The organism is Microvirga sp. 17 mud 1-3 (assembly GCF_003151255.1).
Taxonomy (GTDB): Bacteria; Pseudomonadota; Alphaproteobacteria; order Rhizobiales; family Beijerinckiaceae; genus Microvirga.
Window position 1 is genome coordinate 3,845,001 of the sequence record NZ_CP029481.1, and the last position, 453,785, is coordinate 4,298,785.

A 453,785-nucleotide genomic window follows, 5' to 3' on the forward strand; every position below is an offset into this window, starting at 1 on the left:
CCGCCAGTTCGTCCGGGTGGCCACGAACCTGTCCCTGAACTCCGGCGTCTTCGCGACCGACATTCCCCGCTTCGACCCGATGCGCCTCTTCAACGACAACAGCCAGGAGCGCGCGGTCGAGCCGCCGGCGGAGATCGCCGACGCGGACGTCTCGGTGGTCCGGCTGGACCTTGCCGCATTGTCCGTCGCGGCAAGCGCCCCTTCCCTCTCGGATGACGACGTGCTCGCTCTCCTCGAGGAGGAGCGCCGGGTGTCCTCCGAGGCCGGCCGCCGCACCTCCTTTCCGATCCCGGCGCAGCAGATGCTCTCGCGCACCCTGCGCCAGCCCGACGCCCTGGGCGAGGCTCTCGGATATGCCCGGATCATCGATACGCCCTTCAGCACCATCGACGTCCGGGTGATTCCGGAAAACGTGACGAACCTGCCCAAGCTCGACCAGCGCGGGACCAACCCGTTGGTGGAGGAGCGCGATGTCGTCCTCAAGAAGGGCGAGACCCTGGAAACGGTCCTGCGCGCCTATGGGGCCGAACCCGGCCAGATCGACGGCATCGCGACGGCGCTCTCGGCCCGGATCAAGACGGCCAGCCTTGCGGAAGGCCAGCATCTGCGCATCCTGATCGCTCCCGGTCCACGTCTCGGCGACCCCCGGCAGATCGTCCGCGTCATCGTGCTGGGAGAGCGCGGAATCGACGCGATCGCGGCCACCAACGACCGGGGCGTCTTCGTCTCCGTGACGCCCGTCAACGACACGGACGGAACCCAGACCGCCTCTGCCGAGGAGGAAGAGGAGGATGATGCGGAGGGCAGCGGCCGCGGCGTCAGGCTCTACGAGAGCCTCTACGAGACGGCCCTCAAGAACGACCTGCCCCGGAAGACCGTGGACGAACTCGTGCGGATCTTCGGCTACGACGTGGATTTCCAGCGCCGGGTCTCATCGGGCGACACCTTCGAGGTCTTCTACGGAGCGGACGAAGACGGCGGTTTGCCGGAAGTCCTCTATGCATCCCTCTCGGTCGGAGGTGAGACCCGGCGTGTCTATCGCTACCAGGGCGACGATGGGGGCATCGACTTCTTCGACGAGAGCGGACGCTCCCTGAAGAAGTTCCTGCTCCGCAAGCCCATCGCGGAGGGCATCCTCAGGTCCGGCTTCGGCTCCCGCTATCACCCGATCCTGGGCTATACCCGGCCCCATACGGGAATCGACTGGGCGAACCGGATCGGGACGCCGATCCTCGCGGCCGGTAACGGCACCATCATCAAGGCCGGATGGGAATCGGGCTATGGCCGGCGCGTCGAGATCCAGCACGCCAACGGCTACGTGACCACGTACAACCATATGTCGGGCTTCGGCAAAGGCGTCGCGCCCGGCGCAAGGGTGCAGCAGGGCCAGGTCGTCGGTTATCTCGGCAGCACCGGCCTGTCGACCGGCCCGCACCTTCATTATGAAGTCCTCATCAACGGCAGCTTCGTCGATCCCCTGAAGATCCGCCTGCCCAAGAGCCGGGAGCTGGAGGGGCGCAGCCTCGTCGAGTTCAAGCGGCAGCGGGAGCAGGTGGACGAGCTGATGTCCCACGCCAGCGCTTCGGCCAGCATCGCCCAGCGGGCCGACCTGCGCTGAGGCCTCATGCTCGACCTCCTCGCGATCGTCCTGCCGGTCTTTGGCCTGATCGGCATCGGATACGTGGCCAGGCGGGGAAATCTCGTGTCCGAGCGGATGGGCGAAGGCCTGTCGGAATTCGTCTTTTCCCTCTCCCTCCCGTGCCTGATCTTCCGGACCCTGGTCCGGGCCGAGATTCCGGCCGTCCAGCCCTGGGGTTATTGGATCTCGTATTTCGCCGGCGTCGCGGTTGTCTGGGCGCTGGCCATGGTGATCGGAAAGCGCTTCTTTTCGCTTAAAGGGGTCTCGGCCGTCGTGGCCGGCTTCTCGGCCGGCCAGGCGAACACCGTGTTCGTCGGGGTCCCGATGATTCTCAAGGCCTATGGGGATGCCGGGGCGGTGCCGCTCTTCCTGTTGATCGCCGTGCACCTCCCGGTGACCATGACCCTGGCGACGCTCATGGCAGAGGGACGGCAGGCCTCTCCGCTCGTGATCCTCCGCCGCCTCGTAACCCATCCGATCGTCGTCGGGATCCTCGCCGGCTCCGCCTGCCGCCCGCTGGCCCCCTATCTGCCGGGGCCGCTCTGGCAGGTGATCGAGCTCCTCGGGAGCGCTGCCGTCCCGTGCGCCCTGATCTCCATGGGGATCGCCCTTCGCCGCTATGGGCTCGAGACGGGCTGGAAGCTCCCGACCCTGATTTCGGGCCTCAAGCTCATCCTTCATCCGCTCCTGGTGCTGCTCCTGGCGACCTATGTCTTCGACATGCCGCCGGTCTGGGCCGGGGTGGCGGTCCTCTTCGCGTCCTGCCCGTCCGGCATCAATGCGTATCTCTTCGCGGAACGCTATGGGGAAGGCGTCGCCCTGGCGTCGAGCGCCGTCACGCTCTCGACGGTGTTCGCCCTCGGGACCACCCTGCTGTGGCTCTATGTGCTGGGGGTCGGCTGAGGGCCGAAGCCTCGAGTATCGGACGCAAAAGTGGGAACCGGTTTTGCGGGAAAAGATGCTCACAAAACCAGAAGCCTGACGGCCTCGGCCGATACGCCCCGGGCGCGCAGATCTGCCAGGGCCCCCGAGCCCCGGCTCTTCGCCAGCTTGTCGCCCATCGGGTCGAGGATCAGGTCGTGGTGGTGGTAGAGGGGCGTCGGTAGGCCGAGGAGCCTCTGAAGGAGAACGTGGAGGTCCGTCGCGGCCTCGAGATCCTTCCCGCGGACCACATGACTGACTTCCTGCAGGGCGTCGTCCACGACCACGGACAGGTGATAGCTCGTCGGAATGTCCTTGCGCACGATGACGGCGTCACCCCAGCGGGCGGGCTGCGCCTCCACCCTCTCGGCATTCCCGTCCCGGTCGAACCGCTCATAGAAAAGCGCCCCGCCTGCCCGCTTCAGCGCGGCCTCCATGTCGATTCTCAGCGCATGCGGCTCGCCCGCCGCGATCCGGCGCTCGGCCTCGGCGGCATCGAGCCCCTTGCAGGTTCCCGGATAGGCGGGAGCACCATCCGGATCGCGCGGCCAGGGCGCACATGTCTCCTCCTCGCGGCGGGCCACCGCCTCGGCCAGGGCCTTGCGGGAGCAGAAGCAAGGGTAGAGGAGGCCTTCCGCCTTCAGGGTCGCGGCGGCTGCGCGGTAGAGATCGAAATGCTCGGATTGCCGGCGGACGGGCTCCTCCCAGCGCAGGCCGAGCCAGGTCAGGTCCTCGAGGATGCCCGCCACATAGGCCGGACGGCAGCGGGCAAGATCGATATCCTCGATGCGCAGGAGCAGGCGGCCCGAGAACCGGGCGGCGAAATCGGCGTTCAGGAGCGCCGACCGGGCGTGCCCCAGATGGAGCCGCCCGTTCGGGCTGGGGGCGAAGCGGAAGACGGGCACGGACATTCGCGTAACCTTCGGGTCCGGACGCCGGGATCAGCCTCCTCAGCCGCGGGCAGCCCTCAGAGCCATCTGCGCGCCGTTGCGCAGGAGGGCCGTGTCGCTGGCGATGGAGACCAGCTGGAAGCCCTGGCGCGTGTGCTCCGCGGCGCGCTCGCCGGAGGCAGCGTAAATTCCGGCGATCTTGCCGGCCGCGCGGGTGCGGGCAACCGTATGGCTGAGCGCCTCCTCGACGGCCGCGCTCACCGGATCGAGCTCCCGCCCCTGCGACAGGCCGATGGAGAGATCGGAGGGGCCGATGAAGACCCCGTCGATCCCCGGAAGAGCCAGGATGTCGTCAATGATCGCGAGGGCTTCCCGGGTCTCGATCATGGCAAGCGCCAGGGTCAGGCCGTTCCCGCCCTTAAAATACTCGCCGGGCCCGAGACCCGTAATGCTCAAGGCGCCGTGCGGTCCCCAGCTGCGCTCGCCCACGGGCGGAAACTTCATCGCAGCCGCGAAACGGCGGGCATCCTCGAGCGTGTTGATCATGGGGGCGATCACCCCGGAGGCTCCCGCGTCGAGAAGGCGCGACGCCATCCCGAAATCCCCGACCGGGATCCGGGCCATGGCGGGCTTCCCGGCCGCCGCGATGAGCGGAATTGCCCGGACCGTCGCGGCGAAGTCGATGGCCCCATGCTGCATGTCGATGACCACCGCATCGAACGCCTCCCTGGCCAGGATGCCGGGCACCGACGGCTCCGGCAGCCCACACCATGCGGCAAGGGCGGGGGAACCGGCTTTCAGCCGGTCCGGCAGCGACGAATGGGGCGTCATGGGGCAGCCTTCAGGAAGGGGAACGATGGGCCCGTGCCGTTCGGCACGGGCGACATGGCATCGACAACCGGCTCAGAGGCCGGCTTTGATTTCGTCGACCGCGCGGGCCATCTGCTCGCTCAGCTTGCGGGTCAGTTCAGCCTCGTCCGCCGGCTTGCCGGCCGCTTCGAGATCGGCCCGGACCTTGCGGATCACGTCGGCATCGCCCGCTTCCTCGAAATCGGCCAGCACGACGCTCTTGGCGTATTCCTCGGCGTCCGCTCCGGTCTTGCCGAGCTGGGCCGCAACCCAGAGGCCGAAGAGCTTGTTGCGGCGAGCGGTCGCCTTGAAACGAAGTTCCTCATCGTGTGCAAACTTCTTTTCGAATGCGTCCTTGCGCTCGTCGAAGGCGGTCATAGAGTTTTCTCCCGTTTGTGCTTCCCGCGATATAAAGGCGCGCAAGCATAACCGCCAGAGGCAATCCCGTTCGAAGAGCCCCCTGGAACCGGCCGACACGCCGGCGAACTCCTTCCGTTGTGCTCGGGAGAGGGATCGGATAGGTTGCGCCCAAGCCGGGGACGGTCCCGATCGGACTCGCGCCAGCCGCGGATCTGCACATATTATCTAGGAGCCACGGCCATGGATTTCCTCAAACCACGGTATACGCCTATGAATCGCCGCCGTCGCATCTATGAGGGCAAGGCGAAGGTCCTCTATGAAGGGCCGGAGCCCGGAACGCTCATCCAGCACTTCAAGGATGATGCCACCGCCTTCAATGCCAAGAAGCATGAAGTGATCGACGGGAAGGGCGTCCTGAACAACCGGATTTCGGAATACATCTTCCAGAATCTGAACGATATCGGCGTCCCGACCCACTTCATCCGCCGCCTCAACATGCGCGAGCAGCTGATTCGCGAAGTGGAGATCATTCCGCTCGAGGTGGTGGTACGGAACGTCGCAGCCGGCTCCCTGTCCCAGCGCCTGGGCCTGGAAGAGGGTACCCAGCTGCCCCGCTCGATCATCGAATTCTATTACAAGAACGACAAGCTCAACGACCCGATGGTGTCGGAGGAGCACATCACGGCCTTCGGCTGGGCGACGCCCCAGGAGATCGACGACATCATGGCGCTGGCCATCCGGGTCAACGACTTCCTGTCCGGCCTCTTCCTCGGCGTCGGCATCCGTCTCGTCGACTTCAAGATGGAGACGGGCCGCCTCTGGGAAGGCGAGATGATGCGCATCGTCGTCGCCGACGAGATCTCCCCGGATTCCTGCCGCCTCTGGGACATCAAGTCCAAGGACAAGCTCGACAAGGACCGCTTCCGCCGCGACATGGGCGGCCTGGTTGAGGCCTATTCCGAGGTTGCCCGCCGCCTCGGCATCATGTCCGAGAACGAGAACCCCACCATGGGTGGCCCGCGCCTCGTCCAGTGAGGCTAGGCCATATGGACCTGAGAGACCCGGCCTCGTGCCGGGTTTTTCTTTGCCGGCGGCCGGAACGTACTTCTCCCTCCCGGGGGAAAACGGAAACACCACCGTCATTCCGGGGCGAGCGTAGCGAGAACCCGGAACCCATAGCCGCTGACGAGGCAAGATAAAGCGCAGCGGCTGCTGTAGCTCTTTCTCCTGAAACGCTTGTGTTTATGGGTTCCGGGCTCCGTTCCGCGGCCCCGGAATGACGAGGGGTAGCGCTACCCTGCCCTCTCCCCCCCTTGTGGGGGAGAGTTGGAGAGGGGGGTGTAAGCGCCGACCTGGATTCAGCTCAGCGCCGACACCCCCACCCTAACCCTCCCCACAAGGGGGAGGGAATTCTGTCGAGCCACGCCCCAGCAGCACAAGCTTCGCATGGCGATACGGGAACCCTCGACCGCAAGACCGTTTCGTGCATAGAAGCAAGCCATGCGGCTCCGCTTCACCCTTCCGATCATCTTCAGCCTATGCCTCGCCTCCTGCGGCTACATTCCCCGCCCGGTCGAAGGCGTGCCGCCGGGGGCGCCGTGGGAGGCGCTTCCGCTGAGGAAATGGCTGGCGGAAGACCGGGCCGAGCCCATTGCCCTTGCGTTCTGCGCGCCGCCGGAATGCACGCCGGGCCTCGTGGTCGGCATCGTCAGGCTCTCCGGGCGGGATGCGGACGAGGCCGAGGCGGTTCTGAAGGACCCATCGGTCCTGGCCCGGGCTCTGCAATCCCCTCGCCCGAAACCGGCACCCGGCCGGAAAAGGCCGGTCCGCACCCTAGCCGAGGCCACGCCTCTCGAAGATGGGCCCTTGCATGGCTTCGCGGTCAGCCTGGCACCGGCGGACGGGAAAAAGCGCCCCGCCTATGGGGCCGCCCTCGGGCTGAGGACCGGCGAGACGCTGCAGGCGGTCCTCGTCATCGGTGAGGACGAGACTGCGGTCCGCAACACCGTGCGGGAGGTCGCAAGGCGTGAATTGCGGCCTTGACGCCGTTGTTTCCGAAGCGCTTTCCCTTTATGGCGTTGGCCATCTTCCAAAGGACAGGCCGAGGACCCCATGAAAGCCCGCGTCACCGTGACCCTCAAGAACGGCGTTCTCGATCCCCAGGGCAAGGCCATCGAAGGGGCCCTCAAGTCCCTCGGGGTCGACGGCATCGCCAATGTCCGCCAGGGCAAGGTCTTCGATATCGAGCTCGACACGACCGACAAGGCCAAGGCGGAGGCCGCCCTCAAGGCCGCCTGCGAGAAGCTCCTGGCGAACACCGTCATCGAAAACTACCGCGTCGACCTGGCCTGACCGTCGGGCCCGGACTGACTCCGGACCATGCCGCTAGAAGGATGAGTTGGATGAAATCCGCCGTCATCGTTTTTCCCGGATCCAATCGCGAAGGCGATGTGATGCGGGCGCTTAAAGCCGCCGGCTCCCAGGTCGAGAAGGTCTGGCATGCCGAGACCGATTTGCCCAAGGGCACGGACCTCGTGGTCCTGCCGGGCGGTTTTTCCTATGGCGATTATCTTCGCTGCGGCGCCATTGCGGGGCGGGCCACGGTCATGGATGCGGTGCGGGCGCATGCGGCGCGCGGCGGCCTCGTACTTGGCATCTGCAACGGCTTCCAGATCCTGTGCGAATCGGGGCTCCTGCCAGGCATCCTGATGCGCAACGCGAACCTCAGATTCATCTGCCATCGCCAGTTCCTGCGGGTGGAGCGCAACGACACCGCCTTCACCCGGGCCTATGAGAAGGGCCAGGCGATCGATGTGTGCGTTGCCCACGGAGAAGGCAATTACACAGCCGACGGCGAGACCCTGAAGCGCCTCGAAGGCGAGGGCCTCGTGGCCTTCCGCTACTGCGATGCGAACGGCCATGTGACGCCGGATGCCAACCGCAACGGCTCCATGAACTCCATTGCGGGCATCTATTCCGACAAGCTCAACGTCCTCGGCATGATGCCGCATCCGGAGAACCTGATCGAGGATCTCGTCGGCGGGACGGATGGGCGCGGGCTCTTCGAGAGCCTTGTGTCGAGTTTTCCGAAAGCGGCTTGACCCCTCTCCCGGGTGGGAGAGGCACAGGGGTGAGGGACAGACGCTGCCTGATATGGCGCGAAGATCCTGATCCCTCCTCCAGGCGGTTCGATGGCTTTTATCGATTCCGCTCCCAACCCTCACCCCGCTCGCTCACGCGAGCGACCCTCTCCCAACCAGGAGAGGGTAACAAAGCGAGACACCGATGATCCGCAACGACGTCGCCATTACTCCGGAGCTGGTGAAGGAGCATGGGCTGAAGCCCGACGAATACGAGCGCTTCGTGCAGCTCATCGGGCGCACGCCGACCATCACGGAGCTCGGCATCGTCTCGGCCATGTGGAACGAGCACTGCTCCTACAAATCCTCCCGCCTCCACCTGCGCGGCCTGCCCACCAGCGCGCCCTGGGTCATCCAGGGACCGGGCGAGAATGCGGGCGTGATCGATATCGGCGACGGGCTCGCCTGCATCTTCAAGATGGAAAGCCACAACCACCCCTCCTTCATCGAGCCCTACCAGGGCGCGACGACGGGCGTGGGCGGAATCCTGCGTGACGTGTTCACCATGGGGGCGCGGCCCATCGCGGCCCTCAACTTCCTGCGCTTCGGATCGCCCGACCATCCCAAGACCCGTCATCTTGTCTCCGGTGTGGTGGCGGGCATCGGCGGCTACGGCAATTCCTTCGGCGTGCCGACAGTGGGCGGCAGCGTGGGCTTCCACCCCCGCTACAACGGCAACATCCTGGTCAACGCCATGGCGGTGGGCCTCGCCCGGACGGACGAGATCTTCTATGCGGCCGCCACGGGCGTCGGGAACCCCATCGTATATCTCGGCTCCAAGACCGGCCGCGACGGCATCCACGGCGCCACAATGGCGTCGGCGGAATTCGACGACGCCTCGGAGGAGAAGCGCCCGACCGTGCAGGTGGGCGATCCCTTCGCCGAAAAGCTGCTGCTGGAGGCCTGCCTGGAGCTCATGAAGTCCGGCGCCGTCATCGCGATCCAGGACATGGGCGCGGCCGGCCTCACCTGCTCGGCCGTCGAGATGGGCGCGAAGGGCAATCTCGGCGTGGAGCTCGACCTCGACAAGGTGCCGACCCGCGAAGAGGGCATGACCGCCTACGAGATGATGCTCTCGGAGAGCCAGGAGCGCATGCTCATGGTGCTCAAGCCCGGCATGGAGAAGGACGCGGAGGCGATCTTCCGCAAATGGGGCCTCGATTTCGCGATCATCGGCCGGACCACGGACACTCTCCGCTTCGTGGTGAAGCACCATGGCGAGGTGATGGCCGACCTGCCGATCAAGGAGCTGGGCGACGAGGCGCCGGTCTATGACCGTCCGCACCTGCCCAACACCCATCTGCCGGTCGTCGCGCCCGAGAGCGTCGCGGCGCCCGTCTCGCACGGCGAGGCGCTCCTCAGGCTCGCGGGCTCGCCCGACCAGTGCTCCAAGCGCTGGGTCTGGGAGCAGTACGACCACCTGATCCTCGGCAACACCGTCCAGATGCCGGGCGGCGATGCGGCGGTGGTGCGCGTGGAGGACGGCCCGAAGGGGCTCGCCATGACGACCGACGTGACGCCGCGCTATTGCGAGGCGGACCCGGTCGAGGGCGGCCGGCAGGCCGTCGCCGAGGCCTGGCGTAACATCACGGCCGTCGGCGGGCTGCCGCTCGCGATCACCGACAACCTCAATTTCGGCAATCCGGAGCGGCCCGAGGTGATGGGCCAGTTCGTCGGCTGCCTGAAGGGCATTTCCGAGGCCTGCCGGGCCCTCGACTTCCCGGTCGTGTCCGGCAACGTCTCCCTCTACAACGAGACCAACGGCCAGGGCATCCTGCCGACCCCGGCCATCGGCGGCGTCGGCGTGCTCGACGACGTGACGGTGAACGCCTCGGTCGCCTTCAAGCGCGAGGAAGATGCCCTCATCCTCATCGGCGAGACGGCGGGCTGGCTCGGCCAGTCGATTTACCTGCGCGACGTCTGCGGCCGCGAGGAAGGCGCTCCGCCGCCGGTCGATCTCGCGGCCGAACGGCGCAACGGCGATTTCGTGCGCCAGCTCATCCGCTCGCGCCAGGTCGATACGGTCCACGATCTTTCCGACGGGGGCCTTGCCCTCGCGCTCGCCGAAATGGCCATGGCGGGCGGGATCGGCGCCATCGTGGCGAGTGCGCCGGAGGACCTTCCGCTTCATGCCTTCCTGTTCGGCGAAGATCAGGCCCGCTACATCCTGGCGGTCCGCCCGGACGATGCGGCCGACATCCTCTACGAGGCCAACGCCGTCGGCGTGCCCGCCCTGGTGCTCGGCGTGACCGGGGGCGATTCGTTGATTCTCCCCGGCGGAGAGGCCATATCGGTGGAAAAACTGAAGGCGGCGCACGAATCGTGGCTGCCGGACTACATGGCCGGCAAGGCCTGAGGAGTTGACAGGATGCCCATGGATGCCCGCGACATCGAGACCATGATCAAGGCGGCCCTGCCCGACGCCCAGGTCGAGATCAAGGACCTGGCCGGCGACGGCGACCATTATGCCGCCACGGTCATTTCGACTGCCTTCAAGGGGAAAAGCCGGGTCCAGCAGCACCAGATGGTCTATGCGGCGCTGCAAGGCCGCATGGGTGGGGCGCTGCATGCCCTTGCGCTGACCACCCAGGCGCCCGACAATTGATGCGAAACCCGGCGCCTTGACCGCCGCGGAACAGGAGAGACTGATGACCGACGCCCGCCAGGTGATCGACAACGAAGTGAAGTCCAACGACGTGGTGCTCTTCATGAAGGGCACGCCGCAATTCCCCATGTGCGGGTTCTCGGGCCAGGTGGTCCAGATCCTGAACTACCTGGGCGTGCCCTATAAGGGCGTGAACGTCCTCGAGGACGAGGGCATCCGCCAGGGCATCAAGGATTATTCCAACTGGCCGACCATCCCGCAGCTCTACGTGAAGGGCGAGTTCGTGGGCGGCTGCGACATCACCCGCGAGATGTTCCAGGCCGGGGAGCTGCAGCAGCTCTTCGCCGACAAGGGCATCGCGGTCCAGCAGGGCGCCTGAGGCCTCTCAACATCGATCGATATAGGAGCGGGGTGCATGGCTGCATCCCGCTTTTTGCTTCAGCGACAATCTGCACCTTTGTCGCATACGCCCCTGCCCCCATTTTCGGCACAGTGAAGTGCTCCTGACCGGAGCGGCCGCAACAACAACATCAAGCGGCCTATCAATGGGGGTTTCGATGAACGAACCAGCGACGAATGTGGTCGCCTTCAAGCCGCGCGCGGCCTCTGCCGTGCAGGCCCATCCCAAAAGCCTGCTCGAACGGATCTATACGGCCGGCTCCCTGGCGCTCCAGGCAGACGACGTCGCCACCAAGACGGCTGCCGTGATGCTCCAGGCTCTCGGTTTTCTGGTGATCGAAGAGGTGCTGGCGGACGGCACCCTGCGCCGCCTCGCCCGCGGCGAAGCCCGGAAAGCCATGGACCGACCCTGGCGCCTGTCGAAACCCGCCTATTCGGGCGAGATCGGCGTGCCAGATGGCCAGGGCGGCCTTCAACGGCCGGTCTGAGGCTCCAGCGCCGCCTTCACGAAGGCCATGGCATCGGGGGAGGCCCATTCGGCCGGCCCCTTGAGAAGCGCGACCTCACAGCCGGAGGGTCCGACGATCAGGGTCGTCGGCAGGCCGACCACATGGCCGGATTTCTGCAGGACCTGCAGGACCTTTCCGGACGGATCGGCATAATAGGCCAGGTTGTGGATGCCGTTGTCCTGGAGCCAGGCTTTCGGCTTCTCGGCGTTGCGCGTGTCCACGTTGATGGCCACCACCTCGAACTCCTTGCCGCCGAGCGCGGCCTGGAGCTTGTCGAGGGCGGGCATCTCCTCCCGGCACGGCACGCACCAGGTCGCCCACAGGTTGACGAGAACCGTCCTGCCCTTGAAGTCGCCGAGGCTCTTCGCCTGGCCGTCGGGCCCGTTGAAGGCGATGACCGGCGGCGGCTTCGGCGTGGTCCCGACCGTGACGGCCGCAAGTTCGCCCGTGGCCAGGGGCTTCAGGCGCTCGGTCATGGCCTGGGTGGCGCGACATTCGCCCGGAATGCTGCCGGAGCCGTTGTGGTCGGCGAGGCCGTACCAGGCCGCGCCTGCGCCCAGGAGCACCAGGAGACCGAGGCCAAGGCCGGCAAGCCGGGGGGCGGATCGTTTGGCGGGGGAAGGAGGTGTCGTCGTCATCGATGCCGGATGTGCCGCGTTTTCTGTGCTTTCTCAAGTCCCGCGGACCGCGAAAGGACCCTCGTCCCATCACGATCCTGTGGCGGCCCGCCACCGCTGTGCGCCCAAAACCTCACCTGTTGGCCGATCTGCATCCGGGTTTCACGTCCCCCTCGCGTCCCGTCCCGGTTGCCGTTATGGTGCGGCCACGTTTCGGAGCAACTGATGTCGTCCAGCCTTACTTTTTCGCGGATCGCGCTGATCACCGGGATTCTCGCCCTCAGCCTCGCGGCCTGCGGCCGCCGGGGCGCGCTCGAGCCGCCGCCGGATCCGTCCGCCCCCCAGCAGAAGCAGACCAGCAGCCAGCCCAGCCCGGACGGCGCCCTGCCCTCCCCGGTCGGAACGCCCAGCTCGAAAAATACCAATCGCGGGTACACGATCCCGAAGGATCCCTTCATCCTCGATCCGATCCTCTAAGGGTCGAGCCTCTGCCCCGCCGGTCCGAGCCACCGCCTGCCGGCGGGCGGGCCGGATCGCACCCTTCCTGAAACGCGCCAGGCCGCCATGCACCATTTCAGCTATCGCCAGGGAAGCCTCCACGCCGAGGACGTCGATCTGCGCCACCTCGCCGAGGAGGTCGGAACGCCCTTCTACTGCTATTCCTCGGCGACCCTGGAACGGCATTACCGTGTTTTCGCGGAAGCCTTCGCCGACACGGACGCTCTCGTCTGCTACGCCATGAAGGCCAATTCCAACCAGGCGGTCCTGAAGACCCTCGGCCGGCTCGGCGCGGGCATGGACATCGTTTCGGAGGGGGAGCTGCGCCGCGCCCTCGCGGCAGGCGTGCCGGGCGAGCGGATCGTCTTCTCGGGCGTCGGCAAGACCCGTCAGGAGATGGCCTTCGCGCTGGAGAGCGGTATCCTGTGCTTCAACGTGGAGTCGGAGCCCGAGCTCGAGGCCCTGTCCGAGGTTGCGCTGTCGAAGGGCCTGCGCGCGCCGGTCTCCATCCGGGTCAATCCGGACGTGGACGCGAAGACGCACAAGAAGATCTCCACCGGCAAGTCGGAGAACAAGTTCGGCATCCCGATCGCCCGCGCCCGGGACGTCTATGCCCGTGCGGCGTCCCTGAAAGGGATCGAGGTGACCGGCGTCGACATGCATATCGGCAGCCAGATCACGGACCTGGAGCCGTTCGACAATGCGAGCGCCCTCCTGGCGGAGCTGGCGCGGGACCTGATGGCCGACGGCCACAGGCTCCACCACATCGACCTCGGGGGCGGCCTGGGCGTGCCCTATCGGGGCGACAACGAGCCGCCGCCCGATCCGCAGGCTTATGCGCAGATCATCAAGCGCCATACCAAGGATCTCGGCCTGAAGCTCGTCTTCGAGATGGGCCGCCTCATCGCCGGGAATGCGGGCGTGCTCGTGACCCGCGTGATTTACGTTAAGGAAGGTGCGGGCAAGACCTTCGTGATCGTCGACGCGGCGATGAACGACCTGATCCGCCCGACCCTCTACGACGCCTATCACGAGATCAAACCGGTGGCGGAGCCGGGGCGCAACGTGCACCACATCGTCGCCGACGTGGTCGGCCCCGTCTGCGAGACCGGCGACTACCTCGCCCTGTCCCGCGACATGCCGGAGGTCAGGCCGGGCGATCTCCTGGCCCTGATGACGGCCGGTGCCTACGGCGCCGTCACGGCCAACACCTACAACACCCGCCTCCTCATCCCGGAGGTCCTGGTGCGCGGCGCGGACCACGCCGTGGTGCGCCCCCGCCCCTCCTACGAGGACCTCATCGGGATGGACAAGGTCCCCGACTGGCTGGCCTGAGAACGCCGCTGTCGTTCCGGATTCAGGTCGCACCCTCTCCGCATCTCTCCCTCTCCCGGATGGGAGAGGGTTGGGGTGAGGGAGTGCCCTCTCCAGAGAAGGCGTAGCCCCGACCCGCCGCACTGCCTCTTCACCCCTAGAACTCGAAGTGGCGCCGGATGCGCCACCCTGCCCTCTCCCCCCTGTGGGGGAGAGCTGGAGAGGGGGTGTTGGCGCAGGACTTTCAGAACGAAGCGCTCACACCCCCACCCTGACCCTCCCCACAAGGGGGAGGGAATCCCGTCGCGCTTGCCCCGAATGTTCTTCTTTCGTTCTTGACAGGTCGATCAAGCTAAGCTATATCCTTGCGCATCTGCTCCCGCCGAGGGGCGCGCTCGCGAGGCGTCGCCGAATGCGGGGAGCGGAACGGTCCTGCGGCAGTCTCTTACGCACGAGACTGGGCAGGTGGCCCCGGCACAGCCGGAGGTCCGGGCTGGCCCGGCGCCGCTTGCGGTTCTCACCGCATGACCGCGTCCAGGCAGTACGTGGACCTCTCGCGGCCGGTCCGCCGAAACAAACCGTGCGCGCTGACGCTTCGGCTCACCGCATTTTCCCATCATTCCCTCAGAGCCGGAGCGATCCTCTCGTCCCCCTCGATCCTGCTGTCTCCTCCGGGCCTCACCGCCCGGAGGACGCAGCGGCGTGCCGTCATGGATCCAACGTCATTCCCAAACCGCTTTCCCGTCATTCCGGGGCGCCGCAGGCGAGCCCGGAACCCATAACCGCTGACGGTGCAGAATAAGGAGCTGTCAGAACCGCTGCGCTTTGTCCTGCATCGCCAGCGTTTATGGGTTCCGGGCCCAGCGCTTCGCGCTGTCCCGGAATGACGGAGGTGCGCCCTTTCGTCGACCCGGAGAAGAAAAGCGCCTCACGCCGCCCTGGACCTCACGAATCCGTGTGCCCATATGACGGCTGGTCAGGACGCCCTTCCGTGCTAGCTTGATCAAGGGGGTGCCGGCGCGGGAATCGCGTGACGGGAGATGCAACGCATGAGCGAAGGCCCGAATCCGCTGCCCGCCTCCGATTCCCTGAACAGACGCTTCGGCCGCCTCGTCTCTCGCGCGCGGTGGGTTCTCTGGGGAGAGCAGGCCTGGCCGCGCCTCTGGGTGCCTGCTGCGATCGTTTTCGTCTTCCTGACCCTGTCCTGGCTCGGGCTGTGGCTTGAGGCTCCGCTCTTCTGGCGCCGGGCGGGGCTGCTGTTCTTTGCGGCCGCCTTCCTGATCTCGCTCTGGCCGCTCCTGCGGCTGCGCCTGCCGGAGCGCGGGCGTGCTCTCGACCGTCTCGACCGGGACACCGGCCTTCGGCACGGACCCGCCCGGGCCCTGGACGACACCCTTGCGCTCGGCTCGGAGGATCCAGGCTCGCGGGCCCTGTGGTCCCTCCATCGCCGGCGCGCCGAGGAGGCGGTCGGCCGCATGCGTGTGGCGCCGCCCGATCCGGACATGCCCCGCCACGACCGCTTCGCCCTGCGGGCCGCAGCCACTCTGGCCATGATCGCCAGCGCCTTCGTGGCCGGGCCGGAGATCGGCTCGCGGCTGGCCGCTGCCTTCGACCGGGGAGCCCCCGGCGCCGCCATGCCGGGCTTCCGCATCGACGGCTGGATTGACCCGCCCCTCTATACCCGGGTCCCGCCCCTCATGATCGACCTCGCGAAGGCGCAGCACCTGAAGGCGCCCGCCCGCTCGACCGTGGTCATCCGCATCGCCGGTGAAGGAACCGCCGAGATCGTGCCTGGCCAGGGGCTCACGCCCCTGCCGGCGAAGGGCACGCCGCGGGCTGACCTGCGGGAGGAGCGCTTCACCCTTGAGAGCAATGCCGACCTCACCGTGCGGACGGGCATCGCCAGCAGCGTTACCCTGTCCCTCGAGGCGATCCCGGACAGGCCGCCGGAGGTGTCCTTCGTCGGCCAGCCGGAGGTCAATGCGCGGGGCGTCTTCACGCTGGCCTACAAGGCCCGGGACGATTACGGGATCACGGCCGCGGAGGGCCTCGTGGAGAAGCGCAAAGGGCCCGGGGAGCGGTCCCTGGTGCCGGCTCCCACGATCACGCTCGCCATCCCGCCCCATGACGACAACGCCCCCGAGACCCGCTCCCCCGTGGACCTGACCAACCATCCCTGGGCCGGCGCGGCCGTGAAGCTGAGGCTGCGGGTCAAGGACGAGGCCGGGCAGGAGGGGCTGAGCGAGGCCATCGACTTCACCCTGCCGCAGCGTCCCTTCGGCAATCCGCTCGCAAAGGCCCTCGTGGAGCAGCGGCGCAACCTCGTGCTCGCTCCGGACGACCGCAAGCGGGTCCAGACGGCTCTCGATGCCCTGCTGATCGCCCCCGAGATCTTCATGCCCCAGTGGGGCGCGTTCATGGGGCTTCACCTCGCCTCCGAGCGCCTGCGCCAGGCCCGCAGCGACCAGGACCTCCTCGACGTGGCGGACTGGCTCTGGACCATGGCCCTCCAGATCGAGGACGGGAACCTGTCGGATGCGGAACGGGACCTGCGCGCCGCCCAGGAGCGCCTGAAGGACGCCATGGACCGCGGCGCGACCGATGACGAGATCCGGCGCCTGACCGAGGAGCTTCGTCAGGCGATGGACAAGTTCTTGCGGGAATTCGCCGACCGGATGCAGCAGAACCCGCAGACCCAGGACCAGAATCAACGTCAGGCCGACCGGGTGATCACCCAGGACGACCTCAACCGGATGCTCCGCCAGATGGAGGAGGCCATGCGCCGCGGCGATATGGCCGAGGCCCAGCGGCTCCTGGAGGAATTGCGCAACATCCTCAACAACCTCCAGATGGCCCGCCCCGACAGCCGCATGACGGATCCCCTCGGCCGGGAAATGAACCAGGCCATGCGCGACCTGGAAGACATGGCGCGCGAGCAGCAGAGGCTGCGCGACGAGACCTTCCGGGACGGACAGAACAGGCGCATGCAGCAGGGCGAGCGCAACCGCCAGGGCCAGCAGAGGCCCGGCCAGCGCCAGCGCGGCCAGCAAGGGCAGCAGGGCCAACAGCAGGATGAGAATGCCGAGAACGGACAGGGCGGCGACCAGCAGGATCCTCTCGGCCAGCGGCAGCAGGCGCTGCGCGAGCGCCTGCAGGAATTGCAGCGGCGCATGCAGGGCATGGGCATGGAGAACGAGCAGGGACTCGGCGAGGCCGAGCAGGCCATGCGTGAGGCCGAGAACTCCCTGAACGGCGGCCAGAACGGGGACGCGGTGGATGCCCAGGGCCGCGCTCTCGAGGGGCTGCGGCGCGGCATGCAGGGCATGGCCCAGCAGATGCAGCAGGGGCCCGGCAACGAGCAGGCCGGCGACCAGCCGGGGCCCGGGGATCCGCAAGGGCGGGGCACGGCCAACCAGCGCAACAACGATCCGCTCGGCCGGCCGACCCGCAACCGCGACTATTCCGACGGCAATGTCCGCGTCCCGGGCGTGGACGAGTCGGCCGCAGCGCGGGCGGCGCGAATCTTGGAGGAATTGCGTCGAAAACTCGGCGACCCGAGCCGCTCGCAGGAGGAGCTCGACTACTTCGACCGCCTGCTGCGGCGCAACTGAGGCATTTCCTCCCGGCCCTTCGCGCGGCTCTTGCTTTGCCGCGAGGATCGGGCCAGGGTCCGCCGCCTTGCCTATGGAACCGACATGTCCGATTTGTCCAATATGATTGTCTTTGCGGCCGTTCTGGCGGTCGCCTTCGTGCTTCTGCTTGGCCTCGTGAACATGCTGCGCGGCGGCAGCGCCAACCGCTCCCAGCATCTTATGCGGATGCGGGTTCTGCTTCAGTTCCTCGCCATTGTCATCATCATGGGCATTATCTGGTGGAGAGCCGCCTAGCTTGCTCCATATTGACACTTTCTCGCCATCGTTCTTTATAAGACACCGTTAGCCATAGCTGCTTCGCGCAGCCCTCTTTATGTTTGAACGATGGATTTCCTGATGCGCTCCGGCATTGCTCTGGGCCTTGGCCTTCTGGTCGTATCGTTCCTGGGAACACCAGGCGCCCACGCTGCCGACTCGAAGCGCACTTCCCCAACGGCATATCCGGCGAGCACCCAGCCGAGCCTCCTGTCCGAGTTCCGAATCGGCTTCTCGGCCCAGGATCCCTGGGGGCCCGAAGGGCGCGACGGCTCCGCCAACCTGACCGGCGAAATCCTCTTCGCGAAGCCGTTTACGGCCTCCGACCTGTTCACCAGCTATTTCATTCCCCGTCCCCATATCGGCGGCAGCCTGAACTTCGACGGACGCACCAGCTTCGCCTATGCGGGCCTGACCTGGACTATCGACGTGACGCCGTCCCTCTTCGTGGAAGGCTCGCTCGGCGGCGCCATCCATAACGGCGACAAGGACCCCTTCGGCATCTCGTCCCATCACCAGGCCCTCGGCTGCTCCCCGCTCTTCCGCGAATCGGGATCGGTGGGCGTGCGCCTTTCGACGAATTGGAGCGTGATGGCCACCATCGAGCACCTGTCCAATGCGGGCGCCTGCTCGGACAATCGCGGCCTGACCAATATCGGCGCCCGCGTCGGCTATACGTTCTGATCCCGAACTCCCAGACCGGGGACGCGCCATGGTCGTCCTGAACCGCATCTATACCCGCACGGGTGACAAGGGTACGACCGCGCTCGCGGCCGGCGGTCGCCGGTCGAAATACGATCTCCGCGTCGAGGCCTACGGCACCGTGGACGAGACCAATGCCTGCATCGGCATGGCGCGGCTCCACACGGCCGAGCACGAGATCGACCCGATGTTGGCCCGCATCCAGAACGACCTGTTCGACTTGGGGTCCGACCTCGCCACCGTCGAGACCGGGAAACCCCTGCCCTATACGCCCTTGCGCATCACCCAGGGGCAGGTGGATCGTCTCGAGCAGGAGATCGATCAGCTCAACGAGCACCTCTCGCCCTTGCGTTCCTTCGTCCTGCCCGGCGGCACGCCTGCCGCCGCGGCCCTGCACCTCGCCCGCACGGTCTGCCGGCGCGCGGAGCGGCGGGTCGTGGAACTCATGGACAAGCCCGACGAATCCGTCTCGGCCGAGACCGTGAAATATCTCAACCGCCTGTCCGACTTCCTGTTCGTCGCGTCGCGCTACGTGAACGACAAGGGCCAGATCGACGTTCTCTGGGTTCCGGGCCAGAACCGCTGAGGGCGGGCCATGTTCCTCCCGCTCCATGACGGTGTTCCGCTGAAGAACATGAAGACGCCGTCCGGAACCCGGCTTCTGATCGTCACTTGCGTGGTCGTCTATCTCCTGACGTTCTACGGTCCTCTGGGCCCCGACGCGATGATCGCCGGCCTGGGCCTGATCCCCTCCGTGCTCTTCGGCACGGAGATCCTGCCCGAGGGCTATCCCTTCGTGCCGGTGTCGCTGACCCTGCTGACCAACATCTTCCTCCATGTCTCCCTGTTTCATCTCCTCGGGAACATGCTCTTCCTCTGGGTCTTCGGAGACAATGTGGAAGACGCAATGGGGCATGGGCGCTTCATCGTGTTCTTCCTCCTGTGCGGCGGCTTCGCGAGCCTCGTCCATGCCCTCATCGAGGGAGAGTCGCACCACCCTCTCGTGGGCGCCTCCGGCGGGGTATCGGGTGTGGTCGCGGCCTATCTCATCCTCTATCCGCGAGTGCGAATCTGGGGCCTTTTCCTGAAAGGCATCCCCTTACGCCTTCCGGCCTATTGGGCCATCGGGTTCTGGTTCGTCCTGCAATTCATCGCGGCGTTTTTCGGCGAGGACCGGGGCGTGGGCTGGTTTGCCCATCTTGGAGGCTTCGTAGCCGGGGCCCTGCTCATTCCGCTGATGCGCCACCGCTACGACCCGCTGCTGGCCCGGATCGAGACCCAGGAAATGAAAGCGCCGCGTTGACAATCGAATACCGCCCGCTACGGTCCCGAGCATCTTTCCTACCCGTCCGGAGAGCAGGCCCATGAGCGCCTCCGGATTCGACCATTCGATGAGGACAGACGAATGAAGCTTCTTGTGCCTGTGAAGCGAGTTGTTGACTACAACGTGAAGATCCGCGTGAAGAGCGACGGATCGGGCGTGGAGCTGTCCAACGTCAAGATGTCCATGAACCCCTTCGACGAGATCGCCGTCGAGGAAGCCATCCGCCTCAAGGAAGCCGGCAAGGCCACCGAGGTGGTGGCGGTCTCGGTCGGCCCGGCCCAGGCCGCCGAGACCCTGCGCACCGCGCTCGCCATGGGCGCCGACCGCGCCATCCTGGTCAAGACCGAGGCCACCGTCGAGCCGCTTGCCGTCGCCAAGATCCTGAAAGCGATCGTCGCGCAGGAAAGCCCGCAGCTCGTCATCCTCGGCAAGCAGGCCATCGACGACGATGCCAACCAGACCGGCCAGATGCTCGCCGCCCTGCTCGGCTGGCCGCAGGGCACCTTCGCGTTCAAGCTGAACCTTGACGGCGATGCCCTCGAGGTCACCCGCGAGGTCGATGGCGGCCTGCAGACGGTCGCGCTCACCCTGCCGGCCATCGTCACCACGGATTTGCGCCTCAACGAGCCGCGCTATGCCTCTTTGCCCAACATCATGAAGGCCAAGAAGAAGCCACTCGACGAGACGAACCCGGAGGCGCTCGGCGTCGATGTCAGCCCGCGCCTCAAGGTGCTCAAGACCGCCGAGCCCGGCGGGCGCAAGGCGGGCGTCAAGGTCGGCTCGGTGGCCGAACTGGTGACGAAGCTGAAGACCGAAGCCGGCGTGCTCTAAGGGAGTTCTTTCGATGACGACGCTTCTCATTGCCGAGCACGACAACGCTCACCTGAAGGATGCCACCCACAAGGCGCTCACCGCCGCCCAGGCCCTGGGCGCACCGGTCCATGTGCTGGTCGCCGGCGCCAATGCCCGCGCCGTGGCGGAGGCTGCGGCCAAGCTCGCCGGGGTCGAGACGGTGCTGCTGGCCGATAGCGCGGCCTACGAGCACCGGCTCGCCGAGCCGCTGGCGGCGCTGATCGTATCGCTGTCCGGCCCCTACGACGCGCTGGTGGCGCCGGCCACCACGGCGGGCAAGAACGTGATGCCGCGGGTGGCGGCGCTGCTCGACGTGATGCAGGTCTCGGACATCACCAAGGTGGTGGCGCCCGATACCTTCGAGCGGCCGATCTATGCCGGCAACGCGATCCAGACCGTGCAGACGAGCGATCCGAAGAAGGTGATCACGGTGCGCACGGCGGCGTTTGCGGCCGCGCCTGAGGGCGGCACGGCCACGATCGCGCCGGTGGCGGCGGTGGAAGCCCCGCCGCTGTCGCGCTTCAAGGGCGAGGAGCTGGCGCAGTCGGACCGGCCGGAGCTGACCTCGGCACGGATCATCATCTCGGGCGGGCGCTCGCTGGGCTCGGCCGAGAACTTTGCCAAGTACATCGAGCCGATTGCCGATCAGCTTGGGGCTGCGATGGGCGCAAGCCGCGCGGCGGTGGATGCGGGCTATGCGCCGAACGACTGGCAGGTGGGCCAGACCGGCAAGGTGGTGGCGCCGGACCTTTACATTGCGGTGGGGATATCCGGGGCGATCCAGCATCTGGCCGGGATGAAGGATTCGAAAGTGATCGTGGCGATCAACAAGGACGAGGAGGCGCCGATCTTCCAGGTCGCCGATTACGGCCTCGTCGGTGACCTCTTCAATATCCTCCCTCAGCTCCAGGAGGAGTTGACCAAAGCCGGTCACTGAGTCCAGGAATGAAACGACGTCGGGCGGATGCCCGCCCGGCGATTTAAGGCACGATGCGTGTCCGGGGCAGCAGGCACATGGGTATCGAGATCAAAACCGTTGGCGTGATTGGCGCCGGTCAGATGGGCAATGGCATTGCCCATGTCTGTTCGCTGGCAGGGTTCTCGGTCCGTCTCCACGACCTTTCCGAGGAGCGGATCAAGGCAGGCCTCGCGACCATCAACGGGAATATGGCCCGTCAGGTCTCCAAGGAGGCGATTACGGATGCCGAGCGCCGGGCGGCCCTTGAACGGATCGCGCCCGCCCTGACCTATGACGATCTCTCCGAATGCGATCTCGTCATCGAGGCCGCGACCGAGAACGAGGAGATCAAGCGCAAGATCTTCTCCAACCTCTGCCCCTCCCTGCGCGCCGACGCGATGGTCGCGACCAACACGTCGTCGATCTCGATCACACGCCTGGCCGCCGCAACGGACCGGCCCGAGCGCTTTATCGGCATCCATTTCATGAATCCGGTCCCGGTGATGCAGCTCGTCGAGCTGATCCGCGGCATCGCGACCGAGGATCCGACCTACGAATCGGCCAAGGAATTCATCGGCAAGCTCGGCAAGACCGTGACGGTCTCGGAGGATTTCCCGGCCTTCATCGTCAACCGCATCCTCCTGCCGATGATCAACGAGGCGATCTACACCCTCTATGAGGGCGTTGGTTCGGTCGATGCCATCGATACGGCCATGCGGCTGGGTGCAAACCACCCGATGGGCCCCCTCCAGCTCGCCGACTTCATCGGCCTCGATACCTGCCTGTCGGTCATGCAGGTGCTGCACGAGGGCTTGGCCGACTCGAAGTACCGCCCCTGCCCGCTGCTGGTGAAATATGTCGAGGCGGGCTGGCTCGGCCGGAAGGCCAAGCGCGGCTTCTACGATTACCGCGGCGAGAAGCCGGTTCCGACGCGCTGAGGCGCGCGTTTCTACCAGGAAACGCAAACAGGGCAAAGGATCCTTGAGCATCGCCGGCAGACGGGCTGGCGAGGAGGAATTCCCATAGGGATCCCTGCCTCGGGCTGCAGGGCGCCCGGTGTTTTCCTGTGGGTGCGTCACAGACACCCAGGCTGTGCGCTTCACAACACCGTCACAGTCTCTTTATAGTTATATGAGAACGGGATGCGGCTCTTCTCCCTGAGGAGGTCATGTGACGATACACGTCCAGCCTGTTGTGCGTCCGGAGGCCTGCCCGGCCCTCGTGCTCAATGCCGATTACCGGCCCTTGAGTTACTACCCCTTGTCCATCTGGTGCTGGCAGGATGCGATCAAGGCGGTGTTCCTCGACCGGGTCAACATCGTATCCGAATACGACAAGGTCGTGCGAAGTCCGAGCTTCGAGATCCGCCTGCCCTCGGTGATTTCCCTCAAGACCTACGTCAAGCCCTCTCGGAACCCGGCCTTTACCCGTTTCAACGTCTTCCTCCGTGACCGCTTCACCTGCCAATATTGCGGCACCCACGAGGACTTGACCTTCGATCACGTCGTCCCCCGCTCGAAAGGCGGTCAGACGACCTGGGAGAACGTGGTCGCCGCCTGCGCCCCCTGCAACCTGCGCAAAGGCGACCGGATGCCCAACGAGGTCGAGATGTGGCCTCGCCAGAGCCCCTTCGCTCCGACCCTGCACGACCTGCACTCCAACGGTCGCCTTTTCCCGCCGAACTATCTGCACGACAGCTGGCTCGATTATCTCTATTGGGACAGCGAGCTCGAGCCGTGAGCTCGGAGGCTTTCAGGCCTTCCGTCCCTTCCAGGCCGCGTATCCGGCAAAGACCGCCAGCGCCACCGAGATCAGCGCGTTCCACCCGGCCAGAGACAGCCCCAGGAAGCGCCAGGCTGCCGCGGTGCAGCTGACGACCCGGATGTTGGAGAGTTGACCGAGGAGGTCTCCCACATTGCCCGAGCTGGCGGGCGGGCCGCCTCCGCAATCGGCCGGGCCGAGCCAGAAACCCCACTCGACCCCCGCATGGTAGGTGCCCATGCCGGCGCTCACAAGGAATACGAGGGCGAGCGCCCAAAGGCCGATGCGTCCCCAGCGCGGCGGCAGGAGGGCCGTGACGAGGGCCAGCGGAATGCCGAGATAATAGGGATAGCGCTGCTCCAGGCAGAGCTTGCAGGGCTGGTAGCCCCAGACATACTGAAACACGAGCGCGCCGCCGACGGTCGCGGCCGCCACCAGGGCGACCGCTAGAGCCGCCTGCCGAACGTTAAGACGGAAACCCATCGGGAACTCCTTCAGAACAGATAGCGGAACGCCACGAAGCCGCCGACGATGGCCGCGATGGCGAGGGCGGCCACGAGGTTGAAATGCCGGTCGATCAGGGACTTGATCGACGGCCCGAAGCGGCTCATCAGCAGGGCGACCGCGAAGAAGCGGGCTCCGCGGGTCAGGGCCGACAGCAGGATGAACCAGCCGAGGCTGTAGCCCGCGAAGCCGGACGTGATGGTCACGAGCTTATAGGGAATGGGCGTGAGGCCCTTGAGCAGGATGACCCAGTGGCCGTACTGGGCATAGCCGTGCCGGAACGCCTCGGCGCCATCCGTAAGCCCATAGACCTGGAAGAGCCAGGCGCCGACCGAATCGTAGAGCAGCAGCCCGATGAAGTAGCCGAGGATGCCGCCGAGCACGGACGCGATCGTGCAGATCAGCGCATAGGACCAGGCCTTGTCGGGCCGCGCCAGCATCATCGGCACCAGCATGACGTCCGGCGGCACGGGAAAGAACGAGCTTTCGGCAAAGGAGACCGCCGCCAGGGCATAGGGCGCCGAAGGCTTGCCCGCGAGCGAGAGGGTCCAGTCGTAGAGGCGTCTGAGCATGGCGGTCCGCAAGCAGAGGACGTCGGAGGCCTTTTCGGCCACGCCCCTTTGAGCACAAGCCGCGCCCGCTGGCGAGAGGCCATCAGCGTCGCGGCCCGCCCGGCCGCATTGACCGCCCTTCCTGGCCCGTGTTACTCGGCTTTCCGCGTTGCCCCTGTGGCGGAATTGGTAGACGCGCTCGACTCAAAATCGAGTTCCGCAAGGAGTGCTGGTTCGATCCCGGCCAGGGGCACCATTTTGATTTTGTTCAAGAAACTGGCTCACCATGTTGGAGCCTTTTCTACTTCTAAAGATCTGTCGGCACGAGAGCCGAAATTGTGACGCTTCGCCCTATGCCTACTCTGGCTTGCTAACTAAGCTCAATCGCTCATCCGGCCCCACGGTGAGGCCTGACGACTCGCGAGAGCGGCGGATCCACAACTGGACGTACTGTCGGCGAGGCTCTTCCTGTAACCGGCGGAATCTCGTTCTCGTTCTTGTCCTAGGTGCGGCGGCGATGGCCAGTGGCGTTCATCCGCGCGTCTTAGGCGACTTGGGCGGGCGTCTAAAGGTCAGCCCTTCAGACGCACTGCGGACGGCCTCTCGGCTGACGCCAAACTCACGGACAAACTTCGTATACACGCGCTCGCCCAATACATAGCGAAGGCGAGCATCCAGCATATGCACCACCGTTAACTTAGCTTTTCCCATCTGCGTGCTGCATCTGAAGGACATAAAGCGAGCATCTACTTGGTTAAGCCACGCTGTCGAGTCAGGCTCCCCTCCGGCAAGCGAGCCTGAGGAACGATATAATTTCTGAATCGAAATCGCGTGGCTAATCCCGCTCCATTAGTCCTTAGTCGCGCTGCAGGCTCAAGATTCGGCAAAAAGCTTAAGATTGCATTGCCGAGAGAGATCTCTACCTATAGCTGCGCCCAGACTAGCAAAAGGCACTACTTTCTCGCCAGCCGTCAGCTTATGGAGTATATGAACAATGTTACGCGACGACAACGCTTTCGAGAAAGAACCCCACGATGGCTACCATCATTGGCTCACCGACCCTACGCACCCTGCTGGGCACCGATTTTTCCGACCTGATGTTCGGCGATACCATCGGCACCCTGACCGTCCGCTATGCTAGCAACAATTGGATCTACGGCTATGGTGGCAACGACCGGATCTACGGCGATGCCAAGACCATTACCGGTTTAGGCCGCGGGGGCAATGACAGGATCTATGGCGGCATCGGCAACGATGCCATCTACGGCGACGCACACAATCTCTTGGGCTCCGCCCGCGGCGGCAACGACTTCATCCGCGGCAACAACGACCAGCGCGACACGATCTATGGCGACGCCTACGTCATAAAGAACTCCGCCCGAGGCGGGACTGACACTATCTACGGCGATAATGGCAACGACACCATCAACGGCGACGCCTGGCTCATGCGCGACACCGCCCGCGGTGGCAACGACAAGCTCTATGGCGGCAATGGGCGGGACACCATCAACGGCGATGCCGTGCGCATGGAAGGCCAGTCCATTGGCGGCAATGACTATCTGAGTGGAGGGGCTCTAGCCGATGAGCTGCGCGGGGATGCGTATCTCATGGACGGTTATGCCCGCGGCGGCAACGACAGGCTCTACTCCGGTTCCACGATTTTCCCTGGAGACAGACTCTACGGCGATGCCGTCATTATGCGTGACCACTCTGCGGGTGGCAATGATCTGGTGGACACCCGTCTGAGCGCCTCCGCTTCAGCCTATGGCGACGCTCGGACGATGAGCGGCTTTGCCCGTGGCGGCCATGATATCGTTTATGTATCCACTTTGAGCGGCGCGGCGATTGGCGACGCCGACACCATGTCCGACGTCACAGTGGGCGGGAATGACCGGATCTATTCAATTAGCGAAGGCAACAGTAACCTCTTCGGTGATGCCCGGCTGATGACAGGGACTGCGGCGGGTGGCAATGATGCCCTCTACGGCGGCGCGAGGGGCGACACGATGTACGGCGATGCCTTTACAGGCTTCGGTAGCGGCGTCCATGGAGGTAATGATGTCCTATACGGTGGCGCGGGTGGTGACACCTTGTTTGGCGATTTCGCGAATGGGGGACTGGACTACGGCGACCTAGCCAGGAACCTCCAGAGCATCACGGCTGTGGGCGGCAATGACACCCTGGTGGGTGGAGCGGGCTATGACAGGCTCATTGGCGGTGGCGGAGCCGATCTCTTCGTCTTTGCCCAGGGTGATGGCATCGATACGATTGTCGACTTCTCGTCGGCTGAGGGCGACAAGATTGACTTAAGGGCCTACGGCTTTGCGGGCTTCGCCAACCTCACCATTCAGAACAATTCTGCTGGTGCCGCCGAGATCATGCTGGCGCCCGACGCCAGAATCACACTGACCAACATCACCGCCTCGCAGCTTTCGGCATCCATCTTCTATCTCTAACCTGAACGGACACATCACAGGTCCTGGGTCATGCGCTGCCTGGCCGGAGCCCTAGATCTCCAGAGCCGGAGCAGGAAGGCACTCGTGATTTCCTCGCGGCGAAAGCCTGCGAGGCGGGCAAGCAGTTCTGGTGTTGCGGCAGACAGGTCATATTTGAGCTAGAGCCTAAGCCCAACTACTTTACGCCCCAGGAAGTGACGAGTTTCGCTGTCGCCATCATGTTCCGTAGGTATGTGTGATTTGAATGCGCAGCGTCGCGCTGCTACAATGGTCAGGCTGTTAACCCTCTTTACTAAATTATGGTGGGTGCGGCTTCTGCCCCGGCGCAGTGCAGCAGCAGATCGTAGCTTGCTTTGTCAGCGCTGAATGATCTGGGTGTATTCAGAGGTTGAACACTTCAATCTGGATGCAGGCCAAGCATCCAAATCCTCGCGTCGGCACAGAAGCCGACGACCAAGTTTCAGGAAAGATTGGGTCGATCCATTGAGCCGCGTTTTGGCTAACGTGCTGCAACTTTAGCATCGATATAGGCTGCATTTAGCACTAACGACTCTGTAGGTGCCTTTCTGGTATTCTCCGTGAAATACCGGACAGCCCCGGCCAGTGGTAGCTCCTTTCTTAGGATGTCCAAATCCAGATTTTGCTTGTCTAGGGTGATATACTTCGTTTGAACTCAGCCAGGGGCACCATTTCCCAGGCAAGATCCCTGTTCAAGCCATTCCATGGGCTGTTCCCGGCGGAGCCAAACCGCCCTCCCCGGCCAGACGATTCGGGATAGTCCGCCTTGCAGCGCCTGAACGGCCGCTCCATGCTCGTGACCGCCGCCGGGAGCGATAATCATGAGCGAGGGGCATGGGACTGACACGAGCCTTCTGAAGCGTCTGTTCGAGGAAGTGGCGTCTGAGGCCTTTCACTTCCGCAATGGCATCAGAGAGCGTCCGCAGCGGCCAACTCATCTCTATCCGGACGCCCTAGCGGCTTTTGACGCGCCAGTGCCCGAGACCGGCACACCAGCCGACGATGTGATCCGCGACCTTGTGGAGCGGGCATCGCCTGGGCTCCATGCCACGACGGGCCCGCGCTTCTTCGGGTGGGTGATCGGGGGCTCTCACCCGGTCGGCGTTGCGGCCGATTGGCTGACCTCGGCGTGGGGGCAGAATGCCGGCAACCACACCGCGTCCCCTTCAGCCGCTGCGGCCGAGACCATCTCCGCCCGTTGGCTGCTCGATCTGCTCGATCTCCCCCGGGACGCCTCCGTCGGCTTCGTCACAGGAGCCACGGTCGCAAACTTCGTCTGCCTTGCGGCAGCCCGTGGAGAGGTGCTGCGCCGGATCGGCTGGGATGTGGAGCGCGACGGGCTCTTCGGCGCGCCTCCCATTCACGTGCTCATCGGCGACGAGGCGCACACGACCGTCTTTTCGGCTCTCCAGTTTCTCGGGCTCGGCCACGACCGTGTGGTGCGGATTGCGACGGACGATCAGGGTCGTATGAAGCCTGAGGCGTTCGGCCGGGCTCTGGCCCAGTGCCAGGGACCGACGATCGTGATCACCCAGGCGGGACAGATCAACACCGGGGCCTTCGACGACCATGCCGGCATCGTGCCGCAAGCCCGTGCTCATGGAGCCTGGATCCATGTGGATGGAGCCTTCGGCCTATGGGCGCGCGCCTGCCCGGCCCGTGCGCCCCTCGCCAGCCAGATCGACGGGGCAGATTCCTGGGCAACGGACGGGCACAAGTGGCTTCAGACCCCTTATGACTGCGGATATGCCATCGTTCGCCATGCGGATGCCCACAGGCGGGCCATGACCAGCGCTGCCAGCTATCTGCCTGGAGCAGACGCGGGCGAGCGCGATCCGTCTCACTATGTCCCCGAGCTATCCCGTCGCGCACGAGGGTTTGCGACCTGGGCCATGCTCCGTCATCTCGGGCGTGACGGGATTGCCGCCATGGTCGAGAGCCACTGCGCGCTGGCACAGCACATGGCCGAGCGCCTGTCGAAGGAGCCTGGGATCCGGGTCATCAATGATGTGGTGCTCAATCAGGTGATCGTCCGGTTCGGTGCGGATGAGCCAGACGCTACAGGGGACGATCTGACACTTCAGACCATCCGCCGCATCCAGGATGATGCGATTCTCTTTGCCGGGGGAGCGAAGTGGAAGGGCATGTGGGTGATGCGACTGTCGGTCATCTCAGGCGCGACGACGATCGCCGATATCGACCGCTCGGCTGACGCGATTGTGGGCGCGTGGCGCGCCATTCGCTAAAGCATCGAACCCAAAATTCGCGCACACCTCAGGGCTATGCACCCGCCGCCTTGAGGTGGCCGAAGACGCCTACGACGTTCTCGTAGACCGGCCGTTTGAACGGGATGATCAGCTCCGGCAGCCGGCGCATATCCTCCCAGCGCCATTCATCGAATTCCGGCTTGTGACGGCCGCCGCCGGGGCGATGGATATTGATCTCGCTCTCGTCGCCTTCGAAGCGGAAAGCGAACCACTTCTGGTTCTGGCCCCGGTAGCGGCCGCGCCAGGCACGGCCGGCGACCATGGAGGGCAGGTCATAGGAATACCATTGTGGCGCTTCGGCCAGGAGCGTCACGGAGCTCACGCTCGTCTCTTCGTAAAGTTCGCGCAGAGCAGCCTGAAGGGGCTCCTCGCCAGGGTCGATACCGCCCTGGGGCATTTGCCAGGCATAGCCGTCGGAGACCTGGTCTCCGCCCCCGTCCGACCGGCGGCGACCGATGAAGACGCGGCCCTGGCGGTTGAGAAGCATGACTCCGACACAGGCACGATAGGGAAGCTCGGTTCTGGCCTGTAATCCTCTGGCGCCTCTCATCCGACCGTCACCTCCGCTTGTCCACACCCGGCCCGCATGGCAGCCGACCGATCCTTATGATCGCGCGATGCCTGCCTTCGGTTCCGAAGCACCTGACCAGAGTGCCGTGACCTATCGTCTTGCACAAGCCTTCCACGCAGCTTCATTGACCCAAAAAGCAAAGAGCCCGGCGGATGACACCGCCGGGCTCCTGCTCGTTATTCGACAAATCACGGATCAGTTCGGAGTCGTGGCCGCATTCGCGGCGCCCTTCTGCACGCCATGAAGGAAATCGTAGGCCGCAATGAGCTGCTTGTCCTTCGCCGGATCCGGCGGGATATAGGCCGAGGAGCCGCCGCGCTCTTCCTTGTCGCCACCGTTCTGCAGGTGACCGCGCAGGCCCGCCTCACCCTTGGTCTCGTCCTTGCCCTTGAGCTCGTCCGGGATGTCCTGCAGGACCTCCTTGTCCGGATCGATGCCCTTGGCCTGGATCGAGCGGCCGGACGGCGTGTAGTAGCGCGCCGTCGTCAGGCGCACGGCACCGTTGCCGCCGAGCGGGATGATGGTCTGCACGGAGCCCTTGCCGAAGGAGCGGGTCCCGATCACGGTCGCGCGCTTGTGATCCTGGAGCGCACCGGCGACGATCTCGGACGCGGAGGCGGAGCCGCCGTTCACGAGCACCACCAGCGGCTTACCCTTGGTCAGGTCCCCGCCCTTGGCCGTGAAGCGCTGGGTATCCTCGGGGTTCCGGCTGCGGGTCGAGACGATCTCGCCCCGGTCGAGGAACGCGTCGGAGACCATGATCGCCTGGTCCAGGAGACCGCCCGGGTTGTTGCGCAGGTCGATGACGAAGCCCGCGACCTTGTCGGCGCCGATCTCGCTCGTCAGCTTCTCGATGCCGGCGCGCAGGCCCTCATAGGTCTGCTCGTTGAACTGCGTGATGCGCAGGACACCGATGTCACCCTCGGCGCGGGCGCGCACCGGACGGACCTTGATGGTCTCGCGGGTGAGCTTCACCTCGATGGGGTCCTTCGCCTCCTTGCGCATGATCTTGAGCGTGACCGAGGAGTTGATCGGGCCGCGCATCTTGTCCACGGCCTGGTTCAGGTTGAGGCCCTGGACCTGCTCGCCGTTGATCTGCGTGATGACGTCATTGGCCAGGATGCCGGCTCGGGAGGCCGGGGTATCGTCGATGGGAGCCACGACCTTCACGAGGCCGTCCTCCATGGTGACCTCGATGCCGAGGCCGCCGAACTCGCCGCGGGTCTGGACCTGCATGTCGCGGAAGCTCTTGGCATCCATGTAGCTCGAATGAGGATCGAGGGAGGTCAGCATGCCGTTGATGGCCGACTCGACCAGCTTCGACTCGTCCGGCTTCTCGACGTAGTCCGTCCGAACCTTCTCGAAAACGTCACCGAAGAGGCTCAGCTGCCGGTAGGTGTCCGCTGAGGCGGCAATCGCACTCGTCGAAGACAGCAGGCTGGTCTGCGACACCACTGACATGCCGCCGGCGCCAATGACCGCGCCAAGAATTAAAAGGGACACTTTGCGCATTATCCGCGAACCTTCTCGCCTTGCGATTTCGCCCACCATGGACCGGGGTCGATCGAGTTGCCGTCTTTCCTGAACTCTACATAGAGAATCGGATTGTTCTTTTCTATGGCACCGCCGGCCAGAGAAAGGAGAGACGTATCTCCCATCGTGGCAACCGGTTCTCCAGCGAGCACGAACTGCCCGACATCGACGTTAATCTGGTCCATTCCGGCCAGGAGTAGATAATACCCCCCGCCCGCATTGATGATCAAGAGTCGCCCATAAGACCGAAACGGACCCGCAAAGGCAACCCACCCGTCTGCCGGCGACACGATGGCCGCCTTGGGGCGGGTGGTGATCGAAATGCCGCGCGTCGTTCCGCCGTAGCCGTCCGAGGCTCCGAACCCCTGGACGACATCTCCGCCGACCGGGCGCGGCAGCAGGCCTTTCGCCTCTGAAAACGGTATTTTCGGGGCCAATCGCGCGGGATCCTGGAAGGCCGCCTGGGCGAAACGGGCGCGGGCCTCCTTCTCCTGGGCCTCGGCCGCCTTGCGCGCCTCCTCGGCGGCCTTCTGGGCCCCGGTGATCTCCTTCTCCATCCGGTCGATCAACTCTTTGAGAGTACCGGCCTGACGGGCAAGGTTGGCGGCCTTTTCCTTCTCGGCCCCCATGCTGCGCTCCGCGTCGGCAATGCGCTTCTGGCGGGCATCGATCAGGGCCGTGAGGCGCTCCTGCTCCCCGTTCAGGGCCTTGAGCTCCGTGCCGAGGGTCGCGCGGTCCGCCGTGATCGCGCCCTTGAGACGTACCAGCTCGGCAAGATCCGTCGCCAGCGCTTCGGCCTCGTTCCGCAATTCCGGCAGCACCGCCCCGAGCAGGATGGAGGCGCGGACCGCCTCCAGCATGTCCTCTGGGCGCACGAGCACCGCCGGAGGCGGGCGCCGGCCCATGCGTTGGAGTGCGGCGAAGACCTCGACGATCACGCCCCTGCGCCCCTCCAGGGAGCGCCGGATGGCCGCTTCGCTCGCCGTGAGCGTCTGCAGCCGCTGCTCCAGCTCGCGAATTCGCTCTTCGGTCGTACGGACCCGGCCTGCCGTGTCGATCAGGGCCGCGTTGAGCTTCGCCCGGTCGGCCCCAATTTCGGCAACCTCGGCCTCCAGCTTCCGGCGAGCCTCGGCGCTGGCCGCCATCGCGTCTTCCAGGACCTTCAGGTCCTTTTCCCGCTGGGCCTTCTGCTCCACGGTCTCGGGCGACACTGCCGGAGGGGCAGGCGTCGTCGCCTGCTGGGCCTGCGCGGCCCCCAGGTTGAGGAATGTCGAACATGCGGCAAGGCCAAGGGCCTTGCGGGAAATGGAAAACCGAATAGGGGCCATCCCTCAGGAATCGTCGTGACCGGCCCGATGATAAGGGTGTCCGGCCATGATTGTCAGGGCCCTATAAAGTTGTTCGGCCACAAGTGCCCGCACGATCTGGTGCGGCATGGTCAGCGCCCCGAAGGACACCACCGCCTTGGCTTTCTTGAGAATCGAGGGATCGAGCCCGTCCGGCCCGCCGATGATGCAGGCGATTCCGGCACAGCCCTCGTCCCGCCACTGCCGAATGCGGTCCGCGAAGCTCTCGCTCGACGGGCTTTTCCCGCGCTCGTCGAAGGCGATGATGAAAGCCGCCCCGGCCTTGTCCAGGAGCGCGGCAGCCTCCTCGGCCCGGCGGTCCTCTTCGCGGCGCGCCCGGCTTTCCGGCAGCTCGACCATGTCAAGACCGGCCATGCCGAGGCTGCGGCCCATGGCATCGACCCGCTGCCTGTAGCGTTCGACCAGCTCCCGCTCAGGGCCGTTCTTGAGACGGCCCACGGCCAGAACGCTCAGTCGCAACGCTCAAGGATCCCGTCAGCTCGCCCGGTCCTGCGGCCGGTCGGCGCCCCACATCTTCTCGAGGTTGTAGAATCCACGAACCTCGGGACGGAAAATGTGAACCAGGATATCGCCGGCATCGATCAGCACCCAGTCGCAGGCTGGCAGGCCCTCGACGCGTGCATTCCCGAAGCCCTTGTCCTTGAGATCCTTGACCAGACGATCCGCGATCGCGCCCACGTGACGGTGGGAACGGCCCGACGTGATGATCATGGTGTCTGCAAGCGAGGTTTTGCCTGCGAGGTCGATTTCGACCGTGTTCTCGGCCTTCATATCCTCGAGGCTGGCCAGGGCAACGGCCCGGATGTCCTCATCCTGCGGAGCCTCCGCTCCGGAGAGAGGGGGAAGCGGATTCAGGTCCGCTTCAACAGAAGATAGTCGGTTCAGGTTCAGACCCTTTCAACCAGCGCCACACAATGCGCCGTGACCCTAAGATAATGTCGAACGGCACCCTTTTTCAACGTCCACCTACAGGAGAAGTTCGTCTCAAACGGCGAAGGTCCGTGGAGGAAAGGAAGGATCGGGGGCCGTGCAGGAAGACCCAGGCCGGGGGCGGAAGGTCCATCAGGGACGCCGCCTCCCCCTCGGGAATGCGGGCTTCCGACAGGGAGATGGCCGCCCGGGACGTCATGGCCTTCAGAGTCCAGCCGGGACGGTCGATGACGGCTATCGGCATCATCGCGGCGATCCGTCGCCACCCCCGCCAACGGTGGAACCCCGCCAGATTGTCGGCTCCCATGATCCAGACGAAACGGACAGCCGGGTGTCGCCGCTTGAGGTACGCCAAAGTATCGACCGTATAACGTGCTCCGATGGCCTCCTCGAAGACCGTGACGTCGATCCGCGGGTGGGCCGCGACCCGCCTTGCCTCCCGCGCGCGCTCGGCCGTGGAGGCGAGCTCTCCCGGATCCTTCAGCGGATTGCCCGGCGTGACGATCCACCAGATCCGGTCAAGTCCCAGCCGTTTGAGGGCGAGCAGGCTCACCAGGCGATGGCCCGCATGGGCCGGGTTGAACGACCCGCCATAGAGGCCGATCCGCATTCCGGGCGCCGCGAGGGGCAGACGGGCGAGGCCGGAAGGCCTCAGGCGGAACCTCGAGGGCGGTGCGGTCACGGGCGCGTCTGACCTGCGCCGCGGATGCGGTACTTGAAGGAGGTCAGCTGCTCGACCCCGACCGGGCCGCGGGCATGCATGCGCCCTGTGGCGATGCCGATCTCGGCCCCGAAGCCGAATTCACCGCCATCGGCGAACTGGGTGGAGGCGTTGTGCAGAACGATGGCGGAATCGACCTCCGCCAGAAACCGCTCCGCTGCCGCGGTGTCCTCGGTCACGATGGAATCCGTGTGATGGGATCCATAGGTCTCGATGTGGTCGATGGCTGCCTCCAGCCCGTCGACCACCCGAACCGAGATGACCGCGTCGAGATACTCCGTACGCCAATCCTCCTCGGTCGCCAGGGCGACCCGTCCGTCAACGGCCTGGGTGGCCGCATCGCCGCGGACAGCGCAGCCCGCATCGAGCAGCACGGTCACGAGGGGCTTCAGGTGCGTCCCGGCGCAGGCCCGGTCGACAAGGAGCGTCTCGGCAGCGCCGCAGATCCCGGTGCGCCGCATCTTGGCATTCAGGACGATCCGTTCGGCCATCGCCAGATCGGCCGCAGCATGGACGAAGACGTGGCAGATGCCCTCGAGATGGGCGAAGACCGGCACGCGCGCCTCTTCCTGGACCCGGGCCACGAGGCTTTTGCCGCCGCGGGGCACGATCACGTCCACATTGCCGTCGAGCCCAGCCAGCATGGCCCCTACGGCAGCCCGGTCCTTGGTCGGAACCAGGCGGACGGCATCGGCCGGAAGGCCTGCCTCGGCCAAGCCCTCGCCCATGGCCTGCGCGATGGCGAGCGATGTCTGGAAGCTATCGGAGCCTGTCCGCAAAATGGCGGCATTCCCGGCCTTGAGGCACAGAGCCCCGGCATCGGCCGTCACGTTCGGCCGGCTCTCGAAGATTACGCCAACGACCCCGAGAGGTGTCGCGACGCGCTCGATCAGCAGCCCGTTCGGGCGCTCGAAGGTGGTCAGGACCCGTCCTACCGGGTCCGGGAGGCTGGCAATGCTGTCGACGGCGGACGCAATGTCCTCGATCCGTTTCGGATCAAGAGTCAGGCGGTCCAGGAAGGCAGCCGTCTGCCCCTTGGCATGGGCCTGCGCGACATCCTCCCGGTTGGCGGCCAGGATGTCCCCCGCCCGGGCGCGGATCCGCGCCGCCATGGCGTGCAGGGCAGCTTCCTTCTCGGCGGTGGTGGCGGTGGCGAGCCGCCGCGCCGCCTTTCGCGCCCGGCGACTCAGATCCGCCATGAGCTCCACGATATCCCCGCCTTCGACCGGCTTGAGCGTATCCATATCGTCGTTTCCGTTCCTATCCCCTCGCACGGGCTCTCGCCGGCCGGAGCTCGCCTTGCTCGGCCTCCATGCTGAGCGCCATGTCGTCCCGGTGGACCATCTCGGTCCGGCCGGGATGGCCGAGGATCGCCTCGATCTCGCGGCTCGGGCGGCCGATGATACGGGAGGCCTCCTCGGCATCGTAGGCCACGAGGCCACGCCCGAGGACCCTGCCCTCGTCGCGAATCGTCACCGCATCGCCTCGCGCGAACACGCCCTCGATCCGGCGCACGCCTACCGGCAGGAGGCTCGCGCCGCCTTGGAGCGCGCGTGCAGCGCCCTCGTCCACGTATAGGGTGCCCCGCGGCTCGATGGCCCCGGCAATCCAGGTCTTGCGCGCCGTGGCGGGGTTGGAGGGGGTCAGGAACCAGGTGCAGCGGCCGCCCTCGGCGACCCGCCTGAGGGGGTTCTTCACCCGCCCGTCGGCGATGATCATATGGGTCCCGCCGGCTGCCGCGATCTTGCCGGCTTCGATCTTGGTGCGCATGCCACCCCGGGAAAGCTCGGAGGCCGCACCGCCCGCCATGGCCTCGATGGCCGGCGTGATGCGCTCGACGACCGGAATGTGCTCCGCGCCGGGATCCACGGCCGGCGGGGCCGTGTAGAGCCCGTCGATGTCCGAGAACAGCACCAGCAGGTCGGCGCCGATCATGGTGGCGACGCGGGCGGCCAGGCGGTCGTTGTCTCCGTAGCGGATCTCGCTTGTCGCCACCGTGTCGTTCTCGTTGACCACCGGGACGGCTCGCATCTCCAGGAGCTTCAGGGTGGTGGCCCTGGCATTGAGATAGCGGCGGCGCTGCTCCGTATCGGACAGGGTGACGAGGATCTGGCCGGCCGTGATCCCGTGATGGGCCAGCACCTCGGCCCAGGTCCGCGCCAGAGCGATCTGCCCCACGGCGGCTGCGGCCTGGCTCTCCTCGAGCTTCAGGGGGCCAGGCGGCAGGTCGAGCACCGTGCGGCCCATGGCGATAGCGCCCGAGGACACGACCAGCACGTCCGCGCCCTGCGCATGGAGATCGGCGATATCCTCCGCAAGGGCCGCGAGCCAGGCATGGTTGAGACGCCCCCGCGCCCGGTCGACCAGGAGCGCGGAACCGACCTTCAGGACGACCCGGCGAAACTGGCGCAGGTCGGGGCTCATGGATGCCATTCCTCACGGGCCTCGGCGACCTGCTCCTCGGCCCGTGCCGTGTCGATGACCTGCAGCAGCGCCTGAAGGACCTCCTGAACGCCGCGCCCGGAAGCGGCCGAGACCACGTAGGGGGTCCGCTTCGCGGCCCGCTTGAGGCGCGCCAGCTGTTCCTTCAGGGTCTCTTCGTCGAGAGCATCGACCTTGGAGAGCGCCACGATCTCGGTCTTGTCGCCGAGACCGTGGCCATAGGCCTCGATCTCGTGCCGGACCGTCTTGTAGGCCTTGCCCGCGTGCTCGCTCGTGCCGTCGACGAGGTGCAGGAGCACCCGGCAACGCTCCACATGGCTCAGGAACCGGTCGCCTAGCCCGATCCCCTCGGAGGCGCCCTCGATCAGGCCCGGGATGTCGGCCAGGACGAATTCGCGGTTATAGGCACGCACCACGCCGAGCCCCGGATGGAGCGTCGTGAAGGGGTAATCGGCGATCTTGGGCTTCGCAGCCGTGACGGTGGCCAGGAAAGTCGACTTGCCCGCATTGGGCAGGCCCACGAGGCCCGCATCGGCGATCAGCTTGAGGCGCAGGATGATCCAGCGCTCCTGTCCCTCCTGGCCGGGATTGGCGCGCCGTGGCGCCCGGTTGGTCGAGGTAGTGAAATAGGCGTTGCCGAAGCCGCCATTGCCACCCTTCGCCAGAAGAACCTTCTGGCCGACCTCCGTCATGTCGGCGATCACGGTCTCGCCATCCTCGTCGAGGATCTCGGTTCCAGCCGGCACCTTGAGGACCACGTCCGTGCCCTTGCCGCCGGCACGGTTCTTGCCCATGCCGTGCTCGCCCTTCCGGGCCTTGAAATGCTGCTGGTAGCGGTAGTCGATGAGGGTGTTGAGCCCCTCGACGCACTCGGCCCACACATCGCCGCCGCGTCCGCCGTCGCCGCCATCCGGCCCGCCGAACTCGATGAATTTTTCACGGCGGAACGACACGCACCCGGCGCCGCCGTCGCCGGAACGGATATAGATCTTGGCTTGGTCGAGAAATTTCATAACCCGCTTCCTTTACGGGACAAGGCACGCGGGAGCAACGCAGACGATGCGTCAGGCGCTCCCGATATCCTCGAGAGCGCCTGACGGGTCTCAGCAGGCGAAGGACAGCTCCGCCTCCGCCTCGGCGGGCTCCCGGACGAGACCGGTATGGCCCCAGCTCTTCAGGCTTTCCCAAGCCCGCCGGTCCAGCCGGAAATGATCCGCCGGGTAAAAGCCGCCGCGCGCCTGAAGCTCCGCAAGCCCGGAGCCCTGATAGGCGAAGCCGCACTTCTCCAGCACCCGGCGGGAACCCGGATTGATGACCCTGGCCGAAGCCGTGAGCTCGTCCTCATGGCCATAGGCGAAGAAGGCGTCGATGAGGGCCCGCGCCGCCTCGGTGGCATAGCCCTGCCCCCAGAACGGGATGCCGAGCCAATAGCCGAGGCTGGGCTTGCCATCCTCCGGCGAGGGGCCGATGCCGACGAGGCCGATCAGGCTGTTCGGCTTGCCCTTCGGCGTGATGGCGAGCTGGAGGCTTCGGCCGTCCGCGTTGGACTGCCGGGCCTGGAAGACGAACCGTTCCGCCATTTCCGGGATGTAGGGATGCGGAATTCGAGCCGTCATCTCCGCGACAGCTTTCTCACCGGCAAAGCGTACGATGGCTTGGGCATCCGCAAGGCGGGGCCAGCGCAGCCACAGGCGCCGGGTTTCCAGGCGGAAGACATCGTCACGGGTGAGGTCGGGAAACATGGTCCTGCTCCGATCCGGGCGGGCCCTTTCTTGAGCCCTGAAATGACGAAGGGGAGGTGGACATCCCACCTCCCCTGTCGATTTCGGATCTGGAGCTTGGCCTTTTTGGGGCCTTTTCAGGAGCTGCCTGGATCCGCCGGGTCGGTGTGATGCCGGCGGGAGCTCCTTCGTTTTGCTCTCGCCGTTTACTCTGCGGCCTCTTGGGCCGGGACGACCGATACGAAAGCTCGGCCTTGTTTCGTAAGGAATCGGACGCGGCCATTGGCCGTGGCAAAGAGGGTATGATCCTTGCCCATGCCAACATTGACGCCCGCATGCCACTTGGTGCCGCGCTGACGAATAATGATGTTGCCGGCCACGACCTGCTGATCGCCGAACTTCTTGACGCCAAGACGACGGCCGTCGGAATCGCGACCGTTGCGAGACGAACCGCCTGCTTTTTTATGAGCCATGGGTGTACTCCCGTGTTCCTGTCAGTTGGGCCGCGCTTATTCAGCGGTGGCCGGCGCAGCCTCGTCAGCCGCAGCCTTGGTGGTCTTCTTCTTCGCCGCAGCCTTCTTGGGCTTCTCGCCTTGGCCGAGGATCTCGGTAATCCGGATCACGGTGTAGTCCTGGCGATGCCCGCGCTTGCGGCGCGAATTCTGGCGACGGCGCTTCTTGAAGGCGATGACCTTCTCGCCGCGGGTATGCTCGACGACCTCGCCCGCCACGGTGGCGCCCTCGATCAGAGGCGCACCGACCTGGGTGCCGTTGTCGTTCGTGACCATCAGAACCTGGTCGAACGTGACGGCGGCGCCCGGCTCACCCGCGAGCTTGGCGACGGTGATGACGTCATTGGCGGCAACGCGATATTGCTTGCCGCCGGTCTTGATCACTGCGAACATCTTTCGATCCTCGTGTTCAAACCCAGCTCTCCGCGGTGACCGCGGGGCCGGCTTTTTGGCAGTTCCGGCTTCAATCCACGGCAGGCCAAGCCCACCGCAACGAAAAAGCGCGGGCGGACGTCCCCACGCTTAAGAGTGACCCTCCTACGGGACGCTCCGCCGATTGTCAATCAAATCTCTCGATTTTGGCGCTTGTGAAGTCAAAAAACGCATGATATCCACCCGGCCTCAACCAGCGGGGCCTCAACGCCTCCGCCCTCCGGAGAGGTGGCAGAGTGGTTGAATGCACCGCACTCGAAATGCGGCATACGGGCAACCGTATCGGGAGTTCGAATCTCCCCCTCTCCGCCATTTAACTCGCTGATCCCTAAGGGATTTCAGAGTTGAGGCCGAGGACCGCCAGAGCGTCCGAACCAGCCCAATAGATCAGCCCGTCACACGGGTGTCACAGCGACGGACAGATGACGATGGCGACGCTTCGCAAGCGCGACTCTTCCTGGCAGGCTCAAGTGCGCCGCCAAGGCTTACCCCTCCTCACGAAAACCTTCGCCTCTCACGCTGATGCGACGGCATGGGCAAGGGATAAGGAACGGGCAATCGACTGGGCCGAACTACCCGCAAACTTCGGAGGCTTGAGAACCACTACGCGCTCTTGAAACCCATCTTAACCTTGTCGAAGCCATCGTCGTCCCGACAAGCGACCAGACGGAAGCCAGCATCTCGACAGTGGTGGGCCATGCAACGGGCCAGTACCTCTCCAAGGAGCTGGCTAACGGCATATCGGTTGGCGTGGGCTGGGGGGCAACCCTCAAAGTGTGTATGCAATCTCTGGTCCAACAGGACATTGAGAAGCTCACTGTCGTCTCTTTGCTGGGCGGATTGACCCACGCAACAGCAGACAATCCATCCGCAGTCGCTTGGCGCTTGGCGGATCTATACGGCACCAATCTCTATCAGATCACCGCGCCAATTTTTGTACCTGAGTCAGGGATGGCAAAGGCGCTATGGCAACTGAAGGATTTCCGTCAACTCGGTGAGCGGGCGCGCGATGTGGACATTGCGTTGTTGAGCGTTGGCAATATCAGCGAAGAGGCCTCCATCTTCCGAAGAGGCATTCTCGACTTCTCTGAAATGACGAGCCTTCGCAAGGCTGGCGCCGTCGGCGACGTCCTATGCCACTTTGTTGACGCAGAAGGACGAATTGTCGATCATCCTGTGAATCACCGAGTGATGGCGATTAGTCCAACAGCAATTCGTGACGTTCCAAAAGTCATCATTTCCTCAGGCGGTCAGAGCAAGGCTCGCATCATCCGTGCGGGGGTAGCAGCGACCAACGCCTCTGTCCTGATTACCGACATATCCGCAGCCGAGGCAATCCTAGAACTCGATCCGATCGCGAAGAAACCTCCGACGAAAAAGAGTTCAGGAACCGGCAAGTCCGCATCGAACGAAGTTTCCTAGAGATGCTGACTTCGGCCGCATGCTGGAACCAAATTAGCAACCTGTACCAATTAGATTATTGCCTGTCCTATGCATCTGATGGACTTCCGAACCGGGCAAACTCTATGTCATCGACACCACGTCCGCTGATTTGACTGCTATTATAAGAATAGACCTTGCATTCATCAGCTTCGTCCCTTGCATGCGGCTGTGCCAGCGGACCTATCTTTAGACCTGCGATCCAACTCGTTTCGAAGCTCCAGAGATTCCCTTTCGCGCGAATTTATTACCCACATGTCATCGCGCAACCTGGCTCCTCGCACAGGGATGAGGCCTGTACGGCCTCATCCATATAATGCCATGCTCACGCCGCCCGTGTCGATTGCGCTCCAGCGGCTTTGAAGTGCTTGGCGATCGCTCCAGCCTTTGCAAAGGCATGCCGCATGTCTTCCGACGTCATGGCCAGTGTCGTCTTTAGATCAACAACACCTCCTGCAGCAGAAGCGACAATCGCAGATGTGGCAACTCCCTCGTATGGCCCTTCAGAAACAATCATGAAGTCGTAATCGCCAAAGGTCATATAATAGGCCAGAAGCTTGCCACCTGACTGGGAAAACAGTTCGCGCACAGCTTCTTCCCGGTTCTCTGGCTTAGATAACATCCCTTTGACGGCATCAGGCGAAAACCGACCCTGTGTGATGAATATCGGCATAGCTCCCTCCATTATCAATTTTCTGCTTCTAATCCGTGAGCTGGAAACTCATATTGCGAAAGATCAAGATTTCTAATGCGCCATCGACATTATCTGGCGGCAGCATCCAAGTAGCGCTCCATACGCCGAGGCAACGTGCCAGTGTGCCTTTTCAGGGCTGCGCAAGTAATGCCTGACGGTGGGTCAGCTAGACTTTAACGATCAAAAAATCTGCAAAAACCGCTTCGTAATTTTGACAATTGGCAAGTCCTCATGACACCCCGTGACCAAAATGGAGAACAAATAGCGTTGGGGAAGCCGAGTCTATGCCAAAGTACTTCTTCAATGTCGTTCTAAATGGTCACTCGACGGTAGACGGGTTGGGCCAGCAATTCCCGGATGACGGCGCCGCGCGCGCGCATGCTCACCACCTTACCATATTATTGGCTGACCGCTGTCGCGACCCGGCGAATAGTTTTGTCGCCGTGAGTGGGCTGGATGGTCGCCTTGCCTTCAAAGTGCCGTTCCGATTACCTCAATCGGAAGTGCCAAACTAGAAGGTGACCACCCTCGAACTAGCGTTCCAGAAAATCGACACTGGCTGGTCTCGAAATGGGAGCCGAAACACTTTTGTGCAAACTCTCCCTTGGTCAACAAAAGCATATAAGACCATCAGCTATTCGCATGAACGGCCTGACCGCTGATCTAGGCTCCATCATTCCTTGGGAGGGGTCTTACTGAGAACGTCGCGGAGCGTCTGTGCTAGCTGCCGCATGCTGTAGGGTTTTTTCATCCACCCTGCTTCGGCGGCTTTCCCCCGTTGGACTATGTCCGGCTCAGCGTAGCCTGAGCAGAAAAGTACTCTTACGCTATGTCGCCTCGCGCGTGCAGCATCGGCCAAATCTGTGCCCGTCATGCCGCCAGGCATCACCATATCGGTGAACAATAGATCAATTTCTGGATGTTCATCAAACAATGCCAATGCCGCTGGACCATTGGCAGCATCAAGCACACGATATCCGAGACTGCGCAGGCGCACGGCCGTCATCCGCCGCACCCGCGGTTCATCCTCCACGAGCAGTATGGTTTCCCCATGCCCGCGCAATGCCTCTATTGGCGGTTCGGACATGGTGGCCCGTCGACCCGCCTCACCAGCCATGGCGTGCGGGAGGTACATTCGGATTGTCGTACCGTGGCCGGGCTCGCTGTAGATCGTCACGTGCCCGCCTGATTGCTTGACAAAGCCATACACCATGGAGAGACCCAGCCCGCTGCCAGCGCCTACCTCTTTGGTAGTAAAGAACGGCTCGAAGGCCCGCTCCTGCACCTCCCTCGGCATACCCGCACCGGTATCGGTAATGGCAACCAGCACATAGCGGCCAGGCAGAACCTCCGGATACAGTCCGGCGTAGTCAGCCTCGAGCTCAACATTGTCAGCTTCAATTGATAGCCGTCCACCGGTAGGCATAGCGTCGCGCGCGTTGATCGCCAGGTTCAGAATCGCGCTCTGCAACTGGCTTGGGTCGACCAAGACTTGCCACAGATCGCTATCGAACTGACTCCGCACCTGGATGTTCTCGCCCAACGTGCGCCGTAAAAGAGGGGTCATGTCGCCTAGCAAGGCCCCGATATTGATCAGTCTGGGCTGCAGAGGTTGCCTACGCCCGAAGGCAAGCAAACGCTCAGTCAATTGAGCGCCGTGCTCAGCTGTCTCGCGCGCTTCTCTTAGCAATTCCAGCTGACGCTCACTAGTAAGCTGCATCTCGAGCATTTCAAGATTGCCAAGAATGACAGTGAGCAAATTGTTAAAGTCGTGTGCGATGCCGCCGGTAAGCTGACCTACCGCTTCCATCTTTTGGGCCTGGCGTAGCTCTTGTTCGATCTTCTGAGTGGCAGTGAGGTCACGGATGAACCCGGTGAACAGATGCTGGCCGCCGATCTTCACTTCACCGACTGCAAGCTCGATCGGGAATATGCTTCCGTCCTTACGTTGGCCGCTGACCACTCGGCCGATGCCGATGATGCGCTTCTCGCCGGTGTGCAAATAGCGCTTAAGATAGGAATCATGCTCATCACGGTAAGGTGGCGGCATCAGCATACTGATGTTCTGTCCGACGACTTCGCCTGCGTTATAGCCAAACAGGTCCGCAGCCGAGCGACTGAAGGATTCGATAGTTCCTTGCTCGCTGATAGTAATGAGGGCCTCTGGCACGGTATCAAGAAGGGAGTGAAGGCGCGCCTCACGATCGTGCAGAATAGCCTCTGACCGCTTACGCACTGTGATGTCGACTGCAGCCGCGATGGCTCCAACCACGGCGCCGGTTTGATCTCTTAGAGGCGAAGCATTGTACAGAAGGTCCACGCTCCGCCCATCTTCGAAGCAGATCCCCCATTCTTCGTTGCGAATCTCTATACCTTGGATCGCACGTCGAAGCGGTGCCTGATCTAGCGAAACCTCTACCCCGTCGCGAAAGATGCGACGCTGCGGCCACTTCTTGGCCTCCCAGTCCAATACATTGAAGATGAGGGGCAGGTCGAACAGTTTGGAAGCGAGCCGATTGGCCCTGACTTCTTGAAGACTGAGATCATATGTAAACCATACCGCGACTGGCACAGTCTCGATGAGAGCCTCCCATTGTGCTGTCCTCGCCTGCAAAGCCTCCTCGGCTGCCTTGCGTTCCGTCAGATCAAGCACGAACACCGCAAAGGCGCGCCCCTCATCGACTGCAGCGAGCCGCAAGAGCACTGGGATGCGCCGACCATTGCAGAGATATTCTTTCTCGTACATGGTCGAGATCCCATGGGTTCGAGCCTCGTCGATGGCCCGCTTATCAATGTCCAGCCATTCGGGTGGAGTGATCTCATCCCAACGCACGCTGCCGGAACGCAGATCATCCTGTGTGCGCCCGATGAGATCGAGATAGGCCTTATTAGCTTCGATCACCTGACCGTCTGCGTCTGACAGAATGGCTCCAATAGGTATGGCTTCCAGAACTGTGTGCAGCCGCGCCTCGCTGACCCGCTGCACTTCCTCCCCATGCTTTCGATCACTGATATCTTCGACAATTGAAAGTCGATAGCTTTGATCGGCGGTGGCGGCGACCAATGATGAAGTTACCCGAACCCAGACAGGCCTCCCATCTTTGTGCAGATAACGCTTCTCAACTCGATAGCTTGGGATTTCTCTCGCGATCAATTGTGCGGCGAGCGTCCGCACTCGCGGCAGATCTTCGGGATGAATAATCTCCTCGAAGTTGAGCCCGATCAGTTCATCTTTTCTAAAGCCCAGCAATTCACACACAACGGCATTCACATCGAGCAGGCGGCCGGTACTGTCTACCAGCTCAATACCGACGGCGGCTTGATCGAACACGAGTCGGAAGTGCTCAGCATTAGGCGGCCCGTAATCGAGGCTTTTGGCTGGATCGCTCCCGCTTCCGGCTAATTTCGATGAACACCTTCTTTTGTCGCTCTGGTGCATCGATCCGATCCTTAACGCGGCCTGTTATGAATCAGCGATCTGAAATAGGTAAAACCCGTTCAAGTGTATGCCCATCTCTGCTGCTGCTGGGTCAAAACCGAGCGGGAGCCGATGGTTACAATGCAGAGTACCAGCATATTTCCAGATTGATCGATCCAGAAAACCTGGCACTGGGCGATCTTCCGCCACCGCGCAGCACAGATCCGGTGTTAACCTGTAGCGGAACAAGTTATAGGCTAAACCTGGGGCCAAGTAAGAGGTCTGATGGGGCGAATTCGCAAAAACCTCTATAAGCCGCCCCTCTTCCGTGGAACTCGATGCCGGTTCACTCCTGCGGAAAAGCGCCACTGTAAGCTCCATCAATGTCAGTGAGGCCATTTAGTAGTATTCCAAATCGAACCTTTCGCGCCCCACGGCTCAGCGTCGTCGAATTCCCCTGCGAGCTGCTGCAGGTCTACAATTCGAAGCAGGATCACTTTGTGACGCCCCTCCAGCGCGACCAGCCCGTCCCGTTTGAGCTTTGACATAACCCGACATACGGTCTCGATGGTCAGGCCGAGATGGTCAGCAATGTCCTGACGCGTCATCGGCATTTCGATGATTATAGGCCGCCTCTGATCCGCCCCCGTCCGGCGCGCTGAGGACATGAGAAAGTGGGCTGTTCGCTCCTCGGCGCCAAGTTGCCCTAAGACGATGATATGCTGCTGGGCAGCACGGATTTCCTCGAATAACTTCCTAAAAAGCAGCGGCTGCAGTTGAGTAGCCGTCTCACTCATTGCCTGAAGGCGGGCTCGACTTAGCCGATGCAACCGTACAGGAGTAACGGCCTCGGCGGTGCAGCAATAGGTGCTCTCGCAGGAGAGCCCGAGCATTTCACCGGCAAACTTGAAGCCTAGGATCGCACGTCGCCCATCGGGCAAGATGCGGTAGAGACGTAGGCATCCCTCTGTAAGTTGAAAGATGTCGGAAGCCGCATCGCCTTCCCAGAATATGCCCTCCCCCGCAGCATATTTGGCTGTTGGTTGGACAGCGAACAGCTTCTCCAGACTATGGGCTTCGGATGATAGGCCGATCGGCAGGAGGGTTTCGCTGCCCGTGGCGGAAAGAGGATAGGAGATGTGCATAATGTGCTCCAATCATTATCCTAGGGTTTCGACTAGAGCAGGCGAATGTCACGTCCGTACCAACGTCCTATGCAAAATTATGCCATTTTGTAGCAGATCGTAACAGAAAGCTGAGCAATGAACTGGCACTCCGACTGACCTGATCCAAAGGAACTACTATGGACTATAACTCCACTGCGGCAATTTAGGAGAATTTCCAGTTCTTTGAGTTTTCGAGTAACTTGATAGCACCAAAGTCAAGAGTGGCGGGTTTCGTGGGTCTTGGCCTTTGACAATAGATATACCGCATATCCTTGTCGTTGATGACGACGCCAGAATCCGTCAGATGCTCACTCGTTATCTGACCGATGAGGGATTCCAAGTCAGTTCGGCTGCCGATGGCGCAACTTTGCGGGAGTTTCTGAAGTGCCATAAAGTCGACTTGGTGCTCTTGGATCTCATTCTGCCCGGCGAGGATGGCTTCCAGCTTGTTCGTGAAATACGAGCTCAACCGAGCAACGGCAAAGCCGGCATCATCATGCTGACTGGGCGATCTGACATGATCGATACAGTCGTCGGACTAGAGATCGGGGCTGATGATTATATCGCCAAGCCGTTTCATCTGCGCGAGGTTCTGGCACGAATCAGGAGTGTGTTGCGCCGAATACAGCCCGCTTCCCCAGCAGAAGGGGAGACAAAGTCGCTGCCGAATATAGCCGAGATAATCCGGTTCGATGGGTGGCAACTGGACCTGGGGCGGCGGGAGTTGAAAGCCCCGGACGGGTCCGAAATCGCGCTGACCACTGGCGAGTTCGAACTTTTGGCAACGCTAGCTCGGCATCCAGGCCGGGTATTCAATCGCGACCAGCTTATGGACCTGACGCGTGGCCGCCACTGGGAAGCCGTTGACCGCTCGATTGATGCTCAGGTCGCACGCCTGAGGCGAAAAATCGAACTTGACCCAAAGCACCCCAACTTCGTCAAATCAGTAAGAGGAGTAGGGTATGTATTTACCGGCCATACTCAGTAGAAGTATTATTTATACCCTGGTCCTCGTCAACTGACTGCTATTTCTTCCTGACAGACAGCGACCAACATTCCATAGGCTACGCGTGGGGTCAGGTCTTTCTCCCTGCGAGGGCCAGCCCGGACAACTTGGATTCAGTCCGGTGATTTAGCCGTGCCCTGGCACCACAAATGCGAGTAAGCAAATCGACAGGGCATGACTGTTGCCTCACCTTTTGACCTAGCACGGCTTTGCATAAACCTCTCGCCTTGCTTGCTCGGCCTTGTCTCTCAAGCCTCTTGGCTCCGTGCTGCCATCTCCACGTGGGAATGTGGAGAACATCCGCTCCTTCTGTCAGTTTTCGATACCCGTGACAGCGTTTTCCAGGCAGGAAGATCCGAACCTTCTTTCATGTTCGCTTACATAGCTATTATCATAACCAAGATTGGTCGATCTCAGGCCTTAGAAACAGACTCTATTCTAAGCGGCCTCATCCTGTTTATAAAGCCACCTGTGTCTTAAGCTTAAAGGCACTTGTCATGACGAGGCGATGATCGTCTGGTTTCGGCCGGCTCGCTTTGCTTCGTAAAGCGCCTTATCCGCTGCTTCAACAAGGTAGGCGTAATCTGGATGCCCCTCATAGGCCGCCAAGCCAATTGAGGTCGTTACAGAGAACTTCGTTTCGTCCGAAAGGCGGAGCTCGTGTGCCATTAGAACTTGTCGAATTCGCTCCGCCACTTGGAAACCTTGCTCGACATCTGCCTCGACCAACCCAACCAAGAATTCCTCGCCACCATAGCGAAACACAAAGTCGCTCGGACGCACCGTGTCTAAAATTATCTCAGCGATTTGACGCAGAACTAGGTCGCCCGCGGAATGCCCCCATTGATCATTGATATTCTTGAAATTATCGATGTCGATCATCAGGATTGTAAATGGCGTACCGTTTCTGCTTGCGATAGCGACTTCACGGCTCAGGATCGATGGCAGAAAACGCCGATTAAGCGTCCGGGTCAGAGGATCCCGTCCATTCTCAAGTCCAACAACGTTCTGAAACAGCTCTGTCATCAATAACTTGATTTCTTCGATTAAGGCTTGCAATCGCTCCAGCGGCTCAGCCAGGGTGGAACTGCCTGCAGTCCGAGCATCATGAAGTTTCGGAAGCAGAACCTTATCGATCTGCTGTATAGCGCCGTCGATGCTCTCCAGGATCGTTGCTTCCTGGAACAAAATCCCAGCCCGATGATAGAACCACAGACCGAAAGGTGAACTTGATATTGGCTTCAGGCTCGCCGCTGGACCGGCTCCAAATAGAGTGAACAGAATATTCTGGCTCCACTCCATGAGGGCGGCACGCTGCGTCTCCCGCTCGAGTGTAATGTCTTGGCCAAGAGAGAAGAGTCGAAATGACTCGTCAAGCTGTGCGCGCCGCATTGTGCCGGACACATAGGCCTGGCTCATAAATTGCATTGCACAATCGACTCGATGATTGAGCAAAATGAGAGCCTCGCCAAGAGTTTCCCGATCGAGACTAGAACGCATAAGGTAATGCGCGACAGTCCTTTTGATGAGGGAGGCCCCTTCCAGAACGAGATGTATAGGGATCTTGATACGAGCATGGACTTCGCCGATAGCGCGCTGCCTGTCCGCGAAATCTGTATGGTCGTTGCGAGTGCCCGCCTGTAAGAGTTCCAGTAGCCAATCGCGAAGAGAATGACTAAGCCGATCGTGAACGACCGAGTGGCTTAAAAAGGCTGAAGCTTCTTCATCCTTGAGAAACGCGTCATAAAAGAGCTCCACAAGTTCGTCGGCCTTCGCGAGCACGATGGACTTCAGCACGGATGCCGCAAGGTCCGAAGCACTGACACTCAGCTCACCTGGATTTCGTGCACTAGGTCTGTCTGCCGTCTTCATGTTTCTCATCCCGGAGAGACAGTGGGAGTGCGCTCGCTAACCGGAGAATGGGCGGAAGGCAAGTTGACTGAACCCGCATTAGATTTCGACCTAAGCGAGGGCGTATTAAATTCTTTAAGGAATTTGATGCCCCGTGCACAGCATCTGCAAATTTGCCTTGGCTATTCCTAGGCACGTCTGTCAGTGGTACATGGTTCCAGCTAAGGATAACCTTGTGTTTCCTATATCTGGGACGTTCACGCTTGTTGGAGTTTGCCGTGGACAGGATTATCTCATCTGCAAGCAATTTTCACCTTTCAAGCATGATTCAATTACAGGGGACGAAATTTGCCGAGGGGCAGCTTAAACTCGTCCTGCTTCAGGACTTTTGCTAATGACCGATTCCATTACGATTTCTCGGGCGCCAGCACGCGTCTGGCCATCGGAATTTCGCAATTCGCTGGCTCTTGGCTGGCCACTTATCTTCACAAATGTCTCTCAGGCGGCTTTGAGTGCGACCGATTTGATTTTTATAGGTCGCCTCGGGCCTGAGGCCCTCGCCTCAGCCTCCCTTGCGACGAGCCTTTATCATACATGTATGATCTTCTGCATGGGTATTGCCTCCGCGACGATGCCTATGATCGCGACGACACTGGGCCACCATCGCCACTCGGTTAGGGATGTCCGTCGAACGGTCCGCCAGGGCCTGTGGAGCATAAGCATCATCTGTATCCCTATCTGGGTCATGCTCTGGCACGCGGAGGCGATCTTCATATGGCTCGGTCAGCGCCCTGATGTTGCCTCACGCTCGGCCGAGTTCATGCATACCCTTCAGTGGGCCCTCCTGCCGTATTTGGGATATTTGGTTCTGCGATCCTACCTGGCGGCCATGCAGCGCCCTATCTGGAGCCTTATCATCGCTGTATCGGCCATCCTCATTAATGCTGTCGCGGGCTATGGCTTGATCTTGGGCAATTTTGGCCTGCCAGCCTTAGGCCTCACAGGCGCTGGCATTGCGACCACCTGCTCAAGCCTATGGATGATGATCGGATTAGGAATCATCGTTTCAATTCATCCCCGATTCAAACGCTACCGCCTCTTTGGGCGCTTCTGGCGCCCCGACTGGCCACGCTTCCTGCAGATATGGAGGATCGGGCTTCCCATGGCGCTGACCTTCGCATTCGAGACAACCATTTTCTATGCTGCGGTCGTGATGATGGGCATCATCGGCCCTACGGCTCTTGCGGCCCATGCAGTGGCAGCTCAGATATCGATGCTGAGTTTCATGGTCCCTGTCGGTTTCAGCCAAGTTGCTACGGTGCGGGTCGGCCGTGCAAACGGTGAAGGCGACCCAGACGGTGTCACACGAGCCGGATGGAGCGCATTCGCCCTCGGCGTTGGCTTTATGGGTTTGATGGCTATCGTAATGCTGCTGAAACCCAAGCTCTTGATTGGTGCCTTTCTCGATTTGGGCGATCCGGCGAACGAAGCGGTGATCCAGCTCGCTGTCGTCTATCTAGCAATTGCCGGACTGTTCCAGATCGTCGATGGAGCCCAGTCGATTGCCTCCGGCATGCTCCGTGGCTTACAGGATACTCGCATTCCTATGCTCCTCGCAGCCCTGGGCTACTGGGGCATTGGTTTTCCCCTCGGGGCGCTGTTGGCATTCAAGGTTGGTCTGAACGGCGCAGGCGTATGGATCGGGCTTGCAGCAGGCCTGGCCGTCGTAGCAATCCTCATGACAGGTCGCTGGGCGAGGCGGAGCCAACTTGGTCTCCTGCGAACGGGTAACCCCACAGTCAGACACAACAGGGCAAACATCGTGCCCTGAAGGATTCGAGCGCAAAACCTATGAGCTTTTCCCTCTAACAATCCCAGGCAGATCTGCCGCGAGCAAGCTCAGTACAAGCGAGATGCCCGAAGCTGGGCAAAGCTTGCCATCGCTCCAACACTTACATCGGAACTATCTGCAGCCTGAAAGAGCATGGTCACAGGTGAGGACGCCGTATCATTCTCGATATCAAAGCGAATGCTGAAGCGCGCCAGGAATTTTTCCAGCTTCTGTGGATCCTTAAAATCCTCAATCTTAAGTCTGCTCTTGAGAAGCTCTGCTTGGTGGTCAATGGGTGCCTGCGCCATTTCGTCAGGCAGTCCGAGAGCTTTGAAAACAACCTGCTGAAGCGCCCTGTCCGCCAGGATACCATACACGGAGGAGATTTCAGGAGCCTTCCTTTGGAAGTACAGGGCCAGGCGAGTTCCTTCGCTCTCTGTTCCAGTCTGCTTCTCGAGGGTTTGGCGGGTATGTAATTCAATGGTGTTCAGGATGCCGCGGCGAGATTGTGCCGGATCGGCAGGCTGCACGACGAGGGACCCATCCGGCGCAAAGTTAAAAGAGGCCGCTATTTGAGCAAAACGCCTGTCCTCAAGCTTGTTGGCAAAACTGTCAGGATCTTCCAGGTCGCTTTTCATGACCTGCTCCATGAAGTCTGCAGGGGCACTTGGCAAGGTTACGCCGAATGCATCAAGAACATAGGTGAGAAGGCGCTTATCCTTTAACAAATCGCTCAAGGATGAAACACGCTCAATTTGCTCTCTATAGTAAAGAGTCTCTGCTTTAGCCGCGTCCAATGTTTGGCCGCGTTTTGTCGCTCCTGCCAGATAGGCACTCGCTGTTGCGGAGATCTCACCCTCTGACTGCGCCAAACGTGCGGCTCGTATCTTACCGTCGACTCCAAAATTGAACGCATTCGCAAGGTCGATATAGCGGCTGTCTCTTGTCTGATTGGCAAAACTGTTGCGATCAGAGAGGTCACTCGTGAGCACTTGCCGGATGGTCGACTTGGACTCTGTCTCCGGATCAAGACCAAAAGCCTCCAGGACATAGTCGTAAAGAATGAAGTTACTCAGGAGTCCGTCGACATCTTCTACCGTATCAATCATGTTCTGATAGAATGTGGTCTTGCTACTGTCTTTCTTCTGATCAGCGTCGTCATAAGCCGCCATGTAGGTGACTGTAATCTCTGCAAGCTCGTCGCGGCCCAGTATGGCCTGCCCTGCAGGAACATGACCGTCTGTTTGGAAGTTGAAAAGACGCGCAATCTTACGGTACGTATCGTTATTGGATTGATTAGCGAAGCTCGTTGGGTCTGAAAGATCGCTAGCCATCGCTTTGGCCATGGCCTCACGGGTGCTTACGTTATCCTCAATCCCGAACGCAGTCTGCAGATAACCGACAAGTCTGCTGTCGCTCATGAAAGCTGACACCGACGTGATTTGAGATGCCTTGCTTTCAAAATAATCCGTGTTCCATTGAGCAGCCAATGGAGTGATACGGTCAGGCACCGAGAATACGTAAGCCTCAGTCACCGACTTGATTTGTACTTCGGTCTGAGCAGGCGCTCCGCTCGCAAGTGTACCGTCGGTTTCGAAGTTGAATGCTTGAGCTAAGGACTGCAATGACCGGGCAATATCCGCATATGCAGGATCTTTAATCGAATTTACATAACTATTAGGGTCAGAGAGATCGCTCGTCAGAATGGACTTCATCGTACGAGAAGAATAATAGGTCGGGTCAATGCCAAATGCTTTAAGAGAATACTCAATCAGACGGCGATCATTGACGAAGTCATCAGCGCTTGTCACCTTATTAATAGCAAATTTATAGTACTCTGTGTCGTCCGCAACCTGATCGGCTTTCTTGACGATCTGCTGATTGTAGAGGCCGATCATATCCTCCTCTTGCCTTCCGGTCTGGACATCTAGTTTAGAGCCCGACGACTGGTCTGCGGAGAATTGAAAGGCCTTGGCGAAATCGCGGTAGCGTTCGTCAGACAGCCTGCTGACGAAGCTATTCTCATCATTCAGGTCGCTTTCAAGGACCTTGCGCATGAAGGCCTTGGCATAGATCATATCGTCTAAGCCATAGGCCTCCATTGCGTATTTATAGAGGCGGTGATCCGCAAGAAATTCCTTAATCGATGTAACTTTGCCGATATTTTCTTTGTAGTATTTTGTCTCACGCGCAACCGTAGCCTGGTCAGCGACTCGATCAAGACTCTGCCGGAGGTCCTTATTAATCAGCTTATAATTCAGGTATGTAGAAAGCATTTCTGCTCCTGCCGGTAGAGTGGTGCTGCCCGAGGGAGCATACACTTCTATTCTTGTGCGAAGCTGAATCCCGGGGGTAGCGCAGATGCGTATAGTCCTAAGGAATTCAATCCTTGGAAGCAACTCCACAAGCGCACCTAGCGCCCCGGGTCAAGACTTAGGCGGACAGCTTCTGGGCAGCACTATCTCGGAGCGGCGTACCAATCGCGGCATCGTAGAGGATTTTACGCAATAACGTTAGCCCAGACCGAGCTGTCGATATAGCCTTTTCGGATATTCCTGAGCGGCCACTTCATTCATGCCCTCGCTGTCGCCGCCGACGTTCAACCTCCTGCTTGATCAGGGCATCCAAAATTTCGCTCGGCACAGCTTTTGAAGGGCGTGTGTTAATCGCTCGTATTCGATCCCGATCGAACTTTGGTTGACGGTCGACTGTGAGCAAACCATTGGTCTCTTGAGCAGTGTCAGTTAATTGCGTGTAACAGAACCCCGCAAGAGCCGTAGATGCGAGCAGAGCCTCAACGAGCTCTTCATAACGGGTTAAAAGTTCATCAGCATTGGCGAACTGGCCATATCCAAACCAATCCTCGCTCTCCGTTGGCACAAAAGCGAGGCCTCCGAACTCGCTGACAACGATCGGCTCGTCTTCGAGCTCTATACCCTCCCCTAACAGTGGATGATGATGAGGCCTGACCTCTCGGAATGTACGGGCAATTGTCTCTCTATCGGAATATCGCTCACGCAGCATGTCGCCCGTCGGCGCGTAATCATGTACGCCGAAAACATCACCGACTGCATGTTGCCATCCATCGTTTCCAATTACCGGCCGGGTAGGATCAAGCGCCTTGGTTAGGTGATAGAGCGCCCGCACATAATCCCGTTGCTGTCCCGATCGATCGAGGTCCGGCACACCCCAACTCTCGTTCAACGGTACCCAAGTAATTATGGACGGATGATTATAGTCTCGACGGACCGCTTCAAGCCATTCTCGTGTGAGCATCTCTACAGCCCGATCAGAGTATACATAGGCATTGGCAGCCTCACTCCACACGAGCATTCCCAGTCGGTCGCACCAATAAAGGAAGCGAGGATCCTCTATTTTCTGATGAATACGAATGCCGTTAAACCCCAGGTCTCGGGCCAACTCCACCTCATGCCTTAGTGCGTCAGCACTAGGCGCAGCCAACAGACTGTCAGGCCAATAGTTTTGCGCCAGGACAAGCCGCAGAAAGATCGGAACGCCGTTGATTATGAAGCGCCCATCACGGGCCTCGATCCGCCGGAGCCCGAAATAGCTTTCAACATGATCGATAACAGTACTGCTTTCGTCGAGCAACTCGATGGTCGCCTCAATGAGGTTGGGATGTTCTGGAGCCCACAGAAGCGTGCGGCGACGGCGTATTGCGGCATTGTTAATATCGAGAAGCAGGTCGCGTCGAAGCTCGCGCCCGAAAAGTGAACACGTATCATCGACAAGAGTGCGAAGCGGTCGGTCTCCTGTGAGCCGGACACGGACTTGCCAGCCCTCAGGAACAGTACGGTTCATCCTCAGAACCAGTGAAACTCCAAAGCGATCCACATCAGGTGTCCACCGCAATTCGGTGATGGCCACGAAAGGAACAGGCTCGAGCCAGATAGGCTGCCAGATGCCTGTGGTTCGATGATACCAGATATAACCGGGCTTCTCTTCCCAATACTGTTTTCCACGCGGCTGCTGAAGATCACGGGGATCATCTTCGGCGCGTAAGACGATCACTTGAGCCTGACCTGGAACGAGGAGCGGCGTAATATCTACAGAGAATGGCGTCTGACCGCCGACATGTTCGACGGCAAGACGCCCGTTGACCCAGATGGAGGCCATATAATCCACTGCACCGCAGTGAAGGAGGAGACGGTTTCGGCGATCTTCCTCATTAAGGCTGATTTCACGTCGATACCACACAACCGGATGAAAGCCCGCATCATGCACACCAGATAGCCTGCTCTCAGGTGGAAACGGTACGACAATGTCGCGATTGAAAGGCTCGGCAGTCTCAAACCAGCGTTCGTTCAATCCACAATCACTATCGTCATAAGCAAAGCCCCACTTACCGCACAAATCAATCCAACGCTCTCGGCGCAACAAGGGTCGTGGATGGAGATTTGTCTCAACCATATCACCTCTGCTCGACTGATTTCTTGCTCGCTAATGCCGGTCTCAGACGCATTGCAGGTTTGCCCAAGAGCATTCGCTGGTCGGTTACTCCACTGATCGGGTCGAGTCGATTTGGAGAGTAGACTGGACGAACGAACTCGGCATATCTCTAAACATAGCCCTAAGGAATATTTCCATATTCGACACACTCAGCCCATTCACATACTCGCGCTAGGGGTCGAGTTCGGCATCGTCTCATCTTGTTGCTAAGCGCCTGGCTACGCCACCCTCACTGCTACCAACGCCTTAGAGTGAGAGGGGTTCTCAAAGAATGTTAGATGCAACTTTTCGAGACATAAGCCGTTTCCTAGCTTGGATCACGTGACGGCCGAGATTACCCGCGGCCCAACCGCTGTGCTGCAGTGGAACCACTGACGCCCAAGGGACGGCCCCGGCATGACCCAAACGCTTCCAATTCGCTCCGAGCTCTGGCGCCTGACTACATCCGATAGCTTCTGGTGGTCGACCGGCATAGAAGACACATTCATTACAGCGCCACATCCAGTAACCGGACGCACGCTGGACGAATACGAATTGACAGGCCACTACGACCGGTGGCGAGATGACTTGGACCTTATTGCCGAGTTAGATGTGCCCTGCGCCCGCTATGGTGTGCCATGGCACCGAATCCAGCCTGCACGCAATAAGTGGGACTGGACTTTCCCTGATAGGGCCCTAGGGCATCTGCTTGATCTCGGCATTACACCTCAAGTCGACTTAGTTCATTATGGGCTGCCTGCGTGGATCGAAGATGCATTTCTTCATCCAGACTATCCTATGCTTGTTTCTGAATATGCAGCCCGTTTTGCTGACCGCTTTCACGGGCGGATCAGGTGGTACACACCGCTTAACGAGCCACGCATTACGGCATGGTATTGTGGGCGCCTTGGCTGGTGGCCACCTTACCGGCGCAGCTGGTCTGGCTTTGTCACACTGATGCTCGCCATCGCAAAAGGGATGGTTGAGACTGTAAAGGCTCTGGAAAGCGTCGACCCAGAAATTGTTCCGTACTTTGTCGATGCCACCGACTTGTATGATACCGACGAGCCCGCCCTTGAGCCTGAAGCCAAGCATCGCCAACGAATCGTTTTCCTTGCACTTGACCTCGTTTCGGGACGGGTCAGCGAGCAACATGAACTTTGGCCATGGCTCCTAAAGCATGGCGCCAAAGAAGCTGACCTCATCTATTTCCTCGATAATGCCATTCCGCTTCCGGTTATTGGTATGAACCTCTATCCAATGTTCACGCAAAAGATGCTGATGCGTGACGCGGGAGGGCGGTTCCGAATCCGGATGCCTTATGCGAAGGCGGATCTCATCAGCCGCCTCGGGCATATTTACTACAACCGCTACGGCGTTCCGCTCATGATTTCGGAGACCGCGTCAATGGGTTCCTTGCGCCGTCGCTTTGAATGGCTCAGTCAATCGGTTGCCGCCACAAAGCAATTGCGCAACGAGGGGGTTCCACTTGTTGGCTACACATGGTGGCCCATGTTCTCCCTTGTAACTTGGGCATACCGGCAGGGCCGTCGTTCCGTAGCAGAGCATCTCGCTCCGATGGGGTTGTGGGACATTGTGCCGACACCAACAGACCCTTTAGGTCGGGTGCGGACATCCCTTGTGGACGCCTATCAACATCTCGTACAGGGCGGCATAGAAGCGGTAGGGACGCTGTCGAGAACCTCTGTTGAGAGCGCTGGGGCTCGGTGAGACCACGGAGAAGAGTATGTTCCGCAGCTTCTTTCTAGCAGGCTTTGAAGGTTCAACGGGATACAACCGCCACGGTCACTGGTTTGATCAGGTGGTCGCAACGGGCCACGACAAGACTGTCAATCAAGACTACCGCCACTTAGCTGAACTCGATATTCATGCTGCCCGTGAGACAGTTCGATGGCCTCTTGTTGACCTTGGGAAGGGTCGTTATGACTTCTCTACGATTGCCCCATTTATCGAAGCTGCCCAGCGCTACAATATAGAGATAATTTGGGATCTTTTTCATTATGGCTACCCCCATGGCCTTGATCTCTGGAGCGAAGAGTTCCCGAAGCGCTTTGCCGATTATTGTTACGTCGTGGGCCGCTACATCGCTCAACATGGCCATGGCATCCGCGCCTTCACTCCCGTCAACGAACCCTCCTTCATGGCCTATGCGGCAGGCGAGGCCGGATTATTCGCGCCTCATGCGACAGGGCGCGGCTGGGACCTCAAAGTTGCCCTTGTGCGCGCAGCCATCCAAGGTATCAACGCCTTGTGGGCTGCCTGCCCGGATGCACGAATCGTCAATGTTGATCCCTTATGTCGTGTGGCATGCCCTCCCAACCGACCGGATCTTCAGGACGAAGCAAGAGACTTTAACGAGCGCCTTGTTTTTCAAAGCTGGGACATGTTGTGCGGGCGCCTTTTACCTGAGCTCGGAGGCAGTCGTGCCCATCTCGATGTCGTTGGAATAAACTATTACTGGACCAACCAATGGGAATGGGGAGGATCCTCAGGTTCCAATGGCGTCATTCCTCCGCTTGAAGAGAACGATGTCCGCCGCTGGCCTTTGGGCGATCTTGTTCGCTCGGTATGGAAGCGATATGGCGGCGAAGTCCTGATCACCGAAACTAGCCATGTCGGCGATCACCGAAGCCGATGGTTGCGCGAGGTTGCCCAAGAATCCGAGGCCCTGCTCCGTACGGGGATCCCTCTGCGTGGCGTATGCCTTTATCCTATTCTTGGCATGCCGGAATGGCATGATCCGGACATTTGGACGCCGATGGGTCTTTGGGACCCTATCTGTCACCGCGACCCATGTGGCGAGCGCCTGATTTGCGAACCTATGCTCGAAGCACTCTTATCTGTTCGTCACATCGATGAACTTCATAACGGCATGCTTTCAAGAACCGCCGTTCATGAGAGGCGAGAGTGGAGCTATGATCTAACTTAGATTTTGAGCACATTGAACGCAGCAATACCGAAGTAGATACCTTTCACCAGTTGCTTATATCGGAAATCCCCATGTGCATTGACTAATCTATTCGCTGCACGGAGCGATCTCGTTTCAGCGTTTCTCCGACCGCGCGCTCCAATAAGATTATGAAGCACTTTCTGGGCCGAGTATTTCCCCCTGTTTGGATACCTTACCAGCCAAAAGACAGAGCGGCGGTGCCCTTTCGGCCCACTCCATGCGTTGGTTCCAGATCAGGACGAAGCAAAGGCGGAACTCATCGATGAGGTGTAGCATTCCTCTTTAGCCCTGAGTGCAAACGCGCACTCGGATAGCTGGAGGGATGGCCTATGTTGCATCTCTGCAGGTTCACTTTCTTCCTACGCACAAGCTTGGTCGCCAGCATACTGCTCTTTACGGCCTCGATGGCTCCCACGTGTGCTTTAGCCCAGCAGGCTCCTTCGGACTTTACAGCCATCGTACGCGCCAAAGCGCCCGCGGTGGTCGCCATTACGACAAAGCAACGGGTCGAGGAGCAGCGCCAAGCTCAGTCCATACCGGAGGATCTCCCCTTCCGAGAGTTCTTCCGACGCTATTTCGACGAAGGCGCCAATCCAGAACAGCCGGAGCCTCGGCAAGCACTTGGCTCTGGCTTTGTAATCAGCCAAGATGGATACATCGTCACCAACAATCACGTCGTCGAAAACGCCGCAGAGATTCACGTTGTCTTCGGTGAACAGAACATCGTGCCAGCCAAGCTGGTCGGACGCGACACATCCAGCGATATCGCAGTCCTCAAGGTGGACCCTCAACCCAATATGGCTGTCGCCGCGTGGGGCAACTCGGAAACAGCAGAGCCAGGATCTTGGGTCATTGCCATCGGTAGCCCCTATGGGCTTGGAGGAACCGTAACGGTCGGTGTCGTATCTGCCCGCTCGCGTGACATCCATTCTGGTCCATACGACGATTATATCCAGACCGATGCTGCCATTAACCGCGGCAATTCAGGCGGCCCGCTCTTCGATGCAAGTGGTGAGGTGATTGGCGTCAATACGGCGATCTTTTCGCCTGTGGGCGCCAATATCGGTATCGGTTTCGCTATTCCCTCTCGCACGGCGCAAAGTGTTGTCGATCAGCTCATCCGAACCGGGCATGTTGAGCGTGGTTATATCGGTCTGCGGCTCCAGGAGATCACGCCCGCTATCGCTCAGGCTCTTAATCGTCCGGACGAGAAGGGTGCCCTCGTCGCCTCCGTAGAGCCTGGAGGCCCAGCCGAGAAGGCTGGCATGAGGACAGGCGACATCATTACCCAGCTTGGAGAGCAACCTATTGAAAGCGTACGTGATCTCTCTCGAGCCGTCGCGGGAATAAAGCCCGGGACCCAGACACGTCTTACGGTCGTGCGAAACAAAGCAACCCAAGAGGTTATGATAACTGTCGGCCTACGCCCGGACGAGCAGGCATCCAAAACGAGTGGGCAACAAGGCCCAGAGACTGAAGGGAAGCGGCTTGGAGTGACGCTAGCGCCTGTCGATGACGCAGTCCGTCAAAGACTGGGCGCGAATGCACAAGGCGTATTCGTGCAACGAGTAGAGCCCAATAGCCCAGCAGATGAGAGTGGCATCCGTCAAGGGGACCTCATCGTTTCGGCCAATGATCATGAGGTGGCTCAGGCGTCCGACGTGGCTAAAGAGTGGAATCGTGCTCAGAAAGAGAAAAGGCCGATCCTCCTTCGTATCAAACGTGGGGATCAGTATCTTTTCGTCGCTGTGCCAGCATAGCTTAGCCTGAACGCGTTACACTCGAATGCAACCTGCTGGCTCCTTGGCAGCATGGACGAGGGAATACCTGTAAGCGAGGCTATCCAACTTATCGATCCCCATGGAGTGCGTCGAACTCAGCATCTTTATAGGCGCAGGCCCCTCGACAATGGAAAAGCCCCGCAACAGAGCGGGGCTTTCGAAAAGACTTTATGCGGCAAGACGGATCAATCGTGCAGATCTGAACTCTCAAAAAGGATTTCGCGTTTTCCGGCGTGGTTGGCCGGGCCGACGATGCCCTCCTTCTCCATCCGCTCCATCAGCGAGGCCGCCCGGTTGTAGCCGATCTGCAGCCGACGCTGGATATAGGATGTCGAGGCCTTCTTGTGCCGGAGCACGATGGAGACGGCCTTATCATAGAGATCCGCTGAACCGAGATTCAAATCCTCCTCTTCTGGAGTAAATGTCTCTTCGGTCTCTCCCTCTATCTCATCCTCCGCCGTCACAGCGTCGAGATAGACAGGCTGCCCCTGGCGCTTGAGGTGGGCAACGACCTTCTCGACCTCCTCGTCGGAGCAGAACGGCCCGTGCACGCGCATGATCCGCCCGCCGCCCGCCATGTACAGCATGTCGCCCTGGCCCAGAAGCTGCTCGGCCCCCATCTCGCCGAGAATCGTCCGGCTGTCGATCTTCGACGTCACCTGGAACGAGATCCGGGTCGGGAAATTCGCCTTGATCGTGCCGGTGATCACGTCCACCGACGGACGCTGGGTCGCCAGGATCACATGGATGCCGGCCGCACGCGCCATTTGGGCGAGGCGCTGGATCGCGCCTTCGATCTCCTTGCCGGCCACCATCATCAGGTCGGCCATCTCGTCGACGATCACCACGATGTAGGGCAGAGGCTCGAGGTCCATCACCTCGTCCTCGTAGACCGCTTGGCCGGTCTCGCGGTCGAAGCCGGTCTGGACCGTGCGGGTGATCACCTCGCCGCGCGCCTTGGCCTCCGAGACGCGGGCGTTGAAGCCGTCGATGTTGCGCACGCCCAGCTTCGACATCTTCTTGTAGCGGTCCTCCATCTCCCGAACCGCCCAGCGCAAGGCAATGATTGCCTTTTTCGGGTCGGTGACGACCGGGGTGAGCAGGTGCGGGATGCCGTCATAGACCGATAGTTCCAGCATCTTCGGATCGACCATGATCAGCCGGCACTGATCAGGCCTGAAACGATAGAGTAGCGATAGGATCATGGTGTTGATGGCAACCGATTTGCCCGAGCCGGTGGTGCCGGCGACCAGCAGGTGCGGCATGCGTGCGAGGTCCGCAATCACCGGCTCGCCGCCGATCGTCTTGCCGAGGCATAAGGGGAGCTTATGCTGTGAAGTCTCGAAATCCTGGGAAGCCAGGAGCTCGCGCAGGAACACCGTCTCGCGTTTGTGGTTCGGCAGCTCGATTCCGATGGCATTGCGACCGGGAATGACGGCAACACGGGCCGACGTTGCACTCATCGAACGGGCAATGTCGTCTGACAGAGCGATTACGCGAGAGGATTTCGTGCCAGGTGCGGGCTCGAGCTCATAGAGCGTCACCACCGGGCCAGGATGAACGTGAATGACGTCTCCCTTCACACCGAAATCTCGGATGATCTTCTCCAAATGCCCGGCCGTCTCTTCGAGAATGTCCTCTGTCAGGATAGGTTCCTGGCGTTCAGGCGGAAGGGCCAGATAGGATAGATCCGGAAGCTCATAACTGCCTGATGTTGGAACGAGGCGATGCTCCACTTCCTGCTCATCCGGAGCTTCAGGTGTCATATCCGGAGTTGTTGGTGCTGAGACCTCCAATTCCAGAGCAGAGACAGCCGACACAGGAGCAGGCGCAGGTCCCAGGTTCACCTGTAGTGCAGCATCCTTGACGACAGCATCCTCTCCCGCAATTTCCTTGGCCTGAGCGACGGCCGAACGCTTGCCAGCCTCTCCCTCGTGGGACAGGCCAGGATTCAGTTCATCCTTATAAAGCAGCAGGTATCCGGAATCGGCTTCCAGATCGTCGTCGCACTGGGTGGCATTGCTGGCCTCTTCGGTCACCGCGATAGTCGGCACCGCCTCGGGAGCCTTCAAGGATGCCGGAGAAGGAGTGGCTGCCAGCAACACCTCGCCAGCCTGATAATAGCTATAGGCCCATTCTGTGAAAATGACCTTAGGGGAGGAGTATAAGATCGGTGCGCTTATTTCCTCTTGTCCTTTCGGCTCTGTGGTATCTGCAACAAGTTCCGGATCAGCTTCGGTCTCTTGTACTAACGTGCCAACCTTGACTTCCGAGCGGGCGTCAAAGGATCCGCCATCCTGCGCATCCTCATCTGCCACCATCATATCGCTTGCTTCATCAGCGATGCCTTCCGACTGCGCGACTTCATCAGAGCGAGATGAGTAAGTTGCCAGCAAGTTTGCTATCTGGCGGCGCACCGCGGGCTCCTCGGATCCTCCGTCATCAGCTTTTTGGTCGACCGGTGGCTCAACCGCTTGAGGACGCGGCACAGCGGTTTGGCTCGAAGGGTCCCCTGCCCGACCATTTCTCTCACGCAGAAACTTGTCGGGTGTCCGTGTGCAAGTGGCACCAGCAACGACAAAAGCCTGCCACCAAGCCGGATGTGTTGCAGGTGCCGCGTCGGCGCTACGGCCGGCTATCGCCCCCCCTGAAACAGGTTGCCCCTGCGGCACTACTCGCGCCGATTCCCGGGCATCCGAAGGAAAGGCCCGCCTCGGCTGATGACGCCCTGAAGCCGCCGGATCGATGGATTGGGCGTTTTCGGCCTCTTGGGAGTGTTGAGGTTCAGGTCTTGCAGAGGAGAAAGGTCGGTTGGGACGCATCTGTTCTAGAGGTTTGGGAGGCTTAGAGCCTCATGGCGGGTGTGTTGGCCCCAATGTGGATCCGACAGGTAAAAAGAGGGTTAGGCCCCTTGCTTCGCCTCCTGACTTCTCAACGATGAAATCAATTTTCCCTATACGATCAAACAGTTACCCCCCCTCTCATGCCTCGTCTCGTGGTCCAGCTCCCAGGATAAGGGGCACGAATCGAGAAATGGCCGCTTTCTTATCGGCCGGGAGGAAATTACCGAGGGAGAGACTTTGACGGCGGCCCCGATTTGAGACAGAAGCAGGGCAGGTCCTGCTCCAAGGATCCAAGTTTGGAGGCTCCGCGTGGCGACAAAACACGCCATATTGGTCTTCGGCTCAATCAACTTAGATCTGGTCGCTCGAGTGGATGCTATTGCGCGCCCTGGAGAGACCGTTCTGTCTCCCCGGGCAGACAGCTTCTTTGGTGGCAAAGGCGCCAATCAGGCTGTTGCGGCAGCCCGTTCTGCACAAGGCACAGGCATCACGGTCACCATGGCCGGGGCGGTTGGGCCAGATCCATTCGGGGAAGCCTGTCTGAGTAATCTCAAGGACAACGGAGTTGATACACGCCTCGTCAAGATCGCTTCTGAACCGACCGGATGCGCTTTCATCACGGTTGATCAACGGGGCGAGAACGCCATTACGGTTGCTAGCGGCGCCAATATGGCGCTTCAGGCGGATGAACTCCGCGAATATGAGGCAGCACCCTTTGCTTTGATCGTGCTCCAGATGGAAGTCCCTTTGGAGCAGAGCCTAGCGGCAGCCCGTTGGGTGAAGGAAAGCGGCGCGAAGGTTCTGTGGAATTTAGCCCCTGCGCCGCCCGCGCAGCAGCGTGGACGGCTCGACGAGATCCTGGCTATCGTAGATTTTCTAGTCGTCAACGAACATGAAGCGCTTGCTGTTGCGGCAGCCCTAGGGCGCTCGGAGGCTGAGCAGCCTGAAGAGGCGGCGGCATTCCTCGCACGGCTCCACGATCTGACCTGCATCGTTACCATGGGAGCGAAGGGAGCCATTGCATTTGAGGGAAGCGGCTCCCGCACGTCCGTATCAGCTCCAAGAATCGCCCCTATCGACACGACAGGCGCGGGTGACACGTTCGTGGGGGTCTTGGCTACCGGCATCGCCGAAGGCTTCCCTCTTGAGTCCTCCATGGAACGGGCTACTTTTGCGGCATCCCAAGCATGCCTCATGCTGGGAGCCCAAGCAGGCATGCCTTGGCGCGGGGACCTCGAAGGATCTAGCAATAAAATCTGACGCAACGCAGGAACATTGCCTTTTCTTTCTCAGACCGAAGGCGAGACTTTTCGTTACCGCTTCTACCTTTTGCGCATTTAGGATTCGACACAGGCGTGAATTCGCGTAGTAGTGATTAAACGCTTAATCATGTCCACGGTCGAATGTGTCTTCCTTTCGCCCACGCCCCAATCTAGGCGATATCGCTGCCGCGCTTGGCGTCTCCGTCGCAACGGTTTCGAACGCATTGTCGGGGAAAGGGCGTGTGTCTGCTGACCTGATCGCGCGCATCAGGAAGAAAGCCTCTGACCTCGGATATATTCCCAGCATGACAGGGAAGGCTCTTCGTACGGGGCGAAGCGGAGTTCTCGGGCTGGTACTTCCCGACATCGCGCATCCGCTCTTTCCTCAGCTGGCCCAAGCTATTGCCCAAGCGGCCGAAGATGTGAGCTATGGGATCCTAATCGGCGATTCTCGAGGAGATATCGCGGCGCAGACCGACGCTATCAACTGGCTCATTGAGCGTGGGGCGGATGGGCTGATCGTCGTGCCGCGCCGAGGCTCTCGGATCGGCGATATAGGACGTCCGGTTGCTGTCATTGATAGCCCCTCGACGCCCGGCAACACTGTTGCGGCAGACCATTGGGGTGGAGGACGGCAGATTGCCGAGTATCTGCTGTCTCAAGGACACCGCCGCTTTGTCATCATTGCGGGCAGTTCTAACTCGAACGTACAGAACGACCGTATCGGCGGCATCCGTTCCTCCCTTCCCGACACTGTGACATCTGAGATCATTTGGGTCGAAGACATCGAGCAAAAGTCCGGAACGGGATGCGACCTTGGTCTTTCGGCCAAGGTCAGCGAGGGGTTTACAGCCTTCTGCGCCGTCTCCGACCTCCATGCCCTGCGCGCGCTAATGGAACTGCAGCGCGCAGGAATTCGGATCCCATCAGATGCCAGCGTCACCGGATTTGACGATCTGCTCTGGTCCTCTGTCCTTACACCGGCTCTCACCACCATGCGTATGGACATGAGGACTATCGCGGATATCGCCGTCGCGAGCCTTCTGAACGAAATTGAAACGATGGCACGGCCTCCACGCGACGGAGGTACGTCAAGCAATCCCACATCGTCCTGGCCTCCCGCTGAGGCTCAAAGGCCGAGTGTCCCTATGCAGCTTATCATTCGCCAGTCGAGTGGACCGGCACCGGCTGTCGAATTTCACCCCCGGAGGAACACCCTGTCATGAAAAAGATTCTTCTTGTATCAGGCGCGGCGCTCATGCTTGTCGCGTCCTCGGCTCAAGCTCAAGAGCGCAAACTCGTCATATCGGTTTACGGCTTCGCGCAGGACGCATTTAAGACGATCCTCTACGATACCTTTGAAGCCAAATGCGGCTGCAAGGTCGTCGTGGAAACCGGAAACAGTGTGGAGCGCTTAGCCAAGCTAGAGGCCAATAAGGAGAATCCGGTCATCGATATGGCTGTCGTAGCGACCCCTGACGCGCTGGCAGCGACACGCGCCAAGCTGATCGAGCCGATCGACGTCACAAAGCTTTCCAACTACGAGAAGCTTTATGACATCGCCAAAGACCCGATTGGCGGCCACATGAGCGTTGGCTACACCTTCTACGCGACATCCATTGTCTATCGCTCTGACAAGATAACGATCAATTCCTGGAACGATCTCTTCTCCAAGGAACTGGCCGGACATGTCGCCTTTCCGAACGTGACGACTAACCAAGGTCCGCCGACCCTCTACATGATCGGAAAGGCCATGGGGAAGGATACCCCCGATCTTAAGGCTCCAATCGAAAAGGTTGCTGAGCATAAGGACGACTTTGTAACTTTCTATGTGCGGTCCTCGCAGCTGACTCAACTCATGCAGCAGGAGGAGATCTGGGCCGCACCGATCGGGCGCTTTGCCTGGGAAGGTTTCGCCAAGATGGACCTTCCCATAAAATGGGCAACTCCCAAGGAAGGTCAGACTGGCGGCATGAACGTGATGGTTCTTGTCAAGGGCGCCAAGAACAAGGACCTGGCTTATCAGTTCATGGATTTCTGGCTTTCCACCGAGATCCAGACCAAGCTTGCGGAGCGGTTGATCGACAGTCCTGCAAACAAGGAGGTCAAGCTTCCTGCTGCCGTAGCAGAGAATCTGACCTACGGCGAAGATCTCGTGAAATCGCTGGACCTTCAGCCTGCAGAGGCCATCCTAGACAATCGCGAAAGCTGGCTTTCGCAATGGAACGCAAAGGTCGGTCAGTAACCTCTGGCCATAGGCGCAAGTGCACAAGGTGCATTGATGCACTCTGTGCGCTTGCGCCGCCCCTGATTATGGATTGAAAGCCCGATGTTCCAGAACCGAGCCGAGTCTCTGGCTCTCGCCCTACCTGCCGCCTTGTTCGCGGCAGTGGTTTTTATTGTACCCGTCCTAATTCTCTTATCCGAAGGACTTCGCCTAGGCGGGGACTGGTCTCTTGCGCACTATGTTTCCTTCCTCAGTACGCCGCTGAACCTCACCGTCTTCATTCGCACTCTGAAACTCGGGGCCCTCGTAACGGTTGCCGCCGCCGTGATCGGGTATGCGGCGGCCCTATGTATCGTGAATCTTTCATCCAGGAACCGAGGACGTATGGTCGGACTGATCGTCCTGCCACTCATGATCTCCCCGGTGGCACGGACTTATGCCTGGATCGTCATCCTTGGACGAACAGGCATTGTAAACCAAGCCCTTACCTCAATTGGCCTGACGGATGCGCCTCTACGTATCCTTTTTTCTGAAACCGCCATTTTCATCGGCTTGCTGCAGCTCTTCCTGCCTTTGATGATCATCTCACTTGTCAGTGCGCTGGAAAATATGCCGAGAGATGCGATTTCGGCAGCGCGTGTGCTCGGCGCAAACTGGCTCCAGGTCTTCTGGAAGGTGATCCTCCCACTCACTAAGGAGGGCCTCGTCATCGGCGGAACGCTCGTGTTCACTGGCTCTCTGACCGCCTATATCACTCCCGCTATCCTCGGTGGATCGAAGGTCCTGATGTTGGAGACGCTGCTTTACCAGCGTGTCACGATCGCAAACGACTTCGCATCTGCCAGCGTCATTGCCATGATCCTGATCGTCATGAGTTTCTCCGCGAACCTGCTCCTGAAACGTCTTGCAACCGCGAGGGCCAAGCGATGACGTCCCGCTTCGTCTCGTCGGCGATCCTGACCGCCGTCATCACCTTCCTGATTGGTCCCTTTTTCATTATTGTCGCAGCATCCCTTTCGGCCGGCGACACACTTGCCTTTCCACCCAGGGGGATCTCTCTCAAGTGGGTGCTAAAGGTCTTCCAGATTGAGAGCTTCCAATCGAGCTTTCTCATGTCGATGGGGCTCGCCATCTTCGGGACCCTGACGGCGCTCGCGATCGGAACGCCAGTCTCATATGCTCTTGCCCGCTATAAGCTCCCCTTTGGAGAAACCATACGGACTGCCGTTTCCGCGCCGATCATCGTCCCTGGGATCATCGTCGGGCTTGCCCTCCTGCGCTATCTCGTAATCCCGTTTGGCTTCAATCTTACCCTGGCCCTGTTCCTGGCCCATACGGCTCTCGTTCTGCCTTATGCCGTACGTGTCGTTTCAGCCAGCATGAACAATCTGCGAAGCGACATTGAGGAAGCTGCTGTTCTGCTAGGCTGCACACGGTTTGGGGCTTTCGTCAGGACGGTCCTTCCGAATATTCGCGGCGGTATCCTCGCTGCCTTCATCCTCGGCTTCGTCACAAGTTTTAATCAGGTTCCCGTGTCGCTATTCCTTTCGGGGCCGGGTGTCCGCACGCTCCCAGTCGACATGCTGGCATACCTGGAGACGACTTACGATCCATCCGTTGCTGCTCTTTCGGCTCTTCTGGCCTTCATGTCGATTGGAATCGTCTTCCTGGCCGAACGCTTCCTAGGATTTTCTCGCTATGTCTGATGCGTCCTTTTTGTCTCTTGAGCGGCTGACCCTCGCCTATGGCGATACGACAGCCGTTAAGGATCTCAACCTTCAGATCGGTCGCGGCGAGCTCATCGCACTTCTTGGTCCTTCGGGTTGCGGAAAGACAACCACGATGCGCTCCATTGCAGGCCTCTTGAAACCAAAAGCCGGAGCCATTCGGCTGGATGGCAACGACATCACACGCGTCGCCGCCAACAAGCGCGCCGTTGGACTTGTGTTTCAGTCCTATGCTCTTTTCCCTCACCTGACGGTCTTTGAGAATGTCGCGTTCGGTTTGCGCCTGAAGAGAATTCCTAAGTCGGATCTGGAAAACCGCGTGCAAAATGGGCTGCAATCTGTCGGCCTGGGTCGGTTCGCCGAGCGCAGACCTGCGGAACTCTCAGGCGGCCAGCAGCAACGTGTCGCTCTGGCGCGCTCGATGGTCATGGAACCGAAGGTTCTGCTCTTAGACGAACCTCTCTCGAATCTCGACGCTCGGCTGCGCCTTGAAATGCGAGCCGAGTTGCAACGGGTGCAGAAAGAGAGCGGCATCACGATGATCTTCGTCACGCATGACCAGGGCGAAGCCCTGGCGCTGGCCGATCGGATCGTCGTTATGCTGGATGGGCGCATCGAGCAAATTGGCACACCGGAGCAGATATACAACACACCTGTCTCGGCCTTCGTCGCCGACTTCGTCGGCTTCGAGAACGTCTTCGCTGTCGAAGACGGAAAGCTGAAGACATCTCAGGGCCCCATCGCACCGTCAAAGAACGTCCCTTCGGATGTAGCAGGGCTTGCTTGGCGCCCGACAGCAGTCACGCTTGGTAAGGGTACCTATAATGGTACAGTGCGCGGAACATCTTTCGCCGGGAGAACCCGAGAATATCTTCTCGATACACCTCTCGGCGCCATCAAGGCAGAAGTCGATGCCGGCATGCCTCCCTACGAAATTGGAGAATCCATTCCTTTCGATCTTCCGCTTGAGAACGCCGCTCACCTGACGCGTTATTGAGGAGACACTTGATGGGCGTTTGGATCGATACGGATATGGGCTTCGACGATATTCTGGCGATCTCTATTGTCAGACAGTCGAGCCTCCCGATCGACGGCATCTCCCTTGTCTTCGGAAATGCACCACTCGTGATCGTGAAGGATAATGCTGCCCGAGCCGCACAAGCTCTTGGATGGGAGTATCCCATCCATAGCGGGCGCGCACAGTCCGTCCTTGGCTTATGCGAAACCGCTCAGAGTATTCTGGGAGATAGTGGGATTCCCACAGTCGGACGAGAGTTCGCTTCCGCGAGAGCCCTGCCGGAGAGTAACGCGTTTTTGGCTCTGGTCCGATGGCTTGAAGGCAAGGGGGACGATGAGCGACGGATTTTGGCGCTCGGTCCCCTTACCAACATTGCAGCCCTTGCGTTGGCGCGCCCTGATCTCGCAGCGAGGATCGACGATCTTGTCTGGATGGGGGGTGGCATTACGGCCGGCAACCACACGCCATCTGCCGAGTTCAATGCCTATGCTGACCCTGAAGCTCTCGCCATCGTTCTGGCGAGCAGGATTCCATTTCGAATGGTCGATCTTGACGTTTGCCGTAAAGTTTTGGTTGACCCATCTGCTGTTCCTCCGATCAGAGGCGAAGGCGGAGCAAATGCATTAGCCCTAGCCGACATGCTTGAGGGCTTCATCAATATCGCGATCCAGCGTCACCGGCCTGCGATGGCGCTCTATGATCCTATTGCGGCAATCGCCTTTACCAGGCCCGATATCGTTCGCTTCAAGGCTGCGCGAATCGAGGTTGAGCTTGGCGGAATTCATACCCGCGGGCGCACGGTAGTCGATAGTCGCCATGGGGCAGCCTACAATGCTCAGATTGCGAATGAGATCAATGCCGACATGGCGCGCAATCTCGCTCTTACGGCGTTGCAACGGGAGGCAGGACGATGACAGTTGGATCGAATGAACCAAACGATCTCCATGACCGCATCCTGCGAGATCGAGCTGTCGCGGCTGCACGAGGCGATCTTCCGTTTGACCTGCTGATTCATGGCGGCACTCTCGTCGATATGGTCACCGGCGAGCACCGCCGGACTGACGTCGGCATCGTTGGACCGCTGATCGCGAGCGTGCACGAACCCGATACATTGTCGGAGGCTGTCGAGAGGATCGATGCGACGGGCACCTTCATCGTGCCAGGTCTCATCGACACTCATATGCACATTGAAAGCTCGATGGTCACCCCGAGCGCCTATGCTCGGACGGTCCTTCCCAGGGGCGTCACGACCATCGTCTGGGACCCGCACGAATTCGGGAATGTGAGTGGGCTCGATGGGGTGCGCTGGGCTATCGAAGCGTCTCAAGGCTTGCCACTGCGTGTGATTCCCCTAGCACCATCCTGCGTTCCGTCGGCTCCCGGATTGGAACTTGCCGGTGCCGACTTTGGACCGCGTGAACTGGAGGAAATGCTCGCCTGGCCCGAGATTGGCGGCGTTGCTGAAGTTATGAATATGCGCGGTGTCATCGACCGCGACCCTCGCATGACTGGCATCGTTCAGGCAGGTCTCAACTCAGGAAAGCTCATCTGTGGCCATGCCCGTGGGCTTGCGGGGACAGATCTGAATGCTTTTCAGGCTGCAGGCATCATTTCCGACCATGAGCTGATATCTGCAGAGGATCTGATGGCGAAGATCCGGGCTGGACTCACGATTGAGCTCCGCGGGTCACATGACCATCTGCTTCCGGAATTCGTCGCGGCTCTCAATAAGCTCGGGCACCTTCCCCAAACCGTGACGCTGTGCACGGACGATGTCTTCCCGGATGACCTGCACGAGAACGGCGGCCTCGACGATGTTGTCCGCCGGCTCGTCGCTTATGGCCTACAGCCCGAATGGGCCCTCCGGGCTGCAACTTTAAACGCTGCCCAGCATCTCGGGCGGAGGGACCTAGGTCTTGTCGCTGCAGGACGCCGGGCCGATCTGGTTCTTTTTGAGGACCTGAACGGTTTCAAGGCACGCCACGTTCTGACAAATGGACGTCACGTCGCATCCAAGGGCGTGATGAAGGTGGAGGTTCCGGCATATCCTGCGAAAAGCCTTCACGGGACGGTGAAGCTACAGCCGCTGACGGAACGGGACTTCAGAATTCCGGCTCAAGGCCATAAAGCCCGTGTTGCAACCATCGACCGCCCACGCTTTACGCGCTGGGGCGAGATCGTCGCTGAGATCCAGGATGGATTCGTTAGTCCGCCTGAAGGTACGGCTTATATCGCCGTGGCTCACCGCCACGGGCGCAAGCCTGGTCTGCCGCGCGTGGGTCTCCTCACAGGTTGGGGGAAATGGACCGGTGCATTCTGCACGACCGTATCCCACGACAGCCACAACCTGACCGTCTTCGGAGGAAATCCACGGGACATGAGCATTGCGGCCAACGCGGTGATTGCGGCAGGCGGCGGGATGGCTGTCGCATCCGAGGGCAAGCTTGATGCGCTCCTTCCGCTACCTCTCGCAGGCTTGGTCTCGGACGCCGAAATGGCCCACGTCGCAGAAAGCTTCAAGGACATCCGCTCGGCAGTTGGGCGCATCGCGACCTGGCAGCCGCCCTACTTGGTCTTTAAGGCCTGTTTCGGCGCTACGCTGGCATGCAATGCAGGCCCCCACCAGACCGATTGTGGCATCGCGGATGTGCTGGAGGGCGGAGTTCGCGAAACGCCGATCCTGGAGATTCTCGCCTGAGCCTCAATCGGCTAGTTCCTGTTCGACGAGGGTGATCCAAAAGGCCACTCCGGTGGGAATGGCTTCGTCGTTGAAGTCATAGGCTGTGTTGTGATGGAGCGCCCCATCAATGGCCGGGCCGTTACCAAGCCACACATAGGCACCTGGAACGGAGCCAGCGAAAAAGGCAAAGTCGTCACCCGCGGTCGATGGCGGAAAGCTTGTCACGACCTTCTCGCCGCAGACGGCTCGCGCTGCGCGGAGCGCTCTTGCCGCGGCATCCGCATCATTCACGACGGGCGGAATGCGGCGACGAAACTCATAAGAGGCCGAAATGTCGAACATCGCCGCGACACCATGCGCCAGACGCTCGATCTCCTTTTCGAGCTGGGTGCGAACCTCAGCCGAATAGGCCCTTGCCGTCCCACCGATTTCAACCAGATCCGGAATGACATTGAGCGCTTGAGGATCGCCAGCGCGTATTGAACAGGCACTGACGACGGCAGGCTGCAGAGGATCGACCACGCGGCCGACGATCGTCTGCAGGGAAGCGATAAAGTAGCCGCCCGCGGTGATCGGGTCCTTTCCCAGATGAGGCTTTGCTCCGTGCGTGCCTACGCCTTTAAAAGTCACGAGCCAGCTGTCCGAGGAGGCAAGTTGTGGCCCGGCAACGACGGCCATTTCGTCCGTCGAAAGACCAGGCATGTTGTGAAGCCCGTAGACGGCATCGCAAGGGAAAAGATCGAAGAAACCGTCCCCGATCATCTTCCGGGCACCTCCCCTACCCTCCTCCGCAGGCTGAAAGATGAAGTGAACGGTCCCTGAGAAACGGCGGGTTCGGGCGAGATAACGTGCGGCACCGAGCAGCAGCGTCGTATGGCCGTCGTGTCCACAGGCATGCATCTTCCCCGGATGCCTGGACTTGTAGGGACGGTCGGCGGTTTCAGGCATCGCGAGCGCATCCATGTCCGCACGCAGGCCGATCGTCCGTGAACCATTGCCGACGCGAAGGGTCCCCACGACTCCGGTTCCACCTAGGCCCCTGTGAACCTCCACTCCCGCCTCAGAAAGGATCGACGCCACGATCTCGCTCGTGCGAACTTCTTCGAAGCCTAGTTCCGGATAAGCATGCAGATCACGGCGCAGCTCGCGCAGAAACGCCACGTCGTCGAGAAAAGCGTCTTCCAGCACCATTACCATATCACCTCTTGGAACCGGTTATTTAGGCGATCCCAAAGCCAAGCCGCAAGCATAAGCAGCCTCGCCCTGTCGGAGGCAAACAATTCTGGCGAAAGTCCTGCAGGTTCGCTATAGGCGCTCGGAAGATAGCAATGCTTGTAGAGATAAGGCTGATGCGTCCTCACGAATTCTGGCAGGAAATTCATCCTCCGGCGACCTTCCAGAAGCATCCCGCAGAAGGTCATCGAGAATTCTTCCCTGCAGAATTTGAAGATGGAAGACAGCTGCGCCTGCCGATCCGAGAGCTCTCCGATGGGAGGCACGCTCTTGCATCACTAATCATCAATCAGGCGAGCTTTGATGTCGAGGATACGCTTTCCGCGGCCCTCGCGCTGAGAACCCAGCCTTTTGAGCCTGAAATAGTCGTCGGGCTGCCTACACTCGGCCTCACAGTCGCGCGGGGCGTCGCCCGACATCTGGGCCATTCCCGGTACGTGCCGCTCGGAACATCTCGAAAATTCTGGTATCGGGACGACCTTTCCGTACCGCTAAGTTCGATTACCAGCCCCAGCCAGAGCAAAAGCCTTTATCTTGATCCGCGAATGATGCCGCTCATCGAGAACAAGCGCGTTCTCCTTGTGGATGACGTGATCAGCAGTGGCACTTCGATCTCCGCAGCGCTCCACCTTCTATCGAACTGCGGCGTTGCACCCGTCGTCATAGGAGCCGCCATGCTGCAGACAGATCGCTGGCAGGCGAAACTGGCAGAGCTCGATCCAAGCTGGCCCGAGCGGGTTGTTGGGGTCCTGAAAACTCCTCTACTTCAACGGATGCCCGGCAATGGCTGGTTGGAGGCAACACCGGAAAGAGAAGCCAGGGAAAGCTGAAGGCTTTAAGTCCACCTTGTTCGAGCACGAAAGCACGGATCGCAACAACAGAACGTCATTCTGATTTTTTTTTGGCCGTCAAGCTTCGGTAATGGGAACTCGGGGTGGCCTCTCTGCATATCAAGGGCGGCATTAAAGCTGCGGGGATGGGGTTGGAGGACTCTGTTCGCGCATATCGGAGACGAGCGATGATGAAGTCGGCTCTCCTTGTCGGTTCCGCCTGCCTCGCGGTCACCCTCAGTGTTGCTCAGGAAGCCCAGGCCCAACCTCGCTTCCACGGTGGATATCACCCTGGCGGCTTCGCCCGCGGAGGCTGGGGTGGCTGGAGAGGTGGATACTATCGTGGATATGGCTATCGCTATGGTGGCTGGGGCGGCGGTGGCGCTCTGGCCGCTGGCCTGATCGGCGGCGCCATTTTAGGAAGCATAGCCTCTGCGGCGGCCGCCCCGGCCTACTACAATTACCCATATACTTACGGCGGCTACCCGTATGGCAATACCTACTACGGCGTCGGTTATTCCTATCCGGCCTACGGTTATGGTTACGCACCTTATGCGTATAGCTATCCAGCCTATGCCTATCCGGGTTATTCGTACCGCTACGCTTATCCGGTAGCACGTTATTACGGCCGTCCTTATTATCGGACCTATCCCGCTTACCGAGTTCGAACAGTTTATCGGGCGCGCCCAGTCTACCGGGTTGCTCGGCCGCTTCCGGTCGTTCGGACAGTCGGCTCAGTCCGTGTAGCGCACCCAGTCGCCGTGCGGCATTCCGTTCGGGTTCGTGCCCGATAGAATTGCCATCGGTGGCCCTCAGAGCTTGCCCTTGCCCGAGAGCGCACTTCTAATGCGGAAGAGCGCTCTCGACGCTTAAGGCGATTTCGAAAAGCCGCCTGTCCTGGTCATGGCGTGCAACGAGCATCAGACCGACAGGAAGCGGCACATCAGGAATTGGAAGGGAGATTGCTGTCAGGTCGAACTGATTGATGGGCGTCGTATTCCGCAGGACAAGCGTATCTGTCTTATTGTAGAGCTTCTCGTCGGCGATAAGCGGAGCCATAAGTGGGGCCACAATAGGAATTGTCGGCAAGGCCACTACGTCGAACGGCGCCAACCTTCGGTCCATGGCTCTCGTGAGCTCATCGCGCTTGCGCATCATGCGAATGTAATCTGCAGCCGTCGTAGCGAGCCTCAGAGCGATCCACTTCTGCACACGTGGATCGATTTCAGCGGCTCGCGTTTCGATCCAGTCTGAATGAATAGCTGCCGCCTCTACCGAGGCAATGGATGCGCGCGACGTCGCCTCTCGCATCTGCTCCAGGAGATCCTCTAAGTCACAATCACTGACCCGAGCCCCTAAGGCTGACAACCGCCGCAGACTCGCCTCGAAGGCGTCAGCAACCAGTGCCTCTGTCTGAGAGAAAAGGCGCCCCCGCGGTACACCAACACGGAGTCCCGAAAGAGGATAAGGGGTCGACACCAGCGCCCCATATCCTGCCATGACGGCGTCCGCAGCGATGCAATCGGCGACGCTCCGCCCCAAGGGCCCGAGGGAATCGAGACTGTATGAAAGCGGAAAGGCCCCTTTCAGCGAAATTCTGTGCGCTGTCGGCTTGAACCCAACGACGCCATTGAAAGCTGCGGGAATCCGGACGGAGCCGCCCGTGTCGCTGCCGATGGAGATGTCGCTTGTCCCCTCCGCAACCGCAACGCCGGCTCCCGATGACGAACCGCCCGGAATACGCTTCGGATCGATCGCATTGCCGGGGGTCCCGAAATGCGGATTAAGCCCGATGCCCGAGAACGCGAATTCGACCATGTTGGTCTTGCCGATGATGACGGCACCAGCTTGACGCAGGCGCCGCACGACGTCGGCATCCTCTCCAGCGGGAACGCGATCCCGAAAAATCCGGGACCCTGCCAGGGTCGGTTCACCTTTGACGTCGAGCAGGTCCTTAACCGAAACCAGAGCACCATCCAGGGGCCCCAATGTTACGCCTGCACGCCTTCGCTCATCGGCCGCATCGGCGGCCGCACGGGCGGCCGCCCAATAGACTTTCGGATAGACACGCTCATCGGAGGCGCGCTTTTCCAGCCGCTCGAATACCTCTTCAAGCCGATCACGCACGCTCATCATGACAATCAACCGATCCTGGGCACGGGCTTTTCCTTCGTCGGAGAAAGCGCTCGTTCATTCAAGCCCTGGGCTTTGCTTATTCCACTGATTTTGGCCCTTCCCTTCTCTCGCGTTGCCCTGGGCACCTAACTGCTTGGTCTCAACCCGGCCAGCGCATTAGCGCTTCAGTGCGGCGGTTGCGCCTCCGCTCTAAGGGTGTCGCAATAATTTCGTTCGACTGACGCGCTCTCTCCAACTCCTCTACGAGCCGGTGCGCAACAATGCTTTCCTGCCCTGGGTGAAGGTTGCAAGGATCCATGTAAAAGAAACCGTGCTCGATCTCATGGTCGCGGACAATGATTGGTGTTGGGCCCGAGGCCAGGGCATCGGCAAGGTCCCACGCCGTGATGTGCGCCTCGTGAGGCTCTACGGAAACCTTGAGACGGTCGAGGGGATTGTGGGTCGGGTCAGGCTCGACCACGGCCTTCACGCCTGGGCGTCCGTTCAACGCATCCATCCACAATTTCAGATAGCCGCTTTCCCGCTCGCGGATTGCCTGATGATCCCGCGTCTCCCACGCCTCAAGGGCCGCGATGGTCCCGGCCATACCTTCCTTTCCGATCTTCATGCCGCGGCCGATCCCGTAATTCTGGAGATAAGCCGCACGGACAAGATCAGTCTTGCCGGCCACAATACCGCCTGTCGGACCGCCCAGGAATTTATGAGACGAGTAGAGCGCAATATCCGCTCCCGTCGCCAGGAATCCCTTGAGATCATATTCGGAAGCCGCATCGACGATGACCGGAACACCGCGAGCGTGGCATACGGCAACGAACTCATCGAGCGGGATGAGGCCGTACTGCACCGTGTGATGCGACACTACGTAAACCGCCGCTGCCGTTCTGTCGGTGATCGCCCCGTCAAGCTGATAGGCCCGAGCGGACGTTGCCTGTCCGACAGGGACCACCTTGGCGCCGGCAAGTCGAATGCCTTGCTCCACCGGCGCACCGTAGCTCACCATGTGCCCCGTCTGAATCAGAACCTCGTCCTTGAGCCCTGCCGCGTCCGGGAGCCGTTCGATTGCGGCAAGGTCCGAGCCCGTCATAGCTCCCGCCACAGCCAGTGTGATTCCGGCCGAACAAGAGGCGGTCACGAAACCGGCTTCGGTACCGCAGAGCCTGGCAATCACCTGACTCGCCTTCTTCTGTAGATCGTCGATCTCCACGAATTGCGGGAGAATGGCCGAGATGGCGGCAACCGCTTCGGGAACCACGATGGATGCCCCCAGGGACGTCATGGTCCCAGAAACGTTGACGATAGGGCGAAGGCCGAGCGCGTGGCGGATATCCTGTCGGTCCATGGTGGTTTCCTTTGTTAAGAAAAACGCTGACGTGTGTATTCCACTATTCGGGAAGATACTTTATTGTACCGCAATCACATGTGACGAACGATGCCTGGAGACATGACTTTGGACGCTCAAACACCAGCTGGCTTGCCCGCCTCGGGCCGTACGAAGCCGGCAAGAGGAGCGCGCGTCAGCGGCATCGACCGGGCGATCCAGATCCTCGACTATCTTCGGCATACCGAATGTCCGACCAGTGCCTATGCCATCGCCAAGGCCGTCAAGGCTCCACTCTCGACGGTCTATGCGATCATCGATGATCTCGTCGACAAGCACCTTCTTCAGCGTAAGGGTGACGGCAGCCTCTGGCTCGGGCCGCGCCTTTACCATTACGGTCTTGCCTATGCGCGATCCCTCGACTTCCTCGACGTCGCGACCCATGAGATGCAGGAGCTCTGCCGGGCTGTGGAGGAAACCGTTCAGGTATGCGGCCGCGACGACGACCATATGGTCGTCATGGCCATGGCCGACGGGCCTGGCCATTTTCGCGTGATCTCCCGCGTCGGGACCCGGGTTCCCTTGAACTGGACGGCCTCGGGCCGTCTGCTTGCAGGGCATTTGTCGGACGATGAACGCCTTGCTCTCTTCCGGCAGGCAGCCCGCAACTCTCCTACGGGACATGCAGAGACCAACCCTGCGGCGCTGTCCGACGCCTCCGCAGCTGCCTTGAAAGAGCGCCTGTCGATCCAGATCAGCGAGTCTGATTTTTCCGTCGCTTGCGTCGCATCGCCGATTTGCGATCCTTCCGGCGCTTGCGTTGCAACCATGTCGATCGTCCTGCCGGAGCATAAGGTCGTCCAGGCGCGCGCGCGCTACGCAGACGCCGTCCAGGCAGCCGCCGCGCGAGTCGAGACGATCCTGGGTTGGCGCTGACATCGGGATCAGTCTCGAACCGCTATGACGGCCTCGATCTCGACCGTAATGTTATTTGGAAGGGAGCCGAACCCGACTGCCGAGCGGGCATGTCTGCCTCTCTCGCCGAAAATCTCCACCATAAGGTCAGAGCAGCCATTGATGACTTTCGGATGCTCGGCGAAATCTGCGGTCGCGTTGACCATACCCAGCAGCTTCACGATCCGCTTGACACGATTCAGGTCGCCCAGGGCCTGCTGCATGACGGCAATCAGGTTAATCCCTGTCAATCGGGCATGCTGGTAAGCGACCTCGACACCCACGTCTGCACCGACCTTGCCGCTATGGAGGAAGCCGTCGACTTCCTGGGGGCCCTGCCCCGAGAGAAAGAGCAGGTTTCCCTCTCGAACATGCGTAATGAAATTTGCAATCGGCGGCGGAGCATCCGGCAGAACGATGCCGAGATGCTTCAGGCGCGCATAGGGAGTGTCGCGGCCGGTTTCCTGAGCGTAGCTCACAATTTTTTTCCTTGAGAGATGATATCAGGATCGTCCTTGCGGATGCACGCCACATGATGCTCCGCCGCGACGGGATCGAGTGGAGGAACAATCTCAGCGCAAGCCTGAATTGCATAAGGACAACGGGTACGGAACACGCAGCCGGATGGTGGATTCATCGGGCTGGGGATGTCACCCTGCAGGATGACTCTTTGTCGGTGCGCCTTGGGATCCGGCACCGGTGCGGCGGACAGGAGAGCCTGCGTATAAGGGTGCCGCGGCATAGCATAGAGGCTTCGGCTTGGCCCACGCTCCATGACCCGCCCGAGATACATGACGACGACCTCGTCACAGAGGTATTCCACCACTGAAAGATCGTGGGCGATGAACAGCATCGTAAGCCCAAAGCTCTGCTGCAGATCCTGAATAAGGTTCAGGACCTGCGCCTGGACAGATACGTCGAGCGCCGAGACAGGCTCATCCGCAACGATAAACTCGGGCTCGACGGCCAAGGCTCGCGCAATGCCGATCCTCTGACGCTGCCCGCCGGAGAACTCGTGTGGATAGCGCCTGCCATGTTCTGGATCGAGACCGACCCGACTCAGAAGCTCTGCAATGCGCTCCCGTCTCGCGGCCCCTTTGGCAAGCCGATGAGTGTCGATCGCCTCTCCGATGATCTCCTCTACTCGCATTCGCGGATTGAGGCTTGAATATGGGTCCTGAAAGACGATCTGCATTCGCCGTCGATAGGATCGCATCTCGCGATCCGATAAGGTGACGAGATCTTTCCCGTCAAAAATGAGGCGCCCCGCGCTCGGCTCGATCAGCCGAAGAGTGCAGCGGCCGGCCGTCGTCTTGCCAGAGCCAGACTCCCCAACGAGACCGACAATGGTGCCGCGCTTGACGTCGAACGTGACACCATCAACCGCCTTCACGGATCCGGCTTTGGTTGGAAAGTGCTTGCTAAGGTTCTCCACGCGCAGGAGGATATCGGAGGCTGTCATAGCTCGTTGTGCCTCCAACAGCGGCTGAGATGGTGAGGCTCAGCGAGGAGCAACGGTGGGTCCTCCTCGCACCGCTCGATTCTTAAAGGGCACCGTGGCGCAAAGCTGCATCCCTCGGGCAGGGACATGACACTGGGTACATTGCCCGGAATGGGCTTGAGGCGAAGCCGTTCCCCAGTCGGGCTTCTGTCTCGAGACGCGTCAGGGATACAGGCGAGAAGACCGCGTGAATAAGGGTGCTTTTGGCGCTCGAAAAGCCGCCCCGATGGAGCATGCTCCACCACTCGGCCCGCATACATGACCACCACGTCGTGCGCAATTTCAGCAACGACACCAAGATTATGCGTGATGAAGAGAATGCTCATTCCGATCTCGGCCTGCAGCCGTCGCAACAGATCGAGAATCTGCGCCTGAATCGTCACATCGAGAGCCGTGGTCGGCTCATCTGCAATCAACAGGTTCGGATTGCACGAAAGGGCGAGCGCAATCATGGCCCTCTGCCGCATTCCGCCCGACATTTGATGCGGATACTCGTCCAGACGTCGCTCGGCCGCAGGAATCTCGACGAGCTCCAGCATCCGCCTCGCACGCTTTCGTGCTTCCGCCTTCGATAAGGGTTCGTGAAGCCGGATCATTTCCATGATCTGATCGCCAACCGTGTAGAGCGGGTTGAGGCTCGTCATCGGCTCTTGGAAGATCATGGCGACCTCTCGCCCCCGGATCTTCTGCATTTCCTTTTGCGACAGCTTGGAAAGATCAACTATGCGGTCATCGCTGGTCCGATAGAGGATCTCCCCGCCGACGATCCGACCTGGCGGCGCAAGGAGCCGCATGATCGAGAGGCTTGTGACCGATTTTCCCGAACCCGACTCGCCCACGACCGCAACAGTCTCGCCTCGCCTGACATCGAAGCTGACGTCATCGACGGATTTTGCTACCCGGCTTCCCAGCTCGAAATGGGTCCGCAGATGGTCAACCCGTAGGACGATATCGTCGGGTAGCGAGGTCATTGCGCTCCGACCCAACCGCAGTGAGGGCAACCTGCACTCTTGAGCGAATATTTGCTCTTCGGCTCGTAACGGCTGGCTTTGGTTGCCTGCGCGCCTACGATAGCCCAGCGCGGTACGATCAGGCGATCGAGATGTGCCTCGTCGCCCATCGAGTCGCGGATCCTGAGATCACTATCCTCAATATCGAACACGGTGAGTTCGGCCCGCGCCCCGGGTGCGAGGAGGTCGGTCGTCGGAAGGCCGATGACTGACATAGGCGCACGGGTCGAAGCCTCTATGACGGCCTCGAATGGCATGCCGACAGCCAGCAGCTTCGACATGGTCGTTCCCATGTCCCATACGGGATTGTCCAGCGAACGGTTGTGCAGGTCGGTCGAAATCGAAAACGGCAAGAGGCCTCGCGCAATCGCGGCCTTGGCGACTCTGAACGAGAAGGATGCGCCTCCGTGTCCCACGTCGAGGCGGATGCCATCGCTCGCGCAACGCTCGGCCAGTTGGATGAGATCTTCGTCCTCCATGAGGCTGCCGCCGGCTTTACCGTTGAAGCAATGGGTGATCACGTCACCAGGGCCGAGCACCTCCAGCACCTCATCATAGAGCGGAGGCGGCTCACCCACATGCACCATCAGGGGCAGCTTCAGGATCTTGGCAAGCTTCTTGGCGATCTTGACCGGCGTGATGCCCCAGGAACCAAGGATCACATGGCTCGCTCTCACTTTGATGCCGACGATGACGTCCCGATTCGCCTCGACGCAAGCAATCGTGCGGTCGAGGTCGATGGAACGGATGTCGATCAGCTCACTGACACGGTTGCATGCCACGAGACCGATGGAGCCTATGTTCAGGAAGGCCTTGATGCGCTCCCGCGCCGGCTCGATGACGAATTCCCTAAAGCCGTGGAAATTGGCCTCTCCGGCTGATCCCGCATCGACGATCGTGGTCACACCCCGTTCAAGCCCGCAAAGCTCCGGCCGGATCGAGATATCTGTGCCACCATGCCAGACATGGACATGAAGGTCGGTCCACCCAGGAGACACGAAAGCGCCAGCGGCATCGATCCGGCGATAGCTCTCCGGCGCGGCGAGCCCGGATCCGACGGACTGGATCCGCCCGTTACCATCGATCAGGATGTCGACGGGCTCCCGAGGCGTTCCTGGCCCAAAGCCTACGGGCCTGACCCGCGTCAGAAAAAGCCCGCTGGATTGATCTGCGGATATCGTCATCGGCTCAAAGGTCCCTTCTGAAACGCGGATCGAGAAGATCTCTCATGCCGTCCCCCACCATTTGCAGAGAAAGAACCGAGAGAATGATGGCAATGCCTGGGAAAAGCGTCATCCAGTCAGCACTGCCGACATATTGACGTCCTGCTGCGATCATCGTGCCCCATGTCGGGATCTCGGGGCTCACGCCAAGTCCAAGGAACGACAGACCGGCCTCGGCGAGCATTGCATAGGCGAAGATGAAGGTTGCCTGCACGAGAATTGGAGAAACCAGATTGCGCAGGACATGCCGAGTCATGATGCGCCATGTGGGCACTCCAAGCGCCCGCGCCGCCTCTACATAGGGTAGTTCGCGAATAACCAGCGTCGATGCGCGGACGATGCGGGCGAGACGCGGCGTGTAGACAATTCCCAAAGCCACGATGACGGTCGCAAGTGATGGACCCAAGGCTGCCACCAAGGCGATGGCGAGAAGAATGTCCGGGAACGCCATCATCGCGTCGATGAAGCGCGCGGTCGGTGCATCGAGCCGACGAAAGAAACCCGCAACGAGTCCTAGGGCAATGCCGAAAACGGACGCGAAGCAGACCACCGAAGCGCCCACAAGGAGGGAGAGTCGGCCAGCATAGATGGTGCGGCTGAAGATATCGCGACCGAACTCATCCGTTCCGAACCAGAAGCTCGTTCCCGGAGGCTTCAGGCGGTTGACGATGGAGAGCTTGTTCGGCGCATAAGGGGCAATGACGGGCGCGAGAATCGCCAGGCAGGCAATCGCCAGGAGGATCGCGAGGCCGACGAGAACTGCTTTGCGGCGGATCAGGAGCGAGAGAAGACTTGCCTGTTCCGGTGTGGAAGCGACAGCGGCCATCAGTAACGGACTCTCGGATCGACCGCGAGATAGAGCATGTCGATCAGGAAATTGATGAGAACGTAGAGTGCCGCGATGATCAGCAGCGCTCCCTGGATGATGGGGTAATCCCGACGCAGAACGGCAGAGACGACGAGGCTGCCGACGCCCGGGAGGCTGAATACGGTTTCGGTCACTACGGCACCTGAGACCAGAAGGGCCGCTGTGAGGCCGATAACGGTCAATACAGGAATCAAGGCATTCTTGAAGGCATGCTTCATGACGACCCTGAATTCGCCCATTCCCTTTGAGCGTGCTGTGCGAACATAATCGTCGCTCAGGACATCGAGCATGCTCGCCCGCGTGAATCGCAGGATCAGTGCCGACGATACGACCCCAAGAGCAAATGCTGGCAAGACGAGATGCGACAGCCGCGTTGCAAAGCTCGCTCCGGGACCGCCATAGCCTGATACGGGGAAAAGACTGAACCGCACGGCGAAGAACTGGATAAGCAGAAGACCGAGCCAGAAGCTCGGGATTGAAGCAGCCAGCATGGCAAGAGTGGTCGCCGTCTGATCGAAAAGCGAACCACGCTTGTAGGCAGAAAGCACGCCGATCGGGATTGCAATGACGGCGGCAATCAGGATCGAGAACAGCGTGAGAAAGAAGGTCGGCTCAGCGCGCTCGGCAAGGGCCGAGAGCACAGGTTGATTGAGAAAGATGGATTCGCCCAGGTCCCCTCGGATAAGTTGGGCAAGGAAGAAGACGTATTGCACAAAAAGTGGCCGGTCGAGCCCGAGACGCGCCCGGAGCGCCGCAATGTCTTGCGGCGTCGCATCAGGACCCAACATGACGGCGGCTGGATCACCCGGCGCGATCCGCACGATGATGAAGACGATCGTCACCACGACGAACATCACCACAAGCATGCCGAGCAGACGTTGAAGGACGTAGCGACCCATATCGTTTCTTTTTAGCTCCCGTCGTCAGGAGGCGCCGTAGGCGCCTCCTGCGGTGATCCGTGCGTTATTTCTTGATGGACACGTTCCAGAAATATGGCCACGGCGCGGGAACGACCCCTTCGAGTTTCGGGGATTGCGCCGCGAGAGCATTGAAGTCACCGATCTTGATGCTCGGCGTTTCGTCGTACATCACCTTCTGCACATCGGCCCAAAGCGCAACGCGCTTTTGCGGATCGCTTTCCGTATTGAAGGCATCGACGGCCTGCTTGCGGGCAGGCGTCGACCACCAGCCCGGGGAGCTCTCGGACAGCTGGCCGATCAGGGCAGGCTCAGGCAGGAAGGGGCTGTGGGTGATGTAGATATCCCAGAGGGCCGGATCCGCGCGGCGCTGGGTGAGCGTCGCCCAGTCAACCACCTGCATGTCGACCTTGAAGCCGGCCTGCTTCAGATATTCGGCGGCCACCTGTGCCATCTTGTAGTGGAACTCGTATTGCCGGCTCGTGAGGATTCGCACCGGCGATCCGTCGTAGTTGGCTTTCTTCAGGAGAGCCTTGGCCTTGTCGGCATCGGCGACATTGTACCGGCCTTCCGTTCCGGCCATGGTGTGCCACACGTAACCCTCCGGATACATGGCGGCATCAAGGCTGTAGAACTCCGTGCTGCCGAAGGCGGCGGCAAGCATATCCTCCATGTTCAGCGCCATGCGTACCGCCATGCGCGCATCGACATTGGCCATGTTGCCCTGCTTCGTGTTCATCACGAAAACGGGCCAGCCGAACGGCTTCAGGACGACAGGCTTCGTAGTCTGCTGTCCCTTGAGCCTGTCATAGGACTCTACTGGCAGCGCATCGACATAGTCGAACTGACCGGAAATAGCGCCCTCGATGCGTGTGTTGGGGTCCGGCACGGGAACGAAGCGGATTTCGTCCAGCACAGGCTTTCTTGCGCCACCATAGCCGTCCGGCTCGCCCTGGCGCGGCTTGTATCCATCATACCGGACGAGCTGGATATACTGATCGGCCTTACGGTCTTTCAGCATGTAGGGACCTGTTCCGACCGGCTCCTTAAGAGGGTTCTCCATCTTCTTCGCCGGCATGATCACGGCGGCGGAGTTGTTGAAGGCAAGCAGGGCCAGAAGCGGCGCATAGGGCGCCTTCAATGTGATGCGGACCGTTCCCGGATCGACAGCCTCGACCTTGTCGATGTTACCGGCGGTCTGCTTGCCGCGCGAGGCGAGCTCCATCCAACGCTTGAGCGACGCCACCACATCGTCGGCGGTCATGGGGGAGCCGTCATGGAAGGTCACGTCCCGGCGGAGCTTGATGGTGTAGACTTTGCCGCCTTCTGTGATCTCCGGCATGCTTTCGGCCAGGAGCGGCGTGACTTTCCAGTTCTTGTCGAACGTGAAGAGGGTTTCGAAGAAGTGCTGGGTCACGATGCCGACGAGATCGGCCGTGGAGACCATGGGATCCATCGTCGGCGGCTCGCCGATGGTTGCTACGTTGACGATGCCGCCTGGCGTTTGGGCGGAAACAGGACTCAACCCGAGAGCGATTAGTCCAGGCAACAGAACACGACTGATGAGCTTCACGGCCTTCCCTCCTTATTCCATATTTGCGGTATATGGATCTTAATTGTGTCATAGTGCGGCAGAATGAGCGGGTCGTCAACGCCCCCTTCCGCTAGGGAGCAAGGCACCTCTTTCGAGCGTCGTTTAGGGAAAGATGGAGAAGGCAGGCCTTCCGGCAGTCTCAGCCGAGAGACGACCCGGTTGCAGGAGGCCGCGGCCCCGCGACGCTGTCACGAACGACGAGCTCGGTTTCGAGCCGGATGCGCTGGGGTGCTTCACGCTTCTCGAGGAGAGCTACGAGCACCGATGCCGCAGCACGTCCCAGTTCCTGGCGAGGCTGGCGGATCGTCGTCAGTGCCGGCTCGGCCACAGCCGCGAATTCGATATCGTCAAAGCCCGCGACAGAGATGTCTTGCGGGACACGGATGCCTGCGGACAGGAGTGTCCGCATCAGGCCGATTGCCATCTCGTCACTGGTGCAGAACACGGCGGTGGGGCGGCGGGGGCTCGCTACGACCATCTGGCCGGCATGGACGCCAGACTCGATGGTGTAGTCCCCCGCCACAACAAGAGAGGAATCGAACGGGAGTTCAGCCTTGTCTAACCCGTCGCAGTAGCCCTTGAAGCGCTCCTGCTCAAGAACGTTGCCCTTGGGGCCGCTCACATAGAGAATCTGCCGGTGTCCCAGTCCCGCAAGATATTCGGTCATCCGCCGCGCCGCCGCACGATTGTCGATCTCGATTTGCGGGATGTCCGCCTTAGGGATTGCTTCGCAGAGAGCCACTACGGGAATGTCGATCTCCGCAGCAGCGCCCTGACCGTCCTGGCTTTGGCCGAAGAGATGACCGTTCAGGAGGATCGCTCCGTCGACACGCCCGGCAGCCGTGAAGGCCGCAAAATGTGCTTCCTTTTCGGGAGAGCCATCAAGGCCTCCGATGATCATTCCGTAGCCGGCCTCAAAAAGGATCTCTTCGATTCCCCTAAGGATGCGGGAGAAGAAGGTATTGGCGAGATCCGGCAGTACTACCAAAACCATGCCGGTCTTTTGGGAGCGGAGGGAGCGCGCCGTCAGGTTCGGCGTGTAGCCCGTCTTGGCAATCGCCTCGAGGACACGGGCCCTTTTCTCAGCTGAGACTCGCTGAGGCATAGCCAGAACTCTGCTCACCGTTGCGGTCGAAACCTCGGCAAGTTTTGCTACATCCTGGATACGGACCGCACGGGGCGGATGGGTCCGGCGTTCCACGCTGCGTTTCTTTGCGGTCTCATCCATCCCGAGGGCCTCTTCAGCCTCTGTTTGACAGAAGCCGGCTTTGCGGTAAAGTTTATGTAATCGATTACATCGCGCTCTTGCATACCGTCGCAGGAGCACGCCCTGCCGAGCATCCCGGAAGAGGATGCGGGTATCGATCCGGAGGAAAGCCATGCACTCACCGACCACAATGCCCCGATTGCGCTGAAGCGCCCCGTTTCGCCGCTAAACGTTCGACGGCGGAAAGACGTCATCGCCCATGGTGCGGAGCGACCGATGGCTTCTGTTTTACGTGCGGAGCATATTTCGAAAACCTTCGGATCCATCGAGGTTCTGAGCGACATCTCGCTCGACCTCCAACCCGGCGAGGTTCATGCGGTTATCGGAGAGAACGGGGCCGGCAAGTCTACCCTCATGCGGATTTTGTCGGGGCATCTGCGCCCATCCGGCGGAACGCTTTATCTTGACGGAGACCTAGTTCACTTCACCGGCCCCGTGGAAGCGGAAGCCAGGGGCATCGTCCTTGTGCACCAGGAGATTCTGCTCGCAGAAGATCTTACTGTCCTGGAGAACGTGTTTCTGGGACGGGAGATGACCCGCCTCGGGTTCGTCGATGATAAGGCCATGCGGGACAGGACCCGCGCGGTCCTCAGGGATCTCGGTTCCGCTATCGATCCAGACCGTCTGGTTCGCACTCTTTCGATCGCCGACCGACAACTCGTCCAGATCGCCCGTGCGCTCCTCGTGCCCCATCGTATCGTCGCTTTCGACGAGCCCACGGCGGTGCTTACTCCGGTTGAAGCAGAAAGCCTTTTCGCCATCATCCGACAGTTGCGGACCCATGGCGTTGCTGTTCTTTACATTTCCCATCGGCTCAACGAAGTGAAGGCCATCGCTGATCGCGTCACGGTCCTTCGCGACGGGCGCCTGGTGGCTAACCGCACCATCGAGGGCCTCGAGCCTTTGGAAATGGCCCGCCTGATGGTTGGCCGCGATATGTCGCGGCTATACCCCGACAAGCCCGCCACACATGCTGGCGAAGTCATTCTTTCGGTCGAGGATTTCAGCGTTCCGGGCCATGTGCAGGATGCCTCCTTTGTCCTGCGCCGCGGCGAGATCCTCGGGTTCGGCGGGCTGATCGGCGCAGGGCGAACCGAACTCTTCGAGGGGCTCGTCGGCCTGAGGCCGAGTTCGGGATCCTTGCGCATCCGTGGAACCCCTGCCCGCTTCAGGGACGCCCTGCAGGCCATGCGAGCGGGCGTCGTTTATCTCTCCGAAGACCGGAAAGGCAAAGGACTTCTGCTGCAGCAAAATCTGCGGATGAACGTAACCCTTGCGGCCCTGGACAGGTTTACCCGCGCCACGATGGTGAAGAGGCACGAGGAGGAGGCAGCTCTCGACGAGGCCATTCGGGACTTCGATATCAGAGCCCGCCGTCGCGACATGTTGGCCGGCCAGCTTTCGGGCGGAAACCAGCAGAAGCTGCTTCTCGCCAAGATGATGCTGATCGACCCTGAGATCGTCATCATCGATGAGCCCACACGCGGTGTGGACATCGGAACCAAGCAGCAAATCTACCGCTTCATCGCCGAGCTTGCCGAGCAAGGCCGGTCGGTGATCGTCATTTCGTCGGAAATGCAGGAATTGATCGGCCTGTGCCATCGCGTCGTCGTGATGCGCGGCGGGCAGATTGTAGGAGAGATCGAAGAGGCAGACCTGTCCGAGGATGCCATCGTCTTTCTTGCGACCGGAGTTCACGAAGAAAGGGCGGCCGAAATCGCCGCAGGACATCCATGACAGAAACGGCTCTTCGCAGCGCCCCGTCGGCGCGCCGCTTTTCCTTGGACATGCGGGCTCTTTCGCCCTTCATCGCCCTGATCGTTCTGATCGCGGCCGGCGCGCTGATCAATCCGGACTTTCTCACAGCGTCCAATCTCCTGAACGTCGTCACTCGCTCGGCCTTTATCGCCATCATCGCGGTGGGCGCGACCTTCGTGATTTCAGGTGGCGGCCTCGACCTGTCGGTCGGGTCCATGGCCGCGCTGGTTGCCGGCGCCATGATTCTCGTTCTCAATCAGATGGGCAATGCAGATCCAAGCACCCTTGCCCTGGGCATGGCAGTGGCTCTTGTTCTGGGTGCACTCTGCGGATTGGCCAACGGCCTCATCGTCACATTCGGACGGATTGAGCCCTTCATCGTCACGCTGGGAACGATGGGAATCTTCCGTTCTCTTGTCATTTGGCTTGCAGCAGGCGGTACCATCACCCTGCGCAATTCCGATCTGCGGGAGCTTTATCGACCTGCCTATTTCGGAACGGTGGCCGGCATCCCGGTGCCGATCCTCGTCTTTCTGGCTGTCGCAGCCATCGGCGCGGTTCTTCTCTATAAGACCTCTTTCGGACGTCATGTGATCGCCATTGGGTCCAATGAGGACGTCGCCCGCTATTCCGGTGTACCGATCTGGCGCGTGCGGACGTTGACCTACGTCATCCAGGGCCTTTGCGTCGCCATTGCGGTTCTTGTCTATGTGCCGCGCCTTGGGTCGGCAACGCCGACGACAGGCCTTCTCTGGGAGCTTCAGGCAATCACCGCTGTAGTGGTGGGCGGAACGGCCCTCAAAGGCGGGATCGGACGCATCTGGGGCACGGTGGCCGGCGCCATCATTCTCGAACTCGTAGCCAATATCATGGTGCTGTCGAACTTCGTTTCCGAATTTCTCGTCGGAGCCGTTCAGGGCGCCATCATCATTATCGCCATGCTCGTGCAGCGCTCATTCCAGCGCGGGCGATGAAGCCGGTGAGAGCCCACCGGTTCTACATGCAAGGGCTCGAACGCATCCTTTCAGGGAGGAAACGATGAGAGGAACGGCACTGAAACTGGCAGCTGCGGCAAGCCTTATCGCCGGGCTTGCGACGGGCGCGGCAGCGCAGGAGAAGAAAAGCGTCACCATCGGCGTATCGATTCCGGCCGCAACACATGGCTGGACTGGAGGCGTCGTCTATCATGCGCAGGAGGCGGCAAAGCAGCTTGAGAAAGCCTATCCTGGGCTGAAAGTCGTAGTGAAGACCTCTCCGGATGGCGCTTCGCAGGCGAATGCACTCGACGATCTCACCGCACAGAAGATCGACGCGCTCGTCGTCCTCCCGTTCAATTCGGACGAATTGACGGACCCGGTCCGGGCCGTGAAGAAGCGCGGCACCTTCATCACGGTGGTGGATCGCGGACTCAAGGATTCCTCGATCCAGGACATCTATGTCGCGGGCAACAACCCTGAGTTCGGGCGGGTTGCCGGAAAATACATGGTCGAGAACCTGAAATCCGGCAACGTGGTGGTCCTGCGGGGCATTCCGACCGTGATCGACGAGGAGCGCGTCTCCAATTTCGAGAAGGCCCTTGAAGGGTCGGGCGTCAAGGTAATCGACAAGCAATACGCCAACTGGAACCGCGACGACGCCTTCCGTGTGATGCAGGATTATCTGGCCAAGCATCCGAAAATCGATGCCGTCTGGGCCTCCGATGACGACATGGCCCTCGGCGTTCTGGAAGCAATCCGGCAGGCTAAGAGGGAAGACATCAAGTTTGTTCTCGGCGGCGCGGGCATGAAGGATATGGTGAAGCGCGTCATGGAGGGCGACAAGATGATCCCTGCCGACGTTTCCTATCCGCCGGGCATGATCGCTACGGCCATGAACGTGACGGCGGCACAGTTCTACACGGATGCTCCTATGCGCGGAACCTATGTGCTGAATGCGCAGCTCATCACCAAGGATAATGCGAAGGAGCACCACTTCCCCAACTCCCCGTTCTAAAACTCCTTCGTCCCTCCCTTCCTGGGAGGGACGTTCCTTACTGAAAGATCGGCCTTAAACCTCGCATCGCGGACGAGATCGGAGATTTCCATGAAAACCATGAAAGGACCGGGCCTTTTCCTGGCTCAGTTCGCGGGCGACGAAGCCCCTTTCAACTCGCTGGATTCCATCTGCCGCTGGGCCGCATCCCTCGGCTACAAGGGCGTGCAGATCCCCACATGGGACGCCCGCCTCTTCGATCTTGCCAAAGCCGCCGAGTCGCAAGCTTACTGCGATGAAGTGCAGGGAACCGTGCGGTCGCATGGACTGACCATCACGGAATTGTCGACGCATCTTCAAGGCCAGCTCGTGGCCGTTCATCCTGCTTATGATGAGGCTTTCGAGGGATTCGCGGCTCCTGCCGTGCGGGGGAACCCGCGGGCACGGCAACAATGGGCTGTCGACCAGATGCTGATGGCGGCAAAAGCCTCACGACGCCTCGGCCTCAAGGCGAGCGTGACCTTTTCAGGCGCCCTGGCCTGGCCCTTTGTCTATCCCTGGCCGCAACGCCCGGCTGGCCTCATCGAAACCGCGTTCGAGGAGCTGGGGAGGCGCTGGCGGCCGATTCTCGACGCCTATGAGGATGCGGATTGCGACCTCGCCTACGAGATCCACCCCGGCGAGGACATTCATGACGGGGCGACCTTCGAACGCTTTGTAGACGCAGTCGGTGGCCATCGGCGGGCTTCGATCAATTACGACCCGAGCCACTTCCTGCTGCAGCAACTCGACTACGTCGCCTTCATCGATCTGTACCATGAGCGGATCAAGGCTTTTCACGTCAAGGATGCTGAGTTCAATCCGACGGGACGCGTCGGCGTCTATGGCGGCTATGAGAGCTGGATCAATCGTGCCGGTCGCTTCCGCTCGCTCGGGGACGGTCAGGTCGACTTTGGTGCTATCTTCTCCAAGCTGGCGCAATACGACTACGCATCCTGGGCGGTGCTGGAATGGGAGTGCTGTCTCAAGCACCCGGAAGATGGTGCCCGCGAGGGAGCGGAGTTCATCGCCGCTCACATCATTCGCGTCACGGAAAAGGCCTTCGACGATTTTGCGGCAGGCGGCACAGACGAGGCAGCCAACCGCCGACTTTTAGGCCTCGATGCCTGCCCTAAAGCTGCGGAGTAGGCAGCCATGACCATTCAAGGAGCCGATACTCAAAAGCTCAACCGGCGTCTCCGTCTCGGCATGGTCGGGGGAGGACGAGGCGCCTTCATCGGCGCCGTCCACCGCATCGCGGCGCGGCTCGACGACCGCTGGGAACTGGTTGCAGGAGCTTTGTCGTCCGACCCGGACCGTGCGCGCCTGTCCGGACAGGACCTCCTGCTTCGGGAGGACAGGATCTATGGCGATTTCAACGAAATGGCCCGCCGGGAGCGCCGTCTGAAAGACGGCATCGATGCCGTCGCCATCGTGACGCCCAACCATGCGCATGCAGCGGCCGCACGCGCCTTTCTCAGGGCCGGCATCCACGTGATCTGCGACAAGCCGCTCACCACGACACGCCGCGAGGCTGATCAGCTCGCGAAGCTTGCCCAGGAATCGGGCCTGTTCTTTGCCGTTACGCACAACTACACCGGTTATCCGCTTGTGCGGCAGGCCCGCGCCATGGTGAAGGCCGGTGAGCTGGGAAGCTTGCGCGTCGTCCAGGTGGAATATGCGCAGGATTGGCTTGCGACCCGGCTCGAAGAGACGGGCAGCAAGCAGGCGGAATGGCGCACCGACCCTGCCCGGTCCGGTCCGGCCGGAGCGGTCGGCGATATCGGGACACATGCGTTCAATCTCGCCGAGTTCATCACGGGCGACGAGGTGACGGCTCTCGCGGCGGATCTCCATACCTTCGTGGCGGGCCGCCGGCTCGACGACAATGCCCACATGATGCTGCGCTTCACGTCCGGCGCGCAGGGCATGCTGTGGTGCAGTCAGGTTGCGGCAGGCCAGGAGAACGGCCTTCGCATCAGGGTCTATGGTGAGAAAGGCGGCCTCGAGTGGCACCAGGAGAACCCTAACGTCCTGATCCACTCCCCTCTCGGCGAAGCGCCGCGCCTCATCCGCCGCAACGGAGCCGGCACGATGAAAGTCGCACAGGCGGCCTCGAGAATCCCCGCAGGGCACCCGGAAGGTTATCTTGAGGGCTTCGCGCAGCTCTACCGGGACGTAGCCGAGCAGATCGCAGCACGCCTTGAGGAGCGGGAGCCAGACCCGTTCGCCATGCAAGTCCCGACGGTCGAGCATGGCGTCCGCGGCGTGCGCTTCATCGAAGCGGCGGTCCGCTCGTCCCAGCGGAAAGCCGCCTGGGTCAGCCTTTAATTGTACGCGGAAGCGCCTGATCTGGTGCCCCCTGGCGGCTCGATGGCCCCATCGTCACACCTTGGGGTGAGAGGCTGGTCATGCCTCCTCTCACTGCCTATAACATCTCCAGATGCGTGCAACCGGCGCTCAGGCTTTAGGGAGCAAGGCCGGGTCACGAGAGGGAGTCCTAGTCCGCCCATGTCCTCGACACACTGCCACAACCATGCCGTCGAGGGGCTGAACGAGACCCAGAAACGGGTCCATCGAATTCTCACAGCGGCGCAGAACCCTCTTTCTGCCTACGAGGTTCTGGACAAGATGCGGTCCAAGGGCGCTGTTACGCCCCCGACGGTTTACCGGTCCCTTGAGAAGCTGATCCAGAAAGGGCTGGCCCACCGGCTCGAGAGCCTGAACGCCTATGTCGCATGCAAGCATCCCCATCACCACGACATGGCCGCCTTCGCCATCTGCGAAGCCTGCGGGCTGGTGACGGAGTTCACGGATTCTCAAATCGACGAGCGCCTGACCGGCTGGAGCGATGCTCATTCATTTCACCCGAAGAAGGTGACGGTCGAGGTTCGTGGCCTGTGCGGCGGTTGCGCTCAGGACTGAAGACCTAGCCCTAGGGTCTCTTTTCAGAGGTTGGCATCCCTCTGCACCCCACCCTCCATTTCGCGTAGCAGCATAGGCCCCTATGCAACTTTGCAAGTAAAAATTGCAACGATACCACATTGTACAAGCGGAGCTTTACCTATATGAACATGTAGGATTCGAAATTACAGGAGCCAGGTATGAACGCCCGAGCCCATCGGAAAGAAGAAGAGGAGATGCTCCTCCAGCGTGCGGACGATCTATGCCGTGCCAACAATCTCCGCCTGACGCCCATTCGCGAGCGGGTTTATCGCGAGCTCGTCCAGAGCGGCGGTCCCGTCGGCGCGTATGATCTCGTCGACCGCCTGAGCAGCGACAAAAAGCGCCTCGCCCCGGTGACGATCTACCGGGCGCTCGACTTCCTGCGGGATGCGGGGCTGGTCCACCGTCTGGCGACACAGAATTCCTACATCGTGTCCCACGGTCAGCCTGAAGTGAATGCGATGAAGGTGATGTTCGTCTGCACCAAGACGGGCCAGACCGTGGAGATTCACTCGAAGGAAGTGGCCGAGGCCGTCCGGAAGGCAGCTGAGGAGGCTGGCTTCAAGTCCCTGTCCCCCTTCATCGAAGTTGAAGGCGAGATGGCCTAAGGCAAAAGAAAAGGGCGGATCCCGCCCTTCCTTCTCAAGGCAACGAAACGAAAAGGCCGGGCAATGCCCGGCCTTTCTCTTTATTCGGCTGCCAGAGCCCGATGGGGGGCGGGGATCTTCTTGTCCTCGGCCACCACATTCTTCCTCCGCTCATGGGCAATGAAGGTATAGAACATCGGCACCACGAACAGCGTAAAGATCGTACCAATCGACATGCCCGACGCGATCACGAGTCCCATGGAGAAGCGGGCGGCCGCACCCGCACCGCTCGCATAGAGCAGCGGCGCAACGCCGAGCACCATGGCGGCAGTGGTCATCAGGATCGGACGCAGACGCACCTTGGCCGCCTCCTCGATCGCCTCACGCCGGTTCACCCCGTGCTTCTCCTGGAGCTCGTTGGCGAACTCCACCATCAGGATACCGTGCTTCGTGATCAGTCCCACCAGGGTGATCAGCCCCACCTCCGTGTAGATGTTCAGGGTCGCGAGGCCGAGATTCAGGAAGATCATCGCGCCGAACATCGATAGTGGCACCGACATCATGATGATGAACGGGTCACGGAAGCTCTCGAACTGAGCCGCAAGCACGAGATAGATTACGATGATCGCCAGACCGAAGGCGAGCGCAATGGAACTTCCCTCCTGAACTTCTAGGCGGGACTGACCCGCGTAATCCTCATAGAAGCCTTGGGGCAAAATATCCTTCGCGATCGACCGGAGGGTCTGCAACCCCTCTGAGGTCGTCACACCCGGCAGCGGAAGCGCCGACAAGGTCGCCGAGTTCAGCTGGTTGAACTGCTCGATCGACGCAGGTGCGGCATTCGTCTCGATATGGACGAGCGCCGAGAGCGGTACCATCGATCCATCCGACGCGCGCACGTAGTATGTGCCGAGACGCTCAGGATTGAGACGATCCTCCTGCTTAACCTGACTGATCACGTCATAGCTGCGATTGTCCCGGTCGAACTTGGAGATCGGCGCACCACCGACGAGAGCGCCAAGCGTGTTTCCGATTTCGTTCACCGGCACGCCCATCGCGGCAGCCCGGTCACGGTCGACGATGATCCGGGCCCGCGGCGTCTGATAGGTGACCGAGTTCTGGACGACGATGAACTTGCCGGTCGCCATCGCTTTCTGCTTCACCTGCTCGGCCACCTCGTAGGCCTGGGCGGGGTCACCGATCGTACGCAGAACATATTGGATCGGCAGACCGCCGGCCGCGCCGGGCAGTGAAGGCGGTGCGAAGACGAAAGCCTGCACGCCGGCGTTCTCATTGAGAAGCTTCTGAATTTCGTCCTTGGTGACGGCGCCCTTCTTCTTGCGCTCGTTCCACTCCTTGAGCTTGAAGCCCACGAAGCCGCCACCGCCGCCGTCGATGCCGATGATGAGGAAGGAATCATCGATCTCCGGAATCTTCTCGGCCGCGTTCGTGAACTGGCTTGCAAAGGCCTGCGTATAGTCGGCCGTCGCATATTGCGGCACGTTGACGAGGCCGAGATAGGCGCCCTGATCCTCCTCGGGAGCCAGCTCGGACGAAGTCTTCGTGAACAGAAAGACCGTTGTGCCCAGAAGCGCCGCGACGATGGTCAGCGTGACAAAGCGATAGTCAAGAGACCCCTTGAGCCGCCTGGAGTACCAGTTCTCCACCCGTGTGAAGGTCCGGTCGACGAAGCCGGCAAAGCCGGTCTGTCCGCCATGCCCATGGGGCTTGAGGAGCTTCGAGGACATCATCGGCGACAACGTGACGGCAATGATGCCCGAGATGATGACCGCTCCGGCGAGCGTGAACGCGAATTCCCGGAACAATGTGCCCGTGAGGCCCTGCGTGAACCCGATAGGCGCATAAACCGCCGCAAGCGTAATCGTCATGGAGACGATGGGCAGGAAGATCTCCTTCATGCCGACGATGGCTGCCTCAACCGGCTTCAGGCCTTCCTCGATGTGCCGGTGAATGTTCTCGAGCACAACAATGGCGTCGTCGACCACGAGGCCGATGGCGAGCACCATGGCCAGAAGGGTCAGGAGGTTGATCGAGTAGCCCAGCGCATAGAGGACGAAGCATACGCCTACGAGCGAGAGCGGAATCGTCACGATGGGAATCAACACCGACCGGAAGGATCCGAGGAAGAGCAGGATCACGATGATGACGATCAGAGCCGCTTCGCCGATGGTCTTGAACACTTCCTCGATGGAGGCCGAAATGAAGTTCGAGGCGTCGTAGACGATCTGGACCGTCATCCCCTTCGGCAAGGTCGGACGGATGTCGTCGATGGCCTTCGTGACGGCATCGGCCACAGTCAGCGGATTGGCCGAAGGCGTCGGCGTGATGCCGATGAACGTGCCTTCCTTGCCGTTGAAGCTCACTTTCGTGTCGGTGCTCTTCGGGCCGAGCGCCACATCCGCCACGTCACGCAGGCGCACGACCTGGTCACCGTTGGAACGAATCGGCAAGGTGCCAAAGGATTCCGGCGTTTGGAACGTTGCCTGCATCTCGAGCGCGTAGGCCACGAACTCATTCTGGGTCTTGCCGGGGGCGGCCAGGAAGTTGTTCGACCGGACCGCCGCCACGACGTCGCCGGCGGTCACGCCGCGCGCCGCGAGACGAACCGGATCGATCCAGACACGCATGGAGAAATCGCGCCCGCCGAGAATTTCGGCGGAGCCGACGCCGTCGAGAGTGGCGAAGCGCGGCTGCACGACACGCGTCAGGAACTCCGAAACCTGCTCCGGATTCATCTCGGAGCTCGCGAAGGTTAGATACATGAGCGCGAAGGTCTGGCCCGTGCCCTTCACGATCACCGGATCCTCGGCATCCTGCGGCAGCTGGGCACGCACAGTCTGCACCTTGGCGGTGACTTCGGTAAGGGCCGCGTTCGGATCCGTGTTCAGGCGCATGCGCACGGAGACCGTGCTCAGGCCGAGACGGCTCTGAGAGGTCACGTAATCCACGCCTTCGGCGCTCGATACGGCCTTCGCGATGGGCGTGCTGATGAAGCCCTGCATCAGATCCGCACTGGCACCCGTGTAGGTGGTCGTGATCGTGATGGTGGTTTCCTCGACCTCAGGATACTGGCGAACCTGAAGGCTCATCAGACCCTGCGCGCCGAGCAGCAGGATCAGGAGGCTCACCACCATGGAAAGGACCGGGCGGCGGATGAAGAGTTCTGTGAAACTCATGGGAGTATTGCCTATTCTCCGGTCGCGAGCTTCGTCGCGTCGATTTTCGACAGATCGATCGTGTTGTTGATCTTTACGGTCGACCCTGCCTGGAGCTTGTTCTGTCCCGAAGCGACGACCTGCTGGCCCACCTCCAGACCGGACAGGACCTCCACTGTGGCACCACGGCGGCGGCCGGCCTTGACGAAGACCTGCTTGACCACGTCAACCTTCTGCCCGCCCTTTTCTTCCGGCTCGACCGTGTAGACATAGTCGCCGTAAAGGCTGGTGATCACAGCCGTCTGGGGGATCGTGAGCACGTTGGGCTCCGGCGGAAGGATGGCCTCGACGTGGAGGAACTGGCCCGGAAGGATCGCGCCGTCCTTGTCGGTCGTGACTGTCGCCTGGACGGAAACGAGGCGGGTCTTGGGATCCACGCGCGGATCCTTGCCGGTGACGCTGCCGGTAAACCGCAATTCGCCCTCTGTGACGCCGACGCGGACCTCCTGGCCGAGCTTGATCTTGCTGGCCTCCTGCTCCGGAACCGTGAAGTCGACCTTCATGGAGGAGAGATCCTGGAAGCTCGCAATCACTGTTCCGGGCTGCAGGTACTGACCGATATCGATGCGCGGAATACCGATGACGCCGGAGAATGGCGCCTTGAGAGCCTTCTGCTCGATGGTCGCCTGAAGACGCGCGAGTCGCGACCGGGCAGCCGCCATGGCTGCGCTCGCCTGGTCGAAATTGGCCTCCGTCCCATAGCCGCGGGACGACAAGGTTTTGGCGCGTTCGAATGCGCTCTCCGTGACTTTAACGGCAGCCTGCACGTCCGTGAGATCGGCACGCTCGACCGTATCGTCGAGCTGGACCAGGATCTCGCCCTTGCGGATATCCTGGTTCGCCTTGAACTTGATTTCCTTGACGATACCGGGAGTCTCGAAGGACAGCTCGACCCCGTTGGCCGCGCGCGCCGTACCGATGGCGCTCACGGCTGGGGTCCAAGTCTTGGACTCGACCTTCGCGGAGGACACCACCTGGGCAGGCGCCTTCATGTTGGCGAAGAAGTCCTTAATCATCTTCTCTTTAAAGAAGTTGAACCAGACCAGACCTGCGCAGAGTCCAATCGCAAGAATGAACACAATAGAGACTACGATGCGCCGTTTCATGGGCTGGTTCCGAATTTGGGGGACCGAAGAATCTGGTCCTATTTGGATGAGGAGGGGGCGGCTTTAGCGCATCTTCCCCTTGACGCCAATGCCACCGGGCCATTTATATACCGTCTGGACGGTTCAGTGCAAGAGGTGCGAATGTTTGCGTGTGTCCGGGGCCGGAAGAGTTCCCGCGAAAAAATTCTCGACGCAGCAGCCGAGCTAGTCGGCGAAATCGGCTCGGGGCGCCTGACCCTCGATGCCGTTGCGGAACGGGCCGGACTCAGCAAAGGCGGGCTTCTTTACAACTTTCCGAGCAAGGAAGCACTCCTCCAGGCAATGATTCAGCGCCTCGTCGATGAAGTATCCCTTGAGAAAGAGGCGCTGAGGAGGCAATCGCCGCCCAAGCGCAACCTCGAGGCCAGACTATGTACGGCCGCGCTTCTCAAGATGTGCGGCAGCGGAAAGATGAAGGAGATCGCCACCGGCATGCTGGCCGCCTCCTCGGAGAATCCGCGCCTCCTGGAGCCCGTACGCGATGTGGTCAAGGAAACCCTTGGCAAGCTGAGGGCCACTTCGGACGATTTCGACGCCAGCATCGTGGCCTGGCTCGCCGTCGAGGGTCTGCGCAGTATGGAAATGCATGACATCAGCCCCTTCTCGGACGAGGACCGGGAGCGGATCGTCAAAGTTATCAATCGCCTGCTCGACAACGGCATCGCCGAGCAGGCCCCCTGAAGGCGGGCTTTACGCCATCCAGGACGGGTCGTTCAGAACCTCGTCCGTATGCTCCCCGAGGCGTGGGGACGGGCGTTTGGCTGCCAGCGGCTCCCCATCCATCACGATGGGCGAGCGTACGGACGGAATAGCGCCGGCCTTGGCGTCTGGCGAGGGCAAGTCGATCCTCATGCCGCGGGCGATCACCTGAGGGTCGGCAAACACATCGGCCACGGTGTTGATCGGGCCGGCCGGAACCCCCTGACGCTCCAGGGCAGACAGGAGCGCCTCCCGCGTCATCTGCAGGGTCAGCGCTGTGAGCAGGGGAACCAGTTCGGCGCGGTGGCGCACCCGGCCAGCATTGGTCTTGAAGCGCTCGTCCTGGGCGAGGTCCGGCTGTCCGAGAACCTCGACGAAGCGGGCATATTGCCCGTCATTGCCGACAGCCACGATCACGTGCCCGTCCGAAACGGGGAAAACCTGATAGGGCACGATGTTGGGATGGGCGTTGCCCATGCGCCGAGGGGCCTTGCCGGAAGCCAGGTAGTTCATGGCCTGGTTCGCCAGGACGCTCGTCTGAACGTCGAGGAGCGCCATGTCGAGATGGGCGCCCTGCCCGGTCTGGTCGCGCCGGCGAAGGGCCGCAAGAACGCCGACGACGGAATAGACCCCAGTGAAGATGTCCGCAAATGCAACACCGATCTTCTGCGGCTCTCCCTCCGGATCACCCGTCAGGTCCATGATCCCGCCCATGCCCTGGATCATGAAGTCGTAGCCGGCCCGGGACGCGTAGGGGCCGTCCTGCCCGAAGCCCGTGATGGAGCAATAGACAAGGCGAGGATTGACGCTTTTCAGGCTCTCGTAGTCTAGGCCGTATTTCTTCAGGCCGCCGACCTTGAAGTTTTCGATCACGATATCCGCATGGGCCGCGAGTTTGCGGACGAGTTCCTGGCCTTCCTTCGTCTCGAAATCGGCCGCGATGGAGCGCTTTCCGCGATTGCAGGCGTGGAAATAAGCCGCCGACAGGTCGCCCCCATCGGCCGCCTCGATGAAGGGAGGGCCCCAGCCACGGGTGTCGTCACCGGCGCCCGGCCGTTCGACTTTGACCACATCGGCGCCGAGATCGGCCAGGAGCTGGCCGACCCAGGGGCCGGCCAGGATGCGGGCGAGTTCGAGGACCTTGAGTCCTTCAAGCGGCTTCATCGCGATGCTTCCGGGCCAGAGCTTAGAAGAATGCCTGCAATCCGGTCTGCGCCCGGCCCAGGATGAGGGCGTGCACGTCGTGCGTGCCCTCGTAAGTGTTCACGGTCTCCAGGTTCTGCGCATGGCGCATGACGTGGTATTCCTCCTGGATGCCGTTGCCGCCATGCATGTCGCGGGCGATGCGGGCGATCTCCAGCGCCTTGCCGCAATTGTTGCGCTTGACCAGCGAGATCATCTCGGGCGCCATGCGGCCCTCATCGAAGAGGCGGCCCACCCGGAGCGAGGCATGAAGGCCGAGGGTGATCTCGGTCATCATGTCGGCGAGTTTCTTCTGCACCAGCTGAGTGGCCGCGAGCGGCTTGTCGAACTGCTTGCGGTCGAGCGTGTATTGCCGCGCCCGGTGCCAGCAATCCTCCGCCGCACCCATGGCGCCCCAGGAAATGCCGTAGCGGGCCCGGTTCAGGCAGCCGAAGGGGCCCTTGAGGCCCGACACGTTCGGCAGAAGCGCATCCTCCGGCACCTCGACCCCGTCCATGACGATCTCGCCGGTGATCGAGGCGCGCAGCGAGAGCTTGCCGCCGATCTTCGGGGCGGTCAGGCCCTTCATGCCCTTGTCGAGCACAAAACCGCGGATCTGGTTGTCATGGGCCGCCGACTTCGCCCAGACGACGAACACGTCCGCGATGGGCGAATTCGAGATCCACATCTTGCTGCCGGTGAGGCGATAGCCGCCGTCGATCTTCTCGGCGCGGGTCTTCATGCCCGCAGGGTCCGAGCCGGCATCAGGCTCCGTCAGGCCGAAGCAGCCGACATACTCGCCCGAGGCGAGCTTCGGCAGGTACTTCCGGCGCTGCTCCTCGCTGCCATAGGCGTAGATCGGGTACATGACCAGGGAGGACTGGACGCTCATCATGGAGCGATAGCCGGAATCGACCCGCTCGACCTCCCGGGCCACGAGACCATAGGCCACGTACGAGGCACCCGCGCAGCCATAATCCTCCGGCAGAGTCACGCCGAGAAGGCCGAGCTCGCCCATTTCGTTGAAGATGGCGCGGTCCGTGCGCTCCTCGCGATAGGCCTCGATGACCCGCGGCAGGAGCTTGTCCTGCGCATAGGCGCGGGCCGTATCGCGAATCATCCGCTCATCGTCCGTGAGCAGATCATCGAGCAGGAGCGGATCGTCCCACTTCAGCTTTGCGAGTTCGTGAGCACCGGCCATGGTTCCGATCCTTCTGCTTCGACAGGCCCGGATTTTGGGCTCTGGCGGGAGTTGATGATTTCGGGCGGGAAAATTGCCCTGGACGACAAGGAAGTAAAGCGACATCTTCGAAGCAGGTTATTCTAAATTGGAATGAACTGGTGTTCAGACGCGGCTTTCTCCCCAGTGTCGGCAATCTCCTGGCCTTTGAGGCGACGGCGCGGCACGGGAGCGTTTCCAGGGCGGCCGAGGAGCTAAACCTGACCCAGAGCGCCGTATCCCGGCAGATCCAGCAGCTGGAGGAGGCTCTCGGGCTGTCCCTGTTCAGCCGCACGCGGCAACGGGTGGTGCTGACGGATGTGGGCCGCATGTACGCGACCCATGTGCGCAATACCCTCGCCGAGCTCTCGGACGCCACGCGCCAGGCCATCGCCCTGTCGGGCACGAGCGGGGTCCTCAATCTCGCGGTCCTGCCCACCTTCGGCACCCGATGGCTCATCCCACGAATGCGCACGTTCTTCGCCCATCACCCGGACGTGACGGTGAATTTCGGCGTGCGCCTCGTGCCGTTCGATTTCGCGTCAGAGCCTTTCGATGCCGCCATCCATTTCGGCCAGCCGCATTGGCCCGGCGCTTTGTGCGACCACCTCCTGGACGAGGAATGTGTCCCGGTCTGCAGTCCGGACTATCGCGAACGCGAGAAGATCCGGACGCCCGCGGACCTTACCCGCGCCACCCTGCTCCAGCAAAGCACCCGGTCCACGGCCTGGGCGGAATGGTTCGCCGAAGTCGGCGTGGATATCGGCAATGCCCTGCGCGGCCCCCGCTTCGAGCAGTTCGCCATGGTCGCGCAGGCTGCCGTTGCGGGAATCGGCGTTGGCCTCATTCCGCATTTCCTGATTGCGGACGAGATCGCCTCCGGACGCCTAGCGATCCTGTTTCCGCAAAGTCTGATCAGCAGCGGCGCCTATTACCTTGTCTACCCGGAGCCCAAGGCGGAGGCACCGCTGGTGCGCTCCTTCCGGGATTGGATCAAGGCCGAGACGCGGCAAGCCTCTACCGTGAGAGACCGAACTTCGAACGTCCCAGGACCGTCCGGCTTAAGATAAACGCTCCCCAGCCGCAGAGGGCGATCGCCGCCACCATGGAGAGCGGCGTCCCGTCGAAGAAGGCGCTGACCAGGGCGATCATGACTGCGCCCGTGCAGAGCTGGAGAGTTCCCATGAGGGCGGAGGCCGTGCCCGCGATGGGTCCATGCGCCTCCAGGGCCAGCACGGCAGTCGAGGGAATCACGAGGCCGAGGGCTCCGAACGCCACAAACAGCATCCCCCAGAGAACATAAGGACTGTCGACGCCCGAAAGGGTCACGACGAGGAGCAGGGTCGTCATTGCGGCAAAGACGCTGATGGCCCTGCGAACCACGCGCTCCGCCCCGAAACGGCGCATGAGCGTGCTGTTGAACTGCGCGCCACCGATGAACGCAATGGCGTTGGATGCGAAAACAAGGCTGTAGCGGGACGGCGTGAGGCCGAAATGCTCGATGAACACGATGGAGGAGCCGGCCAGATAGGCGAAGAAGCTCGCCTGGCCGAGACCGCCGATGAAGACGAGCCCCAGGAAATGCCAGTCCTTCAAAAGGCTGCCATAGGTCCTGACGACTTCTCCGATGCTCCGGCGGCTCGCGGTCCTTGCCCGTGTCTCTGGGAGAAGGGTGGCGACGACGAGCAACCCCAGGAGGCCGATTCCCGCAATGGCCCAGAAGATCACGCGCCAGCTGTAGAATTCCGTCAGGGTGCTGCCCGCCAGGGGCGCCAGGATCGGCGACACGCTGAAGACCAGCATGATGGTTGCCATCAGGCGCGCCGCGTCCGCCCCCGTATGCAGGTCCCGCACGATGGCGCGGGTAATGACCATGCTGGCGCAGGCGCCCACGCCCTGCAGGAAGCGGAAGGCAATCAGCGCCTCCGCGCTCCTGGCGAAGCTGCAGCCGATGGCGCCTGCGATGAACAGGACCAGACCGAAATAGATGGGCGGCTTGCGTCCGACCTGATCGGAGACGGGGCCGTAGACGACCTGACAGATCGCGATCGCCAGAAAGAAGCTCATCAGGCTCATCTGGACGGCGCTGACGTCCACCTGCAGGTCCCGTGCAATCGCCGGGAAGGCAGGAAGATACATGTCGATGGCAAACGGGCCGATGGCGGACAGCATGCCGAGGACGAGGGCATTGCGAAGAAATGCGGATCGCATGGAAATGACTTCCGTAGGACCGGTCTCGCCGGTCGGAAAGGAACGAAGGCCCGCGCTCAAGCGAACGCAGGAGACAATAACAATGGGAGAAACGGGGCCGGGCCGGGTCAGCCGCAGGGAAAAGCCTGCCAGCTGCAGCGGAGGTTTTTATGCTGCTCCGACACCTGACGCAAGACAGGAATTTAAAGAAAAGGCCGCGCTGCCCTTCTGAAGCAGCGCGGCCCTCATAGGCAACCAAGTGCTGTCCTTAGAGCAGGGCGCTCTCCTTCCGCCCGGAGAGGTGGAACGCCGCATAGACGGCCACCACGGTCATGGTCAGCAGGATGGTCGAGAGCGCTGAGGCCGTGCCGTATTCGCCGTCCATGACCGACAGGTAGATCCGGACCGGCATGGTGATGGTGCGCCCCACATAGAGCACCAGGGAGGACGAGAGCTCGTTCATGGCCGTCACGAAGCTCATCAGCCCGCCCGCGAGGATCCCCGGAAGGATGAGCGGCACCGTTACCTTAAGGAAGGCCTTGCCGGGCGAGTAGCCGAGGCTGATGGCAGCATCCTCCAGGTTCGGGCCGACCTGCTTGAGGGCGGCCGCGACCGAGCGGGCCGAATAGGGCAGCCGCCGCACGTAGATGGCGAGGACGATGATGAGCCCCGTCCCGGTGAGGGCGAGGGGCGGATCGTTGAACCGGGTGATGAACGCAATGCCCATGACGATCCCCGGCACGATGTAGGGGATCATCAGCAAGGCATCGAGCGATCCCGTAGCGATGCTGGGCCGCCGCGAGATCAGGTAGCCGATCAGGGTGCCGCTGATGACGATGGCCGTCACTGCCATCGTCGAGAAGAGCAGCGTATTCCAGATCGGGTCGGAGACGGTGGAAATCACCTTCTCGTAGCTCTGGAGGCTCAGGCCCGGCTGGAAGACCGGGCCGTTGGTGCGCCGGAAGGAGAACAGCACGACGATGAAGGTCGGGAGAGCGCCCAGGAAGACGATCGTATAGGCGAGGAGGTGCAGGCCGAAAGACTTCAGGCCCTTCACCCGCTGCTGCTCCGGCTTCTTGATGAGGTTGCTGTAATAGACGTTCTTCCGCAGCAGCCAGCGCTGCCCGAACACGACGATCATCGAGAGTACGATGAGAACGACGCTCAGCGCGGAGGCCATGCCGGGATTGCCCCCAACCTCGCCCGCGAAGAGGTTGAAGGCCTCCGTCGCCAGGACGTTGAAATCGCGCCCGATGATGCGGGGCGTGCCGAAATCCGCGATGGACAGGACGAAGGTGAGCAGGGCGCTGGCCGAGATGGCCGGCAGGATGAGCGGGAAGGTGACCGTGAACAGGCGCTTCCAGGGCGGCACGCCCAGGCTCTCGGCCGCCTCCTCGACGGAACGGTTGATTGCCGCCAGGGCTCCCGACGTGATCAGGAAGACGTGCGGGAAGAACTTGAGGCTGAACACGAGGATGACGCCGGCCACCCCGTAGATCGGAGGGATCGAGATCCCGATGGATGCGAGGCCCTTGCGGACCACGCCGCTGGCGCCGAACAGGACGATCCACGCATAGGCCCCGATGAAGGGCGGCGAGACCAGGGCCACGACGGCAAGCGTCTGGATCAGGGGGCGGCCCATGATGCGGAAACGCGTGGTGACGAACGCGAGGGTGACGCCGAGCACGAGAGCCCCGGCCATGCCGCCGAAGCCCGCGATGAAGGTGTTGCCGATAGCCCGCTGATAGGCCTTGACGGTGAAGATATCCGCGTAATGGACGAGGGAGAACGCCCCCGTCTCGTTGTCGATCAGGCTGGCGCGCAGGATCGAGGACAGGGGCCAGACCAAAAGGAGCAGGAGAATGGCCCAGGCCGCGATGAGGACCAGGGTCCAGAGGTCGAAGCGAAAGCGCCGGGTCATGGGGCGGATCATTGGGCCTGCCCCGTCTTCACGAGGTTCCCGTCACGGTCAAACAGGGCGATCTTGGCGAGAGGCAGGAGGATGTCGACGGAGCGTCCTTCCATGGCGATGAAATCGGCGCTCGGGTCCATCACCTGGGCGATGATTTCTCCGGCCTCCGTCGCAAGGGTGTAGTGAGCCTCGCGACCGAGGAACGTCACTTTCCGGACCTCGCCGCGCAGTGCGACCCCTTCTCCCTGGCCCTCCCGGGCGCCCAGATGGACGTTCTCGGGCCTGATCGCCAGTTCCAGCTCTCCGCCCGCCGCACCTGCGGGGAATGCGAGAGACTGATTTCCTACGAAAAGGCGCCCTCCCTCCAGCCGGGCGGGGATGAAATTCATGGTCCCGACGAAGCTTGCCGCAAAGCGACGGACGGGCTGCCGGTAGATCTCGAAGGGCGTGCCGATCTGCTCCGCCCGGCCCTTGTGCATCACGCAGATGCGGTCGGAGACGGCCAGCGCCTCCTCCTGATCGTGTGTCACGTAGATCGTCGTGATTCCAAGCCGCCTCTGAATATCGCGGATATCCTCGCGCAGCTCGATGCGCAGTTTGGCATCGAGGTTGGACAGAGGCTCGTCCATGAGGAGCAGGGTCGGACGGATCGCCATGGCCCGGGCGAGCCCGATCCGCTGCTGCTGGCCGCCGGACATCTCGGCCGGGAGCCGGGACTGATAGCCGTCGAGCCGAACCATCTTCAGGCTCTCGGCGACCCGGTCCTCGATCTCGGATTTGGGCAGGGAGCGGGCCTTGAGGCCGAAGGCCACGTTCTCGGCCACCGAGAGATGCGGGAAAACCGCATAATCCTGGAAGACCATGCCGATATCGCGCTTATGGGCGGGCTTTCCGTCGATCCGCACACCGTCGACGACGATCTCGCCCCTGTCCTGGTGCTGGAAGCCCGCAATGGTCCGCAGGAGCGTGGTCTTTCCACATCCACTCGGGCCCAGAAGGGTAAAAAACTCGCCCGAGGCGATGACGAGATCGATACTCTCGAGAACCCGAACGTCCCGATAGCTCTTGGCCAGTCCCTGGATCCTCAACTCCGCCACGCCCCTGCTCCTGTTTTTTGTATAACTACGTTCTGAGGTTCTACGACTTTACAAAACTTCCAGCTTTCAGCAACATGGCGTAGCTTTGCTACTTAATCCGGGGAGGAAACAATGTTGAAAGCAGGCTTGACGGCCGGCGTCCTGCTGGCGTCGCTGAGTGTCGCCGCCATGGCGCAGGACAAGACGGTTGTCGTCTATACGGCCCACAAGGCGTCAATTGTCGACGCGCTGGTTCCTAAATTCGAAAAAGAGACGGGAATCAAGGTCGATGTGGTGAAGGCCGGCTCCGGCGACATCATCAAGCGCGTGAAGGCCGAGTCCTCCGCGCCGAAGGCCGACGTGATCTGGAGCATCGGCGGCGAGCAGCTCGAGGACAACAAGGACCTGCTGCAGACCTATACGCCCAAGGACGATGCAGCCCTCCTCCAGACCTACAAGGTCAGCCCCGAGTGGATTCCCTATACGGGCATCCTCCTCGTCATGGCCGTCAACAACAAGGAATTGAAGCCTGCCGACTATCCCAAGACCTGGGCAGAGCTCGGTGACGCCAAGTGGAAGGGCAAGGTCTCGTCCGCCCGGGCAGACTCGTCCGGCTCGTCCTTCCAGCAGCTCGCAACCGTGCTGATCGCTTACGGCGACAAGGGCTGGGACGTCTACAACAAGACCCTCGCCAACATGAACCTGTCCGATTCGTCGGGCGCCGTTCCGCGCTATGTCAACGACGGCGAGGCCCTGGTCGGCCTGACCCTCGAGGACAATGCCCTTGATTACGTGAAGGGCGGCGGCAACGTGGCCATCGTCTATCCCGAGGACGGCTCCTCCACGGTGGCGGACGGTGTTGCGCTGGTGAAGGGCGCGCCCCATGCGGAAACCGGCAAGGTGTTCATCGACTGGCTGCTGTCCAAGCCCGTCCAGGAGCAGCTCGTGTCCGATATCGGCCGCCGCTCCGTACGCAAGGACGTAACCGGCGCCGGGCTGAAGCCGATCAGCGAAATCAAGCTGGTCGACTACGACATCAAGAAGGTGGCCCAGCATCGCAACGAGTGGATCGCCAAGTGGAAGGCGGCCCTTCAGAACCGTTGAGTCCAGGCCAAACGTAGCGACACCGACACCATGCTGATCGAGGCGTTTTCCGAGGCGAAGGATCCTTCCAAGCCTCACACCAACGAGGATCGCCTCGTGATCCTGCCGGGCCGCGCCTATGCGGTCATCGACGGGGTCACGGACCGCCTCGGGACACGTTACGACGGCATGCTGTCGGGCCAATACGCGGCCATGATCGTTCAGGGCGCGCTCACGCAGATGCTGAGCGCGCCCGACGCCTCTCTCGACGGCCCGGCGATCGTACGGGCCCTGACCCAGGCCATCCGGAAGGCTTACGAAGCCCACGGCATGGCCGAGAAGGTGCAGACCGACTGGAACCTGCGCCTTTCGGCAGCGCTCGCCCTCGCCCTGGTGCGGGGCGACACCCTCGACATCATTCTCGCCGGCGACAGCGGCGTGCGCCTCAACGGCACGCAGACCCTGCGCATGGAGAAGGACCTCGACCTCATCACCTCGACCCTGCGCCGGCAGGCCTGGCCGATGATCGGCGAAAAGACCCGTGACCCTGCCCTGCAGGAGCAGCTTTCGCGCCGCATCACCTGGCATGGAACGCGCCAGGCGCCGGATTCCCTCGGCGGCCTCCTGACGGCCGACGATCTCGCCCGCCTCGAGTCCCTCGCCATCGCGGCGAACGTTCAAGCCCTGCCGCATGTCCCGCGCCCGCTCATCGAGCACCTCGTCACGGGCGGCATCGTTCACGCCCAGGGCGGCTACCAGAACGATACGTCCACGATCCTCGGCTATCCGTGCCTCGACGGCTTCCCCGTGCCCGAAAGCCTGATCCGCATCGAGAGCTTCCCTCTTTCGGAGATCGAGACGGTCGAGATCTACTCGGACGGCTATTTCCGCCCCGGCGACGGCTTCGGTGTCGCCTCCTGGGAGAGAGCCTTCGCGGAAGCGGAACGCGAGGATCCGGCGAAGGTCGTGCTCTATCCTTCGCCCAAGGGATCGACGGCAACGAACTGGGCGGACGACAGGACTTATCTCGGCGTTCGGCTTTAGGGGCCCGTCCCTTTCGGAATGACAGGATGAATCGCCCCGCGAACCTGATCGAGACCATCGAGCACATCGCGCCGAGCCTGAAGAAGGCCGAGCGGCGCGTCGCCGATCTGGTGCTTCAGGATATCGAAGGCACCACCCGCAGCAGCATCAAGTCCTTTGCGGCGCAGGCGGAAGTCAGCGAGCCCACGGTGATGCGCTTCGCGCGCCGGATGGGCTGCGACGGCTTCAGCGACTTCAAGATGCGCCTGGCGCAGGATTATGCCGTCGGACGCATGTATATCGAGGCCGAGCGCAGGGTGCAGGAGGGAGATGCGGGCACCACCGCGCAGCGGGTCTATCAGTCGGGCATGAATGCCCTGAGCACCGCGTTCGGCAGTCTTCAGGAACAGACCCTGAGCGACGCCGCGACCATACTGGCGAATGCACGACAGATCGTGTGCCTGGGCGTCGGGGGAAGTTCGGCCATCATGGCGCAGGAGATGGAGAACCGTCTCTTCCGCTTCGGGCTCTCCGTGACGGCCTCGGCGGACCCCTACAAGCAGCAGATGCTCGCGGCTATCGCCGACAAGGGGGACGCCTTCCTCATCTTTTCCGTCACGGGCAAGCCGCAATCGCTCGTGGATGCGGCCCGCACCGCAGCCGGGCGCGGCGCCGCCGTCATCGCCGTGACCCTGCCGGCGAGCCCTCTGGCGCAGAGGGCCAGCCTCCTGGTCCCTCTCGCCATTCCGGGCGACGAGGTTCACTTCAATTTTCCGAACCGCACCCGCTACGGGCAGCTGCTCGTGATCGACTGCCTGTCCGCCCTGGTCGGCGCCATGAAGCAGCCGGTCTCGGCCCGCAAGCTGCATCGAATCAGGACTACCCTGCTCGCCCTGCACGGCCACACCGAGGCGCAGCCGATCGGGGACTAAAAGTCCTCGCCGCAGAATTCCCGTGCCATGGTCGTCGAGCCGACGGACAATCCCCCATCGACCGGCAGAACGACGCCGGTAATCATGCGCGCATCGGGACCGATCAGGAAGGCCGCAACTCCGGCGATATCCTCCGGGACGCAAACATCGCCCAGGGGATACCAGCGCTTCAGCCGCTCGAATATTTCCGGATTCTGTTCCACGCGGGCTTTCCAGGCCTGGGTCTTCACGCTGCCCGGCGCGATGGCATTGGCCCGGATACCGTGCCGTCCGAATTCGACGGCCAGGAAGCGCGTCAGCTGCGCAAGGCCTGCCTTCGCGGCGCTGTAGGCCGGATAGCCATAGATCCCCGACCCGTTGACGGACGAGATGTTGATGATCGTGCCCCGCCTGCGGCCGATCATGCCGTCCTGCACGGCGCGGACGCAGCGCCAGGCGCCATTGAGGTTGAGCTCGATATCGGCCAGCCACGCGGCCTCGGACGTCTTGGCGAGCGTCGGGCTGACGACGCCTCCCGCATTATTGACGAGGACATCCACAGGCCCGAGGCCCGCCTCCACGGCGGCAACGGCCTGCGTGACCGATGCCAGATCCGTAACGTCCGCCACGACAGGCATCAGGAGCTGCGGATCGCCGACCGCCGCAACGGCATTCTGTAAGGCGGAGGCATCCCGGTCGAACATCGCGACCCGATGTCCATCATTCAGGAAGCGCGCGGATAGCGCCCGCCCGATATCCCCTGCTCCCCCTGTCACGATGATGGTTTGGCTCATGGCCGCCTCTCCCGATTCCGTCCGGCAACAGGGGAAATGTAGCTCAATAAAAATGCAACGTCGAAAATTACGCAGACGACGACAAATTTCGTTGTTTCACTACTTTTTCCCTTCTAATCTCCTGGCCGTTCCTTTCTGCCGGTGCCCCATGGATCCCAACGCCAAGACCATCGTTCGCTTCGATTACGAAGAGGTGATCGTTCCCGCCCATCCGGGCGTCATCAATTCCGACAGCCTCAACAAGCCGCTCCATATGCTCCCGGTCGGCGGCAAGCGGGCCTGGTCGGTCCAGTTCGACGAGTTGCCCAAGCTCATCCTGCGGATGACCCTGAAGGACGGAACGGTCGGAATCTCGGAATTCTACCGGGACCACAACTGGTCCATCATCGAGGGCGTCTCGAACATGCTCCTCGGCCAGAGCATCGCCGAGATGCCTCTGCAGGACCTGCCCATTGCCCTCTCGCGGGAATATGACGGCTTCGAATGCGCGATCTGGGATGCCTATGCGAAGTCCCTCGGCATTCCGCTGCACCGGCTCCTCGGAGGCGCGGTCCGCAACCATGTGAAGATCAGCGCCTGGTCGAGCCACCGGACCGTGGAGGAAATCGGCCCCTGGGTTCGGCAATACCATGAGCAGGGCTTCGACTGCATCAAGTTCAAATGCGACCTCGAGGACGACGTCGTGGCCTGGTGCACGGAGATCAAGAAGCATGCGCCCGGCATGAAGGTGATCTTCGATCCCAACCAGCGCTGGGAAAATTCCGGCAATGCCCGCCCGATCATCCGGGAATTGGAGAAGATCGGAAACGTCCTCCTGCTCGAGGACCCGATCCAGCGCTGGATGATCCAGGACTATGCCAATCTCCGCCAGTTCAGCGCCATTCCGATCGCGCTTCACGTCTCCCTGCCTTACGTCTTCCAGGGCCAGCGTCCCTATGAGGCCGTGAACGCCATTGCGCATGGGGCGGTCGACGGCTTCAACTTCAACGGGGGGCTGGCGAAGTTCAAGGCTCTTGCGGATCTCGCGACCATGGCCGGCCTCCCGTGCTGGCACGGCTCGGAGGTGGATCTCGGCATCCTGGAAGCAATGTACGTGCACCAGAGCGCAGCGGCGGCGAGCTGCGTCTGGCCGAGCGATATTTTCGGCCGCATGATCCGCTCCCACGATCTGCTCAAGACACCACTCGCCATCACGCCGCCCCACATCGCAGTTCCCGACGGCCCCGGCCTCGGGATCGAGCTCGATGAGGACGCCATCCGCCGCTTCAAGGTGTCCGAGCGGACTATTCGATAGGGAGAGCCATGAGCGACACGAATCCTTTCCCGCCTGCCGACGAGGCACGCCACGCCATCTGGGACATGCTGGTCCGCCGCGACATCGAGGCCTTCGTGGCCGGCGATTGGGAGGCGCATTACCGCGATTTCGCGCCCGATATGTTCTTCGGCATCGATGCCCGCTTCTCGGACAACCCGGACAGTTGGCGCGTCACCTATGCGGATATCGCCCGCTATCGGGAGGCCTGGCTCAACGGCTCGAAGGAGCTCAAGGGCCGGATCGCCGATGCGGATCTGCGCCAGTCCATCTTCGCCCTGACGAGCCTGCGCGACATCGAGATCATGGGCGACTTCGCCCTCGCCCGGAAGAAGTTCGACGGCGCCGTTCGCCTGGACGACGGCGAGACCGTCACCCTGCGCTGGCAGACACAGTATTTCTGCCGGCGGGTCGAAGGCCGCTGGCGCATCGCGGGGTTCCTAGGGTACCTCCCGAACCCCATGGGCAGCCATAAGGCGCCGGAATCCGTGAAGCGCGCCCCGGCTGCCACGCAGGCGCCGGGCCATGGGCCCTATTCGCCGGTCATCGAAGTGGCGCCGGGCCGGATCGTCGTGATTTCGGGACAGGCCGGCGTGGGGCCTGACGGAAAGACCGTCGGTCCCGACATCCGCAGCCAGACGCGGGCGACCATCGAGAACTGCGCCATGCAGTTGCGCAATGCCGGCTGCACCCTCGCGGACGTGTTCAAGGTCAATGTCTATATGACGGACCTGAACGACTGGCCGGTCTTCAACGAGATCTATGCCGAGATGATGCCCCAGCCGCTGCCGGTCAGAACGGCTGTCGAGACCAAGCTGCTGCGCGACTTCGTCGTGGAAATCGAACTTTGGGCGGTGAAGCCATGAGGTGGGAAAAGCTCACGACCGAGGAAGTCCGCCGGCTCGACCGCACGATTCCGGTTTTGATGAACATCGCGGCCATCGAGCAGCATGGCCCGCACCTCCCCCTCGATACGGATGCCCGGATCGGGGGACACTTCCTGGAGGAACTCGACAAAAGGCTCGGAGATCAGGTCCTCATCCTGCCGCCGGTGGTGGTCTGCACGTCAGAGCATCACATGGACTTTCCCGGCACCCTCACGGTGCAGCACACGACCCTGCTCGCCTATGTGACGGACATCCTCTCGGCTGTGGTCGCGCACGGCTTCACCAATATCCTCCTCCTCAACAGCCATGGCGGCAACCAGGCGATCGGCCAGGTGATCGTGGAGAGCTTCGGCGCCCGGCACCGCGACTGCCGCGTCGGACTTGTGACCTGGTGGCGGACCGCGACAGATGCCCTTCTGAAGGTCCAGGAGAGCGGTTTCGGAGGCGTCGGCCATGCCTGCGAGTTCGAGACCTCGCTCATGCTCCATATTGACGAGGCCTCGGTCCACAAGGAGCTGATCCCCGGATACAGTCACGTCATGACGCTCGACTGGGCGAATTCCGACCTCCTCAGAGGGGGGCGCGGCTCCCTGTTCCGGACCATGGCGGAGATTTCAGGCGGGTCGGGCGTCGTCGGCGACCCGAGCCTCGCGTCGGCCGAGAAGGGCGCGGCCATCAGCCGGATCGTGGTCGATGCCCTGAGCGACATCGTCGGCTCCCTGCGGTGAGCCCGTGGGTCGGCCCTGCGCCGGCCCGCAAATCGCCTGACACCCCGCCGACAGTTTCCCCTTACAAAGTCGCGTTCCTGAGCCGCCCCCCTCGGGAGGCATTCGCCTGCCCGGTTAAGCCGGTGAGAAAGACAGGGAAAATGCTTTCCCAAGAGGAAAGCTTCACGTTTCATTAACCATGTTTAGCCATGGCTAGTTAGGCTTTTCATCCGCCCTCAACGATGGGAGCCCTCTGTGCAGATCTTCCTATTCGGTTGACCCGGTTCAGTTCCACGGCATGTTATTTTATTCTCACCCCCTGACAGACTCGGCCTTTCTGCGCCTGCGCAAGGGGTGGCGGAAGCGTGCGCAAGGTCTCCTTGGCGCCCTCAAGACCCTGTCACTCACCGCAACGGCCATCCTGGCAGGCTGCTCGACCCAGTCCGAGCTCCGGTTCGCGTCGCTCATGACGGAGGTTCCGCCCTCCAAGGCGCTGGTCATGCCGCCGCCCGGCGGCCCGGCCGTGGTGGCCGTCCTGCAGCGCACCTATAAGAACGGCGTTTCTCAGGAGATCGCCCTGTCGACCGCCTCGGCGACGGTGGGCCAGAACGCATTCTATGTGAGCTTCGCGACCGACGTGGAGATGCCCTCCGAGAACGACGACGTGCTCAAGATCCGGCGGATCACGCCCGACCGGATCGAACGCGAAATGGAAGACCGCTTCCCCGGCGTCGACATGCGGACGTCTCTCTACTACGTCCAGAATAAATACGGTCCCTTCGGCTTCGCCACGGGCCGCTCGGCAGCGGGCGACGTCTGCCTTTATGCTTGGCAGCAGATCGAACCCAATACGCCCGCGATCATCGTCCCCGGCGGCATCGTCTCGGTGAGGCTGCGCCTGTGCGATGCCGACGCCACGGAGGAGCAGCTCCTCCGGACCATGTATGCCTTCTCGATTTCCGCCTATTATTCCCATTCGGGATGGAATCCCTTTGGGGATCCGCCGCCCGTTCCGCATCAGCTCGGTGGCCTGGATGCCCCCTCGTTTCCTCTCGGCATGGGAAGTACGGTCGAGCGGCCGCCCGTCCGCCCGTCTGTGACGCGGGCAGCCCCACCCCGGGTGCCGGCCCGCTCCACGGTGCGCGTCCCTGCGGCTGCGCCCCGCCCTGTGGAGCCGAGCAGGCCTCTCGAAGGCTACCCCATCGTCCCGCCCCCGCCCTGACCGTCCCGGCGAGCTCCTCGGTCGCATGGGAAGCGCCAATATCACGATAGACCCTTGAACATGCCTGAATTATGCGTAGTGCAACGTAAAGCACCGAAAAGAGATCGATAGCCGATGAAGAAGGGTCTAATCGTAGCCTTTTGGGCCCTAGCGGCTACTTTGATCCTCTTGCTGGTTGCCTTACCGATCAGTCTTCAGGCCCATCTCATCGCAGGACTTGTGGTCGTCTCCTGCATGATCGTGCTGAAATTCTTCCGGGCGCAAGGGGTCTGGCGGCTTATCGCCCTTGCGCTCGGGACAGCCATCGTCCTGCGCTATGTGTTCTGGCGGACCACGAGCACCCTGCCGCCCATCACCGAGCTCGAAAATTACATTCCGGCCATCCTGCTCTACATGGCCGAGATGTACTGCGTGCTGATGCTGTTTCTCAGCCTGTTCGTGGTTTCGAGCCCCCTTCCGTCCCGCCGCCCGCCGCAGATCGAAGACGAGAACCTGCCCTCCGTCGACGTGTTCGTGCCGTCCTACAACGAGGACGCCAACCTGCTCGCATCCACGCTTTCGGCCGCGAAGGCCATGAACTACCCGGCCGACAAGCTGACCATATGGCTTCTCGACGATGGGGGCACCGACCAGAAGTGCCAATCCTCCAACAAGGCTCAGGCAGAGGAAGCCAAGGCGCGCCGGGCCGAGCTTCAGGCCCTGTGCGCGGCCCTGGACGTGAAGTACCTGACCCGCGCGAAGAACGTGCACGCGAAAGCCGGAAACCTGAATAACGGCCTCGAGCACTCGACCGGCGATCTCGTCGCGGTTTTCGATGCCGACCATGCGCCGGCGCGAAGCTTCCTCCAGGAGACGGTCGGTTATTTCAATACGGAAAAGAATCTTTTCCTTGTTCAGACCCCACATTTCTTCATCAACCCGGACCCGCTGGAGCGAAATCTCGGAACGTTCGACACGATGCCGTCCGAGAATGAAATGTTCTACGGCATCATCCAGCGGGGCCTCGACCGCTGGAACGGGGCGTTCTTCTGCGGCTCGGCCGCTTTGCTTCGCCGGGAGGCCCTGCAGGAGACGAACGGGTTCAGCGGCATCAGCATCACGGAGGATTGCGAGACCGCCCTCGAGCTGCATTCCCGCGGCTGGAAGAGCATCTATGTGGACAAGCCGCTGATCGCCGGCCTGCAGCCGGACACCTTCGCCAGCTTCATCGGCCAGCGGTCTCGCTGGGCACAGGGCATGATGCAGATCATGCGCTACCGTTTCCCGCTCTTCAAACGCGGTCTCAGCCTGCCCCAGCGCCTGTGCTACCTGTCGAGCATGCTGTTCTGGCTGTTTCCGTTCACGCGCCTGTGCTTCCTGATCTGCCCCCTCTGTTACCTGTTCTTTTCCCTCGAGATCTTCACTGCATCGGGAGGCGAGTTTCTCGCCTACACCTCGACCTACATGATGGTGAACTTCATGATGCAGAACTATCTCTACGGGCGCTATCGCTGGCCCTGGATTTCTGACCTCTACGAGTTCATCCAGACGATCTACCTGTTTCCCGCCATCCTGTCGGTCATCGCCAATCCCAGCAAGCCCACCTTCAAGGTCACGGCCAAGAACGAATCCCTGGCCCAGAGCCGGGTCTCGGAGCTGGGCGCGCCCTTCTTCATCATCTTCGGCCTTCTGGTGCTCGGCCTCGTGGCGACGGCGGTGCGGCTTTGGGCCGAGCCCTACAAGGCCGACGTCACCTTGGTGACGGGAGCGTGGAACCTTCTCAACCTGATCATTGCGGGATGCGCTCTCGGCGTCGTGTCGGAGCGGGGAACGCGGCGGCAGAGCCATCGCGTCCGCGTTCAGCGCCAATGCCGTTTCATCATGGGCGACAAGGTCGTCGATGGGTTGATCCAGGACGTCTCGGTGGGCGGCGCCAGCCTTCGCCTGTCCCAGTCAGCCCTGCCGGGCCTCAAGAAGGGCGCCCTCGGAACCCTCGAATTCACGCCCTATTCCGCATTGCCCGTCGACCAGTTGCCGATGGAAGTCCGGAAGATGAGCATGGACGAAAAGGGCATCCTGATCGGCTGCCGCTTCCTGACCGAAACGCCCGAGCACCACCGGCTGATCGCCGATCTGGTCTTCGCGAATGCTGACCAGTGGAGTCAGTTCCAGAAGCGCCGGCACCAGGATATCGGCATTCTGCGCGGGACCATCTGGTTCTTCTCGGTCGCGCTCTATCAGACCGGGCGCGGCCTGGCCTATCTCTTCGGCCTGCAGAAACTCGGCACACCCGAGCCGCCGGCGGCCCCCATGACCCCGGCCGGCGAGTCGGCGACCCTTACGAAATAGAGGCCGAGTTGCGCGCGTTTCCATTTTCCCTCCTTCTCGCGCTCGGCGTCTTGGCCGCAGGGCCGGCGCTCGCCCAGCCGGCTCCCTTCAGCATGTCGCCGGACAAACCGATTGCGCCGGCACCCGGAGCGGCGCCGGCACAGCCGCCGGCCCCTGCCGCCTCCCCTTCCGCCGCGCCCTTCGACATGAAGGCGACCCCGGCGGCCCCGGCCCCAGCCGCCCGTACACCAGGCCAAGGCTCAGCGCCCGCAGCGCCGGCTCCCTTCCAGATCGCACCGCCGGCGCCCCGGCCGCCGGTACAGGCGGGGCCCTCGTCCGAACCGGGAAAGCTCCAGAACCAAGCCCCCTCGGCACGCCCGACACCGCAACTCACACAGGGATCAGGCGCGGCTGCACCGGTGCGCGGCACGACTCGCCCCCTCCTGCCGTTCGAAACGATGCGCTTCGAAGGCGAGACGGATTCGCACAGCTGGGCGGTCTTCCTGACCCAGGATGAGGCCGCCAGCGGATCGAGCCTGTCGGTCGGCTACCGGAACGCCGTCGTCGTCATGCCGGAAGCGTCGAACCTCAGAATCTCGATCAACGGCGAGAGCGTGACCGCGATTCCCATCATGTCGGCGCAGGGAATCAAGCGCGTGGTGGTTCCGGTCCGCCAGGGCATTCTCAGGACCGGGCAGAACATCATTCGCATGGAGGCCAGCCAGCGCCACCGGACCGACTGCACCATCAAGGCCACCTACGAGCTCTGGACCGAGCTGGACGCCGCCTCGACGAGCCTGATGTTCACGGAGGGCGCGCCGCGAACCATCCGCAGCCTCGAGGATCTGCCCGCCATCGGTCTCGACAATTCCGGCGTGACGACCATCCGCATCATTGCGCCACGCATCTACCGTCCCGAGATCCGCGACCGTCTCCTCCGCCTGGCCCAGCTCGCAGCCCTGCGCGGCCGCTATGCCCATCCGGTCATCCAGGTTCTGGAAACGGATCCGGGCCCCTCGCCCGTAGGGACCCTTAAGGTCGTCATGGGCATCGCCAGCGAGTTGCGCGGCATCACGGCGACCGTTCCGGAAGCGGCGACGATCCAGCCCCTGGCCATCATGATGCAGGACCCGGGCTCGACCGCCCCCTACCTGATGGTTTCCGGCCCCACTTGGAACGACCTGGACAACGCCATCACCATCGTCGGCGGGCAGGGCTTCGGGGAAGGATCACGCGAGCGGGGAATGGTCGACACCGCCTCATGGCTCTGGCCCGAGGCGCCAACAGTGCTGGGCCGCCGCCAGCTTCGCTTTGCGGACCTCGGGGTCCAGACCCAGGAATTCTCCGGCCGGCGTTTCAGGGCGCGGTTCACCGTCAATCTCCCGTCCGACTTCTATGCCACCGATTACGGCGAGGCGACCCTGTTCCTCGATGCCGCGCACACGTCGGCCGTCCAACCCGGCAGTCGCATTGACATCTATGTGAACGACCGGATCAGCGCGACGATGACCATCACGTCGAGGGGCGATCTGTTCCGACGCCATCCGATCCGCATTCCGATGCGGAATTTCAAGCCGGGCCTCAATCACTTCACTTTCGAGACGATCCTTCTGACCGCTGCCGACGACCGCTGCGTCCCGGGCGAAACCCTGTCGGAGACGAGCCGCTTCGTCCTGTTCGACACGAGCTCGCTCTACATCCCGAACTTTGGGCGCATCGGCAGGATGCCGGATCTGGCGACTCTGAGTGCAGGCGGCTTTCCCTACGGTGATTTTCCGGCAGCCGTCGTGCTCGCGCGCCAGGACGCCCTGAACTACTCCGCAGCCGGAACCCTGCTCGCCCGGATGGCCCGAGATGCAAACGCTCCCGTGCGGGCCTATTTCGTCAACGCCGCCAGCGCGAACGACGTATCGGTGATCCATGTGGGCGCCCTGGACCAGCTGCCTCCGGGCCTGCTCGGCCGCGTCGACGTCTCGGAAAACCTGCGGAACATCTGGCAGCCGGGCCCGGCCTCCAGCTGGTCTTTTCCGACGGCTCAACCCGAGGGACAGGCCCGTCCCCTTCAGAAGACGGCATCCGCCGCGCCAGCAGGTAGGGTGGTAACGAGCGAGCCGGCAGAACCGCTCACCACGGACGAGATGCGCCGCCGCTGGGCCGAGAGCCTGCAAAGGCGGGGCTTCCTGCAGAGGACCCTGGAATCCATTACGAACTGGGTGGAAAGCACCTTCAACCTGTCCCTCGCGAAGCTCGCGCTGGAGGACAAGAAGGATCAGCCCTATGAGCCGCCACAGCGCACCACTCTCCTGCTGGCACAGAGCCGCGCCGACGGACCGGGCACCCGGACCCTTGTGACGGCGAGGACCGAAGAAGCGCTCGCGGAGGAGATGGTCCGCCTGACCCATCCGCTGGTCTGGTCGCAGGTATCAGGGCGGGCGCTCGCCCTCGACCCGACCGATGAGAAACTCGAGATCGAGCCGATCAACAGCTTCACCTTCGTTCAGACCCAGCCGTTCTCGCTCACGAATCTCCGGCTCGTCGCGGCGAATTGGATGTCCGTCAACATCCTGCAATATGCGCTTCTCGTCGTGGTCTGCTGCACACTTCTTGGAGCCGCGACCTATCTCCTGCTGAACCGAATGGGACGCAATCGATGAAGGAGATGGCATGAACGCGGTTGTCCGTTGCCTGTCCGGTTCCGTGCTGCTCCTCCTGCTGATGGCGGGCCTGACGCCGGCCGCCCGGGGCGCCACCATGGAACCGCTCAAGATCACCGGCTTCGTCTCCTCCGCCGACTGGGAGGCCTATCGGACCCGCTTCATCGAGGATACCGGGCGCGTCGTCGACAATGCCAACGGCAACATCAGCCACAGCGAGGGGCAGGGCTACGGCCTGCTTCTGGCCTTCATGGCCGGCGACCGCCTGACCTTCGAAAAGATCTGGACCTTCACCTACACGGAATTCCTCATCCGCGACGACGGCCTTGCGGTGTGGAAATGGGATCCGACAGCCACTCCTCACGTGACCGACCGCAATAATGCCACGGACGGCGACATCCTGATCGCCTATGCGCTGGCGAAGGCCGGAGCGGCCTGGCAGGACCAGCGCTACAACCAGGCCGCCCAGAAACTCGCCAAGGCCATCGGCAGAGCGACGATCGCCAAGAATGCCGGCTTCCCGTTCCTGCTTCCGGGCGTGAAGGGCTTTACGCAGGCGGACCGCCGGGACGGCCCGGTCGTCAACCTGTCCTATTGGGTCTTCGAGGCCTTTCCGGTGCTGGCGACGCTGGCCCCGGAATACGATTGGAGCGGCGTCTGGCGCGAGGGCATCGTACTGCTCCAGCAGGCGACGGCCGGGCGGACTCATCTTCCGGCCGACTGGATTTCCATCCACAACCGCATGATGCCGCGCACGGCCGAGGGCTTCGATCCCGAGTTTGGTTACAACTCGTTAAGGATACCTCTTTACTTGTTGCGGGCGGGGATGGCCGACATGGACTGGCTGAAGACGCTCAGGCAGCGCTGGATCGTGGACCAGGAAGGGGTCGCCACCGTCAACGTGGTGACCGGAGAGGTCAAGGAGCGCCTGACGGATCAAGGCTATGTGGCCCTGTCGGCCCTGCTCGCCTGCGCGCTGGACGGAACGAAGGTCCCGGACACCCTGAAAGCCTTCAACCCGCAATTCTACTACCCGGCAAGTCTCTATCTGCTGTCGATGTCGCTGATCGGTGAGAAATATCCGCAATGCCTTTGAATCGTGGCATGATGGCGCTCGCGGTTGCGGGCCTCGCCTTCGCGGCGCTGGCGCAGCAATCCGGCTCGCCTGCTCCGCCTCAAGGCCCGGAACCGAACGCCTCCTCGGCGTCCCCCCGACGCCAGGTGGACGAGTCCGCCCTGCGGTACTTCGCCTCCCAAGGGGATACGCGGCGCGTCGATGCCGAGATCGCCCGGTTGCGGGCGCTTTATCCCGACTGGTCTCCCCCGGCTGATCTCTCTCAGCTGGTTGGGGGCGGAGGGGTCGTGAACGACCCTGAAGTGGACCGTCTCTGGGGCCTCTACACGGAAAACAAATTCAGCGAGGCGCGGGCCGCCATCGCGGCCCGCCAGGCCGCGGACCCGCAATGGAAGCCGCCGCCGGACCTTGTCACGGCTCTCGACGTCGCCGAGGCGCGCAAGCGGCTCGTGAATGCGTCCGACAACAGCCAGTGGCGCACCGTCCTGTCCATCGCGACGGAGACGCCCTCGCTCTTGACCTGCGCCAATGTGGATTCTCTCTGGCGCGTGGCCGAGGCCTTCGCGAAGACAGACCAGACCGGCCGCACCCGCGACGTCTATACCTATATCCTGACCAATTGCGCGAACCCGGCCGAACGGCTCGGGACGCTGCAGAAGGCTCTCACGCTCCTCGACGAGGCGCAGATCGCCGATCTCCTCAAATATGAGCGCAAGAGCGGCGATTATCCGGACGACTTCAGCGCCATCCGTGACGAGCTGGCACGGCGCCGGGTCGCACGTGCTTCCACGGATCCCAAGCTCACGGCTTCGGCCGAGGATCTCGCGGTGGTCGAGCGCCTCGCGGAAAGCGGGAAGGAGCCCGGCAACGCGCTTCTGCTGGGCTACTACAGCTATCACCACAAGAACCCCGAGAAGGCGCTGAGCTGGTTCAAGACGGCCCTCGACCGCGGCGGCAGCGAGAAGGCGGCCGAGGGCTACGCTCTCTCCCTGCGGGATCTCAACCGCCTCGCGGAGGCGGAGGCTTTCGCCTTCGAGTGGCGCGACAAGGCGCCCGAGAACATGCAGGTCTATCTCGACGTGGCGACGGCCCTGCTGAGCCAGGACCCACCTCCGCGCCTCGACCCGAAGGTGATTGTCCGCGTCATTCCGGCCGTCACCAAGGCCCGTTCGGCAGGCGCCGCCCAGGCCCTCGGCTGGTACTCCTACAATACCGGGCAGATCAGCACGGCGCGGGAGTGGTTCGAGGAAGCCTTGAGCTGGAAGGCCGATGACGAGCCCTCTGCCTATGGGGTGGCAATCACGAGCCAGCGTCTGAACGACCGTGCCCGTTTCAATGCCATCGTGTCACAATGGCGCTCTCGCTCCCAGCGCATCGCCGACCTGGCCGACGGGATCGTCCGTGACCGGACCGCACAGGCCACTCCGCAGCCTGCACCTCCTTCACCCGTCGAGCCTCAGATATCGTCTCCGCGCGCCGTCGCACCGGCCCCTGAATTGCCTGCGCCCCCTCCGGAACGACCCCGGCGCATCGAAGAAACGCGCGTGGCAGCCTATGACCGGCTTGTGGTGCAGCAGGAGCGCCAGCTCCAGGGCAAGCGCCCGGCCGCCCGGCGGGGAGCCTCGCGCCAGGCCTGTACGACGACTCGCGACCCCGGCAGCCTTTCCGCCCCTGCGGCCCTGAACCTGGGATGGTGCCTGATGGAGATGAACCGTCCCCTGGAAGCGGCGGCCGCCTTCGATCACGCCTTCACGCTGGGCAGTCCGGCCCAGCGGGAGGACGCGGCCTACGGCAAATCTCTCGCCTATCTGCGCAAGGACCTGACGGGCAAGGCCGCCGTCGCGGCCGCCCAGGCACCTCAGACCTCGGCACGCCGGACCGAGCTGAGCGCCGCCATCCTGGCCCAGCGCGCCCTCGCGGCCTATCGCGACGGGCGGTGGCCGGACGTGATCCTGGCGCTTGGAGAGCGCGCCCGCGTCGTTCCAGAACAGAACGACCTCATGCTCCTGCGCGGCTGGTCCTACTTCAAGCTCGGCCGTTACGAGGACGCGGCAAGAATCTTCCGTGCCGTTCAGCAGACGGGCTATTCCGACGAGGCGGGTGCCGGGCTCAGCGCCATTATGGAAATTACCGGCCAGGTCCGCCAATATTGATCGCCCGCCCGGAGTGCCCTCTGGCGGGGCCGGGGGAGCTCATGTTGCAGGAGGCGGCGTTCCGCCCAATATAGGAGCCCCGGGACAATCCGTCCCGCTCCGTCATCAAAGCCCGAGCCATGGCAAGCCTGCAGATCGTTCTCTTCGACATATGCGGCACGGAATGTGCGTTGCGCCGGGATGCGGTGCGGGAGCTGCTCCCCCTTCCCCATCTGCGCCGCCCGCCGCGCCTGCCCGCGCCCGTAGCCGGTTTCTTCAATCTGGGAGGCTCCGCAGTGCCGGCGCTTGGGCTCGATGTCCTGTTCGGGCTCAGCCGGGAGGCGACTTCGTCCGAGGCCGACCTTTATCGGCACCTCATTCTCGTCGAGGGTCTGACGCCGGGCCTGCCGACGGCCCTCCTTGTGGATCGCGTCGAAGACGTACAGACCATTCCGGCCGACCGGCTGTTCCCCGTCCGCGAGGAGGGGACCTTGAACGGCTGTGTCGAGGCCGAGATCGACCTCGATGGCAGGCTCGTTCATCTCCTCTCCCTGGAGCGCATCCTCCTGGCCGGTGAGCGTCAGGCTCTTTCCGAGCTGAACCGTCAGGCGCAGAGCCGCCTCGACACCTGGTCGGCCACGGCCTGATGGCCGGACAGCTCGTCCCCCGCCTCGATTTCGATACCGCCTTTCCCCGTCTGAAGGCCCTGGTCATCGAACGGACGGGGCATTTCTACTACGAGGACAAGGACGATCTCCTCTGGGAGAGAATTCGCAAGCGCCTGAGGGCGACAGGCTGCCGGGACGGCGCCCAATACCTGGAGCGCCTCCTCGATCCCGCGCTCGGCCCTGCGGAATGGACCCGCCTCGAAGCCGACATCACGATCGGCGAGACTTTTTTCTTCCGTTATGCGGAGCAGTTCACGGCCCTCCGCGAGAAGATCCTGCCCGAGATCATCGAGCGCCGGCGACCGGAGCGGCGTCTGCGGATCTGGAGCGCGGGCTGCGCCACCGGCGCCGAGCCCTACTCGATCGCGATCCTGCTCAAGCAACTGCTTGGAGACGATCTGGAAAACTGGCGCATCGCCATCATCGGGACGGATATCAATGAGACTTTTCTGGACACGGCGCGACAGGCCCTGTTCGGCCGCTGGGTCCTGCGCTCCCTCTCGCCCGACGATCTGGCGGCATTCTTCGACCGCACCGACAGCAAGGACCGGTGGCGACTGAAGAAGGGTTACCGGGGATTGGTCCGGTTCGAGCGGCACAACCTCCTGAGCCTCCTCGACGGGACTTCGCCCCTGCAGTTCACGGAGTTCGACCTCGTCCTCTGCCGCAACGTGCTGATCTATTTCCATCCCGATACGGTGGTCCGGATCGTCAAAGCTCTCGGCGAGACCCTGCGGGAAGAGGGCTGGATGCTTCTGGGCCATGCCGAGCCAAATCCGGCCTTTGCGGCCTTCCTGAAGGTAGTCAACCTTCCGGGAACGGTGGCCTACCGGCGCTCATCGGCCGGGACCTCTCTCTCCGAGACTCCTCAGAACGTGGCATGGCTGCCCCCTGCCGCCCTGCCGCCTCTCCTGCCCCGTCCGGCCTTGCCGCAGCCTGCGAAGCCTCCTGTTCGCAGACCTCTCCGTCCCGCCCCGCCGATCGCGGAGCAGGTTCCGATCGCCGTGCCCCAGTGCCCGGATTCCCTCCTCGCCGAGGTTCGTGCCCTCGCCGATGCAGGTCGGTTTCAGGATGCGGAGGTTCTCTGCCGCCGGGCCCTCTCGGCCCAACCCCTCAGCGCGGCGCTGCATTTTTACGAAGGCTTGATTGCGCAGGCGCTGAAAAAGCCCGCAGAGGCCGAGAAGGCCTTTCGCCGGAGCATCTATCTCGATAAGAGCTTTGCCATGGCTCATTACCACCTCGGGCTTCTGCTCCTGGCCGACGGACGACAGGGGGCCGGCCGACGCTCCCTGTCGAATGCGGGGCGGATCGCCGCCGCAATGCCGGGCGAGACAGTGCTCGAAGAGACGGACGGCCTTACGGCCCAGGAGATGCGGAACCTGATCCGCCTGCATCTCCGGGCTGTGACCACGTCCGAAAAGGGGGAGTGACATGGCGAAGTCCCTGAGGCGCAAGCTGAGGCAGATCAGCCGAACCGGCACCCTCTCGGCCGAGGAGAGGATGCGCCATATCCTCGACGAAAGGACGCAGCGCCTGGCGGCGCGCCGGAATGGCGAGACCGTCTCGGCCTCGGAGACCCTGAGGGTCCTCGCCTGCAAAGCCGGCCGCGAGCATTTTGGAATCCCGATCGAGGCCGTGGCGGAGATCCTGCCCTTCCAGGCCTGCCTCCCCGTCCCCGACGGACCGGCCGCCCTGGTTGGCCTCCTGGGCCGAAACGGGCAGCTCGTCAGCGTCATCGACCTGAGTGCCGCCCTCGGCATGGCCCCGTCCTCGGAAGAGGGGGGTCGACATCTCATTATCCTGCGCCGTTCCTCCCCGAGGATTGCCCTGCGCGTCGACCGCGCCGAGGGGGTAGAAACGGTAACGCCAATTTCTCAAGAGGACGGCCGCAGCTTCCGGAACGAGGCCGTCATCGGCTATGCCGAATTCGGATCCGACGTTGCAGACCAGGAAAGAATCCTATCTCTTCTGGACATGGATCGCCTGCTTCGTCCCTTCCTGCCTTCTCTTCCTGTTTCTCCCGCATCTGGAGTCTGACGTGACGATATCGATCGCGAACCGCATCCTCCTCGGCTTCGCCTTCATTGTGGCGCTGATGGTCGGGCTTGGCATGTACACGCTCAACCAGCTCTCGGACGTCCGCCAGACGACCGAGACGATCGTCGGCCGCGATCTGACGATCATGCGGCAGGTGGAGACGATCGGCGCACAACAGAACGAAATGCGGGTGCTCCGGGAAGAGGTTCTCTCGCGGTTTCTCCTGCGCTCCCTCGGGCAGCAGCAGAACGCCTTCGAGAACCTCATTTCCGAGTGGAGCAAGCGCGCAGCCGAGGCCGAGGGATCGCTGTCGCAATCGATCGCCGCGGCGAACAGCTACCGGGCCGAATCCCTTTCTGGCGAGCGCAGCGAGGCTTGGCGGCGCATTGCGGAGCTTCTCGTCGCGGCAAGCGGGGAACTGCGCCAGCTCCGGGCCGAGACGGAGCGGCAGTTTACGGCCATCCAGGCCAATGACCTTCCGGGCGTCCTGGCCTCTCAGACAGCTCTGAACAGCAGTCGTAGCGAGTGGATCAAGATCCTCGGCGACGTGAGGGCAATCTTCGGCGAGACCGTCGCTGTCGGGCAGAAGAGGGTTGCGGAGGTATACGACCAAAGCCGGACGTCGATCGTTCTGGCCCTGGCGGGCGTCGCCCTTGTGAGCATCCTCATCACCTATGCTCTGCGGGCGTCCATCGCCAATCCGCTGGGTGCCTTCATGCAGTTCGTCGAGCGGGTCGGGCGGGGCGATCTGGCCGGGCAGACGGCAACGACCGGCACCGACGAGATCGGCCGCCTCGGTGCGACGCTCAACGAGATGGTGGAAGGGTTGCGGCAGCTCGCCAGGCAGAGCCGGGAGGCGACAGAGAACCTGAACGCGGCAGCCGCGGAAATCCGCGCCTCCACGCAGGAGCAGGCCGCCAGTGTCGAGGAGCAGCTCGCCGCCGTCCAGGAAACGGCCGCCACCGTGGACGAGATCACCCATGCGGGCGCCCAGATCGGCAAGCGGGCCCAGGAGGTCATTGCATCCGCACAGGCCACCGCCCAGACCAGCGTGGCCGGCCTGCAGGCCGTCGACGACACGGCACTGGCCATGGACGCGATCCGCGAGCAGGCCGAAGCCGTTGCCGAGAACATCGTGGCCCTGAGCGAGAAGACGCAGGCCGTCGGCGAGATCATCTCGTCCGTCAACGATATTTCCGAGAGAACGCACCTCCTGGCGCTCAACGCGGCCATCGAGGCTGCGGCGGCCGGCGAGAACGGACGCAGCTTCGCGGTCGTCGCCTCCGAGATGAAGGTCCTGGCCGATCAGGCCAAGGATGCGACCGCTCAGGTCCGTTCCATTCTGGGCGACATCCAACGCGGCATCAACTCCTCGGTCATGCTCACCGAGGAAGCGGTCAAGCGTGTTTCCGCCGGCAAGGAGCGGACCGACACGACCCAGCAGACGATCACGGAAATTTCGAGCCGCGTGCAGGAAAGCGTCCAGACCTTCCAGCAGATCGTGGCTTCGACGAACCAGCAGCAGCTCGGCATCGAGCAGGTGATGGGCGCTCTCCAGAACATCCGTCAGGCGAGCCAGCAGACGGCCGCCGGCACCCGACAGCTCGACATGGCGGCCGCGAACCTCTCCGATCTGTCGCAGCAGCTCCTGACTCTCGTCGAGCGCTACCGGATTTGACCACAGGAGCAGTGGAAGCACAGGCGTGACGGACATTCGCAAACAACTGCTTGCCGCGTTCGAGGTGGAACACCGGGAGCATCTGCATGCGATCCGCACGGCGCTCGACGATGCGGATAACGGCGCCCCCCTGGAGATGACGGATGTCTTCCGTCGGGCTCACTCCCTCAAGGGCGCCGCGAGGGCCGTCGATCTCCCGGCCGTGGAGGAGGTTGCCCACCAGCTCGAGGCCCTGTTCTCCCGCGTTCTCGACGGCAGCCAGACGCTCGATCAGGATACCGTTGCGGCCGTCCGCACGAGCCTGGACACGATCGAGGACCTCGTCGCCGAGGAGTTGCACCCATCCGGCGCAGCCCCGGTCGAGCGGCCCAGGGCCTCCTCGCCACCGGCCAGGCGGGAAGCCACCGTGCCCGAAGAGCCGCCCGCAACCGAGAGGGGAAGCGCGACCGTCGAGAAGCCCGAGCCGGCAGCCGAGGCAGGCGCAGGAACCTACCTGCGTGTCGCGGCCGGGCAGATCGAGGAGCTTGCAAACTCCATGCACCAGCTCCTGGCCGAAATCCAAGCCGACGAGGCCATGACGGACACGCTCCACCAGATCGAACTCGACGTGCGCAATCTGCGGCGCAACTGGGATTCGCTGCAGGGGCAGATCGTTTTGGGCGCCTCCGCCCGGTCGGGCCCGGTCGCGACGGCCAATCCCTCGCGCTCCATGGCGCCCCGGCTCCGGGACTTCGACCAGGACCTGAAGAGCCTGTTCCGCAAGCTGTCGGCTCTCTCCCGTAGCCATAAACTCGCGAGCTGGGCGACCGAGCAGGCCGCTCGCCAGGTCCGGGAGAATATCGAGCGGGTTTCCCTCGTGTCCGCCGAGACGGTGTTCGGCACGTTCGGCCCCATGGTGCGAGAAATCGCCCGTGAGGAGGGCCGGAACGTGCATGTCCGCACCCTGGGCCTCGACATCCAGGCCGACCGCCAGGTGCTCCAGGCCCTCAAGGACCCGGTCATGCATCTGCTGCGCAACGCCGTGAGCCACGGGGCGGAAAGCGGCCCCGAGCGCGCCGCGAAGGGCAAGTCGGAGCGGACCGAGATCGTTCTTGAGCTGGCCTCCCGGGGCGGCCGCCTGACGGTCAGCGTCCGGGATGACGGACGGGGTCCGGATCTCGCCCGCATCGAGCGGGTCGCCATCGAGCGGGGGTTCCTGCAGGCCAGAGGCGAGGACGAGCCTGCGCCGCGCATGGACCAATTGCTGTCGCTGGTCTTCTCTCCGGGCTTCTCCACGGCCGATGCAGTGGACCGCCTCTCGGGCCGCGGGATCGGCCTCTCGGTCGTGGCGGATGCCGCCCGCAGGCTCCATGGCTCGGTCCTGCTCCGCCCACGCTACCCCTGGGGCACGGAAGCACTTCTGTCGGTTCCCCTCACGGCGGCCCATCAGCCGCTTCTCCTGGTCGAGGCGGAAGGGCGGATGTTCGGCTTGCCGACCCATGGGGTCGAGCGCCTGTTGCGGGTGAATGCCCGGTCACTGGAAAGTGTTGAAGGCCGCCCAACGGTAAGGATCGATGTCCGGGGTCAGGACGTTATTGTCCCTGTCGTCGCCCTTGCCGCACTCACAGGATCGCCCAATGCGCCCATTCCGATCGAGATTGGACACGCCAAAGTCGTGCTCGTCCGACACGGGACACGCTATTGCGCCCTGGCCGTCAACACTCTCCACGATGTCCGCACGATGCTGGTGAACGAAGTCCAAGCCATCGGCCTCGGCGAGACGGTTTCCGGAACCGTACTCCTCGAGGATGAGATGCCGGCCCTTGTCCTGAGTCCCGAGCGCCTCGTCGAGCACTGGGTCAGGAACGAGAGCCGACTGGCCGCCAGCGGCCTCGGTCTTGCGGAAGGCGCGCCAGCCGCGAAGGGGCACGGCGCGACGGTGCTCGTGGTCGACGATTCAATCACCACCAGGACTCTCGAGAAGAGCATTCTCGAGGCGCAGGGCTATCAGGTTCTCCTCAGCGTCGACGGGATCGACGCGCTCAATGTGCTGCGCTCCGGAGAAACGATGATCGATCTCGTCATCGCGGATGTGGAAATGCCGCGCATGGACGGTTTCGGCCTGCTGCAGGCGATCAAGGCGGATCCGCGGCTTGCCTCCACGCCGGTTATCCTGATGACGTCACGGGCCGATCCGGCCGACGTCCGCCGCGGACTCGATCTTGGGGCGAACGCCTATATCACCAAGCAGAAGTTCGACCAGCGCGAGCTTTTGGCAACCATAGGCCAGCTCCTATGATGTCCCCACCGCAATCGCGCGTCCGCGTGATGGTCGTCGAGGACTCATTGGTCATCCGCCAGCTCCTCGCCCATATCATCGCCCGAGATCCGCGCCTCGTCCTAGCGGCGGCCGTCGGATCGGCCGAGGAGGCCCTGCAGGAGATCGGCCGCGTCCAGCCGGATGTGATCTCCATGGATATCCGCCTCCCCGGCATGGACGGGCTGGAGGCGACGCGCCGGATCATGTCCGAGCGCCCCACGCCGATCGTGGTCATTGCAGGAAGCGTGGAGGATTCCGCGCTGCGCATCTCCATGAACGCCCTGCGGGCTGGAGCGCTCTCGGTGGTCGAGAAACCCGTCGGGGTGACGAGTGCGGGCTATGACGGAATCGCCGAGACGATCTGCACCCAGCTCTACATCATGAGCCAGGTGCCGGTGGTCCGGCGGCGCTCCTTCGCCTGGCGGCCCGAGGCATCTGCCTCTCGCCCGGCGCAGGAAGAAACCCGCAACATCGCCCGTCCGACGATCCTGGGCATAGCCGCCTCGACAGGCGGCCCTCCTGCCCTTGCCAAGATCCTCGGCGCCTTTCCGGAGGATTTTCCTCTGCCGATCCTGCTCGTCCAGCATATGGGAGCCCCCTTCATGGAAGGGTTCGCGTCCTGGCTCGACGGACTGATCTCCCTGAAGGCCCGTCTGGCACGGGACCAGGAGATGCCTGTGGCCGGCACGGTCTATGTCGCCCCGGGCGACCGCCACCTGCTCCTGTCATCGGCCGGGACGTTGCGCCTGAGCGCGGCTCCTCCGGTCGGCAGCCAGCGCCCTTCCGCAACGCTGATGTTCGAGTCGATTGCCGAAGCCGTTGGCGCCAAGGGCCTTGGGGTGCTCCTGACCGGCATGGGCGAGGATGGAGCCAAGGGCCTCACCGATCTCCGCCGGGCCGGGGGCTACACGGTGGCGGAGCATGAGAGCACCGCGGTGGTCTATGGCATGCCTGCAGCCGCCGTGAAGATGGGAGGCGCGCGGGTCAGCCTGCCGCTCGACCTGATCGCCCCACGGATTCTGCGCCTCGCCAGAGGAGAGGGCGAATGAGCGCCGGCCCTGCCGCCCCTGCGCCCCGGATCCTTCTGGTAGAGGATTCGGAGACGCAAGCGCTTCAGCTCCGGCACATGCTGTCGACCAACGGCTTTGCCGTGGACTGGCAACCGACCGCCGAGGCCGCCCTCGACAGCCTGAATGCAGGCTTGCCGGATCTCGTCATCTCGGATTTCCACCTCCCGGGCATGAATGGCGACGAGCTGTCACGCCAGATGCGCCTCAACGTCCGGACCCGCGCCATCCCGGTCATCATGCTCACGGAGGCCCGGGAGCGCGCCGTCGAGCGGCAGGGCCTGGAGAGCGGTGCAGATGCCTATATCTCCAAATCGGCCGAGCAGGACCTGATCATCCTGCGGATCAAGGCGCTCCTGCGCCGCCGGTCCAGCCCGGACATCGAGGAGGGGCGCGAGGCGCCGAGCTTCAGCGCGTTCCGGCGCGCGCGCCTGATGGTGGTCGACGACAGCCAGACGCGCCGGACCTATCTCCAGGACCTCCTCAATCGGGAGGGATACGAAGTCACGATGGTTCCGGAGCCGGCCGAGGCGCTGACGCTCGTGAGCCGCCCCGGCGCCTCCTGGGACTGCATCCTGGTCTATATGCTCAGTCCAAGCTTCGACGGGATCGAGCTTTGCCGGCAGCTGAACGCCTATCGTGGCCTGGCACCGCTTCCGGGAATGGAGCTTCCGAACTTCTCCATCGTCGGCCTCGGCAATGAGGACGGCAGCGATGCGCTAGGGCGCGTTTTCGCTGCGGGAGCGGACGACGTGGTCCCGATGACCGCGGAGCCCGATGCCATGCGGATCCGCATCCGCGCCCTTGTCAGGCGCAGGCTGCTGCAGGACGAGAACTGGCGCATCGAGACGGAGCTGCGCGCGCGCGAACTCGCCCTTGAGCGCGCCCGTGCGGAGGCCGCCTCCGCCGAGGCCCGGGCTTCCCTCGCAGGTGCGTTGGCCAAGGCCAATTTCGAGCTTGAACAGGCCAATCACCGCCTTCGGGAGACGCAGGCCAAGCTGGTGCAGGCGGCCAAGATGGCGTCCCTCGGCGAGCTCGTCGCCGGCATCGCCCATGAGATCAACAATCCACTTGCCTTCATCATGGCCCACCAGGGTACGGTGGAGCGCCTGCTTGCCGATATCTCAGCGAAGGTCCCGGCCGAGCTCGGGCTCGAGCGTCCGCTGGGCAAGGCCCGGGAACGGGTCGGCGCCATGAAGCTGGGCCTGGGCCGGATCCAGGAGCTTGTCCTCAACCTGCGGCGCTTCTCTCGCCTCGACGAAGGCGGATTCCAGAGCGTGAACGTGCGCGAATCCATCGAGACCGTGCTGGCGCTCCTCGGGCACAAGCTCGGCACCCGCATCGACGTGAGGCGGCACTATCACGGCGCACCGGACCTCTATTGCTCGCCCGCCCTTCTGAACCAGGTGGTCATGAACATCATCGGCAACGCCGCCGACGCGATTTCCGGAACCGGCGCCATCGATATTGAAACTTCGAGCGACGAGACAACCTATACCATCCAGATCAGCGATACGGGACCGGGCATCGCCGCGGACATGCGGGAGCGCGTCTTCGAGCCGTTCTTCACCACGAAGCCGGTCGGCTCCGGAACTGGACTTGGCCTCGCGATCGCCTATAGCGTTGTCGAGGCGCACAAGGGAACGATCACGGTCGATGAGGGCCCGATGGGTGGTGCCCGTTTCACCGTGACGATCCCAAGGCAGAATATTGAATGATCGCGGTGAACGACATCACTCACAAGCCCGATACCATTCTGGTCGTCGATGACGAGCCGGACATCCTGATCGCGATCGAGGATCTCTTCGAGAACGATTATCGGGTCATCACCGCGTCCTCTCCCATCAAGGCCCTCGACCTCCTGCGCACCGAGCCGGACATTTCCGTCATCATCTCGGACCAGCGCATGCCCGAGATGCAGGGAGACGAGTTTCTGGCCAAGGCTCGGCAGCACAGCGATGCCGAAGCCATTCTCCTCACCGGCTACGCAGACCTGAAGGCCGTGATCGGGGCGGTCAACAGGGGCCGGATCGCTGCTTACGTACCCAAGCCCTGGGATCCTGCGGCCCTGACCGGCATGGTTGCCTCCGCGTCGGAGCGCCACCGGCTGACGCGCGAGCTCAACACGGAACGGGCCCTCCTGCGTGGCCTCATGGAGAGCATCGGCGAGCAGATTTCCTTCAAGGATCTGGAAGGCCGCTTCGTCCGCGTGAACAGCAGCAAGGCGGCGAGTCTCGGGCTGAGCGTCGAGGCCTGTCTGGGCCGCCGGGAGAGCGACTTTGCGTCCCCCGACCGGGCTGCAGCCCTCGCCGAGGCGGAACGCCACGCCATTGAGGCTCGCAGCCCCGTCGAACAGATCGAGGAGCGCCCGGGCACGGATGGAAATCCGCAATGGTTCTTCGTCACCCAGATCCCCATTCTCGACCAATCCGGCAGCGTGACGAGCATCGCCACCATCGAGCGTGACATTACAGAGCGCAAGATGATGGAGACACGGCTGCGGCAGGCCGACAAGATGCAGGCGCTCGGCACCCTGGCCGGGGGTGTGGCGCACGATTTCAACAACCTCCTCATGGCCGTGCTGGGGAGCCTCGACCTCGCGTCTCGTAGGGCACCCGATGACCCGCGCCTGAACCGCCTCCTGAAGAATGCCATCTATGCGGCGGAGCGCGGCGCATCCCTGACGCAGAGACTGCTCAGCTTCAGCCGCCAGCGGGACCTGCGCCTGCAGACGGTGGACATCAACCGCGTCATCACAGACATGAACGACCTTCTCGTACGGACACTCGGCGGTGTGATCCGGATCGAGAAGAACCTGTCCGACAACCTCTGGATGGCGACCGTCGATCCGGATCAGCTCGAGCTGGCGGTGCTGAACCTGTGCATCAACGCCCGCGACGCCATGTCCGAGAACGGCACCCTGATCCTCTCGACCCGCAACCGGACCGTGGCAGAGGGTGAGGTTCCCGATCTCGACGCAGGCGATTATGTCGTCGTTTCCGTGGCCGATACGGGCACGGGTATCCCGGCCGACATCCTCAACAGGGTGCTCGAGCCCTTCTTTACGACCAAGGAGGTCGGCAAGGGCACGGGACTTGGTCTGCCCATGGCCTATGGGCTCGCCCGTCAGTCCGGCGGCACTGTCACGATCGAGAGCACCCTCGGCACCGGGACGGTCGTTGAGCTCTATCTGTCACGTACCGCTGCGGATCTCCGAAAGACCGACACCCGGGCGGTTTCCCCTACGCTCCCGTCTCATAAGGTCCGCATCCTCCTCGTCGACGACGATCCTGATGTCCGGGCCGTGACCGCCGCCTATCTCACCGAGATGGGTCACCGGGTCGTGGAGGCCTCCGATGGCGCTTCCGGCATCGATACCTTGCGGGCGGACGATCAGATCGACCTGCTGATCGCCGATTTCGCAATGCCGGGGATGACGGGTCTCGATCTGGCGACCCAGGCCCGCCAGATCCGGCCGGATCTCGGCGTGCTCCTGGTCACGGGCTATGCCAATCCGGAAAGGGTGCCTGAGGGGTACCCCCTGTTGCACAAGCCCTTCAACCAGTCCGATCTGGCTTCGAAAGTGACCGAGACGGTCGAGGCCATGATAAAGGCCAACAAGCACCCGGCTTGACCTAAAGTCCGGAGCCTTCTGGCAAGTTCGTTACGCGCAGCGCCCCTTCAAAGTTGCTTTCTTACATCGACGTGGCTTGCGACGAATTCATGCGCAAGTTGGCCGAAATCGCGCAGATTTGACGAGCCTGCTTGCGATTTTGAACACCCCCAAGTCTGAAATGGTATATTTTTTCCAAATCCTTTGAATCCGCGGAGGGACAGATTGACATTGAATGATGTTCGCACCTTAACTCTGTCGCGGAACGGCCATAATCCAGAGCCGTCTCAGAGGACTTTCATATGAGGAAATCAGCTCTTCTCGCAGCTGTCTGCGTTCCGGCCTTCCTGGCGGCTGCCCCGCTTTCGGCCAAAACGCTTGTGTATTGCTCCGAAGGTAGCCCGGAGAACTTCTACCCTGGCGTCAACACCACCGGCACGTCGTTCGATGCCAGCGAGCAGATCTACAACCGTATCGTCGAGTTCGAGCGCGGCGGCACGAAGGTCGTCCCCGGCCTCGCCGAGAAGTGGGACATTTCGGAAGACGGCACGGTCTATACCTTCCATCTCCGCAAGAACGCCAAGTGGCATTCCAACAAGAACTTCAAGCCAACCCGCAACGCCAATGCGGACGACGTCGTGTTCATGCTGGAGCGTCAGTGGAAGGAGGATAATCCCTACTTCAAGGTGACGAGCCCGAACCATTCCTATTTCGGCGACATGGGTATGCCGGCTCTCCTGAAGACGGTCGAGAAGGTGGACGACTACACCGTCCGCATCACCCTGAACCGCCCCGAGGCGCCGTTCCTGGCCGACCTTGCGATGATGTGGGCCAGCGTCCAGTCCAAGGAATACGCCGATGCCATGATGAAGGCCGGCACACCCGAGAAGATCGACCAGGAGCCGGTCGGCACGGGTCCGTTCTACCTGGTCCAGTACCAGAAGGACGCCATCATCCGCTACAAGGCCTTCCCTGATTACTGGAACGGCAAGGCGAAGCTCGACGACCTCGTCTTCTCGATCACGCCGGACGCCTCCGTGCGCTGGGCGAAGCTCCAGAAGGGCGAATGCCACGTCATGCCGTATCCGAATCCGGCCGATCTTCAGGCCATGGAGAAGGATCCGAACGTGTCGATCCTTTCCCAGGCCGGCCTGAACATCGGCTATCTCGCCTACAACACCACGAAGAAGCCCTTCGACGACGTGAAAGTCCGCAAGGCGCTCAACATGGCCATGAACAAGAAGGCCATCGTCGAGGCGGTCTTCCTGGGCAGCGGCATTCCGGCCAAGAACCCGATCCCGCCGTCCATGTGGTCCTACAACGACAACGTGAAGGACGACCCCTACGATCCGGAAGCCGCCAAGAAGCTCCTGGCCGAAGCCGGCTATCCGAACGGGCTCGAGACCGACCTTTGGGCCATGCCGGTCCAGCGTCCGTATAACCCGAACGCGAAGCGCATCGCCGAGCTGATGCAGGCCGACCTCGCCAAGATCGGCGTGAAGGCCGAGATCAAGAGCTTCGAGTGGGGCGAGTACCGCAAGCGCATGCAGGCGGGCGAACACCAGATGGGCATGCTGGGCTGGACGGGCGACAACGGCGACCCGGACAACTTCCTGCACACTCTTCTCGGCTGCGACTCCGCCAAGAGCGCCTCGGGATCGAACGTCGCCAAGTGGTGCTACAAGCCGTTCGACGATCTTGTGACCAAGGCGAAGGTGACGACGAGCATTCCTGAGCGCACGAAGCTCTACGAGCAGTCTCAGGTGGTCTTCAAGGAGCAGGCTCCCTGGTTCACCATTGCGCATGCGGTGCAGCTGAAGCCCGTTCGCAAGGAAGTGATCGACTTCAAGCTCTCGCCCTTCGGACGCCACACCTTCTACGGTGTGGACATCAAGGGCAAGTAAGCCTTTACGATCCACCTCCGGCGGAGCGGCCCTGGCGCCGCTCCGCCTTTTTACATTCAGACGATGCTCCGCTTCATCCTTACCCGCGTCAGCCTGATCATCCCCACCTTCATCGGGATCACGCTGCTCGCCTTTTTCCTCATCCGCCTCGTGCCGGGCGATCCGATCGAGACCATGGCCGGCGAGCGCGGCATCGATCCGGTCCGGCATGAACAGCTGCGCAAGGAATACGGCTTCGACAAGCCGGTCATCGTGCAGTATGGCATCTATATCTCACGCGTCCTGCAGGGCGATCTCGGCAAGTCCCTCATCACGCAGGCACCCGTCTGGGAAGAGTTCAAGTCCCTGTTCCCCGCGACCATGGAGCTGGCGCTCTGCGCGATCCTGTTCGCGCTGATCCTCGGGCTTCCGGCCGGCATGCTTGCGGCCATCCGACGAAATTCCATCTTCGACCACGGGTCATGGGCATATCGCTGACCGGCTATTCCATGCCGATCTTCTGGTGGGGCCTGATCCTGATCCTGGTCTTCTCGGTGCAGCTCGACCTGACCCCCGTTTCGGGCCGGATCGACGTTCTCTACTACATCGAGCCGGTGACAGGCTTCCTGCTCATCGACAGCCTCCTTTCGGGTGAAGAAGGCGCCTTCGCGTCGGCCGTAGAGCACCTCATTCTTCCGACCATCGTGCTCGGCACCGTGCCGCTCGCGGTCATCGCCCGCATGACGCGCTCCGCCATGCTGGAGGTCCTGGGCGAGGATTATATCCGCACCGCAAAGGCGAAGGGCCTGTCCCGCTATCGGGTGATCGCCCTGCATGCCCTGCGCAATGCGCTCATTCCCGTCGTCACCGTCATCGGCCTGCAGGTCGGCGTCCTGTTCACGGGCGCCATCCTGACCGAGACGATCTTCTCCTGGCCGGGGGTCGGCAAGTGGCTGATCGACGCCATCTTCCGTCGGGACTACCCGGTGCTGCAGGGCGGCGCCCTGCTCCTCGGCGTCGTCGTGATGAGCGTCAACCTCTTCGTCGACCTTGCTTATGGCCTTATCAATCCGCGCATCAGGCATAACCGATGACCGCAGAAATCATGGAAGCTCCCGCCGCGGCTGCGCCGACGGCAACACCGCCACACCCCTTGCGCGAGTTCTGGGGATATTTCAGCGCCAACAGGGGCGCGGTCGCGGGCCTGATCGTCATCGCGTTCGTGGTCATCGTGGCGCTCCTCGCCGATGTCATCGCGCCGCATTCGCCCTATGTCACGGACACCTCCATCGCGCTTAAGCCGCCGTTCTGGCAGGAGGGCGGAAGCCTCGCCTATCCGCTCGGGACGGACCCGATCGGTCGCGACATCCTCTCGCGGCTGATCTACGGCTCGCGCCTGTCACTTCTGATCGGCATCGTGATCGTGTCGATCTCGATCGTCCTCGGGACCGTTCTCGGCCTTGTCGCGGGCTTCACCCGCGGCGTGACCGAGATCTTCATCATGCGCCTGATGGACATCATCCTGACCCTTCCGAGCCTCCTCCTGGCCATCGTCGTCGTCGCGGTCCTGGGTCCGGGCCTCATCAACTCGATGCTCGCCGTCGCGCTGGTGATCCTGCCCCATTACGTCCGCCTGGCGCGCGCCGCCGTCATCACCGAGACGTCGAAGGATTACGTCACGGCCGCGCGAGTCAGCGGAGCCGGCACGCTCCGCCTCATGTTCAAGGAAGTGCTGCCCAACTGCACGGCACCCCTGATCGTGCAGGCCTCCCTCGGCATCTCGACCGCGATCCTCGACGCTGCGGCGCTCGGCTTCCTCGGGCTCGGTGCCCAGCCGCCGGCGCCGGAATGGGGCACCATGCTGGCGGATGCGCGCGAATTCGTGCTGCGCGCCTGGTGGGTGGTCACCTTCCCGGGCCTTGCGATCCTCATCACGGTGCTGGCGTTCAACCTCCTGGGCGATGGCCTTCGCGACGCCCTGGATCCCAAATTGAAGCGTTGATCATGGCTCTGCTCGAAATCGAAAACCTCTCGGTCGAATTTCCGACCCAAGGCGGCATCATGCGTGCCGTGGACGGCGTCAGCCTCAAGCTCGACGAAGGCGAAATCCTCGGCGTGGTGGGCGAATCCGGCTCAGGGAAAAGCGTCACGATGCTGGCGCTCATGGGCCTCGTCCCATTCCCTGGGCGGGTGAGGGCCGACAAGCTCTCGTTCAACGGGCGCGATCTCCTGACGATCTCCGACCGTGAGCGCCGCAAGCTCACGGGCAAGGACGTCGCGATGATCTTCCAGGAGCCGACCACCAGCCTGAACCCATGCTTCACCATCGGCTTCCAGCTGAAGGAAACCCTGCGCCTGCACGAGGGCATGGACCGCAAGGCCGCGCATCGCAGGGCCATCGAGTTGCTGGAACAGGTCGGCATCCCGTCGCCCGAAAGCCGCCTGTCCGCCTTCCCGCACCAGCTCTCGGGCGGCATGAACCAGCGCGTTATGATCGCCATGGCGATCGCCTGCAACCCGAAGCTTCTCATCGCGGACGAGCCGACGACCGCTCTCGACGTGACCATCCAGGCGCAGATCCTCGACCTGCTGAGCAATCTGCAGAAGGAGCGCAACATGGCTCTCGTCATGATCACGCATGACATGGGCGTGATCGCCGAGACGGCCAAGCGCATCATGGTCATGTATGCGGGCCAGATCATGGAGGAGCGCGCCGCGGAGGATCTCTTCGCCTCGCCGCAGCACCCCTATACGGCCGCCCTTCTAGCGGCGCTGCCGGAGAACAGCGAAGGCGGGCGCCTCTCGACCATTCCGGGCGTCGTGCCGGGGCTCTACGACCGGCCGAAGGGCTGCCTGTTCAGCCCACGCTGCAAGTATGCGACGGAGCACTCGCGCAACGTGCGCCCCGAGCTGCGCCCCTGGGCCGGCGGACAGATCCGCTGCCATTACCCCCTCGGTGACCCGAGCCGAACGGCCCGGATCGAGGCCGATCATCCCCTTGGCACGGAGGCTGCATCGTGACCGCGCCCGTTGTCGAAGCCAACAATCTCAAGCGCGTCTACGAAGTGCGACGCGGCCTGTTCAAGGAGCCCGGCCGCCTGCAGGCCGTGGGCGGCGTCTCGTTCTCCATCGCGCCCGGCAAGACCCTGGCGGTGGTCGGCGAATCCGGATGCGGCAAGTCCACCCTCGCGCGCATGGTCACCCTTATCGAGAAGCCGACCGAGGGCACCCTGAACCTCGACGGCATGGATGCCATCCATCCACCTGCCGGCCGGGCGAAGGATCTGCGCCGCACGGTGCAGCTCGTGTTCCAGAACCCCTACGGATCGCTCAATCCGCGCAAGAAAGTCGGGACGATCCTGGAGGAGCCGCTCGCCATCAACACCAGCCTCTCGGCCGCCGAGCGCACCGAGCGGGCACGGGCCATGATGGCGAAGGTGGGCCTGCGCCCCGAGCATTACAGCCGCTATCCGCACATGTTCTCGGGCGGCCAGCGCCAGCGCATCGCCATCGCCAGGGCCCTGATGCTTTCGCCCAAGCTGGTGGTGGCGGACGAGCCCGTCTCGGCGCTCGACGTGTCGATCCAGGCCCAGGTTCTCAATCTCCTGGCCGATCTGCAACAGGAGCTAGGCCTCGCCTATCTCTTCATTTCGCACGACCTGGGCGTGGTCCGTCACATCGCGGACGATGTGCTCGTGATGTATCTCGGCCATGCGGTGGAACAGGGACCGAAGGAGCGCATTTACGCGCGCCCCTTACATCCCTATACGCAGGCGCTCCTGTCCTCGACGCCCGGCATCTCGGGCAAGAAGACCAAGCGCATCGTCCTGAAGGGTGAGCTGCCCTCGCCGCTCAATCCGCCGCAGGGCTGCGTGTTCTCGACGCGCTGCCCCTATGTGACCGATCGCTGCCGGGCCGAGCGACCGGCGCTGCGCCCGCTCGACGGACGCCTTGTGGCCTGTCACTACGCCGAAGACTTCCTTCGCGAACAGCCCGTTTGAGACGATCCTCGGCGCATCGTGCGGAAACCTTTTTTCCGCACGATGATCTAGGCTGGAAGCGGTAGGCGCTCAGGCCCCATTGCGCTCTGCGGCTGCGAGGGAGCGGCCTTGTCGGCATGCTCCTTCTCCTCGCCCGTGGCGCTCTTCACGCAAAGGATGACGGCCTCGCGCAGGGAGGACACGTAGTAATCCGCTCCGAGGGAGGCCTGCCGGCTCTGGTTGCTCAGCACCGCGTCATCGGCAGGCCATAGGCCGACCAGGATCGGCACGTCCGGCATCCGGTTCTTAAGACGGCGGAGAAGATAGCGCAGATGGGCGGGTGTGCCACCGATCTCCAGGTACGACAGGCAGATCATCCGGACGTTCGCCGTGTCGAGCGTCGCGATACCGGCCCTTGATACCGCTTCATAAGGCACGACGCGGGTGCCCAGCCCATGCTTGGTGGCCAGCTGCGACAGCATGGCGGCGGCAGCCTCGTCGAGAGGGCCGCGGCCGGCGATGCAGAGAACGGCCCCCGGGGCCTGCCAATCTTCGGGAATCGGGGCAGCCACGGGCGGGGTCTGCGCGATGGCAGGCTCCTTGATGGCGGGCTTTTCGCTCACGGGAGAGGCCACCGGCTCGTCCTCTGTCTCCTTGCGCTCCGGCTCGGCATCGTCATGGGAGTCGAGATCGAGGATCAGGGCGCCAACCACATCCTTCACCCGCTCGAGCTGGTGAACGGTCAGCACCCCGCGCCCCGCATCGTTGGCCGCAAGCTGCAGCCCCTTGAGGGCGACCTCGTCGTAATAGGACGTCAGGGAGCGCTCCCGCAGCAGGACTTCGGCCGATTCGAGCGCCTCGTCCGGATCGCCGGCCAGCATGCGCTGGTAGAGATTCTCGGCCGGTGTCAGCGCAGGCCTGTCGCCGAGGAGGACGTCGAGGAACTCCAGTCTCTCCACATGCCGGCCCAGCACCACCAGGCAGAGGGTCAGGGGCGTCGCGATGAGCAAGCCCACGGGCCCCCAGATCCAGGTCCAGAAAATCGCCGAGAGGACCACCGCGAAAGGCGAGAGGCCCGTGCTCTGGCCGTAGACGACGGGCTCGATCCCATGCCCCATCAGAGGCTCGCCGATGAGGAAGAGGGCTGCGGTCATCAGGGCCATCGACCAGCCGGGATCCACGGCGGCGGCCAGCATGATCGGAAAGGCCGCAGCAATGAACGATCCGATATAGGGCACGAACCGCATCAGCGTCGCAAACACGCCCCAGAGCAGCGGGCTCGGCACGCCGATGATCCACAGGCCGATGGCGACGAAGACGCCGAATGCGGTGTTGAGACCGAGCTGAATCAGGAAGTAGCGACTCAGCCTCCGCGCGGCATCATCCATGGCGATGGTGGTGCGATGGAGATCGCTCGAGCCGAACAGACGAATCATGCGGTCACGCAGGTCCTCCCGCTGGAGCAGGATGAAGACCAGCACCACGAAGACGATGCCCATGGTGGCAAGCGGCTGCAGCAGGGGCAGCAGGAAGTTGCGTGCCAGCTCGACAGGCGTCGGTTCGGGCTGATGCACCTCGACCGGAAGCGGACCGGTTCCTTCGGCTTCCTGAGGCGCGGCAGGCGAAGCCGGCGCCGCCTGCTTCTCCTCCGGCTTTTCCTGGACGGCGCGATCGAGCTCGCGTCCCATATTCTTCAAAAGAGCCGGCAGCCGCCCGATCGATCCTTCGCGCAGGGAGCCGACCTTTTCCTTGATCGTGAATTGGTAGCGCGGGATGTCGGAGGCCAGGCCCGCAAGCTGGAAGCCGATGATGCCGCCCAACGAGAGAATGATCCCCAGGGCGACGAGCACGGCGATGATGACGGACGGAATACGGCCCAGATGCCATCGCCGCATGATCTCCACAAAGGGGGCGAGCACGAAGGCGAGCAGGATCGCAAGCACGATCGGCAGAAACACGTCCTTGCCGATATAGAGGGCCGCGAGGACGACGATACCGACGATCAGGGTCATCAGCCCTGAGATCCCGGGCACGCTCGGAGGCGGAACCTCGGCCTGCGGTGGCGTGGAAGACGGGATGCTCATGAGGGGTTTTCTCTTCTCCGGGATCGGAGCAAAGGCTCCTGGCCATCTCCTACAACGCCCGTCGGCGGCGATTCGATCCTTGGCCGTTTCACGAGTGTCCGAAGTCGGATGGGACCTTTTGCCCTCTGGCCCGCTGGCGCACGTACCCCATCTCTCCGGAGGAATGAGACCCAGCACCCTGCCACCCGACGTCCCCGCCTTGCTCGCCGTCGGTTTGGGTGCTGCCCGCAGGCTGCTTTGCAGACAACCCCCACGAGCACCCCATGAGCCTCTCGGCGAAGGCTCCTGGTCGGCCCTCCCTTTGCGGCCACCCTGGCCGTCGCCTTTCGGCTTGCCCTGGCCCTCAACGGAGAACCTGAACCCATGTCGGTGACAGAAACCCGCCGAAGCTTTTCGAGCGGCGGAAAGGCTATCACGGTGGACGTGTTCGAGCCCGGTAGGCAGGTGCGGGCTCCGTCCGTGGTCATGCTCCACGGCGCCGACGGGCTCGGCTTCAACAACCGGTACCGGGAAGGCGCGCGCGCAATCGCGGCTTCCGGCTTCCAGGTCAACCTCGTCCATTACCTCGACCGTACGGGGGAACGGCGGGCTTCCTTCGCGACCCTGTTCCAGAATTTCCTGCCCTGGGCCGAAACCGTGCGGGATGCCCTCGCATGGGCCACCGAAAGAGCCGAATCCGAAAAGGTCGGCCTCGTGGGAATCTCCCTCGGGGCGGCGCTGGGACTGGCGGTGTCCGGCGCGAACGGGCAGATCGGGGCCCTGGTCAGTTTCTTCGGGCCTCTCCCGCAGGGTGTCGTTGCTCCCGACACACGGCTGCCGCCAACCCTCATCCTGCATGGCGCTATGGACCCGGTCGTGCCCGTGGCGAATGCCTATGCCATTGAGACCCTGCTCCGGCAAAAAGCCGTTCCCTACGAGATCAAGGTTTACCCAGGCGAGGGACATGGGTTTCATGAGACTGCCCGGGAGGATGCGACACAGCGCGTGCTGGCCTTCCTGCAACGCCATCTGTCGCCCGAGCCGTTGACCCTTTCGACCGGCGGGCGAGACGGCTAAAAGAGACCCGGAAACGGCAGGAACGAGGATTGCCATGGCACCGTCGGACGCGAATCGCTCATCGAACCCCCTCCTCGAGCCATGGGCGACTCCTTACGGAATCCCGCCCTTCGAGAGCATCGCACCGGAGCATTATGGGCCGGCTTTCGACGCAGCCATTGCGGAGCAGAAAGCGGAAATCGATTCCCTTGCGGCAGGCACCGAGGCGCCGACATTCGCCAATACGGTCGAGGCATTGGAGCGCAGCGGTGCAACGCTGAAGCGCGTCGGCGGCGTCTTCTTCAATCTGGCCGGATCGCACACGAATGATGCGATTCAGGCCATCGAGCGCGAGATGGCACCGCGCCTCGCCAAGCATCGCAACAGCATCTTCATGAACGAGGCCCTGTTCCGTCGCGTGGACGCGCTCCACCGGGACAAGGACCGCCTCGGCCTCTCGTCCGAACAGGCGCGCCTTCTCGACCGCTATCATACGATCTTCGTGCGGGCCGGAGCCCGCCTCGGAGCGGAGGACAAGGCACGGCTCGCGGCCATCACCGAGCGTCTGGCCAGCCTCGGCACCCAGTTCTCCCAAAACGTCCTCGCTGACGAGAGGGATTATCGCCTCGTCCTCGAAAACGGCGAGGATCTGGCGGGTCTGCCGCCTTTCCTGCGGGATGCAGCCGCGCAGGCCGCGGCCGATAGCGGCCTTGCGGGGAAATACGTCATCACCCTGTCACGCTCCAGCATCGAGCCGTTCCTGCAGTTTTCGAGTCGCCGGGACCTGCGGGAGCAGGCCTTCAAGGCCTGGATCCGCCGCGGAGAAGGCGGCGGCGCCACGGACAACACGGCCATCATCGCCGAGATGGTTCGGCTGCGCGCCGAGCGCGCGAAGCTTCTGGGCTATGAGACCTTCGCGGACTTCAAACTGGCCGACACCATGGCCAAGACCCCGGAGGCGGTGCGCTCGCTCCTCGATGAAGTCTGGGCGCCGGCACGGCGGCGTGCGATGGAGGAGCGGGACGACCTCCAGGCCCATGCCCAGACGCAAGGCGACAACATCGTCATCGAGCCTTGGGACTGGCGCTATTATGCCGAGCAGGTCCGCATCGCGCGGCACGATCTCGACGAGGCAGCGATCAAGCCGTACTTCCAGCTTGACCGGATCATCGAGGCGGCCTTTGAGACAGCGAACAGGCTCTTCGGCCTGAACTTCCAGGAATTGCAGGATTTCCCGCGCTACCATCCCGACATCCGTGCCTGGAAGGTCGTCGATGCGGCCGGAACACTCATCGGGATCTTCATCGGCGATTACTTCGCACGTCCCTCCAAGCGCAGCGGCGCGTGGATGAGCGCTTTCCGCTCGCAGGAGAAGCTGACCGGTGATGTCCGCCCGATCATCGTCAACGTCATGAATTTCTCCAAAGGCGGCCGGGGCGAGCCATCCCTCCTCAGCTTCGACGACGCAAAGACGCTCTTCCACGAATTCGGCCATGCGCTCCACGGCCTGCTCTCCGACGTGACCTATCCTCTCCTGGCCGGAACGGGCGTTTCGACCGACTTCGTCGAGCTGCCGTCCCAACTCTACGAGCACTGGCTGTCGCGGCCGGAGATCCTGCGTCGCTTCGCGACCCATTACAGGACCGGCGAGCCCATTCCTGAGGCGCTCCTTGACCGGTTAATGGCAGCGCGAAACTTCAACCAGGGCTTTGCGACCGTGGAGTATCTCGCCTCCGCCTTCGTCGATCTCGACCTGCACCGGCTTGCGGATGCGGCGCATGTAGATGCATCCGCCTTCGAGCGCGCCTCTCTCGACCGGATCGGGATGCCACGCGAGATCGTCATGCGCCACCGCACGCCGCATTTCACCCATGTCTTCGCGGGCGATGGTTATTCGTCAGGCTATTACAGCTATCTGTGGTCGGAGGTCCTCGACGCGGATGCGTTCAACGCTTTCGAGGAGACCGGAAACGTCTTCGATGGCGAGACGGCGGCGCGGCTGAAGCGCTACATCTATTCCGCCGGCAACCTGCGCGATCCTGCAGATGCCTACCGCGCCTTCCGCGGGCGTCTGCCGACCGCCGAGGCTCTTCTGGCAAAGCGGGGATTGGCCGCTCCGGGAGCGGAGGAAGCATAAAGCCTCAAAGGGCCGGGACGATCGGCAGACGCCATTCGCGCAGCTTGACCGCGCAAGGGGTCCTGCGGTCGACCGGCGCCGCCTTTTGCGGGCTGGTCCGAGCCTGATTCGACTGGCGAAGAACGCCCAAAAGAAAAGCCGCTCCCTGCGGATCCGTCTTCAGGGCATTCGCGTCGAGCACCGGCATATGGGTTTCCCTCTGGTTGCGTCCCCAGCGGGAGCGCCTTTCGGAATCAACAGCCCATCGAGCGGCAAAGTTCCCATCAGACGGAAGCGAATCGAAGTTCGCTGATCTGCCGGGATACCGATCCTGGACCGAGAATACAGGAGGGAAAGTGGGCGTTATTGGGGCCGTCGGGGAATCTCTGCGGCTCCAGACAGAGGCCCGCATGGGGGCCGTAATGGGCACCGTTCAGGCCGGGGACAGGGATCTCGAGCATGTGCCCGTCATAGAACTGGACCCCGGGCTCCGTCGTCCAGAGCTCCATGGCCAGGCCGGACGTAAGGGATTGCAGCGTGGCCGCATGCCGGAGCGTTCCCCAGGGGCCGCGCAGCACGTAGTTGATGTCGTAGACGGTCCGCTCCCGCAGCAGCTCCGCCGCGCCGATCGGTCGCTGGTTGCGGAAATCGTAGGGCGTGGCCGCCACGCGCCGGATCTCGCCGGTCGGGATAAGGTCCGATGCGGTCGGGGTCACGTAGTCGGCCGCAATCGTCAGGTGGTGCGAGCAGATGTCGAGGCTGCCGTCCAGGTTGAAGTAGCCGTGGGTGGTGAGGTTGACGGGCGTCGGCTGGTCGCAGGTCGCCTCCAGCACGATCCGCACCGTGGCGTCGGGGAGCAGGGAATAGGTGCAGGTGGCAACGAGACGCCCCGGATAGCCCATGTCACCGTCGTCCGACACCAGGGAGAGCGTCACGCTGGACCGCTGCTGTTCGACGATCGTCCAGTGCCGGGTCCCGAACCCGTCCGTTCCGCCATGGAGCTGGTTCCGCCCTTCATTGGCATCGAGCGTGTATTCATGCCCGTCCAGGGTGAAGCGCGCCTGCCCGATCCGGTTGGCATAGCGGCCGACAATGGCGCCGAAATATGGGGAATGGGCCTTGTAATCTGCGATGGAGTTGAGGCCGAGCACGACGGGCTGAGGCCCCTGTCGCGCCGGCACGATCAGATCCCGGATGACCGCTCCCCAGGTCAGGACGCGCAATTCCATCCCGTCGGGGCCGGTCAGCGTGATCTCCCACACGTCCCGCCCGTCGAGGGTTCCAAAATGGTCGATCGCCATGCCTATCCCTCGAAGATGTGGGCCCTGATGCCGTGGGTGCCTGTCTCGACCGCATAGAGATGCCCTGCCATGGGGTCCGTATGGGGATCGTGGCCGATGCCCGCCGTGGTGATGTAGAGGGTCGTCAGGTCGGGCCCACCGAAGGCGCAGTTGGTGACCTGGGCCGTGGGCACCGGCACCACCATCTCGGCCCTTCCTTCGGGCGTGAAGCGGGTGATGCGCGACCCGCCCCAATGGCAGACCCAAAGATGGCCCCTGTGGTCGACCGTCATACCGTCCGGGTGGCCCCAGCCCTGCTCGAACGTAACGAAGACCCGAGGCTCGCCGAGCCGCTCGCCGTCCCGCTCGAAGGCCAGAATGGTCCGGTTCGTGGTGTCGGTCGCATAGAGCGTTTTCCCATCGGGGCTGCAGACCGGGCCGTTGGTGACGACGGTGCTCCCGTAAATGCGCGAGAGCGCGTGCCCATCCCAGCGCCAGAAGGCGCCTGTCGGCGCCGTTTCCGGATCATGCATGGTGCCGAAATAAATGCAGCCATCGGGTCCCACGCAGCCGTCGTTGAGCCTGTTGTCCGGCTGGTCCGGCTCGGGGGCCATGAGGGGCGTGGACTTGCCGCTCCTCATGTCGAAGCGGGCAAGGCCCGACTTGAAGCCCGCCACCACCACGTCCGGTTCGGGGGTCAGCAGGACGAAGCCGACCGTCTCCGGAGCCGGAATGTGCCCGTGCTCCCCGGTGGAGGGCTTGTAATGCCAGATGCCCGGCTCCTTGATGTCGACCCAGAGGAGCGTATCCGTGCGGTAGTCCCAGACGATGCCCTCGCCCAGGATGCAGGCGCTTGCCACGGCCACGTGAGGGACCTTCGGATAGACGATCGGATGGCTCATCGGTCCCCTTTCCTGGAAAGCCTGGCGCTCTGCCGGTAATTCGGCCGGAATTGCAGCGGTTCAACCCCCCTCCCGCCCACCTTCGAGAGCAAGGCCTGGGGCGGAAGACCCTGGTGCACAGAGCGCAAGATTGGCTTGTCGCCGTTCCGGCAGCAAGGCGGGAATTCCCCGCGCTGCGACAATTGTGGCTTCCTTCCAGGCGCAAATGGTCCTAGATCCTCCCTGGTCCTATGGTGGGGAATCCTCATGGCGAAGACATTGACGATCCGCTGGCTGGCTCTCGGACTGGGGCTGGCGCTCGCAAGTCCCGCTGCTCAGGCGCAGCCTGCCCCGATCAAGATCGGCGAGCTGAACTCCTACAGCAAATGGGCCGCCTTCACGGTGCCCTACCGTCAGGGTTGGCAACTGGCCCTCGACGAGATCAACGCCAAGGGCGGCGTGCTCGGGCGCAAGATCGAGATCATCTCCCGGGACGATGGCGCCACGACCGGCGATTCCACGCGCGTGGCGGAGGAGCTGGTGACGCGGGAGGGCGTGTCCTTCCTGTTCGGCTCCTTCCTGTCGAATGTCGGCGTCGCGATGGCGGACTACGCCAACCAGAAGAAGATCCTCTACATCGCTACCGAGCCGCTCACCGACGCCATCACCATGGCGCAGGGCAACCGCTATACGTTCCGCGTCCGGCCGAACAACTACATGCAGGTCGGCATGCTGGTCGATCAGGCCAAGGCCTCGGGCGCGAAGCGCTGGGCCATCGTGGCCCCCAATTACGAATACGGCCAATCGGCCGCCGAGGTGTTCAAGCGGCTCATCAAGGAACGGGTGCCTGGCGCGGAGATCGTCGCCGAGCAATACCCGGCCCTCGGCAAGATCGAGGCCGGCGCGACCGTGTCGGCGCTCGAACAGGCGAAGCCCGACGGGATCTTCAACGTGACCTTCGGGCCCGACCTCACGCAATTCGTCCGCGAGGGCAATGCGCGCGGCCTGTTCGAGGGCAAGAGCATCCTGTCGCTGCTGACCGGTGAGCCCGAATGGCTCCTCCCCCTCAAGGACGAGATCCCGGAAGGCTGGACGGTCACCGGCTATCCTTGGGACGAGATCACGGAGCCCAAGCACAAGGCCTTCGTGGACGCCTATCGGGCGAAGTACAAGGACACGCCGCGCCTCGGCTCGCTTCTCGGCTACATCACCGTGTACATGATCCGGGACACCATCGAGCGCGCCGGCTCCGTGGAGACGGATGCCCTCATCAAGGCTCTCGAGGACGCCAAGTTCGACACGGTCATCGGCCCCGTGACCATGCGTGGCATCGACAACCAGTCGACCATGGGAGCCTGGGTCGGCAAGCTCGTCCTCAAGGGCGCGACCGGCGGCATGACGGACTGGACGTACAATGACGGCGCATCCTTCATGCCGTCCGAGGCCGACGTGAAGGCCGCTCGGAAGGACTGACGCTTCCATGCCGCCACGCGCGTCCGCCCTCCGCCGGAGGGAAGGTTAGCCTTCATGGATCCGTCGTTTCTCGCCATCCAGGCCCTGAACGGGCTCGCCAGCGCCTCGTCCCTCTTCATCACGGCCTGCGGGCTCACCCTCGTCTTCGGCGTCACGCGGATCGTCAACTTCGCCCACGGCTCCCTCTACATGGTGGGCGCCTATACGGCCGCGACGCTGGTGCCGCGGCTGCTCGAACTCTCCTACGGGCCGACGGCCTTCTGGGTCGGCATCCTGGCCTCGGCGCTGCTCGTGGGCGTGATCGGCATCCTGCTCGAAATCCTGCTCCTCCGGCGCATCTATCATGCGCCGGAACTCTTCCAGCTGCTTGCCACTTTCGGGGTCGTCCTGGTGCTTCAGGATGTGGTGGTGCAGGTCTTCGGGCCGCAGGACATCCTGGGCCCGCGCGCGCCGGGCCTGCGCCAGCCTGTCGAGATCCTCGGGCGGCGCTTTCCCTCCTATGAGCTCGTGCTCATCGCCGCGGGACCGGTCGTGCTCGGCCTCGTCTGGCTCCTCCTGCGCAAAACGCGCTTCGGAATCCTCGTGCGCGCCGCAACCCAGGACCGGGATATGGTCGCGGCCCTCGGCGTGAACCAGGCGCTCCTGTTCACCGGCACCCTGTTCCTCGGCGCCTTTCTGGCCGGCCTCGGCGGCGCGCTGCAGATCCCGCGCGTCGCGGCGAATACGGGCATGGACCTGTCGATCATCGCCGAGTGCTTCGTCGTCACGGTCGTCGGCGGCATGGGCAGCGTTCCGGGGGCCTTCCTGGCGGCGCTCATCATCGGCCAGCTCCAGGCCTTCGGCATCCTGATCTTTCCCAAGAGCACCCTCGTGGTCGTGTTCCTGCTCATGGCGGTGGTGCTCGCCGTGAGGCCCTACGGGCTCTTCGGGCGGCCGGAGATCGTCGGCGGATCCCATGCGGTCGGCATCGCCAGCCGCAAGCCGTCGCGCTACAAGAGCCTCGCCTGGCTTGCAGTCCCCCTGCTCCTCGCCCTGCTTCCCCTGGTGGCGGATGCCTATCTGCTTAAGGTCGCGATCGAGATCCTGATCTTCGCCCTTTTCGCGTTCAGCCTGCAGCTCCTCATCGGCGTCGGCGGCCTCGTCAGCTTCGGCCATGCGGCCTTTTTCGGGCTCGGTGCCTACGGGGCGGCCCTGGGGGTGAAGTGGCTCGGCGCTCCCATGGGCGCGGCCCTGCCCCTCGGGGTGCTCCTCGCGGCCGTCGGCGGCGCGCTGATTGGCGCCTTCGTGGTGCGCCTGTCCGGCATCTATCTGGCCATGATGACCCTCGCGGCCGCGCAGATCCTCTATGCGGTGGCGTTCCAGTGGGTCGAGGTCACCGGCGGCGACAATGGAATCGTCGGCGTCTGGCCGCCGGCCTGGATCGGCGCACGCAGCGCCTATTATCTTCTCACCCTGGCGGTGACGACCGCGGCCCTGTTCCTGCTGACGCGCCTGATCGACTCGCCCTTCGGCTACGCCCTCCGCGCCGCCCGCGACTCCGAGGCGCGCGCCGAGGCCATTGGGCTGCATCTGCGCCGGCACCGCTGGATGGCCTTCACGATCGCGGGCGCGAGCGCGGGATTGGCCGGCGGGCTTTATGCTTTCTCGCGCGGCTCGGTCGATCCGAGCCTGCTCGGCATCCCGACCTCGGTCGACGCCCTCACGATGCTCCTCCTCGGCGGCATCCAGACGATTGCAGGCGCACCGGTCGGCGCCGCGATCCTGCATGCCCTGCGCGACTGGATCATGCCCCTGACGTCCTTCTGGCGCCTGTTCCTGGGCCTGAGCATCATCACTATGGTGCTGGTGTTCCCCCACGGCCTCGTCGGCACCCTCGCCCGCTGGCGCGAGGAGCGCGCATGACCCTGCTCGACGTTCACGGCCTGACCCGATCCTTCGGCGCCGTCACGGCGGCGCGGGATGTCGCCTTCACGGTCGAGAGAGGCGAAATGGTCGCCCTCATCGGCCCCAATGGCGCTGGAAAATCCACCGTGTTCAACATGATCGGCGGTCAGCTGAAAGCCGATGCCGGCAACATCCTCCTCGACGGCGTGCCGATCACCCATGCGTCGCCGCAGGAGCGGTTCCAGAAGGGGATCGGCCGGACCTTCCAGGTTGCGCAGGCATTCCTGTCCATGACGGTGGCCGAGAACGTGCAGATGGCGCTCCTCAGCCATCACCATGAGAGCGCTTCCCTGTGGGGCGCGGCGCGCCGGCGCTACCGGAACGAGGCCATGGCACTCCTGTCGCAGGTCGGCATGGAACAGGCGGCCGACCGCTCCTGCGCGGAGCTGGCTTATGGGGACGTGAAGCGGGCGGAACTCGCCATCGCGCTCGCGGGCGAGCCCAAGCTCATCCTCATGGACGAGCCGACCGCCGGCATGGCGCCCAGGGAACGCTCCGCCCTCATGCAACTGACGGACTCCATCGCCCGCTCCCGAAAAATCGGAGTGCTGTTCACCGAGCACGACATGGACGTGGTCTTCGGCCATGCGGACCGGGTCCTGGTGCTCCTGCGCGGGGAGATCATCGCAGCCGGGAGCCCGGAGGAGATCCGGCGGGATCCCCGGGTTCGGGAGGCCTATCTGGGCGACGCCCACGCCCTTCAGCCCCTTCCGGGGAGGCCCGCATGAGCCCGCCCCTGCTGGATGTGGAAGGGCTGACCGCCTCCTATGGACGCGCCCAGGTGCTGTTCGGGCTCTCGTTCCAGCTGCGCTCCGGCGAGGTGACGGCCCTGATCGGCCGCAACGGCGCCGGAAAGACCACCACGCTCAAGGCCATTCTCGGCCTCGTGCCGGCCGCGGCCGGGCGCCTCACCTTCCTGGACCGCCCGATCCTGGGACTGCCCCCTTACAGGATCGCCCGTCTCGGGCTCGGCTACGTGCCGGAGGACCGGCGCATCTTCACCGACCTGACCGTTGAGGAGAACCTGGGGGTCGGCCGCCGCCCGGGCCGCGCCGGACGTTCCCCCTGGACGCCGGAGCGGCTCTTCCGCCTTTTCCCGAACCTGGCGGCCATGCGCGGGCGGCGTGGCAACGAGATGTCGGGGGGCGAGCAGCAGATGCTGTCCATCGCCCGGACACTCATGGGCAATCCGGAAGCCATCCTGCTCGACGAGCCCTCCGAGGGCATCGCCCCGGTCCTGGTTCAGGCCCTGGCCGAGGCGATCCGGGCCATGAAGGCGGAGGGCGTCTCGATCCTCCTTTCCGAGCAGAACTGGGCCTTTGCGGCGTCCGTGTCCGACAGGGCCTGCGTCATCGAGCGCGGCGAGATGCGCTTTCAGGGCCCGATGGCGGACTTCCTCGGCGACGAGAGGCTGAGGGCCGAGACCCTGGGGGTCTGAGGCACGTTGGCGGCCCCGGGGCAGAAGAAGCGCCCAGGTTCTGCGCCTAAAGCGTTGACGGACGGGGCGAAAGGCCCGATATCCAGCCCGTCCGGCGCAAACCTGCGCCCGCCCTCACCTTTTGTCCTCTGAGGAATCTCCCCTTCATGGGCGTCATCCACGTGACCGACCGCTCCGGCCAGCGCCACACCCTCGAAGCCGCCGAGGGCTGGCGCGTGATGGAAATCATCCGGGACTGGGGCCTTCCCATCGAGGGCCTCTGCGGCGGTGCGTGCGAATGCGCCACCTGCCATGTCTTCGTGGCTGAGGAGTGGCTTCCGAAACTCTATCCTCCGACCGAGGAGGAGGAGAACCAGCTGGACACGGTGGTGACCCAGCCGAATTCCCGCCTCTCCTGCCAGATCCTCTGGACCCCCGAGCTCGACGGCCTGGAAGTGACCCTGGCCCCCACCGGGAGCTGACTGTCCCTCCGGCCAAGCCTGTCGCATTGCCAAAGACGGGAGACCGTGCTTTTCGAGGGGTCTCTCCAAGGAGCCTGTTCATGACCGACAATATCGAAACGGACGTCGTCATCATCGGTGCTGGGCCTGTCGGGCTCTTCGCCGTTTTCGAACTCGGGCTCCTCGACATCAAATGTCATGTGATCGACATCCTGCCCAAGGTGGGCGGCCAGTGCGCCGAGCTCTATCCCGAGAAGCCGATTTACGACATTCCGGGCTTTCCCATGGTCACCGGGCAGGGGCTCGTCGACAACCTGATGGCCCAGATCGAGCCGTTCCATCCCACCTTCCATCTCAACGAGATGGTGGAGAGCATCGAATCCCTGGGCACGCCCGAGGCGCCGCTCTTCCGCGTGAAGACCTCCGAGAACGAGACCACGTTCACCTGCAAGGCCATCCTGATCGCCGCAGGAGGCGGATCGTTCCAGCCGAAGAAGCCGCCTATCGACAATATCGAGGCTTTCGAGGGCACCGGCGTCTTCTATGCGGTGCGTCACATGGAGATGTTCCGCGACAAGCGGATCCTGATCGTCGGCGGCGGCGACTCGGCCCTCGACTGGACCGTGAACCTGCAGCCGCTCGCCAAGCGCCTTACCCTGCTTCATCGCCGCGATGCCTTCCGGGCGGCGCCTCACACGGTGGAGAAGATGCGCTCCCTGGTCGCCGGCGGCGACATGGATCTGCATCTCGGCCAGGTGACCACGCTCAAGGGCAAGGCTCCGGTGCTCGAAGGCGTCACGGTCCGCAAGGACGACGGATCGACCTTCGATATCGACTGCGACGTAATGCTGCCCTTCTTCGGGCTGACCATGAAGCTCGGCCCCATCGCCGATTGGGGCCTGAACCTTCACGAGAACCTGATCCCGGTCGATACGGAAAAGTTCGAGACCAATGTCCCGGGCATCTTCGCCATCGGCGACATCAACACCTATCCGGGCAAGCTGAAGCTCATCCTTTCCGGGTTCCACGAGGGCGCTCTCGCGGCCCAGAAGGTGCATCGCTACGTCTATCCGGAAAAGAAGCTCCTTTTCCAATACACCACCTCCTCCACGAGCCTGCAGAAGAAGCTCGGCGTCGCGGCCTGAGAGAGCAGGGTCGGCGCAGCTTCCTCTTGCGAAGAGCGCCGGTTCCTGAAACTCTCCGGGCATCATGACGAACGCTCCCGACCCGATCCTCGGCCGCCGCGCCATGGCGATGCTCGACGCTCTTGCCCGCCACAGCGACGAGCCCGGCCGCCTGACGCGCCTTTATCTCTCGAAGGCCCACCGGGCCGCCGCAGAAGAGACCCTTGGCCTCATGCAGCAGGCCGGGCTTCGCAGCCACATCGATACGCTGGGCTCGGTGGTCGGCCGTCTCGAGGGGTCGAACCCGGATGCCCCGGCCCTCCTCATCGGCTCCCATATCGACACGGTGATCGATGCAGGCCGCTATGACGGCACGCTCGGCGTCGTTCTCGGGATCGTCGCCGTCGAGGCGCTTCGTGAGGCCGGTATCGTCCCGTCCTGTCCGATCGAGGTGATCGCGTTCGGCGATGAGGAGAACGCCCGCTTCCCGACTAATCTTTCCAGCTCCTACGCGCTCTCGGGCAACTACAGGTCGGAATGGCTCGATGGCGTCGATCAAGACGGTGTGACCCTCAGGGATGCCCTGACCGGCTTCGGCGGCGATCCTGCGCGCATCGGCGAGATCGCACGCGATCCTAAGCGCTATCGCGGCTATCTCGAAGTGCATATCGAACAGGGACCCCAGCTCGAAGCGGAGGGCCTGCCCGTCGGTCTCGTTTCGGCCATCAACGGCGTCAGCCGGGCGCGCATGTCGGTGATCGGCGAAGCGGGCCATGCCGGCACCGTGCCGATGACGATGCGGCGCGATGCGCTTGCGGCGGCAGCCGAGATGATCGGCGCGGTGGAGCGCACAGGCGCGATCCGCGAGGACACGGTCGCGACCGTCGGCGTCGCAAAGGTGCAGCCCGGAGCCATCAACGTGATCCCGGCTCGCGTCGATCTCACCCTCGATGCCCGCTCGCCCGACGATGCGGTGCGTCACGCCATGGTGGCGGACATTCTCGCCGAATGCGAAGCCATCGCGGAGAAGCGCGGCGTGACGCTCTCGGTCGAGCCCTTCATGGACTCGCCCGCAACCCCCATGGACCGGGCACTGATCGGCCTGCTGGAAGAATCCGTCCGTGAAACAGGCCTCCCCGCGCGACATCTGGCATCCGGCGCCGGACACGATGCGGTCGCGATGGCGGCCCTCTGTCCGGTCGCGATGCTCTTTGTGCGCTGCAAGGGCGGCATCAGTCACAATCCCGCCGAGTCGATCACCGTCGAGGATGCGGACGTGGCAGCGCGCGTTCTGATCGAGACCGTCCGGAAGATCGTTGCGTGAGCTGCGACATCGCGCTGGTCCCGACGCCCGATGAGGCGATCCACGTTTTCCTTCGCGACAGGCTTCGCGAGTTCAACCGGAATGCGATCGATTCCGGCCATCCCTCCGGCGATCTGGCCGTCATCATTCGCGACGGCGAGAAGGAGCATATCATCGGCGGTTTGTGGGGCCGCACGGGGCGCGGATGGCTGTCCATCGAGCTGATCTTCGTGCCCGAAGAACTGCGCGGACAGGGAATCGCCCGTCGTCTGCTTGCGCTTGCCGAAGCCGAGGGATTGCGGCGCGGCTGCCATTCCGCATGGCTCGACACGCTTAATCCCGAGGCCGCGCTTCTCTACGAACGCCTGGGCTATCGGCGTTTCGGCGAGTTGAAAGATTATCCCGTCGGCAACAGCCGGATCTTTCTGCAGAAGCCGTTGAAAAACAAAATTTAAGCCCGTTCGCGCCATTCCTCGGAGAGGATGGCCCAGCGCTCGTGATCGCGCCATTCTCCGCCGATCCTGAGATAACGCGGAGAGTAGCCCTCCTGCCGGAACCCCAGCCGCTTCGCGAGGGCGCGGGACGACATGTTGCCCGGCTGGATATTCGCCTCGATCCGATGCAGGCCAAGTCCTTCGAACGCATGAGCGACGACGAGCGCGACCGCCTCGCTCATGAGGCCCCGTCCCTGCCAGCCGGCCATGCCGTAGTAACCGAGATAGGCGCTCTGGAAGAGTCCCCGCACGATTTCATTGAGGTTGACGACCCCGACGATCCGCCTGCTTTCGCGCTCCCGCGCGATGAAGCCGAGCGAGCGCTCACCGTCGCTGCGCGCCAGATAAGCCTGGAAGGACACCGCATCGCGACACGGATAGACCCATGGTTCGTGAACGTGGATGCTGGCGAGATTCGCAGCAATGAGCGCTGGACCGTCCGCATCCGATACGGGCCTGATGGCGACACGCAGCGTCATGACTTCTCCCTGAAATTCGGGAACCTTGGCATCTCGTTACCGTTGTCGTCCGTCACTGTAACATACCGAAGGATCGGATTATGCGAGCCATTCTCCTCCCGGCTTTCGCCGCTGCCCTTGGCATGGGGTTCTTTGTCGCTCCCGAAGCGCAGGCCCGTTTCAACGGAGCTCAGGTGCAGGCTCCTTCTCTCGTGGAGGATGTCGCTTGCGTGACGCGCCGCGTCCGGACCGTGCGGCCGAATGGACGCGTCGTCTACCGCACCGTGCGCCAATGCGGCGTGCGACCGGGCTGGCACCATCGTGCGGGTCCCTGCCGCATGATCCGGGAACGCATCGTGCGCCCGAACGGAAGCGTCGTGTATCGTACGGTGCGCCGCTGCCGTTGATCCAACAGCCCTGAAAGGGCCCGGTTTCCGGGCCCTTTTCATTGTCTATTCCAACGCACCGACAGCGTTCTCAACGGCTTCCACGACGGCGCCGGAGCGTACAAGCTCGAGCGCCTGACGCATCTCGGTCGCATACCAGCGGTCGCCATCGAGCGCCGGCGGGATGACGGCGCGGATCGCCTCGAAAGCGGCCGTTGATCCTTTGCCCAGGGGATAATCCTTCGCCACGGGCTCGACGAGCGTGAGGGCCTGCGCGGCCATCAGCAGCTCTCCGGCAATGATCTGCTCCACATTCTCCACGATGGTGCGCGCCTTGCGCCCGCACCATGTCGAGTTCGACACATGGTCCTCGGCATTGGATTTGCCAGGGATGGAATCGACGGAGCCCGGCGTGGCAAGGCCGCGATTTTCCATGACGAGGGCCGACATGGAGCACTGCACCGTGGCGAAGCCCGTGTTGAGGCCCCGCTTGCCGGCCAGGAGATTGCGCGGCAAGCCATAGGACATGGTGGGGTCGATGAGGCGGGCGAGCCGCCGCTCGGAAATCGCGCCGAGATCCGCCATCGCGATTGCCAGGAAATCCATGGCCTGCGCCACGTATTGTCCGTGGAAATGACCGCCCGAAATCGAGACGTAGCCGCCCTCGCCGTTATCGAAGATCAGCGGATTGTCGGTCGCGGAGTTCATCTCCGTGCCGATGATGCGCTCGACATATTCCACAGCCTCGACGGCAGGACCATGGACCTGCGGCGTGCAGCGCAGGGAATACACGTCCTGCACACGGGGCGAGGCCGGCGTGCCGGGCTGGCGCGCCTCGTCGGGGAAGACCACGTCCCGCGCGGCCTGCGAGCAGCGCCGGGACCCGTCGAGAATGCGCAGCAGGTTGCGCGCGATCCGCGCCTGACCGGGATGCGGACGCGCCTTGTGCACGCGCGGATCGAAAGCCGCCAGCTCTCCGCGCATCGCCTCCAGCGAGAGGCACATGGCGATGTCGGCCTGCTTCAGGAGGCGGCGCGCGTCATAGGTCGCGAGAGCGCCGAGGGCGAGGGATGCGGTCGAGCCGTTGATGAGAGCCGAGGCATCCTTGGCGCCGAGCTCGAAATCAGGGTCGAAGCCGGCCTTCGCGATGGCCTCGCGCGCCGGCATGCGACGCTCCTTATAGACCATCTCGGCCTCGTCGAAGCCGCACACGGCGCCCGCCATATGGGCAAGCGGCGCCAGATCGCCGGAGGCGCCCACAGAGCCCTTCTGCGGGATGACGGGGTGCAGGCCGGCATTGAGGAAATCGATGAGCCGCTCCACGAGCTCGACGCGAGGGCCGGAATAGTTGGACGCGAAGGCATTGGCGCGCAGCAGCATCATCGCCCGCGTCACATCCTCCGGAAACGGCTCTCCAACGCCCGTGGCATGGGCATAGACGGACTTGCGCTGATACTCCGCCATGTCGGCGATGAGGACACGCTGGTCCTTGAACAGCCCGACGCCGGTATTAAAGGCGTACATGAGCGGCGCATCGTCATGCATCCAGTGGCTGTCGATATAATCCCGCGTCGCCGCGATCCGCTCCCGGGCCTGCGGGTGCAGGGCCGCCTTCTCGAAGCGCCCTTTGCCGTTGGGGCGCGCTACGCGCACCACATCGCCGATCCTGAGCTTCGCTCCGTCGATCTTGACCGTCATGCTTCGTCCTCGCGTTTCATCGAGGCATAACGGCGCCACCGGCCCGGCGCAACAGGAACCGAATCAAGCCAAGCGCCGGCCGCCCGGCCTGAGACCGGACACCGTGCGTCGGCGCCTACCCTGAAAAGCGACGTTGCGTCCTTGTCAGACGCGGCCGAGACGCTTCGTGGTCTGCGGGTCGAAGAGGTGGACGTTGGCAGGGTCGATGGACAGGGTCAGGCGGCCTGCATCGGCCGAAATCTGGCCCGTGGAGGCCTGCACGACGAAATCGGCCCCGGCGACCTTGCCGTGGAACAGCTGGGTTGCGCCGAGCTCCTCGACGAAGTCGATATCCATGGTCAGGCTGCTCGTACCGGCCGCTCCGGCCTGCACGTCCTCGGGCCGCAGGCCGACCTCGATGGCGGAGCCGGGCGTCAACCCGTCGCGCATGTCGGCGACGGCGATCGATTGGCCGCCGACAGAGACCCGGCCGGGACCCTCGACCTTGCCGGGCAGGATGTTCATGGGCGGGGAGCCGATGAAGGTCGCCACGAAGCGGGTCTCGGGACGGCGATAGACCTCCGAGGGCGTACCGACCTGCTCGATCTGCCCGCCGCTCATCACCACGAGCTTGTCCGAGAGGGTCATGGCCTCGACCTGATCGTGGGTCACGTAGATGGAGGTCACGCCCAGGGCCCGCTGAAGGCGCTTGATCTCCACGCGCATCTGGACGCGCAGCTTGGCATCGAGGTTCGAGAGCGGCTCGTCAAACAGGAAGACCTGCGGCTTGCGCACGATGGCGCGGCCCATGGCGACGCGCTGGCGCTGCCCGCCCGAGAGCTGGCGCGGCTTGCGGTCGAGGAACGGCTCGATGGCGAGGATCCGGGCGGCTTCCTTCACGCGCTTGTCGATCTCGGGCTTCGGGGTGCCCCGGTTCTTCAGGCCGTAAGCCATGTTGTCGTAGACGCTCATATGCGGATAGAGCGCGTAGTTCTGGAACACCATGGCGATGTCGCGCTCGGAAGGCTCGATCTCGTTCACGACGCGGTCGCCGATCTTGACGGTGCCGCCGGAAATCGTCTCGAGCCCCGCGATCATGCGCAGGAGCGTGGACTTGCCGCAGCCCGAGGGGCCGACGAGCACGCAGAAGGATCCGTCCTCGATGCCGAGGGAAACGCCCTTCACGGCCTCGACATTGCCCGCATAGATCTTCCGCACCGTATCGAGCGTTACGCCTGCCATCGTCTCAATCCTTCAAATCGGCTCGGGCCCTTTTTGGCGGCCCGGAATGTCTTTTCGATAAAAATCCGCGCCGCCCCTCGGAAAAAGGGGCGGCTCCGGCCTTACTTTTCCGTTTCCACGAGCCCCTTCACGAAGAGGCGCTGCATGAAGACCACCACCAGGACCGGCGGGATCATGGCGAGAACGGCCGTCGTCATGGCGATCTGCCACTCGGTCAGGGCGTCCTGCGTCGTGATCATCTTCTTGATGCCGATCACGATGGTCTGCATCGAGCTCTTCGTGGTGATCAGGAGCGGCCAGAGATACTGGTTCCAGCCATAGATGAACTGAATGACGAAGAGCGCCGCGATCGTCGTGAGCGACAGGGGCAGAAGCGTGTCCTTGAAGAACCGGAAGGGACCGGCGCCATCGATCTTGGAGGCCTCAAGCAGCTCGTCCGGGATCGTCATGAAGAACTGCCGGAACAGCAACGTTCCGGTCGCGGATGCGATGAGCGGGAGGATGAGGCCCGTATAGGTGTCGAGCAGGCCGAGATCCGCGACGATCTTGTAGGTCGGGTAGATGCGGACTTCTACGGGCAGCATCAGGGTGATGAAGATCACCCAGAACGCCGTCATGCGCAGGGGGAAGCGGAAATAGACCACCGCGAAGGCGGACAGGACCGAGATGAAAATCTTACCGACCGCGATGCCCATCGCCATGATGAAGGAGTTCATCATCATGAGGCCTACAGGCTCGCGGGAGGTGCGAGAGGCTCCGACGAACATCGTCCGATAGTAGTTCTCGGCGGCCTGGTCGCCCGGCACGAGCGGCATGTTGCCGTTGCTGATCGTTGCCGCATCGAAGGTCGAGGCCAGGATCGCCAGGTAGACCGGAAAGGCCACGATGACGACGCCGACGAACAGGACGAAATAGGCGACGAGGTTTCTGTAGCGTCTGTTCTCGACCATCAGTATTGCACCTTACGCTCGACATAACGGAATTGGATGGCCGTGAGTGCGATCACGATGATCATGAGGATCACGGATTGTGCCGCCGAGCCGCCAAGGTCGCCGCCGAGGCGCCCATCCGCATAGACCTTGTAGACCAGGGTGGTCGTCTGGCCGGCCGGTCCGCCGCCCGTCACGGCATCGATGATGCCGAACGTGTCGAAGAAGACATAGACGATGTTCACGACGATCAGGAAGAAGGTCGTGGGCGACAGGAGCGGGAAGATGATCGTCCAGAAGCGCCGGATCGGCCCCGAGCCGTCGATGGCGGCCGCCTCGATCACGCTCTTCGGGATCGCCTGCAGGCCGGCAAGGAAGAACAGGAAGTTATAGCTGATCTGCTTCCAGGTCGCCGAAAGGATCAGCAGGAGCATGGCGTGCTTCGCGTTGAGCATCGGGTTCCAGTCGATGCCCATGGCCTTGATCGGCCGCGAAAGGGTGCCGAGGGTGGGGTGGAACATGAAGATCCACAGGACGCCCGCGATGGCCGGAGCGACCGCGTAGGGCCAGATCAGGAGGGTCTTGTAGGCCTCGCCGCCGCGCAGCTGCTTGTCGGCCTGGGTGGCCAGGAGCAGGGCGCAGGCCAGGGACAGGATGGCGACCGAGGAGGAGAACACGACCGTCGTCATCATCGCCCGGTAATATTCGGGCTGCGCGAAGAGGTGGCGGTAGTTCTCGAAACCGACGAACTCGCTCGAGAGGCCGAAGGCGTCCTCGAGCAGGAAAGACTGCCAGACGGCCTGGCTGGCGGGCAGGTAGAAGAAGATGACCGTGATCGCGAGCTGCGGGAGAAGCAGCGCATAGGGCAGGATCTTGCTGGAGAAGAAAGCTCGTTTTTCCATCGCGCTCAGGCATCCGGTGGCGAGCAGGGCCGAAACCCTGGGTCGCGGTCTGTTTATACAATCATCCCGGGCGACGGTGAGTCGCCCGGGATCAGATCAGGTTCAGTCAGTTAGGTTTAACGGCTGACGGTCCGCTCGAACTGGCGCAGGATCTGGTTGCCGCGGGACACGGCCGCGTCGAGCGCGTCCTTGGCCGACTTCTGGCCGGCCAGCGCCGCCTCGATTTCCTCCGACCACACGTCGCGCAGCTGGACCATGTTGCCGAGGCGCAGGCCGCGGGAATTCTCGGTCGGCTCCTTGGTGGTCAGCTCAATCAGAGGCGTCTGCAGGACCGGGTTCTTCTCATAGAAGCCCGAAGCCTTGGTCTTCTCGTAAGCCGCCTTGGTGATCGGGAGATAGCCCGATTCCTGGTGCAGGCGGGCCTGACGGTCGGTATCGGACAGGAAGGCGAGGAACTTGGCCACACCCTTGTACTCCTCAGCCGACTTGCCGCCCATGACCCACAGGGAAGCGCCGCCGATGATCGAGTTCTGCGGGGCGTCCTTCACGTCCGGATAATAGGGCATCGGGACGGAGGTGTAGTCGAACTTCGCGTTCGCCTTCACGTTGCCGTAGAAGCCCGAGGAGGTCAGGAAGATCGCGCATTCACCCGAGGTGAAGCGGCCCTCGGAGCGGCTGTCGCGGCCCGAATAGTCGAAGGTCTTGTCCTTCTGCAGCTCGATCAGCTTCTCGAGGTGCTTGACGTGGAGCGGCGAGTTGAACTTCAGCTCCGTGTCGAAGCCGTCGAGGCCGTTGGCCTTGGTCGACAGCGGGACGTTGTGCCAGGCCGAGAACTGCTCGATCATGGCCCAGGTGATCCAGGCGGAGCTGAAGCCGCAGGTATTGTGCCCGGCGGCCTTGAGCTTCTTGCCGGCCTCGAACACTTCCGGCCAGGTCTTCGGAATCTCGTTGACGCCCGCCTTCTTCAGCTCGTCCTTGTTGATCCACATGACCATGGACGAGGAGTTGAACGGGAAGGATAGCATCTCGCCCTTGGCGGTCGAGTAGTAGCCCGTGATCGTCGGCAGATAGGCCTGGGGATCGAACTTCTCGCCCGCATCGGCCATGAGCTGGTAGACCGGCTTGATAGCGCCCTTGGCGGCCATCATGGTGGCGGTGCCGACCTCGAAGACCTGCAGGATGTGCGGAGCATTGCCGGCACGGAAGGCCGCGATGCCGGCATTCATGGTGTCGGCGTACTGGCCTTTGTAGCTCACGACGACCTTATAGTCGCTCTGCGACTTGTTGAACTCGTCGGCCAGGCGGTTCACCACGTCGTTGTTGGCACCCGTCATGGCGTGCCACCACTGGATTTCCGTCTGCGCGAAGGCCGAGGTGCTCGTCGCGAGGCCCAGAGCCAACGCGGCGAGGAAGGACTTATGCTTCATAACCGATCTCTCCCTTGTCATCCCGTCAGGGATGTTCTTGTCGTTCATCACCCCGACACGAAGGTGGGATGACGCCTTTGTGACAAAACCATGACAAGCATAGCCGGCTTCAAAATGGAAGCCCTTTCTTCGGTCAGGCTTAATGGCCGCAACGGAACGGTGGGGACCGGTATTCGTTGGACAACCATTGTCCCAACGGAAGACTTCCCATGCCGCATCTGGTGACCGCCCTTTTCGAGAATTCCGGCCAGGCCCAGCGGGCCCTGCAGGCGCTGCTGGAGACGGGAATGACCGCTTCCCGGATCTCCATCGCGGGCATTCCCGAAGGGCGAACCGTCTCGTCGATCTCCGGCTTCCGCACCCTCTCGGCCGGAGACGAGGCAGTCCGCGAACTGCGGGAGCTTTCCCTGCCGGAGGAAGATCTGCATGCCTATACGCGGGCGCTGCAGCGTGGCCGGACCCTCGTGGCCGTCCAGGCGAGCGGGCAGGACCGGGACGAGACGATCAGGATCCTCGAGATGTTCGAGCCCATCGAGCTGGAGGATGGGGGTCGCGCCCCTGAGGCTGGCGGTTCCACGGATAAAGGCGCGGTCGATCCCGGCGCCCCTCTCGCCGCAGGCCTGACGGGCGGCGCGGCCGAGGGCCTGACCAATACTGGGGCCCTGCCGGGCATGGGCGCCATGGCCGAAGGGAGCGATCTCGGAACCGCCGACCTGAGAACGGACGATGCAAGACAGGGCGGCAGCACCCACACGACGGAGAATGCCCGCAACCGGGAGGAGCAGCCCGGCGTCGACGCGCTTCGCAGCGCCGCTGCCGCACCGGGCGGACAGGGCCGCCTTCGTCTCGATACGGCCCGGCGGGGTCCGGTCAGAAGCTACGAGAGCGAGTAATCCCGCCCGCGTCCACCTCTTGGTCAGATGACGTTCCGCTCCAGGAGCGGCCGGTTGGCCAGGACGCGCTCATAGCCGAGCTCGGAGAGGTCCAGCGTCCGGTATCCGCCATGGACGATCAGCTCCGCGAGCCCGCGCCCGACAGCGGGTGCCTGCTGCAGGCCATGCCCCGAGAAGCCGTTGCAGAGGTAGAAATTCTCCATGTCGCCGGCCCGGCCAATGATCGCGTTGTGATCAAGGAGCGACATATCGTAGGGGCCTGCCCAGGCGCGGCCGGGCCGGATGGCCTCGAAGGCCGGAACGCGATGGGCCAGGGACGGCCAGATGAATTCCTCGAAGAACGAGAAGTCGATCTCCTGGCTGGCTGGGTCTTCGTCGTGCCAGTCGGGGTCGAGATCCGCCTCCGGCGAGGCGCCGCAGATGAAGCCGTCGCCCTCCGGGCGTACATAGGCGCCGGACGTGTCGATCAGGAGCGGGCAGTTCTCCACCTTGTCCCGGCAGGTGAAGGTGAAGACGTAGCGGCGCTTGGCCTGGACCGGAATGTCCATGCCCGCCTTCTCGGCGATCGCCCGGCCGCCCGAGCCGGCGCAGTTGATCAGGGCTCCGCAGGCGATGCGCGTGCCGTCGGCGAGGCGCACGGCGACGACGCGGCGCCCTTCCCGCTCCACCGCGACCACCTCTCCCTTGACGTATTCGGCCCCGAGGGAGCGGGCCTTCTTGCGGAAGGCCTGGAGAAGCCCCCACCCGTCGAACCAACCCTCCCCGGTGCGGCCCCAGGTGCCGAGGGCGAGATCCTCCACATTGAGCCAGGGGAAGCGGGCCTTCAGGGCCGCGGGATCCATGAGCAGGATGTCGGCGCCTTCGGCGGCCTGCAGGGCATGGTTCTCCTCAAGGATCGAGGCACCGGCCGGAGACGCGCAATAGAGATAGCCGCCCTCCCGCAGATCGATCTCGGGCCGCTCTCCATCGACGGCGAGGCGCTCCCCGATGCTGCGCAGGAACTGGATTCCATAAAGGGAGATGCGGATGTTCACCGCGCTCGAATATTGCTGGCGGATGGAAGCGGCCGAGAGTGCCGAGGCCGAGAGCCTGTAGGTCGCATCCTTCTCGACGACGACGACGCGTCCTTTGAAGCCCGGATCTGAGAGCAGATGGAAGGCGGTGGAGGAGCCCATCACGGCGCCTCCGACGATCACGACATCGGCAATGCTTTCGGTGGGTGCGGTCATCGTTCGAATTTCGTTGAGAGGATGATGGAGGATTGCGTGCGTTCCACGCCCTCGATCGCGCCGATCCGGTCGATGGCCGTGTCGAGGGAGGGAACGTCCTCAGCCTCTACCACCGCCAGGAGATCGAAGACACCGGCGACAGAGTGCAGCGCGCGCAATTCCTGCATGCGTTGCAAAGCCGCGACGACGCTGGCCGAGGCCTTGGGCGCGACCACGATGGTGACATGGGCCCGCACCATGCGGCGGCTGACCTCCTCGGCCAGGCGGACCGTATAGCCGACGATGATGCCGCGCCGCTCCAGGCTCTCCACCCGCGCCTGGACGGTGGTGCGGGACAGGTCGAGACGCCGGGCTGCCTCGGCATGGCCGATCCGCGCGTTCTCGCGCAGAAGGGCAATCAAGGCACGGTCGGTGGCGTCCAGGGGCATTATGTCCAATCATTACGTCGTTATGCCGTAAACTAGTCGGCTTTTGGTCGACCTGTCTATGGCATTCTGCAGAGACATGCCTTCTTCTGCCCTCATCATTCCGGAGGTCATGTCCATGCATTCCATTCTCGTCATCGGTGCCGGCAAAATCGGCTCCACCATCGCCGACATGCTGTACGAGACGGGCGACTACGCCGTCACGGTCGCGGACGCGTCTGCGGCCGCCCTCGCGGCGGCGGCGCGGGACGGCGTCAAGACGATTCAGCTCGACTTCAACGATGCCGTGGCGCTCCAGGCGGCCCTGAAGGGCCATTATGCCGTTCTCAGCGCTGCGCCCTACCACCTGACCGGTCACGTGGCCCAGGCGGCGCGTCTGGCGGACGTCAATTACTTCGACCTGACCGAGGACGTGGCCACCACGCGCATGGTGAAGGAGCTGGCGGAAGGCGCCTCCACGGCCTTCATTCCGCAATGCGGCCTGGCGCCGGGCTTCATCTCCATCGTGGCCCACGACATCGCGAGCCGCTTCGACAAGCTCGACACGGTGCGCCTGCGGGTCGGCGCCCTGCCGCAATATCCCTCGAACGCCCTCTCGTACAACCTGACCTGGAGCACGGACGGCGTCATCAACGAGTATATCGAGCGCTGCGAGGCTGTGGTCGACGGCCAGCTCCGGGAAGTCCCGGCCATGGAGGAGCTCGAGGAATTCTCCCTCGACGGGACGCGCTACGAGGCCTTCAACACCTCGGGCGGCCTCGGCACCCTGTGCGAGACCCTCGGCGGCAAGGTCCGGAGCCTCAACTACAAGACCATCCGCTATCCGGGCCATTGCGCCCTGATGCGCGTCCTCCTGAACGACCTCCAGCTGCGCAACCGCCGGGAAGTCCTGAAGGACATCCTCGAACAGGCCGTCCCCTCCACCATGCAGGACATGGTCATCGTGTTCGTCACCGTGACGGGCGAGCGCGGCGGCCGCCACGTGCAGGAGACCTATGCCCGCAGCATCTACGGCCAGACCGTCGCGGGCAAGCAGCGCACGGCCATCCAGGTCACCACCGCGGCCGGCATCTGCACCATGCTGGACCTCCTGGTGGCCGGGAAGATCGCGCCGCAGGGCTTCCGCCGGCAGGAGGAAGTGAGCCTCGACACCTTCCTGGCCAACCGCTTCGGCCGGGTCTATGCGGGCGAGCGCCTGGAGACGGTCGAGGACCACTCCTGCGGCAAAAAGCGTCTCGACGCGGTCGCTTAATGATCGAATGACATCATCATCCCGCCCGCTCACGGGCGGGATGATGCCGGGCTTCGTTCCGAAATGGCATGAACCTATTCGGGAAAAGCGGTTCCCACCCGGCCCGATCCTGTTCTAAGACGGTGGCACAAGGGCCGCCGTCGCTTTTGTTCAACGACAAGCGATGGCGGTGGGCCCGTTTCGGGCCCTGACTCCATCCCTATGGGAGATTGACGATGTCTGCGCGAGACCAAGCCGCCCTCAAGTCCGTTCCGGCCGCTCCGGCCCCCGTCGCCGAGGAGGCCCGTGCCATCCTGAAGCGCCTGGGCGTTCCGGACAGCCTGTTTGCACCCTCTGGCCGCCCGGCCGTCTCGCCCATCACGGGCGAGACCATCGTCCATGTGCGCGAAACCACTCCCGACGAGGCCAAGGCCGCCATCGGCCGGGCCGATGCGGCCTTCAAGGCCTGGCGCCGGATGCCCGCCCCAAAGCGCGGCGAATTCGTGCGCCTGATCGGCGAAGAGCTTCGCGCCGCCAAGGACGACCTCGGCCGCCTCGTGACCCTCGAGGCCGGCAAGGTCACGTCCGAGGGCCTCGGCGAAGTGCAGGAGATGATCGACATCTGCGACTTCGCGGTCGGCCTCTCGCGCCAGCTCTACGGCCTCACCATCGCGACCGAGCGCGCCGACCACCGGATGATGGAAACCTGGCACCCGCTCGGCGTGTGCGGCGTCATCTCGGCCTTCAACTTCCCCGTAGCCGTCTGGTCCTGGAACGCGGCGCTGGCCTTCGTGTGCGGCGATTCCGTCGTGTGGAAGCCTTCCGAGAAAACGCTTCTCACGGCGCTCGCCACCCAGGCCATCGTGGAACGCGCGGCGAAGCGTTTCGGCGGCGTGCCGGAGGGTCTCCTGGAAGTTCTCCTCGGCGGCCGCGAGATCGGCGAGATCCTCGTCGAGGACCACCGCGTTCCGGTCCTTTCCGCCACCGGCTCGACCGCCATGGGCCGGCAGGTGGGCCCGAAACTCGCAGAGCGCTTCGCCCGGGCTATCCTGGAGCTCGGCGGCAACAACGCCGCCATCGTGACGCCTTCCGCCGATCTCGACCTGGCCCTGCGCGGCATCGCGTTCGCGGCCATGGGCACGGCGGGCCAGCGCTGCACCACCCTGCGCCGTCTCTTCGTGCACGAGAGCGTGTACGACCAGCTCGTTCCGCGCCTGAAGAAGGTCTATTCCGGCGTGACGATCGGCGACCCGCGCCGTGATGGCGTCCTCGTCGGGCCGCTGATCGACAAGGCGGCCTTCGACGGCATGGAGCGCGCCCTCGATGAAGCCCGCGCGGCGGGCGGCACCGTGCATGGCGGCGGCCGCTACACGCAAGGCGAATGCGCCGATGGCTTCTACGCCAAACCGGCCCTCGTCGAGATGCCGGAGCAGAAGGGCCCCGTGCTGCGGGAGACCTTCGCGCCGATCCTCTACGTGATGCGCTATTCCGACTTCGACGCGGTGCTCGAGCAGCACAACGCGGTGGGCGCCGGCCTGTCCTCGTCGATCTTCACCCTCGATATGCGCGAGGCCGAGACCTTCATCTCGGTGGCGGGCTCCGATTGCGGCATCGCCAACGTGAATATCGGCCCCTCGGGTGCCGAGATCGGCGGCGCGTTCGGCGGCGAGAAGGAGACGGGCGGCGGCCGCGAGGCCGGCTCGGACGCCTGGAAGGCCTATATGCGCCGCGCCACCAACACGATCAATTACGGCAAGACCCTCCCGCTCGCCCAGGGCGTGAAGTTCGACGTCGACGCATAAGCGTCACTTGCTCCGGCCGAGGGTGCCAATGGTGCACCCTCGGCCCTTTCCGTTTCGCCCCCTCCCGTCCCTCTCGCCATTCACGAGCCTCCCATGACAGCGCCCTCCCGCACCGGCGGCCAGATCCTTGTCGATCAGCTCCTCGTCCACGGGGTCGATCACATCTTCTGTGTGCCGGGGGAGAGCTATCTCGCGGCTCTCGACGCGCTGCACGACGCGGACATCAACGTTACGGTCTGCCGCCAGGAAGGCGGCGCCGCCATGATGGCCGAGGCCTACGGGAAGCTCACCGGACGCCCGGGCATCTGCTTCGTGACCCGCGGCCCCGGCGCGACTAACGCATCGCCCGGCCTGCACATCGCCAAGCAGGATTCGACGCCGATGATCCTGTTCGTCGGCCAGATCGAGCGCGGCATGCGCGAGCGCGAGGCCTTCCAGGAACTGGATTACCGCGCCGCCTTCGGGGCCATGGTCAAATGGGCGACGGAAGTCGACGACCCGGCCCGCTTCCCCGAGATCGTGTCCCGCGCCTTCCATGTGGCCACCTCGGGCCGTCCCGGCCCGGTCGTGATCGCGCTGCCCGAGGACGTGCTCACCGAGGTCGCGGCGGTTGCGGACGCGCCGCGCTATGCGGTTGTCGAGAGCAGCCCCGCTCCCGAGCAGATGGCCCATCTGCAGGAGCTCCTACAGGGCGCCGAGCGCCCCATCGTTCTCCTGGGCGGCAGCCGCTGGTCGAAGGAAGCCGCCGAAGAATTCGCGCGCTTCGCGGCCGATTTCAAAGTGCCGGTCGCCTGCACGTTCCGCCGCCAGATGCTCTTTTCGGCCGATCACCCGTCCTATGCGGGCGATCTCGGCCTCGGTGTCAATCCGAAGCTCGTGGAGCGCATCCGGGATGCCGACCTGATCCTGCTCGTGGGCGGGCGCCTGTCCGAGATCCCGAGCCAGTCCTACACCCTGCTCGACATTCCCGCGCCGAAGCAGAAGCTCGTCCATGTCCATCCGGACCCGAGCGAGCTCGGGCGCGTCTACAGCCCGTCTCTGGCAATCAACGCCTCGCCGGCCGCCTTCGTGTCCGCCCTGAAGGCCCTGAAGGCGCCCGCCTCGGTTCGCTGGAGCGAGGGCACCGAGGCCCTTCATGCGAGCTACCTGTCCTGGAGCGATCCCACCAAGATCCGCCATCCGGGCAACCTGCAGATGGGCGAGGTGATGGCCCTTCTGCGTGAGGCGCTGCCGGCCGACACGATCTTCTGCAACGGCGCCGGCAACTTCGCCACGTGGATCCACCGTTTCTGGCCGTTCCGCCATTACGGCACGCAGCTCGCGCCGACCTCCGGCTCCATGGGCTACGGCGTGCCCGCCGCGGTCGGCGCCAAGCGAATCCAGCCGAACAGCCCGGTCGTGGTCTTCGCGGGCGACGGCGACTTCCTCATGAACGGCCAGGAATTTGCGACCGCCGTGCAGTACGACCTGCCGATCCTGGTCGTGCTTCTCGATAACGGCATGTACGGCACGATCCGCATGCATCAGGAGCGCGAATATCCCGGCCGCGTCTCGGCCACGATGCTGAAGAACCCGGATTTCGCCGCCTATGCCAAGGCGTTCGGCGGCTACGGCGAGCGGGTGGAGACGACCGAGGAATTCGGGCCGGCGCTCGAACGCGCCCTGACTTCGAGCAAACCCGCCATCCTCCACTGCATCCTGGATCCGGAGGCGATCACGCCTTCCCTGTCGCTCTCGCAGATCCGCGAGAAGGCGCTGGCGAGCCGGGCCTGAGAGCGCTCACTTCATGACCGATCGGGCTTCGCGGCGGCCTTGCCCCGCGAAGACGTCGAGCATTTGCCACGACATTGACGATCCGGCGGGACGGCTCCTATAAGGGGGCCGGCATTTCGCCTGGAGTTTTTATGCGCAGAGAGACCGAGTCCCGGTAAGGCCCGCCTCAGGACAGGCGGGCGACGGCTTTTTCCAAGCCGAACGCGCATGCGCGCGCATTCTCTGACAATCCCAAAGACTTCCAGGTTTTCCCGTGAACGTTTCACGCAATGGACAGCGCGTGCTCCACGTGCTCGCTCAGGGCGGCGTCATCCGTCATTACAAGGACGAGAACGGCCGCCTCTCCGAAATCGAATGCCTCACCCGTGAAGGGTGGCTTCTCTCGCTCTGTACGATGGAGCTTTTCAGAACCCTGCGCAGCAAGGGCCTGATCGCATCCTCGAACGGCGGCCCCTATCGCATCACGCGGCGGGGGCTGACGGCCGTGAGAAGCCGCCCCGACAATCGCTAAGACCAAAAAAAGGGGAGGCCCTGTGCGGCCTCCCTGTTCGTTTCGTCCCGGCAGCGGATCGCATCCGGTTAAGTCCGGGTCGTCAGGCCGCCTTCGCCTCTTCCAGGTGCTTTGCCACGAGGGTGCGCAGGGAGCGCAGGTCCTTCACGAAGGAGCGGATGCCCTCGGAGAGCTTTTCGGTCGCCATCGCGTCCTCGTTGAGGGCGAAGCGGAAGCTCTTCTCGTCGAGGCGCGGCACAGGGGCGACCTTGGCGACGCCCTCGGGCGAGAGCTTGCGCGGCAGGTCGCCCTCGGCTTTCGCCAGCTCGTCGAGGAGCGCGGGCGAGATGGTGAGCCGGTCGCAGCCGGCCAGCGCCTCGATCTCAGCCGTATTGCGGAAGGAGGCGCCCATCACGACGGTCTCGATGCCCTGCGCCTTGTAGGATTCGTAGATGCGGCGCACGGAGAGCACGCCCGGGTCGGTCTCGCCCGTATAGGGCCCGCCGCCCGCCTTCACGTGCCAGTCGAGGATGCGACCGACGAAGGGCGAGATGAGAAACACGCCAGCCTCGGCGCAGGCCTGCGCCTGGACCTGGCTGAACAGGAGGGTGAGGTTGCAGTCGACGCCTTCCTTCTGGAGGATCTCGGCGGCCCGGATGCCCTCCCAGGTGGATGCGATCTTGATCAGGATGCGCTCGCGGCCGATCCCGCGCACCTCGTAGGCCTTGATGATCGCCCGAGCCTTCTCGACGGTCGCGGCCGTGTCGAAAGACAGGTCCGCATCGACCTCGGTCGAGACCCGCCCAGGCACAATGCCGGCGAGTTCCGCCCCGAAGGCGACGGCGAGGCGGTCGCAGATGGCCCCGACGACGCCCTCGCGGGAGCCGGCCTGGGAGCGGCCCCAGTTCAGGGCCTCGTCGACGATCGACGCATAGGCCGGGGTCTCGACGGCCTTGAGGAGGAGGGTCGGATTGGTGGTGCAATCCTGGGGCTTCAGGCGGCGCACCGCATCGAGATCGCCCGTATCGGCGACGACGACCGTCATGGCGCGCAATTGGTCAAGTTTGGAGGGCATTGGGGGCTCCATGGTTCTTTGAAAGCAGCCTTAGACCGTCTCACGGGCCGCGTGAAGCCCAGGAACGCCTTCAAAAATGCCGCGATTCGCCTTCACCCGATCGAGAATGAAATCGTGAACCTCCTCGACCCGCCGGAGGCTGCGCACCTCCGCATGGGTGACGAGCCAGTAGGTGCGAGAATAGGCGATGTCCGGCAGGATCCGGCGAAGCTCGGGGAACCGCCCCACCGCATAGTCGTGCAGGATCCCGATGCCCGCCCCGGCGCGCACGGCCTCCATCTGGGCGACGACGCTGGCGCATTCGAACCGCCGGGCCGTGACCTTTTCGAGCCCGGAGAAATAGTCGAGGAGCGGGCTGTAGAGGAGATCCGGCACGTAAGTGACGAGGGTCCGTCCCGCGAGATCTGTCTGATCCACGATGGGCCCGTGCCGGCACAGATAATCCTCGGAGGCGTAGAGGCTCAGCCGGTAATCCGTGAGCTTGCGCGAGACTAGGCGGCCCTCCGTCGGCCGCTCCAGCGTGATGGCGATGTCCGCCTCCCGCTTCGACAGGGAGAAGGTGCGCGGCAAGGCCACGAGCTGGAGGGTGAGGTCGGGATGGCGCTCCGCGAGCCGGCCGAGCTCGGGCGCCAGGAAATAGGTGCCGAGCCCGTCCGGTGCCCCGATCCTGACCGTGCCCGAGAGGGCGAAATCGGACCCGCCGATCTCACTCGCCACGGCGAGCGCCTGGCTTTCCATGCTCTCGGCCTTGGCGAGCAGGCGCTCTCCCTGCTCGGTCAGGGCATAGCCCTGGGGACTGCGCTCGAACAGCTTGGCCTTGAGGGCCCCTTCGAGCGCGCCGATGCGACGCGAAACCGTGGTATGGTCCGCTTCGAGCTGGCGCGAGGCCGCCGTGAGCCGTCCCGCCCGCGCGACGGCCAGGAAGAAACGGAGATCGTCCCAATCGAAGGCACTCATTCGGGCAACGGCTCCATATTGGGATTCTCGCACAACGCACCTTCATTATCGCCCATAGTCGTGCGATTTTGACAATGGTAGACAAGCGTCACCCAAAATTTCTCCAGGAGGATAAACGCCATGCGCGAGATCGGACATTTCATCGGCGGCAAGCACGTTCCCGGCAAGTCCGGCCGCACGGCGGATGTTTTCCAGCCCATGACGGGCGAGGTCATCGCCAAGGTCGCGCTCGCGTCCCGCGATGAGCTGCGCCAGGCGGTCGAGAACGCCAAGGCCGCCCAGCCGGCCTGGGCCGCCACCAACCCGCAGCGCCGCGCCCGCGTCCTGATGAAGTTCCTGGAACTGATCGCCAAGGAAATGGACCCGCTGGCCGAGCTGCTCGCCCGCGAGCACGGCAAGACGATCTCGGACGCCAAGGGCGACATCCAGCGCGGCGTCGAGGTGGCCGAGTTCTGCACCGGCATCCCGCACCTGATGAAGGGCGAATATACGGAAGGCGCCGGCCCCGGCATCGACATGTATTCGATCCGCCAGCCGCTGGGCGTAGTGGCCGGCATCACGCCGTTCAACTTCCCGGCCATGATCCCGCTCTGGAAGCTCGCGCCGGCTATCGCCTGCGGCAACGCCTATATCCTCAAGCCGTCCGAGCGTGATCCGGGCGTGCCCATGCGCCTCGCCGAGCTGATGATGGAAGCGGGCCTCCCGGCCGGCATCCTCAATGTGGTCAACGGCGACAAGGAATCGGTCGACGGCATCCTGGACGATCCGGACATCAAGGCGGTCGGCTTCGTGGGTTCCTCGGCCATTGCCGAATACGTCTATGCCCGCGCGGCCGCGAATGGGAAGCGCGCCCAGTGCTTCGGCGGCGCGAAGAACCACATGATCATCATGCCCGACGCCAACATGGACCAGGCCGTGGATGCGCTGATCGGCGCCGGCTACGGCTCGGCGGGCGAGCGCTGCATGGCGGTCTCGGTAGCGGTTCCGGTCGGCAAGGCCACGGCCGACGCGCTCATGGACAAGCTGATCCCGCGGGTGGAAAGCCTTAAAGTCGGCCCGTCCACGGACCCGGCCGCCGATTTCGGTCCCCTCGTCACCCGCGCCCACCTGGAGAAGGTGCGTTCTTACGTCGATCTCGGCGTGCAGGAAGGCGCCAAGCTCGTGGTGGACGGCCGGAACTTCAAGATGCAGGGCTACGAGAACGGCTTCTACATGGGCGGCTGCCTCTTCGACGACGTGCGCCCCGATATGCGCATCTACAAGGAAGAGATCTTCGGGCCCGTGCTCTCGGTGGTCCGCGCCAAGAACTACGAGGAGGCGCTGCGCCTGCCGACCGAGCACGAATACGGCAACGGCGTCGCGATCTATACCCGTGACGGCGACGCGGCCCGCGACTTCGCCGCAAAGGTCGACGTGGGCATGGTCGGCATCAACGTGCCGATCCCGGTGCCGCTGGCCTATTACACCTTCGGCGGCTGGAAGCGCTCCGGCTTCGGCGACCTCAACCAGCACGGTCCCGACGCGATCCGCTTCTACACCAAGACCAAGACGGTCACGTCCCGCTGGCCGTCCGGCACCAAGGAAGGCGCCGAATTCGCCATTCCGACGATGCAATGAGGATGGCTTGAAAGCCTCCCGTCACAAGGCCCTGGCCGCCGCTCTCACCCTGGGAGCGGCGGTTTTTTCTTGGCAGGCTTGCGCCTTTCTTCCTCACGACCGCACGTGAAAGCCTCCATCCGCACACGGGATGGGGCTCTTGGTGGCAAACCTGCCTGCCCTAGATCGAAAGTCATGCTTGCCCGGACGCCACTTGGTATGACGATTGCGCCATGACCCAGTTCTCTCTCACTGACGATCAGATCGCCGTCCGCGACATGGCTCTCGCATTCGCGGCGGACAACCTCGCGCCCCATGCCCTTGAATGGGACGAGAAGAAGCATTTTCCCGTCGACGTGATGCGCGAGGCAGCCGCCCTTGGTATGGCGGCGATCTATACCCGCGACGATGTGGGTGGGTCCGGCATGACGCGGCTCGATGCGGCGTTGATCTTCGAGGCGCTCGCCACCGGCTGCCCGGCCATTTCGGCCTATCTGTCGATCCACAACATGGCGACCTGGATGATCGACCGCTACGGCTCCGAGGAGCAGCGCCAGCGGTACATCCCCCGTCTTGCGACCATGGAGCTCGTCGCCAGTTATTGCCTGACCGAGCCGGGCTCCGGCTCGGATGCGGCGGCCCTCAAGACGAAGGCAGTGCGCGACGGCGACCATTACGTGGTTAATGGCGTCAAGCAGTTCATTTCCGGCGCGGGCGTCTCGGACATATACGTCACCATGGTGCGCACCGGCGCGGAAGGCCCGTCCGGCATCTCGACCCTCGTGATCGAGAAGGACATGCCCGGCGTCTCGTTCGGAGCGCAGGAAAGAAAAATGGGCTGGAACGCCCAGCCCACCGCCGCCGTGATCTTCGAGGATGTGCGCGTGCCGGTCGCCAACCGTCTCTCGGACGAGGGGATGGGCTTCAAGATCGCCATGTCGGGGCTCGATGGCGGGCGCCTCAATATCGGCGCCTGCTCGCTGGGTGGCGCGCAGGCCGCCCTCGACAAGGCACTCGCTTACGCGAACGACCGCAAGGCCTTCGGCAAGCGTATCGCCGACCTGCAGGCGCTCCAGTTCAAGCTCGCCGACATGGCGACCGAGCTCGAAGCCGCGCGCACCTTCCTCTGGCGCGCCGCCGCCGCCCTCGACGCGAAGACGCTCGATGCCACGAAGCTGTGCGCCATGGCCAAGCGCCTCGCCACCGATACGGGTTTCGAGGTAGCGAACGAGGCACTCCAGATCCACGGGGGCTACGGCTACCTGGCCGATTACGGCATCGAGAAAATCGTGCGCGACCTGCGCGTCCATCAGATCCTCGAGGGTACCAACGAGATCATGCGGCTCATCGTGGCGCGGGACCTCGTCGGGCGCGGCAACCGGTAGGAGAAATCATGACCGACATCGCCTTCATCGGCCTCGGCAACATGGGCGGCCCGATGGCCGCCAACCTCGTCAAGGCCGGGCACAATGTCACCGGCTTCGACCTCGTGCCCGCCTCCTGCGACCAGGCGCGGGCCGACGGCATCGCGGTGGCGGGCTCGGCGCAGGAGAGCGTGCGGGATGCCGCCATCGTCATCACCATGCTGCCTGCCGGAAAGCATGTGCTCTCGGTCTGGAACGACATTCTGCCCGCCGTGAAGCCCGGCACTCTCGTGATCGATTGCTCGACCGTCGATGTGGACAGCGCCCGCAAGGCCCATGCTCTGGCGAAGGAGAAGGGCCTCCCCTCTCTCGATGCCCCGGTTTCGGGCGGTGTCGGCGGCGCCAAGGGTGCGACGCTTACCTTCATGGCGGGCGGTACGGCGGAGGCCTTTGCCCGGGCCGAGCCGATTCTGGCCCAGATGGGCAAGAAGGTCGTCCATTGCGGCGAGGCGGGCGCGGGTCAGGCTGCGAAGATCTGCAACAACATGATCCTGGGCATCTCGATGATCGGCGTGGCGGAAGCCTTCGTGCTGGCCGAGAAGCTCGGTCTCTCGCACCAGGCTTTGTTCGACGTGGCCTCGACCTCGTCCGGGCAGTGCTGGTCGCTGACCACCTATTGCCCCGTCCCGGGCCCCGTTCCCACCTCCCCGGCCAATAACGGCTACAAGCCGGGCTTCGCGGCGGCGCTGATGCTCAAGGATCTGAAGCTCGCCCAGGAAGCGGCCCTGGCCTCCGGAGCCACGACGCCTCTCGGAGCCGAGGCCGCTCAGCTCTACGCCCTGTTCAACAATGCGGGCCATGAAGGCGATGACTTTTCGGGCATCATCAACTTCATTCGCGGGCAAAAGGGCTGATCCCCGGCGGGCCACGTTTGGCCATGACCTAAGGTGAAGCCATCGGGCGAGAAAGCCCTCGCAGGTGTTGCACAGTACCTACAGCTTTCGGCTGCAGGCTCCATTAGGCTCGGCGCCGAACAGAACTCAACCCTTGATTGCCGAGCCCGCTATGGCCCGTTCGCCTGCCCTCACGGCTGATCCGTCTACCGATGCCGCCGCCATGCTGCGCCGCCTCGGGTTTGCGCTTCTGTTCTTCGCCATCCCGATCGCGGCTCTCCTCACCCGGCGCGCCGTAGTGGTTCTTGCGCCCATGGCGGTCATCCTGCTGGTCCTTGCGGCCTTCATCGACGACGGCTCGCGGGGGACCCGCGGCAGGCTCCTGACCGTGTTGACGGCTCCGGCCGGCATGGCTGGCATGGTCCTGCTGCTATGGACTGCCCTGTCCCTGATCTGGACCCCCTTCGTCGAGGAAGCCTCCGAGCGCCTGTTCAACATCTTCGGCATGGCCCTGCTCGGGCTCGCCGGCTACCTGTCGCTGCCGGACCGCATGCGCTCGGCGAACCTCTACATTCTTCCCGTCGGTGTCGCCCTCTCGGCCCTTCTGGGCATGCTGATCGCCTTTCATGGGGATTTCGGCTTCGACCCGGACGGGCAGAGCCTCGAGCGCGGCATGATCGTCCTGGCGCTGTTCGTCTGGCCGGCGGTCACCTGGCTTCATTCCCGCGGGCGAAGTCTGGAGGCGCTGCTCCTTGCCGTCCTCGTCGCCCTCGAGGCCCTCGTGGCGCAGGAGCCCCTCGCGCTCCAGTGCCTCGCGGTTGGTGCTCTGGGTTTCGCTGTCACGGCCATTAGCCCGCGAGGCGGAATCCGCCTGATCGCCCTGGTCATGGCCGGGCTGCTCCTCTTCGCGCCATTCCTGCCGTTCGTCCTGAAGCCCCTGGCGGTTGCGGCCACGGGCGCGGGCTCGCCCCTGACCGCCAGCCTCGATGTGTGGCGTCATGTGGTCCTGGGCGAGCCGCTCCGCCTAGTCACCGGCCATGGCCTCGAAACCGCCCTGCGCGGCCGCTTCTTCGGGCTTCTGCCCGTGAACGCACCCTCCACGGTGCTCTTCGAGATCTGGTACGAGCTCGGCCTCGTCGGCGCGGTGGCAGGGGCTGTCCTCCTCTATTCCGCCATCATGAAATCCGGCGAGCAGCGCCCGATCCTGGCGCCCGGAATCATGGCGACCTTCGCGACCGCTTATGCGTTCGGGTGTTTCGGAATCGGCACCGCCCAGGTCTGGTGGTTCACGGCGCTCGTGCTCGTGGTGCTCATCTTCGTCGCCATCGAGCGCGGGCAGTTCCGCACCAAGCGCCCCAAGGCGGTGTTACACCGTTCCCGTTGATGGAACGCGGCGTTTCGGCCACCCTTGGTGATTGACGGAGCGGGCCTTCCTCTGCTTGGCTTGCCTCCTGCCCATTCTCAGCAAGGGTCTTCCATGCCGATCATCAACCGCATCGCCGATCTCGCCGACGAAATCGCCACGTGGCGCAAGGACTTTCACGAACATCCGGAGCTTCTCTTCGATGTGCACCGGACGGCGGGCATCGTCGCCGACAAGCTCAAGGCCTTCGGTTGCGACGAGGTGGTGACGGGCATCGGCCAGACCGGCGTCGTCGGCGTCATCAGGGGCCGCACCAACACCTCCGGCAAAGTGATCGGCCTGCGTGCCGACATGGACGCGCTCCCCATCGAGGAAGCGACCGACCTGCCCTACAAGTCCAAGACCGCCGGAAAGATGCATGCCTGCGGGCATGACGGCCACACGGCCATGCTGCTCGGTGCCGCGAAATATCTTTCCGAGACCCGCAATTTCGACGGGACGGCGATCATGATCTTCCAGCCTGCCGAGGAAGGCGGCGGCGGTGGCGACGCCATGGTGAAGGACGGCGTCATGGAGCGCTTCGGCGTGCAGGAAGTCTACGGCATGCACAATATGCCCGGGCTGCCGGTCGGCCACTTCGCGATCCGCCCGGGCCCGATCATGGCCGCGGCCGACCGTTTCAGCGTGACGATCGAAGGCAAGGGCGCCCACGCGGCACGTCCTCATGACGGCATCGACACGATCCTGGTGGCAAGCCATGTGGTGACGGCCCTGCAATCCATCGCGTCGCGCAATGTCGATCCGTTGGAATCGGTGGTGGTTTCCGTCTGCGCCATCAAGGCGGGCGAGACCTTCAACGTCATTCCGCAGACGGCAGAACTGCTCGGGACCGTGCGCACCCTGTCGCCCGCCGTTCAGGACCTGGCGGAGAGCCGCATCCGCGCCCTCGTCGACAGCGTCTGCGCCGCCTTCGGCGCCAAGGCGACCGTGACCTACTGGCGCGGCTATCCGGTGACCGTCAACGACACGGAGAAGACCTCCTTCGTCGTGGATGTGGCGAAGCAGGTCGCCGGCGACGGCGCCGTGGATAATGCCGTCGCGCCGATGATGGGCTCGGAGGATTTCTCCTTCATGCTGAACGAGCGCCCCGGCGCCTATATCTTCGTCGGCAACGGCAACACCGCCGGGCTGCACCACCCGGCCTACAACTTCGATGACGAGGCGGCGCCCTATGGCGTGTCGCTGTGGGCCAAGATCGTCGAATCCGGCATGCCGGCCCGCTAAGCGCAGGCTCGAATGAACGATCCACGCCGCCGGCTCGCACCGGCGGCGTTTTGATGTGTGGTGGATGAGGAGATGGGCGTGTCGAAGGCCGCCCGTCAGTCCTTGCAGGACGAGGCCAGCAGGCCCTCGATGTCGATGTAATGCCCGGCGCGGTCGCGCTTGGAGGCCAGATAGCTGACGTTCTCGGCGGTCGGGCGCCCGAGCACGCGGTGGTCCGAAACCACGTCGAGACCGGCCTTCTTCAGGGCTGCGATCTTCTCGGGGTTGTTGGTCAGCACCCGCACGGCCGAAACACCGAGCTTCTGCAGCATGACGGCCGCGAAGGCGAAACCGCGCTGGTCGGCATCGAACCCAAGAACCTCGTCCGCATCGTAGGTGTCATAACCCTGGGACTGGAGCTTGTAGGCGCGGATCTTGTTGGCGATCCCGTTCCCCCGCCCCTCCTGGTCGAGATAGAGCAGGATGCCGCCTTCGTTCTGCGCCATGAAGCGGACAGTCTCCCGCAACTGGTCGCCGCAATCGCATTTGAGGCTGCCGAACAGGTCGCCCGTCAGGCAGGCCGAATGCAGGCGCACCGTCACGGGCTTGGACAGATCGGGAGAACCGACAATGACGGCCACCTGGTCGCGCAGACCCTCGCCGCCACGGAACACCACGAACTCGCTGGTGGGCGCGCCCTCGAGGGGCACGGGCGCACGGCTGACGATCTTGAGATCGGCAGCCTTCGCCTGGCGATGGTTGCGGATATCGGCACCCGCCACGCGGGCGAGCAGCGGATCGATTTCGATTCCGGGGCCTAAGGGCACCACGATCACGGCCGGCAGGAGGAGGGCGAGGCGGGCGAGTTCGAGGGCCTCTTCGTCGGCCGGGCCCGCAGCCCGGACCGGCGCGTCGATGCGCCCGCCGGTCTTGAGGGCGAGCATCTCGATCCGTGCCCGGTCGACGGACGGCAGCGCCATGGACCCCGCACTGTCCCGCTCGAGCCCGAGCCGGCGCAGACGGGCCGGCGGCAGGACGAGATGGGCATGGCCGGCGGCCGCAGCCTCGATGCGCTCTGCCATAGCCTCGTCCAGATCCTCGATGGCGAGCGCCAGCACGTTCCCACCGGCGCCCTCGATCACGACGGGGCGCGCGCTGCGAAATTCCGCGATGGCCCGCTCCACCGCCATGACGGCCGGATCGTCGGACAGGCTCAAAACAAGACGCATCATCCGTTGAACTCGAAGCAGCCGGGCTGCCCTGGCAAAAAGCCGATGCTCCCTGGCGGGAGAAGGCCATTTTCAGCCGGACCTTAGCATGCCCCCCTGTGAAGTCCCTAATGCGGCAGATGGGGAGCCTGCCATGCAGGTTCAACAGGCCTGCCTTTCAGGCGGACGAGGATAAGCGGGACGCGCGCAGGCCCGACAGGAGCCGCCCGTCGATGAGGATCAGGCCGGCCCCGATCAGGCCCATGCCGGCGAAATGCCGGAGCTCGAGCCGTTCCCCGAGGATCAGGCCGCCGAACAGGATGGCGCTGACCGGGATCAGGAACGTGACGAGCCCCACATTCGTGGCGCCGGCCCGGGCGAGAAGGCGGAAGAACAGGATATACGCGAAGGCCGTGGACAGGAGGGCGAGTCCCGCCACGGACAGGAGCGCACCGGCGCTCGGCAGCGGCAGGCTCCAGGGGCGGTCCACCAGGAGCGCCAAGGGCAGGAGGAGGACGCTCGATGCCGTCACCTGCCCGGCCGCGGTCGGCAGGGGTGCCAGGCCCATGGCCTTGAAGCGGCGTCCGAAGACGCCCGCGAACGCATAGGACAGGGCCGCGCCCAGAACCGCGACCTGCGCCGGGATGCTGGCATCGCGGACCTCGAAAGCAGTCGCCCCGATCATGAGGGCGACGCCCGCAAACCCCACGACGACGCCTGCCATGCGCTGGCCTGTCAGCCGCTCGTCGGTCGTAAGGGCATGGGCGACCACGACCGTGAAGAGAGGCGTCGTGGCATTGAGGATGGACGCGAGCCCGCTGGCGATATGGCTTTGTCCCCAGACGATGAGGGTGAACGGGATGGCGTTGTTGAGGATTCCCATGCCGAGGAAGGCCAGCCAGACGCTTCGCTCCCGGGGCAGGCCCATGCCCATGACCGCCAGGACGAGCCTCAGGACGATGGCGGCCAGGACGACCCGAAGTGCCACGATCGTGAGGGGCGGCAATTCCTTCACGGCAATCCCGACGAACAGGAACGACCCGCCCCAGACGACGGACAGGAGAACCAGCAGCGCCCAGTCGGATACCGCCATGGTCTTTTGAACGGGCAATGGATTCATTTCGCCTGCCTTTCGCGCAGACCCTCGATGGCACGGCACGGGGCGGGGGCTCGACCCGTTTCCTGTGGTCAGGACAGGTCGTACCACTCCCCGCCCTGGCGGCAGGCGATCATGGCGCCTTTGCGGGTGCCTTCCGGTCCCTTCCATTCCTGGTTCACGAGGCGGCAGACGAAATCGCCAGGCATGTCGCCCTTCGGCAGGTCCTTGATGCTCACCTTGCCCGACGCACCGGTTTCGGGGTTGCGCCAGGTGGTGCTGCGCCCGCCGGGGCCGTCGATTACGTTCAGGATGGCCTGAGCCTCGATGGGGCGATCCGCCTGGGGGACGATTCGCGTGGCCTCCCGCTCGGCTTCCGCCTGGGCCATGGCGCTCTGAGCCCGCTCGCGGGCGGCGGCCAGCTGGGCCGTCATCGCGCCGGCGGATGCCGCCTGCATGGCAATGCTCGGCGCCGCCGCCAGAAGCCCGATTCCGCCCGACATCGCACCGCTCACCGCAGCGCCGGCGATGGTGGAGGCGAGAGCCATGCCTTGCGTGGCCATGGCCTGGTTCATCTGGTTGTCCAGGGCGCCCGTCAGGCTCGGGCGTTCCATATGGCCTGCCGCCACATCCTGGAGCCGCACCGCGAACTGGCTGAGGCGGATGCTGCTCGACGTGCCGTCTTCGGCTTCCGGCGCGACACTCTGGGCAATGCCGACGGCCGAGCTCGCAATGCCTGTCGGGTCGAGGCGCGCCACCGTGCTTGCGACCTGCGCGCCCGTCGTCTGGTTGCAGGCCGAGAGGGCCAGTGTCAGGACCAGGAGCGGCCCGCGGGTAAGAGTTTTCGACATAGATGCCCTCGTGCGAAGCGAGAGCGTCCTATCATAACGTTATGCCATTCGAGAAGGGCCACACCACAACGTTGCGACATAGGTGGGCCGGAAAGAAACGGTTTACGACGATGACGGGTTCGCGGCCGGCTTTACTCCCCGTTCACTCCTCCGGCGCGAGTGTGGGGCATGACCTGCTCCTCGAACGCCGCGATCATCATGAGCCTGGATTCCTACCCCGACCGATCGTTCCCGGCCTCCGGCCTCGCCGTCCGGCAGCGCGATTCGGGGGACTCGGGCCGCGCCCGCCCGGCCGTCGCCCCGGCGCGACACCGCAGCTTCATTCTCGGGCGCTCCGACGCCAGATTGCGCACCCTGGTCAACCAGGAGGAACGCGACCGCCTGCATTGCTGGTCCATGGTCGTCGCCCTGACCTCCTCGGCAGCCGGACTGGCGCTGCTTCTGACCGCCGCCCTTCAGTAATCTCGACTTCCGCAGAACTCGCAAAAAACCCGGCCTCGGCCGGGTTTTTCGTTCGTCAGGCGACGGGACCGGGATTGGGCGGACTGCCGGGATCGGGAACAGTCGGCTCCGCCGGAGGAAGATCGGGATCGGTGGCGGGGATCTCCGTCGGCTCCCGGACAGGCACCTCGGTTGGAGTGTGCCCGGGCGGGACAGGGTTGGGAATCGGCGTCTGCGGCTGGGGCTGCGGGTCGTAAGGGCCGGGTCCTCGGGTCATGGTGCCTCCTCTCGTCGTGTCCGACGCTAACGGATGGTCCCGGTCTCCGTTCCCTATTGCAGGGGCCAGACCAGCATGATGAGCGGAATGCCGACCACGATGACGATGATCGAGAGTGGCAGGCCGAGGCGCCAGTAATCGCCGAATCGATAGCCGCCGGGCCCCATGACCAGGGTGTTGCACTGATGCCCGATGGGCGTGAGGAAATCGCAGGCTGCGCCGATGGCGACGGCCATCAGGAACGCATCCGGCCGGAACCCCAGCTGATTCGCGAAGCTCGCCGCGATGGGCGCCATGACGAGCACGGTCGCGGCGTTGTTCAGGAAGGGCGTCACGGCCATGGCCGCGACCATGATGAGCACGAGCGCGCCGGTCGGCGGCAGCATGTGGGCGGCCGCGGAAAGCCACGTGGCGATCAGGTCCGTCCCTCCGGTCGTGCGGATGGCCTCGCTGACGGGTATCAGCGCCCCGAGCATGACGATGATGGGCCATTCGATGGTCTCATAGGCCTCCCGCAGGGTGATAGAGCCGAACAGGACCAGCAGGACGCCGGCGCCAAAGAACGCGATGGCGACCGGAAGGATATTGAAGGCAACGAGGGCCATCGCGCCCGCCAGAATTCCAAGCGGCAGGAGACTCCGGCGCGCATTCCCCAGGCGGATCTCCCGCTCGGCCAGCGGCAGGCAGCCCAGATCCTTGAGGGTATCGGGCAGCTTCTTGAGATTGCCCTGAAGCACAAGCACGTCGCCCGGTCGCAGGATGATGGCGCGCAGCCGCTCCTTGAACCGGACGCCGCTGCGGCTCACGGCCAGGAGGTTGACCTGGAAGCGCCTGTAGAGCGCGATGCGCTCCGCCGAGAGATCGATCAGAACCGAGTTCGGCCCGACGATGGCCTCGATGACGCCGATCTCGTCGGAATCTTCATCCGTTTCGGGGCGGCGGTGCTCGCGGCTGAGTTTCAGGCCGGCCCGGGCGACCGCGCTCTCCAGCGCGTCCGATTCGCCCTCCAGGATAAGGACGTCGTTCTCGCGGATCGTGGCGTCCGGCAGCGGGCTCGAGCTGCGGGTCTCGTTGCGGATGATGGCCGCGACCTTCACTTCGCCATTGGCCATCCGGCGCAGGTCCGCCACCGTGAGCCCGACGAGTTCGGAATCGGCGGGAACGCGGGCCTCCGTGACGTAGTCCTTGATGTTGAGCGCCTCGTCCAGGGAGGCCGCACCCTTGCGGCCTTTCGGCAGAAGCCTGTAGCCGAACGCGAGGAAGATCACGCCCGCCAGCGCGATGCCGGCGCCGACCGGCGTGAAGTCGAACATCCGGAAGGGCTCGCCGAGAAGCTCCTCCCTGACCCGTGACACGATGATGTTGGGCGAGGTGCCGACCAGCGTCACGATACCCCCGAGCAGGGACCCGAACGCCATGGGCATGAGGAAGCTCGAGGGAGGCGTGCCGGTGCGCCGCGCGATCTGGAACGCCACGGGAATCATCATCGCCAGGGCGCCGATATTCTTCACGAAGGAAGACAGGAGCGTCACGATGGCCACGAGGGCGACGATCTGGATCTGGGTCGTGCGCAGATAGGGCGCGATGCGGTTCAGCCCCGCCTCAAGCACACCCGATTTCGCGACGGCCGCACTCACCAGAAGCGCGCTCGCGACGATGATCACGATGTCGTCGCTGAACCCCGTAAACGCCTTGTCGGCCGGGACGATGCCGACCAGCACCGCAATCAGGAGAGACGCGGCCGCCACCACATCGTAGCGGAAGCGCCCCCAGACGAAGAGGGCCATCATCCCGGCGACGATGGCGAAGGCTAGGATTTGAGGATATGTCATGAAATGCGCAGGTTAAGGACCGAGACCTCAACGCGCAATGCCGTCCTTTGTGCCGCCTCTTATTGGCTGAGGACGAGCGCCCAGTAGCGTCCGTAGCGGCTGTTCGAATCGGCCCGGGCGAGCCCGATATACCGGGCCTGGGGCATCAGGAGATTCACGTTGTGGCCCGCGGAGGCCTGCCAGCGCTTGATCGCCCCCTCGACCGAGGACGATCCGGCCGAGAGGTTCTCGGCCGAGTACCCGCGGACGCCGAACCGGTCCATGCGGCTGGCGAAGTTTCCATGGCTCAGGCTTCCGGCGGAGGCCACGGCCCGGGCCTGGTATTCCGCCGCCTCGTTGAGGCGCGGATCCACCGCGACCGGGCTCAGGCCCTTGGAGACCCGGTAGGCCGAGATGAGGGATGCGGCCGCAGCGGCATCCTTTGTGGAGCTCGAGAGAACATCGCTCGTCCGCAGAGGCTCGGTGGCGCATCCGGCCAGCGCCAGGGCGCCCAGAAGGCAAAGGACGAAAGCCCGCATCGGAAATCCCCTTGAAGTCTCTTCGGCGGCGTTCGTCGCCGCTCCTCTTGCAAAATACCATTCCGCCGGTCATGTGAACACGACCGGACGCTCGCGCTGCATGCCACGTCGCCGCCCGAGGGTCCAGAATGCCGTCCGCGTCAGCTCATCGCATGTCCCCTCCCGCCTCATCCCCCCATGTCGCCGTCATCGGCGGCGGCCCGGCCGGCCTCATGGCCGCCGAAATCCTGGGCCGCGCAGGCGTCGCCGTGACGGTCTACGACCGGATGCCCTCCCTCGGGCGTAAGCTCCTCATGGCCGGGCGCGGCGGGCTGAACCTCACCCATAGCGAGGATTTTTCGTCCTTCATCGCCCGCTATGCGGAGGCCGCGCCCGCCCTGCGCCCCCTGATCGAAGCCTTCACGCCCGACGACCTGCGGGCCTGGAGCCGCGGCCTGGGGCAGGAGACTTTCGTGGGATCGAGCGGACGGGTCTTTCCCAAGGCATTTAAGGCCTCCCCGCTCCTGCGGGCCTGGCTCAGGCGGCTCGACGGCCTCGGGGTGCGCTTTGCCCTGCGCCATCGCTGGGAGGGCTGGGACCCGGAGGGTCGGCTTGTCTTTTCGACGCCGGACGGCGGGCGCACCACCGTGGAGGCGGATGCCGCCATCCTGGCGCTCGGCGGCGCGAGCTGGCCGCGCCTCGGCTCCGATGGGGCATGGGCTCCGCTTCTCGAGGCGCAAGGGGTCGCAACGGCTCCCCTCCGGCCCGCCAATATGGGCTTCACGGTGGAATGGTCGGAAGCGATCCGCAGTCGGTTCGAGGGGGAGCCATTGAAGCGGATCGCCCTCGCGTTCGAGGGCCGGCGCGTCCGGGGCGAGGCCATCGTCACGGCCGCCGGGATCGAGGGCGGCGCCATCTATGCCCTGTCCGCCCCGTTGCGCGACGCGATCCTGCGTGACGGCCACGCTACCTTACGGATCGACCTGCGCCCCGACCTGCCCGTCGAGGCCCTGGCAAAGCGGCTGTCCCAGCCCCGGCGCGGGCAGTCCCTCTCCACCTTCCTGCGCAAGGCGGCTGGCCTGCCGCCCCTGGCCGTCGCGCTGCTGCGGGAGGGGCAGACGGAGCTGCCGGCGGATGCCTCGGCCCTGGCAGAGCTCATCAAGGCCGCGCCCCTGACCCTGACGGGCCTCCAGCCCCTGGAGCGGGCCATCTCGACGGCGGGCGGGCTCCCCTTCGCGGAACTTGACGAGACCCTCATGCTGCGGCGCCGGCCCGGGACCTTCGCAGCGGGCGAGATGCTGGACTGGGAGGCGCCGACCGGCGGCTACCTGCTCCAGGCCAGCTTCGCGACCGGGATCGCGGCGGCCCGGGGCGCCTTGCGATACCTGCGGATTCCCGATGCCGCATTGACCCCGCCCGGTCCATCGGCCACACGGCATCCGTGATCGACCCGCAACAGATTCTCCACGACGTCTTCGGCTTCCCGACCTTCCGCGAAGGGCAGGAGGAGATCGTGCGCGCGGTCCTGGCGGGCGAGGACATCCTGGCCGTGATGCCCACGGGCGCCGGCAAGTCCCTGTGCTACCAGTTGCCGACGCTCGCCCGGCAGGGCCTGACCCTGGTCGTCTCGCCCCTCATCGCCCTCATGCGCGATCAGGTTGCGGCCCTGCGCCATTTCGGCATCGAGGCCGGAAGCCTGAACTCGGCCAACGACGCGGAGGAGAACCGCCGCGTGAGCGAGGCGATCCGCGACGGGCGCATGCGCCTGCTCTACGCCTCGCCGGAGCGCCTGGCGAATACGGGCGCTCCGGAATGGCTCGCCCGGGCAGGCGTCGACCTTCTGGCCATCGACGAGGCCCATTGCGTCTCGCAATGGGGCCACGATTTCCGGCCCGAATACGCCATGCTCGGCGAGGTGCGGCGGCGGCTGGGCGGTGTGCAGACTATCGCGCTCACGGCCACGGCCGACGTGGCGACGCGCGGCGACATCATGGACCGCCTGTTCGAGACGGAGCCACGCCTCTTCATCCACGGCTTCGACAGGCCGAACCTCCGGCTCGCCATGCAGGCCAAGGAGAACACGCGGCGTCAGCTCTTCACGTTCCTCGACAAGCACCGCCACGAGAGCGGGATCGTCTATTGCTCGTCGCGCAACGCCACCGAGAAGATCGCCGATTCCCTGTCCCAGGCGGGCTACCGGGCCCTGCCCTACCATGCCGGTATGGCACAGGACGACCGCGCCAAGAACCAGGACATCTTCCTCCAGGAGGACGGGATCGTCATGGTGGCGACCGTCGCGTTCGGCATGGGCATCGACAAGCCGGACGTGCGCTTCGTCGCCCATGCGGCCCTGCCGAAATCCATCGAAGCCTATTACCAGGAAATCGGCCGCGCGGGTCGCGACGGCGCCGCCGCCGATACGCTGACCCTTTACGGCCTCGACGACATGCGCCTGCGCCGGCTGCAGATCGAGGAGAGCGAATCCTCCGACGAGCAGAAGCGGGTCGAGCGTCAGCGGCTCAACGCATTGGTCGCCCTGTGCGAGGCGCCGCGCTGCCGCCGCCAGACGCTCCTCGCCTATTTCGGCGAGACCACGGAGCCCTGCGGCAACTGCGATCTGTGCATCGACGGCGTCATGTCCTTCGACGGCACCGTGGAGGCGCAGAAGCTCCTCTCGGCCATCGTGCGCACGGGCGAGCGCTTCGGCACCGAGCACCTCATCAGCATCGTGGTCGGCGAGGAGACCGATGCGGTCCGCCGCTTCGGCCACGGGCAGCTCAAGACATTCGGGGTCGGGGCCGACCGCTCGAAGACCGAATGGCGCTCGCTCCTGCGGCAGATCTATGCCGCCGGCCTCGTGAGCCTGGAGCTTACCGAATACGGACGCTGGACGATCACCGATAGCGGTGTCGCGGTGCTCAAGGGGCAGGAGCGGATCGAGCTTCGCTCCGACGTGCTGATGAAGCCCCGCGACCGCCGCCGCCGTCGGGCCGCCATCGAGGCCCATGCGGCCGTGCCCGGAGACGATCCGCTGCTGATGGCCCTGAAGGCCCTGCGCACGCGCCTTGCCAAGGAAGAGGGCGTGCCCGCCTACGTGATCTTCTCCGACCGAAGCCTCATCGACATGGCCGCCCGGAAGCCCACGACCCTACGGGCCTTCGGCGAGATCCACGGCGTCGGCCAGGCCAAGCTCGACCGCTACGGGGATGCATTCCTCGAGGTGCTGAAGGAACACGCGGACTGAGCCTGCAGGGGGTATCTGTCATTCCGGATTGCCGTCAGGCAAGTCCGGAACCCATAAACACCGGCGATTCAGAATGAAGAGCAACGGCAAACGCTGCGCTTTCTCCTGCATCGTCAGCGGTTATGGGTTCCGGGCCCGGCCAAAGGCCGTCCCGGAATGACGGGGAGCCACCACTTCACCTCTCCCGTGCGGGAGAGGGAGAGGCGCGGGGAGAGGTCGCGCTCAAGCCGCTGCGCGTCGCTCGTCCGCACCGACATCGATCCAGCGGTCCTCATGGGCGCTGCGGGCGATGGCGTCGACCGTCCGCTCGATGCGGATGCCGTCCTCGAAATCGAGGATGTAGGCCTCCTCGCCCGCGATGCGCCGGATGAGTTCGCGGCATTCGATGATCTTGAGATCGTTGAAGCCGAGGCCGTGGCCGGGTGCGGGAATGAACTTGTCATAGGGCGGATGCTGGGGACCCGTGAGAATGGTGCGGAAGCCTTGCGTCTCTTTCGTGCCGTCGGCCGTATAGAGCTGCACCTCGTTCATGCGCTCCTGGTCGTAGACGACGCTGCCTCTCGCGCCGAAGATCTGCAGGAAGATGCGGCCCTTGCGCCCCCAGGCGGAGCGGTTGAGGGCGATCAGGCCCGAGGCGCCGTTCTCCAGCTCCATGAGCACGGTCGCGATGTCGTATGTTTCCACGGCGCGGCGGCCGCCACCCTGCAAGGGCCGGTCCGCGTAAGGCTTCGTCATGTGGCCGCACACGCGCCGCACGCCGCCGAGCAGGACGCGCAGGATGCTCAAGGGATGGACACCGAAATCGTCGAGCGCCCCATGGCCCGAAGAGGCTTCGCTCTTCCAGTAGAAGAGATCCTCCGGGTTCGCCATGAAGTCCTCGTCCATCTCGAGGCGCACATGGTTGACCTCACCGATCTGCCCCTCGTCGAGGATGCGGCGGATCAGGCGAATGACTGGGTTCTGGATATAGTTGTAGCCCAGCACCGCCACGCGCGTCGAAACCCGGGCGGCCTCCCGCATCCGCTCTGCATCGTCCAGCCTCACGGCCATGGGCTTCTCGCACCAGACATGCTTGCCGGCTTCCAGCGCTGCGATTGCCATCTCGGGATGAAAGGCGTTGGGCGTCGTGATCGACACCACGTCGACGGCGGGATCCTCCACCAGGGAGCGCCAGTCGCCCGTCGCCCGCGCGAAGCCGAGCTCCCGGGCCTTTTTCTCGGCAAGCTCCTTTGAGGCCTCCGCCAGCACCGCGAGGTGCGGCCGCTCCACATCGCCGAAGACCGGCGCGACCGAATTCCAGGCCAGTGCATGGCACTTGCCCATGTAGCCGGTGCCGATGAGGCCGATCTTGAGTGCTGTCATGTCACACCATGCCGCCCAGTTCCTCCGACACGGCCTGCAACTCCTTGCCGCCGGCCATGAGGTTCTGCAGCTCGTCGATCTGGATGTCGGATTTATTGTAGGTGCCGAGCGTCTTGCCGCGGTTGAGCACTGTGAAGCGATCGCCCACCGCATAGGCGTGGCGCACGTTGTGGGTGATGAAGATGACCCCCAGGCCCTTCTGGCGCACCTGGTGGATGTATTTCAGCACCATCGATGTCTGCGCGACGCCGAGCGCCGAGGTCGGCTCGTCGAGGATCAGCACCTTGGCGCCGAAATAGACCGCGCGGGCGATAGCGACGCATTGGCGCTCGCCGCCCGACAGCGTGCCGACTGCCTGGTTGGGGTCGCGTACGTCGATGCCGATCCGGTGCATTTCCTCGCGGGTCACCTCGTTGCAACGGTCGAAATCGATATGGCGGAAGGGCCAGATGCCGCGGGTGGGCTCGCGCCCCATGAAGAAGTTGCGCGTCACCGACATGAGCGGGATCATGGCGAGATCCTGGTAGACAGTCGCGATCCCGGCATCGAGCGCGTCTCGCGGGCTCGTGAAGGAGACGTGGCGGCCCTCCACGAGGAACTCGCCGCTCGTCGGCCTGTGCACGCCCGCGAGGGTCTTGATGAGGGTCGACTTGCCGGCGCCATTGTCGCCGAGCAGGCACATGACCTCGCCCCGATTGACCGTGAGCGACACGCCCGAGAGCGCGATCACGGAGCCGAAATGCTTTACCAGGTTGCGGATATCGATGAGAGGAGCCGTGTCGGTCATGTCAGCGCTCTCCCGTTACTTTCCGGCGGATGAAGTTGTTGAACAGGACCGCGAGCAGCAGCATGGCGCCGAGGAAGACCTGGAACCAGTCCGAGTCGAAGCGCGTGTAGGTGAGCCCGATGGACACCATGCCGAAGATGATGGCGCCGAAGAAGGCGCCGATGGCCGAGCCATAGCCGCCGGTGAGCAGACAGCCGCCGATGACGGCCGCGATGATGGCCTCGAACTCCTTCTGGAAGCCGCGCCGGGAATCGGTGGAGCCGGCATCGAGCACCGTAAGAATGGCCACGAGCGCGGCCGCGCAGGCCGTGAGCATGAAGAGCACCGTCTTCACCCGGTCGACGGGAACGCCCGAATTGCGCGCCGCGTTCGGATCCCCGCCCGCCGCGAAGATCCAGTTGCCGGCTCGTGTCCTGAGCAGGATCCAGGTGGCGACGGCCGCAAAGAGGACGAACCATATGATCGACACCGGGACGCCCGTGACGGTGGGCGTGCCATTGGGGAATTTGCCGATGACGTCGTGGGCCGCGAGCCAGGCGAAAAGGCCCTCGAGGGCATTACCGGAGAAGATCTCACGCACGAAGCCCTCGCCCGCCCTGTCGCCGATGCCGCGCATCTGGGTGGATCCTCCGGTCGCCCATTTCAGGCCGACGAGGGACAGGCCGCGCAGGATGAACAGGAACGCCAGCGTGACGATGAAGGACGGCAGCTTCGTGCGGATGACGATCTGCCCGTTGAGCCCGCCGAGAAGAGCCGCGACCACGAAGGTGGCCGCGATGGCGAGGAGCAGCGGCCACCCGGTGAGGGTGAGGAACGAGCCGAAGATCAGGCCCGCAAAGGCCACCATCGAACCGATGGACAGGTCGAACTCGCCGCCAATCATCAGGAGCGCCGCCGCGATGGCCAGGATTCCGAGCTGGGACGCGGGCGAGAGGATGTTCATCAGGCCCGCCAGCGTGAACATGGACGCATCGGCGGTCGAGAGAAAAAAGATGGTGACGAGGACCAGGCCGGCCAGGGCCCCGAGCTCGGGCCGGCGCATGATCCTGGTGAGGAGGGACACGTCCTTCAGGCGCTCGTCCTGTGCCGGCCGTGAGGCGGGACCAGGAGGAACCGGAGCGATCGGCGCGGTCGGATGGCTGACGTCCGTCATGGGACCCTCCCTTCTGGACAGGAACCGGAAACGAAAAGGCCCGCGACCATAGCCGCGGGCCCGGGAAAGAGGCTCAGCGGATGCCCTTGGCCGAGAGTTCGACCGCCTGGGCGGCCTTGTCCTTGGTGACAAGGTTCGGACCGGACGGGACGTTGCCGCCGGGGACCAGGCCATACTTCGCATTGAGGGCCAGGAAGACCACCGGCAGGTAGCCCTGCAGATATTGCTGCTGGTCGATGGCGAAGGCCGCCTCGCCGGCCGCCACGGCCTTCAGGAAGTTCGCCGAGAGATCGAAGGTCGCAACCTTCACGGAGCCTGTCTTGCCGGCCTCCTTTGCGGCCGCGACGGACGGCTCGCCGGACAGGGAGGCATTGAGCGCCACGATCGTGTCGATGGAGGCGTCCGATGCCAGTGCCGCCTTCACCTTGGCGCGGACGTCGGCCGGGTCGTTGGTGACCGGCAGCACGGTCACCTTGCCGCCGAAGCCCTCGCCGAAGCCCTTGCAGCGCAGATCGAGGGAGACGTTGCCGACCTCGTGATTGACGCACAGGCCGACCTTGCCGCCCATCTCCTTCAGCTTCGCGCCGGCGATGCGGCCGGCATCGGCTTCGTCCTGCCCCACATGGAGCAGAGCACCGAGCTTCTTCGACACATCGGAACCGGAATTCATGGAGATCACCGGGATCCCGGCCGCGACGGCCTTCTGGATCGATGGGCCGAGGGCCGAGGCATCCGGGATCGAGACGACGAGGCCCGCCGGCTTCTGGTTGACGGCCGCGTCGATGAGCTGGCCCATGGCGACCATGTCGAAGGTCTCGGGCGCCCGGTAATCCACCTGGACCTTCATGTCCTGCCCGGCGGCGCTGACGCCGTTCTTCACCACGGACCAGAACGGGTCGTTGGCCTGTCCGTGGCTGACCACGATGATGCGGGTATCCTGCTGCGCCGCGGCTGGAGCGGCGGCCGCGAAGGTCATGGCTGTAGCGGCAGCAAGACCGGCAATGAACGATTTCATGGACTTTCCTCCCATAAGGACTCGTTTCCCGCCACGGCCGGAGACCCGGCCGGACGGTGAGTGTGACGGCTTAGGCGCCGCGCCATGGAGTTCCGCAGAAGGCGACCAAACGATTCGACGGGGCGAATCCTTGGCAAGCGCGGCGTTTCCTCTGCCAGTCGGATCGCCCTGGCGGAACGATCGAACCTTTTGTTTTTTCTTGTGGAATTTTTATTCCATTTCAGGCGGATCGGTGTCAAGGTCTCCTCCTGCCGACAGAGATAGGGCGAAGGAGGAGCGGAAAAAGCATGGAGGCCCCAGCGCAGACGGCGCCCGATGCCGCTCCGGAGGATTACGAGAGCCTCAAGCTCCTCCTGCTCAGACGCCGCGAGACCCTGCCGAAGCGCCTGAAGCAGCTGGCGGCCTTCGCGCTGGAGCATCCGGAGGAGATGGCCTTCGGCACGGTGGCGGGCATCGCCGAACATGCGGGCGTGCAGCCCTCGACCCTGATCCGTTTCGCCAAGAGCCTCGGCTATGACGGGTTCTCCCACCTGCAGCAGATCTTCCGCGACCGCCTGAGGGAACGCTTTCCCGATTACCGGGAGCGCCTTCAGGGCCTGCGCGCTTCCAGCGGCCCCCATGTCCAGACGACCGCGCTCCTCGACGGCTTCACGGAGGCGGCGGCCGTTTCCCTGGACCGCATGCGCCGCTCCGTGGGCGCGCAGGACTTCTCCCGCGCCGTCGCGACCCTGGCGGAGGCGGACACGATCTATCTTCTGGGCGCGCGGCGGGTCTTCCCGGTTTCGGCCTATTGCGCCTATGCGTTCGGGAAGCTGCGGATCCGCTCCATCCTGATCGACCACATCGCCCAGCTCGGCCCGGAGCAGATGGCCGCGGCGGGCGAGCGGGACGCGGTGCTCGCCATCAGCTTCACGCCCTATGCGCCGGTGACCGTCGATCTGGCGGCAGCAGCGGCACGGCGCGGCATTCCGGTCGTCGCCATTACGGATTCGGCCTTCTCGCCCCTGGTGGGCAGTGCGGATGTATGGCTCGAAGTGGCGGAGGCGGATTTCGGCGCCTTCCGATCCCTCTCGGCCTCCTTCGCGCTCGCCATGGCGCTCGTGGTCGCGGTCGCCGAGAAGCGGGCACAGAGCTGAAGACGGTCTATAATGGAAAAGGCCGGGACGTGCCCGGCCTGAAACATCTCATCTTTCAAGCGGCCTGGAGCCGCACTGCTCAGAGCCGCACCGGCTGACCGGACTTCGCCGATTCCGTGGCCGCGTCCGCGAGGCGCTGCGCCTTGAGGCCGTCATGTCCCGTCGGGTCGCAGGCGGTGCCCTTCTTCACGGCGGTCAGGAAGGCGCCGAGCTCGTCCCGATAGGCTTCCGCATAGCGCTCCAGGAAGAAGTCCTGCACCGGATCAGCCGCGATGCCGGAGGCGGTCGCCACCTCCACGGTCGTGCGGTGGACGTTGCCAGCGCGGATCATGCCCTTCGAGCCATGCACCTCGACGCGCTGGTCGTAGCCGTAGGTGGCGCGGCGGGAATTGGAGATCTGCACGATGCGGCCCTTGGCGGTCTTCAGGAGCACCGCCGCGGTATCCACGTCGCCCGCCTGCCCGATGGCCGGATCCACCAGGGAGGAACCGACCGCATGGACCTCCACAGGCTCGTCGCCGAGCAGGAGGAAGCGGGCCATGTCGAGATCGTGAATCATCATGTCCCGGAACAGGCCGCCGGAGGTCGCGATGTAGCTGACCGGCGGCGGGCCGGGATCGCGGGACAGGATCGTCACAAGCTCGACCTCGCCCACCTCACCATCGGCGAGACGGCGGCGCAGGCTGGCGAAGTTCGGATCGAAGCGGCGGTTGAAGCCGATCATCAGGGGCGTGCCGGCCTTCTCGACCGTGGCGAGGCAGCTCTCGATCCGGGCGCTCGAAAGATCCACCGGCTTCTCGCAGAACACCGCCTTGCCGGCGCGCGCGCCGCGCTCGATCAGGTCCGCATGGGTGGTCGTCGGCGTGCAGATGAGGATGGCATCCACGTCCGTGCGCTCGACGATCGACTCGAGGGACGAGACCTCCGCCCCCGTCGCGGCCGCGAGCTCCTGCGCGGAGGGCCCGTGGGGATCCGCGACCGCCACGAGGCGGGCGTCCGGATGGTTGGCGGCGTTGCGGCCGTGAATGCGGCCGATGCGGCCTGCGCCCAGAACGGCGATCCTGATCATGATGACCCCGAGATGTTTTGCCAGCTTAAAGCAAGTTTGGAATTGATGTTCCAGACCAAGCTGCTAATAGAATAAACATTCCATTGCCGCAAGGGTCCGCCAGAGACCTTCCCGGCCCGCGGGCCGGTTCGGGAGACATATCATGAAGCCGCTTCTGGATGTCGTCACCATTGGCCGCTCTTCGGTCGATCTCTACGGCCAACAGGTCGGCGGTCGGCTGGAGGACATGGCCTCCTTCTCCAAGGCGGTCGGCGGCTGCCCGGCCAACATCGCCATCGGCACGGCGCGGCTCGGCCTGAAATCGGGCCTTGTTACGCGCGTTGGCGACGAGGCCATGGGCCGCTTCATCCGCGAGCAGATGGAGCGCGAGGGCGTCGCCACGGACGGGATCGTCATCGACAAGGAGCGGCTGACTGCCCTGGTGATCCTGGGCGTGCGCGACGAGGACTCTTTCCCGCTCATCTTCTACCGGGACAACTGCGCCGACATGGCCCTGACCGAGGACGACATCGCGGAGGATTTCATCGCCTCCGCGGCCGCCATCGTCGTCACGGGCACGCATTTCTCCCGCGACAACACCGCAGCCGCCCAGAAGAAGGCGATCCGCATCGCCAAGGCGAACGGGCGCAAGGTGGTGTTCGACGTGGATTACCGCCCGAATCTCTGGGGCCTCCTCGGCCACGGGGCGGGCGAATCCCGCTATGTGCGCTCCGACGCCGTGACCGAGCACCTGAAGCCCATTCTCGCCGATTGCGATCTGATCGTCGGCACCGAGGAGGAGCTTCACATCGCGGGCGGCTCGGAAGATACGCTGGAAGCCATCCGCGCCATCCGCGCCATCTCGACGGCCACCATCGTGTGCAAGCGCGGACCGATGGGCTGCGTCGTGTTTCCGGGCGCGATCCCGGGCTCCCTGGACGAGGGCGTGAAGGGGCCGGGCTTCCCGGTCGAGGTCTACAACGTGCTGGGTGCCGGCGATGCGTTCCTGTCGGGCTTCCTGCGCGGCTGGCTGAAGGACGAGCCCATCGAGACCTGTTGCGCCTATGCCAATGCGAGCGGCGCCTTCGCGGTCTCGCGCCTGCTCTGCTCGCCCGAGATCCCGAGCTTCCCCGAACTGCAGCACTTCCTGAAGACGGGCAGCCGCCACAAGGCGCTGCGCTTCGACGAATCGCTCAACCACATCCACTGGGCGACGACGCGCCGTCCCGGCCCCGACAGCCTCATGGCGTTCGCCATCGACCACCGCATGCAGCTCGAGGTCATGGCCAAGGAGGTGGGGGCCCCAGTCGAGAAGATCAGCGCCTTCAAGGTGCTGGCCGTGCAGGCCGCCGCGCGGGTCGCGGACGGGCGGCCGGGATTCGGCATGCTGCTCGACGGCACCTATGGCCGTGAGGCCCTGTTCCGCGCCGCCGATCATCCCTTCTGGATCGGCCGGCCGGTGGAGCGCCCCGGTTCGCGCCCCCTCGATTTCGAGAATGGCGGCAGCCTCGGCGCGCAGCTCGTCGAATGGCCGGTCGGCCACACCATCAAGTGCCTGTGCTTCTACCACCCGGACGACCCGCCGGAGCTGAAGGCGCGCCAGGAGCGCGAGCTGCTCCGCCTGCACGATGCCGCCCGGCGGATCGGCCGCGAGCTCCTGGTGGAGATCATCGCCGGGAAGAACGGACCTCTGCGGGCGAACACCATCCCGACGGTGCTCCAGCGCCTCTACGATCTCGGCATCAAGCCGGACTGGTGGAAGCTCGAACCCCAGACGGATGCATCGGCCTGGCAGGGAATCGGCGAGGTCATCACTCGCAACGATCCCTATTGCCGCGGCATCGTTCTGCTCGGGCTGGAAGCACCCGAGGAGGAGCTCGAGGCCGCCTTCGCGGCCGCCGCGAAGGAGCCATGGGTAAAGGGCTTCGCGGTGGGGCGCACCATCTTCAACGACGCCGCCCGCCGCTGGCTGGCGGGCGAGATCGCCGACGAGGCCGCCATCGCGGACATGTCCGGGCGCTTCCAGCGTCTGGTCGATGCCTGGCAGCGCGTTTCAGCGCGTGCAAAGGCCGCCTGACGGCCCGAATTCGGGGTCGGGCCTTGACCGCCCGGCCCGATATCCTCTGGACTGAAGATCCTTTCCTTCGCCTCGACCCGAACAGGAGCCCGCATGAGCACGATCCGCCTCACCATGGCCCAGGCCATCGCCCGTTTCCTGGCGGCGCAGAAGGCCGATATCGACGGCGAGGTTCTTCCCCTCTTCGCCGGCGTCTGGGCGATCTTCGGCCACGGCAACGTGGCGGGACTGGGGGAGGCCCTCTATGGCGTGCGTGACCAGCTGCCGACCTATCGCGCCCATAACGAACAGGGCATGGCCCATGCGGCCATCGCCTTCGCCAAGGCCTCCCGCCGCCGTCGCATGATGGTCTGCACCACCTCCATCGGACCCGGCGCCACCAACATGGTGACGGCCGCCGCGGTGGCTCATGTGAACCGCCTGCCGGTCCTGCTCCTGCCCGGCGACGTCTTCGCCAACCGCCGTCCCGATCCGGTGCTGCAGCAGATCGAGGATTTCTCGGACGGCACCGTCTCGGCCAACGACTGCTTCCGGCCCGTCTCCCGCTATTTCGACCGCATCGCGCGGCCCGAGCAGATCATCCCGGCGCTCCGACGTGCCATGGCAGTCCTGACCGATCCGGCCGATTGCGGACCCGTGACGCTCGCCCTCTGCCAGGACACGCAGACAGAGGCCTACGATTATCCGGAATCCTTCTTCGCCGAGAAGGTCTGGACGCCGCGCCGGATCCGCCCGGACCAGGCGGAGCTCACCGAGGCCACCAGGATCCTGCGCGGCGCGAAGAAGCCCTTCATCGTGGCGGGCGGCGGCGTGCTCTATTCGGGCGCCGAGGGAGCGCTTTCCGATTTCGCAAAGAAGCATGGGCTCCCGACCGGCGAGACCCAGGCCGGCAAGTCGAGCCTCGCCCATGACGATGCCGCCAATCTCGGCGCCATCGGCGTGACCGGAACCGGCGCCGCCAATGCGCTGGCCGAGGACGCGGACGTGATCCTCGCGGTCGGCACCCGCCTGCAGGACTTCACCACCGGCTCCTGGGCCCTGTTCAAGAACCCGGACCGGCGCATCGTGTCGCTCAACGTCCAACCCTTCGATGCCACGAAGCACAATGCCGCCTCCCTAGTGGCGGACGCCAAGGCCGGTCTCGACGAGCTGAGTGCCGCCCTCGGAGCCTGGAAGGCGCCGGAGGCCTGGACCGCAAAGGCCCGGGACGAGAAGGCGCGCTGGTTCGAGCAGACGGCGCGTTTCACGGATCCGACCAACGCCGAACTGCCCTCCGACGCGCAGGTGATCGGCGCCGTCCAGCGCAATGCTCAGGCCTCCGACGTGGTGGTGTGTGCCGCGGGCGGCCTGCCGGGCGAGCTCCATAAGCACTGGAAGGCCGCGCAGGCCGGCGGTTACCATATGGAATACGGCTATTCCTGCATGGGTTACGAGATCGCGGGCGGCATCGGCGTGAAGATGGCCGACCCGAGCCGGGACGTGACCGTGATGGTCGGCGACGGCTCGTACCTCATGATGAATTCCGAGCTCGCCACCTCGGTGATGCTGGGGCTCAAGCTGACGGTCGTCCTCCTCGACAACCGGGGCTATGGCTGCATCAACCGCCTGCAGCGGGCGACCGGCGGCGAGAGCTTCAACAATCTCCTGCAACACACCCGCCATGTGACCCTGCCGGATGTCGACTTTGCGGCCCATGCGGCAAGCCTCGGCGCGCTGGCCGTCAAGGTGAAGGGGATCGGTGAACTGGAAAGTGCCCTCAAGGAGGCGCGCAAGGCAGAGCGCAGCACGGTGATCGTCATCGACACCGACCCGCTTACTTCGACCGATGCGGGCGGCCATTGGTGGGATGTGGCGGTGCCGGAAGTCTCGGCGCGCCCGCAGGTGAACGACGCCCGCAAGTCTTACGAGAATGCCCTCGCCGCACAGCGGGTGGGCGACTGATCACGACAACGAGAGAGAACGACGATGACGATCCGGATCGGGGCAAATCCCATTGGCTGGTCGAACGACGACATGCAGGAACTCGGCGGCGAGACGCCCCTCGAGGTCTGCCTCGCGGAGGCGAAGGAGGCCGGCTTCGAGGGCATGGAACTCGGCAACAAGTTCCCGCGCCAGCCGGAGGCTCTGAAGAAGGCGCTGGCTCCCTTCGGCCTCGCCTGCGTGTCGGGCTGGTATTCGGCCGAGCTCCTCACCCGCGATGCGGATGCCGAGATGAAGGCGCTACGCCCCCATCTCGACCTCCTGAAGGCCATGGGCTCGAACGTCCTCGTTTTCGCCGAGACCTCGAACGCGATCCACGGCGACCGCTCGAAGCCGCTCTCGCAGCGCCCGGTCATGAAGGCGGGCGACTGGGCCGAGTTCGGCCGCCGCGTGACCCAGGTCGCCGAACGGACCCTGCAGGAGGGCGTGCGACTCGTCTATCATCACCATATGGGCACCATCGTGGAATCGGAGGCCGATATCGACGCCTTCATGAACGCGACCGGCGAAGCCGCCCATCTCCTCCTCGACACGGGCCATGCCACCTGGGGCGGCGCGGATCCGGCGGCACTCGCCCGCCGTTATCGTTCCCGCATCAGCCACGTGCACACCAAGGACGTGCGCAAGGCCGTCATGGAGACGTCCAGGGCCAAGAACTGGAGCTTCCTCGATTCGGTGATCGAGGGCGTCTACACGGTTCCGGGCGACGGCATGGTGGATTTCGTGTCTGTGTTTAAGGAACTTCCGGGCTATAGCGGCTGGGTGGTGATCGAGGCGGAGCAGGATCCCAAGAAGGCCCACCCGCTCACCTATGCCAAGATGGGCTATGCCAACCTCACCCGCTTCCTGAAGGAAGCCGGGCTCCGTTAGGAGAAAGACAGATGCCGAACCTCCTGGTCAAACCGTCCCGCCCCGATTCGAACGGGCGGATCCACGCCGTCACGCCGGAATCCGCCGGCTGGACCTATGTGGGCTTCGAGGTCTTCCGCCTGAAGGCCGGACAAAGCCTGCGGCAGGAGACCGGCGACCGGGAGGCGTGCATCGTCATGCTGTCCGGCCGCGCCCGCGTCTCGGCTGGGGGCCAGGATTTCGGCGTCATCGGCGGGCGCTCGTCCCCGTTCGAGCCGGATCCGTGGTCGCTCTATGCGCCTGCGCGCTCCGAATGGTCGCTGACGGCGGAGGGCGATTGCGAGTTCGCCGTCTGTACCGCGCCGGGGGAAGGCAAGCTGCCGGCGCGCGTCATCCGCCCCGACCAGGTGGGACAGGAAACCCGCGGCAAGGGCACCAACACCCGGCACGTGCGCAACATCCTGCCCGAGACCGAGCCGGCCGAGAGCCTTCTGGTGGTCGAGGTCATTACGCCCCCGGCCACTGGTCGAGCTACCCGCCCCACAAGCACGACCGGGACGCACTCCCGAACGAGTCCCTGCTCGAAGAGACCTATTACCACCGCCTGAACCCGCCGACCGGCTTTGCCCTGCAGCGGGTCTACACGGATGATCGCTCTCTCGACGAGACTCTCGCGGCGGCGGATGGCGACGTGGTGCTGGTGCCGCGGGGCTACCACCCCGTCGGCGCACCGCACGGCTACGAGCTCTACTATCTCAACGTGATGGCCGGCCCGAAGCGCATCTGGAAGTTCCACAACGATCCGGCGCACGAGTGGATGCTGGCGCAGGCCTGAGGCGCCTCTGCGGTTATTAAACGCCTCCACCGTCATTCCGGGACGGCCCAAAGGGTCGGGCCCGGAACCCATAAACGCTGAGGATGCAGGTTAAGGCGCAGCGTTTTCCACAATGCCTTGTTCTGAGACACTTGTGTTTATGGGTTCCGGGCTCCGCTACGCGGCCCCGGAATGACAGGGTACGCAAGGCTTCAAATTGTGCCCACATTCCCATGGGACGGTCCGGCGGACGCTGACAGGGAGATGTCCTCATGGCCCGTCTGGGTTGGGTCGCCGCCGGCCTGCTCGCGCTCCTCGTGGGAGGATGCGCCGTCTATGGGTCGGCCGAGACGGCAACCGTCCAGGTCCAGGGGGACCGCATGCATGTCAGGGCAGATCGCTGGGAAGGCAGCGTCGCCTGCGGTCCGGGCCTGGGAGAAAGGCCCTGCTCGGCAGGCTCCATGCGCGAGGGAATTCGCTAGACCGCCCTCGCGGCCGATGGGGTTATGCTTCCCTGGTCGCACATACGCCCTAGGTCCATTCCAGCGCATCGAAAACGGGGAAGGATGGCGGCATGGCGACCGGCGAAGCATCCCGTGGCTCCTTGTGGCCCTCCCTGGATTATGCGCAATGGCGCGACACGGCCCTCACGCTGCAGCTCTGGACCCAGATCGTCGGCAAGACGCGCCTGTCCAGAACCCCATGGCTCAATCACTCCTGGCACGTGGTGTTTTATGTAACGGCGCGCGGCCTGAGCACATCGCATTTCGTGGTGGACGGCGAAGCGGTGGAGATCGAGTTCGATTTCATCGACCACAATCTCCAGATCCGCACCAGCACGGGCGCAGGCCGCTCCCTGCCCCTGACGGCCCAAACCGTCAGCGCGTTCTACCACTCTTATCTCGCAGCCCTTTCGGAGCTCGGCTTCGCCACGAAGATCCATCCGGTCCCGAACGAGGTCGATCCGGCCATTCCGTTTGCGGACGACACGGTTCATGCGTCCTATGATCCGGAGGCCGCGCATCGGTTCTGGCGCGCCCTCCTCCAGGCCGACCGGATATTCAAGCTTTTTCGCACAGCATTCCTGGGCAAATGCAGCCCGGTTCATTTCTTCTGGGGCAGCTTCGACCTCGCGGTCACGAGGTTTTCCGGCCGCAGGGCACCGCCTCATCCTGGCGGCGTACCGGCATTGCCTGACAGCGTTGTCCGTGAGGCTTATTCGCATGAGGTCAGCAGCGCGGGCTTCTGGCCCGGCAATGACGCTTATCCGCAGGCCGCGTTCTATTCATATGCCTATCCCGAGCCTGCGGGCTTCCGGGAGCGCCCGGTAAGGCCGGCCGCCGCCGGCTTCAACGCCCAGCTCGGAGAGTTCATCCTGCCCTACGAGGCCGTCCGCCAATCGCCCTCGCCGGACCACGACTTGCTGGAGTTCCTGCAATCGACCTATGAGGCCGCCGCCGAAACAGCGAAATGGGACCGCGATGCGCTGGAATGTGCGTTCGGCGTTCCCGACCGGCCCCGCCCCGTGGCGCCGTGACGGCACGGAGACGCGCAGCCCCGTCAGGAAAAGATCCGGTCGCCCTGCTCGTCGATGATCTGCCGGCCTTTCGTAACCGAGAAGGCGGCGGCATCGTCGCGGCTCGCATGGGTCTCGGCCCGCACGAAGCGGTGCTCCTTCGTGCCCTCCGCAAAATCCTTCTCGATGGTTCCGGCGGTCTGGAATTGCCCCTTGGCCGGATAAGGCGCCGGGCGGATGCGATAGCCCTTGTACTCGACCGCCTCGGCGGCAGGCTCCTCGCGGGCTGCGGAGGCACCTTTGCCGACGAGACGGGACAAGAGATCGGACAAGAACGAAGCCATGGGCGCGCTGAACTCCTGCGGGAAACGCCCGGTCATACCATGGCGAACCGTCGGCCCGTCAATCGCGCCTCAGGAGAGAAGTTCCACGTATCGCTTCACGGAGCGGTCCACCACCGCCTTCGCGTCGGCCTTGACGTCCTTTCCGGCGAAGGCCCCGTAGATCCGCTCGAAGGGCAGCGGTTCCAGCATCGCGCCGATGCGCAGAACCTCCCGGGCCGGCAGGGGCATCATGTTGGGATAGCTCCACAGGAAGCTGACGCGGCGCACATCCGCCGCCACTTGGACGATATCGCCGGACAGGATCACTCCGGCCCCGTCATGGGCCTTCGCCCAATGGAGAACGGTTCCGCCCGGAAAATGCCCGCCGAGCCGGATCAGCGTAGCGCCGGGCAGGATTTCGAGCGAATCGCCCTCCCAGAACCGGATGCCCTCCGATGGGCGCATGACCCATTCCCGGTCGGCCGCATGCAGATAGACGGGCGCGTCGAAGGCGTGGCTCCAGTCCTGCAGGGTGGTGTAATAATGCGGGTGCGAAATCGCGATAGCCGCAAGGCCGCCGAGTGCATGGACAATCGCCACCGTGGCCTCGTCGAGATGGGCGATGCAGTCCCACAGGATGTTCCCGGCCGGCGTCCTCAGCAGGAAGGCGCGCTGGTTGATGGCGAAGGCCGGAACGGTCTGGACGCTGTAGAGCTCCGGCTCGTGCAGCCTCCAGGCATTCGCATGAGAGGCCGCGAGCTTCTCGCGCGTCGTCCAGCCCTGGCCGGAGGCCGGAACATATTGCCGCTCGTCGTCGCAGATCGGGCAGGCGGAGGGCGGCGTCTCGGCGGGCGGGTAGGAGGTCCCGCAGGCGGAGCAGAGGAAGATCGGCATGGCGCTGGCTTTCCGTTCAGAGGCGGCGCAGCCTAATGGCTTGCCCTTCCCGATCAAGCCTGCGAGCCGGTTTTACATCACACCGCCGATTTCCTAGGATCGCCTTCGGTCAATCGGACAGCAAGGAGAGCCGCATGGGCGCGGAACGGGGCGCGAAGGATGGTGATACGGCCTCCCCCATCGCTGAGGGCATCCACACCGATTTTTCAGGAGGCATGAGCTATGGCGATTACCTCCATCTCGACACCCTCCTGTCGGCGCAGGCTCCCCTTACGGGCGAGCATGACGAGCTGCTCTTCATTGTCATCCACCAGGTGATGGAGCTGTGGCTGAAGCTCTTCAACCGCGAGCTCGACACGGCGCTCGGGCATATCCGCGCGGACGAGCTGCAGCCCGCCTTCAAGTGCTGCGCCCGGATCAACCGCATTCAGGAGCAGCTGATCCAGGCCTGGACGGTGCTCTCCACCATGACTCCGTCCGACTACCTGCGCTTCCGGCCGGCTCTCGGGCGCTCGTCAGGCTTCCAGTCCTGGCAGTACCGCCTCGTCGAGTTCAAGCTCGGCGCGAAGGACGCCCTGAAGATCGCGCCTCACCGGCACCGGCCCGAGATTGCCGCGCGGCTGGAGGAGGCCTACCGGGCGCCCGGCCTCTATGACGAGGCGCTACGCCTCTTGGCACGGCGCGGCTATCCGGTGCCGCCGGAGGTCCTGGAGCGGGACGTGACGCAGCCTTACGTGGCGCATCCGGGCGTCGAAGCCGTCTGGGAGGAAATTTATCGCCACTCGGACGAGCATTTCGACCTCTACGAGCTGGCCGAGGAGCTGGTGGACCTTGAGGACGCGTTCCAGCAATGGCGCTTCCGGCACATGAAGACCGTGGAGCGCATCATCGGCATGCGCCGCGGCACCGGCGGCAGCGCCGGCGTCGCCTATCTCAAGCACGCGCTGGACCGCTCCTTCTTTCCGGAGCTCTGGTCCGTGCGAACCAAGCTCTGACGGAGCGGATGCGACGATGCTCGACCTGCGTGCCCATTTCTCCCGTTTCCTGGATGCGGATCCCGGCCGGCTCCACTTCGCCGCCCACAGTCATCATCCCTGGCCCGACGTGACGCGAGAAGCGCAGCTCGAGGCCTGGGACGACGCGGCCCGTCTCGTGGACGACAAATGGGGCCGTATCCTCGGGCCGGTCCTGGAGGAATTCCAACGCCATGTGGCGGGTCATCTGGGCCTGCCCGATCCATCCACCATCGCGGTCGCGCCGAACACCCATGAATTCGTGCGGCGGATCCTCTCGTGCTTCCCAGCGGAGCGCCCAGTGCGCATCCTCACCTCCGACGGGGAATTCCACTCCTTCACACGCCAGATCGCGCGGCTCGAGGAGGAAGGCCTCGTGGCCGTGACGCGGATTTCGGCCGAGCCCTTCGCGACCTTCGACGAGCGCTTCCGCTCCGCTGCCTGCGAGGCGCACGACCTCGTCTTTGTCAGCCAGGTCTTCTTCAATTCGGGCTTCGCCATCGACCTCGACGGACTCGGGAACCATGTGGGCGACGCCATGCTGGTGATCGATGGCTATCATGGCTTTATGGCGCGCCCGACGGACCTGTCGTGCCTCGCGCCCCGCGCCTTCTACATCGCAGGCGGCTACAAATACGCCATGGCGGGAGAAGGCGCGTGCTTCATGCATTGCCCGCCCGGCTGGGGCCTGCGGCCCCGCGACACGGGCTGGTATGCGGCCTTCGGAAACCTCGCCAAGGCGCAGGGCGGAAAGGTCGCCTACAGCGAGGATGCGTGGCGCTTCATGGGGTCGACCTTCGACCCTTCGGGGCTTTATCGCTTCAACGCTGTCATGCGGTGGCTCGAAGAGACCGGGATCACGGTCGCGGCGATCCACGATCACGTGATTTCCCTTCAGGAGCATTTCCTCCGCGGTTTGCCCTCGGAGACAGGCCTTTCGCCGGAAGCGCTCGTGGTGCCATCTCAAGAGACGCGCCGCGGCAATTTTCTCACCTTTGAGATGCCGGATGCGCAGCGGACTTACGAGCGGCTGAAGGCCCTGCGGGTCGTGACCGACGTGCGCGGCAACCGCCTGCGCCTCGGCTTTGGTCTTTACCAGACCCGCGAGGAGGTGGACGAGCTGATCCGCCGCCTCGGCCGGTCCGCCGGCTAACGCCGGCTTCCCTATTCCTTCACCGCACCTGTCATCGAGGACACGTAATAGTCCACGAAGAACGAGTAGAGCAGCACCACAGGCAGCGAGCCGAGGAGCGCCCCGGCCATCAGCGCTCCCCATTCGTAGACGTCCCCGCGCACGAGCTCCGTCAGCACGCCAACCGGGACGGTCTTGTTCTCCGACGACTGGATGAACGTGAGTGCGTAGATGAACTCGTTCCACGACAACGTGAAGGCGAAGATGCCAGCCGAGATCAGGCCAGGGACGGAAAGCGGCAGCATGATCCGCGTGAGGATCTGCCACCGGGAGGCCCCGTCGACGAGGGCGCATTCCTCGAGCTCGTAGGGAATCGACCGGAAATACCCCATCAGCAGCCATGTGCAGAACGGGATGAGGAACGTCGGATAGGTGAAAATGAGAGCGAGCTTGGTGTCGTAGATGCCGAACTTGAAGATCATCACGGCGAGCGGAATGAACAGGATCGAGGGTGGCACCAGATAGGCGAGGAAGATCGCAAGTCCCGTCCAGCGCGCACCCGGAAACCGGACCCTCTCGATCGCATAGGCGGCGAGTACGGCAGCCACGAGGGACAGGATGGTCGATCCCACGGCCACGATCATCGTATTGAGGAGCCAAGCCGGATAGGAGGTTTCGAGCAGCAGATAGCGCATATGCTGCAGGGTCGGCTCCGATGGCCAGAACGGGCTGTAGTCGCGGAAATTCGTAAGCTCCGAGTTCGGCTTCAGGGCCGTGACCGCCATCCAGTAGAACGGGAAGAGCAGCACGAACACGAAGACCGCGAGCGGCAGGTAAATGGTCACCACCCGGCGCGGCAGGCGCTCCAGGTAGCTCATGCCGACGCTCTCGTCGGCAGGCGCAGGGTCTGCGGGTCTGGCCGAAAAGGTCATCAGTCGCCTCCCCCCTGTTGCCAGCGCCGCCGCTGCAGGCCGAAATAGCTGAACAGGATCGCGCCGAGCAGGAACGGCACCATGGCGACCGCGATGGCCGCCCCTTCGCCGAGCTGCCCGCCGGGAATCGCCCGCTGGAAACTCAAAGTCGCCATGAGGTGAGTGGCGTTCAAAGGCCCGCCGCGGGTGAGCACGTAGATGAGCTGGAAATCCGTGAAGGTGAACAGCACCGAGAAGGTCATCACCACGGCGATGAGCGGCGAGAGCATGGGCAGAGTTAGATAGCGGAACCGCTGCCAGGACGACGCACCATCGAGAGTCGCGGCCTCATGCAGGGAGGGCGAGATCGTCTGCAGGCCCGCAAGCAGGGTGATGGCCACGAACGGAATGCCACGCCAGACATTGGTGAGCATCACGGTGATGCGCGCATTGGTGGTGTTGCCGAGGAAGTTGATCGGCGTATCGATCAGCCCGATCTTGATCAGCGCCCAGGAAATGATCGAGAACTGCGCATCGTAGATCCACCAGAATGCGATGGCTGAAAGCACGGTGGGCACGACCCAGGGAAGCAGCACCACCGCACGGATGAGGGCCTTGAAGGGAAGGTGCTCGTTGAGCAGCAGCGCGAGCCACAGGCCGAGGGCAAATTTCAGGATCGATGCCCCGACCGTGTAGACGACCGTGTTGAACACCGACAGCCAGAAGATGCTGTCGTCCCAGAGAAGCTGGTAGTTCTCAAGTCCGACAAAGACGCCGGTACGCCCCACCCGCGTATCCGTGAACCCCAGCCATACGCCGAGGCCGAGCGGATAGGTGAGGAAGACCAGGAGGAAGGCCGCGGCCGGCAGCATGAAGAGCAGGCCGATAAAGCCCTTTCGCTGCAGCAGGGGCTCCCGCGTCGCAGCGATGGGCGCATCCGTGTGAGTAATGGCGGCTCCGGCCATGATCGTCTCCGGTCGGTCCGAAAGGATGGGCGGCGCGCATTCCGCGCCGCCCCGCGATGCGTCAGACGCGGTAGTAGCGGTTGGCCCGCTGCTCGGCGCGCTTGGCCGCTTCCTCGGGCGTGCGTTGCCCGGTCGCGGCTTCGGCCACCATGTCGACCATGACGTAGTCGGCCATCGTGGCAGCGGATGCATAGCCCAGCGGGCCCGCATAGCCGTTCGGCCGCAGCGTGGAGGAGGCGCGCTTGTAGGGCTCGTGGACCGGATCCGACGTCCAGACCGGGTTGTCGATCATTCCCTTGAGCGGCGGGCAGCAATAGGCGCTCGACGCCGTGATCCAGGCATCCATCTGGGGCTTGTCGAGCATGTATTGCAGATAGGCCCGGGCGGCATTCGGGTACTTGGTGTACTGGAAGATCACCGCGGATGTGGTCTGGTGAAGTTCCACGGGCTGCCCCACGGGGCCCGTCGGCATGACGGTTGAGCGGATGTCCTGGGCCATCTCGGCCATCTTCGGGTCGTTCTTGGCCGAGTAGTAGAGGGACACGCCGTTCGCCGTCACGGAGATGTCGCCGGACAGGAAGACGCGGTTGTTGTTGATATCGAGCCAGCTCTCCGTCCCGGGGATGAAGGTCTGATACAGCTCCCGCGCATATTGCAGGGCCTTGATGGTCTCGGGCGAGTTGATGACCACCTTGCCGCTCTCGTCCACCATCTTCCCGCCGTGGCTCCATACGATCCAGTGCGCGAAGTTGTTGCCGTCGCCGACCGCCTTGCCGAGCGCGAAGCCGGCGGGCTTGCTCTTGGCCTTGAGGGCCTTGCACATCTCCAGGAACTCGTCCGACTTCTCGGGGAATTTGGACCAGCCCGCCTGCTTGAGCATGCTCTCCCGGTAGAGGATGCCGTTCCCGATGGCTGCGAGGGGCAGAGCGATGAACTTGTCTCCCTTCTTGGCGTAGCCCTCCAGACCCGGATAATAGCCGCCGTACCGGCTCGCGAAGCTCGTCCCGATATCGGTCACGTCGAGGAGCTTGTCCGGATACTGGAACGGGTCGTCGAACCAGACGAGCATGATATCGGGCCCCGAGCCCACATTGGCCGCGACCGCGGCCTTTGGCCGGATGTCCTCCCAGCTCTCCTTATCGACCCGCACCTCCACGCCGGTCGCCTCGGTGAATTTCTTCGTGTTGGCGAGCCAGGAATCCTCATCGCCCTTGACGAAGGGGGTCCAGCGCAGCACCCGCAGCGAAGCACCCTGCTCTGGTTTGTAGCTGGGCGCAGCCGCCTGTGCGAAGGCCGGCCCGGCCCCCAGGAGCCGGGATCCTGCCGCAAGGCCGGCGGTCCCGAGAAGCAGATCACGTCTAGACAGGGTCATCGTCGTTTTCCTCCGCAGCCCGGGATTGGTGAAGAGCGCAGCGACCTTCCCGGTGGGGTCGCGGGCTTGAAGTCAGTTGATGCGCTGTCCGGTCTCCCGGTCGAAGAGATGGACGAGGCCGGGATCCGGCTGGACGCGGATCGTCTCGCCCGGCCGGACGCCGATGCGCTCCCGAAAGACGCAGGTGATCTCCCGGCCCTCCATGCGGGCGAGGACCAGGGTCTCCGAGCCCGTCGGCTCAATGACCCCGACCTCGATGGGCATCCCCTGGTCGGACAACTGGAAATGCTCCGGCCGGATGCCGTAGCAGACGGGCCGCCCGTCCGAGGCCGCCGGCAACGTGGCGACCGGGAGCTTCAGGTCGCCCAGGGTGAAGCCCCCGTGCTCGATCCGCCCCTCCAGCACATTCATGGCAGGCGAGCCGATGAAGCCCGCGACGAACAGGTTGGCCGGGCGGTCGTAGAGCTCCAGCGGCGCGCCGATCTGCTCGACGATGCCGTCATGCATCACGACGATCTTGTCCGCCATGGTCATGGCCTCGATCTGGTCGTGGGTCACATAGACCGTGGTGGTCTTCAACCGCTGGTGTAGCGCCTTGATTTCCGTGCGCATCTGCACGCGCAGCTTGGCGTCGAGGTTTGAGAGCGGCTCGTCGAACAAAAACACCTGCGGATCGCGCACGATGGCCCGACCCATGGCGACGCGCTGGCGCTGGCCGCCCGAGAGCTGGCGCGGATAGCGGTCGAGAAGCGGTGTGAGGCCGAGGATTTCGGCGGCGCGACCGACCTTGCTCTTGATCTCGGATTTCGGCGCGCTCTTGAGCATGAGCGAGAACGCCATGTTCTCGGCGACCGTCATATGCGGATAGAGCGCGTAGTTCTGGAACACCATGGCGATGTCCCGCTCTTTGGGCGGCAGGTTGTTCACCACCCGCGGGCCGATGCGGATTTCGCCGCCCGTGATGTTCTCAAGCCCCGCAATCATGCGCAGCAGGGTCGATTTTCCGCAGCCGGACGGGCCGACCAGGATGACGAACTCGCCGTCCTGAATATCGACCGACACGCCGTGGATCACCTGGGTTGCGCCGAAAGCCTTCCTGACATCGCGAATTTCAACGGAAGCCAAAGGACACCTGCTCTGTTTGACGAGAGAGAAGGTGCATTGCCGAACGGAACTGCCGATGGATGCCAGAGGCAGCCGGACGGCACGTCAACGCCGCTTCACGGCCTTGAAGCATGCGCTTCCTCCCAAGCCCCCGCGTTGGACTGGCCCGTCTGTCGCGGGCCTTCCAATGTCATTAGTATGATTATTCCAGCAGGAGCGGCAGAAGATCAAGCGCTCGGCCTCGACGCCGCCGGAAGTGACGCCGACCCGGTTTTCCTGAAGGGAAACAACGGGCAAGCGATGAATGTCCCGTTTGCCCGGCACAAAGACCGCATCCACCTGCCTTAGACTTTGGTCGGTCTCCCGGGACTTATTGCCAAGGCGGGAGCGGCCCGTCAGACTGAACCCGACGCAAGGGAAGATTGCCGATGGACGTCCTCATTCTCGGTGCGGCCGGCATGGTCGGGCGCAAGCTCGCGGAGCGTCTGGCCCAGGAGGGCCGGATCGGAGAGCGCAGCCTCTCCCGCCTCGTGCTGCACGACGTGGTGGCCCCGACGCCACCGGCGAACGCTCCCTTTCCGGTTGTGACAGCGGTGTCCGACTTCTCATCCCCCGGCGAGATCGAGAAGCTCGTCGCGGGGCGCCCCGATCCCATCTTCCATCTCGCGGCCATCGTTTCCGGAGAGGCCGAGGCGGATTTCGAGAAGGGCTACCGAATCAATCTCGACGGCACCCGTGCCCTGTTCGAGGCAATCCGCGTCATCGGTGACGGCTATTGCCCCCGTGTCGTCTTTACCTCCTCGATTGCCGTGTTTGGCGCGCCCTTTCCGGAGGCGATCGGAGACGAGTTCTTCCTCACGCCCCTGACGAGCTACGGCACGCAGAAGGCCATCGGCGAGCTGCTCCTCGCCGATTACACCCGGCGGGGCTTCCTCGACGGAGTTGGCATTCGCCTGCCGACGATCTGCGTGCGCCCCGGAAAGCCCAACAAAGCCGCCTCCGGCTTCTTCTCCGGCATCATCCGCGAGCCCCTGAACGGCGAGGAAGCGATTCTGCCCGTGCCCGAGGACGTGCGCCACACCCACGCGTCTCCACGCTCCGCGGTCAATTTCCTTCTTCATGCAGCGAGCCTCGACGGAAATCTGCTCGGCCCGCGCCGCAGCCTCACCATGCCGGGTGTCTCGGTGACGGTGGCGGAGCAGATCGAGGCCCTGCGGCGCATCGCCGGCGACAAGGTCGCGGCGCTGATCCGCCGCGAGCCGGATCCGGTCGTCATGCGGATCGTGGAAGGCTGGCCGCGCCGCTTCGATGCACAGCGGGCGAAACGACTCGGCTTCAAGGCCGAAGAGAGCTTCGACGAGATCATCCGTATTCATATCGAAGACGAGTTCCGCGGCGAGATCGTCAGCTGAGATTTCAGGAGGGGCCAGGATTCATGGACGGTTTCAAGCGCTTCGAAGGAAAAAGGGCAGTCGTGACGGGCGGCGCATCGGGGATTGGGCTCGGCGTCAGCGCGCGTCTGGCGGCCGAGGGCGCTGCCGTCGCTATCTGGGATGCGGATAAGGCAGCCCTGGAAAGTGTTCGGGAAAGGGGATCGATTGCGACAGCCGTCACGGTCGATATCACGGATCCCGACGCGGTGGAGCGGGCTCTTGCCGAGACTTTAGCGGTGCTGGGTGGCGTCGATATTCTCGTGGCGAGCGCCGGAATTACCGGCCCGAATACGTCGCTCTGGGACTATCCGGTGGCAGCCTGGCGCCAAGTCATCGATGTCAATCTCAACGGCCTGTTCTACTGCAATCGGGTTGTCGTGCCGGAAATGCTGAAGGGCGGCTACGGGCGGATCGTCAACATCGCGTCCATCGCCGGTAAGGAGGGTAACCCGAACGCCTCCGCCTACAGCGCCTCGAAGGCGGCCGTGATCGGACTCACCAAGTCCCTCGGCAAGGAACTGGCGAAGAACAACATCACGGTGAACTGCGTGACGCCCGCGGCCGTGCACACGCCGATCTTCGACCAGATGACGCAGGCGCATATCGACTTCATGCTGTCGAAAATCCCGATGGGGCGCTTCGGCAAGGTGGAGGAGGTGACAGCGCTGATCGCCTGGCTCGCCAGCGAGGAATGCTCCTTCACGACGGGCGGTGTGTTCGACATCTCCGGCGGCCGCGCGACCTATTGACGAATGAAGAGGACATTCCATGGCTGAGCAAAAGAAGGTCGCCATTGTCACCGGCGCGGGAACGGGGGTCGGAAAGGCGATGGCGAAAGGCCTTGCCGAGGCGGGCTTCTCCGTCGTGCTCGCCGGGCGGCGAAAGGAGCCTCTAGAGGAGGTGGAGCGAGAGCTCTCCGGCGTCGGCGCAGAGACGCTGGCGGTTCCGACGGACGTCGCCGATCCTGCCTCCGTCGCTCGGCTCTTCGCCGCCACAAAGCAGCGCTTCGGGCGGCTCGACCTTCTCGTCAACAATGCGGGCGTCAACACGCCGCCCATCCCCCTCGAGGACCTGTCCTTCGCGCAGTGGAAGAGCGTTGTAGACACTAACCTCACTGGTGCCTTCCTGTGCACACAGGAGGCCTTCCGGATGATGAAGGCGCAGGACCCGCGCGGCGGGCGCATCATCAACAACGGCTCCGTCTCGGCCTCTGCGCCGCGCCCGCATTCCGCACCCTATACGGCCACGAAGCACGCCATCACGGGCCTGACCAAGTCCACGTCCCTGGACGGTCGCGCCTACGACATCGCCTGCGGCCAGATCGACATCGGCAACGCTGCAACCGACATGACGTCCCGAATGGCGAGCGGTGTCCTCCAGGCGGACGGCTCCGTCGCGCCGGAACCCACCATCGACCCGCGCCATGTGGCCGACGCAGTCGTCTATATGGCGAAGCTCCCCCTCTCGGCCAATGTTCAGACCATCACGGTCATGGCCACCAAGATGCCTCTGGTCGGGCGGGGATGAGGCTCCACGGTATGATGACCTGACAGGTTTCACGTGCATGGCCGCCATGGAGCATCAATTCCGCTCCGAGAGCCTCCGCTGAGGCCAGTCCGTGCCGGTCTCTTCTTCCTGACCGCATCCTGTGTCCGGCCCGGAGCTTGACCTTAGGGAAATCTCCTGCAAGGTTGCGGCCCGGAATAAGAAAATTTTCTATATTTGTGGGGGCAAATACGGAAAATGCACCGATGTACGGTCGATCTGACCGACTATCCTGACCTGGTCGTTCTTTATCTCGGAATGCGGGTCAACACGCTTCGCGGCGTGCCGACGCTGCTTCGGTTCGGCCCCAAGATCCGGGCCGTTGCCGACGATCCGCCGGAAGGACTTCTGGCGCATGACAACATCATCTATTCGCTTTTTCCGCTCCATATCGGGATGCGCCAGTACTGGCGGAACTTCGAAACCCTTGAGACCTGGGCGCGAAGCGAACCCCATCGCCAATGGTGGCAATCCTTCCTGAAGGACCCGAAGGGCACCGGCTTCTGGCACGAGGCCTACTTCATGCGCGGCGGCATGGAGACCGTGTCCGTCAACATGCCCGCCAAGCTGGGCTTGCGCAAATTCGCGCCGGAGGCTGCAGCCCGGGGCCCGATGTTCTCGGCGCGGACGCGGGCGGCGCGTGATGGGCTTGCGAGCTCTCCCACTCCGGTGTCGGAAACGGAACTCTATCCGGACGGTCGCTGACATGCAGAAAGGACCTTCTGTGCTTCACCGCGCTCTCATTCAAGCCATGGTGGCGGCAGTCGCCCTTTTGGCTCCGGCTGCTGCTGTGGCCGGCACGGTTCATGTCAGCATCAACGGCGCACGCAATAATGCCGGCATCATCCGTTGCGGCCTGTTCGCTTCGGCTGACGGCTTCCGCGTTCCTGGACGCGAATTGCAGGAAGTCGTCAGCAAGATTAGCGGCGGAAAGGCGACCTGCATCTTTGGCGCAGTGCCCGATGGGCATTACGCGATTGCGGTCTTCCATGCCGAGAACAACGAGAAGACTCTGGAAACCGGCCTGTTCGGACAGCCGAAGCAGGGTGTGGGGTTCTCGCGCAACCCGTCCATCACTTTCGGCCCTCCGGGTTTCTCGTCCGCGTCTTTCCCGGTCGGCCCGAAACCGATGAATCTGCAAATCGACATGAAATATTGAGCCGCCTTTTCGGCACGTAATGGAACCGGGGGTAGAATTGACGAAGCGAAACAAGTTGGCGCGATGGTGGCGGCCCTGTCTGGCTGGCATGGTCTCGGTCGTCATGACGGGAAGCGCAACGTCGGCCGATCTCGCGTCGCCGGCCGCAGACGCCATCTTCAATCCATCACCGCTCTGGTCCGGTTTCCATGTGGGTGCCAAGGCCGGCGGGGTATGGTCGCACGCAACCTCGGATTTTCGCTACAATGATGGCCCCGTCTTCGGGGTCGCTCCCAACCGGATCTCGGGCTTCACCGGCGGGCTGGAGGGTGGTTACGATTGGCAATCCGGTGCCCTCGTGGTTGGCGCGGCGGCCGACTTTCACCTGACCGGCGGCCATGGGAGAAAGACCGCAACCTGCCCGTCCGGGCTCTGCAGCGCGAGCTATGCGCAAGATCTGTCCTGGCTCGGCACCGTGCGCGGACGCCTGGGCTATGCTTCAGGAAACTGGCTGGCCTATGTGACGGGCGGCTATGCCTATGCAAGGCTCGAAACCAAGGCGTCCGCCGTTGCGCCTATGGGGGGAGCAAGCACGCGTTGGCACGCGCTTAAGGGCGGCTGGGTCCTGGGTGGTGGCGTCGAAATCATGATCGCCCCAGGCTGGAGCGCAAGCATGGAAGCGCTCCATTTCAGGTTTGGCGAAACAGACACGTCATGGACGCCGGCTGCGTCAGCGATCATCACGGAGACCAGCCATTTGAAGACCAATCTCGTCCGCGGCGGGGTAAACTACCGCTTCTAAGCCCTCTCGAGGCGACGGCTGCAGGACATTTGCGGAAGGCGACACGTTACGCCTCCTCGTCAAGCACCAGAGAGTGATGAGCCTATTTCCCGAATGTCTTGGGAAACCGTGCCAAAGATGGCCCGATCATTTTTTTGGCTGGCGTCCAGGCTCCCGAGGCCATCGAAAAGAACGGCGCGCCCGACATAATTTAAACGTGTGATCCTTGCCTTCAGCGGATTAGAGACCCTCCGTCATAAACGGCGATTTTTAGTCCGCCCTCTCTAGTAACTGCGACACTTCTCCAACGGGGATGATAGAAAACCGGAGAGCCAGGGGTTCGGAGCTCTGGCTCTCCGAGACTTAGGATACGGTCTTATCCATTTCTCCCAGCCGTCAGCCCACGTTCCAGACCGATCTCGTACCCCTGATCGAAGTCACTCTGCATCCCACGCTTGAGAGGCTGAAGAGGGCACGAGGGTGTAAAGACAGAGGAGCGGCCCGCGGCTTGCCTGTATCCGTTCATGTAGCCCCGCTCGAAACCGGGGCAGAATGCGGTCATGGTGTTGGAACTGGCATTGGCGCTGGAGGCGGCGAGAAGAGATCGATTGAACTCCTCACGCTTCCGGTGCTCCGTTTCGGCCCACATCCGGCATTGGACATAAGCCTCGGTCCCCGGTTCTGCGCCATAGGACTGGCACTGATTGTCATCCATGGCATTTCGTTCTTCGACCGACACACAACCCGCCAGAAGCAATGCACAGAGGGCTATGGGAGCAAGAATTCTCATGGTTTCCGTCGCTTGTTGGATTTTAGGCCGGGCTTGTGGGTGGCTCGCCGCCCTTGACCGGTCGACGATAACGGCCTGACGCGACCAAGAACAGGACGGCAGGCGCAAATAGGGCCCGGATCAAGCAAATATGCCTAATTCGATAAAGTGTCAGATCGGGAAACTACGCTAGGATTTTGCTGGTGACGACCACTCTGGAACGCGGGCATCGGGGTGACGATCCTCGATGAAAGCCGGACGAATACCGTGCTCCAACCAGAGCTTTGCAGCGGCGAGCACCAGCGCGAATCCGCCTGCGCTATCGATCGCCAGTGATACCTGATCAGGCCCTTGCCCAAAGCCCCGGTTCACGATCTCCACGAACGTTCCTTCAGGGTGCGGGTGGAATGTCCACTCGACCTCGGTTGGTGATGTCTCCACATCCCAGTCGATGAGGAGGCGACGGTTTGGTTCGACGTGCTTGACCCTGATGTCCGTGGAAACACCGTACATCCCCCAGGTCCATCGCACCTCGGCACCGGGCTCAAGCTGTCCGTTGGAGTGAGTGAACCAGAAGAGTGTCGTAACCGATGGACTAACGAAGGCCTCGAACACAACAGGGACGGGCCGTCGGATCAGCATTCCTGCGGTAGCGATGGGGCAAGTCATGTCGGAACGATCTCCTTCAAAGGATATCAGTAACGCCTTTGTCGGAGGTGGGAAGCCGTCTCGGCGGACTTGGACTTGCCAGGAAGAGCCGCGCTTGCGGAGGTCGCCATAGGTTCTTTTCCGTTGACCTGTGACGGATGGGCTACCTTGGCTGTTTATGAGGCTGAACCCTTGCGCAAAACCTTTGCTTTACAAGGCTTTGAAATGGCGCACCCGACACGATTCGAACGTGTGACCTTTGCCTTCGGAGGGTTTCGGTTAGGCATTTTCTCTGGTTTACAGGAATTTTCTCGAAGCGCCTAAAGCCTTATTTTACAGGACTTTTCGTCTGTTTCGGGTTTTCCGGCCAATTCGAGCATCTTCCTCAATTTCCGATTTTGTGGTGACTCTGTGGTGACACTAACCCCGAAGGCAAGGGTTACAGATGCCGAAGCTCACCAAGAAAATCGTGGACGCGGCTGAGCCGCGGGAGAAGCCATATTTCATCTGGTGCAGTGACCTGGTCGGCTTCGGCGTCCGGGTCTTTCCGTCTGGCAAGCGGATCTATTATGCGGACTATCGCAACAAGTCCGGCCAGCGGAAGCGAATGACCATCGGACCGCACGGCAAGCTCACGACCGAAGAGGCCCGCAAGCTCGCCATGATGACGCTGGGCGACGTTCTGAAGGGTGAAGACCCGGCCGAGGAACGGGCCACCCGCCGCAACTCCCTCACCGTGAAGGAGCTATGCGCCAACTACCTCGAAGCGGCCGAGCGCGGTTTGATCATGGGTAAGGGTGGGCGGGCGAAGAAAGCCTCCACCCTCTACGTGGATCGCGGCCGGATCGAGCGGCATATCATCCCGTTGCTGGGCCCGAAGCTGGTCCGTGACCTGGCGCAAGCCGACATTCACCGCTTCATCCGAGATGTAGCTTCCGGCAAGACGGCCGCTGTCGAGAAGACCGGCAATCTGCGCGGCAAAGCCATTGTTGAGGGTGGCACCGGCACGGCCGCCCGCACCGCCGGCCTGCTGGGCGGCATCCTGTCCTTCGCGGTGTCCGAAGGCGTCATTCCGTTCAATCCAGCGCAAGGCGTGAGGCGCCCTGCCGACAAGAAACGCCAGCGGCGGCTCACGGCCGAGGAGTATCGCCGGTTAGGAGAGGCGCTTGAAAAGGCCGAGGAGCAGGCCGAGACGGAACAGGCCATTCATGGAGCTTGGTTGCTTGCCCTGACGGGTTGCCGCCTGGACGAAATCCAAGGGCTGAAGTGGTCCGAAGTTGATGAGGCGGGCGGCTGCTTCCGGCTGGAGGACACCAAGGAAGGCGCATCGGTCCGGCCCATCGGCCGCTCAGTCTTCGACGCGCTGGCTAGGATCGAGAGACGGAAGAGCTGTCCCTATGTCCTGCCTGCCGCAAGGGAAGCCAAGGGCCATTATGGCGGCCTGCCTGGCGGCTGGCAGCGGATAGCGGAACGGGCAAAGTTCACCGACGTGACGCCGCATACCCTCCGGCATTCCTTCGCCAGCGTGGCCGGCGATCTTGGGTTCGCGGAATCAACCATTGCCGCAATGCTCGGCCACGCAGCCGGATCGGTGACGAGCCGCTACGTCCATCACCTCGATAGCGTCCTGATCGCAGCGGCCGATAAGGTGGCGCAGGCGATCCATGCGCAGATGACGGGAGAGGAAGGGAAAGTCGTGCAGCTTCCCAGCCGAGCGACGCGATGATTGATGTTTTTGCAGCGTAACAGATGTAACGCGTGTAACAGCCCTGATTTTAAAGGCAAATTCCTGTTACACCGCGATTTCCGGCATGTGTAACAGGCTGGGGTGAATGGGAGGCGGCTTTGGCGGAGTCGTTAACCTTGTTTATTAACGGACTCGCAACCGTTGCGTCCGATTTAGTCGGACTAATTCCCGAAACGGGAAAACTCAGACTAGACTTGCGAGCCAACTCAGAATCGCCTATATCGAGGGTATGGCAACGCTTCGAGACTTCATCACTAACCGCAGAGCGGAGATCAAACAGGAGATCGCCCGGCTTAGGACTGAGCTGCGGGAGCTCGATGTCGTCGAAAGCACCCTGAACAATGTGCCATTGCATCAGCCGACTGTTCGCGTATCAGCGACGGTTGTTCCGGGCCGATCTGAAGAAGCATCAAAGACGCTTAAGGAGATGGCGGTCGAAGTTCTGAGTGACCGTCCAGAGGGCGCAGATGCAAACCAGATCCTAAAGGCTATTCACGAGCGTTTTGGAGTTGAGGTGGCGAGGTCAAGCCTTTCGCCACAGCTTAGCCGTTTGGGGCACGAGGGTGTGCTCGAACGCGATAGCTTTATCTGGAAGCTCAGGAAGTTCGCTTCGGCGGCCGTCGAAAGCACGGCGCCGAAAGAGAATGAGCCGTCCAACGAAATGTTGAACGGCTCAGAAACCGGCTCTGAAGACGGGTACCAGCCGTCTGAAGAGCTTTCGTCAGATGCATCGTCCCGCACGGACATTTTTTCGTAGGAGGCAAGCGTGGCTCGGCACCCCACCTGCTTAGGATAAGCCAGCCGCTTCGGCGGCCTAACCTTCCTCGAATTGCTCGGCGCCCATAGGCACCTTACTGACGCACACAATCTATGGTGTCGCCGGGCTCACGTCAACAGTAGTTGAAGGGAGCCGACATGGCCTTCCAACGTCTTTCTATACTCGCGGAGGCATTCTCCGAAACTCAAAAACTCGCAGTCTGGAACAAGGGCACCGTTATCCAGGGCTATGATCCCCGGATCTGGCGCCGAGATATGTGCGGCTACGCGATGAAGTACGACAAGTACGGAGTCTGCGGGGAGTATGGCTGGGAGATCGACCACATTCGCCCTGTTGCGAAGGGTGGCTCTGACGACCTGTTCAATCTCCAGCCGCTGTTCTGGGAAAACAACCGCCGCAAAGGCGATACCTTCCCCTGGTACGGCTGAGGAGTGGCTGCAATGTCAACCTGGCAAGTCGCTCTGGTACGAGAGCAAGGTGTCACCTTCGGGGTTGTGTCCGTCCGCGATAGCGTGATCGACAGCCCCTCCCAGCGTGACGACCTCATTCGGTGGTGGACGATGAAACTCGGCTGCCCCGCCGTTCTGATAGGTGCACAACGACACCGGACCTATGGTCGGCAGGACATTGTGCGGTTCCTTCGGAATGTTCATCCGTCTCAGCTTCCCTGGCGGAAGATGAACGTGGCGTAAGGCCAGCAAGCAACGCCAGCGCGCCCGTCAAGGCTTCAAAAGCCTGGGCGCGTTCGCTCTCGTCGTACGGTAGAAGAGCGTTGGCGCCGCCGCATTCGAGGATAACGCCGCCAGAGATCTCGACCGTAACGCGCATCGCATAAATCCTCTTTGCTGTTACTTTCTATAGCATTGAAGGTTCGGCCCTAGTCGTCGATGAGCCCAGCATACCACTCTGCCATAATCTTAGTTTTCAATTTCGATGCGTTGTCTCGCGAACGCGTCAGGTTATCAATGAGCTCTTTTCGGCCTTCAATGTAGGACTTGATAGGTTCACTGTTCGCAATACTCGGCCCTAGGTTTGTGTATTTGGTGATCTCGGCTTGATTTGCCGCGATCGCCGCGTCCAGCTGCTTTTCCCAAGCATCCAGATCGGAAGTAATTTTCGAAACGTTTTGTCCGGCCACTCTATCTCTCCTCCAAAAATCGGGATGTCCCTAGCTGCTGCTGGATGTAGATGCGTTCCGTCTTAGCCTCACGCCCGGCCCGCCACCATTCTCAGGGATGAACTCGACGCCCGCAGCTTCGAGGGCTCTTCTGATGGCATCGAGGGTGGCGGGAATTGGCTCTGCCCCGGCCTCAAACCGCGTGACCGTGCTGACACCGACATTCGCTTCCCGCGCAAGATCACGCACTCCCCAGCCGAGAGCCGCACGCGCCATTCTGGACTGAACTGCTGTTATCATGAGCATATCGTACTCATGTGACTACATATTGACAAGTTGCTCGATGCGAGCACAGTGTAATCACGTGAAGACAAATTCTCACGTAAAACGGCCGCGCTGGGTCTGATCCACCCAACGCGGCCTAGCCATCAACGCTATCGCTTACGAGCAAGACATGTCTCAGACTATTGGTAGCTCTACCACACAATCCCACCGCACACAGGACCAAACGCATTCGTCAGTGAGCTTTATCATGGCGGAAGCTATCGCCATGAACCGTCTCGCGAATGAGACGGCTCGCCTTGTACAGCGCCTAGAAATCTTAGGCATGGCAACAAGCGATGGGCTGCGCCCTGCCGCAGAGGAAGTGGTCGAGGCCCTTATCAGCTTCCTCGACTACGTGGACGGTGATCCTGACCTAGAGCCGGAAGAGGACGACGAGCACGACGGCCGGGAGCCGGACGAGGACTTCGAAGACGCAGGCGACAACGGCATAGCCGACGCTGGCGAACTAGCCGAGCAGTGGAGCGGCTTCGGGCAGGCCACGAGCGGCGCGGAATGATCCGGTGGCCCGGCTCTAACAATGGGGCCGGGCGACTTCTCCACAGACGAACCCGTTCTTCGTTTGTTCGGCCCCCCAGAAAGTAATTGACTTTCCGATTAGTCGCCATAAGTTATGGAAATTCCAATAGCGGAGGTTTCCAAATGACTATCCCAAATCTCAAAGCCCGCACAGCACTCGCGACTGATCTCGCGTTCGTTAATCGCCAGCGGTTCAACGAAGCGGTTGCCGAGGGCTTTTATCCGTGTGCACCGAAGACCGTCCGCGGCTCGACACGACTGTTTGACGTGAACGACATTGTTACCCTCCGCATCTATGGCCGCCTCCTCGATGAGGGCATGGTGCCACGCTCCGCCGGACTTATGGCCTGCGGGTTGAGAACCCTTCTAGCGCAATATCCTGAGATCGACCGGGCAGTGTATGTCACCAATTCGCTGGGAAGTCCGGTTTGGCTGCGGGCCGAAGACTTTGACCGAGACGCCACGCACATGAGCGGCATAGACATCGTTTCTGTGCGCGAGTGGTTCCTGAAATACACTCGCGAGCGCATCATTCACGAACTTCAGGAAGAAGCGAACATCGTCGGCTCCGATGACGACAACGAGTAATCGGAGCTGGATCGATGAAAGAGCAAACTCAACTCGCTACGGCTGGCACGGCTGAAATCCCTCTTCCGGCTGCCCTTCGCAAGCCGCGCCTCCGTCGCTGGGAGGCGGCGGAGTATTTGGAAACGGTCCACGGCATCACTATTGCCGTGGCGACTCTCGCCAAGCTCGCCAGCGTTGGCGGTGGCCCTGCTTATCACAAGAGCAATCGGACGCCGCTCTATCCCCGTGACGAGCTAGACCGCTGGGCGGCTGAACGGCTCGGCAACCTGATCAACAGCGCATCGGAGCAATAGGAATGGGAGTGGAAACGAAGACCCCTGCCATGGCGGCAACCATCGGCAGGGGCTCTAAGAGCGTGATGCTTGGGAAAGATCACAGGAACAATAAACAGCACAATGCGAGGCTTATGACAAGCCGGACGCTCATTCCTGAGTTTTCCGATGATGGCGCTCTTACCGGCTGGAGTCTCTTTCCCTGCCGTGCCGACGCCCGCGCCTTCCTGCGAGCGGGAGGTGCGAGGTGATCGCACTTTGCAAGGTTCATGCAAACTGGAGGGGCGCACATCCGCGCCTCTTCTATGACGCCTGGGGAGGTGAGCATGGGTAAGCACAAACCCGCCGCTCATGGCACTCCAGCCGCATTCCGTGAAGCCATTGCGGAGAAAGTCGCGCTTGCCCGCCTCTACGCAGAAATGGCCGAAACTCACGCCATGATCGGAGATGACACCGGACTTGGCTATCACCTGGATAAGCTGGTTGCCTATGTCCGATCTGCGGCTTTCGTCTTCGATGATCTGAAGAAATCCAAGAGTAAGAAAGCCGAGGTGTAATGTGCGGCTTGAACATGATCGCTTTGCCGATGTGCCCAACCCTATGGGCGCATCTGAACCGAACGGTTCCATTCCCTATCACGACGTAAACCCGCCGGCTGAGAAACTAGCGAAAGTCGCAAAGAAAGAATGGCCATTCCGGCTCACTGAACGCGGCGTGGAGAAGCGTATTGAGGCACGTGACAAGGAACTCGGCATCACAACTGTGGAGTGGCGCTGGTTCTGTTCACGTCTTGAAGTGTCCGCTGAAACGCGATCTTCCGAGGGTGAGGAATGGGGTCGCCTGCTTTCCGTGACGGATCGTGACGGCCGCGTGAAGACCTGGGCAATGCCCATGTCAATGCTGGCCGGCGACGGCACGGCCTATCGTGAACGCCTCCTCTCTCTCGGCCTGATCATGGCACCGGGCAAGTTCGCCCGCGATGCTCTGCACGAATACATCAGCACCGCCCAGCCTGGTGATAAGGCGCGATGCGTCGGACGCCTCGGCTGGGAGCTGGAAACCTTTGTTCTGCCGAATGGCGCAATCGGAGATCACTCCAATGGGTGAGCGTATCGTTTTTCAGGCATCCGGCGCGGTGGATCATGCCTTCCGTGTGAGCGGTGAGCTGAAGGACCGGCAGGACGAGGTTGCCCGCTATGCCGTCGGCAACTCGCGCCTGGTGCTGGCAATCTCAACAGCCTTTGCCGCGCCTCTTCTCTATCCTACGGATTCGGAGTCCGGTGGCCTTCACTTTCGAGGCGGATCGAGCACCGGGAAGACAACGGCATTGACTGTAGCCGGATCTGTATGGGGTGGTGGTGTCCGTGGTTTTGTTCGTACCTGGCGCGCCACGTCGAACGGGCTTGAAGGTATTTGCGCCATTCACTGCGACTCTCTTCTGTGCTTGGACGAGCTCGGACAGGTTGACGGCCGGGAAGCTGGCGCGATTGCTTACATGCTGTCGAACGGCATCGGCAAAAGCCGCGCCAACCGCAACGGTGAGGCGCGCCCGGCGGCTCAATGGCGGTTGTTGTTTCTGTCGAGTGGCGAGGTTGGCCTTGCGGACAAGATCGCGGAAGATGGGCGCGGGCGGCGCGTTGCAGCGGGTCAGCAAGTCCGTGTCGTCGATATTCTGGCCGATGCTGGTGCCGGCATGGGGATCTTCGAAAACCTCCATGGTTTTGAGAGCGCCGATGCTTTCGCACGCTACCTGAAAACCGCAACGAATAAGTTCTACGGCAGCGCCTGCCGGGAGTTCCTCACCCATCTTACGAGGGACTTCAAGGGTATCGCCCCTGTCGTCATTGGCCTGCGAGACGAGTTCCTGACTGCATACTGTCCCAAGGATGCCGATGGACAGGTTAGCAGGGTAGCGGCCCGGTTTGGATTGGTTGCCGGCGGCGGTGAGATGGCGGCCACATTCGGCGTTCTGCCATGGAGCCGTGGAGAGGCAACAAGAGCTGCAGCACGGTGCTTTCAGGACTGGCTTGCCGCACGTGGCGGCGTCGAGCCTGCGGAGGAGCGGGAGGCGATTGCGAGAGTGAGGCACTTTATCGAGCTGCACGGCACGTCCCGCTTCGCGCCAATGGGCAATCTTGTGCCAACCGACAGCATCGGCAGCCCGGTAGAATTGCGCATCAACAACCGTGTTGGCTTCAGGCGGCGGACTGATAGCGGCGGCATTGAGTATCTTGTTCTGCCTCAGTCCTGGCAGTCCGAGGTCTGTGCCGGAATGGATGCCGGAGCTGTCGCAAAGGTGCTCAGCAATCGCGGGATGCTGAAGCGCGGCTCTGGTGGGAAGATGCAAACCGTTGCACGTGTTCCCGGCTTCGACAAGGCCGTAAGGGTCTACCTGCTCACGCCGCAACTCTTTGCCGATGACCAAGCCGCCGAACCTGAATACGACTTCGGCTGATGAGGACGAACCCATGAAGGCTTATGACCTCCTCGACGCCCTCGCCCGCAAGATCGGCGTTACACCTGTTACACCTCCCCACCATCGAGGTGTAACAGGTGGCGTAACCAGAAATAAGAAATTAAATCAGCTACTTAGGAAACGCGCTACACCCGTTACACCTGTTACACCTCAAAATGATAATGGCTGGGACGAAAACGACTGGCAGATGGCTTTCGAGGAACGGGCTGCGATCCTCGAATATGATGGCGGACACTCCCGGCAGGAAGCTGAGCGTTTAGCACGTGAAGAAATTAATAATACGCGCGCAAGTTACTGAAATACCGTGACAATTCCAGCATATTTAAGTCACATCTTCTAGCCATCTATTCTTTGACTTACTTCCTTATTGGCCGATCTTCGCCTTGTAACGCGCAAGGCGACAATGATCGAAAAGCTCAAAGGTCTGTTTCGACCTGAAACGAAATCTTCCCTGGCCAATCCCTCGGCCGAGTTACTTGCTCTTTTCGGTGCAACCCCAACCGCATCCGGCACAGTTGTCACCGCTGAGAGCGCGATGCGCTGCGCGACGGTTTACGCCAGCGTTAAGGTAATTGCCGAAAGCGTGGCTCAACTTCCGCTTCATCTGTACCGCCGCACCGAAGGCGGCGGGAAGGAACGTGCCGCCGATCATCCGCTTTCTGAACTCCTGCACGATCAGCCGAACGAGTGGACGAGTTCTTTCGAGTTCCGGTTGTTCATGCAGACGGCCCTTTGCCTTCACGGCAACGCCTATGCCTTCATCAACCGGACGAATGGCCGGCTCTTCGAGCTTATCCCTATCCCGTCGTCGTGCGTGACCGTCGAAGTCGATCCGGTGACGATGGAGCCTTCCTATAAGGTTTCGTCTGGTGATGACAGCCAGCGTGTCTATGACCGAACCGAAATCTTCCATCTGAAGACGCTGGGCACTTCACCGCACATCGGCCTTTCGCCCATCTCTCAGATGCGGGAGGCTATCGGCCTGGCGCTGGTGATGGAGGAACACGGCGCGCCTCTTCAGCAATGGGGCGCGGCCGAGTGGCGTTTTCAAATATGGCAAGATGGTTGGACCGGACTTGGCCAAGCGCCTCCGGGAGAGCTTCAACGCCGCTCATGCTGGAGGACCGAACAGCGGCCGGACGCTGATCCTCGAAGACGGCATGGATTTCCAGGCGCTTCAGTTTACGTCCGTGGACCTTCAGTTTCTTGAGCTGCGGCGGCATCAAATTGCGGAGATCGCGCGTGGCTTCCGCATCCCGCTCCATCTGCTGCAAGAGCTTGAGCGCGCCACGCACAACAATGCCGAGAGCATGGGACAACAGTTCCTGTCGCTCACCGTCCTGCCCTGGCTGAAGCTCTGGGAGGGCGCAATCAGCCGCTCGCTTCTGACGGCTGAAGAGCGCCGCGACTACTATGCTGAGTTCCTGGCCGACGACCTGGCGCGGGCCGATCTTGCCGCCCGCTTCGAGGCTTATGCGAAGGCTGTCACGAACGGCATTCTCAACCCGAATGAAGTCAGGACTGCTGAGAACCGCGCGCCTTATCCCGGCGGCGATCAATTCCGCCTGCCGATGAACACCGAAGATCCGAACAAGCCGAAGGACGAGTGATGGAGCACCTCACCCTCGAAGTGAAGTTTGCGACCGGCGATGCCGGGCTTGTCTCCGGCTATGCCTCCCTCTTCGGCCGGCCCGCCGATTACGTGAACGATGTGATCGAGCCGGGAGCCTTTGCGGCGTCCCTGTCGGCTCACGACGTCAGCGGCACCATGCCGTTGATGCTGCGGGAGCACAAAGGCGAGCCAATCGGTGAATGGCTGGAGATCGAGGAAGACGAGATTGGGCTTCGGGTGAAGGGCCGGCTGGACCTCAACACGCCCGGCGGGCGCGAAGTCTATGAGCAAGCGTGTGGGGGCCGAATTGATGGCCTGTCCATCGGATACCGCGCCGTGAAGGCGGATCGCGGACAGGACGGCACCCGCTCACTTCAGGAAATCGAGCTGCACGAGATCAGCCTTGTTCGACGTCCCGCGTCGAGCCGGGCACGTGTGCTGTCGATTAAGTCGGCTCCGGCCAACACTACCGCCGCGAAGGGCGCGGCATCATCCAAGAGGACGACCATGGAAAAGAAGGAAACCGCGCCCGGCGGTAACTCGGGCAATGAGACGGACATCAACGAGCGCGTTGATGGCTTGGCAGAGACGGTTTCGGCCATCGACACCCGCCTGTCGGCGGTGGAAGAAAAGGTTGGTTCCGTAAAGTCCGTTGCTGACAGGATCGAAGCCAAGCTCAACCGTCCCGGCTCCGCCACCGAGACGAAGGCGGCACCGGAGAATGTGGAGGGCAAGGCTTTCACCGTCTTCCTACGTCGCGGCGTCGAGCGCATGGCGGCCGACGAGGTGAAGACCCTCACCGTCGCCAACGATCCTTCGGCTGGCTATCTCGCTCCTGAGACGTTCGGCACCGAGCTCTTCAAGAACATGGTGGAGTTCTCGCCTATCCGGCAATACGCCCGCGTGGTGCAGATCACCGGGCCGGAAATCCGCTACCCGCGCCGCGTCTCCGGCACGACTGCCTATTGGGTGGATGAGATTGAGGACCGCACGGCTTCGGAACCGACCTTCGAGCAAGTGACCCTCACGCCCTGGGAACTGGTAACCTTTACGGAAGTGTCCAACCAGTTGCTTGAGGACAACGCCTATAACTTGGAGCAAGAGCTTCGCCTCGATTACACCGAGAGCTTCGGCAAGAAAGAGAGTGTTGCGTTTGTGAACGGGACTGGCGTGAAGCAGCCGAAAGGCGTCCTGCAGGCTGCGGGCGTTGCCGAGATCAACACCGGTAAGGCTGATGGCTTCGCGGCAACCGATCCGGCTGACGCTCTGGTTCGCATGTACCACGCCCTGCCTACGGCTTACGCCCAGCGCGGCGCGTGGCTCATGAACCGGAATGTCATGGGCACCATGCGTCTCTGGAAGGATGCACAGGGCCGCTACCTCTTGAACGAGCCGATCACCGAAGGGGCACCGATGACGCTTCTCGGCCGGCCGGTCATCGAGGCGGTGGATATGCCTGACGTGGCCGCCAACGCTTTCCCTGTCGACTTTGGCGACTGGTCCGGCTACCGCATCGTGGACCGCATCGGCCTTTCGATCCTCCGCGATCCTTACACCCGCGCCCGGAACGGCATCACGACCTTCCATGCCCGCAAGCGTGTGGGTGGTGACGTGACCCATCCCGACCGCTTCGTGAAGCTGAAGGTGGCGGCCTAACGGCCGCTTCCTCATTCGGAGGGTATCGACATGCGCGACATGCGAAACAGCATCAAAGTGGTCCCTGTGATCGAGCCGGGCGTCTATTCCGGCAAGGCCAACGGCGCGGCCGTGGACACAGCGGGCTATGACTCGCTCACCTTCGCCATCTCCATGGCCGAGGGCGGCAGCTCCAGCGGCTTCGAGCTCGCCATGGAGCACAGTGACAACGGCAAGGAATGGGAGCTTGTCCGGCCTGACAACGTGCTTGGTGAAATCGAGAGCGGTGAACCGTTCGGCTACACCGGCGGCACGACGGGCCAGCGGCGCTATGTGCGTCTTTCCCTCTCCCCGAAGGGCAAGAGCACGAAAGGGACCGGCATTGCCGTGATGGCCATTCTCGGCCATCGGCGCGGAGCTTAGGGCGGCAGTCTTTGAGGCCGATGCGATCAGGCCAACACCGAGAAGTCACCTCCCCGCCGCCCGGCAACGATCTGTTCAGAGAGGTCAAGGTGACGAGATCGCAAGAGGGACCGGGGAGGCGATACCCGGTCCCTCGCATCATTCTGAGAGGACAAGATGAAGCTAACGCTGATCACCCCGCCGGCCGTCGATCCGGTCACACTCGATGAGGTGAAGGATCACCTTCGCATCACGCAAGACTTTGAGGACACCCTACTCACGGACTTCATCCGCACGGCCACACAAAAGCTCGATGGCCGTTATGGTCTGCTTGGCCGCTGCTTGATCAATCAGACTTGGCGCCTGTCGCTCGATCGCTTCAGCCGTGAAATCGTCCTGCCCTTCCCTCCTGTGCAGGCTGTTAACCGGATCTACTACCTCGGCCACGATGGCGAAGAGGTGGACGTGACCGCCACGGATTACCGCGTCTCCGGCCCGTCTGGCTTTGACGGAGCAGCGATCCGCGCGGCGCGCGGACTGGCCTGGCCTGAGACTTACGACACTGAGAGCGCCTTCATCGAGTTCACGGCGGGCTTCGGTGAAACGCCGGCCGATGTGCCTGAGCCGATCCGAACGGCCATCAAAATGCATGTGGGCCACCTCTATGCGAACCGGGAAAGCGTCACTCTCGGCTCCGGTTTCATCACCGAGACGCCGCACGGCTACGAAGACCTGATCCGCGATTATCGACTGTTGGGCTTCTGATCATGCGCGCGGGCATCATGGATCGGCGCATCACGGTTCAGCACTACACGACCGTGGATGATGGATATGGCAACGAGATTCCGACCTGGGCTGATCTGGCAACTGTATGGGCTTCGGTGCAACAGGAAAGCGGCCGGGAGTTCATTCAGGCATCCGCAATCACGCCGGAACGCCGGGTTGTTTTCCGCACCCGCTGGATAGACAGCATCACGACCACGCATCGCGTGATCTATGAGGGACGCCAGCACGACATTCACCAAGTCCGTGAAATCGGACGGCGTGAAGGGCTTGAGCTTCACACGACGGCAACAGGTGCCTAATGCCCTGGTCAGCTCCGAAGCATTGCCCAGCCGGACACCCGCCCTTCCGTGATCGGCGCTGCCCTGTCTGTGCTGCCGCCTCGAAGGCTGCGGCCGATGCCCGTCGTCCCTCTGCCCGCGCACGTGGCTATGACAGCAAGTGGGAACGAGAGAGCAAAGCGTTTCTCGCTCTTCCGCATAACCGCTTCTGTGCCTGCGGCTGCGGACAGGTTGCCGATATGGTCGATCACCGCATTGCTCACAAAGGTGACAAGCTCCTGTTTTGGGACCGCTCCAACTGGCAACCCTACAACCGCCGCTGCAACAGCCGGAAGGCGGTTCGGGAGGAAGGCGCGTTCGGCAACCGGCTCAAGCTCCCCGAGCGTCAGCGCGGAGCTGCATCAAGTGAGATTGGGTTTCACCCGCATTCTCCTGAATGTTCAAAGGAGGCCGGTAGTGCTGAATGATCCAGCTTTCCAGTATGCCGGGTTCGGTGAACGGGATCCAAGCCACACGTGCATTGGCAACGATCCACTCAGACAGTGCGAGTTCACCCTGTCTCTCAAAGGCGAGCTTCCGCCTCACGCCAGTGGTGCGGGCTTGGAGGCCGAGTTCGTTCATCAAAAGGCAGCCAATCGAGCGCCGCAAACTCGAACTTCCAGAAGAGTTGTTGCAGTGGTTCAACAGGCGCTTTCGAAGCCGGGTGGCGATGCCCGTGTAAAGAAACACCATTCCATCTCGGCGGGGCAACTCGTCATGAACAGGGAGCCCAAGCGTGGATGCGAAGAACCATGCATAGATGCCCGGTTCCATGGGAATGGCCTGCTGAAGAGCGCGTATTTCCGCACTGGTCTGCAATGGTCGTTCGTTCAGCAGGTGGTGTGCAATTTGCTCAAGTTCGCTCGACTGCATCCAGCCCTCCCCGATTCGGTGTTCGCGCCACCATACCAAAGGCCAGGGGCATCTTGGAATTTTCGCCTATTCGCCAAGGACCGACGCCCCCATCTTGCGCGCAATCTCTTCGAAAATGGGAGTTTTCTGAAATGAAGGGCCGCAAGCCGAATTTGACCGTCATCGATGGCGGCACGGTTCGGGGCAAATGCCCTTCCGCACCGGCCTGGCTGACCTCACAGGCCAAGGCGGAATGGAAGAGGGCTGCGCCGCAACTGCATGGCCGCAATCTGCTGACCACAGACACGATGGCGACCCTGGAAAGCTATTGCGTCGCGGTGGGGATGGTGCGCGAAGCCGAAGAGATCATGGCCCGTGACGGCCGATTGGTTGAAACCGAGAAAGGCATGTCGCCTCACCCGGCTTTCAAGATGCAAAGCGCCGCAATGCGTGAAGCACGACTACTGGCCGCTGAGCTGGGGCTAACCCCGCACCGTCGCGGCATGAAAAGCAAAGACGAAGGGAAACATGACGATGGCTGGGAGTCCGATCTTCTCGCCTGATCCGGCGCTTTATCCTGATCCGACTGGCAGGGCTGACCGTATCAGCCGCTTTATCCGGCGGCTCAAACTGTGGGAAGGCGACTTTGCCGGACGGCCTTTCCACCTCCACGACTTTCAAGAAGCCATTGTCCGGCGCATTTACGGGCCGAGCACCGACGACAGCGCGCGCCTGGTGCGGATCGCCTGCATTTGGATACCACGTGGCAACGCCAAAACGACGTTGGCCGCTGGGCTTGGCCTGGCTCACTTCCTGGGACCAGAGGCGGAGGCCGGCGGACAGGTTGTCATGGCCGCTGCGGATCGAGAGAACGCTGGCATCGCCTTCAACTCCGCTCACCAGTTAGTTCTGCAGGACGACACCTTATCCTCTCGGGTTCGGGCCATTGAGAGCCGGAAGACTCTTGGCCATCCCAAGACGAAGAGCACCCTGAAGGCTATCTCGAGCGAGGCTTATTCGAAGCACGGCCTGAACGTGTCGTTTTTCCTGGCCGATGAGGTTCACGCCTGGCCGCTGGGTGAGGGCCGGAAGCTCTTCAAAACCGTCACCGACTCCATGGTGAAGCGGTCGCACCCTCTCACGGTGATCATCTCCACGGCCGGCGAAGGGCAAGGCGGCCTTGCCTGGGACTTGTGGCAGTATTCGCACAAAGTGGCGTCTGGCGAGATCGAAGACCCGACCTTTGCACCCATCATCTTCGCGGCTCCGCCTGAAGCGGATTGGCGGGATGAAAGCGCCTGGCGCATGGCAAACCCTGCAATTGCCGCCGGTTTCTGTTCTCTCGAAGAGCTACGCATCAAGGCGCGGCGAATTGAGCACTTCCCGGCCGAGATTGCGGACTTCCGCCGCTTCCACCTCGACCAATGGCAGGAGGGCGCGGCGAGCCCGTGGCTGGCGCTCGAAGTCTATGACGCGGCCGAGCCGATGACGCCGGTTGGGGATCTATCCGGGCGGCCGTGCTGGGTTGGCGTGGACCTGTCGAGCGTGGAAGACCTGACGGCCGTGGTTGCCGTCTTCCCCGATGGCGATGGAGAGGGCCGCCGCTATGACGTGTTGCCGATGTTCTTCCTGCCCGAAGCCGGTTTGGCAAAGAAAGCCGAAAAGGATCAGGCGGACTATCTGCGCTGGAAAGAAGGCGGATTCCTGACCGTGACCGAAGGCAACGTGGTGGACCATTCCGCTATCGTGGACCACGTGGTTGAGCTGGGCACGAAGTATGGGGTTCAGGAAATCGCTATCGACCGCTGGAACTCCACGGCGGTGAACACGGCCCTTCAGGAAGAGGGTTTCACAATCAACCAGTTCGGGCAGGGCTTCGCCAGCATGGCCGCCCCTGTGAAGGAATTGAAGCGGGCGATCCTGTCCGGCCACTTCCGCCACGGCGGTAACCCGCTCCTGCGCATGTGCTTTGGCAATGTGGTTGCCGACAAGGACGCGGCCGAGAACGAGAAGTTCACTAAAGAGCGGGCGCGCGGCCGGATCGATGGAGCCGTTGCTGCCGCTATGGCCGTGGGCCGCATCCTGGCGAACGAAACCGGGCCATCACCCTATGAGACACAACGGCCTGAAGGCTTCCTGTTCATTTAGCAGAGTTTTGATCCGCCTTGGTGCTCGCCTGGATTTTGTCGAACAGCACCAGATCCTTGTTAATCTGCCCGTCGTTGGTACGATCATAGTGGTTGAAGCCGTGTTCCCTTCTGAACCGTCCAAGCATTTCGCACCAATCAGCACTGATGGCCAGCACCTTCTCAGTCGTGACTTTTAGTGATTCGGGGGTAAAGAAAGAATTCTCCGGGCCCAAATCGACATTAACGAACTCCATGATATTGCCATGGCAGATGTTGTTGCGGAGACGGACAATCTCCACATCGATTTTGTTGGGTTTTTCAGAGCTTAGATGCTCGAAAAATTTCTCTTCGTCATTGAACGCCAAGTATTTTACTGGCATTCCCACTTCATGAGCCTGCAAAATAAGCTTGTTGCTCAAGACTCGATATGGAGAAATATCACGAATGTCTTGCTCAGGCTTCTTATCGAGGAGATGGAGCGTCACTCTCAGTGTCGCCTCAATGCCGTTCAGTAGGGACGACAATGCTGGCACGTAGAGCTCATTGACGTAGGCATCGTGGCCCTGAACAAAAAACCAATGCTGTTCGGCCGCGCAGAGGCTCTCAAAGAATAGGTTCCGAATGTCGTGAAACCGAGAATAACGAACATTTTGTCGCGTGATGTAGTCAAAATCAGCCATTTGCGAATCCCCCAGAAAGCACCGCGCATCTCACCAGTTGGTGACTATGTGGTGACACCAGCCTGGGCGGCACGGATCATGTTTTGCCTAACTTATTGGAAATTATGGCGCACCCGACACGATTCGAACGTGTGACCTTTGCCTTCGGAGGGCAACGCTCTATCCAGCTGAGCTACGGGTGCGTGGGGCCTTGGGCCTGACCTCTTCCCTACCCGATTAGGGGTCTCAGGGCAAGCTTTCACCGGCGAATGAGAGAACCTCCGAAGATCAAAGGTCACACGTTCAAACCGGGTCGGGTGCGCCATGAGCGGGAAGGAACAGCCAAGCTACTCCTTGGAAACCTATGGAAACTCCATCGGTCACAAGAGCACCCTAAGGGGATTCTGGAGACCTCTCAAGCCCTCTCGCTGCCCTAGTTCAGGGGGCCCCTGATGTCCATTGTGACGGAATTTGTGACAAGGCCCGGCATCTGGACGGCCTAGGACCTGTGTCCTGTAAACAACAATCCAATTGTCTAAGTTGTAACCTGCCACCTTGGGTGGTGCAGAGTCTTGCCAAGCTTAATAGCCCCTGATTTAGTCCCGCCAAAGCTCTCGAAGTTTAGGACTGGGGCAATCTGTGTACTTCCTGCAAAAAGCGGTTATTAGTGGTTTTTGGGGCAGCAAGAAAGTAGAAATCGACTTCGACCAAGAAGTTAACTTTCTGATTGGAAAGAACGGATGCGGAAAGACCACATTCATCAATATGATTGCCGCAGCTCTGCGACTTGATCTTGAAATACTTGAGAATACGCAATTCAAACAGATCCATCTCATACTTCACGATCCAGAACAAAAATGCATCGGCGATGTTATCGTTGATAAAACTACTAAAAGCAGCGATCTTTTTTCTTCAATGAAGTATCGTGTCAGGCGCAAGCGCTCTGATCGATATCAAACACTTATCTTTGATGAAGCCGTCGATTATGGAAGAACCGCAAGCGGCAGGGTATCTACTAGGCGGAAGCTCATTCTTAATAACTCGGCAATTTCTACAACGCTTGGCGAGATGACAAGAACCTCATGGCTCTCAATTCATCGAGCAACTCTTGGCAGACGTTTTGAAGATGCAGAGGGCATTGATTCTTCTGTCGATAAGAAAGTGACTGAACTCGCACAGTCTTTTGCTAATTACTTTTCTTCTCTGGATACAACTGCCCGGAGAGAGATGCAGAGCTTCCAAGAGTTCGTGTTCTTGCAGCTTCTGTTCGATGGAAAAATTCCAAATGTCTTCTCATCACAAAAGTTGGACGTTCATGAAGAATCTTCTATGCTACGGAAGATCTTCAATGAGTTTCAATTAACTCAGCAGAAATTTATATCTAAGGTGGATAGGCATTTTGGTTCGGTGTCTAAGGCACTAACGAAAATTTCTACAGGTGAGCAAATTGAGATTGGTGACTATCTAGCGCTAGCGCATAACCAGCGAATTCATGACCTAGTGATCGAGTGGAAAGAAACCCAAAAAAGGATATCTTCGGTATATTCGCCAAAGAATGAATTTCTCACAATAATGAACAGCGAATACACAAATAAAGAACTAATAATAAGCAACCGCAATGAGCCGGTAGTGCGCACAGACGAAGGTCACATGTTTAGACCTACAGTCATGTCTTCTGGTGAAAAGCAACTTTTTATTCTCTTGGGTGAAGTCCTTCTTCAAGAAGGTCGCCCTTACATTTTTATCGCTGACGAGCCGGAGTTATCCCTGCATGTAGAGTGGCAGTCATCTCTTGTGACTAACATGAGGAAGCTTAACCCAAACATTCAGATCATTTTTGCCACTCATAGCCCGGATATTGTTTCGGTATACGAGAAGAACATCATCAAAATGGAAGAGCATGTCTGATGACGTTCAGCCGCTCTAACCTTGGCATTGCTAACCAGAAGCACTTCTTTAACGTCGATATCATCGTCTACACTGAAGGTGGAGATGAGGAAAGACAAGAGGATGTTGATGATCCAGGCCCTACCTATGATAGCCTAGTATGGCGATCTGCCTGGGGATGCTTCAGAAAAGACCTGAAAGCCAAATTCCGCCCTGTTGGAAGCAAGACAACTGCGCTTGAGTATGCAAGAAAGCTCGAAAGAAAAGAAATTCGCAATATAGCTGTGTGCCTAGACAGGGACTACAGCGACTATTACGCAGACAAAATACCAGATCAGAATGTTCTCTATACTTATGGATACAGTTGGGAGAATGACGTGATCACCCTTGATGGGCTTGCTTCAATGACTCTTCTACTTGCAAGAGTTACAGAGCATGACGAGGTCATACCGGATCTTGAGAGAATAATGGAGCGTTTCGAGCGCATTGGCCGGATTGTCGGATCAATTGATGTTCCGCTCCAAGCCGAGGGCTTGCCGCTACAACCTAAGAAAAAGGTTGGGCTACTCCTAAAGGCAAATCAGAACATTGAGCCTTGTTTCTGCCGAAAGCAGATAGCCAAACGTACAAACGAGATACGCAAAATCCGGAAAAGCCGTTTGGCTGAAACGCCTGTTCTAGGCGTAGAGTTTAATTTTTGGAGGAACTACCACGGCAAGACCCTGGTAGAGATCGTCCGTCGAATTGTTAACTTCGTTGCCCGCAAGAATGGCAGAGTGGGTAAACTCGACGGGAACAGCTTTGAACTATTTCTCATCAGAGAGTTCGACAAGCGATGCAAGGTGTTGGCGGATAACATTGTGCAGCACTACAAGGATAGCTTGAACGCAGTTCAGATAGCTTAAGCTAGAAGATCCCGCCCGCTGCATAGCGCTTTCGCCTTTTAGGCGACATCTGTTTCGCTGTGTCTAATTGCATCTTTTGACTTCTGAAGAGCGTATGTGTTATTAAAGAACATCGCTCGAAACAAGTGCGATACGGAGCCTGTAGGGCTGACACAGCTCACTCCTCCTGCTCGTGAATGTAAGGCGTTCGGAGCAGGTCTCCAAGGTTCCTTTCAGCATCCCTACAAAAGCGGACACGTCTGAATCCTTCGGCTTCAGCGATCACGTTCGCTCGTCGCTTCTTATCAGCTGCACTTGTTGCAGGGGGCTGATGAAGCTCGCCCATACGACTGTTCGGCCAAAGCTACGTGCCCCTGCACGGTGACCGCTCGTTTTGTACCCACAGCAGACGTCTAAATACTACGAACCCACATGACAGGTTCCCAACTTCTATGGAGGTCCATTGGAAAACAAGAAACTGACTAAGACGATAAAATGTCGCCTGAGTGAAGAGCATCTGACTCGGCTCAAGCATCAAGCAAAACAAGGAGGAACTACGATTTCCAATCTGATCCGAGGGATCATCTACAAAGAGAAAGTATGAGTACATTCAATAATGACAATGCGGGAACAACTCGCAAGAACCGAATAACCGAAGCCTTCCAGGCCGCCGTTCTCCACTATCAGCATCTAACTCTTAAAGCGGAGGAAAAGCTTGATCTCTGTCAGGCCTCCGAGATGGCTTACGAGTGCGAAGCCGCATTGGAGCTTTTCCAAAACCGGCAGATCCAGGAAGGACCAGAGCTTCGTCACTTGCTCGAAGCGTACAGGTCATCCCTCATCGAGAGGGGCTTCCATTTCCAGGCGCTCAAAGTGCGCCAACTGATCGGCTCTGAAGCCCAATAAGCAAAAAAATGGCTCCATCCCATGCCGGAGATGGAGCCACACTAGGACAACGCCACATATGTATATTCACTATTTATCCGCCCTTGCAGGCGCAGGGAAAACCCGTGCCATGCTGGAAGAGGCACATACGCTCGCACTTAACGGCGAAAACGTACTCTTTCTGCAACCGACAAAGGATCTCTGCAATCAGAGCGTCAAGGATCTGGCAGGCTTAACCCTTGTCGCACATCAGCTCATCCATGGAGATACCGTCAAAGGACCAGTTGGTGAGCTATCGAAGATGTCGGCCAAAGGATTCTCCTCTGGAGGCATCGTTTTCTCCACCCACGAGGCCTTCGTCCGCACGAAGTTCTTCGCCGAGAAGATCCCTTGGACACTGTTTATCGATGAAGAGATCAATCCTCTTGTTTCTTTTCGGGGATTGGTGTCCCAAATCCATCATCACATAACAAAGTATGTCAACCTTCAGGCAATGGATGGGACCTACATTAGGGCATTCGTTACCAACGATACGCACCTGCGAGCCTTAGCGGAAGGGCGCATTGGCGATGACGCCGTAACTGAAAAGCTAGGCCCTCTCGCCAATTGCCTTCTATCCAATCATTGGGACACCTTCTTCCACGAGGAACAATTTCGGAAGCTCGTTGGCGGGTCCGGAAGGGCAATAACGGCCTTTTCGATCCTGAAGCCATCTCTGGTGAAGAACTTCAAATCAGTGACGATGGCGGGAGCGTTCTTTGAAGAGACGCTCCTCTACAAATTATGGTCAAAGCAGTGTGTGAAGTTCGTAAAGTCGCCTCTTCGGTTGCGGTATTCTCAGCACGACAACAGTGACCTAATCACTATCTATGATGCCATTGATGATGATTGGTCATCCACGCTCCGAAAGAAAGAGAATAACCGGATCTTCAATGAGATTGTGAAGGCCATCAAGAAAGAGACGCAAGGCGGGAAGGACCTGCTTTGGGCGGCTAATGAATGTGTTCCAGACACGCTATTCCAAGCAGAGAATCGGCTCCCGCACTCACCTCATGGATTGAATAGCTTCCAGCACTTCGATGACGTAGCCTTCCTGTCTGCCCGTCTACCAACGCCTGCACAGTTCAAGTTCCTTGAGGAGCAAGGAATCACCTCCGAGGAGGTGCGCACCTGGAGCTACTACCATTCCATCTATCAGGCAGTGCTCCGTGGCTCTATCCGTAATCCGAAGAACCTCAACCAGAAGAAGGTCTTTGTTGCCGACAAAGGAGCGAGAGATTGGCTCCTCAAGAAGCCTTTTCCGAACGCAAAGCATGTTCGTCTGAATGTTGATGTCGGGTGTGCTCCCCTGAAAGGGAAACCAGGACGAGAGAAGTTATACGCTTCAGGGTCAGCAAGGGTAGCCGCATGGAGGGAAAAGAATTGGCTGAAAGAGATAGAAGCTGAGAAAGCAAATTGCCCTGGATTGGTCCCTTCTCACATAGAAATTGCAAAGAACGAATGTAACGAAAACACCCTATTAGGAGAAAACGTTACACTGCAATTCTTCTGTTCCGTGTGGCCCAAAGTCGACTCAAACAAGCTGATCGGGAACGTCTTCTACAATAATGAAAGAGAATTCATTGAGCAGCTTCGATCGTGGCACAAGCAGTCTTATGCCGAGAAGGAGGATAACAGGCTGCTTTCCCCCTGCCTCTTCGCTCCACCCTACTATCCCAATCAGCGCCGAAGGCTGGTTGATGTAGCATACGCAAGAGGCATCTTTCTCGATGTTGAGGATGGGGATCTAACACTTGAGGATTTCGCAAGAATCAACCCTGCCCTGACCTTCTACGGCTGGAACAGCTTCAGATCGACGAAGGAGAAGCCACGATTTCGCATCTATATCCCCACAAGCACGATCATCAGAAGTGCCGATGATTACGAGACAATCGCCAAGGAGATAGTTGCGACCGTCATAGATGCCGGTTTTACATATAAGAAGCAAAATCGACGCTTCCCTAATCGTAAGGCCCACGGCATTGATGGAAGCAAGCTCAACGCTGCTTCTCTCTTCTTTCGTCCCTGTCAGGCAAAAGATCCAAAGGCGAGTTTCTTTGAGATTTTTGAAGATGGTGGCCGTAAGCCGCTAGATCCGGAGGAGTGGCTGGATAAGGCAAGGGAACGGGAAACGAGACATCCTAAGCCCGTTCAACCGCTCATCAACCTTCGATCGTCTGTAGATCAGGCTATGGTAACAGCGGCAAGGCGGCATTGGAGAAGCGTCTGTCACATTGAGAAACAAGGCAACACAGAGTTCTTCAAGTTGGGGTTGAAGCTCGCTTCTGCTGGTATGAACGAGGAGCAAATCCGAGAAGTACTGAATGAAGAATGGCCCTATGCACGTCACCCACATGAGCGTCGGAGCGGGGTGGAATGGGTCATCCGCTCTCTTAGGAGGTACGGACACTTACAAGCCCGAATAACCGAGGATGCTTGAGTGACATTCGGGCGGTTCGCTATTGGTGAGCCGCCCATCTCGAACGCTGTTCAGTACATCATCACGGCAAGGTACACACTGTAGACCGTCTGGTAAGTGATGTCGTCTCGCCCCTGGGCTTTCAGGTTATCAGTGACTGCCTGTAGAGCCGCTTGAATCTCTTCGTCTCGACGCTCGTCAAATCGGTGGAGGATCCTTTTCTCGATTAGTCTCTCGGTTTCTCTATCAAGATCCAAATCCGTACTTTCCTTTCTTCACTGAGGTTCAATTCGATCGCTATCGTACGACATACCTGCCCTCCGTCAATCAAGTGCTTTTAAGGGAAGGCATTCCGACCATGCTCGTTTCTTTCAGTCGTTCACGCTGAGATCCTTATTAGGGAAGTCGAGGCGTCCGTAGAAAAGCACCTCCTCTACAGGAGTTGCGCTCCATGGCTGCCCCATTGAGCGGAGTTGTATGTCTGTGGTCTTCACCCCGCTCCAATAAGCCTGTGAGCAGTTGAAAATGGCTTCGTCGTCCAGCGAATGCCCAAGACGCATGAAATCTATCCAAGATGCATCATGGGTTGAAAACTTGTATGGCCCAATTGTAATGCCCCTTTTCAACACCCTTCCAGATACGTGCTCAGGATGGGTCGATTGGTATGCATGGGCAGCATCTCTACTGGTGAGTAGGTAGAGGGCATGAAGTCTCGACGGGTATTCTCGGAAACCGTGGTATCGTTGGATCTCCAAATTATACTCTACCCGATAGTGGCCAATGACCCCATTGTGAAATGGAGAGATCGATGTCGGTTGAGGATTAGGGTTGGGAATGAATTGCAAATGATCAGGGGTATCGGCCTCCGGAAGCAGAGGGCCACCGGAGAAGCTGCCAACCGTTCCAAGATTATGTCGGACCAACCAGTTATTTGGACTCACCCAAACAAAGAACTCTCTCGGCACTACATCAGCGACTAGCATAAGTTCATTCTCTAGCAATCAGTCTCCGCACCCCTGAGTTACCGATCTCCTCCGAAAGTCAAGTGAGGGGCGTCAGTGGATTGGAGGCCGCTTGCCGATAGGTCCTGCCTGTATGGCAGATCGCCCGATTGCCCGACACATTCGCCACACACATTAGATTCGACTTTTGGCAGCAGCTTGGCCATAATATCTTAGATCCTAATGGCAGAGAAAGACGAATGCTGATCGGATACAGCAGAACATCAAGCCTGGAGCAGGTTGCAGGGCTCGAAGCATAGGAGCGTGAGCTGAAAGCTCTTGGGTGTGAGAAGCTCTTCATGGAGCAAACGAGTGCAGTAGGTCCTCGAAAGCAGCTAGAGGCCGCCCTGGAGTTCGCCCGTGAAGGCGACACGTTAGCCGTCACGAAACTGGATAGGCTTGCCCGATCTGTCCGGCACCTTGGCGAAATCGTAGAGCGGTTGGAGAAGAATGGGGTTGCCCTTCGCATTCTCAACCTTGGAATTGACACTAACACTCCAACTGGACGCCTGATGCTTAATCTCCTGGGTAGCATCGCTCAATTTGAGCGGGAGATAATGCTAGAGCGCCAAAAGGAGGGAGTAGCCAAGGCGAAGGCTGAAGGTAAGTACAAAGGCCGCAAGCCAACGGCACGAACCAAGGTCGATGAGATTAAGGCTCTAGCCCTACAAGGTATAGGCAAGCGAGAAATAGCCCAAAGGCTCGGCTTAGGAGAGCGGTCTGTCTACCGGATGTTGAGTGCTCAGTAAGCTCTCCAGCTTGTCCCATCGATCCTTGTAATCAGCCGTGTTGAGACGTGAGTGATCAATGATCCCACGGGTCTTATACTGCTTACAGCGCTCCTTAGCCTCTTCAGGCGTGCAGACGAAGTAGGTCGGAGCGTCATCCAATCCGTTGAGGCAGACGAAGATGTAAACAATGCTCGATTTGATGCGGTCACGCATGATCGGCCAACCTACGCTCTTCTTCGAGCGGATCGCCTTCACCTGAACGCTAATTGCCCTCCCGTTCTTTTCTGCAAATAGATCGATTGCCTTAGCATTGCCCATTGTGAGAGCGACCGAATACCCTCGGCGATAGAGTTCGGCGGCCACGAAATATTCACCAGCTAGATGAGTTGAGTTTCTCTCAATAGGCGCCTCAGTCACGTTTCGAGTCCCTTTGTTCTATCCCCTGCTTCTTGCCTTCAGGGAGGCCCTCGAACATAGCATCCAGATGTTTGGGCTGTGTGATCATCTGATCCGCAATGAGGTTCACGAGCCCGAACAGCTTAGTGGCAGTCGCCTTGTCATCTCGCAAATCAATGCTGCCTGGATGGACGGCCTCGTTTCCAACGACACGGACAATATCCAAAGCTTTTTGCATTCTCGCATCGAGGCCCTTCTTAACCAGGGAGCCAATGTCCCTATTGATATCAGTCCCACTCTCTCCAAGGTGTTTTAAGAGCTTCTGAATGCATAAACGTAAGAGCGCTGCAGCGCCTCTCGGCGACTGATTCACGATCGATGCAGCTTCAAGAAAATCTTGTCGGATCTCCTCTGGGAGATCGTCATTCGGTTCAATCTCATACTTGACATGAGGGTATGTCAGCTTGTCGGCAATCCATATTGAAAGCGCATTGCAACTATAGCACTCGCTCACAAAGACATTTCCGAGTTCAGGAGCGTTGTAGGGAGAGGCCTCTGATGGGAAGAAGAATGGCACTTTAGAAGATGACTTCTCGAACCAAAGAACCAACTTCTCCTTCACTTCCTCATCAATATCCTTGTCTCTTTTGACCCTTTCGGCACTCTCGACATCGGGGATATGGGGTCTACTATCCTTCTTATAACGCCCGCCAAAGGTCTGAAACCATGTCTGGTGGGCAATAGCCCCACAATGCGGGCATGTGAAAGATTCTGCGCCTAGAGTAGGCTCAACGTGTTTGGTTGCCATCTTAAGAACCTATAGAAGCAGTTCGCCTTGCTTGTTGTCGTTTAAGCGGATCACTCCAAGGAGCTGCCAAGTTTGAGGTCGCTTTGCCATGTTACCAACAGCGAAAGCCATACCCTTCGTAGGATACTCTTCGTTATAGACTTGAGACATCCATTTTAGAGTTTCTGCCTCACTATGCCGGTTGCACCCGCTCCAGAACATGGTGTGAGTTTCCCAATCACCGCACTCATAATCATGCTTTCCAGCATCGTCCTCAAACTTGAAGCGGAACTCATAAGGTGAGGGTTCAAGCTCCGCTAATTCCTTATCAAACATGGATGTTTGACGTGCAGCATGCCGGTAGGCTTCTTGAGCCTCTTCGACCTCAACTGCATTCCTACGCTTGTAGTAAAATTTCGGGTTTCTTGGACGAATGAGAGCAAGTGATTTGCCACTCTCTTCTGCTGCCTTACCCGAAGGCATGATCATAGGAACAAGGAGGCGTGTTCGTTCAGCCTTTGAAAGTTGCCCGTCTACGACCAGAGACTCCTCGTGAACGTGGCAACTTTCTTCTCTCTTGTCCTTCGTCGGACGGTGGTGGTCAAACTTTACCCAATCCCACCGCTTGAAACTCGCCTCTCCGCTTAAATGGCGGAATCGAACGGGAAATAGTCGCTTCCATTGCCGGTCCAGGGTTACCCCGGCGCAGCACACTGTTTCCCCGTAAGTCTTGCTAGGCTGCGGGAGAGCTTTAACTAGAACGACGACTCGGGAGGAGGTGACGGTTCCTGACATAGCGATTGGGATCATCGCCATAGAGATCAAAAATTACAAGCTCCTGTTGCATCAGACGTTGGGATACAATCGAGCGGTGGCAGGTTTGAGGATCACGCTCAAAACACATGAGGCAGGTCACAGCCTCACGAACGATCTCACCTAATTCCTGTAGAGCCTCTTGAGCCGGACCGGATTTGAGATGTCTCGTATAAACACGCCGGAAGTCATCGTAGCGCCCCGCACGAGCCGCCTCTCTCCCTTCCTTGGGGTCACCAAGGTCGATGAAGTGCTCATAACGTATACCAGCGGCTTCCAGGTGCTGCCGAAGGGCGTTCTTGGAGAAACCCTTCTTACGAGAGAGCGCAACCGCCCGCACATCGACGAGCACCTCTATGCCAACGGCCTTCAAGGTGCTGACGAAGCGCCCAATATCGGTGCCTTCATAGCCTATGGTGTAGATGACGGACATCGCTCCTCTCGGAGCACCCTGTAGGCTTCCTGTCAATAGATGTATAGGGGCAGCCCTAGAGATGGCTCACGATACAGGCTGCGCCCGATGCCATTAAAAGTCTTTCTTCAACGCTGGAGCGGCAGCCTCTTCTTTCTTCGTGCCTGCCCTTCCTAGGATCGCCTCCAGCGCCGCATTGCAGGTCAGCCCCATCACGAGACGGCCTTCGGCATCAGCTTCCTTCGGAGCCTCTCCCGATAGCTGGAGCAGCTTGCGTTGGGGTTCGACCTTCTTCTGGTGCTCTGCCAACATTGCCGAGAACTTTTGCGAAGACGTTGCCCATACTGCATCGGTATCGACCTTTTGTTCCTTGAAGGAGGCATCGATCACACGCATAGCGGCCTTGGCCTGCTCCACTTGTTCAGGCTTCAGGGTCGTAGGGACAATGACTAACCCCATATCAATCGGCTTTGAGCACCACTGAACGGTCAGGTAGTAATTGTACACCTTCGCCAATTCCTGGTCGGGACTGGAGCCTTGCGGAGTCTGTGGTTTGGTCGCCTGCATCGATGGACTTGATTGGCCGGAAGCGTTCGGAGCAGAGGTGGAGGCCTGCATAGCGGCTGAAGGCTTTGCCTCTTTATGGTAGGCCTGAACGCAGCCCTCGATAGCCTTGGTAGCTTGGGAAATGTTCGTATACGGAACGGCGATGTTGTAAGCTCGTCCCTCTGAAAGACCCCTTACAAAAGCGGTCATACGTCCTGTGTCCCCTAGGCGCTCAAGAAGCTCCGGGTTCTCACGGATAGAGACACCAAGCTCCTTGGCTGACCGAGCAATCATGTTGATCGAGATCGGTCTTCTGCCTCCAGAAGTATGAATCTCTGCCGGATAGGTTTCATTCTCGATGAAGGTTGCATCGCTAACGAAGAGGCGAAGTTCTTTGCCGTCCGCTTCCGTGGCCGAGAAGCCGAGAGTGACCTGACTACCCTTCACGGGTGTCCAGGCTGCACAGCGCTTGAAAGCGCCTTGTTCATCCACAACGGGGCGACCACCCCAATTCTCAATATCGAACGAATAGAGTCTTTGAGGCGTTGTCGCCGATGCCGATTGTACTCCCTCTTCAGGACACTTCGAGTAGGTGACGGTTGAACGATTACGCCCCATTGTTCGCTTAAGGCGACCGCCGATCAGCTCGACGGTTTCCTTCGACTCGAATGTCTCGCCCTCGCTCTCGCAACGCATTAGCAACTCGAAAGCCGTTCCTCTTGGAGTCGACTGGACGATCTTGCATTCACTTTCGTATGCCTTGAGAGCGTTAGACGTGTAGGTGAACAGTCCCTCTGTCTCACCAACTGACCCTTTGCAGACGCTTGAATCGTTCACGTACCACTTGCCCGCCCAGGGCTTGGTCTGTGCATAGGATTCGACAGACCAGCTCCCTAGGAGCATTGCGGTCAGTGCGCTTGCGATTCTCATCCATGACATTGGCAGCTGTCCCGGCCCTGAAATTGTCAGGCTGCACGTTGGGCGGCGATGAACATCGGCACCACGAAAGCCAACCCTCCGATAAGAACTTCGGTCACAACCGCTGCAACGAGAGCCGTCACGACCGGGACTTGCCGGGCAATGAGCTTGGTCGAGGCGGTTAGGAGCGGCGCATTGATCACCACCCATGCGCCGAGCAGGAGGAGGGCACTGGTCTGAAGCGCTCCTTGCCGATCGAGGGTATGCAGCTTGAGTGAGAGTATGGCCTGATTCAGGAACTCAATGTTCGGATTGATCAGGAAAAGGGCGTAAAGGAAAACCCCGACCAAGCAGGATGCCAAGGCATTGATGCCAACTCGATAGAGGAACTTGGGTGTCGGCTTGGCGGCGGCCACCTTGAAGCCGATCCAATGGAATGCGGCTTGGATCACGATCCCTACCAAGACCGCCACGAAAACAAACACCATCATTTGGTCCCCCTTGTTTTGTTTCTATTGGGTGCCCGTAGGTTCACGGGCTTTTTGCAGAACCCCGCCAATCCACCGGATGGGGACCGCAACCCTTTTATTGGTTATAATCAATATGTAACTCTGACAAGAGGCCCTTGGATTCCCTCCATGAGAATCCAACAAGCCCTTGCAAAGAACGTCCGAAATTATCGGAATGCAGCCGGTTTATCCCAATGGCAGCTAGTTGAGCGGATCGAGAACCTGGGACCCCAAACTGGAATTGATCAGGCTTACATTTCACTTCTGGAAAACGGTAAGAAGAACCCAACTCTGATATCCCTTTGGTTCATTGCAGAGGCCTTGAATGTCACCGTTGCGGAACTCGTCGATGAGAGTGACTTAGGCTGAAAGCTTCGCCAATTTCTCGGCAATCTTTTCGGGTTTCAGGTGCGTGTACCGACTCAACATCCGGAGATCTCGGTGACCGCTGATCAGCGCCACCTCCGGGACGGATAAGCCTAGCTCGAAGAACCGGGACACGGCCTCATGCCGCAAATCGTGAAGGCGAAGGTCCTTCACACCAGCCTTGATCCTTAATCTCTCCCAAGCCAAGCGAAGGGCATTAGGACTGACTGGAAACACTCGATCCTCTGTCCTCTTGAGGGAAAGCAGGATCTCGATAGCTTTAGGCGTGAGAGGAATGGTTCGAGGATGCCCATTCTTGGTCTTAAGGATACGGGCTGTTCGTCCGTCTAGGTCGATGTCTTGCCATCGGATCGAAAGAAGCTCGCCTCTCCGCATTCCCGTCTCGACGGCAAGGGCAATGAAGGGCTGAACATACCAAGCCGATCTGCTCCCTAATGCATCAATGATCTTCCCGATTTCTCCATCTTCCAAGCGGCGCTCTCTAGGCGTCGAGTCTTTGGGGAGCTTGATGGCATGGACGGGATTGCTTGGGAGGGGTATACCCCATTCCAACCTCGCCACCTCGAACATATGGCGCAACACGACCAGCTCCCGTCGAACGGATGCAGGCTGGACGGCCTTCAGCCGGTCATCCCGGTATCTTGCCGCCGATGCGCCCGAAAGGTCGCAAAGGCGCACGTGAGCTATAGAGTGTCTCTTGAGGATCTGGAGGCGTGAGCGTTCAGCCCTCTCCCCTCGCTTCGTCGGTGTAATCTCGCTCTCATAGCGAGTCAGAAGATCAGCTACCGTGAGCTTGTGAAGGTCACGGATTGTCGGGGGCAGCTCGGCCCGGTCGATCTGAGTTTCGATGCTCCTCGCCCAAGCGGCTGCTTCCATCCTGGTACGGAAGCTCTTGGACATGGGCGGGTGCCCCTCTCGCCTGACTTGGACTTGCCAAGAGGAGCCTCGTTTGCGGATTGTCGCCATACGCACACGTTCTGTTCAGCTGTGACAAATGCTGTGACAGAAGGGTGTTTCTAAGATTTTCGAGGAGGTAGGGCCGCATCAAACCCAAGCTTTGAAAGGGTTTGAACATCGCACCTTTGTGAGCACTTCTGGACTTATGTGAAGCCTTCGGAGGGCAACGCTCTATCCAGCTGAGCTACGGGTGCTTTGAGGCGTGCGGCCTAGCGACTCCAGTAACCGATTAGGGGCGCGAGGGCAACCTCCCGGATGAGGGTCGGTTTTGGACGCCTCGGCCTCCCAGACGATTCGGTCGAGCAGGTTCTGCCAGTAGATCGTGCGTGGGAAGGCAAAGGGCCGGACCTCGCCAAGGGAATCTTGCCCCTGCGACAGGGTCCGCACCAGGCCCAGCGCGTCCCGGCGCTTGAGGTCCGCCTTCCCAACCGGGAGCCATAGGGCCAGCCGGCGGAGGGCGGTAGCGTTCAGGCCGTCCTGCCGTCCGGCTGTCAGAACGGCCTCCCAGGTGCGGTCCTTGTAGAAGAGGCCCCTTGCAAGCGCGATGAGCCTGGAGGCCTCTGGGGGGCCGATCAGGGACCGCGCCTGCGCCCGCGCCAGGGTAGCGCGGATGTTCACCAGCGCCTCTGTTAGGGGGATATGGCCCAGCTCCGCCGGCCCGTGCTGGACGGCCACCTCGTCGTCGCCGTCGAGGAGCCCGTCGCGATAGGCCGCGAAGATTCGCCCGATTCCGCTCATGCCGAAGGCGTGGAGCTCGGCGGCGCGCAGGGCCCCCATGCTCGCCGCGCCGTAGACCGCGATGCCGCGGGACAGGGCCCAGAGGATCTCCTTGTGCCAGGGCGAGGGCGCCGTCTCGAAGAGACCGTCGATGAGGCCGATAGCGACAGGAATTGCGCCCTCAGCGCCTTCGCGGACGGCCTTGGCGATGTCGCCGCAGGCCGCCGGCGGGCGGAACGTGAGGCCAGGATAGGCTGCCCTGTCCCGAGCCGTGAGGCTCGGCCCAGCGAAGACGATCACGCTCATCGGTGCTCCAGCCCCCTCAGGCGCTTCCCCGGCCGGAAGGCGGGCTTCCGGTCCATGCCCTCAAGATCCGGAATGACGATCCGCACGCACGGGATGCCGATCTCTGGATCCATCAGGTCGACCATCGCGACGCTCGTGATTCCACACCTTTCCAGATGCCTGAGAACAGCCGCGACGTCTGCCTCGATACTCTCTCCGTCCAGGGATGCGGTCTGCACGGCGCGTACCGCCTGCGCCCTCTCGCCTCGTTCGCCGACGAGGAGATGGCCGAGATTCTCGTGCCAGTCGATGAGGGGATATCGCTCGGGCGGCAGGTCCTCCCGTGCCCCATGGATGAATGCCAGACGGCTCTGGGCCGCCTCGCCGAGGGCGCGGCACAGCGCGACGCCCGCGCAGGGATGGCATCCGCTGCCGCCGAACCGTCCCAGGAAGGGCGGCCTCCCGTCACAATCGTCGATCGTACAGGCGAAGCTCGGGATGCCGATGTCGGACGTCGTCTCCCACAGGGCGACCCTCATGCGGGCGGCCCGGAACCGGCGGAGCATCTCGGCCGCCCCGTCATCGATGACGGAGCGAAGGTCGATCCGGGTCGCAGCGCGCCTTTCCGGCGCTCGATGGCGCCAGAGCGTCAGCGCATCCCGCTCGATCAGCTCGCAGATGGCATGAAGCTGCGCCTCGGCCAGGGAATTGCCGGCCGCGAGACCGTTGCTGCTCGCGAGAAAGCGCCCGTGTCCGGGCCGCAGGGGCAGGGCAAAATCCGTGGTGACGAGTTCCTCCGGGACGAGGATGTCCCGCTTCCGAAGGATGTCGCGGCCCTCCATCCAGGGGATCGGCGTGTCGCGGCGCAGGCGCTTCCGCAGAAGGTGCCGCGGGAGCGCCACATCGCCCGCCTCCAGCCTGTTGAGGGAAGTCTGAAGCCGGGACGGAGGCGTCCGCTGGGCGCAGTGGGATTCCACCGATTCCATGATCGCCGAGACCTTCGCGGCCTCGGGCGTCAGGCCCTTGCCCTGCTGGACCGTGAGCCCGCGGGCCAGCGGCCGCACGGACATGGCGACAGGAATCCCCACATAGTCGAGCCCGGTAATATCCGCGACACGGGTGATGCCGAGCGCCCCGAGGCTCGGGCGGAGCCCGGCGAGAGTCTCGTTTGGATGGCAGATCCGGTGGGTTCCCTGGAAGAACCTCTTGAGGTCCGTCCGCTTCCCTTCGGCCAAGGTCTAGCCCTTTGAGCCGCGCGGCCGCCTGCCCGTGCCGGTCTTCGTCCCCGTCCTCGCTCGTGACTTGGTGGTTGCCTTGGCGGCTGTTTTGGCGCCTGCCCTGCCGCCGGTCTTCACGGCGGCCCTGCCCTTGCGTGCACTGCCCGTCTGGCCGTAGGGCGGGATGAAATCCGCATTGGCCACGACCACGAGGTCGATCAGAACCGCCTCGCCTCTCGCCGGAGCCTTATTGAGGATTTCGTCGACCTGACCGCCCTTCAGGCCCTCGAATTTCGAGCGGCGATAATCCTCCAGCTGCGTCGAGGGGATCACATAGATGCGCCCTCCGATCCGAACGAACAGAGCCTCGTCTGACATTTCGGGAAAAGGAACTTCGGGCATGGATCGCCTCACCGCGGTTGGAGAACGCTTCGGATGGAGCGCCGCTCAGCCAGGAATTCCAGCCTTCCTGAGCAGATCCTCCATCGGATCGAATCGTCTGTCTGCGGTAAATTTGGAGCGGGAACGCCAATCGGAGATGCGGAATTTCGGATAACGCACGAGGAATTCCTCGGTAGTCTTTTTCGCCGCATCGGCCGCGCCCTGCGCCACGAGGGACGCGATCAGGATCCGGAAGGCCATCTCGGGTTTCTGGCGCCCGAGCAGCGCCTGGCGCGCCACGCGCGCGGCCTGTGCGAAGTCTCGCTCGAAGAAATACGCGAAGCCCTTCGCGCAGAGCGGGTGGTAGATCTTCGGATCGAGCGGGCTCAGCGCCATGGCCCTGTCGGCGAATTCGTGGGCCTTTCCCAGATCATCGAGATAAACCCGCACCATGCTGCTGCGCATCCACCCCTCGGCATAGTTCGGGTTGAGCTTGACGGAGCGGTCGATCCAGGCCGCCCCGGCCTCGAAATCGCCCGTGAGGGCCGAGATGGCGTGGCCGCTCAGGCAGAGTGCTACAGGATCGTTGATGTCGGCCTCGATAGCCGCCCAGGCGAGGCGAAGCCCCTCCTCGATCTCCCGTGGCCCCGGCGAGCCCCATCCCTGATCGTTCTGCGCCGCATAGCATGCGGCTGCGTGCGCGAGAGCCGGTGCATAGTTCGGATCAAGCGCAAGCGCGCGCTTGAGGAGTTGCAGTGCCTGCTCGTTGGCGGCTGCCGTCAGGGCGAGCCGAAGCGACAGAGCCTGAAGATAGAAATCGTAGGCGTCCAGGCTCTCGGGCGGCTTCCTGCGGGCGCGTTCCATCTCGCTGAAGACGATCCGCGGCTCGATGGCCGTGACGGTCCGTTCGGTAATTGCGTCCTGCAGCGCGAAGATGTCCGAAAGATTCTCGTCGAAGCGGTCGGCCCACAGGGTGCCGCCGCTCTCCGTATCCACGAGCTGCGCCGAGACGCGCACCCGCTCGCCCGAGCGCTGGAGGCTTCCGGTCACCAGGAACCTGACGCCGAGTTCGGCGGCGACCTGTGGCAATTCGAGATTCCGGCCCCTGTAGGAGAGCGCGGATTCGCGCGCCACGACGAACAGATTGCGGAACAGAGACAGGGCCGCGACGATGCCCTCCACGATCCCGTCGGCGAAATAGTCCTGCTCCGGATCGCGGCTCAGATTGACGAAAGGAAGAACCGCAACCGAGGAATGCCTGACGTTCCGCCCGGGCTTCGGGGGATCATCGAGCAAGACTTTTGCGACGGGCACCGCATCCTGCGGGAGAGCCGCGATCTCGCTCGGCGAAAGCCCGAAGATCCGCACCGGCCGGGCGATGTTCTTCAGGTAATGCTCGCCCATATCGGTGAACGGCGCGGAAATCTTGTCGCGGATTTGCTCGAAAGTCGCCTGTGACAGGCAGATGCCGCCGGGCTCGGCAAGCGCCTCCAGCCTCGCCGTGACGTTGACGCCGTCGCCGAAGATGTCGTCCTGCTCGACGATGACGTCGCTCACGTTGATTGCCGCACGGAAGACGATGGTGTTCGCATCGTCCTCACGGCGGCGTCCGATCATGCCGTGCTGAATGGCCAGCGCACAGGCGACGGCGTCGATCACGCTCGGGAACTCCGCCAGAAGGCCGTCCCCCGTGTTCTTTACGATCCGCGCACGGAAACTGGAGATGAGTGGATCGATCAGCTCCGCCCGGTGACGCTTGAGCGCCCGGTGCGTGCCACCTTCGTCGGCGCGCATGAGCCGGCTGTATCCGGCTACGTCGAGCGCGAGCACGGCTGCAAGACGATGGGTGGCACTGTCCATGTCCATGGCGACCCTCTGCCGTTTCTCGCCGAACCGGGACGCGCTAAGAGAAATTCTCGGCGTTTCCCCGCATTGATGCAAGGCGGAAAGCAAAGAGCAGGCGCCCGACACGCCCGTTCGCCGCGTCGGGTTGCTTTTCTATGACAGAGAGCGCGATGCGCCGGATTGTCAGATCAGCTTGTCGAGGTTCAGGATGAGATTGACCCAGGCCGAGGCAACCGCCGTGGAGGTCGTAACCGTATTGATCCAGAACACGACGGCCTCGGGAATGGCATGACCGAACATTCGGGTATTCCTTTCCGTTTCCTGTCAGGCCTCGTCGACGGCAGCGCGCCGCCGGAGACCATATCCGAGCCCGACCACGACAACGGCCGCCACGACGGCCGCCGGGATCTCGACCCGGTGAGCGAGTTCGCGCCCCAGCTGATCGATGACCCAGGGATCGGATACCAGCATCTCGCCCGCAACCCATCCCAGGAGCGCCGCCCCGGCCCAGACGAGGATCGGGAGCCGGTCGAGCAGGGCCATGATGATCGCCGCTCCGGCGATGATGAGCGGAATCGAGATGGCAAGCCCCAGCACCAGGAGCAGGGTGGAATCCTGCGCGACGGCCGCGATGGCCAGGACATTGTCGAGGCTCATGACCGCATCCGCCACCGCGATGGTCCAGACGGCGTGCCAGAGCCGGTCGGTCTGCCTGACCGATCCTTCGCCCTCCTCGCCGACGAGCAGCTTCACGGCGATCCACAGAAGCAGCACGCCGCCGATCACTTTGAGAAAGGGCGTGGCCAGGAGAGCGATGACCAGAACGGTGAAGATGATCCGCAGGCCCACGGCGACGCCGGCGCCGAGGACCATGCCCATGCGGCGGCGGTGGGGCGGCAGGCCGCGGCAGGCCATGGCGATCACCACGGCGTTGTCGCCCGAGAGAATGATGTTGATCCAGATGATCCCGAGGATCTTCAGGACCGAAGGGAGAAGAGTTTCCATAATAGGCAGGGCTTCGATAGGCGCATGGGCCGTCGCAACGGCGGGCGCGACAGGGCGGGATTGGGAGCGGCGCCCTATCGCGCGCAGGCGACAGGGATCGACAGGAGATCAAGGGCTCCCGCGGCGGCGATGTCAGGTGCGCGGAGGCCCTGTCGCGCGCATCCCGCCCGGCTGCCAGGCAGGCAGTGTCGGCGAAGCGCTGTTCCGGTCACGCGAGGCGGCCAGCATCACATCGCGAAGGGAGGGCGGCGCCGCTGCCATGTATGGGTCGGAACCGGCATTTCCGTCATCCCAGGAATCCATGGGGTCCCCGTCGAGGCCTTCCCCGGCCTCGACCGCCAGGGCGAACTGGGCTGCGAAATCCTGCCTCAAGGGGTCCTGGCCCCACCCGAAATGCACGGCCGACAGCACCACGAGCAGGAACAGCGCCTGCAGTCTTCGGATGAGACGGGATGGTTGCGGCTGCGGCAAGGCTCGATCCAGCGGGCTTGAGGCCTCGGATCCTGCTAGCCGATCAGAAGCCGCGGGGCAATTCAACCCTGGAATGCAGCGCCTGCCGGAAAAGCGTCTGAGCCTGCCTTGACCGGGGGCAGAGGAGGATCATCTACCCCCTGGTTGCCGGCCCGTCTGGACACAGCCCTTTGTCAGGCCTCTCCCGCCCCGCCGGACGCCCTATCCTTATCGTCTCATTCTCGGAGAATAGCCATGCAGCATCGTCGGCTTCGCGACCTCGACGTATCGGCCCTCGGCCTCGGATGCATGGGCATGTCGGACTTCTACGGCGGCCGCGACGAGGATGAGGCCATCGCGACCATTCACCGGGCGATCGAACTCGGCGTGACCTTCCTCGATACGGCGGACATGTATGGCGTCGGCCGCAACGAGGAGCTTGTCGGCCGCGCCATCCGCGACCGGCGCAGCCAGGTTGTTCTCGCGACGAAATTCGGCAATGTGCGCGCGCCGGACGGCGCCTTTCTGGGGATCAACGGCAAGCCCGACTATGTCCGCCAAGCCTGCGAGGCGAGCCTGAAGCGGCTCGGGGTCGAGACGATCGACCTCTATTACCAGCACCGGGTCGATCCGCAGACGCCCATCGAGGATACGGTAGGCGCCATGGCGGAGCTCGTGCGCGAGGGTAAGGTCCGCCATCTCGGGCTCTCGGAAGCCGGGCCGGAGACGATCCGCCGGGCGAACGCAGTCCATCCCATCACGGCGCTGCAGACCGAATATTCCCTCTGGAGCCGCGACCCGGAAACCGACATCCTGCCGATTGTGCGCGAGCTCGGGATCGGCTTCGTGCCTTATTCGCCCCTCGGGCGCGGCTTCCTGACCGGGCAGATCAAGAGCATCGACGATCTGGAGCCTGACGATTACCGCCGCAACACGCCGCGTTTCCAGGGCGAGAACTTCCAGAAGAATCTCGACCTCGTCCACGAGATCGACATGATGGCGCAGGAGAAGGGCTGCACTTCGGCCCAGCTCGCCCTCGCCTGGGTGATGGCGCAGGGCGACGACATCGTGCCGATCCCGGGCACCAAGCGCCGCCGCTATCTCGAGGACAATGTGGGCGCGCTTCAGGTGAAACTGTCGAAGGACGATCTGGCGCGGATCGACCGCGTCCTGCCGCCCGGTGCGGCGTCCGGCACCCGCTACGCCGCTCCGCAGATGCAGGCGCTGGGGCGCTGAGCATCCGCTCACAAAAAGACGCCATAGAGTGACGCGGCCGGGCTGAGCTAGCTCTGGGCAAGCGTTCCTCCGATGTGAATGGCCGGGCGGCGCAGCGACATCTCCGCCGCCCCGGGACAACACACCGGATAAGATGCCTCACTGCAGGGGCCGGATGTTCTGGTTCATCCGGAACATGTTGTGAGGGTCGTAACGCCCCTTGATTTCGGCCAGACGTCGATAATTCGTTCCATAGATCTTCTCGACCCGGTCGGTCTCGTCCTCGGGCATGAAGTTGACATAGGCGCTTCCCAACGCGAATGGCTCGGTTGCCTTGAACAAGTCCCTTGCCCACTTGACGCATGCGCTATCGTCTCTGTTCTCGCGCCAGCGGGTATGGACGTTCATGACGAAGTGCGCGGCCCGCTGCGGGTAAGCCGTTGCGTCGGATGCGATCCGGCTCATGGCACCGCCGATCTGGGCGATGAAGAGCTCACATTCGGGCCCCGGCAGGGTATGGACCGCCTGGATGATCGTATCCAGCGCCTCGTCCGGCAGGGTCTCGAAATCGTGGCTTTTCCAGTAGTTGCGAGCCCCGGTCGTCAGAAGAGGATCGAAAGCCGCCTGCCAGTCCACGAGTCGGTGCGGCCCCACCACGTCGACGATGGGTTGGCCCAGAGACCGAATTTCCCTGGCCGCCCGCTCGCCCTCGGCGAGATCGCCGACGTAGCACATGGCAAAGATCATCACCTCACGCCCATGCCATTCAGCCGGCAGGAACGGGAGCGGCGGAGCCTTGCGCATCACCACCCAGCATGTGAGCTCCTCGGGCGCGTTGAGCACGGCTTCGCGGTAGGATCTCAGAAGCTCCCTGGCATTGTCGAAAGGATGCACCACAAGTCCGGAAAGGACCTCCGGTCCGGCCCGGTGCAGGTTGAACTCGAAAGCCGTCACGATACCGAAATTGCCGCCCCCGCCGCGGATCGCCCAGAACAGATCCGGGTTCTCGTCTGCGCTGGCTCGCAGAAGGCGGCCGTCCGCCGTCACGATGTCGGCCGAGACGAGACTGTCGATGGTGAGGCCGTATTTCCGCGTGAGCCAGCCGAACCCACCGCCGAGGGTCAGGCCCGCGATTCCAGTGGTGGAGTTGATCCCTGTCGGCAGGGCGAGTCCAAAGACTTGCGTCTCGCGGTCCACGTCGCCCAGAGTTGCGCCGGGTCCTATCCACGCCCTCTGGGTTGCCGGGTCCACGCGAACGAAGTTCATCGCGGACAGATCGATCATCAGCCCACCATCGCAGACGGCATTCCCGGCGATGTTGTGGCCGCCTCCGCGCACTGCCACGACCAGGTCGTGCTCGCGTGCGAAGTTGACCGCGTGGATGACGTCGGAGGCGCCCTGGCAGCGCACGATCAGCCCTGGCGAGCGGTCGACCATGCCGTTCCAGATACTGCGCGCCGTGTCATATCCATCCTCATCCCTGGTGAGCGTTCGCCCCCGCAAGCCTCCCTTGAGCGCCAACAGGACATCAGGCTGGATGGTTGCTGCTTGTCCATTGACCGTAGCAATTGAGACTAAAGTCATCTGAGCTCTCCTCGCCAGGAAGAGGGAAGGATCCCGCCTGGATCGAATGGAAACGGACCTTCGAGGTCCACGGTAACCGATCAGGTGCTCGCCATGCTGATGTCCGGTATGGAGCATTGGCATGCGCCCCGGCGCCGGCAGCAACTCATCCTATTTTGTCGCAGATCCATCCTGTTCCGGAGCGGGCAATCATGACAAAATAGAAGGGTGAGACCGCCAGGGAGAGATAAGATGCTCCATGTGGCTGTTCTGTTTCTCAACGGTGGATGCGCGTCGACGGCTCTGCTCCCCATGGAGATATTCCGGAATGCTGGCGTGCTCTGGAACCTGCTCAATGGACGAGCGCCCGTTCCTTGCTTCCGTGTGACCACCGCATCGGCGCATGGCGAGCCTGCCGTGACGGACCAGCTGGTCTCGCTCGTTCCATCATGTTCCATAGACGATGTGGAGGATCCCGACATCGTCTTCGTCCCCGCAGGCGGGCTTCCCTATGAAACGCTGATACGCGACGGATACGCGATCGATGCCGTCATCGAACGCAATGCCGCAATCATTCCATGGCTCCGGCGCTGGAGCGCGGAAGGCGTCAAGATTGCGGGCGTCTGTTCCGGTGTGGCTCTCATGGCGGAGGCCGGCCTGCTCGATGGCAAGCGCGCGACCACCCACTGGGGATTGGCCGGCGCCTACCAGCAGCGCTTCCCTCAAGTGGACTGGCAGTCCGACTACCTCATCACGGATGCTGGCAACGTTTTTTGCGGCGGGGGCGTCAACTCGGCCGCCGATTTGAGCCTCTATCTGGTCGAAAGATTCGGCAGCCATGATCTCGCCCGCGAATGCGCGAAAGCCCTCCTGCTCGAAATGCCGCGCACGTGGCAGGTCGCCTTCGCGGATGTGGCCCTTCGCACGGATCACCGCGACGAGAGCATCCGGCGCGCGCAGGACTGGATTCACACCCATTTCCGCCTGGCCACCCGCTTGGATGCCATTGCCGTGCATGTCGGCATGAGCCCCCGCAACTTCGTGCGTCGGTTCAAGGCCGCAACGGGGCACACTCCCCTGAGCTATACGCATGCCATTCGCGTGAACATGGCGAAAAGGCTCCTCGAGGAGGAGGAGCAAACGATCCAAGAGATCAGCCAGGCCGTCGGCTACGAGGACGTCATGTTCTTCCGCGATCTGTTCAGGCGCCACACCGGCATCGGCCCGTCCGAATACCGGGCCCGCTTTGGAGCCCACCTTTATGCTGGGTTGCCGGTCAAACCCCACCTGAGACCATCGGCGTGAAGCCGTCCGAAGTGCGGGATTGTATCTTTCCTCCTTTGGCCTCGTCCGGTGCCCCCTGGTAGACCTTCGCTGCATGGCGCTTGCTCGCAAGGGGCTTATGCTAGAGAGAACAATTTTCCCTTCGGCCATCGCGGCCGGTTTCGCGTATCTGTCGGATCATGGATCTTTCAACCACGGCGCTCCTGGCCGCCTCGGGCCTTGGAGCGGGCCTCGTCAACGCCATCGCGGGCGGAGGCACCTTCTTCACCTTCTCGGCCCTGATCGCCGCGGGGCTTCCACCGATCACGGCCAACGCCACGAGCGCCGTCGCAGTGACGCCAGCCAACCTGGCGAGCGCCTGGGCCTACCGGCGGGAGCTTGCGGCCAATCTCCGGCGCTTCGCGGCACTCGGCATCGTCAGCCTGCTCGGCGGCCTCGTCGGCGCCTATATCCTGACGGCTACTGACAATGCGGCCTTCCGCCTGCTCGTGCCGTGGCTCCTGCTGTTCGCGACCCTGTTGTTTGCCATGAGCCCGCGGATCGTCGCCCTGGCCCGGGCCATCGGCAAGGCCGAGGGAGGGCACCCTTCCCGGCGCGCCTGGATCGGGGGCCTCGCGTTCCAGTGCCTCGTGGCGGTCTATGGCGGGTTCTTCGGCGCCGGCATGGGCATCGTCATGCTGGCGGCGCTCGCCATCACGGAGGGCGACGACTTCCATCTCATCAACTCGGCAAAACATCTCTGCTCCACGCTGATCCAGCTGGTGGCCGTCGTCCTGTTCATCGCGGCCGGGCTGGTGAGCTGGAAGGAGACCTTCATCGTCGGCGCCGCCTCGGTGATCGGCGGTTATGCGGGCGTGGCATTCGGGCGTAAGCTGCCCGCTCCCGTGATCCGCTGGATCGTCATCGCGGTCGGCGCGCTGCTCACACTCTATTTCTTCATGAGGTAACGTTTCATTTTCGGATGAGGCATTGCCTCACCCTGTGAAAATCGTGCACCAGCCGTGGCAATTCCGGTTCCTGCCCGATTCACGCCACAAGAGTGGCCCTCACTCGGGCGACCTGATTCTGCCAAAAAAACGCAAAGGACAACGCTGTGGCTGAACCCAAGAATCTCGCAGGCCTCGATGGATCTCAATCGGTCAGCGCCCTCGGCCTGCGCTGGGCCGCACTGCGCGGCATGCTCTCCTCGCCGCTGATCACCTCGGAGGAGCAAAGCTCCCTGAGGGACGAGCTCCTTCGCGAGCTGCGGAGCATCGAACAGGATTTCTCCACGCTGCAGGCACGCAACCTGATGGAAGTCTCGGCGAAGATCGACGTGGCCAAGACTGCGCTCCGCGAGAGCATGGGCGCCGGCCATAACTGGGTCGCGACGCTTCTGGAGAGCATTCAGGGCGACCTCCAGGCGGCCGGCAACCGGCAGCCCGCGGCTCCGAGCCGCCCGGTCTCGAACCTCTCCCGCAGCTATCCGCAGCGGTCGGAGACGGAGGGCGCAGGATCCTCCGGCGAAGGAGAAGCCTCCTCCTCGGCCGCGTGAGCGGCGCATCCAGTTTCATCTCATGAAAAAGGCGCCTTTCGGCGCCTTTTTTGTTGGCCTCAGGCCCCCGCAGAGGCGGGAGCAGGAGCGGGAATTTCGACCTCGATCTCCAGGGTCGACATGTCGGAGCCCCGGTTCATCTTGATCTGGACGCCGTCGCGCTCGATCGACACATGGCGGCGGACTACCGCCAGGATCTCTTCGCGCAGCACCGCCACGAGGTCGGACTTGCCGCCGACGACGCCGCGCTCGTGCGCAAGGAGAATCTGGAGCCGCTCCCGCGCCACGGGCGCGGAGGTCCGGCGCTGGAAGAAACTCATCAGGTTCATGCGGCCCTCCGTCCGAACAGTTTCCCGAACAAACCCTTCCGGTCGGTCGGGACCGTCATCTCCACCGTCTCGCCCTTCAGGCGCCGGACGGCATCAAAATAGGCCTTGCTCGGTGCGCTGCCCGGATTGTTCAGGGTCACGGGCGAGCCCACGTTGGAGGCGCGAAGCACTTCCTCGCTCTCGGGGATGATGCCGATCAGCGGGATGGACAGGATCTCGAGCACATCGTCCACCTTCAGCATCTCGCCGCGCTCGGCCCGGACGGGGTCATAGCGGGTCAGCAGGAGGTGCTTCTCGACGCGCTCGCCGTTCTCGGCCTTCTCAGTCTTGGAATCGAGCAGGCCGATGATACGGTCGGAATCGCGCACAGACGAGACCTCCGGATTCGTGACGACGACGGCCACGTCCGCGTGGCGCATGGCCAGAGTCGCGCCGCGCTCGATGCCGGCCGGACTGTCGCAGACGATCCAGTCGAATTTCTCGCGCAATTCGCCGAGGACCCGGGCGACGCCCTCTTCGGTCAGGGCATCCTTGTCGCGGGTCTGCGAGGCGGGGAGAAGCGAGAGGTTCTCGATCCGCTTGTCGCGGATGAGCGCCTGGTTGAGCTTCGCGTCGCCCTGCACGACATTGATGAGGTCGAACACGACGCGCCGTTCCGCGCCCATGACCAGATCGAGATTGCGCAGGCCGACGTCGAAATCGATCACGACGACTTTCTCACCGCCATGGGCCAGGGCCGCGCCGAGCGCCGCCGTGGACGTGGTCTTGCCGACGCCACCTTTTCCAGATGTTACGACCAGGACTTTGGCCATTGTCGTCTCTCTTTTCTGTTTGTCAGTCCAGTGTTTTCAGGATGATGGCATCGCCATCGAGGCCGACCTGGATGGGCTGGCCACGGAATTTCGAGCCCAGATCGTCCGCCGTCTTGTAGAGGCCGTCGATGGCGATGAGCTCGGCTTCGAACTTGCGGCAGAAGATGCGGGCGCGTGCATTGCCGGTGCATCCGGCGATGGCCCGACCACGCAGGGAGCCGTAGATATGGACGGAGCCACCCGCCACCACCTCGGCGCCCGACGCGACGGAGCCGAGGATGGTCACGTCGCCCTCCGTATGGAGGATCGACTGGCCGGAGCGCAGGGAGCCCTCGATCAGCAGGGTCGAGTTCGCGGCCGGCTGGGGAGGCGACGCGACGGCGATCGGCATGGCGTCGAGATCCGGCACCTCGATATCGGCAGCCTCCCGGCCGCCGCCAACGGCGGCGGGCATGTCGGCATCGAGAACCTGCGGAGCTGCGCCCTCCAGCCCGATGATGCGGATGTCGCGCATCTTGAGGGCCGCGAGGAGGAACTTGAGCTCGGACTTGGACGGCTTCAGGGCCGATACGTCGAGAATGATCGCACGGCCGTCGAAGAAGCCGGGCGATCCCTTGGACACTTCGTCGAGATCCTCCAGCCAGTCCCGCAGCGGCACGACCGGCGCGAGGACCAGGGCCAGGAAGGACCTGCCACGGAAGCGAAGGGAGGGACGGGGGCGAACGGCGATGGTCACGAAATCGGTTTCCTTGTATGTCCCGATTTCGTCATTTTATGGTTAACAGCCGGTTAAGAAGTCCGAAGTTCGTCAATAATTTCGCGGGTTTTCACGTCCCGCACTGGAAAGGCCTCAGCGCTGCGCCCGGCTGGTCTGCGGAGGCTTCGCCCGGCGCGGGGGCAGCACCGTGACGGTGATCTTCTTCGAGACCAGGAGCGGCTTGAAGGGCCTGTGATCCGCATCCCCTAAAACCAGCTGCAGGGTGTGCTGGCCGGGCGGCAGGTCGAGGCGGGTCTCCGTCTGGCCGGCCCCGAAATGGAGATGCTGCCGGTCCGTGGGGATGGGTTCCGTGGGATCGATCGCCTCGTCCGTATCCACCAGAAGGTGGTGGTGACCCATGTTGGGCGTCCTGTCGCCCGCATGGGTCACGCCCATGTTGCGCAGGCCGAACCGGACCGGGAAGCCCCCACGGATCCGCTGCCCGTCGCGGGGATAGATGATGTAGAGCACCGCGTCCGCCGGGGCCGGGCTCTGCTCGGGGGCCAAGTTCTGCGCCGGAGCCGGATTCTGCGCCTGGGCCGGATTGTCCGGCAGGGGCAGGAAGGCGGCCGAGAACACCGCGACGGCGGCGAGGCGGGCCTTGAACGCGGCAGGCATGTCCGTCTCCTCTCAAAGCGAGCGGGCGACCCGTAGCCCATGGGCGGGATAGCGGACCCCGGTGTCGTAATGCATGCGGCTGGCCGAGCGGGCATAGGTCGCGTCGTTGCGCCAGGACCCGCCGCGCAGGACGTGCTCGCGGCAACCGGCCTCCATCCAGGCGGACCCGTCCGCGGGGGCGCCCTGGTAGGTGGGATGCCAGCAATCGGCCACCCACTGGGCGACACCGCCATTGACGTCGTTCAGGCCGAAGGGATTGGCCGAGAGGCTGCCGACCTTGAGCGGCTGGTGAGGATCGTAAGGATCGCCGCAGCCTTTGCAATTGGCCATCCGGGGTGCCATTTTCTCGCCCCACCAGTAGCGGCCGGACGATCCGGCCCGCGCCGCGTATTCCCATTCGGCCTCGCTCGGCAGCCGGTAGGGCAGACCTGTGCTCCGCGCGAGCCAGGCGACATATTGCTGGGCATCGAGCCAGCTCACATTGCGGACCGGATCCGGATCCTCGCCCCGGGCCAGGTCGGGACAGGCCTTCGCGCCAACGCAACGGTTCCATTCGGCCACCGTCACCGGATAGCGCCCAAGCGCGAAGGCCGCGACCTGCACCACATGGACGGGTTTTTCAGTCGAATCCTCCTCGCTGCCCATCCGGAAGCTCCCGGCCGGGACACGCACCATCTCGGGGCAGCCCTGGCAGTCGCGCAGTCCCGATCCGGTCTCCGGAGGCTTCGCGGGCGGCGGAATGGCCGCGACGGTCGGTCCACCCGCATCAGCAGCTGGCGCGGGGGCGGAGACGTCGGAACGATCGGGATCGGCAAGGCGCCGCTCGACGGGGGCGGCACGGGCGGCATGCCGGGCAGAGTGTCGAGTGCGGCGCGGGCGGATGACGTCCCGGTGGTCTGGGGTGGTTCTGAAGGGGGCGGAACGGAAGCCGCGCCGGACCGCTGCTCCAGAGTGGCGCCCTGGCGCGCGCCCTCCGTCGGTTCCGGCCGCAGGACGGACCAGCCGACAGCGCCCAGAACCAGGAGCGTAGCCCCTCCGGCGACCACCCAGGACCAGCGATGGCGCACGATCTTCGCGACAGCCGCCGGATCGGGCAGCACCCGGTAGATATGCACGGGATCGGTGATGTTCTTGAGCTTCTCGTCCCCGAGGGACTGGTATCCGCAGACGAGCTTGTTCTTGATCTGCTCGTAGACGCCGCCGGAAATAAACACCCCGCCGGGATCGGCGAGATTCTCCAGCCGGGCCGCGATGTTCACGCCCTCCCCATAGACGTCGTCGGGATCGACGATCACGTCGCCGAGATTGACGCCGATGCGGTAGCGGATCCACTGCTCCGGCGGCAGGGACGTGTTGCGGGCCGCCATGGATTGCTGGATCACGATGGCGCAGCGCACGGCCTCGAGGGGGCTATCGAACATGGCCAGGAAGCCGTCGCCCGTGGTCTTAACGAGGCGGCCGTAGTGCTCCTGGATCGTCGGCTCGATGATTTCACGGCGGTGGCGCTTGAGCCGCGCGAGGGTTCCCTCCTCGTCGGAACCCATGAGTCGACTGTACCCGGAAATGTCCGCCGCGAGGATCGCGGCGAGACGGCGCGGGCTTCCGATCACATGCGATGTGCTCTCCCCGGGCATCGGCTGCTCCGTCGGCACGATCCGGCGGACGAGCCTACACCCGAACGGTGGGGGAGCCAATCGCCATCAGGCCTTCGCGGCCGCCCGGACACGCTCTCGATAGGCCGTATAGAGTCCGCTGAGGGCAATGATGCCGGCTCCGGCGATCGTCCACGCATCTGGAATGGAGCCGAAGGCGAAGTAGCCCAGGATCCCGGCCCACAGGAGCTGAATGTATGAGAAAGGGGCGATGATCGACGCGTCGGCATGCCTGTAGGCCAGGATGACGAGCCAGTGGCCGAGGGTCGAGAGGAGGCCCATGGCGAGGCCTATGCCGATCTCCGGCAGCCCCGGCGCGACCCAGACGAAGGGCTGGAGCAGGCTTATCAGCACGATCCCGACGATGGCCGAATAGACCAGGGTCGTGGCGGCCGGGTCCTGCCCACTCATCTTGCGGGTCACCACGGCCGCGAGCGCCCAGCTCGAAGCGCCGAGGAGCGGCAGGAGCGCCGCTGCCTCGAAGGCGCTCGTGCCCGGCCGGATGATGAGCAGCATGCCCGAGAGCCCGACGAGAGCCGCGGTCCACCGCCGCCAGCCGACCGTCTCGCCCAGGAACGGAATGGACAGGGCCATGATCAGGATCGGCGAGACGAAATAGATCGCCGTCGTCTCGGCAACCGGGAGAAAGGGCAAGGCCGCCGTGAACAGCATGGCGGAGCCGACCATGCCGAAGCCACGCAGGACCTGGAGGCCCGGACGGCGGGAGCGCAGGGCCGCCGCGCCGCCGCCTCCGGCCAGAACGAGCGGGATCACGAGCGCCCCAAAGGTGATGTAACGCAGCCACACGACCTCCATGGCCGGCAACCGGCCGGCAAGCTCCTTCGCGAGTATGTCCGCAAAAGCGAAGAAGACCGTCGAGGTCACCATGAGAAGGGTGCCGCGGAGCTGGGATGCCGGCGCGGCCGGTCGGGCCGGCGGAGGAGCTGTCATGATTGTCTCAGGGCGGGGGAGCGGACCACGGCAAAGGACGATCCGGCAAACCGTCGCCATGAGCAACGGTTCGCACCGAAAGAGAAGCGCAAAGGCGACAGCTTGTCCATGCACCGACGGAATGGGTCCGGGGGACGATTCTGCCGTCGCCTGGGTTATGACCGAAGGGAAGCATTGCGGTCGACCTCCGGCCGGTGCACGGAGCGGCGACATGCATAGAACGAGTGGCGAGGAACCGAAGCGGCTCGAAAGCGGCACACCCGCCTTCCGGCGCCTGAACCTCGCCCTTTTCGCCGCCGGCTTCGCGACCTTCGCGATCCTCTACTGCGTACAACCCCTGCTGCCCGTCTTCTCGGAAGACTTCCAGGTCAGCGCCGCCGTGAGCAGCCTGTCCCTGTCCCTGAGCACCGGGATGCTGGCCTTCGCCATGCTGATCACCGGCTCCCTGTCGGAGGTCTGGGGCCGCAAGCCCCTGATGGTCGCGTCCCTGTTCGCGTCGGCCCTTCTGGCGATCGTGTCGGCCGCCGCACCGAACTGGCACATGCTGCTCCTGACCCGCCTCCTGATCGGCGCGACGCTGAGCGGTTTGCCGGCGGTCGCCATGGCCTATGTGAGCGAGGAGGTCAATGCCAAGTCCATCGGCCTCGCCATGGGCCTGTTCATCGGCGGCAATGCCATCGGGGGACTTGCCGGGCGGGTCGTGACCGGCGCCCTGACGGACCTCGCCTCCTGGCGGGTCGCAGTCGGTACCATCGGACTGCTCGGCCTCGCGGCGGCGGTCGCGGCCTGGCGCAGCCTGCCGGAATCCCGCCACTTCCACCCGCAGCGCGCCCACCCGGCCGATCTCCTGAAATCCTTCGCGAATCATCTCGGCGATCCGGGGCTGCGGGCGCTGTTCGCCGAGGCCTTCCTGCTCATGGGCGGCTTCGTGACCTTCTACAACTACCTGAGCTATCGGCTCATGGCGGCGCCCTATTCCTTGAGCCACACCGCCATCGGGGCGATCTTCGCGGTCTATCTGGTCGGCACCTTCAGCTCGACCTTCGTGGGCGACCTCGCCGGACGCCTCGGGCGGCGCAAGGTGCTCTGGGCCATGATCCTGATCATGCTCGCCGGCCTGGCCATCGCGCTTTTCGAGAACCTCGTCCTGATCCTCCTCGGGATCGTCGCCGTGACGTTCGGCTTCTTCGGCGCCCATTCCATCGCCAGCAGCTGGGTGGGGCGCCGCGCACTGACCGCCAAGGCCCAGGCCTCCGCCCTCTACCTCTTCACCTATTACCTGGGCTCCAGCACCGTCGGGACCCTGGGCGGCGTGTTCTGGGCCAGGTCAGGCTGGCCCGGCGTGACGGGCCTCGTGGCGGCCCTGCTGCTGGTGGCGCTGGCCGTCGCCTTCCGGCTGATGGTGTTGCCGCCCCGCATCCCTGATCAGGAGGGCGCGCCATGAGATCCGGCCGGCACCTGTCGCTTCATCGCAACGCCTAAGATCGGATGCGAGCCACCAGGGCAGAACCGGTTGCGCCCGCCCCGGCCGTTGTGGCAGGTGAAGATATCGCGGCTGCTTCGGGTTGCTCTACATAGAATAATAATCCTAAATCTCTTCGCCGCAGCGTGATTCTCCGTGATGCGGCAAGCTGCCATAGAGAAACTTTGTTGCGCTTTTCAGGTTAATCGGCCCAGAAATAAGGAAACATTAACCGATACAATTTTGACTGTTCTTACTCCGCCGTTTTCCGGCGCTGAAGGATTTCATTTTCTCATGCGATTGCTCGCTTATTCTTTCACGATCCTGTTGATGACTGCCTGGGCAGGCACGCCGGCGCTGAGCCTCGAGGACGGTGCTCCAGGCCTCATGACCTGGGATGAAACCTGGGATCAGGCGTGGAATGCCGAGAATGTCGACATCGACCGCTACAGGGCGCTCTCGGCCCCAAAAATCCCGACCTTCGGGCGGACGGAGGTCTGGTCGTCGGGGCTGATCGGCTCCCCTGCCGCCGTTGCGTCCCCGTCCCAGAGGGCCGTGGGTGCGAAGCTTCGCCCCTTCGCGGATCTCGACCTGCTGGTCGGCACGCAGATGAGCCGCAACCTCGACATCGACCAAGCCCTGAATGCCCGGATGGACTGGCAGCTGACCTGGTCGCGGCAATGGGCCGCCGAGGCCCTGGAGATCGGTCTCACGACGACCGGGGCGGTCGATCCTGCAAGCGCCGTCTATACCCAAAGCGCCGGAGGGTCCCTCGGGATCCGCCTGCCGTCCGCCGGGACGCCCTGGGACGCGCAGCTCGTCGTCTCGCCGAACATCAACCTCGACACAACGACCGGCGGCTGGAGCAGCAGCCTGCGCTCCGAGATCGTCGCGCAGCGGGTGCTGACCACGCATAAAAGCCCGATCCGGTCGGTGGTGAATATCCGCATGGGATACGACTTCGCGCCGGAGACGCATCCAACCGCCTCGGCGACCCTGCAGCTCAGCTTCTCGCCGAAGATCTGAGGCCTCGCCCCGCTCAGGCGAGCATCCCCTCCTGCAGGAACGGATTGGTTGCCCGCTCCTGCCCGATGGTGCTCGCCGGCCCGTGGCCGCAGATGAACGTGACGTCGTCGCCGAGGGGCAGAAGCTTGGTCTTGATCGAGCTCATGAGCGCAGCCCCGTCCCCGCCCGGCAGATCGGTGCGCCCGACGGACCCGTTGAACAGGACGTCGCCCACGAGGGCGAAGCGATCCTGCGGCGCGAACAGGACGACGCTGCCCGGCGAATGTCCCGGGCAATGCAGGACCTCCAGGGTCATGCCGCCGACAGTGACCGTATCGCCCTCGTTCAGCCAGCGATCGGGCGTCACGGCGCGCACCCCGTCGAGGCCATAGACGCGCGCCTGCTCCGGCAGACGCTCCAGGAGAGGACGGTCCGCCTCGTGCGGGCCCTCGACCGGCACGCCGAGCTCATCCCGCAGATCGGCTGCGCCGCCCGCATGGTCGATATGGCCGTGTGTCAGGATGATCTTCTCCACCGTCACGCCGGTCTCGGCGATCGCCTCTCGGATGCGATGGAGGTCGCCGCCCGGATCGATCACGGCGCCCTTCTTGGTCTTGTCGTTCCAGAGCAGCGTGCAGTTCTGCTCGAAAGGCGTGACGGGAATGATGGCGGCGCGGATATCTGACACGGCGGAATTCCTCGAAAAACGGGCGGCGTAAGTGGCGACGGAGGATATCGGTCCCGCCGCCCCGGCGGATGCCGGCTCTCTTCCCTTGACCTGGCATCCCGCGGGTTCACATAGTCACGCACGCACCCGGAAGGAAGAGACAGCATGGAAACCAGAGCAGCCGTGGCATGGGAAGCAGGCAAGCCCCTCACCATCGAGACCGTCCGCCTCGAAGGGCCCCAGGCCGGTGAGGTGCTCGTGGAGGTCATGGCGACGGGCATCTGCCACACGGATGCCTACACGCTCTCAGGACTCGATTCGGAAGGGAAATTCCCGGCGATCCTCGGCCATGAGGGCGCAGGCATCGTGCGCGAGGTCGGGCCGGGCGTCACCACTCTCAAGCCCGGCGATCACGTGATCCCGCTCTACACGCCGGAATGCCGGCAGTGCAAATCCTGCCTGTCGCGCCGCACCAACCTGTGCACGGCGATCCGCACCACGCAGGGACAGGGCGTGATGCCCGACGGCACGAGCCGTTTCCGCTGCGATGGCGACACGGTCTTCCATTACATGGGCTGTTCGACCTTCGCGAATTTCACGGTCCTGCCGGAAATCGCGCTTGCGAAGATCCGCGAGGACGCTCCCTTCGACAAGGTCTGCTATATCGGCTGCGGCGTCACCACGGGGATCGGCGCGGTGATCTACACCGCGAAGGTCTGGCCCGGTGCGAACGTGGCGGTGTTCGGCCTCGGCGGCATCGGCCTCAACGTGATCCAGGGTGCGCGCATGGTTGGCGCCGACAAGATCATCGGCATCGACATCAACCCGGCCAAGCGCGCCATGGCCGAGAAGTTCGGCATGACGGACTTCATCAATCCGAACGAGGTCGGCACCGACAAGGTCGTGCAGGCGATCATCGATCTCACGGGCGGCGGCGCGGATTTCTCGTTCGACGCGACCGGCAACGTGAACGTGATGCGCCAGGCCCTCGAATGCTGCCATCGCGGCTGGGGCGAGAGCATCATCATCGGCGTCGCCGAATCGGGGCGGGAAATTGCCACCCGCCCGTTCCAGCTCGTCACCGGCCGGGTGTGGCGCGGAACCGCCTTCGGCGGCGCGCGCGGCCGCACGGACGTGCCCAAGATCGTCGACTGGTACATGGAGGGTAAGATCAACATCGACGACCTGATCACCCACCGGATGCCGCTCGAGGAGATCAACACCGCCTTCGACCTGATGCACGAGGGCAAGTCGATCCGCTCCGTCGTGATCTATTGAGAGGCCTCCCGACCGCGGAAGCTTTGCCTTTTCGTCTCGAAAGGTGTTTTAGCGCACCGCCTGCGAGGTAACGCAAAGGAATATACGGCTTTGGAACGATAGAGCATAGCTCTCTCGTAACAATTGGTCTATGAGAACGCCTCTGACCGAATCGCTCATCTTAAAGCCGCCGCCATGGAACAGACTCGCGAACCCATCACCAGCCCCAATGCTGACAGGATCGTCGGCAAGGCCGTCAGCATGACTCAGGCGGCACTGGCCTCCGACGCCGGCAAGGCTGTGCGGGCCGCCATCACCCAGGGACAGGCAGGCCTGATGCAGCATCTCTCGGATGCGGCCCAGAAGAACATGCCCGATCCCTTGACCCAGGCGCGCGTGCTCCTGGCCGAGCAGAGCCAGAACTTCGACGCGATGCGCGGCGCCATCGGCCAGATCGGCGAATCGCTCCATCACCTGAACGACCCGGCCGTGGATCCGCACGCCCAGCAGTCGCACGCCATGGCGCTCCTCAACGCCCAGGCTGAGGCGATCCAGGGCCTGACCCTGCTGGTTCTGAAGGGGCAGCAGGTCCAGACCCAGCTGATCCAGGCCATGGACGCCCAGCCCCGGACGGCGGCTCCCAACGGCATGCCCAAATGGGCCTATTACGCCATGGGCGTCATGATGGTCTGGAGCTGCCTGACCATGATCTTCTCGACGATCTTCTGACGCGGGAAAACGGCCGTTCCGCGCCGGTTTGCCCATGAGAGGGATTGTCATCTAGAATTCACACGATCGCCCGGGAACAGCTCCATGTTCGACGCCAAGAAGCTTCTCGATGCCCTGGGAACGCCCGCTCCGGCAGGCAGCCAGCCCGCTGCGCCGACGGCAACGCCCGCGGCGCCCAATCCCGCAGCTCCCAAGCCGGAAGCGCCCAAGGCGCCGGCCGCTCCCCTCGGCGCCGGCACTCTGCTCAGCGACCTGATCGATCTGGCGAACAGGCCCTCTCCGCCGCCCCCGCCGCCCTCCTCCGAGGGTGAGCAGCCAGCGGCTCCGAAGCCCGAGAAGCCCGCCGCTGCCCCACCGCCGCCGGCCGATCTCACCGATCTGCTCCTGCGCCGCGCACAGGATTACCTCAAGACGCCGCAGGGCAATGCGGCTGTCCATGCGGTGATGCTCGGCGTGACCAAGGCCGTGGTGAATTCGCAGACCGGCCGCAAGCTTACCGAAAAGGCCAAGACCAAGGGCGTGGCCCTGATCGGCCGCTTTCTGAACAAAGGCGGGGAGCAGGGCCCCCTGATCGAGGGCCAGCCCCTCCAGGCCGCGGCCCTGCCGCCGCCCGCAGCCCCGCCGGCGTCCGGCGATGTCGCGCTTCTGGTGATGCGCGCCATGATCGCCGCCGCAGCCGCCGATGGGCGCATCGACGAGGACGAGCGCACGCGCATCCTCGGCGCTCTTAAAGGCGCAGGGATCGACGGCGAAGGCGTGCAGATCATTGAGGCGGAGCTTGCGCGCCCGGCCAGCGTGGCCGAACTCGCGGCCGCCGCCACGACGCCGGAAGCCGCCGTCCAGGTCTATACGGCGGCACGGCGCATCATCACGCCGAATACCGTGGAGGAGCGCGTCTTCCTCGCGCATCTCTCCGGCGCGCTCGGGCTCGACCCGCGCCTCGTGGCCCAGATCGACGCCGCAGCGTCGGGCGCCCTTCCGGGCTAACCTCCCGTACCATCACCGGAAAAGCTCGCCCCGGCGTAGGACGAGCGCCTGGACGAGCGCGAGGGTCTTCATATCCGCGATGGTGCCCTGCGCCATCATCCCGGCAAGATCCGCAAGGCGAGTCTCGCAGAGAGTGATCTCCTCCTGCTCCTCGGCCAGCCCGCCGCCCTCCCCTGTCCGGTCCGCGGCCGAGCAGGGCGCCAGGAACAGGTGGACCCGCTCGGTCGAGTAGCCCGGAGAGGCCCAGAAGGCGCCGAGCGGCTCGAGGCGGCTCAGGCGAAGCCCCGCCTCCTCCATGGCCTCCCGGCGGATGCCTTCCTCCGCCGTCTCGCCGGGATCCACGATGCCGGCAATCGCCTCCAGAACGCTCGAAGGGCCTCCGGCCCGCAGGACAGGCGCCCGGAACTGCCGCACCAGAAAGGCCGTCCGGCGGGCTTCGTCGTAGGGAAGCACCGCGGCGGCAGGCGGGCTCTCCAGAACCTCCCGCACCATGCGCTCGCCATTGGGCTGCTTCACCGTGAGCGCCAGGAGGCTGCGCCGCCCTTCATGAAGAACCTCGGTATTCGCGATCTCGTAGGTCGCCATGGCGCATCTTCCCGATCCGGCACTCCGCCGGACCACCCGGCGACAAGCCAATCCTTTCCGAGCCAATCCTTGCCGAGCGAAGCCGTTCCGCGGGAGCCTGGGCCCGGCCCGCAGCGTTATGCGCCTGAACAGGCCGCAGGAGAGGAACCCAGTGGACGATCTGGTGGAAGCCATCGGCAGGCGCCATGCCATTCTCTTTGCGGGAGCGGGCGTCTCGATGACGGTCGGCCTGCCCTCCTGGCAGACGCTCATCGCCCACATCGCACAGGAGCTCCAGATCGACGAGGCGGATCTGACCGAGACCGAAGTCAACCACCTGACCCTCGCGGAGTTCTATCGCCTCAAGAAGGGCAGAATCGGCCCCCTGCGCAGCTGGATGGACCGGGCCTGGACTCTGCCCGAAGAGAACCTGAGGAACTCTCGCGTTCATGCCCTGATCTGCGAACTCGACTTTCCGATCATCTACACGACGAATTTCGACCGGAACCTCGAGACGGCCTTCACCCTGCACGGCAAATCGTTCGTGAAAATCGTGAATGCGAAGGACATCGCCGACGTCCGGGAGGGCGTTCCGCAGATCGTCAAATATCACGGAGATTTCGACGACGACGATTCCATCGTCATTACCGAGACGGATTATCTCGACCGCCTGTCTTTCGAATCACCGCTCGACATCAAGTTTCGGGCGGATGCCCTGGGCAAGACCATCCTGTTCGTCGGCTACAGCCTGTCGGACCTGAACATTCGCTTTCTCCTGCATCGTCTGTGGAAGACGTGGAAAGGGTCTGGCTTCGAGAAGGACCGCCCGCCCTCCTACGTATTCATGCTGCGCCCCAATCCCATCGAGGAAGCAGTGCTGCAGCAATGGGGTTTACGTGTGCTGACGGAACCCGACTGCGCGCCCGAGAATGCTCTCGAGACGTTTCTGACGAAGCTGAGCCGTAACGTTTCTGCATTGCGCGAACAGGCGCGCTGACACGCTCTCCACAGGACGCGCTCTTGACGTTCGATCATGGAGACGTGATTGAGGCCCGCCTGGAATTTCGCGCCGTTCGTGCCAGGATACGAATCTGACAAGGCATGTCGGTTCGACGGCACACGGAACGGCCTTCGCCGCAATGCAGGCGAACTCTCCAGCCACCTTGGCGTTTTCATCAGGAACCGGACGAAGAAAGAGGATGGACGTGCAGCCAATGAAGAATGTGGGACGCAATGGAACGATCGACCTCTGGCGGGGTCTCGTTCTTGCGATCATTTTCGTCAACCACATTCCGGGCAACATTATTGAACATGCCACGCCGCGCAGCTTCGGCTTCTCCGATTCTGCCGAGGCGTTCATCTTCATCTCCGGATTGTCGCTGGCTCTCGTCTATTATCACCGGATTCCGCAGGGCGACATCATCGGGGTCGTGCGCCGCTGCCTGCGCCGCTCCTTCGAGCTCTACCGGATGCATCTCCTGCTCACGGCAGGCGCCATTGCGCTCTTCTCCATCGGCTATGAGCTCAGCGACGATATCGGCCTCATCGAGGCCGACGGCCGCAATATCGTGTTCGGCAACACGGCCAAGGGCGTCACGGGCATTCTCCTGCTCGGGCACCAGCTTGGCTATTTCAACATCCTGCCTCTCTACATCGCCCTCATGCTGTGGGCGCCGGTGGCGCTCGTCCTGGCGCGGATCCATGTGCTCCTCGCCCTCGCAGTCTCGTTCGGAATCTATGCGCTTGCGCGCGACGGCGTGCTCGTCCTGCCCACCTGGCCGGAACCGGGAACCTGGTTCTTCAATCCCTTTGCATGGCAGCTGCTCTTCACCATCGGCATCGTCACGGGCGTGATCTTCACGCAACGCCCCATACCGCTGACCCGGACGTGCCAGATCAGTGCAATCGTCATCCTGACGGCCTCGCTTCTCGTCGTCATGGACGTCTTCGGCCTTGCCCCCGGCCTGCGCGATGCCGCCTTCACGCAGCTCGACCTGCCGAAATACGATCTCGGCCTCGGCCGTCTGGTACACTTCATCGCCCTCGCCTATCTGGTCACTCAGTGGCGCATCGGCGAGAAGCTTGAGCGCACCATCGTCGGTCCCGACCTGAAGCGGCTTGGCCGTAACGGCCTCGTGATCTTCGCGGCCGGATCGCTCCTGAGCGCCCTGGGGCAGGTCATCATGACGCTGACGGCCGTCAAATCCTCCGCTAGTCCACACCTCATCGGCATGGTATTTACCCTGATCGGACTGATGGGGCTCCTGGCACTGGCGCGATACCTGGAATGGAACAAATTCAACGCGGACGGCCCGCAAAACGGCCGGACACGAAGTCTCGCCCTGTCCTCCGCGTCGCCGGGGCGCTTGCCTTCTTAAGTATGTCCTTCCTGACAGTGCCGGCACCGGCCTCCGCAGCCGAGGAAGCCTGCGGCGGGACAGTCCCGGTCTTCCGGGCACAGGGCCTTCTGGGCGTCGTCTCCCAGAAGCTGAACCGGCACGAGACCGTGCGGATTCTCGCCATCGGCTCCTCCTCGACCGAGGGTATCGGCGCCTCAGCGCCGGATCGGACCTACCCGGCCCAGCTTCAGGAAGACCTGTCGGACCTCTGGCACCAGACGGTCACGGTCGTGAATGCCGGCATCGGCGGCGAGAAGGCGGTCCGAACCGTCGAGCGGCTGGAAGAGGCGCTTAAGTCCGGCGGGTACGATCTCGTCATCTGGCAGGTCGGCACCAACGACGCCGTGGGCGGTGTGCCCGAGGACGGCTTCCGCACCATGCTGGAGCGCGGCATCGCGGCCGCCAAGGCGGCCGGGGTTCCGCTCATCCTGCTCGACCAGCAATATGTCCCGACGATCCGGGATCCCGCCCGCTACGAGCGCTTCGTGCAGATGGTCGCCAGGGTGGGCGAGACCCAGCGGATCCCGGTCTTCTCGCGCTATGCGATGATGAAGGAATGGGGCAGCCACTCTCTGGAGGACCTGCGTTCCATGCTGTCTTCCGACAGCTTCCACATGAGCGACAAGGGCTATCGCTGCCTCGCCGACCGTCTCGCGCAGGACATCCAGTCGGTCGTGGCCCGCCCGGTGGCCGAGGCCGAGCGCACGACGGTCGCGGCCGCGCGGCGCCGTTAACGGCATCGCAAGGGCCGACCTTCAGGATAGCCTCCGCCCTGGCGGATGCTGAAGCCTCAACGGAACGGCGAAAACGATCATCATGGCTCACGCACATTCTGCTCCGAAACGCCGGCTCTCGTTCCGGGACGTCCTGACGGACGGGCGCATCGCCCTGATGCTTCCCTTAGGATTTTCGTCCGGCCTGCCGTTCCTCCTCGTGTTCAGCACCCTCTCCGCATGGCTGCGGGAGGCCGGGATTTCGCGCACCGAGATCGGCATGCTGAGCTGGGTGGCGCTCGCCTATTCGCTCAAGTTCCTCTGGGCACCCATCGTCGACCGCTACGACGTACCGATCCTTGCCCGGCTCCTCGGCCGGCGGCGGAGCTGGATGGCACTTGCGCAGATCGTCACGGCAGCAGGCCTTGCGGGCATCGCGTTCGGCGATCCGCAGACGCACCTGCCCCTCACCATCGCGTCGGCTCTTCTCGTGGCCTTCGCGTCCGCCACCCAGGACGTGGTGATCGACGGCTGGCGCATCGACGCCGCCACGACCGAGCGGCAGGGCATGATGGCCGCGAGCCTCCAGCTCGGCTACCGCCTCGCCCTGATCTGCGCGGGCGCGGGCGCACTCTATATCGCCGAGTTCGTGAACTGGCGCAGCGCCTACCTGGCTATGGCGGCCCTCATGGGCGTGGGCCTTGCGGCCACCCTCATGGCCCCGCGCCTGGATGCGGCCGCGCCCCGCGAGAGGCTGCCCTTCGCGGCCGCCGTCTTGGAGCCGCTGACGGAGCTTTTCCGGCGCAAGGGGCCGATCCTCATCCCAATCCTGGCGCTCGTCGCCTGCTTCCGCCTGCCGGATTTCGTGGCCGGCGTCATGGCGAACCCGCTCTATATCGACCTCGGCTTCTCCAAGGCCGACATCGCCAACGTATCCAAGCTCTACGGGGTCTGGGTCGGCATCGCCGGAGCCTTTGCGGGGGGTATCGCGGTCACGCGGCTCGGGCTGTGGTGGACGCTCCTCATCGGCGCCGTCATCGCGGCCGCCTCGAACCTGATGTTCTCGTGGCTCGCGGTCGAGGGCGGACGGCTCGACCTGCTCGTCCTCACGATCAGCGCCGACAACTTCGCCGGCGGCTTCGCGGGCTCGGCCCTCGTCGCCTACATGTCGAGCCTCACGGCGCCCGGCTTCGCCGCGACCCAATATGCTCTCCTGAGCTCCCTCTATGCGCTGCCCGGCAAGCTCATCGGCGGCGGCTCGGGCGCGGTCGTGGACGCCTACGGCTACCCGATCCTCTTCTCGGCCACGGCCGCCATCGGCATCCCGCTCGTGATCCTGTGCCTAGTCGTGCGTCGGGATGCGATGCAGACGGTGGAAGCGGAGCCGGACGGGAAACCGGCCCTCGCGGCGCAATCGCGCGCGTGAACGGCGGAGGGACAGAGCGCAACGGGATCCCCTCCCCCTTGTGTGGAGGGTCAGGGTGGGGGTGTCGACGCTACGTTCTTAAACTTCAGAGCCAACACCCCCACCTCCAACTCCTCCCCACAAGGGGGGAGGAGAGCAGGGCCACGCCTCGTCATTCCGGCTATGACAAGGACGAAAGTGCTTCGTCGAGGCTCACCTCACCCCGCTCACTTACACCCAGCCGCCATCCACCAGATAGCTCTGCGCCGTGATGGCGCCGGCATCCTCGGAAGCCAGGAAGAGCGCCATCCTGGCGATATCCTCGGGCACGAGCTTGCGCTTGATGCACTGGCGCTTCAGCAGCTCCGCCTCGCCCTCGGGCGTCAGCCACAGGTCGATCTGGCGCTGGGTCATGATCCAGCCGGGCACGATGGCGTTGACGCGGATGTTCCGGGGGCCGAGTTCACGCGCCAGGGCGCGGGTGAGGCCGACCACGGCGGATTTGGCGGTCTTGTAGGCCGCGAAGGAATCATCGCTCACGAGATAGCTTGTAGAGCCCATATTGATGACCGAGCCCCCGCCCGCCCGCTCCATGTCGGGCAGCACCGCCTGGGTCGCGAAGAACTGGTGATCGAGATTGGTGGCGAAGCGCTCGCGCCAATATTCGGGCGTGACTTCGTCGATGGTGTGCCGGTCATCCCGCGCGGCGTTGTTGACCAGGATCGCGACAGGTCCCAGCGCCTCGCTTGCCCGGCGGATGGCCGCCTGCAGGGCCGGGATGTCGCGCACGTCGCTGTGTTCGAAATGCACGCGCTCGCCGAGGCGCTTGGTCAGCGCCTGCCCGGCCTCCGTGTTGTAGTCCAGGACCGCGACCTTCGATCCCTGTGCATGAAAAGCCGTCGCGATGCTCTCGCCGATGCCGCTGGCACCGCCCGTGATCAGGACGGTCTTGTCCTTGAGGGAGCCGTAGATGGTCTGGGTCATGAATCGAACCTCTTCGTGAAATACCAGGTCTGCCGCGGCAGAAATCCGTTGTCATTCCGGGACGGTGCGGAGCGCCGGGCCCGGAACCCATAAACACAATCGTTTCAGAAGAAAGAGCTACGGCAGACGCCGCACTTTCTCTTGCATCGTTAGCGGCTATGGGTTCCGGACTCCGCTACGCGGTCCCCGAATGACGGAAAATTCAATTTCAGCTCGCGCCGGGCCCAGGCGTCGCGCCGGACGGGCACTTGCCGAGGATGATCATGCCGAGCACCTCGTCCTGGGTGACGTCCGCGACATTCGCGGTTCCGACGAGCTTGCCGTTCTTCATCACGCTGACCCGGTCGGCGAGGCCGAACACATCGTGGATGTCGTGGCTGATGAGGAAGATGCCGATGCCCTCCTTCTTCAGCTGCAGCACGAGGTCGGCGACCTGCTGCGTCTCGGCGGGGCCGAGCGCCGCGGTCGGCTCGTCCATGATGAGCACGCGGGCGTTGAAGTAGATCGCGCGCGCGATGGCGACCGACTGGCGCTGGCCGCCGGAGAGCGCCTTCACGGGCTCCTTGAAGCGGCGGAAATGCGGGTTGAGCCGCGCCATCACCTTGCGGGTCTCGGATTCCATGGTGGCATCGTCGAGGGTGCCATAGGGCGTGAGCACCTCGCGGCCGAGGAAGATGTTGCCGGCCGCATCGATATTGTCGGCGAGCGCGAGGGTCTGGTAGATCGTCTCGATCCCGTAGCGCTTGGCGTCCCGGGGCGAGCCGATCTCAGCCCGCTCGCCGTTCACGTAGATCGCGCCGGCATCCGGCCGGTAGGCGCCCGAGAGGATCTTGATGAGGGTCGACTTCCCGGCCCCGTTATGGCCGAGAAGCCCCACGACCTCGCCGGGCCGCAGATCGACCGAAACATCGTCGACCGCCTTGATGCCGCCGAACGCGATGGAAATGTCGCGCATCTCGACGAGCGGAGCCGTCTCGTTGGGTGTCATGATGCGCTCCCTTACCTGATCCGCCGGCGATAGAGGCCATCGACCCACACGGCCAGCACGAGCACGGCGCCGACCACGATGTTCTGAAGCGGCGTGTCGACGCCAAGCAGCACCATGCCGGATTGCAGGGACTGCATGACGAGAGCGCCGAGCATGGCGCCCGCGACGGTGCCGATGCCGCCCGCAAGCGACGTGCCGCCGATCACCGCTGACGCGATGACGTAGAGCTCGTCGAGCGTTCCGGCCGCGTTGGTGGCGGCGTTGAGGCGCGCCGTGGAAATGCAGGCCGAGATGCCGCAGAGAAATCCCATAAGGCCGAACACCTTCATGAGCGTCCAGCGGGTGTTGATGCCCGACAGTTCCGCGGCCTCCGGATTGCCGCCGATGGCGAAGACGTAGCGCCCAAAGCGCAGGCGCCTTGCGAGGAACGTCATGAAGAGACCGACGATCACGGCGATCAGTACCGGCACGGCGACCCCGTGCGGGATCGTCAGTCCGCCCTCGGGCCAGGCAATGCCGTTGGCCTCCGCCCAGCGCCGCGCGGTACCCACGGGCAGCGGATAGGAATTGGCGATGGCGGCGGCGCCGAGCACCGCGCCGCAGGCCAGAAGCGCGATGACCGCATCGGCCCAGGCCGGGCGCACCGGAAAGCCGAAGCGGATGCGCCGTCGCCGTGCGAGCCCGAGGGCCACCACAACGAGCCCGGCCGCGACCGATGCGACGATCCAGGTCGCTGTGGCGCCAAGCGCCCCCTCGACACCACCGCCAAGGGCCTTGAAGCGCGTGTCCATGGGCGCGACGGTCTGGCCCGTCGTGACCCACCAGGCGGCGCCGCGCCAGACGAGCAGCCCTCCGAGGGTGACGATGAAGGACGGAATGCCGAGATAAGCGATGAGCCAGCCCTGGAAGAGCCCGATGACGCCGCCGATCACGACCGCGATCAGTACCGCGACGGGCGCCGTGAGCCAATGCTCGAAGCCGAGCCAGCCGGGCAGCCATTGCACCTGCACCACGCCCACGATCATGCCGACGAGGCCGAGGATGGCACCCACCGACAGGTCGATGTTGCGGGTCACGATGACGAGCACCATGCCGGTCGACATGACCGCGATGGAGGCCGTCTGGACCGACAGGTTCCAGAGATTGCGCGGCGTGAGGAAAAGCCCGCCCGAGAGAATGTCGAAACCGATCCAGATGACCGCGAGCGCTCCTAGCATGCCGAGCATGCGGACGTCGATCTCGAGCCTGGAGAGGAGCGAGCCGTCCGTAGAGGCGCTCTGGGGTGGGGCAGACGTAGTGGCGTGTGCGGTCATGGCATCGCTCGCATCAGGAGAGCGTCATCCCGGGACGGCTCATCGTCATTCCGGGTTGCCGTCAGGCAAGCCCGGAACCCATAAACACCAGTTGTTCAGAACAGAGAATAACGGCAACCACCGCGTTCTATTCTGCATTGTCAGCGTTTATGGATTCCGGGCCCGGCCCGCGAGGGCTGTCCCGGAATGACGATGGCGCGCTCCAGAGTGACGGATCCCGCTCAGTTGCAGACCTTGACGGAGCCTGGCTTCACGCCCTGGCACACCACGTCCTTCGTCACCCAGCCAGCATCGACGACCACGTTGAGGTTGTCCTTCGTGATCGCCACGGGCTTGAGGAAGATCGCCGTCATATTCTGCTTCTTCGGGCCGAGGTTCCAAGACATGGAGCCCTTGATCTCGTTCAGCTTCTTGCCGTTGGCGAGTTCGAGAGCGATCTCGGCGGCGTTGCGGCCGAGCTCACGCGCGTCCTTGAACACCGACACGGTCTGGGTGCCGAGGGCGACCCGGTTCAGCGCGGCCTTGTCGGCATCCTGGCCCGATACGGGAACGGAGCCGGCCATGCCCTGCGCGGCAAGCGCCGCGATAGCGCCGCCTGCGGTGCCGTCATTGGCCGCCACCACCGCGTCGACCTTGTTGTTGTTCTTGGTCAGGAACTGCTCCATGTTCCGCTGCGCGTTGGCCGGGAGCCAGCCATCCGTATAGGCCTCGCCCACGTTCTTGATCTTGCCGGAATCGATAGAGGGCTTGAGCACCTCCATGGCGCCCTGGAACAGGAAGTTGGCGTTCGGATCGGCGCCCGAGCCCTTGATGAAGACGTAGTTGCCCTCGGGCTTCACCTTCATCACCTCGCGGGCCTGGAGACGGCCCACCTCCACGTTGTCGAAGGTCAGGTAGAAGACCTGCGGGATCTCGATGAGCCGGTCGTAGCCGACCACCGGGATACCCTCGGCCACCGCCTTCTCGACGGCCGGGCGGATGGCATCCGAATCCTGCGCCAGGACGATCAGCCCCTTGGCGCCGCGGGCGATCAGGCTCTCGATATCGGTCAGCTGCTTGGCAGGCGAGGATTGCGCGTCGGCCGACACATAAGTGCCGCCCGCCTTCTCGATGGCGGCCTTGATCGCCGCCTCGTCGGTCTTCCAGCGCTCCTCCTGGAAGTTCGACCAGCTTACGCCGATCACCGGCCCCTTGCCCTGGGCAAGGGCGGCATTCGCCGACAGGGCGAGGGCGGCAAGGCCGAAAAATAGCTGCTTCTTGAGCGACATGGGTTCCCTCCTGGAGCCAGCGGACCCTTCCGTCCGGCCCTCTTTCTTGGCGTGGCAGGCCGCCGAACCCGGCGCGACCGAGACGGCGTTTCAGCTCTGGCTCGCCCGCCTAATTTTTCGAGCGTGAAAATAATTATCCCGAACAATGTCCCTTTCAAGCGGCAAAGCTCTTAGCATTTGGTCGAAGCGGCCGATTTTTCGATTTGTTTTGTTCGCCAGTCGAATAAATATTGCTGCGATGTCCATGCTTTCCCTCACTCCCCGCGAAACGGCCCGGCGACGGCTGCTCGATGCCCTGCGCCGGGAGGGGCCGCTCGCTCGCGTCGAGATCGGCCAGCAGCTCGGCATGAGCCCGGCCAGCGTGTCGGAGCTGACGGCGAGCCTCCTGGAGGAAGGCATCCTGGTCACCGAGGAGGGCGGGGATTCCCTGCCCGGCCTGATCCGCGGCCGCCCGAAGGTCCGTCTGTTCTTCGCCGAGACTCTCGGCTCCGTCATCGGCGTCTGGACCGGCTTCAACCGCATCGAGCTGCGGCTGGTCGACAGCGCCGGGCGCAACCGGGCGAGCCGCCACGTGGAACGCCCCCTGCGCAATCTCGAGGCCGAGGCCCTGCTGGATGTGCTCGCGGAGGCGATCACGACATTCGCGCACGACACGGGCGCCCCGGACGTGAAGGCCATCGGCCTTGCCTGCCAGGGCTACGTGGACACCCATGACGGCATCGTGGCCTGGAGCCCGGTTCTCGGCACCCGGGACCTCCCCCTCGCGGCAGGCCTGGGAGAGCGGCTCGGCAAGCCCGTGCTGATCGAGAACGACGCCAGCGCCATGGCCTTCGCGATCGCCCAGCGGGACCCGGCCCTGCGTTCCGGCCGCACCGCCTGCCTGATGATCGGCGACGGCGTCGGCCTCGGCTTCCTGGTGCAGGGTGAGCTCTATCGCGGGGCCCGCTCGGGCGGGAGCGAGTTCGGACATGTCCGCCTGCGTCGCAGCGGTCCGCAATGCCGCTGTGGCGGGCGGGGCTGCATCGAGGCATTTCTGGCCGATTATGCCCTGCACCGGGATGCGCAGCTGATCGACCATCGCCCGGCGCCGACGATCCTGCTCCCCAGCGAGGAAGCCATGGGTGCCATCGTGGACCAGGCGCGCGCCGGCGACGCAGCGCTGCTCAACCTTTTCCGCGAGGCCGGAGAGGTCCTGGGCGATGCGGCGAGCATCCTGATCCAGACCCTAGAGCCCGATCACATCGTTATCTGCGGCCCCGGCACCCGGGCCATGGACCTCCTGCGCCCCTCCTTCGAGGCCGCCCTGGAAAGCCAGACGATTCCCACCTTGCGGTCGCTCACGACCATCCAGGTCGTCGATTCCTCCCTGGATCTCCTGACCGAGGGGGTCGTCATGCAGGCCCTGCGCGAGCTCGACCTGGACCTCGCCCGCCTGAGGGCAGCATGACGGAAACCTGCAGCGTCAGGCCCCTTCGCGGATCTGGCGGATCAGCATGGCCCGGAGATCGTCGAGCACCGCGTCACGGTCCGAAAGTTCAGCCTCGCCGCTGATCGCCACGGAGACGCGCATCAGGTGGAGGACGATCACGGCCATGCGCTCCGCCCGCTCGCGCGGGAGGGGCGGATCCATGGCGCCGAGCAAGGCGGCGATCCGCCCACGCATGCGTTTTCGCCGCTCCGCCTTCACGGCCTTGTCGGCCGCCGGCCGGTCGGACAGCACCACGAAGGACGGATGCGCCTCGAGAAAAGCCGACAGGTCCCGGAAGAGGCGGTCGATCAGCATTTCTGGCTTTGCGCCCTCGGCCGCTCCCCCAAGAGCATCGAGCATCTGCGAGAGGGCCTCGCCGTTCGTGTCCTGAAGCGTATCGGCGAGAAGCTCCTTGGTGGGGAAGAACTGGTAGAGCGACCCGATGGAGGCGCCCGCCCGGGCCGCGATCTCCGTCATCGTCGCTGCGTCGAAGCCTTTCTCGGCAAAGACCTCCTCGCCGGCCCGCAGCAGGGCCGCGACGCGCTCACGCCCCCGGCGGCGCTGCGGCGCACGCGCGACGGCCTCGGCCTTGGGGCTTGCTTTTTGTGAGGCCATCCTCATATAACCTATACATGAGCCTACCCTCACATTTCTCGTCGGACAGGCTCTCCACCTCCTCGATACCGGAAAGCTCTCTCATGCTGAAGCTCGAAGCCCGCAGCACCGCCTTGATTCTCGTCGATGTCCAGAACGGCACCCTCGCCCAACCGCTGACACCGAACAGCCGCGAGACCGTGATCGCCAACAGCGTCGCCCTCGCGAACGGCCTGTCCCGAGCCGGCGGCACCCTCGTTCTCGTGCGGGTGAATTTCTCGGCCGGATACAGGGATCGGCCGAAGGGCGAGACGGACGTGCCGATGATCCTTCCCGAGGGCGGATTGCCGGCAGAGTGGAGCACCTTCCCACCCGAGATCGCCGCCTTAAACCCTGACGTTTTGATCACGAAGCGGCAATGGAGCGCCTTCTTCGGCACCGAACTCGACCTCCAGCTGCGCCGGCGGGGGATCGACACGGTGGTGATCGGCGGGTTGATGACCAATTTCGGCGTGGAATCCACGGCCCGGGATGCATGGCAGCTCAATTACGCGACGCTCGTGGCGCAGGATGCCGCCAGCAGCCTCGGAGACGGCCTGCACGACTTCGCCGTAAGCCGTACCCTGCCACGGGTCGCCCGGATCCGCTCGACCAGTGAAATTCTGGCGGCGCTTGCGGCCTGATCCTCGCCGGAGTGACCCGAACGGGCAATCTCCGGGGCACGAAGTCGTAGCTTTCGGGTCGCGAAGCCCTTATCTCTGACAGGAGAGATCTTCACGTTTGAGCCCCCATGACTTCCTCACGTCCCGTCACCGCCGGCGACCATGTCTTCCTCGTCGACGGTTCGTCCTTCATCTTCCGGGCATACTTCCAGTCCATGAACCAGGACTCGAAGTACAACAGCCGCACCTCGGATGGCATGCCGACGGGTGCGGTGCGGCTCTTCGTGTCGAAGCTCCTACAATTCGTGCGCGACGGCGCGGCCGGCTTCATGCCGACCCATCTCGCCATCGTGCTCGACAAATCCGAGGGCTCGTTCCGCAAGGAGCTCTACGAGGCCTATAAGGGCCACCGGCCGGACGCGCCCGAAGACCTGAAGGTGCAGATGCCGCTCATGCGGGAGGCGATCCGCGCCTTCGGCCTGGAGCCCATCGAGCAGGCCCGCTACGAGGCGGACGACCTCATCGCGACCTATACGCAGGAGGCCAAGGCCCGCGGCGCCAACGTGCTGATCGTCTCGTCCGACAAGGACCTGATGCAGCTCGTCGGGCCTCTCGTGTGCTTCTACGATTTCGAATCGGGCTCCAAGGGCAAGCCCGGCTACCGCCCCGAGCGCAACCTCGACGAAGCCGCCGTGACCGAGAAATGGGAGGGCATCCCGCCTGAGAAGATCGGCGACGTGCTGGCCCTCATGGGCGATACCTCCGACAACGTGCCGGGCGTTCCCGGCATCGGCCTCAAGACCGCCGCCCAGCTCATCAAGGAATACGGCGACCTGGAGACCCTCCTGGCGCGTGCGGACGAGATCAAGCAGCCCAAGCGCCGCGAGACTCTCATCAACAATGCCGAGGCGGCGCGGCTCTCGAAGAAGCTCGTCACCCTCGATTGCGAGGCCCCGCTCCCGGTCTCCCTCGATGCCCTGCGCCTGCCGGAGCCGGACCCGAAGACCCTGGTCGGCTTCCTCAAGGCCATGGAGTTCAGCACCCTGACCCGGCGGGTGGCCGATCTCTACGACGTGGATCCGACCCAGGTCGAGCCGGACCCGCGCCTGATGCCGGGCGGCGAGGCCATTACCTGGCAGCGCTTCGGCGGCCCCGCCCCCGTGGAGGAGGACGTGCCGTTCTCGGGCGGTGCAGGCACCACGGAGGTCGATCCCTTCGCGGGGCTCGACCTTCCGGAAACGGGCCGCGCGCGCAAGCCCATGGAAGGCCTCGGGACCCCCTCCCAGCTCGCCGGCAAGCGGGCCACGGAGGCGGCTTCCCAGCCCGTGGACGTGCAGGCCTACGAGACCATCACGAGCCTCGAGCGCCTGACCGAATGGGTCGAGGAGGCGCGCGGGCAGGGTTTCGTCGCCGTGGACACGGAGACGAGCGCGCTGGACGCCAACCAAGCCGATCTCGTGGGTTTCTCGCTGGCGCTCGCGCCCGGCAGGGCCGCCTATGTGCCGCTCCAACATCGCGGCGACTCGGACCTGTTCGGCGGCGGCCTGGTGCCGGGACAGATCCCCGTCGAGGCGGCGCTTGCGGCCATCCGGCCGCTCCTGCAGGATCCGTCCGTTCTCAAGATCGGCCAGAACCTGAAATACGACTGGGTCGTCTTCAAGCGGTACGGCATCGACCTCGGCCCCTTCGACGACACCATGCTGATCTCCTACGTGCTCGACGCGGGCAAGGGCTCGCACGGCATGGACGAGCTCTCGCGCCGCCATCTCGGGCACTCGCCCATCACCTTTTCGGAGGTGGCCGGAACGGGCCGCAACAAGGTGAGTTTCGACAGGGTCGACATCGCCAGGGCCACGGCCTATGCGGCCGAGGACGCGGACGTGACCTTGCGCCTGTGGCAGGTGCTCAAGCCGCGGCTCGCCGCCGAGCACCGCACCACCGTCTACGAGACCCTGGAACGGCCCCTCATCGACGTGATCGCCCGCATGGAGATGCGTGGCATTGCAGTGGACCGCCAGATCCTCAGCCGCCTCTCGGGCGACTTCGCCCAGAGCCTCGCGCGGCTGGAGGACGAGATCCACGAGATCGCGGGCGAGAAGTTCGCCCTCGGCTCTCCGAAGCAGATCGGCGACATCCTGTTCGGCAAGATGGGCCTGCCGGGCGCCAAGAAGACGCCCTCCGGCCAGTGGGCGACCCCTGCGACCCTTCTGGACGAACTGGCGCAGGCCGGCCACGTGCTGCCCGAAAAGATCCTCGAATGGCGCCAGCTCGCCAAGCTGAAATCCACCTATACGGACACCCTGCAGGAGCATATGCATCCCGAGACGCGGCGGGTGCACACCTCCTTCTCCCTCGCCTCCACCACCACGGGGCGCCTCTCCTCCTCCGAGCCGAACCTGCAGAACATCCCGATCCGCACGGAAGCCGGCCGCAAGATCCGCAAGGCCTTCGTGGCGCCGGAAGGCTCCAAGATCATCTCGGCCGATTACAGCCAGATCGAGCTGCGCATCCTGGCGCATATCGCCGACATTCCGCAGTTGCAGGAGGCCTTCGCCAAGGGCCAGGACATTCACGCGGCCACCGCCTCGGCCATGTTCGGCGTGCCGCTCGACCAGATGACGCCTGACCTGCGCCGGCAGGCCAAGACCATCAATTTCGGCATCATCTACGGCATTTCGGCCTTCGGCCTTGCGGTGCGCCTCGGCATACCCAATGCGGATGCGGCCGCCTTCATCAAGCAGTATTTCGAGCGCTTCCCGGGCATCCGCGCCTATATGGACGAGATCAAGAAGACGACACGCGAGAAGGGCTATGTCACCACCCTGTTCGGGCGCGTGTGCCACTATCCGCAGATCAAGTCCGGCAACCCGTCGGAGCGCGCCGCCGTAGAGCGCCAGGCCATCAACGCGCCGATCCAGGGGACGGCCGCCGACATCATCCGCCGGGCCATGATCCGCATGGAGGACGCGCTGAAGGCCGAGCGCCTCTCGGCCCGCATGCTCCTACAGGTCCATGACGAACTGGTGTTCGAGGCGCCCGACGAGGAGATCGAAGCGACGCTCCCGGTCATCTCCCGGGTGATGACTGAGGCCCCCTTCCCGGCCGTGACCCTGAAGGTGCCGCTCGCCGTGGAAGCCCGCGCGGCGCAGAACTGGGACGAGGCGCATTAGGCGCCTCCCTGCCTCTCGGACGAATCCATAGAAGCTTTCCGGCTGGTGCTTCCTTCCCAGATGATGGCGGCGGCCGGCCGTGTGCGCCGGCACACGGCCGGGCCACGGACACACGCAGATTGCTCGATTATTGCGTCGATGGAAATCCTGGTGCCGCGCCAGAGGCTTACCCGTTTCCAGTTCGATATAACTTACGCTAGGTAAGCATCCCCTTGCGGTCGCACCTCTCTAAATGGAGAGTTGTGGGCCCTGTTGCACAGCCATATAGCGCTTGATCGATCTGCTTTACTGACGCCGCGGAAGTGAATGCTTTTCTTCTTCGCGCCAGGACTGTGATCACCGCGCGAATACATCAATGAATTTTTAACCCATGCAGAAAGGTGGGTTTGCGCGCCCACCTCGGCCGCCCGACCGGAATTCACCCGAGAGGCCGGCAACGTCAACCGAACACCTTCAGCTTCCAGGAGAGCAAAGAAGATGGCCGTAGAACAGAATCCGAAGTTCTGGGGAGCCCAGAGCGTCGCCGTCAATTTTTCGGGGGTCGATCAGGACACCGTGGCGAGGCTGGCCAACGGCGGCTACGTGGTGGCCTTTCGTCAGGACAAGCAGATCGGCTTCCAGATCTATAACGGGAGCGGCGAGAAGGTCGGCGGCACGCATTTCGTCTCGCAGGGACCGGTCGCTAACGGCTTTGGGCAGTGGGAACCGGACATTCTGGCAAAGGCCGACGGCTCCTTCATCATCAGTTGGACTGAGGTCGTCGGGACCCCGAACAGCTATATCCTGCGCACCCAGAATTTCAGTGTCGACGGCACGCCGGGCGCGGTGAAGACCGTCAGCGACAAGGTTCAATATCACGGCGCGCACATGGCTGACGCCGGCACGGGCGGAGTTGTGGCTGCCTATATCGACGATGCCTTGAATCCATACATAGCAAATCTGGCAGACGGCTCGACAACGAAGATCAACAACCCCGATGGGAGCGCTATCACCGCAAGCGGCAAGACAGACATCGCCTGGCTTGGAGGCGCCAGCCAATTCGTCGTTTCCTACAAGGAAGGATTTGCCCTGTTCGTGGAGGGTACACGGGCAGTCAAGAGCATTTCCAAGGCGGTGGAAACGAATGTCGTTGCCCTGAAGGATTCCGACGGCAAGCCCAATGGAAGCTTCGCGGTCAATTACGTGACCGACACCAACGACATTGTCGTCAAGACGTATTCGGCTGCCGGTAATCAGATTACCGACGGCAAGACCTTTACGATTTCGTCAGGCGCAATAGCCTCTACTGGATACAGCACGAGCATCACGGCCCTCAAGGATGGCGGCTTCGCGGTGGCCTACAAGGCTGACGCCAATCAAAAAGATATCTGGGTGAAGGTTTTCGACGCCGAGGGGAATGCCGGTCCGGCCTTGAAGATCCCCGTTCACGGCGAGCAGGTTGCACCCTCCATCGAGGAGATGCCTGATGGCCGCCTTGCGGTCTCCTGGCACAATCGCTCGCCGGCGACCAACGGCAGCGCCATCGAGTCCGTCATGGTCGACGCCCGTGGTTCGGCCGTCTCCCTGACCGGAACGGCGGGCAACGACATTTACGCTCCCTCCAAGCACGCCGGCGACAAATTCGACGGCGGCGCGGGCTTCGACACGCTGACATTCAAGGAAAGCACGGCTGGCGTTGCCGTTGACCTCGTTCACGGGACAGGATCTGCAGGCGATGCGGCCGGTGATACCTACACCAGCTTCGAGAAGGTGATCGGCACGAACTTCAACGACACCCTCACGGGCGGGGCCGGCCATGTGCTGGTCGGCGGCGCCGGCGACGATGTGTATTACGTGAGCGCCAGCGATACCCAGATCGACGAGTCGGGTGGCGGCAACGATCAGGTCTATTCGTCCGTGAGTTATTCCCTCTCGGCCGGCATCGAGTACCTCTTTGCGACCGGCGCAGACGCGATCGACCTTTACGGGAACGAAGGCAATAACGTCATTGCCGGCAATGAGGCTGCGAACCATCTGACCGGCAATGGCGGCAATGACAGCCTGTACGGCAACGGCGGTAATGACCTCCTCGACGGTGGTGCGGGCAATGATGTCCTGGATGGCGGCGCCGGCAATGACGCCCTGGCCGGAGGCATCGGCGACGATAACCTGAACGGAGGCAGCGGCGACGATAACCTGCAGGGTAACGACGGCAACGACGCGCTTTACGGAGCGGACGGCAACGACGCGCTCGACGGCGGCGCAGGAAACGACGTTCTCTATGGCGGCGCGGGAGCCGACAACCTGAAGGGGGGCCTCGGCGACGACGTGATCGACGGCCAGGGCGGCGCCGACACCATGGACGGCGGCGCAGGCAACGACACCTACTACATCGACGACGTGAACGACCTGGTTCAGGACAGCGGCGCCGGCGACGTGGATACGGTGGTCGTCTCGGTCAATTACGACCTCAACCGGCTTGTGGGCATCGAGAACATCACAGGCGTAGGCAGCGCCGCGATCACGCTCACGGGCAATGGCCTCAACAACGTCTTCGTCGGCAATGATGGCGCCAACATCCTCTATGGTGGCGCCGGGAACGACCAGCTCAACGGCGGCGGCGGCAATGACCGGATCCACGGCGGTCTTGGCGCCGACCTGCTCACGGGCGGCACGGGCCGTGACATCTTCGTGTTCGACACGAACCCGAAGGCGAAGCGCAATGCCGACAAGATCACGGACTTCAACGTGAAAGATGACTCGATCTACCTCGAGAACAAGTACTTCAAGGTCGGGTCGAAGGGCACGATCAAGAAGCCTGCCGCCCTGTCGAGCAAGATGTTCTACGTTGGCGCCAAGGCGCACGACAAGGACGATCGGATCATCTACGACAAGAAGAAGGGCGTCCTCTACTACGACGATGACGGCATCGGCTCGCACAAGGCCGTGGTCATCGCCACCCTCAAGAAGGGCCTCAAGATGACCTACAAGGATTTCTTCGTGATCTAATTGGCAACGACGAAGATTTCCCGTCGATGAGGGCGCCCTTGCGGGCGCCCTTTTTCGTGCGCGTCCTACAGGCGGAAAGGCGCACCGGCGGTATGGCCCCGGTCGGAAACCCCTCTAACTTCCTCGCAGACGGAAGCGCTCGAGCGAGGACGATCATGCCCTACGAACTCTACTACTGGCCGGGAATCCAGGGACGGGGCGAGTTCGTGCGCCTTGCCCTCGAGGAGGCTGGCGCGGACTACGTGGATGTAGCCCGCGGGCCGGGCGGCATGTCCGCCATGACGCGCCTGATGGAGAAGGCGGCTCATCCCCCCTTCGCGCCTCCCTTCCTGAAGGACGGTGAGACGCTCATCGGCCAGACGGCCGCGATCCTGCTCTATCTCGGCGCCCGCCACGGGCTTGCGCCCAAGGACCCGGAGGGCGGGCTCTGGACGCACCAGATCCAGCTCACGCTCTCGGATCTGGTAGCGGAAGCGCACGACACCCATCACCCCATTGCGACCAGTCTCTATTACGAGGACCAGAAACAAGAAGCACGGCGACGGGCGGAGGATTTCTGCCGCAACCGGATCCCGAAATTCCTCGGCTGGTGCGAGACGATCCTCGCCCGCAACCCGGCCGGGGATGCGCATCTTGTCGGCGGCACGGTGACTTATGCGGACCTGTCCCTGTTCCAGGTGGTGGAGGGCCTTTCCTATGCGTTTCCGAGGGCCATGAAGCGCGCCCTTCGCGATCTGCCGAAGGTGGCGGCTCTGCGCGAGGCCGTGGCGGCCCGGCCGCGGATCAGGGCCTATCTCGACAGCGACCGGCGCATCCCCTTCAACGAAGAGGGGATCTTCCGCCATTATCCGGAGCTGGATGGCTGACCGGGCCCTGATCTGCCGACCGGCGGCAACGATGCCTTAAGGGTCTCGTGCGCAATGTCGCCCCGCGGGCTGGCTGTCGGGCTGCCCGCGATGCGTGCGTGGAGTATTCCGATGAGCGACGAATCCGAGTCCGTGGTAGCCCGCCTCTGGCGCGACCGGGTGGGCCTGCGCGAGGCGGAGCGGGACGCGGCCCTTGCCCGGGCCCGCCGCGCCGAGGACAGGCTGGCGGAACTGATGGCCGAAAATGCCCGCCTCATGGCCGAGCTGGCGCGGTTGAGGATGCAGGCCGGATCGGAGGCCGCAGCACCGGCCCTGTCCGAGACCGAACTCCAGATGGAGGCCCTGCGGGGCGCTCTCCTGCCCCTGCTCTCCGACCAGGACCTCGCCCGCGACGCCGCCTGAGATCCGGGCGATGCCTCAGGCCGCCAGACGGCCCATGGTCTCGTTCAGGCATTGCACGGAAACCCCTGAGCCCGCACGGGCCAGGAGGCTGCATCCCTTGGGCACTTCCCGCCAGCCCATGGCCTTGTCGTCGATGGGCTCCGACACCACCAGGAGGTTGCCGGCGTTTTCGCGGAAATAGAGGGTCGGCGGCTGCCCGTCGCAGGCCCAGCGATAGGCCCAGAGGCTTTCGCCATCCGTGACCGCAGCCGTGAACCGCAAGGGCTCGGCGATCCCGGCCTCCTCCATGAGACCGCGCACCTGCTTGAGCGTCTGCGCCATGGCCGTCACCGGATCGGCCGCGAGGCCGTTGGCCAGGGCCAGGAGGAAGATCGCCTCCGAATCCGTGGTGCCGAGCCGGGTGTCGTAGAGCGCGTCGGGAATCAGGGCTTCGAGGCGGCGCTTGATGCGCCCGTAGCCGCCGATCTGGCCGTTATGCATGAAGAGATGGCGCCCGTGGGCAAAGGGGTGGCAATTGGCCCGGGTGGTCGAGGTGCCGGTCGAGGCGCGCACATGGGCGAAGAACAGTCCGGATCGCACCTGGTCGCACAGGCTCTTCAGGTTCTCGTCGGACCAGGCGGGCCGCACCTCCCGGTAGAGGCCCGGCTCGGACCGCTCGCCGTACCAGCCGATGCCGAACCCGTCGCCGTTGGTCCCGGTCTTGGCTTCCACCGCATGGAGGGACTGGTGGACCAGGGAATGCGCCGGGGCGCAGACGAGATCCGCGAGGAAGATCGGCTCTCCCCGATAGGCAAGGAAACGGCACATGGACGCCTCGACCCCCGAAAGACGCACCCCGAAGGGCTCGCCACCCTCTTATGAAACCTTGTTTAGTATTTTCTCGGCAGGGTGAACAGCCGGTTAACGGCCGGCGGCCGGCCTTTCCGGCTCCGGCCGCCCCAAAGCCGGTTCCCTCCTGCCTGCGAACATGCTCTAACCCTCCGGCCATCGCATAACGCCGGTCGAACCGGCGACAGGGGTATTCGCATGCTTCGTGTCCTGACCCTGGCGCTCGCCGCCGCGCTGACCGTCTCGCCGGACATGGCCTTCGCGGCGGAGCTCGACGGCCGCACCCTCGGCCTCGCCTGGGCCCTGCCATTTGCCGGAATCCTGCTCTCCATCGCGCTCTTCCCGCTCCTCGCGCCCCATGCCTGGGAGCATCACCAGGGCAAGATCGCGGCGCTCTGGGGCCTGCTGGTCCTCGTGCCGATGGCTCTGCTCCTGGGCCCCACCACGGCCCTGCACAGCCTCGCCCACACGGCCTTCCTCGAGTACATCCCCTTCATCCTGCTGCTCCTGGCCCTCTTCACGGTGGCGGGCGGAATCCTGGTGCGCGGCAACATCCACGGCGCCCCGGCGACCAATGCGGCGCTGCTCGCCATCGGCACGGTGCTCGCGAGCCTCATCGGCACGACGGGTGCCTCCATGGTCATGATCCGGCCGGTGCTGCGGGCAAACGACGACCGGGTCCACAACGCCCATGTGGTCGTGTTCTTCATCTTCCTCGTGTCCAATGTAGGCGGCTCCCTGACGCCGCTGGGCGACCCGCCGCTCTTCCTCGGCTTCCTGCGCGGCGTGGACTTTTTCTGGACGACCACGCACCTTTTCCCCGAGACCCTCTTCGTCAGTGCGGTCCTGCTCGCCGTTTTCTTCCTCTTCGACGCCTATCTCTACCGCAAGGAAGGGCGCATCCGCCCGGACCCGACGCCCGACCAGCCGGTGCGCGTCACGGGCGGCATCAATTTCATCCTCATCCTCGCGATCATCGGCGCCATCCTGTTCAGCGCCACCGTCGATCTCGGGCGCTTCACCCTGCTCGGCACGGAGATTGAGGTGGCCAACGCGGCGCGCGACATCATCATGATCATCGTGACTCTCATGTCGCTAGCCTTCACGCAGCGGGCGAACCGGGAGGAGAACGGCTTCTCCTGGGAACCGATCAAGGAAGTCGCAAAACTCTTCGCCGGCATCTTCGTAGCCATCATCCCGGTGCTGGCCATGCTCAAGGCCGGCGCCGAAGGACCATTCGCGCCCCTCGTAGCCCTGGTGTCGAACCCGGACGGCAGCCCCAACAACGCCGCCTATTTCTGGCTCACGGGCGGCCTCTCGTCATTCCTCGACAATGCGCCCACCTATTTGGTGTTCTTCGAGCTCGCGGGCGGCGACCCGCAGCACCTGATGACCACGGGAGCGCTGACGCTCGCGGCCATCTCGGCAGGCGCCGTGTTCATGGGCGCGAACTCCTATATCGGCAACGCGCCGAATTTCATGGTCTATGCCATCGCCCGCGAGAAGGGCGTCGCGATGCCGAGCTTCTTCGGCTATCTCATCTGGTCCGGCCTGATCCTGGTCCCGACCTTCCTGATCGCGACGTTCCTCTTCTTCCGGCATTAGGAAGAGCCGTTCCGGGCGCAGGCGAGAGTCCGGCCCTCTGGGCCGTCCCGGAATGACGGGGGTCAGTTGCTCAACCGGCGCGCCACATCGTCGGCGATCGACAGGGACGAGGTGAGGCCCGGGCTCTCGATGCCGAAGAGCTGCACGAGGCCGGGCAGGCCGTGCTCGGTGGGACCGTCGATCAGGAAATCCGCCGGCGGTTCGCCGGGGCCGGTGAGCTTGGGGCGGATGCCTGCGTAATCGGGCACGAGTGCCCCATCGGGCAGGCCGGGCCAGTAGCGGCGGATGGAGGCATAAAAGCTCTCCGCGCGAGCCGGATCGACCTCGTACACCTCGCGCTCGATCCATTCCACGTCCGGCCCGAAGCGCATCCGCCCGGCAAGGTCGAGGGTGACGTGGGTGCCGAGCCCGCCATCGACGGGCGCCGGATAGACGAGGCGCGAGAAGGCGGGCCGGCCGAGGCAGCCGAAATAATTGCCCTTGGCGAGGACGAGGGGCGGCACACGTTCGGCCGGATAATCCTCCGTGGCCCGGGCGAGGCCCTGAGCTCCCAGCCCCGCCGCATTGACCACCGCGTCGACGGGAAGTGCCGCCGGCTCAGCGCCGCCGGTTTGCACCTCCCAGCCGCTCCTGGTGCGCGCGATGCGCTCCACGGGGGCATGGAAGGCCACCATGCCGCCGGCCGCCTCAAGGTCGCCCTGGAGCGCCAGCATGAGGGCGTGACTGTCGATGATGCCGGTCTCGCGGGAAAGGACGGCGCCCGTGCAGGACAGGTTCGGCTCCAGCGCCTTTGCGTCGTTTCCGCTCAGGAAGGACAGGCCCTCGACCCCGTTGGCGATGCCCTGCTCGTAGATGCCCTCGATCTTCGCCTGTTCCAGCGCGTTCGTCGCCACGATGAGCTTGCCGCATTTCCTGTGCGGCACCCCGTGGCTCTCGCAGAATTCGTAGAGCATCCGCCGTCCGGCCACGCAGTGGCGGGCGCGTAAGGACCCCGACGGGTAGTACATTCCCCCGTGGATCACCTCGCTGTTGCGCGACGACACCCCGTTGCCGATCCCGCCCGTCGCCTCCGCGACAATCACGTCGTGGCCGCGCAGGGCGAGCGCACGGGCAACGGCAAGGCCGACCACGCCGGCTCCGACGACGAGAATATCCATGGCGATCCCCCAACGAAAAGCGGCGGCCCGAAAGCCGCCGCCTGTCTATCATTGCATCGGAGCTTGTGGCTACGCCGCGACCGACATCTGCGGGGCGGCGGCCTTCACGTCGGCGTCCACATGGTCCTCGAAGCGCTTGAAGTTCTCGTTGAACATGTCCACGAGGCGCTTGGCGGTCTGGGCGAAGGCCGCTTTGTCGGCCCAGGTCTTGACCGGGTAGAGGATGTGGGGCTCGACGCCCGGCACCGAGGTCGGCACCGCGAAGCCGAAATAGGGGTCGCGGCGGAAGTCGGCGCGGGAGAGCGAGCCGTCGAGGGCCGCCGTGAGCAGACGGCGGGTGACGCGGATCGGCATGCGCCGGCCGGTGCCGTACTTGCCGCCGGTCCAGCCGGTGTTCACGAGCCAGCAATCCACGTGGTGCTTGGCGATGAGGTCGCGCAGCAGGTTGCCGTAGACCGAAGGATGCCGCGGCATGAAGGGCGCGCCGAAGCAGGTGGAGAAGGTCGCCTCCGGGTCCTTCACGCCCTTTTCGGTGCCGGCCACCTTAGCGGTGTAGCCGGACAGGAAGTGATACATGGCCTCGGCCGGGGTCAGCTTCGCGATGGGCGGCAGCACGCCGAAGGCATCGCAGGTGAGCATGACGATGTTCTTCGGAATGCCCGCGCGGCCGGTAGTGCTCGCATTGGGAATGAAGTCGAGCGGATAGGCGCAGCGCGTATTCTCGGTCTTCGACGCATCGTCGAAATCGGGCACGCGGGTGACCGGATCGATGACCACGTTCTCGAGCACCGTGCCGAAGCGCTCGGTGGTGGCGTAGATCTCGGGCTCCGCCTCCCGGGAGAGGCGAATGGTCTTGGCGTAGCAGCCACCTTCGAAGTTGAACACGCCCTTCGGAGTCCAGCCGTGCTCGTCGTCGCCGAGCAGGGTACGGTCCGGATCGTTGGAGAGCGTGGTCTTGCCGGTGCCGGAGAGCCCGAAGAACACGGCCACGTCGCCCGCATCGCCCACATTGGCGGAGCAGTGCATGGGCATGACGTTCTCGGCCGGCAGCACGTAATTGAGATAGGTGAAGACCGACTTCTTCATCTCGCCCGCATAGGACGTGCCGCCGATCAGGACGATCTTCCGCGTGAAGTCGCAGGCGATGACCGTCTCGGAGCGGCAGCCGTGCCGGGCCGGATCGGCCCTGAAGGACGGCAGATCGATGATGGTGAGATCCGGCACATAGCTCTTGAGCTCGCCAGCTTCCGGGCGGATCAGAAGATTGCGGATGAACAGGGAATGCCAGGCATATTCGGTGAAGACCCGCGCCTTCACCCGATAGACCGGATCGGCTCCGCCATGGAGGTCCTGAGCGAAGAGCTCACGACCTTCCGCATGGGCAAGGAAATCCTCGAGCAGCGTCTCGAAATGCCCGGGGCTCATGGCGCCGTTATTGTCCCACCAGACGGTGCTCTCGGTGGCGTCGTCGCGCACCACGAACTTGTCCTTGGGGGAGCGGCCCGTATGCACGCCGGTCTCGGCCAGGAGCGCCCCGCCCTGGACCAGGCGGGTCTCGCCCCGGGTCAGGGACTGCTCGTAGAGAGCCGGGGCCTCGAGGTTCCAGTAGACCCGCTTCAGATTGCGGAAGCCGAGGGCTTCAGCGCCATGCGCGCTGTTGAAGACGCCGATAGTGTCCACGAAAGACTTCTCCTGATCGTCAGCCGCGCGAGGCGGCCAGATGCCATGTCGATGGCATTGTCCCATAATCACCCCGAGTGGTATAAAGTTTCCGAACCCTCAAGGCGGAGAGGATTGTTTAGAACATGAAGCGTTGCCGTCAACCGACGGCATTCCGTTTCATTCCATTTTTGCCAGGGAACGCACCAGATGGCCCGTTCATCTCCCGTTGGGATGGGGCGGCTAGGCTTCTCTGTAGCGTCCGCCCCCTGGCACTTTGCCGGTGAAACCTTACTTATGCCATCAGAAAGGCGCAGTTCGGCACGTTTTCTCGCCTCGGGCGTTGACCCGCAACGCGCCGACGCCGATCGATTCTAGCAAGGAAGAGTTCATGCCAACGATCGCTCTCGTCGATGACGATCGCAACATCCTCACCTCGGTCTCCATCGCGCTCGAAGCGGAGGGGTACCGGATCCAGACCTATACGGACGGCGCCTCCGCGCTCGACGGGCTGAAACATGCCCCGCCGGATCTCGCGATCTTCGACATCAAGATGCCGCGCATGGACGGTATGGAGCTTCTGCGCCGCCTGCGCCAGAAATCCGATCTCCCGGTCATCTTTCTGACCTCCAAGGACGAGGAGATCGACGAGTTGTTCGGCCTCAAGATGGGCGCGGACGACTTCATCCGCAAACCCTTCTCCCAGCGGCTCCTGGTGGAGCGCGTGAAGGCGGTGCTGCGCCGCTTCGCCCCTAGGGACCAGTCGACCCCCCGTGAGGCGGACGCGAAGGCGCTGGAACGGGGCCAGCTCAAGATGGACCCGGAACGCCACGCCTGCACCTGGAAGGGCGAGCCCGTGACCCTCACGGTGACCGAATTCCTGATCCTCCAGGCGCTCGCCACCCGCCCGGGCGTGGTGAAAAGCCGCAACGCCCTCATGGACGCGGCCTATGACGATCAGGTCTATGTGGACGACCGCACGATCGACAGCCACATCAAGCGCCTGCGCAAGAAGTTCAAGGCGGTTGACCCCACGTTCGAAATGATCGAGACCCTCTACGGCGTCGGCTATCGCTTCAAGGAAGGCTGACCCTCCGAGGAAAGCCGACGCGTGGCACAGCCCCGAGAGAGGCATGAAGGCTGACCCGATCTCCGCCGAAGCCGCCATGGACGATCCCCCTCCGCCGCGTGGCCCGCTCGCGCGGCTGAGGCGCGTCGGCCATATGCTGACCCAGCGCGCCTCGTCGAGCCTGACGCGGCGGATCGTGGTGCTCAACCTCGGCGGCCTCGTGGCCCTGCTGGTCGGCTTCCTCTATCTCAACCAGTTCCGGCAGGGTCTGATCGAGGCGCGGGTGATCAGCCTTCTGACGCAGGGGGAGATCATCGCGGGCGCCATCGCGAGCTCCGCCACGGTGGAGACCGACACCATCACGATCGACCCGGACAAACTCCTGCAGATGCAGGCGGGCCAGACGGAGCGGTTCAACGAAGAAAACTTCTCGCCCCTCGAATTCTCGATCAATCCGGAGCGGGTCGCACCCCTTTTGCGCCGCCTCGTGACGCCGACCCGGACCCGGGCCCGGATCTTCGACCGGGAAGGCGCCCTCCTGCTCGATTCCCGCAACTTCTATTCGCGCGGCGACATCCTGCGCCGGGATCTGCCCCCCGTGGCGGACGAGGATACCAGCTTCATCGAGCGAAGCTGGAACAACGTCCGGAATCTCTTCCGGCGCCGCAAGCGCGTGGTCTTCGAGGAGCCCGGCCCCAGCAACGGCAAGTCCCTGCCGGAGGTGCAGCAGGCCTTCGGCGGCCAGCGGGCCTACGAGGTGCGCACCGATGCGCGCGGCGACACCATCGTGTCGGTGGCCGTGCCGGTCCAGCGCTTCAGGGCGGTCCAGGGGGTGCTGCTGCTCTCGACACAAGGGGGCGACATCGACGGGATCATCGCGTCCGAGCGCTTCGCCCTGCTCCAGGTCTTCGTGGTCGCCGCGCTCGTGATGATCGTGCTCTCGCTCCTCCTCGCGGGCGCCATCGCGGGGCCTGTGCGGCGCCTGGCCGAGGCGGCCGAGCGGGTGCGCTGGGGGACCAAGTCGCGCCAGGAAATCCCGGATTTCACCAACCGGTCCGACGAGATCGGTCATCTGTCCGGCGCCCTGCGCGACATGACGCGGGCCCTCTACAACCGGATCGACGCCATCGAGAGCTTCGCGGCCGACGTGGCCCACGAGCTCAAGAACCCGCTCACCTCCCTGCGCAGCGCCGTCGAGACCCTGCCGCTCGCCCGCAGCGAGGATTCCCAGAAGCGGCTCATGTCGATCATCCAGCACGACGTGAAGCGCCTCGACCGGCTGATCAGCGACATCTCGGACGCCTCGCGCCTCGATGCCGAACTCGCCCGCGCCGACGCAGAGCCCATCGACATGGCCCATCTCCTGGAAGCCGTGGTCTCGATCGCCAACGAGCGGCGGCGGGCGGAGGATCCGGTCGTGCTGCTGAAGATCGAGCGGCCCGGGAGAAACGAGGCTCAGGGGCGCAAGCCCTTCGGAATCCTCGGCCACGACAACCGCCTGGGCCAGGTCCTCAACAACCTGATCGACAATGCCCGGTCCTTCTCGCCCCCGGACGGAACGGTGCGGATCTTCCTGCGCCGTCGGAAGAGCGAGATCGAGATCGTCGTGGAGGATGACGGCCCAGGGATCGAGCCCCACGCCTTCGACCGCATTTTCGAGCGCTTCTACACCGATCGCCCCGAACAGGGCTTCGGCCAGAATTCCGGCCTCGGGCTCTCCATCTCGCGCCAGATCATCGAGGCCCACCGGGGCACGATCCGGGCCGAGAATCGGCTGGGACCGCCGGACGAGACCGGGGAGCCCCGGCGCCTCGGCGCCCGGTTCGTCATCCGCCTGCCGGCCGCAGGTCAGGCCGGATGACCGCCCCGCTGGCAGAGCGGGAGACCGTCCATGCGGGCTGCGTGACGGTCGGCGAGGCCGGGATCCTGATCCGCGGGGCAGCCGGCTCCGGCAAGTCGACCCTCGCGCGGGAACTGGTGCGCCAGGCCAGGGCCGAGGGCCTTTTCGCATCCATCGTCAGCGACGACCGGACCCTCCTGCGGGCGCAGAACGGCCGTCTCGTGGCGCGGCCGGTCACGGCCATCGCCGGATACCGGGAGATCCGGGGGATCGGCATCGTGCGGGTCCCCTTCGAGGCGGCGGCCGTGATCCGCTTGGTGATCGACCTCTCGGAGGACGCGCCGGAGCGCCATCCCGAGACGGCGGATTCGCAGGTTCGCGTCTGCGGCGTCTTGCTCCGTCGCATCCGGGGCCAAACTGGGGCACCTTTGCTGGACATCGCCCTCGACAGCTTGCGTGGACTCTGCGACGCGGTCGTGTCACTGTGATGAAGTTTTTGCCATCGTTGCTCTTGCGCTTAGCTTCGCGGTGCACAAAATAGCGGCTCCGCTCAACGGAGCGATCGGACCAGTAACATTATGATTGGCATGGTGCTCGTCACCCACGGGCAACTCGCGACGGAGTTCAAGGCTGCGCTGGAGCATGTTGTGGGGCCTCAGGAGCAGCTTGAAACGATCACGATCGGGCCGGACGACGACATGGAGACGCGGCGCAAGGACATCATGGCCGCCGTCTGCCGGGTCAATTCGGGCCAGGGCGTCGTCGTCCTCACCGACATGTTCGGGGGAACGCCCTCGAATCTGGCTCTGTCCTGCATGAACGGCAGCTCCGTCGAGGTGGTCGCCGGCATCAACCTGCCCATGCTCATCAAGCTGGCAAGCGTGCGCGACGAGGAGACTCTGACCGATGCGGTTTCCCACGCGCAGGAGGCGGGGCGGAAATACATCAACATCGCATCGCGCGTTCTGACCGGAAAATAGGCCATGAGCTCGACCGCCGAAGAGGATTGCGATTGCCCGCCGCCCTCCATCCCCGATGGGACTGAGGTCCGGGAGCTGCGGATCGTCAACCGGCGCGGGCTCCATGCGCGGGCCTCGGCCAAGTTCGTCCAGACCGTGGAGCGCTTCGATTCCGACGTGACCGTCACCCGCTGCGGCGAGACCGTGGGCGGGCGCTCGATCATGGGCCTGCTGACCCTCGCGGCCGCCCAGGGCACCACCATCACGGTCACGGCCAAGGGCCAGGACGCCACCTCCTGCCTCCAGGCCATCGGCGATCTCGTCTCGAACAGGTTCGGCGAGGACGAGTAAACGTTTCAGACGGACCGGCCCATCCTCCCCGTCATTCCGGGACAGCGCGGAGCGCTGGGTCCGGAACCTATAACCGCTGACGGGACAGGATAAAGCGTAACGGTCCTCGCAGCTCTTCCTTCTGAAATGTTAGTGTTTATGGGTTCCGGGCTCGCCTGCGGCGCCCCGGAATGACGGGAGGCACGGGTCCATGTCTGACATATAAAGACATCTTTATATGTTGATTGCCTCCCTGCCGGCTCTCTGATAAACACGGCGCCAATCCACCGGTGCAACAGAAAGCCCTGCGAGAGAGCCCCATGAGCCAAGCCGCCGTGAAAAGCGCGAACGACGCGCACGACTACATCGTCAAAGACATCAGCCTCGCCGATTTCGGCCGCAAGGAGATCTCGATCGCCGAGACCGAGATGCCGGGCCTCATGGCGGTTCGCGAGGAATACGGCCCGAAGCAGCCCCTCAAGGGCGCCCGGATTGCCGGCTCGCTCCACATGACGATCCAGACTGCGGTGCTGATCGAGACCCTTAAAAGCCTCGGCGCCGACATCCGCTGGGTGTCCTGCAACATCTACTCGACCCAGGACCACGCCGCCGCCGCCATCGCGGCCGCCGGCATCCCGGTCTTCGCCTATAAGGGCGAGACCCTGACGGAATACTGGGACTACACCGCGAAGCTGTTCGACTGGCATGGCGGCGGCGTGCCGAACATGATCCTCGACGACGGCGGCGACGCCACCATGCTGGTCCATCTCGGCCTGCGCGCCGAGCAGGGCGACACGGCCTTCCTGGACAAGCCCGGCGCGGAAGAAGAGGAAGTCCTCTTCGCGCTGATCGAGCGCCTCCTGAAGGAGAAGCCGAAGGGCTGGTTCGCCGAGCTCGCCCAGTCGATCAAGGGCGTTTCGGAAGAGACCACCACGGGCGTGCACCGGCTCTACATCATGGCCAAGGAGGGCAAGCTCCTCTTCCCGGCCATCAACGTGAACGACTCGGTGACCAAGTCTAAGTTCGACAACCTCTACGGCTGCCGCGAATCCCTCGTCGACGGCATCCGCCGCGGCACGGACGTGATGATGGCCGGCAAGGTCGCGATGGTTGCGGGCTTCGGCGACGTGGGCAAGGGCTCGGCCGCCTCGCTCCGCCAGGCCGGCTGCCGCGTGCTGGTGTCCGAGGTCGACCCGATCTGCGCCCTCCAGGCCGCCATGGAAGGCTATGAGGTCACCACCATGGAGGATGCGGCTCCCCGCGCCGACATCTTCGTGACCGCCACCGGCAACAAGGACGTGATCACCCTCGACCACATGCGCGCCATGAAGGACCGGGCGATTGTCTGCAACATCGGCCACTTCGACAACGAGATCCAGGTTGCGGGCCTGAAGAACCTCAAATGGACCAACATCAAGCCGCAGGTGGACGAGATCGAGTTCCCGGACGGGCACCGCATCATCCTGCTCTCGGAAGGCCGCCTGGTGAATCTCGGCAACGCCATGGGCCACCCGTCCTTCGTGATGTCGGCTTCCTTCACCAACCAGACGCTGGCCCAGATCGAGCTCTTCACCAACCAGGGCAAGTACGAGCGCAAGGTCTACACCCTGCCCAAGCACCTGGACGAGAAGGTCGCGTCCCTGCACCTGGAGAAGATCGGCGTGAAGCTCACCAAGCTGAGCCCGGACCAGGCTTCCTACATCGGCGTCTCCGAGAAGGGCCCCTTCAAGCCGGACCATTACCGCTACTGAGCCGTCTTCAGAACGCTCCTCGGAAAAGCCCGGCCTCGCCGGGCTTTTTCATATCCGGCCGGGCCGCCCTCTCCGATTCGGCAGGCTTGACCCTCCGTTCCGCCTCCTGTGCAATAGGCATCGACAGCTTGTTCACAGGTTTTCCAGAGGAAGCTTAAGGCGCCCTTAACCCTCTTTCTGGCGGAGTCCGGGGTGGTCTACAGTGGACGCGATTCGTCCGGCCGGGTCGAGTTTGGCGAGCCGGGACGCAATTCCGTTCATGATGAGGCGAGGCCTGTTCCGGCGGCGCTCCGGGAGCGCACGGGAATCGGTCGGCTTTGGCCTGGCGTCAGGCGCCAAACGAAGGAAGGACAGCACGGGATGGCCCGGCACGGGGAGCGTCATGACGGCAGCGGAGGCAGGACGGGACCGCGCCTGCGCGTCCTCGCGCCCCTGGCGGCCGCCTTCCTGAGCGGGACCGCATGGCCGGCCCGGGCCGTCGAGCTCCCTGCTTCCCTTACCCAGAGTGCCGAAGACCTTCTGCGCCTCCTGCACGGATGGCCGATCGAGAACGCCGCCTATTTCGGCCTTTTTCTCGGCCTCGTGGCCTTTTCCACCACCACGGCCCTCTTGCTCCTGCGCGAGCAGCGCCGCCATGCCCGGACTGAGCGCGCCCTGCGGACCGAGCTTGCGGCCTTACGCGGCGCGGACGACCTTGCCGGCCTCCTCATGGGCTCGGAGCGCCAGCTCCTGGTGAGCTGGCAGGGGCGCGATGCGGAGCCGCGCTTCGAGGGCGACCCTTCGGTCATCGGCGAGGGGGCGCCGGCTCAGCGGGCGCTCGCCTTCGGCGCCTGGCTCGCCCCAGGCGACGCCAAGACCCTGGATACAGCCCTGGAGCAGCTGCGGCAGCGCGGGGAGACCTTCCGCCTCACGGCCCGCACCCTCGGCAGCCGCTTCATCGACGTGGAGGGACGTACCGTCGGCGGGCGGGCAATCCTGCGGCTGAGGGACGTGACCCTCGACAGGGCGGAGCTGCTCACGGTCCGGTCCGACCTTGCCGGCGCGCAGGAGGATCTGCGCGCCATGACGGACCTTCTCGACGCCATCGCCCACCCGCTCTGGATCCGGGACGAGACGGACCGGCTTCTCTGGGCCAACCGGGCCTATCTCAACGCCGTCGAGGCTTCGGACGTGGCGGACGCGACGGCCCGGTCCCTCGACCTCCTGGGGCAGCGGACCCGGGACGAATCCCGCCGCCTACGCCAGGGCGGCAACCGCTTTGCGGCCCGCGTCACGGCCGTCATGGCCGGGCAGCGCTCCATCCTGGACGTGGTCGAGCACCCGACCGGGAACGGCAGCGCAGGCATCGCCATCGACGTCTCGGAGCTGGAGGCGGTCCGCACAGACCTGCAGCGGCAGATGGACGCCCATGTGCGCACCCTCGACCAGCTGCCGACTGCGGTTGCGATCTTCGACGCATCGCAGCAGCTCATCTTCACGAACGCCGCCTATCAGCAGCTCTGGGGCCTCGATTCGGCCTTCCTGGGCTCCCGCCCCACGGACGGCGAGGTGCTCGACCGGCTCTATGCGGCCCGCAAGCTCCCGGAACAGGCGGATTTCAGGGCCTGGAAGACCGAGATCCTGGCGAGCTACCGCGCGGTCGATTCGCAGGAGACCTGGTGGCACCTGCCAGACCGGCGTACCCTGCGCGTCGTCATGAACCCGAACCCGCAAGGGGGCGTGACCTACCTGTTCGACGACGTGAGCGAGCATATCCAGCTCGAATCGCAGGTGACGGCGCTGACCCGCGTCCAGAGCGAGACCCTCGACACCCTCAAGGAGGGAGTCGCGGTGTTCGGCTCGGACGGGCGCCTCAAGCTCTTCAACCGCGCCTTCGCGGAGATGTGGACTCTGCCCGCGGAGCTGACGGCCGCCCAGCCGCACGTGGATGCGGTGATCAAGGCCTGCCGCCGCCTCGCTCCGCAGGACGAGCCCTGGGTCGATATCCGCGGCGCTGTCGCGGGACTGCCCGACATGCGCATGGGCTTCGGCTGCCGCATGGAGCGCCAGGACGGCTCCGCCCTCGATTGCGCGGCCCAGCCCCTGCCGGACGGCGCCACGCTCCTGACCTTCATCGACGTGACCGCGAGCGTGAACGTGGAGCGCGCCCTGAAGGAGCGCAACGAGGCGCTCGAGAAGGCCTCGCGCCTGCGCGACGAATTCGTCCACCACGTGTCCTACGAGCTGCGCTCTCCGCTCACCAACGTCATCGGCTTCGCGCAGCTCCTCGGGGACGAGACGGTCGGCGCGCTCAATCCGCGCCAGCGCGATTACGCCGACCACATCATGCGCTCCTCGGCGGCCCTGCTCGCGATCCTCAACGACATCCTGGACCTCGCCTCCATCGATACCGGATCCCTCGCGCTCACGCCCGAGATCGTCGACATCCGCTCCACCATCGAGGCCGCCATGCGCGGGCTGGAGGACCGGCTGGCCGAGTCCTCGCTCACGGTGGTCATCGACACGCCCGACGACATCGGCTCCTTCGTGGCCGACGGGAAGCGCGTGCGGCAGATCCTGTTCAACCTGCTCTCGAACGCGGTCGGCTTCTCGTCGCCGGGGCAGAGCATCACGGTCTCGGCCCGCAAGAGCGGCGGCGAGGTCATCTTCGAGGTGAGGGACGAGGGCCGCGGCATCCCGCCCGAAATCAAGGCGCGGATCTTCGACCGGTTCGAGAGCCACACCCTCGGGACGCGCCATCGCGGCGTGGGCCTCGGGCTGTCGATCGTGCGCTCCTTCGTGGAGCTGCACGGCGGGCGCATCGAGCTGGCCTCGGCCCCGGGGGTCGGCACGACCGTGACCTGCGTTTTCCCCAATGAGCGATACGAGTCGCCCTCCGACGGCCGGTCCGCGCATTCCGCGGTGCCGTCCCTGGCGGCCGAATAGGAGCCGCAATGGCGAATGGATTGGCTTTCATGACCGCGCAAGACGAATGGCACGACCCGTCCTGGGTCGTCGCCCTGCCCGACCAGGAAGCGACGGAACGCTTTGCCCGGCTCCTGATCGACGAATTGCGCCCCGGCGATCTCGTGACCCTGTCGGGCGGCCTCGGCGCCGGCAAGACCACCCTTGCCCGCGCCCTCGTGCGCGGCCTTGCGGGCGATCCCGAACTCGAAGTACCGAGCCCGACCTTCACGCTCGTCCAGTCCTACGAAGGCGCGCACCATCCCGTGGTGCATGCGGATTTCTACCGCCTGGGGAGTGGGCACGAGCTCTATGAGCTCGGCTGGGACGAGATGACCGAGAACGCCATCTCGCTCGTGGAATGGCCGGAAAGGGCGGACGAAGCCCTGAAGGCGGAGCGCCTCGACATCCATCTCGATTTCGCGCCCGGCGGCGCCGGCGCGGGGCGCATCGCCTTCGTGACGGGCACGGGCGGCTTCGCGTCCCGGCTCCGGCGGCTGAAGGCCTTTCACGCCCTGGTGGAACGCAGCGGCTGGACGGACGCGATCCGCGTGCCCATGCCGGCCGACGCCTCGGTGATCCGCTCCTACGAGCGGCTCGTGAAGCCGGATGGCGGGACCGCGCTGCTCATGATCTCGCCGCCCCGGCCGGTGGGCCCGCCCGTGCGCCGGGGCAAGCCCTACACGACCATCGCGAAACTCGCCGAGACGGTCCACGCCTTTGTGGCGATGGACAAGGGCCTGCGCACCCTCGGTTTCAGCGCGCCGGAGATTTACGGGGAGGACCTGGAGACGGGGCTTCTCATCCTGGAGGATCTCGGCAGCGAGCCGGTGGTGGACGCGAACGGCCCGATCCCGGAGCGTTACGCGGAAGCCGTGCGCGTGCTCGCCCGCCTGCACGGCACGGCGCTGCCCCAGAACCTCCCCGTGACCGAGGGAATGGATTACGCGCTGCCGCCCTACGATCTTGAAGCGCTGCTCATCGAGGTGGAGCTCCTGCCCGATTGGTACGTGCCGCACATCATCGGCAGCCTGCTCTCGGGCTCGGCGCGGGCCGAGTTCGTCAATCTGTGGACCGAGACCCTGTCCGAGATCCTCGCAGGCCCCACCACCTGGACCCTGCGCGACTATCATTCGCCCAACCTGATCTGGATGCCCGAGCGCGAGGGCCTGCAGCGGGTCGGCATCATCGATTTCCAGGACGCGGTGCTGGGCTCCCCGGCCTACGATGTCGCGTCCCTGCTCCAGGATGCGCGGGCCACCGTGTCGCCCGATCTGGAACTGAAGCTGATCGGCCTCTATGCCCGCGAGCGCCGGGCCGCCGATCCGCAATTCGACGTAGCGTCCTTCGCACGTGCCTATGCGATCATGGGCGCGCAGCGCGCCACCAAGATCCTCGGCATCTTCGCCCGCCTGGACCGGCGGGACGGCAAGCCGCACTACCTCAAGCACCTGCCGCGGATCGAGACCTATCTCGCCCGCAACCTCGCCCACCCCGCCCTGTCGCGGCTGCGCGCCTGGTACGAGGCCTATCTGCCGCGCCTCATCCCGCACCCGCCCGTCGACGATACTCCTCCGGCTCCCTGAGTTCCTGTCCCTTGTCCGCCATTTCCCACGCCGCTCCCTCCACCGCCATCGTCCTCGCCGCGGGGCTCGGCAAGCGCATGCTGCCGATCACCGCAACGATGCCCAAGCCGCTTGTGAAAGTCGCCGGGCGCACGCTGATCGATTTCGCCCTCGACAAGCTTCATGAGGCAGGCATCGGACAGGTGGTGGTGAACGTGCACCATTTCGCCGACATGCTGGAAGCACATCTGCGCACGCGCGACGTGCCGCGCATCGTCGTCTCCGACGAGCGCGAAGCGGTGCTCGAAACCGGCGGCGGCGTGAAAAAGGCATTGCCGCTTTTGGGCGATGCGCCCTTCATCACGTTCAATTCCGACTCGCTCTGGATCGAGGGCGCGGAGCCGAATCTCTCCCGCCTCGTCCAGGCCTGGAACCCGGCCACCATGGACGTGCTGATGCTCATCGCGCCGTTATCCACAAGCATTGGGTATGAGGGCCGCGGCGATTTCAGCATGGATCCGGACGGGCGGCTGCAGCGCCGCAAGGGCGACGAGAGCGTGCCTTTCGTCTACGCGGGCGTCGCCATCGTGAAGCCGGAACTCGTCGCCGGCACGCCGGACGGGCCGTTTTCGGCGAACGTTTTCTACGACCGGGCCAGCGCGAAGGGCCGCCTCCACGGGTTGCGCCTGGAGGGGCAGTGGCTGCATGTTGGTGAGCCTCAGGCGATTGCCGAGGCGGAAGAGTGCCTTGCCGCCTGCACGCGGTGAGGTCTCATGATGCCGAGCACGACCCGGACAGAAGGATCTGCATCACCGCAGGGTCGTGATCTTTTTTCCGGACGTGCCGATGCACCGCCGACGCGCATCTTCTCCATTCCGGCCGGCTCCCCCTTTCTGCCGACCCTCGTCGACGCGCTGCTCGACGGGCGCCTCGTCGGCCCTCTCGCGGATGATCCGGCAGCACTTGCGGACGTCACGCTCTATCTCCCGACCCGGCGCGCCACGCGGGCGCTCGTGGCGCTTCTTGCCGAACGCGGCGGCGGGCGGGCGCAGCTTTTGCCGCGCATCGTGCCCCTCGGCGAGGCGGACGAGGCCGAGTTCGAACTGACGGGCCTCGAAGGCACGCCCCTTGAGGAGGCCGCCTCCCTCAAGCCGCCCATTCCGCCGCTCGAGCGCCGGCTCATCCTGACGCGCCTCATCCAGCGCTGGTCGGCGGAGGTGGACAGGGCGCTGCTGCAGCTCGGCCCCGACATGCCCTTCCTGGTTCCGGGCTCGCCCGCCGATGCCGTGAGCCTCGCGGGGGATCTCGAAGGCCTGATGGATTCCTTCACGACGGAAGGCATCGACTGGCATGCCCTCGAACGGGCCGTGGATGCGGATTACTCCGAGTATTTCCGCATCACGCGCAATTTCGTGCAGATCGTCAGCGAGAACTGGCCGAAGATCCTGACCGAGCGGCAGGCGAGCGATCCGGCCGCCCGGCGTATTGCGCTCATCGACGCGGAGGCGCGGCGGCTTCTGCGCGAGCGCCCGGCGCATCCCATGATCGTCGCGGGCTCCACGGGCTCGGTTCCGGCCACGGCCAATCTGATTGCAGCGATCGCGCGGCTGCCGAAAGGCGCCATCGTCCTGCCCGGGCTCGACACGGATCTCGACGAGGAGAGCTGGGCCTGCATCGGCGACATCGCGGACAGCGAGACGGATCCCGTGCACAGCCACCCGCAGGCGACCCTGCGGCGCCTGGTGGACCGGCACCTGCGCGTGCCGCGCGAGGCCATTACGGTGCTGGGCGAAGCGTCCGGGACAGCGCGGGCGCGAAGCCGCATGCTCTCCGAGGCCCTGCGGCCCGCGAGCACCACCGACCGCTGGTCCCACATGCCCACGGACGAGCGCCTGGCCCTCGCCCGGGAGGGCTGCGCCGGCCTCACGGTGGTCGAGGCGGCGGACGAGCGCGAGGAGGCCTTCGCCATTGCGGTCGCCCTGCGCGAGACCCTGGCCGAGCCGGGCCGCACGGCCGCCCTCGTGACGCCCGACCGGGCCCTCGCGACCCGGGTCGCGGCGGAACTCGCCCGCTGGGGCCTTGCGGTGGAGGATTCGGCCGGTCTTCCCCTCTCGGAAACGGCGGCCGGGCGCCTGGCGCGCCTTTCGGCCGATGCCGCCGCGGACGACCTGAAGCCCCTGCGCGTCCTGGCGCTTCTGGCCCATCCGATGGTGCGCCTCGGCTGGCCGCGCGAGACCGTGGAGCGCGCCGCGGGCGTCCTCGAAATCGGCGTGCTGCGCGGCCCTGCGCCGGCCCCCGGCTTCGAGGGCATGCGCCGCGCCCTGGCGGAGAACCGCGCCGGAACCGACCGGCGCACGCCGCGTCCGCGCCGGAGGCTCACGGCCGAGGAATGGGACCTCGCCGATGCGCTGCTCGAACGCCTCGACATCGCCTTCGGCGACTTCCTTCCGGACAGGACCGGCGAGGGCATCCTCGATCTCATCGGCCTCACGGAGGCGCACCGCTGCACCGTCGCAGCCCTGACCGACCTGCCGCCCGAGGAGGCAGAGCGGGTCGAGCGCGATTCCTCCCTGGAAGCTCTCGAAGCCCTGTTCGACGACTTGCAATATTCCGAGATCCGCCGGGAGGAAGACCAGCCTCTCCAGGGGCGCTTCGCCGATTATCCGGCCTTCTTCACGGCGCTCGCCCGGCAGCAGACCTTGAGCCCCTCCGCGCGCTCCACCCATCGCCGGCTCAAGATCTTCGGCCTGCTCGAAGCGCGCCTTCTCTCGGTCGACCGGGTCGTCCTCGGCGGGCTCGACGAGGGCACCTGGCCGCCGCGCACGGTGACCGACTCGTTCCTCAACCGGCCCATGCGCGCCCGCATCGGCCTCGCGCCGCCCGAACGGCGGATCGGCCAGACGGCGCACGATTTCGTGCAGGCGCTCGGCACGCCCGACGTCATCGTCACCCGCGCGCAGAAGCGGGACGGCTCGCCCATGGTGCCCTCGCGCTTTCTCCAGCGTCTCAAGGCCTTCGCGGGCAGAGAAGCCTGGGACGGCATGATGCGGGCGGGCGAGCGCTACCGCCACCTTGCGCGCAGCCTCGATGCGCCGCGCCGGGTCCCACCGCTCGCGCGGCCACGGCCGATGCCGGACCCGGCTCTGTTCCCACGCTCCTTGAGCGTCACCGAGATCGAGACCCTGCTGCGTGACCCCTATTCGATCTTTGCGCGGCACATCCTGAAGCTCGATGCCCTGGAGGCAATCGCGGTCGCTCCCGGCGCCGCCGATCGCGGCACGATCATCCACGACGTGCTCGGCACCTTCGCGGCCGATTACCCGCGTGCGCTGCCCGAACTCGCCCTCGAAGACCTGCTCGGCCGCGGCGTGCAGGCCTTTGCGGGGATCGCCGAGGCCTTTCCCGAACTCTATGCGGAATGGTGGCCGCGCTTCACCCGGCTCGCCGCCGCCTTCGTCGAATGGGAGCGGGCGCGCCGCCCGTCTATCGCAGAGGTCCATCCCGAGCGGTCAGGCGCGCTGCCTATCCGGCTCGCCGACGGCAGCGTCTTCGTCCTGCGCGCCCGCGCCGACCGGATCGAGCAGCGGCGCGACGGCGGGTTCGCGATCATCGACTTCAAGACCGGGCAGCCGCCAGGAATCCGCGAGGTCTATGCGGGCTTCTCGCCCCAGCTCACCCTCGAGGCGATGATGCTGATGAAGGGCGCGTTCAAGGACGTGCCCGCTGCCAAGGAAGCGCCGGACCTGGTCTATGTCCACACCACGGGCGGGCGCGAGCCCATCAAGGTGCGCGAGATCGGGCCTGGCCGTGACGAGACGCGCAGCGTCCCCGACATCGTGCAGGAGCATACCCGCCGCTTCGAAGGCATGATCGCGCGCTACGCGGCCGGCGAAGCGGCCTACGTGTCGCGGCCCTTCCCGAAATATGCACGGCGCTTCTCGGAATACGACCACCTCGCCCGCGTGAAGGAATGGTCGCTCGCCAGCAACGGCGGCGGGGAGGGCTTCGCATGAGCCTCGACCTCGTCGTTCCCGAGCATACGAGAGAGGCGCAGCGCCGCGCCGCCGATCCGCGCGCCTCCGCCTGGGTGTCGGCCAATGCGGGCGCCGGCAAGACGAAGGTGCTGACCGACCGGGTGGTGCGGCTCCTGCTCGCCGGCTCGCCGCCCGGGCGCATCCTCTGCCTCACCTTCACCAAGGCGGCGGCCGCCAACATGGCGATCCGCGTCTTCGAGCGCCTCGGCCGCTGGGTCACGATGGACGACGAAAGCCTCGTGGCGGAGCTCACCGAGCTCGAAGGCATACGCCCGGACCGCGCGCAGATGCGCTTGGCCCGCACGCTCTTCGCGCGGGCCGTGGAGACGCCGGGCGGGCTCAAGATCGACACCATCCACGCCTTCTGCGAGCGGCTTCTGCATCTGGTGCCCTTCGAGGCCAACGTGCCGGCCCGCTTCGCGGTGCTCGACGAGAGCCAGACGGACGAGATGCTGGCGCAGGAGACCGCCAATGTCCTCGCGGATGCGGCGAGCGGCGCCTATCCCGAACTGAACGACGCGCTCGCCCTCGTGAGCACGGAAGCAGCCGGCGAGGCCCTGTCAGATGCCCTCAACGCGGCCCTGCGCTGCAAGGACTTCCTCCACGCGCCCGGCGGCCTCCCGGCCGGTCTCGAGCGGCTTCGGGCGGCGCTCGGGCTCGCGCCCGGCGAGGATCTTGCGGCCGTCGAGCGCGCCATGCTGGAGGGCGGCCTTCCACCGGCCGAATGGCCCGCCATCGCTGAGGAATTGCGGCGCGGCAAGGCGACCGACCAGGAGCGCGCCGCCTCCTTCGTGGCCGCCTGCGAGGCGCAGGGCGCCGAGGACAGGCTCCGGCACTATCTCGCGGTCTTCATGAAGGAATCCGACGGCACGCCGCGGGCCGAATCGCGCCTCGTCACCAAATCCGTGGATCCTGCCCTGAAGGAGCGGCTGCTCGACGAACAGGCGCGCCTCGCGCGCCTCGCGGACAAGCGCAGGGCCGCCCGGGCCCTGGAGCGCACGACGGCGCTCTTCACCCTGGCGGCCGAGATCGGCGCGCGGGTGGAGCGCGCCAAGGCGAGCTACGGCGCGCTCGATTTCCAGGATCTCATCGACCGGACGCTGACGCTCCTCTCACGCCACGATGCGGGCTGGATCCTCTACAAGCTCGACCGGGGCATCGACCACGTGCTCATCGACGAGGCGCAGGACACGAACCCCGAGCAATGGGCGATCCTGCGGAAGATCACGGAGGATTTCACGGCCGGCCACGGGGCGCGCGGGCGGCAGGCCCGCACCCTCTTCGCCGTGGGCGATCCGAAGCAGTCCATCTACGGCTTCCAGGGCGCCGCCCCGCAGGAATTCGAGACGAGCCGTCAGGCCTGGAAGCGCAAGGTCGCGGCCGCGACGCTCCGCTTCGAGGATGTGCGCCTCACGGTCTCGTTCCGCTCCACGCGGGCAGTGCTCAAGGCCGTGGATGCCACCTTCTCGGTGGCCGAGAACTTCAAGGGCCTGTCCTTCGAGGACACGGCCGTCGGCACCGTGCACGAGACCGCCCGCCCCCATGCGCCGGGGCAGGTGGAGCTCTGGCCGACCGAGACGCCCGCCGACGAGGAGGAGCCGGAGGCCTGGGTGCTGCCGGTGGACGGCCAGGAGCAGCTGGCCCCGCCCGTGATGGTGGCGCGACGGATCGCCAAGGCGGTCCAGACCTGGACCACGAAGGGCGACGGAACCGGCCGCCTCTGGAAGGCCGGGGACGTGCTGGTGCTCGTGCGCAAGCGCGGGGCCGCCTTCGAGGCCGCGATCCGCGCCCTGAAGGAAGCCGGCGTGCCGGTGGCGGGCGCGGACCGGCTCAATATCGGCGAGCATATCGCCGTGCTCGACCTCGTGGCGGCGGGACGTGCGGCCCTGCTGCCGGAGGACGACCTCACCCTCGCGACCGCCCTCAAGTCGCCCCTGGTGGGGCTTAACGACGACGACCTGATCCGCATCGCGGCCGGCCGCCCGGACGAGGAATCTCTTCTCTTGGCCCTGGAGCGGCACGCGCTCTCGGGCGACAAGGCGGCGCTCTCGGCCCTCGACGCCCTGGGGGCCTGGCGGGGCCTTGCCCGCCAGCAGGGACCTTTCGGGTTCTTCGCCACCCTGCTCGGCCCCATGGGCGGGCGGGCGAAGCTCGTCTCCCGACTCGGCAGCGAGGCTGGGGACGCCATCGACGCCTTCCTGTGCTTCGCCCATCAATCCGAGCAGACCGAGACGCCTTCCCTCACGGTGTTCCTCAACCGGTTCGAATCCGCCGCCCACACCATCAAGCGCGACCTCGATTCCACCAATGACGAGGTGCGCGTGATGACCGTGCACGGGGCCAAGGGCCTGGAAGCGCCCGTCGTCATCCTCATCGACGGCTGCGACGTGCTGGGCCGGGACCCGCCCCTGCTCCGGCTGGCAGGCGTGGACGGCACCTTCCCGGTCTGGGCGCCGGGCAAGTCGTCCGACTGCCGCGCCATGAGCGAGGCCCGGGACGCGCTCCATGCCAAGGCCCTGGAGGAGCACAACCGGCTCCTCTACGTGGCCATGACCCGGGCCAAGGACCGGCTGGTGATCGCGCCCTACCTGACGGGCCATAAGGATTCGCCACAGGAGGCTTGGTGCGAGATGGTCCGCCGCGGCTGGCTCCATGCCAACCAGGGCCAGGAACTGCCCGCCAAGCCCTTCGAGCCCTTGGTGCTTTGGGAGGATGCTCCCGCGGGCCTCGCGGGTCCGGCGGAAGAGGCGCCCCTCCTGCCGCCGGCCGAGATTCCCGCTTGGCTCACCGAGATCGCCGTGCCGGAGCCCGAGCCTCTGCCGCCGATCAGGCCTTCCAGCGCGCTGGGGGCCGCCGACCGGCTGACCCGGCCTGGGGACGGCCCCTATGCGCCGGAGGCGCGCCTGCGCGGCACCCTGATCCACGCCCTGCTGGAGCGCCTGCCGGGCCTGCCGCAGGAGCGGCGGGAGCCCATGGCCCGCGCCTACGTGAGGGCCCGCGCGCCCCGCCTGCCGGAGGAGTTGCGCGAGGCCGTGGTGGCCCATGCGCTGGGGGTGATCGATCACGAGGCCGTGAGCCCGCTCTTCGGGCCGGGCTCCCGCGCCGAGGCGCCGATTGCCGGGCGCATCGAGACCGCGGACAGCCCCATGATGGTCTCCGGCCAGATCGACCGCCTCGCCGTGGGCGACACGGAGGTTCTGGTGGCGGATTTCAAGACCACGGCCCGCCCGCCGCGGCCCGGCCAGCCACCGCCGCGGGCCTACGTGACCCAGCTCGCCCTCTACCGGCGGCTCCTCCAGGAGATCTATCCCCAGAAAACCGTGCGGGCCTTCCTGATCTGGACCGCCGGTCCGGTCATCCACGAATTGCAGGAGCCGGAGATGGATGCGGCGCTCACCTTCGTGGCCGCCTAGGGCATCGTGCGCAAAAGTGGGAACCGGTTTTGTGCGGAAAGATGCTCGCAAACAAAGCTTGGAGCCTCGGCCGTGAGCGCGATGTCCCGGCCGAGGCTCCAAGAAGCCCGGCTCACAGGACCGTTGCTTGATTCCGCCCTGCCCGGTTCTTACGTTGAACCTATCGTCGCGCGGCTCGGCTGTGAGTCGCACTCTCAAAGACAAAGGTGATGGTATGGCGACCGTGAAGGTGACCGATGCGAGCTTCTCGCAGGATGTGCTGAATTCCTCCGAGCCCGTCGTGGTCGATTTCTGGGCCGAGTGGTGCGGCCCCTGCCGTATGATCGGCCCGGCGCTGGAAGAGATTTCCAACGAGATGGCCGGCAAGGTGAAGATCGTGAAGCTCAACGTGGACGAGAACCCGCAGGTCTCCTCCCAGTTCGGCATCCGCTCGATCCCGGCGCTGATGATGTTCAAGGACGGCAAGGTCGTGGCCCAGAAGATCGGCGCCGCTCCCAAGGGCGACCTCGCCAAGTGGATCCAGGCCTCGGCCTGACCTCCCACGCACCGGAATGCCAAAAGGGGCCGCAAGGCCCCTTTTTCATGCCGTCCGTTCACCTTTCCGGAGAGGCCTTGCAACCCGGGATAGGGCGCAACGCGAGGAGCGTAAGCGCGACGCAATCCCCTCCCCCTTGTGGGGAGGGCTAGGGTGGGGGTGTGAGCGCTTCGTTCTGAAAATTCAGAGCCAACGCCTCTACCTCCTCCCCACAAGGGGGAGGAGAGCAGGTTGGCGCTTCCCGTCATTCCGGGACAGCTCGGAGAGCTGGGCCCGGAACCCATAACCACAAGCGTCTCAGAACAAGACAGTGCGAGAAACGCTGCGCTTTATCTTGCCTCGTCAGCGGTTATGGGTTCCGGGCTCCGCTGCGCGGCCCCGGAATGACGGGGAGGCACGCACCGTCCCAGAATGACCGGAGGGTGGCAGTGCATAACCCCCGCAAAGGCAGCCCTTCCCTATTCCGGCAGCGTGCCGTTGGCGGCCAGGACTTCGCCGATGAGGTAGAGGGAGCCGCAGATGAGGATGCGGGGAGGACGGTCCCAGACATAGTCGTGCAGGGAAGCCAGAGCCGCCTCGACGCTGGGCTTGGTGGAGACTGTCAGCCCCACGCTTCCGGCGATGCCCGCCACCTCCTCGGCCGGGCGGGCGGCGATCTGGCCGGGGATCGGCACCGCGATCACCTCCCGGGCGAGGCCCTGGAAGTTCTTGAAGAAGGTCTCAGAATCCTTGGTGCCGAGCATTCCGGCAATCAGCACCAGGGGCGCGTCGCTGCTCTCGCTCCGGTCCGCCATGGCGGCGGCCAGCACCCGGCTGCCATCGGCATTGTGGCCGCCGTCGAGCCAGATCTCGCAGCCCTGCGGCGCGATCTCCGGCAGGCGGCCCTTGGCGAGCCGCTGCAGGCGGCCCGGCCACTCGGCCCGCACGAGCCCGGCCTCGAAGGCCGAGGTCTCGAAGCGCTCGAAGCCCGCAACTCTGAGAGCCGCCACGGCCGTGCCCGCATTGATGTATTGATGGCGCCCCACGAGCTTCGGCAGGGGCAGGTCGAGAAGGCCTCTCTCGTCCTGGTAGACGAGGCGCCCGCCCTCCTCGTGCACGGAGAAATCCTGCGCTCCGACGAGGATCGGCGCGGCTCCGACCCGCTCGGCCTCGTCCCGCAGGGTGTCGTCGGCCGCAACATAATCCTGCGCCGAGATGACGGCCGGGCAGCCGCGCTTGAAAATGCCGGCCTTCTCGCGGGCGATGCCCTCCAGCGTCGTGCCAAGATATTCCGCGTGGTCGTGGCCGATGGAGGTGACAACGGCCGCCGCGGGCGCGTCGATCACGTTGGTGGCGTCGTAGCGGCCGCCCAGGCCCACCTCCAGCAGCAGCACGTCGGCGGGTTCTTCGGAGAAGAGCAGGAGCGCCGCCGCCGTGGTCATCTCGAAGACCGTGATCGGCGCGCCGTCGTTCACCTTCTCGCAGTGGCGCAGGGCTTCGACGAGCCGCTCCTCCCCCACATAGCGCCCGCCGCCGATGCGGCCGAGACGGATGCGCTCATGGAAGCGCACCAGATGGGGCGAGGTATAGACATGGACCGCAAGCCCGGCGCTCTCCAGGATCGCCCGCATGAACGCGATGGTCGATCCCTTGCCGTTGGTGCCCGCCACGTGGATCGTCGGCGGCAGCCGGCGCTCCGGGTGCCCCAGCTGGGCCAGAAGCCGCTGAATGCGCCCGAGCGACAGATCGATGGTCTTCGGGTGCAGGGCGAGAAAGCGCGCGATCAGCGCATCGGAGGAATCCATCACCCTGCCCTGTTCCGGTTACGCAGCCTTGGCGGCCGCCTTCGTGAGAAGGCGGGAGAGCCGGGCGATGGTGGGCTTCAGGTCGTGCCGGTGCACCACCATGTCGACCATGCCGTGGTCCTTCAAATATTCGGCGCGCTGGAAGCCGTCGGGCAGCTTCTCGCGGATGGTCTGCTCGATGACCCGCGGGCCCGCGAAGCCGATGAGCGCGCCGGGCTCAGCGAGCTGCACGTCGCCCAGCATGGCGTAGGAGGCCGTGACGCCGCCGGTGGTCGGGTTGGTGAGCACCACGATGTAGGGCAGGCGCGCATCGCGCAGGCGCCGCACGGCCACAGTCGTGCGGGGCATCTGCATGAGGGACAGGATGCCCTCCTGCATGCGGGCGCCGCCGGAGCCCGCGAAGAGCACGTAAGGGGTCTTCTTCTCGAGAGCCGTCTCGGCCCCCTTCACGAAGGCCTCGCCCGCCGCCATGCCGAGGGAGCCGCCCATGAAGCCGAAATCCTGCACGGCAACCGTCATGGGCACGTCCTCGACGCGGCCGAAGCCGACCTTGAAGGCGTCCTGCTGGCCGGTCTTGGCGCGGGCGTCCTTCAGGCGGTCCACGTAGCGCTTCTCGTCGCGGAACTTGAGCGGGTCCACGGCCACTTCCGGCAGGGCCACGTCGAGCCAGGTGCCGCCGTCGAAGACCAGGCCTAGCCGCTGGGTGGCCGAGATGCGCATGTGGTGGTTGGAACCGGGGATCACCCACTGGTTCGCCTCCACGTCCTTGTGGAAGACCACCTGGCCCGTATCCGGACACTTGATCCAGAGATTGTCCGGCGTCTCGCGCTTGAAGAGCGTTTTGATCTTCGGCCGGACGACTTCGGAAATCCAGTTCATGACTTTACCCTTTCGTCATGCCCGGACTCATTCCGGGCATCCACGCCTGAGGCGTGGCAGGACGTGAATGACCGGGAGGCCCGGCCACGACGCCTGATGAATGTTACGCTGCCGCGAGAAGTCTTACGCTGCCGCGCGCTTGGCCACGGACCGCACGCCCTCGCTCAGCTCCTTCACCAATGTGGTGACGGCCTCGACGCTGCGCGAGGTGGCGCGGTCTTCCTCATCGAGGGTGCCTTTCAGGGCATCGATCAGCGCCGAGCCGACCACGACCCCGTCGGCCCCTTCGGCGACCGCCGCCGCATGGGCGCCGCTCTTCACGCCGAAGCCGACCACCACAGGCAGGGGCGTATGGCGCTTGATGCGCTCCACCGCCGTGGCGACCTTGCCGAAATCCGGCGTCGCCGCCCCGGTGATGCCCGTGATGGAGACGTAATAGACGAACCCGGCCGTGTTGGCGAGAACCGTCGGCAGGCGCCGGTCGTCCGTGGTCGGAGTGGCGAGACGGATGAAGGCGAGGCCCGCTTTCAGGGCCGGCAGGCAGAGCTCGTCATCCTCCTCGGGCGGCAGATCGACCACGATCAGCCCGTCGATCCCCGCCTCCTTGGCGTCGGCCAGGAAGCGCTCGACCCCGTAGACGTAGATCGGGTTGAAATAGCCCATGAGGATCACGGGCGTCTCGGCGTCCTCGGCCCGGAAGCGGCGCACCAGATCGAGGGTCTTAGCCGTCGTCTGGCCGACTTTGAGGGCACGCAGGCCCGCCGCCTGGATGGCCGGGCCGTCGGCCATCGGGTCCGTGAAGGGCAGGCCGAACTCGACGATATCGGCCCCGGCCTTCGGCAGGCTCTTCAGAATGGCGAGCGAGGTCTCCGGGTCCGGATCCCCCGCCATGACGTAGGTGACGAGAGCGGCGCGGCCTTCCCGGCGGCAGGTCTCGAAACGGGCTTCGATGCGCTGTGTCATGGGCGGGTCTTTAGCATGGTCCGGCGGGGAAGTGGACAGGGATATCGCATCTGCCCCGGCCCATGCGCAACAGGGGATAAAGGCGTGTGTGTGCCTGGAGGAGACCCAGCATTTCCGCCTGCTGCGGGAATTCTGCCTCGACCCGGAGCTGTTCATCGCCATGATGCTGAACGGCTGAGGGGGCGGAGAGTCCCCGCCACTCTTCCCCCTCTCCCATTGGGAGAGGGGCAGGGGTGAGGGGAGAGCGTTGTCCGGAGAAGGCGCAACCCTCACCCGGACCTTCGGTCCGACCTCTCCCACACGGGAGAGGTGAAAGGGGAGCAGCGCCTCCCCGTCATTCCGGGGCGCCGTAGGCGAACCCGGAACCCATAAACACGAGCGGTTCAGAACAAGCTGCTGCGGCTTCCGTTGCGATCTATTCGACACCGTCAGCGTTTATGGATTCCGGGCTCCGCTGCGCGGCCCCGGAATGACGGCAGAGTGCAACCCCACAAAAAGAAATCCCCGGCACAAGGCCGGGGATGACAAGCGTCACCATATCATCTCGGACAAGGAGCGAAGCTCCTACAGCTTCACGCCCAGGATCTCGGCGATCTGCGGGACGTCCTTGTCGCCGCGGCCGCTGATGTTGACGACCATGAGGTGGTCCTTGGGCTTCTTCGGCGCGAGCTCGATGACCTTGGCGAGGGCGTGGCTCGATTCCAGCGCCGGCAGGATACCTTCGAGCCGCGAGCAGAGCTGGAAGGCGTCGAGCGCCTCCTGGTCGGTGGCCGAGATGTAATTGACCCGGCCCATGTCGTGCAGCCAGGCATGCTCCGGCCCGATGCCCGGATAATCGAGGCCGGCCGAAATCGAATGGGCGTCCTGGATCTGCCCGTCATCGTCCATCAGCAGATAGGTGCGGTTGCCGTGCAGCACGCCCGGGCGACCGCCCGTGAGGGAGGCCGCATGGAGCTTGTCGAGCCCGTGGCCCGCCGCCTCGACGCCGTAGATCTCGACGCTCCGGTCGTCCAGGAAGGGGTGGAACAGCCCGATGGCGTTGGAGCCGCCGCCCACGCAGGCGATGAGCGAATCCGGCAGGCGGCCCTCCGCCTGCATCATCTGCTCGCGGGTCTCGGTGCCGATGACGGACTGGAAGTCGCGTACCATGGCCGGATAGGGGTGCGGCCCTGCCACCGTGCCGATGCAGTAGAAGGTATCGGCCACGTTGGTGACCCAGTCGCGCAGGGCCTCGTTCATGGCGTCCTTGAGGGTCTTGGTGCCGGACTGCACCGGCACCACCTTGGCGCCCAGCATGTTCATGCGGAACACGTTGGGCTTCTGCCGCTCCACGTCGACGGCGCCCATGTAGACGATGCATTCCAGCCCGTAGCGGGCGCAGAGGGTCGCGGTCGCGACTCCGTGCTGGCCGGCGCCGGTCTCGGCGATGATGCGCTTCTTGCCCATGCGGCGGGCGAGGAGGATCTGGCCCAGCACGTTGTTCACCTTGTGGGCGCCCGTGTGGTTCAGCTCTTCGCGCTTGAAGTAGATCTTGGCGCCGCCGAGATGCTCCGTCATGCGCTCGGCGAAATAGAGCGGGCTCGGCCGGCCGATATAGGTCGCCATCATGGACGCCATCTCGGCATGGAAGGCCGGATCGGCCTTGGCGTCCTCGTAGGCCTTCTCCAGATCGAGGATGAGCGGCATCAGGGTCTCGGCCACGAAGCGGCCGCCGAATATCCCGAAATGGCCGCGCTCGTCCGGGCCGGTGCGGAAGGAATTGGGTTGGGCTTGAGCTGTCACGCCTGTCCTGCCTTGCGCTGGTTGTTCACATTCGCCGGAACCGATACCGGATTTCGCACGCGAATGCGCGGTTTTTATCGCCCCTCGGTCCCATAGGCCGCACGGGCCGCACGGATGAAGGCCTCGACCCGGGCCGGGTCCTTGATCCCCAGGGCGCTCTCCACCCCGGTCGAGACGTCGACGGCCCTTGCGCCCGTCAGGCGGATGGCCTCGGCCACGTTGTCGGGCGTCAGCCCGCCGGAGAGCATGTAGGATATGGACGGATCGAGGGCGGCCAGGACCCGCCAGTCGAAGGCGAGCCCGTTACCGCCCGGCAACGCATCGGCCCGGCGGGGGGGCTTGGCGTCGAGGAGAAGGCGGTCGGCGGCCTCGCCGTAAGGCGCCAGGGCCGCGAGATCGGCTTCCTCGGCGATTCCCACGGCCTTCATGACCGGGCGTCCGAAGCGGGCGCGGATCTCCCGCACCCGGTCCGGGCTCTCATGGCCGTGGAGCTGGAGAAGGTCGGGATCGAGGGCCTCGACCGCCTCGGCGATCGCCTCGTCCTGCGGATCGACCAGGAGGACGACCCGCTGCGCCCGGCCCTTCGCCTGGCGCGACAGAGCCCGGCCCTGGTCGAGCTCCACATGGCGCGGGCTCCGGGAATAGCGCACGAAGCCCACGAGATCGGCGCCGGCATTCAAGGCGGCGTCCAGCGTCTCGGGGGTCGAGATCCCGCAAATCTTGATCAGGGTGTCCATGGCCGCATGTTACGACGTCTGGCCGATCCGACGCCAGACCAGCATCGCCGCAGCCAGATCCTCGAGGGCGGCGCCGACGGACTTGAACACCGTGATCGCCTCCCCGGCCCGCGCCGGCGGGCTGGCGCAGATGGAGAACAGGTCGCCCTTCAGGTGGCTCTCGGGGATGGCGCCGCTCTTCAGCGCCACGGCCACGTCGCCGCCCTCGCGCCTTGCGGCAGGCGTGTCCACATAGACCTCGCCCCGACGCAAGGCCTCGTCGTCGGCCTCGCGCATGGAGAGGTTGAAGGCGCCGACGAGGTCGAGATGCGCGCCCGCCTTCAGCCATTCGCCCTTGACGATGGGCGCGGTCGAGAGGGTCGCGCAGGAGACAAGGTCCGCCTGGCGGACCGCACCTTCGAGATCCGTCGTCACCGTCACGGGCAGGCCCTCGTCCCTAAGCTGGGCCGCGAGGCTCTCGGCCCGCTCAGGGCGGTGGTTCCAGAGCGCCACCCGGCGGATCGGGCGCTGGCTCATATGGGCGCGGATCAGGAAGGGCGCGAGGGCGCCTGACCCGACCATGACCATGCTCTCCGCATCCTTCCGGGCGAGGTGGCGCGCCGCCAGCGCCGAGGCGGCGGCCGTGCGCCACACGGTCAGCCGCGTGCCGTCGAGGGCCGCGAGCGGCTCGCCGGTCGCGCCGTCCATGAGCAGGTAGGTGCCCATGACGCTGGGAAGGCTGCGGGCGCCGTTATCGGGAAAGACCGAGACCACCTTCACGCCCACGAAGCCCTCCGCGGCCGTGGGGCCGGTCCAGGCGGGCATGAGCAGGAGCGTGGCGTCCTTCCCCGGCCGCTCGATCTCGTGATGGTGACGGACCGGCGCGACCATGTCGCCGCGAAAGGCATCGGCGAGGGCATCGACCAGGTCCGGACATGTGAGGACCCGGTCGATCTCGGCAGAAGTGATGACGCGCATGAGACTCTTAGAAGGTGGGGGTCTGGGACGACGGGAGGGACGGCAGGGACGAGGAGGGCCGGCTCTGGGTCCGCAGGCGCTCGGTCTCGCTGCGCAGCTGGGTGACCTCCCGGCGGAACTGACGGCGGGCACGCCGGTGTTTGCCCTGGGCGAGCCAGGTGGCGGTGCCGCCGATCACCACGCCCACCATCACGGCCGCGAAGATGATCGCGAAGAGGGGCAGCTGCGCGGCGATTTCCGGCGCCTCGCGCGAGAACGGATCGAGCGACAGGGTGACGGGGTCGCGGTTCGCGACGGCCAGCAGCACGATGAGAATCGCCACCGGCAGGAGAACGAGCGCCTTGAGAAACCGAATCACGAGCCCTTCCTTTCCGGGTCGATGCCTATTGCGCGACGGCGGTCTTGAGAGGTTTCGGGGCGGGATTGAGGCGCTGGCGCATCTCCTTGCCGGTCTTGAAGACGGGCACGACCTTCTCGGAGATCTCGACCGATTCGCCCGTGCGGGGATTGCGGCCGGTGCGCGCATCCCGCCGCTTCACCGAGAAGGCCCCGAAGCCGCGCAGCTCGACCCGATCCCCCCGCGCCAGGGCATCGGCGATCGTGTCGAGGATCGCGTTCACGATGTTCTCGACGTCGCGCTGATACAGATGCGGGTTCTGCTCGGCGAGCTTGAGCACCAGTTCGGATTTGATCATTGGGCGTTATATCTTTGATGCGTCTTTACTTTTCGGAAGGGTGCCAGAGCGCCAGGAGACCGTCAAGCCGCGCAGCCGCCATTCCGTCCGCGCTCCGGCGCAGGGCGCCGGCCAGATTCTCTAGGCCAGCCAGATCGGCGCCGGCGGCTGCAAGTGCGAAGATCGACAGGTCCCGGTCGCCGCGCGGCTTCCAGTCGCGCACCGGGAGGTTCCGGCGCACGCCCTTCTCCCGCTCCAGCCACGCAATGGCGTCACGCTCCGTGCCGACCGCGTCCACGAGCTTGAGAGCGACCCCCTGATGACCGCTGAAGACCTGGCCGGTGGAGACCGTGGCCAGCTCCGCGTCGTTCATGTGCCGCCGCTCGCGGACCAGGCGCTTGAACCAGTCATAGGTGTCGTTGACCACTTGCATGATGGCGGCGCGAGCCTCCGGGCTCGTGGGCGTGAAGGGGTTCGGCTCCGCCTTGAGCGGGGCGGACTTGATGGCCTCGACCTTGACCCCGACATGGTCGAGGAGCCCAGACACGTCCGGATACTGGAAGAGGACGCCGATGGAGCCCACGAGGGCGGTCTCGCGGGCCACGATGTGGTCCGTCGCCATGGCCGTGATGTAGGCGCCGGAGGCGGCCGTCCCATCCACGAAGGCGACGACCGGCTTCTTTTCGGCGAGGCGGCGGATGTTGCGGAAGATTTCCTCTGACCCCGTCGTGGTGCCGCCGGGGCTATTGATGGAGACGACCACCCCGGAGACCGCTGCCGACTCGCCCACCCGCTCCATGAGGTCCGCCAGGCGCTGGTTGCCGGTGATGAGACCATTGACCGAAATGCGCGCGATCTGGGCCCCGGCGCCGAAACCGAAGCGGTCGGAGGCCGAATAGCCCATAGCCACGATGGCCGCGATGAGGGCGAGGACCCCGACGACGCGCCAGAAGGAGATCTTGCGGCGCAAACGGCGGCGGTCGGCGATGGCTTCGGCGTCGATCGGCATCGGTTCGTCTCGTGATTCCGGCGAGCCCAGGGGACTTCGCCTCAAGCTCCTGTTCGGATTCACCAAATCCGAACGCGGCGCAAGGTTTCGTGGCACGGTCCCGGCGGACCGGATTCGGCCGGGAGGATGTGCTTAGGACGGAACCAGATAGGGCGGCAAGTCGGCAATCCAATGAAAGTCCGCCCCTTTTCGGGAGCCTGGACCGTCCACCTACCGCTCGACGACCACCCGGGTGCCCACCGTGACATGCTCGTAGAGGTCGATGATGTCCTCGTTGAACATGCGGATGCAGCCGTAGGACGCATAGGTGCCGATGGAGGCCCGGCGGTTGGTGCCGTGGATGGCATATTCGTCCCGGTCCAGGGTCAGCGCCCGGGCGCCCATGGGGTTGTTGGCAGCGCCGCCGGGAATGACGTCCGGCAGGCGTGGATTGTCCCGCTTCACCTCGAGGGGCGGCGACCAGGCGGGCTTCACGTATTTCCCGTCGACGCGCGCCTCGCCGAACCATTGCTTGCCCGGCTTGCCGACCGCCACCGGATAGCGCAGGGCCGTGCCGTCGTGGCGCACATAGTAGAGCTTGCGCTCCCCGGTGCGGATCAGGATCGTCCCAGGAGAAACGGAGCCGTCGAAGGGTACCAGCTCGCGGGCCTCGGGCGCTGTCCCGAAGCCCATCGTGCCGGAGATCAAGGCCGCGAGGGCCAGCAAGCCCTTCAAACCCAAGCCCCTGCCCGTCCTCCGCCCGTCCATGGTCCGTCCCTCCTCCGGCAAGCTGCGCAGGAGTGAGACGCGAAACGAACCGCGACGGTTCCGGTTTGAGGCTCAGCCTCTGGTCAGATGACCGGGTCCCAGGCCAGCATGGGGTCGGCCGTGCTCTCCTGGACCGTACGGGGCGCGCGGTTCGTCATGCGGGCATAGAGCCGCTTCACGGTGGCGCTCGCGGTCGTCACGCACAGGAAGGGCAGGAAGGCGTGGACAAGGGCCGCAAGGCCGGCCGCCAGCAAGGGGCCGGCGAAGCTCAGCGCCACGCCCATATGCTCGAAATAGGTCTCGCCGACGGAATCGGGATGCGCGGTGAACAGCGTCTTCAAGGACATGGCGTTGCTCCCTTCAGGGGAGCGCCATGGTAGTGGCAGGGCCATCGCGGCTCAAGCGCCCCATTCGGGCAGGTTTCAGGCCCGCTTCACGCCGGCGATCAGGATGCCTCCGGCCCCAAAGAACAGGATCAGCACGGCGGGGCCGGCCGCCTGGGTCTGGAACAGCGCGGTGGCGACCGCGACCGTGAGCGGCGCCAGGAAGGACGTGACCTTGCCCGAGAGGGCGAGGAGCCCGAAATAGCGCCCCGCCTCATGGGCGGGCACGAGCCGGGCCAGGAGGCTGCGCGAGGACGCCTGGAGCGGCCCCGCGACGGCGCCGATCAGGAGGCCGAGGGCCAGGAAGAGCTTTTCCGGAGCGGTGCCGTAGAGGCCGTCGCCGGGCACGGCCGGGGCCGTCGGCACGACGAAGAGCACATGGTCCGCCCCCAGCGACAGGACGCCCAGGCAGACGACGCACAGGGTCGCGATGGCCCCGAGAATCACGGGCTTCGCGCCGAAGCGGTCGTCCAGACGCCCGCCCACGAGGGCCCCGAGGGTCCCCGTGACCGTGAGCAGGATGCCGAAGACCCCGAGCTCCGTGGCCTGCCAGCCGAAAACCCCCGCGCCATAGATTCCGCCGAACGCGAACAGCGCCACGAGGGCATCCTGGTAGACCATGTTGGCGAGGAGGAAGCGGCCGACGCTCTCGTGCCGCCGCGCATCCGCGATGGTGCTCGCCACCTGCGCGAAACTCCTGCGGACGGCCGCGCGCAGGCTCAAGGACGAGCGGGCGATGTCGGGCGTGAGGAGGAAGAGCGGCAGGACGAAGAGCAGGAACCACACGGCCGAGAACGGGCCGGTGATCCGGTCCCCCTCCCGCAATCCCGCATCGAGGCCGAAGAGCGGCGCGACGCCGATCACGGTCCGGCCGGTCTCCGGGTTGGCGGCCAGGAAGCCGAGCACGATCACCAGGGAGACGAGGCCGCCGAGATAGCCGACCGCCCAACCCGTGCCCGAGAGCCGTCCGAACCGCTCCGGCGGCACGAGGTGCGGGATCATGGCATTGTTGAACACCGCCGCGACCTCGACCGCGACGGTCCCGATCCCGAACCCGACGAGGGCCACCGGAATGGCGTAAGGCATGCCCGGCGCCGCGAACCAGAGGGCGAACGAAGAGGCGAAGAGCACGAGGCCGCAGGCGGCGATCCACGGCTTCTTCGGGCCCGTGGCGTCCGCAATCGAGCCCAGGATGGGCGACAGGAACGCCAGAACGAGACCCGCGCAGGCCGTCGCGTAGCCCCACAGGCTCTGCCCCGTCACCGGATCGGGCGCGAGCGCGGCCGCGAAGAAGGGCGCGAATACGAAGGTGGTCACGAGGGTGAAGAAGGGCTGGCAGGCCCAGTCGAACAGGAGCCACCCGAGGAGGGCCGGCCGGGAAGCCATGCCCTTCGGCCGCGCGGCCACGGCGGGCCGGGGCGGAAGAGCCGTGGGCGGGAGAGATTCCAGGACGTCGCGGTCGTTCATGGAATCTCCATAGAGCATCGTGCGGAAAAGTGGACCCGGTTTTCTTCCTCGACGATGTTCTCGCTATCCTGAAAACAGCGGGCCCGACAGTGGATTTGCACTGCCGGGCCCGCTGTTTTGATTGGCCAGGCGCGTCAGGTCCGCGCCAGATCTCCGAGGAGGCTTGCGGCCACCGTGACCTTCGAGAGGCTCAGGCCCGACCGGACGATGCTGTCGACCGCGTTGCGGATGCGGCTGACATCCGCTCCCCGCCTCTCGCTCCAGGCGTCCACGGCCTCCTGTCCGGAGGCCTCCTGCGCGGCCACTTCGGCCGTCAGGTTCCGGTGGGCGGACGCGATGCTGTCGATGGCCCGGTCGAGGGCGAGACGGTCGAAGTAGTCGCTCACGTTGATCTCCCGCGCGGCGCCGATGAGGGAGCCGAGGCGGAAGGCGCCCTCCAGGGCGAAGTGGATGCGGGAGATGTCCTGCACCGGCTTGCCGGTCCGGTGCGCCGTGAGCACGATATCGGGCGCCGCGACGAGATCCGGCAGCGCCGCGAGCCGGCGCGCCAGCTCCTCAGGCACGCCCTGCTCGACGAGAGCTTTCACTCGCGCATCCCAGGCGTCCAGGGCCTCCTGGGCGAGGGTGTCGCGCAGGCCGCGCTCGACTTCCGCAATGCCGGCCGCATAGGTGCCGATCACCTCGTCGAGGGTCGTGGCCGTGAAGTCGACATTGCGGATGAACCAGACGATCCGGTTCATGAGTAGATCCTGGAGCTCCCCGTAGAGCTGGAGCTGCAGGGCGCCCGGCACCACGCCGTCGAGAGCGTCGATGGCGACGTTGAGTTCCGTGAGGCCGAAGGAATCCCGCGTCGCCGCGTAAGCCGCCGCGATGGTGGGCGCATCGGCGCCGGTCTGGTCGACGAGACGCGCCACGATGGTCGCGCCGCCGCGGTTGATGATCGCGTTGGCGAGCTGGGTCGCGATGATCTCGCGGCGCAGCCGGTGTCCCGCGATGGCATCGGGGAAGCGCTCGCGCATCTCCTCCGGGAAGTAGCGGTCGAGCTCCTTGCCGAGATAGGGATCGTCCGGCACCGGGCTTTCCAGAAGCTCGTCGTGCAGGGAGAGCTTGGCATAGGCGAGCAGCACAGCGATCTCGGGCCGCGTCAGCCCCTCGCCCCGCCGGGCGCGCTCCGCGAGAGCGGCGTCGTCCGGCAGGTATTCCACGGCACGGTTAAGGCGGCCCTCCGCCTCGAGCATATGCATGAGGCGGCGCGCGAAGCCCATATCGGCGAGGCTGCGCCGCTCGGTGAGCGAGAGCGCCAGGGTCTGCAGGTAGTTGTTGCGCAGCACCAGGCGGGCGACCTCGTCGGTCATGTCGACGAGGAGCTCGTTGCGCGCATCGAAGGACAGCTTCCCGTCCCGCTCCGGCACGGCCAGCGCGATCTTGATGTTCACCTCCACGTCGGAGGTGTTGACGCCGGCCGAGTTGTCGATGGCGTCGGTGTTGAGGCGTACGCCCGACCGCGCGGCCTCGATGCGCCCGCGCTGGGTCATGCCGAGATTGGCGCCCTCGCCGATCACCTGCGCCCGCACTTCCGTGCCGGCGATGCGGATCGCGTCGTTGGCGCGGTCGCCCACCTGCTCGTCCGTCTCGGTCGAGGCGCGGATATAGGTGCCGATGCCGCCGAACCAGAGCAGGCCGACCGGCGCCCTCAAGATCGCGCTCATCACCTCGCTCGGCGCGGCCTCGGCCTTGTCGAAGCCGAGCACGGCGCGCACCTCCTCGGAGAGCGGGATGGACTTGGCGCTGCGGGCGAACACACCGCCGCCCTTGGAGATCAGGCCCTTGTCGTAATCCTGCCAGCTGGAGCGCGGGAGGTTGAACAGGCGCTCGCGCTCCTTCCAGGCGGCCTCCGGATCCGGATTCGGATCGAGGAAGATGTCCCGGTGGTCGAAGGCCGCCACCAGCTTGATGGACTGCGAGAGCAGCATGCCGTTGCCGAACACGTCGCCCGACATGTCGCCCACGCCCGCCACCGTCACCGGCTCGGACTGGATGTCCACGTCCATCTCGCGGAAATGGCGCTTCACGGCCTCCCAGGCGCCCCGGGCCGTAATGCCCATGCCCTTGTGGTCATAGCCGTGGCTGCCGCCGGACGCGAAGGCATCGCCCAGCCAATGATGCTTCTCGGCCGAGAGTGCGTTCGCGGTGTCCGAGAAGGTGGCCGTGCCCTTGTCGGCCGCCACCACGAGATAGGGATCGTCCCCGTCGTGCCGCACGGTCTCGGCGGGCGGCACGACGTGGTCGCCTTCGATATTGTCGGTCAGCTGCAGGAGCGTGCGCACGAAGATGCGGTAGCTCTCCGTGCCCTCGGCGAGCCAGGCCTGCCGGTCGCTCGCCGGCGGCAGCTGCTTGGGCACGAAGCCGCCCTTGGCGCCGACCGGCACAATGACGGCGTTCTTGACCTGCTGCGCCTTGACGAGGCCGAGCACCTCGGTGCGGAAATCCTGCGGCCGGTCGGACCAGCGCAGGCCGCCGCGCGCCACCTTGCCGTAGCGCATGTGGACGCCTTCGACCCGCGGCGAATAGACGAAAATCTCGTAGAGCGGCTTCGGCAGGGGCAGGCCGTCAACCCGGGCGCATTCGAACTTGAACGCGATGGTCTGGCGCGGCAGGCCGTTCCCTTCGAGCTGGAAGAAATTGGTGCGCACCGCCGCCTCGATGAGGTTGATGAAGCGGCGCAGGATGCGGTCGTCGTCGAGGCTCGTGACCTGCTTGAGCATCTCCTCGATCTCGGCGCGCAGGGCAGCCTCGGCAGAGGCGCGCTCCCCGGCATCCTCGACCCGCGGATCGAAGCGGGCATAGAACAGCTCGACGATCTTCACCGCGATGGCGCTGTGGCGCGCCAGGGTGCCGGCGAGGTAGTCCTGCGCATAAGGAATGCGGATCTGGCGCAGGTAGCGGCCGAAGGCGCGCACCATGGCGACGTCGCGCCAGCCGAGGCCCGCCTCGAGGACGAGGCGGTTGAAGGCGTCCGATTCGGCGAGGCCGCGGAACAGGGCGAGCAGCGCCGCCTCGATCAGGTCCTGGATCTCATCGATCGCGATGGGCCCGCCGGAGGCGCGCTCCAGGGTCATGTCATGGAGCCAGACCCGGTCCATGCCGGTGACGCCAGAAGACAGGACCCGGTAGGTTCTCTCGTTGACGACGCGGAAGCCGAGATTCTCCAGGAGCGGCACGCGCTCCGAGAGCGGCAGCGCCGTGGCGCGCGAGAACACCTTGAGATGGACGCGGGTCTCGTCGTCGGCCTCGCGGCGGTAGAGATCCACCGCCCGCGGACGGGTCTCGGAGAGCTGTTCGAGAATCGCGATGTCGGCGATCGCCTGCTCGGCCCCGAAGGCCTCGCGGTAGGCGGCGCTGAAGGCATGGGCGTAGCGAGCCGCGAGCGCCCGGGCGCGAGCGCCGCCCAGGGTGTCGTCGAGCTGGCCGCGCAGCGCGTCGCTCCAGGTGCGCACGATGCCGGCGATCCCGGCTTCCAGGGTCTCGCGGGGGATCTTCGGCGTCTCGCCCTCGTCGCGGCCGATGATGTAATGGGTGCGCGCCAGCGGGCCTTCCGGATAGGCGGGATAGGAGGCGGAAACGCGGCCCTCGTAGACGCTGGCCAGGAACTCGCCGATGCGCCGGCGCGCATCCGTGTCGTAGCGGTCCTTGGGCACATAGACGAGCACGGACACAAAGCGGTCGAACTGGTCCGCCCGGGCGAGCGCCCGGATCCGCGGCCGCTCCGACAGGCTCATGATGTCGAGGGCGAAGTGGTAGAGCGTGTCCTCGTCGATCTGGAAGAGCTCGTCGCGGGGATAGTTCTCGAGCACGTTCAGGAGCGAGCGGCCCGAATAGCTCGACGGATCGAACCCGGCGCGGGCCACGATCTTCGCCACCTTATGGCGCAGATAGGGGACCTCGCCGGTGGTGTTGGTGTAGGCGCTCGCCGTGAAGAGACCCACGATGCGCAGCTCGCCCTGGAGATGCCCGTCGCCGTCGAACAGCTTCACGCCGATGTAATCGAGATGGGCGCGGCGATGCACGCGGGACTTGACGTTCGCCTTGGCGATGATGAGCGCCTTCGGCTGCTCCAGGAAGGTGCGGATCTCGGGCGTCATGGCCACGAGCTCGCGGCCGCGGCGCAGCACCTTCACGGACGGATCGCGCAGAAGGCCCAGCCCCGAGCCCTCCACCGGGTCGGCGGCCGTGTCGCCGAGGGGCAGGCGGTATTCGCGCAGGCCCAGGAAGGTGAAGTTGTCCTGGGCGATCCAGTCGAGGAACGCGACCGCCTCCTGCACCTCGTCCTTGGGCAGCGGCGGCGGATGCAGCCGGTAGTTCTGGACGAGCTCGGTGACGCGGGCCCGCATGCCGGGCCAGTCGTGCACCGCGAGGGCCACGTCCTTGTAGACGCGCCGCATGGCCTCGGTGAGGCGCTCGCGCGCCTCCGTGTCGTCGATGCGGGGCAGATGGATATGGATGAAGCTCTCGCGCTTCACGCCGGTCTGAGTGTGGGCGGTCGCCTCGCCGAGGAGGCGCACGAGCGCTCCGCTCCGGTCACGTTCCACGGCCAGGATCGGGTGAGCGACGAGGAGCGGCTCGTAGCCCTCGTCCACCAGCTCGGCGAGGGTGGAATCGAGCAGGAAGGGCATGTTGTCGTTGACGACCTCGAGGATCGTCACGTCGCGCCGGCGACCCTCGCGCTCCACCTCGAGATCGATCAGGCGGATATCCGCGCCGGTCTCCGGGCGGGGCGCCTTGAGGTGCTCATAGGCTTCGGAGGCGAGCTCGGCGAGAGCCTGGGGCGAATAGGACGCAAGGTCCTCGGAAGGCACCCGGCCGAACAGCACATGCAGGAAAGTCGGGGGCACATCCGTGTGCCCGGTCTCGAGCACGGCGACGGCCTGGGCCGTCAGTTCGCCTCCGCTGGTGGAAGGGTCCAGCTTCATGCGCGCATCCTCGCTTATGATCGTTGCGGGAGCGTTGCCACAGACAGACCGCACAAGCAACCGAAGCCTGCGATTCTGCCCATGCGGCAGGCAATTTGATGAAATTCGCGACAGTTTAGGCTGCTTCGGCCCGTGAGGACGACAGATTCGGGTCCTTCAGATTCGCATCGCCCCAGGCCTTCATGGCGAGGAGCACGGGTTCCAGGCTGCGGCCGAGCGCCGAGAGGTCGTAATCCACCCGCGGCGGCACCTGGGCATAGACCGTGCGGGTCACGAGCCCGTCGGCCTCCAGCTCCCGGAGCTGGTTCGTCAGCATCCGCTGGGTGACGCCGGGCAGGAGGCGGCGGATCTCGTTGAAGCGCAGGGTGCCGCGCAGCAGCTTGTAGAGGATCACGATCTTCCACTTGCCGTCGATCAGGTTGAGGGTCGCCTCCACCGAGCAGGTCGTGGGAGCGGGCGGCTTGCGGGCAGGGCGGGCCATCAACGGTATCCTTTTCGACACTATGTGCGCGAAATGTGCGTTCTTGCGCCAAGGATGCGTATGACCCAACCTGATCGCAAGGGAAAACGACCCCAGATCAGGAGATCGTCCGTGACATCCACCATGCGCGCCGTTGCCTATCGTGAGCCCCTTCCGGTCGAGGCCGAGGCCTCCCTGATCGACATCGATGTGCCGGTGCCACGGCCCGAGGGGCGCGACCTCCTGGTCGAAGTGAGAGCCGTCTCGGTCAATCCGGTAGACGTGAAGGTCCGCTCCAAAGTGGCGCCGGAGCCGGGAGCGGCGCGGATTCTCGGCTTCGACGCTGCCGGCATCGTCCGCGAGGCGGGTTCCGGCGCGAGCCTGTTCCGGCCGGGCGACGAGGTCTTCTATGCGGGCTCCCTCGTCCGCCCCGGCACGAATGCCGAGTTCCACCTCGTGGACGAGCGCCTCGTGGGGCGAAAGCCCAAAACCCTCGATTTCGCCCAGGCGGCCGCCCTGCCCCTGACCTCCCTGACCGCCTGGGAGACCCTGTTCGACCGTATCGACATCCGGAAGCCCGTTCCGGGCGCAGCGCCCGCGCTCCTGATCGTCGGCGCGGCCGGCGGTGTCGGGTCCATGGCGATCCAGCTCGCCCGCCGGCTTACCGACCTCACGGTGATCGCCACCGCATCCCGGCCCGAGACGCAGGCCTGGACCCGGGAGCTCGGCGCCCACCACGTGATCGACCACCGCAGGCCCCTCGGCGAGCAGGTTCAGGCGCTCGGCCTCGGGGCCCCGGCCTTCGTGTTTTCCATCACTCACACGGACACGCATTTCCCGGCCATCGCAGACCTTGTCGCGCCGCAGGGAAGGATCGGCGTGATCGACGATCCGGTCGGGATCGACGTGACCCTGCTCAAGCGCAAGAGCGTGTCCCTGCATTGGGAATCCATGTTCACCCGCTCGACCTTCCAGACCGCCGACATGGACCGTCAGCATGCCATCCTGGACGAGGTCGCCCGGCTGGTGGATGCGGGAGAAATCCGGACCACGCTCGCCGAGACCTTCGGCCCCGTCAGCGCGGCCAATCTCCGGCGGGCGCACGGCTTCATCGAGAGCGGCAAGGCCCGGGGCAAGATCGTGCTGGAAGGATTTTGAGCAGAGGCCGGACACCGACGGTGGGGTCCAGGCCAAAAGAAAGCCGCCCTGAGCAGGCGGCTTTTGCACTCGACGTGGACGAGGCCCGGTCCATCGAAACACCCCGGGGGCTGGGGGGCTGACGTGTCCAGGGCGGCCGACAGACCGGGCCGTCGAGGCAACGCTAGGCTTATCGGCTCCCACTGGGGCTGCGGCGCGGCATGATTGCGGCGAAAATAAGATTTGGCTGACAAACCCGCGAGAACGGCCGCATCCGCGGGGGTTGCGCCCGCCGCCGGGGAGACCCATCATCTGGCTAACGATGTTCGTTCCCCGGAGGAAAAATGAGCGAAGGTGATTTCGCGGAGCCGCTTCGCGGTGGCCTGGCCTCCCATTCGGGCCATGTGCTTCCGTTTCCGGCCACCGCATCCAGAACCGTCTCGTTCGACCGACAGGAACTCCAGACCATCCTCAATCTCTACGGACGCAAGGTCGCTGAAGGCGAATGGCGCGACTACGCCATGGATTTCCTGCCCGAAAAGGCCGTCTTCTCCATCTTCCGCCGCACCTCCGAAATGCCGCTCTACCGGATCGAGAAAGTGCCCAAGCTCGCCCGCCGCCAGGGCGCCTATGCGGTGGTCGCCTCGTCCGGCCTCATCCTCAAACGCGGGCACGAGCTTCCCCTGGTGCTGCGCGCCCTCGACAAGCCTCTGAAGGTGGTCTCCTGAGAAAGCCTCCGGGGCTCACGGCTTTTCGTCCGGCAGCGCCAGAAGCCACACGCTTGAAGCCAGGATGCCGGCAATCGCGATCCACAGAACAGGCCTGATGCCGATCATATCGGCGGCGGTGCCCGCCACCAGGGCTGCCACGAGACCGAGGCCGCCCGTGAGAAGGTGGAAGGTTCCGCCCTCGCGTCCCCGAAGAGCCTCCGGCGTCACGTTCTGGCGAAGGGTGGTGGCGTTGGTGAAGAAGATCACCCAGATCCCGTCGCCAAGGAGCTGGGACACGCACAAGAGGATTGCCGCCGTCCAGAAGGCCCCTCCGGCAAGCGGAATGAACGCGAGGACGAGGCCATAGGCCAGGATGAGCCCCATCAGAAGGCGGCGCATCCGGATGCGCCGTCCTGCAGCCTCCGCATAGCGCGCGCCGACGATGGCGCTGATTCCGCCAAGCGCAATGATGAGGCCGAGCGGGCCGGGCGCGATTCCGAGCTCGCGCACCGCATAGAGCACATAGAGGGGCGCGAAGAACGACAGGAAGAAGGTGAGCGTCGCCAGGCACAGGGTCAGCGGGCGCAGCACCGGATGCGAGAAGACGAAACCGAGTCCCTCCTTCGTCTCGCGCCAGAGGTCGGGAGCATGATCCTCCGCCTGGCAGACCGGCTCGACCCGGCGGATCGAGGCAAGCAGCACCGCCGACCAGAGATAGGACAGGGCATCGAACAGGAGCGCGACCGGAGCCGTCAAAAGCTGGATCGCGACGCCCGCGAGCGCCGGCCCGGCGACCTCGGCCACCGCATCGGTGGTGGCGAGTTTCGCATTGCCCTCGAGGAGCTGCTCCTTCTCCACCACGGTCGGCAGATAGGCGTTGTCCGCCGTCTGGAAGACCATGGAGAACAGGGCCACCACGGCCGCCACGCCCATGACCTGCCCTATGGTGATCGTACCGAGCCAGGCCATGACCGGCAGCGTGACCAGGGCGGCGGCACGGACGAGGTCTGCCAGGATCAGGACACGTCGGCGACGGGTCCGGTCGATCCATGCCCCGGCGAAGGGGCTGAGGAGGACGCCCGGCAGGGCGCTGAGCGCCACCAGGAGCCCGAGATCGGTGGCGGACGCGTCGAGCAGCAGGGCCGCGATGATCGGCAGCCCCTCACGGGTGAAGCGCGCCCCGACGGCCGAAAGGCTTTGGGCTGCCCAGAGCCTCATGAAGTCGGGATTGCGCCAGAGCCCGCCTCTGGCGGCCAGGAAGGACCGGAACATGGAATGAGCCTCGGGACAGCGGCCGGCATCGCGGCCTGCGATCCGCCGGGAGAATGGCGGCCTCTCCTAAGGCACTCGGCAGGAGGAAAGAAATCCCCTGGGCCGCATTTTCCCCATTTCTTGCCTGGCTCTTTCGGCTTTTCACGAAAAAGCCCCGGCTTTTGGCCGGGGCTTCGAAGAATGCTCTTGAGGCTTACGCTCAGTTGTTGCGGTTGCCCACGAGCGCCAGCAGGAACTGGAACATGTTGATGAAGTCCAGGTAGAGCTGCAGGGCGCCGAAGACCGAGACCTTCGCGGCCGCTTCGCTGTCGTAGTTCCCGTAGAGATACATCTCCTTCAGCTTCTGCGTATCGTAGGCCGTGAGGCCCGCGAAGATCAGAACGCCGAGAACCGAGATGCCGAACTGCAGGGCGCTCGACGCGAGGAAGATGTTCACGATCGACGCGATGATCAGGCCGACCACGCCCATGATCAGGAACGAGCCGACGCCCGACAGGCTGCGGTTCGTGGTGTAGCCCCACAGGGACAGCGCGCCGAAGGCGGCCGCCGTGATGAAGAACACCTGCACGACGCTCGCGCCCGTGAACATGATGAGCAGGGTCGAGAGCGACGCGCCCATCACGGCCGCAAAGGCGAAGAAGGTGCCGCGCGCCGCAGAGGCCGACATGCGGTCCATGCGGAACGAGAACAGGAAGATGAAAGCCAGAGGCGCCAGCGCCACCACCCACTTGAGCGGGGAGCCGTACAGCGCAACGCCGAACGACGTCAGGCCGATGCTGCCCATGCGGGCGGCGGCCATGGACGGATCGCTCGTCGTGGCGAGCATGTTGATGCCAAGCGCGACAAGGGCCGAGATGGCAAGGCCCAGAATCATGTTGTTGTAGACGCCGAGCATGAAGGCGCGCAGGCCTTGGTCGACCTGTGCGGCCGTCCGGGCAAAGCCGGTGCCAGAGGCGTATTGGTTTTGCTCATACGGTTGCATCGGAGCCCTTTCTCACGGTGTCCCGTCGATGTTCCCTCGAAAGGCTGGGAAGTCAGCCCTCGGCCGCCGCGTTTCTCCGGCGACATCCAGAATATGAGAGGTCGCCCTTCCTTGCGCAAGAGGCAAGGTCAAGCTTCAACGCTTCGTGATAAAGAACAGTCAAGTTTTAAGCCGCAGGCTACTCCGGGGCCTCCCTCGGACGTTCTGTCATACCGGCACAGGCGGTCAAAGATCTCTTAAGTATAGTGCCGGCTTTTGACTCAGGATCCGCCATGTGCCGGCGAGCCCTAGACACACGCTCACCAGCACCGCGAGGACGGATGCGAGGAGCGCGCCAGAAAGATCCGCAACAAAGCTTAAGTTCATCACGTGAACGACGATCATGTAGGCGGCGAGCGTCCCGGCCAGCAGCCCGAACATCGCTGTCGCACCCCCCAAAAACCCATATTCCAGCGCATAGGCGAGGACGAGGCGGGCGCGGGTCGCGCCTAAGGTCTTCAGGACGACCGCGTCGTAGAGCCGGGCCCGGTGGCCGGCCGCGAGGGCGCCGGCGAGCACCAGCAGGCTCGCCACCAGCGCGACAGAGCTCGCGCCGCGGATCGCCATGACGAGCTGGGAGACCACGTCGTCCACGGCCTGGAGGGCATCCTTCACCCGTACGCTCGTGACGGAGGGATAAGCCTGCGCGGTGCTGCGCAGGAGCCTCGCATCGGTCGCGGCGTCGGACCCGTTCGGGAACGTGACGGTGGCCAGATGTGTGTGCGGCGCGCCCGCGAAGGCATTCGGCGAGAACACCATCACGAAGTTGATGCCCAGCGAGCGCCATTCCACCTGACGCAGATTGGCGATGGTGGCCGTGACGTTGCGCCCCAGCACGTTCACGGTGATCTCGTCCCCGAGCTTGAGGCCGAGCCCTTCGGCCACCTTGGCCTCGAAGGACACGAGGGGCTTGCCCCGGTAATCCTCCGGCCACCAGGACCCCGCCACCAGGCGGGAGCCCTCGGGCGGCGTCTTCGCGTAGGTGATGCCCCGGTCTCCGTCGAGCACCCAGGCAGCATCCTCACTGGCCTTGATCTCCGAGACCGGCAGGCCCCGCAGGGTCACGAGACGCCCGCGCATCATCGGCACGCGCTCAACGGTCGCGTCCGGCGCCTGCTGGCGGATGAAGCCCTCGAACGCGTCCGCCTGGGCGCTCGGAATGTCGAGGAAGAAGAAGCTCGGCGCGTGCTCCGGCAGGGTCTGCCTGAGCTGGCGCGTGAGGTTGGAATCGATGAGCGCGAGGGTCACCAGGAGCGTGATGCCGAGGCCCAACGACAGCACAAGAGAAGGCGTGAGCGCCCCAGGCCGGTGGATGTTGGCGAGCGCGAGACGCGGCGCCGTGCGGCGCGGGCGCGGCAGGCGGCGGGCAAGCGCCATGATGCCGAGAGCCACGACCCGCAGGAGCACGAAGGACAAAGCGGCGGCGGCCACGAACATCAGCGCGATGCGCCGGTCGTAAGCGGCGCCGACCGACAGGCCGACCAGGGCCGCGAGCGCCAGGGCGAAAATCACGAGATAGCGGCGGCGCGGCCAGCGCCTTTCCGGCTCGACCTGATCGCGGAACAGTCCCGAGACCGGAATGTCGTGCGCCCGCCCGAGGGGAAGGAGCGCGAAGACCAGGGCCGCGAGGATGCCATAGAGCAGCGCCGTGCCGAGCTCCGTCCAGGCGAGCGTCGGCTGGATCGGGATCGGCAGCAGGTGGCCGAACAGGCCCGTGACCGCGAAAGGCAGAGCCCCGCCGACCGCGAGCCCGATCGCGATCCCTAGGGCTGCGATCAGCAGTACCTGCACGAGATAGAGCGCCACCACCTGTCCGCCGGGTGCTCCGAGGCTCTTGAGGGTCGCGATGGAGGCCCGCCTGCGGTCGACGAAGCCGCGCACCGCATTGGCGACGCCGACGCCGCCGACCAGGAGGGCCGTGAGGCCCACCAGGGTGAGGAACTGGGTGAAGCGCTCGATGTTGCGGGCAAAGCGCGGATCCGCGTTCACGCGGCTGCGGACGTTCCAGCCCGCCTCCGGCAGGGCCCGGTTCGCGTCCGCCTCGATGGCCGCCAGGCCCTCATCCGTCGATTGGGCAGGCGGCACGATGACCCGGTAGGTCCAGCGCACGAGGCTGCCGGGCTGGACGAGCCCGGTCGCCCGCAGGGCCTCCTGCGAGACGAGGAGCCGCGGCCCGAAGCCGATGCCGTTGGCGATCTTGTCCGGCTCCGAGACCAGGCTTGCGCGCAGGTCGATCATGGCCTCGCCCACCTTGACCCGGTCGCCGACCTTCAGGTCGAGCCGGGCAAGCAGGGCCGGATCCGCCGCCGCGCCAAAGGCGCCGTCCCGGTTCGCGAACAGGTCCGCGGGCACTATCGGCGGGTCCGTCTCCAGGGTCCCGACCGTCGGATAGGCCGCGTCCACGGCCTTCAGCTCGACAAGCGCCGCGCCCTTGTCGCCCGCATTCGCCATGGCGCGCATGGCCGCGATGACGGCGACCGAGCCTTTGGAGGCCAGGAAGGCGCGCTCCTGCGCATTCGCCTCCCGCTGGAGGAGCGAGAACGCCATGTCGCCGCCGAGAATCCGGCGACCCTCCCGGGACAGGCCCTCGGTGAGGGACCGGGACAGGGACGAGACGCCCGCAATCGCCGCGACGCCGAGCGCGATGCAGGCGAGGAAGATGCCGAAGCCGCGCAGGCCCGCGCGCAACTCGCGAAAGGCGAGGCGCAGGATCAGGGGTGGGAACGCCGGTGCGGGATTCTTCGGAGAGGCCGGGAGGGTGCCGTGCATGGGTTGCCTCAGGCGAGCGCCGCCGCATCGGCGTCGACCCGGCCCGAGCGCAGGCGCACGGTGCGGTCGCACAGGCGGGCGAGGTTCAGGTCGTGGGTCACGAGGACCAGGGTCGCGCCCCGGTCACGCCGGAGCGCGAAGAGGAGGTCGACGATGGAGCCGCCGGTGCTCTCGTCGAGATTGCCGGTCGGCTCGTCCGCCACGAGGATCGCCGGGTTCGGCACGATGGCGCGGGCGATGGCCACCCGCTGCTGCTCGCCGCCCGAGAGCTGGGCCGGATAATGGTGGAGGCGGTGCCCCAGGCCGACCGCCTGCAGCTCCGCCTCGGCCCGCTCGAAAGCGTCGCCCTCCCCGGCCAGCTCCAGGGGCAGGGCCACGTTCTCGAGGGCCGTCATGGTGGGGATGAGGTGGAAGGACTGGAACACGATGCCGATGCGCCGGCCGCGAAAGCGGGCGAGCGCGTCCTCGTCGAGGACGGACAGGTCTGTCCCGTCCACCAGGACCTTGCCGGAATCGGGCCGCTCCAGGCCCGCCATGGTCATGAGGAGGGTGGATTTTCCGGAGCCCGACGGGCCGACGAGGCCCACGGCCTCCCCGCGCCCGATCGCAAGGGAAACACCCTTCAGGATATGGACCCGCGCGGCGCCCCGCCCGAGGCTCAGGTCCACGTCCTGCAGCGCAATGGCCTTGTCCTGCATGCCCATCCACCCGATCTTTTGAGAAAATCCCGCCGACGCGCCCGGCCTGAGAACGGCCGGGCGTCAACCCGATTCAGTCCAGACCATATGGGAAGCCTTTCGACGATGCGCCAATCCGGCCCGCTCATGGCGATCATTTTTGCGTGTACCGCCGTTCTCACCTTCCTGGCCCCGGTCCCGGCTCCGGCCCAGGACACTCCTCGTCCCCCGTCCGAAGGCGAGCCGATCCGCCTCGTCGCCCTCGGCGACAGCCTCACGGCGGGCTACGGCCTGCCCCAGGAGGCAGCCTTTCCGGCCGCGCTGGAGCGGGCCCTCAAGGCGAAAGGCTACAATGTGCAGATCGCCAATGCGGGCGTCTCGGGCGATACCGCCTCGGGCGGCCTCGACAGGCTCGACTGGTCCGTCCCCGATGGGACCGACGGGGTCATCCTCGAACTCGGCGCCAACGACATGCTGCGCGGGCTCGACCCCGCCATTCCCCGCAAGGCCATCGAGACCATCGTCGAGCGGCTGAAGGACCGCAACATTCCGGTGATGCTCGCCGGCATGGCGGCCTCGCGCAATCTCGGGGCCGATTACGCCGAGAAATTCGATTCCCTCTACCCGGACGTTGCGCAGAAGCACGGCCTTGTGCTCTATCCCTTCTTCCTGGACGGAGTCGCCGGCGACGCCAGCCTCAATCTCCAAGACGGCCTGCATCCTACGGCCAAGGGGATCGAGATCATCGTCGGACGCATCCTGCCCACCGTCGAGAAGTTTCTCGCCACCCTCCCCCGGCGCTGACGCCCGTCGGCGCCCCGTTCCTGCCTGAACGCGGCGGCTCCCGCCGCGAGGAGCCTTGCCTATGCAATATCGCCGCCTCGGCCGCACGGACCTCGATGTCAGCCTCATCTGCCTCGGCACCATGACCTGGGGCCAGCAGAACACCGAGGCCGAGGGCCATGCCCAGATGGATTATGCCCTCGACCAGGGCATCAACTTCTTCGACACCGCGGAGCTCTATTCCATTCCGCCGCGGCCGGAGACTCAAGGGTCGACGGAGCGCATCATCGGCTCCTGGTTCAAGGCGCGCGGCAAGCGCGACAAGGTCATCCTGGCCTCGAAGGTGGTGGGCCGCTCCGGCAATACCTGGTTCCGGGACGACGGCTCCCCGACCGAGCTCTCCCGGGCCCAGATCGAGGAGGCCGTGAACAAGAGCCTGAAGCGGCTCGGCACCGATTACATCGATCTCTACCAGATCCATTTCCCGGACCGCCCGATGTCGTGGGGCTCGAACCCGACCATCTACCGGCACCAGGAAGGCGACTCGCACCCCATCGCCGAGACGGTCGAGATCATGGGCGACCTGGTGAAGGCCGGGAAGATCCGCCATTTCGGCCTCTCGAACGAGAGCGCCTGGGGCACCATGACGTTCCTCAAGGCCGCCGAGGCGAAGGCCGGCCTGCCGCGGGTGCAGTCGGTCCAGAACGCCTATAACCTCCTCAACCGCACCTACGAGGTGGCGCTCGCCGAGGTGAGCCTGCGCGAGGAGGTGAGCCTGCTCGCCTATTCGCCCCTCGCCCAGGGCTACCTGACCGGCAAGTATCTGGACGGGGCCCGCCCGGCGGGCACGCGCACGACCCTCTTCAACCGGGGCCAGCGCTACGAGACCCCGGGGGCCGAGCCGGCGATCCGCAAGTACCTGGCGCTCGCCCGGGAATTCGGCCTCGACCCGGCCCAGCTGGCCATCGCGTATGTGAATTCCCGCCCCTTCGTGACGTCCAACATCATCGGCGCGACCTCGATGGAGCAGCTGAAGACGGACATCGCGTCCATCGACGTGACCATCACGGAAGAGCTCGAAAAGCGCATCGACGCCATCCACCTGGAGCACTGCAACCCCTGCCCGTAAGGGGGAATCCGCACCCCTTCGGGCGAATCCCAGGAATACTCGGGAAGCGTTACCGTGCCCTCTCCCCCCTTGTGGGGGAGAGTTGGAGGTGGGGGTGTGAGCGCCAGCCTGGATTCAGCACAGCGCCTGCACCCCACCCTAGCCCTCCCCACAAGGGGGAGGGGAACAGGTCGTGCACTCACCGTCATTCCGGGACGGCCGTTGGCCGGGCCCGGAACCCATAAACACCACCGTGTCAGAAGAAAGAGCTGCGTTAACCGCTGCTCTTTATCCTGCTTCGTCAGCGGTTATGGGTTCCGGGCTCCGCTATGCGGCCCCGGAATGACGGAAGGCGTCCTCTCGGAACCAAGCGGGCCGCCGATCGTCTGATTCTGCACCCTGCCGGGGCGGCGCGCCTGTCCCCGCCATCCGCACCAAGACCCGCGACGGTCGGGAGGTTCTCATGCCCCGCCTGTTCACCGGCCTCGAGATCCCGGCCGAGATCGGCCTGATGCTGTCCGCCTACCGAGGCGGCCTGCCGGGGGCGCGCTGGGTCGATCCCGAGAATTACCACATCACCCTTCGGTTCATCGGGGACATCGACGAGCGGACCGCGCAGGATGTCCTGTCGGTCCTCGGCGAGGGCCGGCGGCGGGCGCCGATCACCGTCACGCTCGAAGGTCTCGACAGTTTCGGCGGCGACCGGCCACGGGTGATCTTCGCCCGCGCCTCCGCCTCGCCGGACATGAGCGATCTGCAATCGGAGCACGAGCGCCTGGTGCGCCGGGTCGGGCTGCCGCCGGAAAAGCGCCGGTTCACGCCGCATGTGACCCTGGCGCGTCTGCGCGATGCCTCGCCCCTCGCCGTGGCGGATTACTTCGCGGCCCGCAGCCCGTTTCAGAAGCTCACCTTCACGGCACCGCGCTTCGTGCTGTTCTCCTCGCGGAACACGGTCGGCGGCGGACCCTATGTGGTCGAGGCCGCCTATCCGCTGGGATAGGATCCCTCGCCCGAAGCCCCGTCGACGGGGCAGGCCGGATCGGCTATGCGTCGCCTAACCCGTCACCCGTGTCCTTGCCCGTGCCGCCCATGTCCTCCCTCATCTTCGTTACCCATCCCGAAGTGGTCATCGACCCGCACCAGCCGGTGCCCGAATGGCCGCTCTCAGCCGTTGGGCGCGCCCGCATGGAGCGTTTCGCCGAAACCATCGCGGAATCCGGCGTCACGGCCGTCTATGCGAGCGCCGAGCGCAAGGCCCGGGACGGGGCCGAGATCGTGGCCGAGCGGCTCGGCCTTCCGGTCGCGGTCGATCCGGAACTCGGCGAGAACGACCGCTCCGCCACGGGCTACATCGCGCCGCCGGAATTCTGGGAGGTGGTAGCGGAGTTCTTCGGGCGCCCCGACGAGAGCATCCGCGGGTGGGAACGGGCCGTCGACGCGCAGGCGCGCATCCTGAGAGCGATCCAGCGCGCTGCCGCGGACGAAACCTCCGGCGACATCGTCGTCGTGTCCCACGGGGGCGTCGGCAGCCTGCTCACCGACCATCTCCAGAACGTACCCATCGGAAAGGGCACGCGCCCGCCCCATGCGGGCGGCGGCTGTTCTCTGGTGATCGGGCGCAATCCCCTCGCCCTGCTCCGGGACTGGCGCACGGTCGAGGATCACGGCCGGGACTAGATTTTTGTCTGTTGACCATCGAGCAGCCGGTCGAACGCGACCGTCGCCGGGCTCGGCTGGCGGTTGGGCAGGACGAGGCGCGTGAGAAGGCGCCGGATGGTGATCCCTGCAACGGGTAGAGTCCTCAGCCGCCCGAGGGCCTCCTGATCGGCTACCGCCACGGCGGACAGGATGCCGATGCCGAGGCCCGCGGCCACGACGCGGATGATGACCTCGTTGCCGCCGATCTCGAGAATGCGGCGGGGCGTGAAGCCCGCCTGCGCGAGGGCGTTCCAGGCGGTATCGCGAGTGCCCGAGCCCGGCTCACGCAGCACGATGGTCTCGTCCGCCAAGGCCTTGAGCGGCAGGGGGCCGGGCCGGGACGCGAGCGGGTGGTTCGCGGCCGCGATGAAGACCAGCTCGTCCTCGCGCCAGGGCTGGACGAGGATCTCGCCCGGATCGAGGGGCCCTTCCACCAGGGCCACATCGAGCTCCCGCCGCATCAGAAGGTCCGCGACCGTGACCGTGTTGGCGCTCGTGAGGCGAAGATCCACGTCCGGATAGGCCCGGTGAAAGGCGCCGAGCAGGGGCGGCAGAAAATAAGTCGCGATGGTGGTCGAGGCCCCGATGCGCAGGGTCCCGCCGCGCAGGCCCCGCAGGGCCCCGAGCGCATCCTCAGCGGCCTGCTCGGCCGAGAACACCGTTCGGGCATGGACGAGGAGAATCCGGCCGGCCTCGGTGGGGCGCACGCCGCCGGGGCCGCGTTCCAGAAGTGGGGTGCCGAGTTGCGCTTCGAGCTCCCGCACCCCTTTCGAGACGGCCGGCTGGCTCACATGCAGCGCCTCGGCGGCCCGGGAGAAGCTTTGGTGCCGCGCCACGGATTCAAAGAGCCGGAGGAGATGCAGGTTCAGAGACATAACTAAAATGCATGTTTCAATGACAAATATGTATTTGAGTTATGACACGAGGAGGCCCACGACAACCGGAGATCTTACGAAAAGGATGTTTTCCATGGCGGCAACGGGTTGGACACGGAATGCCCCGGGCGTGCTTCTGTGCATGGCGATCTCCGTCGTTGCCTTCGGTCTCCAGCTGGTTGAGGAGCATTGGACCGGGCGGCCCTGGATCGAGGCCCTCGTCATCGCGATTCTTCTTGGCACCGCCATCCGGACCGCCTGGACCCCGGGCATGCGCTATCTCCCGGGCATCGTCTTCAGCGGCAAGACCCTGCTGGAGATCGCCGTGGTGCTACTCGGCGCTTCGATCAGCTTCCAGGCTGTGGCCGAGGCCGGCACCGGCCTCATCCTGGGCATCGCGGTCGTGGTCTTTGCGGCCATCGGGGCGAGCTTCACCCTGTGCCGGCTGCTCGGCCTGCCCTGGCGCATGGGGGTGCTGGTCGCCTGCGGCAACTCCATCTGCGGCAACTCGGCCATCGCGGCGGTCGCGCCGGTCATCGACGCCAAGAGCGAGGACGTGGCCTCCTCCATCGCGTTCACGGCGATCCTCGGGGTCGTCGTGGTGCTGTCCCTGCCGCTTCTCGTGCCGCTGCTGAGCATGACCGAGACCCAGTACGGCATCCTGGCCGGGCTGACCGTCTATGCGGTGCCGCAGGTCCTGGCCGCCACCATGCCGGTGGGCGTGGTGAGCACCCAGCTCGGCACCCTGGTGAAGCTGGTCCGCGTCCTGATGCTCGGCCCCGTGGTGATCCTGCTCTCGGTCCTGGCCGGCCGCGGCTCCGGAACCGCCACCCTGTCGTTCAAGCGCCTCGTGCCGTGGTTCATCCTCGGCTTCCTGGCCCTCGCGGCCCTGCGCTCCCTGGGCGCCATTCCGGACATGGTGCTGCGCGGCGTGATGCCCACCGCGACGGCGCTCACCATTGTGTCCATGGCGGCCCTCGGCCTCGGGGTGGACCTGCGGGTGCTCGGCCGCGTCGGCGGGCGCGTGACGCTCGCGGTCAGCCTGTCGCTCCTCGTGCTCCTCTCCATCAGCCTCGTGCTGATCCGCCTGCTCGGCGTCGCTTAAGACCTCCCGGGCGCGGAGGACGGGATCAGGGTGCCGTCCCGCCCGAGAGTGGCGGGTGCGGGGCGGGCCTCGCGCCGCCCGCGTCGCGACCGGCGATCGCCCAATAGACGAGGCCGGCCACGGCGCCGGTCAGGCCGAGAACGGCGCTCACATGCAGCTCTGCCGGGGTCGCGACGCGGGCGCTGCCGCGCAAAACCCAGGGAATCGCAGCCGTCAGGGCGGCCGTAGCGCCCATATGCCAGACGAGGCTGCGGGCCCGGATCACCTCGCTCACCACGGCCACAAGGATGGGCGGGAAGGCCAGGAGCAGGAAGGCCACGCGGGCGACCGCGAAGGCCGCCTCGGCGATCATCGGCCCCGGATCCTCCGACGAGAACACCTCGTCCACGAAGACCCAGAACCCGACCAGCAGCGTGTCGCCGGTCAGGCTCCCCATGAGCGGGTCGACCAGGGACGCGACGAAGAGGAACAGGGTGCCGGCGCCGATGGCGATGAGCAGCGCGAGGGGGATGAGGAGAAGCCAGCGGATCATATCGCCGCCTATAGCACGGGTCGCCGGGGACGTCTGCCGGACCGCCATGGCCCGCGTGATGTGCGCTGCGGATAAACCGGACGTGCACTGGTCGGGACATTGCTCGGCTTCCAGTCAGGACACTAGGATGCCGCGCCGCAAAGAGTGGAGCCTTTCCGTGCGCGTGCTTTTCACCTTCGCCGGTGGCGCAGGTCACTTCATTCCCTTGCTGCCGATTGCCCGTGCCATGGCGGCAGTGGGGCATGAGGTCGCCTTCGGGGCACAGGCAGCCCTCCTGCCCACCGTAAGACGCCATGGATTCCAGGCACACGAGACCGGTGGGAACACTTTTGGGGACGAAGCCGAGCGCCAGCCTCTGCGCCGGCTCGACATGGAGCGGGAAATCCGTGCCGTCCGCGATGGCTATGCCGGCCGCATCGCCCGGCAGCGCGCCTCAGGCATCCTTGCCTTGGCGGCCGGTTGGAAGCCGGATCTGCTGGTGTGCGACGAGATGGATTTCGGCAGCATGGTCGCAGCCGAGCGCCTGTCGGTCCCGCACGCGACGATTCTCGTCATCGCATCCGGGATCTTGGCGCGCCACCACCTTCTCGCGGAGCCTTTGAACGCGCTCAGAACCGAGCATGGCCTGCCTCCTGACCCCGACCTCGCCATGCTGAGCCGCCACCTCGTCCTCTCGCCTTTTCCGCCAAGCCTGCGTGATCCCCACAGCCCTCTTCCGAGCACGGCGCTTTCATTCCATCCCGATCAGGCCGGTGAGGATCCGCCGCCGGCCTGGATTGCGGAGCTGTCCGACCGGCCGAGCGTCTACGTGACCCTTGGAACCGTCTTCAATGTGGAATCGGGTGATCTCTTCGCCCGTCTGCTCGAAGGATTGCGGGCACTCCCCGTCAATGTGATCGTAACGGTCGGCCCACAGATCGATCCTCGGGAGCTTGGACCTCAGCCTGAGAATGTCAGGGTCGAAAGATATGTCAGCCAGGAGGCGCTGCTTCCGCACTGCGCGCTGGTCGTGTCTCATGCAGGCTCGGGAACGGTGTTCGGGGCCCTCTCGCATGGGATCCCGATGCTGCTGCTCCCCATGGGGGCGGACCAACCGTTCAATGCGCAGCGCTGCGAAGAGCTGGGCGTGGCAGGTGTCCTGGACCCCATGGATTGCACGCCCGAGATGGTCCGGCGGGAGGCCGCCAGGCTTCTTGCAAGCTCCGCTCACCGGCTAGCCGCCGAGCGGATCAGGGATGAGATCGCAGCCCTTCCGACGCAGGAGACCGCCATGGCTCTCCTGTACAGGCTCGCCGAGATAGACAGGACATCTCGTGCCTGATGCCCGAGACAGAATCCTGTTCCTACCCCCCGTTCCCCACCGCGTAGACGCCCTCAGCCCCGATGCCCTGTTCGGCCATCATGCGGGCGCGGGCGCGCAGCTTCTCGGTCTCGCTCTTGAGCTGGCCGCAGGCGGCCAGGATGTCGCGGCCGCGGGGAGTGCGCACGGGCGAGGCGTAGCCGGCCCGGAACACGATCTCCGAGAAGCGCTCGATCCGCTCCCAGTCGGAGCACTCGTATTTGGAGCCCGGCCAGGGGTTGAACGGGATCAGGTTGATCTTCGCCGGAATGCCCTTGAGCAGGCGCACGAGCTCGCGCGCATCCGCGTCCGAATCGTTTACGCCCTTGAGCATCACGTATTCGAACGTGATGCGCCGGGCGTTCGACAGGCCCGGATAGGCCCGGCAGGCGTCGAGGAGCTGCGCGATGTCGTATTTGCGGTTGATCGGCACCAGCACGTCGCGCAGGTCGTCGCGCACCGCGTGGAGCGAGATGGCGAGCATGGTGTTCGCCTCGGCGCCGAGGCGCTCCATCTGCGGCACGACGCCGGAGGTCGAGACCGTGATGCGCCGGCGCGAGAGGCCGAGGCCCTCGTTGTCCGACAAAACGCCGATGGCCGCGACCACGTTGTCGGTGTTGTAGAGGGGCTCGCCCATGCCCATGAACACGATGTTGGACACGAAGCGTCCGCCATCCGACGGCACGAAGGCGCCCTCAGGCGGCGTCGCGTCCGGCCAGTCGCCGATGCAGTCGCGGGCCACGATCAGCTGGGCCACGATCTCGGCGGAGGTCAGGTTGCGCACCAGGCGCTGGGTGCCCGTGTGGCAGAACGAGCAGGTCAGCGTGCAGCCCACCTGGCTCGACACGCATAAGGTGCCGCGGTCGGTCTCGGGGATGTAGACGCACTCGATCTCGGCGCCCTTGTCGAGGGGGCCGGTGGAGGCCATGCGGATGAGCCACTTGCGGGTGCCGTCCTTCGACACCTGCTCGGAGACGACCTGCGGCCGCGCCAGGGTGTAGGCGTCCTTCAGGGCTGCCCGCAGGGGCTTGCCCACATTGGTCATCTCGTCGAAGTCTCTGGCGCCCCGGAAATAGATCCAGTGCCAGAGCTGGGCGACGCGCATCTTCTGCTCGCGCTCGGGCACGCCGATGGCCGCCAGCTTGTCCTTCAGTTCGTCGCGGGTCAGGCCCACCAGGGAGGACTGGCCGGCGGCCGCGACCGTGAACTCGGCCTTCTTCTCAATGGACAGGGCATCCCGGGACAGGGCGTCCCGGCCGGGCGCGCGCGCGGAATCGCTCACGGACACGGGGGCCGCATTGGTGTTGTGCTTGGCGATGTCGAGCGCCGTCGCCATGGGAAATCACGCCTTCGCTATATGGGATCGAGGGCGGCTTATAACACGATTGCGTCGGAAACGTGAGAGGGCCCGACGATTTCGTGTCCGGCCGCCGGAAAGCCCGGACAATCTCAGCCAGACGGTCCCGGCTAGTTCGAGCATTCCTTGCGGGCGCGGTCGAGGGCCTGGCCGAAGCCGGTCAGGGAATAGCGGTCGGTGAGCTGGTTGCCGCGGGCCGACTGGGCCTTCACGATCACGCTTCCGGCCTTGCCCATGGTGGCGATGGCCTGGCTCTCCTCGGCCGGGTTCTTCAGCCAGGCATTGGCATCCTTGGTCAGGAGCGCGAAGGTCGCCTTGCCGATCGCGGCCTCGGCCGGGCCGTTATCCTTGGCCGTAAAGCCGAGCACCACCGCCACCTCGTTCTTCACGTTCTCGGCCGGGCGGAACGAGACGAAGAGATAAGCCGGGTCGCGGTTGAGATTCTTCGGCTGCCGATCCTTGGGCTGGCTCAGGGCGTAGCAGATCTCGGAGCGGCCCGTCTTGGCCGTGTAGACACCCCAGTCGCCATAGGACGCCAGAAGGGTGGCGCCGCCCGGGCCCGTGGAGGCCTGGGTGCCCTTGGCGGCCGCGGCTGCACCGGCCGCGCCTGCGGCCGCAGCAGCCGGCTTTGCGGCCGAACCTTTGGCCGGCGCCTTTTCGGGCGCCTTGGCGGAGGGCTTGGCAGCCGGTTTGGCCGGCGCGCTCGGCGCCGGCTTCTTGGCAGGCTGGGCCAGGGCACCAGGCCCCGTCCCGAGGGCGAAAGCGGCGGTGATGACACCCGCGGCCAAGCCGCGCTGAAGGGATGCGAGAATCATGGAGCGAACTTTAGGGCGAGATGGTTAAGAACTTTTCACCATCCCGGTTAAGCCCGCACCTGCCCGTTGGCGATGCGTCGAAACGCGGCGGCAGCCTCACTCCGACCCGTCGAGAGTCTTCTTGGCCCGGGCCCGGTGCTCGTCCGTGATCGAGCCGGCCACCTGCGCGATGGCGGTGGCGAGCACCGCCGCATCGTCCGCAAAGCCGATCAGCGGCAGGAAGTCCGACACCGCATCGGTCGGCAGGATGAAATACGCGATGGCGCCCATGAGGATGACCTTGACGCGCTTCGGCGTCGTCGGATCGACGGCACAATAGAAGGCGGCCACCAGATCCTCGGCAAACGGGATCTTGCCGCCCACGCGCCTCAGCTTGTCCCAGAACTTCCGGGCGACGCCGTTCTCTGCGCCGGCCTCCCGGCGGATGGCGTCCATCTCGGCCTTGGTGAACGGCCGTGTGAACTCGCTCATTCCTTCGTGCTCCTTCGGTGCCTTTCATTCCAACCCGGCGGATCATGCCCTATGACATCGACACCTCATACGGGAGAAAACGCATGAAGCTCGACGAAAAGATGGCAGCCATCGTGACCGGGGGCGCCTCGGGCCTGGGCGGCGCCACGGCGCGGATGCTCGCCGCCGAAGGCGTCAAGGTGGCGATCCTCGACCGGGATGTCGAGCGGGGCGAGGAGCATGCGCGCGCCATCGGCGGCCTGTTCTGCGAGGCAGACGTGACCGACGAGGCCTCCATCGATGCGGCGCTCGCCAAGGCGCGGGCTGCCCACGGGGTCGAGCGCATCCTGGTCAATTGCGCCGGCATCGCGCCGGGCAAGCGCACCGTCACCAAGAAGCGCGAGACCGGCGAGCTCGTGGCTCACGATATCGCGAGCTTCCGCCGCGCCATCGAGATCAACCTCATCGGCACCTATGCGATGATCGCCAAATGCGCGGCCGCCATGGCGGGGCTCGACCCGGTCACGGAGGATGGCGGGCGGGGCGTCATCGTCAGCACCGCCTCGGTGGCGGCCCAGGACGGGCAGATCGGCCAGGCGGCCTATGCGGCCTCGAAGGGCGGCGTGCTCGGCCTCACCCTGCCGGTGGCGCGGGACCTCTCGGGCTTCGGCATCCGCGTGATGACGATCATGCCGGGCCTGTTCCAGACGCCTCTCTTCGAGGGCATCGCGGAGGATTACCGCAAGGCGCTGGAGGCCAACGTGCCGTTCCCGTCCCGCCTCGGCCGGCCGGAGGAATACGCCACGCTCGTGCGCAGCATCCTCGAGAACGACATGCTCAACGGGGAGGCGATCCGCCTCGACGGGGCCCTGCGCATGCAGCCCAAATAGGGGCCGGCCTCAGGCGAGGCCGAGAGACCGGGCGGTGTCGGGATCGACCGGGATCCCGTCCCGCTCGCGCTCCTCCATGACCTTCCATTCCCGGTCGCCGGGCGCGAGGGTCGAGGCGCCGTTCTTTCCGGGCGTTGCCCGCAATCCCGCCAGATACTGGGCCATCAGGGCATCGTAGGCCTGCCGGCCGACGAAGCGCTCCGGATCGATCGCGAGGCAGAAATGGCCGATGTCGTAAGGCTCGAGATTTCCCTCGTCCGGATTCATGGCCGGAACGAAGGGATCGGGCGTCGCACCGGAAAGGACTGCCGACAGGATCGTCACCAGGCCTGCGAGGCCCGCGCCCTTGAACCCGAAATTCTGGCCGCCCAGGGGCGTCAGCATCTTGGCGAGATGGGGATCGCGGGTCGGCTCGCCGTCGAGATCGGCGGCGACGTCGGCGGGCAATTCCCGCTGCAGGGAACGGAAGAGCAGGATCCGGTTATACGGGACCGAGGAAGTCGCCATGTCGAGAAGCCACGGATTCGCGCCCGTGACGGGGGCCGCGGCCGCGATCGGGTTGGTGCCGTGGAACGGCATCGTGCTGCCGTGCAGGGAGACGAGCGAATCGGCATTCGTGGTCGAGATCGCGATGAAGCCGCGTTCCGCTCCCGCGAACGCATAGGCGCCCGCCGCCCCGTAATGGGTCGAGCGGGCGATGCCGACCGCCCCGATGCCGCTTTCCTTGGCGATCCGGCAGGCCTCTTCCATGCCCGCATAGGCCGCCACGTGGCCGAGCCCCTGGTCGGCGTCCAGCATCGCGGTCGCGGCCGCCGTGCGCTGCACCTTGAGATTCGGACGGCCGTTGACGCGGCCGCCCCGCAGCTCCTCGGCATAGAAGGGCGCGAGCCGCACCCCGTGGCTGTCGACGCCGAGACGGGAGGCATGCATCATCGCCCGCGTGGCCGCCGTAACGGACGGCTCGTCGGCGCCGGCATCGCGCAAGGCCGCGCGCACCCGCTCTTCCAGGATCCCGGCGGGAAACCGTAGATCTTCGCTCGAACGGGCCATCGTTTCGGACATCGCGCATCTCCTGTGACTGCGCGAACCGTTTTTCCGGTCCGGTGCCCTAAAGGCAAGTCCCGGGAGTTTCTTCAGGCGAAAGCTTCGGGTCCGAGGCGTCAGCGCTCGGTCCGGCCGCTTGCGAAAAGGTCCATCTTCTGCGCCAGCTCGATATCGCGGCGGGTGAGGCCCTTGGCATCGTGGGTCGAGAGGGTGACGTCGACCCGGTTGTAGACGTTGAACCATTCCGGATGGTGATTCGCCTTCTCGGCCGCGAGTGCGACCCGGCTCATCCACGCGAAGGCAGCGCCGAAGTCATCGAAGACGAACTGCTTGCGGATGGCGTCCCGCCCCTCGACGAGGCTCCAGCCTTCGAGGGCCGGCAGGAGTTCGGCGCGCTCCGTATCGGTCAGGGGTCTCATGGCCTGCATCGCTCCTGTGGCGGATGATCGGGGCGGCCCTACCGGGCCGAGGTCGCCAGGATCCTGAGCGCGAAGGCCGAGAACAGGCCCGCGAAGGAATAGTCGATCCCGCGCATGAGCTTCGGACGGCCGCGCAGGAGCGCCAGGACCCGGTCGGCGCCCATGATCATTGCGGCGCCCATCGGGGCCGTGAGGGCGACGAAATAAAGGCCCAGGAACAGGAGCTTCTCGGAAGCGTGCGGGTCGCTCGCCTGGACGAATTGCGGCAGGAAGGTCACGAAGAACAGCACGACCTTCGGGTTCGTCAGGTTGATGCCGACCCCGACCATGAAGGTCTTCCAGAACGACACCTCGATCCGGCCCTCCTCCCTTACGTGGAGGGCCGAGCCATGGCGGACCGCGTCGAAGGCGAGCCAGAGCAGATAGAGCGCGCCGACGATCTTCAGGACCGTGAAGGCCGTGACGGAGGCTGCCAGCAGGGCCGAGAGGCCGAGCGCCGCCAGCAGGGTATGAACGCAGCATCCCACCATGGCGCCGAGCATGGCCGCCATGCCGGCCTTGCGGCCGCCCGCCATGGTCTTCGCCAGGAAGAGGCTCATGTCCGGCCCGGGCGTAATGAACAGGACCGTGCAGGCGAGCGAATAGGTGAGAAGCGTGCTCAGATCCGGCAGAAAGGTCATGGGAAAAGCTCTTTACGGGAAATTGCGGGGGATTATGCCCCACCACGGCCCCTCCCGCCATAGGGAAGACGCTTGGCGAACGGCCGACCTTGCCCCATTTGTGAAGCCGACCAAAGGGTGACCGATTCGCGAGATGACACACATGACGGGTTTGCTGTTGCCGGCGCGGTTTCGCGTCGCCCTGGCCGTGGTGGCCATGGCCTTCGGGCTCTCCGCCTGCGGCATCAACAACGTGCCGACCCTCGAGGAGCGGGCGAAATCCGCCTGGAGCGAGGTGCAGAACCAGTACCAGCGCCGGGCCGACCTGATTCCCAACCTGGTCGAAACCGTGAAGGGCTTCGCCAACCAGGAGCGGGAGGTGCTGACCCAGGTGACCGAGGCCCGCGCCAGGGCCTCGCAGGTCAAGGTCGATGCCTCGACGGTGACCGATCCTGAAAAATTCCGCCAGTTCCAGGATGCCCAGAACCAGCTCTCCGGCGCCCTCGGGCGCCTGCTCGTAACGGTCGAGCGCTATCCGGAGCTGAAGTCGAACGCCAATTTCCTGGCCCTGCAATCCCAGCTCGAAGGCACCGAGAACCGCATCGCGGTGGCCCGGCGCGACTACATCGAGGCCGTTCGGGCCTACAATACGGAGCTGCGGACGATCCCGGGCCGCTGGATCGCGGCAGTGCTCTATCCGGACGCCAAGCCGATGGAGACCTTCACGGCCACGCCCAATTCCGACCGCCCGCCGGCCGTGAAGTTCTAGGCTGATGACAGGCGCGCACCCTTTCCCCTCCCCCTTGCGGGGAGGGTCGGGGTGGGGGTGCCGGCGCTATGCTGGTTTCAGTCCAGCGCCAACACCCCCCTCTCCAGTTCTCCCCCGCAAGGGGGGAGAGGGCAGGCGTGCGTTCAGCCTCCTCATTCTTTGGATCGCTTTTCTCTTCCCCCTCCTCGCCCTCGCCCAGTCCTTCCCGGCCCTGACCGGCCGGGTGGTCGATGCCGCGAACCTCCTGAAACCCGAGGAGCGGACGGCGCTGGAGGCCAAGCTGAAGGCCCACGAGGACAAGACCTCGGATCAGGTGGTGGTCGCGACCGTGCCGTCCCTCGAAGGCTACGAGGTGGAGGATTACGCGAACCGGCTCTTCCGCCACTGGCAGCTCGGGCAGAAGGACAAGAACAACGGTGTCCTGCTCCTCGTCGCCCCCAAGGAGCGCAAGGTCCGCATCGAGGTGGGCTACGGGCTGGAAGGCGCCCTTACGGATGCGCTCTCCAAGGTCATCATCACGACGGCCGTCGCGCCCCAGTTCCAGAAGGGCGATTTCGCGGGCGGCATCGACGCGGGCGTCGACGCCATCCTGTCGATCCTCACGGGCGATGCCGAGGAATGGCAGCGGCGCGCCCAGGTGCGGGCGGACGAGAGCGATTCCATCGATCCGTGGGTCGCAATCGTCGTCATGGTGTTTCTCTTTATCGTGATCTCGAACATCGTCCGCGACGCCCGCGGCCGCCCCCTGCGGCGCGGCCGCGGCGGCGGGCCCTGGATCATTCCCACGGGGGGCGGCTGGTCCGGCGGCTCCGGCGGAGGCTGGTCGGGCGGCGGCGGATTTTCCGGAGGGGGCGGCTCCTCCGGCGGCGGCGGCGCATCGGGGAGCTGGTAGATGATCTCGTCCGAAGACCATGCCCGCCTGAGCCAGGCGATCCGCGAGGCGGAGGACCTCACGACCGGCGAGATTGTCGTCGTCGTGTCCGAGCAGGCGAGCAGCTATCGCTCGTTTCCCGTGCTCTGGGCGCTGCTTGCGGCCCTTGTGGTGCCCTGGCCGCTGATCGCGATCACCACGCTCGGCCCGGCCCGCATCTTCCTGATCCAGCTCCTCGTCGCGCTGTTCCTGAGCATCTTCCTGTCGTTTCCATCCCGGCGGCACGCGCTGGTGCCGCGCTTCATCAAGAGGGCGCGGGCCCGCGAGACGGCCCGGCGGGAATTCCTCGGCCGCGGCCTCACCCGCACCCGGGAGCGCACGGGCGTGCTGATCTATGTCGCCCTGGCCGAGCACCATGCGGAGATCATGGCCGATACGGGGATCGCCGACCGGGTCGGGCCGGAAGTGTGGCGCGGCATTGTCGACGAGCTGACGGACAGGATCCGGGAGGGCCGCCTGACAGACGGGCTCGTCGCGGCCGTGAGGCGCACGGGCGCCATCCTCGCCGAGCATGCTCCGCCCCGCTTCGATGACGTCGACGAATTGCCGAACAAGGTCTTCGTGCTCTGAGGCGACCGCCTCTCAGAGATTGCCGCCCTTCGCGGCACCCAGGATCGGACCCGGCTTCGTGCCGTCGCCGGACTGGATGAGCACCACATAGCCGTCCGCCTCGCCCCGAGCTTCGGTCAGGGACACCTGGAAGCGGGCCGAGCCGCCCTGCCATTCCCCCACGCGCCTCATGCCGCGCACCACGTTGGCGTAGGTGACGGTCTTGCCCCGGTTCTCGCCCCGGCCGATGGCCACCTTCTGCTCGCGCATGACCGGCAGGACCCAGACCTCGCCGCGGGACTTGCGGCCCTCCAGGGCCCGAGGCGGCTCCGCGACCGAGATGGTGACGGTTCCGGCCTCCTCCTTGAGGCTCACGTCCACCGGCAGGGTTCCGCGCCCCTCGGTGGTGCTCTGGATGGAGGTCTCGACCTTGGACCAGTCGGAGCCGATGCAGGGCTTCATCCCGTTCACGATGACCTGGGGCGTATAGACCTGCCGGTCGCTGCGGGTGGCCGCATAGGCCTTCTGCCGCGCCGTGAAGAGGGGCTGGGCCAGGGTGTCTTTCCAGCCGAGATAGTCCCAGTAATCCACCGGGAACGAGAGCGCCACGATGTCGGACCGGCGCGCCATGCCGGCCAGGAGCGCATCGGCGGGCGGGCAGGACGAGCAGCCCTGGCTGGTGAAGAGTTCCACGACGGCTCGCGGCGGCTCGGCCGAAGCGGGCTGCACGAAGGCGGACTGCGCGACGGCAGCAAGCCCCAGGAGCGTCAGGGCCGCCTGCGGGCGGGACATGTTCGAACGTGACACCATGGTGATCCCCATGGAACACGAATCCGGCCTCAAGGGGAACTCACGTTAGCTTGAGTTCCGGCCGGCACCCGCCAGCGCCTGTGCATCCATAGCCATTGCTCGGGGTGTTCCCGCACCCACTCCTCGACCACGGAGGTCATGGCCTGCATGGCGCCCTGCACGTCGATGAGTCCTTCAGCGTCCCGGGGCAGGTCGAGGGGCGGAGTGAGCTGGAGCCGGAAGCGGTAGCCGGGCAGGCGGATCACCCGCACCCCGTGGACCGGGCAGTCGAACCGGCGGGCGAACTTGCCGAGGATGGGATTCACCAGGGCCGGCCGGCCAAGGAAGTTCACGATCACGCCGCGGGTGAAATGCTGGTCGATGAGCATGCCGAGATGGCCGCCCTTCTCGAGCGCCCCCTGCATGGCGAAGGCCGCTCCCTGGCGGGCCGCCTCCAGACCGCCCATGGTCTCGGAGCGGATCTCGTGCAGCACCCGCGCGATGGCCGGATCGTTGGGCGCGCGGAACACCGCCGTCGCGTCGAGCCCGAACCGGGCGGCGCAGATCGCCGGCAATTCCCAGTTGGCGAGATGGGCCGAGAAGATGATGCCGGGCTTCTCGTCGTCCCGCAGGCTAAGGAAGTGCTCGATCCCGTCCACCTCCGTCCGGCCGGGCTCGGGCCGGTCCGGGTCGTAGTCGAACAGGGCCCCGAGATGCGGGTATTCACCGCCGACCCGGCCGAGATTGTCCCAGGCGGCCCGCGCGAGCGCCCTCACCTCGGCCTCCGGCTTGCCCGGATAGGCGGCCCGGATATTGGCAAGGGCCGTCTTGTGGGCCGGAAGGAAGGGGCCGATGGCGCGGGCCAGCGCCGCGCCGACGGCGCCGGACCGCTCGGGGCCGAGGGCCCGCGACAGGGCGAAGACGCTCCGCACCAGGCCGACCATGACCGTCTCGGTCAGGCGCGAGGCCAGGCTGCGAGGGCGTTGGGAACGATGAACCACGGATTCTCCTGAAACGGGATCGCGAAAAGAGACCGCGTCTTTCCGCGCCTGCCCGGCTTCGTCAAGTGCCGGACGTGCGCGATAATTGGTCGTAGAGGCCCGTCAGGACCTCCCGCTCCCGGTCCCAGCTCAAGGCAGCGGCAGCCGCGAGGGCCTGCCTTTTCATGCGGTCGAGGGCGGGACGGTCGAGGCTGTTGATAGTCTCCGTAATGGCATCCGCATCGTCGGCCGCGAGGCGCCCGCATTCGAAGCGGGTCACGATCTCGGCCATGTCGGGCAGGGGCGAGGTGACGACCGCGAGGCCTGCCGCCAGGTATTCGAACAGCTTGTTCGGCAGGGCGAAGCGGTTGTGGCGGCTCGAATCCGGCAGGATGCACAGCCCCACATCCGCCTCGGCGGCCCGGGAGACCACCTCCTGGGGAGCAACCGCCGGCTCGAAGCGAACCCGGTCCGCCACGCCCCGCGCCTCGGCACGGGCCTTCAGGGCCGCGAGATAGGCAGGCGCCGCCTGCCCGCGCAGGGTCAGGCGGAACTCGCTGCGCCAGCGCGGCAGGGAATCGAGGATCGCCTCCAGGCCCCTATTGTCGCGCAGAAGGCCGTGGAACAGGACCTCGATCCGCTCACCCACGGGCCGGAACGGCGCCAGGGCCGCGGCCGGAACGTTACGGATGATGGCAGGCTTCGGCAGGCCCGGATAGGCCTCGGCCAGGGCCTCGGCGATGCCGGGGCTCACGGTGATGACCGCATCGGCAGCCCGGATGCCGCGTCCCTCGATGGCCCGCACATGGGCAAGCGCCGCGATCCGCCATTTCAGGCTGTGCTCATACTCGGCGATCGCCATCTCGTGGCTGTCATAGACGATGCGCGCCCCGAAGCGGGCCTTGGCGTCGAGGGCGAGCGGCAGGGTCGTCCAATCGTTGGCGTGGACCGCCTCGGGCCGGAAGTCGCGCAGGATCCGCCGCGCCGCCCGCCGCCCCTCGTGGAGCCAGTAGAAGAGATGCGAGGAGGCCGGCAGCAGGTTGGCCGGGGCCTGCCGCAGCAGGATTCCGGCCCGGATGACGAAGGGCGAGGGCAGCCGGGGCAGGAGCGCGACCCGATAGGGCACGCCCTCTGGCGCCGGCCCGTAGCCGACGAGCAGGACCTCGTGCCCGGCCCCGTGCAGGGCCTCGGCCGTCCGCAGCACGCGCGAATCGTTGGCCAGGGAATGGAAATCGACGACGGCGATGCGCATGAGCGGCGAAAATCCTCTCGAGCATCGGATCGATCCCAGACGAGTCCGAGGCTTCAACCGCGCCGATAGACCGCACGGGCGAGGTTGTCCAGTAACACGGGCGAAACACTCGACGGAGCCGCAGCGGCTTTGTACAAGGCCGCTCGTTTCCCGAACCCGCGAGCCCTCCCCTGCCCTCCGCCCCGAAATCCCGCATCCTCTATGTCTGCTGTGAGCGCATCGTCCCGGGCAGCGCCGCCGCGACCCATGTGCTGGAGATCTGCGAGGGCCTGGAGCGGCGCGGCTATCCGGTGGCCCTGCGGGCGGAGCGCGGGGCCTCCCGCAGCGGCCTCTTCGGCCAGCTCGGGCGCTATGCCCGCATCACCGTCGCGGGCCTGGCGGGCCTACCACGGGCCGACATCGTCTATTTCCGCTCCCATTTCGCGGCCTTTCCCATTGCGCTCGCCGCGAGGATCCTAGGCAAGCCGACGATCCAGGAGATCAACGGGGTCTATGCGGAGGCCTTCGTGACCCATCCGCGCTTCCGGCGCCTGAAGAGGATCCTCTCGGCCCTCCAGCGGCTGCAATACCGCTGGGCGAGCGCGCTCATCGCCGTCACGCCCCAGCTCGTCACGTGGGGCTCGGCGGAGGCCGGCCATGTCCGCGCCTTCCACGTGGGCAACGGGGCGAACACCAGACTCTTCACGCCCGAAGGCCCGCAGACCCGCAGGACACGGCCCTATGTCCTGTTCTTCGGCGGCATGACGCGCTGGCATGGGGTCGAGGTGATGCTCCAGGCCGCCCGCTCCCCGGGCTGGCCTGACGGGACCGACCTGCTGCTCGCCGGCCCGATCGTCGACGAGAGCCTGCGGGCCGCCCTCGAGGGAGCGCAGGCCCCCGTGACGTGGCTCGACCGGGTCGCGCAGAAGGATCTGCCGGCCCTGATCCGCGGCGCTGTGGCGGCGCTCGTGCCGAGCGTGGATCCCAGCGGCATCACGGCCCACGGCATCACGCCCTTAAAACTCTTCGAGATGCTGGCCTGCGGTCGGCCGGTGGTGGTCAGCGACTTCAAGGGCATGGCGGATATCGTCCGGGGCAGCGGCTGCGGCCTCGTCGTCCCGTCGGGCGATCCGGAGGCGCTCGCCCGCGCCGTCGCGGACCTCTCGGCCGACCCGTCTAAAGCCAAGACCATGGGCGAGGCCGGGGCCCGGCTGATCGCCGCCGAACATTCCTGGGACGTCAGGGCCGCCGAGACGGCCGCAGTGATCGAGGACGTTCTCGCAAGGGGATAGGGGCTCGCCTATAAGCACACCGTCATTCCGGGGCGCCGCAGGCGAGCCCGGAACCCATAAACACCAACGTTTTACAATGGGAAGCTGCGAAATCCGCCGCTCTTTATCCTGCACCGTTAGCGGGTATGGGTTCCGGGCTCGCACCTAAAGGTGCGCCCCGGAATGACAGAGGAGGAGCTTGTCAGCTTATTGTAATTAAGTACCATTTGCTGCCAGATCAGTCGAGGCAGCATGGCTTACTACGTCTATCTCTTGGCCAGTCGCCGGCATGGAACGCTTTATCTTGGCGTCACCAACGATCTGTCCCGCCGCGTCCATGAGCACAAATCCAAAGCGATTCCCGGCTTTTCCGCAAAATACGATGTCCAGCGCCTTGTCTGGTACGAAACTTACGAGCGCATCGATGAGGCGATTGCGCGAGAGAAGAGCCTCAAGAAATGGCGGCGGGATTGGAAGATCAGATTGATCGAAGACATGAACCCCGACTGGTCGGATCTCTATCTCATCCTCAACCAGTAACATCGTCATTCTGGGACAGCGCGTGCCTCCCCGTCATTCCGGGGCCGCGGAGCGGAGCCCGGAACCCATAAACGCAACCATCTCAGAATAGAGAGCCGCGAAAGCCGCTGCGTCTTATTCATAAAGCTCAGCGTTTATGGGTTCCGGGCCCGGCCCCTTGGGCCGTCCCGGAATGACGGTGCACGACCTCAGAACGTCACGACCACCTTGCCGAACACCTTGCGGCTTTCCAGCCGCTCCAGCCCCTTCTGGAAATCGTCGAGGGGGAAGATCGAATCGATCACCGGCGTCATGCCGCCGGCCATCTTCTCCAGGGATTGCGCAATGTTCTCGATGCGGCAGCCAAAGGAGCCGAAGATCCGGTATTGCTGCTGGAAGAGCTGCATGAGGTTCATGGTGGTCGAGACCCCGCTCGTGGAGCCGCAGGTCACAAGGCGTCCGCCCCGCTTGAGGCAGAGCAGCGAGCCGTTCCAGGTATCGGCGCCCACATGCTCGAACACCACGTCCACACCCTTCCGCTTGGTCAGGCGACGCACCTCGCCCTCAAAGCGCTCCGTGCGGTAGTTGACGACGTAGTCGGCGCCCAGGGCCTTCGCCTTCTCGCCCTTCTCGTCGTCGCCAACGGTCGTATAGACCGTGCAGCCGATGGCCTTGGCCATCTTGATGGCCGCCGTGCCGATGCCCGATCCGCCCGCATGGACGAGGATCGATTCGCCGGGTTCCAGCTTCGCGTTATCGAAGAGCATGTGCTGGACCGTGCCGAAGCCGATGGGCGCGCAGGCCGCATCCGTGAAGGATACGCCCTGGGGCACCGGGATGACGAGCCGCTCCGGCCGGTTGATCAGCTCACGGGCGAAGCCGTCGATGTGGAAGCCCATGATGCCGGCAACGTTCTCGCAGAGATTGTCGCGGCCCTCCCGGCAGGCCTTGCAATGGCCGCAGGTCTCGGCGCCGTACATGGTGACCGGATCGCCGGCCTTGAACCGGGTCACGCCCTCGCCCACCGCCGCGATCTCGCCGGAAGCCTCGACGCCGACCGCCTGCGGCATCTTGCGCTTGGCGAAGGCCATGCCGCGAAAACCCCAGACGTCGAGATAGTTCAGGGCGAGCGCCTTCACGCGCACCTGCACCTCGCCCGGGCCGGGCGGCGGCGGAGCGTCCATCTCGGTCAGGCGAAGGTCGCGGTCGCCGAAAAGCTGAAGGGCACGCATGGGTTCGATCCTTGACGTATCTCGCCGTTCCGCCGGAAGAGCCCTGCGAAACGCGGTCCCCGGGACGGGCCCGGGGATGACATGGAATATTCCTGAAGGCGATTAAAGCCCGGTCCTGCCGATGACAAGCTCCGGCCTCTTTACCGGGCCGCGAGATGACGCTCCGCAAGCAGGAGGGCGACGCAGGTCGGCCCGTGGACGATGCGGGCCGCCACGACCTCCGCAACGGCATCCGACAGGGACATCTCGACCGGCTCGATGACTTCGCCCGGATCGGGGTTGGTCGCCGTCGGCGACAGTCCCTCGGCCAGGAAGAGATGGCTCGGCGAGGACACCCCGGCCGTAAACGGATGGACCAGACCGAGCGGGGTCATGGTCTCGGCCTTGAAGCCGATCTCTTCGACGAGTTCCCGGTGGGCCGCATCGACCGGCTCCTCGCCCGGCTCGATGGCTCCGCTCACCGCCTCGAGGCTGTATGCGCCCAGGGCATAGCGGAACTCTCGCGTCAGGATGACGCTTCCGGTGGACGTCACGGCGATGACGCTGACGCCCGGCGGCTTGATCACCACCGAATAGGTCCCCTGGTGCCCATTGTCCCAACGGACCTCGTCCCGGACGACGCGGGTCCATGGGTCCTCGTAAATCGTCTCCGACGACAGGGTCTTGCAGCGCATCGAGCGTCTACCGGTGAATGCCGATCATGGAGGTCAGACCGCCGTCGATGGGCAGGACCGCGCCGGTCATATAGGCGGCGGGCTCGCTTATGAGGAAGGCCGCGAGGCCCGCGATCTCCTCGGGCTTCGCGAAGCGCCCGGCCGGGATCTGCTTCTCCATGCTTTCCCGGAAGGCCGCGTAGGGCGCCATCATGTCTGTGTCGATGAAGCCCGGCGCGATCACGTTAACGGTCAGCCCGCGCTTCGCGGTCTCGATGGCGAGGGTGCGGCAATAGGAGATGAGCGCCCCCTTGGAGGCCGCATAGGCGGCATTGCCGGGATTGCCCTGGAGGGCCGCGACGGAGCCGATGGCCACGATGCGACCGGCGCGGGCGCGGATCATGCCGCGCATGAGGGACTTGGCGATCCGCGTGAAGGACCAGAAGTTCACCTGCATGGCGCCTTCGGCCTTGTCCTGCTGCATCATGGCAGCCAGCGCGTCATAGGGCTGGCCGGCATTGTGCACGAAGCCGAAGAACGCCTCGGATTCGAGGCTCGCGCAGAAATCGTCGAGGGCTTCCTTATGGGACAGGTCGAGGGCATGGGTCTTGACCGTGCGGCCCGGATGGGCGGCCATCAGATCCTCGGCCAGCGCCACCGCGGCGCCCGTGGAGGAGCGGTAGGTGAAGTCCACGTCGTGGCCGGCCGCGACCAGCGCCCGCACGATGGCGGCGCCGACGCCCTTGCCGCCGCCCGTCACGAAGATCCGGCCCATGCTCAAGCCCCTTTCGGCTCCGCCCCGAAGACGAGGCAGGTGTTCTGGCCGCCGAACCCGAAGGAATTCGACATGACGAAGCGGACATCCGCGTCCCGCGCCTCGTTCGGGACTACGTCGAGCGGAATCGTGGGGTCCGGGACCTTGTAGTTGATGGTCGGCGGAATGCGCCCGGTCGCGAGGGTGAGCAGCGACATCACGGCCTCCACGGCGCCGGCGGCCGTGAGCGTGTGGCCGATCATCGACTTGTTCGACGAGATCGGCAGCTGCGCCATGCGCTCGCCGAACACGGCCGTGCAGCTCATGGCCTCCATCTTGTCGTTCTCGGGCGTCGATGTGCCGTGGGCGTTGATGTAGCCGATATCGTCGGGCGCAAGGCCCGCATCGGCCAGCGCCTCGCGGATCGCCGTGATGGCCGGCATCCCGTCCGGCGAGGAGCGGGTGCGGTGGAAGCCGTCGCCCTTCTCGCCGCAGCCGAGCACGTAGCCGAGAATCGTCGCGCCACGGGCCTTCGCGGCCTCGGCATCCTCGAGCACGAGGGCGGCTCCGCCCTCGCCCATCACGAACCCATCCCGGTTCTTCGAGAAGGGCTTGGAGGCCGCCTCCGGCACCTCGTTCTGGGTCGAGAGCGCGGAGAGCAGCGAGAAGCGAACGAGGGATTCGGGGTTCACGGAGCCGTCCGTGCCGATGCAGAGCGCCGCCTGGGTCTCGCCGCGCCGGATCGCCTCGACCCCGAGCTGGATCGCCGTGGCGCCGGACGAGCAGGCGGTGGAGAGCGAGATCGGCGAGCCCTTTGTGCCGAACCGATCGGCGACCCGGTCGGCGACCGTGCCGAAGATGAACAGGTCGTGCCAAGCCTTGAATTTGCCTGTGGCGGCCGCCTTCAGGAGATCCTTGTAGGTGATGTCCCCGGTCTGGCCGGAGGCCTCCGCCAGGGCCTCCCGCTGGGGCCATTCCATCTCGACCGGCGGCACGGCGATGAACAGGGCGCCCGGAAAGTCGCTCCGGCTCAGGCCCGACTGGCCCACCGCCTCGTCGGCGGCCCGCAGGGCGAGCTGCTCGGACAGCATGGGTGCGCAGAAGGGCTCGACTGCGATGGAATCGATGGTGCCCGCGATGGTGGTGCGCAGGCCCTCGACGGGGAAGCGCGAGATGCGGCGGATGCCGGACTGCCCTGCCGTGAGGGCCGCCCAGGTGTCGTCCTTGCCTTGGCCCAGGGACGTGACTACGCCCATGCCCGTGACGGCGACGAGCGGACGGCCCTGGTTGTCGCGAAGCGCCATGCCGGTCTCCTCACTCTGCCTTGGTCAGCCGCACGGCACCCTCGCCGCGCCAATGGCCGACGGAGGTGACGAGCGCCTCGTTGGATTGCCCCCGGGCGATCAGGGCGGCCGCCAGGGCGACGCCCGACGGCACCTGGCCCTCCATCATGTGGCCGGTCACGTTGCCGGTGGCGTGGAGCGCGGCCTCCGGGAAGGTCTCGCGCAAGGCGGCCTGCTCCTCCTCGGTGACGTCCTTGATGCCCGTGGCGCCCGACACGATGGCGTCGGGCCGGGCGTTCAGGGCCGCGATCTGTGTCCGCAGGGCCTGCCCGACGCTGCCGGGCGTGCGCCGGCTGCGGTCGGACACGATGCCCGCGACGGTCGCAAGCGACGTCGCGCCCCGCGCTGCCGCATGTTCGCGGGATTCCATCACCAGGAAGCAGGCGCCGGATCCCAGGATCATGCCGCCGCCCTCGGCGGGACGCTCCCAGACGGGGCGATAGGCCTGCTTCCAGAGGAAACCGCCCATTTCGTAGATCAGCAGCACGTCGGGCCGCTCGGCATTGTAGGCGCCGCCGACCAGGAAAATGTCGTTCTGCCCCGAGGCGATGCGCGCATGGGCGACGCGAAGTGCGTCGACGCCGCTCGATTCCTCGCCCATGAAGGTGCGCGACGCCCCCGTGACTCCATGAACGATGGAGATGTTGCCCGCCAGCAGGTTGGAGAGCTGGGCCAGGAACAGGGTCGGCCGCAGGTCGCCCATCAGGCGCTCGTTGAGGAACACGCCCGGATTCTCGGCTGCGCGCAGGCCCGTGAGGATCTGCCCGTCGACCGCGTAATCGCGCTCGCCGCCGCCGGCCGCCACGATCAGGTGCATGCGACTTTTCAGCTCCGCATCCTCCTTGGCGCCGGCCGCATCGAGGGCAAGGCCCGCCGCATAGCAGCCCAGCTTCTGCCAAGCCTCCATCTGCCGCTGGTCGGATTTCTTGGCGATCTGCCGGTCGTAATCCGGCGTTGCCACCGGATGGACCGGATAGGGCGCGAAGCTCTCGGTGTCGATGCGGGGCGCGCCTGCGGAGAGCGCCTCCAGGTGGGCGTCGATTCCCTCCCCGGCGGCCGAGACGATTCCGATTCCCGTGATGACAACGTCGCGCATCAGGCCGCCTCCGCCAAGAGCCCGATGCGGCGCGCCTGGGCCCGCATCAGCTCGTCCATGCCGGCCGGGAAGGGCATGATGCGGAAGCGCAGCTCCGCATCGCAGATGGGCTTGCCCTCGGCCATGATCTTCGCCTTCGTGACCGCATAGCCCGAGCCCTCGTGCTCGAGCTGCGCCGTGACGGTGAGCACCGTATCGGGTCCGACGAAGGTGCGAAAGCGCGCCTTGTCGACCGCCATGAGGAACGGCATGTGGGTGAAGTTCATGAGCCCCAGCACGAGATAGCCGGAGGCCTGGGCCATGGTCTCGGTGAGCAGCACGCCGGGCACCAGGGGATGACCCGGGAAATGCCCTTCGAAGACCGGGCTTTCCGTCGGCACCGTGGACGTGGCCTCGATCCGGCGGCCCTCGCGGTCGAGGCGCGTCACCCGATCGATCATTTCAAAATATTCGAGACGCATCCGGGATCCGAACCATTCTCTTGTCGTCCCGGGCGGGCCGGGCGGGAGGGGCTCAAGGAAAGCCTGGGGCAGAGCCTCGGAGCGGGGCTCCTGTCCGACCGCCGTGTCGAGCCGGGATTGCGGGCGCCCTTCGCGGTCCGGGCGCTCTGAGGGGAGCACAGGCCCCTGGCGGGGCCTGCCGCTTACGAAGCCGCCTTGGCGGCGATCAGGGCGTCGATATGCGCCACGAGATTCTTCAGGACGAAGTACTCCTCGGCCGGAGCCTTGCCCTCGTTGACCTCCTGCGTCCACTGCTCGAGAGGCAGCTTGATACCGAAGGCTTTGTCGATCGCGAAGGCGATGTCGAGGAAGGCCAGCGAATCGATGCCGAGATCGTCGATGGCATGGCTTTCCGGCGTGATCTGGTCGCGCGGGATGTCGGCGGTCTCGGAAATGATGCCGGCGACGGTCTCGAAGGTGGACGACATGACGCCGCTCTCCTGCAGTGATTGGTCTCGACGATGGACTTCCCCTCGGGCACCCGTGGCCCGGTCCGGCAGCCGTTTTCGTCAAGGAGGGTTGTATCGAAACGCACCCCTTACACGACAGGGGGCGGGGCGGCAACAGATAGGATAAGCTTCAAACTCCCGGCAGGCCTGATGGAAGCCCGCACGAGCCTGGGATTTCGGGCCTGGCGCAAGCTCGAACCACGCCATCCTCACGTCCAGGCAGAGCTTTACGAAGGCTCAAGGATTTGGGAGCGATCGTCTACGGACGGCTTTGAGGGCAAAAGCAGCAGTGCCGGGCCAGCGGCACGATCCGGGAAGATGGGCTTCCTCGGACTGTGGCAACAGCCTTGCCCTCGAATCGGAGGTGAAAGCCGATGTGGTTCCTACCCCTTGGCTTCGCCCTGGATATGAAAAGGACCCGGAGATCCTGGCAGATCACGATCCGGGTCCAATTCTGGATCTAGGAAAAGGATGGCGGGCGAAAGCCCGTCATCCACTCCGATCCCAATATAGCGCGCTCTTCGGGCCGATCCAAGCCGCCCATCTGCAGACGCCCGCCCCCTGCGATTGATTAATACGGGTCAATGCCCGATAAGGCGGCCCTGACGCCGAAGGCCCCGGCTCGGGCCGCAACCGCTACAATGGATTGCCGTGATCAACAGGTTTCTCAAGCCTGAAACCCGCTATGCCCGCCGCATGGCCCGCATCGCCCGCTGGGACAAGCCCGTCGGGGGGGCCCTCGGGCGCGTGCGCGCCTGGGCCAACATGCTGCTGGTCGATCACGGGGTCTTTCGCCTGCTCTACCTGAACAAGCACCGGGTCTCGGAGCGGCTCTGGCGCTCGGCCCAGCCGGCTCCGCACCAGATCTCGCGGCTCAAGGACGAGGGGGTGCGCACCATCGTCAACCTGCGCGGCGGGCGCGAGCACGGCTCCTGGCAGCTTCAGAAGGATATCTGCGAGCGGCTCGGGATCAACCTCGTGGAATTCGTGGTGCGCTCCCGCGGCGCGCCGGACCGGGAAACCCTTCTGTCCGCCAAGGCCTTCTTCGAGACCGTCGAATACCCGGCCGTGCTCCATTGCAAGTCAGGTGCCGACCGGGCGGGCTTCGTGGCGGCCCTCTACCTCATCGTCCATGAGGGCCGCAGCGTGGACGAGGCCCTGCGCCAGCTCTCCGCCCGCTACGGCCATTTCCGCTTTTCCAAGACCGGCATCCTCGACGCCTTCTTCGAGCGCTACCGCCAGGAGGGCGAGGCCAGGGGGATTCCCTTCCTCACCTGGGTCGAGACCGTCTACGACCCGGAGGCCCTGGAGAGGGACTTCCGACCCGGCTTCTGGTCGAACGTTCTGGTCGACCGCATCATGCGGCGGGAGTGAGGCCCGAAGCGCTCTGCCGGCGGGGCAAGCCCGCCGGGTCGCGCCGTCAGTCGAGGACTTGTCAGTCGAGGACCTGGCAGTGCTTGGGCACGCCGGGGACCGGATCGCCGAAGGTGCCGTTGTTGCAGCCGACTCCGCCCCGATAGAAACCCTCCGCATAGCGGCCATGGGCACCGTAGCGGACCCGTTTGCCACCCCGGAAGCCGCAGAAGCCGTTTTCGTCGGCACAGGTCCGCCAAGCCGGCCCGCCATATTCCGTCTCGCGCCAGCGGACGGGCCGGTGCGGGAATGGCGGCTCGAAGTCTTCCCGGGCGGACCGGGCGATATAGGCGCAGCGCTTCGGGATTCCGGGCGCCGGATCACCGAAGGCCCGGTTGGAGCACGGAATGCCGCCTCCCGGGACGTCGCGCGCCACCTGGTGGCCCGGGATGCCGTAGACGACCCGGGTCGGATAGGGAACGCGGCAGAAACCGTGCTCCGGCGCGCAGGGCACGAGGCCCTGGGCGACAGCGGCGGTGGATCCGGCGAGCGCAGCGCCGAGGATCAGCACCGCGGTTGCAATGATGGAGCGAAGCATGGATGTCCTCCCTGAGTGGGTTCACCACCCTTAAGAGGATCGTCTTAACATTGTTATAATATATCTATACTGCGTCTGACCGGCCTGTCCCTGCCCGTTCTCAGGCCACCGGACTCGCAGGCTCGGCCTCGCCCGAGAGCTGGAGGCGGTGAAGGCGCGCATAGGTCCCGCCCGAGGCCACGAGCGCCTCGTGGGAGCCCATCTCGGCGACGCGGCCCGCCTCCATCACGACGATCTTGTCCGCGTCCCGCACGGTCGAGAGCCGGTGGGCAATCACGAGGGTGGTGCGGCCCTTCATGAGCCGGCGGATCGCCTCCTGGACGAGCTGTTCGGATTCCGAATCGAGCGCGCTCGTCGCCTCATCCAGCAGCAGGATCGGCGCATCCTTGAGGAAGGCGCGGGCAAGCGACACCCGCTGGCGCTCGCCTCCCGACAGCCGCCCGCCGCCGGGCCCGACGACCGTGTCGTAGCCCTGGGGCATCCGCATGATGAAATCGTGCGCGGCCGCGGCCCTGGCGGCCGCGACGATCTCCTCGTCGCTCGCGCCGGGCCGGCCGAACGCGATATTGGCCCGCACCGTGTCGTCGAAGAGCACCACGTCCTGGCTGACCACCGCGATGGCGCTGCGTAAGGACCGGAGCGTGACGTCGCGCACGTCCTGCCCGTCCACCAGCACGGCGCCGGACGTGACGTCGTAGAGCCGGGGCACCAGGGAGAGCACGGTCGACTTGCCGGAGCCGGAGCGGCCGACGAGGGCCGTGGTGCGGCCCGCCTCGGCGGTGAAATCCACATGATGAAGCGCGGTCTGCTCCGCATTGTAGGAAAAGCCCAGATCCTTGAACCTGATCTCGCCGCCCGTCACCGCGAGCGCCTTCGCGCCCGGCCGGTCGGTGATCTGCGGCTTCTCGTCCATGACCGCGAAGGTGCGCTGGAGGGCGGCCGCCGCCTCCTGAACGATGGCGTTGAGATTGCCGAGCGCCCGGATCGGCTGGGCGGCCAGGATGAGCGCGCTGACGAAGCCCGTGAAGTCGCCCACCGTGCTGCCGCCGGCGATGATCCGCTGGCCGATCAGCACCAGCACGGCCGCCACCGCGAAGCCGCCGCCCGCCTCGAGGAGCGGATCGAGGCGCCCGCGCGCATTGGCGGCCTTCATCTTGAGCTTGCGCACCTCGTCGAAGGTCTGGGCCGCCTTGGACTTGAGATAGCCCTCGAGCGCGTAGGTCTTGGCCACGCGGGTGCCCGCGAGGCTTTCGGTGATCAGGCTCGCCATCTGGCCGGTCTGCTCCTGGGTCGAGATCGCGACCCGGCGCAGCTTCTTGCCGATCTTGCCGATAGGATGAGCGATGAACGGCACCGTGACGCCGGCCACCAGGGTGAGCACCGGGTCGATCCACAGCATGGCGGCGACGAGCGCGATGATGGTCGTCACTTCCCGCAGGAACACGGTCGAGATGCGGGTCAGCGCCTCCTTGATGAACAGGAAATCCGTCGTGAAGCGCTGGGTGAGCGCCGCCGGGCTTTCCCGCCCGATCTGGGCGATGTCCGCATCGATCATGTGGCCATAGAGGGCCGTCTGCATGTCGGCCTCGATCTTGGTCACCACCCGGTTGGTCAGCACCGTGAGCGCCAGGAGCGAGAAGCCCTTCACGGACGTGACCGCGATGACGAAGAGGGGCGCGAGCAGGATCGCGGTCGCGTCCCGGGCCGCGAAGGCATCGAAGGCCGCCTTGATGAGCACCGGATAGAGGCCCGTCGCGCCGGAGACCAGGGCCACGAGAACGAGGACGAGCGCCAGGGTCTTGGCATGCGGACGCATCCAGTCCCGCCAGAGGCGCCGGATCAGGGGAAGCGTATCGCCGCGCAGAAGCGGATTCTTGCCAGCCATCGTCTCACGTATCGTGTGCAACCGCGTGTGGCGTTAGCACGCCCCTACCCATGGCCGCAAACATCGCCGCGTCCCCTGTCGCCGCAGGGACGGGAAATCCGGAACCGGATGAGGTACCTTTTTCCTTTCTCAAGGTACCGAATTCTGTTACGATCAATCTCGAACAGGAGGATCTCATGGCCCTGAACATCAAGGACCCCGCCCTGCTCCGTCAGATCGAGCACCTCAGCCGTGTGCGGCGCATGAGCAAGGCCGATGTGCTGCGGGCAGCCCTCGACCGCGAAATGGCCGAGGAAGCAAGCGCGATGCCCGTGAAGGAGCGTCTTGCGCCGCTTCTCGCCAAGGTGGCCAGTACCGTGACGGTCGAGCGGACCTCCTGGGAGGAAGAAAAGCGCTACTTCGACGAGCTCTGGGGCCAATAGGCATGTTCCTCGATGCTTCCGCGGTCCTCGCCATCCTTCTCCAGGAGGACGGTCACGAGGCGCTGATTGAGCGGATCGAGACGGCCCGCACCCCGCTGACCACGTCACCGATCGCGATGGTGGAATGCGTCGCGAACTTGGCGAGCAAGGGAGGGTTATCGGTGGAGGCGGCCCATGGGTTCGTGGCCGAGTTCATGCAGCGGCTGGATGTCCATGAAATGCCGGTCACGCCCCAGATCGGCACCGAGGCCATCCGGGCCTTCGCCCGCTACGGGAAGGGCCAGAACAGTCCGGCCCGCCTGAACATGGGCGACTGTTTCGCCTATGCGTGCGCCAAGAGCACCGGCCTCCCCCTGCTCTACAAGGGCAACGATTTCATCCATACGGACCTGGGCTGAGACACCGCTACAGCCCATCGCCCCAGTCGGCCCGGCGGGCGTGCTTGAAGTCGGCGCCCTCGCGCTTGGTGAAGAGGCGCTCCTGCGCCCGGCCGTCGGCCTGGCACAGTTTCAGCCGCGCCTGCCCGCTGGCGAGGCGGGGCGGCGCGATGACGCGGGCGGCGAGAAGCTGCCCGGGGAAGCGGGAGGCCGCCAGATAGATGAACTTCTCGTCCTCCCATGGCACCTCCGCGCCCTTGGCCTGCCGGTGCAGGCGCGAGCGGGCGACCCGGCGGGCAAAGTGGCACCAGTCGGGCGCCGCGAGCGGGCAGGCAGCCGCATGGGGACAGGGAGCGAGCAGGAAGGCGCCGGCAGTGATCAGCCGGTCCCGGGCCGCGAGAATTCGCTCCCACCCGGCCGGCGTGCCGGGCTCGACGACCAGGAGGGTGTCGCGGGTGAGATGCCAGAGCCGATCGATGAGGGGGCCGCGCTCGGCCTCCGCCAGCTCGTCGAGCACATAGGCGAGGGTCACGAGGTCGTGGGGCGCGACACCCTCCAGGGGCTTCGCGACGTTGCCGGCCTGCCATGCGGCCGGAACGGGGGCTTCCCGGGCCAGCCGCTCGCCCCAGGCCCGGATGGCGGGGCTGCCTTCGACCAGGAGGGCGCGGCCGAGATCCGGCCAGCAATCCATGGCGGCCCAGAAGACGGTGCCCGGTCCCGCGCCCAGATCGAGAAGGTCGGCGGGAGAAAAATCCGGCCGCGCCTCGGCGAGCGCCCCCATGGCGGCGCGGACGGCCGCGAAGGTCGCAGGCAGGCGCGTGGCCAGATAGGCGCGGGCCGCAAGGTCGTCTGAGAGGTGGAAGCGCCCGTCCCGAACCTCCGCCCGGTAGCGCGCCGAAAGCATGCCGGCGGCCCGGCTCAGGTCCGACAGGCCGGTTCCGGCCAGCGCAGCGTCCACGCCCTGTCGCAGGAGCGGCGGCAGTTCCATGAATTCTCGACATCCGTGAAAGGCCGGCCCCGCGCCGGCAGACATGTGCTCTTTATCACAGGATTCCGCCTTGCCCAGGAGGAAGCCTGCGCCGGAAAGGCACAGGCTTTGCCGCGTCAAGCCTCGGCCGTGCAAGGACACCTTTTCGGGATTGCGCTTGGCTTGGGCGCCGGAGCGCCTATCCTGCGGGTCAGGCGCAGGGGTGACTTAAGGAGAGGTGCCATGAGCTGGCTGCCGAGCGAAGATCCGATCCTGGGCGATCCCCGATCCTGCGATGCGCTGGAGCTCGTTGTGGTTCCCCGCGTCCGCGACCTGGGTGACGGCTTTTCGGTCCGTCGCGCCCTGCCGCACGGCAAGCGGCAGATGGTCGGCCCCTTCATCTTCTTCGATCATTTCGGCCCCGTGCAGCTCATCGCCGGACAGGGCATGGATGTCAGGCCCCATCCGCATATCGGGCTCGCCACCGTCACGTATCTCTTCGACGGCCGCATCACCCACCGGGACAGCAACGGCAATATCCAGGACATCGCGCCCGGCGCCATGAACCTGATGACGGCCGGACGCGGCATCGCCCATTCGGAGCGCTCTCCGGAGGCCGAGCGCCACGGCGGGCGGATGCTCGGCCTGCAGAGCTGGATCGCCTTGCCGGCGGACCGGGAGGAAATCGACCCCTCGTTCCAGCATTTCGACGCCGCGACGCTGCCGGTCGTGGAGGATACGGGGCTCTTCGCGCGGGTGATCGCGGGCTCCGCCTTCGGGACCACCGCGCCGGTGACCCAGGTCTCCGACTGGTTCTACGTGGAGGTCTCCGTCGAGGCGGGCAGGAGCGTGCCCCTCGACGCCAACCACGAGGAGCGAGCGATCTATGTGGTCGAGGGCGAGATCGAGATCGCGGGCGACCGGTTCGAGGGGCCCCGCCTCCTGGTGTTCCGGCCGGGCGACCGCATCACGGTGCACGCCGTGCGCCCGACCCGCATGATGTTCCTGGGCGGCGCGGCGCTCGAGGGACCGCGTCATATCTGGTGGAACTTCGTGTCCTCGCGCCGGGAGCGGATCGAGCAGGCGAAGGAAGACTGGAAGATGGGCCGTTTCGCCCATGTGCCCGACGAGAGCGAGTTCATCCCCCTGCCCGAATGACCATTCCAAGGAGCCCCATGGCGACCGTCCATCTCACGAGCGAAACCGGCTACCGGCAGGAAGTCCGCGCCCGTACGCACAGATTCGCGGCCGACGAGCCGGAAAGCCTCGGCGGAACGGATAGCGGCCCGTCGCCTTACGAGCTGCTGCTGGCGTCGCTCGCCGCCTGCACGTCCCTCACCTTGCGCATGTATGCGGACCGCAAGGGCTGGGAGCTGGGGCGCATCGACGTGGATGCACGCTTCGCCAGGGGCGAGGACGGGACCGAGTCGATCACCCGCGAGGTCCGCCTCAGCGCGCCGCTCGACCCGGAGCGGCAGGCGCGGCTTGCGGAGATCTGCGAGAAGACGCCCGTCACGAAGACGCTCAAGCGCGGCACGCCCATCGAGACCACCTTGAGGGCGGCGTCCTAGAGCGTCGGATCTAGAGTTAGCGCATGAAAAAGCCCGGCCGGAGCCGGGCTTTTTGCTTTCCTGGCATAGCGCCTGCCGTCAGGCGGCCTTCACGCCCGTGAGGAAGTGACCGACCTCCTGCCCCAGGCTGTCGGAGTGGCGCGCCAGCTCCTGGGCGGCGCTGAGCACCTGCGAGGCGGCGGCGCCGGTCTCGCCTGCGCCGCGCTTCACGTCGCCGATATTCGCCGTCACCATCTCGGTGCCGCGCGCGGCTTCCTGCACATTGCGGGCGATCTCCGAGGTTGCGGCGCCCTGCTCTTCCATGGCGGCCGCAATCGAGACGGAGATCTGGGACATCCGCGCAATGGTGCGGCCGATCCCATCGATGGCGCCGACCGCTTCTCGGGTCGCCTGCTGCACGGAACCGATCTGCGACGAGATCTCGTCCGTGGCCCGGGCGGTCTGGTTCGCAAGCTCCTTCACCTCGGAGGCAACGACCGCGAAGCCCTTGCCGGCCTCGCCCGCGCGCGCCGCCTCGATGGTGGCGTTGAGCGCAAGCAGGTTGGTCTGGCTGGCGATGCTGTTGATGAGCTGGACCACGTTGCCGATCTTCTCGGCCGTCTCGGCGAGGGCCTGGACGGTCGCGTTGGTGCGCTGGGCATCCGAGACCGCCTGTTCGGCGATCTGGGACGATTGCGTGACCTGGGAGGCGATTTCGCGGATCGAGATGGACAGCTCCTCGGTGGCGGCCGCGACGGTCTGCACGTTGGCGGAAGCCTGCTCGGCTGCCGAGGCGACGTTCACCGACTGGCCGTTGGTCTGGTCCGCAATGGCCGTCATGGACTGGGCGGTCGCCTCCATTTCGGTGGCGGCCGAGGCCAGCCCCTGAGTCATGGCCGACACATTGTGCTCGAACTCGCTCGCCAGCCGGTCCAGGGCCTGGGCCCGGCGCATCTTCGCTTCGTTCTCATGCTCCTGCTCGGCCGCCAGGCGGCGAGCCTCGACGGCATTATCTTTGAACACCTGGAGCGCGCGAGCAAGCTGCCCGACTTCGTCTTTACGCTCGACGCCCATTACATTGACGGTCAGGTCACCCTGCGCCAGCCGGGACATAGCTGCTGTCATGTTACCGAGAGGGCGTGTGATCCCGTAGATCGTGATTGCGCCAACCAGGCCCAGTGCTGCCAGAAGGCCGATGGCTCCTGAAGCAAACAGGTTTCGGGTGGTATTGGAAGCAAGGCTCTCTGCGTCGGCTTTTGCCTTTCCGAGGGCCGCCTTGCTTGCGTCGACCCGCTCGCTCAAAAGCTCGCGTAGCTTGATGCGGGCATCGCGCCCCACACCATCTGAAATCGCAAGGGCGGCCTCATCATCATTCTTCGTTCCAAGAGCGACACTTTTGTCCGTGAGCTCGAAATAGCCAACGATGGCGGACTTGAGACCGCTGAACGCAGACTGCCGCTCCGGTGTATCGGCCAGTGCAAGCAATTCATCAACTCTCTTCAGAGTCCTTTGCTTGTACTGATTGTAAGTTGCCTCGATCCGCTCGATCCGCTCAGGATTGCTTACCGCGAGCAGGTTTTTTTCTTGCGTGGTGACCTCGTTCACGTCGGCATTGATCTGAAGGGTAACGGCAAGCCGTGTCGCCTCGAAGTCAACGAGATCCTGCGTTTCCTGAGCCATTTCCTTGAGGCCCAGCATTGCGAGGAGGATCAATCCTACGGTGACGGCGGCGAAGATTGAGACCGGGATCGCTAACTTGGCCAGCAGTTTGGAATTGTTGAGAAAACGCATTGTCATTCATTGGCCTGCCCGCAACGCCGCGGGAAGCGCGCGCCCCCCTGGCGCACAAATCACAGGCAGAGCAGAAAAGGCACCCGCGCATGAAGAACTTCTTAAGGTGAAACTCGTGGGGCCACCTTTGCGGTCATCTTTCGTCAACTTTGTTCTTCCTGTTGCCGAAAAGCAAAAACGCCTCTGATTTCATGAGGAATATTTCCATATAAGATCAGGATATATCGGTTCGACGACGCTCGGACCTTTGCAGTCGGGCGGCGGCCTGCTTCAATGGTTTGTGGCGGTCCAGCGCGGGCCGGAAGAATGGGGGAACGGCATGACATGGTCGATCGTGGCCAGAGACATCAGGACAGGGCAGATCGGGATCGCGGTCACGACCTGCGCCTTCGCGGTGGGCGCGCGGGTGCCTTTCGTGGCGACGGGCGTGGGCGCCATCGCGACTCAGGCTTTCGTCAATCCCTTCTACGGATATCGCGGCCTTGAGCTGTTGCAGGCCGGTGCCCCCGCCGAGGACGTGGTGCGCATCCTGGCCGCGGCTGACGAGGGCCAGGGCCAGCGGCAGGTTCATGTCATGGACCGGCAAGGGCGTTTCGCCGCCCATACGGGCGCGGATTGCGTGCCCTGGTGCGGCCACCTGATCCGCGACACCTTCTCGGTTGCGGGCAACATGCTGGCGGGCGAAAGCGTCATCGTCGAAACGGCGCGGGCCTTCGAGGCCGCGTCAGACCTCCCCCTGGCCCGCCGCTTCCTCACGGCCTTGAAAGCCGGCGAGGCGGCCGGAGGCGACAAGCGCGGCCGCCAATCGGCCGCGATCCTGATCCATGACGAGGAGGAATATCCCTATCTCGACATCCGGGTCGACGACCACGCGGACCCGCTGGGCGAGCTCGCGCGGCTCGAGGAGGTAAGCCGCGGGCGCTATCTCCATTATCGGAAGGTCATGCCGTCCAGGGCCAATCCGGCGGGCGTCACCGACCGTGCCGAGATCGAGCGGCGCATCGCCGAATCCATGGCGGCCGAAGAAGCCGGCGCCTGACGGCAGCACCGCGGGAGAGCGCTTTGCCCTCCCGCGGCATTCGCGGCACTTACTTCTTCTGCGCCCAATAGAACAGCACCTGGTTATCGGCGCGCTGGACGAGGTCGAGGTTCTTCGACACGCCCCAGGCGAGGGATTGCTGGTGCAGGGGGATATGGCTCCAGTCCTTGGCGCCGAGCTCGAAGGCCTGCTTGATCATGAGATCGCGCTTTTCCTTGTCGGTCTCGACCAGGATCTTGTCGGCCAGGGCATCGAGCTCCTTGTTGCAATAGCCCCCGTAATTGGTCTCGCCGCGGCTCGATCCGGCAACGTCGCGGCAACCCATGATGTCGTGCAGCACGTTGTGGGAATCGAAGGTGCCGGGCGTCCAGCCGAGCAGATAGAAGGTGGCGCCGTAGCCGCCGGACTTGCCGGACTTGGCGAAGTAGAGCGCCTTGGGCTGCGCCATGAGGTTCACCTTGATCCCCGCGCGGGCGAGCATGGACGTGACCGCTTGGCAGATCGCCTCGTCATTCACGTAGCGGTCGTTCGGGCAGTCCATGCCGACCTCGAAGCCGTTCGGATAGCCTGCCTCGGCTAGGAGCTTCTTGGCGCGATCGAGATCGAAGGCCGGGCGGGTGAAATCCTTCGAATGGACGAAGAGCTCGGGCGCGATCAGCAGGGCCGAGGGCGTCGACAGGCCGCGCATGACGCGGTCGCGGATCAGGTTGATGTCGATGGCCCGGTAGAAGGCCTCGCGCACGCGCACGTCCTTGAACGGGTTCTTGCCCTTCACGCTCGAGGACAGGAGCTCGTCGCGGACCGTGTCGAAGCCCAGGAAGATGGTGCGCAGCTCCGGCCCGGTCATGACGCGAGCATTCGGGCTGCCGTTGACGCGCTGGATATCCTGCAGCGGCACCGGCTCGATCACGTCGACCTCGCCCGTCAGGAGCGCCGCCACCCGCGTGGCGTCGTTGCTGATCGGCGTGAACACGATCTCGTCGATGTTGTGCTGGGGCTTGTCCCACCAGCTCGGGTTCTTCTTGAAGACTGTCTTCACGCCCGGCTGGTGGCTTTCAATCTTAAACGGCCCGGTGCCATTGGCGTTGAGGGACGCGAAGCTCGGCGACGTGGCCGCCGCGGGCGTCGGAGCGGTGGCGTTGTTGGCCTCGCTCCACTCCTTGTCCATGATGTACCACGTATCCCATTGGGAGTTCAGGATCGGGTTCGGCGAGGACAGGACCACATCGACCGTGTAGTCGTCCACCTTCACGAATTTCGCATCCGTCGGGACCCGGGTCACGAAGTTCGAGCCGTTGGCACGCACCCGGTCCGCCGAGAAGACCACGTCGTCGGCATTGAAATCGTTTCCGTTATGGAACTTCACGCCCTTGCGCAGGAAGAAGCGCCAGCGCAGGCCGTCCTCGCTGGTCTCCCAGCGCTCAGCAAGAGCAGGCTCGACCTTCAGGTCCTTGCCGCGCCGGGTCAGCCCCTCATAGACATGGCCCAGATGGGCGTTGGTCGTCGTCTCGTTGAGGGTGTAGGGGTCGAGCGACTTGAGATCGCCCTGGTTGGCGTAGCGCAGGGTCGCGGCATCGGCCGGCAGAACCGCGCCGGCAAGCGCGAGCCCCAAGGTCGCGGCAAAGAAAGTCTTCCTCAGCATCGTTCCTGTTCTCCACTGGAAGGGTGTCACGTTTCAAACGGAAGGGTTCGTCGGCTTCTCATGGCCGGTTGACGTAGCGTGACAGGGAACGACGGTCGGGTCCAGGGGCGAGAATGCAGCCGGGAAGCCGCCATGGGCATGGCGAAAAGGGTAGCTGGAAACGACGGGTTCGGGAGGAGATGCGGTCGATTCGGGCGACCGGGGCCTTCTGGGCATGGAAGGCCTGGAAATTGGAGCGGGCGAAGGGATTCGAACCCTCGACCCCAACCTTGGCAAGGTTGTGCTCTACCCCTGAGCTACACCCGCGCTCCGCGGCTTGCGCCGTTGCGAGGCCGCTGATGTGCCCCAAAACGGTTCATATTGCAAGGGGGATTTTTGGCGAGGGGCCTTGCGAGATTCCGATCTTTCGCCTCCCCGCTTAAGAGCGGACCGGTGGGTTGCTAGAGCCTCGGAGATGAAATCGCCCCCGCGTCCGAGGCCTTAAGTTTTGTTTTTCGAGCATCTTTTCACGCAAAACCGGTTCCCACTTTCGCGTCTGATGCTCTAGAACCTGCGATCCATCGGAGGTTGTCGAACCGTGACCCATCTCTCGCCCCGCGCCCTTCTCGACCGGCTGGCCGCCCTCGGCATCGCGGCCGAGACGGTCGAGCACGAGCCCGTCTTCACGGTGGCCGAATCGCGCCCGGTCAAGGCCCGGATTCCCGGCGCCCATTCGAAGAACCTGTTCGTGAAGGACAAGAAGGGCCGCTTCTTCCTGATCACCGCCAAGGACGAGACCGCGATCGACCTCAAGCGCACCCACGAGGCCATCGGCGCGTCGGGGCGCCTGTCCTTCGGCTCGGCCGAGCAGCTGCGCACCCTGCTCGGGGTCGAGCCCGGCTCCGTGACGCCCTTCGCGGTGGCGAACGACCGGGAAGGCCAGGTAACGATGATCCTCGATGCCAACCTGATGGAGCACGAGCGGGTGAACTTCCATCCCCTCGTCAATTCCATGACCACAGGCGTCTCGCGGGACGACCTGCTCAAGTTCCTGCGGTCGACCGGCCACGACCCGCTGATTTTGCGCCTGCCCGAACCTCCGGCAGAATTGCCGGACACGACGTCCGCCCCCATCTGAGGAAGACGCAAGGCTCCTTTCCGTCTCAAGATCGCATTCGAGGATCGCATGCTCGCCGACACCCCCCGCAACGGCCCCTCCGCTGAGGGTCTGATCAAGGACACCACCACGGCGGCGTTCCGCCAGGACGTCCTTTCCGAATCCATGCAGCAGCCGGTTCTCGTGGATTTCTGGGCCCCCTGGTGCGGCCCCTGCAAGCAGCTGACGCCCGTTCTCGAAAAGGTCGTCCGGGAGGCGGGCGGCAAGGTCAAGCTGGTCAAGATGAATATCGACGAGCATCCGCAGATCGCGGGTCAGCTCGGCGTGCAGTCGATCCCGGCGGTCTTCGCGTTCCAGCGCGGCCAGCCGGTGGACGGGTTCATGGGTGCCCTGCCTGAGAGCCAGGTCAAGGCCTTTATCGAGCGCCTCGTCGGCCCCTTGGGTCCCAGCGCCGTGGAAGAGGTCATGGCGGAGGCCGACCGCCTCGCAGCGGCGGGCGATGCCGCTGGCGCGGCCGAGCTCTATGCGGGCATCCTGGCGCAGGATCCCGGCCATGCGCCGGCCCTCGCGGCTCTCGCCAAGCTGCATGTGGAGCTGGGCGACCTGGAAGGCGCCAGGCGCCTGCTCGACATGGTGCCGGCCGACAAGGCCAAGGATCCGGCCATTGCGGGGGCCCGAGCCGCTCTCGATCTTGCCGAGCAGGCCGGCTCCCTCGGCGATACGGCCGAGTTCGAGCGCCGCATCGCGGCCGATCCCCTCGACCACCAGGCCCGTTTCGACCTCGCCATTGCGCTCAATGCGCGGGGCCAGCGCAAAGAAGCCGTCGACCAGCTCCTTGAAATCGTTCGCCGCGACCGCAATTGGAACGAGGACGGCGCACGCAAGCAGCTCGTCCAGTTCTTCGAGGCCTGGGGTCCGATGGACGCGGCGACGCTCGCAGGACGGCGGAGGCTTTCCTCGATCCTGTTTGCCTGACGCCGCCGATCCACAGGCAGGGAGACGGGAATGGGAATGAATGCGGTCTACCGAGGGCCTGAGGATTGCCCGTCGGTGATTCCGGTTTTCCCCCTCCCGGGCGCGCTCCTCCTGCCGCGAGGACAGATTCCCCTCAATATCTTCGAGCCGCGCTACCTCGCCATGGTGGACGAAGCCCTGAAGGGCGAGCGCATCATCGGCATGGTTCAGCCCGATGCGGATGGGGACGGGTCGAGCCATTTCCCGAAGCTCTATCATGTAGGCTGTGCCGGGCGCCTCACCCAGTTCGCCGAGACCGGCGACGGCCGTTACCTGATCACCCTCGTGGGGGTCGCGCGCTTCCGCATCGCCGAGGAGGTATCGGCCTCGACCCTCTACCGGCAGTGCCGCGTCGATTTCACCCCCTACCGGGACGACTTCGTGGCCCGGGCCGGCGAAAACGAGGTGGACCGCCTCGGCGTCGTCAAAGCCTTGCGTGATTTCGTGGAGGCGGCGGACGTGCGGGTCGACTGGAAGGGGATCGAGGAGGCGCCGAACGAGGCCCTCGTCAACGCCCTGTGCATGATGAGCCCCTTCGGCGTGCGGGAGAAGCAGGCGCTCCTCGAGGCGCAGGACCTCAAGACCCGCGCCGAGGTGCTGATCGCGCTCACCGAGATCGAGCTCGCCCGCGGCACCAACGGCTCCGAGACGCCGCTGCAATAGGAGAGAACGGCCGTGACCGACAACGCCCCCGTCGAGGCGACACGCATCGACCCCAAGCTGCTGGAAATGCTGGTGTGCCCCCTGACGAAGGAATCCCTCGACTATGATCCCGTCCGGCAGGAGCTGATCAGCCGCCAGGCAAAGCTCGCCTATCCGATCAGAGACGGCATCCCGATCATGCTCCCCGAAGAGGCTCGCTCCCTGACGGAGTGAAGCGCGGCCTGGTCTCCCCCAGGGAGAAAGATGGTGAAAGGCACGCGCAACAGGGATGTGGCGCGACGGAATCCCCTCCCCCCTGTGGGGAGGGCCAGGGTGGGGGTGTTGGCTCTGAATTCTCAGAATGTAGCGCTCACACCCTCACCTCTACCTTCTCCCCGCCGCAAGTCGGGTGTTCCCGACTTGCGCATCGTGGGAGCGGATCTCGGGAGCACCCGAGCGCCGTGGGGAGGAAAGCCGGTTGAGGGTCTCCCTCAGATGAAGAAGAAGTCCTTTTCGGTCAGCTTGAGGCCCTTCTTGAGGGTCGCAATCTCGACCGCAGCCTTCGACCCGGAGCCGTCGGCATCATAGTAGAGCACGCCCTTCTTCTTGTCGTAGACGAAGAAGTCGTTGGCATCCTTGGCCTTGTCGCCCACGGTGAAGAACTTGCTCGCCATCTTCAGCGGCTTGGTCTCGGTGCCCTTCTTGGTCGCGGCGTAGAGCTTCTTGTTCGCCTTGAACAGGGCATTGTCGAGCCAGAGCGTGTCGTCCTTCACATTGAAGTCGGTGATCTTGTCGAGGTTGGTTTTCTTGTTGAACTTGGCATCGAACACGAAGATGTCCTTGCCCTTGCCGCCGAACAGCACGTCCTTGCCGGCCCCGCCCCACAGCACGTCATTGCCGGCATCGCCCTTGAGCACATCGTTGCCGGCTCCGCCATAGAGCTTGTCGTTGCCGGCATTGCCGTAAAGCTTGTCGTTGAACTTGCCGGCCTTGAACACGTCATCGGCCAGGCTGCCCCCCGTGACCTCGCGGGCGACGTCGGTGACGCCGATCGAGAAGCTCTGCTGCGAGACCCCACCCTTGCCGTCGCTGACCTGGACCGTGACCATGTGAGCGGTGGCCTGCTCGAAGTCGAGCCGGAAACCGTCCGCCACCAGGATCTTGTTGCCCGAGAGCATGAACCGGCCGTCCGCATTGTTCAGCAACGTATAGGTCAGGGCATCGCTGTCGGCATCGGCCGCCGAGAGGGTACCAACCTCGGTGCCCATCACGGCATATTCGGCCGCGGCACCGGCCCCGGTCAGCATTAGACTGCCCGGCGCATGGTTGGTCGGCGTAGGCGGCGTCTCGTCGACGTCGGACAGGTTGATGCGGATCGTCTGCTCGGAGGTCTGGCCGTCGGCATCGGTGGCGACCACCTTGATGTCATGGAACTGGGCCGCCTCGTAGTCGAGCCTGGCTCCATTGGCCACGAGGATCTTGGTCTTCGTGGCATCGAGCTTGAAGCGTCCGTCCGCGCTGTCGGCCAGAGCATAGGTGACCGCCTTGCCTTCGGGATCGTGAGCCGTGAGGGTGCCTACTTCCGTTCCGGTCGGCTTGTTCTCCGCAAGATCGACAGCCGTCGCGTTATTGAGACGGATCGTATCCGGCGGAGCGTTGACCGACTTGTCGGCGATCGTCGTGACGACCTGGACGGCGTTCTGATGGCTGCTTGCGGCGTGGCTGTCATCCTTCAGCATGAAGGAGAACTGCGTCGTGACCTGGCCCGAATTGGCGGTGCTGTCCGTCGGATCGAAGGTCACGTTGTCCAGGAAGGTCTCCAGGTCCGCTGCCTTGCCCGTCAGGGTAATGACCCGCGTCGTCGCCGAAGGATCGGGATCGCTCACCGTCACGGTGGCGGTCGAGAAGATGTTTCCGAGAGCGCCGTCCCCATTCGTGAACGAGAGGGTCAGCGTGAGGGTATCGTTCTCCGGACCATCCATCAGGGTGATTCCGGCAAAGGGCTTCACGGCAGCGCCGTTATCCACGGCCGGAGTCGTGGGGTTGCCCGTGACGCCGAAAACCGGCTCGGTATTGCCGCCCGTCACGGGGTTCACGGTCACGAGGAAGTCCTTGTAGGTGGAGGTCGCGCCCGGGCCGCCGTTCTTGTCCGTGACCTTGACCGAGACCGTATAGGTCTCGGTCTTCGTGATGTCGGAAAGTGCCGCGACCTTCAGCTGGCCGCCCTCGATCTTGAACCGCCCGCCCGCATTGCCGGCGCCGCTCGACCCGCCGTTGCCGCTGGTGTCGAAGGCATAGACGAACTGGGTGTCCCCGTCGGGATCGAGCGCCTGGAAGGTGCCGACCACGAAGCCGTCCGTTGCGCTCTCGAAGATCGTGGCCTTCGTGGATCCGGTGGTGAAATTGAGATCGGTGGGCGCTTCGTTCACGTTGTTGACGTAGACCTTGACGGTCGTGGGCGCGGAGGCCCAGCCGCTCACCGTCTCGGTGGCGCCGACCTGGAGCAGATAGTATTTCCGCTCCTGGGGCGTGTTCGCGAACTCGGTCTTGAGATCGGGGTCCGCTGCCGCATTTGCCTCGTAATCCACGTCGCCGACAAGAATGATCGCGCCCGTCTCCGGGTCGATGGCGAACTTATTGCCTGGATTGGTCACCAGGGAATAGGTGGCGTCTCCAGCCGCGAAGCCCGGCGTCCGGAGGGTTGCGATGGGCATGAAGCGCGCACCGTTCTCGTCGATCGCGTTCACGGCGCCCTGGACGACGGGGGCGCCCGGAGCGGTGCTCGGCAGAGCCACTGTGCGGTCGGCGAATTGCAGGAACTCGATGCTACGCAGGGTATCGGTTCCGTCCCGGCCGTCCTGCCGGTCATGGATCTCGATGCTGCCGTCCGCCTTGCGGACGATGTCGTAATCCGACATCTGGCCGGAATACAGTGCCCGGTCCACGCCGCCGCCGCCGTCGATCAGGTCGTCCCCGCCGTTGCCGCTCAGGACATTGCCGCCACCATTTCCGAGGATCGTGTTGGCAAGTCCGTTGCCGATTCCCGTGAGCTCTCCCGCACCCGTCAGGACGAGGTTCTCCACCTCGGCTCCCAGAACGTACGAGATGGAGGCCCGCACCGTGTCCATGCCCTGGCCCGCCGCCTCGGTGACCGCATCGCCCGAATCGTCGACCACATAGGTGTCGTTGCCGAGCCCGCCGGCGAGAATGTCCGCGCCCACGCCCCCGTCGAGGATGTTGTCTCCGTCGTTGCCCGTCAGGGTATTGGCGAGGCCATTGCCTGTGCCGTCGATATTCGTCGTGCCCGTGAGAACGAGATTCTCCACATGGGCGCCGAGCGCAAAGGACACGGAAGCGCGCACCGTGTCGGTCCCCTCGCCGGCCTGTTCGACCGCCACATCGCCCGCATGATCGACGATATAGGTGTCGTTCCCCTCGCCGCCGGTCAGGATGTCGGCGCCCGCGCCACCGTCCAGGACGTTATGCCCGGCATTCCCGGTGATGCGGTTCGACAGGGCGTTGCCGGTCCCGTCGATGTCGGCTGCGCCCGTCAGGACGAGGTTCTCCACGTTTGCCGTCAGGGCATAGCCGACCGAAGCAAGAACCGTATCGGTGCCCTCTCCGGCCTTTTCGGTGACCACGTCGCCGACATTGTCGACGATGTAGGTGTCGTTGCCGCCGCTACCCGAGAGGCTATCGGCGCCCGCGCCCCCGTCCAGGACGTTGGCCGCCCCATTGCCTTGGATGACATTCGCCAGATCGTTGCCCGTGCCGTCGATGGCCGCCGCACCCGTCAGCGTGAGGCGCTCCACATTCTGGGAGAGGGTGAAGGAGACAGAGGCCAGGACCGTGTCGTTGCCTTCAGAGTTGCCGGCGGCCTCGATGACCGTATCGCCCGCATGGTCGACCACATAGACATCGTCGCTTGCGCCGCCGGTCATCACGTCCGCGCCGACACCGCCGTCGAGGGTATCGAGGCCGGTACCGCCGTTGAGGACGTCGTCGCCGCCATTGCCGTAAAGCACGTCGTTGCCGACCCCGCCCGACAGGGAATCGACCGCATTGCCACCATAAGCGGTGTCGTTGCCCTGGCCGAGATCGACCAGGCCCGTCACGACGCCCTTGCGACCGTCGTAGAGATCGTTGCCCTGGTTGAGAAGAACGGCGCCCTCGAGGCGGCCGTCATTGATGATCGTATCGTCGCCCGTGCTACCGGAAACGGCGGTCTTCGCACTGATCGTGCCGCTGTTGATCAGCTTCGTCACGTCGTAGAAGAATCTGACTCCATAGGTGCTGGCCTGAATCGTGCCCGAGTTGTTGACGTTCGCCAGTCCCTGGACTTCGATGCCTGAATATCCGGCAGTGATCGAACCGGTGTTCCAGACACCATAATCCGTAAGCGGAAGGAGGGGCTTGACGGCCGAGGGAACGAATCCTGTCGTGGATTTCAGGACGATGCCGGTCTGGACCGCCTGGATGGTCCCGTCGTTGAGGACCTGGTTCTGGTTGGCTTGGCCGAAGATGGACCCTCCGAGGATGCCGTAATAGCCCGACAGGCGCCCTCCGTTGTGGATGTACTTCTCGCTGCCGTCCAGCTTGATCGCAGCCGTGTCGAACGTGCCTGCGCCGGTAATCTCGCCGCTATTGACGATCGTGTAGTTGCCGAGGCCCAGATACATACCGCTCAAGCCCCGGACGAGGCCCGTGGCGCCGACCATGATCGTGGTGCTTCCCGACGAGACCGAGATGGCATTCTCTCTGGAATAGACACCTCCGTCGATGGTGACGAGGGAGGAATCGAGCCTCACCGCGATGGCGCTTGTGGTGGTTGTCAGGGACCCGGTCTGCGTGATGTGAAGCTCATTGAGCGGATCGCCAGAGCCGTCATTTTCTAGGGCAATTGGATTGGTCTGCTGATCATTGATGAAAAGAACGGACATGGCACCCTCACGTTATGTGAGGGTAATGCTATTTCATTTCGTGACACAGTCAATCGATGAACGGTCAGGACGTGAACGATCGGACGGCGGCAGATTGTCCGGGCCCACGACAAGTGGGCCCGGGACCGAAAAATCAAGCCTCGGCGTCGCGCGCCCGGAACAGCGAGACCCGCTGCGGCACGTCAGCAACGGCAGGCGAGAAGCGGCCGGTCTGGGGGTCGCGGATCTGCAGCACGCCGTTCGCGACGCCGAAATAAGCCCCGTGCAGCTCCAGCTTCCCGCGCTCCACCAAGATTCTCACGCAAGGGAATGTCATCAGGTTCCGCAGGCTGTGCTCGATGGCGGCGAATTCGAGCTTGGTCACGTAGTCGGAGAATTCCATGTCGCCCCGCGGGCCCATGCGCTCGGCCGCCGGCGCGATCATGCTCATCCACTGGCCGATGAAGTCGCCCGGCGAGAGGGGAGCCGATTCGTCCGCGAAGGCCCGGATGCCGCCGCAGCGGGCATGGCCCAAGACCACGATATGCTTCACGCGCAGGGCCTGGACGGCGAATTCGAGGGCCGCCGAAGTGCCGTGGAACTCGCCGCCGGTCTCGAAGGGCGGCACGAGATTGGCCACGTTGCGGATCACGAACATTTCGCCCGGGCTGGCGTCGAAGATCACCTCCGGCGAGACCCGGCTGTCGCAGCAGCCGATGATCAGGATTTCGGGCGATTGGCCTTGTTCCGCAAGGGTTTCGTATCGTCCCTTCTCGCGGGCGAAACGATCGTCGAGGAAGGCGCGGTAACCGTCGGTCAGGCGTTTCGGAAACACGGGCAGGCTCCTGTTTGATGTTCGTTTCCTATTCCTATGAGGTCGTTTTTGGCAACCCACGCCGTTCTGGCAATTCCACGAGAGGATGAGACGGAGGGTACTTTTCCGGCCGCGCCGGTCGTGTCATGCAGGGGCATCAGCGAAGGATGCGCCCGTGATCGACATGACCACTCTCCTAGGCTTTGCCCTGGTCGCTCTGGGAATGGTGCTCACCCCCGGCCCCAATATGATCTACCTGATCTCGCGCTCCATCTGCCAGGGGCGCATGGCCGGGCTGATCTCCCTCGGGGGCGTGGCGCTGGGCTTCCTGTTCTACATGCTCTGCGCGGCACTCGGCATCACGTCGCTCATCTTCGCGGTGCCCTACACCTACGATGCCCTGCGCCTTACGGGGGCGGCCTATCTGGCCTATCTCGCCTGGCAGGCCCTGCGGCCCAACGGCCGCTCCCCGTTTCAGGTGCGCGACCTGCCACGCGACGGCGCCGGCAAGCTCTTCACCATGGGGCTCGTGACCAACCTGCTGAACCCGAAGGCCGCGATGCTCTATCTCTCGCTGCTGCCGCAATTCATCGATCCGGCGCGGGGCAACGTGCTCGGCCAGTCGCTCCTGCTCGGGACCACGCAGATCGCGATCAGCCTCTCGGTCAATGCCATGATCGCCATTACGGCCGGAACGGTCGCGGCCTTCCTCGCCCGCCATCCAGGCTGGGTTCTCGCCCAGCGCTGGCTCATGGGAACGGTGCTCGGCGGGCTCGCCGTGCAGATGGCCGTGGAAGCGAAGCGGTAGGATGCCTCAGGCGAGGGAGCGCACCGTCTCGTCGAGCCGGGACAGTTCCACATTCGCGCCGCAGAGCAGCACGCCGACCCGCTCGCCGGCCTGGGGCCTGTAGGCGCCCGAGGTCAGGGCCGCGAGCGCCGCGGCGCCGCCCGGCTCCGTGGCGATGCGCCAGTCCCGCCAGAGCGTTCCTTGCGCCTCCCGGATGGCCGCATCGGTCACCAGGGCCACATGGTCGACGGCCCGGCTGCAGATTCCATGGACGAGCGCTCCCGTATTGCGGGCGCCGAGCGAATCGGCCGCGACCGAATCGACGTCCACATCGACTGGGCCGCCCGCCTGGAGCGCCGCATGGAGGGCCCGTGAGCCTTCCGGCTCCACGCCCACCACCTTCACGCGGCCGGCCCACCAGGCCGCGACGCCGCTGATGAGGCCGCCGCCGCCCACCGCCACGAGGATCGTATCGAGGGGCGCACCGTCCTCCTCCCATTCGAGCCCGACCGTGCCCTGGCCCGCGATGGTGGTGTCGGCATCGAAGGGGTGGACCCGCAGCGCGCCGCTTTGCGCCACATAGGCGTCGCAGGCGGCCTGCGCGTCCGCATAGCGGGCGCCGCCGATCACCACCTCGGCCCCGTGGGAGCGGATGACCGCCACCTTGGCGGGGCTCGAGATCTCCGGCACGAAGATGCGGGCCTTGAGCCCGAGCTGCTTCGCCGCATAGGCGACCGCCGCGCCGTGATTGCCGCCCGAGGCCGCCGCTACGCCGGCCTCCGGGACCGGCCGTGACAGGAGCGTGTTGAAGGCCCCGCGCGACTTGAACGAGCCTGCATGCTGCAGGAATTCGAGCTTCAGGCTCACCGGACCGTCATGACCGAAGGCGCCCGGCAGGGTCCAGACCGGCGTGCGCCGGATATGCGACGCGATGCGCCCATGGGCCTCCGCGATGTCGCGGCGGGAAACCGGGAGAGTGTCGGACGCGGAGACGGAAGCGGACATGGGTGCAACCTCGGAAGCAGGAGCCGGACGCGACAGGGTCCAAATGGCGACGGGAAGGCCGTGGGCGTCCCGGTCGGGCGGATCGGGAAAGGAGCGTCCTTTACCTCTAGCTATATCGATTACGACGGCCAACCCCACCAGGGCGTCGAGGAGGTCGTCCTCGGCGGCGCCGCGGGGCGGCCGGGCTTCCACCATGTCGCGCGGAAGACCGGCACGCACGAGCAGCGCCCGCCGCAGGGCAAGGCCCGGCGGATAGGGTCTGCTCTTCACTTTCTTCGGCTCCGGGAGGGGGCGCTCGCCGTTCATGGACCAGAAGGCGAGTTCCGGATGCACCTCCACGACCCGGGCTACGAGCTCCGGCCGGCTCCGGAGCAGGCTGTCGATCTCGCGGATCTTCGGGAAGAGGTGGAAGCCCTGGCGCGAGACCTTGCGCGGTGGATCGGAGGTCCGCAGGGCCTCCGCGCAGGCCGTCCCGTAATCCTCCGCCTCCACGGCCCGCCGCGCCGGAATGGCGAAGACCGAGGACTGGCGGGCGCCCAGAAGCGGGCGGATCAGCTGCTCCGGGCGCCGTCCGGACCCTTGCGTGCGCTCCGGCAGGCCGATGGGCATGTCGACGGCGATCACCTGTGGGGCTTCGGGCGCATCGACGATGGCGGCCATGTGCCGTTCGATCCGCATGATGGGCGGGTGGGACCCGCCGAGGTCCATGAGCACGGCGATCCAGCCCGCCGGACAACCGTCGATTCCCGCCACCCACATCCTTCGCGCCTCCGTCCGTTCCCGCCTCGAGAAGGCACCGCTACACTCAGGGCCTTCACCGGGAGATCATCATGACCGACATTCGCCCGCGCCGCAGCGCCCTCTACATGCCGGGCTCGAACGCCCGCGCGCTGGAAAAGGCCAGGACCCTACCGGCGGACGTGCTGATCCTCGACCTGGAGGACGCGGTGGCACCGGACGCCAAGGCGGAGGCCCGGGCGCAGGTCTGTGCGGCTCTCGGTCAGGGCGGCTTCGGGCCCCGCGAGGTGGCGGTGCGCGTCAACGCCCTCGACACCCCCTGGGGCGAGGACGATCTCGCGGCCGTCGCGGCGGCTGCGCCGGATGCGATCCTCGTTCCCAAGGTCTCGTCGCCCGAAGCGCTGGCGGCCATCGGCCTGCGCCTGCGCCGCCTGAGGGCGCCCGAGCGCGTCCGCGTCTGGGCCATGATCGAGACCGCCCAGGCGATCCTGCGGGCGGACGCCATCGCGGGCACGGCCCATGACGTGGATGCCCGCCTCGCCTGCTTCGTGCTGGGCCTCAACGATCTCGCCCGGGAGACCCGCGCCAGGCAGGTGCCCGGCCGCGCGCCCATGCTGCCCTGGATGATGACCGCCCTCGCGGCGGCGCGCGCCAACGGCATCGACATCCTGGACGGGGTCTGCAACGACCTCTCCGACACGGCGGCGCTGCGGGCCGAGTGCCTCCAGGCCCGCGATGGCGGCTTCGACGGCAAGACGCTGATCCACCCCAACCAGATCGCGACCGCGAACGAGGTTTTTTCGCCCTCCGCCGAGGAGGTGAGCGAGGCGCGCCTGATCGCCGAGGCCTTCGACAAGCCGGAAAACGCCAAGAAAGGCGCCATCGCGCTCGGCGGCCGCATGGTGGAGCGCCTCCACGCCGAGATGGCGCGGCGGGTGCTCGGCCTGGCTGAAGCCATCGAGGCCCGGCAAGCGGGGCCGTCTTCCTGAAGGGGCAGACAGCAAAATGGCCGGGGAGGACCCCGGCCATGATGAAGCAACGAAAAGGTATCCGGCGAAAGCCGTGCCGGAAGGCGCCGGTCAGGCGGCCTTCTTCTTGGAGGGCAGCAGGTTGCGGTTTGCCATCGCCTCGGCGATCTGGATCGCGTTGAGGGCCGCGCCCTTGCGCAGATTGTCGGAGACGCACCAGAAGGCGAGGCCGTTCTCGACCGTGATGTCCTCGCGGATGCGCGAGATGTAGGTGGCGTCCTCGCCGGCCGCCTCGTGCGGCGTGATGTAGCCGCCGGGCTCGCGCTTATCGACGACCACGATTCCGGGCGCGGCGCGCAGGATATCCCGGGCCTCGTCCGCCGTGATCGGCTTCTCGAACTCCACGTTCACGGCCTCGGAATGGCTGATGAAGACCGGCACGCGCACGCAGGTGGCCGTGAGCTTGATCTTCGGGTCGAGGATCTTCTTGGTCTCGACCATCATCTTCCACTCTTCCTTCGTGAACCCGTCCTCCATGAACACGTCGATATGGGGGATCAGGTTGAAGGCGATGCGCTTGGGAAACTTCTTTTCCTGCACATCCTGGAGCGAGTAGAGCGCCTTGGTCTGGCGGTCGAGCTCGTCCATGCCGTCCTTGCCGGCGCCGGAAACCGACTGATAGGTGGAGACCACCACGCGCCGGATGGTAGCGTGGTCATGGAGGGGCTTGAGCGCCACCACGAGCTGGGCCGTGGAGCAGTTCGGATTGGCGATGATGTTCTTCTTCATCTCGCGCACCGCCTCGGCATTCACCTCCGGCACCACGAGCGGAACCTCGGGGTCGTAGCGCCAGGCCGAGGAGTTGTCGATCACGACGACGCCCTGGGCGGCGATCTTCGGCGACCACTCCTTCGAGACCTCGCCGCCCGCCGACATGAGGCACAGGTCCACATCGGAGAAATCGTAGGTGTCGAGCGCCTTGGTCTTCAACGTCTTGTCGCCGTAGGACACTTCCGTGCCCTGGCTGCGGCGGGAGGCCAGCGCCACCACCTCGTCGGCCGGGAAGGCCCGCTCGGCCAGGATATTGAGCATCTCGCGGCCCACATTGCCCGTCGCGCCGACGACAGCGACCTTGTAACCCATGGAACTTCTCCTGTTTTCGCTCTCCCCGGGAGATCTATTCAAAACCCTTATCGGGTGCGCCTCTCGCCCCGACGGGAGAGAGGACCGGGGACGACGAGGCTCAGGCGGCCGTTTTCGCGGCCGTCGTGACGGTTTTCGTTTTGCTCGTCGTGGTGAGCAGCGTCATTGCCATCGTCCATCGCAAGGCCCGTTCGTCGGGCCGGTACGTTTGTGCAGCAACACATCAAAGGTGCACCGCCGTCAAGTGCTTCTTGCGCCGGAAGGCCGAAGCCGGAGGTGTGGACCGGCTGTGGACGGGCCCCTGGCCTTAACGTTCGATTCACGATGCTGAACGAAACCTTTCGAAGGCGCCCGAATGATACGGTAGAACAGCGGCCTGAATGCCACTGCCTGCCACGGGAGCACCATGCAACGGGCGATCCACGCCGATTGGGACGAGGACGAGGAGGATGACGCCTCCGACGGGGAGCCGCTGCCGCGGTCCCGCTCGCGCCTGCCCTGGCTGCGGATGGCGCTCCTGTCCGGGCTCAGCATCGCGGCGCTCGTCTATTTCGCCCACGAAGAGGGATCGCGGCCGCTCCCCCCGGGCGCGCCCGGGGCCGTTCCGGCCTCCGTGCTGGTCGCGCCGCCGCCCCCGTGGCGGCCCCTGCCCCAGGCGGCACCGGCCTATGTGCTCGACAAGCCTTTCGCGCCGCCCGTTTTTTCGGCACGCGCTCACATCTCCGGCGGACGGGAGGACACCTTCGTGCTCGGCCGCTTCGGCGATTCCCGCCATGGGCGGATCAGCCTCGTCCAGGGGGATGCGGGCACGGAGCGGCGCAGCTTCTTCGTGGACATCGTCCGCCGTGCCGCCGAGGCGGGCCTCTCGGTCACCCGCAACGCCCAGAGCCGGATGGCCGCGACGAAATTCGGCCCCGTCGAAATGGCCGAGGTGACCCTGGCCGGGACGGCCGAGCAAACCTGCCAAGCCTTCCGCTTCGCGGATCCCGAGACGGCTTTCGGCTTCCAGGGCTGGCTGTGCGGCGCGGAAGCCCGGATCGTGGACGAGGCCCAGGCTGCCTGCTTCATCGACAGGATCGCCTTATCGGGCCAGGAGGGCCTTGTCCTGAAGGCGCTGTTCGCCCGGGCCGAGCGCAACCGGGGCGAGGCCTGCAATCTCGCGGCGCGCACGGCCGCCCTCAGCCCTACGCCCCCAGCCCGACCGTGATCGCAACCCGGTGAACGGCGTTGCAGCCGTAGCCGTTGGGATTCCAGTTGTCCGGTTCGAGAGGCTGGGAGCGCCCCGTTGAATCGGTGGCCCGCGCCCAGATCTCATAAGGCCCGTTCGCCGGTACCGGCAGGGTCGCGGACCAGCGCGTCCAGTCGTAGCGGTTGCGCGGGGGTTCGAGCATTGCGTCGGTCCAGGTAGCGCCCCGGTCGAGGGAGAGTGCGACGCTGACCACCGTGTCGTCGCCCGCCCAGGCGGCGCCGCGCACCGCGATGGAGCGCGTCCCGGCCGGAAAGGCAGTCCCGTCCGCCGGCGCCGTGACGATGCTGCGCACGGGCATCGATTCGAGGATGCGCAGCGGCACGCCCTCCAGGCTCGCGCCCGGCTGAACCGGTTTCACGGGCAGCCGGTAGGACAGGCCCGTCATGCCCGGGCCGTCATGCTCCCGGTCGCGGATCCAGATCCGCGTCAGCCATTTCTGGCTGAGGGAGCCCGGCCATCCCGGCACCACGAGGCGCACGGGGCCGCCATGGAGGAACGGCAGGGGCTCGCCGTTCATGGCGAAGGCCAGGAGGGTGTGCTCCTCAAGCGCCTTCTCGATCCGCATGCCGCGGGAAATGGAAGGCGTGTCGCGGCTGCCGGACTTGTCCGGATCGGCGCCGTAATGGGCCGTGTAGACGGCGGAGGATTTCAGGCCCGCCTCGCGCAGCACGTCGCTTAAAGAGACGCCGGTCCATTCCGCGCAGCCGACACCCCCATGGGTCCAGGGATTGCCCTCCGCCGGGGGCACCAGGAAGGAGCGGCCATTGCCGCCGCATTCCAGCACCATGCGGAAGGTTTTTACCCGAAACCGGCGCTTCAGCTCTTCCACAGTGAGACGGAGCGGGCGCTCAATCTCCCCGTCGATTGTGAGGCTCCAGCGTTCCGGTGCTTCGGGGACCTCTGGAAGCAGGCCGTTGTTGCGGACGAAGAACCGGGAAACCGGGGTCGTGGCGTCGTCGAGCTTCTCCTCGGGCGTTTCGGCCACGAGCGGGATCCGGCCGAGGAGCGAGAGGCCGTCCTTGGCCTTCAGCTCGGGAATGTCGTCGCGTCGATCCACCGTGCCTCGCCTCCCTTGATCATCCGGGCCTCCCCCTTCGGGGAGCGGAACAATTTAAGCGGCCGCGCCATTTTTCCAAAGTCCGCCGATATCCCTGAAGGCGCGGGCGGAATTTGAGGACGCGCCTTCGCAGCTTGCGCTGGAGGCCGTCATGCGCCGCATCGTCACTCTGGGTCTGGCATCCCTGGCCGCGGCCGCGGCCTTTGCGCCTGCGGCGCAGAGCCAGGACCGCCCCCTCAGGTTCCGGGTCACGCCCCGCAGCTTCCTCGATCCCGGCAACGTGGTCGTGCCGGGCTCGATCAATCCGGGCTATACCGGCTACGGCCAGACCCAATCCTACCTGCTGAGCCCGCCCTATGGCCAGAACGAGCGCTTCAACGGCGGCGGCGTCCTGCCGGATCCGATCACCAACGGGCCGTTCGTCGGATCGCAAAACCCGTTCGGGCCGATCGATTTCGGCCCGAACATCGAATCGACGGGCTCGATCCGCTGATCGCCGCGGGGCGGTGACCGCCCCGCAGCCTCATCCGGCTCAGGAAAGGGCCGAAAGTTCCTTCACGATGGCGTCGCCGACTTCCTGGGTGCCGACCGCGTTGGCGCCCGGAGCCGCGATGTCCTTCGTGCGGGTGCCCGAGGCCAGCACGTTTGCGATGGCCTTCTCCAGGAGATCCGCTGCCTCGATGAGGCCGAAGGAATAGCGCAGGGCCATGCCGAAGGAGCCTATCATGGCGATCGGGTTCGCGAGGCCCTTGCCGGCGATGTCCGGCGCGGAGCCGTGGACCGGCTCGTAGAGGGCCTTGCGGCTACCGGTCTTGGGATCCTCGGCGCCGAGCGACGCGGAAGGCAGCATGCCCAGCGAGCCGGTGAGCATGGCGGCAATGTCGGACAGGATGTCGCCGAACAGGTTGTCCGTGACGATCACGTCGAACTGCTTCGGGTTGCGCACGAGCTGCATGGCGCAGTTGTCGGCAAGCACGTGCTCGAGCTGCGCGCCGGAGAATTCCGCCTTGTGGATGCGCGTGACGATCTGGCGCCAGAGCACGCCCGTCTTCATGACGTTGCTCTTCTCGGCCGACGAGACCTTGTTGCGGCGCTTGCCTGCGAGATCGAAGGCGACGCGGGTGATCCGCTCGATCTCGGCCGTGGTGTAGAGCTGGGTGTCGACGGCGCGCTGCGAGCCGTCCTCCAGAGTCACGATCTCCTTCGGCTCGCCGAAATAAACGCCGCCGGTGAGCTCGCGCACGATCATGATATCGAGCCCCTCGACCACCTCGCGCTTGAGCGAGGAGGCGTCGGCGAGTGCCGGATAGCAGATCGCCGGGCGCAGATTGGCGAAGAGGCCGAGATCCTTGCGCAGGCGCAGGAGGCCCGCCTCGGGACGCACCGCATAAGGAACGCCGTCCCATTTCGCGCCGCCGACCGCGCCGAACAGGACCGCGTCGGCCTCCTGGGCGCGCGCCATCGCGGCCTCCGAGATCGACGCGCCATGGGCGTCGTAGGCCGCGCCGCCGACGAGATCCGTCTCGGTCTCGAAGCCGACGCCGTTCCGGGCGAACCAGCCCACGATCTTCTCGACCTCCCGCATTACTTCCGGACCGATGCCGTCGCCGGGGAGAAGGAGAAGCTTGTGCGTTGCCATGGGAAGGGCCCCCTGTTCTGTCGTGGTCGAATTGCAAGGCTCTTAAAAGGCCGAACGGGCCGCTTGGCAAGCGCTCATCGCTTGGCCCGAAGGCGTCTCAGCCATGCGCGGGGCGCCGGTCCCTCGGCGTTCTGACCACCGTGACCGAGCAGGGCGCCTGCGCCACTACCTGGGACGAGACGCTGCCGAGATAGCGCCGCAGCGCCGAGGAGGCCCGCGCGCCGATCACGATATGGTCGACCTCGTTGTGGCGCGCATAGTCGACGAGCGCCGCCGCCGGGTCGGGCGCCCCCAGCACACTGTAGGAGATCCTCTCCTTGGGAACATCCAGGGACGCGCCCCAATGCTCGAGCTGGACCCTGCGCTGGACATGGAGGCTCCGTCCCGCCTCGTCCTCCAGGATGTCGACTGCGAGGCGCGAGGTCTTGAGGATGTTGACGCAGGCGAGCCGTGCCTCGCCCTCGATGGAGAGAATGCGCCGGACCATCAGGCGCAGGGCCTCGGCAAGGTCCTCGCTGCCCGGCGAGAGATCGATGGCCACGAGGACGATGGGCGCGCGGGAGAGCTGGCCGGCGATGTTGGGCCGTTCCAGCGGCTGGGCCTTGCGGGCCTTCAGCCAGCGCCGGAAGGTCTTCATCCCGCTGTCCTGCTCCAGGCGCTCCGCTCGCTCGGTGAGCCGCACCTGTTCGGGGTTCTCCAGGTCGAGGGCGAGCTGGGCCGCGGTGGCGTAGCGGTCCTGCGGGTCGACCTCCAGGCAGCGCAGGATCACCTCCTGCAGCCAGGGCGGACAATCGGGCCTGAGGGCCCGCGGCGGCACCGGGTCCCGCCAGAGGCGCCGGCGGATCTGCCCGCCGCGCGGCGTGCCGAAGGGGCGCTCGCCCGTGACGAAGAAATACAGCATCACGCCGAGCGCGAAGAGATCGCTGCGTGGATCGGCCCGGTCCTGCAGCACCTGCTCGGGCGCCATGTAGGGCGTGGTCCCGAAGGGCTCGCGGAACTCCTCGGCGAGGAGATCGGGGAGCAGCTCATGCCGGGCGAAGCCGTAATCGATGAGCACCGCCTCGCCGGTATCCCGGATCATCACGTTGCTCGGCTTCACGTCGAGATGGATGACGTGCTGGAGATGCAGGTCGTGGAGGGCATGGGCCACCTTGGCGCCGGTCGCCGCCACCTCGGGCCAGGGCAGGGGCACCTCCTCGAGGCGGGCCTTCAGGGAATCGCCCGGGATCCGCTCCATGACGATATAAGGCATCGGATCAAGGGGACCGGCGGCGACGAAGCGCGGCACATGCGGGCCCGACAGGCGCGGCATGATCATCTGCTCGGTCTCGAAGCAGACGATGGGCAGGGGATCGTCGCTGTCGATGAGCATCGGGATCTTCATGATGAGCGGCGCCGGCTCGCCCGGGCGCGTCACCGCCCAGATCTGCGCCATGCCGCCCGTGCCCAGATGCTCGTGGAGTTCGAAGCCGTCGACCATCATGCCCGCCTGCAGGCGCCAGCGCATCGCTCACCGTCCCCGTTCGAGGCGAAGCGCCAGCTTTTCGGGAAGTCCCGCCTCCCGCACCTTCCGGGCCGCGGCGGCCGTGTCGTAGGGCACGCGCAGGAAGCGCAGGGTCTGGCGCGCGGTATCGAAGAGGGCGTAGTTCGCGGCCGCCACCCCGTCCCGAGGCTGGCCGACGGAGCCGATCACCGCGAGCCAGGTGCGGGTGGGGAGCAGCGGGATCTCGTTGTCGCCGACCGGCGAGAAGGAGCCCACCTTCGCGGTGCTGCTCATGTGATAGAGCATGGGCACGTGCACATGGCCACAGAAGGTGATGTGCGCATCGACCCGGCTGAAATGGCGGGTCGCCTCCATCGGCCCGTCCATATAATCCCAGTTGCCCGGCGCGTAGCCGTTGGCATGGACGTAGAGAACGTTCCCGTCTTCGTGGACGAGGGGGAGATGGGCCAGGAACCGCCGCTGCTCCGGATCGAGCCGTTCCCGGGTCCAGCGGATCGCCTCCCGGGCGACGGAATTCATATCCACATCCGACCCGTCGACGGCGACGTCATGGTTGCCGCGCAGCGCGACGGCGCCCTTGTCCACGAGATCCCTGACCGTATCGACGACCCAGGCGGGATCGGCGCCGTAGCCCACATAATCGCCGAGGAGGACGAAGCGATCGGCCGCCTGCTGGCGCGCATGGTCGAGGCAGGCCGAGAGGGCCTCGCGGTTGCCGTGGATATCGGTGAGGATGGCGACGAGCATGGGGGCACTACAACCCCAAACCGGCGCGGCCGACAACCTAGCCGAAGGATGGCCTGTCGGCCCCTGGACAAGCCGCCAGACGCATCGGCCTTACCCCCTCAGGGCCTGCAGGACCTTGGCGCCGGGGCGGCCGCGCTGCTCGAGGCCGATCTGGCGTTCCACGTCCTTGATCGCCTCGCGGGTCTTGCTGCCGATCTTGCCGTCCGGCTCGCCCACGTCGTAGCCGCGGGCCGTGAGGAGGCGCTGCAGCTCCCGGCGCTGGGCGCGGGAGAGCGGCGGGTCGTCCGTCGGCCAGGCGGTGCGGATGCCGGGCAGGCCCTTCAGTCGGTCGCCCAGGAGCGCGATGGCGAGGCCGTAGGATTCGGCGGCATTATAGGAATACACCGCGTCGAAATTCTTGGTGACCAGGAAGGCGGGGCCGTTCACGCCCGCCGGGACGATGATGCCAGCCTGATAATTGCCCGAGAGTGGGCGCCCGTCCACGCGGGTGACGCCCATGGCGGCCCAGGCGGAAACCGCCCGCTTCTTCTTGCGGCCCGCAAGGCCGGAATTGAACCCGGCCGGCAGGCGCACCTCGTAGCCCCAGGGCAGGCTGTTGGACCAGCCGGCCTTCTTGAGGAAGTTCGCCGTGGACGCCACCGCGTCCGGCACGGAGGTCATGATGTCCCGATGGCCGTCCCCGTCCCCGTCCACCGCGAGGCGCTGGAACGTGGAGGGCATGAACTGGGTGTGTCCGAAGGCGCCTGCCCAGGAGCCGCGCAGGTTGTCCGGGTCGATATCCCCGTCCTGAACGATCTTGAGGGTCGCCATCAGTTCGCCGGTGAAATATTCCCGCCGGCGCGGCGCGTAGCAGGCGAGCGTCGAGAGCGACTGCACCAGGGGCCGCCCGCCGATATCCTTGCCGAAATTGGATTCCACGCCCCAGACGCCCGCGATCACGTGGCGGTCGACCCCGAAGCGGGCCTCGGCGGCCGCGAGGGCCTGTCCCCACTGGCGCATGGCGGCCTTGCCGTCCTGCACCCGCTCGTCGTCCACCAGGGCCGCGAGGTAGTCCCAGATGGGCGTCTTGAACTCGGGCTGGTTGTCCATGAGCTCGAGGATCTTCAGATCCGGCTCGATGCCCCGGGTCGCCCGGTCGAAGGCCTGGCCGGACACGCCCTTGGCGGCCGCCTGGGCGCGCAGGGACGACAGGCAGGAGCGGAAATCCCCCTGGGCCAGGGTCGGCGTCGCGACGGCCAGTCCGAGGAGAGCGAGAAGCGTGGGAGCAGCGATCCGGGTCATGCCCCCCAGTGTGCGGGCAATTTGGTTAATATTGGGCAAAGGCCGTCCCGGCGGACGTTTGGGCCGCGCGGACGGGTGGAGGAAGGGATATGGAGCGGGCGGACGGGGAGCAGGGTCGGGGCCAATCCGTCTTGCGTCCTTTTGCCCACCCCCTTCGGATGCCCGATCCCTTATAAAGCCAGGCTTCCGCGCCCGGGAGCACCGCGCCGTTAACGGCCCGTTAACCCTGCCGGGCGGAGATTTCATTATTGGCATTTTTCCGTTCCACCGTTCCATGAGCGACCTTCTCGTCAGTATCCGCCACGCTAAGACCTCCGACGCCGAGGCCTTGTCCCACGTGTTCGAATCCGCCTGGCGGGAGGCCTACCGGGGAATCATCCCCGGCCTCGCCCTGGAGAAGATGCTGACCCGGCGCGGTCCGCGCTGGTGGCGCTCCACGGTGACGCGGGGACGCCCCCTGGTGGTGATCGATCCCGGCCAGGGGGTCGCGGGCTACGTCTCCTATGGCCGCTGCCGGGACCGCTCCCTGCCGGCCGAGGGCGAGATCGACGAGTTCTACCTCCTGCCCGAATACCAGGGCGTCGGCCTCGGGCGACGCCTGTTCCGGGCCGTGCGCAACGACCTGCACGACCGCGGCATGGACCGCATCGCCGTCTGGGCCCTTGCCGAGAACGAGCGCGCCTGCGGCTTCTATGAGGGCATGGGCGGGCGCCGGATCGCCCGGGTCGAGGAGCGCATCGGCGGCGTCCCGCTCGCCAAGGTCGCGTTTCTCTTCACCGAGAGCCGCCTCCACTGACCCCTGGCTCCGGCTGACTGGGGCCTTCTGCGCAAAAGCATCGGACCGGGCCTGAAAGTGGATTTTACTTTCAGGCCCGATGCTTTAGGAAGCGTGCCCAAACCGATATCCCTTCCCGGAGACAAAACTCGATGCGCCTGGACGCCATTCCGATTGGAAAGAATCCGCCGGACGACGTGAACGTCATCATCGAAGTGCCGCTCGGCGGCGAGCCCATCAAATACGAGATGGAAAAGGAATCCGGCGCGCTCTTCGTGGACCGTTTTCTCTATACGGCCATGCGCTATCCGGGGAATTACGGCTTCATCCCCCATACCCTCTCGGGCGACGGGGATCCCTGCGACGTGCTGATCGCCAACACCCGCGCGGTCATCCCCGGTGCCGTGATGAACGTGCGCCCCGTGGGCGTGCTGGTGATGGAGGACAATGCGGGCGAGGACGAGAAGATCATCGCCGTGCCGTCCCACGCGCTTACCCAGCGCTATGACCGGATCGAGACCTATACGGACCTTCCCGAGATCACCCTCAAGCAGATCGAGCATTTCTTCGAGCACTACAAGGACCTGGAGCCCGGCAAGTGGGTGAAGATCATCCGCTGGGGCGACGCCGAGGACGCGAAGCGCCTCATCCGCGAGGGCATCGAACGGGCGAAGAAAAAGGGCTGAGAGGCCCGCCCGACAGGATCGCGACGGCCGGAGGCGATTCCGGCCGTTTTCTTATCCGCCCAGGCTGAGGCGCGAACGCGATACACGCCCCGACTTACCTTGCGTCATCAGGACCAGGATCCTAAGAATGGCCGGACGGGCCGCTGCCGTCCGCTCCTGTCCGGAGCGGACCCGTCCAGGTCCATGAGGGGGATTTCACCATGGGACAGCCGACCCGGCGCACCCTGCTCCTGGCGGGCCTCGGCCTTCCGGCGATGGCGGGCCTTTCGGGCGTCCGGGCCGCGGCCAATCCGGCGCCCACCGTCGAGGCGTTCCGCGCCCTCTCGGCCCGGCTGATGCAGAAGAGCGCCTCGGCTCTCGATGCCGGCGTGGCCGAGACCCTGCTGAGCGGCCTGATGCAGACCGGCCGGGGTCCGGCGCTGACGGCTCTCCTGCGCGACCCCGAATCGAACGCCGCTCTCGCGGGCGACATCGTCACGGCCTGGTATTCGGGCGTCTATCGGACCGCCGACGGCGAGGCGGTCGCGTCCTTCACGGATGCGCTCATCTGGGACGCGCTCGACTTCACGAAACCCTTTGCGTCCTGCGGCGGCGAGACCGGCTACTGGGCCGGGCCCCCGCAGGTCTGACAGGCAGGAAACTATGGCCGAGATCGAAGCCGATGTGATCGTCGTCGGATCGGGGGTCGCCGGTGCGCTCCTCGCCGCCAGGGCCGCGGAAGCGGGCCTCAAGGTCGCGATCCTCGAGGCCGGGCCGCGGGTCGACCGGGTCGAGGCCGTCCAGCGCTATTGGGACGCCCTCATCAAGGTTCCCGAAAGCCCCTATCCGCCGACCCGCGAGGCGGACCATCCGGTAACCCATGATCGCCACTACTGGTATCGGCAGAGCGGGCCGGACGAGTTCAAGAGCACCTATCTGAAGGTGGTCGGCGGCACCACGTGGCACTGGCTCGGCACCTGCCTGCGCTTCGTGCCGAACGATTTCCGGCTCAAAAGCCTCTACGGCCGGGGCCTCGACTGGCCGGTTTCCTACGCGGATCTCGAGCCGTTCTACGGCGAGGCCGAGGACGAGATCGGCGTGTCGGGGGATTCCGCCGAGCCGCTCGGCTCGCCGCGCTCCCGCGCCTATCCCATGGAGGCCATTCCGCAGACCTATCTCGACCGGAGCTTCGCGACGGCGCTGGCCGAGAGCGGCTACGAGGTGCGCGCGACCCCGCAGGGGCGCAATTCGGCCCCGCGCGACGACAGGCCCGGCTGCTGCGGCAGCGCAAGCTGCATCCCGGTCTGCCCGGTCCAGGCGAAATACGACGCCACCGTGCATCTCTCCCGCGCCGAGGTGAAGGGCGCGGCGGTTCACGACCGCACCACCGCGACCTTCGTGGAGATCGGCCCCGACCGGAAGGTTGCGGCGATCCGCTTCAAACGTCCCGACGGGAGCGAGGGGCGCGCCGTCGGCAAGGCCTTCGTCATCGCGGCCCATGCGATCGAGACCCCGCGCCTCCTCCTGCATTCCCGCTCCGAGGCCACGCCGAACGGGGTCGCCAATTCGTCCGACCAGGTCGGCCGCAACCTGATGGACCACCCCTCGCAACTGAGCTGGGCGCTGACCGACCGGCCCGTCTGGCCCTATCGCGGGCCGCTCTCCACCTCGGGCATCGAGAACCTGCGCGACGGCTCCTTCCGGACCGAGCGCGGCGCCCTGCGGGTGGAGATCGGCAATGACGGCTGGTCCTGGCCGACCGGAGCCCCGATCACGCTCCCTGAGGATTTCGTGCGCCGGGGCCTGCGTGGGCCGGCCCTCGACGCGGCTTTGCGGGACCATGCATCCCGGCATGTCCGCCTCGCCTCCCTGATCGAACAATTGCCCGACCCGGACAACCGGGTGACCCTCGATGCTGACGACCAGGACATGTACGGCGTGCCCCTGCCGCGGATCGCCTATCGGCTCGACGACTACGCCAAGGCGGGGCTTGCGGCCGCGCGGGAATTGCACGCGGACGTCTTCCGGCGGCTCGGGACGAGCGAGGTGCGGCACGATCCGGACTTCAAGGGCGCGGGCCATATCATCGGCACGGCGCGCATGGGCGACAACCCGGCCCATGCGGTGGTCGACCGGGACCTGCGCAGCCACGACCATCCGAACCTGTTCGTGCTGGGCTCCGCGGTCTTCCCGACCTCGGCCACCGCCAACCCGACCCTGACCATCGCGGCGCTGAGCCTGCGCGCCGCCGGCGCCGTGATGGCGACCGTGAAGGCCTGACGCCCGTCCGGAGGAGGTTTGCCGACATGATGATCCGCCTGTCGAAGACCGTCATGGTGGCGGCCATCGCGTTCTTCGCCACCCTGGTCGGGTTCGGAAACGTGACCGATTACGGCACCAATTTCGCCTTCGTGAACCATGTCCTGGCCATGGACACGGTGTTTCCCGACACGACGATCCGCTACCGGGCCATCACAAGCCCGGCCCTGCAGCACGCGGCCTATCTCCTGATCATCGCGGCCGAGATCGGAACCGCGATCCTCTGCTGGATCGGCGCCTTCCGGATGTTCGCGGCGCTCCGGCAGGATGCAGTCGCGTTCCGCGGGGCCAAGACTTTCGCGGTCGCGGGCCTGACGTTAGGATTCCTCGTCTGGCAGGTCGGCTTCATGTCGCTCGGCGGCGAATGGTTCGGCATGTGGATGTCGCAGCAATGGAACGGCGTGCCGTCCGCCTTCCGCTTCATCGTGACGATCCTGGGCGTCCTGATCTACGTGGTGCTGCCCGACGAAGACTGATGGGAGCATCGGACGCAAATGCGAGAACCGGTTTTGCGTGAAAGCAGAAGCTTGAAGGATCGAACGTAAGGGCGACCTTACGTTCGATCCTTTAGAGCGGATTTACTCGCTGCCCTTGGTCTTCGGCGGCTCGCCGGTATTGCCGTCGAACGTGTAGGCGGTCTTCACCGTGGTGTAGAACTCGGCCGCGTAGCGCCCCTGCTCCCGCGGTCCGTAGGACGAGCCTTTGCGGCCGCCGAAGGGCACGTGGTAATCGACGCCCGCGGTCGGCAGGTTCACCATCACCATCCCGGCCTCGCTGTTGCGCTTGAAGTGGCTGGCGTGCTTCAGGCTGGTGGTGCAGATGCCGGACGAGAGCCCGAACGGCGTGTCGTTGGCGATCGCCAGCGCCTCCTCGTAGTCGCGCACCCGGGTCACGGTCGCGACAGGGCCGAAGATCTCCTCCCTGGCGATGCGCATGGAATTGCCGACCTCCGTGAACAGGGCCGGCGCCAGATAGAAGCCCGGATTCTCGCGGTTGAGCAACTCGCCGCCGCAGGCGAGCTTCGCGCCCTCCTCTTGGCCGATGCGGATATAGGAGAGGTCCTGGTCGAGCTGGCTCTGGTCCACCACCGGGCCGATCTGCGTGCCGGCCTTGAGCGCATCGTCGACCACGAGGCTGCGCATGCGCTCGCTCAAGGCATCGACGAAGCGGTCGTGCACGCCCTCCGTCACGATGAGCCGCGAGGAGGCGGTGCAGCGCTGGCCCGTCGAGAAGAACGCGCCGTTGACGGCGCAATCCACCGCGACCGCGAGATCCGCGTCGTCGAGCACCACCATGGGATTCTTGCCGCCCATTTCGAGCTGCAACTTCTTCATGGGGTCGGCCGCGATGCAGGTCGCGGCGACGCGCCGGCCCGTGGCGACCGAGCCCGTGAACGAGATCGCCGCCACCTTGGGGCTGTTGAGCATCGCCTCGCCCACCACCGAGCCGCGGCCCATGACCAGGTTGAACACTCCGGCCGGCACGCCGGCATTCACGATGATCTCCGAGAGCGCATGGGCGGAGGCGGGCACCAGCTCGGCGGGCTTGAACACCACCGTGTTGCCGTAGGCCAGCGCCGGCGCGATCTTCCAGGCCGGAATCGCGATGGGGAAGTTCCAGGGCGTGATCAGGCCCACCACGCCCACGGGCTCGCGGGTGATCTCCACGTCCACGTTCGGACGCACGGAGGCGAGCTTGTCGCCCGCCATGCGCAGGGTCTCGCCCGAGAAGAACAGGAAGATCTGGCCGGCGCGCACCACCTCGCCGATACCCTCCGGCAGGGTCTTGCCCTCCTCGCGGGAGAGCAGGTGGCCGAGCTCGTCCTTGCGGGCGATGATCTCCTCGCCGATCCGCTTGAGGATGTCGTGGCGGAGCTGGATCGAGGAGCGCGACCAGGCCGGGAAGGCCGCATGGGCCGCGTCGATGGCCGCATGGGCATCCGCGACCTCGGCACGGGCGAACTCGCCCACCACGTCGTTCGTGTTCGACGGGTTGATGTTGGGCGCGCCGTGCTTCGCCTCGACCCAGGATCCGCCAATGTAGTTCCGCTTCATCTTTCCATGTCCTCTCATGTGGGCGTCTTTTTCGAACGGGCGGTGCATCACGCCTTGTGATGATCGGCGATATAGGCGCGAAGCGACCGGCCGACATTCTCGATGTGGGTTTTCAGGAGCGCGCAGGCGGCCGGGAACTTCCCCTCGGCGCACAGGCGCACGAGTTCCCCGTGCTCGATCTCGGCCCGCTCCATCCCGCCCGTCAGGGAGAGCTGGAGCCGGGTGTGCCGGTCGCAATCCTGGAGCAGGGACAGAACGATGGCGAGCGTCCGGGGCTGGCCAGCATGCCGGTAGAGCAGGCGGTGGAACTCGGTGTTCAACTCGCCCCAGCGGCTCACGTGGTGCGCGCGCAGCTCCGCGCCGTATTCCTGCAGGATGGCGTTGAGCTGCCGGTAATCCTCCTCGGTCAGGTGCGGCCCCGAGGCCTTGAGGAGGCGCGGCTCCAGCAGGGCGCGCAGCTCAAAGAGCTCCTCCACCTCCTCGGTAGAAAGCTCCGACACCACGGCGCCCCGGTGCGGCTGGATCTTCACCAGCCCTTCCGCCTCGAGCTGCATCAGCGCCTCGCGGACCGGGATACGACTGACCGCGAATTCCGTCGCCAGCGCATCCTGACGCAGCTGGAAGCCGGCCTTGAATTCTCCGTCGACGATGCGCCGGCGCAGCTCCTCGGCGACGGCTGCCGAGATCGTCCGGTGCTGGAGGGTCTTCCGGGCCGGCTTCTGTGCGGGCGGAGGGCTCAAGGTCATCGGCAAAGGAACCGGCGCATGAAGAGGCGGAAAGGCCCGCAAGGGGGCCAGGCGAAACGTTCGGGCCGGATCATAGCAGCTCCAGGGCGGATTGGCTTGACAGGGCAGATTTTATACAATCTACAATATCGCATCTCAACCGCCATGACGGGAGCAGGATCCATGACAAGGACGATCGGCTGGGAAGGCGTGTTTCCGGCGGTAACCACCCAGTTCAAACCGAATTTCGACCTCGACATCGACGCGACCGCCAAGGTCCTCGAGGGCCTGATCCGGGACGGAGTGTCCGGGCTCATCGTCTGCGGCACCGTGGGCGAGAACACCTCGCTCTCCCGGGCCGAGAAGATCGCCGTCATGGAGACCGCCAAGGCGGTCGCCCGCGGCCGGGTTCCGGTGATTGCCGGCGTTGCCGAGTTCACCACGGCCTTCGCGTGCGATGTGGCGAAGGACGCCGCGCGGGTCGGCCTCGACGGCGTCATGGTGATGCCGGCGCTGGTCTATTCCTCGAAGCCGCACGAGACGGCCGCGCATTTCCGCACCGTCTCCAAGGCTACCGACCTGCCCGTGATGGTCTACAACAACCCGCCCATCTACAAGAACGACGTGACGCCCGAGATCCTGGCCTCGCTGGCCGATTGCGACACCATCGTGTGCTTCAAGGATTCGTCCGGCGACACCCGCCGCTTCACGGATGTGCGCAACATGGTGGGCGACCGCTTCGCGATGTTCGCGGGCCTCGACGACGTGGTGGTGGAGAGCGTGATGCTCGGCGCCCAGGGCTGGATCTCGGGCATGTCCAATGCCTTCCCACGCGAGGGCGAGACCCTGTTCCGCCTCGCCAAGGCCGGCCGCTATGCGGAAGCGATGCCGCTCTACGAGTGGTTCATGCCCCTTCTTCACCTCGATGCCCGGCCCGACCTCGTGCAATGCATCAAGCTCTGCGAGAAGATCATGGGGCGCGGCTCCGACCTCACTCGGCCGCCGCGGCTTGCCCTGAGCCCGGAGGAGCGCGCTGTCGTCGAGGCGATCATGGACAAGGCCCTGAAGTCGCGCCCCATCCTGCCCGAGACCGGCCTCAAGCCCGCAGCCTGAACCCGTTTCCCGGCGGGCGATAAGCGGGCTCGACCGCCCGCCCGTCCGCCGCTACCCTCGCGATCTCCCGGCAAGCCTTCGAGACGGCATCCATGGCGCGGCACACCTTCTTCTGCATCGACGGCCATACCTGCGGCAATCCGGTCCGCGTGGTGACGGGCGGCAGCATCCCGACCCTCCAGGGCGAGACCATGTTCGACCGCCGCCAGCATTTCCTGGCGGAATACGACTGGATCCGCACCGGGCTGATGTTCGAGCCCCGCGGCCACGATATGATGTCGGGCTCGATCCTCTATCCGCCGACGCGGCCCGATTGCGACGTGGGCATCCTGTTCATCGAGACCTCCGGCTGCCTGCCCATGTGCGGACACGGCACTATCGGGACGGTCACCATCGCGCTCGAAAACGGGCTGATCCATCCCAAGGTCCCGGGCCTCCTGCGGCTCGACACGCCGGCCGGCCTCGTGGAAGCGCGCTACGAGCAGAACGGCCCCTTCGTGGACAGCGTGCGCATTACCAACGTACCGTCCTTCCTCTACGGCACGGGCTACGAGGTCGACGTGGAGGGCCTCGGCACCCTCACGGTGGACGTGGCCTATGGGGGCAATTTCTACGCCATCGTGGAGCCGCAGGCGCTTTACGAGGACCTCTCGGCCGTCGACCCGTCCGACGTCCTGCGCTGGAGCCCGAAGCTGCGCCAGGCCTTCAATGCCCGCCACAAAATCGCCCATCCGACCAATCCGGCCATCGACCGGCTGACCCACGTGATGTGGACCGGCAAGGCGCAGACGCCGGGCGGCACGGCCCGCAACGCGGTGTTCTACGGCGACAAGGCCATCGACCGTTCCCCCTGCGGCACCGGCACCTCCGCACGCATGGCGCAGCTCGCCGCCCGCGGGGACCTGAAGGAGGGCGACGCCTTCGTGCATGAGAGCATCATCGGCTCGACCTTCACGGGCCGGATCGAGGGCCGCGCCAAGGTGGGCGACCGGGATGCCATCATCCCGTCCATCGCCGGATGGGCGCGGGTGACCGGCTTCAACACCATCGTAATCGACGACCGCGACCCCTTCGCCCACGGCTTCCAGGTGGTCGACCGGCAGACGGCCGGGCCTGCCTGCCCGTGAGGTCCACCATGCGTATCACGATCGTCGGCGCGGGCATCGTCGGCCTCGCGACCGCCCATGCGCTCCTTGACGAGGGGCATGCGGTCACGCTCGTGGACCCGGGCGGCAAGACGGGCCGGCCCACCGACGGCAATGCCGGGTGGATCGCTCACACGGACATCATGCCCCTGGCCTCGCCCAAGGTCTGGCGGAACCTGCCGCGCTGGCTCACGGATCCGCTCGGCCCCCTCAGCATCAGGCCGGGCTACCTTCCGGCCCTGGCGCCCTGGCTGTTGCGCTTCGTGCAGGCCTCCTCGCCGGGCCGCATCGCCGCGAGCATGGAGGCGATCCGGTCCATCAACGCCGAGGCCCTGCCCGCCTGGCGGGCACTGCTCGACTCTTTAAGCCTTTCGGGCCACCTGCGGGAAAAGGGCCTCCTGACGGTGTGGCGGGACCGCGGCGCCTTCACGGCATCCGCCGAGCTCTTCGACCGGCAGCGCGCCTATGGCATCGCGGTCGAGGCCCTCGGGCCGGAGGACGTGGCCCGGCTCGAGCCCGCCCTGAACAACGTGGGGGCGGCCGTTCTCTATCCCGAGATGTGCCACGTCTCCGATCCGGCGGTTCTCGCGGCGGATCTCCTCAGGCTCGCTTTGGCACGGGGTGCCGTCCACGTGGCCGCGCAGGCCGTCGCTGTCACCTTCAGCGACAATGCCGTGCATGTCCGCACGGACGGCGAAGCGGCGGATCTTGTGGCCGACCGCGTGGTGATCGCGGCCGGGATCTGGTCGCGGCCCCTGGCCGAACAGCTGGGGGACCGGATCCCGCTCGATACGGAGCGGGGCTACAACGCCACCTTCCCGGCCGGGACCTTCAGGCTGGAGCGCCCCGTCATGTACGAGGGCGAGGGTTTCGTCACGTCGCCCCTCGACAGCGGCGACCGGGTCGGCGGCGCGGTGGAATTCGCGGGCATTGAGGCGCCGCCGAACCATCGCCGCACCGAGGCCGTCGTGCAGCGGCTCAAACGCTTCCTGCCGCATCTCGACGACATGCGCCCGGCGAAGCGTTGGATGGGGTTCAGGCCCTCGATTCCCGATTCGCTGCCGGTGATCGGCCCCGCCTCGGCCGACCGCCGGATCGTCTATGCCTTCGGACACGGCCATCACGGCCTGACCCAGGCAGCCGTCACGGCCGGGATGGCCGCGGCCTTGATCTCCGGACGCCCCGGCCCCGTCAGCCCCAAGCCCTTCACGGCGCAGCGCTTCTCGCGCTGACACTTTTCTATTCGGCCGCCTGGCGGACCGGCATGAACCCGATGGGTTGGCGCTGCGGTCCCTCCTGCTTGAGGGTGCGCAGGATCTCCTCGTATTCGCGCTCCATTTCGGGCGTGACGGAGGCCCGGGTCTCCCGCAGCGCCTGATCGAAATGGGCCCGCGTTACCGTCTCGGCGTCGATGGATTCCCGCAGGGCCAGGAGGCCGGCACGGCGGGTCAGGTCCTCGAGATCCGCGCCCGTGAAGCGGTTCGTGCGCTCGGCGAGGCTGTCGAGGTCCACGTCGTCGGCGAGCGGCATGTCCTTGGTGTGGATGCCAAGGATGTGGCGCCGTCCCTTGGCGTCCGGCACCGACACATAGATCAGCTCGTCGAAGCGTCCCGGCCGCAGGAGCGCCGGGTCCACCAGGTTCGGCCGGTTCGTGGCGGCCATGACCACCACGCCCTGAAGCTCTTCGAGCCCATCCATCTCGGCCAGGATCGTGTTGACGACCCGCTCGGTGACGGCCGGCTCCCCGAGCCCGCCGCCGCGCACGGGCACGAGCGAATCGATCTCGTCGATGAAGATCACGGTCGGGGCCACCTGCCGGGCACGGGCGAAGAGGCGCGAAACCTGCTGCTCGGATTCGCCGTACCACTTGGATAGGAGGTCGGAGGATTTCGTGGCCACGAAATTGGCCTGCGCCTCCCGCGCCACCGCCTTGGCCAGCAGGGTCTTGCCCGTGCCGGGCGGGCCGAAGAGCAGGAAGCCCTTGGCCGGGCGGATGCCGAGGCGCCGGAAGGCCTGCGGGCTCTTGAGGGGCAACTCCACGCCCTCCCGAAGACGCGTCCTGGCCTCCTCCAGGCCGCCGATGTCGTTCCAGGTCACGTTCGGAACCTGGATCATGATCTCGCGCAGGGCGGAGGGCTGGACCCGCTTCAGGGCGCTCATGAAATCGGCCCGGGTGACCTGCAGCTTCTCCAGGATCTCGGCGGGGATTCCCTCCTTCAGGTTCACGTCCGGCAGGATCCGGCGGAGCGAATCCATGGCCGCCTCCCGGGCGAGGGCCGAGAGGTCCGCCCCCACGAAGCCGTAGGTGGTGCGGGCGATCTCGTCGAGGTCCACGTCCTCGGCAAGCGGCATGCCGCGGGTGTGGATGGCGAGCACTTCGCGCCGCCCCGGCTCGTCCGGCACGCCGATGACGATCTCCCGGTCGAAGCGCCCCGGCCGGCGCAGGGCCTCGTCGATGGCCTCGCGCCGGTTGGTGGCGCCGATGACCACGATGTTCTGCCGCGGCTCCAGGCCGTCCATGAGGGTGAGGAGCTGCGCCACGATGCGCCGCTCCACCTCCCCGGTCACCTCCTCGCGCTTGGGCGCGATGCTGTCGATCTCGTCGATGAAGATGATGGCCGGCGCATTCTGCTGCGCTTCCTGAAAGACCTCCCGGAGCCGCTGCTCGGATTCCCCGTAATGGCGCCCCATGATCTCGGGCCCGGCAATGTGGAAGAACTGCGCCTCCGTCTCGTTCGCGACCGCGCGGGCGAGGAGCGTCTTGCCGGTGCCGGGCGGCCCGTAGAGGAGCACGCCCTTCGGCGGATCGATGCCGAGGCGCTGGAACAGCTCCGGATGGCGCAAGGGAAGCTCGACCATCTCGCGCACCTGATCGACCGTGTTCCCGAGGCCGCCGATATCGTCATAGGTCACGTCGGCCCGGCGCGCCTCCTTCGGCTCCTCGAATTGCGGCCGCAGCTCCACCTCGGTCTGCTCCGTCACCTGGACGATGCCGCGGGGCTGGGTGGACACCACCACGAGGCGGATCTCCTGCAGGCCGTAGGCCGGAATGTTCAGAAGGCCGCGCAGCTCCTCCGGAAGGCGCGGGTCGGCGGCGCGGGGCGAATAGATGGAGGTGGAGATCACGTCCCCGGCCGCGAGCGGCCTGCGAAAGAAGGTGCGGCGCAAAGCATCGCCCGAGCCCTGCAGGCGCACGTTCTTCTGGGCGGGCGCGAGCACCACGCGGGTGGCAGGCCGCACCTCGGCCCGGCGGATCTCCACATGGTCGCCGCTGCCGACCCCGGCATTGACGCGCTGAAGACCATCGAGGCGGATGATGTTGAGACCCTCGTCCTCCGGATAGGGCGGGACCGCGATGGCGGTGGTGTGCCGCTTGCCGATGATCTCGACGGCCTGGCCCTCGTGAAGCCCGAGCTCGGCCAGCACCTTCTGGCCGATCCGCGCGACGCCGCGCCCCGCATCCTCCGGCCGCGCATTGGCGACCTGCAGCCTCACGCCCTGGATTTCGTCTGCCATGATGGCCTCCCTTACCCTCCCCGCCGGGAGGGACGACCCCGTCACGTCGGGCCCCTTGTTGTGGAACGGTCGGATGGGACGCTTCGGGCCTCGGCCCGGACAATGGAGGACAAACGCCCGATTCCCCCACTTGTTGCATGGAGCGCCGGGCCTCATCCTTCGTTCCCTTATCCCTTCGTTCCTTGGACAATCGGCCCGCGAGGCATTAAGCGCGGCCCTCATGTCGCTCCTGCGCTCCTCCCTCCTGGTCGGCCTCGGCACCGTCGCGTCCCGGGTGCTCGGCTTCGCGCGGGACATCCTGTTTGCGCAGGTGCTCGGAGCCGGGCCCGTGGCGGACGCCTTCCTGGCGGCCTTCCGCCTGCCGAACCTGGTGCGCCGGGTCGTCGCCGAGGGTGGCCTCAACCCGGCCCTGGTGCCCGTGCTGGGGCGGCTGGAGCCGGCCGAGGCCGCGCGGGTCGCGGGCGACGTCACGACCATTCTGGCGCTCCTGCTCCTCGGTCTCGTGGCCCTGGTCGAGGTGGCGGCGGGCCCGATCGCACTCCTCCTGGCGCCGGGCCTCGGCACCGAGGAGACCCTCGGCCTGGTGGCGCTCTATACCCGCCTCGCCTTTCCGGCGGTGTTCGGCGTGACCCTGGCCTCCGTCGGCGCCGCCTTTCTCAACATGCATCGCCGCTACGGGGTCGCGACCCTGGCGCCGCTCGTGGTCAACGGGGGACTGATCCTCACCCTCCTCGGGCTCGGCCGCCTGTCCCTTGCGCCCGAGCGGGAGGCCGCCTGGCTCGCCCTAGCGTCCAGCGCGGCGGGGCTCCTGCAGCTCGCCATCATCGCGGCGGCCCTCCTGCGCGGCCCCGACAGGCCGGTGCGGCTGCGCCGTCCCACCCTCTCGCCGGCTCTGAAGACCCTGCTGCGCGCGGGCCTGCCGGCGCTCTTCGCGAGCGGCGCCGTGCAGCTCTTCGTCCTTGCCGGAACCCAGATCGCCTCGTTCTGGCCCTCCGGCGTGTCCTGGCTCTACTATGCCGAGCGGGTGATGCAGCTCCCCCTCGGGCTCATAGCGGCGCTCGCAGGGAGCGTGCTTCTGCCCGAACTCGCGGCCCGTCACCGCCATGCGGGCGTCGAGGCCCTCGTGGCAGCCCAGAACCGGGCGCTCGCCCTCGCGCTTCTCCTCGCCCTGCCGGCCGCCGCCGCCCTGGCAATCCTGGCCGAGCCCATCGCGGCCGTTCTGTTCCGGCGCGGTGCCTTCGCGGCGGAGGACGTCAACGGCACCGCCCTGGTGCTCGCGGGCCTGAGCGCGGGGCTCCCCTTCGCGACCCTCGGCAAGGTTCTGAGCCAGACCCTCTTCGCCCGGGGCGCCCTGCGCGGGACCCTGTTCGCGGCTCTCGCGGGGCTCGCGGCAACCGCCGGGGCAGGCGCGGCTCTCGGCTTCCTTCTCGGCATGGGCGGGATCGCGCTCGGGATCAGCCTTGGCTGCCTCGTCCATGCGGGCGCCCTTATCGTCCTGCTGCGCCGGGCCGGCCTGTGGCGCCTGGGGCGGGACTTCGCCGGGCAGGTTCTGCGGATCGCCCTGGCGACCGGCGCCATGAGTCTCGGGCTCGGCGGCGGGCTTGCCTTCCTGCCCCAGCCGGGGGCGCTGGGGCTCGCGGCCCTGTGCGGCGGCGGCCTTGCGGCCTATGCGGCTGCCGCATGGCTCTTCGGGGCCGTGACCCCGGAGGATCTCGCGCTGGCGACGAAAAAGCCTTAAAGAGCCGCTTGCATCGTGGGCCGGCCCTGTCATAACGCCCGCCGCGACAAGCGTGGGAGTCGACAAGGATGGCGCAGTTCAAGGAGCTCGTGTTCTCGGGCGTTCAGCCGACGGGCAATCTCCACCTCGGAAACTATCTCGGGGCCATCAAGCGCTTCGTGACCATGCAGGAGACCCACGATTGCATCTATTGCGTCGTGGACATGCACGCCATCACGGTGTGGCAGGACCCCAAGGAGCTGAACCGGCAGATCCGCGAGGTCACGGCGGCCTTCCTGGCGGCCGGCATCGACCCACAGAAGCACATCGTGTTCAACCAGAGCCAGGTGGCCCAGCACGCGGAACTCGCCTGGGTGTTCAACTGCATCGCCCGCATGGGCTGGGCGAACCGCATGACCCAGTTCAAGGAGAAGGCCGGCAAGGACCGCGAGAACGCGTCGGTCGGCCTCTTCGCCTATCCGATGCTCATGGCGGCCGACATCCTGGTCTACCGGGCGACCCACGTGCCGGTGGGCGAGGACCAGAAGCAGCACCTGGAGCTGACCCGCGACGTGGCGCAGAAGTTCAACAACGACTACGCCGAATCGATCGCGTCCTACGGCTTCGGCGATGCATTCTTCCCCCTGACCGAGCCCCTGATCGCCGGACCTGCCACCCGGGTCATGTCCCTGCGCGACGGCTCGAAGAAAATGTCGAAGTCGGACCCGTCCGATTATTCGCGCATCAACCTGACGGACGACGCCGACACCATCGCGCAGAAGATCCGCAAGGCGAAGACCGATCCCGAGCCCCTGCCGTCGGAGGTCGAGGGCCTCAAGACCCGTCCCGAGGCCGATAACCTGGTGGCGATCTACGCGGCGCTCACCGATTCGACGCCCGCCGACGTGCTGCGCGACCATGGCGGCGCGCAGTTCTCGGGCTTCAAGGCGGCCCTCGTGGACGTGGCGGTGGCGAAGCTCTCGCCCATCGCGGACGAGATGCGTCGCCTCATGGCCGATCCCGGCCATATCGAGCAGGTCTTAGGCCAGGGCTCGGACCGGGCCCGCGTGCTCGCGGCCCAGACCATGGACGCGGTCAGGGATATCGTCGGATTCGTGCGGGCACGCTAAGCTGCAGACCGCCGGACACGATTCGGGAGACGGGCTGTGAGCGGCAAGCGCCAATCCTATGAAGCCGGCCACCGACCGAAATTCATGGTGGTGGTCGACAAGACGACGGAATGCTCCCGCGCCATCCACTTCGCGGCCCGGCGCACGGCGCGCACGGGCGCGAGCATGATCATGCTCGCGGTGGTCGACCCGCCCGCCAATTTCGAGTGGATCGGCGTCGGCGAGGCCATGATCGAGGAGGCGCGGGAGGAAGCCCGCAAGCGCCTCGAGGCCGCCGCCGGCGAGGCCCGCAGCGCCGCCGGCGTCGAGCCGGAACTGGCGATCCGGGTCGGCCCCCGGGCCGAGGAGATCATCCGGCTCATCGGCGAGGACGAGGACATCTCGTTCCTGGTTCTGGCCGCCGGCACCGGCAAGGATGGCCCGGGCCCCCTGGTCTCGACCCTGGCCGGCAAGGCCGCCTCCACCTTCCCGGTCCCCATCGTCATCGTGCCCGGCAGCCTGACCGACGAGGAAATCGACGCCCTGGCGGGGTGATTCTCCTCACAGCTGGCGCTCTTTCCTCCTCCGTCATTCCGGGACAGCGCGCAGCGCTGGGCCCGGAACCCATAAACGCTGACGGTGCAGGATAGGGCGCAGCAATTATCGTAAGACCTTATTCTGAAATGCTGGTGGTTATGGGTTCCGGGCTCCGCTGACGCGGCCCCGGAATGACGGGGCGCAGGACCGGAACGTCACCCATGCGCCCGCCGCCCTTGGAATCGCCCCGCTCCCATTCCACATCCGGGGCAGAACCTGTTAGAACGATTCCAAGCCCACTTCCGGGCTTCCACCGCTCGGCCGGCCTTGAACCGGCGCAGAGGAAAGACCGATGTTCATTCAGACCGAAGCCACTCCCAACCCCGCCACCCTGAAATTCCTGCCCGGCCGCGTCGTGATGCCCGAGGGGACCTTCGAGGCCCGCAGCGCCGACCAGGCTTATGTGTCCCCGCTCGCGGAGCGGCTCTTCGCCGTGCCGGACGTCACCGGGGTCTTCTTCGGCTACGATTTCATCACCGTCACCAAGGGGGACGGTGAGTGGCAGCACCTGAAGCCCGCCATCCTGGGCGCGATCATGGAGCATTTCATGACCGGCGCGCCGCTCTTCACCGAGGGCCATGCGGTCGACATGGAGGACGGGGAGGAGTTCTTCGACGAGGAGGATGCGCCCACGGTCGCGACCATCAAGGAGCTGCTCGAGACCCGCATCCGCCCGGCCGTGGCGGGCGACGGGGGCGACATCACGTTCCGCGGCTACAAGGACGGGACGGTCTATCTCGTCATGAAGGGCGCCTGCTCCGGCTGCCCCTCCTCCACGGCGACCCTGCGGCACGGCATCCAGAACCTGCTGCGCCACTTCCTGCCGGACGTGCGCGAGGTCCAGGCCGTTTGATCCGGCGCGGAATGCTCTAGAATTCAAGGCGCGGCCGAAAAGGCCGCGCTTTTTCTTTGGAGCCCTCCGTGCCTGCCCTGCCCGACGATGCCATCGACCAGATTTTCCGCGAGGCCCGCACCTTCCGCTGGTGGGAGGACCGGCCGCTCGCGCCGGAAACGCTCCGGGCCATCGCGGATCTCGCCAAGCTCGGGCCGACCAGCGCCAATTCGTCCCCTGGCCGGTTCGTCTTCGTGGTGTCGGCTGATGCCAAGGAGAAGCTGCGCCCGCATCTCGACGAGGGCAACGTGCGCCAGACCATGAGCGCGCCCGCGACCGCCATCGTGGCCTACGACACGGAATTCTACGAGAAGCTCGGCTTCCTCGCCCCCAACAGCCCCGATGCCCCAAGCTGGTTCGCCGGTAAGCCCAAGGCCATCGAGGAGACGGCCTTCCGCAATTCGAGCCTCCAGGGCGCCTACCTGATCCTGGCGGCCCGGGCGCTCGGGGTCGATTGCGGGCCCATGTCGGGCTTCGACCGCAAGGGCGTCGACGCCGCCTTCTTTCCGGACGGCCGGATCAAGTCCAATTTCCTGATCAATCTCGGCTACGGCCTCAGGGAAAAACTCCATCCCCGCCAGCCGCGCTTCTCCTTCGACGAGTTCTGCCGGATCGCCTGAGCGCCTCTTCTACCTCCAATGCGGCAGGCAGAGAGCGCTGCCCGAGCCGCGCATCCGCGATAGAATTGCCCTGCGGCCGGAAGCGGGCGTTCCGACGTGCCGGGCCCGCCGCGCGAGGCGATTCCCATGGTCGACAAGACACAGGACGAGCCTGTCCATCCGCCGAGGATCGACGCGATCTTCCGCAGCGGTTCGCTCACGGCGATCAGCGTCGTGCTCGGTTTCTCGCTCGGATTTCTCAGCCGCTGGGGCGGGCTGCCCGGGGAATGGACCAGGTCCGACGTCTTCGCGGTCATCGCCATCACGCTCGGCATCGTGCTGCAGATCAAGGCCCTGATCGACCTTCTGTCGATCGAATCCCTCGTCCGCGCCCGCTACGAGCGCGCCATCCGCATCTTCGTGACCGGCCTCGTCCTCGTCACCCTCGGCGTCGCGGCCGCCATCTTTGCGGAACTCATCGGCTATGGCGGGATCGCTCTGGAGGGGTAAGAGGTGATTTTAGAGCTGCTCCGCTCCCCAGATCTCGGGTGTTTGTGGGAAGTGCCGACATACTCTCCTCCCCACGGATCCGAGTGCTCATGGGAAGCGCCGCCCTACCCTCCTCCCCCTTGTGGGGAGGAGTTGGAGGTGGGGGTGTCGGCGCTGAAATCTTAGAACTTAGCGCTCACACCCCCACCCTTAATCCCTCCCCACAAGGGGGAGGGAAACAGGTTGCGCTTCGTCTCTGTCACGCGCAAGCTCTCTACCGCACAACTCCGCCGCCCCTGCTCCACCCCGACCTCTCCCTAGGGGAGATGTAAAAGGCATTGCGGCCGAAAACCCATTCCCTCCCGTGATACTCTTGCTCTAAAGAGACCGGATCAGACGGAGACGAAGGTTGCGCATCCTTGCCATCGACACCGCGCTCGGCGCCTGCTCGGCCTGCCTTTTCGAGTCAGGCCGGTCCGAACTGCTCGCGCGCGAGACCATTCCCATGGAGCGCGGCCATGCCGAGGCCCTGCTGCCCCTGATCGACCGGGTGACGTCCCAGGTGGATGGCGGCTTCGGGGCCCTGAGCCGGGTCGCCGTGACGGTCGGCCCCGGCAGCTATACGGGCCTGCGCGTCGGCATCGCGGCCGCCCGGGCCATCGGGCTCACGACCGGCATTCCGGTGGTCGGCGTCGCGACTCTCTCGGCCTTCCTGGCGCCTCTCATGGCCGGGGAGCGGCGGGGGCTCTTCACGGCCGCCATCGATGCCAAGCACGGGCAGATCTATGTCCAGGCCATCGGGGCAGGCGGGCGCGTCATCATCCCGCCGGGGCTGATGGGCTACCGGGAGGTGATCCGCCTCCTCGGGTCCGGCCCGCTCCTGGTGGCCGGCACGGCCGCCGAGGCTCTGGCGATCGAGGCGCGGGCTCAAGGGGTCGAGGTCGCGGTCTGCGACCAGGCGCCCGGCCCCGACATCGCCTGGGTGGCGAGGCTCGGCGCCATGGCCGATCCGGCCCAGGCTCTGCCCAAGCCCCTCTATCTGCGCGAGCCCGACGCCAAGCCGCAGGACGGGGCGCGAATCGCCCGGCGGTGAGAGGGTCCGCCCGATGAGCGTCCTCGACCGCTTCCTGCGCCCGCCGGGCATCCGCATCGCTCCCATCGGGACAGAGACCGCGGGACGGCTTGCGGCCATCCATGAGAGCGCCTTCGCGCGGCCCTGGAGCAGCCTCGACTTCGCCCGCCTCCTGGGCGAGCGCGCCCACGCGGCGGACGGGCTCTTCGTCGGCCGCTCCGCCCAGCCCAGCGGCTTCGTCCTGTCCCGGATTGTCCTCGACGAGGCCGAGATCCTCACCATCGCGATTGCGCCGGCGGAGCGGGGCCGGGGCCATTCCGGCCGGCTCCTCGACGCCCATCTGGACGCGCTGTCGCGCCGGAGCGTGCGCCAGGTCCACCTGGAGGTGGAAGACGGGAACCTTCCGGCGCTGAAGCTCTATCGCGGCCGCGGCTTCCGGGAGACCGGCCGCCGGCCCGGCTATTATCTCAAGGAGGACGGCACGCGGGCGACGGCCCTGACCATGACGCGGGACCTATAGCCCCGACCCGGCGGCTCCCCTATAAGCATCTGCAGGAGTGCAATCTTGGCGGAACGGAACAGCAAATCGGCACGGGTCCGGCGATCCGACGCGATCGAGCGGGCCTGCCGCGAGAAGGGCCTTCGCATGACCGGCCAGCGCCGGACCATCGCCCGTATCCTGGACGATGCCGCCGACCATCCGGACGTGGTGGAGTTGCACCGCCGCGCCGCTGCCGTGGACGACCGCATTTCCCTCTCGACCGTGTACCGGACCGTGAAGCTCTTCGAGACGAAGGGAATCATCGAGCGGCTCGATTTCCGCGACGGCCGCTCTCGCTACGAGCAGGCGGCGCGCGAGCACCACGACCACCTCATCAATTTGGAGACCGGGGACGTGATCGAGTTCCACTCGGACGAGATCGAGGCCCTGCAGACCGAGATCGCCCGCAGACTCGGCTACCGGGTCGTCTATCACCGGCTCGAGCTCTACGCGGTGCCTCTCGACAAGGATGACGCGTGAGGCGGATCGGCGCCTTTTTCAGGCTCGCCCTCCTGGGGCTTGTGGCGATTGTCCTCATCCCGCTGCAGATGCTTGCGCTGCGCTGGAACTGGCCGATCCTGCACCGGCTACCCCTGCGGTTCCACCGGATCCTGCTGTGGCTCTTCGGCGTGCGCGTGACCGAGAAGGGAAGCGCGCCTGGGAGCGCCGCCACCCTCGTGGTGGCGAATCACGTGTCCTGGCTCGACATTCCGGTCATCGGCTCCCTTCATCCCCTGTCGTTCATCGCCAAGTCGGAGATCGAAGGCTGGCCTGTGGTCGGGCTCCTGGCCCGGCTGCAGCGCTCCGTCTTCATCGACCGGCAGCGCCGGAAGGCGACTGCGGAGGTCAACGACGCCCTCGCGCACCGGCTCGTGAAGGGCGAGACCATCGTGCTCTTCGCCGAGGGCACCACGAGCGACGGCAACCGGCTCCTGCCCTTCCGCTCCTCCCTGGTCGGCGCAGCCCAGACCGCGCTCATGCACGACAGCGTGGAGCAGGTTTTTCTCCAGCCCCTCGCGATCGCCTATACGCGCCGCGACGGCCTGCCCGTGACCCGTCGCGAGCGGCCCTTCATCGCCTGGTACGGCGACATGGAGCTTGGGCCCCATCTCGGCATCTTCCTCGAGGGCCATCCCCTCGACGTGACCGTGACCTGGGGCGAGCCGATTCCGTTCAACGGCAACCGCAAGGAAGCGACCGCCGCAGCCGAAACCGCGGTGCGCCGGGCCCTGCAGGCGGCGTAACCCTTTCACCGACGAGAGTCGCAAGGACATGAAAAAGGGCCCGCCCCGGCGAGGGGGCGGGCCCTGTGTTTTGTGCGGCAGCCGGAAACTTACGCCGCGAGCTGGCGCAGGACGTACTGGAGAATGCCGCCGTTGCGGAAGTATTCCAGCTCGTCGAGCGTATCGATGCGGCAGACCAGCGGAACCTTCTTCACGGTGCCGTCGGCGGAGGTGACTTCCATCTCCATGCGCTGGCGCGGCTTCAGGCCTTCCGCAAGCCCGTGGATCGTGACCGTCTCGTCGCCCTTCAGGCCGAGCGATTTCCACGAGGTGTCGCCCTCGAACACGAACGGCGCCACGCCCATGCCGACTAGGTTCGAGCGGTGAATGCGCTCGAAGCTCTCGGCAACCACGGCGCGCACGCCGAGCAGGTTCGTGCCCTTGGCCGCCCAGTCGCGGGACGAGCCGGTGCCGTATTCCTTGCCGGCCAGGACCACGAGCGGCACGCCCTCGTCCTGGTAGCGCATGGCGGCGTCATAGATGAACATCCGCTCGCCGGAGGGCTGATGGATGGTGTAGCCGCCTTCCACCACGTTGCCGGTCTCGTCCTTCACCATCTGGTTCTTGATGCGGATATTGGCGAAGGTGCCGCGCATCATCACCTCGTGGTTGCCGCGACGGGTGCCGTACTGGTTGAAGTCGGCCACCGCGACCTGGTGCTCCTGCAGGTACTGGCCGGCAGGCGAGTTCACCCGGATGTTACCGGCGGGCGAGATGTGGTCCGTAGTGATCGAGTCGAGGAAGAGGCCGAGGATGCGCGCGTTCACGATGTCCGTGACGGGCTTCGGTTCCTTGGTCATGCCCTCGAAATAGGGCGGGTTCTGCACATAGGTCGAACCGATGTCCCACTCGAAGGTGAGGCCCGGTTCCACCGTGACCTTCTTCCAGTTCTCGTCGCCCGTGAACACGTCCGCGTAGCGGGTCTTGAACAGCTCGCTCGTGATCGTGCGGTCGATGAACTCCTGCACCTCCGCCGAGGAGGGCCAGATGTCCTTGAGATAGACCGGCTTGCCGTCCGAACCCGTGCCGAGAGGCTCGGTGGTGAGGTCGGTCAGCATGGTGCCGGCGAGCGCATAGGCCACCACGAGCGGCGGGGACGCGAGATAGTTCGCCCGCACGTCGGGGTTTACGCGGCCTTCGAAGTTGCGGTTGCCGGAGAGCACCGACACGGCCACGAGGTCGTTGTCGTTGATCGCCTTGGAGACGTTCTCGGGCAGCGGACCCGAATTGCCGATGCAGGTGGTGCAGCCGAAGCCGACGAGGTTGAAGCCGAGGGCGTCCAGGTCTTTCTGCAGGCCGGCCTTCTCGAAATACTCGGCGACGATCTGCGAGCCGGGGGCGAGGGAGGTCTTCACCCAGGGCTTCGCCTTCAGGCCCTTCTGCACCGCGTTGCGGGCGAGAAGGCCCGCGCCGATCATCACGCTCGGGTTCGAGGTGTTGGTGCAGGAGGTGATCGCTGCGATCACCACGTCGCCGTGGCCGAGGTCGAAATTGGCATCATCGACCTTCACGCGCTTGCCGATCTCGGCGGCCTTGCGGAATTCCTTCTCCATCGCGTTGCGGAATTCGGCGTTGGACGTATCGAGCGTCACCCGGTCCTGCGGGCGCTTGGGGCCGGCGAGCGAGGGAACCACGTCGGCAAGGTCGAGCTCGAGGGTGTCGGTGAAGACCGGATCCGGCGTCTCGGCCGTGCGCCACATGCCCTGCGCCTTGGCATAAGCCTCCACGAGAGCGACGCGCTCGTCCGTGCGGCTCGTGGTGCGCAGGTAGTCGACGGTGCGCTGGTCGATGGGGAAGAAGCCGCAGGTCGCGCCGTATTCGGGGGCCATGTTGCCGATGGTGGCACGGTCCGCCACCGTCATGTCGTTGAGGCCGGGGCCGTAGAATTCCACGAACTTGCCGACCACGCCCTTCTTGCGCAGCATCTGCGTGACCGTGAGCACCAGGTCGGTAGCCGTCACACCCTCGCGCAGCTTGCCCGTGAGCTTGAAGCCGATCACCTCGGGAATCAGCATGGAGATCGGCTGGCCGAGCATGGCGGCCTCCGCCTCGATGCCGCCCACGCCCCAGCCCAGCACCGCGAGGCCGTTGACCATGGTGGTGTGCGAATCGGTGCCGACCAGGGTGTCCGGATAGGCCACGTCGAACTCGCCGGCCGCCGTATCCCGGCGGGTCCAGACGGTCTGAGACAGGAACTCCAGGTTCACCTGGTGGCAGATGCCGGTGCCCGGAGGCACCACGGAGAAGTTCTCGAAGGCGCTCTGGCCCCATTTCAGGAAGCGGTAGCGCTCGCCGTTGCGCTGGTATTCCAGCTCAACGTTACGGTCGAAGGCCCGGGGGGTACCGAACTCGTCGACGATCACCGAGTGGTCGATGACGAGATCCACCGGCACGAGCGGGTTGATCTTGCGCGGGTCGCCGCCGAGGCTCTTCATGGCGTCGCGCATGGCCGCGAGGTCCACCACGGCCGGGACGCCCGTGAAGTCCTGCATGAGCACGCGGGCCGGGCGATAGGCGATTTCCTTCTCGGCCTTGCCACGGTTGTTGAGCCAGTCAGCCACGGCCTCCACGTCGGCCTTGGTGACGGTGCGGCCGTCCTCGTAGCGGAGCAGGTTCTCGAGGAGGACCTTCATGGAAAAGGGCAGCTGCGAAATGCCCTTGAGACCGTTCTTCTCCGCTTCCGCGAGAGAATAATAGGTGTAGGTCTTGTCGCCCACCGTCATGGTCTGGCGGGCATTGAAGCTATTGGAGAGCGTCACGGCGAATCCTCGCGTGCATTTGGGTTACGAACAGGTTGTTCGGCCGAAAGCGCGATAAGCGCGCGCCGCTCCGGGGGCGCCCGGACAGGGGAGAAGCGCGCGAAGCGGATTGGACGCCATGGCGCGCGGCGCAGCCGAGGGTGGTATAGATCATTTCCTACGACCCCGCTACACGGATTAGAACCATTCTGGGGTGGATTGAGGGCAGGATGCCAAAAACCGGAAACCGGATGCCGCGGAATATCGGCCTCTTCGTCGGCGCGGCAGCGGTCTAGGAGCGGCGGGCTTGCAGCTTCATGTGGAGAATCTGGCCTGCAGCCGGGGCGAGCGCCGCATCTTCGAGGGGGTCTCGTTCGCGCTCCGACCGGGCGACGCCCTCCTGGTCCTCGGCCGCAACGGGGCCGGGAAATCGTCCCTGCTCGACATCCTGGCAGGGCGCCTCGCGCCGGCCGGCGGCACATTGGCCCTGACCGGGGCGGGCGAGCGCACCCTGCCGGAATGCCTCCACCATGTGGGCCACCGGGATGCCCTCAAGGCTGCCCTGACGGCCGAGGAGAACCTGGCCTTCGCACGCGACTTCCTTGGAGACCCGGCGCTGACGCCCCGGGAGGCCCTGGCGGCCCTCGGCCTCGCCCATGCGGCCGGGCTGCCGGTTGCCTATCTGTCGGCCGGCCAGCGGCGCCGGGTGGCCCTGGCGCGCCTCCTCGTCGCCCGCCGGGCCTTCTGGCTCCTGGACGAGCCGACTGCCGCCCTCGACACCGCCTCGCAGGAGGTCCTGCGCCGGCTCATCGAGGAGCACCGGGCCTCCGGCGGCATCGTCGTGGCGACCACCCACCAGCCCCTGGCCCTCGACGGCGCCCGGGAGATCCGGATCGAGCGGAGCGCCCCCGCGCCCGAGCCCTTCCGGTCCGGAGACGTCCTCTGATGCGTGCCTTCCTGGCTCTCCTGATCCGCGACCTGAAGCTCGCGGCCCGCGTCGGCGGCTCCGGGCTGATGGGGCTCGTGTTCTTCCTGTCCATCGTGACGATGATCCCCTTTGCGCTCGGGCCGGACCTCAACCTCCTGTCGCGGATCGGCCCGGCCATCCTTTGGATCGCCGCCCTGCTCGCCACTCTCATCGGCCTCGACCGCCTGTTCCAGGCGGACCAGGAGGACGGCTCCCTCGACCTCCTGCGCCTGTCGCCCGCGCCCCTGGAGGCCGTGGTGCTCGCCAAGGTGACGGCCCATTGGCTTGTGACGGGCCTGCCCCTGGCGCTCGCCGCCCCGTTCTTCGGGCTCTTGGTCGCCCTGACGCCGGACGCCATGCTGGCCATGGTGGCGACCCTTCTGGTCGGCACCCCGGCGCTCACCTTCGTCGGCGCGGTCGGGGCCGCGCTCACGGCCTCCCTGCGGCGCGGCGGGCTGATCCTCGCCATCCTGGTGCTGCCCTTCATGATCCCGACCCTGATCTTCGGGGTTTCGGCCGCCAACGCGGCAACCGGCGGCACCATCCCCTTCGCGACGCCGTTCCTGATCCTCGTCGCCCTGACCCTGGTCGCCGCCGTGGTCGGGACGGTCGGAGCGGCGGCGGCCCTGCGCTCGAGTGAATGAGCGGGGCCGCCCTTAGGGCCGCAGCTGAATGCCGAAGGCCTGTTCGAGGGCCGGCCTGCCGTTGCGGGTCACGCGATAGACGGCGCGGTAGAGGCCGGGGCGGAAACCGCCGGCCGGGGGCCTGAAGCCCGTGAACATCATCCACTGCGCCTTTGCCCGGTCGAGGGGTGGCGCCCCGTTGCGGGCAACCGGCCGTCCGTCGGGGTCGAACAGGACCAGCTCCTGCATGTCCCCGCCCTTCAGGCCGATCGTCCGCACGAAAGCGACGAGCGCCGGAGAGCCGGTGCTGGGAACATCCCGCTCCGCCTCGCCGGCTTCGATGGAATCCATCGTCACCGGTCCGGGAGCGAAGCCCTTGTTGAGAACATGCCCTGCCTCGTAGGACAGGGCGCCGCGGAGGCTCTCGTCCCAGAGGGAATGTCCGCCGCCGCAGGATGCCGGGTCGGCGCCGAAGGCGAAGGGGTCAACGGCCTTTCCGTCTTTGCGCACCGTGATGTGCAGATGCGGAAATTCCGTAAGGCCCGAAAGACCTACCTTCCCGAGCCGCCCTCCGGCCTGAACCTCGTCTCCCGGCTGAACCGCGAGGCTGCCCTTCGCCATGTGGCAGTACTGGGTTTCCCAGCCGTCCCCGTGATCGATCAGGACGCCGTTGCCGCATTCCAGCGACGCGACGCTCGCCCGTCCGCGCGCGGCGACCGACCTGTCCTCGACCCCGTCACGGACGCGAAGCACGATCCCTCCCGCCGCAGCAAGGACATCGACCCCGGCGCGTTGCGCCGCCATGGTCGGCAGGCGAATATCCGTGCCGTCATGGCCGTCATAGGTAAGCGTTCCACAGGCATAATCCTGCGCGTCCGGCGAGGGGGCGCGGTCGGGATAATGCTGAACGACGCAGGTCCGACCGATTTCGCAGGCCACCGGCCAACGCAGAACCGGCGGCTCGGCCAGGCACGGCCCCGCTCCGGCGAGAAGGGCGGCAAACGCGAGAGATGTCCGCATGGGCGCTCCGTAATAAAGTTCCATATGTAATGAAGTCCGCCGGCATGGGAAGGCATGGCGGAGCTTTGGAGCGAACTTGCGGCAATCCACTCGTTGCAGCCGCCCGCGTGGCCCGCTACATCGGTGCCATGATCCGCGAACTCGCCAACCCGTCCCGCTTCATGGCCTATAGCGGCCGCCTGCTGCCCTGGCTGGCGGGCGCGGCGGCTCTGGCCCTGGGCGTGGGGCTCTACATGACGTGGTTCACGGCCCCGGCCGATTACCAGCAGGGCGAGACGGTCCGGATCATGTACCTGCACGTGCCGGCCGCCTGGCTCTCCCTGTTCTTCTACGCGACCATGGCGGCCTCGGCCCTCGGCACCCTGGTCTGGCGCCATCCCCTGGCGGACGTTTCGCAGAAGGCCGCCGCCCCCATCGGGGCCGCCTTCACGTTCATCTGCCTCGTCACCGGCTCGCTCTGGGGCAAGCCCATGTGGGGCACCTACTGGCAATGGGACGCGCGGCTTACCTCCATGCTGGTGATGCTGCTGATCTATCTCGGCATCATGGCCCTGTGGCGCGCCATCGAGGAGCCGAGCCGCGCCGCCCGGGCGGTGTCGATCCTCACCCTCGTGGGCGCCGTCAACTTGCCTATCGTGAAATTCTCAGTCGATTGGTGGAACACCCTGCACCAGCCGGCCTCGGTGTTCCGCCTCGGCGGCCCGACGATCCATTCCTCCATGCTGATCCCCCTCCTGGTGATGGCCCTCGGCTTCACCCTGCTCGGGATGACGCTGCACCTGTCCGGCATGCGCACCGAGATCCTGCGCCGCCGGGTGCGTACCCTCACGATCCTCGAGGCCGAGCGCCTCGACGCTCAGGCCGCCTGACATGACGACCCATGCCTCTTTCATCATCGGCGCCTACGCGATCACCGCCCTCGTGGTGGCCGGGCTGATCTTGCGCGCCTGGCTCGACTATCGCTTGCAGCAGCGGGCCCTTGCGGAGCTCGAGGCCCGCGGCGCCGGCCGGAGGTCGCGCCGTGGCTGAGGCGAACGCGCCGCGCTCGCGGCTGATCTTCATCCTGCCGCTGCTCATCTTCGCGGGGGTCGTGGGCGGAATGTTCATTCCGAGCCTCCTTCCCGGAAGAGACCCCTCGCAGATTCCCTCCGCGCTCGTCGGCAAGCCCGCGCCGAGCTTCAGCCTCGCGCCCCTCGAAGGGCTCCTGGCGAACGGCAAGCCGGTGCCCGGCTTCTCCAACGAGGACCTCAAGGGCAAGGTCACGGTCGTGAATGTCTGGGCTTCCTGGTGCGCGCCCTGCCGCCAGGAGCACCCGCTCCTCGTAGAGCTCGCCAAGGACCCGTCGATCCGGGTCGTGGGCATCAACCAGAAGGACAACCCGGACAATGCCCGCCGCTTCCTGGGCACGCTCGGCAACCCCTTCTCGGCCGTCGGCGTCGATCCCAAAGGCCGCGCCTCCATCGACTGGGGCGTCTACGGCGTGCCCGAAACCTTCATCGTCGGCCCCGACGGCACCATCCGCCACAAGCATATCGGCCCGCTGACGCCGGAGAACTTCTCCGCCTTCAAGGAGAAGCTCCGCCAAACCCCGCCCGCCTGAGCCGCACGATCGCGAGATCGAGCGCCGAGAGAAACGCCGAGCGGTCCTTCGCCGAAAACGGCTTCGGGCCACCCGTGACCGTGCCCATGGCGCGCAGATCCTCCATCAGATTGCGGGTCGCGAGCGCCATGCCGACGGAAGATTCCGTGAAGGGCTTTCCGGTGGGGCCGATCACGTCGGCGCCGGCCGTCACGCAGCGATGAGCGAGCGGAATGTCGGCCGTCACCACAACGGCGCCGCGCCGGGCGCGGGCGGCAATCCAGTCGTCCGCCGCATCGAACCCGCCGTCGACGAGGACCCGCTCGATCAGCGGGCTCTGCGGCACCATCAGGAAGCTGTTCGCCACCACGAAGACGCCCACGCCGTGCCGCTCCGCGACCCGGTAGATCTCGGCTTTGACCGGGCAGGCATCCGCATCCACGTAAACCACGATGGGGCCGAGGCTTTCGGCGCCGGGCTTCACATTCATGAATTTTATCCCCTCGTCTGTCGCGGGCCCGGCATCGTTGTGCCAGAATCGGGTGACATGGCGGGCCAGTCCGCGGCCCCGCCGTGCGTTTTCGACGGATCGCCATGCAGGCGGCCCGGTCTAACCTGAATGGAAGTCCGTGCCTATGAAAAGCCGCGTCTCGTCCGCCTGGACATCGCTCCGCACCCTGGGGGCGAGGCGTCCCTTGAGCGATGCCACGGATCGGCTCATGCGCGAGGCGGACGTGGCGGCCCTGCGCCGGGCGGGCTTCGCCCGAGTGGTCGTGTCCGGGCTCCTTCTCATCACGGTCCTGATCGCGACCGAGGACGTCCCGAGGGACAACCTGATCGTCGTCCACCAGATTCGCGCGGCCGAGATGACCCTCTCGCTCCTCGGAATCGTCGGGCTCGGCAGCGCCTGGCTGGCCTCGCGGCGCATCGCCGTGGCCTGGCTCCCGGGTCTCACGGCGACCCTCGATGCCCTGCTGGTCTTCATCAATCTCGGCTACAGCCACTGGGTCCTGGGCATTCCCGGGAGCTTCTTCTCGGTCTTTCCCGGAATCTGGGTCGTGCCGATCACCATGGCGGCCAGCGCTATCCACTATAGCCCCCGTCTCCAGGCCTATGTGGGGATCCTCTATGTCACGGGGCTCGGGCTCCTGGCCCTGGCCGGGGCAGGGCTGTCGTTCCAGGAGCGGGAGCAGCGGCTCGCGGCCTTCGCGGGCCAGTTCAGCTGGGAAGCCAACATGGCCCGCGTCGCCATGGTACTCTCGGTCGCGCTCATCCTGATCCTCGTGGCCCGGCAGGGCCGCCTCCTGCTGGAGCGGGCCGTGCGGGAGACGACCTTACGGCTCAACCTCACCCGCTACCTGCCCCGGGAGCTGGCGCCGATCCTCTCGGAGCGGGCTTTCGCGTCCTTAAGGGCGGGCCGGCGCATCCCGGTGACGCTTCTCTTCGTGGACATGCGCGATTCCTCCACCTACGGCGAGACCATGGACCCGGCGCGGCTCGCCATCTTCATCTCGTCCTTTCGCCGCCGCGTCATGCGCGCAGCCGCCAGGCACGGGGGCGTCATCGACAAGTTCACGGGCGACGGAGCGCTGATCCTGTTCGGGGTACCGGTCGAATCGGATGACGACGCCGCCCGCGCGCTTGCCTGCGGGCGCACCCTGTTCGACCTCATCGACCGCTGGAACGCCAAGCGCGGCTTCGACCCGCCGGTCAGGATCGGCGTCGGCATCCATACGGGCGAGGTGTTCTGCGGCGTGGTCGGCGACGAGGACCGGCTCGAATTCACCGTGCTCGGCGAGACCGTGAACACCGCCGCCCGCATCGAACAGGCGACCAAGACCGTGGAATGTTCCTTCCTGGTCTCGGCCCAGTGCATCGCTGCCGCCGGCGAGACCACCCGCTGGACCCCCATCGAGCACCTGCCGCTTCCCGGCGTCACGCGCCCAATTCGGCTGATGAAGCCAGCGGAGTGACCTGAAGGTCTCAGGCCTCCTCGGCCTTCTTGCCCGCCTCGTAGCGCATGAGCAGCGGCGTCTGCGCAAGGGCGAACACGATGGTGAGGGGCATGATGCCGAAGACCTTGAAGCTGACCCAGAAATCCGTCGTCTGCGTGCGCCAGACCACCTCGTTGAGGATCGCAAGGGCGAAGAAGAACAGGGCCCAGCGGAAGGTGAGCTTGCGCCAGCCCTCCTCGGTCAGCTCGAACATGCTGTCGAGGACGATCTCCAGCAGGGGCTTGCGGAAATAGAGGCCGCCGAGGAGCACGAGCCCGAACATGGCGTTCACGATGGTGGGCTTGAGCTTGATGAACATGTCGTTCTGGAGGAACAGCGTCAGCCCGCCGAAGACCACCACCACGGCGCCCGAGACCAGAGGCATGATCGGCAATTTGCGGATAAGCGCATAGCTGATGGCGAGCGCCACCACGGTCGCGGCGATGAACAGGGCCGTCGCCACATAGATCCGCTGGTTCTCCGCATAGCCGAACCGGTCCGCATAGGCGTTCGCCACGAAGAAGAGGGCGAGCGGCCCGAGCTCCAGGGCGAGCTTGAGAAGGGGCGGCAGGCGCCGGGCGTCGGTCTTGGTCTCGAAGAGGTCGTCGGTCATGCGGCTTCGTCCAATCCGGCGATGGCGCGGGCGAAATCCTTCGCCGCGAAGGGTTCCAGGTCGTCGACGCCCTCGCCGACGCCGATGAAGTGGACGGGCAGGCCGAACTTGGCCGCGAGCGCCACCAGGATACCGCCGCGGGCGGTGCCGTCGAGCTTGGTCATCACGAGGCCGGTGACGTCCGCAGCCTTGCGGAAGAGCTCGACCTGGCTCACGGCGTTCTGGCCGACGGTGGCATCGAGGACGAGCAGCGTTGCGTGGGGGGCGTTTTCGTCGAACTTGCGAATCACGCGCACGATCTTTTCCAGCTCGGCCATGAGGCCGGCCTTGTTCTGGAGGCGGCCCGCCGTGTCGATGAGCAGCACGTCCGACCCCTCGGCCCGCGCCGCCTCGAGAGCGTCATAGGCGAGGCCGGCCGCGTCCGACCCTTGGGCGCGGGCGATCACCGGCGCGCCGACGCGCTCGCCCCAGACCTTCAGCTGCTCGATGGCGGCAGCCCGGAAGGTGTCGCCCGCCGCCAGCATGACCTTGAGGCCCTGGGCGCGGAATTTCTGGGACAGCTTGCCGATGGTGGTGGTCTTGCCCGCCCCGTTCACGCCGACCATGAGAATCACGAAGGGCTTCTTCGACCGGTCGATGGCGAGCGCCTGGGCGACGGGCTGGAGCGTCTTCTCCACCTCACCCGCGAGAATCGTCTTCACCTCCTGCGGGGAGATCTCCTTGTCGTAGCGGCCCGCCGAGATCGCTTCCGTGATGCGAAGGGCCGTCTCGACGCCGAGATCGGCCTGGACCAGCGCGTCCTCCAGCTCCTCCAAAGTGGCGGCATCGAGCTTGCGCTTGGTGAAGAGGCCCGTGACGCTCTCCGACAAAGACGAGGAGGTCCGGCGCATGCCGTGCGTCAGGCGCTGCCACCAGCTCTGCTTCTCGGCCGGGGGCGCCGGCTCGGGAGCGACTTCGGGCACCGGTTCCGGCGCAGGCCTTGGGATCGGCTCCGTCGGGCCGCCGCCCTCAGGCTCCCGGCCCTCCACGGGCTGGAGATCGGCCCCCGCCAGCTCGGGCGCGACCTTTTCCTCCACCGGGATATCCGGGGAGGCCTGGGTCACGGTCGAGGGGGCCGGGATGAGGTCGTCGGCCGCATTCGCGGGCGGCGACGGCATGGCCTCAGGCGACCCGCCCGCCTGGGGCATTTCGGGTTGGGGCGTCTCGGATGGGGGCGTTTCGGGCGCAGCCGGGGCCGGCGCTTCCGCCTTGCGCCCGAACAGACGGGACAGGAATCCGGGCTTGTCGGGCTTCGTGTCGGCCATGGGTGTCTCGTTTCCGCCTTTTGCTTTGCTGCTTGCCTTCGCGCCTCGGCCTCGATAGCCGAGGCGTCATGAATGCGGAAGAGATAGTGTCGAAGATCCTGTATCGCGATGCCCTGATGCTCGTGATCGACAAGCCGGCCGGGCTGCCGGTGCATCCAGGCCCGAAGGGCGGCGAGACCTTGTTCCAGCATCTCGACGCCCTCCGCTTCGGTTTGCCGCGCCGCCCGGAAGTGGCGCACCGCCTCGACAAGGATACTTCGGGCTGCCTGATCCTGGGCCGCCACCCCAAGGCCCTCGCCCGCCTCAACGAACTTTTCCGGAAAAATGAAATCGACAAGGTCTATTGGGCCGTCGTCGAGGGCGGGCCCGAGGCCGACGAAGGCGAGATCGACTTGGCTCTCGCGCCGAAATCGCCGGACCGGGGCTGGTGGATGAAGGTGGACCCGAAGGGCCAGCCCTCCCTGACCCGGTGGCGGGTTCTGGGACGGGGCGCCGACCTGCTCTCCTCCCACGGATCTCAGATGGTCGCGAGAAGCGATGCGTTGCTCTCCTCCCCCTTGTGGGGAGGAGGTGGAGGTGGGGGTGTGAGCGCCAACCTGGGTTCAATTCAGAGCCGACACCCCCACCCTAACCCTCCCCACAAGGGGGAGGGGATGCCCGCTGAGGTTGGCGGAAAGCGCCTCACGCTTCTCGAACTGCGCCCCGTCACAGGCCGCACCCACCAGCTCAGGGTGCATTGCGCCGCGTCCGGCTTCCCGATCCTGGGCGATCCCATCTACGGCACGGCCCCGCGCTTCGGCGGACCGGGCCTGCATCTCCATGCCCAGAGCGTCACGGTCCCGCTCTATCCGAAAAAGCCGCCGATCACCGTCGAGGCGCCGGTGCCGGAGCATATGCGGGAGCGGGTTCGGGCGTGCGGCGTCATCCCGGACGGCGCAGCCGATCCGGGATCGTCTCAGGATTAAGGCGTTTCATGCGGCCTGCGATTCCGGGCTCCGCTCCGCGGCCCAGGAATGACGTCGGCCTTATGCGGCCAAAAGCTCTTTCCCGTCATGCCCCGCGATGGTGACCGGGAGGATCTCGCCCGGGGTCACGGGGGCGGTAAAGCGCACGAGCGTGAAGCCTTCCGTGCGGCCGAGCTGGCCTGTTTCCACGAGCACATTGCGCCGGGCGCCGACCTCTTCGGTCAGGTGCCTGAGGAGCGCCGCCTCGCCTTTTTCGCGAAGCCTGCGGGCCCGGTCCTTCACCACGTCGCGGGCGACCTGGGGCATCCTGGCCGCCGGGGTGCCGGGGCGCGGCGAGAACGGGAAGACGTGGAGATGGACGAGATGGCATTCCTCGACGATGGCGAGGGAGCGGGCGAACATCTCCTCGGTCTCGGTCGGGAAGCCCGCGATGATGTCGGCGCCGAACACCATGTCGGGCCGGAGCCTGCGGACCTGGTCGCAGAACGCGATCGCGTCGGCGCGCAGGTGCCGGCGCTTCATGCGCTTGAGCACCATGTCGTCGCCCGCCTGGAGGGACAGGTGCAGGTGCGGCATCAGCCGGCTCTCGTTGGCGATGACGTCGAGGAGGTCGTCGTCCGCCTCCACCGAATCGATGGACGAGATGCGCAGCCGCTCGAGTTCGGGCACGTGCCGCAGCAGGCTTTTCACCAGGGTGCCGAGCTTGGGCTCGCCCGGCAGGTCCTTGCCGTAGCTGGTGATGTCGACGCCCGTGAGCACCACCTCGCGGGAGCCGTGCTCCACGAGAGTGCGGACCTGTTCCACCACGGCGCCCATGGGCACCGAGCGGGAATTGCCGCGGCCATAGGGGATGATGCAGAAGGTGCAGCGGTGGTCGCAACCGTTCTGCACCTGCACGAAGGCGCGGGTGCGCCCACGCATGCCGTCGATGAGGTGAACGGCGGTCTCCCGCACGGCCATGATGTCGTTGACCAGGACCTTCTCGCTCGCGCCCACGCCGAAATCGCGTAACGAGCCCCAGGTCTCGGCCTTCATCTTCTCGTGGTTGCCGAGCACCGTCGCGACCTCGGGCATGGACGCGAAGGTCGCAGGCTCAACTTGCGCGGCGCAGCCGGTGACGACGATCCGCGCCCCGGGCTTCTCGCGGGCGATCCGGCGGATCGACTGGCGCGCCTGGCGCGTCGCCTCCGCCGTGACCGCGCAGGTATTGACGATCACGACCTCGCCCAACCCCGCCTCCTCGGCGTGGCGCTGCATGGCCTCCGACTCGTAGGTGTTGAGGCGGCAGCCGAAGGTGACGACCTCGACGCCCATCAGGCGGCTCCGGCGAAGAGGGAGGGCGCGAAGGTCCCCTCGTGTTCGAGCTCCGTCGGCCCGGTCATGAGCACGTGATCGTCGCCCTCGCGCCATGCGATCAGCAGGTCGCCGCCTGGAAGCGAGACCGCGGCCTTGCGCCCGGTCAAGCCTTTGCGGGAAGCCGCCACGAGGGTCGCGCAGGCCGCGGAGCCGCAGGCGCGGGTCAGGCCGGCGCCCCGCTCCCAGACGCGCAGGACAATGCGGTCCGACCCGACGACCTGGGCGAGCGAGATATTGGCCCGCTCCGGAAAGACCGGGTCGTGCTCGAATTTCGGGCCGATCGCCGTCAGGTCGTAGGAATCCGCATCCGTCACCCAGAAGATCGCATGGGGATTGCCCATGCTGACCGCCGAGGGGCCTGCGAGCTCGGGGGCTTCCGGCAGGACGGTCTCGACCGCGATGGCGCGGGTGTCCGGGAAGGCGCGGCTCAAGGGAATCTCGTTCCAGGCGAGCCGCGGCGGGCCCATATCGACCGTGAAGACCCGTTCGGAGACGCGCTCCGTCGGCAGGAGCCCGGCTCTGGTTTCCAGGACGAGCCGGTCAGCGGGCGATCCCATGACCGAATCGGCCGTCATGGCCCAGGCGACGCAGCGGGTGCCGTTGCCGCAGGCGCCGGATTCCGAACCGTCCGTGTTGTAGATGCGCAGATAGGCGTCCGTGCCGGGCGTGACGGGATCGTGCAGGACCATCAGCTGGTCGAAGCGCGAGCGGGGATCGGCCGCGATGGCGCGCGCCTCCGCGGCACTGACGCGCAGGGGGCTGCCGCGCAGGTCGAGCACGGTGATCTCGTTGCCGAGGCCGTTCATCTTCAGGAAACGGTGGTTCGCAAGGGCGCTCATGGCGGCTATATGGCCCAAAACCGCGAAAACCGCGAGGGGGAACCGCAGGCCCTGCGGCATCGGCGGCGGCCGGGCGCCTCTCTGACCCCGGGGACACGGCCTCGCGGCCCCGCCGAAAGGCCTCTATGCTCCGCCGAAAGATCCTCTTCGTGATTCGATGGGCACCCGCATGCGGCTCCGTTTTTCCCTGTTCTGCCTTCTGGCTTCCCTGTGCGCCGGGCCGGTTCTCGCCCAGACGCCCCCCGCGACGGAGGCCGCGGCACCCTCCGGAGAGCCCGCCATGCCGGCTCTGCCGCCTCCGGCCCCGGTGATCCTGCCGCCGGCTGACAAGGCCGTGCCGGCCGTGTCCGGAGAGGCTCAGCCCGCTCCGGCCCGGACTCCCGCGCCGGAGCAGAACCCCGCCACGGCGCAGCCGTCGCAACCGGCCCAGCCCGCAAGCCCGGCGCCGACCGCCGTCGCGCGGCCCGCCCTCGTCCCCACGGTCGGCGATCCGACCGGGGTCGAGGAGGTGGTCCTGCCCGCGAAGCCCGTGGCCATGGTAAGCGGCATCAGCAACTGGGAGGACGCCTTCACCAACCTGAAGGGCGTGTTCCGCAAGATCGAGGACGCCCTGGCGAAGGACGGGATCGCGCCCGCCGGCAAACCGCTTACGGTCTTCGTCCAGACCGACGACAAGGGCTTCCGCTACCAGGCCATGATCCCCATTGCCCAGGTGCCCGAGGGCAAGACGGAGCTCACCCCCGAGATCAAGTTCGGCAAAACGCCCGAGGGCAAGGCCATGCGCTTCGTCCACAAGGACGCCTATGACGAGATCGACGGCACCTACGAGACCATCACGGCCTATCTCGACGCCAAGGACATCGAGGCGAAGGACGCCTTCATCGAGGAATACGTCTCGGACATGACCGAGGCCTCGGACACCAATCTCGAAATCAACATCTACGTCCAGGCCAAGGAATAAGCGCACCCGATGATCGCCCTCTTCGACCTGGACGGGACCCTGACGGACCCGAAGACCGGGATCACCCGCTCGGTTCAATATGCCCTGGAGAGACTGGGTCGCCCGGTTCCCGAGGCCGATGCCCTGACCTGGATGATCGGCCCCCCGCTGATCGCGGGCTTTTCGGAGCTCCTGGGAGGTCCAGAGGACGCGCCCGAGGCGGTTCGCCTCTACCGCGAGCGCTTCAGCGATGTCGGCCTCTTCGAGAACGAGGTCTATGCGGGAATTCCGGCCCTGCTCGCCCGCCTTCGGGACGAGGAAGTCAGGCTTTTCGTCGCGACCTCGAAACCGCATGTCTATGCGCGGCGGATCGTCGAGCATTTCGGCCTGGCGCCGTTCTTCGGCGAAATCTACGGCTCCGAACTCGACAATCGCAACACCGACAAGCGCGACCTGATCCGTCACATCCTGGCGCAGGAAGGCTTCGATCCGGCCGGCGCCGTGATGATCGGCGACCGGAAGCATGACGCCATAGGCGCCCGCGCCAACGGGCTTGCGGCGATCGGCGTCACCTGGGGATACGGGTCGAGGCAGGAGCTTCAGGACGCCGGCGTCGCCTGCCTGGTGGACGATCCGGGAGAGCTCGAGGCCCCGATCCGCGACCTTACAGCTGCCAAGCCTCTCCGGGCCGCAGGGGCCTGAACCGCTCCGCCGGAATACCGGCCGCGGCCAGGGCCTCCGCGAGGGCCCGGGGCGGATCGTCGACGCCCTCGTCGGTCAGCCGGAACGTGCCCCAATGATGGCCCAGGGCCTGCTCGGCCTCCAGGAGGCGGAGCGCCTCCACGGCTTCCTCGGGATTCATATGCTGGGGCTTCATGAACCAGCGCGGCTCGTAGGCGCCGATGGGGAGGTTCGCGAGGCGCGGGGGCCCGAAGCGGGCCCGCACGTCGCGGAAGATCCGCCCATCCCCGAAGCCCGTATCGCCCACATGGTAGATCGTGCCTGCCGGGGTGGTGAGCACATAGGCGCACCAGAGAGCCATGCGCCGATCCCGCGTATTCCGGGCCGACCAGTGGCGCGAAGGGGTCGCATGCGCCGTGATGCCGGGGCCGAGTTCCATCGCCTCGCCCCAGTCCAGCGTCGCGACCGGGATGTCGGGATGAACGGCCCGGATGATGGTGTCGTTGCCGAGGGGCGCGAGGATGCGCGGCCGGTGCTCCTGCCAGAGATGCCCGAGGGCCGCGAGGTCGAGATGGTCGTAATGGTTGTGCGTGATCAGGACCGTATGGACCGGGGGCAGGTCCGCAAAGGCGATGCCCGGCGGGTTCACGCGCTTCGGCCCCGCGAAGGGGACCGGGCTCGCCCGCTCGGCGAAGACTGGATCGACTAGGATGTTGAGCCCCGCCGCCTGGATCAGGAACGACGCATGGCCAATCAGCACCACCCGCAGATCCTTGACGGCGGAAGGCGGCCTGTCCTGGAAGGGGCTTGGATTGCGCTTCGGCCAGGCCTTGCGCCCGCCCTTCGCCAGGCGCCAGCGCAGCAGGTCCTTCAGGGTCTTGTCGGGCGGCTGCTCCGGCAAGAAGAAACGCAGCCCGTCGAAATGGTCCGAAACGGGGCCGGAATAATAGGGATTGGACGGACCGGGGGCTTTGCGGGGCTTGCGAGGGTTCATGGGGGGCGCATCGATGGGGAGCCAGCCTGACGCCCCGGGCGGATTTCGGCAAGAGGTATCCTCCCGCCCCGGGACGGGATGACGGGAGCGCCGAAGAGCCGCTATTCTCTTGTGCCCTGAAACCCTTTAAAGACCGCTTTTTAGTCCCGACCCCAGCAAGACAGGCCGTCCAGCGTGAAGAAAGTCTTCGTCAAATCCTATGGCTGCCAGATGAACGTCTACGATGCCGAGCGCATGGCGGACGTTCTCGCGACCGAGGGCTACAGCGAAACCGCAGCCATGGAGGAGGCGGATCTCGTCATCCTCAACACCTGCCACATCCGCGAGAAGGCGGCCGAGAAGGTCTATTCGGAGCTGGGCCGCGTCCGTGAGCTGAAGCAGGAACGTGCGGGTCAGGGCCAGGAGACCAAGGTCGTGGTCGCAGGCTGCGTCGCCCAGGCGGAAGGCAAGGAAATCCTGCACCGGGCCTCGGTCGTTGACGTGGTGGTCGGCCCGCAGAGCTACCACCACCTGCCGGAGCTCCTGCGTAAGGCCAGGACCGAGCGCGTGGTCGATACGGACTTCCCCATCGAGGACAAGTTCGACCACCTGCCCCAGCCGAGCCGTCAGAAGACCCTGAGCCGGGGCGTCTCGGCCTTCCTGACGATCCAGGAGGGCTGCGACAAGTTCTGCACCTTCTGCGTGGTACCCTATACTCGCGGCGCCGAGGTCTCCCGTCCGGTCGCGAAGATCCTGGACGAGGCCATGCGCCTCGCCGATGCGGGCGTGCGGGAGCTGACCCTCATCGGGCAGAACGTGAACGCCTATCACGGGGAAGGGCCGGACGGCTCGGTCTGGTCCCTGGGACGGCTCCTGCGCCGCCTAGCCGAGGTGCCGGGCATCGTGCGCCTGCGCTACACCACCAGCCACCCCCGCGACATGGACGACGAACTCATCGCGGCCCACGGGGACCTCAGGGCCCTGATGCCCTACCTGCACCTGCCCGTGCAGTCCGGCTCCGACCGCATCCTCGAGGCCATGAACCGCCGGCATACGGGCGACGAGTACCGCCGCCTGATCGAGCGGATCCGCAAGGTTCAGCCGAACCTCGCCCTCTCGTCCGACTTCATCGTCGGCTTCCCGGGCGAGACCGATGCCGAATTCGACGAGACCATGCGGCTCGTGGCTGATGTGGGCTTCGCCAGCTCCTTCTCGTTCAAGTACAGCCCCCGCCCGGGCACCCCGGCGGCCGAGATCGACGCCCAGATCGCCGAAGCCGTGAAGGCGGAGCGGCTGGCGCGGCTGCAAAACCTGTTGGAAACCCAGAGACAGGCTTTCAATCACGGAACCGTGGGCCAGACTCTCGACGTTCTCGTGGAGAAGCCGGGCCGCCATCCGGGTCAGATGGCGGGCAAGTCGCCCTATCTTCAGGCGGTCCACTTCGAGAGCGACGGACATCGGATCGGCGATGTCGTGACTGTCCGCATCGCGCGGGCGGGCTCGAACAGCCTGTTCGGGGAACTGGCCGGCGGGTCGGGAGACCGGGCCGCCGCCTGAGAGACGCGACGAAGACTTGCGCTCCGTAGAGGGGCAGACAACCATTGATGGGGCGAGCATGGTCATCCGGCCTCTCGTGTCCCGGAGTACGAGGAGAGCCATTTGAGGCAAGCGGACAACGTGACCGCACGCGCGCAGAAAGGCCGTAATCCCGCCAATCTGCATCCCGGCGTCGAGGAAGAGGCCGAGATCGTTCTCACCTTCGAGGACAACCGCCTCGCCAGCCTCGTCTTCGGGCAATACGACCAGAACCTCGCCCATCTCGAGCGGCGGCTGAACGTGGTCGCCATCGCCAACGGCAATCGGGTCACCGTGAAGGGAACGCCGGAGAGCTCCGAACTCGCCCGCCGGGTCCTGGAAGGCCTCTACGAACGAGCTCGCCAGGGCGTGACTCTGGCTCCCGGGGACGTGGACGGCACCATCGAGGAGAGCACCCTCCAGGGCAGCCTCTTCCCGCCTGCCGAGGAACCCTCTCTGCCGGGGATCACGGCCTTCGACCAGATCGCGACCCGCAAGCGCGGCCCCGTCCGGGCCCGCAACGCGGCGCAGAACGCCTATATCAAGGCCCTCAAGCAGCACGAACTCGTCTTCGCCGAGGGACCGGCCGGTACCGGCAAGACTTGGCTCGCGGTGGGCTATGCGGTCTCGCTCCTGGAGCAGGGCCAGGCCGACCGCCTGATCCTGTCCCGCCCGGCCGTGGAGGCCGGGGAGCGGCTCGGCTTCCTGCCGGGCGACATGCGCGAGAAGGTCGATCCTTATCTGCGGCCCATCTACGACGCCCTCTACGACTTCATGGAGGCGCGGCATGTGGACCGGGGGCTCCAGACCGGCATGATCGAGATCGCGCCGCTCGCCTTCATGCGCGGCCGCACCCTCACCAACGCGGTGGTGCTCCTCGACGAGGCGCAGAACACCACCACCATGCAGATGAAGATGTTCCTCACCCGCCTCGGCGAGGGCTCCCGGATGATCATCACGGGCGACCCGACCCAGATCGACCTGCCGCCGGGCCAGAAATCCGGCCTCGTGGAGGCGGTCCGGATCCTGGAGGGAACCGAGGGCATCGCCCGCGTCACCTTCAAGGAGCAGGACGTGGTCCGTCACGACCTGGTTCGCCGCATCGTCACCGCCTACGACGCGGATGCCCGTCGGCACCAGGACGAGCCGGGCAGCGAGCCCTTCCGCCGGGAGCGCCGGCCGTGATCGCGCTCGACACCGTGACGGAGGCGGGGAGCTGGGACGGCCTGCCGGACGCGGAGGCCCTCGCCCAGCGCGCCGCCGAGGCTGCCGCAGCGGTGGCCGATGGTGCGGAAGAGGACCTGGAGGTGAGCGTCATGCTTACCGACGACGAGAGCATCCGCACCCTGAACCGGCAGTGGCGCGGAAAGGACAAGCCGACCAACGTCCTGTCCTTTCCGGCCCCGGAGCAGCCGGGCCTCGAAGGCCCTCGCCATCTGGGCGATATTGCATTAGCCTATGAGACGTTGGTTCGCGAAGCCGAGGAGGAATCCAAGCCTCTCGCGGACCACTTTGCCCATCTGGTCGTCCACGGCGTCCTGCATCTTCTCGGCTACGATCACGAGACCGACGAAGAGGCGGACGTCATGGAAGCTTTGGAGGTAAAGGCGCTTGCCGGCCTTGGCATCGCTGATCCCTATCGCGATATGGCAGCTTGAACGCCAGAACGTTCGGCTGAAACTCACACACAATGAACGAAGATCGAAGTCGTAACGACCGCCCCGCCCGGACCCCTCCGGACCCCGACGGCTTACGCGAGCATTGGTACGACCGGGTCCTGACCCGCCTCGGCCTCAAATCCCGTGATTCCATCCGCCACGACCTCGAGGATGCCCTAGCGGAAACCGTCGAGGACACGGACTTCTCGCCCCAGGAGCGGGCGATGCTCAAGAACGTGCTCGGCTTCCACCGCATCCGCGTCGACGACGTGATGGTGCCCCGGGCCGACATCGTGGCGGTCTCGGCCGAGACCAGTCTCGGCGACCTGCTCAGCCTCTTCCGGACCGCCGGCCATTCGCGCCTCCCGGTCTATGGCGAGACCCTCGACGACCCGAAGGGGATGGTCCACATCCGCGACTTCCTGGATTTCATCGCCATGCGGGCCGATACCGGCAACGGGCGCCCGCAGGAGGACCAGGACGGCAGCCCCCCGCCCGGACCCAGCCTGGGCCAGGTCGACTTCACCATGACGCTGGCCTCCGCCCAGATCCTGCGCCCCGTGCTGTTCGTGCCGCGCTCCATGCCGGCCATCGACCTCCTGGTCAGGATGCAGGCGACCCGCACCCACATGGCCCTCGTCATCGACGAGTATGGCGGCACCGACGGCCTCGTCTCCATCGAGGACCTGGTCGAGATGGTGGTGGGCGACATCGAGGACGAGCATGACGACGCGGCCGTCGTGGCGGTGGTGCCGAGCTCCGACGGCACCTTCGTCGCCGACGCGCGGGCGAGCCTCGACGAGATCAAGGAGACCCTCGGGGTCGACCTCACCGAGGAGGAAGGCGCGGAGGATGTCGACACCATCGGCGGCTTCATCGTGACCCTGGCCGGGCGGGTGCCGTCCCGCAACGAGTTGATCGAGGGGCCCGAGAACCTGGAATTCGAGGTGCTCGACGCCGATCCCCGCCGGGTGAAGCGCCTGCGCATCCATCGCCGCAGCGCGGTCCCGGTGGCGGCGAACGGCGCCCTGCCGCCCGAGAGCACCGCCGCCGAATGAAAACCCTCTCCCAGCGCGCCGCCCTGGCGACCGGGTGGCGCCGCGGCCTTGTGGCTGTGGCGTCCGGGGCCGTCGGGGCCCTCGCGATGCCGCCCTTCGGCGCCCTCCCGGCCCTTTTCCTGTCCCTGACCCCTGCGCTCTGGCTCATCGACGGCTCGGTCCGGGACACGCGCCGGGAAAGCCTGAAGGCCGCGACCCTCGCGGGCTGGCTCTGGGGCTTCGGCTATTTCGTCGCCGGGCTGTGGTGGCTCGGCGCGGCCTTCCTGGTGGAGGCGGACCAGTTCGCCTGGGCCCTGCCCTTCGGGGTCCTGGGCCTGCCGGCCCTGCTCGCCTTCTTCCCGGCCTTCGGCTTCGCGCTCGCCCGCCTCCTCTGGTCGTCGGGCCCTGGGCGCCTCTGCGCCTTCGCGTTCGCGCTCACGGTGAGCGAGTGGCTGCGCGGCCACCTCTTCACGGGCTTTCCCTGGAACACCCTCGGCATGGCGCTCGGCCAGAACCCCTGGCTGATGCAGAGCGCCTCCCTCGTCGGCCTCTACGGGCTGACCGTGCTGGCCGTCCTCATCGGCGCGGCGCCGGCCCTCCTCGCATCCGACCGCCCGGCGCGGGAACGTTGGGCCGCGCCTGTCCTGGCAGCCGCGCTCCTCGCCCTCATGGCCGGCTTCGGCGCCTGGCGGATGCCGGACGCCCCCCTCCCCCCGGTCTCCGGGGTGCGCCTGCGCCTGATGCAGCCGAATCTGCCGCAGGATGCCAAGTTCCACCCGGGCAACCGGGAGGCGATCATGCGCCGCTACCTGACCCTCAGCGCCGCCGCGCCCCAGGAAAGCGGCCGGGATCCGACGCATATCATCTGGCCCGAATCGGCCTTCCCGTTCCTGCTCCACCGCAGCCCGGCCCAGCTCAACCAGATCGCCACCCTGCTCGCGCCCGGCACTCATCTCGTCACCGGTGCGGCCCGCATGGACGATCCGCTGCCGGGCGAGGAGGTGGGCAAGTTCTTCAACGCCATCCAGGTGATCGACGACCGCGGCACGATCCTTGGTTCCTACGACAAGGTCCATCTGGTCCCATTCGGCGAATATGTTCCGGCCTTCCTCGACACCCTGATCCGGGCCATGGGCCTGCGCCAGTTCGTCCATATTCCCGGCGGATTCGAGCCGAGCGCGCGGCGTACGACCCTGGCCGTGCCGGGCCTGCCGCCGGTGGCTGCGACAATCTGCTACGAGGCCATCTTCCCGGGCGAATTCATGCCCGAGGGGCCCCGCCCACAGCTCATTTTGAACGTGACCAACGATGCCTGGTTCGGCAACACCCCGGGGCCCTACCAGCACTTCGCCCAGGCCCGCCTGCGCAGTGTCGAGGAGGGACTGCCCCTCGTACGCGACGCCAATACGGGGATCTCGGCCGTGGTCGATCCTTACGGGCGCGTGATCGCGAGCCTGCCGCTCGGAGGCGAGGGCGTGCTCGATGCGGACTTGCCGCCCGCGATCCCGCCGCCGTTCCAGGCGCGCGTCGGAACGTTTGTTTTGACTGCCATGCTTCTGATCTGCTTAATGGCGGCGATGGCGCATCGGAGACGGCGCGTTCTGCCGTCGTGAATCACTTATTGTCCTAAAGGAATTGGCGAGGAAGCGTGTTCTGATGAAGAAGTCGACCGGCTCCATCGATAAGGAAATCGGAAGCAGGGTGCGCATGCGCCGGGTTTCGGTCGGCATGAGCCAGGAGAAGCTCGGCGACATGCTCGGCCTGACCTTTCAGCAGGTCCAGAAATACGAGAAGGGCACCAACCGCATCAGCGTGAGCCGTCTCGTGGACATCGCCAAGATCCTGGGCGTCGACATCCATTTCTTCTTCAACGGCATCAAGAGCGGCAAGGACGATGCCGGTTTCGCCGAGGAGGAGGGCTCGCCCTACATCTCCGAGGTCATGTCCACGCCGGAGGGCCTCCAGCTCATCCGCACCTTCACGGCGATCCGGAATCCCAAGATCCGCAAGAGCATCGTCCAGCTCGTCTCCGTCCTTGCCGCGCAGGACGACGAGGAGCGTTCGTCGTAACGAACGCGTTCGCTTGACCTTTCCACGGGTCTGCGGCATGACCATGCCCGAAAGCCTGTGGCTGCGGGCTGCATTTTCATTTCCGCGAAGGGGCGAACGTCGTGCGGCGGTCAAGCTATCTTTTCACCAGTGAGTCGGTGTCCGAGGGCCATCCTGACAAGGTCTGCGACCGGATCTCGGACGCGGTCGTCGACGCCTATCTCGCGGCCGAGCCCGAGGCCCGCGTGGCCTGCGAGACGCTCGCCACCACCAACCGGGTCGTCATCGCCGGCGAAGTCCGCGGTCCCGAATCGATCACCAAGGACCGGATCGTCGAGCTCGCCCGCGACGCGATCAAGGATATCGGCTACGAGCAGGACGGCTTCCACTGGAAGAACGCGGACGTCTCGGTCTATCTCCATGCCCAGTCGGCCCATATCGCCCAAGGCGTGGACGCAGCCGGCAACAAGGACGAGGGCGCGGGCGACCAGGGCATCATGTTCGGCTATGCCTGCGACGAGACCCCCGAGCTCATGCCGGCCCCGATCTTCTATGCCCACAAGATCCTCGAGGACCTGACCCACGCCCGCAAGACCAAGGCCAACGGCGCCGCCGTCCTGGGCCCGGACGCCAAGAGCCAGGTCACGGTGAAGTACCAGAACGGCAAGCCGGTCGGCGTGACCCAGATCGTGCTTTCGACCCAGCACCTGGACGAGAACCTGTCCTCGGACGACGTGCGCGAGATCGTCGAGCCCTATATCCGCAAGACTCTTCCGGCCGGCTGGGTATCGCCTGAGACGATCTGGCACGTGAACCCCACGGGCAAGTTCGTGATCGGCGGTCCGGACGGCGATTGCGGCCTCACGGGCCGCAAGATCATCGTCGACACCTATGGCGGCGCGGCCCCCCATGGCGGCGGCGCCTTCTCGGGCAAGGACCCGACAAAGGTCGACCGCTCGGCCGCCTATGCGGCCCGCTACCTTGCCAAGAACGTGGTGGCCGCGGGCCTCGCCGGACGCTGCACCCTGCAGCTCTCCTACGCGATCGGCGTCGCCAAGCCCCTGTCGATCTACGTGGACCTGCACGGGACCGGCACGGTGGATGAGGGCAAGCTCGAGCAGGTCCTCATGGACGCCATGGACCTCTCGCCGCGCGGCATCCGGACCCATCTCGGCCTCAACCGGCCGATCTATGCCCGCACCTCGGCCTACGGTCATTTCGGCCGCAAGCCCGATGCCGATGGCGGCTTCTCGTGGGAGCGGACGGATCTCGCCGAATCCCTGAAATCCGCGCTCGCCTGATCCCATGGAAGACGCCTCCGAACGGGCCGGCGCCTTCTTCGGGCGCCGGAAGGGAAAGAGGCTTCGCGCCGGCCAGGACGACCTAGTCCGCACCCTCCTGCCCGCCCTGCGCGTGACGCCCGGCGTCGCGCCGGAGGCCCAGTTTCCCCGTCCCGGCCGGGAGACCTGGCTCGAAATCGGCTTCGGCGGCGGCGAGCATCTCGCCGCCCAGGCCCGGGCTCATCCGGACATCAACATCATCGGCTGCGAGCCCTTCGTGAACGGCATGGCGAAGCTCCTTGCCGTCGTCGATCACGAAAAGCTCGACAATGTGCGGATCTGGGACGAGGACGTGACGGACCTCCTGCCCCACCTGCCCGATGCCTGCCTCGACCGGGTCTACATCCTCTATCCCGATCCATGGCCCAAGCGCCGCCAGCGCAAGCGCCGCCTCGTCTCGGACGAGACCCTGAAGGCGCTCGCCCGCCTGATGAAGCCTGGCGCCGAGCTGCGCTTCGCCAGCGACATCGACAATTACATCGGCTGGGTGCTGGCCCGAATCCTGCGCTCGCCCGATTTCCGCTGGGAAGCGACGGGCCCGGACGACTGGCGCAAGCCTTATGAGGGCTGGCCCGGCACCCGCTATGAGGCCAAGGCGATCCGCGAGGGCCGCGTGCCGAGCTACCTGCGCATCGTGCGGGTGTAACCGCACCTGTTATTCAGGCATCCTCGCCGTTATTCCGGGACACGCCTCGGGCGTGGGCCCGGAACCCATAACCGCTGAGGGTGCAGGATCACGGGCAGCGGTTATCGCAGCTGCTCCTTCTGAAACATTGGTGGTTATGGGTTCCGGACTTGCCTGACGGCAATCCGGAATGACAAGGGCGGCACGGGCCCCAGAATAACGGCAGTCTCCCAAAACCACGGCCTTCTTGCCATGTCGGCCCGGAATCGCTATATCTCGTCTGTCAGTTCTGGTTGCAGCGTCAGCTGCTTGTCAGAGTGGGCCCCGCCGGGTCCGCTCTTTTTTATTGGCTCGCGGCCAGGGCGTAGAGGAAAGATTGCAAGGATTCATGGCGAACGATCGCGACAAGCGTCTGGTGACCGAGTCCGGCGTAGCCGCCCGCGTCGCGGCCATCGTCGAGCCGGTGATCGAGGATCTGGGCTTCAATCTAGTCCGGGTCCGGGTGACCGGCACCAACGGCTGCACGGTGCAGATCATGGCCGAGCGGCCGGACGGCACCATGTCGGTGGACGAGTGCGAGACCGTGAGCCGGGCCGTTTCGCCGGTTCTCGACCTCGAAGATCCGATCGATCGGGAGTATTATCTCGAAGTCTCGTCTCCGGGAATCGACCGTCCTCTCGTGCGCGCAAGCGATTTCGAGCGCTGGGCCGGACACGAGGTGAAGATCGAGCTGGCCGTGCCCCTCGAGGGGCGCAAGCGCTTCCGGGGCTTCCTGCGGGGCGTGGAGAACGGAACGGTCGCGGTCGAGCTGCCGGACGTGAAGGAGGGCGACGAGAGGATCGTCCGCCTGCCGCTCACGGATCTCGGCGAGGCTCATCTCGTTTTGACAGACGAGCTCATCCGCGAATCCCTGCGCCGGGGCTCGGCGCCGGCGGCGGAAGACGCCGACGAGACGGATTCAGAGATTTCACAGGCGGAGCCTGCGCCTCGCTCGCGCGGCCCGCAGAAAAAGACATCGAAGAAGGAGTGACCGCGATGGCAGTCAGCGCCAACAGGCTCGAACTCTTGCAGATCGCCGATGCGGTCGCGCGCGAGAAGGTGATCGACAAGCAGATCGTGCTGGACGCCATGGCGGACGCCATCGCGAAGGCTGCGCGCTCCCGCTACGGCGCCGAGACCGACATCCACGCGGAAATCAACCCGAAGACCGGCGAGCTGCGCCTGGCCCGGCACCTGCTGGTGGTGGATGACGGCGCGCTCGAGAACGATTCCCGCGAGATCACGCTCTCCGAGGCGCGCAGCCGGCACAATCCGGCCGCCCAGGTCGGCGACAGCATCGCCGAGACCCTGCCGCCCTTCGATTTCGGGCGCATCGCGGCCCAGTCCGCCAAGCAGGTCATCGTCCAGAAGGTGCGCGACGCCGAGCGCGACCGCCAGTACCAGGAATACAAAGACCGCATCGGCGAGGTGGTGAACGGCGTCGTCAAGCGTGTCGAATACGGCAACGTGATCGTCGACCTCGGCCGCGGCGAGGCCATCGTGCGCCGGGACGAGCTGATCCCGCGCGAGACCTTCCGCCCGGGCGACCGGATCCGCGCCTATCTGTTCGACGTGCGCCGGGAGGCCCGCGGGCCGCAGATCTTCCTGTCGCGCACCCATCCGCAATTCATGGCGAAGCTCTTCGCCCAGGAAGTGCCGGAGATCTACGACGGCATCGTGTCCGTGCAGGCGGTCGCCCGTGATCCGGGCTCCCGCGCCAAGATCGCCGTGACGTCCCGCGATTCCTCCATCGACCCGGTCGGCGCCTGCGTCGGCATGCGAGGCTCCCGCGTCCAGGCGGTGGTGGGCGAGCTCCAGGGCGAGAAGATCGACATCATCCCGTGGTCGCAGGACCAGGCGACCTTCATCGTCAACGCCCTCCAGCCCGCCGAGGTGGTCAAGGTGGTGCTCGACGAGGAGGCCGACCGCATCGAGGTGGTGGTGCCCGACGACCAGCTGTCGCTGGCCATCGGCCGCCGCGGCCAGAACGTGCGCCTCGCCTCGCAGCTCACCGGCTGGGACATCGACATCCTGACCGAAGCCGAGGAATCGGAGCGCCGCCAGAAGGAATTCGCCGAGCGCACCGAGCTGTTCATGAACGCCCTCGACGTGGATGAGGTGGTCGGCCAGCTCCTGGCCTCGGAAGGCTTCCGGTCGGTCGACGAGATCGCCTATGTGGATCTCGGCGAGGTCGCGTCCATCGAGGGCTTCGACGAGGACACGGCCCGGGAGATCCAGGACCGTGCCCAGGAATACCTGGCTCGCATCGAGGCCGAGAACGAGGCCCGCCGCCAGGAACTCGGCGTCGCCGACGAACTGAAGGAGATCGAAGGCATCACCACGGCCATGCTCGTGGCTCTGGGCGAGAACGACATCAAGACGGTCGAGGACCTGGCGGGCTGCGCCACCGACGATCTCGTCGGCTGGACGGAAGGCCGCGGCCAGGAGGCCACCCGCTATGCGGGAGCGCTCGACGGCTTCGACCTGTCCCGCGCCGAGGCCGAGTCCATGGTCATGGCGGCCCGCGTGAAGGCCGGATGGATCGAGGCGCCGGCAGAGCCGGTGGAGACCGAGGGATCGGCCGACGAGGCCGAGACCGAGGCTCAGCCCTCCTGACACCGGCCATGGGCGAGAGAGGTCAGTCCCAGTGGCGCGGCATGAACCGGAGCGCACCTGCATCGTTACCCGCGCGGTCCACCCGCCGGCGGAGCTGATCCGCTTCGTCCTGGGGCCCGACGGCCAAGTCGTGCCCGATCTGCGGCATAAGCTGCCGGGGCGGGGCGTCTGGGTCCTGGCCCGGCAGGACATGGTCGAGGAGGCGGTGAAGCGCCGTCTCTTCGCCCGGGCCTTCAAGGCCGAGGTCAGGGCGCCCGAGAGCCTCGCGGAGGACATCCGGCAGGCCCTTCGGACGGACATGCGGCAGGGCCTCGCCCTCGCCAACAAGGCCGGAATGGTCGTTACGGGGTTTCACAAGGTTGAGGCTACCGTCGCCGAAAAGCCTCTCGCGGCCCTTATTCATGCCGCAGAAGCGGCCGAAGATGGGCGAAGAAAGATCGCGAACCAGTTGCGAAAACGCCTCGGCGACGCAATATCAAGCATTCCGGTCGTCCAAGATCTGTCAAATGACGAATTGGATTTGGCATTAGGCCGGTCACATGTGATACATGCTGCCCTCGTCGCGGGCGCTGGGAGCGACGGCTTTCTGAACCGCTGGCATCGTTACCGCGCTTATTGCGGCCTCGATGCCGATCAGGCTGGCCTCGATTTCGAGACCGGCGAACCCACGATTTTGAAACCCGCAGGATATTGAGCGGAATGACCGATACGAAAAATCCGGGCGACAAGACACTCCACGTGTCGTCCAAGACGCTTTCACTGAAGCGACCCGTCGAACAGGGCGTGGTGCGCCAGAGCTTCTCCCATGGCCGCTCCAAGGCGGTCGTGGTCGAGACCGTGAAGCGTCGCCCCGTCGGCCCCGGCGGAGCCCCTGAGCAGACCAAGGCCGCACCGCCTCCTGCTGCGCCTGCCCCGGCTCAGCCGAAGCCGGCCCAGCCGCAGCAGGGCCGTGGACAGCGCTCGGGAGCCTCCAGCTCCGGTGCGCAGCGGTCCGGTGTCGTGCTGCGCACTCTCTCGGAGCAGGAGCGTGACGCCCGCGCCATGGCGCTGGCCGATGCGCGCCGCCGCGAAGAGGACGATCGCAAGCGCCAGGAAGACGAAGCCCGTCGCCGCGTCGAGCGTGAAGCCGCCGAGGCCCGCGAGCGTGAAGCCGCCGAAGCGCGCAAGCGCGAGGAGGACGAGCGCCGCCGGCAGGAGGACGATCGCAAGCGTCGCGCCGAGGACGAAGCCCGTCGCCGTCTCGGCGAAGAGGCTGCCCCCGCGGCGCCGGCCCGCACGGCCGCCGCACCGGCCCCGGCCGGCCGAGGCCCCGGCCCGCGTCCCTCCGGCGACCGCGAGCGTCAGGGCGGCGAGCGCTCCGGCCCGCGTCCGGCCGGCAGCGGCCCGCGCACGGGATTCGGCGGTCCGCGCCCCGGCGGCAATGACGGCCGCCGTCCCCCGAGCCTCAACCACATGGCCCGTCCGGCGGCTCCGGTCGTTCCGGATCCGGCCACGGCCAAGCCCAATGCCCGCACGGCACCCCCGGTTGCAGCCCGCCCCGTCGAAGTGGAGGACGAGGACGGTCCGCGCACGGTCCGGCGTCCCGGCACTGCGGCGAAGCCCGCGGCCGTGCCGAAGGCCCCCAAGGCAGCTCCCGGCGAGGAGAGGCGGCGCGGCCGCCTGACCCTCACGGCCGCGACTTCGGGCGAGGACGAGCGCACCCGCTCGGTCGCCTCGTTCCGCCGCCGCAACCAGCGCCTCATGGGCCATCGCCAGACGGAGCAGAAGGAAAAGATCGCCCGCGAGGTGACGATCCCCGAGACGATCACCATTCAGGAGCTCGCCAACCGCATGTCGGAGCGCGCCGTGGACGTGATCAAGTTCCTCATGAAGCAGGGCCAGATGCACAAGATCACCGACGTGATCGATGCGGATACCGCCCAGCTCGTGGCGGAGGAGCTCGGCCACACGGTGAAGCGCGTCGCCGAATCGGACGTCGAGGAAGGCCTCTTCGATACGCCGGACGTGGACGAGAACCTGCAGCCGCGCCCGCCCGTCGTGACCATCATGGGCCACGTCGACCACGGCAAGACCTCGCTTCTCGACGCGATCCGCAAGACCAACGTGGTCTCCGGCGAGGCCGGCGGCATCACGCAGCATATCGGCGCCTATCAGGTGACCTCGCCGCTGGGCGGCAAGATCACCTTCATCGACACCCCCGGTCACGCGGCCTTCACGGCCATGCGCGCCCGTGGTGCCAAGGTGACGGATATCGTCGTGCTGGTCGTCGCTGCCGATGACGGCGTCATGCCGCAGACGATCGAGGCGATCTCCCACGCCCAGGCGGCCGGCGTGCCGCTGATCGTGGCGATCAACAAGATCGACAAGCCCGAGGCCAACCCGCAGCGGGTCCGCACAGAGTTGCTCCAGCACTCCATCGTCGTGGAGTCGATGGGCGGCGAGACCCTCGAATTCGAGGTCTCGGCCAAGACCGGTGACGGCCTCGACAGCCTGCTCGAGGGTCTGCAGCTCCAGGCCGAAATCCTCGACCTGAAGGCGAATGGCGACCGTTCGGCGGAAGGCACGGTCATCGAGGCGAAGCTCGATCGTGGCCGCGGCCCCGTCGCCACCGTCCTCGTCCAGCGCGGTACGCTGCACACGGGCGACATCGTGGTGGCCGGCGCCGAATGGGGTCGCGTGCGCGCCCTCATCAACGATCTCGGCAGCAACGTGAAGGAAGCCGGACCCTCGGTTCCGGTGGAGGTGCTGGGCTTCAACGGCACGCCGGAGGCGGGCGACCGCGTCGCGGTGGTCGAGTCCGAAGCCCGTGCCCGCGAGGTCACCGAGTACCGGACGCGCCAGAAGCGCGAACGTCAGGCCGCCCGCATGGGTTCGGCCGGACGGACGCTCGCCGACATGATGCGCGACCTGAAGGCCGGAGCCGGCCGGAAGGAGTTCCCGCTCGTGGTCCGTGCGGACGTGCAGGGCTCGGCGGAAGCCATCGTGGGTGCTCTCGACAAGCTCGGCACCGACGAGGTCGGGGCCCGCGTGGTCCAGGCCGGCGTCGGCGGCATCTCGGAATCGGACATCACCCTGGCCGAGGCCTCGGGCGCCATCGTGCTCGGCTTCAACGTGCGTGCGCACAAGGAAGCCCGCGAGGCGGCCGAACGGGCCGGGATCGAGATCCGCTACTACAACATCATCTACGACCTCGTGGATGACGTGAAGGCGGCGATGTCGGGCCTTCTCGCCCCGACGCTCCGGGAGGAGCGGCTCGGCGAGGCTCAGATCCTCGAGGTGTTCAACGTGTCCAAGGTCGGCAAGATCGCCGGCTGCCGCGTCCTCGACGGCGTGGTGCAGCGCGGCGCCCATGTCCGGCTCATCCGCGACAATGTGGTCATCCACGAGGGCAAGCTGTCCCAGCTCAAGCGCTTCAAGGACGATGCCCGCGAGGTCACGTCCGGTCAGGAATGCGGTATGTCCTTCGAGAACTACCAGGACATGCGCGTCGGCGACCTGATCGAGTGCTACCGTGTCGAAGAGGTGAAGCGGACGCTGTAAAAGCGCCCCTTCCCTTTCGTAAGCGCCTGAACTTTCAGTGTCATGGCCGGGCCAGCCCCGGCCATGAACTCTTTTGATCGAACCGGTTCGATCCCGGGGATTCTCCATGGCCAAACGTTTCGAAAACACCACCGGACCCACCCAGCGCCAGCAGCGCGTCGCCGAACTGGTGCGCCATGCGCTGGCGGAGGTTCTCTCCCGCGGCGACCTTCAGGACGACGTGCTGACGAAGAACGTCATCACGATTCCGGAGGTGCGCATGTCGCCCGACCTCAAGCTCGCCACCGCCTATGTCATGCCGCTCGGCGGCAAGGACGTGGACGCGGTGCTCAAGGCCCTCGACCGCAACAAAAAGGTGCTGCGCCAGGAGGTGGCCCGGCGCGTGAACCTGAAATTCGCGCCGGACCTGCGCTTCCTGCGCGACGAGACCTTCGAGGAGGCCGCCCGCATCGATGCGCTGCTGCGCTCCGAGAAGGTGGTCCGCGACACGGCGAAACCCGCATCCGACGACGATAACGACGAGCAGGATTGATGACCGAAGAACGACCGCAGCGGCGCCCGCAGGGAGAGCGCCCGAAGAAGCGCGACGTGAATGGATGGATCATCCTCGACAAGGGCGTCGGCATGACCTCGACCCATGCGGTCGCGGTGGTCAAGCGCAACCTTCTGGCCAAGAAGGCCGGCCACGCCGGCACCCTCGATCCGCTCGCCTCCGGCATCCTGCCCATCGCTCTGGGCGAGGCGACCAAGACCGTTCCGTTCGTCATGGACGGGCGCAAGTCCTATGTCTTCACGGTTGCCTGGGGCGCCGAGACCAATACGGACGATGCCGAGGGCGACATCGTCGGGCGCACCGAGCTTCTACCGGATCCGGCCGCCATCGAGGCCCTTCTGCCCCGTTTCACGGGCGCGATCGAACAGGTGCCGCCGCGCTTTTCGGCCATCAAGATCCAAGGCGAGCGCGCCTATGACCTCGCCCGTGAAGGCGAGGTGGTGGAGCTGCAGCCCCGCACGGTAGAGATCGACCGTCTCAGCCTGGTCCATCACGAGGGCAACCGCTCGGTGATCGAGGCCGATTGCGGCAAGGGGACCTATGTGCGGGCCATTGCCCGCGACCTCGGCCGGGCGCTTGGCTGCCTCGGCCATATCGCGGCGCTCCGGCGCACCCGGGTCGGCCCCTTCACGGAGGGCGACGCGGTCACGGTGGACGATCTCGCCACCGACCCGGCCGCCCTGCGGCCCGTGGAGGCGGCCTTGAGCGAAATCCCCGCCGTTCCGGTGAGCCGGGACATGGCAGGGCGCCTCATGCGCGGCCAGTCGATTATCCTTCGCGGCCGGGAAGCTCCGGTCTCCGGCAAGGTCTATGCCACTTGCAGTGGCGTCCTCGTGGCCGTGGGCGACGTGGAGCGCGGCGAGCTGGTGCCGCACCGGGTGTTCAACCTGGGAGCTTAAGGCTTCCTGCGGTCCCTCTCGCCTCTCCTTCGTAAGGACGGAGCCAACCACCGTCATTCCGGGGCCGCGCCAGCGGAGCCCGACCCGAAGGGCCACGCAAAGCAGGGAAACCCATAACCGCTGACAAGGCAGGATAAAGCGCAGCGGCTGCCACAGCTCTCCATTCTGAACTACCGGCGGTTATAGGTTCCGGGCTCGCACCTGAAGGTGCGCCCCGGAATGACGGTAGGACGCGATCAATCAGCGATCCGCCTTCAGCCCCTGCGCCTCCCGCATCAGGTATTTGCGCGTGATCGGCTCGACCTGGTTGCGGATCAACTCCGCGGTCTTCTGCTCCTCGCGCAGGGTTTCCTCAAGGGCCGGAACGAAGCGGTCGTAGCCGGTGGCCTGGGCCATGGCGATCAGGGACATGTAGGTGGCGATCTCGAAATTCTCGAAGGCGTGATTGGCGAAGGTGTTCTTCAATACCTCGTCGGCCATGGGCATGTGACCGGCGGCCGCCATATTGGCCATGAATTGCGTCGCGACGTCCTTCAGGAGGGAACGGTCCTCGCCGAAAGTGTGCAGCATCTCGTCCAGGCGGCGGATCTGCTGCTCCGTCTCCTGCACGTGACGCCGCAGGATCTCGGACATCTCCGGGTAGTTCTCGAAACGCTCCAGCTGCCGGTTCATGAGCTGGATGGCTTCCTTCTCCAACGCATGGGCATTCTGGAGGCCTGTCACGAAGATGCCTCGGGCCGTTTCGGACGAAACGAGGTCAGCCGTGGTGGTCGCCATGGGTTCAACTCCTGTCATTCTCGGGGCTCGATAGCCCAACCGGCCCGACCGGGGACTTGTTCCGCCCCTTCTCGGCAGCCTTCTGCTCGCCAGGCTCTTGTCACGCTTGGGAAATTCAGATTCGGAAAAAACGATTTATCTGGCGCCTGCGCGGTTTTCGTGTATGGTGCGCCCACTTCCCGCAGGCGTTGCCCGCGTGATGCGTCGTGAGATCAGACCGCGCTGGACGACATCCCGGCCCGGCCTTCTCCGACGAAACGGACCTCCGCGCTCCCCGGAGCCCCGCTCCCCGGACGGGAGGTCGCCTTCTAAAGCCAACCTGAAAGGACTGACGATGTCGATCACGGCTGAGCGCAAGACTGCGCTGATCAAGGAATTCGCTCATAAGAGCGGCGATACCGGCTCCCCGAGGTGCAGATCGCCATCCTGACCGAGCGGATCAACAACCTGACCGAGCACTTCAAGACCCACGCGAAGGACAACCATTCCCGCCGCGGCCTCCTGAAGCTCGTGTCCCAGCGCCGCTCCCTTCTCGACTACCTGAAGAAGAAGGAAGAGGCCCGCTACAAGACCGTCATCGAGAAGCTCGGCATCCGCCGGTAAGCCTCCTCGGCGAACAATTCCGTCCGGAGCCCGGCTCCGGACGGTCTCCTGGCGCAGACAGGCCCAGGGCCCTGCGCCTTCGATCAAGAGGCGGACGACGCGATGACCATGGCAGGATCGCAAGGGGCTTCGAAGCGGCACGACGACCGGCCGCGGAGCCCCTTGCCGTCTTGCTCATGGCATCGAGCCACCGCCATGACATGAAAGACCAATCCATGTTTGACGTTCAACGCGAAGAACTGATCTGGGCCGGGCGCAAGCTCGTGCTCGAAACCGGCAAGATGGCCCGCCAGGCCGACGGTGCCGTCGTGGCCACCTATGGCGAGACCACCGTGCTCGCCACCGTCGTGTCGGCCAAGGAGCCGAAGGCGGGCATCGACTTCTTCCCGCTCACGGTCAACTACCAGGAGCGCACCTACGCGGCGGGCCGCATCCCGGGCGGCTACTTCAAGCGCGAAGGCCGTCCGACCGAGAAGGAGACCCTCGTCTCCCGCCTCATCGACCGCCCGATCCGCCCCCTGTTCCTGGATGGCTACCGTAACGAGACCCAGGTCGTCGTGACCGTGCTCTCGCACGATCTCGAGAACGATCCGGACATCGTCGCCATGGTGGCGGCCTCCGCGGCCCTCACCCTCTCGGGCGTGCCCTTCATGGGCCCCGTGGGCGCCGCCCGCGTCGGCTATATCGGCGGCCAGTACAAGCTGAACCCGCCGCTCCAGGAGATGGAGCAGTCCTCCCTCGACCTCGTGGTCGCCGGCACCGCGGACGCGGTGCTCATGGTCGAATCCGAGGCCAAGGAGCTGGCCGAGGACGTGATGCTCGGCGCCGTGATGTTCGGCCACAAGCACTTCCAGCCGGTGATCGAGGCCATCATCCGCCTGGCCGAGAAGGCCGCCAAGGAACCGCGCGATTACCAGCCGGCCGACGTCTCCGACGTGGAGAAGGCCGTCCTCGACATCGCCGAGCAGGACCTGCGCGAGGCCTACAAGATCACCCGCAAGCAGGACCGCTACGCCGCCGTCGACGCCGTGAAGGCGAAGGTGATGGAGGCACTTTGCCCGGCCGAGGGTGAGGCCAAGTTCGACGCCGAGAAGGTCAAGGCGGTCTTCAAGGAGGTCCAGGCCAAGATCGTGCGCTGGAACGTCCTCGACACCGGCCACCGCATCGACGGCCGCGACCTCAAGACCGTCCGGCCGATCGTGGCCGAGGTGGGCGTTCTGCCCCGCACCCACGGCTCGGCAGTCTTCACCCGCGGCGAGACCCAGGCCCTCGTGGTGACGACGCTCGGCACCGGTGAGGACGAGCAGTACATCGACGAGCTGGAGGGCACCCGCAAGGAGACCTTCCTGCTGCACTACAACTTCCCGCCTTACTCGGTCGGCGAGACGGGCCGCATGGGTTCGCCCGGTCGCCGCGAGATCGGCCACGGCAAGCTCGCCTGGCGCGCCATCCACCCGATGCTGCCGCCGTCGCACGAATTCCCCTACACGATCCGCGTCGTCAGCGAGATCACCGAGTCGAACGGTTCCTCGTCGATGGCGTCCGTCTGCGGCGGCTCGCTGGCGCTCATGGATGCGGGCGTGCCCCTGCGCCGTCCGGTGGCGGGCATCGCCATGGGCCTCATCCTCGAGGGTGAGCGCTTTGCGGTGCTCTCCGACATCCTCGGCGACGAGGACCATCTCGGCGACATGGACTTCAAGGTGGCCGGCACGGACCAGGGCATCACGTCCCTCCAGATGGACATCAAGATCGCCGGCATCACCGAGGAGATCATGCGGGTCGCGCTCGACCAGGCCAAGGACGGCCGCACCCACATCCTCTCCGAGATGAACAAGGCGCTGACCGCTCCGCGCGCCGAGCTCGGCGAGCATGCCCCGCGCATCGAGACCATGCAGATCCCGGTCGACAAGATCCGCGAGGTCATCGGTTCGGGCGGCAAGGTCATCCGCGAGATCGTCGAGAAGACCGGCGCCAAGATCGACATCAACGACGACGGCCTCATCAAGATCGCGTCGGCCGACGGCAAGTCGATCAAGGCGGCCTATAACTGGATCCGTTCCATCGTGGCGGAGCCCGAGATCAACATGATCTACGAGGGCACCGTCGTGAAGGTGATGGAGTTCGGCGCCTTCGTGAACTTCTTCGGTTCGCGCGACGGCCTCGTGCACATCTCGGAGCTCGCCAAGAACCGGGTCGGCAAGGTCACCGACGTGGTCAAGGAAGGCGACAAGGTGAAGGTGAAGTTCCTCGGCACCGACGAGCGCGGCAAGGTCCGCCTCTCCATGAAGGTCGTCGACCAGGAGACGGGCGAGGACATCACCGAGAAGCTGAAGGCCGAAAAGGACGCCGAGCGCGCCGAGCGCGACGCCCAGAAGCAGCCGGCCGGCGAGTAATTGCATTAAGCTTCATTGGATTGAAAAGGGCGGCTCAAAGCCGCCCTTTTTGTTGTCCGGCCTTCCGAGCATTGCGGATCGCGCCGGCTTGGTCCGAAAGGCTGGACTATGTCGACAGCTGGGTCGCGGCCGATTTTAGCCGTTGCCTTCAGGTGATGCGCTGCGATGGTGTCGCCCTGCTGCAGCGACGGGTTGCACAATGGTGCGATCTCGCGGAGTTTGAGATCGTCCCCATCGCTCCTGGCGGACGATCCGCCGTGGCCCTATCCGAACGTCTTTGATCATGTCGCATCTCATCACAACCCAGTCCGCCCTCGATTCCCTCTACGGCGAGGTCGGCGAGGCCTCCCGGGTCAAGGAGACGGACCGGATCGTGCCGGTCTATCGCGCCCTCGTCGAGGCCGCGCCCTTCGCGGTGCTGGCGACCTGTGGGCCGGAGGGGCTCGACTGCTCGCCCCGCGGCGACGGGCCGGGCTTCGTGCGGGTGGTCGACGAGAAGACCCTGCTGCTGCCTGACCGGCGCGGCAACAACCGCATCGATTCCTTACGCAACATCGTCCACGACCCCCGAATCGCCCTGCTCTTCCTGATCCCGGGCGTGGGCGAGACCCTGCGAATCAATGGCCGCGCCACCATTTCGGCCGACCCGGCCCTGCTTGAGAGCTTTTCGGTCGACGGCAAGGCGCCCAGGACCGTGCTCTCCATCGCGGTCGAGGCAGTGTTCTTCCAATGCTCCCGCGCAGTGGTCCGCGCGGACCTGTGGAACCCGGACAAGCGCATTGCCCGCCAGACCCTGCCGAGCGCCGGCCAGATCCTCGCGGCCCTAAGCGAGGGCACGACAGGCGGCGAAACCTACGACAAGGCGCTGCCGGAACGGGTGAAGGCGACGCTTTATTGACGGTTCAACCTTGACCTTGCCCGGCAGGCCACCGAAAAAGCCTGTCTCCGTTTCGCTTTCTTCTGAAGGACCATCCATGACGATCCAACGCATCAATCCGGGCCCGCGCATGAGCGGCGCCGTCGTTCACGGCAACACGGTCTATCTGGCTGGCCAGGTGGCCGAGAAGACCGCCGGCCAGAGCGTCGCCGAGCAGACCAAGGAAATCCTTGCGAAGATCGATGACCTTCTGCAGCAGGCCGGCACCGACAAGTCGAAGCTCCTGATGGTGAATATCTGGATCACCGACATGGCGACCTTCCAGGAGATGAACGCCGTGTGGGATTCCTGGGTCTCGCAGGGCAACACCCCGGCCCGCGCGACCGTCGAGGCGAAGCTCGCCGCGCCCCAGTTCAAGGTCGAGATCGCGGTCATCGCCGCGAAGTAACGTCAACGTACGTCCCAACGGAAAGCGGGCCCCGAAGGGCCCGCTTTTTTCATGTCTGATTCCAAGCCGTTACGGGCAGGGATGCCGGACGCCGTCATACCCGAGATAGGTGCCGGAGGCCGGGTCGTAGGACTTGAAGCGCTGCATGCAGTAGGACACGCTGCTGTTCGGCGCGCTGTAGACGGGAGCGGCCTGCTGCTGGGCGAGCGCCCCGCCGATGATCGCGCCGGTCGCAAGACCGATCGCGCCTGCGGCCGCAGCCGATCCGTAATCGCGGCGGTAATAGGGACGGCCGTAATATCCGTGGCGCGGGCCGTAATAGCCCGGGCGCCCATAATAGCCCCGATGGCCGTAATGACGGCCGCGCCATTGGGCGTAGCTCGTCTGCAGATCGCCGTTCTGAAGGGCGGCGAGCGGCGCGGCGACCCGGCTCGACGCTGCCGGAGTCTCGGCTGCAGAAGCCGGAACGGCCGCGGTTCCAAGAGCCACTGTCGTGGCAAGAGCCAAGTAGAAATGACGCATGGCAAACTCCTTCCTGGCCTGACGAACGTCTTGGCGAAGCAGACGTTCCGAAATTTTCAGGATTAAACAGGCGCATCGCAGCTTCGTGAGCGTCTTGAAGCTGCTCCAACGGGTCGTTCGACTTCGCCGGCAGCCGGATATTGGCCGATGGCGTTTCCGAGTTCTGCCGGCCGCCCCGCCTCTTCGCTGGCCGGACGGAATCCCGAGAGCCCGACGCCGGGATCCACCCCCTCGTTCCGTGCCGCAAGGCTCTCGCCAGAGCGGGGCCGCATCCTTATCTTCAGGCGATGCATG

The 453,785-nt window shown here is 64.7% G+C and carries 414 protein-coding genes, 4 tRNA genes and 4 pseudogenes (2 of these 422 cut by a window edge); 246 read left to right on the forward strand and 176 right to left on the reverse strand.

The annotated features are described in order from the left end of the window. On the forward strand, positions 1 to 1,618 hold the 3' portion of the coding sequence (locus C4E04_RS18080; RefSeq protein ID WP_109599653.1) for a M23 family metallopeptidase. Its footprint begins 419 nt before the window's first position; 1,618 of the gene's 2,037 nt are visible here — the last part of the coding sequence; its start codon lies off the left edge, out of view; it ends in the stop codon at positions 1,616 to 1,618. 6 nt (positions 1,619 to 1,624) lie between these two features. Then, entirely contained in the window at positions 1,625 to 2,542 is a 918-nt protein-coding gene (locus C4E04_RS18085) for an AEC family transporter (RefSeq protein ID WP_109599655.1), read from the forward strand. A 59-nt stretch (positions 2,543 to 2,601) separates the two neighbouring features. Here the strand turns inward: C4E04_RS18085 and gluQRS are convergent, their stop codons facing one another. The 3 genes from gluQRS to C4E04_RS18100 form a co-directional block, all read right to left on the reverse strand. Beyond that, positions 2,602 to 3,471: a tRNA glutamyl-Q(34) synthetase GluQRS gene (gene gluQRS / locus C4E04_RS18090; RefSeq protein ID WP_109599657.1), complete on the reverse strand. Its 870-nt coding sequence runs from the start codon at positions 3,469 to 3,471 to the stop codon at positions 2,602 to 2,604. A 39-nt stretch (positions 3,472 to 3,510) separates the two neighbouring features. After that, the gene (locus C4E04_RS18095) at positions 3,511 to 4,281 is read right to left on the reverse strand and encodes an HpcH/HpaI aldolase/citrate lyase family protein (protein WP_109599659.1); all 771 of its coding nucleotides are present in this window, start codon (positions 4,279 to 4,281) and stop codon (positions 3,511 to 3,513) included. A 72-nt stretch (positions 4,282 to 4,353) separates the two neighbouring features. Continuing rightward, positions 4,354 to 4,677 carry a DUF1476 domain-containing protein gene (locus C4E04_RS18100; protein WP_109599661.1) on the reverse strand — a complete coding sequence of 108 codons (324 nt, stop codon included), beginning with the start codon at positions 4,675 to 4,677 and terminating at the stop codon, positions 4,354 to 4,356. Positions 4,678 to 4,899: 222 nt separating this feature from the next. Here C4E04_RS18100 and purC point away from each other — a divergent pair, with 222 nt between their 5' ends. The 8 genes from purC (at position 4,900) to C4E04_RS18140 (ending at position 11,291) form a co-directional block, all read left to right on the forward strand. Further along, the gene (purC, locus tag C4E04_RS18105; protein ID WP_109599663.1) at positions 4,900 to 5,694 is read left to right on the forward strand and encodes a phosphoribosylaminoimidazolesuccinocarboxamide synthase; all 795 of its coding nucleotides are present in this window, start codon (positions 4,900 to 4,902) and stop codon (positions 5,692 to 5,694) included. 465 nt (positions 5,695 to 6,159) lie between these two features. Next, positions 6,160 to 6,702 carry a hypothetical protein gene (locus tag C4E04_RS18110; protein ID WP_109599665.1) on the forward strand — a complete coding sequence of 181 codons (543 nt, stop codon included), beginning with the start codon at positions 6,160 to 6,162 and terminating at the stop codon, positions 6,700 to 6,702. A gap of 69 nt (positions 6,703 to 6,771) precedes the next feature. Continuing rightward, positions 6,772 to 7,011 carry a phosphoribosylformylglycinamidine synthase subunit PurS gene (purS, locus tag C4E04_RS18115; protein WP_109599667.1) on the forward strand — a complete coding sequence of 80 codons (240 nt, stop codon included), beginning with the start codon at positions 6,772 to 6,774 and terminating at the stop codon, positions 7,009 to 7,011. 50 nt (positions 7,012 to 7,061) lie between these two features. After that, positions 7,062 to 7,760: a phosphoribosylformylglycinamidine synthase subunit PurQ gene (purQ, locus tag C4E04_RS18120; RefSeq protein ID WP_109599669.1), complete on the forward strand. Its 699-nt coding sequence runs from the start codon at positions 7,062 to 7,064 to the stop codon at positions 7,758 to 7,760. A 184-nt stretch (positions 7,761 to 7,944) separates the two neighbouring features. Further along, a complete protein-coding gene (gene purL, locus C4E04_RS18125; protein ID WP_109599672.1) occupies positions 7,945 to 10,155 on the forward strand; it encodes a phosphoribosylformylglycinamidine synthase subunit PurL in 2,211 nt (736 codons plus the stop codon). A 12-nt stretch (positions 10,156 to 10,167) separates the two neighbouring features. Then, entirely contained in the window at positions 10,168 to 10,404 is a 237-nt protein-coding gene (locus tag C4E04_RS18130; RefSeq protein WP_109599674.1) for a BolA family protein, read from the forward strand. 43 nt (positions 10,405 to 10,447) lie between these two features. Further along, positions 10,448 to 10,783 (forward strand): Grx4 family monothiol glutaredoxin, encoded by a 336-nt coding sequence (gene grxD / locus C4E04_RS18135; protein ID WP_109599676.1) that lies wholly within the window; start codon positions 10,448 to 10,450, stop codon positions 10,781 to 10,783. Positions 10,784 to 10,961: 178 nt separating this feature from the next. Next, positions 10,962 to 11,291, forward strand: a complete 330-nt coding sequence (locus C4E04_RS18140; RefSeq protein ID WP_245416154.1) for a hypothetical protein — start codon at positions 10,962 to 10,964, stop codon at positions 11,289 to 11,291. On the opposite strand, the gene C4E04_RS18145 is transcribed toward C4E04_RS18140, so the two are convergent. After that, the gene (locus tag C4E04_RS18145; protein WP_109599678.1) at positions 11,276 to 11,950 is read right to left on the reverse strand and encodes a TlpA disulfide reductase family protein; all 675 of its coding nucleotides are present in this window, start codon (positions 11,948 to 11,950) and stop codon (positions 11,276 to 11,278) included. The two genes, C4E04_RS18140 and C4E04_RS18145, sit on opposite strands and share 16 nt — an antisense overlap. 204 nt (positions 11,951 to 12,154) lie before the next feature. Between C4E04_RS18145 and C4E04_RS18150 the strand changes: the two genes are divergently transcribed. The 11 genes from C4E04_RS18150 (at position 12,155) to C4E04_RS18200 (ending at position 23,225) form a co-directional block, all read left to right on the forward strand. Further along, a complete protein-coding gene (locus tag C4E04_RS18150; RefSeq protein ID WP_109599680.1) occupies positions 12,155 to 12,406 on the forward strand; it encodes a lipoprotein in 252 nt (83 codons plus the stop codon). An 87-nt stretch (positions 12,407 to 12,493) separates the two neighbouring features. Further along, positions 12,494 to 13,762: a diaminopimelate decarboxylase gene (lysA, locus tag C4E04_RS18155; RefSeq protein WP_109599682.1), complete on the forward strand. Its 1,269-nt coding sequence runs from the start codon at positions 12,494 to 12,496 to the stop codon at positions 13,760 to 13,762. A gap of 1,028 nt (positions 13,763 to 14,790) precedes the next feature. Continuing rightward, a complete protein-coding gene (locus C4E04_RS18160; RefSeq protein ID WP_109599684.1) occupies positions 14,791 to 17,352 on the forward strand; it encodes a TIGR02302 family protein in 2,562 nt (853 codons plus the stop codon). Positions 17,353 to 17,436: 84 nt separating this feature from the next. Further along, positions 17,437 to 17,628 (forward strand): twin transmembrane helix small protein, encoded by a 192-nt coding sequence (locus C4E04_RS18165; protein ID WP_109599686.1) that lies wholly within the window; start codon positions 17,437 to 17,439, stop codon positions 17,626 to 17,628. Positions 17,629 to 17,730: 102 nt separating this feature from the next. Further along, positions 17,731 to 18,333, forward strand: coding sequence for an acyloxyacyl hydrolase (locus C4E04_RS18170; protein ID WP_109601276.1), 603 nt, complete (start codon positions 17,731 to 17,733; stop codon positions 18,331 to 18,333). 28 nt (positions 18,334 to 18,361) lie between these two features. Continuing rightward, positions 18,362 to 18,937 carry a cob(I)yrinic acid a,c-diamide adenosyltransferase gene (locus C4E04_RS18175; RefSeq protein WP_109599688.1) on the forward strand — a complete coding sequence of 192 codons (576 nt, stop codon included), beginning with the start codon at positions 18,362 to 18,364 and terminating at the stop codon, positions 18,935 to 18,937. Between the two features lie 9 nt (positions 18,938 to 18,946). Continuing rightward, the gene (locus C4E04_RS18180) at positions 18,947 to 19,654 is read left to right on the forward strand and encodes a rhomboid family intramembrane serine protease (protein ID WP_109599690.1); all 708 of its coding nucleotides are present in this window, start codon (positions 18,947 to 18,949) and stop codon (positions 19,652 to 19,654) included. A gap of 102 nt (positions 19,655 to 19,756) precedes the next feature. After that, a complete protein-coding gene (locus C4E04_RS18185) occupies positions 19,757 to 20,506 on the forward strand; it encodes an electron transfer flavoprotein subunit beta/FixA family protein (RefSeq protein WP_109599692.1) in 750 nt (249 codons plus the stop codon). Positions 20,507 to 20,519: 13 nt separating this feature from the next. Beyond that, entirely contained in the window at positions 20,520 to 21,464 is a 945-nt protein-coding gene (locus C4E04_RS18190) for an electron transfer flavoprotein subunit alpha/FixB family protein (RefSeq protein ID WP_109599694.1), read from the forward strand. Between the two features lie 77 nt (positions 21,465 to 21,541). Next, the gene (locus C4E04_RS18195; RefSeq protein WP_109599696.1) at positions 21,542 to 22,423 is read left to right on the forward strand and encodes a 3-hydroxybutyryl-CoA dehydrogenase; all 882 of its coding nucleotides are present in this window, start codon (positions 21,542 to 21,544) and stop codon (positions 22,421 to 22,423) included. Positions 22,424 to 22,655: 232 nt separating this feature from the next. Then, positions 22,656 to 23,225 (forward strand): HNH endonuclease, encoded by a 570-nt coding sequence (locus tag C4E04_RS18200; RefSeq protein WP_162559457.1) that lies wholly within the window; start codon positions 22,656 to 22,658, stop codon positions 23,223 to 23,225. Positions 23,226 to 23,237: 12 nt separating this feature from the next. On the opposite strand, the gene C4E04_RS18205 is transcribed toward C4E04_RS18200, so the two are convergent. Next, complete coding sequence (locus C4E04_RS18205; RefSeq protein WP_109599700.1) at positions 23,238 to 23,729, reverse strand: disulfide bond formation protein B; 492 nt, start codon at positions 23,727 to 23,729, stop codon at positions 23,238 to 23,240. An 11-nt stretch (positions 23,730 to 23,740) separates the two neighbouring features. Beyond that, positions 23,741 to 24,322 carry a YqaA family protein gene (locus C4E04_RS18210; protein WP_109601278.1) on the reverse strand — a complete coding sequence of 194 codons (582 nt, stop codon included), beginning with the start codon at positions 24,320 to 24,322 and terminating at the stop codon, positions 23,741 to 23,743. Positions 24,323 to 24,472: 150 nt separating this feature from the next. Here C4E04_RS18210 and C4E04_RS18215 point away from each other — a divergent pair. The 3 genes from C4E04_RS18215 (at position 24,473) to C4E04_RS18230 (ending at position 29,021) form a co-directional block, all read left to right on the forward strand. After that, positions 24,473 to 24,557, forward strand: a tRNA-Leu gene (locus C4E04_RS18215). A gap of 778 nt (positions 24,558 to 25,335) precedes the next feature. Then, positions 25,336 to 26,757: a calcium-binding protein gene (locus tag C4E04_RS18225; RefSeq protein WP_109599705.1), complete on the forward strand. Its 1,422-nt coding sequence runs from the start codon at positions 25,336 to 25,338 to the stop codon at positions 26,755 to 26,757. 839 nt (positions 26,758 to 27,596) lie between these two features. Beyond that, positions 27,597 to 29,021, forward strand: coding sequence for an aspartate aminotransferase family protein (locus tag C4E04_RS18230; RefSeq protein ID WP_109599707.1), 1,425 nt, complete (start codon positions 27,597 to 27,599; stop codon positions 29,019 to 29,021). 34 nt (positions 29,022 to 29,055) lie between these two features. Here C4E04_RS18230 and C4E04_RS18235 read toward each other — a convergent pair whose 3' ends face one another. The 12 genes from C4E04_RS18235 to rplU form a co-directional block, all read right to left on the reverse strand. Further along, positions 29,056 to 29,592, reverse strand: a complete 537-nt coding sequence (locus tag C4E04_RS18235) for an RNA pyrophosphohydrolase (RefSeq protein WP_109599709.1) — start codon at positions 29,590 to 29,592, stop codon at positions 29,056 to 29,058. A 216-nt stretch (positions 29,593 to 29,808) separates the two neighbouring features. Then, positions 29,809 to 31,125: a S41 family peptidase gene (locus C4E04_RS18240; RefSeq protein ID WP_109599711.1), complete on the reverse strand. Its 1,317-nt coding sequence runs from the start codon at positions 31,123 to 31,125 to the stop codon at positions 29,809 to 29,811. Then, a complete protein-coding gene (locus C4E04_RS18245; RefSeq protein ID WP_109599714.1) occupies positions 31,125 to 32,474 on the reverse strand; it encodes a murein hydrolase activator EnvC in 1,350 nt (449 codons plus the stop codon). The genes C4E04_RS18240 and C4E04_RS18245 overlap by 1 nt, the downstream gene beginning before the upstream one ends. Before the next feature lie 3 nt (positions 32,475 to 32,477). Next, entirely contained in the window at positions 32,478 to 32,972 is a 495-nt protein-coding gene (rlmH, locus tag C4E04_RS18250) for a 23S rRNA (pseudouridine(1915)-N(3))-methyltransferase RlmH (protein WP_109599716.1), read from the reverse strand. 15 nt (positions 32,973 to 32,987) lie between these two features. Then, entirely contained in the window at positions 32,988 to 33,317 is a 330-nt protein-coding gene (rsfS, locus tag C4E04_RS18255; protein WP_109599718.1) for a ribosome silencing factor, read from the reverse strand. 151 nt (positions 33,318 to 33,468) lie between these two features. Further along, positions 33,469 to 34,053 carry a nicotinate-nucleotide adenylyltransferase gene (locus tag C4E04_RS18260; RefSeq protein ID WP_245416351.1) on the reverse strand — a complete coding sequence of 195 codons (585 nt, stop codon included), beginning with the start codon at positions 34,051 to 34,053 and terminating at the stop codon, positions 33,469 to 33,471. 68 nt (positions 34,054 to 34,121) lie between these two features. After that, positions 34,122 to 35,408 (reverse strand): glutamate-5-semialdehyde dehydrogenase, encoded by a 1,287-nt coding sequence (locus C4E04_RS18265; RefSeq protein WP_109599722.1) that lies wholly within the window; start codon positions 35,406 to 35,408, stop codon positions 34,122 to 34,124. Between the two features lie 16 nt (positions 35,409 to 35,424). Beyond that, positions 35,425 to 36,588 carry a glutamate 5-kinase gene (proB, locus tag C4E04_RS18270; protein WP_109599724.1) on the reverse strand — a complete coding sequence of 388 codons (1,164 nt, stop codon included), beginning with the start codon at positions 36,586 to 36,588 and terminating at the stop codon, positions 35,425 to 35,427. Further along, complete coding sequence (gene obgE / locus C4E04_RS18275; protein ID WP_109599727.1) at positions 36,585 to 37,619, reverse strand: GTPase ObgE; 1,035 nt, start codon at positions 37,617 to 37,619, stop codon at positions 36,585 to 36,587. The genes proB and obgE overlap by 4 nt, the downstream gene beginning before the upstream one ends. 90 nt (positions 37,620 to 37,709) lie before the next feature. After that, entirely contained in the window at positions 37,710 to 38,348 is a 639-nt protein-coding gene (locus tag C4E04_RS18280) for a GNAT family N-acetyltransferase (protein WP_109599729.1), read from the reverse strand. A gap of 185 nt (positions 38,349 to 38,533) precedes the next feature. Beyond that, on the reverse strand, positions 38,534 to 38,800 hold the full coding sequence (gene rpmA / locus C4E04_RS18285) for a 50S ribosomal protein L27 (RefSeq protein ID WP_109599731.1): 267 nt from the start codon (positions 38,798 to 38,800) through the stop codon (positions 38,534 to 38,536). 36 nt (positions 38,801 to 38,836) lie between these two features. After that, positions 38,837 to 39,232, reverse strand: a complete 396-nt coding sequence (rplU, locus tag C4E04_RS18290; protein WP_109599733.1) for a 50S ribosomal protein L21 — start codon at positions 39,230 to 39,232, stop codon at positions 38,837 to 38,839. A 261-nt stretch (positions 39,233 to 39,493) separates the two neighbouring features. Between rplU and C4E04_RS18295 the strand changes: the two genes are divergently transcribed. Next, a tRNA-Ser gene (locus tag C4E04_RS18295) sits at positions 39,494 to 39,583 on the forward strand. A 330-nt stretch (positions 39,584 to 39,913) separates the two neighbouring features. Beyond that, positions 39,914 to 40,693 carry a sugar-binding transcriptional regulator gene (locus C4E04_RS18300; protein WP_109599735.1) on the forward strand — a complete coding sequence of 260 codons (780 nt, stop codon included), beginning with the start codon at positions 39,914 to 39,916 and terminating at the stop codon, positions 40,691 to 40,693. A gap of 343 nt (positions 40,694 to 41,036) precedes the next feature. Here the strand turns inward: C4E04_RS18300 and C4E04_RS18305 are convergent, their stop codons facing one another. After that, positions 41,037 to 41,384 (reverse strand): GYD domain-containing protein, encoded by a 348-nt coding sequence (locus C4E04_RS18305; RefSeq protein WP_162559458.1) that lies wholly within the window; start codon positions 41,382 to 41,384, stop codon positions 41,037 to 41,039. A gap of 305 nt (positions 41,385 to 41,689) precedes the next feature. Between C4E04_RS18305 and C4E04_RS21765 the strand changes: the two genes are divergently transcribed. Next, the gene (locus tag C4E04_RS21765) at positions 41,690 to 41,920 is read left to right on the forward strand and encodes a hypothetical protein (RefSeq protein ID WP_371682010.1); all 231 of its coding nucleotides are present in this window, start codon (positions 41,690 to 41,692) and stop codon (positions 41,918 to 41,920) included. A 158-nt stretch (positions 41,921 to 42,078) separates the two neighbouring features. Here C4E04_RS21765 and C4E04_RS18310 read toward each other — a convergent pair whose 3' ends face one another. Both C4E04_RS18310 and C4E04_RS18320 read right to left on the reverse strand, forming a co-directional pair. Beyond that, complete coding sequence (locus C4E04_RS18310) at positions 42,079 to 44,844, reverse strand: PAS domain-containing sensor histidine kinase (RefSeq protein ID WP_109599740.1); 2,766 nt, start codon at positions 44,842 to 44,844, stop codon at positions 42,079 to 42,081. Between the two features lie 365 nt (positions 44,845 to 45,209). Next, entirely contained in the window at positions 45,210 to 45,968 is a 759-nt protein-coding gene (locus tag C4E04_RS18320; RefSeq protein WP_109599742.1) for a helix-turn-helix domain-containing protein, read from the reverse strand. A 325-nt stretch (positions 45,969 to 46,293) separates the two neighbouring features. Here C4E04_RS18320 and C4E04_RS18325 point away from each other — a divergent pair, with 325 nt between their 5' ends. Then, a complete protein-coding gene (locus C4E04_RS18325; RefSeq protein ID WP_109599744.1) occupies positions 46,294 to 46,977 on the forward strand; it encodes a winged helix-turn-helix domain-containing protein in 684 nt (227 codons plus the stop codon). A 513-nt stretch (positions 46,978 to 47,490) separates the two neighbouring features. On the opposite strand, the gene C4E04_RS18330 is transcribed toward C4E04_RS18325, so the two are convergent. Then, positions 47,491 to 48,867 (reverse strand): GGDEF domain-containing protein, encoded by a 1,377-nt coding sequence (locus C4E04_RS18330; protein WP_162559459.1) that lies wholly within the window; start codon positions 48,865 to 48,867, stop codon positions 47,491 to 47,493. Between the two features lie 373 nt (positions 48,868 to 49,240). Between C4E04_RS18330 and C4E04_RS18335 the strand changes: the two genes are divergently transcribed. Further along, a complete protein-coding gene (locus C4E04_RS18335) occupies positions 49,241 to 50,677 on the forward strand; it encodes an MATE family efflux transporter (RefSeq protein ID WP_109599748.1) in 1,437 nt (478 codons plus the stop codon). 68 nt (positions 50,678 to 50,745) lie between these two features. On the opposite strand, the gene C4E04_RS18340 is transcribed toward C4E04_RS18335, so the two are convergent. Further along, a complete protein-coding gene (locus C4E04_RS18340; protein ID WP_109599750.1) occupies positions 50,746 to 52,953 on the reverse strand; it encodes a DUF1217 domain-containing protein in 2,208 nt (735 codons plus the stop codon). A gap of 292 nt (positions 52,954 to 53,245) precedes the next feature. Beyond that, positions 53,246 to 55,108, reverse strand: coding sequence for a glycoside hydrolase family 2 protein (locus tag C4E04_RS18345; protein ID WP_109599752.1), 1,863 nt, complete (start codon positions 55,106 to 55,108; stop codon positions 53,246 to 53,248). Between the two features lie 435 nt (positions 55,109 to 55,543). Between C4E04_RS18345 and C4E04_RS18350 the strand changes: the two genes are divergently transcribed. The 3 genes from C4E04_RS18350 to C4E04_RS18360 all read left to right on the forward strand — a co-directional run bounded on the left by C4E04_RS18350 (position 55,544) and on the right by C4E04_RS18360 (position 59,857). After that, entirely contained in the window at positions 55,544 to 56,857 is a 1,314-nt protein-coding gene (locus C4E04_RS18350) for a family 1 glycosylhydrolase (RefSeq protein ID WP_109599754.1), read from the forward strand. A 16-nt stretch (positions 56,858 to 56,873) separates the two neighbouring features. Continuing rightward, on the forward strand, positions 56,874 to 58,076 hold the full coding sequence (locus C4E04_RS18355; RefSeq protein WP_109601282.1) for a glycoside hydrolase: 1,203 nt from the start codon (positions 56,874 to 56,876) through the stop codon (positions 58,074 to 58,076). Positions 58,077 to 58,576: 500 nt separating this feature from the next. Next, a complete protein-coding gene (locus tag C4E04_RS18360) occupies positions 58,577 to 59,857 on the forward strand; it encodes a Do family serine endopeptidase (protein WP_245416155.1) in 1,281 nt (426 codons plus the stop codon). A gap of 206 nt (positions 59,858 to 60,063) precedes the next feature. Here the strand turns inward: C4E04_RS18360 and C4E04_RS18365 are convergent, their stop codons facing one another. After that, the gene (locus tag C4E04_RS18365) at positions 60,064 to 62,700 is read right to left on the reverse strand and encodes a DNA translocase FtsK (RefSeq protein WP_371682011.1); all 2,637 of its coding nucleotides are present in this window, start codon (positions 62,698 to 62,700) and stop codon (positions 60,064 to 60,066) included. 330 nt (positions 62,701 to 63,030) lie between these two features. Between C4E04_RS18365 and C4E04_RS18370 the strand changes: the two genes are divergently transcribed. The 8 genes from C4E04_RS18370 (at position 63,031) to C4E04_RS18405 (ending at position 71,653) form a co-directional block, all read left to right on the forward strand. Further along, on the forward strand, positions 63,031 to 63,981 hold the full coding sequence (locus C4E04_RS18370) for a ribokinase (protein ID WP_245416157.1): 951 nt from the start codon (positions 63,031 to 63,033) through the stop codon (positions 63,979 to 63,981). 145 nt (positions 63,982 to 64,126) lie between these two features. Then, positions 64,127 to 65,209 (forward strand): LacI family DNA-binding transcriptional regulator, encoded by a 1,083-nt coding sequence (locus C4E04_RS18375; protein WP_109599758.1) that lies wholly within the window; start codon positions 64,127 to 64,129, stop codon positions 65,207 to 65,209. Then, positions 65,206 to 66,228 (forward strand): PotD/PotF family extracellular solute-binding protein, encoded by a 1,023-nt coding sequence (locus tag C4E04_RS18380; protein WP_109599761.1) that lies wholly within the window; start codon positions 65,206 to 65,208, stop codon positions 66,226 to 66,228. The genes C4E04_RS18375 and C4E04_RS18380 overlap by 4 nt, the downstream gene beginning before the upstream one ends. A gap of 84 nt (positions 66,229 to 66,312) precedes the next feature. Further along, positions 66,313 to 67,140: an ABC transporter permease gene (locus C4E04_RS18385; protein ID WP_109599763.1), complete on the forward strand. Its 828-nt coding sequence runs from the start codon at positions 66,313 to 66,315 to the stop codon at positions 67,138 to 67,140. Next, a complete protein-coding gene (locus C4E04_RS18390; RefSeq protein WP_109599765.1) occupies positions 67,137 to 67,916 on the forward strand; it encodes an ABC transporter permease in 780 nt (259 codons plus the stop codon). Before C4E04_RS18385 ends, C4E04_RS18390 begins: the two co-directional genes overlap by 4 nt. Beyond that, positions 67,909 to 68,934, forward strand: a complete 1,026-nt coding sequence (locus tag C4E04_RS18395) for an ABC transporter ATP-binding protein (protein WP_109599767.1) — start codon at positions 67,909 to 67,911, stop codon at positions 68,932 to 68,934. The genes C4E04_RS18390 and C4E04_RS18395 overlap by 8 nt, the downstream gene beginning before the upstream one ends. A gap of 11 nt (positions 68,935 to 68,945) precedes the next feature. Beyond that, positions 68,946 to 69,869, forward strand: a complete 924-nt coding sequence (locus C4E04_RS18400; protein WP_109599769.1) for a nucleoside hydrolase — start codon at positions 68,946 to 68,948, stop codon at positions 69,867 to 69,869. After that, the gene (locus tag C4E04_RS18405) at positions 69,866 to 71,653 is read left to right on the forward strand and encodes an adenine deaminase (RefSeq protein WP_109599771.1); all 1,788 of its coding nucleotides are present in this window, start codon (positions 69,866 to 69,868) and stop codon (positions 71,651 to 71,653) included. The genes C4E04_RS18400 and C4E04_RS18405 overlap by 4 nt, the downstream gene beginning before the upstream one ends. Before the next feature lie 3 nt (positions 71,654 to 71,656). On the opposite strand, the gene C4E04_RS18410 is transcribed toward C4E04_RS18405, so the two are convergent. After that, a complete protein-coding gene (locus C4E04_RS18410) occupies positions 71,657 to 72,826 on the reverse strand; it encodes a M20 aminoacylase family protein (RefSeq protein WP_162559511.1) in 1,170 nt (389 codons plus the stop codon). A 158-nt stretch (positions 72,827 to 72,984) separates the two neighbouring features. On the opposite strand from C4E04_RS18410, the gene C4E04_RS18415 reads away from it, so the two are divergent. Both C4E04_RS18415 and C4E04_RS18420 read left to right on the forward strand, forming a co-directional pair. Next, positions 72,985 to 73,698: a phosphoribosyltransferase gene (locus C4E04_RS18415; protein WP_109601286.1), complete on the forward strand. Its 714-nt coding sequence runs from the start codon at positions 72,985 to 72,987 to the stop codon at positions 73,696 to 73,698. A 191-nt stretch (positions 73,699 to 73,889) separates the two neighbouring features. Beyond that, entirely contained in the window at positions 73,890 to 74,492 is a 603-nt protein-coding gene (locus C4E04_RS18420; RefSeq protein ID WP_210204584.1) for a hypothetical protein, read from the forward strand. A gap of 49 nt (positions 74,493 to 74,541) precedes the next feature. Here the strand turns inward: C4E04_RS18420 and C4E04_RS18425 are convergent, their stop codons facing one another. Further along, on the reverse strand, positions 74,542 to 75,834 hold the full coding sequence (locus tag C4E04_RS18425; protein ID WP_109599775.1) for an amidase: 1,293 nt from the start codon (positions 75,832 to 75,834) through the stop codon (positions 74,542 to 74,544). A gap of 139 nt (positions 75,835 to 75,973) precedes the next feature. Further along, positions 75,974 to 77,173 carry an aminotransferase class V-fold PLP-dependent enzyme gene (locus tag C4E04_RS18430; RefSeq protein WP_109599777.1) on the reverse strand — a complete coding sequence of 400 codons (1,200 nt, stop codon included), beginning with the start codon at positions 77,171 to 77,173 and terminating at the stop codon, positions 75,974 to 75,976. 102 nt (positions 77,174 to 77,275) lie between these two features. Between C4E04_RS18430 and C4E04_RS18435 the strand changes: the two genes are divergently transcribed. Next, on the forward strand, positions 77,276 to 78,088 hold the full coding sequence (locus C4E04_RS18435; RefSeq protein ID WP_109599779.1) for an IclR family transcriptional regulator: 813 nt from the start codon (positions 77,276 to 77,278) through the stop codon (positions 78,086 to 78,088). A gap of 8 nt (positions 78,089 to 78,096) precedes the next feature. Here C4E04_RS18435 and C4E04_RS18440 read toward each other — a convergent pair whose 3' ends face one another. From C4E04_RS18440 to C4E04_RS18475, 8 genes are all read right to left on the reverse strand, one after another. Continuing rightward, positions 78,097 to 78,585, reverse strand: coding sequence for a RidA family protein (locus C4E04_RS18440; RefSeq protein WP_109599781.1), 489 nt, complete (start codon positions 78,583 to 78,585; stop codon positions 78,097 to 78,099). Further along, positions 78,582 to 79,568 (reverse strand): ABC transporter ATP-binding protein, encoded by a 987-nt coding sequence (locus C4E04_RS18445; RefSeq protein WP_109599783.1) that lies wholly within the window; start codon positions 79,566 to 79,568, stop codon positions 78,582 to 78,584. Before C4E04_RS18445 ends, C4E04_RS18440 begins: the two co-directional genes overlap by 4 nt. Then, complete coding sequence (locus tag C4E04_RS18450; RefSeq protein WP_109599785.1) at positions 79,565 to 80,578, reverse strand: ABC transporter ATP-binding protein; 1,014 nt, start codon at positions 80,576 to 80,578, stop codon at positions 79,565 to 79,567. The genes C4E04_RS18445 and C4E04_RS18450 overlap by 4 nt, the downstream gene beginning before the upstream one ends. Beyond that, a complete protein-coding gene (locus C4E04_RS18455) occupies positions 80,575 to 81,801 on the reverse strand; it encodes an amidohydrolase/deacetylase family metallohydrolase (RefSeq protein ID WP_109599787.1) in 1,227 nt (408 codons plus the stop codon). Before C4E04_RS18455 ends, C4E04_RS18450 begins: the two co-directional genes overlap by 4 nt. 4 nt (positions 81,802 to 81,805) lie before the next feature. After that, positions 81,806 to 82,666: an ABC transporter permease gene (locus C4E04_RS18460; RefSeq protein ID WP_109599790.1), complete on the reverse strand. Its 861-nt coding sequence runs from the start codon at positions 82,664 to 82,666 to the stop codon at positions 81,806 to 81,808. Next, positions 82,666 to 83,607 carry an ABC transporter permease gene (locus C4E04_RS18465; RefSeq protein ID WP_162559461.1) on the reverse strand — a complete coding sequence of 314 codons (942 nt, stop codon included), beginning with the start codon at positions 83,605 to 83,607 and terminating at the stop codon, positions 82,666 to 82,668. Before C4E04_RS18465 ends, C4E04_RS18460 begins: the two co-directional genes overlap by 1 nt. A 64-nt stretch (positions 83,608 to 83,671) precedes the next feature. Then, entirely contained in the window at positions 83,672 to 85,189 is a 1,518-nt protein-coding gene (locus C4E04_RS18470; protein WP_371682070.1) for an ABC transporter substrate-binding protein, read from the reverse strand. A 169-nt stretch (positions 85,190 to 85,358) separates the two neighbouring features. Further along, positions 85,359 to 86,447, reverse strand: a complete 1,089-nt coding sequence (locus tag C4E04_RS18475) for a LacI family DNA-binding transcriptional regulator (RefSeq protein ID WP_162559462.1) — start codon at positions 86,445 to 86,447, stop codon at positions 85,359 to 85,361. Between the two features lie 255 nt (positions 86,448 to 86,702). Between C4E04_RS18475 and C4E04_RS18480 the strand changes: the two genes are divergently transcribed. From C4E04_RS18480 to C4E04_RS18510, 7 genes are all read left to right on the forward strand, one after another. Further along, positions 86,703 to 88,223 carry a sugar ABC transporter ATP-binding protein gene (locus C4E04_RS18480; protein ID WP_109599797.1) on the forward strand — a complete coding sequence of 507 codons (1,521 nt, stop codon included), beginning with the start codon at positions 86,703 to 86,705 and terminating at the stop codon, positions 88,221 to 88,223. Continuing rightward, the gene (locus C4E04_RS18485; RefSeq protein ID WP_109599799.1) at positions 88,220 to 89,218 is read left to right on the forward strand and encodes an ABC transporter permease; all 999 of its coding nucleotides are present in this window, start codon (positions 88,220 to 88,222) and stop codon (positions 89,216 to 89,218) included. Before C4E04_RS18480 ends, C4E04_RS18485 begins: the two co-directional genes overlap by 4 nt. Before the next feature lie 64 nt (positions 89,219 to 89,282). Beyond that, entirely contained in the window at positions 89,283 to 90,236 is a 954-nt protein-coding gene (locus C4E04_RS18490; protein ID WP_109599801.1) for a substrate-binding domain-containing protein, read from the forward strand. A 90-nt stretch (positions 90,237 to 90,326) separates the two neighbouring features. Continuing rightward, positions 90,327 to 91,403: a sugar phosphate isomerase/epimerase gene (locus tag C4E04_RS18495; protein ID WP_109599803.1), complete on the forward strand. Its 1,077-nt coding sequence runs from the start codon at positions 90,327 to 90,329 to the stop codon at positions 91,401 to 91,403. Between the two features lie 6 nt (positions 91,404 to 91,409). Beyond that, positions 91,410 to 92,585, forward strand: coding sequence for a Gfo/Idh/MocA family protein (locus C4E04_RS18500; protein WP_109599806.1), 1,176 nt, complete (start codon positions 91,410 to 91,412; stop codon positions 92,583 to 92,585). 180 nt (positions 92,586 to 92,765) lie between these two features. After that, entirely contained in the window at positions 92,766 to 93,179 is a 414-nt protein-coding gene (locus C4E04_RS18505; RefSeq protein WP_109599808.1) for a Fur family transcriptional regulator, read from the forward strand. Positions 93,180 to 93,358: 179 nt separating this feature from the next. Next, positions 93,359 to 93,808: a Fur family transcriptional regulator gene (locus C4E04_RS18510; protein ID WP_109599810.1), complete on the forward strand. Its 450-nt coding sequence runs from the start codon at positions 93,359 to 93,361 to the stop codon at positions 93,806 to 93,808. An 80-nt stretch (positions 93,809 to 93,888) separates the two neighbouring features. Here the strand turns inward: C4E04_RS18510 and C4E04_RS18515 are convergent, their stop codons facing one another. Together C4E04_RS18515 and C4E04_RS18520 are read right to left on the reverse strand one after the other, a co-directional pair. Then, a complete protein-coding gene (locus C4E04_RS18515) occupies positions 93,889 to 96,984 on the reverse strand; it encodes an efflux RND transporter permease subunit (RefSeq protein ID WP_109599812.1) in 3,096 nt (1,031 codons plus the stop codon). An 11-nt stretch (positions 96,985 to 96,995) separates the two neighbouring features. Then, positions 96,996 to 98,129 (reverse strand): efflux RND transporter periplasmic adaptor subunit, encoded by a 1,134-nt coding sequence (locus C4E04_RS18520; RefSeq protein WP_109599814.1) that lies wholly within the window; start codon positions 98,127 to 98,129, stop codon positions 96,996 to 96,998. A gap of 42 nt (positions 98,130 to 98,171) precedes the next feature. On the opposite strand from C4E04_RS18520, the gene C4E04_RS18525 reads away from it, so the two are divergent. Beyond that, positions 98,172 to 98,849: a TetR/AcrR family transcriptional regulator gene (locus C4E04_RS18525; protein WP_162559463.1), complete on the forward strand. Its 678-nt coding sequence runs from the start codon at positions 98,172 to 98,174 to the stop codon at positions 98,847 to 98,849. Positions 98,850 to 98,858: 9 nt separating this feature from the next. Here the strand turns inward: C4E04_RS18525 and C4E04_RS18530 are convergent, their stop codons facing one another. After that, the gene (locus C4E04_RS18530; RefSeq protein WP_109599818.1) at positions 98,859 to 100,031 is read right to left on the reverse strand and encodes a CaiB/BaiF CoA-transferase family protein; all 1,173 of its coding nucleotides are present in this window, start codon (positions 100,029 to 100,031) and stop codon (positions 98,859 to 98,861) included. A 22-nt stretch (positions 100,032 to 100,053) separates the two neighbouring features. Further along, a complete protein-coding gene (locus C4E04_RS18535) occupies positions 100,054 to 101,250 on the reverse strand; it encodes an acyl-CoA dehydrogenase (protein WP_109599820.1) in 1,197 nt (398 codons plus the stop codon). A 140-nt stretch (positions 101,251 to 101,390) separates the two neighbouring features. Here C4E04_RS18535 and C4E04_RS18540 point away from each other — a divergent pair, with 140 nt between their 5' ends. After that, entirely contained in the window at positions 101,391 to 102,338 is a 948-nt protein-coding gene (locus C4E04_RS18540; RefSeq protein WP_109599822.1) for a LysR family transcriptional regulator, read from the forward strand. On the opposite strand, the gene C4E04_RS18545 is transcribed toward C4E04_RS18540, so the two are convergent. The 3 genes from C4E04_RS18545 to C4E04_RS18555 all read right to left on the reverse strand — a co-directional run bounded on the left by C4E04_RS18545 (position 102,286) and on the right by C4E04_RS18555 (position 106,467). Beyond that, positions 102,286 to 103,479 carry a multidrug effflux MFS transporter gene (locus C4E04_RS18545; protein ID WP_109599824.1) on the reverse strand — a complete coding sequence of 398 codons (1,194 nt, stop codon included), beginning with the start codon at positions 103,477 to 103,479 and terminating at the stop codon, positions 102,286 to 102,288. The two genes, C4E04_RS18540 and C4E04_RS18545, sit on opposite strands and share 53 nt — an antisense overlap. 247 nt (positions 103,480 to 103,726) lie before the next feature. Further along, positions 103,727 to 105,379, reverse strand: coding sequence for an iron ABC transporter permease (locus C4E04_RS18550; protein WP_162559464.1), 1,653 nt, complete (start codon positions 105,377 to 105,379; stop codon positions 103,727 to 103,729). A gap of 8 nt (positions 105,380 to 105,387) precedes the next feature. After that, the gene (locus tag C4E04_RS18555) at positions 105,388 to 106,467 is read right to left on the reverse strand and encodes an ABC transporter ATP-binding protein (RefSeq protein ID WP_109599828.1); all 1,080 of its coding nucleotides are present in this window, start codon (positions 106,465 to 106,467) and stop codon (positions 105,388 to 105,390) included. 111 nt (positions 106,468 to 106,578) lie between these two features. Between C4E04_RS18555 and C4E04_RS18560 the strand changes: the two genes are divergently transcribed. From C4E04_RS18560 to C4E04_RS18570, 3 genes are read left to right on the forward strand one after another with little or no spacing between them, the layout of a single operon-like run. Continuing rightward, positions 106,579 to 107,550, forward strand: coding sequence for an extracellular solute-binding protein (locus C4E04_RS18560; protein ID WP_109599830.1), 972 nt, complete (start codon positions 106,579 to 106,581; stop codon positions 107,548 to 107,550). A 30-nt stretch (positions 107,551 to 107,580) separates the two neighbouring features. Next, positions 107,581 to 108,573: a hypothetical protein gene (locus C4E04_RS18565; protein ID WP_109599832.1), complete on the forward strand. Its 993-nt coding sequence runs from the start codon at positions 107,581 to 107,583 to the stop codon at positions 108,571 to 108,573. A gap of 26 nt (positions 108,574 to 108,599) precedes the next feature. After that, the gene (locus C4E04_RS18570; RefSeq protein WP_109599834.1) at positions 108,600 to 109,484 is read left to right on the forward strand and encodes a MurR/RpiR family transcriptional regulator; all 885 of its coding nucleotides are present in this window, start codon (positions 108,600 to 108,602) and stop codon (positions 109,482 to 109,484) included. On the opposite strand, the gene C4E04_RS18575 is transcribed toward C4E04_RS18570, so the two are convergent. Next, the gene (locus C4E04_RS18575; RefSeq protein WP_109599836.1) at positions 109,481 to 110,257 is read right to left on the reverse strand and encodes an SDR family oxidoreductase; all 777 of its coding nucleotides are present in this window, start codon (positions 110,255 to 110,257) and stop codon (positions 109,481 to 109,483) included. The two genes, C4E04_RS18570 and C4E04_RS18575, sit on opposite strands and share 4 nt — an antisense overlap. Positions 110,258 to 110,405: 148 nt before the next feature. Between C4E04_RS18575 and C4E04_RS18580 the strand changes: the two genes are divergently transcribed. From C4E04_RS18580 to C4E04_RS18680, 21 genes and pseudogenes are all read left to right on the forward strand, one after another. Next, the gene (locus tag C4E04_RS18580) at positions 110,406 to 111,551 is read left to right on the forward strand and encodes a mandelate racemase/muconate lactonizing enzyme family protein (RefSeq protein ID WP_109599838.1); all 1,146 of its coding nucleotides are present in this window, start codon (positions 110,406 to 110,408) and stop codon (positions 111,549 to 111,551) included. Positions 111,552 to 111,559: 8 nt separating this feature from the next. Then, positions 111,560 to 112,435, forward strand: coding sequence for a Rid family hydrolase (locus C4E04_RS21770; protein ID WP_162559465.1), 876 nt, complete (start codon positions 111,560 to 111,562; stop codon positions 112,433 to 112,435). Further along, entirely contained in the window at positions 112,432 to 113,184 is a 753-nt protein-coding gene (locus C4E04_RS18590; protein WP_109599840.1) for a creatininase family protein, read from the forward strand. Before C4E04_RS21770 ends, C4E04_RS18590 begins: the two co-directional genes overlap by 4 nt. Before the next feature lie 277 nt (positions 113,185 to 113,461). After that, complete coding sequence (gene bcsN / locus C4E04_RS18595) at positions 113,462 to 114,385, forward strand: cellulose biosynthesis protein BcsN (protein WP_109599842.1); 924 nt, start codon at positions 113,462 to 113,464, stop codon at positions 114,383 to 114,385. Positions 114,386 to 114,499: 114 nt separating this feature from the next. Then, positions 114,500 to 116,713 carry a UDP-forming cellulose synthase catalytic subunit gene (bcsA, locus tag C4E04_RS18600; protein ID WP_109599845.1) on the forward strand — a complete coding sequence of 738 codons (2,214 nt, stop codon included), beginning with the start codon at positions 114,500 to 114,502 and terminating at the stop codon, positions 116,711 to 116,713. Between the two features lie 8 nt (positions 116,714 to 116,721). After that, entirely contained in the window at positions 116,722 to 119,346 is a 2,625-nt protein-coding gene (locus tag C4E04_RS18605; RefSeq protein ID WP_109599847.1) for a cellulose biosynthesis cyclic di-GMP-binding regulatory protein BcsB, read from the forward strand. 10 nt (positions 119,347 to 119,356) lie between these two features. Then, on the forward strand, positions 119,357 to 120,442 hold the full coding sequence (locus C4E04_RS18610) for a glycosyl hydrolase family 8 (RefSeq protein WP_109599849.1): 1,086 nt from the start codon (positions 119,357 to 119,359) through the stop codon (positions 120,440 to 120,442). Further along, positions 120,433 to 122,574: a tetratricopeptide repeat protein gene (locus C4E04_RS18615; protein ID WP_162559466.1), complete on the forward strand. Its 2,142-nt coding sequence runs from the start codon at positions 120,433 to 120,435 to the stop codon at positions 122,572 to 122,574. The genes C4E04_RS18610 and C4E04_RS18615 overlap by 10 nt, the downstream gene beginning before the upstream one ends. Positions 122,575 to 122,693: 119 nt before the next feature. After that, complete coding sequence (locus tag C4E04_RS18620; RefSeq protein ID WP_109599853.1) at positions 122,694 to 123,200, forward strand: chemotaxis protein CheW; 507 nt, start codon at positions 122,694 to 122,696, stop codon at positions 123,198 to 123,200. Further along, complete coding sequence (locus C4E04_RS18625; RefSeq protein ID WP_109599855.1) at positions 123,200 to 124,651, forward strand: protein-glutamate O-methyltransferase CheR; 1,452 nt, start codon at positions 123,200 to 123,202, stop codon at positions 124,649 to 124,651. The genes C4E04_RS18620 and C4E04_RS18625 overlap by 1 nt, the downstream gene beginning before the upstream one ends. A gap of 1 nt (position 124,652) precedes the next feature. Next, entirely contained in the window at positions 124,653 to 125,258 is a 606-nt protein-coding gene (locus tag C4E04_RS18630; RefSeq protein ID WP_109599857.1) for a chemotaxis protein CheW, read from the forward strand. Position 125,259: 1 nt separating this feature from the next. Then, positions 125,260 to 126,936 (forward strand): methyl-accepting chemotaxis protein, encoded by a 1,677-nt coding sequence (locus C4E04_RS18635; RefSeq protein WP_245416158.1) that lies wholly within the window; start codon positions 125,260 to 125,262, stop codon positions 126,934 to 126,936. Between the two features lie 25 nt (positions 126,937 to 126,961). Continuing rightward, a complete protein-coding gene (locus tag C4E04_RS18640) occupies positions 126,962 to 129,214 on the forward strand; it encodes a response regulator (protein ID WP_109599861.1) in 2,253 nt (750 codons plus the stop codon). Next, positions 129,211 to 130,284, forward strand: coding sequence for a chemotaxis-specific protein-glutamate methyltransferase CheB (gene cheB / locus C4E04_RS18645; RefSeq protein WP_371682012.1), 1,074 nt, complete (start codon positions 129,211 to 129,213; stop codon positions 130,282 to 130,284). Before C4E04_RS18640 ends, cheB begins: the two co-directional genes overlap by 4 nt. Beyond that, positions 130,281 to 132,020 (forward strand): response regulator, encoded by a 1,740-nt coding sequence (locus C4E04_RS18650; RefSeq protein WP_109599865.1) that lies wholly within the window; start codon positions 130,281 to 130,283, stop codon positions 132,018 to 132,020. The genes cheB and C4E04_RS18650 overlap by 4 nt, the downstream gene beginning before the upstream one ends. Continuing rightward, positions 132,017 to 133,936, forward strand: coding sequence for a response regulator (locus C4E04_RS18655; RefSeq protein ID WP_109599867.1), 1,920 nt, complete (start codon positions 132,017 to 132,019; stop codon positions 133,934 to 133,936). The genes C4E04_RS18650 and C4E04_RS18655 overlap by 4 nt, the downstream gene beginning before the upstream one ends. A 281-nt stretch (positions 133,937 to 134,217) precedes the next feature. Beyond that, positions 134,218 to 135,819, forward strand: coding sequence for an ABC transporter substrate-binding protein (locus C4E04_RS18660; protein ID WP_109599869.1), 1,602 nt, complete (start codon positions 134,218 to 134,220; stop codon positions 135,817 to 135,819). 63 nt (positions 135,820 to 135,882) lie between these two features. Beyond that, positions 135,883 to 136,892, forward strand: a pseudogene (locus C4E04_RS18665) (ABC transporter permease subunit). Then, entirely contained in the window at positions 136,889 to 137,800 is a 912-nt protein-coding gene (locus C4E04_RS18670) for an ABC transporter permease subunit (protein ID WP_109599872.1), read from the forward strand. The pseudogene C4E04_RS18665 and the gene C4E04_RS18670 overlap by 4 nt, the downstream one beginning before the upstream one ends. A gap of 2 nt (positions 137,801 to 137,802) precedes the next feature. Next, complete coding sequence (locus tag C4E04_RS18675; RefSeq protein ID WP_109599874.1) at positions 137,803 to 138,819, forward strand: ABC transporter ATP-binding protein; 1,017 nt, start codon at positions 137,803 to 137,805, stop codon at positions 138,817 to 138,819. Next, positions 138,816 to 139,799, forward strand: coding sequence for a peptide ABC transporter ATP-binding protein (locus tag C4E04_RS18680; RefSeq protein ID WP_109599876.1), 984 nt, complete (start codon positions 138,816 to 138,818; stop codon positions 139,797 to 139,799). Before C4E04_RS18675 ends, C4E04_RS18680 begins: the two co-directional genes overlap by 4 nt. A 47-nt stretch (positions 139,800 to 139,846) precedes the next feature. On the opposite strand, the gene C4E04_RS18685 is transcribed toward C4E04_RS18680, so the two are convergent. Continuing rightward, positions 139,847 to 141,862, reverse strand: coding sequence for an AI-2E family transporter (locus C4E04_RS18685; protein ID WP_109599878.1), 2,016 nt, complete (start codon positions 141,860 to 141,862; stop codon positions 139,847 to 139,849). 363 nt (positions 141,863 to 142,225) lie between these two features. Between C4E04_RS18685 and C4E04_RS18690 the strand changes: the two genes are divergently transcribed. Continuing rightward, positions 142,226 to 142,918: a dienelactone hydrolase family protein gene (locus C4E04_RS18690; RefSeq protein WP_109599880.1), complete on the forward strand. Its 693-nt coding sequence runs from the start codon at positions 142,226 to 142,228 to the stop codon at positions 142,916 to 142,918. Between the two features lie 34 nt (positions 142,919 to 142,952). Next, complete coding sequence (locus tag C4E04_RS18695) at positions 142,953 to 145,034, forward strand: M3 family metallopeptidase (RefSeq protein ID WP_109599882.1); 2,082 nt, start codon at positions 142,953 to 142,955, stop codon at positions 145,032 to 145,034. A 4-nt stretch (positions 145,035 to 145,038) separates the two neighbouring features. Here the strand turns inward: C4E04_RS18695 and C4E04_RS18700 are convergent, their stop codons facing one another. The 3 genes from C4E04_RS18700 to C4E04_RS18710 all read right to left on the reverse strand — a co-directional run bounded on the left by C4E04_RS18700 (position 145,039) and on the right by C4E04_RS18710 (position 147,195). After that, the gene (locus tag C4E04_RS18700; protein WP_109599884.1) at positions 145,039 to 145,221 is read right to left on the reverse strand and encodes a hypothetical protein; all 183 of its coding nucleotides are present in this window, start codon (positions 145,219 to 145,221) and stop codon (positions 145,039 to 145,041) included. A 76-nt stretch (positions 145,222 to 145,297) separates the two neighbouring features. After that, complete coding sequence (locus C4E04_RS18705; RefSeq protein ID WP_109599886.1) at positions 145,298 to 146,314, reverse strand: aldose epimerase family protein; 1,017 nt, start codon at positions 146,312 to 146,314, stop codon at positions 145,298 to 145,300. Positions 146,315 to 146,316: 2 nt separating this feature from the next. Then, a complete protein-coding gene (locus C4E04_RS18710; protein WP_109599888.1) occupies positions 146,317 to 147,195 on the reverse strand; it encodes an SMP-30/gluconolactonase/LRE family protein in 879 nt (292 codons plus the stop codon). A gap of 246 nt (positions 147,196 to 147,441) precedes the next feature. On the opposite strand from C4E04_RS18710, the gene C4E04_RS18715 reads away from it, so the two are divergent. From C4E04_RS18715 to C4E04_RS18750, 8 genes are all read left to right on the forward strand, one after another. Then, a complete protein-coding gene (locus tag C4E04_RS18715; RefSeq protein WP_109599890.1) occupies positions 147,442 to 148,647 on the forward strand; it encodes an ABC transporter substrate-binding protein in 1,206 nt (401 codons plus the stop codon). Between the two features lie 54 nt (positions 148,648 to 148,701). Beyond that, entirely contained in the window at positions 148,702 to 150,549 is a 1,848-nt protein-coding gene (locus C4E04_RS18720; RefSeq protein WP_109599892.1) for an ABC transporter permease, read from the forward strand. Further along, positions 150,546 to 151,319 (forward strand): ABC transporter ATP-binding protein, encoded by a 774-nt coding sequence (locus tag C4E04_RS18725; protein ID WP_109599894.1) that lies wholly within the window; start codon positions 150,546 to 150,548, stop codon positions 151,317 to 151,319. Before C4E04_RS18720 ends, C4E04_RS18725 begins: the two co-directional genes overlap by 4 nt. Beyond that, the gene (locus C4E04_RS18730; RefSeq protein ID WP_109599896.1) at positions 151,316 to 152,029 is read left to right on the forward strand and encodes an ABC transporter ATP-binding protein; all 714 of its coding nucleotides are present in this window, start codon (positions 151,316 to 151,318) and stop codon (positions 152,027 to 152,029) included. The genes C4E04_RS18725 and C4E04_RS18730 overlap by 4 nt, the downstream gene beginning before the upstream one ends. Before the next feature lie 146 nt (positions 152,030 to 152,175). After that, a complete protein-coding gene (locus tag C4E04_RS18735) occupies positions 152,176 to 152,490 on the forward strand; it encodes a 2Fe-2S iron-sulfur cluster-binding protein (RefSeq protein WP_109599898.1) in 315 nt (104 codons plus the stop codon). An 80-nt stretch (positions 152,491 to 152,570) separates the two neighbouring features. Beyond that, positions 152,571 to 153,614, forward strand: coding sequence for an NAD(P)/FAD-dependent oxidoreductase (locus C4E04_RS18740; protein ID WP_109599900.1), 1,044 nt, complete (start codon positions 152,571 to 152,573; stop codon positions 153,612 to 153,614). A 64-nt stretch (positions 153,615 to 153,678) separates the two neighbouring features. Beyond that, a complete protein-coding gene (locus C4E04_RS18745; RefSeq protein WP_210204585.1) occupies positions 153,679 to 154,917 on the forward strand; it encodes an allantoate amidohydrolase in 1,239 nt (412 codons plus the stop codon). Beyond that, complete coding sequence (locus C4E04_RS18750) at positions 154,914 to 155,351, forward strand: N-acetyltransferase (RefSeq protein ID WP_210204586.1); 438 nt, start codon at positions 154,914 to 154,916, stop codon at positions 155,349 to 155,351. The genes C4E04_RS18745 and C4E04_RS18750 overlap by 4 nt, the downstream gene beginning before the upstream one ends. Here the strand turns inward: C4E04_RS18750 and C4E04_RS18755 are convergent. After that, complete coding sequence (locus C4E04_RS18755) at positions 155,348 to 155,869, reverse strand: GNAT family N-acetyltransferase (RefSeq protein ID WP_109599902.1); 522 nt, start codon at positions 155,867 to 155,869, stop codon at positions 155,348 to 155,350. The genes C4E04_RS18750 and C4E04_RS18755 overlap by 4 nt on opposite strands. A gap of 80 nt (positions 155,870 to 155,949) precedes the next feature. Between C4E04_RS18755 and C4E04_RS18760 the strand changes: the two genes are divergently transcribed. Then, on the forward strand, positions 155,950 to 156,255 hold the full coding sequence (locus C4E04_RS18760; RefSeq protein ID WP_109599904.1) for a hypothetical protein: 306 nt from the start codon (positions 155,950 to 155,952) through the stop codon (positions 156,253 to 156,255). Positions 156,256 to 156,300: 45 nt separating this feature from the next. Here the strand turns inward: C4E04_RS18760 and hutH are convergent, their stop codons facing one another. From hutH to ugpB, 5 genes are all read right to left on the reverse strand, one after another. Beyond that, on the reverse strand, positions 156,301 to 157,932 hold the full coding sequence (hutH, locus tag C4E04_RS18765; protein ID WP_109599906.1) for a histidine ammonia-lyase: 1,632 nt from the start codon (positions 157,930 to 157,932) through the stop codon (positions 156,301 to 156,303). 144 nt (positions 157,933 to 158,076) lie between these two features. Beyond that, positions 158,077 to 159,153: a sn-glycerol-3-phosphate import ATP-binding protein UgpC gene (locus C4E04_RS18770; protein WP_109599908.1), complete on the reverse strand. Its 1,077-nt coding sequence runs from the start codon at positions 159,151 to 159,153 to the stop codon at positions 158,077 to 158,079. A 101-nt stretch (positions 159,154 to 159,254) separates the two neighbouring features. After that, positions 159,255 to 160,103, reverse strand: coding sequence for a sn-glycerol-3-phosphate ABC transporter permease UgpE (gene ugpE / locus C4E04_RS18775; RefSeq protein WP_109599910.1), 849 nt, complete (start codon positions 160,101 to 160,103; stop codon positions 159,255 to 159,257). Next, positions 160,103 to 160,984, reverse strand: a complete 882-nt coding sequence (ugpA, locus tag C4E04_RS18780) for a sn-glycerol-3-phosphate ABC transporter permease UgpA (protein WP_109599912.1) — start codon at positions 160,982 to 160,984, stop codon at positions 160,103 to 160,105. Before ugpA ends, ugpE begins: the two co-directional genes overlap by 1 nt. Positions 160,985 to 161,100: 116 nt before the next feature. Beyond that, complete coding sequence (ugpB, locus tag C4E04_RS18785) at positions 161,101 to 162,411, reverse strand: sn-glycerol-3-phosphate ABC transporter substrate-binding protein UgpB (RefSeq protein WP_174219294.1); 1,311 nt, start codon at positions 162,409 to 162,411, stop codon at positions 161,101 to 161,103. A gap of 209 nt (positions 162,412 to 162,620) precedes the next feature. Here ugpB and C4E04_RS18790 point away from each other — a divergent pair, with 209 nt between their 5' ends. Further along, positions 162,621 to 163,304: a hypothetical protein gene (locus C4E04_RS18790; protein ID WP_109599914.1), complete on the forward strand. Its 684-nt coding sequence runs from the start codon at positions 162,621 to 162,623 to the stop codon at positions 163,302 to 163,304. A gap of 23 nt (positions 163,305 to 163,327) precedes the next feature. Here the strand turns inward: C4E04_RS18790 and C4E04_RS18795 are convergent, their stop codons facing one another. Together C4E04_RS18795 and C4E04_RS18800 are read right to left on the reverse strand one after the other, a co-directional pair. After that, entirely contained in the window at positions 163,328 to 164,533 is a 1,206-nt protein-coding gene (locus C4E04_RS18795) for an FAD-binding oxidoreductase (protein ID WP_109599916.1), read from the reverse strand. Beyond that, on the reverse strand, positions 164,530 to 164,961 hold the full coding sequence (locus C4E04_RS18800; RefSeq protein ID WP_109599918.1) for an Lrp/AsnC family transcriptional regulator: 432 nt from the start codon (positions 164,959 to 164,961) through the stop codon (positions 164,530 to 164,532). The genes C4E04_RS18795 and C4E04_RS18800 overlap by 4 nt, the downstream gene beginning before the upstream one ends. Before the next feature lie 115 nt (positions 164,962 to 165,076). On the opposite strand from C4E04_RS18800, the gene C4E04_RS18805 reads away from it, so the two are divergent. From C4E04_RS18805 to C4E04_RS18820, 4 genes are all read left to right on the forward strand, one after another. After that, positions 165,077 to 166,210, forward strand: coding sequence for a saccharopine dehydrogenase family protein (locus C4E04_RS18805; protein ID WP_109601296.1), 1,134 nt, complete (start codon positions 165,077 to 165,079; stop codon positions 166,208 to 166,210). Between the two features lie 215 nt (positions 166,211 to 166,425). Continuing rightward, the gene (locus C4E04_RS18810) at positions 166,426 to 167,991 is read left to right on the forward strand and encodes an aldehyde dehydrogenase family protein (RefSeq protein WP_109599920.1); all 1,566 of its coding nucleotides are present in this window, start codon (positions 166,426 to 166,428) and stop codon (positions 167,989 to 167,991) included. Between the two features lie 93 nt (positions 167,992 to 168,084). Further along, entirely contained in the window at positions 168,085 to 169,764 is a 1,680-nt protein-coding gene (locus C4E04_RS18815) for a thiamine pyrophosphate-binding protein (RefSeq protein ID WP_109599922.1), read from the forward strand. A 253-nt stretch (positions 169,765 to 170,017) separates the two neighbouring features. Then, positions 170,018 to 170,275, forward strand: a complete 258-nt coding sequence (locus C4E04_RS18820; protein WP_109599925.1) for a YjhX family toxin — start codon at positions 170,018 to 170,020, stop codon at positions 170,273 to 170,275. An 82-nt stretch (positions 170,276 to 170,357) separates the two neighbouring features. Here C4E04_RS18820 and tal read toward each other — a convergent pair whose 3' ends face one another. Then, the gene (gene tal / locus C4E04_RS18825) at positions 170,358 to 171,329 is read right to left on the reverse strand and encodes a transaldolase (protein ID WP_109599927.1); all 972 of its coding nucleotides are present in this window, start codon (positions 171,327 to 171,329) and stop codon (positions 170,358 to 170,360) included. Between the two features lie 30 nt (positions 171,330 to 171,359). Further along, positions 171,360 to 172,286: a LysR family transcriptional regulator gene (locus tag C4E04_RS18830; RefSeq protein WP_109599929.1), complete on the reverse strand. Its 927-nt coding sequence runs from the start codon at positions 172,284 to 172,286 to the stop codon at positions 171,360 to 171,362. 120 nt (positions 172,287 to 172,406) lie between these two features. Between C4E04_RS18830 and C4E04_RS18835 the strand changes: the two genes are divergently transcribed. From C4E04_RS18835 to C4E04_RS18855, 5 genes are all read left to right on the forward strand, one after another. Next, on the forward strand, positions 172,407 to 173,903 hold the full coding sequence (locus tag C4E04_RS18835; protein WP_109599931.1) for a CoA-acylating methylmalonate-semialdehyde dehydrogenase: 1,497 nt from the start codon (positions 172,407 to 172,409) through the stop codon (positions 173,901 to 173,903). Positions 173,904 to 174,115: 212 nt separating this feature from the next. Then, positions 174,116 to 175,267 (forward strand): isobutyryl-CoA dehydrogenase, encoded by a 1,152-nt coding sequence (locus C4E04_RS18840; protein WP_109599933.1) that lies wholly within the window; start codon positions 174,116 to 174,118, stop codon positions 175,265 to 175,267. An 8-nt stretch (positions 175,268 to 175,275) separates the two neighbouring features. Next, positions 175,276 to 176,160 (forward strand): 3-hydroxyisobutyrate dehydrogenase, encoded by an 885-nt coding sequence (gene mmsB / locus C4E04_RS18845; RefSeq protein WP_109599935.1) that lies wholly within the window; start codon positions 175,276 to 175,278, stop codon positions 176,158 to 176,160. A gap of 151 nt (positions 176,161 to 176,311) precedes the next feature. Beyond that, the gene (locus C4E04_RS18850) at positions 176,312 to 177,523 is read left to right on the forward strand and encodes a peptide ABC transporter permease (RefSeq protein WP_109599937.1); all 1,212 of its coding nucleotides are present in this window, start codon (positions 176,312 to 176,314) and stop codon (positions 177,521 to 177,523) included. Positions 177,524 to 177,616: 93 nt separating this feature from the next. Beyond that, positions 177,617 to 178,786, forward strand: coding sequence for a M20 aminoacylase family protein (locus C4E04_RS18855; RefSeq protein ID WP_109599939.1), 1,170 nt, complete (start codon positions 177,617 to 177,619; stop codon positions 178,784 to 178,786). 95 nt (positions 178,787 to 178,881) lie between these two features. Here C4E04_RS18855 and ribA read toward each other — a convergent pair whose 3' ends face one another. The 3 genes from ribA to C4E04_RS18870 form a co-directional block, all read right to left on the reverse strand. After that, a complete protein-coding gene (gene ribA / locus C4E04_RS18860) occupies positions 178,882 to 179,994 on the reverse strand; it encodes a GTP cyclohydrolase II RibA (RefSeq protein WP_109601298.1) in 1,113 nt (370 codons plus the stop codon). A 157-nt stretch (positions 179,995 to 180,151) separates the two neighbouring features. After that, positions 180,152 to 181,066 carry a DMT family transporter gene (locus tag C4E04_RS18865; RefSeq protein ID WP_109599941.1) on the reverse strand — a complete coding sequence of 305 codons (915 nt, stop codon included), beginning with the start codon at positions 181,064 to 181,066 and terminating at the stop codon, positions 180,152 to 180,154. 95 nt (positions 181,067 to 181,161) lie between these two features. Next, positions 181,162 to 181,920, reverse strand: coding sequence for a hypothetical protein (locus tag C4E04_RS18870; protein ID WP_109599943.1), 759 nt, complete (start codon positions 181,918 to 181,920; stop codon positions 181,162 to 181,164). A 168-nt stretch (positions 181,921 to 182,088) separates the two neighbouring features. Between C4E04_RS18870 and C4E04_RS18875 the strand changes: the two genes are divergently transcribed. Then, on the forward strand, positions 182,089 to 182,382 hold the full coding sequence (locus C4E04_RS18875; protein ID WP_109599945.1) for a hypothetical protein: 294 nt from the start codon (positions 182,089 to 182,091) through the stop codon (positions 182,380 to 182,382). Between the two features lie 55 nt (positions 182,383 to 182,437). On the opposite strand, the gene C4E04_RS18880 is transcribed toward C4E04_RS18875, so the two are convergent. The 3 genes from C4E04_RS18880 to C4E04_RS18890 are packed head-to-tail and all read right to left on the reverse strand — an operon-like array spanning position 182,438 to position 184,988. Next, positions 182,438 to 182,638, reverse strand: coding sequence for a hypothetical protein (locus C4E04_RS18880; RefSeq protein ID WP_109599948.1), 201 nt, complete (start codon positions 182,636 to 182,638; stop codon positions 182,438 to 182,440). A 53-nt stretch (positions 182,639 to 182,691) separates the two neighbouring features. Beyond that, the gene (locus C4E04_RS18885) at positions 182,692 to 184,470 is read right to left on the reverse strand and encodes an SLC13 family permease (RefSeq protein WP_109599950.1); all 1,779 of its coding nucleotides are present in this window, start codon (positions 184,468 to 184,470) and stop codon (positions 182,692 to 182,694) included. A gap of 59 nt (positions 184,471 to 184,529) precedes the next feature. After that, positions 184,530 to 184,988 (reverse strand): CAP domain-containing protein, encoded by a 459-nt coding sequence (locus C4E04_RS18890; protein WP_109599952.1) that lies wholly within the window; start codon positions 184,986 to 184,988, stop codon positions 184,530 to 184,532. Positions 184,989 to 185,140: 152 nt separating this feature from the next. On the opposite strand from C4E04_RS18890, the gene C4E04_RS18895 reads away from it, so the two are divergent. After that, on the forward strand, positions 185,141 to 186,412 hold the full coding sequence (locus tag C4E04_RS18895) for a TIGR03862 family flavoprotein (protein ID WP_109599954.1): 1,272 nt from the start codon (positions 185,141 to 185,143) through the stop codon (positions 186,410 to 186,412). After that, complete coding sequence (gene recQ, locus C4E04_RS18900; RefSeq protein ID WP_109599956.1) at positions 186,409 to 188,211, forward strand: DNA helicase RecQ; 1,803 nt, start codon at positions 186,409 to 186,411, stop codon at positions 188,209 to 188,211. The genes C4E04_RS18895 and recQ overlap by 4 nt, the downstream gene beginning before the upstream one ends. 222 nt (positions 188,212 to 188,433) lie before the next feature. Here recQ and C4E04_RS18905 read toward each other — a convergent pair whose 3' ends face one another. From C4E04_RS18905 to C4E04_RS18920, 4 genes are all read right to left on the reverse strand, one after another. Continuing rightward, complete coding sequence (locus C4E04_RS18905; RefSeq protein ID WP_109599958.1) at positions 188,434 to 189,573, reverse strand: Gfo/Idh/MocA family protein; 1,140 nt, start codon at positions 189,571 to 189,573, stop codon at positions 188,434 to 188,436. A gap of 1 nt (position 189,574) precedes the next feature. Continuing rightward, complete coding sequence (locus tag C4E04_RS18910; protein ID WP_109599960.1) at positions 189,575 to 190,360, reverse strand: ATP-binding cassette domain-containing protein; 786 nt, start codon at positions 190,358 to 190,360, stop codon at positions 189,575 to 189,577. Between the two features lies 1 nt (position 190,361). Beyond that, on the reverse strand, positions 190,362 to 191,513 hold the full coding sequence (locus C4E04_RS18915; protein ID WP_109599962.1) for an ABC transporter permease: 1,152 nt from the start codon (positions 191,511 to 191,513) through the stop codon (positions 190,362 to 190,364). 73 nt (positions 191,514 to 191,586) lie between these two features. Next, on the reverse strand, positions 191,587 to 192,528 hold the full coding sequence (locus tag C4E04_RS18920; protein ID WP_109599964.1) for a sugar ABC transporter substrate-binding protein: 942 nt from the start codon (positions 192,526 to 192,528) through the stop codon (positions 191,587 to 191,589). Between the two features lie 287 nt (positions 192,529 to 192,815). On the opposite strand from C4E04_RS18920, the gene C4E04_RS18925 reads away from it, so the two are divergent. Beyond that, positions 192,816 to 193,664, forward strand: a complete 849-nt coding sequence (locus tag C4E04_RS18925; protein ID WP_109599966.1) for a MurR/RpiR family transcriptional regulator — start codon at positions 192,816 to 192,818, stop codon at positions 193,662 to 193,664. 79 nt (positions 193,665 to 193,743) lie between these two features. Here C4E04_RS18925 and iolG read toward each other — a convergent pair whose 3' ends face one another. Beyond that, positions 193,744 to 194,733, reverse strand: coding sequence for an inositol 2-dehydrogenase (gene iolG / locus C4E04_RS18930; protein WP_109599968.1), 990 nt, complete (start codon positions 194,731 to 194,733; stop codon positions 193,744 to 193,746). 142 nt (positions 194,734 to 194,875) lie between these two features. On the opposite strand from iolG, the gene iolC reads away from it, so the two are divergent. The 6 genes and pseudogenes from iolC (at position 194,876) to C4E04_RS18960 (ending at position 201,969) form a co-directional block, all read left to right on the forward strand. Further along, on the forward strand, positions 194,876 to 196,789 hold the full coding sequence (iolC, locus tag C4E04_RS18935) for a 5-dehydro-2-deoxygluconokinase (protein ID WP_174219295.1): 1,914 nt from the start codon (positions 194,876 to 194,878) through the stop codon (positions 196,787 to 196,789). Positions 196,790 to 196,882: 93 nt separating this feature from the next. After that, positions 196,883 to 198,730 (forward strand): 3D-(3,5/4)-trihydroxycyclohexane-1,2-dione acylhydrolase (decyclizing), encoded by a 1,848-nt coding sequence (gene iolD / locus C4E04_RS18940; RefSeq protein ID WP_109599972.1) that lies wholly within the window; start codon positions 196,883 to 196,885, stop codon positions 198,728 to 198,730. Between the two features lie 24 nt (positions 198,731 to 198,754). Next, positions 198,755 to 199,639: a myo-inosose-2 dehydratase gene (gene iolE / locus C4E04_RS18945; RefSeq protein WP_109599974.1), complete on the forward strand. Its 885-nt coding sequence runs from the start codon at positions 198,755 to 198,757 to the stop codon at positions 199,637 to 199,639. Positions 199,640 to 199,650: 11 nt separating this feature from the next. Then, positions 199,651 to 200,453 (forward strand): annotated as a pseudogene (gene iolB, locus C4E04_RS18950) (5-deoxy-glucuronate isomerase). 251 nt (positions 200,454 to 200,704) lie between these two features. Further along, positions 200,705 to 200,914, forward strand: a complete 210-nt coding sequence (locus C4E04_RS18955) for a hypothetical protein (protein WP_109599976.1) — start codon at positions 200,705 to 200,707, stop codon at positions 200,912 to 200,914. A 92-nt stretch (positions 200,915 to 201,006) separates the two neighbouring features. Further along, positions 201,007 to 201,969 carry a DUF5996 family protein gene (locus C4E04_RS18960; RefSeq protein ID WP_109599978.1) on the forward strand — a complete coding sequence of 321 codons (963 nt, stop codon included), beginning with the start codon at positions 201,007 to 201,009 and terminating at the stop codon, positions 201,967 to 201,969. Between the two features lie 23 nt (positions 201,970 to 201,992). Here C4E04_RS18960 and C4E04_RS18965 read toward each other — a convergent pair whose 3' ends face one another. Both C4E04_RS18965 and C4E04_RS18970 read right to left on the reverse strand, forming a co-directional pair. Further along, positions 201,993 to 202,292 (reverse strand): HlyU family transcriptional regulator, encoded by a 300-nt coding sequence (locus C4E04_RS18965; protein ID WP_109601300.1) that lies wholly within the window; start codon positions 202,290 to 202,292, stop codon positions 201,993 to 201,995. 69 nt (positions 202,293 to 202,361) lie between these two features. Then, positions 202,362 to 203,165, reverse strand: a complete 804-nt coding sequence (locus tag C4E04_RS18970) for an MBL fold metallo-hydrolase (protein ID WP_109599980.1) — start codon at positions 203,163 to 203,165, stop codon at positions 202,362 to 202,364. Positions 203,166 to 203,299: 134 nt separating this feature from the next. Between C4E04_RS18970 and kynA the strand changes: the two genes are divergently transcribed. Continuing rightward, positions 203,300 to 204,160 (forward strand): tryptophan 2,3-dioxygenase, encoded by an 861-nt coding sequence (gene kynA, locus C4E04_RS18975; protein ID WP_109599982.1) that lies wholly within the window; start codon positions 203,300 to 203,302, stop codon positions 204,158 to 204,160. Positions 204,161 to 204,176: 16 nt separating this feature from the next. After that, the gene (locus tag C4E04_RS18980; protein ID WP_109599984.1) at positions 204,177 to 205,331 is read left to right on the forward strand and encodes an aminotransferase class V-fold PLP-dependent enzyme; all 1,155 of its coding nucleotides are present in this window, start codon (positions 204,177 to 204,179) and stop codon (positions 205,329 to 205,331) included. 11 nt (positions 205,332 to 205,342) lie between these two features. On the opposite strand, the gene C4E04_RS18985 is transcribed toward C4E04_RS18980, so the two are convergent. The 4 genes from C4E04_RS18985 to C4E04_RS19000 all read right to left on the reverse strand — a co-directional run bounded on the left by C4E04_RS18985 (position 205,343) and on the right by C4E04_RS19000 (position 209,683). Then, positions 205,343 to 206,242: a carbohydrate ABC transporter permease gene (locus tag C4E04_RS18985; RefSeq protein ID WP_109599986.1), complete on the reverse strand. Its 900-nt coding sequence runs from the start codon at positions 206,240 to 206,242 to the stop codon at positions 205,343 to 205,345. Continuing rightward, entirely contained in the window at positions 206,242 to 207,186 is a 945-nt protein-coding gene (locus tag C4E04_RS18990; RefSeq protein WP_109599988.1) for a carbohydrate ABC transporter permease, read from the reverse strand. The genes C4E04_RS18985 and C4E04_RS18990 overlap by 1 nt, the downstream gene beginning before the upstream one ends. A 61-nt stretch (positions 207,187 to 207,247) precedes the next feature. Next, a complete protein-coding gene (locus C4E04_RS18995; RefSeq protein ID WP_109599990.1) occupies positions 207,248 to 208,558 on the reverse strand; it encodes an ABC transporter substrate-binding protein in 1,311 nt (436 codons plus the stop codon). Positions 208,559 to 208,630: 72 nt separating this feature from the next. Beyond that, positions 208,631 to 209,683, reverse strand: a complete 1,053-nt coding sequence (locus tag C4E04_RS19000; RefSeq protein ID WP_109599992.1) for an ABC transporter ATP-binding protein — start codon at positions 209,681 to 209,683, stop codon at positions 208,631 to 208,633. A 407-nt stretch (positions 209,684 to 210,090) separates the two neighbouring features. On the opposite strand from C4E04_RS19000, the gene denD reads away from it, so the two are divergent. The 6 genes from denD (at position 210,091) to C4E04_RS19030 (ending at position 214,580) form a co-directional block, all read left to right on the forward strand. Then, positions 210,091 to 211,074, forward strand: a complete 984-nt coding sequence (denD, locus tag C4E04_RS19005) for a D-erythronate dehydrogenase (RefSeq protein WP_109599995.1) — start codon at positions 210,091 to 210,093, stop codon at positions 211,072 to 211,074. Between the two features lie 23 nt (positions 211,075 to 211,097). Further along, entirely contained in the window at positions 211,098 to 211,844 is a 747-nt protein-coding gene (locus C4E04_RS19010) for an SDR family NAD(P)-dependent oxidoreductase (protein WP_109599997.1), read from the forward strand. A gap of 19 nt (positions 211,845 to 211,863) precedes the next feature. Next, the gene (locus tag C4E04_RS19015) at positions 211,864 to 212,622 is read left to right on the forward strand and encodes an SDR family oxidoreductase (RefSeq protein WP_109599999.1); all 759 of its coding nucleotides are present in this window, start codon (positions 211,864 to 211,866) and stop codon (positions 212,620 to 212,622) included. Between the two features lie 216 nt (positions 212,623 to 212,838). Further along, complete coding sequence (locus C4E04_RS19020) at positions 212,839 to 213,345, forward strand: DUF4188 domain-containing protein (RefSeq protein WP_109600002.1); 507 nt, start codon at positions 212,839 to 212,841, stop codon at positions 213,343 to 213,345. A gap of 46 nt (positions 213,346 to 213,391) precedes the next feature. After that, positions 213,392 to 213,799 (forward strand): DUF2141 domain-containing protein, encoded by a 408-nt coding sequence (locus C4E04_RS19025; RefSeq protein ID WP_162559467.1) that lies wholly within the window; start codon positions 213,392 to 213,394, stop codon positions 213,797 to 213,799. Between the two features lie 37 nt (positions 213,800 to 213,836). Continuing rightward, positions 213,837 to 214,580, forward strand: a complete 744-nt coding sequence (locus C4E04_RS19030; RefSeq protein WP_162559468.1) for an outer membrane protein — start codon at positions 213,837 to 213,839, stop codon at positions 214,578 to 214,580. A gap of 937 nt (positions 214,581 to 215,517) precedes the next feature. On the opposite strand, the gene C4E04_RS19040 is transcribed toward C4E04_RS19030, so the two are convergent. Beyond that, the gene (locus C4E04_RS19040; RefSeq protein WP_109600010.1) at positions 215,518 to 215,997 is read right to left on the reverse strand and encodes an SRPBCC family protein; all 480 of its coding nucleotides are present in this window, start codon (positions 215,995 to 215,997) and stop codon (positions 215,518 to 215,520) included. Between the two features lie 424 nt (positions 215,998 to 216,421). On the opposite strand from C4E04_RS19040, the gene C4E04_RS19045 reads away from it, so the two are divergent. The 3 genes from C4E04_RS19045 to C4E04_RS19055 all read left to right on the forward strand — a co-directional run bounded on the left by C4E04_RS19045 (position 216,422) and on the right by C4E04_RS19055 (position 218,929). Continuing rightward, positions 216,422 to 217,702 carry a tyrosine-type recombinase/integrase gene (locus tag C4E04_RS19045; protein WP_109600014.1) on the forward strand — a complete coding sequence of 427 codons (1,281 nt, stop codon included), beginning with the start codon at positions 216,422 to 216,424 and terminating at the stop codon, positions 217,700 to 217,702. Positions 217,703 to 217,952: 250 nt separating this feature from the next. Beyond that, on the forward strand, positions 217,953 to 218,480 hold the full coding sequence (locus C4E04_RS19050; protein ID WP_109600016.1) for a hypothetical protein: 528 nt from the start codon (positions 217,953 to 217,955) through the stop codon (positions 218,478 to 218,480). A 158-nt stretch (positions 218,481 to 218,638) separates the two neighbouring features. Then, positions 218,639 to 218,929 (forward strand): HNH endonuclease, encoded by a 291-nt coding sequence (locus C4E04_RS19055; RefSeq protein ID WP_109600018.1) that lies wholly within the window; start codon positions 218,639 to 218,641, stop codon positions 218,927 to 218,929. Positions 218,930 to 219,378: 449 nt separating this feature from the next. Here the strand turns inward: C4E04_RS19055 and C4E04_RS19065 are convergent, their stop codons facing one another. Further along, a complete protein-coding gene (locus tag C4E04_RS19065) occupies positions 219,379 to 219,639 on the reverse strand; it encodes a hypothetical protein (protein ID WP_109600023.1) in 261 nt (86 codons plus the stop codon). Positions 219,640 to 219,669: 30 nt separating this feature from the next. Further along, entirely contained in the window at positions 219,670 to 219,924 is a 255-nt protein-coding gene (locus C4E04_RS19070; RefSeq protein ID WP_371682013.1) for a multiprotein-bridging factor 1 family protein, read from the reverse strand. Positions 219,925 to 220,225: 301 nt separating this feature from the next. Here C4E04_RS19070 and C4E04_RS21010 point away from each other — a divergent pair, with 301 nt between their 5' ends. The 12 genes and pseudogenes from C4E04_RS21010 (at position 220,226) to C4E04_RS19130 (ending at position 228,549) form a co-directional block, all read left to right on the forward strand. Continuing rightward, the gene (locus tag C4E04_RS21010) at positions 220,226 to 220,459 is read left to right on the forward strand and encodes a hypothetical protein (protein WP_162559214.1); all 234 of its coding nucleotides are present in this window, start codon (positions 220,226 to 220,228) and stop codon (positions 220,457 to 220,459) included. A gap of 143 nt (positions 220,460 to 220,602) precedes the next feature. After that, entirely contained in the window at positions 220,603 to 221,067 is a 465-nt protein-coding gene (locus C4E04_RS19080; protein WP_109600027.1) for a hypothetical protein, read from the forward strand. A 14-nt stretch (positions 221,068 to 221,081) separates the two neighbouring features. Further along, a complete protein-coding gene (locus tag C4E04_RS19085) occupies positions 221,082 to 221,360 on the forward strand; it encodes a hypothetical protein (protein ID WP_245416159.1) in 279 nt (92 codons plus the stop codon). 305 nt (positions 221,361 to 221,665) lie between these two features. Continuing rightward, positions 221,666 to 221,896, forward strand: coding sequence for a hypothetical protein (locus C4E04_RS21015; RefSeq protein ID WP_162559469.1), 231 nt, complete (start codon positions 221,666 to 221,668; stop codon positions 221,894 to 221,896). Between the two features lies 1 nt (position 221,897). Next, complete coding sequence (locus tag C4E04_RS21590) at positions 221,898 to 222,446, forward strand: DUF927 domain-containing protein (protein ID WP_162559470.1); 549 nt, start codon at positions 221,898 to 221,900, stop codon at positions 222,444 to 222,446. After that, positions 222,439 to 223,794 carry a DUF927 domain-containing protein gene (locus C4E04_RS19100; RefSeq protein WP_162559471.1) on the forward strand — a complete coding sequence of 452 codons (1,356 nt, stop codon included), beginning with the start codon at positions 222,439 to 222,441 and terminating at the stop codon, positions 223,792 to 223,794. The genes C4E04_RS21590 and C4E04_RS19100 overlap by 8 nt, the downstream gene beginning before the upstream one ends. Positions 223,795 to 223,807: 13 nt before the next feature. Further along, complete coding sequence (locus C4E04_RS21020) at positions 223,808 to 224,113, forward strand: hypothetical protein (protein WP_162559472.1); 306 nt, start codon at positions 223,808 to 223,810, stop codon at positions 224,111 to 224,113. 237 nt (positions 224,114 to 224,350) lie between these two features. Continuing rightward, positions 224,351 to 225,425: pseudogene (locus tag C4E04_RS21525) on the forward strand (phage portal protein). Next, on the forward strand, positions 225,425 to 227,083 hold the full coding sequence (locus tag C4E04_RS19115) for a phage major capsid protein (RefSeq protein WP_109600037.1): 1,659 nt from the start codon (positions 225,425 to 225,427) through the stop codon (positions 227,081 to 227,083). The pseudogene C4E04_RS21525 and the gene C4E04_RS19115 overlap by 1 nt, the downstream one beginning before the upstream one ends. Before the next feature lie 30 nt (positions 227,084 to 227,113). After that, complete coding sequence (locus C4E04_RS19120) at positions 227,114 to 227,485, forward strand: hypothetical protein (RefSeq protein ID WP_109600039.1); 372 nt, start codon at positions 227,114 to 227,116, stop codon at positions 227,483 to 227,485. 156 nt (positions 227,486 to 227,641) lie between these two features. Beyond that, entirely contained in the window at positions 227,642 to 228,229 is a 588-nt protein-coding gene (locus C4E04_RS19125; protein WP_109600041.1) for a head-tail connector protein, read from the forward strand. A gap of 2 nt (positions 228,230 to 228,231) precedes the next feature. Beyond that, complete coding sequence (locus C4E04_RS19130) at positions 228,232 to 228,549, forward strand: phage head closure protein (RefSeq protein WP_109600043.1); 318 nt, start codon at positions 228,232 to 228,234, stop codon at positions 228,547 to 228,549. Positions 228,550 to 228,897: 348 nt separating this feature from the next. Here the strand turns inward: C4E04_RS19130 and C4E04_RS21025 are convergent, their stop codons facing one another. Beyond that, positions 228,898 to 229,440: a GIY-YIG nuclease family protein gene (locus C4E04_RS21025; protein WP_162559474.1), complete on the reverse strand. Its 543-nt coding sequence runs from the start codon at positions 229,438 to 229,440 to the stop codon at positions 228,898 to 228,900. Between the two features lie 131 nt (positions 229,441 to 229,571). Here C4E04_RS21025 and C4E04_RS19140 point away from each other — a divergent pair, with 131 nt between their 5' ends. Both C4E04_RS19140 and C4E04_RS19145 read left to right on the forward strand, forming a co-directional pair. Continuing rightward, complete coding sequence (locus C4E04_RS19140; RefSeq protein ID WP_109600045.1) at positions 229,572 to 229,982, forward strand: phage terminase small subunit P27 family; 411 nt, start codon at positions 229,572 to 229,574, stop codon at positions 229,980 to 229,982. Further along, entirely contained in the window at positions 229,954 to 231,567 is a 1,614-nt protein-coding gene (locus C4E04_RS19145; RefSeq protein ID WP_162559475.1) for a terminase large subunit, read from the forward strand. The genes C4E04_RS19140 and C4E04_RS19145 overlap by 29 nt, the downstream gene beginning before the upstream one ends. Here C4E04_RS19145 and C4E04_RS19150 read toward each other — a convergent pair. Together C4E04_RS19150 and C4E04_RS19155 are read right to left on the reverse strand one after the other, a co-directional pair. After that, the gene (locus tag C4E04_RS19150) at positions 231,560 to 232,228 is read right to left on the reverse strand and encodes a hypothetical protein (protein ID WP_109600049.1); all 669 of its coding nucleotides are present in this window, start codon (positions 232,226 to 232,228) and stop codon (positions 231,560 to 231,562) included. The two genes, C4E04_RS19145 and C4E04_RS19150, sit on opposite strands and share 8 nt — an antisense overlap. A gap of 105 nt (positions 232,229 to 232,333) precedes the next feature. Further along, a tRNA-Arg gene (locus C4E04_RS19155) sits at positions 232,334 to 232,410 on the reverse strand. Between the two features lie 436 nt (positions 232,411 to 232,846). Here C4E04_RS19155 and C4E04_RS19160 point away from each other — a divergent pair. From C4E04_RS19160 to C4E04_RS19190, 5 genes are all read left to right on the forward strand, one after another. Continuing rightward, on the forward strand, positions 232,847 to 234,115 hold the full coding sequence (locus tag C4E04_RS19160) for an AAA family ATPase (protein WP_162559476.1): 1,269 nt from the start codon (positions 232,847 to 232,849) through the stop codon (positions 234,113 to 234,115). Then, positions 234,115 to 234,999, forward strand: coding sequence for a DUF4435 domain-containing protein (locus C4E04_RS19165; protein WP_109600053.1), 885 nt, complete (start codon positions 234,115 to 234,117; stop codon positions 234,997 to 234,999). The genes C4E04_RS19160 and C4E04_RS19165 overlap by 1 nt, the downstream gene beginning before the upstream one ends. Positions 235,000 to 235,578: 579 nt before the next feature. Further along, a complete protein-coding gene (locus C4E04_RS19170; protein ID WP_109600055.1) occupies positions 235,579 to 235,884 on the forward strand; it encodes a hypothetical protein in 306 nt (101 codons plus the stop codon). Positions 235,885 to 235,942: 58 nt separating this feature from the next. Further along, complete coding sequence (locus C4E04_RS19175) at positions 235,943 to 238,342, forward strand: hypothetical protein (protein WP_162559477.1); 2,400 nt, start codon at positions 235,943 to 235,945, stop codon at positions 238,340 to 238,342. Positions 238,343 to 239,621: 1,279 nt separating this feature from the next. Beyond that, complete coding sequence (locus C4E04_RS19190) at positions 239,622 to 240,071, forward strand: recombinase family protein (RefSeq protein WP_371682014.1); 450 nt, start codon at positions 239,622 to 239,624, stop codon at positions 240,069 to 240,071. On the opposite strand, the gene C4E04_RS21030 is transcribed toward C4E04_RS19190, so the two are convergent. The 6 genes from C4E04_RS21030 to C4E04_RS19215 form a co-directional block, all read right to left on the reverse strand. Next, positions 240,030 to 240,416, reverse strand: a complete 387-nt coding sequence (locus C4E04_RS21030; protein ID WP_162559478.1) for a hypothetical protein — start codon at positions 240,414 to 240,416, stop codon at positions 240,030 to 240,032. The genes C4E04_RS19190 and C4E04_RS21030 overlap by 42 nt on opposite strands. 46 nt (positions 240,417 to 240,462) lie before the next feature. Beyond that, positions 240,463 to 241,257, reverse strand: a complete 795-nt coding sequence (locus C4E04_RS19195; RefSeq protein ID WP_109600064.1) for a DUF4145 domain-containing protein — start codon at positions 241,255 to 241,257, stop codon at positions 240,463 to 240,465. Positions 241,258 to 241,266: 9 nt separating this feature from the next. After that, positions 241,267 to 242,031 carry a hypothetical protein gene (locus C4E04_RS19200; RefSeq protein WP_245416160.1) on the reverse strand — a complete coding sequence of 255 codons (765 nt, stop codon included), beginning with the start codon at positions 242,029 to 242,031 and terminating at the stop codon, positions 241,267 to 241,269. Continuing rightward, positions 241,988 to 242,482, reverse strand: coding sequence for a DUF488 family protein (locus tag C4E04_RS19205; protein WP_109600068.1), 495 nt, complete (start codon positions 242,480 to 242,482; stop codon positions 241,988 to 241,990). Before C4E04_RS19205 ends, C4E04_RS19200 begins: the two co-directional genes overlap by 44 nt. A gap of 93 nt (positions 242,483 to 242,575) precedes the next feature. Continuing rightward, positions 242,576 to 243,844: a hypothetical protein gene (locus C4E04_RS19210; protein ID WP_162559479.1), complete on the reverse strand. Its 1,269-nt coding sequence runs from the start codon at positions 243,842 to 243,844 to the stop codon at positions 242,576 to 242,578. 128 nt (positions 243,845 to 243,972) lie between these two features. After that, the gene (locus C4E04_RS19215) at positions 243,973 to 244,416 is read right to left on the reverse strand and encodes a hypothetical protein (protein ID WP_109600073.1); all 444 of its coding nucleotides are present in this window, start codon (positions 244,414 to 244,416) and stop codon (positions 243,973 to 243,975) included. 147 nt (positions 244,417 to 244,563) lie between these two features. Between C4E04_RS19215 and C4E04_RS19220 the strand changes: the two genes are divergently transcribed. Beyond that, a complete protein-coding gene (locus tag C4E04_RS19220) occupies positions 244,564 to 244,803 on the forward strand; it encodes a helix-turn-helix domain-containing protein (protein WP_109600075.1) in 240 nt (79 codons plus the stop codon). Here C4E04_RS19220 and C4E04_RS19225 read toward each other — a convergent pair. From C4E04_RS19225 to C4E04_RS19255, 7 genes are all read right to left on the reverse strand, one after another. Then, positions 244,795 to 245,721 carry a site-specific integrase gene (locus C4E04_RS19225; RefSeq protein ID WP_245416161.1) on the reverse strand — a complete coding sequence of 309 codons (927 nt, stop codon included), beginning with the start codon at positions 245,719 to 245,721 and terminating at the stop codon, positions 244,795 to 244,797. The genes C4E04_RS19220 and C4E04_RS19225 overlap by 9 nt on opposite strands. A 228-nt stretch (positions 245,722 to 245,949) precedes the next feature. Next, positions 245,950 to 246,801: a TfuA-like protein gene (locus C4E04_RS19230; protein WP_109600079.1), complete on the reverse strand. Its 852-nt coding sequence runs from the start codon at positions 246,799 to 246,801 to the stop codon at positions 245,950 to 245,952. Then, positions 246,798 to 248,015: a YcaO-like family protein gene (locus C4E04_RS19235; RefSeq protein ID WP_109600082.1), complete on the reverse strand. Its 1,218-nt coding sequence runs from the start codon at positions 248,013 to 248,015 to the stop codon at positions 246,798 to 246,800. Before C4E04_RS19235 ends, C4E04_RS19230 begins: the two co-directional genes overlap by 4 nt. Before the next feature lie 3 nt (positions 248,016 to 248,018). After that, positions 248,019 to 248,399: a hypothetical protein gene (locus C4E04_RS19240; protein ID WP_109600084.1), complete on the reverse strand. Its 381-nt coding sequence runs from the start codon at positions 248,397 to 248,399 to the stop codon at positions 248,019 to 248,021. Between the two features lie 45 nt (positions 248,400 to 248,444). Then, positions 248,445 to 250,244, reverse strand: coding sequence for an adenylate/guanylate cyclase domain-containing protein (locus C4E04_RS19245; protein WP_109600086.1), 1,800 nt, complete (start codon positions 250,242 to 250,244; stop codon positions 248,445 to 248,447). 303 nt (positions 250,245 to 250,547) lie between these two features. After that, positions 250,548 to 251,228, reverse strand: a complete 681-nt coding sequence (locus C4E04_RS19250) for a TerC family protein (RefSeq protein WP_109600088.1) — start codon at positions 251,226 to 251,228, stop codon at positions 250,548 to 250,550. A 132-nt stretch (positions 251,229 to 251,360) separates the two neighbouring features. Next, on the reverse strand, positions 251,361 to 251,699 hold the full coding sequence (locus tag C4E04_RS19255) for a hypothetical protein (protein WP_109600090.1): 339 nt from the start codon (positions 251,697 to 251,699) through the stop codon (positions 251,361 to 251,363). 234 nt (positions 251,700 to 251,933) lie between these two features. On the opposite strand from C4E04_RS19255, the gene C4E04_RS19260 reads away from it, so the two are divergent. After that, entirely contained in the window at positions 251,934 to 252,914 is a 981-nt protein-coding gene (locus C4E04_RS19260) for an aldo/keto reductase (RefSeq protein ID WP_109600093.1), read from the forward strand. Positions 252,915 to 253,052: 138 nt separating this feature from the next. Here C4E04_RS19260 and C4E04_RS19265 read toward each other — a convergent pair whose 3' ends face one another. Further along, complete coding sequence (locus C4E04_RS19265; RefSeq protein ID WP_109600095.1) at positions 253,053 to 254,477, reverse strand: FAD-binding oxidoreductase; 1,425 nt, start codon at positions 254,475 to 254,477, stop codon at positions 253,053 to 253,055. Between the two features lie 240 nt (positions 254,478 to 254,717). Here C4E04_RS19265 and C4E04_RS19270 point away from each other — a divergent pair, with 240 nt between their 5' ends. From C4E04_RS19270 to C4E04_RS19280, 3 genes are all read left to right on the forward strand, one after another. Continuing rightward, a complete protein-coding gene (locus C4E04_RS19270) occupies positions 254,718 to 255,761 on the forward strand; it encodes a GlxA family transcriptional regulator (RefSeq protein WP_210204587.1) in 1,044 nt (347 codons plus the stop codon). Between the two features lie 158 nt (positions 255,762 to 255,919). Next, positions 255,920 to 256,687 carry a sulfite exporter TauE/SafE family protein gene (locus C4E04_RS19275; protein ID WP_109600099.1) on the forward strand — a complete coding sequence of 256 codons (768 nt, stop codon included), beginning with the start codon at positions 255,920 to 255,922 and terminating at the stop codon, positions 256,685 to 256,687. Positions 256,688 to 256,833: 146 nt separating this feature from the next. Continuing rightward, positions 256,834 to 257,274, forward strand: a complete 441-nt coding sequence (locus tag C4E04_RS19280) for a hypothetical protein (RefSeq protein WP_109600101.1) — start codon at positions 256,834 to 256,836, stop codon at positions 257,272 to 257,274. A 59-nt stretch (positions 257,275 to 257,333) separates the two neighbouring features. Here the strand turns inward: C4E04_RS19280 and minE are convergent, their stop codons facing one another. The 7 genes from minE to C4E04_RS19310 all read right to left on the reverse strand — a co-directional run bounded on the left by minE (position 257,334) and on the right by C4E04_RS19310 (position 262,393). Further along, positions 257,334 to 257,603 (reverse strand): cell division topological specificity factor MinE, encoded by a 270-nt coding sequence (gene minE, locus C4E04_RS19285; RefSeq protein WP_109600103.1) that lies wholly within the window; start codon positions 257,601 to 257,603, stop codon positions 257,334 to 257,336. Then, entirely contained in the window at positions 257,600 to 258,415 is an 816-nt protein-coding gene (gene minD, locus C4E04_RS19290) for a septum site-determining protein MinD (protein WP_109600105.1), read from the reverse strand. The genes minE and minD overlap by 4 nt, the downstream gene beginning before the upstream one ends. A 22-nt stretch (positions 258,416 to 258,437) precedes the next feature. Continuing rightward, positions 258,438 to 259,151 (reverse strand): septum site-determining protein MinC, encoded by a 714-nt coding sequence (gene minC / locus C4E04_RS19295; protein ID WP_174219297.1) that lies wholly within the window; start codon positions 259,149 to 259,151, stop codon positions 258,438 to 258,440. Between the two features lie 114 nt (positions 259,152 to 259,265). After that, a complete protein-coding gene (locus tag C4E04_RS19300; RefSeq protein ID WP_109600107.1) occupies positions 259,266 to 259,790 on the reverse strand; it encodes a DUF4399 domain-containing protein in 525 nt (174 codons plus the stop codon). Positions 259,791 to 259,802: 12 nt separating this feature from the next. Beyond that, the gene (locus C4E04_RS21530) at positions 259,803 to 260,435 is read right to left on the reverse strand and encodes an SUMF1/EgtB/PvdO family nonheme iron enzyme (protein WP_245416162.1); all 633 of its coding nucleotides are present in this window, start codon (positions 260,433 to 260,435) and stop codon (positions 259,803 to 259,805) included. Beyond that, entirely contained in the window at positions 260,354 to 261,424 is a 1,071-nt protein-coding gene (locus C4E04_RS19305; protein ID WP_245416163.1) for an adenylate/guanylate cyclase domain-containing protein, read from the reverse strand. The genes C4E04_RS21530 and C4E04_RS19305 overlap by 82 nt, the downstream gene beginning before the upstream one ends. A 66-nt stretch (positions 261,425 to 261,490) precedes the next feature. After that, positions 261,491 to 262,393, reverse strand: a complete 903-nt coding sequence (locus tag C4E04_RS19310) for a DMT family transporter (RefSeq protein ID WP_245416164.1) — start codon at positions 262,391 to 262,393, stop codon at positions 261,491 to 261,493. A 211-nt stretch (positions 262,394 to 262,604) separates the two neighbouring features. Here C4E04_RS19310 and C4E04_RS19315 point away from each other — a divergent pair, with 211 nt between their 5' ends. Both C4E04_RS19315 and C4E04_RS19320 read left to right on the forward strand, forming a co-directional pair. Further along, the gene (locus tag C4E04_RS19315; protein WP_109600111.1) at positions 262,605 to 263,837 is read left to right on the forward strand and encodes an MFS transporter; all 1,233 of its coding nucleotides are present in this window, start codon (positions 262,605 to 262,607) and stop codon (positions 263,835 to 263,837) included. A 312-nt stretch (positions 263,838 to 264,149) separates the two neighbouring features. Beyond that, the gene (locus C4E04_RS19320; protein ID WP_109600113.1) at positions 264,150 to 264,881 is read left to right on the forward strand and encodes a hypothetical protein; all 732 of its coding nucleotides are present in this window, start codon (positions 264,150 to 264,152) and stop codon (positions 264,879 to 264,881) included. A gap of 13 nt (positions 264,882 to 264,894) precedes the next feature. Here C4E04_RS19320 and C4E04_RS19325 read toward each other — a convergent pair whose 3' ends face one another. Continuing rightward, complete coding sequence (locus tag C4E04_RS19325) at positions 264,895 to 265,548, reverse strand: MBL fold metallo-hydrolase (RefSeq protein ID WP_109600115.1); 654 nt, start codon at positions 265,546 to 265,548, stop codon at positions 264,895 to 264,897. 144 nt (positions 265,549 to 265,692) lie between these two features. Between C4E04_RS19325 and C4E04_RS19330 the strand changes: the two genes are divergently transcribed. The 3 genes from C4E04_RS19330 (at position 265,693) to C4E04_RS19340 (ending at position 268,500) form a co-directional block, all read left to right on the forward strand. After that, a complete protein-coding gene (locus C4E04_RS19330) occupies positions 265,693 to 266,805 on the forward strand; it encodes an S-(hydroxymethyl)glutathione dehydrogenase/class III alcohol dehydrogenase (RefSeq protein WP_109600117.1) in 1,113 nt (370 codons plus the stop codon). Positions 266,806 to 266,979: 174 nt separating this feature from the next. Further along, complete coding sequence (locus tag C4E04_RS19335) at positions 266,980 to 267,513, forward strand: hypothetical protein (protein ID WP_109600119.1); 534 nt, start codon at positions 266,980 to 266,982, stop codon at positions 267,511 to 267,513. An 84-nt stretch (positions 267,514 to 267,597) separates the two neighbouring features. Next, positions 267,598 to 268,500, forward strand: coding sequence for a DUF533 domain-containing protein (locus C4E04_RS19340; RefSeq protein ID WP_109600121.1), 903 nt, complete (start codon positions 267,598 to 267,600; stop codon positions 268,498 to 268,500). Positions 268,501 to 268,512: 12 nt separating this feature from the next. Here C4E04_RS19340 and C4E04_RS19345 read toward each other — a convergent pair whose 3' ends face one another. Next, complete coding sequence (locus C4E04_RS19345; RefSeq protein ID WP_109600123.1) at positions 268,513 to 269,085, reverse strand: NUDIX hydrolase; 573 nt, start codon at positions 269,083 to 269,085, stop codon at positions 268,513 to 268,515. Positions 269,086 to 269,203: 118 nt separating this feature from the next. Here C4E04_RS19345 and C4E04_RS19350 point away from each other — a divergent pair, with 118 nt between their 5' ends. The 4 genes from C4E04_RS19350 (at position 269,204) to C4E04_RS19365 (ending at position 273,602) form a co-directional block, all read left to right on the forward strand. Next, positions 269,204 to 270,061, forward strand: coding sequence for an SIR2 family protein (locus C4E04_RS19350; protein WP_109600125.1), 858 nt, complete (start codon positions 269,204 to 269,206; stop codon positions 270,059 to 270,061). A 202-nt stretch (positions 270,062 to 270,263) separates the two neighbouring features. Continuing rightward, positions 270,264 to 271,442, forward strand: a complete 1,179-nt coding sequence (locus C4E04_RS19355; protein WP_162559480.1) for an OpgC family protein — start codon at positions 270,264 to 270,266, stop codon at positions 271,440 to 271,442. Between the two features lie 2 nt (positions 271,443 to 271,444). Then, positions 271,445 to 272,197 (forward strand): SGNH/GDSL hydrolase family protein, encoded by a 753-nt coding sequence (locus C4E04_RS19360; protein WP_162559481.1) that lies wholly within the window; start codon positions 271,445 to 271,447, stop codon positions 272,195 to 272,197. 82 nt (positions 272,198 to 272,279) lie between these two features. Beyond that, complete coding sequence (locus C4E04_RS19365; protein ID WP_245416166.1) at positions 272,280 to 273,602, forward strand: AmpG family muropeptide MFS transporter; 1,323 nt, start codon at positions 272,280 to 272,282, stop codon at positions 273,600 to 273,602. A gap of 210 nt (positions 273,603 to 273,812) precedes the next feature. On the opposite strand, the gene C4E04_RS19370 is transcribed toward C4E04_RS19365, so the two are convergent. From C4E04_RS19370 to xylF, 4 genes are all read right to left on the reverse strand, one after another. Then, complete coding sequence (locus tag C4E04_RS19370; RefSeq protein WP_109600132.1) at positions 273,813 to 274,565, reverse strand: SDR family NAD(P)-dependent oxidoreductase; 753 nt, start codon at positions 274,563 to 274,565, stop codon at positions 273,813 to 273,815. A 208-nt stretch (positions 274,566 to 274,773) separates the two neighbouring features. Next, positions 274,774 to 275,553 carry an ATP-binding cassette domain-containing protein gene (locus C4E04_RS19375; RefSeq protein ID WP_109600134.1) on the reverse strand — a complete coding sequence of 260 codons (780 nt, stop codon included), beginning with the start codon at positions 275,551 to 275,553 and terminating at the stop codon, positions 274,774 to 274,776. Positions 275,554 to 275,564: 11 nt separating this feature from the next. Then, on the reverse strand, positions 275,565 to 276,866 hold the full coding sequence (locus tag C4E04_RS19380; protein WP_109600136.1) for a sugar ABC transporter permease: 1,302 nt from the start codon (positions 276,864 to 276,866) through the stop codon (positions 275,565 to 275,567). Between the two features lie 221 nt (positions 276,867 to 277,087). Further along, entirely contained in the window at positions 277,088 to 278,134 is a 1,047-nt protein-coding gene (gene xylF, locus C4E04_RS19385; RefSeq protein WP_109600138.1) for a D-xylose ABC transporter substrate-binding protein, read from the reverse strand. A 244-nt stretch (positions 278,135 to 278,378) separates the two neighbouring features. On the opposite strand from xylF, the gene C4E04_RS19390 reads away from it, so the two are divergent. Continuing rightward, positions 278,379 to 279,581 (forward strand): ROK family protein, encoded by a 1,203-nt coding sequence (locus C4E04_RS19390; protein ID WP_162559482.1) that lies wholly within the window; start codon positions 278,379 to 278,381, stop codon positions 279,579 to 279,581. A gap of 15 nt (positions 279,582 to 279,596) precedes the next feature. On the opposite strand, the gene C4E04_RS19395 is transcribed toward C4E04_RS19390, so the two are convergent. Next, on the reverse strand, positions 279,597 to 280,217 hold the full coding sequence (locus tag C4E04_RS19395) for a TetR/AcrR family transcriptional regulator (protein WP_162559483.1): 621 nt from the start codon (positions 280,215 to 280,217) through the stop codon (positions 279,597 to 279,599). A gap of 83 nt (positions 280,218 to 280,300) precedes the next feature. Here C4E04_RS19395 and C4E04_RS19400 point away from each other — a divergent pair, with 83 nt between their 5' ends. From C4E04_RS19400 to C4E04_RS19420, 5 genes are all read left to right on the forward strand, one after another. Beyond that, entirely contained in the window at positions 280,301 to 280,879 is a 579-nt protein-coding gene (locus tag C4E04_RS19400; RefSeq protein ID WP_109600144.1) for an isochorismatase family protein, read from the forward strand. A 107-nt stretch (positions 280,880 to 280,986) separates the two neighbouring features. Further along, on the forward strand, positions 280,987 to 284,028 hold the full coding sequence (gene polA / locus C4E04_RS19405) for a DNA polymerase I (RefSeq protein WP_109600146.1): 3,042 nt from the start codon (positions 280,987 to 280,989) through the stop codon (positions 284,026 to 284,028). Positions 284,029 to 284,505: 477 nt separating this feature from the next. Next, complete coding sequence (locus C4E04_RS19410; protein WP_109600148.1) at positions 284,506 to 287,016, forward strand: calcium-binding protein; 2,511 nt, start codon at positions 284,506 to 284,508, stop codon at positions 287,014 to 287,016. Between the two features lie 155 nt (positions 287,017 to 287,171). Further along, positions 287,172 to 287,882, forward strand: coding sequence for a glutathione S-transferase (locus tag C4E04_RS19415; protein WP_109600150.1), 711 nt, complete (start codon positions 287,172 to 287,174; stop codon positions 287,880 to 287,882). Positions 287,883 to 287,993: 111 nt separating this feature from the next. Next, on the forward strand, positions 287,994 to 288,284 hold the full coding sequence (locus tag C4E04_RS19420; protein WP_109600152.1) for a hypothetical protein: 291 nt from the start codon (positions 287,994 to 287,996) through the stop codon (positions 288,282 to 288,284). Between the two features lie 15 nt (positions 288,285 to 288,299). On the opposite strand, the gene C4E04_RS19425 is transcribed toward C4E04_RS19420, so the two are convergent. Continuing rightward, positions 288,300 to 289,091 carry a class II glutamine amidotransferase gene (locus tag C4E04_RS19425; RefSeq protein WP_109600155.1) on the reverse strand — a complete coding sequence of 264 codons (792 nt, stop codon included), beginning with the start codon at positions 289,089 to 289,091 and terminating at the stop codon, positions 288,300 to 288,302. A gap of 219 nt (positions 289,092 to 289,310) precedes the next feature. On the opposite strand from C4E04_RS19425, the gene C4E04_RS19430 reads away from it, so the two are divergent. Further along, entirely contained in the window at positions 289,311 to 290,717 is a 1,407-nt protein-coding gene (locus C4E04_RS19430; RefSeq protein ID WP_109600157.1) for a sodium:proton antiporter, read from the forward strand. Between the two features lie 62 nt (positions 290,718 to 290,779). Here C4E04_RS19430 and C4E04_RS19435 read toward each other — a convergent pair whose 3' ends face one another. Next, on the reverse strand, positions 290,780 to 291,874 hold the full coding sequence (locus C4E04_RS19435; RefSeq protein ID WP_109600159.1) for an NAD(P)/FAD-dependent oxidoreductase: 1,095 nt from the start codon (positions 291,872 to 291,874) through the stop codon (positions 290,780 to 290,782). A 69-nt stretch (positions 291,875 to 291,943) separates the two neighbouring features. Continuing rightward, positions 291,944 to 293,554 carry a phosphoenolpyruvate carboxykinase gene (locus C4E04_RS19440; protein WP_109601310.1) on the reverse strand — a complete coding sequence of 537 codons (1,611 nt, stop codon included), beginning with the start codon at positions 293,552 to 293,554 and terminating at the stop codon, positions 291,944 to 291,946. A gap of 370 nt (positions 293,555 to 293,924) precedes the next feature. Between C4E04_RS19440 and C4E04_RS19445 the strand changes: the two genes are divergently transcribed. From C4E04_RS19445 to trxA (C4E04_RS19500), 12 genes are all read left to right on the forward strand, one after another. After that, a complete protein-coding gene (locus C4E04_RS19445; RefSeq protein ID WP_109601312.1) occupies positions 293,925 to 294,623 on the forward strand; it encodes a response regulator transcription factor in 699 nt (232 codons plus the stop codon). A 43-nt stretch (positions 294,624 to 294,666) separates the two neighbouring features. Continuing rightward, a complete protein-coding gene (locus C4E04_RS19450; RefSeq protein ID WP_109600161.1) occupies positions 294,667 to 296,463 on the forward strand; it encodes a sensor histidine kinase in 1,797 nt (598 codons plus the stop codon). Beyond that, a complete protein-coding gene (locus C4E04_RS19455; protein WP_245416167.1) occupies positions 296,460 to 296,930 on the forward strand; it encodes an HPr kinase/phosphorylase in 471 nt (156 codons plus the stop codon). The genes C4E04_RS19450 and C4E04_RS19455 overlap by 4 nt, the downstream gene beginning before the upstream one ends. Before the next feature lie 90 nt (positions 296,931 to 297,020). After that, positions 297,021 to 297,422: a PTS sugar transporter subunit IIA gene (locus C4E04_RS19460; protein ID WP_109600163.1), complete on the forward strand. Its 402-nt coding sequence runs from the start codon at positions 297,021 to 297,023 to the stop codon at positions 297,420 to 297,422. A 3-nt stretch (positions 297,423 to 297,425) separates the two neighbouring features. Further along, positions 297,426 to 297,752, forward strand: a complete 327-nt coding sequence (locus tag C4E04_RS19465) for an HPr family phosphocarrier protein (RefSeq protein ID WP_109600165.1) — start codon at positions 297,426 to 297,428, stop codon at positions 297,750 to 297,752. Between the two features lie 299 nt (positions 297,753 to 298,051). After that, positions 298,052 to 299,482, forward strand: coding sequence for an adenosylhomocysteinase (gene ahcY, locus C4E04_RS19470; RefSeq protein ID WP_109600167.1), 1,431 nt, complete (start codon positions 298,052 to 298,054; stop codon positions 299,480 to 299,482). 360 nt (positions 299,483 to 299,842) lie between these two features. Next, positions 299,843 to 302,407: a PAS domain-containing sensor histidine kinase gene (locus C4E04_RS19475; RefSeq protein ID WP_109600169.1), complete on the forward strand. Its 2,565-nt coding sequence runs from the start codon at positions 299,843 to 299,845 to the stop codon at positions 302,405 to 302,407. A 29-nt stretch (positions 302,408 to 302,436) separates the two neighbouring features. Then, the gene (tsaE, locus tag C4E04_RS19480; protein WP_109601316.1) at positions 302,437 to 304,011 is read left to right on the forward strand and encodes a tRNA (adenosine(37)-N6)-threonylcarbamoyltransferase complex ATPase subunit type 1 TsaE; all 1,575 of its coding nucleotides are present in this window, start codon (positions 302,437 to 302,439) and stop codon (positions 304,009 to 304,011) included. A 77-nt stretch (positions 304,012 to 304,088) separates the two neighbouring features. After that, complete coding sequence (locus C4E04_RS19485) at positions 304,089 to 304,757, forward strand: nucleotidyltransferase family protein (protein ID WP_245416359.1); 669 nt, start codon at positions 304,089 to 304,091, stop codon at positions 304,755 to 304,757. Between the two features lie 6 nt (positions 304,758 to 304,763). Further along, positions 304,764 to 308,003, forward strand: coding sequence for a double-strand break repair protein AddB (gene addB / locus C4E04_RS19490; protein WP_245416168.1), 3,240 nt, complete (start codon positions 304,764 to 304,766; stop codon positions 308,001 to 308,003). Further along, positions 308,000 to 311,437 (forward strand): double-strand break repair helicase AddA, encoded by a 3,438-nt coding sequence (gene addA / locus C4E04_RS19495; protein WP_109600171.1) that lies wholly within the window; start codon positions 308,000 to 308,002, stop codon positions 311,435 to 311,437. Before addB ends, addA begins: the two co-directional genes overlap by 4 nt. 214 nt (positions 311,438 to 311,651) lie before the next feature. After that, on the forward strand, positions 311,652 to 311,972 hold the full coding sequence (gene trxA, locus C4E04_RS19500) for a thioredoxin (protein WP_109600173.1): 321 nt from the start codon (positions 311,652 to 311,654) through the stop codon (positions 311,970 to 311,972). A gap of 458 nt (positions 311,973 to 312,430) precedes the next feature. Here trxA (C4E04_RS19500) and C4E04_RS19505 read toward each other — a convergent pair whose 3' ends face one another. The 3 genes from C4E04_RS19505 to trpA form a co-directional block, all read right to left on the reverse strand. Next, positions 312,431 to 313,756: a folylpolyglutamate synthase/dihydrofolate synthase family protein gene (locus tag C4E04_RS19505; RefSeq protein WP_109600175.1), complete on the reverse strand. Its 1,326-nt coding sequence runs from the start codon at positions 313,754 to 313,756 to the stop codon at positions 312,431 to 312,433. Between the two features lie 18 nt (positions 313,757 to 313,774). Then, positions 313,775 to 314,635 (reverse strand): acetyl-CoA carboxylase, carboxyltransferase subunit beta, encoded by an 861-nt coding sequence (accD, locus tag C4E04_RS19510; protein WP_109600177.1) that lies wholly within the window; start codon positions 314,633 to 314,635, stop codon positions 313,775 to 313,777. A gap of 123 nt (positions 314,636 to 314,758) precedes the next feature. Continuing rightward, the gene (trpA, locus tag C4E04_RS19515) at positions 314,759 to 315,598 is read right to left on the reverse strand and encodes a tryptophan synthase subunit alpha (protein ID WP_109600179.1); all 840 of its coding nucleotides are present in this window, start codon (positions 315,596 to 315,598) and stop codon (positions 314,759 to 314,761) included. On the opposite strand from trpA, the gene C4E04_RS21035 reads away from it, so the two are divergent. Beyond that, positions 315,597 to 315,776, forward strand: coding sequence for a hypothetical protein (locus C4E04_RS21035; RefSeq protein ID WP_162559484.1), 180 nt, complete (start codon positions 315,597 to 315,599; stop codon positions 315,774 to 315,776). The genes trpA and C4E04_RS21035 overlap by 2 nt on opposite strands. Positions 315,777 to 316,162: 386 nt before the next feature. Here C4E04_RS21035 and trpB read toward each other — a convergent pair whose 3' ends face one another. The 11 genes from trpB to C4E04_RS19570 form a co-directional block, all read right to left on the reverse strand. Further along, positions 316,163 to 317,380 (reverse strand): tryptophan synthase subunit beta, encoded by a 1,218-nt coding sequence (trpB, locus tag C4E04_RS19520; RefSeq protein WP_109600181.1) that lies wholly within the window; start codon positions 317,378 to 317,380, stop codon positions 316,163 to 316,165. A gap of 74 nt (positions 317,381 to 317,454) precedes the next feature. Next, entirely contained in the window at positions 317,455 to 318,117 is a 663-nt protein-coding gene (locus tag C4E04_RS19525; RefSeq protein ID WP_109600183.1) for a phosphoribosylanthranilate isomerase, read from the reverse strand. 9 nt (positions 318,118 to 318,126) lie between these two features. After that, positions 318,127 to 319,074: an ornithine cyclodeaminase family protein gene (locus C4E04_RS19530; protein ID WP_109600185.1), complete on the reverse strand. Its 948-nt coding sequence runs from the start codon at positions 319,072 to 319,074 to the stop codon at positions 318,127 to 318,129. Positions 319,075 to 319,081: 7 nt separating this feature from the next. Beyond that, complete coding sequence (locus C4E04_RS19535) at positions 319,082 to 319,432, reverse strand: lipopolysaccharide assembly protein LapA domain-containing protein (protein WP_109600187.1); 351 nt, start codon at positions 319,430 to 319,432, stop codon at positions 319,082 to 319,084. Between the two features lie 25 nt (positions 319,433 to 319,457). Then, positions 319,458 to 319,769 carry an integration host factor subunit beta gene (gene ihfB / locus C4E04_RS19540; protein WP_109600189.1) on the reverse strand — a complete coding sequence of 104 codons (312 nt, stop codon included), beginning with the start codon at positions 319,767 to 319,769 and terminating at the stop codon, positions 319,458 to 319,460. A 25-nt stretch (positions 319,770 to 319,794) separates the two neighbouring features. Then, the gene (gene sppA, locus C4E04_RS19545) at positions 319,795 to 320,757 is read right to left on the reverse strand and encodes a signal peptide peptidase SppA (RefSeq protein WP_109600191.1); all 963 of its coding nucleotides are present in this window, start codon (positions 320,755 to 320,757) and stop codon (positions 319,795 to 319,797) included. 210 nt (positions 320,758 to 320,967) lie between these two features. Beyond that, positions 320,968 to 321,429 (reverse strand): L,D-transpeptidase, encoded by a 462-nt coding sequence (locus tag C4E04_RS19550; protein WP_109601323.1) that lies wholly within the window; start codon positions 321,427 to 321,429, stop codon positions 320,968 to 320,970. A 158-nt stretch (positions 321,430 to 321,587) separates the two neighbouring features. Beyond that, on the reverse strand, positions 321,588 to 321,851 hold the full coding sequence (locus C4E04_RS19555; RefSeq protein ID WP_109600193.1) for a DUF6356 family protein: 264 nt from the start codon (positions 321,849 to 321,851) through the stop codon (positions 321,588 to 321,590). 75 nt (positions 321,852 to 321,926) lie between these two features. Continuing rightward, entirely contained in the window at positions 321,927 to 323,354 is a 1,428-nt protein-coding gene (locus C4E04_RS19560; RefSeq protein WP_109601325.1) for an MFS transporter, read from the reverse strand. A 134-nt stretch (positions 323,355 to 323,488) separates the two neighbouring features. Next, positions 323,489 to 328,324, reverse strand: a complete 4,836-nt coding sequence (locus tag C4E04_RS19565) for an NAD-glutamate dehydrogenase (protein ID WP_109600195.1) — start codon at positions 328,322 to 328,324, stop codon at positions 323,489 to 323,491. A gap of 115 nt (positions 328,325 to 328,439) precedes the next feature. Further along, entirely contained in the window at positions 328,440 to 328,805 is a 366-nt protein-coding gene (locus C4E04_RS19570; protein ID WP_109600197.1) for a helix-turn-helix domain-containing protein, read from the reverse strand. A 123-nt stretch (positions 328,806 to 328,928) separates the two neighbouring features. Here C4E04_RS19570 and C4E04_RS19575 point away from each other — a divergent pair, with 123 nt between their 5' ends. Continuing rightward, entirely contained in the window at positions 328,929 to 329,942 is a 1,014-nt protein-coding gene (locus tag C4E04_RS19575) for a zinc-binding alcohol dehydrogenase family protein (RefSeq protein WP_109600199.1), read from the forward strand. A 323-nt stretch (positions 329,943 to 330,265) separates the two neighbouring features. Further along, the gene (locus tag C4E04_RS19580; protein ID WP_109600201.1) at positions 330,266 to 330,649 is read left to right on the forward strand and encodes a DUF2794 domain-containing protein; all 384 of its coding nucleotides are present in this window, start codon (positions 330,266 to 330,268) and stop codon (positions 330,647 to 330,649) included. Between the two features lie 15 nt (positions 330,650 to 330,664). On the opposite strand, the gene C4E04_RS19585 is transcribed toward C4E04_RS19580, so the two are convergent. The 4 genes from C4E04_RS19585 to C4E04_RS19600 form a co-directional block, all read right to left on the reverse strand. Then, complete coding sequence (locus tag C4E04_RS19585) at positions 330,665 to 331,903, reverse strand: MFS transporter (protein WP_109600203.1); 1,239 nt, start codon at positions 331,901 to 331,903, stop codon at positions 330,665 to 330,667. Between the two features lie 199 nt (positions 331,904 to 332,102). Then, positions 332,103 to 332,885: a Bax inhibitor-1/YccA family protein gene (locus tag C4E04_RS19590; RefSeq protein WP_109600206.1), complete on the reverse strand. Its 783-nt coding sequence runs from the start codon at positions 332,883 to 332,885 to the stop codon at positions 332,103 to 332,105. A gap of 225 nt (positions 332,886 to 333,110) precedes the next feature. Beyond that, positions 333,111 to 335,693 carry an ABC transporter permease gene (locus C4E04_RS19595; protein WP_109600208.1) on the reverse strand — a complete coding sequence of 861 codons (2,583 nt, stop codon included), beginning with the start codon at positions 335,691 to 335,693 and terminating at the stop codon, positions 333,111 to 333,113. A gap of 8 nt (positions 335,694 to 335,701) precedes the next feature. Beyond that, positions 335,702 to 336,391 (reverse strand): ABC transporter ATP-binding protein, encoded by a 690-nt coding sequence (locus C4E04_RS19600; protein ID WP_109601327.1) that lies wholly within the window; start codon positions 336,389 to 336,391, stop codon positions 335,702 to 335,704. 105 nt (positions 336,392 to 336,496) lie between these two features. Here C4E04_RS19600 and C4E04_RS19605 point away from each other — a divergent pair, with 105 nt between their 5' ends. The 4 genes from C4E04_RS19605 (at position 336,497) to C4E04_RS19620 (ending at position 339,938) form a co-directional block, all read left to right on the forward strand. Continuing rightward, complete coding sequence (locus C4E04_RS19605) at positions 336,497 to 337,174, forward strand: arylesterase (RefSeq protein WP_245416169.1); 678 nt, start codon at positions 336,497 to 336,499, stop codon at positions 337,172 to 337,174. A 61-nt stretch (positions 337,175 to 337,235) separates the two neighbouring features. Continuing rightward, positions 337,236 to 338,282: an aldo/keto reductase gene (locus C4E04_RS19610; protein WP_109600210.1), complete on the forward strand. Its 1,047-nt coding sequence runs from the start codon at positions 337,236 to 337,238 to the stop codon at positions 338,280 to 338,282. A 442-nt stretch (positions 338,283 to 338,724) separates the two neighbouring features. Continuing rightward, positions 338,725 to 339,261, forward strand: a complete 537-nt coding sequence (gene thpR, locus C4E04_RS19615; RefSeq protein WP_109600213.1) for an RNA 2',3'-cyclic phosphodiesterase — start codon at positions 338,725 to 338,727, stop codon at positions 339,259 to 339,261. 89 nt (positions 339,262 to 339,350) lie between these two features. Beyond that, positions 339,351 to 339,938, forward strand: coding sequence for a histidine phosphatase family protein (locus C4E04_RS19620; RefSeq protein ID WP_162559485.1), 588 nt, complete (start codon positions 339,351 to 339,353; stop codon positions 339,936 to 339,938). Here C4E04_RS19620 and C4E04_RS19625 read toward each other — a convergent pair. Continuing rightward, positions 339,935 to 340,834 (reverse strand): LysR substrate-binding domain-containing protein, encoded by a 900-nt coding sequence (locus C4E04_RS19625; RefSeq protein WP_109600217.1) that lies wholly within the window; start codon positions 340,832 to 340,834, stop codon positions 339,935 to 339,937. The two genes, C4E04_RS19620 and C4E04_RS19625, sit on opposite strands and share 4 nt — an antisense overlap. 94 nt (positions 340,835 to 340,928) lie before the next feature. On the opposite strand from C4E04_RS19625, the gene C4E04_RS19630 reads away from it, so the two are divergent. Beyond that, positions 340,929 to 341,939, forward strand: coding sequence for a YeiH family protein (locus C4E04_RS19630; protein ID WP_109601331.1), 1,011 nt, complete (start codon positions 340,929 to 340,931; stop codon positions 341,937 to 341,939). 25 nt (positions 341,940 to 341,964) lie between these two features. On the opposite strand, the gene C4E04_RS19635 is transcribed toward C4E04_RS19630, so the two are convergent. Beyond that, positions 341,965 to 342,471, reverse strand: coding sequence for a hypothetical protein (locus tag C4E04_RS19635; protein WP_109600219.1), 507 nt, complete (start codon positions 342,469 to 342,471; stop codon positions 341,965 to 341,967). Positions 342,472 to 342,598: 127 nt separating this feature from the next. Between C4E04_RS19635 and C4E04_RS19640 the strand changes: the two genes are divergently transcribed. Next, entirely contained in the window at positions 342,599 to 343,792 is a 1,194-nt protein-coding gene (locus tag C4E04_RS19640) for a glycosyltransferase (protein ID WP_210204588.1), read from the forward strand. 22 nt (positions 343,793 to 343,814) lie between these two features. On the opposite strand, the gene rlmN is transcribed toward C4E04_RS19640, so the two are convergent. From rlmN to C4E04_RS19660, 3 genes are all read right to left on the reverse strand, one after another. After that, positions 343,815 to 345,146 carry a 23S rRNA (adenine(2503)-C(2))-methyltransferase RlmN gene (rlmN, locus tag C4E04_RS19645; protein ID WP_109600221.1) on the reverse strand — a complete coding sequence of 444 codons (1,332 nt, stop codon included), beginning with the start codon at positions 345,144 to 345,146 and terminating at the stop codon, positions 343,815 to 343,817. A 131-nt stretch (positions 345,147 to 345,277) separates the two neighbouring features. Next, on the reverse strand, positions 345,278 to 345,982 hold the full coding sequence (locus C4E04_RS21040; RefSeq protein ID WP_162559486.1) for a hypothetical protein: 705 nt from the start codon (positions 345,980 to 345,982) through the stop codon (positions 345,278 to 345,280). 96 nt (positions 345,983 to 346,078) lie between these two features. Further along, positions 346,079 to 346,453 carry a YkvA family protein gene (locus tag C4E04_RS19660; RefSeq protein WP_109600227.1) on the reverse strand — a complete coding sequence of 125 codons (375 nt, stop codon included), beginning with the start codon at positions 346,451 to 346,453 and terminating at the stop codon, positions 346,079 to 346,081. An 83-nt stretch (positions 346,454 to 346,536) separates the two neighbouring features. Between C4E04_RS19660 and C4E04_RS19665 the strand changes: the two genes are divergently transcribed. Further along, the gene (locus tag C4E04_RS19665; protein WP_109600229.1) at positions 346,537 to 347,322 is read left to right on the forward strand and encodes an SDR family NAD(P)-dependent oxidoreductase; all 786 of its coding nucleotides are present in this window, start codon (positions 346,537 to 346,539) and stop codon (positions 347,320 to 347,322) included. Between the two features lie 9 nt (positions 347,323 to 347,331). Here C4E04_RS19665 and C4E04_RS19670 read toward each other — a convergent pair whose 3' ends face one another. The 3 genes from C4E04_RS19670 to C4E04_RS19680 all read right to left on the reverse strand — a co-directional run bounded on the left by C4E04_RS19670 (position 347,332) and on the right by C4E04_RS19680 (position 349,465). Beyond that, entirely contained in the window at positions 347,332 to 348,384 is a 1,053-nt protein-coding gene (locus C4E04_RS19670; RefSeq protein WP_245416170.1) for an Ldh family oxidoreductase, read from the reverse strand. 98 nt (positions 348,385 to 348,482) lie between these two features. Next, positions 348,483 to 348,794, reverse strand: coding sequence for a 4a-hydroxytetrahydrobiopterin dehydratase (locus C4E04_RS19675; protein WP_371682015.1), 312 nt, complete (start codon positions 348,792 to 348,794; stop codon positions 348,483 to 348,485). 29 nt (positions 348,795 to 348,823) lie between these two features. After that, a complete protein-coding gene (locus C4E04_RS19680; protein ID WP_109600231.1) occupies positions 348,824 to 349,465 on the reverse strand; it encodes a LysE family translocator in 642 nt (213 codons plus the stop codon). Positions 349,466 to 349,598: 133 nt separating this feature from the next. Here C4E04_RS19680 and C4E04_RS19685 point away from each other — a divergent pair, with 133 nt between their 5' ends. The 3 genes from C4E04_RS19685 (at position 349,599) to C4E04_RS19695 (ending at position 351,714) form a co-directional block, all read left to right on the forward strand. Continuing rightward, positions 349,599 to 350,213 carry a LemA family protein gene (locus C4E04_RS19685; protein WP_371682016.1) on the forward strand — a complete coding sequence of 205 codons (615 nt, stop codon included), beginning with the start codon at positions 349,599 to 349,601 and terminating at the stop codon, positions 350,211 to 350,213. 154 nt (positions 350,214 to 350,367) lie between these two features. Further along, positions 350,368 to 351,105 (forward strand): YgcG family protein, encoded by a 738-nt coding sequence (locus C4E04_RS19690; RefSeq protein WP_109601340.1) that lies wholly within the window; start codon positions 350,368 to 350,370, stop codon positions 351,103 to 351,105. Further along, the gene (locus C4E04_RS19695) at positions 351,106 to 351,714 is read left to right on the forward strand and encodes a TPM domain-containing protein (protein ID WP_109600235.1); all 609 of its coding nucleotides are present in this window, start codon (positions 351,106 to 351,108) and stop codon (positions 351,712 to 351,714) included. A gap of 12 nt (positions 351,715 to 351,726) precedes the next feature. Here the strand turns inward: C4E04_RS19695 and C4E04_RS19700 are convergent, their stop codons facing one another. From C4E04_RS19700 to C4E04_RS19710, 3 genes are all read right to left on the reverse strand, one after another. Beyond that, a complete protein-coding gene (locus C4E04_RS19700; RefSeq protein WP_245416171.1) occupies positions 351,727 to 352,503 on the reverse strand; it encodes a thioredoxin family protein in 777 nt (258 codons plus the stop codon). Positions 352,504 to 352,532: 29 nt separating this feature from the next. Beyond that, complete coding sequence (locus C4E04_RS19705; protein ID WP_109601345.1) at positions 352,533 to 353,426, reverse strand: lipid A biosynthesis lauroyl acyltransferase; 894 nt, start codon at positions 353,424 to 353,426, stop codon at positions 352,533 to 352,535. A gap of 118 nt (positions 353,427 to 353,544) precedes the next feature. Further along, on the reverse strand, positions 353,545 to 354,714 hold the full coding sequence (locus C4E04_RS19710) for a glycosyltransferase (RefSeq protein WP_109600237.1): 1,170 nt from the start codon (positions 354,712 to 354,714) through the stop codon (positions 353,545 to 353,547). A gap of 248 nt (positions 354,715 to 354,962) precedes the next feature. Between C4E04_RS19710 and C4E04_RS19715 the strand changes: the two genes are divergently transcribed. Continuing rightward, a complete protein-coding gene (locus C4E04_RS19715; protein WP_109600239.1) occupies positions 354,963 to 355,985 on the forward strand; it encodes a glycosyltransferase family 4 protein in 1,023 nt (340 codons plus the stop codon). 231 nt (positions 355,986 to 356,216) lie between these two features. Further along, positions 356,217 to 356,504, forward strand: a complete 288-nt coding sequence (locus C4E04_RS19720; RefSeq protein WP_109600241.1) for a GIY-YIG nuclease family protein — start codon at positions 356,217 to 356,219, stop codon at positions 356,502 to 356,504. A 188-nt stretch (positions 356,505 to 356,692) separates the two neighbouring features. On the opposite strand, the gene C4E04_RS19725 is transcribed toward C4E04_RS19720, so the two are convergent. From C4E04_RS19725 to C4E04_RS19755, 7 genes are all read right to left on the reverse strand, one after another. Continuing rightward, positions 356,693 to 357,715 (reverse strand): zinc-binding dehydrogenase, encoded by a 1,023-nt coding sequence (locus C4E04_RS19725; RefSeq protein ID WP_109600243.1) that lies wholly within the window; start codon positions 357,713 to 357,715, stop codon positions 356,693 to 356,695. Positions 357,716 to 357,855: 140 nt separating this feature from the next. After that, positions 357,856 to 358,389 (reverse strand): NUDIX hydrolase, encoded by a 534-nt coding sequence (locus C4E04_RS19730; protein WP_109600245.1) that lies wholly within the window; start codon positions 358,387 to 358,389, stop codon positions 357,856 to 357,858. Between the two features lie 7 nt (positions 358,390 to 358,396). Beyond that, on the reverse strand, positions 358,397 to 359,143 hold the full coding sequence (locus C4E04_RS19735) for an SDR family oxidoreductase (RefSeq protein WP_109600247.1): 747 nt from the start codon (positions 359,141 to 359,143) through the stop codon (positions 358,397 to 358,399). Positions 359,144 to 359,145: 2 nt separating this feature from the next. Further along, positions 359,146 to 360,426, reverse strand: coding sequence for a beta-ketoacyl-ACP synthase (locus tag C4E04_RS19740; protein WP_109600249.1), 1,281 nt, complete (start codon positions 360,424 to 360,426; stop codon positions 359,146 to 359,148). A gap of 10 nt (positions 360,427 to 360,436) precedes the next feature. Next, positions 360,437 to 361,561 (reverse strand): beta-ketoacyl-ACP synthase, encoded by a 1,125-nt coding sequence (locus C4E04_RS19745; protein ID WP_109600252.1) that lies wholly within the window; start codon positions 361,559 to 361,561, stop codon positions 360,437 to 360,439. Next, entirely contained in the window at positions 361,561 to 362,022 is a 462-nt protein-coding gene (locus C4E04_RS19750) for a 3-hydroxyacyl-ACP dehydratase FabZ family protein (protein WP_109600254.1), read from the reverse strand. Before C4E04_RS19750 ends, C4E04_RS19745 begins: the two co-directional genes overlap by 1 nt. 182 nt (positions 362,023 to 362,204) lie before the next feature. Continuing rightward, a complete protein-coding gene (locus C4E04_RS19755) occupies positions 362,205 to 362,489 on the reverse strand; it encodes an acyl carrier protein (protein WP_109600256.1) in 285 nt (94 codons plus the stop codon). A 672-nt stretch (positions 362,490 to 363,161) separates the two neighbouring features. Here C4E04_RS19755 and C4E04_RS19760 point away from each other — a divergent pair. Further along, positions 363,162 to 363,884, forward strand: a complete 723-nt coding sequence (locus C4E04_RS19760; RefSeq protein ID WP_109600258.1) for a tyrosine-protein phosphatase — start codon at positions 363,162 to 363,164, stop codon at positions 363,882 to 363,884. 61 nt (positions 363,885 to 363,945) lie between these two features. Here C4E04_RS19760 and C4E04_RS19765 read toward each other — a convergent pair whose 3' ends face one another. Together C4E04_RS19765 and C4E04_RS19770 are read right to left on the reverse strand one after the other, a co-directional pair. Then, positions 363,946 to 364,461 (reverse strand): hypothetical protein, encoded by a 516-nt coding sequence (locus tag C4E04_RS19765; protein WP_109600260.1) that lies wholly within the window; start codon positions 364,459 to 364,461, stop codon positions 363,946 to 363,948. A 100-nt stretch (positions 364,462 to 364,561) separates the two neighbouring features. After that, positions 364,562 to 366,346: an ABC transporter ATP-binding protein gene (locus C4E04_RS19770; protein WP_109600262.1), complete on the reverse strand. Its 1,785-nt coding sequence runs from the start codon at positions 366,344 to 366,346 to the stop codon at positions 364,562 to 364,564. A gap of 176 nt (positions 366,347 to 366,522) precedes the next feature. On the opposite strand from C4E04_RS19770, the gene C4E04_RS19775 reads away from it, so the two are divergent. Next, positions 366,523 to 366,768 carry a type II toxin-antitoxin system VapB family antitoxin gene (locus C4E04_RS19775; RefSeq protein ID WP_162559487.1) on the forward strand — a complete coding sequence of 82 codons (246 nt, stop codon included), beginning with the start codon at positions 366,523 to 366,525 and terminating at the stop codon, positions 366,766 to 366,768. A 2-nt stretch (positions 366,769 to 366,770) separates the two neighbouring features. Continuing rightward, positions 366,771 to 367,166 carry a type II toxin-antitoxin system VapC family toxin gene (locus C4E04_RS19780; protein ID WP_109600266.1) on the forward strand — a complete coding sequence of 132 codons (396 nt, stop codon included), beginning with the start codon at positions 366,771 to 366,773 and terminating at the stop codon, positions 367,164 to 367,166. 7 nt (positions 367,167 to 367,173) lie between these two features. Here C4E04_RS19780 and C4E04_RS19785 read toward each other — a convergent pair whose 3' ends face one another. After that, the gene (locus C4E04_RS19785) at positions 367,174 to 368,133 is read right to left on the reverse strand and encodes a small ribosomal subunit Rsm22 family protein (protein ID WP_109600268.1); all 960 of its coding nucleotides are present in this window, start codon (positions 368,131 to 368,133) and stop codon (positions 367,174 to 367,176) included. Between the two features lie 222 nt (positions 368,134 to 368,355). Between C4E04_RS19785 and C4E04_RS19790 the strand changes: the two genes are divergently transcribed. Both C4E04_RS19790 and C4E04_RS19795 read left to right on the forward strand, forming a co-directional pair. Then, entirely contained in the window at positions 368,356 to 369,270 is a 915-nt protein-coding gene (locus C4E04_RS19790) for a pirin family protein (RefSeq protein WP_109600270.1), read from the forward strand. Between the two features lie 17 nt (positions 369,271 to 369,287). Next, positions 369,288 to 369,683: an OsmC family protein gene (locus C4E04_RS19795; RefSeq protein ID WP_109600272.1), complete on the forward strand. Its 396-nt coding sequence runs from the start codon at positions 369,288 to 369,290 to the stop codon at positions 369,681 to 369,683. A 78-nt stretch (positions 369,684 to 369,761) separates the two neighbouring features. Here C4E04_RS19795 and C4E04_RS19800 read toward each other — a convergent pair whose 3' ends face one another. After that, positions 369,762 to 371,459: a methyl-accepting chemotaxis protein gene (locus tag C4E04_RS19800; protein ID WP_371682017.1), complete on the reverse strand. Its 1,698-nt coding sequence runs from the start codon at positions 371,457 to 371,459 to the stop codon at positions 369,762 to 369,764. 313 nt (positions 371,460 to 371,772) lie between these two features. On the opposite strand from C4E04_RS19800, the gene C4E04_RS19805 reads away from it, so the two are divergent. Continuing rightward, complete coding sequence (locus C4E04_RS19805) at positions 371,773 to 372,492, forward strand: DUF1028 domain-containing protein (RefSeq protein ID WP_109601347.1); 720 nt, start codon at positions 371,773 to 371,775, stop codon at positions 372,490 to 372,492. 49 nt (positions 372,493 to 372,541) lie between these two features. On the opposite strand, the gene C4E04_RS19810 is transcribed toward C4E04_RS19805, so the two are convergent. Both C4E04_RS19810 and C4E04_RS19815 read right to left on the reverse strand, forming a co-directional pair. Beyond that, on the reverse strand, positions 372,542 to 374,134 hold the full coding sequence (locus tag C4E04_RS19810; RefSeq protein WP_109600276.1) for an ABC transporter substrate-binding protein: 1,593 nt from the start codon (positions 374,132 to 374,134) through the stop codon (positions 372,542 to 372,544). Positions 374,135 to 374,365: 231 nt separating this feature from the next. Next, positions 374,366 to 374,440: transfer RNA gene (locus C4E04_RS19815), tRNA-Gly, on the reverse strand. 271 nt (positions 374,441 to 374,711) lie between these two features. Between C4E04_RS19815 and C4E04_RS19820 the strand changes: the two genes are divergently transcribed. From C4E04_RS19820 to C4E04_RS19835, 4 genes are all read left to right on the forward strand, one after another. Beyond that, complete coding sequence (locus C4E04_RS19820; RefSeq protein WP_109600278.1) at positions 374,712 to 375,251, forward strand: prolyl-tRNA synthetase associated domain-containing protein; 540 nt, start codon at positions 374,712 to 374,714, stop codon at positions 375,249 to 375,251. Positions 375,252 to 375,299: 48 nt separating this feature from the next. Beyond that, on the forward strand, positions 375,300 to 376,205 hold the full coding sequence (gene trxA, locus C4E04_RS19825) for a thioredoxin (RefSeq protein ID WP_109600280.1): 906 nt from the start codon (positions 375,300 to 375,302) through the stop codon (positions 376,203 to 376,205). 30 nt (positions 376,206 to 376,235) lie between these two features. Next, positions 376,236 to 376,907, forward strand: a complete 672-nt coding sequence (locus C4E04_RS19830; RefSeq protein WP_109600282.1) for an LON peptidase substrate-binding domain-containing protein — start codon at positions 376,236 to 376,238, stop codon at positions 376,905 to 376,907. Positions 376,908 to 376,973: 66 nt separating this feature from the next. Further along, positions 376,974 to 377,120 (forward strand): Trm112 family protein, encoded by a 147-nt coding sequence (locus C4E04_RS19835; RefSeq protein ID WP_245416362.1) that lies wholly within the window; start codon positions 376,974 to 376,976, stop codon positions 377,118 to 377,120. 257 nt (positions 377,121 to 377,377) lie between these two features. Here the strand turns inward: C4E04_RS19835 and C4E04_RS19840 are convergent, their stop codons facing one another. Continuing rightward, positions 377,378 to 381,826 carry a cadherin domain-containing protein gene (locus tag C4E04_RS19840; RefSeq protein WP_109600286.1) on the reverse strand — a complete coding sequence of 1,483 codons (4,449 nt, stop codon included), beginning with the start codon at positions 381,824 to 381,826 and terminating at the stop codon, positions 377,378 to 377,380. 133 nt (positions 381,827 to 381,959) lie between these two features. Further along, positions 381,960 to 382,640 (reverse strand): carbonic anhydrase, encoded by a 681-nt coding sequence (locus C4E04_RS19845; RefSeq protein ID WP_109600288.1) that lies wholly within the window; start codon positions 382,638 to 382,640, stop codon positions 381,960 to 381,962. 163 nt (positions 382,641 to 382,803) lie between these two features. Here C4E04_RS19845 and C4E04_RS19850 point away from each other — a divergent pair, with 163 nt between their 5' ends. Beyond that, entirely contained in the window at positions 382,804 to 383,427 is a 624-nt protein-coding gene (locus C4E04_RS19850; RefSeq protein WP_109601349.1) for a LysE family translocator, read from the forward strand. A 6-nt stretch (positions 383,428 to 383,433) separates the two neighbouring features. Here C4E04_RS19850 and C4E04_RS21775 read toward each other — a convergent pair whose 3' ends face one another. Continuing rightward, positions 383,434 to 385,164: a serine/threonine dehydratase gene (locus C4E04_RS21775; protein WP_371682018.1), complete on the reverse strand. Its 1,731-nt coding sequence runs from the start codon at positions 385,162 to 385,164 to the stop codon at positions 383,434 to 383,436. Between the two features lie 77 nt (positions 385,165 to 385,241). On the opposite strand from C4E04_RS21775, the gene C4E04_RS19860 reads away from it, so the two are divergent. Further along, positions 385,242 to 386,138: a CoA ester lyase gene (locus tag C4E04_RS19860; RefSeq protein WP_109600292.1), complete on the forward strand. Its 897-nt coding sequence runs from the start codon at positions 385,242 to 385,244 to the stop codon at positions 386,136 to 386,138. 90 nt (positions 386,139 to 386,228) lie between these two features. Here the strand turns inward: C4E04_RS19860 and C4E04_RS19865 are convergent, their stop codons facing one another. Next, positions 386,229 to 387,260 (reverse strand): aspartate-semialdehyde dehydrogenase, encoded by a 1,032-nt coding sequence (locus tag C4E04_RS19865; RefSeq protein WP_109600294.1) that lies wholly within the window; start codon positions 387,258 to 387,260, stop codon positions 386,229 to 386,231. Between the two features lie 406 nt (positions 387,261 to 387,666). Here C4E04_RS19865 and C4E04_RS19870 point away from each other — a divergent pair, with 406 nt between their 5' ends. After that, positions 387,667 to 388,467, forward strand: a complete 801-nt coding sequence (locus C4E04_RS19870; RefSeq protein ID WP_109600296.1) for a hypothetical protein — start codon at positions 387,667 to 387,669, stop codon at positions 388,465 to 388,467. Here C4E04_RS19870 and C4E04_RS19875 read toward each other — a convergent pair. After that, a complete protein-coding gene (locus C4E04_RS19875; protein WP_109600299.1) occupies positions 388,445 to 389,566 on the reverse strand; it encodes a sulfite oxidase in 1,122 nt (373 codons plus the stop codon). The two genes, C4E04_RS19870 and C4E04_RS19875, sit on opposite strands and share 23 nt — an antisense overlap. Before the next feature lie 151 nt (positions 389,567 to 389,717). On the opposite strand from C4E04_RS19875, the gene C4E04_RS19880 reads away from it, so the two are divergent. Next, positions 389,718 to 390,059: a hypothetical protein gene (locus C4E04_RS19880; protein ID WP_109600301.1), complete on the forward strand. Its 342-nt coding sequence runs from the start codon at positions 389,718 to 389,720 to the stop codon at positions 390,057 to 390,059. Positions 390,060 to 390,098: 39 nt separating this feature from the next. Here C4E04_RS19880 and leuB read toward each other — a convergent pair whose 3' ends face one another. The 4 genes from leuB to C4E04_RS19900 form a co-directional block, all read right to left on the reverse strand. Continuing rightward, a complete protein-coding gene (leuB, locus tag C4E04_RS19885) occupies positions 390,099 to 391,205 on the reverse strand; it encodes a 3-isopropylmalate dehydrogenase (RefSeq protein WP_109600303.1) in 1,107 nt (368 codons plus the stop codon). A 97-nt stretch (positions 391,206 to 391,302) separates the two neighbouring features. Further along, positions 391,303 to 392,712, reverse strand: a complete 1,410-nt coding sequence (locus C4E04_RS19890) for a bifunctional serine/threonine-protein kinase/universal stress protein (RefSeq protein ID WP_109600304.1) — start codon at positions 392,710 to 392,712, stop codon at positions 391,303 to 391,305. A gap of 3 nt (positions 392,713 to 392,715) precedes the next feature. Further along, positions 392,716 to 393,456 carry a metallophosphoesterase gene (locus tag C4E04_RS19895; RefSeq protein ID WP_109600306.1) on the reverse strand — a complete coding sequence of 247 codons (741 nt, stop codon included), beginning with the start codon at positions 393,454 to 393,456 and terminating at the stop codon, positions 392,716 to 392,718. Positions 393,457 to 393,546: 90 nt separating this feature from the next. Further along, positions 393,547 to 394,737 carry a lytic murein transglycosylase gene (locus tag C4E04_RS19900; RefSeq protein WP_109600308.1) on the reverse strand — a complete coding sequence of 397 codons (1,191 nt, stop codon included), beginning with the start codon at positions 394,735 to 394,737 and terminating at the stop codon, positions 393,547 to 393,549. Between the two features lie 274 nt (positions 394,738 to 395,011). Between C4E04_RS19900 and C4E04_RS19905 the strand changes: the two genes are divergently transcribed. The 5 genes from C4E04_RS19905 to C4E04_RS19925 all read left to right on the forward strand — a co-directional run bounded on the left by C4E04_RS19905 (position 395,012) and on the right by C4E04_RS19925 (position 398,972). Then, positions 395,012 to 395,533 carry a GNAT family N-acetyltransferase gene (locus C4E04_RS19905; protein ID WP_109600310.1) on the forward strand — a complete coding sequence of 174 codons (522 nt, stop codon included), beginning with the start codon at positions 395,012 to 395,014 and terminating at the stop codon, positions 395,531 to 395,533. 131 nt (positions 395,534 to 395,664) lie between these two features. Beyond that, positions 395,665 to 396,198, forward strand: coding sequence for an inorganic diphosphatase (gene ppa / locus C4E04_RS19910; RefSeq protein ID WP_109600313.1), 534 nt, complete (start codon positions 395,665 to 395,667; stop codon positions 396,196 to 396,198). A gap of 200 nt (positions 396,199 to 396,398) precedes the next feature. Then, positions 396,399 to 396,827 carry a sugar dehydrogenase complex small subunit gene (locus tag C4E04_RS19915; protein ID WP_109600315.1) on the forward strand — a complete coding sequence of 143 codons (429 nt, stop codon included), beginning with the start codon at positions 396,399 to 396,401 and terminating at the stop codon, positions 396,825 to 396,827. Between the two features lie 13 nt (positions 396,828 to 396,840). Continuing rightward, on the forward strand, positions 396,841 to 398,457 hold the full coding sequence (locus tag C4E04_RS19920; RefSeq protein ID WP_109600317.1) for a GMC family oxidoreductase: 1,617 nt from the start codon (positions 396,841 to 396,843) through the stop codon (positions 398,455 to 398,457). A 26-nt stretch (positions 398,458 to 398,483) separates the two neighbouring features. Then, a complete protein-coding gene (locus C4E04_RS19925) occupies positions 398,484 to 398,972 on the forward strand; it encodes a DUF2165 family protein (protein ID WP_109600319.1) in 489 nt (162 codons plus the stop codon). A 102-nt stretch (positions 398,973 to 399,074) separates the two neighbouring features. Here the strand turns inward: C4E04_RS19925 and C4E04_RS19930 are convergent, their stop codons facing one another. After that, a complete protein-coding gene (locus tag C4E04_RS19930; protein WP_109600321.1) occupies positions 399,075 to 400,550 on the reverse strand; it encodes an aldehyde dehydrogenase family protein in 1,476 nt (491 codons plus the stop codon). A gap of 47 nt (positions 400,551 to 400,597) precedes the next feature. Continuing rightward, complete coding sequence (locus C4E04_RS19935; RefSeq protein WP_109601351.1) at positions 400,598 to 401,296, reverse strand: GntR family transcriptional regulator; 699 nt, start codon at positions 401,294 to 401,296, stop codon at positions 400,598 to 400,600. Positions 401,297 to 401,458: 162 nt separating this feature from the next. Between C4E04_RS19935 and C4E04_RS19940 the strand changes: the two genes are divergently transcribed. From C4E04_RS19940 to C4E04_RS19950, 3 genes are all read left to right on the forward strand, one after another. Then, positions 401,459 to 402,388 carry a dihydrodipicolinate synthase family protein gene (locus C4E04_RS19940; RefSeq protein WP_109600323.1) on the forward strand — a complete coding sequence of 310 codons (930 nt, stop codon included), beginning with the start codon at positions 401,459 to 401,461 and terminating at the stop codon, positions 402,386 to 402,388. Positions 402,389 to 402,480: 92 nt separating this feature from the next. Next, the gene (locus C4E04_RS19945; protein ID WP_109600325.1) at positions 402,481 to 403,515 is read left to right on the forward strand and encodes a 4-hydroxyproline epimerase; all 1,035 of its coding nucleotides are present in this window, start codon (positions 402,481 to 402,483) and stop codon (positions 403,513 to 403,515) included. 8 nt (positions 403,516 to 403,523) lie between these two features. Next, entirely contained in the window at positions 403,524 to 404,765 is a 1,242-nt protein-coding gene (locus C4E04_RS19950) for an FAD-binding oxidoreductase (RefSeq protein WP_109600327.1), read from the forward strand. A 7-nt stretch (positions 404,766 to 404,772) separates the two neighbouring features. Here C4E04_RS19950 and C4E04_RS19955 read toward each other — a convergent pair whose 3' ends face one another. Continuing rightward, the gene (locus C4E04_RS19955) at positions 404,773 to 407,049 is read right to left on the reverse strand and encodes a CDC48 family AAA ATPase (RefSeq protein ID WP_109600329.1); all 2,277 of its coding nucleotides are present in this window, start codon (positions 407,047 to 407,049) and stop codon (positions 404,773 to 404,775) included. Between the two features lie 220 nt (positions 407,050 to 407,269). On the opposite strand from C4E04_RS19955, the gene murJ reads away from it, so the two are divergent. From murJ to C4E04_RS20005, 10 genes are all read left to right on the forward strand, one after another. After that, on the forward strand, positions 407,270 to 408,787 hold the full coding sequence (gene murJ, locus C4E04_RS19960; protein ID WP_162559488.1) for a murein biosynthesis integral membrane protein MurJ: 1,518 nt from the start codon (positions 407,270 to 407,272) through the stop codon (positions 408,785 to 408,787). 68 nt (positions 408,788 to 408,855) lie between these two features. Further along, positions 408,856 to 409,896 (forward strand): tryptophan--tRNA ligase, encoded by a 1,041-nt coding sequence (gene trpS / locus C4E04_RS19965; protein WP_109600333.1) that lies wholly within the window; start codon positions 408,856 to 408,858, stop codon positions 409,894 to 409,896. Positions 409,897 to 409,932: 36 nt separating this feature from the next. Continuing rightward, complete coding sequence (locus C4E04_RS19970) at positions 409,933 to 410,430, forward strand: universal stress protein (RefSeq protein WP_174219303.1); 498 nt, start codon at positions 409,933 to 409,935, stop codon at positions 410,428 to 410,430. 334 nt (positions 410,431 to 410,764) lie between these two features. Next, a complete protein-coding gene (locus C4E04_RS19975; protein ID WP_109600335.1) occupies positions 410,765 to 411,325 on the forward strand; it encodes a NifU family protein in 561 nt (186 codons plus the stop codon). Between the two features lie 68 nt (positions 411,326 to 411,393). Next, positions 411,394 to 411,984 carry a malonic semialdehyde reductase gene (locus C4E04_RS19980; protein WP_109600337.1) on the forward strand — a complete coding sequence of 197 codons (591 nt, stop codon included), beginning with the start codon at positions 411,394 to 411,396 and terminating at the stop codon, positions 411,982 to 411,984. A 126-nt stretch (positions 411,985 to 412,110) separates the two neighbouring features. Next, complete coding sequence (locus C4E04_RS19985; protein ID WP_109601356.1) at positions 412,111 to 412,473, forward strand: hypothetical protein; 363 nt, start codon at positions 412,111 to 412,113, stop codon at positions 412,471 to 412,473. 388 nt (positions 412,474 to 412,861) lie between these two features. Beyond that, positions 412,862 to 413,545, forward strand: a complete 684-nt coding sequence (gene tsaB / locus C4E04_RS19990; RefSeq protein WP_109600339.1) for a tRNA (adenosine(37)-N6)-threonylcarbamoyltransferase complex dimerization subunit type 1 TsaB — start codon at positions 412,862 to 412,864, stop codon at positions 413,543 to 413,545. Positions 413,546 to 413,558: 13 nt separating this feature from the next. Further along, entirely contained in the window at positions 413,559 to 414,044 is a 486-nt protein-coding gene (locus tag C4E04_RS19995) for a GNAT family N-acetyltransferase (protein ID WP_109600341.1), read from the forward strand. A gap of 126 nt (positions 414,045 to 414,170) precedes the next feature. Further along, on the forward strand, positions 414,171 to 414,545 hold the full coding sequence (locus C4E04_RS20000; RefSeq protein ID WP_109601358.1) for a Fur family transcriptional regulator: 375 nt from the start codon (positions 414,171 to 414,173) through the stop codon (positions 414,543 to 414,545). Next, positions 414,542 to 415,309 carry a 1-acyl-sn-glycerol-3-phosphate acyltransferase gene (locus tag C4E04_RS20005; protein WP_245416172.1) on the forward strand — a complete coding sequence of 256 codons (768 nt, stop codon included), beginning with the start codon at positions 414,542 to 414,544 and terminating at the stop codon, positions 415,307 to 415,309. Before C4E04_RS20000 ends, C4E04_RS20005 begins: the two co-directional genes overlap by 4 nt. Positions 415,310 to 415,398: 89 nt before the next feature. Here the strand turns inward: C4E04_RS20005 and acnA are convergent, their stop codons facing one another. Next, positions 415,399 to 418,071, reverse strand: a complete 2,673-nt coding sequence (acnA, locus tag C4E04_RS20010; protein ID WP_245416363.1) for an aconitate hydratase AcnA — start codon at positions 418,069 to 418,071, stop codon at positions 415,399 to 415,401. A gap of 322 nt (positions 418,072 to 418,393) precedes the next feature. Here acnA and ccmA point away from each other — a divergent pair, with 322 nt between their 5' ends. Both ccmA and ccmB read left to right on the forward strand, forming a co-directional pair. Then, positions 418,394 to 419,032, forward strand: a complete 639-nt coding sequence (gene ccmA / locus C4E04_RS20015; protein WP_109600345.1) for a heme ABC exporter ATP-binding protein CcmA — start codon at positions 418,394 to 418,396, stop codon at positions 419,030 to 419,032. Further along, on the forward strand, positions 419,032 to 419,697 hold the full coding sequence (gene ccmB / locus C4E04_RS20020) for a heme exporter protein CcmB (RefSeq protein WP_174219304.1): 666 nt from the start codon (positions 419,032 to 419,034) through the stop codon (positions 419,695 to 419,697). Before ccmA ends, ccmB begins: the two co-directional genes overlap by 1 nt. A 12-nt stretch (positions 419,698 to 419,709) precedes the next feature. On the opposite strand, the gene C4E04_RS20025 is transcribed toward ccmB, so the two are convergent. Next, positions 419,710 to 420,696 carry a M23 family metallopeptidase gene (locus C4E04_RS20025; protein ID WP_109600347.1) on the reverse strand — a complete coding sequence of 329 codons (987 nt, stop codon included), beginning with the start codon at positions 420,694 to 420,696 and terminating at the stop codon, positions 419,710 to 419,712. Positions 420,697 to 420,824: 128 nt separating this feature from the next. Here C4E04_RS20025 and C4E04_RS20030 point away from each other — a divergent pair, with 128 nt between their 5' ends. The 3 genes from C4E04_RS20030 to C4E04_RS20040 are packed head-to-tail and all read left to right on the forward strand — an operon-like array spanning position 420,825 to position 422,296. Beyond that, positions 420,825 to 421,565, forward strand: a complete 741-nt coding sequence (locus C4E04_RS20030; protein WP_109601367.1) for a heme ABC transporter permease — start codon at positions 420,825 to 420,827, stop codon at positions 421,563 to 421,565. Between the two features lies 1 nt (position 421,566). After that, positions 421,567 to 421,725: a heme exporter protein CcmD gene (gene ccmD / locus C4E04_RS20035; protein ID WP_109600349.1), complete on the forward strand. Its 159-nt coding sequence runs from the start codon at positions 421,567 to 421,569 to the stop codon at positions 421,723 to 421,725. After that, positions 421,718 to 422,296 carry a DsbE family thiol:disulfide interchange protein gene (locus C4E04_RS20040; RefSeq protein ID WP_245416173.1) on the forward strand — a complete coding sequence of 193 codons (579 nt, stop codon included), beginning with the start codon at positions 421,718 to 421,720 and terminating at the stop codon, positions 422,294 to 422,296. The genes ccmD and C4E04_RS20040 overlap by 8 nt, the downstream gene beginning before the upstream one ends. Here C4E04_RS20040 and C4E04_RS20045 read toward each other — a convergent pair. Continuing rightward, entirely contained in the window at positions 422,262 to 422,765 is a 504-nt protein-coding gene (locus C4E04_RS20045) for a YaiI/YqxD family protein (protein WP_109600352.1), read from the reverse strand. The genes C4E04_RS20040 and C4E04_RS20045 overlap by 35 nt on opposite strands. A 145-nt stretch (positions 422,766 to 422,910) precedes the next feature. Between C4E04_RS20045 and C4E04_RS20050 the strand changes: the two genes are divergently transcribed. Beyond that, a complete protein-coding gene (locus C4E04_RS20050; RefSeq protein ID WP_109600354.1) occupies positions 422,911 to 424,248 on the forward strand; it encodes an adenylate/guanylate cyclase domain-containing protein in 1,338 nt (445 codons plus the stop codon). Between the two features lie 10 nt (positions 424,249 to 424,258). Here the strand turns inward: C4E04_RS20050 and C4E04_RS20055 are convergent, their stop codons facing one another. After that, complete coding sequence (locus C4E04_RS20055) at positions 424,259 to 424,882, reverse strand: septation protein A (RefSeq protein WP_109600356.1); 624 nt, start codon at positions 424,880 to 424,882, stop codon at positions 424,259 to 424,261. Beyond that, positions 424,879 to 426,186, reverse strand: coding sequence for a signal recognition particle-docking protein FtsY (ftsY, locus tag C4E04_RS20060; protein WP_109600358.1), 1,308 nt, complete (start codon positions 426,184 to 426,186; stop codon positions 424,879 to 424,881). The genes C4E04_RS20055 and ftsY overlap by 4 nt, the downstream gene beginning before the upstream one ends. A gap of 86 nt (positions 426,187 to 426,272) precedes the next feature. On the opposite strand from ftsY, the gene C4E04_RS20065 reads away from it, so the two are divergent. After that, positions 426,273 to 427,151, forward strand: a complete 879-nt coding sequence (locus C4E04_RS20065; protein WP_371682019.1) for an RluA family pseudouridine synthase — start codon at positions 426,273 to 426,275, stop codon at positions 427,149 to 427,151. 60 nt (positions 427,152 to 427,211) lie between these two features. Here C4E04_RS20065 and mtaB read toward each other — a convergent pair whose 3' ends face one another. Together mtaB and dapF are read right to left on the reverse strand one after the other, a co-directional pair. After that, positions 427,212 to 428,465 (reverse strand): tRNA (N(6)-L-threonylcarbamoyladenosine(37)-C(2))-methylthiotransferase MtaB, encoded by a 1,254-nt coding sequence (gene mtaB, locus C4E04_RS20070; RefSeq protein ID WP_109600362.1) that lies wholly within the window; start codon positions 428,463 to 428,465, stop codon positions 427,212 to 427,214. Then, entirely contained in the window at positions 428,465 to 429,346 is an 882-nt protein-coding gene (gene dapF, locus C4E04_RS20075) for a diaminopimelate epimerase (protein ID WP_109601369.1), read from the reverse strand. Before dapF ends, mtaB begins: the two co-directional genes overlap by 1 nt. A 169-nt stretch (positions 429,347 to 429,515) precedes the next feature. Here dapF and C4E04_RS20080 point away from each other — a divergent pair, with 169 nt between their 5' ends. Further along, positions 429,516 to 430,307, forward strand: a complete 792-nt coding sequence (locus C4E04_RS20080) for a GyrI-like domain-containing protein (RefSeq protein ID WP_109601371.1) — start codon at positions 429,516 to 429,518, stop codon at positions 430,305 to 430,307. Between the two features lie 9 nt (positions 430,308 to 430,316). After that, a complete protein-coding gene (locus C4E04_RS20085; protein WP_109600364.1) occupies positions 430,317 to 430,988 on the forward strand; it encodes an HAD family hydrolase in 672 nt (223 codons plus the stop codon). Here C4E04_RS20085 and C4E04_RS20090 read toward each other — a convergent pair. Then, positions 430,951 to 431,961 (reverse strand): MBL fold metallo-hydrolase, encoded by a 1,011-nt coding sequence (locus C4E04_RS20090; RefSeq protein ID WP_109600367.1) that lies wholly within the window; start codon positions 431,959 to 431,961, stop codon positions 430,951 to 430,953. The two genes, C4E04_RS20085 and C4E04_RS20090, sit on opposite strands and share 38 nt — an antisense overlap. A gap of 174 nt (positions 431,962 to 432,135) precedes the next feature. On the opposite strand from C4E04_RS20090, the gene miaB reads away from it, so the two are divergent. The 14 genes from miaB to truB all read left to right on the forward strand — a co-directional run bounded on the left by miaB (position 432,136) and on the right by truB (position 447,871). Further along, positions 432,136 to 433,497, forward strand: coding sequence for a tRNA (N6-isopentenyl adenosine(37)-C2)-methylthiotransferase MiaB (gene miaB / locus C4E04_RS20095; protein WP_109600369.1), 1,362 nt, complete (start codon positions 432,136 to 432,138; stop codon positions 433,495 to 433,497). Between the two features lie 102 nt (positions 433,498 to 433,599). Beyond that, the gene (locus tag C4E04_RS20100) at positions 433,600 to 434,700 is read left to right on the forward strand and encodes a PhoH family protein (RefSeq protein ID WP_245416174.1); all 1,101 of its coding nucleotides are present in this window, start codon (positions 433,600 to 433,602) and stop codon (positions 434,698 to 434,700) included. After that, positions 434,697 to 435,173 (forward strand): rRNA maturation RNase YbeY, encoded by a 477-nt coding sequence (gene ybeY, locus C4E04_RS20105; protein ID WP_109600371.1) that lies wholly within the window; start codon positions 434,697 to 434,699, stop codon positions 435,171 to 435,173. The genes C4E04_RS20100 and ybeY overlap by 4 nt, the downstream gene beginning before the upstream one ends. 32 nt (positions 435,174 to 435,205) lie before the next feature. Further along, on the forward strand, positions 435,206 to 436,231 hold the full coding sequence (locus C4E04_RS20110; RefSeq protein WP_109600374.1) for a hemolysin family protein: 1,026 nt from the start codon (positions 435,206 to 435,208) through the stop codon (positions 436,229 to 436,231). Further along, positions 436,228 to 437,823, forward strand: coding sequence for an apolipoprotein N-acyltransferase (gene lnt, locus C4E04_RS20115; protein ID WP_109600376.1), 1,596 nt, complete (start codon positions 436,228 to 436,230; stop codon positions 437,821 to 437,823). Before C4E04_RS20110 ends, lnt begins: the two co-directional genes overlap by 4 nt. Positions 437,824 to 437,866: 43 nt before the next feature. After that, positions 437,867 to 438,280, forward strand: coding sequence for a helix-turn-helix domain-containing protein (locus C4E04_RS20120; protein WP_109600378.1), 414 nt, complete (start codon positions 437,867 to 437,869; stop codon positions 438,278 to 438,280). A 101-nt stretch (positions 438,281 to 438,381) separates the two neighbouring features. Next, positions 438,382 to 439,560 (forward strand): methionine adenosyltransferase, encoded by a 1,179-nt coding sequence (gene metK, locus C4E04_RS20125; protein ID WP_109600380.1) that lies wholly within the window; start codon positions 438,382 to 438,384, stop codon positions 439,558 to 439,560. Between the two features lie 4 nt (positions 439,561 to 439,564). Continuing rightward, the gene (locus tag C4E04_RS20130) at positions 439,565 to 440,245 is read left to right on the forward strand and encodes a tRNA (guanosine(46)-N(7))-methyltransferase TrmB (protein WP_109600382.1); all 681 of its coding nucleotides are present in this window, start codon (positions 439,565 to 439,567) and stop codon (positions 440,243 to 440,245) included. A gap of 367 nt (positions 440,246 to 440,612) precedes the next feature. Beyond that, entirely contained in the window at positions 440,613 to 441,254 is a 642-nt protein-coding gene (gene rimP / locus C4E04_RS20135; RefSeq protein WP_109600384.1) for a ribosome maturation factor RimP, read from the forward strand. Between the two features lie 5 nt (positions 441,255 to 441,259). Next, a complete protein-coding gene (gene nusA, locus C4E04_RS20140) occupies positions 441,260 to 442,879 on the forward strand; it encodes a transcription termination factor NusA (RefSeq protein ID WP_109600386.1) in 1,620 nt (539 codons plus the stop codon). A gap of 31 nt (positions 442,880 to 442,910) precedes the next feature. Then, positions 442,911 to 443,573: an RNA-binding protein gene (locus tag C4E04_RS20145; protein WP_109600388.1), complete on the forward strand. Its 663-nt coding sequence runs from the start codon at positions 442,911 to 442,913 to the stop codon at positions 443,571 to 443,573. 5 nt (positions 443,574 to 443,578) lie between these two features. Next, positions 443,579 to 446,419: a translation initiation factor IF-2 gene (infB, locus tag C4E04_RS20150; RefSeq protein ID WP_109600390.1), complete on the forward strand. Its 2,841-nt coding sequence runs from the start codon at positions 443,579 to 443,581 to the stop codon at positions 446,417 to 446,419. Between the two features lie 106 nt (positions 446,420 to 446,525). Further along, positions 446,526 to 446,951, forward strand: a complete 426-nt coding sequence (gene rbfA, locus C4E04_RS20155) for a 30S ribosome-binding factor RbfA (RefSeq protein WP_109600392.1) — start codon at positions 446,526 to 446,528, stop codon at positions 446,949 to 446,951. After that, positions 446,951 to 447,871, forward strand: coding sequence for a tRNA pseudouridine(55) synthase TruB (gene truB / locus C4E04_RS20160; RefSeq protein ID WP_109600394.1), 921 nt, complete (start codon positions 446,951 to 446,953; stop codon positions 447,869 to 447,871). The genes rbfA and truB overlap by 1 nt, the downstream gene beginning before the upstream one ends. Before the next feature lie 240 nt (positions 447,872 to 448,111). Here the strand turns inward: truB and C4E04_RS20165 are convergent, their stop codons facing one another. Beyond that, positions 448,112 to 448,648, reverse strand: a complete 537-nt coding sequence (locus tag C4E04_RS20165) for a ferritin-like domain-containing protein (RefSeq protein ID WP_109600396.1) — start codon at positions 448,646 to 448,648, stop codon at positions 448,112 to 448,114. Between the two features lie 334 nt (positions 448,649 to 448,982). Here C4E04_RS20165 and rpsO point away from each other — a divergent pair. The 5 genes and pseudogenes from rpsO (at position 448,983) to C4E04_RS20190 (ending at position 452,969) form a co-directional block, all read left to right on the forward strand. Beyond that, positions 448,983 to 449,251 (forward strand): annotated as a pseudogene (gene rpsO, locus C4E04_RS20170) (30S ribosomal protein S15). Between the two features lie 215 nt (positions 449,252 to 449,466). Beyond that, positions 449,467 to 451,644 (forward strand): polyribonucleotide nucleotidyltransferase, encoded by a 2,178-nt coding sequence (gene pnp, locus C4E04_RS20175; RefSeq protein WP_109600399.1) that lies wholly within the window; start codon positions 449,467 to 449,469, stop codon positions 451,642 to 451,644. A gap of 71 nt (positions 451,645 to 451,715) precedes the next feature. Further along, positions 451,716 to 451,925: a DUF3303 domain-containing protein gene (locus tag C4E04_RS21780; protein WP_371682020.1), complete on the forward strand. Its 210-nt coding sequence runs from the start codon at positions 451,716 to 451,718 to the stop codon at positions 451,923 to 451,925. Positions 451,926 to 451,927: 2 nt separating this feature from the next. Next, positions 451,928 to 452,542, forward strand: coding sequence for a pyridoxamine 5'-phosphate oxidase family protein (locus C4E04_RS20185; protein ID WP_109600403.1), 615 nt, complete (start codon positions 451,928 to 451,930; stop codon positions 452,540 to 452,542). A 76-nt stretch (positions 452,543 to 452,618) separates the two neighbouring features. After that, positions 452,619 to 452,969, forward strand: a complete 351-nt coding sequence (locus tag C4E04_RS20190; RefSeq protein ID WP_109600405.1) for a RidA family protein — start codon at positions 452,619 to 452,621, stop codon at positions 452,967 to 452,969. Between the two features lie 69 nt (positions 452,970 to 453,038). Here the strand turns inward: C4E04_RS20190 and C4E04_RS20195 are convergent, their stop codons facing one another. Beyond that, positions 453,039 to 453,491, reverse strand: a complete 453-nt coding sequence (locus C4E04_RS20195; protein WP_109600407.1) for a BA14K family protein — start codon at positions 453,489 to 453,491, stop codon at positions 453,039 to 453,041. A gap of 287 nt (positions 453,492 to 453,778) precedes the next feature. Between C4E04_RS20195 and C4E04_RS20200 the strand changes: the two genes are divergently transcribed. Beyond that, positions 453,779 to 453,785: the start of a phosphatase PAP2 family protein gene (locus tag C4E04_RS20200; RefSeq protein WP_109601375.1), read on the forward strand. Its footprint extends 731 nt past the window's final position; only the first 7 of its 738 coding nucleotides appear in the window; the start codon lies at positions 453,779 to 453,781; its stop codon lies beyond the right edge, outside the window.

Bases quoted from the DNA above. Each gene is read 5' to 3' on its own strand.
- C4E04_RS18085 (WP_109599655.1), top strand. From the start codon at position 1,625: ATGCTCGACCTCCTCGCGATCGTCCTGCCGGTCTTTGGCCTGATCGGC.
- gluQRS (WP_109599657.1), bottom strand. From the start codon at position 3,471: ATGTCCGTGCCCGTCTTCCGCTTCGCCCCCAGCCCGAACGGGCGGCTC.
- C4E04_RS18095 (WP_109599659.1), bottom strand. From the start codon at position 4,281: ATGACGCCCCATTCGTCGCTGCCGGACCGGCTGAAAGCCGGTTCCCCC.
- C4E04_RS18100 (WP_109599661.1), bottom strand. From the start codon at position 4,677: ATGACCGCCTTCGACGAGCGCAAGGACGCATTCGAAAAGAAGTTTGCA.
- purC (WP_109599663.1), top strand. From the start codon at position 4,900: ATGGATTTCCTCAAACCACGGTATACGCCTATGAATCGCCGCCGTCGC.
- C4E04_RS18110 (WP_109599665.1), top strand. From the start codon at position 6,160: ATGCGGCTCCGCTTCACCCTTCCGATCATCTTCAGCCTATGCCTCGCC.
- purS (WP_109599667.1), top strand. From the start codon at position 6,772: ATGAAAGCCCGCGTCACCGTGACCCTCAAGAACGGCGTTCTCGATCCC.
- purQ (WP_109599669.1), top strand. From the start codon at position 7,062: ATGAAATCCGCCGTCATCGTTTTTCCCGGATCCAATCGCGAAGGCGAT.
- purL (WP_109599672.1), top strand. From the start codon at position 7,945: ATGATCCGCAACGACGTCGCCATTACTCCGGAGCTGGTGAAGGAGCAT.
- C4E04_RS18130 (WP_109599674.1), top strand. From the start codon at position 10,168: ATGCCCATGGATGCCCGCGACATCGAGACCATGATCAAGGCGGCCCTG.
- grxD (WP_109599676.1), top strand. From the start codon at position 10,448: ATGACCGACGCCCGCCAGGTGATCGACAACGAAGTGAAGTCCAACGAC.
- C4E04_RS18140 (WP_245416154.1), top strand. From the start codon at position 10,962: ATGAACGAACCAGCGACGAATGTGGTCGCCTTCAAGCCGCGCGCGGCC.
- C4E04_RS18145 (WP_109599678.1), bottom strand. From the start codon at position 11,950: ATGACGACGACACCTCCTTCCCCCGCCAAACGATCCGCCCCCCGGCTT.
- C4E04_RS18150 (WP_109599680.1), top strand. From the start codon at position 12,155: ATGTCGTCCAGCCTTACTTTTTCGCGGATCGCGCTGATCACCGGGATT.
- lysA (WP_109599682.1), top strand. From the start codon at position 12,494: ATGCACCATTTCAGCTATCGCCAGGGAAGCCTCCACGCCGAGGACGTC.
- C4E04_RS18160 (WP_109599684.1), top strand. From the start codon at position 14,791: ATGAGCGAAGGCCCGAATCCGCTGCCCGCCTCCGATTCCCTGAACAGA.
- C4E04_RS18165 (WP_109599686.1), top strand. From the start codon at position 17,437: ATGTCCGATTTGTCCAATATGATTGTCTTTGCGGCCGTTCTGGCGGTC.
- C4E04_RS18170 (WP_109601276.1), top strand. From the start codon at position 17,731: ATGCGCTCCGGCATTGCTCTGGGCCTTGGCCTTCTGGTCGTATCGTTC.
- C4E04_RS18175 (WP_109599688.1), top strand. From the start codon at position 18,362: ATGGTCGTCCTGAACCGCATCTATACCCGCACGGGTGACAAGGGTACG.
- C4E04_RS18180 (WP_109599690.1), top strand. From the start codon at position 18,947: ATGTTCCTCCCGCTCCATGACGGTGTTCCGCTGAAGAACATGAAGACG.
- C4E04_RS18185 (WP_109599692.1), top strand. From the start codon at position 19,757: ATGAAGCTTCTTGTGCCTGTGAAGCGAGTTGTTGACTACAACGTGAAG.
- C4E04_RS18190 (WP_109599694.1), top strand. From the start codon at position 20,520: ATGACGACGCTTCTCATTGCCGAGCACGACAACGCTCACCTGAAGGAT.
- C4E04_RS18195 (WP_109599696.1), top strand. From the start codon at position 21,542: ATGGGTATCGAGATCAAAACCGTTGGCGTGATTGGCGCCGGTCAGATG.
- C4E04_RS18205 (WP_109599700.1), bottom strand. From the start codon at position 23,729: ATGGGTTTCCGTCTTAACGTTCGGCAGGCGGCTCTAGCGGTCGCCCTG.
- C4E04_RS18210 (WP_109601278.1), bottom strand. From the start codon at position 24,322: ATGCTCAGACGCCTCTACGACTGGACCCTCTCGCTCGCGGGCAAGCCT.
- C4E04_RS18225 (WP_109599705.1), top strand. From the start codon at position 25,336: ATGGCTACCATCATTGGCTCACCGACCCTACGCACCCTGCTGGGCACC.
- C4E04_RS18230 (WP_109599707.1), top strand. From the start codon at position 27,597: ATGAGCGAGGGGCATGGGACTGACACGAGCCTTCTGAAGCGTCTGTTC.
- C4E04_RS18235 (WP_109599709.1), bottom strand. From the start codon at position 29,592: ATGAGAGGCGCCAGAGGATTACAGGCCAGAACCGAGCTTCCCTATCGT.
- C4E04_RS18240 (WP_109599711.1), bottom strand. From the start codon at position 31,125: ATGCGCAAAGTGTCCCTTTTAATTCTTGGCGCGGTCATTGGCGCCGGC.
- C4E04_RS18245 (WP_109599714.1), bottom strand. From the start codon at position 32,474: ATGGCCCCTATTCGGTTTTCCATTTCCCGCAAGGCCCTTGGCCTTGCC.
- C4E04_RS18260 (WP_245416351.1), bottom strand. From the start codon at position 34,053: ATGCGGATCGGCCTCTATGGCGGGTCGTTCAACCCGGCCCATGCGGGC.
- C4E04_RS18265 (WP_109599722.1), bottom strand. From the start codon at position 35,408: ATGGATACGCTCAAGCCGGTCGAAGGCGGGGATATCGTGGAGCTCATG.
- proB (WP_109599724.1), bottom strand. From the start codon at position 36,588: ATGAGCCCCGACCTGCGCCAGTTTCGCCGGGTCGTCCTGAAGGTCGGT.
- obgE (WP_109599727.1), bottom strand. From the start codon at position 37,619: ATGAAATTTCTCGACCAAGCCAAGATCTATATCCGTTCCGGCGACGGC.
- C4E04_RS18280 (WP_109599729.1), bottom strand. From the start codon at position 38,348: ATGTTTCCCGACCTCACCCGTGACGATGTCTTCCGCCTGGAAACCCGG.
- rpmA (WP_109599731.1), bottom strand. From the start codon at position 38,800: ATGGCTCATAAAAAAGCAGGCGGTTCGTCTCGCAACGGTCGCGATTCC.
- rplU (WP_109599733.1), bottom strand. From the start codon at position 39,232: ATGTTCGCAGTGATCAAGACCGGCGGCAAGCAATATCGCGTTGCCGCC.
- C4E04_RS18305 (WP_162559458.1), bottom strand. From the start codon at position 41,384: ATGCCGATATTCATCACACAGGGTCGGTTTTCGCCTGATGCCGTCAAA.
- C4E04_RS21765 (WP_371682010.1), top strand. From the start codon at position 41,690: ATGCCAAAGTACTTCTTCAATGTCGTTCTAAATGGTCACTCGACGGTA.
- C4E04_RS18310 (WP_109599740.1), bottom strand. From the start codon at position 44,844: ATGCACCAGAGCGACAAAAGAAGGTGTTCATCGAAATTAGCCGGAAGC.
- C4E04_RS18320 (WP_109599742.1), bottom strand. From the start codon at position 45,968: ATGCACATCTCCTATCCTCTTTCCGCCACGGGCAGCGAAACCCTCCTG.
- C4E04_RS18325 (WP_109599744.1), top strand. From the start codon at position 46,294: ATGCTCACTCGTTATCTGACCGATGAGGGATTCCAAGTCAGTTCGGCT.
- C4E04_RS18330 (WP_162559459.1), bottom strand. From the start codon at position 48,867: ATGAAGACGGCAGACAGACCTAGTGCACGAAATCCAGGTGAGCTGAGT.
- C4E04_RS18335 (WP_109599748.1), top strand. From the start codon at position 49,241: ATGACCGATTCCATTACGATTTCTCGGGCGCCAGCACGCGTCTGGCCA.
- C4E04_RS18340 (WP_109599750.1), bottom strand. From the start codon at position 52,953: ATGCTTTCTACATACCTGAATTATAAGCTGATTAATAAGGACCTCCGG.
- C4E04_RS18345 (WP_109599752.1), bottom strand. From the start codon at position 55,108: ATGGTTGAGACAAATCTCCATCCACGACCCTTGTTGCGCCGAGAGCGT.
- C4E04_RS18350 (WP_109599754.1), top strand. From the start codon at position 55,544: ATGACCCAAACGCTTCCAATTCGCTCCGAGCTCTGGCGCCTGACTACA.
- C4E04_RS18355 (WP_109601282.1), top strand. From the start codon at position 56,874: ATGTTCCGCAGCTTCTTTCTAGCAGGCTTTGAAGGTTCAACGGGATAC.
- C4E04_RS18365 (WP_371682011.1), bottom strand. From the start codon at position 62,700: ATGCGTCCCAACCGACCTTTCTCCTCTGCAAGACCTGAACCTCAACAC.
- C4E04_RS18380 (WP_109599761.1), top strand. From the start codon at position 65,206: ATGAAAAAGATTCTTCTTGTATCAGGCGCGGCGCTCATGCTTGTCGCG.
- C4E04_RS18385 (WP_109599763.1), top strand. From the start codon at position 66,313: ATGTTCCAGAACCGAGCCGAGTCTCTGGCTCTCGCCCTACCTGCCGCC.
- C4E04_RS18390 (WP_109599765.1), top strand. From the start codon at position 67,137: ATGACGTCCCGCTTCGTCTCGTCGGCGATCCTGACCGCCGTCATCACC.
- C4E04_RS18395 (WP_109599767.1), top strand. From the start codon at position 67,909: ATGTCTGATGCGTCCTTTTTGTCTCTTGAGCGGCTGACCCTCGCCTAT.
- C4E04_RS18400 (WP_109599769.1), top strand. From the start codon at position 68,946: ATGGGCGTTTGGATCGATACGGATATGGGCTTCGACGATATTCTGGCG.
- C4E04_RS18405 (WP_109599771.1), top strand. From the start codon at position 69,866: ATGACAGTTGGATCGAATGAACCAAACGATCTCCATGACCGCATCCTG.
- C4E04_RS18410 (WP_162559511.1), bottom strand. From the start codon at position 72,826: ATGGTGCTGGAAGACGCTTTTCTCGACGACGTGGCGTTTCTGCGCGAG.
- C4E04_RS18415 (WP_109601286.1), top strand. From the start codon at position 72,985: ATGCGTCCTCACGAATTCTGGCAGGAAATTCATCCTCCGGCGACCTTC.
- C4E04_RS18420 (WP_210204584.1), top strand. From the start codon at position 73,890: ATGAAGTCGGCTCTCCTTGTCGGTTCCGCCTGCCTCGCGGTCACCCTC.
- C4E04_RS18425 (WP_109599775.1), bottom strand. From the start codon at position 75,834: ATGATGAGCGTGCGTGATCGGCTTGAAGAGGTATTCGAGCGGCTGGAA.
- C4E04_RS18430 (WP_109599777.1), bottom strand. From the start codon at position 77,173: ATGGACCGACAGGATATCCGCCACGCGCTCGGCCTTCGCCCTATCGTC.
- C4E04_RS18435 (WP_109599779.1), top strand. From the start codon at position 77,276: ATGACTTTGGACGCTCAAACACCAGCTGGCTTGCCCGCCTCGGGCCGT.
- C4E04_RS18445 (WP_109599783.1), bottom strand. From the start codon at position 79,568: ATGACAGCCTCCGATATCCTCCTGCGCGTGGAGAACCTTAGCAAGCAC.
- C4E04_RS18450 (WP_109599785.1), bottom strand. From the start codon at position 80,578: ATGACCTCGCTACCCGACGATATCGTCCTACGGGTTGACCATCTGCGG.
- C4E04_RS18455 (WP_109599787.1), bottom strand. From the start codon at position 81,801: ATGACGATATCCGCAGATCAATCCAGCGGGCTTTTTCTGACGCGGGTC.
- C4E04_RS18460 (WP_109599790.1), bottom strand. From the start codon at position 82,666: ATGGCCGCTGTCGCTTCCACACCGGAACAGGCAAGTCTTCTCTCGCTC.
- C4E04_RS18465 (WP_162559461.1), bottom strand. From the start codon at position 83,607: ATGGGTCGCTACGTCCTTCAACGTCTGCTCGGCATGCTTGTGGTGATG.
- C4E04_RS18475 (WP_162559462.1), bottom strand. From the start codon at position 86,447: ATGGATGAGACCGCAAAGAAACGCAGCGTGGAACGCCGGACCCATCCG.
- C4E04_RS18480 (WP_109599797.1), top strand. From the start codon at position 86,703: ATGGCTTCTGTTTTACGTGCGGAGCATATTTCGAAAACCTTCGGATCC.
- C4E04_RS18485 (WP_109599799.1), top strand. From the start codon at position 88,220: ATGACAGAAACGGCTCTTCGCAGCGCCCCGTCGGCGCGCCGCTTTTCC.
- C4E04_RS18490 (WP_109599801.1), top strand. From the start codon at position 89,283: ATGAGAGGAACGGCACTGAAACTGGCAGCTGCGGCAAGCCTTATCGCC.
- C4E04_RS18495 (WP_109599803.1), top strand. From the start codon at position 90,327: ATGAAAACCATGAAAGGACCGGGCCTTTTCCTGGCTCAGTTCGCGGGC.
- C4E04_RS18500 (WP_109599806.1), top strand. From the start codon at position 91,410: ATGACCATTCAAGGAGCCGATACTCAAAAGCTCAACCGGCGTCTCCGT.
- C4E04_RS18505 (WP_109599808.1), top strand. From the start codon at position 92,766: ATGTCCTCGACACACTGCCACAACCATGCCGTCGAGGGGCTGAACGAG.
- C4E04_RS18510 (WP_109599810.1), top strand. From the start codon at position 93,359: ATGAACGCCCGAGCCCATCGGAAAGAAGAAGAGGAGATGCTCCTCCAG.
- C4E04_RS18515 (WP_109599812.1), bottom strand. From the start codon at position 96,984: ATGAGTTTCACAGAACTCTTCATCCGCCGCCCGGTCCTTTCCATGGTG.
- C4E04_RS18520 (WP_109599814.1), bottom strand. From the start codon at position 98,129: ATGAAACGGCGCATCGTAGTCTCTATTGTGTTCATTCTTGCGATTGGA.
- C4E04_RS18530 (WP_109599818.1), bottom strand. From the start codon at position 100,031: ATGAAGCCGCTTGAAGGACTCAAGGTCCTCGAACTCGCCCGCATCCTG.
- C4E04_RS18535 (WP_109599820.1), bottom strand. From the start codon at position 101,250: ATGGCCGGTGCTCACGAACTCGCAAAGCTGAAGTGGGACGATCCGCTC.
- C4E04_RS18545 (WP_109599824.1), bottom strand. From the start codon at position 103,479: ATGCGATCCGCATTTCTTCGCAATGCCCTCGTCCTCGGCATGCTGTCC.
- C4E04_RS18550 (WP_162559464.1), bottom strand. From the start codon at position 105,379: ATGACCCGGCGCTTTCGCTTCGACCTCTGGACCCTGGTCCTCATCGCG.
- C4E04_RS18560 (WP_109599830.1), top strand. From the start codon at position 106,579: ATGTTGAAAGCAGGCTTGACGGCCGGCGTCCTGCTGGCGTCGCTGAGT.
- C4E04_RS18565 (WP_109599832.1), top strand. From the start codon at position 107,581: ATGCTGATCGAGGCGTTTTCCGAGGCGAAGGATCCTTCCAAGCCTCAC.
- C4E04_RS18570 (WP_109599834.1), top strand. From the start codon at position 108,600: ATGAATCGCCCCGCGAACCTGATCGAGACCATCGAGCACATCGCGCCG.
- C4E04_RS18575 (WP_109599836.1), bottom strand. From the start codon at position 110,257: ATGAGCCAAACCATCATCGTGACAGGGGGAGCAGGGGATATCGGGCGG.
- C4E04_RS18580 (WP_109599838.1), top strand. From the start codon at position 110,406: ATGGATCCCAACGCCAAGACCATCGTTCGCTTCGATTACGAAGAGGTG.
- C4E04_RS21770 (WP_162559465.1), top strand. From the start codon at position 111,560: ATGAGCGACACGAATCCTTTCCCGCCTGCCGACGAGGCACGCCACGCC.
- C4E04_RS18590 (WP_109599840.1), top strand. From the start codon at position 112,432: ATGAGGTGGGAAAAGCTCACGACCGAGGAAGTCCGCCGGCTCGACCGC.
- bcsN (WP_109599842.1), top strand. From the start codon at position 113,462: ATGTTATTTTATTCTCACCCCCTGACAGACTCGGCCTTTCTGCGCCTG.
- bcsA (WP_109599845.1), top strand. From the start codon at position 114,500: ATGAAGAAGGGTCTAATCGTAGCCTTTTGGGCCCTAGCGGCTACTTTG.
- C4E04_RS18610 (WP_109599849.1), top strand. From the start codon at position 119,357: ATGAACGCGGTTGTCCGTTGCCTGTCCGGTTCCGTGCTGCTCCTCCTG.
- C4E04_RS18615 (WP_162559466.1), top strand. From the start codon at position 120,433: ATGCCTTTGAATCGTGGCATGATGGCGCTCGCGGTTGCGGGCCTCGCC.
- C4E04_RS18620 (WP_109599853.1), top strand. From the start codon at position 122,694: ATGGCAAGCCTGCAGATCGTTCTCTTCGACATATGCGGCACGGAATGT.
- C4E04_RS18625 (WP_109599855.1), top strand. From the start codon at position 123,200: ATGGCCGGACAGCTCGTCCCCCGCCTCGATTTCGATACCGCCTTTCCC.
- C4E04_RS18630 (WP_109599857.1), top strand. From the start codon at position 124,653: ATGGCGAAGTCCCTGAGGCGCAAGCTGAGGCAGATCAGCCGAACCGGC.
- cheB (WP_371682012.1), top strand. From the start codon at position 129,211: ATGATGTCCCCACCGCAATCGCGCGTCCGCGTGATGGTCGTCGAGGAC.
- C4E04_RS18650 (WP_109599865.1), top strand. From the start codon at position 130,281: ATGAGCGCCGGCCCTGCCGCCCCTGCGCCCCGGATCCTTCTGGTAGAG.
- C4E04_RS18655 (WP_109599867.1), top strand. From the start codon at position 132,017: ATGATCGCGGTGAACGACATCACTCACAAGCCCGATACCATTCTGGTC.
- C4E04_RS18660 (WP_109599869.1), top strand. From the start codon at position 134,218: ATGAGGAAATCAGCTCTTCTCGCAGCTGTCTGCGTTCCGGCCTTCCTG.
- C4E04_RS18670 (WP_109599872.1), top strand. From the start codon at position 136,889: ATGACCGCAGAAATCATGGAAGCTCCCGCCGCGGCTGCGCCGACGGCA.
- C4E04_RS18675 (WP_109599874.1), top strand. From the start codon at position 137,803: ATGGCTCTGCTCGAAATCGAAAACCTCTCGGTCGAATTTCCGACCCAA.
- C4E04_RS18685 (WP_109599878.1), bottom strand. From the start codon at position 141,862: ATGAGCATCCCGTCTTCCACGCCACCGCAGGCCGAGGTTCCGCCTCCG.
- C4E04_RS18690 (WP_109599880.1), top strand. From the start codon at position 142,226: ATGTCGGTGACAGAAACCCGCCGAAGCTTTTCGAGCGGCGGAAAGGCT.
- C4E04_RS18695 (WP_109599882.1), top strand. From the start codon at position 142,953: ATGGCACCGTCGGACGCGAATCGCTCATCGAACCCCCTCCTCGAGCCA.
- C4E04_RS18700 (WP_109599884.1), bottom strand. From the start codon at position 145,221: ATGCCGGTGCTCGACGCGAATGCCCTGAAGACGGATCCGCAGGGAGCG.
- C4E04_RS18705 (WP_109599886.1), bottom strand. From the start codon at position 146,314: ATGGCGATCGACCATTTTGGAACCCTCGACGGGCGGGACGTGTGGGAG.
- C4E04_RS18710 (WP_109599888.1), bottom strand. From the start codon at position 147,195: ATGAGCCATCCGATCGTCTATCCGAAGGTCCCTCACGTGGCCGTGGCA.
- C4E04_RS18715 (WP_109599890.1), top strand. From the start codon at position 147,442: ATGGCGAAGACATTGACGATCCGCTGGCTGGCTCTCGGACTGGGGCTG.
- C4E04_RS18720 (WP_109599892.1), top strand. From the start codon at position 148,702: ATGGATCCGTCGTTTCTCGCCATCCAGGCCCTGAACGGGCTCGCCAGC.
- C4E04_RS18725 (WP_109599894.1), top strand. From the start codon at position 150,546: ATGACCCTGCTCGACGTTCACGGCCTGACCCGATCCTTCGGCGCCGTC.
- C4E04_RS18730 (WP_109599896.1), top strand. From the start codon at position 151,316: ATGAGCCCGCCCCTGCTGGATGTGGAAGGGCTGACCGCCTCCTATGGA.
- C4E04_RS18735 (WP_109599898.1), top strand. From the start codon at position 152,176: ATGGGCGTCATCCACGTGACCGACCGCTCCGGCCAGCGCCACACCCTC.
- C4E04_RS18740 (WP_109599900.1), top strand. From the start codon at position 152,571: ATGACCGACAATATCGAAACGGACGTCGTCATCATCGGTGCTGGGCCT.
- C4E04_RS18745 (WP_210204585.1), top strand. From the start codon at position 153,679: ATGACGAACGCTCCCGACCCGATCCTCGGCCGCCGCGCCATGGCGATG.
- C4E04_RS18755 (WP_109599902.1), bottom strand. From the start codon at position 155,869: ATGACGCTGCGTGTCGCCATCAGGCCCGTATCGGATGCGGACGGTCCA.
- C4E04_RS18760 (WP_109599904.1), top strand. From the start codon at position 155,950: ATGCGAGCCATTCTCCTCCCGGCTTTCGCCGCTGCCCTTGGCATGGGG.
- hutH (WP_109599906.1), bottom strand. From the start codon at position 157,932: ATGACGGTCAAGATCGACGGAGCGAAGCTCAGGATCGGCGATGTGGTG.
- C4E04_RS18770 (WP_109599908.1), bottom strand. From the start codon at position 159,153: ATGGCAGGCGTAACGCTCGATACGGTGCGGAAGATCTATGCGGGCAAT.
- ugpE (WP_109599910.1), bottom strand. From the start codon at position 160,103: ATGGTCGAGAACAGACGCTACAGAAACCTCGTCGCCTATTTCGTCCTG.
- ugpA (WP_109599912.1), bottom strand. From the start codon at position 160,984: ATGGAAAAACGAGCTTTCTTCTCCAGCAAGATCCTGCCCTATGCGCTG.
- ugpB (WP_174219294.1), bottom strand. From the start codon at position 162,411: ATGAAGCATAAGTCCTTCCTCGCCGCGTTGGCTCTGGGCCTCGCGACG.
- C4E04_RS18790 (WP_109599914.1), top strand. From the start codon at position 162,621: ATGCCGCATCTGGTGACCGCCCTTTTCGAGAATTCCGGCCAGGCCCAG.
- C4E04_RS18795 (WP_109599916.1), bottom strand. From the start codon at position 164,533: ATGACCGCACCCACCGAAAGCATTGCCGATGTCGTGATCGTCGGAGGC.
- C4E04_RS18800 (WP_109599918.1), bottom strand. From the start codon at position 164,961: ATGCCCCTGGACGCCACCGACCGTGCCTTGATTGCCCTTCTGCGCGAG.
- C4E04_RS18805 (WP_109601296.1), top strand. From the start codon at position 165,077: ATGCATTCCATTCTCGTCATCGGTGCCGGCAAAATCGGCTCCACCATC.
- C4E04_RS18810 (WP_109599920.1), top strand. From the start codon at position 166,426: ATGTCTGCGCGAGACCAAGCCGCCCTCAAGTCCGTTCCGGCCGCTCCG.
- C4E04_RS18815 (WP_109599922.1), top strand. From the start codon at position 168,085: ATGACAGCGCCCTCCCGCACCGGCGGCCAGATCCTTGTCGATCAGCTC.
- tal (WP_109599927.1), bottom strand. From the start codon at position 171,329: ATGCCCTCCAAACTTGACCAATTGCGCGCCATGACGGTCGTCGTCGCC.
- C4E04_RS18830 (WP_109599929.1), bottom strand. From the start codon at position 172,286: ATGAGTGCCTTCGATTGGGACGATCTCCGTTTCTTCCTGGCCGTCGCG.
- C4E04_RS18835 (WP_109599931.1), top strand. From the start codon at position 172,407: ATGCGCGAGATCGGACATTTCATCGGCGGCAAGCACGTTCCCGGCAAG.
- C4E04_RS18840 (WP_109599933.1), top strand. From the start codon at position 174,116: ATGACCCAGTTCTCTCTCACTGACGATCAGATCGCCGTCCGCGACATG.
- mmsB (WP_109599935.1), top strand. From the start codon at position 175,276: ATGACCGACATCGCCTTCATCGGCCTCGGCAACATGGGCGGCCCGATG.
- C4E04_RS18850 (WP_109599937.1), top strand. From the start codon at position 176,312: ATGGCCCGTTCGCCTGCCCTCACGGCTGATCCGTCTACCGATGCCGCC.
- C4E04_RS18855 (WP_109599939.1), top strand. From the start codon at position 177,617: ATGCCGATCATCAACCGCATCGCCGATCTCGCCGACGAAATCGCCACG.
- ribA (WP_109601298.1), bottom strand. From the start codon at position 179,994: ATGCGTCTTGTTTTGAGCCTGTCCGACGATCCGGCCGTCATGGCGGTG.
- C4E04_RS18865 (WP_109599941.1), bottom strand. From the start codon at position 181,066: ATGGCGGTATCCGACTGGGCGCTGCTGGTTCTCCTGTCCGTCGTCTGG.
- C4E04_RS18870 (WP_109599943.1), bottom strand. From the start codon at position 181,920: ATGTCGAAAACTCTTACCCGCGGGCCGCTCCTGGTCCTGACACTGGCC.
- C4E04_RS18875 (WP_109599945.1), top strand. From the start codon at position 182,089: ATGACCTGCTCCTCGAACGCCGCGATCATCATGAGCCTGGATTCCTAC.
- C4E04_RS18880 (WP_109599948.1), bottom strand. From the start codon at position 182,638: ATGACCCGAGGACCCGGCCCTTACGACCCGCAGCCCCAGCCGCAGACG.
- C4E04_RS18885 (WP_109599950.1), bottom strand. From the start codon at position 184,470: ATGACATATCCTCAAATCCTAGCCTTCGCCATCGTCGCCGGGATGATG.
- C4E04_RS18890 (WP_109599952.1), bottom strand. From the start codon at position 184,988: ATGCGGGCTTTCGTCCTTTGCCTTCTGGGCGCCCTGGCGCTGGCCGGA.
- C4E04_RS18895 (WP_109599954.1), top strand. From the start codon at position 185,141: ATGTCCCCTCCCGCCTCATCCCCCCATGTCGCCGTCATCGGCGGCGGC.
- C4E04_RS18905 (WP_109599958.1), bottom strand. From the start codon at position 189,573: ATGACAGCACTCAAGATCGGCCTCATCGGCACCGGCTACATGGGCAAG.
- C4E04_RS18910 (WP_109599960.1), bottom strand. From the start codon at position 190,360: ATGACCGACACGGCTCCTCTCATCGATATCCGCAACCTGGTAAAGCAT.
- C4E04_RS18915 (WP_109599962.1), bottom strand. From the start codon at position 191,513: ATGACGGACGTCAGCCATCCGACCGCGCCGATCGCTCCGGTTCCTCCT.
- C4E04_RS18920 (WP_109599964.1), bottom strand. From the start codon at position 192,528: ATGAAATCGTTCATTGCCGGTCTTGCTGCCGCTACAGCCATGACCTTC.
- C4E04_RS18925 (WP_109599966.1), top strand. From the start codon at position 192,816: ATGGAGGCCCCAGCGCAGACGGCGCCCGATGCCGCTCCGGAGGATTAC.
- iolG (WP_109599968.1), bottom strand. From the start codon at position 194,733: ATGATCAGGATCGCCGTTCTGGGCGCAGGCCGCATCGGCCGCATTCAC.
- iolC (WP_174219295.1), top strand. From the start codon at position 194,876: ATGAAGCCGCTTCTGGATGTCGTCACCATTGGCCGCTCTTCGGTCGAT.
- iolD (WP_109599972.1), top strand. From the start codon at position 196,883: ATGAGCACGATCCGCCTCACCATGGCCCAGGCCATCGCCCGTTTCCTG.
- iolE (WP_109599974.1), top strand. From the start codon at position 198,755: ATGACGATCCGGATCGGGGCAAATCCCATTGGCTGGTCGAACGACGAC.
- C4E04_RS18955 (WP_109599976.1), top strand. From the start codon at position 200,705: ATGGCCCGTCTGGGTTGGGTCGCCGCCGGCCTGCTCGCGCTCCTCGTG.
- C4E04_RS18960 (WP_109599978.1), top strand. From the start codon at position 201,007: ATGGCGACCGGCGAAGCATCCCGTGGCTCCTTGTGGCCCTCCCTGGAT.
- C4E04_RS18965 (WP_109601300.1), bottom strand. From the start codon at position 202,292: ATGGCTTCGTTCTTGTCCGATCTCTTGTCCCGTCTCGTCGGCAAAGGT.
- C4E04_RS18970 (WP_109599980.1), bottom strand. From the start codon at position 203,165: ATGCCGATCTTCCTCTGCTCCGCCTGCGGGACCTCCTACCCGCCCGCC.
- kynA (WP_109599982.1), top strand. From the start codon at position 203,300: ATGGGCGCGGAACGGGGCGCGAAGGATGGTGATACGGCCTCCCCCATC.
- C4E04_RS18980 (WP_109599984.1), top strand. From the start codon at position 204,177: ATGCTCGACCTGCGTGCCCATTTCTCCCGTTTCCTGGATGCGGATCCC.
- C4E04_RS18985 (WP_109599986.1), bottom strand. From the start codon at position 206,242: ATGACCTTTTCGGCCAGACCCGCAGACCCTGCGCCTGCCGACGAGAGC.
- C4E04_RS18990 (WP_109599988.1), bottom strand. From the start codon at position 207,186: ATGGCCGGAGCCGCCATTACTCACACGGATGCGCCCATCGCTGCGACG.
- C4E04_RS18995 (WP_109599990.1), bottom strand. From the start codon at position 208,558: ATGACCCTGTCTAGACGTGATCTGCTTCTCGGGACCGCCGGCCTTGCG.
- denD (WP_109599995.1), top strand. From the start codon at position 210,091: ATGGACGTCCTCATTCTCGGTGCGGCCGGCATGGTCGGGCGCAAGCTC.
- C4E04_RS19010 (WP_109599997.1), top strand. From the start codon at position 211,098: ATGGACGGTTTCAAGCGCTTCGAAGGAAAAAGGGCAGTCGTGACGGGC.
- C4E04_RS19015 (WP_109599999.1), top strand. From the start codon at position 211,864: ATGGCTGAGCAAAAGAAGGTCGCCATTGTCACCGGCGCGGGAACGGGG.
- C4E04_RS19020 (WP_109600002.1), top strand. From the start codon at position 212,839: ATGCACCGATGTACGGTCGATCTGACCGACTATCCTGACCTGGTCGTT.
- C4E04_RS19025 (WP_162559467.1), top strand. From the start codon at position 213,392: ATGGTGGCGGCAGTCGCCCTTTTGGCTCCGGCTGCTGCTGTGGCCGGC.
- C4E04_RS19040 (WP_109600010.1), bottom strand. From the start codon at position 215,997: ATGACTTGCCCCATCGCTACCGCAGGAATGCTGATCCGACGGCCCGTC.
- C4E04_RS19045 (WP_109600014.1), top strand. From the start codon at position 216,422: ATGCCGAAGCTCACCAAGAAAATCGTGGACGCGGCTGAGCCGCGGGAG.
- C4E04_RS19050 (WP_109600016.1), top strand. From the start codon at position 217,953: ATGGCAACGCTTCGAGACTTCATCACTAACCGCAGAGCGGAGATCAAA.
- C4E04_RS19055 (WP_109600018.1), top strand. From the start codon at position 218,639: ATGGCCTTCCAACGTCTTTCTATACTCGCGGAGGCATTCTCCGAAACT.
- C4E04_RS19070 (WP_371682013.1), bottom strand. From the start codon at position 219,924: ATGCTCATGATAACAGCAGTTCAGTCCAGAATGGCGCGTGCGGCTCTC.
- C4E04_RS21010 (WP_162559214.1), top strand. From the start codon at position 220,226: ATGGCAACAAGCGATGGGCTGCGCCCTGCCGCAGAGGAAGTGGTCGAG.
- C4E04_RS19080 (WP_109600027.1), top strand. From the start codon at position 220,603: ATGACTATCCCAAATCTCAAAGCCCGCACAGCACTCGCGACTGATCTC.
- C4E04_RS19085 (WP_245416159.1), top strand. From the start codon at position 221,082: ATGAAAGAGCAAACTCAACTCGCTACGGCTGGCACGGCTGAAATCCCT.
- C4E04_RS21015 (WP_162559469.1), top strand. From the start codon at position 221,666: ATGGGTAAGCACAAACCCGCCGCTCATGGCACTCCAGCCGCATTCCGT.
- C4E04_RS19100 (WP_162559471.1), top strand. From the start codon at position 222,439: ATGGGTGAGCGTATCGTTTTTCAGGCATCCGGCGCGGTGGATCATGCC.
- C4E04_RS21020 (WP_162559472.1), top strand. From the start codon at position 223,808: ATGAAGGCTTATGACCTCCTCGACGCCCTCGCCCGCAAGATCGGCGTT.
- C4E04_RS19115 (WP_109600037.1), top strand. From the start codon at position 225,425: ATGGAGCACCTCACCCTCGAAGTGAAGTTTGCGACCGGCGATGCCGGG.
- C4E04_RS19120 (WP_109600039.1), top strand. From the start codon at position 227,114: ATGCGCGACATGCGAAACAGCATCAAAGTGGTCCCTGTGATCGAGCCG.
- C4E04_RS19125 (WP_109600041.1), top strand. From the start codon at position 227,642: ATGAAGCTAACGCTGATCACCCCGCCGGCCGTCGATCCGGTCACACTC.
- C4E04_RS19130 (WP_109600043.1), top strand. From the start codon at position 228,232: ATGCGCGCGGGCATCATGGATCGGCGCATCACGGTTCAGCACTACACG.
- C4E04_RS21025 (WP_162559474.1), bottom strand. From the start codon at position 229,440: ATGCAGTCGAGCGAACTTGAGCAAATTGCACACCACCTGCTGAACGAA.
- C4E04_RS19140 (WP_109600045.1), top strand. From the start codon at position 229,572: ATGAAGGGCCGCAAGCCGAATTTGACCGTCATCGATGGCGGCACGGTT.
- C4E04_RS19145 (WP_162559475.1), top strand. From the start codon at position 229,954: ATGGCTGGGAGTCCGATCTTCTCGCCTGATCCGGCGCTTTATCCTGAT.
- C4E04_RS19150 (WP_109600049.1), bottom strand. From the start codon at position 232,228: ATGGCTGATTTTGACTACATCACGCGACAAAATGTTCGTTATTCTCGG.
- C4E04_RS19165 (WP_109600053.1), top strand. From the start codon at position 234,115: ATGACGTTCAGCCGCTCTAACCTTGGCATTGCTAACCAGAAGCACTTC.
- C4E04_RS19170 (WP_109600055.1), top strand. From the start codon at position 235,579: ATGAGTACATTCAATAATGACAATGCGGGAACAACTCGCAAGAACCGA.
- C4E04_RS19175 (WP_162559477.1), top strand. From the start codon at position 235,943: ATGTATATTCACTATTTATCCGCCCTTGCAGGCGCAGGGAAAACCCGT.
- C4E04_RS19190 (WP_371682014.1), top strand. From the start codon at position 239,622: ATGGAGCAAACGAGTGCAGTAGGTCCTCGAAAGCAGCTAGAGGCCGCC.
- C4E04_RS19195 (WP_109600064.1), bottom strand. From the start codon at position 241,257: ATGGCAACCAAACACGTTGAGCCTACTCTAGGCGCAGAATCTTTCACA.
- C4E04_RS19200 (WP_245416160.1), bottom strand. From the start codon at position 242,031: ATGTCAGGAACCGTCACCTCCTCCCGAGTCGTCGTTCTAGTTAAAGCT.
- C4E04_RS19205 (WP_109600068.1), bottom strand. From the start codon at position 242,482: ATGTCCGTCATCTACACCATAGGCTATGAAGGCACCGATATTGGGCGC.
- C4E04_RS19215 (WP_109600073.1), bottom strand. From the start codon at position 244,416: ATGATGGTGTTTGTTTTCGTGGCGGTCTTGGTAGGGATCGTGATCCAA.
- C4E04_RS19220 (WP_109600075.1), top strand. From the start codon at position 244,564: ATGAGAATCCAACAAGCCCTTGCAAAGAACGTCCGAAATTATCGGAAT.
- C4E04_RS19225 (WP_245416161.1), bottom strand. From the start codon at position 245,721: ATGTCCAAGAGCTTCCGTACCAGGATGGAAGCAGCCGCTTGGGCGAGG.
- C4E04_RS19230 (WP_109600079.1), bottom strand. From the start codon at position 246,801: ATGAGCGTGATCGTCTTCGCTGGGCCGAGCCTCACGGCTCGGGACAGG.
- C4E04_RS19240 (WP_109600084.1), bottom strand. From the start codon at position 248,399: ATGCCCGAAGTTCCTTTTCCCGAAATGTCAGACGAGGCTCTGTTCGTT.
- C4E04_RS19245 (WP_109600086.1), bottom strand. From the start codon at position 250,244: ATGGACATGGACAGTGCCACCCATCGTCTTGCAGCCGTGCTCGCGCTC.
- C4E04_RS19250 (WP_109600088.1), bottom strand. From the start codon at position 251,228: ATGGAAACTCTTCTCCCTTCGGTCCTGAAGATCCTCGGGATCATCTGG.
- C4E04_RS19260 (WP_109600093.1), top strand. From the start codon at position 251,934: ATGCAGCATCGTCGGCTTCGCGACCTCGACGTATCGGCCCTCGGCCTC.
- C4E04_RS19265 (WP_109600095.1), bottom strand. From the start codon at position 254,477: ATGACTTTAGTCTCAATTGCTACGGTCAATGGACAAGCAGCAACCATC.
- C4E04_RS19275 (WP_109600099.1), top strand. From the start codon at position 255,920: ATGGATCTTTCAACCACGGCGCTCCTGGCCGCCTCGGGCCTTGGAGCG.
- minE (WP_109600103.1), bottom strand. From the start codon at position 257,603: ATGAACCTGATGAGTTTCTTCCAGCGCCGGACCTCCGCGCCCGTGGCG.
- minD (WP_109600105.1), bottom strand. From the start codon at position 258,415: ATGGCCAAAGTCCTGGTCGTAACATCTGGAAAAGGTGGCGTCGGCAAG.
- C4E04_RS19300 (WP_109600107.1), bottom strand. From the start codon at position 259,790: ATGCCTGCCGCGTTCAAGGCCCGCCTCGCCGCCGTCGCGGTGTTCTCG.
- C4E04_RS21530 (WP_245416162.1), bottom strand. From the start codon at position 260,435: ATGGGCAGCGAGGAGGATTCGACTGAAAAACCCGTCCATGTGGTGCAG.
- C4E04_RS19305 (WP_245416163.1), bottom strand. From the start codon at position 261,424: ATGCCCGGGGAGAGCACATCGCATGTGATCGGAAGCCCGCGCCGTCTC.
- C4E04_RS19310 (WP_245416164.1), bottom strand. From the start codon at position 262,393: ATGACAGCTCCTCCGCCGGCCCGACCGGCCGCGCCGGCATCCCAGCTC.
- C4E04_RS19315 (WP_109600111.1), top strand. From the start codon at position 262,605: ATGCATAGAACGAGTGGCGAGGAACCGAAGCGGCTCGAAAGCGGCACA.
- C4E04_RS19320 (WP_109600113.1), top strand. From the start codon at position 264,150: ATGCGATTGCTCGCTTATTCTTTCACGATCCTGTTGATGACTGCCTGG.
- C4E04_RS19330 (WP_109600117.1), top strand. From the start codon at position 265,693: ATGGAAACCAGAGCAGCCGTGGCATGGGAAGCAGGCAAGCCCCTCACC.
- C4E04_RS19335 (WP_109600119.1), top strand. From the start codon at position 266,980: ATGGAACAGACTCGCGAACCCATCACCAGCCCCAATGCTGACAGGATC.
- C4E04_RS19340 (WP_109600121.1), top strand. From the start codon at position 267,598: ATGTTCGACGCCAAGAAGCTTCTCGATGCCCTGGGAACGCCCGCTCCG.
- C4E04_RS19345 (WP_109600123.1), bottom strand. From the start codon at position 269,085: ATGGCGACCTACGAGATCGCGAATACCGAGGTTCTTCATGAAGGGCGG.
- C4E04_RS19350 (WP_109600125.1), top strand. From the start codon at position 269,204: ATGCGCCTGAACAGGCCGCAGGAGAGGAACCCAGTGGACGATCTGGTG.
- C4E04_RS19355 (WP_162559480.1), top strand. From the start codon at position 270,264: ATGGACGTGCAGCCAATGAAGAATGTGGGACGCAATGGAACGATCGAC.
- C4E04_RS19360 (WP_162559481.1), top strand. From the start codon at position 271,445: ATGTCCTTCCTGACAGTGCCGGCACCGGCCTCCGCAGCCGAGGAAGCC.
- C4E04_RS19365 (WP_245416166.1), top strand. From the start codon at position 272,280: ATGGCTCACGCACATTCTGCTCCGAAACGCCGGCTCTCGTTCCGGGAC.
- C4E04_RS19370 (WP_109600132.1), bottom strand. From the start codon at position 274,565: ATGACCCAGACCATCTACGGCTCCCTCAAGGACAAGACCGTCCTGATC.
- C4E04_RS19375 (WP_109600134.1), bottom strand. From the start codon at position 275,553: ATGACACCCAACGAGACGGCTCCGCTCGTCGAGATGCGCGACATTTCC.
- C4E04_RS19380 (WP_109600136.1), bottom strand. From the start codon at position 276,866: ATGACCGCACACGCCACTACGTCTGCCCCACCCCAGAGCGCCTCTACG.
- xylF (WP_109600138.1), bottom strand. From the start codon at position 278,134: ATGTCGCTCAAGAAGCAGCTATTTTTCGGCCTTGCCGCCCTCGCCCTG.
- C4E04_RS19390 (WP_162559482.1), top strand. From the start codon at position 278,379: ATGCTTTCCCTCACTCCCCGCGAAACGGCCCGGCGACGGCTGCTCGAT.
- C4E04_RS19395 (WP_162559483.1), bottom strand. From the start codon at position 280,217: ATGGCCTCACAAAAAGCAAGCCCCAAGGCCGAGGCCGTCGCGCGTGCG.
- C4E04_RS19400 (WP_109600144.1), top strand. From the start codon at position 280,301: ATGCTGAAGCTCGAAGCCCGCAGCACCGCCTTGATTCTCGTCGATGTC.
- polA (WP_109600146.1), top strand. From the start codon at position 280,987: ATGACTTCCTCACGTCCCGTCACCGCCGGCGACCATGTCTTCCTCGTC.
- C4E04_RS19410 (WP_109600148.1), top strand. From the start codon at position 284,506: ATGGCCGTAGAACAGAATCCGAAGTTCTGGGGAGCCCAGAGCGTCGCC.
- C4E04_RS19415 (WP_109600150.1), top strand. From the start codon at position 287,172: ATGCCCTACGAACTCTACTACTGGCCGGGAATCCAGGGACGGGGCGAG.
- C4E04_RS19420 (WP_109600152.1), top strand. From the start codon at position 287,994: ATGAGCGACGAATCCGAGTCCGTGGTAGCCCGCCTCTGGCGCGACCGG.
- C4E04_RS19425 (WP_109600155.1), bottom strand. From the start codon at position 289,091: ATGTGCCGTTTCCTTGCCTATCGGGGAGAGCCGATCTTCCTCGCGGAT.
- C4E04_RS19430 (WP_109600157.1), top strand. From the start codon at position 289,311: ATGCTTCGTGTCCTGACCCTGGCGCTCGCCGCCGCGCTGACCGTCTCG.
- C4E04_RS19435 (WP_109600159.1), bottom strand. From the start codon at position 291,874: ATGGATATTCTCGTCGTCGGAGCCGGCGTGGTCGGCCTTGCCGTTGCC.
- C4E04_RS19445 (WP_109601312.1), top strand. From the start codon at position 293,925: ATGCCAACGATCGCTCTCGTCGATGACGATCGCAACATCCTCACCTCG.
- C4E04_RS19450 (WP_109600161.1), top strand. From the start codon at position 294,667: ATGAAGGCTGACCCGATCTCCGCCGAAGCCGCCATGGACGATCCCCCT.
- C4E04_RS19455 (WP_245416167.1), top strand. From the start codon at position 296,460: ATGACCGCCCCGCTGGCAGAGCGGGAGACCGTCCATGCGGGCTGCGTG.
- C4E04_RS19460 (WP_109600163.1), top strand. From the start codon at position 297,021: ATGATTGGCATGGTGCTCGTCACCCACGGGCAACTCGCGACGGAGTTC.
- C4E04_RS19465 (WP_109600165.1), top strand. From the start codon at position 297,426: ATGAGCTCGACCGCCGAAGAGGATTGCGATTGCCCGCCGCCCTCCATC.
- ahcY (WP_109600167.1), top strand. From the start codon at position 298,052: ATGAGCCAAGCCGCCGTGAAAAGCGCGAACGACGCGCACGACTACATC.
- C4E04_RS19475 (WP_109600169.1), top strand. From the start codon at position 299,843: ATGGCCCGGCACGGGGAGCGTCATGACGGCAGCGGAGGCAGGACGGGA.
- tsaE (WP_109601316.1), top strand. From the start codon at position 302,437: ATGACCGCGCAAGACGAATGGCACGACCCGTCCTGGGTCGTCGCCCTG.
- C4E04_RS19485 (WP_245416359.1), top strand. From the start codon at position 304,089: ATGCTGCCGATCACCGCAACGATGCCCAAGCCGCTTGTGAAAGTCGCC.
- addB (WP_245416168.1), top strand. From the start codon at position 304,764: ATGATGCCGAGCACGACCCGGACAGAAGGATCTGCATCACCGCAGGGT.
- addA (WP_109600171.1), top strand. From the start codon at position 308,000: ATGAGCCTCGACCTCGTCGTTCCCGAGCATACGAGAGAGGCGCAGCGC.
- trxA (WP_109600173.1), top strand. From the start codon at position 311,652: ATGGCGACCGTGAAGGTGACCGATGCGAGCTTCTCGCAGGATGTGCTG.
- C4E04_RS19505 (WP_109600175.1), bottom strand. From the start codon at position 313,756: ATGGATTCCTCCGATGCGCTGATCGCGCGCTTTCTCGCCCTGCACCCG.
- accD (WP_109600177.1), bottom strand. From the start codon at position 314,635: ATGAACTGGATTTCCGAAGTCGTCCGGCCGAAGATCAAAACGCTCTTC.
- C4E04_RS21035 (WP_162559484.1), top strand. From the start codon at position 315,597: ATGGGCGGGTCTTTAGCATGGTCCGGCGGGGAAGTGGACAGGGATATC.
- trpA (WP_109600179.1), bottom strand. From the start codon at position 315,598: ATGACACAGCGCATCGAAGCCCGTTTCGAGACCTGCCGCCGGGAAGGC.
- C4E04_RS19525 (WP_109600183.1), bottom strand. From the start codon at position 318,117: ATGGACACCCTGATCAAGATTTGCGGGATCTCGACCCCCGAGACGCTG.
- C4E04_RS19530 (WP_109600185.1), bottom strand. From the start codon at position 319,074: ATGCGCGTCATCACTTCTGCCGAGATCGACCGGGTCCTCACATGTCCG.
- ihfB (WP_109600189.1), bottom strand. From the start codon at position 319,769: ATGATCAAATCCGAACTGGTGCTCAAGCTCGCCGAGCAGAACCCGCAT.
- sppA (WP_109600191.1), bottom strand. From the start codon at position 320,757: ATGCCGATCGACGCCGAAGCCATCGCCGACCGCCGCCGTTTGCGCCGC.
- C4E04_RS19550 (WP_109601323.1), bottom strand. From the start codon at position 321,429: ATGGGCTTCGGGACAGCGCCCGAGGCCCGCGAGCTGGTACCCTTCGAC.
- C4E04_RS19555 (WP_109600193.1), bottom strand. From the start codon at position 321,851: ATGTCCTTGAAGACGCTGTTCACCGCGCATCCCGATTCCGTCGGCGAG.
- C4E04_RS19560 (WP_109601325.1), bottom strand. From the start codon at position 323,354: ATGAACGACCGCGACGTCCTGGAATCTCTCCCGCCCACGGCTCTTCCG.
- C4E04_RS19565 (WP_109600195.1), bottom strand. From the start codon at position 328,324: ATGAAGCTGGACCCTTCCACCAGCGGAGGCGAACTGACGGCCCAGGCC.
- C4E04_RS19570 (WP_109600197.1), bottom strand. From the start codon at position 328,805: ATGGCCCGCCCTGCCCGCAAGCCGCCCGCTCCCACGACCTGCTCGGTG.
- C4E04_RS19575 (WP_109600199.1), top strand. From the start codon at position 328,929: ATGCGCGCCGTTGCCTATCGTGAGCCCCTTCCGGTCGAGGCCGAGGCC.
- C4E04_RS19580 (WP_109600201.1), top strand. From the start codon at position 330,266: ATGAGCGAAGGTGATTTCGCGGAGCCGCTTCGCGGTGGCCTGGCCTCC.
- C4E04_RS19585 (WP_109600203.1), bottom strand. From the start codon at position 331,903: ATGTTCCGGTCCTTCCTGGCCGCCAGAGGCGGGCTCTGGCGCAATCCC.
- C4E04_RS19590 (WP_109600206.1), bottom strand. From the start codon at position 332,885: ATGCAACCGTATGAGCAAAACCAATACGCCTCTGGCACCGGCTTTGCC.
- C4E04_RS19595 (WP_109600208.1), bottom strand. From the start codon at position 335,693: ATGCACGGCACCCTCCCGGCCTCTCCGAAGAATCCCGCACCGGCGTTC.
- C4E04_RS19600 (WP_109601327.1), bottom strand. From the start codon at position 336,391: ATGCAGGACAAGGCCATTGCGCTGCAGGACGTGGACCTGAGCCTCGGG.
- C4E04_RS19605 (WP_245416169.1), top strand. From the start codon at position 336,497: ATGCGCCAATCCGGCCCGCTCATGGCGATCATTTTTGCGTGTACCGCC.
- C4E04_RS19610 (WP_109600210.1), top strand. From the start codon at position 337,236: ATGCAATATCGCCGCCTCGGCCGCACGGACCTCGATGTCAGCCTCATC.
- thpR (WP_109600213.1), top strand. From the start codon at position 338,725: ATGCCCCGCCTGTTCACCGGCCTCGAGATCCCGGCCGAGATCGGCCTG.
- C4E04_RS19620 (WP_162559485.1), top strand. From the start codon at position 339,351: ATGTCCTCCCTCATCTTCGTTACCCATCCCGAAGTGGTCATCGACCCG.
- C4E04_RS19625 (WP_109600217.1), bottom strand. From the start codon at position 340,834: ATGTCTCTGAACCTGCATCTCCTCCGGCTCTTTGAATCCGTGGCGCGG.
- C4E04_RS19630 (WP_109601331.1), top strand. From the start codon at position 340,929: ATGGCGGCAACGGGTTGGACACGGAATGCCCCGGGCGTGCTTCTGTGC.
- C4E04_RS19635 (WP_109600219.1), bottom strand. From the start codon at position 342,471: ATGATCCGCTGGCTTCTCCTCATCCCCCTCGCGCTGCTCATCGCCATC.
- C4E04_RS19640 (WP_210204588.1), top strand. From the start codon at position 342,599: ATGCCGCGCCGCAAAGAGTGGAGCCTTTCCGTGCGCGTGCTTTTCACC.
- rlmN (WP_109600221.1), bottom strand. From the start codon at position 345,146: ATGGCGACGGCGCTCGACATCGCCAAGCACAACACCAATGCGGCCCCC.
- C4E04_RS21040 (WP_162559486.1), bottom strand. From the start codon at position 345,982: ATGATTCTCGCATCCCTTCAGCGCGGCTTGGCCGCGGGTGTCATCACC.
- C4E04_RS19660 (WP_109600227.1), bottom strand. From the start codon at position 346,453: ATGAGCGAGTTCACACGGCCGTTCACCAAGGCCGAGATGGACGCCATC.
- C4E04_RS19665 (WP_109600229.1), top strand. From the start codon at position 346,537: ATGAAGCTCGACGAAAAGATGGCAGCCATCGTGACCGGGGGCGCCTCG.
- C4E04_RS19670 (WP_245416170.1), bottom strand. From the start codon at position 348,384: ATGTCCGAAACGATGGCCCGTTCGAGCGAAGATCTACGGTTTCCCGCC.
- C4E04_RS19675 (WP_371682015.1), bottom strand. From the start codon at position 348,794: ATGCAGGCCATGAGACCCCTGACCGATACGGAGCGCGCCGAACTCCTG.
- C4E04_RS19680 (WP_109600231.1), bottom strand. From the start codon at position 349,465: ATGACCTTTCTGCCGGATCTGAGCACGCTTCTCACCTATTCGCTCGCC.
- C4E04_RS19685 (WP_371682016.1), top strand. From the start codon at position 349,599: ATGACACACATGACGGGTTTGCTGTTGCCGGCGCGGTTTCGCGTCGCC.
- C4E04_RS19695 (WP_109600235.1), top strand. From the start codon at position 351,106: ATGATCTCGTCCGAAGACCATGCCCGCCTGAGCCAGGCGATCCGCGAG.
- C4E04_RS19700 (WP_245416171.1), bottom strand. From the start codon at position 352,503: ATGGTGTCACGTTCGAACATGTCCCGCCCGCAGGCGGCCCTGACGCTC.
- C4E04_RS19705 (WP_109601345.1), bottom strand. From the start codon at position 353,426: ATGGTCGGCCTGGTGCGGAGCGTCTTCGCCCTGTCGCGGGCCCTCGGC.
- C4E04_RS19710 (WP_109600237.1), bottom strand. From the start codon at position 354,714: ATGCGCATCGCCGTCGTCGATTTCCATTCCCTGGCCAACGATTCGCGC.
- C4E04_RS19720 (WP_109600241.1), top strand. From the start codon at position 356,217: ATGGCTTACTACGTCTATCTCTTGGCCAGTCGCCGGCATGGAACGCTT.
- C4E04_RS19725 (WP_109600243.1), bottom strand. From the start codon at position 357,715: ATGCGTGCCCTTCAGCTTTTCGGCGACCGCGACCTTCGCCTGACCGAG.
- C4E04_RS19730 (WP_109600245.1), bottom strand. From the start codon at position 358,389: ATGCGCTGCAAGACCCTGTCGTCGGAGACGATTTACGAGGACCCATGG.
- C4E04_RS19735 (WP_109600247.1), bottom strand. From the start codon at position 359,143: ATGGGCCGGATCTTCGTGACGGGCGGCGGCAAGGGCGTCGGCGCCGCC.
- C4E04_RS19740 (WP_109600249.1), bottom strand. From the start codon at position 360,426: ATGGCGCTTCGCGACAACCAGGGCCGTCCGCTCGTCGCCGTCACGGGC.
- C4E04_RS19745 (WP_109600252.1), bottom strand. From the start codon at position 361,561: ATGCGCGACGTTGTCATCACGGGAATCGGAATCGTCTCGGCCGCCGGG.
- C4E04_RS19750 (WP_109600254.1), bottom strand. From the start codon at position 362,022: ATGCGTCTCGAATATTTTGAAATGATCGATCGGGTGACGCGCCTCGAC.
- C4E04_RS19755 (WP_109600256.1), bottom strand. From the start codon at position 362,489: ATGTCGTCCACCTTCGAGACCGTCGCCGGCATCATTTCCGAGACCGCC.
- C4E04_RS19765 (WP_109600260.1), bottom strand. From the start codon at position 364,461: ATGCTTCGCTCCATCATTGCAACCGCGGTGCTGATCCTCGGCGCTGCG.
- C4E04_RS19770 (WP_109600262.1), bottom strand. From the start codon at position 366,346: ATGGCTGGCAAGAATCCGCTTCTGCGCGGCGATACGCTTCCCCTGATC.
- C4E04_RS19775 (WP_162559487.1), top strand. From the start codon at position 366,523: ATGGCCCTGAACATCAAGGACCCCGCCCTGCTCCGTCAGATCGAGCAC.
- C4E04_RS19780 (WP_109600266.1), top strand. From the start codon at position 366,771: ATGTTCCTCGATGCTTCCGCGGTCCTCGCCATCCTTCTCCAGGAGGAC.
- C4E04_RS19785 (WP_109600268.1), bottom strand. From the start codon at position 368,133: ATGGAACTGCCGCCGCTCCTGCGACAGGGCGTGGACGCTGCGCTGGCC.
- C4E04_RS19790 (WP_109600270.1), top strand. From the start codon at position 368,356: ATGAGCTGGCTGCCGAGCGAAGATCCGATCCTGGGCGATCCCCGATCC.
- C4E04_RS19795 (WP_109600272.1), top strand. From the start codon at position 369,288: ATGGCGACCGTCCATCTCACGAGCGAAACCGGCTACCGGCAGGAAGTC.
- C4E04_RS19800 (WP_371682017.1), bottom strand. From the start codon at position 371,459: ATGACAATGCGTTTTCTCAACAATTCCAAACTGCTGGCCAAGTTAGCG.
- C4E04_RS19805 (WP_109601347.1), top strand. From the start codon at position 371,773: ATGACATGGTCGATCGTGGCCAGAGACATCAGGACAGGGCAGATCGGG.
- C4E04_RS19810 (WP_109600276.1), bottom strand. From the start codon at position 374,134: ATGCTGAGGAAGACTTTCTTTGCCGCGACCTTGGGGCTCGCGCTTGCC.
- trxA (WP_109600280.1), top strand. From the start codon at position 375,300: ATGCTCGCCGACACCCCCCGCAACGGCCCCTCCGCTGAGGGTCTGATC.
- C4E04_RS19830 (WP_109600282.1), top strand. From the start codon at position 376,236: ATGGGAATGAATGCGGTCTACCGAGGGCCTGAGGATTGCCCGTCGGTG.
- C4E04_RS19835 (WP_245416362.1), top strand. From the start codon at position 376,974: ATGCTGGTGTGCCCCCTGACGAAGGAATCCCTCGACTATGATCCCGTC.
- C4E04_RS19840 (WP_109600286.1), bottom strand. From the start codon at position 381,826: ATGTCCGTTCTTTTCATCAATGATCAGCAGACCAATCCAATTGCCCTA.
- C4E04_RS19850 (WP_109601349.1), top strand. From the start codon at position 382,804: ATGACCACTCTCCTAGGCTTTGCCCTGGTCGCTCTGGGAATGGTGCTC.
- C4E04_RS19860 (WP_109600292.1), top strand. From the start codon at position 385,242: ATGACCGACATTCGCCCGCGCCGCAGCGCCCTCTACATGCCGGGCTCG.
- C4E04_RS19865 (WP_109600294.1), bottom strand. From the start codon at position 387,260: ATGGGTTACAAGGTCGCTGTCGTCGGCGCGACGGGCAATGTGGGCCGC.
- C4E04_RS19870 (WP_109600296.1), top strand. From the start codon at position 387,667: ATGCAACGGGCGATCCACGCCGATTGGGACGAGGACGAGGAGGATGAC.
- C4E04_RS19880 (WP_109600301.1), top strand. From the start codon at position 389,718: ATGCGCCGCATCGTCACTCTGGGTCTGGCATCCCTGGCCGCGGCCGCG.
- leuB (WP_109600303.1), bottom strand. From the start codon at position 391,205: ATGGCAACGCACAAGCTTCTCCTTCTCCCCGGCGACGGCATCGGTCCG.
- C4E04_RS19890 (WP_109600304.1), bottom strand. From the start codon at position 392,712: ATGCGCTGGCGCCTGCAGGCGGGCATGATGGTCGACGGCTTCGAACTC.
- C4E04_RS19895 (WP_109600306.1), bottom strand. From the start codon at position 393,456: ATGCTCGTCGCCATCCTCACCGATATCCACGGCAACCGCGAGGCCCTC.
- C4E04_RS19900 (WP_109600308.1), bottom strand. From the start codon at position 394,737: ATGACCCGGATCGCTGCTCCCACGCTTCTCGCTCTCCTCGGACTGGCC.
- C4E04_RS19905 (WP_109600310.1), top strand. From the start codon at position 395,012: ATGAGCGACCTTCTCGTCAGTATCCGCCACGCTAAGACCTCCGACGCC.
- ppa (WP_109600313.1), top strand. From the start codon at position 395,665: ATGCGCCTGGACGCCATTCCGATTGGAAAGAATCCGCCGGACGACGTG.
- C4E04_RS19915 (WP_109600315.1), top strand. From the start codon at position 396,399: ATGGGACAGCCGACCCGGCGCACCCTGCTCCTGGCGGGCCTCGGCCTT.
- C4E04_RS19920 (WP_109600317.1), top strand. From the start codon at position 396,841: ATGGCCGAGATCGAAGCCGATGTGATCGTCGTCGGATCGGGGGTCGCC.
- C4E04_RS19925 (WP_109600319.1), top strand. From the start codon at position 398,484: ATGATGATCCGCCTGTCGAAGACCGTCATGGTGGCGGCCATCGCGTTC.
- C4E04_RS19930 (WP_109600321.1), bottom strand. From the start codon at position 400,550: ATGAAGCGGAACTACATTGGCGGATCCTGGGTCGAGGCGAAGCACGGC.
- C4E04_RS19935 (WP_109601351.1), bottom strand. From the start codon at position 401,296: ATGACCTTGAGCCCTCCGCCCGCACAGAAGCCGGCCCGGAAGACCCTC.
- C4E04_RS19940 (WP_109600323.1), top strand. From the start codon at position 401,459: ATGACAAGGACGATCGGCTGGGAAGGCGTGTTTCCGGCGGTAACCACC.
- C4E04_RS19945 (WP_109600325.1), top strand. From the start codon at position 402,481: ATGGCGCGGCACACCTTCTTCTGCATCGACGGCCATACCTGCGGCAAT.
- C4E04_RS19950 (WP_109600327.1), top strand. From the start codon at position 403,524: ATGCGTATCACGATCGTCGGCGCGGGCATCGTCGGCCTCGCGACCGCC.
- C4E04_RS19955 (WP_109600329.1), bottom strand. From the start codon at position 407,049: ATGGCAGACGAAATCCAGGGCGTGAGGCTGCAGGTCGCCAATGCGCGG.
- murJ (WP_162559488.1), top strand. From the start codon at position 407,270: ATGTCGCTCCTGCGCTCCTCCCTCCTGGTCGGCCTCGGCACCGTCGCG.
- trpS (WP_109600333.1), top strand. From the start codon at position 408,856: ATGGCGCAGTTCAAGGAGCTCGTGTTCTCGGGCGTTCAGCCGACGGGC.
- C4E04_RS19975 (WP_109600335.1), top strand. From the start codon at position 410,765: ATGTTCATTCAGACCGAAGCCACTCCCAACCCCGCCACCCTGAAATTC.
- C4E04_RS19985 (WP_109601356.1), top strand. From the start codon at position 412,111: ATGGTCGACAAGACACAGGACGAGCCTGTCCATCCGCCGAGGATCGAC.
- C4E04_RS19995 (WP_109600341.1), top strand. From the start codon at position 413,559: ATGAGCGTCCTCGACCGCTTCCTGCGCCCGCCGGGCATCCGCATCGCT.
- C4E04_RS20000 (WP_109601358.1), top strand. From the start codon at position 414,171: ATGACCGGCCAGCGCCGGACCATCGCCCGTATCCTGGACGATGCCGCC.
- acnA (WP_245416363.1), bottom strand. From the start codon at position 418,071: ATGACGGTGGGCGACAAGACCTACACCTATTATTCTCTCGCGGAAGCG.
- ccmB (WP_174219304.1), top strand. From the start codon at position 419,032: ATGCGTGCCTTCCTGGCTCTCCTGATCCGCGACCTGAAGCTCGCGGCC.
- C4E04_RS20025 (WP_109600347.1), bottom strand. From the start codon at position 420,696: ATGCGGACATCTCTCGCGTTTGCCGCCCTTCTCGCCGGAGCGGGGCCG.
- C4E04_RS20030 (WP_109601367.1), top strand. From the start codon at position 420,825: ATGATCCGCGAACTCGCCAACCCGTCCCGCTTCATGGCCTATAGCGGC.
- ccmD (WP_109600349.1), top strand. From the start codon at position 421,567: ATGACGACCCATGCCTCTTTCATCATCGGCGCCTACGCGATCACCGCC.
- C4E04_RS20045 (WP_109600352.1), bottom strand. From the start codon at position 422,765: ATGAATGTGAAGCCCGGCGCCGAAAGCCTCGGCCCCATCGTGGTTTAC.
- C4E04_RS20050 (WP_109600354.1), top strand. From the start codon at position 422,911: ATGAAAAGCCGCGTCTCGTCCGCCTGGACATCGCTCCGCACCCTGGGG.
- C4E04_RS20055 (WP_109600356.1), bottom strand. From the start codon at position 424,882: ATGACCGACGACCTCTTCGAGACCAAGACCGACGCCCGGCGCCTGCCG.
- ftsY (WP_109600358.1), bottom strand. From the start codon at position 426,186: ATGGCCGACACGAAGCCCGACAAGCCCGGATTCCTGTCCCGTCTGTTC.
- mtaB (WP_109600362.1), bottom strand. From the start codon at position 428,465: ATGGGCGTCGAGGTCGTCACCTTCGGCTGCCGCCTCAACACCTACGAG.
- dapF (WP_109601369.1), bottom strand. From the start codon at position 429,346: ATGAGCGCCCTTGCGAACCACCGTTTCCTGAAGATGAACGGCCTCGGC.
- C4E04_RS20080 (WP_109601371.1), top strand. From the start codon at position 429,516: ATGCGGCTCCGTTTTTCCCTGTTCTGCCTTCTGGCTTCCCTGTGCGCC.
- C4E04_RS20085 (WP_109600364.1), top strand. From the start codon at position 430,317: ATGATCGCCCTCTTCGACCTGGACGGGACCCTGACGGACCCGAAGACC.
- C4E04_RS20090 (WP_109600367.1), bottom strand. From the start codon at position 431,961: ATGAACCCTCGCAAGCCCCGCAAAGCCCCCGGTCCGTCCAATCCCTAT.
- C4E04_RS20110 (WP_109600374.1), top strand. From the start codon at position 435,206: ATGAACGAAGATCGAAGTCGTAACGACCGCCCCGCCCGGACCCCTCCG.
- lnt (WP_109600376.1), top strand. From the start codon at position 436,228: ATGAAAACCCTCTCCCAGCGCGCCGCCCTGGCGACCGGGTGGCGCCGC.
- C4E04_RS20120 (WP_109600378.1), top strand. From the start codon at position 437,867: ATGAAGAAGTCGACCGGCTCCATCGATAAGGAAATCGGAAGCAGGGTG.
- C4E04_RS20130 (WP_109600382.1), top strand. From the start codon at position 439,565: ATGGAAGACGCCTCCGAACGGGCCGGCGCCTTCTTCGGGCGCCGGAAG.
- rimP (WP_109600384.1), top strand. From the start codon at position 440,613: ATGGCGAACGATCGCGACAAGCGTCTGGTGACCGAGTCCGGCGTAGCC.
- nusA (WP_109600386.1), top strand. From the start codon at position 441,260: ATGGCAGTCAGCGCCAACAGGCTCGAACTCTTGCAGATCGCCGATGCG.
- infB (WP_109600390.1), top strand. From the start codon at position 443,579: ATGACCGATACGAAAAATCCGGGCGACAAGACACTCCACGTGTCGTCC.
- rbfA (WP_109600392.1), top strand. From the start codon at position 446,526: ATGGCCAAACGTTTCGAAAACACCACCGGACCCACCCAGCGCCAGCAG.
- truB (WP_109600394.1), top strand. From the start codon at position 446,951: ATGACCGAAGAACGACCGCAGCGGCGCCCGCAGGGAGAGCGCCCGAAG.
- C4E04_RS20165 (WP_109600396.1), bottom strand. From the start codon at position 448,648: ATGGCGACCACCACGGCTGACCTCGTTTCGTCCGAAACGGCCCGAGGC.
- pnp (WP_109600399.1), top strand. From the start codon at position 449,467: ATGTTTGACGTTCAACGCGAAGAACTGATCTGGGCCGGGCGCAAGCTC.
- C4E04_RS20185 (WP_109600403.1), top strand. From the start codon at position 451,928: ATGTCGCATCTCATCACAACCCAGTCCGCCCTCGATTCCCTCTACGGC.
- C4E04_RS20190 (WP_109600405.1), top strand. From the start codon at position 452,619: ATGACGATCCAACGCATCAATCCGGGCCCGCGCATGAGCGGCGCCGTC.
- C4E04_RS20195 (WP_109600407.1), bottom strand. From the start codon at position 453,491: ATGCGTCATTTCTACTTGGCTCTTGCCACGACAGTGGCTCTTGGAACC.